Consider the following 451129-nt stretch of genomic DNA (forward strand, 5'->3'; position numbering starts at 1 on the left):
CGATATCGCTGTCTTCCTGCATGGCTTCGGCGACGTCGCGGGTCTGGAACGCGATGGATTCGAGCGTCGCGCGGACGACGTGCTCGCGTCGGGTGCCGCGTGTCATGCCGACGATGGTGCCGCGTGCGCGCTGGTCCCAGTGAGGCGCGCCGAGGCCGGCGAAGGCGGGGACGAAGTAGACGCCGTCGGTGGAGTCGACCGAGCGGGCGAGTTCCTCTGTCTCGGCGGCGTCCTCGATGAGGGTCATATCTTCGAGCCACTCGATAGCGGCGCCGGTGATGAAGATGGAGCCTTCGAGGGCGTACTGGACGGGTTCGCCGGAGCGCTGGAAGCCCACCGTCGTCAGGAGGCCGTTCTCGCTCATGACGGCTTCGTCGCCGGTGTTCATGAGCATGAACGACCCCGTACCGTAGGTGTTCTTGGCGTCGCCGGCGTCGAAGCAGGTCTGGCCGAACAGAGCGGCCTGTTGGTCGCCGAGTGCGCCGGCGACGGGGATTTCGGCGCCGAGGAAGCCGTCGGCGTCGGTCGAGCCGTAGGTGTCCTCGTCCGACGAGGGTCGGACTTCGGGGAGAAGCGCCTCGGGGACGTTGAACTCGTCTAAGAGTTCGTCGTCCCAGTCCATGTCGTGGATGTTGAACAACATGGTTCGGGAGGCGTTGGTGACGTCGGTGATGTGGTTGCCGGTGAGGTTGTAGATGACCCACGAGTCGATGGTACCCATCATCAACTCGCCGTCCTCGGCGCGGTCACGGACGTCGTCGGGACGCATGCGCGCGAGTTTGATCTGGTCGGTGTTGTCGAGGAGCCACTCTGCTTTGGTCGCGGAGAAGTACGCGTCGGGCTCGAGACCGGTTTTCTCACGGACCCACTCTTCTTTGCCTTCGTCTTGGAGTTTCTCGATGCGGTCGGTGGTGCGCCGGTCCTGCCAGACGATGGCGTTGGCGATTGGTTTGCCGGTTTCGCGGTCCCAGATGAGGGTGGTTTCGCGCTGGTTGGTGATGCCGATAGCCTCGAGTTGCTCTGCGTCGAGGTCGGCTTCGTCGAGAGCGTCGAGGATGACGGCCTCGGTGTTCTCCCAAATCTCTTCGGGGTCGTGTTCGACCCAGCCGGGTTCGGGGTAGATCTGTTCGTGTTTTCGGTACGCGTTGGCGACGACTCGCCCGTCGTGGTCGAAGACCATGAAACGGGTTCCGGTGGTGCCTTGGTCGATAGCACCGACGTATGTGTCTTGGCTCATTGTGGATCAGTCACGGCACAACTTTACTCTCGGTGCCGCGCTCTGAATAAGAATATCATATGTTCATGATAAATCTTTCTGTCTGAGGCAGGTGGTCTCACACCACTCGGGGGACCAGTTCCTCTGGAGAACGGGTGTGGTGGCGGGTGAATCCGGAGTTCGCGACACGAACGCCGACTTCTCGCGTCCGCCGTTCGAGTTCACGTCCTGTTACGTGACTATCACGAACGGCGTACACGTCTGATATTCATCGATTGGGTATCGGTACTGGTAGAAAAAACCGAACGGTCGACGGCGGCGCCGATTCCCGCTATCGGTCCCGTACTGTCGCGAACCTCGGACGACAGAGTCTCGCTCGCGTGCCACCGTTCGGCCCCACCCGGGGCACGGTACCCGTCGGTACGAACCAACTCGACGGTCGTTCGACCCGCTCTGCGGCCGGATTCTCTCCGCTTCCGCGGCTTCCTCTTCCACCGCACCCCTTTCAATATCGTTATTGATACTGAGAACCCTAGAGTAATGATGAATGAATGTCTACTGTTGCGATATGGACTTGGTCTGTGGCGGGGAGTCGTCCGAGGAGAGGGGGAGTCGCGGACAGGTTGGTATCGGTACGCTCATCGTGTTCATCGCGATGGTTCTGGTCTCTGCGGTCGCCGCGGGCGTCCTCATCAACACGGCCGCATCGCTTCAAGCGACGGCCGAGAACGTCGGCAAAGAGAGCATGGACAGAGTCGTCAACGGCGTGGAAGTCGTCACGGCGGCCGCACACATCACTCCCGAGGTGGATAACGACGTCGAGAACGGTACCGTCGACACCATTCGCCTCTGGGTCCGGCCCCGTCCCGCCGCGGGCGACATCAACGTGTCTCGACTGACCGTCAAGTGGGTCGGCGACGAGGCCGGGACGACGCTCACGTTCGCGGGAGAGACGCCTACTGCACCCTCCACGGCCAGCGACGCACACACCACGTTCAACGCCAGCGAGAGTATCGGCGACGGCGACCACATTCTCGAACGCGGCGAGGAGTTCATCCTCTATCTGAACGTCTCGCAGATCGAGAGCCAAGACTCCGACCCGACGAACCTGGTCACGCTTCGTCCGGGTGACCGCGCCACGGCCGAACTCACCGTCGCGACGGGGAGTACGTCCGCCACGTACCTCACCGTACCGGATTACACCGGCAACGCGACGTACGTCCCTCTCTGACCCGTTTGCGCCGGCACTACGTCGTCTCCTCTCTCTTCTCTCCGGACCGTCGCGCAACGCTCCGCGTTCGGGCTTGACGCGACTCCGTCCTCACTCGCTTCCGGCGCTGAGTCGTTCGTACTGCTCGCGGAACCGAGACGCACAGGACGAACAGCAGAAGTGGTACTGTTTGTCGCCGATTCGCTCGGACTCGCCTTCGCTCGTCACGGTGTTTCCGCACTCCGCGCAGGTGAGTGCGAACTCCGTCCCGCCGACGCTGGGTGTCCACTCCGTCTCCGAGACGAGTGTCACCTCGTAGTCGGCGACGCGCGTGAGGTCGACGACGTCACCCAAGTGGCCGCGGACGTCGTCCGCCCGGAGTCGCGCGGAGAAGACCACGTCGCCCTCGACGGTGACGAACACGTGTTCGACGGCGTCGGATGCGCGAAGTGCGTCTCGAATCGCCGCCGTCTCCGTCGCGGAGACGTCGAGGCGGACGAGGACGGGGACGCCGGAGCGGAGTTGTGAGCGGTCTATCTCGACGGTGAACCGCTGTATCACGCCCGATTCTTTGAGTTTATCCACCCGGTCGGAGACGGCGGGCGGCGAGAGTCCGACTCGTTCTGCGATGTCGCTGAACGGCCGTCTCGCGTCTTCGGTGAGGAGTTCGAGTATCTGTACGTCCGTCTCGTCCAACTCGCGCATACGAGACTAGTCCGTTTTGTTCCACATAGCGTTTGGCCTCGATTACCAGTGTATTATGCCGTCTGTACTCGCGGAAACTTTTCTTTCGAAGGCCCGTCGGATTCGAGTCGCCGTTCGTCGCTTCTCGCTCGTGTTCGAGTGAATCTACGAACCGTCAGTTACACGACTGCTACCGTCGTTCTTCGGTGGTCTATAACGAAACCGGTCGAACGTCCTCGTATTCGTAGAGGTCACGGAAATCATAATGAATCGCCAACTGACAGTCGCGCTCGTCGCCGTCGTCGCCGTCGTCGCCGCCGCGGGTGGTGCCGTCCTCTTTACCGACCAGTCCGGTGGAGAAGACGTCTCCCCCGCGGCGGCCGACGAGGCCGCGGCGGTCGAGCAGTCGACGCCGACACCGCAGTCGAGCCAACAGACCGAACAACCGACGCAGACGTCCGCAGAGACGGACTCGTCGTCCGAAGAGACGTCGACCGAGGAGTCCGACGACGACTCCTCCGTCGAGCGAGCGAACGACCCCCCGACGGCCGACGCCGGTGAGAACCGGACCGTCCGCGAGTGGGTCCGCGTGACGCTCGACGCCTCGCAGTCGGCCGACGCCGACTCCGACGGCGACCTGACGTACCGATGGTCGCAGGTCGCGGGCCCGTCGGTCGACCTGGCCGAGTCCGACACGGCGACACCGAACTTCCTCGCACCCGACGTGAGAGAACGGACCAACCTCACCTTCGCCGTCACCGTCACCGACGCCGACGGTGCGACGGCGACGGACACGGTGACCATCACCGTCCGTCTGCCCAAGACGTCCAGCGACACCGCGAAGAAGACGGAGACGCCCACGGACGAGAACAACTCGACCGACGAGGGCGACTCGACGGATAGCGACGACTCGTCCGACGACGGCGACACCGCGAACGACGGTGACTCGTCGACCGACGACGACGCCGCGAACTCCGGCACGACGAAAGAAGACATCGCGCAGGCGAAATTCGGCTCCGACTACGAGAGCCTGAACGCCGCCGAAGCGGCCACCGTCTACGAGATTCACTTCCGCCACTCCGAGGGCGACTGGGACCCCGAGAGCGTCCAGACTCGCGACGAACTCGCACGGAGCGAGTACGGCACGGAGTTCGAGAACCTCGAATTCGACGCCCGCGTGGACGTCCAATCGACGTTCGACGCCCAGTTCGGCGACACCGGCGGGGCCATCTCGAAAGACGAGATTTCGCAGGCCAAGTGGGACCACGACTTCGACGAACTCAGCAACGAGTCCGCCGGTCAGATCACCGAACTGTACGACCGACAACCGTGGGAGTCCCGCGAGACGTCGAAGATACGCACCCGCGAGCAGTGGGCCAACAGCCTCTACCGCTCCGAACTCTCGGACCTGACCCGCGACGCGCGACTCGAAGTCGAACGCCGCTACAACAACCAGTTCGCGGACTGACCGTCGTCGGCCACCCCGCGAACCCGACTCACTTTCGTTTCTTCGGTTCTCTGACCGGTCGGACTGTGGTTTCACAAGAGAAAGGAGCATAAGACTGGAACCACAAACGATGCGTATGGGTCAGACACTCACCGTCGAAGGGATGAGCTGTGGACACTGCGAACAGACCGTCGAAGACGCGCTCTCGGGCGTCTCCGGCGTCGAATCCGCCTCCGCGGACCACGAGTCGTCCTCGGTCACCGTCGAAGGCGACGCCGACGCGGCCGAACTCGTCTCCGCCGTCGAAGAGGCCGGCTACGACGCCTCGGCGTAGTCGTCCAGTATTACGATTTTCTCGCGACGTACTAACGAAGCGTAGATACGTGGAGTCTGCCACCGTCGGACCGTGTCACGGTCCGTCGACTCCGCCCGGACGCGAAGCGTCCTGAAGTACTACGTCTACAAGGCGACGACGGCGGTGGAGTTCTACCGCCCCGTGATGTATCTGTACTTCTACTCGTCGGGCCTCTCGTTCGTTCAAATCGCGCTGTTGGAGGCCATCTACAACGTCACGACCGTCTTGGGGGAAGTGCCGACGGGGTATCTCGGAGACAGGGTCGGGCGGCGGAACAGCCTCCTCCTCGGGACGACGCTCATCACGTTCACGCTCGTCGGGTTGGGTCTCGCGGCGTCGTTCCCGGCGTTCGCCGTCCTCTACGCCTGCTGGTCGCTCGGCTACGCGTTCCGCTCGGGAACCGAAGACGCGTGGGTGTACGAGACGCTCGGCGACGCCGCCTCCGAGGGAGCGTTCACGCACGTCCGCGGACGCGGACAGTCCGTCGCCCTCGTCGTCGGCGTCGGTGCGTCGCTCCTCGGGGGCTACCTCGGCGCGGTGAACCTCGCGTACCCGTTCTTCGTCGCCGCCGCCGTCACCGCCCTCGGCGTCGCCGTCCTCCTCACGCTGTCGGACCCCGACGAGTACGCGTCCAGACAGACGCTCGGCGTCCGCGAGTCGCTCCGAATCACTCGCGAGGTGCTCTCGCGTCCGACGCTTCGGGCGTTCGTCGTCTACTACTACGTCCTGTTCTCCGCCGTCTCGTACCTCGTGTTCATCTTCCTGCAACCGGTGTTCGAGTCCGTCGTCTCCGACTACGCCCTCCCGTTCCGCGTCGAGACGCTCCTCGGCGGGTTCTACGCGCTGTCGAACCTCCTGTCTGCGGCCGTGAGCTACCGCCTCGAACGGATACGCGAGGTCGTCGGGGTGCGCCGGTGGTTCCTCGCGCTTCCCTTCGTCGTCGGCGGCGGCCTCGCCACCGCCTCCGTCACACCCGCGCTCTTGGTCCCCGTGCTCTTTCTCACGCGCGTCGTCGTCGAACCGACGCGCTCGCTCGCCGGGCAGTACGTCAACGACCGCATCGAGACGCTCGGCCGCGCGACGGTGTTGAGCGCGATGGCGATGGCCGGTGGTCTCACCGTGATACCGTTTCAACTCGCCGGTGGCGCGGTCTCAGACGCTGCCTCGCCGAGTCTCGCACTCGCCCTCGCCGGCGGCGTCCTCGTCGTCGGGTCGGCGCTCGTCCTCCTCTGGGAGTCGCCGCTTCGGACTCCGGCCGAGTCGACGACGGAAGCGTGACTCTCGCTCTCGGTCGAAGCGACTACCCGTCGGCCGCCCGTGGCTCCCGTACCGTGACCGGTCTCGGAACGCTTCCACTTCGGAGAATAGCACGTTACACGGTGGTCACGGCGCTGTTCGCGAGCGTAATCGGATTCGTCCGCGAGGGCAGCGTTGGCGGTGGCGTCGCCCTCGGCGTCGCCGCCGGAGTCGGAGCAGCTGTCGGTCTCCTCGGGTTCGAAATCGTGCAGGGCTACCGATAGCGAGTCTGAGAACTATAGTAGCGTCTGCAACTGTCTACTCACCCGGCCGCACGCCGTCGTACGGTCGAGTGAGTGATGACTTGCAAACGCTACTATAGCCGAGACGGCCGTCACCGACGCCTTTTACGACGCGCCCGACGGAGAGGGACCGTGACTCGCGAGAAGCGTGGCCGACGCGTCTACGACTGGTGGAGCGACCATCAGCGCCTGTTCGGCGTCCTCTCGCGACTGCTCCTGTTCGGGAAGGGCGACGCCGCGCGCGCCCGGGGCGTGGCTTCGCTCGCGCTCTCGCCGGGCGACGCCGTCCTCGACGTGGGGTGCGGTCCCGGCGTCAACTTCCCGGCGCTCCGCGAGGACGTCGGCCCCGCGGGAGCCGTCGTCGGCGTCGACGACAGCGAGGGGATGTGCCGACGCGCGCGCACGCGAATCGCCGAGAACGGGTGGCAGAACGTCCACGTCGTCCGCGCGGACGCCGCTCGCGTGCCGGTCGGTGGCCCGAACGCGCCGTTCGATGCCGCCTACGCGACGCTCTCGCTCACCGCGATGCCGGACGCCGAACGCGTGGTTCGCGCCGTTCACGACGCGCTTCGCCCGGGTGGGCGGTTCGTCGTCGTGGACACGCGACCGATTCAGGACGCGCCCTGGGACCGACTCAATCCGCTTTTCACGCCGCTGTCGGAGTTCGCGACCAACTGGCACCCCGACGCGGACGTGGTCGGCGCACTGGACGACGCGTTCGCGTCGTGTTCCGTCACCGAGTACAACGGCGGGACGCTGTACGTGGCGACGGCGACGAAGTCCTGAGGGGAGTCAGTCTGCGCCCTGCGCGTTCGACGCGTCGGTGTCGTCACCCATCTCCGCGGGGTTACTCATTCCCTCTTTGACGCCCGCGACGATGAGGCCGACGTTCACCGGGTACGCCGCGAGGAACCCGACCGACAGGGAGAACGCGAGACCGCCCCAGAACAGCGGTTCGGTGATTTTCGCGCCGCCGGCGAGGAGCAGGTCGGTTCCGATGGCGGCTATCTCCATGATGGTGATACTCGGCGTCTCGCTGTAGAGCGCGTCCATCACGGCTTCCGAGAAGCCGACGCCGTCCTGCATTAGCGGTCCGACGGTGAGCGCGAACCCGAAGAGGTACGCGAGCGAGAACGTGGCCGCCGCCGTCAGGAGCGTACTCTCGACGGCGAGGACACCAATCATGAGAACGAACCCGGTCACCTCGCCCGCCCCGCATCCGGAGTAACAGTGGGCGGTCGACCGGAATCCGCGTCGCCAGATGGAGTCGTGCGGTATCTGCGTCCGGCCGGTGTACCAGTACACCGCGAGGCCGAACGGCCCGGAGTAGAGGACGACGAGCGTCCAGACGGCCTTCATCAGCGACCCGAGTTCCTCGTTGCGGTTCCAGAGGTCCCACCAGAGGACGCCCAGCGTGACGGCGACGAGAACCGCCCACCCGGTCAGCACCGCCGGGTCGGACAGTATCGGCACCAGTAGCTCTCGGGCCGGTTCGAACGCTTGCTCTACGCTTCGCACGAACTGGTCGAGCATGTCGACAGGCAGTCCGAACGGGAGGACCAAAGACTCGTTGGCCGCCGCAGTGCGAGTACCCCGGGAACGAAGCCGTCGCTCGACACGCGGGTCGAGACGCCGCCGACAACGGTATGTCACGACGAAACGAGGTATTCCGTATGGACGACGACCATCCGACGCCGTCGCGCCCGGACGTCGACCTGACCGACGAGGAACTCGACGCGCTTCACAACCTCCAACTCGCCGTCGAACACGTCTATCAGGCGTACGGCGACCTTCTCCGATTTCACCACGAAATCGGTCACGCGATGGACCAGATGAACGACGCCGAGACGGCCCTCCGCGAGGCCGGGCACGAGGCGTGGGCGAACCGACTCCGCGACCACCTCCTCCCGTCGGGTGCCATCGACGACGCCTGGACGTACGAACTGGTCGACGCGTTCCGAGACGGACTCCTCGCCGACGCCACCGACCTCGAATCGGACGTCAGAGAGGACCTCGCCGACGGCGTCGACCACGTTACCGAACGACGACAGCAGGCCCGGTGGCGCGAACGCGCCGGGTGGGACGAGTGACGTAGATTCTTCTCTCACGTTAATTACATTCTTTTGTGAATGTAGGGATACAAGACACGTTTGTGTTGGTTATATGTACGTCGAGTCCGTAGAAAAGGTCGCGCGTCGAAGATGGCACCCACCATTCGCGGCGGTGTTCCATCCCCCCGGAACTCCCCACCCACCCCCCCACCTTCCGTCGCGACTTTCGACGCGGCACTTTCCTGCGCTCGCAGCCCGACCGTTTCGGGTGTGGGCGCTTTCGGACACTGAGTCACCGTCAGCGACGGTGTCGCTCGGCGGTGCCGTCTCTCCCGGGAGTCGCTACTCGTCGTCGCCGTTCGCCGCGTCGCTCTGTGCCGCTTCGACGTTCTCCGCGTACGATACTAACTCGTCGGCGAGGGTGCGCGCTTCCTCGGCCGAGAGCGTTACTTTGTCCGCGTGCGGCGGCAGGTGTTCGAGTTGGCCGTTGTCGAGTTCGAGTTCGAGTCGGACGTGGTCGGGGTTCTTCCGCGGCGCGGTGACGTTGAGGACGGCGAACGCCTCCTCGGTGAAGTCGTGTCCGACCGCCTCTGCGTCGAGCATGTCGAACGTCGTGTACGCGTTCACGCGGAGCAGTCTGTTGGGCATATCTCTCTCTTACCGTCGCTCGGCCATGTGCGTGACGCCCGTGACAGAAGGGGTGACGACCGCGTCTCAGTCGTCGGCGGGCGACGGACTCGCGTCCATCGAGTCGTCCTCGGCGTAGGGGTACCACGTCATCTTCGTGTTGTGCATCATCGGGTCGTCGTAGTCCGTCTCCTCGGGTTCGACGAACGCGTCGAGTTCCTCGTCGTCGTGTCGGGCGACGAACTCGCGGAACGACTCCTCGCCCTCGCGGTTCTCCGCGAAGCGGCCGACGAGGTTCCGAATCGCGCCGGGCACCTCGTCGACGGGGACGCGTTGGGTGACCCAGCGAGCGAACTGCGGTTCGTCGCCGAGGCCGCCCCCGAGGCCGACGTCGAGGGCCTCGACGGGTTCGCCGTCCTTCCGCGTCTTCATGCCCCGGAGGCTCACGTCGGCTATCTGTGGCTGTGCGCACGAGGCCGTGCACCCGGAGAGGTGGATGTGGAACTGGTCGACGTCCTCGGGGAGTTCGACGTTCTGTTTCAGCCACCGCGCGAACCGGACCTGCCGGTTCTTCGTCTCCACGATGGAGAGCGAGCAGAACTCGGTTCCCGTGCAGGCGACGGACCCACGCATGAACGGCGACGGGTCGGGCGAGTAGTCGTCCAACAGGTCTTCCGCGAGGAAGTCGTCGAGGTTCTCTTCGGGCACGTCGGTGACGATGACGTTCTGTCGCTGCGAGAGACGCACCTCGCCGCTCCCGTACTCGTCCGCCAAGTCCGCGAGTTCGAGGACGTCCTCGGCACCCATGCGGCCGACGAGGACGTTCAGGCCGACGAAGTAGTTGCCGTCCTTCTGCTCGTGGACGCCGATGAGGTCGTTTCTGTCGCCTTTGCCGGTGTTGTACGTGTACTCCTCGCGCACGTCGCGGCCCGCGGTGTGCATCTCGAAGTCGACGTACTCGTCTTGGAGAACGTTCCGGACCTTCTCGGGACCCCACTCGTCGACGAGGAACTTGATGCGGGCGTTGTAGCGGTTCTCGCGGTCGCCGTAGTCGCGGAACAGTGCGGAGAGACCGCCGGCGACGGCGGAGACGTTCTCGGGGGCGACCCAGACGTCGATGTCGCGGGCGAATCGCTCCTCGTTGCGGGCGAGGCCGCCGCCGACGCGGACGTTGAAGCCGACCTGTTCGTCGCCGTCGACGTCCTTGTACGCCGGTTCGAACGCGAGGTCGTTGATGTCGCCCTGCCCGGACCCGTCCGCCGACCCGGTGACCGACACCTTCCACTTGCGCGGGAGGTTCGAGTGGTCGTCGTCGCCTTTGAACGTCTCGTTCAGTTCGCGGATGACGGGCCACGCGTCGACGACTTCCTGGGCGTCCTTCCCGGCGACGGGGTTGCCGACGATGTTCCGCCAGGAGTCACCGCAGGCCTGTTGGGTGGACATCCCGTTCTCCTCCAGTTTCTCGAAGATGGCCGGGACGTCTTCGAGGCGAATCCAGTGCAGTTGGATGGACTGCCGCGTCGTCCAGTCGGCGTAGGCGTCGCCGAAGATGGGGTTGGTCCCCGGTCCGCGCGCGAACTCGTCGGCTATCTCGCCGACGACGCGGAGTTGCCCCGGTTCGAGCACGCCGTTCGGCGTCCCGATGCGCATCATGAAGTACGACTCCTGGCCGTTCCGCTGGTGGTACAGCCCCCACCACTTGAAGCGCTCGAACCAGGCGTCGTGTTCGTCCTCCGGGATGCTCTCCCATCCTTCTTCGGCGAACTCGAACAGATGTTCGCGAATCTCGTTCCCGTACACCGCTGACTTCCACCGCTCTACGTCCGTGGGCATGGTCTTACTTCGAACTGCACGCCCATCTTCAAAGAACGCCGTCTGCCGTCAACCCTTCCCGGTGCTTCCGTGTAGCGGATGTTGTTGCCGGTTATTCCCGAACCGTCGGTGTGAGAACGCTCTCGCGGTCGATATCGTGGAACGACCCGTCGACGACGCGTCCGACGGGGAGCCATTTCGTCGTCGCCGACGCCCCGCACGCGATGCACTGCCCGTACGCTCGCACCTCTATCGTCCGCCCGTCGACACCCACTTCGACGAAGCCCTCGACGACCATGTCGGTCAGGTCGCATCCGCAGAATTCCGGGTCCGGAAAGCGCCAGAGTTCGCTCACGCTCACTTTCCGGTCGTCGTTGACGGACACCCACGCGCCGTCGTCGAGGATGCGGAGAGCAACTGTCATACGTCTCCCTAGGACGCCCCGCTACCCCACTCTGGCGGCGCGAGCAAACCGCGACACTGTCGGTGACGCCGCCTCGTCTCTCGAATCCGGTGCCGTCCCCCGATTGTTCGAAAATTCCGCGTCGAAGATACCGGAAATCGGTTCTGGTACCCCGGAGTGGAGGAGCGAATTACACCTGCAGCGTCCCTTATCCGCCGGGCGTCCGTGGGTGTATCCGATGACCGATACGACTCCCCGACGCCAGGGTCACAGACAACACGTCTCGGCGGACGTCGCGCCCGAACTGTACATCCCCGACGCCCACAGAGACGAATGAGCCCCGGCGAACGCGAGACCACGCGACAGACGACGACCGACGAACCAACCGAATCCCACGAAGACGACGACGCCGACGCCGTCGACGACCACCTCCAGTCGCTGGACGACGGCGCGGGCTGTACCGAAATCTGGGAGCATCTCTCCGAGAGCCGAGAGGAGTAGTCGCGTGCCGGACGCGACGCTTCGTTCTCCGCGCCGACAGACTGCGCTCTCCCCCTCGCTCGCAGACCGCACGGCGCAGGGAGACGCTTTTGTCTCCTCGTCTGTTACCCTCCGACACGAATGACGGAGGACGACCCGGTATCCGACGCCGACCACGTCGACGATGAGCGCGTGGCTTCGTCGGACCACCGTTCGGACGGCGGTCGCCGACGGGGTTCGTTCGCCGCCGACCGCGTGGAACCGGTCGGTGAGCCAGTAGTCCGCGCCGACCCCGCCGTCACCGGCGAACGCGCCCGCGAGGCCGTCGGGTTCGACCCGGACGACCCCGAGAGCGTCGCCCGCGCGGCCGAGACGGTCCGCGCGTTCTCCGAGAACACCGTCGGCTCCGAGGACAACGTCTACATGCTCCGCGGTGCCGCGGCGTGCGCCGCGCTCGTTCGCGGCGTCGGGTCGTACAAGGAAGCCGCCGAGCGCGCCGGCGGCGACGTCTCCGTCTCCTTCATCCGCAAGTGGGCGCGCGTCCACGACCTCCCGCAGGCCGTCCGCCGACACGTCGCCCGCGGACGCATCGCGCCCACGGCCGCAAAGCACATCGCCCGGGTCTCCGGCCCGGACCGATTCGACCTCGCGTGGGCGGTCTTGGACGGCGACCTGACCGTCAGAGAGGTGCGCCGCGTCGCGAGCGAGGTGAACGACGGCCGACCCGTCGCGGAGGCACTCGCCGAACGCGACGTCACACTCGGTCGACTCGACCTCTCGTTGTCACACCACCAGTACCGGGAACTCCGTCGCCGGGCCTCCGTCGAGAACCGGCCTCCCGGCGACGTCGTCGACGAGGCACTGGACGCCTACTTCGAGGACTGAAGGAACCGCGTCGCCGCGTCGACGTACGTCTCTCGCGCCGTCTCCACCTCCTCCCACCGGATGGTCTCGTTCGGGAAGTGCGCCTGGTCGATAGAGCCGGGTCCGTACAGCACGGTCGGAATCCCGGCGGCCACGTAGTGCCGCGAGTCGGCGCCGTACGTCGCCCCCACGGGGTCGGTGTCGTCGTGTCCCGTCTCCGCCATCGCCGCTTGGAGCGACCGAACCACCGGTTCGTCGGTGTCTATCTCGGCCGACTCGAACTGCACGGTGAACCGGTCGAACGACGGCGGGTGCTCCGAGAGCCACTCGCTCTCTGCGACCACCTCCGCGAGACGCTCCTCGTACGCCGCCTCGACTTCGTCCACCGTCTCGCCGGGCGCGACGCCGAAGCGCCACTCGGCGGTGAGCGTCCCGGCCACCGACGAGGACCACGACCCGGCGCGGACGATGCCGACGCAGATGGGCCACGGGATGGGGTACTCCTCGTACAGGGGGTGCGACACCGACTCGCCGCGTTCGGTCTCCAACTCGAAGAACGCCTGTCGGATTCGCTCGAAGTGCGGCAGTACGTCCTCGCCCTTCCACCGCGACGCCGCGTGCGCCGCCCGGCCGCGGATTTCGAGACGCTTCATCACCGTTCCTTCCGTCGCCGTCACGCAGCGCAGCTCGGTCGGTTCGGCGACGATTGCGGCGTCTCGTTCGAACGGGTAGGGGTTGTCCAACGCGGCGGCCGCCGCGCCGACGCCGCCCTCCTCCTCGCCGACGACGCTCTCGACGACGACGCGCCCGTCGAGGTCGACCTCGCCCGCGTCCGCGCGTTCGCGCAGGTCCTGTACGGCGAACACGCACGCGCCGACGGCCGCCTTCATGTCCACCGCGCCGCGGGCGGTGAGTTCGCCGTCGTCCCAGACCGGTTCGAACGGGTCCGACGACCAGTTCTCCCTGTCGGCGGGAACCACGTCGGTGTGGCCGTTCAGGACGAGCGTCGGCCCCGCGTCGGGGTCGCCGAACTCCGCGACGCCCGCGACGCTCGGCCTGTCGGCGACGGCTATCTCTTCTGGGTCGTCCGGGAACGATGGATGCGAGGCGAGTCTGTCGGCGTCGGCGGTCCACTCGTAGACGTCGAAGCCGAACGATTCGAACCGGTCCCGAAGCCACGCCTGCGCGTCGGCTTCGTTCCCGTCCGTCGTGTCGAATCGGAGGAATCTGTCGGTGAACACGCCGAGGGGCGTTTCGCTCGGTGTCTCTGACATAGTTCGACCGACGGCGGGGGGGTACAAGAGCCTACGCGAGAGTAAACGCTTATCACTACCCACCAGTTATGAACGTTCGAGGGCCGGTAGCTCAGTTTGGCAGAGCGTCTGGCTTTTAACCAGACGGTCGAGGGTTCAAGTCCCTTCCGGCCCGTTTTCAGACCCGCGAGCGACAGCGAGCGGTGTCGTCACTACGCCGAAGGAGTTGAATCAGGGAGCGAAGCGACCGTGGTTCAAGTCCCTTCCGGCCCGTTTTCAGACCCGCGAGCGACAGCGACGGCGACGTGTCGGGACGCGTCGACGCGGGAGGATTGGCCTTATGATTTCTTGACCGGCGTACAAAAATGAGGAGAATCCGAATCACAAACAATCTCTGAAACACCAGAATTAGAGACTCTCAGGCTTCGACTGCCAGAATAGATTAATGCGGGCCGAGAGAAGCGCCTACAGAGCAACATGAGCGACGCTTCCACCCGCACAGACGACAGTCGCGAGGACTCGACTCCGCTACAGACGATGCAGACGCCGGACGAGCGTCTCCTCCGAACCGACGGTGGAGAAGAGGAGTCGGAGAGTTCGGGCGAGGCCACCGACGGCGGCGAGGAGTCGACGAGCGACTCGGAGTCCGACGAATCAGGCAACGGGGACGACTCGGAGTCGGCCGACGGCGAGGACGAGGAGGCCTCGGCGGAGGCGGACGGTGCCGCGGACGCCTCGGACGAAGCCGACGAAGACCACGAGGACGAAGCGGGCGAGGAAGCGTCGGAGGACGAGGGGACGACGGTGCTCTTCTTGGACCTCGAAGGGTTGTTCCTCGACGTCCTCGGTCTCGAAGTCGACCTCGACGAGGTCGAACTCGACGTGTCCGCGGTGAGCGGTCCGGGTCGTCTCCTCGGCAACCTCCTCGACGGCGTCTCAGGACTGCTCGGGTCCGGCGACGGCGGAATGCTAATGGATTTCCTCGGTGGGAGTCTGTTCGAGGGTCTGACGGGCGACGAGGACGAGGACGGACTCCTCGGCGGCGGCGACGACGAAGAGGGTGAAGAGGGCGACGGCGAGGGACGACTCGCCGCCGCGGCCGACTCGGCGAAAGAGTCGCTGAGTAGCGCTCTCGAAGACGTCCCGATGCAGGAGATTCTCACCTCGGTCCTGAAGGAACTGATCGACCAGATGTTCGACGACTCCGACGACGGTTCCGAGTCGGGGTCCGGGTCGGAGTCATGAGCGACGACAGCACCTCGATTGCGGGCGCGTTCGAGAACGTCGACTTCGCGGCAGCGTTCGCCGACACGCCGTTGGCCGACGAGTTCGACGACGAGTCGTCGTTCGGCGAGACGGTCGGCGCGTTCGCCGGCCGCCACCTCGGTGGGTGGGTCGGCGGCGTCCTCGGCGCGACGGTGCTGACGCCACTTCTCTCGGACGGCGGGGGCGGTGACGGCGATGACGACGGGGAGGGCGACGCGTCGGAAGACGGCGACGAGGCGTCGGACGACGGCGACGACGCGGCCGGCAACTCCGGCGGCGACGGCGGAGGTGAGGAGTCGTGAGCGACTCGCCGAACCTCGCCAGAGACGTGGCGAACGACGTCGTCGACGAGATAGACGTCGGGTCGGTCGTGACCGGTGACGGCGACGTCGCGGACGAGCTAGACGGCGAGTCGCTGGGCCGGTCCGTCGGCGAGACGCTCGGCGAAGCGCTCGGCCGACTCGTCGGGGGGAACGTGGTTCGGTGGCTCCTGTCGAAACTGTCGTTCTGGAACGACGACGACCCGTCGCTGGCCGCTCGCTTCGGGAAGTCGCTTCTCGTCGCCGTCGGTCGGACGCTGGCCAAGCCCGAGTTCAAAGAGCCTATCGGCGACGCGCTTCGGGGCTTCGTCGACCGACTCGAAGAGAAACAGCAGGCCGCCGCGGACGCCGCATCGGAGGCGAGCGACGAGGCGACGGACGCCGCCGCGGACGCCGCAGACGCCGCATCTGACGCCGCGGAAGACGCGTCCGACGCCGTCTCCGAGAACGCGAGCGAGGCCGCCGAGGCGCTCGAATCCACCGAGATGGACGAACTCCGAAAGGAGACGTACCGCGACCTGTTGGAGATGATGGACTACTCGAAACTGCAGTCCATCGCCAAGGAGTCGGGCGTGAAGGCGAACCTCTCGCGGGACGAGATGATAGACGCCATCGTCGAGGAGTTCGACGCCGAGGCAGAGGCCAACGAGACGGCCGACGACGGCGAGGAGAGCGCGAACGGCGACGAAGAGAGCGACGACTCCGACGACGGAGCGTAACGACCGATGACGGACACCGACCTCTCGGCGGCGTTCGAGGACGCGCGGACGACGGCCGAGCGAGTGCAGGCCGACGTCGACGGTGAGTCGCTTCCCGACGACGGGGCGGACGAACTGCGCGAGTCGACGGAACGAGTCGCGACGGCCGTCTCCGAGGCGTCGCTGTCGGAACTCCTCTCGGTCGCCGGGTTCGACGACGTCCCCGACGACGCGTCGCCGACGGACCTCCCGACCGTCATCCGCGACGCCGACCCGGAGGCTATCGTCCGGTTGCGGACGCTCCTCCAACTGGCCGACTTGGGCGACGCGTGGGACGAACTCGACGAGACCGAACGCGTCGCTCGGTTGGACGACGCCGTCGCCGACGAGGCGGAGAGCGGCGGGTTCGACCAACTGAAAGAGTATCTCGGCCGTCTCGGTGGCTTCGGCGAGGACGAGTCGGCGGCGGAGTCAGAGGGGACGGAAGACGGCGCTGACGAAACCGGCGACGACGTAGACGAAACCGGCGACGACGTAGACGAAACCGGCGACGACGCCGGCGACGGAGACGACGAACTCCTCGAACTGCAGGACCACCTCGGCCGCCTGCGACAGTTCCTCGAAGACGACTCGGCGTCCGCCGACGCGGATGCGGCCGAGAGCGACGACGGAGCGGACGACGAACCGGCCGCCGACGCGGACGACGAACGGCCGCGCCAATCGACTGCGGGGTCGGGCGGCCGGTTGTCGACGGTCCCCGGTTCCCGGTCGGACATGGGCAAGTCGACGCGGTTCTCTTCGATTCGCGGGCGGAAGTAGGGCCACCGACCGCGCCGTCGTCGCTTATTCCAGGTCCAGCAACGCCGCAACCTCGTCTAAGTACTCGCCGTACACAGAGAGCGCGGACTCGATGGGTTCCGGCGAGGACATGTCGACGCCCGCGGTTTCGAGCACGTCGATGGGATACTCCGACCCGCCGAGGGCGAGTGCGTCGCGGTAGTCCGCCGCGGCGTCTTCTCCCTCGTTCAGAATTCGCTCGACGATGGCGACGGCGGCGGAGATGCCCGTCGAGTACTGGTAGACGTAGTAGTTGTAGTAGAAGTGGGGGATACGCATCCACTCGCGGGCGATTCGGTCGTCCACGTTCGCCGGCGCGTAGAACTCCTGTTTCAGGTCGCCGTACAGCGCGTCGAGGCGGTCCGGCGTGAGTGCGCCGCCGTCCTCGCTGATGGTGTGCATCTGGTGTTCGAAGTCGGCGAACATCGTCTGGCGGTAGAGCGTCGACCGGAACCGTTCGAGGTACTCGTCGAGCACGTGGGTCCGGAACTCGTCGTCCTCGACGTTCTCCAAGAGGTACTGCGTGAGGAGCGTCTCGTTCACCGTCGAAGCGACTTCCGCGACGAAGATGGTGTAGTCGGCGTACTGCCACGGCTGTTCGTCCTTCGCCAACTCCGAGTGCAGCGAGTGGCCGAGTTCGTGGGCCAAGGTGAACATCGAGGCGATGTCGTCCTGATAGTTCATCAGGATGAACGGCTGGGTGTCGTACGTCCCCGAGGAAAACGCCCCGGAGCGCTTGCCTCTGTTCTCGTACACGTCGACCCAGCGGTCTTCGAGTCCGGCTTCGACCTGCGCTTGGTACTCCTCGCCGAGGGGGGCGACGGCGTCGACGATGTACTCTTTCGCCTCCTCGTAGGTGACCTCCGGCCCTTCCTCACCCGTCAGCGACATGTAGAGGTCCCACATCTCCACCTCTTCGACGCCGAGGGCTTCGCGCTTCAGTTCCGTGTGCCGGTGGAGGTAGTCGAGGTTGTCGCGGACGGTTTCGACGAGGTTGTCGTAGACGTCGACGGGGACGTTCGGGCCGTCGAGTGCGGCTTCGCGGGCCGTGTCGTAGTTCCGCGCGTTCGCGTACTTCACGTCCTTCTTGACGCTGTTCTTCAGCGCGGTGCCGACGGTGTTGCGCACGTCGCCCCACTCGTCGTAGAACTGTTCGTACACCTCGCGGCGGAACTCGCGGTTCGGGTGCTTCTGAAGCTTCGTGAAGTTTCCCTGCGAGATTTCGACGGACTCGCCCTCGGGGTTCTCCACGGTGGGGAACGTCATATCGGCGTTCGAGAGCATGCCGTAGATGTCGCTCGGGGCACCGGCGACTTCGCTCAACTCCGCGAGGAGTTCTTCGACCTCTGCGGAACGGGTGTGCGGTTTCATCCGAAGCACGTCGTCGAAGTAGTGTTCGTACTCCGCCAGTTCGGGTTCGGCCTCGACGAACGACGCCACCTCCTCTTCGGAGAGTTCCTGCAGTTCCGGTTCGACGAAACTCGCCGTCGACTGCGCCTCGGAGGCCAGCGACTCGGCTTTCGCCTGTAGCGCTTGGTACTCCTGGTTCCGGGTGTCCTCTGCGCTCCGGAGGCTGGCGTAGTTGGCCACCTTCGACACCTCGCGCATGACCGCCTCTTCGAGTCGGAGGAGTTCGAAAAGCGTCTCGGCGTCTTCGGTCACTCGCCCCTCGTAGGCGGCGATATCCGACAGGCGCGATTGGACGTCCTCGAACGCCTCCTCCCAGTCGTCGTCGCTGGCGTAGATGCTCGCCAAATCCCACTTGTACTCGGTGTCGATGTCGCTCCGTTCGGGAACCGAACTCATACCTCGTGAGAACCGCGGTGTCGTGGTAAGCCTTGCCAATTGTCGCCGTGTCTATCGGTCGTCGTGGCGTCGCCGTCCGCGACTCCGCTGGTATCTCTCCGCACCAGTCGCTACTGGGTGTGAGCTTCGAAGGGGGGTGAGGGGGGTGAGGAGGGACGGCAGTAGGCCGGTAGCCGGTGCCGCGGTGGGGGGGACGGCACCGCACTACTCGGCTTCGGGGGAGCAGGGCGTGGGTGGGGTGGGTGGGTGGGGGTGGATGGTGGGGGTGCCTACCCGCGAACTCCGCCTGACGAGGGCGGTCGTTCGCGTGCACCGACGAAACGTCGGTCCATGCGGGACACGAACGTCGACTCGCCCGTGCCGCACTTACTGGTACCGGTGCGAGGGACGTATCAGTGCTGCCTAAGTGGTTTGGGTTCGTGAAGAACGATGATGGACGACGACATCGAACGCCGTCGCTTTCGGTCTCCGTCGACGTCGTTCAGAAGAAGCGGTCGCGGTTCGGGGTGAGGCGGAGGGGGGCAGGCCGGTCAGTGTCTCGTCGCGCGGGCGTCCCGTACGCCACCACCGTCTCTGACTTTGTCTTCGCAACTCGGGCACACACGTGGGTTGTCCATTCCTTCGGGAGCGAATACGCGTACGTACTCCGTGGTCACGAACGAACTGCAGTTTTCACACTTCGGCATCGACCTGTTTTTCACCCTTTCTAAGCATAAAATTTAGGGCCAAACGCGTAACGAGATGTACGTCTCGCCGAGCGCGACTGTCCGATTCCCGGCGTCGTCCGCCGTCTCCCCAACCTCTTTCGCGTTCTCCGGTGACGCCGTGGTATGGACGACGAGACGAAGATGGCGGCGGCACTGGGGTCGACGTGGACGGCGGCCCATCCGTGGGACTTTCTGAGTCGACTGACGCGACTCGGAAACCGTATGGGTGGCAGCGAGGGCGAACGCCGGGCCGCGGGCGTCGTCGCCGACGCCTTCCGCGAGGCCGGCGTCGACGACGTACACGAGGAGTCCTTCGAGATGCAGGCGTGGTCTCGCGGGTCGTCGTCGCTCTCCCTCGTCGACGACGAGCGAGCGTTCGAGACGGTTGCGCTCCCGTACTCGCCGTCGGGGGACGTGACCGGGGAACTCGTCGACGTGGGGCACGGAACGCCGGACGAGATAGACGACTGCGACATCGACGGGAAGATAGCCGTCGCCTCCACGACGACGCCGCCCGGCGGTCGGTTCGTCCACCGCATGGAGAAGTTCGGCTACGCCGTCGAACGGGGCGCGGAGGCGTTCGTGTTCGTCAACCACGTTCCCGGGCAACTCCCGCCGACGGGGTCGCTGACGTTCGACGAGGAGGCCGTCGCCCCGGCCGTCGGCGTCAGCAAGGAGTCGGGCGCGTGGCTGACCGACTACGCCGACGAAGGGGCCGTCGCCCGTCTGACCGTCGACGCGGAGACGACGGACGGCGAGAGCCAGAACGTCGTCGGCCACGTCGGGCCGGACACCGACGAAGAACTGCTCGTGGTCGCACACTACGACGCGCACGACATCGCCGAAGGTGCCCTCGACAACGGGTGCGGTATCGCCGTCGTCGTCACCGCCGCACGAATCCTCGCGCGACTCGACCTCCCCGTCGGCGTCCGCGTCGCCGCCGTCGGTTGCGAGGAGACGGGACTGACCGGCGCGGAGAATCTCGCCGACGAACTCGACCACGACGCGGTGAAAGCCGTCGTCAACGTCGACGGCGCGGGCCGGTTCCGTGACCTCGTCGCGATATCGCACACCTCGGAGGCGACGGCCCGCGTCGCCCGCGAGATGGCCGCGGAGACGCGCCACCCCGTCCACGTGAAGACCGAACCGCACCCGTTCAGCGACCAGTGGCCGTTCGTCCGCGCGGGCGTCCCCTCGCTGCAACTCCACAGCGACAGCGGCGAACGCGGCCGCGGATGGGGGCACACCCACGCCGACACCCGGGACAAAGTGGACGACCGAAACATCCGCGAACACGGGATGCTCGCGGCGATGCTCGTGAAGCGACTCGCCGACGAGGACGAGGTTCCGCGACTCGACACGGACGAACTCGCCGACGCCTTCAGAGCCGAGGACTTCGAGACGGGGATGCGCGCGGCGAACCTCTGGCCCGCCGACTGGGAGTGACCGCGTCGCCGTCGTCACCGAACGTCTCGGGCGGCCGAACCCGCGGGCTCCTCGCCCGCGACGCCGCGTCGAATCCGCTCTGCACCGCGAGCGCGGACGAGTCCGTCCCGCCGTCGCTCCTCGAAGACGGCGAGCGTGCTCTCGACGGCGTCTGAGTCGCGTTCGAACGCGACGCCGGGGTAGTCCACCCGGACGAGCGTGAGCGGTTCCGGCGCGGCGGTGGCGACGGCGTCCCGCCCGGTCAACGGCTCGGCTCCGAGAATCCGCCCGACGCTGTCGAGCGACCGGTCGCCGGTGGCGACGCCGTGGACGACGCTCACCAGACGACGGACGAGGTTGTAGCAGAACCCACCGGCGGCGACGCGGAGGACGAGGAAGTCGCCGTCCGGTTCGACGGAGACGGAGAGGTCTCTCTCTGTTCCGGTGTCGTCCGGCGTGAGGTTGTGGTAGTCGTGTTCGCCCGAGAGTTCGGCCGCCGCGGCCCGCGCCAGCGACTCGTCCGCGCCCGGCGCGTACAGGTCGTAGACGTACTCCCGGCGGACGGCGTCGTGCGTCGCGTGGAACGTCTCCGTCACGTCGGCGGCGGCCCACGCGCGGACGCTCCCCGGGAGTTCGGCGTTGAGCGCCCGCGGCGTGCACCACTTCGGGCAGTCGAACGCGACGGTCTGGCAGAGCGCGGAGACGCCGGCGTCCGTCCGCCCGGCGGGGGTGTATCGCGGCGGTTTCCGCTCGTCGTCGAACACGCCGAGTGCGCGGAGGGCGTCGAACAACGCGTCTTCGACCGTCGGGACGGAGGGCTGACGCTGGTAGCCGTAGAACGGTCGGCCGTCGTAGGCGAGACGGAAGGCGCGCACACGTCGTCTTCGCCGGTCTCTCGACTTATGGCCCGCGGTTTCGCCCGACGAACTGTATATACAGCCCGAAGGACGAAACGAGTAGCGGGTAGTTTTCTGACTATGATTGGTTGGAAGTTAGTCTCCGGTCGGCCTTCCGCTGCCGGGCGCGCGGACCCGACGGGAGGCGACCGACGGTGAGTCGTCCGAACGTCGTCGTCACGGTTCTCGACACGGTTCGCGCCCGCGACACCGTCCCGGCGTCCACGTCGCCGATGTCGACGCTGGCCGACGTGGCCGCCTCGGGGACGGAGTTCACGAACGCGTTCTCCCCGGCCCCGTGGACGCTCCCCTCTCACGCGTCGATTTTCACCGGGACGTATCCGTCGCGGCACGGTGCTCACGGCGGTCACACGTTCCTCGACGACTCGCTTCGCACGCTGGCCGAGGCGTTCCGCGCCGACGGCTACGAGACGGTCGGCGTCTCGAACAACACGTGGGTGACCGACGAGTTCGGGTTCGACCGCGGATTCGGCACGTTCAGAAAGGGGTGGCAGTACGTCCAGTCCGACACCGACCTCGGAACCGTCACCCGAGCGGAGCATCCCGGCGCGAAACTCCGCGCCGCCTGCGACCGACTGTTCGACGGCAACCCGTTGGTGAACGCGGCCAACCTCGTCTACGACGAGTTCGCGACGGGCGACGGGGCGGAACGGACCACTTCGTGGGTCGACTCGTGGCTGGGTGACCGCAGCGACGAGGACCCGTTCTTCCTCTTTTTGAACTACGTCGAACCGCACGTGGAGTACCGCCCGCCGCGCGAGTACGCCGAACGCTACCTGCCGCCCGACACGACGTACGACGAGGCGACGACGCTTCGGCAGGACCCCCGGGCGTACGACGCCGGAGACTACGGCTTGAACGAACGGGAGTTCCGCGCCTTGCACGCGCTCTACCGCGGCGAACTCGCCTACCTCGACGACCAACTCGCCCGCCTGCGCGACGCACTCGTCTCCGCCGGGGAGTGGGACGATACCGTCTTCGTCGTCCTCGGAGACCACGGCGAGAACATCGGCGACCACGGCTTCTTCGGTCACCAGTACAACCTCTACGACACGCTCTTACACGTGCCGATGGTCGCGCACGGCGGTCCGTTCGACGGCGGTCAGCGAACGGAACTCGTTCAGACGCTCGACGTCGCGCCGACGCTCCTCGATGCGGCGGGAATCGACGACGACGGCTTCCGAGAACAGACGCAGGGACGGTCGCTCCACCCTGACGCGGACGCCGACTCCCGACAGGCGGTGTTCGCGGAGTACCTCTCCCCGCAACCGTCGCCGGAGTCGTTGACGGGGAGGTTCGGCGACCTGCCGGACCGGTTCCTCTCGTACGACCGGTCGCTCCGGGCGGTTCGGACGGCCGACGAAAAGTACGTCCGCGCCTCCGACGGCAGCGAGTGGTTGTACGACGTGGGGAGCGACCCGGACGAACTGTGGAACCGCGCGGACGGCGACCACGACCGGACGCGACTGCTGTCGGACCGCCTCGACCAGTGGCTGGATTCGTTCGAACACGCGACGACCACCGGCGAGGTTCCGATGACCGACTCGACGCGCGAACGACTCTCCGACCTCGGCTACCTCTGAGCGCCGGGTCCTCTCGTCGGCCGCTTCCCGTGGGTCGCTCCCCCGACTCACCGCCTGCGCTATTCGAACGTCTTCGGTGCCCATCCGCGAAGCGAGTCGTCCACCTCGTCCATCCAGTCGGCCATCGTCGCCTGCAACTCCCGTCTCGTCTCCGCGTAGTGGGGGTGCTCGGCGAGGTTCCGGAGTTCGTGGGGGTCCTCGCGAAGGTCGTACAGTTCGTCTCTGTCGGGACCGTTGTAGACGTACTTGTAGCGCTCCGTGCGGACCATCCGCTGCGAGTAGAGGCCGAACTCGTCGCCGTGGTACTGCGCGTACACCGAGTCGGGCCAGTCGGCGGGTTCGTCGCCCGCGAGGACAGGCAGGAGACTGCGCGCGTGCGTCCGGTCGGGAACCTCGGCGTCGGCCCAGTCGAGGAACGTCGGCATGAGGTCGTGGAGGCGGACGAACGCCGCCGACTCGGACACCGTCTCCCGCGTCGGGTCGCGGACGACGAGCGGAATCCGATAGGTCTGTTCGTACATCAGCGGTCCCTTGTTGAACTGGCGGTGCGACCCGGTGAAGTCGCCGTGGTCGGCGGCGTGAACCACCACCGTCTCCTCGTCCAGTCCGGTCCGTTCGAGGGCGTCGAGTATCCGGCCCATCTGCTCGTCGACGAACGTGACGAAGCCGAAGTACTTCGCGACGAGTTCGGCCCACGTCTCCCAGTCGAAGTCGTCGACGCCGCGGTAGCGGTGGTAGTTCTCGTGCGCCCGCGGTTTCCCCTCGAACGTCTCGGCGTAGGAGGGCCACGGGTCGATGTCTGCGGGGTCGTACATCGACGCGTACGGTTCGGGGACGACGTAGGGGTGGTGCGGCCCGAGGAAGTCCGTCCGGTGGAAGAACGGCGCGTCTCCCCCCTCCGCCCGGCGTTCGATGGCGTCGACCGTGAGTTCCGCGAGGAAGTACGTCCGCGTCGCCTCCGGCGGGAGCGACGTCGTCCCCGAGACGAGCATCTCCTCGTCGCCGTCGTCGGCGTACACCGCATCCTCGATGGTCTCTGACCCGACGTCCGCGTCCAGCGACTCGCGGTAGCGACGGTAGCGTTCGTCCAACTCGTCGTGGTGGTCGTCGCTCCCGCCGAAGTACTCGAAGCCGAACGCCTCCGGCCCCTTCGTCTGTCCGACGTGCCACTTGCCGACGTAGCCGTTCTCGTACCCGGCGTCGGCGAGCAGTTCGCCGAACGTCGGCAGTCCCGCCGGCAACTCCGTGCGGACGGCGTCGGCCTCGTGGCTGTTGTTCAACATCCCGTGGCCGTGGGGGTACAGTCCCGTGAGAAGCGAGGCGCGCGCACTCGTGCAGATGCTCGTCGGCGTGTACGCGCGGTCGAACCACGTCCCCGACTCGCGCAGTCGGTCGACGTTCGGCGTCTCGACCGGGAGGCCGCCGGGTTCGACGAGGTCGGCTCGCTCCTGGTCGGTGAGGAGAAACAGCACGTTGGGCCTCGTGTCGGTCATACGAGGTGACCGCGCGGGGCGTCCGTAGCTCTAATGGCCGCGACGAGTGCCGACGCGATGTCCGCGTTACTCGGCGAAGTCGTCGTACGTCGGTCGGTCGGCGTCGCCGGGGAACTCCTCGACGGGAGCGGTCGTCTGGTCGCCGCTCTCCATGTCTTTCACCGTCACCTCGCCGTTCGCTAAGTCCTGTTCGCCGACGATGACCACCGTCTCCGCGTTGATGGAGTCGGCGTAGTTCATCTGCGCGCCGAAGCTTCGGTCGGCGACGTCGGACTCGACGACGTTGCCGCGTTCGCGGAGGTCACGGGCGACCCGAGAGGCGACAGAACGAGTGTCGCCGACGCTGAGGACGTAGTAGTCGGTCTGCAGTTCCTCCTCGGGCCACACGCCGGCGCGCTGACAGAGCAGTTGGAGCGTCGCGTCGCCGAGGGCGACGCCGACGGCGGGCGTCGGTTGGCCGCCGAACTCCTCGATGAGGTCGTCGTAGCGACCGCCGCCGAACGCCGCGCGCGACACGTCGCCGGTCGAGTCGAAGCACTCGAAGACGACGCCGGTGTAGTAGTCGAGGCCGCGGGCCGTCGTGAGAGAGAGGTCGCAGTACTCGCGCGCGCCGAAGTCCTCGGCCGCCGAGAGGACGGCGCGGAGGTTCTCGACGGCGTCGGTCACGTCGTCGCCGCCGAACTCGCTTATCTCGTCTAAGTCGCCGCCGACGATGAGGTCGTCGAACCGGCGGGCTTGGTCGTACGAGAGGCCCGCGTCCGAGAGCAGTCCGAGGTACTCCTCGTCTTCGACCTTCGCGCGTTTGTCGACGGCGCGGATTGCCTCGCGACTGTCCACATCGGCGTCGAACGAGTCCAGCAACCCGCCGAGGATGTCGCGGTGGCTGACGCGGAACTCGAAGTCGTCGGCCGTGAGGCCCAGCGAGGTGAGCGCGTCGGCGGCGAACGCCAGAATCTCGGCGTCGGCCTCGGGTTCCGACGACCCGAAGATGTCCACGTTCGTCTGGTAGAACTCGCGGAAGCGACCCTGCTGGACCTGTTCGAAGCGCCAGAACGGACGCGACGACACCCACTTGATGGGCTTCGAGAGCGCCTGCTGTTTGGCGACGACCATCCGGGCGACGGTCGGCGTCAGTTCGGGCGTCATCGACACCTCGCGGCCGCCCTTGTCCTCGAAGGCGTACAGTTCGTCGACGATCTCCTCGCCGCTCTTGTCGACGTACATCTGCGTGCGTTCGAGCGTCGGTGTCCCTATCTCGCGGAAGCCGTAGCGCGCCGCCGCGTCCTCGACGGCGTCGAACACCTGCCGCCGGGCGGACATCTCGTCGGGGTAGAAGTCACGAAATCCCTTGAGTCGGTCGTACATGGGCGGGGATTCGGCGTAACCGCGCTTGAAACTGTTGAAGCCGACTCTCGACTACGGCGCTCTCGCTCTCGTCCTCGCCGTCGCGTTCGTCGGCGTCTCCTCACAGGTCGCGCACGCCGAACCGCCGCGTCCACCAGTTCGTCGAGACGGTCAGCCGTTCGCCTTCGAGCACGGCGCTTCGCACGAATCTGCGGTCCGGCCGCCACTCGCAGCGGTCGCCTCGCGTCTCGACCAGTCCGACGTGCTGTCGTCGCTCGCCGTCGTCGGTCAGGGCGTGAAGCCGTCCCGAGTGGTCGACGACGAACACGCCCGCCTCGCCCGCCGCGATTGCGCCCACCGGGACGCCGGTGTCGAACGTCCACCTGACGGGCCACTCGGACGCCGCGGGTGCGGACGTGAGTGCGACGACGCGACCGGACTGGCCGCCGACGTACACCGTTCCGCGATGGGACGCGACGGCCGTCGCCGCACGGCGTTCGCCCGCCGTCTCGACGGCGCGTGTCGAGTCACGCTTCGCGCCCGTCGCGGCGTCGACGGAGGTCACCGTCCCGTCTCCGGTCACGACGGTCACCGTATCGCCGACGACGACGGGTCGTCTCCGGACGGTCCCGGGGAGCGTGGCGGTCCACCTGACGTCGCCGCTCTCGGGGTCGAACCCGCGAAGAACGCCGCCGACGGAGCCGACTACGACGACGCCCGCGACGCCGACCGGTCCGGTCCACACCTGCGTCGTCACTTCGTGACTCCACCGCTCGCCGCCGTCGTCCGCGTCGAGTGCGACGACGCGGTGCGTGAACGCGTCGCCGTCGGTCGGGTCCGCGTCCGGATTCGCGGCGTGCGAGACGCCGGCGTAGACGCGACCGTCGGTCACGAGCGGTCGACCCCACGCACCGCCGCCGTGTTCTTCGACGCCGCCGGCGTCGTACTCCCAGCGAAGTCGCCCGGTCGTCGCGTCGTGCGCGCGGACGGTGTCGACGCCGGTGCCGACGTACACCGTCCCCTCGTGGACGGCCGGAACGCCGAATCCGCCCCCGCGAGCGACCGTCGCCCAGCGGGCCTGTCCCCGACTTCGGTCGAGGGCGACGAGTCGGTACGGACCGCCGCCGGTGGCCGAGTAGCCCTCCGGAACGAGGAGGCCGTACTCGCTGGCGACGGCCGGCCCCCAGTACTCGCCGTCGTAGGTCCACTGCGGGTCGTGGCGGGGACGGCAGAACGGGCGTTCCGCGAGGTAGTAGCCGCCGCCGAGCGTCGCGGCGGCACCGAACCCGACGACGACGTCTCGGCGGGACCAATCTGGCATCGGCAGTGCTCGTGACCGCGATGGCATCTGTCTTTTGGAGTTCAGAGCGCGATGAGACCCACGCCCGCGACGGCGAGTGCGGCGGCGACGAGGCGGACGCCGAACGCCTCCTCGCGCAGGACCAGGCCGCCGAGGAGGACGGCGACGACGGCCTGCGTGTTGATGACCGGCGAAGCGATGCTCGCGGGGGCGGCGGCGAACGCCAGCGAGGTGACGTGTTCGCCGAGGGCGACGCCCGCGCCCGCGAGGACGAACTTCGGTAGGTCCTCGCGGACGGGAACCCAGTCGCGGACGACGAACGGGAGGAGGACGGCGACGACGCCCGCGAGCAACGTCGGCACCCACAGCGACGGCGGCACCCCCATCTCCTGGAGGACGAGTCGCTTCCCCACGTCGCTGACGGCGTAACACATCGCGCTGAACAGCGCCAACTGCGCGGGCCGGGCGGTGACGGCCTTCTTCACTGGTTCGAGGAGGCGGCCGCGGCGGTAGTTCGCGACGTAGACGGCCAGCGTCGTGACGACGACGCCGACGAGTTGAATCGGCGCGAGTCGCTCGTGGAGCAACAGCACCTCGATGGGGAGGACGAACGCCGGGACGACTTTGTTTATCGGCGCGACGTACGAAACCTCCCCGGCGTCGAGGGCGGCGAGGAAGACGAGGAACGCGGCGGCGGTGGTGACGACGGTGAGGAGGACGACGCCCGCGTCTCCGAGGCCTACGGCTCCGGGGTCGAACGCGGCCGCGGCGGGCGTCGTGAGCGTGACGGGGAGGTACCACAGGATGGCCGTCGTGTTGACGACGACGGTGAGGACGGTGCCGGGGTAGTCGGCGAAGTAGCGTTTGAGCGCGAAGATGTACGTCCCCCAGACGAACGCGGCGACGACGGCGTACGCGACGCCGGGCGGGAGCGAGAGGCTGAGAAACTGGAGGACGACCGGGGAGAAGTCCATCTGGTCTGTGACTGTCTACGTCGACGGAAAGCCGTTCGGATTACGGCACGTCGCCGCCCGACGTTCGTTTGCCGTCACTTCAGACCGCGGACGTAGGTCTGTTCGTGTTCGGGAAACACCCGTTCGACCGTCTCGGGACCATGTCGTTCGGCGACGAGTGCGCGCAGTTCGCCCTCGTAATCTCCCTTGGAGATTCGCTCCGACGGACCGCTCTCGACGTCGAGGTTCGTCTCGACCAGTCGGTCGACGGCCCGTCGGCCGAACCCCGAGAGGGGGGCGAGGTAGTCCACGTCGTGTCTGTCTTCGAGGCTCTGCGCCTGCGCGCGCGAGACGGTCGGAACCCTGTCGTCGCGGCGCGTCCCGTCGGCGATGGCGGCCACGTCCAACTCGGCGACCCGTTCGAGTGCGTGTTCGTGGACGCGTTGGATGCCGTTCCGCGGGTAGCCGTCGTCGACCATCCGCGCGACGGCTTCGTCGGCCACCTTCGTCTCCAACTCGACGGTGTCGAAGGCGTACCCGAGTTGTTCGGCGGCGTCGCGGGCGTGTTCCCAGTCTTCCGTGACGCCGAATCGGGCCGTCACGAGGGTCACGTCGTAGAACGAATCGAGCAAGAGCGCGGCGAGCGTCGAGTCTTTCCCGCCGCTGTAGAGGAGCGCTAAATCCACGTCGGCTATCGCCGCCGGATGTCGAAGCTCTTCGAGTCGGGACGGAGCTCTCGAAGGAGGTCTTTCATCTGGTCTTCGTCGATGCGGTCCTGGATTCGGCCGCTCTGCGCGAGGGCGACGAGTTGCTGTTTCACTTTCTCGGCGAAGTCGGGCTTGGACATCTCGACGGCGTTGAGACGCTGTCGCGCGCCGTCGGTGAGGTACTGCTTGAGAAGCGCGTCCTGTTGCGCCTCCGCCTGTTCGCGGGCGGCTTCCTGCGCGGCCTCGTTGCCCTGTTGTTGGCCACCCTGTCCTTCTGCGCGGTTCTGTAACTCCTGCATCTTCTCCTGTCGAAGCTTCTCCAGTCGCTCGTCGTCGGGATTCCCGCTCATACCCCTAGTTCTCCCGCAATTTTGAAAACGATTACGGACGCTTCGGCGCGGCGGCGTCGCTCTCGAATCGCGGTGTCGAGAAACTGAATCGAGTCGAAAACGCGTCTACGCGTAGCGCTCGAGTTCCGGGCGGTCGAGTGCTTCGAACACGTCGGCGCCGGCGTTGTCGAGGAAGCTACGACCCTCGTCGGTGATGAGTCGGCCTTCGCCCTTGGCCGTTCGAATGAGGCCCTCCTCTTCGAGCTGCTGGAGGATGGTTCGGATGATGTTCTTGCTGCCCGTGTCGGAGTGTTTGCCCGACACGACGTAGCGGTTCGACCCGCGCTTGCGGCCGCCGTACTCCGTGGAGAGTCGGTCGACGCCGACGGGGCCGTTCATCGCGACCTTTCGCAGGAGCGACGCCGCGCGGATGAACCAGAAGTTGTCCTGCTGGGGCGGAAGCTCTCGCGTCTGTCCCGTCTTGACGAATGCCATCCACTCAGGCTGCTCGATGCGGTCTTCTAGGCGTTCGGCGACTTCCTCGATGAGGGCGTCGGCCGGAACGTCGTAGAGGGTTACCATGTTGAGTGTGTGTTCTTGATGGCGTCGTTTAAAGCCATCGTATCGCCGCTACGAGGGGTGAGACCCTCTCACGACCTCGAACCGACGAAGCTCACCCACGCCATCACGCCGCCGCCGAGGAGCGTCGGCACCCAGTACACCGCCCCGCGGAAGATGACGATGGCGGCGACGGCGATAGAGCGCGTCACCGTCGGGAGCGGCGCGGCGAGCAAGAGGGCGACGAGCACCGTCTCGATGCCGCCCGCGCCGCCCGGTAGCGGCGTCACCCCGGCGATAGCCCCGATGGGGACGACGAGCATCGCGATGGAGAGCGGGATGTCGATGCCGATGGCCCGAAACGAGAGCCACAGGCCGAGCATCTGGCAGAACCATCCGAACGCGGAGGCGCCGAGCGCTATCGCGAGGCCGCGCGGGTTCGTCGCGACGCGCTCGATGGCGCGAAAGAAGCCGTCGATACGCCGCTCGACGCCCGTCTCCGTCGGTACCGGTGCCCGCGGGACGTACCGCGCCACCGTCCGAATCGCCGGCGTGAGCGCCGAGACGATTCGGTCTTCGAGCTGATACCGATACTGCCACGTCGTGTATCCGAGCGCCGGGACGGCGACGGCGAGGACGACGACGGCGGCGAGCGCCAACACGAGGTTGCGGTTCGTTCCGAGCGTCACCTCGGTGGCGTAGTAGGCCGCCCCGACGAGCGCGATAGTGATGGAGGGGACGAAGTTCAGCGTGTCCACGCTGGCTATCGCCGCGAGACTCGTCTCGTACTCGGCGTCGGCCGACTGCGAGATGAGGTAGGCGGTGACCGGTTCGCCGCCCGCCTGCCCAAACGGGGTGATGTTGTTCGAGAACATCGCGCCCGAGAAGATGAAGAACGACTTCGCGAGCGAGAGGTCGACGCCGAGGACGCCGAGGACGGTTCTGAGCGCGAGACTCCACGCCGCCAACCACGCGAGCGTCGTGAGGACGACGAGGCCGACGGTGCCGACGTCGGCCATCTGGAGCGTGTCGACCAACTCCTCGACGCCCGCGAAGTAGAAGAGGAGCGCAAACACCGCGAACGCGCCGAGGAAACCGAGTACCGTGGCGCGGAGGTTCTCGCGAGCCATGTCTTCGGCGTCGAACGTCGGCGCAATCAACCCATCGAAACCGGGGGGCCGTGCCACGTGGTGGCGTCCGCGACGCCGACGCCGGACGGCGAGGTTTTTGTCGGTCCGCCGGGGAGTGTGTGTCATGGACGAACGCTCGGCGCTTCGCCTCCTCGCCTCGGACCTCCCGGACGCGGGCGACGACGCCGCCGTCGTGGACGGACTCGTGGTGACGACTGACATGCTCCACGAGTCCACCGACTTCCCGGCGGGGACGACCCGCTACACCGCCGGGTGGCGCGCCGTCGCCGCCTCGCTCTCGGACGTGGCCGCGATGGGTGCGCAGGCGACGGCCGCCGTCGCCGCCTACGGCGCGCCCACGTTGGAGGAGTCCGAGTTACGCGACTTCGTCCGGGGCGCGCGCGACGTCTGCGAATCGGTCGACGCTCGGTACGTCGGCGGCGACCTCGACACCCACGGCGAGTTCACCACGGCGACGACGGCGCTCGGCGAGACGGACGCGCCCGTCACCCGGTCCGGGGCCACGCCCGGCGACGCCGTCTGCGTCACGGGCGTCCTCGGACGCAGTGCGGCGGCGCTCAGAGCGTTCGAATCCGGGGACGTCGAGACCGGTAACGACCTGTTTCGGTTCCCGCCGCGCGTCGCCGCGGGCGTCGCAGTCCGCCCTCACGCCACCGCGATGATGGACTCCTCGGACGGCCTCGCACGCTCGCTCCACCAACTCTCGGAGGCGTCGGACTGCGGGTTCGCGTTCGAGTGGGACGCTCTCCCGGTCCACGACGCCGTCGCCGACTACGCCCGCGACGCCGCGGACGAACGCGAGATGGCGGCGTTCTTCGGCGAGGACTTCGAACTCGTGTTCACCGTTCCCGAAGACGGCCTCGGCGCGGTTCGAGACGCCGTCTCGGTCCCGGTGTCGGTGCTCGGCCGGGTCACGGAGACGGACGTCGTCGCCGACGGTGACGCCGTCCCGGACGAGGGCTACACGCACGCGGACGACTGATTCGTTCCCGCGACGGGATTCGTTCTCGCGGCGCTACTTCTTGCTGTTCCCGCGCGCCTCGAAGTTGTACCGCGTCGTCTTCCCGTCGACGCCGATTCTGAGGTCGTCGACGTTGCCGACGAACGACGGTGCCGACCACCCCGACCCGACGCCCACGCCGAATCCGAACCTGATGGTCGCGTCCGGGTAGAGTTCGAGGAGTCGCGTCCACGTCACGGGGTCCGAGATGCTCCCTTCGCCCGAGGTACCGCTCAACCACACGCCTGCGTTCGCGGTCAGCACGTCCCACGTCTGCCACGTTCCGGGCGTCACGGTGTTGTTGTAGTAGGGCTCGAAGTTGAGCGTCGCGTAGTCGTCGACGCCGGACGTTCCGGGCCCGTCGGGGTCTATCTCCATTTTCAACGCCGGGACCAACGTGGTGTCGTTCGTGTACGTGCTGTACGAGAGTTCGGTGATGGCCGCGAGCGGAACCCCGTCGTTCGATTCGGTGCCCGTCGATACGTCGAACGTCCCGTAGTCGTAGTTGTAGAGGAACAGTCTGTCTCCCGGACCGTTCGTCGTGAGTTCGACGCTCCCCGACCCGAACGGGGCCTTCTCCGGTCCCTTCACGAAGTCGTCGGCCGCCGTCCCCGCCTGCGCGACCCGGTAGAACGTCTTGCCCGCCTCGCCCGGGTCGCCGACGTCGCTCTCGAACACCGGAACGGTTCCCGGTCTCCGTTTCTTTCCTTTCGCCACCGCTGTCCCCGCTACCGTCGGTAGTCCGACCGCCGCCACGGCCGTCGCCAGTACGCCTCCCCTGAGGAACGACCGTCGGGTCGTCCCGTCGCCTGTGTATCGCATAGGATTTACCTCGCTCTCGGCAGGCGAGAGCGTTCGAAGTCGTGTCACGAGAGAGATATAGTTAACTCAGCGCCGAGAGACTGTCAGCGAACGGCTCACACCGTGATGACCTCGATGGGGACGAGGAGGAAACAGAGCGCTCCGAGCGCGAACGTCAGTACGCCGACGGCCATCCGGACGGGTCCGATGGGAGAGTCGTCGATGGGGTTCGCCGGGCCGCGGTAGGCGACGAACGCGGAGAGGAGTCCCCAGAACGCCCAGAGACCGACCGACTCGTTGAACGCGTAGCCGAGGACGTAGTGGAGGTACGCCGCGAGGCCGAACAGGACGACGGGGACGAACGCGGCGAGTCGTTCCTGGGCCTCGCCGAGCATCGCGCGGACGATGTGCCCCCCGTCGAGTTGTCCCACCGGAAGCAGGTTGAGGACGGTGAAGAACATCCCCACCCACCCGCCGATGATGACGGGGTGGACGGTCACCGTCGGGTCGGCGTAGTTCGCGGGTTGGCCGAGCACCGTCGCGATGAGATTCAAAAGCGGGGGGTTGTTGAAGACGATGACCTGCCCGCTCCCCCGTACCAGCGACTCGGGGACGTTCATCGGCGGGAGCGACAGACCGACGGCGGTGACGACGACGGTTGCGACGAGGCCCGCCAGTGGCCCCGCGACGCCGATGTCGAACAGGGCCTCCCTGTCGGGCATCTGCCCGCGCATCTGGATGATGGCCCCGAGGGTGCCGAACGGGACGACGAACGGGATGACGTACGGCAACGACACGTCGACGCCGTGGTACCGACTGGCGACGTAGTGGCCGAGTTCGTGCACCGTCAGGACGCCGAGGACGGCGGCGGTGAACGGCCACGCTTCGAGGACGGCGAGCGGGTTCGCTCGTATCTCGGCGAACGGAACGTAGTACCAGACGAGTGCGCCGACGACCATCGTCGAGACGACGGTGGCGAGAAACAGCACGATGTTCTTCCACGGGACGCCGTCGACGCCGTTCGTCACGGGACGCGCGACGACGACGTCTTCGCGGCCCGAGGGAGTCGTCGCCACCTGAATCTCGTAGCCCGCCTGTCGAAAGGAGGGCCACACCTCGCGGACGAGCATCTGCTCGGGTACCAACGACTCCCCGTAGTAGACCACGCGTTCGCCGTCGCGGCGCGTCTCGTGGAGTCTGAAGACCGAGTGGAGGGCTTCGACCGGCGGGACGTCCGCCGAATCGACTGTGTCCATCGACACGACGTAGGCTACACGCGGCTATAAAACTCGTGTCGTCGCGAAGATGGAAGGATGGGTGACGGTGGGGACCGTCGAGTGACGACGTCGAACGGGGGAGGTCGACGGCGTCAGGTGTCGCCGGTCGCATGGAGCGTCGACCGAACGACAGCGGCTATCTGGGACTACTCGTCAGGGCGGACAGTCCGCTCACGCCGACGGTTCGATGCGCCAGGTCGTCGCACTCGTGTACGACCACTTCTCGACGGTGAGTTCCGTCGCGGAGTCGCGGAGTTTCACCATCAGCGCGCCGATCTCCTTGGGCGAGAGTCCGACCTCGTCCGCGATGAACTTCGATTTGAAGTACATCTCTCCGTCCTGTGCTCTGTCGACGAGGTACTGCTTCAGGCGTTCCTCTTTCGACAGGTCGTTCGCGGCGGGTTCGGTGGAGGGGTTTGCGGTTGCGCTCATCTCTGTGTCACCTCGATTCTGGCTAAGTCGCCGGGACAGTATATAAAGGGGTGAACGTTAGGGGTAATTCGCCCCCTTTCAGCCGTAAACCGACGAAAACCGTTCGTTTCAAAATCTTCTCAGAATGCTTTAGATATTTTAGAAAGGCCTCTAACGTTTTGTTTCGGGAGGTAATTTTTGAATAGATGGTGGTTCTAAAACCGCCCTCGGACCGGTCAGAGTCACCGAGAGTGGGGTTCGCTGACCGATTAGTCGCGCGGCGAGGCCGGCGCGCGTGCCGCGGGTCGGCCGCGCGTCAGACGCACGCGGGAACGCGTGCGGCCCTTACTCGCGGTCGTGGACCCAGAAATCTTCCGTGACCGTGGTCTCTTTTTTGAAAAGCGGCACCTCGTCCTTCAATCGGTCGATACCGTCTTCGACGGCGCGGAACGACTCCCCGCGGTGACCGGCGAGGACGACGACGAACACGATGTCCTCGCCGTCCTCGATGACGCCCGTCCGGTGGAACATCGCCACCTCCTCGACGCCGTCGCGGGCCGCCAGTTCCGACTCGATGGTCCGCATCTTCGCCTCGGCGACGCCCTCGTACTTCTCGAACGTCAACTGCGTCGTTCGGTCGTCGTCGTCCTCCTCCTTCGCGCGGACGCGTCCGGTGAACGTCGCTATCGCGCCGGCCCGTTCCGCACGCGGTGACTGCTTGACCCGTTCGACGAGCGTCGAGAGCGTCACGTGCGGTTCGGCGGACTCCGCCGCCGCCACGGCGTCGTCGACGCTCGCCTCGTCTGCGTCGGCCGCTTCGAGGACGACGTTCGCGGCGTCCGCCTCCCCGAGGGCGACGGTCGGAACGGTCGCTTCGGGAAAGCCCGCGAGGAGCGCGTAGTCGTGGTCCGCCGAGAGGTCGTCCAACACCGCTTCGAGAGACGAGTCGCCACCCGCCGCCCGCCACCCGCCGTCGCCGAGCGTGTACGCCGTGTCGACGCCCTCGCGCCGCGTCGGCCCCCGTCCGTCGACCGCTTCCACCGTCGCGACGCGTCCGTCGAGGCGCGGCGCGACCCGTTCGAGAAGTGCCGTCGCCCCTGGTCCGACGGCGCCGAGTACGTGCATATCCTGCAATCCGGGGAGCGACCGGCTTTACGTTATCGGCTGAACCGTCTCGACGAACGCTCACCGCCGACGTCGGCCGCGCCGCCGACTCGCGTCGCTTCCGGAGACGTACCGCACGGCCGACATGGAGACGGTTGATAACCCTTAAGCCCGGTTCGTGGCAACCACGCTGCAATGAGAGTCGTCGTTTCTATCGGAGGGAGTGTGCTCGCGCCCGACCTGGACGCGAGACGGGTCGAAGGTCACGCCGCGGTCGTCGAGAGACTCGCCCGCGAAGGGGTCGAACTCGGCGCCGTCGTCGGCGGCGGCGGCGTCGCGCGCGACTACATCACCGCGGCGCGTGACCTCGGCGCGAACGAAGTCCAACTGGACCAGATCGGAATCGACGTGACGCGCATCAACGCACGCCTCCTCATCGCCGCCCTCGGACCGAAAGTCGACCCGAAGGTGGCGCACGACTACGAGGAGGCGGGCGACTCCATCCGCCGCGGCGACATCTCCGTCATGGGCGGCGTCATGCCCGGACAGACGACGGACGCCGTCGCCGCCGCCCTCGCCGAGTACGTCGACGCCGACTTGCTCGTCTACGGCACGAGCGCGGACGGCGTGTTCGACGCCGACCCGAGCACGGACGCCGACGCGACGAAGTTCGAGGAGCTCTCGGCCTCCGAACTCGTCGACGTCATCGCGCCGATGAGCCGAGACGCGGGCGCGTCCGCGCCGGTGGACCTCCTCGCGGCGAAACTCATCGAACGCTCCGGGATGCGAACCATCGTCTTGGACGGCACCGACCCCGAGCGCATCGAACACGCCGTCATGCGCGGCGAGCACTCGGGCACCGACATCATCCCCGAGGGAACCGACGACGAACCGAGCTACTGGGCCCAGCGATAGATGAGCGACGCAGACCCCTCCTCCGACGTGGCCACCGGCGACTACCGCACTGACGACCCGGACGGACCCGAGGGTCGGCCGACCCACCACGCCTTCTGGGCCGACGCCGTCGCCGACGAGATAGAAGCGCGAGACCCCGAGGAACCGGTCGTCATCAAAGGCGGCGTCTCGCCGTCCGGCGTCGCCCACCTCGGCAACTTCAACGAGATAATGCGCGGCTACTTCGTCGCCGAAGTGCTCCGCGAACGCGGCTACGACGTCCGTCAGGTGTTCACGAGCGACGACAAGGACCCGCTCCGAAAGCTCCCCCGAAAACTCGCCGACCCCGACGGCAACATCGTCGGTCTCGGCGACGTGGACGCCGGCGCTCTCGGGCGCAACCTCGGCAAGCCCTACACCTCGATTCCCGACCCGTTCGGCGAGGCCGATTCCTACGCCGCGCACTTCGCGAACCTGCTGAAGGCCGACGCGGACCGTCTCGGCGTCCCGGTCGAGATGCTCTCGAACACCGACCTCTACGCGGACGGCACGTTCGACCCCGTCGTCGAACGCGTCCTCTCGGACGTCGAGAACGCCCGTGAGGTCCTCTCGAAGTACCAGAACAAGGTCGACGAGGAGTACGTCCCGTTCAACCCCGTCTGCGAGGAGTGTGGCAAAGTGACCGAGACGGTGACGGACATCGACCTCGACTCGAAGACGGTCGACTACGTCTGCACGGACCTGACCGTCGGCGACCAGACCATCGACGGCTGTGGCCACGAGGGGACGGCGACGTTCAGAGAGGGCAAACTCCCGTGGCGGTTCGAGTGGCCCGGCCAGTGGCAGGTGCTCGGCGTCGACTTCGAACCGTTCGGCAAGGACCACGCCGAAGGTTCGTGGCCGTCCGGCGAGGACATCGCGCGCAACGTCCTCGAAATCGAACCGCCCGTCCCGATGACGTACGAGTGGTTCACGCTGAACGGCGAGGCACTGTCGTCGTCGGCGGGGAACATCGTCACTGTCCCGGAGATTCTCGAACTCCTCGAACCCGAAGTCCTGCGCTACTTCTTCAGTCTGGACCCGCGGAAGGCCCGGAATCTGGACCTCTCGCGCCTGGACCAACTCGTCGACGACTTCGACCGCTTCGAACGCGCGTACTTCGGCGAGGTGGAAGACGAGACGCTCACGGCCGTCGCCGAACGCGCATACCCGTTCGTCGTCGACGAGGTACGCGAGGACCGCGTTCGCCTCCCGTACACGTTCGCGGCCGTCCTCGGGATGACCGACGACAGGGACCTCAGAGTGCAGATGGCGTACAACGAGGGCCACTTCACCGACGAGACGCCCGAATGGGCCATCGAAGAGGCGCTCGAACGCGTCGAGAAAGCCCGCGCGTGGGCCGAGCAGATGGACAACGCGTACAACTACCGCTTGCAGGTCGAGATGCCCGAGACCGACTTCGGAGACGACGTCGCCGCTGCTCTGGAGGACCTCGCAACGTTCGTCGAGGACGGACACGACGGCGAGGAGATTCAAGGCGAGATATACGAGACGGCCAAACGCCACGACATCGACGTGAGCGACCTGTTCGGCGCGGGCTACCGCCTGTTCTTCGACCAGACGCAGGGGCCGCGTCTCGGCGAGTTCCTCGGCGACTTAGACCAGCAGTTCGTCGTGAAGCGGTTGCGGCGCGAAGAGTAGTCGGTCGCGGACCGACTCAGTTCTCCTCGATGGCGTCGATGACGACCATCCCGACGACGGCGAGTCGGGGGTCGACGTCACCCGTCAGGTCTATCTGGTACTTGTCCCGGAAGGAGAACGCCTCGGAGACGTCGCCCAGTTTCTCGCCCGACGGCGAGACGATGTCGTAGTTGAACGGGATGAACGTCGTCACGTGGCGGCGAAGCAACGCCATCAGCGTGCTGTCCTCTCGGACCGTCGCCACCGTCTGCCCGTCGGGACCGAGCAGTTCGTACTCGTGTTTGAAGAAGGACATCACGCTGCGCTTGACCGACCCGATTCGGTCGCCCGTCTCCGAGTCGACGATGTCGTACGCGGCGGCCACGTCGAGGACGCTGTCGGCCTTCACGCGGAACCGTTCCTCGCCCGTGTCGGGGTCGGTAAAGCGGAAGTCCTCTTTCAGTTTGAACCTCTTCTGCTTGGACTCCAGAATCGCCGTGTCGCCCTCGTAGACGCGGTATTTGTTCCCGATGCGTATCTTCTGTCGGACCTCGTAGTGGCTCCCGTCGAACATCGTTCTCGGGCGAGCGTTCTTCGCTCTCACGGATAGTGTTTCGGGCGACGCGGGCAGATTTATGTCACCGTCTCGCGTACCCCTCATCTACGTTAGACGGGCCACAGACGCCGACCCGGCGTACTCTTCCCGTGTCACCCGTCGTGCGGAGGTCACAATGGCACTCATCGAACTCAACTTCGGGCGCGGACGAACCGACGACGACTCCACCGACGACGCCGTCGAGATTCCGATTCACGACGACGAGACGGAGTCGTCTTCGAGGGGACGAACGCTCCTGCGCGTCCTCCTCGTCGTCGCCACCGTCGCCGCGGCGGCGTATCTCTTCTCTCGCCGCGCGAGTGCGCCCGACGACTCGGAGTTCGCCGAGATTCCGCTGGACGACGACAAGGCGGAGGCGGGCGTCGAACCGACCGACGAGTGAGCGTCCGCGGCAACCCGAACGTCTTTCAGCGCTGACCCCCTCCTTTCCGACGATGAACACCCTACTGTGGGTTCTCGTCGGTCTACTGGCGTACTCTCTCGTCGCCCTCCTCCTGCGTCGATACGGCCTCCTCCCGTCGTCGATTCGCGTGCAAGGTCCGTTCACGACCGTTCACACGAAACGGGGGCGCGACTTCATCGACTGGGTCGCGAGACCCAAGCGGTTCTGGCGAGCGTGGACCAACCTCGGCCTCGGTGCGGCACTCGTCATCATGGTCGGGATGTTCCTGTTCCTCCTCGTACAGGGGATATTCATCCTCCGGAACCCGCCCGCGCCCTCGGCGGTCAACCAGCCGCAGAACTTCCTCGTCATCCCGGGCGTCAACGACTTCCTGCCGCTCTCGGTGGCTCCCGAAATCGTCCTCGGCCTCCTCGTCGGACTCGTCGTCCACGAGGGGGGTCACGGCATCCTCTGTCGCGTCGAGGGTATCGACATCGAGTCGATGGGTCTCTTCCTGTTCACCATCATCCCGCTCGGGGCGTTCGTCGAACCCGACGAGGAGAGCCAGCGAAACGCCTCCCGCGGCGGCAAGTCGCGGATGTTCGCCGCAGGTGTGACGAACAACTTCGCGGTCACCATCGTCGCGTTCGCTCTCCTGTTCGGTCCCGTCATCGGTTCTATCGCCGTCGCACCCGGGATGGCCGTCGCGGGGTCGTACGACGGGTCGCCCGCCGCCGCCGCCGGTATCGGTCAGGGCGACCGGATAACGGCCGTCGGCGGCGTCGCCGTCGACAACGAGACGACGCTGGAGTCGGCGCTCCAGTCGACCGACGACCGCTCGGTCGAAGTCGAACTCAACGGCGGTGAGAGCGCCGCAGACCCCGACGAGCGGACGGTCACCGTCGAGCGGTCGCTCATCGTCGCCGGGTCCGTCGCGGGAAACCCGGCGAACCTCTCGGTCGGTGACGACCCGATAGCCGTCACCGCGGTGAACGGGACGCCCGTGAACACCCAGACCGGGTTCGTCGAAGCCGTCGGCGAGGACCGGTTCGCCACGGTGACCACCTCTCGCGGCGACGTGACCATCCCCGTCGGCGCGTACATCACTCGCGTCGCCGAGGACGGGCCGCTCGCCAGTGCGGGTGCACCCACAGACGGGAGCGTCATCGTCACGGCCATCGACGGCGAACGCGTCGCGTCCGCCACCGACCTCGACCGCGTCTTAGACGGGACGCGCCCCGGCGAGACGGTCCCGGTCGAACTCTACGACGACGGCGAACTGCGGACGTACGACGTGACGCTCGGCGAGAACCCCTCCGACGGCGGTGGCTTCCTCGGCGTCAACCTCTTCCCCGGGTCGAGCGGCCTCCTCCTCACGGACTTCGGCGTGCAGTCGTACCCCGCGGGCACGTACGTCGCCCTTCTCGGCGGCGACGGCGGGTCCGACGCCCTCGGCATCTCCGGCGCTATCGCGGACTCGCCGCTCAGCGCCGTCTACGTCGCGCTCATCCTCCCTCTCGCGTCGCTCGTCCTCGGTATCCCGAACTTCCCGGGCTTCACGGGTAACGTCGCCAACTTCTACAGCATCGCGGGGCCGCTCGACTTCCTCGGTTCGGGGGTGTTCCTCCTCGCGAACGTCTGCTTCTGGATGGCGTGGATAAACCTCCAGCTGGCGATGTTCAACTGCATCCCCGGCTACCCGCTGGACGGCGGACGCATCCTCCGGACGAGTACGGAGGCGGTCGTCTCGCGCCTCCCGGTGTCCGAACCGTACACCGTCGTCCGAACCATCACGACGGGCGTCGGACTGACGATGCTGCTGTCGCTCATGTTGCTCGTGTTCGGGCCGACGATTCTCGGCGGCTAGACGCTGCGGCGGGCGGCGGCTGAGGCGAGGGGCGACGGACTCCTCCGGCGTCAGTCGTCGTCGGGTTCGACGCCTTCTCGCTCGTAGAACGCTTCGGGCGTCGCGTCGATTCGCTCGAACGTGCCGAAGTCTCGCTCGTGGTGTCGGATGAGCTGTTCGATGATCCACGAACTGAACGTCTCGTCGAACCGGAACAGTCCCTCCGGCGTCTCCACCTCGAACCGGTCGTCCGTCGCGAAGGCGACGTAGACGTGGTAGAACCCGAGGATGACGTCGACGAAGTCGGCCGCTTTCGACCCGGAATCGCGGCGTTTCTCCGCGAGTTCGTCGCGGCCGGCGTCCGTGAGTTCGAAGTACTTTCTGTCCGACTCTTCTTCGCGTTCGACTCGGGTGGTCCAGCCCTTGTCCTCGAACTTGTAGAGGATGGGGTAGACGGACCCGTAGGAGGGCTCCCAGTGGCCACCGCTGATGTCGTTTATCTCCTTCAGTATCTCGTAGCCGTACCGCGGCTTCTCGTCTAAGAGTTCGAGCACGAGGTACGAGATGAGTCCCTTCGGGGGGCCACTCTTCCGCATCGGACGTGAGTTCCTATCCACTCCGTGAAAGGGTTTCGGTCGTCGCGGGAATTTCTGCATGTTCGTCAGGTTCGTTCACGAACGACGCACCGGACTCGCAACTCCCATACGGGAGGGATTCTAACCCTCTCCCATGCCAGAAGCCCCACCGACCGACGAGGGTTGGTTCGTCCTGCACGACTTCAGAACCGTGGACTGGGACGCGTGGCGCGCCGCGCCCGAACACGAACGGGACCGCGCCGTCGGCGAGGGCGTCGAGTACCTCCGCACGCACGAGAACGTCGAAGACGCCGACGAGGGTGCCTCGGCCGTCTTCTCCGTCCTGGGACACAAAGCGGACCTCCTCGTCGTCCACTTCCGACCGACGTTAGACGACCTCTCGCGCGCGGAACGGCAGTTCGAGCGAACGTCGCTCGCGAACTTCACCGAACAGACCAGTTCCTACGTCTCTGTCACCGAGATTTCGGGCTACGTCTCGCAGGACTACTTCGAGGACGAGGACGCCGACGTCGACGAGGGTCTCCGTCGGTACATGGAGGGGAAACTCCACCCCGAGATTCCCGACGACCAGTACGTCTCGTTCTATCCGATGTCGAAGCGCCGCGGCGAGACGCACAACTGGTACGACCTGCCGTTCGACGACCGCGCGGAGATGATGTCCGAACACGGCGACACCGGCCGGGAGTTCGCCGGGAAAATAAAGCAGGTCATCGCCTCCTCCGTCGGCTTCGACGACCACGAGTGGGGCGTGACGCTGTTCGCCGACGACCCGACGGACATCAAAGACATCGTCTACGAGATGCGCTTCGACGAGGCGTCCTCGAAGTACGGCGAGTTCGGCGAGTTCTACGTCGGACGCCGGTTCCCGCCCGCAGACTTGGGCGCGTACCTCGCGGGCGAGTCCGTCCCGACGGACGAGGGAGACTCCGCACACGCCGAACACGGCGCGCACGGGTCGGCACACGGCCACGCGCACGGCGACTCTCCCCACGGTGGCGGCGGCCATGGTGGCTCCGCCGGCGGCGGCAGCGGACACGCTCACGGCGACGCACCGCACGGCGACTCCGGCGAGGGCGACGAGACCGAGAGCATTCGCGGCGAACTCGAAGACCTGAACATCTACGCGGGCAAGCCGCACGGCGAGGACGTGTACGCCACCGTCCTCTACTCCGAGGCGGATGCAGACGAGTTGTTCGAGGAAGTCGAGGGACTGCGCGGCAACTTCGAACACTACGGCACGCACGTCAAGACGGCCGTCTACACCGCGAACGAGCGCGACCGGTCGGCCGTCGTGAGCATCTGGGAGACGCAGTCCGCCGCGGAGACGGCGGCGGGGTTCCTCTCGGAACTCCCCGGAATCGTCTCGCGTGCGGGTGAAGAGTCCGGATTCGGGACGATGGGGATGTTCTACACGGTCAAACCCGACTACCGCGAGGAGTTCGTCGAGAAGTTCGCGACGGTCGGAGAACTCCTCTCGGACATCGACGGCCACCAGGACACGGACCTGATGGTAAACACCGAAGACGAGAACGACATGTTCATCGCCAGCCAGTGGGACGCCCGCGAGGACGCGATGGGCTTCTTCCGCTCGGACGCCTTCCGCGACACGGTCCAGTGGGGTCGCGACGTTCTCGCTGACCGCCCGCGACACGTGTTCTTAGCGTAGGTCCGCGAACGGAGTGAGCGGCTCTCTCAGTCGCTCGTCGCGCCCGTTCGTCGCGCCGGGCCCTGTTCCTGGAGCTTTCCGATGCGCCAGCGGAGTGCGAGGACCGTCACGAGGCCGACGACGAGAGCGCCGTTCACGACGTACAGTGCGGTCGTGTAGTTCCCCGTCGTCTCGAGGACGAACGACGCGAGTTGCGGCCCCGCGATGCCGGCGGCGCTCCACGCCGTCAGCGCGTAGCCGTGGATGGCGCTGACGTCCTCCGTGCCGAAGAGGTCACTGAGGTACGCGGGGAGGCAGGCGAACCCGCCACCGTAACAGGTGATGACGAGGAAGATGGCTGCCGAGAGTATCCAGACACCGGTGAGCGCGGGCATCACGAAGAACGCGGCTATCTGGATGACCATGAACGCGGCGTACGTCGTCGTCCGGCCGATGTAGTCCGACAGCGTCGACCAGAAGATGCGCCCGCCGCCGTTGAAGATGCCGATGTAGCCGGTGATGAACGCGGCCGTCGTCGCCGTCGCGCCGGCGATCTGTTGCAGCATCGGCGAGGCGAACGCGAGCAGCATGATGCCCGCCGAGACGTTGATGAAGATGATGAGCCACACCATCCAGAACCGGGGGGAGGTGCGCGCCTCGGTCGCGGAGAGATTGGTGAGTCCCGACAGCGCGCTCTTGGCCTTCTCCTGGGCGTTCTCCTCGTCCTCCATCCCGGCGGGGAGCCAGCCTTCCGGCGGTTTGGCGAGGTAGCTTGCCCCGGCCGCCATCAGGACGAGATAGAGGGCTCCGAGCGCGTAGAACGCCGGCGCGACGCCGAAGCTCTGGATGAGGAAGTTCCCCAGCGGTCCGGTCAGCAGCGCACCGGCCCCGAATCCCATGACCGCGAGGCCCGTCGCCATCCCGCGTCTGTCGGGGAACCACTCGACGAGCGTCCCGATGGGCGAGATATAGCCGAGTCCGATACCCATCCCGCCGACGACGCCGAACGTCGCGAGAAACAGCGGGAGACTGCCCAGTTGGACGCTGAGCCCCGACCCGACCATGCCGAGACCGTACAGGACGGCCGCGGCCAGACCGGACTTCCGCGGACCGTACTTCTCGACGTACTTCCCGAGGAACGCCGCCGTGATTCCGAGCACGAACACGGCGATGGAGAACGCCAGCGTGACGCTCGACGTGCTCCACCCCTGCGTCTCGTTCAACGGAATCTGATAGATACTGTACGCGTAGATGCTCCCGATGGAGAGGTGAATGGCGACTGCGGACAGCGCGATCAGCCACCGATTTTTGTCGGCTTCTGTCGTGGACATTACCCGACGTAGCGGTACAAAGATGATTAAGTACTGTTCTACCACGAGGCCACCTCTGCTTTCCAAACGTAAGTTAGCGATAGCTAACTCTGTACTGAAGTGAGAGCTGTGCCGACGAAGCGGCGACGCCCTCGGCGGCGAACTCGTACGACTCGGTGTCGCCGAGAGCAGTACGCGACTCAGGACGCTCTCGCCCGACGAAACGGGGGTCTGTTCACGACAGTCGAAGTGAGTTCCGCTCCGACTAGTCACGTAGGGAGACACTACCACTGCAGCATCCTCGAACTCTCGTCGTGCGGTTTCGAATGGAAACGGAGGGGTCTCTCGGGCGCTCGAACCTGCGTAAGAATATCGAACCGAACCGCACCGCGTGCCTACCGCCGAACCGCACCGCGTGCCTACCGCCGAACCGCACCGCGTGCCTACCGCCGAACCGCACCGCGTGCCTACCGCCGAACCGCACCGCGTGCCTACCGCCGAACCGCACCGCGTGCCTACCGCCGAACCGCACTGCATGCCTACCGCCGAACCGCACTGCATGCCTACCGCGCCTACCGCCGAACCGCACCGCGTGCCTACCGCCGAACCGCACTGCAACTGGAACCGCTTCGGACCGCCCGCAACCGTCCGCTGCCGACTGCAACTGGAGTCGTCAACCATGTTCGGTCGCCGACGGATTCTTCCCGTTTTCGGAAGTTCCGCCGTCCGACCTGCGCGCCGACCCGCCGGCCGTCGCCGACTGCTTTGCGCAGTTTCCTCTCTGATTGGTGACTACTTAGGTATGATTCGATTGTGGCGAGGTAAACCGTCGCTTTCGTTCGGTAAGCCGACCGTTCCCGGAACGTAATCGGTCGTTATACCCGCCGAGAAGCCCCGAGAACGCGGTCGTTCGAACGGACAGGGTCGTGCCGGCCGTCAGCGCAGGGACGCGCCGTCGGGCGTGATTCGCGTCTCTCGTTCGAGGACGCCGTCGACGCCGACGGCCAGAACCGTCTCGCCGACCATCGCCATCGTCGCCGCCCCGCCCGCCTCGCGTACTCGGTCGACGGACGCCCGCACGGACGCCGTCGGCAACCCGGTTCGGTCGGCGAACGTCCACGCCGTCTCGAACCACCTCGACAGGGGCGTGTCGGGGTCGAACGCGGCGAGTGCGTCGGTTCCGGCGGTCTTCACCTTCCGCATCGACGCGGGGTCGCCGAGCACGGACTCGGTCGCGATACCGCCCGTCGAGACGTACTCGACGCGGTCGGTCCGGTCCATCCGCTCTCTGCCGTCGCCCGTGTTCCAGACGAGGCCGCCGCGGTCCTGGACGAAGACGTCGCCCAGACCGGTTCCGGCGGCGACTTCGGCGCGGTGTGCGGCTTCGACGACGTCGTCCCGCGTCAGGCCGAGGTCGAAGGCGGCGTCGGCGGCGAGGGCCGTCGAAAGCGTCGCCGCGCCGCTCGCGCCGAAGCCACACCCGATGGGAACGTCGGCGGAGAGGCTCACGGCGGCGCTGACGCCGAGCGAACCGAGGACGCCCTCGACGGGTTCGAATTCGGTCGGTTCTCCGTCGAGTCGAACGGTCGTCTCGTCGGCGGGTTCGACCGTCGCACCGACGCCGTCTTCGACGGTGAAACTGACGCCGAAAGAGCCCTCGCCGTCGTCTCGGGGTGCGAAGACGGTGGTGACGCTGCCGGGTGCGTACGCTGTCGGCATAGGTCGACGCAGGAGGCCGAGACGGGTAAGCGTGCCGCCGTCCGTGGATTAGGACGCTCGTTCTTCGAGGTACGTCTCGCGCGTCGTCTCCTCGTCTTCCGTCCGAAGCAACGTCTCCACCCGTCGCTCGAACTCCTCCTCGTCGATTCGCCCCTCGGCGTATCGCTCTCGGAGGCGGGCGAGCGCTTGGTCGTCTTCCGTCTCGACGCGCGTTTGCTCGCCACGTTCGCTTCTGTGACCTCTGCTCGACTCGGTGTCGTCGGTGAAGCGGCCGTACGCGAGCGTCAGGAGCGCGGTGACGAGAAAGAAGGAGACGAACGAACCGACGGCGGACCCGCCGTTGACGAGCGCGAACAGTCCGAGGAGGGCGGCGACGACGAACGAGAACGCCCACGGGTGGTCGCGGACGAATCGCTCGAAGTCGAATCCGTCGTCTGTGAACGGCATCGTCCGATTGTTATCACCGGGTTGAAAAAACAGTTCGGTCGTCGCCGTCGGTCAGTTCTCGCGTGACCGCCGGTAGCCGACGACGCCGAGAACGCCGCCGACGAGAGCCACGGCGTCCCACGGCGAGGGGTCGATTCCGCGCCGGCCCGCGTCGCGCCGAATCCACGCCGCCAGCGCGACGTGGACGACGGCGGTCAGTCCGACGAACGTCGTTCTCTTTCTCATCTCAGTCCGCGGAGTTTCGCGGCCCCGCGGAGGGCCGTTTGTCGATACCGGCGGCGGCGATGTCGTCGCCGTCGACGGAGGAGCGAAGCGAGTCCATCCCGTCGTCGCGTTCGATGCCGAAGTTGTCCGCGTACAGGTCCTTCACGCGCGTCAGTTCCTCGTCCGTGAGTTTCGGCACGTCGCTGGCGGCGGCCCACTCGGTGATGTCCGCCTTCGTGTGGAACGTCGGCGTCACCGTCGCGACGGCGTCGTGGCTGAGGAGGAACGCGATGGCGGCCTGTCCCATCGTTCGCTCTCCCTCCCGCTCTAAGAACCGGAGCGTCTCCAACTTCTCCCATCCGGTCTCGTACCAGGCGTCGGGCCGGAAGCCGCGGTGGTCGTCCAAGTCGTGTCCCGTCTCGGGCGTCACCTGTTCGTTCAGGAGGCCCGAGGAGTGCGGGACGCGAGGGACGAGACTCGTCGAGGAGCCAGTGTGCTCGATTGTCTCTAAGAAGTGTTCGCCGACCTCCTGTTCGAAGAGGTTCCAGACGAGTTGCACCGAGTCGAACTCCTCTGTGATGGCCATGTCGCCCTCGGCCAGCCAGCCGATAGAGGGGCCGAGCGCCCACCCGACGGCGTCGACGAGGCCCTCCTCTCTCAGTTCGTCGAGCGCTTCCAGGACGTCCTCGTCCACCTCGTCGACGTTCGCGTTGTGGAGTTGGAGCAGTTCCACGTGGTCGACGCCGAGGCGGTCGAGGCTCTTCTCGGTCGCTGACCTGACCCACTCGCCCGTCATCTCCTTCGGGAGTTCGCCGTGGCCCGCCTGCGGGTTGTTGTAGAAGTCGTAGCCGACTTTCGTCGCGAGCGTCACCTCGTCGCGGTACTCGGAGACGGCCTCGCCGACGACTCTCTCGCTCTCGCCGTGGCCGTACACGTCGCCGGTGTCGAAGTACGTGATACCCTCTTCGATGGCGTGGTGGATGAGGTCGATAGAGTCCTGCGTCGTCCGGTCGCCCCACCAGTCGGTGCCGACGACCCACGCACCGAAGCCGACTTCGCTGACCTCCACGTCGGAACCGCCCAGCGTCCGGTAGTTCATGTCTCTGGCTTGGGAGTCGGCTCACTTAGCCCGAACGGTTCGAGAGTCGAACGGTCAGATGTACCCGAGGTCTTTGAGCTGTTGTTCGGGGACGTTCAGAGCCTCGTCACCCTCGTTGCTCTCGTGCGTGTGCGCTCTGATCCACTCGGCCACGTCGTACACGTCGCTCGGAACGGTGTCAGTCGTCGAGGCGACGAACGCGCGGAACGAGTGGGCCCCCGGTTCGTCGTCGCCGAGGAACGCCGTCTGCATCCCGTGGTCGCTCAACAGGAGGAGTTCGTCGTCTTCGCCCATCGCCGCGAGGTGTTCTTCGACGAACCCCTCGACTCGGCGGTACGAGGCTTCGAGCGACGCCTCGTCTTCGGCGTACATGTGGCCCGCCGCGTCGGGGGTGTGGACGTGGACGCCCGCGAGCGAGACGTCGTGGTTCAGCATCTCTCTGGCCCAGCCGAACTGCTCGGCGGCGACGCCGTACAGTCGGCGCTCGAACGGCGCTTTCCCGAGGCCGTCGTTCGCCTCGCTCATGAGGTCCCAGACGTTCCGCAGGTCCTCGTCGGCGGTCACGCCCGGCCAGTTACGGACGACGGCGCCGGGGAGGTCGAACACCGACTCGGCGTCCGTTACGCCGATTTCGTCTCGGTCGCCCGTGGCGTCGCGTGCGACGTCGCCCAACAGTTTCCGCGTGGAGTTGGGGAGCGCGGCCGTGAACTTCGAGGCCAGTTCGAGCACCGGATTTCCCCACGTGGTCACTTCAGCGCCGCTGACGCCGTGTTCGTCGGGGGAGAGGCCGGTCGCGACGGTGGCCCACACCTCGGGCGTCAGGGGCACGTCCTTGGTGTGTGCGTACGTTCCCAACTCGCCGCTCGTCTCCAGCGTGAGTCCGTCCAACCCGAAGCGGTCGACCAAGGCCGCATCGAGTGCGTCGAGGGCGAAGACCGTGAGAGCCATACGCCTGAGTTAGATGTGACCTGTATAAATCTGCGTGTCTCGGGGACGCACCGCTGGACGTGACGGCGCAACGAACGGTCTCGTCGCACTCGCCCGAATCCGCGCGTTGATACCGACGCGTCGTGAACGCGAGAGCGATGGACGACCTGCCGGTCAGCGTCGCGTTCCTCCGCGCGGCCGACCTGACTGACGAACAGCGCGCCGCCCGCGAGTGGTGCGAGAGCGTCGCCGACGTCTCGGACGTCTCTCTGTCCGCCGTCGCCGACGGCACCGCTTCGCTCGCCGACTACGACGTCGCGTGGTGGCACCGTGACACACCGCTCGACGAACGCGTCCGCGAGGAGGCGGCCGCCTGCGCCGACGAACTCTCCCGCTTCTTCGACGCCGGCCGCGGACTCCTCCTGTCGCTTCACGCGCTCTCGGCCGTCGGCCCGTTCGGTATCGACGACGTGGAACCAGACGCCGTCGGCGTCGAGACGCCGTCGGAGCCGAGCGGTTTCATCAAGAAGCGACTGTACGACGACCACCCGCTGTTCGAGGGGTTCCCGCTCCGCGAACTCCACACGCAACCGGCGGACGTGACCCGACCGTACGCGCGGTACGAACGCGTCCTGCCCGCGTCGGGCGACGTCGTCGCCTCCACGATACGCGCCGAGGAGTTCCACGTCGCCCAGAAGACGGTCTTCGCCTGGGACGTCGGAGCGGACGGCGTCGGCGACGCGTACGGTCTCGGTTCCGAGGTGGCGTTCCTCCCTCACGCGGACTACGAGATGGCCGACGCGCAGCGACGAATCGTCCGCAACGCCCTCGCACTCCTCGGTGGCGACGCCGGGCGCCGTCCGACTTTCAGCGACCGACCGGACGAGACGACGGGGTTCGACGCGATGCGGCGCGAACTCGCGGGCGACCACCGACGGCCGCACTACCACTTCGCACCGCCCGCCCACTGGCTGAACGACCCCAACGGAATTATCCAACACGAGGGGACGTACCACGTCTTCTATCAGTACAACCCCGGCGGGCCGTTCCACGGCACGATTCACTGGGGACACGCGACGAGCGACGACTTGCTCCACTGGGAGGACAACCCCGTCGCCCTCACGCCCGACCCCGACGGCCCGGACAGAGACGGCGTCTGGTCGGGATGCGCCGTCGTCGACGACGATGGGACGCCGACGCTCGTCTACACCGGGGGTCGCGACCGCGACCAACTGCCGTGTCTCGCGACGGCCGACGACGCGACGCTCGACACGTGGACGAAACACGACGACAACCCCCTCGTCGCCGCGCCGTCCGAGGACATCGACCTCTTGGAGACGGACGACTGGCGCGCGGAGTTCCGCGACCACAACATCTGGCGTCGGGACGGAACGTGGTACCACCTCATCGGCGCGGGCGTCGCCGACACTGGCGGTGCGGCCCTCCTCTATCGCGGGGAGAACCTCCGCGACTGGGAGTACGTGGGTCCGCTTCTCGTCGGCGACTGGGAGGGCCACGGCGTCGTCTGGGAGTGCCCCGAACTCCTCGACTTCGGCGAGAAACAGGTGTTACACGTCTCGAACTACAGCCACGTCGAGTACTTCCTCGGCACGGCGTCGCTGTCGGACCCATCGTTCGAGGTGGAGCACCGCGAACGCCTCGACTACGGGAACTACTACGCGCCGCAGTCCACCGAGGCGGACGACGGCCGCATCCTCACGTGGGGATGGGTACCCGAAGCCCGGGACGTGGAGGCGCAGTGGCACGCCGGGTGGTCCGGCCTCCTCACCGTCCCGCGCGAACTGTCGGTCGAAGACGGCGAACTCCGCCAACGCCCCGCCGCGGAACTGACGGACCTCCGCGCGCGACACGTCGGGACGGGGGCTTTCACGCTCGCGCCTGGGGAGTCGCGGACGCTCGCCCTCTCGGGCAACGCCTACGAACTCGCCGTCGAGGTTGCCGTCGACGCCGACGCGACGTTCGAACTCGGCCTGTTCGAGTCGCCCGCGGGCAACGAGCGAACGGTGGTCCGGTACGACGGCGACGCCGTGACGGTCGACCGGTCACAGAGCGCTTTGGACCGGGTTCCGGACACCGACGAGCAGACGATGCCGGTGGCGGGCGACTCGCTGTCGCTCCGCGCGTTCGTCGACGGGTCGGTCGTCGAACTATTCGCGAACGAGCGTCGGTGCCTGACGAGTCGCGTCTACCCGACGCGCGCGGACGCGGACGGCGTCTCGCTCCGGGCCGTCGGCGGCGGCGTGGAACTGTCGTCCGTGGACGCGTGGGAGATAGACGCGGTGTTCCCGGCGGGCGAGTCGTCGCGGCCGACTCAGTAGCCGTAGCCGCGCGGGTCGCGTTCGGCGTCGCCCTCCCACCAGTCCGCCGGAAGCGACTCGCGGGCGAGGGGGAGGTGGCCGTGTTCGAGTTCGCCGCGGATTCGCGTCTCCGTCCCGTCGAGGAGGATTCTGACCGTCGGTGCGAACGTCCCGCCGAAGCGCCGCATCTGCTCGTCTTCGGGCAGGAGAGCGACGTCGTCCATCGACGGGCGGTCGTAGTCGAAGTAGTTGAAAAAGGAGGTGACGAGGAGTTCGTCGCCGTGGTCGTACGCCAGCCACGAGTACGCTTGGAACGGCGCGTTCTGCGGGTTGGTGAGGACCATCCCGTGGCCGTTCAGCGGTTCGTAGTCGCCTCGCAAGTCGTCCGCGGCGAACCCGTACAGCGCGTCGTAGCCCTCGATGCCGGGCGCGAACGTGTGGTGGTGACTGGAGATGAACAGGTAGTAGGTGCCGTCGCGGACGACCAGATGCGGGCGTTCGAGTTCCTGATTCACGCAGACGGCGTCCAAGAGCGGCGGCCGGAGTTCGAAGTCGGTCGGGTCGCCCGTCGGCGAGCGAGCGATGCCGACGCTCCCGTTGAACTCCTGTTGGTGAGCGTCGCCGCCGCAGGCGTCGGAGCCCTCGGGGACCGGACTGTTCGCCTCGAACAGGAGGTACGTCTCGCCCGACTCGGGGTCTTCGAAGAACCACGGGTCGCGGAACGTGTATATCATCCCACGGCTCTGGTCTTCTCTCTCGTACCACTCGCCGTCCGGTCGCAGGAGCGAGGAGTGGTCCCACGGCCCCTCGACGTGGACGCCGTCGTCGTCGGCGGTGAGGCTCCCGCCCTCGGCGACTGCGAGGTGTTGCGTGTAGGAGAGTTCCGACTCGTCTCGGTCTCCGGCGGCCGTGTAGTAGAAGTAGAGGTCACCGTCGTCGTAGAGCGCAGAGCCCGCCCACTGCCGAGAGCCGAGTGCGCCTCCGTCCTCGAACACGCGCCCCCCCGTCTCCCAGTGCTTCCCGTCTTCGGAGTAGAAGTAGCGGAGCGTCGCCACGTCGTGGCGCTTGCCGGGAAGGAGTTCCGAGGACGCGGTGAGGGCGACGACGACGCGATACCCACCGACTTCGGCGGGCGTCCCGTCGCGGTTCCGGAGCCACCACGTGTCCCAGATGTGCAGTTCGTCGTCCACCTTCGCCTCAGGTGGGTAGATGATGGGTGCGACGTTCGCGTCGTCTCGTCGGAGGCCCGCGGCGTGACCGCGCGTCCACGCCGACCGGTCGTCGTCTCGGCGTTCGTGTTCGCTCATACACCACCCTTCCGCGAACTGTGTAAAGTGTTCGTCGGTCTCGGACTCTTTACTACGAGTGTAGTGACTCGGTTCGGGACGGTACGACGCACTTCCGAACGTCTCGGTGCGGTTACTCGATAGGCACACACAACCGAACGGATTAGTTCGTCGGGGACGAACGCGAATCCCATGACGAAAGTCCACGTCTCTCTCCCCGCGGAGGCGGAACGGAACGTCCGAGCGTTCATCGACGAGGTGGACGACCGACTGTCCTCCGAGGAGGATACGTGCGAGGTGGTCACCCAGACGCTCGTCGACCTTCATGGCGACCGAGAGGCGTACGAACGCTGGCAGTCCGGCGAGGACCTCTCGGCGGCAGAACGCGTCCGACTGCAGGGGTACGACCCGTGTAACGCGACGCTGGAGTCGGAGTACTACGCCGAGAAAGACGAGTCTCGATTCACGGAGTCGAAGTACCTCCAGTGGCTCTGGCGACAGTTCGACGCCACGCCGATGGCCGACAACATCCACTTCGCGCTCCGGTTCCGGCAGATGCTCGCGAACCACCTGTTCGACGAGTGCGGCGAGGGCTGCCGGTTCTTCAAGGGAATCACGTTCACGTACGGTCACAACATCTCCGTCGGCGACAACACCGTGATTCACGACGACGTCCACCTCGACGACCGGGGGAAACTCACTATCGGCGACCGCGTCTCCATCTCTGACGGCGTCCACCTGTACAGCCACGACCACGACGTGGTCGACCAGACGGCGATTCGCAACTTCCACACCGTCGTTGAGGACGACGCTCGCGTCACCTACGACGCGATGGTTCGCGCGGGCATTCGCGTCGGCGAGAACAGCGTCGTCGGCGCGCGTTCGGTCGTGCAAGGCGACGTTCCGAAGCACCACATCGTCGCCGGGACGCCCGCGAAGACCATCCGCGTCAAACCCGGGTGGGAGTCCGTCGCCGACCCGAAGCGTGACCGCCTCGTCAACCGCCAAGACGAGCGTGAGATTCCGTACGACCTCCCCGAGGGCCTCGACGCCTTCGACGAGTTCCAACGGACGCTCACCCCGCCGGACGACCCGGACGCGCCGAACGCCGACGCGGACGACTGACTCGCGACAGACTCCGACACCGACGGAGACGCGAACGCGACGGCTGACGCCCTCTTCGCCCGCGTTTCGACCTCGCCCGAACGATAAAGTAGTTTGGTAGCCAATGTCACAGTATGGAGCCGTGGGGATGGATCCTCGTCTACGCCATCGGGCTCGCGATACTCCAGCTACTGGTGTATCGGTATCTCCTGAACAGCGGCGACGAAGTGGGCTACGACGGCGTGTTCCGAGAGCGAGACGACCGCCCCGACGGACCGGTCGCACAGGGGACGGACAACGGCGGGCTGGTAGGACGGCCGGGCGTCGCCGTCTCCTCGCGGACCGCGGCGTCCGACCGGCCCGAGAGTTCGACCGAGGGCCGGTACTGTCCGCACTGCGGGACGATGAACGAACCGGACCGCGTCTTCGACCGGTGTTGGAACTGCACGAACCGACTCGCGTGAGACGCGAACGCACGCCCGAAGACGCGCGGAGACCGACCGGAGCGCCGTGACCAGAGCGATCGCCGTCAACGTCGCCGCTAACTCGACGCTCCCGGGCGTCCGCGGACCCGTCTACGCCGACGGCACGTTTGCGTACGTCCCCATCCCCGAACGCGAACCCACGCGACGGGACGCGTCGGTTCCGACGTACGCCGACCTCGACCCGCCCGTCGAGATTCCCGAGGCCGTCCGCGACGCCCCGGTCCACCTCGACCCGGAGTTCTCGTCGTACCCCTACTGCGAACGCGACACCTACGGCGACGACCACGGCGTCAAAGCCGGCCCCATCTCGACGCTCGACCCCGGCGACTGGCTGTTCTTCTACGCGACGCTGGACTACCATGGCGACGCCGCCTCGGCCGCGGACTACCTCGCTCCCGACTGGGGTGCGTACCTTGTCGGCGGTTTGGAGGTGGACGTCGTCGTCACCGGCGAGGACTACGAGTCGCTCTCGGCGGACGAACGCGCCCGTTTCGCGAACAACGCGCACGTGAAACGCGAGACGTTCGACGCGCGGGTGCTCGTCGCCGGAACCGACCGCTCCGGGTTGTTCGACCGAGTCGTTCCGCTCTCGTCGCCGGAGGCGGGCGCGGACGCGAACCGACTCGTCACGGACCTCTCGAACGACTCCGGAAAGGGACCGTGGTGGCGTCGCGTCCTCCGATTCGACGCCGACGCGACGGCCGAACTCCTCGCGGTCCTCGACTCACGGGCGTTCGGGCCGTACCTCGACTGAGCGCGTTCTATCTACCGAACGAGACACTCACGGACGCGAACGTTTTTGACCGATGCCGAGAGAGTCGCAGGCATGGACGAAGGGGGTTCGCCGCTCTCTCGCCGTCGCTTCCTCGGGGCGAGCGTGGCGGGTATCGCGGCGCTCGCGGGGTGTGGAGGAGTCAACGCACAGAACGACCGACCGGACGACACCGCCAGTTTAGGCTACGTTCGTCTCTTGAACCGACACGAGGAGGCACACGTGGTCCACGTCCTCGTCGAACGCGGCGACGAGGTGGTGTTCTGGTCGTCGTACGACCTGCCGGGCGCGGCAGGGGAGTTGACCACGACGAACGTCGACGGGCCGTGGGTGGACGAGACGGGCGAAGGGGCCTATCGGGTCTACTTCCGCGTCGACGACAGACAGGAGTGGAAGACGTTCAGCACGGCCGAGAGCGACCTCGACTGCTACGGTCTCGAAGCGCGCGTGAACGACGGCGCGGGACTGGGTCTGTGGGTCGAACACCAACCCGACGTGTGTACCGAGGCGACGACGACGGAGACGGAGTCGTAATATGTCTTCTGAGACATAATTTATATCTCGCAAATTTAACTAAAATTCAAACTTAATTGCTATCAGTGCCATCATTGGTGTATATCTGGGGTCCTGTAGTAGTGTAGGCATGGTAACAAGCCACGGTGTGAAGTCGATCAATGAGTACAAGAAGTGGAGAGTACGGGCCGAGCACAGCACCGAGATCGCAAAACCGTTCCTAAGACATGATGGAGAATTTGGCGGAAAAACAAAAATGGAGGTACACATAAAACTATTTTTAGAGGGATATAATAGCTTACAGGATGCTCACCAGATATTTAGCATACCAGACTTTGACAGATTCCTGAGAGAACTTGTCAAAAGAATATCTTACGTCGAACCCGAGTTAGTTGATATTCTAAAACCGTCGAAGGTCGCGTTAGGAATTCAGCATCCGGATCCTGTAAATGAAGCATACAAAAAAGGTGATTTAAGATTCGTAACACAATTTTCACCGTTCACGTTTTTTAGCGCAAAGCAACCCAGCTTTGATAGACCCACGCTTTGGTGGCCTGATGCTAAGCCTTGGGAGGTTCTTGATTTTGAGAAGCCAGAAACCACTATTGTTGAAGGTACCGTTGATCCAGACCATTCCAGTTATAATACTAAGTTGGCTACTTTCATTGATCAAGCACCTCATCTAGAGTTGCCAGACAGATTCAAAAAACATCTTCTATAATAGTTTTGCTATGTTTGGATTAGTGATGCTAACCTCACAAGTGAAAAGCGATCTGTTGGCAGAAAACCCGAATTACGCTCGCTCTGTTCACTCGCTGATTCACTCCTTCTGGTCAGGGTCGCTTCGTTAACTATAGCTTGGTGACTTCGACTCTTCGTCTGGTCCCGTGAGAAAATGCGCCGGCCGGGAATCGAACTCAGACTATTAGCTTGAAAGCTATCGACTATCTAGGGCAGTTAACTTAATTTACCCACGAATCCTCCTGAAGCCGATGGTGGACATCAACGACCCGAAAGGGTACGAGGACAAAAAGGAGAAGGCTCTCTCCTTACTCAAACAAGCCGAAATCGACGACAGGGACAAACAGGCCATACTCGCGCTCTACGGACTGCGGGAGACGACCGGCGGTTACGAACCGAGTACGCAGAAAACTCTTCTCACTAACCTGAAGCGAGTCGCCGAACTCACCGAGAAGCCAATCACCGAATGGGAACACACCCCATACCACTCCGACCACACCGAGTTCTTCCAAGGCATCAGCGACGGGAGCAACCCGAACGCACCAGATGGTGGGTACTCCGATAGCTACGTCGGTAACCTCCGTCGTTCCGTGAGCGTGTTCCTCAACCATCTCGGTCGAGAGTGGAACGAGGATATAAAAGTCGGTCAGCCCTCCGACGGCAAAATCACCGAGGAAGACTGTTTCACCTCGGACGAGACGAGTCGCCTGTTCGCCATGACCGACGGTCGAGACTCCGCTATCATCGCCATGTGGCTCGCCACGGGGCAGCGCCTCGCGGCTATGGCGAGCATCCGTGCGGAAGACGTGACAATCAATGGAAACAGAGGAGGGTTCCATCTCAATCCGAAAGCTATCGGGCTCAAAGGAGCAGAAGGCTATCGGCCTCTTCTGTGGAGTGCTCCGTACATCGGACGCTGGCTCGACCAGCATCCGACATATCCTGACGTGGACCCAGACGCCGCCCTATTCGTGTGTGCCCGGAGCGGCCCCGAGTACGACCTCGGCGACCCCCTCGGACCTTCTGGGTTCACGAAACTACTCAAACGAGCATGTGAACGCGCGGGTATTAACCAATCTAAAGCACAGACTCACCGTCTGCGCCACACCGCGATCCGCCGCATGATTCGAGACGGCCTCTCGGACCAGTGGATTAAGTACATGGTCGGATGGAGCGAGGACTCCCCGCAACTCCAGCGATACGGGAGTCTGCGCGACAAGACGAAGGCGCGGGACATCGAAGCGCACTACGGACTGAATCCAGAGGACGACGAGGATGACCATCAGTTGTTCGAGAACTGCCCGGCGTGCGGCACTCCCATCTCTGAACTCATCAAAGCGTCTTACTGTCCTTCGTGCGGTCTCGCCCTCTCCCACGACACCGAACGCATGGAAGCCGAGATAGAGAACCGTCTGTGGATAAGCAAGAAATGAGGCGACCAAGAGAAGGCCGACCGTGGCGTTGATGTAGTGAAACAGATCCTCGATAGTCCAGCGGCGAGAACCGAGGTAATGGAGGCGCTGAAAGACGAACTCGTGTCTGAAATAGAAGGCGAACTCGGTTTGTAGCGACCGGTTACCATCTCCACGAACAACTAACCTCTCTCATCAATCTAGTATATTTTGCCCAAATGCCATTTGGTCAAAATACAAGCAAACTATTGTTTTCAAGCAAAATTTGAGAAGTTGTAAGTGCGCCGACCGGGAATTGAACCCGGACCGCGGGCTTGGGAAGCCCGAGTCCTACCATTGGACCATCGGCGCTTGGTGACCGTAGTCGTGGTAAGCTAACTTTCCCACACGGGTTATGTGTTGGGAATCTAATGTCCTACCATTGGACCACCGGCGCGCTTCGTTTCACTCGCGCTTCTGGGTCGACCGCGCTTCGCTTGCTCGACCACTGGCGCTCACCTCGTTCGCACCGCGCACCTCAACCTAACCCCCCGACTGCACTTGAACGTAGCGTTTCGCAGACTTCGGCCGACTCGCTCCCGACGAAACTGGACGCGCGTCCATAGAAACGCGCCGAAGGGTGCCTATTAGTTCTCCGGCGCGTAACCATCTCGCATGAGTTCGGAACCCACGATTCTCGCCGACACCGCCCCGTTGGACCTTCGCCTCTCGGACGACGAACTGGAACGGACGCACCAGCACATCCTCCAGTTCCTCCGCGACGTGGTCGACGACGCCGGTGCCGACGGCGCGGTATTGGGTCTGTCGGGCGGCATCGACAGCACGACGGTCGCCTACCTGGCCGCCGAAGCGTTCGGTCCGGAGAACCTCCACGGCCTGGTGATGCCGAGCGTGGTCAACACCGAGGAGAACATGAGTGACGCCGAACGCGTCGCCCAGGAGTTGGGAATCGAGTACGACGTCGTCGAGATTCAGCCCATCGCCGAGACGGTGTTCGACACGTTCCCCGAGGCGGCGGACGACAAGATGGCCGCGGGAAACGTCTACGTCCGCCTCCGCGGCGTCCTCAACTACTTCGTCGCCAACCACGAGGGGAAAGTCGTCCTCGGCACGGGCAACCGCGCCGAAGCGCTCTCGGGCTACTTCACGAAGTACGGCGACCAGGCGGTCGACTGCAACCCCATCGGCAACCTCTACAAACAGCAGGTCCGCCAACTGGCCGCGCACGTCGGCGTCCCCGACGACCTCGTGACGAAGACGCCCTCCGCCGAGATGTGGTCGGGGCAGACCGACGAGGAGGAGATGGGCATGGACTACGACACTCTGGACGCCATCCTCGCGCTCCACGTCGACGGCCCCCTCTCGAAGTCGGCCACGATAGACCACCTCGGCGTGACCGAATCGCAGGTCGACCGCGCGGTCGAACTGTACGAGAAGAGCGAGCACAAGCGCCACATGCCGCCCGCACCGGAACCGCTCGACCTGTAACGCTCCGGTCGCCACTCCGCCTTCTTCCGCCTGTCACTCCCGCGAGCGTCTGATATCGTCGACGTAGCGCTCGTGAAGACGAGCGAACGCCTCCGCCTCCGCGGTTTCGCGCGCCTCGTCGCTCCCGTCGTCTCGGAGTCGCTCCTTCACGACGCCGAGTGCATCCGGACGGTTCCGCGCTATCTCTTCTGCGACGTGCCGCGGGTCGTCGGCGACACGGGAGACCAGCCCCATCCGGAGGGCTTCGTCGGCGTCGACGACCCGTCCGGAGAGCGCGAGGTCCATCGCCTCGCCCTCGCCGACGACTCGCGGGAGGCGAACGGTGCCGCCCCACGCGCCGAACAGTCCGAACTCGACGCCCGGTTCGGCGAACGTCGCCGTCGGCGTCGCGACGCGCAGGTCGCACGCCAGCGCCATCTCGACGCCGCCGCCGCGGGCCGCGCCGTCCACGCCCGCGACGACGACGGCGGGGGAGTCGGCGATGGCGTTCGCCGCCCGTTGACCCCGCCGCGCGAACGCTTCCGGGTCTGCGACCTCGGAGACGCTGTCTAAGTCCGCGCCCGCGCAGAAGTTCCCGCCCGCCCCGCGGAGGTAGACGACGGGCGTCTCTTCGGGGTCGACGTCGGTCACGGCGGTCGCCAGGTCGTCGAGGTCAGCGGGGCGCAACGCGTTCCGTCGGTCCGGCCGGTCGAGCGTGACGGTGCGCACCGACCCGTCCGCCGTCGTTCGAATCATGCGCGTCTGTGCTACCCGTTTTCCAAAGGTCTTTGCCCTTCCCGCCGTAACTCTCGGCTAATGGACGACGCCGTGCGGGCCCGTAATGCCGCACGAGAGGCGCTCGACGATATCGAGCCAGACCGCCTCCGTGAGGTGTTGTTCGACCGCCTCGATGACGCCTCGATGACGCCAGGGGTGCTGACCGTCCTGAGTGCGCGCGCACTCGACCCCGGTGTAGACCCGGACGCGGACGGCATCGCCGAACGCGCCGCGGGCGTCCAACTCATCTACGAAGGTCTCAGACTCACGCGAACGCTGGCCGAGACGGAACCGTGGCTCGCGAGCGAGGAGGCCGACGACAGCGACATCGAGGGTGACCTCGACATTCTCGCCGCCGACGTCCTCGTCTCTCGCGGGTTCTACGTCCTCGCGCGAACCGACGCCGCCGAACGAGCGGTCGAAGTCGTCCGCGCGTTCGGACGCGACCAGACGCTCGCACGCGACCCGGAGGCCGCGGACGGACTCGACCGAAACCTCGAAGCAGACGTCTTCGCGCTCGCCGTCGTCGCCGGAACCTCCGCCGTCGGCGGCGACGCCCCGCCCGCACTCCTCGACTACGCCGCCGAACTCGCCCGCGAGTCCGACGGCGATAACCGACTCCAACCGGCGTCGACGGCGTTCTCCGACACGACGACCGAACGCATCGCGTCGCTGTCGGTCACCGCCCAGACGGACGACCGCGTCCCGTCTTCGGCCACGGACCGATGAGCACCCTCGTGCCGTGAAACTCGGTGACGCGGCGTCACCGAATCGAAACGCCTAAAGACGAATCCAGACAACGACAGTATGCGTGCCTGGGTAGCTTAGCGGTAAAGCGCGTCCTTGGTAAGGGCGAGAGCGACGGTTCAACGCCGTTTGCTTAACCGACGGCTACAGGCTCTAACACCCCATTTTCCGCCTTCTCTCAACTCGAAAGAAGGTGTACCCAAGTGTACGATAACGCTAAGACACAAACAGGCTCCTGTACGACGATTAGTTCTACAACCGAGACGTTTCCCGCAAGTGATGAGGTGAGCGTATGAACCACGGTGACCCGCTCGACAATATCCCTTCATCGAGCGTCGAAGACACTGAGGTTCTACCACCGGCTACCTCTGAGGTCGAATTTTCGTTCCCGCTCGTAAGTAAACGTACCAAGGATGACCTGGACAAGTTCGGCGTCAACATGCTCGGGGACTACGAGGACTTCAAAGAGGAGGTTCTGACGTGGTTCGCCAACTACGGTAAGAATCCAGAGAAGGGTGACGGATTAGCAGATAGTACACTCCAGTCGACTCATTACAAGCTCGAAACCGTGTTCCGCTGGCTGTGGGACTACGAGGAGGAGTACACTACGGACCTAACTCCAGCAAAAGCCGAACGGTTCATCCATCTGTTGAATATGTCGGATGGGATGATTGATTCGAGCGTCCTCCACCACGTGAAGGTCATCAAGCGGTTCTTCAAGTACCACAACCACGTCCACGGGACAGATTGGGAGTGGGACCCGGACGTCGAGTTGAGCCAAGCAAACGGAGACGAGCGTGATTTCCTTCATCGAGCGGCGTTTCGGTCGCTTTACAAGGCCGCGTTAGACTTCGACTCGGTCAAGAGCTATCACAGTTCGTCGATGACTCCCGAGGAGCGCGACCGAATCAAGACGTACCTTGCGCAGAGTGAGGGCGTGCCGAAAGAGAAAATCGGGGCTGAAGAGTTCAAGAACGCGAACTCGTGGAAAACACCCTCGCTTATCGCCGTCACCCTCGATACGGGGCTTCGACCCATCGAGGTGGGGCGAGCGACGGTTGATTGGGTGAATCTCGAATCGCACGAGCTGAACATCCCCAAAGAAGAGTCGACGAAGAACACCGAATACTGGAACTGCACGTTGAAGAACCGGACTGTGAAGGTGCTACGTCGATGGCTCGATGAACGAGCTACCTACGACAAATACCAAGACCGAGACGAACTCTGGTTGACGAAGAAAGCGACACCCTACAGTTCCAAATCCTGTAACTATCTACTGAATCGACTCATCGAGGCTGGTAACGTCCCGATTCCAGAACACAAGGATGTCACGTGGTACTCGATTCGACACGGTGTCGCGACGCATTGGGCGAACCACATCGGTCCTCACCACGCCAAGGAGCAACTTCGCCACAAGAGCGTGACGACGACGATGAAATACCTACACTCCGACCCGGAAATGCGGTCCACGGCGGTGGAACAAATCTGGTGAATTGGCCAGTCGGCTTAGAATCTCCCCAATAGCGGCATGAGGGAATTCAAAAGTCCCATCATGTCGAATCCCAAGAGATGTCCGGTTATGAGGACTGCTACTAACCCTATTACCACTTTTTTTATTTTATCAAATATCTCTATTATGATACCTCCGGCTAGTTTAAATCCTAGAAGAACTGTTGTAGCCAGTATTCCCATCTGAGTCACGGGCGAATTGATAGCAGATTCGTACAACCCCCACCACAAAGTTCCAAAGTCAATAATCCCGACATCACCGTTTAGTTGGAGGTAGGAAACTATCGCCGCGGCTAGCATGATTATCCCAAACTGTTTGGCGAACCCATTGATGGACTCAGTTATCCTGTTGCGAATTCCCATTTTCACCACCCCTGTCCGCCGTTGCGGAATACCCAGAGCAACAACCCCAGTATGATTACTGCGACGATAGTACCGACACTAGGTACTAGTACGTGTGCCATTCCGGTGATTAGTGATTCAAACTGACCTATTGCATCGAAATTTGAGTTATCAATGTTATTGACGAACGCTAATAATCCAAACATGATAGGAAAAAGGGCTAGTAAGGTGATAATCTCATTAGCGTCCTCAAGTGTTTCTCCAAGCGACATTAGTTGAATATATGGCAACAATATTGATAAGTCTGTTGTAGAAACTGGTTCTGGAGGGCGTTTCTAACTATTGTGCTTCAATTCATCGAGGTGGGATTACCGAAGAGAAACCAGTTCTCAACGATTTCGTGTGTTACCTTCAGACACAACCGATGCGATTCACCACATATATATACGTCAGGTTAGTAAATTCGGAATGCAGAAGCGGGAAATGGCCGTAGAACGGCTCATACCTGCCTGGGTAGCTTAGCGGTAAAGCGCGTCCTTGGTAAGGACGAGAGCCCGGGTTCAAATCCCGGCCTAGGCTTTCTGCGAAGAACATCGTGGCGAGCAGAAGCCGTAACCGGATTTGAGCAGCGAGCAAATCTCCGATTTGCGAGTGAGTTCAAATCCCGGCCTAGGCTTTTTCCGAACTCGTCTTCTGAGCGACTGCTCTCACTTCCGAGGCGACGAACGGACTGTCGCTCGCGGTGAACGACTCGATGCCACCCCTTTTCAGTGTACAGACGCACCGTCCCAGTATGACAGCAACTACCGGCGACGCGGTGACGTTCGAGTACACGGGTAAACTGGAAGACGGCACGGTCTTCGACACGACGCGCGAGTCGGTCGCAGAAGAGGCCGGACTGACCGAAGCGCAACCGGACCGCGAGTTCGCCCCGCTGACGGTCGAACTCGGTACGGGCGAGGTCATCGAAGGGATGGAAGAAGGCCTCGAAGGACTGGCGGAAGGAGAGACGGCGACGCTCACCATCCCGCCGGAGAAGGGCTACGGCGAGTGGGACGAGGCGAACGTGCAGGAGTACTCCACCGAGGAACTCCGAGAGATGCTCGGCGGCGAGACGCCCGAGGAGGGCGCGTTCCTCGAAGCGAACAACGGCCGACACGGCCAGATCACTCACGTCGACGACGAAGTCACCCGCGCGGACTTCAACCCCCGACTCGCGGGCGAGACGCTGGTGTTCGACGTGGAAGTCGTCGACATCAGCTAAGGTTGCGATTTCTCGGGGGCGTGTCCCGCGGCCCCTACTCTTACCCACGCGCCGCCCGACGACCCCACCGATGACCGATATCGCACTCACGGGGGCCGCGGGGAACGTCGGGCGCGTCGTCCGAGACGCCTTCGGCGACGACCACGCGGTCACCGCGTTCACGCACTCCGAACACGACGACGTGGAGAGCGAACTGTTGGACGTGACGGACGCCGACGAAGTCGCAGCGAAACTCGACGGCTTCGACGTGGTACTCCACCTCGCCGGGGTCTCGTCGCCGGAGGCGGACTGGGAGTCCGTCTCCGAGGTGAACGTACAGGGGACGAAGCACGTCCTCGACGCCGCCGTCGAGAACGACATCGACCGGGTCGTGTTCGCCTCCTCGAACCACGCCGTCGGGACGTACAACGCCGACGCCCGGCACACAGAGCAGATGACGCTCGGCGTCGCCGAGGCGGTCAGTGGTGACGCGCAGACCAGTCCCGACTCGTTCTACGGCGTGAGCAAGGCGGCCTGCGAGAACCTGACGAACTTCTACGCGAACCGACACGGTCTGGAGGTTGTCAACCTCAGAATCGGCTGGTATCTCACCGAGGAGGACCTGCGTTCGACCGTCGCGGAGGCGGACCCCGAACGCGCCGCGTTCGCGCGAGCGACGTGGCTCGGTCCGCGCGACTGTCGCGAGGTGCACCGGACGGCGGTGACGGCCGACCTCTCTGAGAGTCCCGTGACGCTCAACGCCGTCTCGCGGAACGACGACCGGTTTCACACGCTCACCGAGACGATGCAACACCTCGGCTACGAACCGCGAGAGAACGCCGCCGAAGTCCTCGACGGCTAACGGAAGTCCTCGACGAACCGGTCGGGGACGCGTTCGACGACGTGGTCGGGCATCGCGTCGACGAGGGTCTGCGCGGCGACGACCATCGGCTTTCTGAGGAGGACGTACACCGCGGAGACACCCAAGGCGACGTAGACGCCCGTCTGCACGACGCCGTCGAACGCGTACAGCGTGGGTACCGCGAAGATGGCGGCCGCCAGCAGGTCTTCGGGGGCACCGTCGTAGCGAACCCAGCGACGCGGCGGAATCCACCGGCCGTGGTAGTGGCTGTACACCGCGCGCTCGGAGGTGCCGAGCCACGGTTTGAGTTCGAGGCCGCCGCCGAGGGCGTCCATCGCCGAGTGGAGGGCGGCGGCGGCGAGGAACAACGCCACCGAGAGGGTGAGCGTCGTCGGCGCCGCGGCGGCGACGGCGGCGGCGGGGACGGCGAGCACGCTGAAGTAGACGGGGAAGTGCAGCGTCTTTCGGTGCCCCGCGTAGAGGTCGAAGTCGGGGAACAGTCCGCCGAGTGCGGCGGCGAGTACGGGAATCGGCGTCGCGCCGGCGGCGGTCTCGGGGAACACCGCGGCGACGGCGACGGCGAGCACGACCCCTGCGAGGGCGTGCGTGGTTGCCATCATCGCTCTGTCCTCCGTCTCACGACGGAAAAACGGTTACGCGTGATGTGCTAGCACGCCGAGAGAGGTTTATCGGTCCGTGACACGTCTCTTTCAAGTATGAGGTGGCGACTGCCGCCGAACGCCGGACTGCTCGCCGCGGGCGGGATGCGTCTCGCCATCGCGGGCATCCTCGGCGTCGGCGTGGCGACGCTGAACGTGAGCGTGACGTTGAACGCCGCCGCGGCGCTGGCGATAACGTACCTCCCGGCCGTTCTCAGTCGCGACTGGGGAATCCGGCTCTCACCCGGACTGACGCTGTGGGTGACGACTGCCGTCCTCCTCCACGCCGTGGGGATGCTCGGCCTGTACAGCAACGTCTGGTGGTACGACCACCTGACGCACACCCTCTCTGCGATGCTCGTCGCCGCCGTGGGGTACGCGACGGCGCGCGCCGTCGACGAGTACAGCGACGCCGTCTACCTCCCGCCGCGGTTCCTGTTCGTCTTCATCCTCACGTTCACGCTCGCGTTCGGCGTCCTCTGGGAGGTGCTGGAGTTCTTCGCGCGCCTCGCCGCGGACTACTTCGGCGTCGAAGCCGTCCTCGTCCAGTACGGCCTCACGGACACCATCGTCGACTTGCTGTTCGACACCGTCGGCGCCGTCATCGTCGCGCTGTTCGGCACCGAGACGCTCTCGGGCCTCGTCGACACGTTGCGAGAGCGACTCGAAGCGGCTCGCCCCGACCAGCAGTGAGCCTCGTCGACGACGCTCGGGGACGCAAAAAACGGGTCTACGTTTTTATCTTCGCCGCCCGTCATCTACTGCCATGAAGGTTGTTATCGTGGGGTACGGTCGCGTCGGTGCTCGAGCAGCGCTCGTCCTGCGCGAGGAGGGTCACGAAGTCGTCGTCGTCGACAACGACGAGAAGAAGGTCGAACGCGCCGAAGAGGCGGGATTCGAGGTCGTCGAGGGCGACGGAAGCAACGAGTCGGTGCTCCGACGGGCGGGCGCCGAGGACGCCGACGCACTCGGCGGACTGACCGGCGACCCGAACGTCAACTTCGCGGCCTGTATGATCGGCAAGGAGTTCGGGTGCCGAGTGGTCATGCGCGTGAGCGAGGACTACAGACAGGAGATATACGAACGCTACGCCAGCGACGTCGACGAGGTCATCTACCCCGAGCGACTCGGCGCGGCGGGGGCGAAGACGGCGCTCCTCGGCGGCAACTTCAACGCCATCGGCGAGTTGACCGAGGAACTCCGCATCTCGACGGTGGTGATTCCCGAGGGGGCACCCGTCGTGGGGAGGAAAGTCGCAGAGATAGACCTGGGCGCCGACGGCCGCATCTACGCCCACGGCCGGGCGCGCGAGTCGATGACTATCCCGCTTCCGGGGACGACGGTGGAGGTGGGCGACCAGTTGGCGTTGCTCGCGGACCGGAACGGACTCGACGACGTTCGGAGAACTCTCTTGGGAGACGCCTGAGACGCGTGTCCGCCGAGAGGTGAACCGAAAGGGGGAACGCGTAAACGGAACGGCGCCACGGGGGAGCGACGCCGTCACCGACCACCGGGGTGCCAGTCGGCGGTGGGTGTGCCGGGCGCGCGGGTGGGAGGATGGGAACTGAGGCCGTCAGTGTAGCGCGCCCGTCGGATGGGTACTCGTCGGACCACATAAATCCGCGTCAGACGGTTGAGTGACGCCGCCGCCGTCCGACGGATTCGACTGCCGTAGACCCAACTCTCTTGACCTCCTCCCGCGCCTAAAGATGCGGGAATCCCACCACGGGATTTCAGGCCGGTCGTGGCCCTATGGTTTCAAGACGCATACGTCCCAAGCGTCTCTTGCTTGGTAGCATCGGCTTGGGTGTCTTGCGGGGCGGTCAAACGCCCCCCATCCTCAGCCGAGTCGTTGCCATCCGTGTGTTCTCTTGAATGGCTCTCTCCGCTGAGGTAGCGGTCTGCGATATTTATCGCGCCGTTCGCGTCCGCTTGGTACTCGCCCATCCAACAAGCGTCGTTCGTACACTTGAACGTCGCCTGTCGCGGGCGGTATCCAACTTCACCGCAAGCGTGGCACTCCTTCGACGTGTTGCGTGGGTTCACCGTCTCTACGGGGATACCCTTCTCGACGGCTTTGTAGCGTATCTGCGCGTGGAGTTTGGCGAATCCCCATCCGTGGAGACGCCGATTCATGAAATCGCCGTAGTCCATCGACTCCCGTATGTACGTCAGGTCTTCCAGAACAAGAACGGGATTCTCGACGGACTCGGCGTACTCCACGACCTCGCGGGTGACGCGATGGAACACGTCGCCTATCTGGTTCCACACGTCGTCCCCGAAGGACTCCGCGATACGTTCGCTACCGCGCATCTGGAGTCGGCGCTTGGCGGTGAAGTTGGTCTTACGGAGCCGACGAACGGTCTTGCCCTCGTCGGCCCACAGTTCGGGAGCGGTCGGAGAACCGTGCCTGTCGCGGTGACACACCGTGACGAGTGACGCTTCTCCAATATCGGCTCCGATGGGCGTCCGTTCTTCGGCGGACACCTCGGAACCATCCTCTACATTTCGGGTCGCAGTGACGTGGAGAAACCACGTTCCGTCCCGCTCGAATAGCCGACTCTCGCCCATCGTGGCGTCTCCCGCGTTCAACGCTGCCAACCAGTCCCGCTGTTCGGGATTCGGTTGTGCTGGCATCCAGAGGTGGTAGTCTTCGTGGTGCGGGATTTTGACGTACCACTCGATTGCGTTCTCGGGCTTGTGGTCGAGCCGTAGCCCTTCGTTCGTGAAGCGAACAGGGTGGTCGTCGTGAAGTTCGCCCGCGTTGTACGTCGTCGTGAGCTGCGGGACGTACTTCTTGAGCGCGTTCTTCGCGTACCCGCTCAGGTCGTAGTTGACCACCACATCGTTCGCTTCGGTCTGCGTGGTGCATCGGGCGTTGAACGCATCGTGAAGGGCCTGTTGGTACGCCTCTCGCGTCTCTCGGAGTTTCCTCCGCTTGTGCGCGTTCGGCTCTACCAGTTTGAGTTCCAGTGTCTTCGTGAGTTCGGTCACGAGTCGTCCTCCTCGTGCCTCTGGATGTAGTTCATGACCGTCTCGCTCGATACCTGTCCTGCTGTTCCCGCGTAGTAGCCTCTCGCCCATCCGATTTTCTCACCGTCGTGGTCGGCGTAGCGGTGGTTGTACTTCCGCGAGGAAATACCCTTGAACCAGTTTGCAAGAAGGGACGGGGCGTGCTTCGGTGGGCTACTGACGAACAGGTGGATGTGGTCGGGCTGAACGGTCAGGTCGAGGATTTCGAGGCCCTTGTCGTCGGCTATTTCGTGGAGGATGGTTCGCACACGGTCTGCGACCTCGTTGACGAGTACCGAGTTGCGGTACTTCGGTAACCACACTATGTGGTAGTTGAGGTTGTAGGTCGCGTGACGTGTGGTCTTCATCCGTGTTGCACACTATGGGGAAACGTATCTTAATACTAGCGGTGAATCGGTGGGAAATGCAGCCGTGGCGTCGTCGGTGGAGATGTACGCTATTGTCCGCTTGACCCCCGCCTAAAGACGGGGGTATGCGCTCGTATCTTTATCACCCCGCCGTCCGACCGAGTCTTCATGCAAGGAATCGGGCCACCGCTCGTGACGCCGTTCACCGCCGATGGAGCAGTCGACGAATCCGCGCTTCGTGACCTCGTCGGGTGGGTGGAAGCCCGCGGCGTCGACTTTCTCGTCCCCTGCGGGTCGAACAGCGAGGCCGAACTCATGACCGCGGACGAACGCGCCCGCGTCGTCGAAGTCGTCGCCGACGAGGCGAGCGTCCCCGTCCTCGCCGGGACGGGCAGTCCGGGGTTCGAGGAGACGCGACGGGCGACGGCCGACGCCGCCGACGCCGGCGCCGACGCCGCCCTCGTCGTCACGCCGTTCTACTACTCGCACGACGACGCGACGCTCGAAGCGTACTACCGCGACCTCGCCGACGAGGCCGAGATTCCCATCTACCTCTACAGCGTCCCCGCGTACACGGACGTGAAACTCTCCCCGGCGGTCGTCGACGAACTCGCGACGCATCCGAACGTCGCCGGGATGAAAGATTCGAGCGGCGACGTGACGACGTTCGTCCGCGAGCGTCGACTCACCCGCGACGCCGACTTCGACCTCCTGGTCGGGGCCGGCGGCGTCCTCTCGCACGCCCTCGCCTCCGGCGCCGACGGCGGCGTCCTGGCACTCGCGAACGTCGCTCCCGAAGCGGCCGCGGAGATATACGAGGCGCACGTCGACGGCGACGCTGACGGCGCGCGCGAACTGAACGAAACCGTCGTCGAACTCAACCACGCGGTGACCGCGGGACACGGCGTCCCCGGACTGAAGGCGGCGATGCGCGCCCGCGGTGCGCCCGCGGGACACCCCAGACGTCCGTTCCGTCCCGTCTCCGACGACGCCCGCGCCGAACTCGAAGCGCTGGTCGACGCGCTCTGACCCGATTTTCGACTCCGTTCTGACGCCGGCGTCGGCGTTGCCCCTAGACCCCCTCTCGACTACTCCGCCGCCACCGTCGGCGTCGCCCGCGTCGCCGTCGCCTTCCACGTGGCGACGACGGCCGTCCCCGGCGCGAGCGACAACCGCTCGACGCTCTCTGCGGTCACGAACGCGCTGAGCGACCGTCTCCTCCCGACGTCGATTGCGACGGTTGCGACGGCGTCGCCCCGGTCGACGGCGCTCACGGACCCCGAGAGTCGGTTTCGCGCGCTCGTCGCTCCCGCGTCGGGGACGTCCGCCGGGTCGTGGAGCGTCACGGCGTCGGCCCGCACGCTCACCGTCACCGTCTCACCCTCCTTTCTCGCCGACGCGGTTCCGACGGCGCGAATCGCCCCGGCGTCGGTGTCGACGGTGCAGAGTTCGCCGTCGACGCGAATGACGACGCCGGAGACGACGGTTTCCGGCACGTCGGCGGTGCCCGAGAGCGTGGCCCGGAGGCGGTCGAATCGCCCGAGCACGTCTCTCGCCGCTTCGGTGAGTTCGCTGCCGCCGCCGCCGGACCCGCCGCGCCGTCGCTCGACGAGGGGGCCGAGGGCGTCTTCGAGTTCGCGCAGTCGGGCCAGACACCGCGAACGCGACCGGCCGAGCGATTCGGCGGCGCCGCTGACGGACCCCGTCTCGGCGATGTTCGCGAGGAGGCGCGCGTCCGCCGCGTCGAAGGCGACGCCGTCGGCGTCCAAGCGGGCTTCGAACGAGTCGTGCATGGTCGCTCTCACGCGGTCGAGCGGTAAAAATCGGGTCAGTGACCGACCGACGACCGAAGCGGTTATGTCAGAATAGAACACTCTTCGGCCGTGCACGAATCTCCGGCCTCCACACACGGCTACCTCCGCGTCGTCTTCGTCTTCTGGGTGTACGTCGCGCTCTCCGGCGTCGTCGCACTCGGCGCTCGGTCGCTCGGGTTCTCTCTGGGCGCTTCGTTCGTCGTCTTCCTCGTCGCCGCCCTCCTCCTTGCGAAGCCGTTTCTCCCGCTGTTTCGGCGATACCTCCCGACCGCACCGCACGAACGAGAGACGGCCGACTCCCGTCAGTAAACGAGTTCGCCGGCGACGAAGTCTCGCGTCCGGTCGTCCTCGGGTGCTTCGAACACCCGCTCCGTCGGACCGCACTCTATCACCTCGCCACCGAGGAGGACGGCCGTCCGGTCTGAGACGCGCCGCGCCTGTTGCATGTCGTGCGTGGCGAGACAGACGCCCATCCCGCGGCCTCGCGCGGCCCGAATCGCCCCTTCGACGATGGCCGTGTTCCGCGGGTCGAGGTTCGAGGTGGGTTCGTCGAACAGCAACACGTCGGGGTCGGGCGCGAGTGCGCGGGCGATGGCGACGCGTTGCGCCTCGCCGCCGGAGAGCGACGCCGCGTGGCGGTCCGCCTTCTCGGCCATGCCGACGGTTTCCAACGCGTCCGTCGCCGCGCGCGGTATCTCGTGGCGTCCGACGACCTTCCGGAGCGAGGACTCGACTCGCTCGCGCCACGACGACCGGACGCGAAGCCCGTAGGCGGCGTTCTGGCCGACCGTCGCCGAGAACAGACTCCGGTGCTGGAACACCATCCCGAGTCTGCGACGGACGCGGAGACGCTCCTCGTCCGACAGTTCCCACACGTCGCGACCGTTCGCGGTGACGACGCCCGCCGACGGCGTCTCGAAGCAGGCCAACAGACGGAGGAGCGTCGTCTTCCCCGCGCCCGACGGACCGACGACGGCCACCACGTCTCCGGGTTCGACCGAGAGGTCGACGTCCGCGAAGACGGCGTCGCCGTCGAAGCCGTGCGTGAGTCCCCGCGCTTCCAGTCGAAGGCCCTCTGTCGTCGCCGACGGACGCTCCCCCTCCCGACCGTTGGCTCTCGCCGCGTCCCCGGCCGCGCCGTCCGCCTCGCCTCGGGGGTCGCTCATCGACTCTCACCGCCGAGCGTCGTGCCGACCGTCCGGGACCCCCCCGTCGAACCGGGCGTCCGGTCGCGGAGCACCGACCCGAGGGCGTTGACGCCGAGGACGAGAGCGAGGAGGATGGCCCCGAGTGCGAGACCCGTCTCGACGTTCCCCTTCCGCGCCTCGACGGTGATGGCCGTCGTGAGCGTCCGCGTGTACGACGTCTGGTCCGAGAAGACGATGTTGCCCCCGACGATGAGCACGGACCCGACTTCGCTGATGGCGCGTCCGTATCCCGCGAGGACGGCGGTCACGATGCCGTACCGGGCCTCGCTCAGGACGACGACTCCCACGTCCGTCGTCGTCGCTCCCGTCCCGAACGCGGCCTCTCTGAGGTCGTCACCGACCGACTCCACGGCCGAGAGCGACACGCTCAGCACGACGGGGGTCGCGAGGATGGTCTGGGAGATGATCATCGCCTGCGGAGTGAACAGCAGCTCGAACTCTCCGAGGGGTCCCGAGTTCGAGAGCGCCAGTAGGACGACGAGGCCGACGACGACGCTCGGAAAGCCCATCCCCGTCGAGATGAGCGAAGTCAGAAGGGACTTGCCGCGGAAGTCGCCGAACGCGACGGCGACGGCGACGGGGAGGCTCACGGCGGTGCTGACGAGGACGGCGACGGTGCTCACGACCAGCGAGACGAGCGTGATGCTGACCAGATACTGCGTGTTCAACTCCGCCAGCAGACCGCCGAACAACACGAGTGACCCTCGGCCGCCGTCCGACTAAAAGTCCTCGGGGACGTGTCGGTCGACCCACGAGGCGAATCGGAGGTCCTCTTTCGCCCGGGACTCGCCGTTCCAGCCCTCGGGGACGTACTGGCCGAACTGCGGCGACTCCGAGAGGGCGTTCGGGAAGAACAACTGCGACCCGTTGGCGGTGTACTCGTCGATTATCGCCTGTCCCTCGGGGCCGGTGAGAAAGCCGACGTACGCCATCGCAAGCGAGTAGTTCACGTCCTCGTACGTCGCCGGGTTGACCGGGATGACGCCGTAGGGGTTCTTCAGGATGGTCGGGCCGTCTTTGAGCGGCCCCTGAACGTGAATCTGTAGGCCGACGTTGTCTTTCGTCGCCAGATAGGTTCCCCTGTCGGCGAGGGTGTACGCGCCGGACTGGTCGGCTTGCACCAGCGTGTCGCCCATCCCCTTGCCTATCTCGCGGTACCACCTACCCGACGGGTCGACGCCGGCCGCCTCCCATATCTTCAACTCCTTCTTGTTCGTCCCGGAGTCGTCGCCGCGGGAGACGAACGTGGACTCCGTCTCGGCGATGGTGGCGAACGCCTCCGTCGCCGAGGACAGTCCGCCGACTCCCGCGGGGTCGTCCTCGGGTCCGACGACGACGAAGTCGTTGAACATCACGTCGCGGCGGTTGACGCCGAAGCCATCTTTCAGAAACTCGTCTTCCGCCCCGCGGGCGTGGACGAGGATGATATCGGCGTCGCCGTTCCGCGCCGTCTCGATGGCCGCGCCCGTCCCCTGCGGAATCGTCTTGACCGTCGCACCGAACTGCTCTTCGAAGACGGGGTTGATGGCGTCTAACAGTCCCGTGTCGTACGTGCTCGTCGTCGTCGCCAGGGTCAGCGTCGCGTCGCCCGACTGTTGCGACCCCGCGGACTCCTGCGTGGCGCTCTCGTCCGTCGCCGCCTCGTTACTCTCCGTCGCCGAACGCTCGCCGGCGTCGCCCGAACACCCTGCGAGTGCGACGAGACTCCCCGCACCGGCCGCCTGCAGGAACCGTCGCCGTTGTATCGTCATGGAAACATCGATGGCTGTCGTCGAAATAAAACTATGGACGCGACGTAACCGTCGGTCGTTACGCGGGTCGGAAGACGCTCTCTGGTGGGGCCGAGGGGGCGTCGCTCGAACCGTCACACTTCTTTCGCCGCCGCGTCTCTCGACGCTCATGGAGACGTGGGCGACCCTGTTCGACCGCGCGGCGTCGTACGACGTGGACGAGGCGACGATTCGCGAGACGCTCCGCGCACACCGAGAGGAAAGCGGCGATGACTGACCCGAGTCCGGCGCGCGTCGTCGCCGACGCGGACGTCCTCGCCGCGGACCTGTTCGTCGACGGCGACGCCCGCGCGGCGCTCGACCACCTCCGCGCGCACTCGTGGACGACGCTCCTCGCCAGCGACGCGCTGTTAGACGACGCCGAGACGCTGATAGCCGACGTAGGCGACGCCTCCCTCGCGGCGGACTGGCGCGCCCGCGTCGACGACTGGCGCGAACCGGTCGACCACCCCGAGGACGACCATCCCGCCCTCGCGTCGGCCTATCGCGGCGGCGCGATGCACGTTCTCTCGTACGACGACCGACTCACCTCCGCCCGCGCCGCCGCCGCCCTCGGCGGCCGGTTTCCGGTGAGCGTCAGGGAACCGAAGGCGTTCGCGACGCTGTTCGACGCGGCGAGTCTCCACGCGGAAGTCGTCGGCGGCGAGTACGGGGGTCCGGACAGCGACCCGCGAGGGTGAGTCTCGAACGCGCCGTCTCGTGCGGTTCCAGACGCTCACTCCGTGCGCTTCGCTTACTCCTGTTCGCTCGCCCCGCCCGCTTTCACCTCGCTTCGCTCGGTGAACCTCCGTCGGACGCTTCGCGACCGACGAGGTTCCAGACGCTCACTCCGTGCGCTTCGCTTACTCCGTTCGCGTCTGGAACCACTCCCCAAACTTCGCCAACGCCCGCCCCCGGTGGGAAATCGCGTTCTTCTCCTCGGAATCCATCTCCGCGAACGTCGTCCCCTCGTGTTCGAAGATGGGGTCGTAACCGAACCCGCCATCACCCCGCGGCGGGACGAGACGGCCGCGGACGCGCCCCTCGAACAGTTTGACCGGGAGCGCTCGCGTCTCCGAGGCGTCCTGTTCGGCCCCCCGCGCCGCGGCGGCCGTCCGGTCGTCTCGGTCCACCGGGTCCGGACTGGCCTCGAACCCCTCGCCGTCGCAGTACGCGAGGACGCATCGGAACGACGCCCGGCGCGGTTCGTCCAGTTCGCCTTCCGCGAGGCGGTACACCGTCTCGATTCCGAGCGTGTCCTCCGCGTACGACGAGTACGGTCCCGGGAAGCCGTCGAAGCCGTCGATGAACAGTCCCGCGTCGTCGACGAGGACCGGTTCGTCGGCGTAGCGGTACGCCTCCCGCGCGCCGTGCGCGGCGATTGTTCCGAGGTCCGACGCCTGCACCTCGGTGTAGTCGTAGTCCAGTTGCTCAACGTCGCCCTGCAAGTACTGAAGCGCCTCCGCTACTTTCCCGGGGTTCGTCGTGACGTATCGAAGCATCTACCGGAGAGTGACGGTGGTTCGGAGAAAGGTGCGTCGGTGTGGCGTTCGTCGCGTTCGCGGGGGAACGACGACTGGCGTTCTCAGTCGACGATGACTTCGACGGGGCCCTCGTCTTCGTCCTGGTCGTCGTAGTCCGGGCCGGGAGCGGAACTACGCTCCTGCCAGAGGAGGACGCCGACGACGAGGACGACGAGCCACGACCGCCAGTTCGCGAGGTTCAGCGTGTAGCCGACGCCGAACGGTTTCTTCACGAGCATCTTCTCGCCGGGCTTCCAGTACGACGACAGCATGCGGCCGAGCGACGGGCGCTCGAAGTTGTACGGCACGCCGAGAATCTCGCCTTTCTGCGGTTTGTCTGCCATGTGGTCTGGGTACACTCGCTCGGGATAAATCGTTTTGGTGTCCACGCAGCGACTGCGTCTCCGTCGGGCGATGCGCTCCGACCGCCTACTGGTAGCGGCCGCGACCCTCGACCTGCCGCAGACGCGTCAACGCGTCCTCCTCGTCGCCGTCTCCCCGGTCCTTCGTCCGGGCCACGGCGGCGTACCCGGCCTCGAACGCCCGCAAGAGCGGTTCCGGGTCGTCCGCGGTGCCCTCGACGCTCTGGCCGAACACGTGCAGGTCCATCGCGTGGTCCTCGACGTGGCCGGTGTGGTAGCCGAGGCCGAAGTCGATGAGGTACGTCTTCTCGCCCGCGACGCGGACGTTCCGCGTCGTCGGGTCGCCGTGGACGAACCCCGCGGCGTGGATGGCCGCGAGATGTTCGCCGACGGCCCGACACCGCGCCTCGGTCAGTCCGTTCGCCAGGTCCGCCTCGCCCACGGACGCGAAGACGATGGTCCCCTCGGTAGGGTCCACGTCGCGGACGACGGGCGTCGGGACGCCGACGCGCCGCGCTTCGCTCGTCAGTCGCGCCTCGGCCCGCGTGCGCTCTCTGCGCAGTCGCTCGTCCAGTTCGGGGTGCCGGTACGTCTTCGGGACGCGACGCTTCACCACGTCGTCCCCCTCGAACGTCACCGTCGCCTCCGCGCCGCGAATCTCTCCGGTCTCGGTCGGGTCGCGGGCGACGGACTCCTCGTCGTCGCGCCACGAGACGGGCACCTGGTCGGGGCGGTAGTTCGCGTCCACGGCGGAGTCGGCGACGGCGACGGTGTCGCCCGCGGCCAGCATCCGTGCGCCGAGGACCGCTATCATCCCGGCGTTGTCGCGGAGGAATCGCGGGTCGGGCGCGTAGAACTCCGCGCCGCGTTGCTCGCACATCTCGGCCAGCATCGCTCGCAGGCGGGCGTTCTGGCCGACGCCGCCGCCGAGGACGAGTTCGTCGGTCCCCGTCAGAGAGAGCGCTCGCTCCGCCACCTCGGTCAGCATCGCGAAGATGGTCTCTTGGAGGCCGACGCAGACGTCTTCGACGGGGACGCCGTCGTCCGCCGCCTGCTTGGCCGCGGACATGATACCCGAGAAGGAGAAGTCCATCCCCTTCACGACGTACGGCAGGTCGTAGTAGTCGCCGTCTTCGGCCGCGCGTTCGACCTTCGGCCCACCGGGGTGTTTCCAGCCGACGTGTCTGGTGAACTTGTCGATGGCGTTGCCGACGCCGGTGTCCATCGTCTCGCCGAGGACGCGGTAGCGACCGTTGTGATAGCCCAGCAGGTGCGCGTTCGCGCCGGAGGCGTTCAGACAGACGGGCGAGTCGAACCCCGACTGGTAGCGGCCGATTTCGAGGTGTGCGACCATGTGGTTGACGCCGAGGAGGGGGACGTCGAGCGTCTGCGCGAGCGACCGGGCCGCGGTGCCGACGATGCGGAGACACGGGCCGAGTCCGGGGCCGCGGGAGAACGCGACGCCGTCGATGGCCGCGGCCTGTCGGCCCCCCGAGGGTTCCTCGTCGTCGTCGACGTCGACTCCGTCGCTCTCGGCCGTCTCAGCCGCGTGGTCCAACACCGTCGAGATGACGGCTGGGACGGCGTCGCTCATGTGTTCGGCGGCCTCTCTCGGGTGAATGCCGCCGCTGTCGGGTTCGTACGGGTCCGATTCGATGAACACCTCGCCGGTCTCCGTGTCGAAGAGCGCGGCGCTGGCGGCCCAGGCGGTGCCTTCGATTCCTACGATACGCATTGAGAACGAAATTTCGGTGCGAGAGACGGTGCCTGAATCAGGCTTCTTCGGCTTCCGCTTCGCCGTCGCCGTCCTCGGCTTCGATCTTGTTGCGGTCGAGCATGTAGTCCTGTTCGACGTCGCGGGCGAACTCCGGCGAATCGTACACCTTCGCGTAGCCTGCGGTCTTGCGCATGCCGAACTTCGTGTTGAGTTCGTGGATGACGACTTCGTCCGAGTCCTTGTTCAGTTTCGCCGCGAGGCTGTCGCGAACCGACAGACGGGAGGGCGTCGCTTCCTCGTGCGTGATTTCGAACCGAACGTCCGTCCGGTGCAACATCGGGTTCTCCGATTCGGAGATGACTTCGATTTCCATAGTCAGTTGGGCTAAACTCCTCCCGAAAGCAGTAAAAGGATTTCGAAGGGGCGAGACGACGCGGTAGCCGAATTTTCCCGGCGTGGACTCGACGCAGTGACGCGTCGCTACGTCTCCAACGCCGCTACGAACGCCTCGCTGTCGCCGTCCATCCGGGCCAAGAGCGACCGCATCTCGGCCTTCGTCTCGTCGGTGACCGTCACGAGTACCATCCCCTCGTCCGGTTGGCCGTAGACGACGCTCGCGCCCGGCGGCGCGGCGACGACGGCGGGTAACACGGCCAAATCCTCCTCGCCGTCGACGACGACGGTGACCGGACCGTCCGCGAGGAGGGCCTCCCGAAGGCACGCCGCGAGTTCGTCGGTCAACGCCCCCGCGGGGTTCGCGACGTCTCGCCGCGACTCGGGGTCCGAGAGCGCGCGCCGTATCTCCTCGCTCACCGCCTCGCGCTTCGTCTGGCCGTCGACGACGGCCACGTCGGGGGGGTGACCCGCCTCTCGGAGGTGGTAGGTGACCACGTCGCCGACGGCGACGACGGGCGTTCCCGCGTCCGCGAGGAGGCGTTCGGCGTCCGTGTAGAGCGGACCGAACGGCTCTTTGAACGCGGCGCGGAGGTCCTCGGGGAGTCGGAGCATCCGACTATCTGACCTTCAGCGCGTAGCCGCCCGCTTCCGAGACGTTCATCTCGGTCGCGATTTCGCTCTCTTCGGGGTGCGTGATGACGACGTAGCCCGCCCAGTCCTCGGTGAGGCTGGACGACCCGCAGTTCTCACACGCTTGCGCGTCGGGGTAGTTGATGTAGTGGCACTCGCGGCAGGCCAGACGCGGCTTGGCCATCTACTGTCCCTCCGCTTCCGTCGTCGCCTCGTTGGCCTGCCGGTTGGCTTCGAGCCAGCCGTGTTTGCCGAGACCGGGCTGTTTGGCCGTGAGGCCGATTTTCGAGTCGCGGGGGTTGCGTTCGTCGATACTCTTCGTGACGACGCGCACTCGCACGGAGTCGCCGACGCCGAGCGTCCGGTTCGACTCCGTCGAGGCGAGTTGTTGGTTCTCGCCGTCGTAGGCGAGGTATTCGTCGGAAATCTGCGAGACGTGCAGCAGGCCGTCGACGGGGCCGATGCCGACGAAGGCACCGAACTCCACCACTTCGACGACCTGCCCGTCGATGACTTCCTGCATGTCGGGGTCGAACGTCACCGCGTCGAACTCGGCTTCGTAGTAGACGCCCGCGCGTCCGGGGAGAACCGTCCCCTCGCCGATGTCGTGGACGTCCACGACGCTCACGACGCTCCCGACCTCTTCGTCCATCCGTCCTTCCAGTTTGTCCTGCAGGAGTCGCTTGACCCGTAGGGGGGTCACGTCAGCGAGATGCTCCGGCGGAACCTCCACTGTGTCTTTGAGTCGTACCCGTTTGTACATCGTAGTGCTAAGGCTCTGTTATGTCCAGTTTGTCGCGCCCCCTTATACCGATTACTCGTACGCCGCGTTCGAGCAGTCGGTTTCGTAGGGGCTTGTCGTTCGTGACGACGAAGTCGCACCCGCGTTCGGCGAGTTCGACGATGGCGTCGTCCGCGTAGGTCGCTTCCGTGTCGACCGCACGGCACCGGTCGGTCGCGAGGTCGGACCCGACGCTCGCCGCGACGGCCTCGGCTCCCGCCCCCGCGGAGAGTTTCGTCAACTCCTCCGCGACGGCCGTCGGAATCACGAGGTCCGTGCGCGCGGCCAGCAGTCGGTCCAACTCCTCGAACACGCGAACGTCGAGTTCCACGGGCATCATCAGCGCGTTGGTGTCGAGCACCACCGTGGTCGTCGCGTCCGCGGCGTCCGCTGTCTCCGTCGCGTCCGCGTCCGTCCGGTTCCGTGCGTTCACCGTCACTTCAGCGTCCCGATACCGATGAGGCGCCAGCGCGCGCCGACGCGGCGGTTGATGGCTATCTTCGCACCCTCGGCGGCGCAGACGGGGCGCTTCAGCGAGACTTCCGCCTCGCCGCTTCGCGCACTCGTCACCGCGCCGACGGTGGTGGCCGTGCCCACGGTGAGCATCAGCGGTTCGCCCGTCGATATCTCCTCTATCTCCTCTTCGTCCTCGCCGACGACGCGTTCGAGGAGGTCGACCTCCATGACGAACTCCTCGCGCGTCGGCGGCAGGGTGCCGGGTTCGCCGGCGACCTGTCCGGCGAGGGCGTCGCCCTTCGTGAGGCTGGGGTCGAGGCCGGTCCCGACGCCGCACAGACCGCCGGGGCGAACCTCGTCGACCATCTGCCCGCCCGCCTGCAGCGAACGGATGTCGGTCGTGATGGGCCGCCACTCGGTCTGTCCGCCCTCGTCGACCTCTCGGCCGGGACGGAGTTCGAGTTCCTCGCCCTCCGTCAGTTTGCCCTCGACGAGCGACCCGCCGACGACGCCGCCGGAGAGGTTCTCCCACGTCGTCCCCGGTCGGTTGATGTCGAACGACCGCGCGGTGAACATCCGCGCGGAGTCGCTCTCGTCGTGGTCGGGCGTCGGAATCTCGCGCTCGATGGCGTCGATGAGGAGGTCGATGTTGACCTCCTGTTGGGCGCTGATAGGGACGATGGGGGCGTCCTCCGCGACGGTGCCCTTCACGAACTCCTGAATCTGCTCGTAGTTCTGGACCGCGCGCTCCCGGTCGACCAGGTCGACCTTGTTCTGCGCGACGACGATGTTGTCGATACCGATGATGTCGAGCGCCATCAGGTGCTCTTCGGTCTGCGCCTGCGGCACGTCTTCGGTGGCCGACACCACCAACACCGCGCCGTCCATGATGGCCGCACCCGACAGCATCGTCGCCATGAGCGTCTCGTGCCCCGGCGCGTCGACGAACGACACCGTGCGCAGTATGTCGGTCTCGTTGCCGTCTTCGTCGGTCTCTTCGACAGTGTAGCACTCCGGCGGGTCGGCGCCGGGAATCTTACGGAACGTCGCGTCGGCGTAGCCGAGACGGATGGAGATACCGCGCTTCATCTCCTCCGAGTGCTGGTCGGTCCAAGACCCAGACAGGGCTTGGACGAGCGTCGTCTTTCCGTGGTCGACGTGGCCGACGAGTCCGATGTTCACCTCCGGTTGTTGTGGATTTTGTGTCACCATTGACCTCCTGAGAGTAATCTTGGGGAAGTTTCGCCCCGAACGCCTGATAAACTTGCTGTTCTCGCTACGCGCGACGTGCGACGTGTGCCACCGAGACACGTAATAGCGGCGGAATCCGCCCGAAGCGGGCGTTACTCGACGTGCCGCATCAGTTCGAACAGTTCCTCGCGGTAGGCGTCCGGCGTCAGGCCCAGGTCGATGTCGACGGTGAGGTCTATCGCCGCCGACGGCGACTGCTCCATCGTCCGCGCGAAGTTCGCGGCGGGGTAGGCCCCGCCGGAGACGAGCACGGAGTCGTTCGCAATCCACGCCGCGAGGTGGCCGGCGACGGGTATCTCGCCGCCCTCTACGGTGATGTCCTCGTCGCCGACGGTGACGCCGAACCCCTCGAAGGCGAACGTCGCCTCGTACTCCGTCAGGCGGGCGGACGTCCCGGACGCCACCTCGAAGGTCCCCGTGTTCACCCGTTCGACCGGCGCGAGGCCGGCGTCTTTCAGTCGGTTCTGGAACTGCTGGCGGGACTGCGACTCCACCTGGTCCAGAAGTTGCTGTCGGCCCGCGCCCGCGGGCAGACTCGTCAGGTCGGGGTCGAACGTCACCCGCGTCGCGAAGAACGTCGCGAACTGCGAGGACGCCTGTCCGAGCGTCTTCTCGGCTATCTCTTCGCGCAGGGCGGCGTCCTCGTAGAGCAACGTCCGCGTCGACGCCGTCACCGTCACCGGTCCGAACTCCTCTTCGAACGCGGGGTCCTGCGTCACGTCGTCCAGTTGCGCCCACCCGCCCGCAGAGAGGCGGTCCTCCGGTACGCTCGGCGGCCGTCGCGCGGCGCTCACCGTCGTCGCCGTCGTCCCGCTACATCCCGCCAGCGCACCGACGCCCGCGGTGGCCGCGAGGCCGAGAAACGCGCGCCGACCGTGTCCGTCGCCCGTCGTATCGTCCGCCTCGCTCCGTCTCCTCGCCGCATCGGCCGTCTCGCACCGTCTTCCCGTCGTCTCCGTCCTCTCGCCTCGCTCTATCTCCGGTCTGTCTTCCCCATCCATAGCCGCCACTCCTTCCTACTCACTGAAATAGTTATCTTCGGTGAATTGCCTGATTTCAGACAGGTAGTCCGAGTCGCTTTTGCCGCCGCCAGTCTCACTGTCGGGCAGTGGCCACCGACACCGACGGACCGCGGGAGTTCGCCTTCGAGGTGTCGCTCTGTTCGCACCTCGAACAGACGACGGACTGGGTGCTCGGCCGCCAACTCGGCGCGGCCGTCGACGCCCCCGGTCGCCGGATAATCGACGTGTGCGGCGTCGTCCCGGGACCCGCGTTCGACCGCCGGGCGCGCATCACGGACCGAACGATTCCCCCGCGCGCCGTCGAGAGCGACGCGGGCGTCGGCGAGGCGACGTTCTGGCGCGACGCCTTCGACTGTCACCGCGAGACGGCGCGCGAAGTGGTCGACAGAGCGGTCGAGGCGGGATTCTTCACCACCGAGTGGCGCGGGCGCAGAGAGTACGTCCGAAAGACGACGCGTTACCCCGACGACTGGTTCGCTCGCCTCGTCGGCGTCGAGAACAAGCCAGACTTGGGTGACCCCGGAGAGTTGGAACGACAACTCCGCACGGACGTCTCGCTCGGACTGTTCGACGAGGTGGTTCTCGCCACGGAGAGCTACGTCACGCGGGCGCACCTGAACCGCATCCCCGCCGAAGTCGGCGTCTGGCGGTTCGACCCCGAGACGGGCGAGAGGCGGGTCGTTCGCGACCCCGCGCCGCTTCCCGTGGACGCGCCGGGCGTCGAACTCGTCGCCGAACGCGCCCTGCGGACGGACGTGGCCGTCGTCTCCGCGGCCGAAAAGCGCCGCGCGCGCCGCCGACTGGCCGAACGAACCTACGGCAAGGGCTGGCGGACGTACGCGTTCCCGGCGTGCGCGAACGCGAGAGCGACCGACGACGGGCGGCCGTACTGCGCGGCGTTCGACTGCGTCGTGGACCCCGCGCGCGACTGCGGCGGCGACTGCGGCGCGTTCGAGGCGGGCGACGCGCCCGCGGTGGACACCGACGCGCTTCGCGACGAGCGAACGCCGTGGGTCGCCGACCCCGCGGGCGTCGCGCGCCGACAGACCGGCCTGGACCGCTTCTCGTGACGTCCGGCGTCACCGGTCATCGTCTTCGTTCGCCGCCGCCTCGTCGCGCTTGCGGTCGCTCCGGTCGGCGTACACCAGGCCGACGGTGACGACGAACCCGAAGACGAGCATGAACACCGCGCCGCCGGCGAAGTCGAGTTCGCCGGTGACGACCACGGAGACGACGGCGTAGACGACGCCGCCGGCGACGGCGCTCGGAACGGCGTAGCGGAGGCCGGGAGGTGTGTCGCGCATACGACTCCGTGCGCAGGCCCGCGGCAAGACTCCCGGGGTCGGGTATCGCTGTCAGCGGTCGTACGTCTCTCGGTCAGAGGTCGTACGCCTCGCCGTCGACCGCCAGCGGTTCCTCGAACGCCTCGTCGACCGGGTAGAAGTGGGCGGTGTGGACGACGCGCGTCTCTCTCGCTCTCAGGTCGTCGGCCAGAGAGAGCGCACCCTCGCGGGTCATGTGCTTCGTCCCGAACGTCCGCGGCACGCCCTCGGCGTCGTGGTGGGTCCCGCCGGCCGGGTGGTGTTCGCAGAGCGACGCCGGGACGATGCCGTCGACGAGAAAGAGGTCGGGGTCCGCGAGGACGCCTCTGGACCGGTCGGAGACGTCGTAGGTCGTGTCGCCAGACAGCGAGAGCTTCGCGCCCGTCTCGGGGTCTTCGATGGCGAGACCGTAGCAGACGAGTGGCGGGTGGTCGACCGGAACGAGCGTCACGTCCAGTCCGCAGGTGCGGAACGTCTCGAACGGCGCGTGCGCGTGGACCGAGATACGGTCGAGGTAGTCGTACTTCGAGGCGATGGTCTCGGCGACGCTCTCGCCCGTCTTCGGGTCCGTCTCGTTCGCCGCGTGAACCGGCAGGTCGTCGAAGACGCGGTAGGCGTTGCCCAACCCGTCGACGTGGTCGAAGTGGACGTGGCTGACGATACCCGCGTCCGGAAGGGGGACGTCGTGCGTCAGGAACTGCTGGCGGAAGTCGGGGCTGAAGTCCACGAGGAGGCACTCGCCGGTACGCTCGTTCTCGACGTGGACCGAGAAGCGTGATCGTTCGACGCCGCGGGCGCGCGCCTCGCGACAGGTGTCGCAGTCGCACCCGACCGTCGGCGTCCCCGTGGTGTCTCCCGTTCCGAGAAGCGTGACGCGCATCGTCACCGAGTAGGGGACGGACGGTCCTTAAGCGTAGTCGAAGGCGAAGGCGCACCGTCCCGACCGCGCCGCTGCCGCAAAATGGGTGTTCTCGGTCTGTACGCTCCGTCAGCGCTTGATCTCGATCTTGACTTTCGTCCCGGACTTGACCTCGATGTCGACGTCGCCGTCGCCGTCTATCTCGATGTCGAGTTCGTCGCCGTCGTACTCCAAGTCGATGTCGTCGGCGTCGTCCACGTCGATGTCGAAGTCGTCGGACTCGGCCTCGAATCGGCCGTCCTTGAACTCGATTTCGACGTCGTCGGCGTCCTCGATGTCGACCTCGAAGCCGTCGGCCTCTATCTCGACGCGGCCGTCGCGGAACTCGACTTCGACGTCGTCGTCCTCGTCGGTCTCGAACTCGAAGTTACGGGACTCGATCTCGATGTTGCCGTCGCGGAACTCGACTTCGACGTCGTCGTCGTCGGACTCGAACTCGAAGCCGTTGGCCTCGATCTCGACCCGGCCGTCGTCGACGTCGATCTCCACGTCGTCGTCGCGGTCCGTCTCGAACTCGAACCCGTCGCCCGAGATTTCGATGTCGGAGGCTGCCACCGCTGTTCCGGTCGCCCCGGCTATCGCGACGGATAGCACCACGAGGACGACCAGCGCGGATCTCATCTGCTTCCACATGTTCTTTCACCTTCTGTACCCGTACGGCCACGACTCGGTCGGCGTCCGACCGCGTTCGCCGTATCAAACATGGTAGGTCTGCTACCGGTACTGATCTCGGCTTCACTGTGGGGCGACCGCACGATACTAGGTAGACTCGGCGCGCGGATGAGCAACGGACCTACGGGGCGCACGCACGAGGGCGTCAACGGAGTAGGTCCGTAGTTTATGCCGCACGGGCCACAGCGCCCCGATTTCTCGGCTCGAAGACAGTTCGTCGGCGAGTCGACCCGGGTGACCTGATTCGACCGTGCGGCGGCCGCGTTCGACAGATGCGGGGTCGGTAGACGCGTCTACGCGCCGTGGACGCGGACGACGGACAACGACGGGCGACGGCGGACGACGGACAACGACGGGCGACGGCGGACGACGGACGACGGACGACGACGACCGGAACGGCGTCTCCTCGCGGCGTCGTCTCGTCCGCCCGCCGGACCGGTCAATCGCCCGCCGTTTCCGCCGTCTCCGTCGCTTCGCTCACCAGGTCGGCGATGGCGCGTCGCTTGAGGACGAGAAACCCGGCGAAAACGACGACGAACCCCGCGAGCGTCGAGAGCGTCAGCGTCTCGTCCAAGACGGTGACGCCGACGACGGTGGCGACGACGGGGACGAGGTAGGCGACGAGCGACGTCTCCAACGCCCCCTGCGTCTCCAGCAGGTGAAAGTAGATGAAGAAGGCCAGGGCGGTGGCGAAGACGCCGAGGTACGCGACTGCCGCGCCCGTCCGCACCGTCGCCGGGAGCGCGAACGGTTCGCCGAGTACCGCGCTGGCGACGTGCAGGATGACCCCGCCGACGAGCATCGACCACCCCGAGAGCGCCGCCTTGTCGAGCGTCGGCCGCGCCCGTTGGACGAGGACGCCGCCCAACGCGACGCCGGACACCTGCAGGAGGATGACGAGACGGCCGACGAGGCGGTCCGCCAGCAGGTTCGCCGGGTCCGGTCGGACGATGAGGACGACGCCGAGGAAGCCGAGGGCGATACCGACCGCTCCGACGGGCGAGACGCGTTCTTCGGGGAGGAGCACCAGCGCCCACAGCGAGGTGGCGATGGGGACGAGACTCTGCATGATGGCGGCGACACCGCTGGGGACCGTCTGCTGGCCGACGAACAGGAAGGCGTTCATCCCGACGAGGAAGACGCCGCCCGCGAGGATGGCCGCGAGGTTAGACCGACCGGTCGGCCGCCACGAGGCACCGCTGAGGAGGGCGAACGCGAGGAGGAACGCCGCGCCGGTGTCGTAGCGGAACGCCGCGAACAGCACCGGGTCGAGCGTCTCCAGGCCGACGGAGATGGCGAGAAACGAGAGTCCCCAGAGCGTGGCGAGGAGGGCGAACGTACCGACGGTCGCGAGACGACGGTTCACGTTTCAGTACGGGGTGGTCGAACGGAAAGGAGTCGCGATTGCGGCGGTTCCGTCTGTCGTACCGCATGCGAACGAACGCCAGCCGTTCGCTCATGTGTCGTAGACGCCGACGTGACGAACGACCACCGGAAAGGTACACTCGTGCTTCTGCACCGTTCCGCCGTCGTTCTCGTGCCGGAGCGTTACGTCCACTGTGGCGGGCGCGCCTTCGACGACGCCGTCGAAGTCGGCGGACGGCCCGCGTTGGTACGCGCCGTGTCGGCCGTAGTACGTCTCGATGCCGACGAGGACTGCGGGTTCCGTGACCGCATCGAGGGCCGCCGAGTCGCGAACGCTCTGCACCCGCGCACCCCGTTCGACGCGTTCCCCGACCGCGTTCGCCGCGACGTCGACGCACTCTCCGTCGGTCAGCTCGGACGACTCGACGGACCGCGTCACCGTGAGGTGCTCTGCCGTCCCTCGTGTCGGAGCAGGAGTCGCCGTCCCGTACTCTGCGTGCTTCGGTCCGGCCGTCACGCGCCGGGCAGCGCACCCGCCGAGCAGCGTCGTCCCGAGGCCACCGACGCTCGCGAGAAACGCACGTCTCGTGGAGGGCATCGTCCGCAGTCATCCGCGGACTGGTAAGTACTTTGTCGAAAAAGGGCCGTCCGGCTCAGTCGTCGTGCGAGTGGTCGTGGTCGTGCGAGTGGTCCTCGTCGCCGCTCTCGCCGCCGTCGCCCGCGACCAACTGCTCTCCGTCGGACATCATGTCCATGTTCTTCAGGTTGTCCCGCTCCTCGAAGTCCTCGACGGCGTCTAAGATGTCCTCCTGCGTGAGCGACATCCGTTCTTCGGTGAGCGCTTCTAACACCGCCTCGCGGAGCACCATCCGGAGGTCCGACCCGGTGAGGCCTTCCGTGCGGTCGGCGACGGCGTCGGGGTCGAACTCCGCGACGTCCATCCGTTTCGTGATGATACGGAGGATGTCCGAGCGCATCTGCCGGTCCGGTTTGGGGAAGTTGACGATTTCGTCGAAGCGTCGCCACGCCGCCGAGTCGAGTTGGTCGGGGTGATTCGTCGCCCCGATGAGGATGACCTCGTCGCGGATGAGCGAGATGTCGTCGATGCTCTTCAGCAGGGTGTTGACGGCGCGTTTGAGCGCGGCGTGTTCGTCCGACCGGCGCGTCTTCGCCACGGAGTCGAACTCGTCGATGAAGAGGATGCAGGGAGAGAGACGTTTTGCGACCTCGAACGTCTTCTCGACGTTCTTGGCCGTCTCGCCGAGGTACTGGCTGGTTATCATCGAGAGTTTCACCTCGACGAACGGGAGGCCGAGTTCGTGTGCGAGAGCGCGGGAGACGGTGGTCTTCCCGGTCCCCGGCGGGCCGACGAACAGAATCTTCCCTATCTCGCGGAGGCCGATGCCCGCGAGGTACTCGCGGTGTTCGATGGCCTTCATCAGCTTGTGAATCTCGCCCTCTTGGTCCTGCGTCAGCACGAGGTCTTCGAGCGTCATCTCTATCTCCTCTGGCGCGCGGACCTGAACGAGGTCGAGCATCTCGGCGTCTTCTTCCTCGTCGAAGTACTGGTCGAGGAGGCTGTCTATCCAGACGCGGTCGGCCTGAATCGACCGGGTCTGTTCGCGTGCTTTCTCGTGGGTCACGCTCACGTCTTCTCTGTCCTCGACGGCGGCGGCGATGGTCGGATTCGTCTCCAACCGGTCGTCGTCCGCTCGGTCGAGGTACCAGTCGATGGCCATGTCGGGTTGCGTCAGCGAGATGCGTCCCGAGAAGTCTTCGCGCTGGGTGAAGAGAAGGTCGGAGATGGCTTCCCACGGTCGCTCGACGCCCGTCGCCTTCCGCGCGACGCTGTCGGTCACGACCAGGGGGCGTTCGATGCCGATGGGGGTTGTCTCGTCGTCCTCGTTCTCGTCCTCGTCCGAGTCCGTCCAAAAGACGCGGCGGTACCGCGGCGGGAGGTCGTTCTCGTCTAACTCACGGTTCTCGGTGTAGAGAGTGGCCGTGAGGAGGAACTCGACCACCTCGAGAGCCGGGTCACTCATCCCCACAACGTTGCCGTCGGGAGGGCATAAGACCGTCGAAGCCCGACGACTGCGGCGACTCCGACGACTGCGACGTCGTTCGAGTCGCCGCGAACGCCATTAAACAATCAATACACCACCCCGGTGTTACAACACCTCCCTACTCTACTGATGTGGTCTTACGTGTACCACGAGTAGGCCTATAGGCGAGGAACGTCCACGAAACCTGTGAATATCGTTTCGAGTGTTCGGATGATGCGCCAGATAGTTGGTGACTCGTCAGTTCTGAGATGTCGGGGTGGCGACGATGGCTAGACAGGTATCGACGACGTGCATGCGCTGTGCGGTCGGATGCGGGCACGTCCACCGAGAGGTCGAATCGGGGACCGGAATCGAACGGGTCACCGGCGACCCGGCACATCCGGTCTCACAGGGGTTGGCCTGCGGCCGGGGCATCCGCGAGTCCGCCGACCCGCAGGGCGAGTGGCTGACCCGTCCGCTGGTTCGGAGGGCGGACGAACTCGTCCCGACGACGTGGGAGAACGCGATGTGTCTCGTGGCCGGAGCCATCTCCGACGCCGTGGAGACGGACCCCGACGAGGTGGCCATCCTCGGGAGCGGCCAGCAGACGAACGAGGCGGCGTACGCCCTCGGAAAACTCGCTCGGGGCGGCCTGGGCACGCGGATGTACGACGCGAACACGACGCTCTGTATGGCGAGCGCCGTCACCGCGTACTACCGGGCGTTCGGTAGCGACGCGCCGCCGCCGTCGTACGACGACGTGCCCGAGGCGGAGTCGCACGTCGTCTGGGGGGCGAACCCCGCCGTCGCGCACCCGGTGTTGTTCCGGTGGATAACCGACAGCGCGCAGGACGGCGAACTCGTCGTCGTCGACCCCGTCGAGACGAAGTCGGTGGCGTTGGCCGACGACCACGTCGCGCCGGCCCCGGGCGGTGACCTCGCCCTCGCACGGGCGGTGCTCCGCCGCCTCGTCGACACCGACCGACTGGACGAGGCGTTCCTCGCGGACCACGTCGCCGGGTTCGACTCGCTCCGTCGGTCGCTCCCCACCGTCGCGGACGCCGCCGACGCCGCGGGTGTCTCCGTCGACGACGTGGAGACGCTGGCGGCCGCGTTCGAGTCGAAGACGCTCCTCTACTGGGGCATGGGCGTCAACCAGAGCGTCCGCGGAAGCGCGACGGCGGGCGCGCTCGTGGACCTCTGTCTCGCCTCCGGGAACCTCGGCCCCGGGTCCGGCCCGTTCTCCTTGACCGGGCAGGCCAACTCGATGGGCACGCGCGTCTGCTCCTCGAAGGGGACCTGGCCCGGTCACCGCCCGTTCGACGACCCCGAGGCGCGCGAACGCGTCGCCGAGGCGTGGGACGTCCCGGTCGACCGACTGCCGGACGACCCCGGGCCGGGGCCGGTCGGTCTCTTGGACGCGGACCCGACGGTGCTGTGGACGGTGGCGACCAACCCCGCCGCGGGCTACCCGAACGCCGAGAGCGTTCGCGAGACGCTCGACGAGACGTTCCTCGTCGTGCAGGACGCCTTCCGAACCGAGACGGTCGAGTACGCCGACGTGGTCCTCCCGGCGGCGACGTGGGGCGAGACGGAAGGGACGGCGATGAACATGGAACGGACCGTCTCTCGCGTCCGCGCGGCCACGGACCCGCCGACGGGCGTGCACACGGACCTGGACATCGTCGCCGACGTCGCCCGGCGCGTCCGTCCCGGACTCCTCCCGTCGCCGCGGGTCGACCCCGCGGTCGTATTCGACGAGTTCCGCCGTCTGACCGTCGGGACGAAGGCGGACTGCGCGGGAATCACGTACGACCGACTCGACGCCGAGTACGCGGTTCGCTGGCCCGCGCAGGGACCGACCGACAGCACAGCCTACCGGTACTGGAACGACGATGGGTCGTGGTCGTTCGAGACGCCCTCCGGGATGGCGCGCGTCTCCGTCCCGGCGTTCGAGACGCCTTCGCTCCCGGAGACGGCCGACGACATCTACGGACTCGTCCTCACGACGGGTCGGGAGGCGGACGGCTACAACACGGGTGTTCGGTCGCGCGGTGGCGACCCCGGACCGCTCACGGTCAGGGCGTCGCCGTCGACGCTCGACGCGCACGCCGATGCCCTCGCCGGCGGCGACTGGCGGGCCGGTAGCGGCGACGACGGTACCGAAGGCGGCGGCGAGGACGGCGCGACGCGGACGCTCCTCGACTCGCGTCGGGGAACCGTCCCGGCCGTCGTCGACGTCGACGAGACGGTTCCGACCGGTCTGCTCTGGTGTTCGGTTCACCACCCGGAGACCAACCGATTGACCGTCGACGCCGTGGACCCGCACTCGAAGGAGGCGAACGTCAAACAGTGCGCCGTCCGCCTCAGACACCCCGACGAACGGCGGCGCGACTCGCGCGCCGTCGCCGAACCGACCGACTGACGTTTCGGCTATCCTTCACGAACGTACACAACATTCAGACTTTAGAATTTACCATTGCTGGGGGAAGAACATCCCAAAGTACAACCTTATATCCTATAATACACTAATATATTTGTCTAATTCCTATTCTTAGCCCTGTTTTTCCACTTTTGGAACGCGAACTACTATGAGGGTCGGTGTCACAGCGTTCCACACAGACATGAACGCGTTATCAGTTCGTTCGGACGGCGGAAGGTCGGTGGTCGACCGTGGCTAACCAGAAGGAGACGTACAAGGAGGAGTGCTACGGCGACGCCGTCAGAGAACACCTCGTCGAGTTCGCCGAGGCGGGCGGCTACGAGGCCATCCCCGAGGACGAACGCGACGAGTGGTTCACGCGCTTCAAGTTCTGGGGCGTGTTCCACCAGCGCTCGGGGCAGGAGGGCTACTTCATGATGCGGTTGACCAACGCCAACGGTCGCCTCGAACCCGGGCAGTTGCGGGCCATCGCCGAGGTGGCGCGCGACTACGCCACCGGTCCCGTCTCGAACCCCGAGTTCGGCGACGCGTGGCTGGATTTGACCACCAGACAGTCGGTCCAACTGCACTGGATTCGACTGGAGGACGTGCCCGCCGTCTGGGACCATCTCGAAGCCGCGGGCGTCACGACGCGCTCTGCGGGCGGCGACACGATGCGCAACATCACCGGCTGTCCCGTCGCCGGGAAGGACAAGCGCGAACTCGTCGACGCGCAACCGCTCTTAGACCGGTTCCAAGACGAGATTCGCGACGACGACGCACTCCGCAACATGCCCCGGAAGTTCAACATCAGCGCGTCGGGCTGTCCGGAGGGCTGTGCGCAGGACGCCATCAACGACATCGGCCTCGAACCGGGGATGAAGCGCCTCGACGGAGAGACGGTCCACGGGTTCAACGTCCGCGTCGGCGGCGGACTCGGCAGTCGCGAACCGCGCACCGCTCGCCCCCTCGACCTGTTCGTCCGTCCCGAGGAGGCGTACGAGGTGGTCCGCGGCTTCGTCGAACTCTACCACGACCACGGCGACAGGCAGGTGCGCTCGAAGAACCGCACGCGCTTTTTCGTCGACGACTGGGGCACCGAGAAGATTCGCGAGACGCTCCTCGCGGAGTACGTCGACGGCGACTACCACACCGCGGGCGAGGACCTGCGCGACGAGTACACCTACAACGCCGGCCGACACGCCTCCGACGGCCGCGCGGACCACGTCGGCGTCTTCGAGCAGTACGACGGTCGGCACTACGTCGGCCTCAGCGTCCCCGTTGGCCGCATCTCGGCCGAAGACGCCCTCGAACTCGCCGACTTGGCCGACGAGTACGGCTCCGGCGAGGTCCGCCTCACGCGGCGGCAGAACCCCCTCGTGATGGACGTCCCCGAGTCGCGCGTGGACGACTTCCTCGCCGAATCGCTCGTCTCGCGGTACCCGGCCGAACCGAACCCCTTCGAACGCGGTGCCGTCGCCTGCACGGGCACGGAGTTCTGTTCGCTCGCGCTGACCGAGACGAAGGCGCGCACGGCCCGGATGCTCCGCTGGCTTCAGGCGAACGTCGAACTCCCCGACGACGTCGAACACCTCCACGTCCACTACTCGGGGTGCACGGCCGACTGCGGGCACGCCAACACCGCCGACATCGGCCTGTTCGGGATGCGCGCACGCAAGGACGGCGAGATGGTCGAGGCGATGGATATCGGCGTCGGCGGCGGCGTCGGCGAGGAGCCGTCGTTCGTGGAGTGGGTTCGCCAACGCGTCCCCGTCGACGAGGTGCCCGGCGCGATTCGGAACCTCGTACAGACGTTCGCCGCCCACCGCGAGGCGGGACAGTCGTTCCGCGAGTGGGTCGGCGAGTTCGGCACCGAACCGCTAGTCGAACTCGTCGAACCAGAAGAGACGGACTACGAGGACCCGTACATGGACGACGCGAAGCAGTCGTGGTACCCGTTCGCCGAGGCGGACGAGGAGCCACAGAGCGCGTCGGGGACGGCGGACGACTGAGGCGACTCGCTCCCGACGAAGAGAACTGTCGGGGAGTGGACGACCGACCGACGACCGGTCTCGCCGCCGGTGACGACGGTGTCGGGAAACTCCGCGTGCGTGAAACTCCGTGCGCACTCCCGAGAGTTCTGCCCCATTTATCAGTACGGAAACCCCAGTTACGACTATGCCTCAACCAGTTATCGCGGCCGCGTACCGGACGCCGTTCGGGAAGGCGGGCGGCGTCTTCGAGGACACTCGCAGCGAAGACCTGTCCGTCGCGCTCATCGACCACATCCTGGACGAGACCGGTGTCGACGCCGACGCCGTCGACGACCTGATGTGGGGCGTCGCCCAGCAACGCGGCGAACAGGACAACAACGTCGCCCGCGTCATCGCCCTCCTCTCCGAGTTGGGCGAGGGGACGCCCGCGACCAGCATCAACCGCTGGTGCGCCTCCTCCATGCAGGCCATCATCTCCGCGTCGGACGCCGTCGCCGCGGGTAACCGCGACTGCATCGTCGCCGGCGGCGTCGAGAACATGAGTCGCGTGCCGATGGACGGCGACTCCTACACGCACCTCCACCCCGAACTGTCGGAGCGATACAACGTCTTCCAACTGCAGATGGGGATGACCGCCGAGAAAGTCGCCTCCGAGTACGACGTCTCCCGCGAGGCCCAAGACGAGTTCGCCCTCCGGAGCCACCAACGCGCCGCGGACGCGGCGGACTCCGGTCGGTTCGACGACGAAATCGTGCCCATCCAGACGGACGACGGCGTCGTCACCGACGACGAGGGCATCCGCCGAGACACGTCGCTGGAGACGCTCGCCGGCCTCAGTCCGGCGTTCACCGGCGACGGGACGGTCACCGCCGGGAACTCCTCGCAACTGACCGACGGCGCGGCCGCCGTCCTCGTCACTTCGCGGGAGTTCGCCGAGGAGAACGGCCTCGACGTCCTCGCGGAAGTCGGAACGAACGCCGTCGCGGGCGTCGACCCGACGGTGATGGGAATCGGTCCCGTCCCGGCGACGCGCAACCTCCTCGAACGCAACGGCCGCGACGTCGACGACTACGACCTCGTCGAACTCAACGAGGCGTTCGCGAGTCAGTGCGTCTACGCGATGGACGAACTCGGCATCGACGAGGACGTCTTCAACGTCAACGGCGGCGCAATCGCTCTCGGGCACCCCCTCGGTGCCTCGGGTGCCCGCCTGCCCGTGACGCTGATTCACGAGATGATAAAGCGCGACGTCGAACGCGGTCTCGCGACGCTGTGCGTCGGGTTCGGACAGGGAGCGGCCATCGAGTTCAGTCGGTAGTCTGCGCCGAATTTCGGCGTTTTGGTCCAGCTTTTGCGAGCGAGCGAAGTAAAAGGTGGCAGGGAGCGGCTATCGAGTTCAGTCGGTAGTCTGCGCCGAATTTCGGCGTTTTGGTCCAGCTTTTGCGAGCGAGCGAAGTAAAAGGTGGCAGGGAGCGGCCATCGAGTTCAGTCGGTAGTCTGCGCCGAATTTCGGGGGTGCGGTGTTCTCGAATCCCCGCGGACGACTGTTCTTCTGAGCCGTACTGAATACCGCTCGTCACTCGAAGGCGTATTCCGCGGGCGGCGAGGGCGTACGGTACGAACCTCGACCGTGCCGTCAAATTCGGTGGCGTCGGCGCCATCGGCGTCCTCCTCGTTTCGCTGGGGGCGCTCTGGGTGAGTTGGGTCGTCTGGACGGACCGGCTCGGCGGGCAAGAAGGGACGGCGCTCGTTAACGTCCTGCTCGTCGGACTCGGAACGACGACGGTCGCTGTCGTGTTCCTGTTCGTGGTCGTCGGAGCGTTCATCGACCGGGAACTGAACGCGCGCGGGTTGGACACTTCCGAGGAGTGAGTCTCCTCGGACCGGGTTCGGCACCACCGGCCACGACCCTTTTTATTCGCCCGAACAATGATGTGAACGAATATGTCTAATCGTCCACGGGAGACGACGGAGGGAAAGACGCTCAGTCGACGCCGTCTGCTGTCCGCGACCGCCGCGGTCGGCACCGCGGCGGTGACACCCGCGTTCGTCGGCGGGGCGGCCGCACAGTCGGACTCGACCGAGAACAAAGACACGCCGGTCGCCGTCCAGAACACGGCCCCGAAGTTCGGTCGAGACGACTACGTCGGGCAGTTCGTGCAGGTGTCGGGCTACGACCGAGAGGCCTCGAAACAGGGCGTCGGAAGCTGTGAGTTCGTGGGAAGCGACGCGGACATCACGGGCTACGACGCCGAGATGATCGACACGTACAACGACGACCACCGGTCCGAGGAGATAACGATGTTCGCCGTCACCACGGGGACGAACGTCCAACCCGGTAAACTGTTCGTCGTCAACGAGCAGTCGCAGTGCTCCGGCGGGTACGTAACGCTCCAGTTAGAGGAAGTCGGGAGCAGCAGCATCGAGACGCCGGGGCAGAGCGACGGCACCGGCGGGAGTTCCGGGTCGTCCTCGGAGATTCCCGGGTTCGGCGTCCTCGCGGGACTGCTCGGCGTCGGCGCCGCCGGTGCGGCGGCGGCCCGGTCCGGTTCGGACGACTGACGCTCGGGTTCGGACGACTCGACTCCCGCTATTCGTCCGGGTGGACGAACGCCATCGCCTCGCGGACGGCGTCGTACCCGCCGATGATGGTGACCCGGTCGCCGCTCTGCAGCGTGTAGTCGGCGCTCGGAACGTTCGACTCGCCGTCGCGGGAGACGAGGGCGATGAGACAGCTCTCCGGGAGTTCCGGGCCGATGTCGCGGACCGTCCGTCCGACAATCTCCTCGGAGGTGACCTCTATCTCCTGTACGTCGCCGGAGCGACCGAGTTCGCCCATCCAGTTCATCATCACCGGTCGTTCGATGTAGTTGTCGATGGCCTGCGCCGTCGCCGACACCGACGAGATGGTTCGCACGCCGAGTTCCTCGAAGGCGTCGACGTTGTCGGGGTTGTTCGCCCGGGCGATGATGGTCTCGGGTTGGAACTTCGAACTCGCCAGTTGCGAGACGAGGAGGTTCACGTCGTCGTCGCCGGTGGCGGCCACGACTATCTTGGCGTTCGCGGCCCCCGCGGACCTGAGAACGTCCGTTTCGGTGCCGTCGCCTTGATGGACGGTGAACCCCGCGTTGCGGGCCGTCTCGATGACCTCCGGGTTCTGTTCGATGAGCACTACGTTCTCTCCGCGGTCTTCGAGGCGTTCGGCGAGCGCACGGCCCACGTTACCGCCTCCGATGACGAGTACACGCATTGGGATGACGTCTAAGTATTCTGCAATCTGTCTCGCGAGGCCGCCCTCGAAGACGACGGTCACGAGGATGACGAGGAAGACGGTGCCGACGAGGGTGTCCGCGGCCTGCGTCAGCCCTTCCGCCCGTAGTTGGATGGCGAACAGCGTCGCGACGGACGCCGGGATGATACCCCGCGGGCCGCAGAGACTCATGAACCACTTCTCGCCGGTGGTGAACCGGTCGCCCCACGCGGACAGGAACACGAGAAGCGGTCGGAGAACGAGGGCGACGACGACGACGACGCCGAGACCCCCGACGCCCAGTCGGAGCAGCGTCCCGAAGTCCAACAGCGCCGCGAGGGCGATGAAGACGAACGAGAGCACGATGAGCGTCACGTCGCCTTTGAACGCCGAGATGTCCTCTTCGTACGGCACGTCCGCGTTGCCGAGGAGGATTCCCGCGGTGGCGACGGCGGCGATGCCCGCCTCCGTCGCGATGAAGTCGGCGGCGCCGTAGGCGACGAGTGCGCCCGCGAGGACGAGCAGACGCGCGTTCTGCGGGGCGTTCCCCGGCGAGAGGTCCACGTAGCGGAGCGCGTAGACCATCACGGCCGCGACGAGAGCGCCGACGACGACGCCGACGCCGAGTCGTTCGGCGAACAGCGTCAGCAGCGCGCCGGACTCGGTCACGCCCTCGACGCTGGCCTCGAAGATGACGACGGCGAGGATGGCGGCGGTCACGTCGTTGACGATGCCCTCGGTTTCTAACGCCGCCTCGACGCGGTCGCGCGCCGGAACGACTTCCAGGATGGGCGCGATGACCGTCGGTCCGGTGGCGACCAGCAGTGCGCCGATGAGGAACGCGACGGGCCACGGCGACCCGAGGAGATAGTGGACGGCGAGGGCCGTCCCGACGAGCGAGATGGCCGCACCGACGGTGACGAGTCGAATCGTCGCCGCGGGTGCCTCCCGAAGTTTGTCGATTCGGAGGTGGAACGCCCCCTCGAAGACGATGATAGCCACCGAGAGGCCGACGATGGCCGACAGACCGCCACCGAACGACTCGGGACCGACGACGCCGAGGACTTCCGGCCCGAGCAGGATTCCCGACGTGATGAGAAAGAGTACGCTCGGAACCTGGAACCGGTCGGACAGTATCTGCGAGACGACGCCGATTCCGATAATCGCCGCGACGATGTAGATCAGATTCGAGCCGGCAGCCACTCTAACACCTCCATGTAGCCCCGTCGATGTGACGAACGGGTATAAAATCACACGTTTTAGACGGTGTCCGTCGAAATAAAACGAAACGTATGTCTTCAAAAGTCTAAAATAATAAAGTATACATAGAATAGCACGAATTATTTAGCAAAGACTTGTTTGTCTAGCAGATATTTCTGTTCGAGCGTCCGCCAGCGGTCCGTAACCGTCTCTCGGACCGTGGCCACGACACTCGAACTGCGTCCACTGCGCTCGACCCGCGGCCACAACTCATGACTCGGTGGCGCGCGTAATCGCGCTCACACCACGGCGAACGAATCGAGCGCGGGAACGCGCTCTCGACGGACCGCGCGGACCGACGACGGACGAGACGAGAGAGAGTTCATGGTAGACACGATAACCGCGGAACGACTCGCGGAGAAGACCGACGCAGACGAACAGTTCGCGCTCATCGACACGCGCCCCGAAGAGAGCTTCGAGGCCTGGCACGTGCGCGACGCGATGAACGTCCCGTACGACCCCGCCGAAGGGCTGAGCGAGACGCGGTGGGACGAAGTGAGTGCGCTGGTAGACGGCCGACCGGTCGTCACCATCTGCGGCAAGGGCCTGACGTCGACGTCGTTCGCGTTCGCTCTCGACGACCACGGCTACGACGACGTCTCGGCCGTCACCGGCGGGATGGAAGCGTGGAGCAAACTCTACGAAGTCGTCCCCATCGAGACGGCGAGCGAGGACCTCGTCGTCCGGCAGGTCCAGCGCCGAGCGAAGGGCTGTCTCGGATACGTCGTCGGCTCGAAAGCGGCGAACGAGGCCGTCGTGGTCGACGCGACCAGACAGACCGACCGGTTCAAAGTCGCCGCACAGGACGCCGGACTCTCGATAACGGGCGTCCTCGACACGCACGTCCACGCCGACCACATCTCGGGCAGTCCGTCGCTCGCCGAGGACGTCGGCGTCCCCTACTACCTCCCCGAAGCGGCCAGCGAACGCGGCGTCGAGTACGAGTACGACGCGCTGGCGGACGGCGACGTCGTCGCGGTGGGCGACGTCGAAATCGAGGCGCTCCACACGCCGGGCCACACCTCCGAGATGACGAACTACCTCGTCGACGGCGAACTACTCCTGACGGGCGATACGCTGTTCGTCGACTCGGTGGGACGGACCGAACTCCAGTTCGGCGAGGAGGACGCCTCGTCCGGGGCCGAACTGCTGTACGACTCCCTGCACGAGACGATTTTGGACCTCCCGGACGACACGACGATTCTGCCGGGTCACCTCACGGTCACGAGCGACGGACGCTACGAGAACGGGTCGCCGGGCGAACCGCTCCGGACCCGTCTCGGCGACTTACGCGACGAACTCGACCTGCTCGGACTCGACCGCGAGGCGTTCGTCGAGCGGTTGACCGAAGACACCCCGGAGAAACCGCCGAACTACGAGACGGTCATCGCCATCAACACCGGCAGAGCGACCGTCGACGACGAGGGCGAGGCGACGGAACTCGAACTGGGACCGAACAACTGCGCCGCCTAGCGGACGCGGGCCGCTCTCCGCCCGTCGGGCGACGTCTGGGTCCGCGGATTCGGCGAGCGACTCAGTTCTTCGTCGTCGTCCGCTCTGCGTCGTTCTCGTAGAGGAGGTTCACCTGGTCCGCGTACCGGTCGAGGATGTTGCGGCGTTTCTTCTTCATCGTCGGCGTCATCAGGTCGTTCTCCTCGGTGAAGTCCTCGGGGACGAGGCGGAACTGCTTTATCTGCTCGTACGACTCGAAGTTCTCGTTGACGCGGTCTATCTCCGTTTGGATTCGCTCGCGTACTCTGTCGTCCCGGCAGACGCCGCGCAGGTCCTCGGGGAGGTCGTACCCTTCCCGGTCGGCCCACTCGCGGAGGCCGTCGAAGTTGGGGACGACGAGCGCCGAGACGAACTTCTTCCCGTCGCCGAGCACCATGCACTGTTCGACGACGTCGCTGGCCGCGAACGCGTCTTCGATGGGGCCGGGTGCGACGTTCTTGCCCGTCGAGAGGACGAGAATCTGCTTGGCCCGTTCGCGGAACGAGATGTAGCCGTCGGGGCGGAGTTCCACCACGTCGCCCGTGCGGAACCACCCGTCCTCCGTGAACGCCGCCGCCGTCTCGTCCGGGCGGTTCCAGTAGCCCTGCGAGACGTTCGGCCCCTTCACGAGGAGTTCGCCGACGTCGCCCCCGGCCTCGCCCGCCACGTCGCCCGCGACGGTGTCGTCGAGTCGTATCTCGACGTCCGTGATGGGCGGTCCGATGGTTCCGATTTTCGGTTCTTCGGGTGGGTTGACGGCGACGACGGGCGACGTCTCGGTGAGACCGTACCCCTCGTAGATGGGCAGTCCCATCCCGTGGTAGAGCGCGCAGAGTTCCGCCGAGAGGCTACCGCCGCCGCTGATGAAGAAGTCGATGCGGCCGCCGAGCGCTTCGCGGACCTGTTCGAAGACGAGTCGGTCCGCGAGCCGGTGCTTCGCCGTGAGCACCGCGCCGGGGGCGTCGGTGGTGTGGTAGTCCCGGCCGACGCCGACGGCCCACTCGAAGATGCGCTGTTTCACCGGCGACTCGCTGGCCTGCGTCCGAATGGCGTCGTACAGTTTCTCGTACACCCGCGGGACGCTCGTCCCGACGGTCGGTCGGACGAGTTGGAAGTCCTCGCGGAGCGTGTCGGGGCTCTCGGCGTAGGCGACGCACGCGCCCGCGGCGAACATCAGGAAGTGCCCGGCGAGTCGTTCGAAGACGTGCGCGAGGGGGAGAAACGACAGCGTCGTCGACCCGGGGCCGATGGCGGGCGTGTCGCCTTTGTCCGGCCGCGGGCCGAACCGCTTGTAACACTGGTTCACGTTCGACCGGAAGTTGCCGTGCGTGAGTTGGACCCCCTTCGGTTGTCCGGTCGTCCCGGACGTGTAGATGAGCGAGGCGAGTTCGTCCATCTCGGGTTCGTCGACCCACGTCTGGTAGGCCGCCTCGTCGAACGCGGCCGCGCCCAACTCGTGGACGTCGCCGAGCGTGTAGATATCGTCTCTGTCGCGGACGGCCCCGCCCATCCCGCTGCCGTCCGCCGGGTCGTCCAGGACGACGACGAACGAGAGGTCCAACTCGTCTTCGACGGCGAGAACGCGCCCGAGGAGTTCCGCGTTCTCCACGACGACGCCCGTCGCGTCCGGGTCCGAGAGGAGGTACTCCACCTGCCGTTCGGACGACGAGGTGTAGACGGTGGTGACGACGCCGCCCGCCGCGAGGAGGGCGAAGTCGCACTGCGCCCACTCCATCCGGGTGTGCGAGAACAGTCCGACTCGGGTGCCGTCCGCGACGCCGAGTTCTCGAAAGCCCGCGGTGAGGTTGCGCACGACGTCTCGCATCTCGCCGTAACTCAGCGCCGCGTAGTCGTTCGCCGGTGCGGCGGGAACGGCACCCGTACTCACGAGCGACCGGTCGTACAGACCGCCTTTGTACCGTTGGGCGGGCCGTTCGGTGTTCCGTGCCGCGCTGTCCTCGAACATCCTCGCCAGTGTCGTGTCGCCGACGACGTCGTCCGCGAACGTCGTCTCGGCGTCCCGCCAGTCCATACTCGAATACATTCGTTCACAATTTAAAAGAATGTACGTTCGGAGACGGGTCGCGATTCGCCCGTCTGTGCTCGGTCGATGGAGACGGGACCACGTGACGTGCCGACCCTGGACCACAGAACTCTCTGAAAGTCGATGATATCTTCTCGACCGGCACCCGACGACGGCCGTTCAGGGTTCCGGATTTTCCACTACGACCCGGGAAAAGTGCCGAAAGCGCCGTCGAAACCGACCAGGCGGTGGGTTGAAGCACCCCGTCGTCGTAGTGTAACTTAGTAGAGGTGTGAGAGATGGTAGACGACGGTGACCCTCCGAAACAACTGACGGCGCTCGACACCGAGGTGTGGAACGACGTCGACGACGCCCCGTCGACGGACGCCCTGTTTCGCGCCCTCGCGAACCGGCACCGGCGGCGCGTCCTCTGGTATCTCGTCGACGACTCGGAGACGACCATCGCCGAGTTGGCCGACGCCCTCGTCGGGTGGGAAGCGTCCGACAACGTCATCGTCGGGCCGGAGGCCAGACGCCGCGTGTACGTCTCGCTTCACCACCACCACCTGCCGATGCTCTCGCAGGCGGACCTTCTCACCTACGACGCCGACAGTGGGGCCGTGCGACTCACGACGTCCTCGAAACCCGTCGAAGACGTGATTCGATTCAGCCACCGCTACGAGCACGCGCTCGCCCGACGAGACGAGCGATGACCCGCCCTGACGAAGCGGTGGTGCCGCCGTGACGGCGGCGGCGTCGCTCCGAACGGTGCTGGACGAGGCGAGGCGACGCCGGAAGTCGCTGGTCTACTACGCGTCGACTGCCGACGAGTTCGTGGAGCAGTTCGACGCGCGGAACGTCGAGGTTCGGTTTCGCGAGTCTCCGCCGTTGGGGCCCGAACCGTTCGCAGTGATTCGCGACGACGGCGACGACGGCGAGGTTCGCGGCGTCGTCCCCGTCGCCACGCTTCGAGCGTTCGTCGAAGGGCCGCGCCTCCCGGACGACGGGACGCGGCGTCTCACTCCCGAGTACCGGGCCGTCCTCGAACTCCTCGACGACACCGTGTTCGCGTCGCTGGACCGCCGCCAGTTGCTCCTCACCTCGCGCGAGTTCGAGGACCGCGCGTGGCGCGTCGGCTACGGGACGCTTCACGTCGGATTTCAGACTCCGGCCGCCTTTCGCGCCCAAGCGTCGACGTACCGGCGACTGGCCGGCGGGTCCGCTCTCGACGTGCACGTCTACCTCGTGGCTAACGACGAGACGGACGACGAGGCGAACGAGATTCCGTCGATTCCGGGCGTCACCGTCCACACCGAACCCGCGAGCGAGATTCGGCCGTACTGGTTCCTGGTGTTCGACGGCGGCGGCACCACCGACCAGCAGTTCGCTCTCGTCGCCGAGGACCGAGACGACGGCACGTTCTACGGTGCGTGGACGTACGACCCGAGTCTGGTCGCGACGGCGCTCGGACGACTCCCTACACCCGGCGACGACTTCGGTTCGGCGGACGACTTCGGTTCAACCGACGGGACGCGGTAGCAACGCCTCTCACTCCTGATTCGCCTTCCAGTCGAGGTAGCCGAGGACGCCGCGAGCGTTCAGCTTCTCTTCTTCCGTCGCTTTCCGTTCGCCCCACACGCTCACCATCTGCGTGTTGTCCGCGAAGTGCTGGGCGACGGCATCGTCGTCGCCGAGTTCCTCGCGTTTCTGTCGGACGGCTTCGACCCACTCGACGAGCGTCCGCTTGTACGACTCCATCAACTCCTCGTCGTACTCGCGGGGACCGAAGTGGCCGAAGCAGAGTATCTCCGGGTCGATGTCTTCGATGGTCCGCACGTCGTCGAGCGACTTCTCCAGGTCGAACTGCGACGGCGGTGACGTCGGCCGAATCTCGCCCGTCTGCGGGACGTAGATGCCCGCGGCGTCGCCGGTGAACAACACGTCGTCTTTCGAGTCGTGGAACATCGTCTGGTGGGGGGCGTGTCCCGGTGCCTCGACGACCGACAGCGACCGGTCGCCCAGCGGTATCTCGTCGCCGTCCACGAGCGGTTCGATTCGGTGCTGGGGGACGGGTTTCGGGTCGGCGTAGTACTCCCACTGGATGCCGACGGCGGCCTTCGTCCCCTCGACGAGTCGTTCGGGGTCGACGAGGTGCGGGACGCCTATCTTGTGCGTGAACACCTTCGCGTTCGGACACGCCTCGGCGAGGTGACCCGCCCCGCCCGCGTGGTCGAGGTGGATGTGCGTCGGCAGGAGGTACCTCACGTCTTCGCGGGCGACGTCGAGTTCGTCCAGGGCGTCCAGGAGATACTCGTGGTTCGTCCCGAGACCCGTGTCGACGAACGTCGGTCGCTCGGCGTCGAGGAAGTAGACGGCACCGTACTTCTCCGTCCCGTACGCGCCGACGTCGATGCAGTAGACGTCGTCTGTTCCGGGGACTCTCGTCACGTCACCGATGGTCATGGCGGATGCGCGACGCCCGCGGTGAAAAGCGTTCGGACGGCGGTCGTCGGCGTTCGGACGGCAGTCGTCACTGGACGGGTCCGAGACCGGTTCACGGGGATGCGACACGGTTTTGCCGCATCCCTCTGAATCGAGACGTATGATTAGCAGACAGTTCCTCCGAGAGAACCCCGAGACGGTTCGGGAGGCACTCGAAAAGAAGGGGATAGACGACGTGGACCTCGACCACGTTCTCGACGTCGACGACGAGTGGCGGTCGCTGAAGAAACAGGGCGACGAACTCAGACACGAGCGAAACGAGACCTCCTCGAAGATTGGCGAACTGAAGGCCGCGGGGAAAGACGAGGAGGCTCAGGAGGCCATCGACCGGTCCCAAGAACTCAAAGCGGAGTTGGCCGACGTCGAAGACCGAACGGACGAACTCGAAGCCGAGTTGGAGGAGCGACTCCTCGAACTGCCGCAGATTCCGCACGAGGACGTCCCCGTCGGCGCGGACGAGACCGAGAACGTCGAACGCCGTCGCGAGGGCTTCGAGAACCTGCGCGAGTTACCCGACGACGTCGTCCCTCACTACGACATCGGTGAGGAACTCGACATCCTCGACTTCGAACGCGGCGCGAAAGTGACCGGCGGCGGGTTCTACTTCGCGAAGGGCGAGGGGGCGCGTCTCGAACACGCTCTCGTGCAGTTCATGATGGACGTCCACCGCGAACAGGGCTACGTGGACGTGTTCCCGCCGATTCCGGTGAACTCGCGGTCGATGGTCGGCACCGGCCAGTTCCCGAAGTTCACCGACGACGCCTACCGCCTCGGCGCGTCGAACGAGGACGAGTGGGACGACGACGACCTGTGGCTCTTACCGACGGCGGAGGTGCCCGTCACGAACATGTACCGCGACGAGATTCTGCTGGACGACGACCTGCCGGTGAAGCATCAGGCGTACACGCCGAACTTCCGCCGCGAGGCCGGCGAACACGGCACCGAGACGCGAGGCATCGTCCGCGTCCACCAGTTCAACAAGGTGGAGATGGTAAACTTCGTCCGCCCGGAGACGTCGTACGAACGCTTCGACGAACTCGTCGACGAGGCCGAAGAGGTGCTTCGCCGCCTCGAACTCCCGTACCGCATCCTCGAGATGTGTACGGGTGACCTCGGCTTCACGCAGGCGAAGAAGTACGACATCGAGGTGTGGGCGCCCGGCGACGACATGGACGAGGGTCCCGAGGAGGGCGGCCGGTGGCTCGAAGTGTCGTCGGTGTCGAACTTCGAGGACTTCCAGGCCCGACGCGCCGGACTGCGATACCGACCCGAGCGCCACGAGGCGGCCGAGTACCTCCACACGCTGAACGGGTCGGGTCTCGCTATCCCGCGCGTCGTCGTCGCCATCCTGGAGTACTACCAGAACGACGACGGGACGGTCACCGTCCCCGAGGCGCTCCGTCCGTACATGGGCGGACTGGAGACCATCGAGGGAACTGAACCCATCGGTGAGTCGGCCGTCGGCGCGGGCAAGAAGGACTGACTGCGCCGCGATAGTTCGAGCTTAATCCGACGTTTATCGCCGAAATCGGTCGAAATTCGGCTGTACTCGCGGTCACGGACGACCCCCTACTTGTCCCCGGAGGCCGACGGCGAGTGTATGGAAGACGTGACTCGTCTGTTCGATATCGGGGGGTCGCCGTGACGCCCCTCTCTCACGACGCGCCGTGGCGAACGGTCGGCCGACATCGGTTCGACGCGCCGGACGAACTGGACGCGACGCTCGCCACGTCGCTCCGTTCGAACGGGGCGACGGACACTCGACTCCGGGGTATCGACTCCGAAGAGGCGGAGAACCTGCTGACGTCGGCACGCGACGCCGACGTCGAACTGGAGGTTCACGTCTACATCGACGACCGACTCGTCCGCATCGACACCGACGGCGTCGTCGCGGTCAGAGACGAGTAGCGCATCTCACTCGCGGACGAACGTCTCGACCCGTTCGACGCCGTCGTCGCCGAACGTGAACACGTCCGCGAACCGAAATCGCACGTCGCCGTCGGCGCCGACCAGTCTGCCGCGGGCGACCCACTCGGCGTCGCCCCCGCCCCCGCGCCCGTCCGCATCGCCGTCGACGGCGCGGTAGACGCCCGACAGGTCGTGCGTCGTGTCCGTCTCGGGACGGTCCGCTCGCATGAAGGAGACGAACGTCTCCCGACCCGAGAACGTTCGGTCGGGTCTGTCGTGGACGAACGCGGGCGAGAGAAGCGACGAAAGCCGGTCGTAGTCGCCCGCGTCGATGGCGTCGTAGTAGCCGCGAACGGCGGTGACGCCGCTCCGACGCCCGTCCGTTCGGTCCGTCCGTTCCGCCGCGGCGTCGCCGCGTTCCGAATCCGTCGCGTCCATACCCCGACAGTCGCCCTCGACGCACCTACGTCCGTCGGCCGCCGCGGGACCGTCCGCCCGCGTCGTCGCTCCGTCTCTCGCCCTCGGCGCACGACGAACCGCTTTTCTCCGCCCGTCTCCTCCCGCCGAACGTGACCGCCGACACCGACGACGCCGACACGGCCGACCGGACGTACGCCCTCCACGTCCGGTACGAGGGCGACGACGACCCGGCGAAATGTACCGCCCGGAAACTCGCGAAGTTCGACCTCGCGGACCTGCACCGCTCGGACCGCGAGACGCCGTACGGCGTCGTGTTGAACCCCCACGCCGAACGCGCACTCTCGCCCGCCGACGCCGACACGGCCAACGTCGTCGCCCTCGACTGCTCGTGGGAGTCGGCCGGCGAGGCGATGTTCTCACTGCCCGGCGACCACCGTGCGCTCCCCTACCTCGTCGCGGCCAACCCCGTCAACTTCGGCCGCCCGATGCAACTCACCACCGTCGAAGCCGTCGCCGCGGCGCTCTGTATCTTCGGCGAGGACGACCACGCGGAGCGAATCCTCTCGAAGTTCACGTGGGGGCACACGTTCCTCGAACTGAACGAGGAACCGCTCAGGCGGTACGCGGCGTGCGCGGACTCGACCGAGGTTGTCGAGATTCAGCAGGAGTACCTCGATAGGGGGGAGTGAGTTTCCGCGAGGCCGTCGCTGTCCCTGTCACCGTTACCCATCGCTGCCGCCGCTGTCACCGTCACCCTCTCGCCGCCGTCGGCCGCTCGTTTACCGCCCCTTCGCCCACGACCCGACCGCACCCGCGAGTGCGCTGTCGACGGCGAAGAGGACGGTGACGAACAGGCCGACGAGGAAGACGCCCGCCCCGCCGAGGAGGGCACCGAGTGGCCCGCCGGCGAGTCCGAGCGCACCGCCCAGAAGCGACAGGAGGAGCGTCAGCACCAATCCGGAGAGCGACCCGGCGATGAGACCGTTCCACGCGCCGTTACCGAGCGTTCCGCCGGCGAGGTAGCCCGCGGCGAACCCGCCGACGAGTCCCGCGCCAATCTGGCCGATTACCGGCACCGAGAGGCCGACGGTCCCGACGACGAGTATCAGGAGGAAGCCGACGCCGACCGCACGCCAGTCCGTGTTCATATCCCGGGGTACGCCGTTCTCACGGAAAAACCGTCGCCTCGGTTCGGCGTCTCGGGGGTCGCGAGTGACACGTCCTGCCGCGCGACGGCCGAACGGACGCGCTTTTACCCCTCGACCGAATAGAGTGTGCAACATGATTTACGAGTCCCTCCCGACGACGCCGCGGTCGGAGGAACTTGTCGACAAGGCGTTCTCTCGCGCCGCCCGGTCCGGTCGGGCGAAGTCCGGGTTAGAGGCCCAGGAGTCGATGCTCCAGACCGCCTCCTCTATCCTCTCGGACAACTTAGAGAACGTCGTCACCGAGTGGCCCGACTTCGGCACTGTCGACCCGTTCTACTACGAACTCGCGGACGCAATCGTCGACGTCGACGAACTCAGACAGAGCCTTTCGGAGGTGACGTGGGCGAGTCGGCAGATAGCCGAGATTCGCCGCGAGTACCAGTCGAAGATGCGAAGGGCGGACAGAGACACCGCCAGAAAACACCGAAAGCAGGCGTTCGCCCGCATGGCGGACATCATGGACGAGATTTCGGGAGACCTCGTACGCATCGGTGCGGCCCGCGACGCGCTGAAGAACCTGCCGGACATCCGCCCGGACGAACCCGCAATCGTCGTCGCCGGCTACCCGAACGTCGGCAAGTCCTCGTTCGTCAACCACGTCACCCGCGCGTCGAACGAAATCGCGCGGTATCCGTTCACGACGAAGGGCGTCCAGATCGGACACTTCGAGCGCGACCGGATTCGCTACCAGATAATCGACACGCCCGGCCTCCTCGACAGGCCCGAGGAAGACCGCAACGACATCGAGCGACAGGCCGTCAGCGCCCTCGAACACCTCGCGGACGCCGTCCTGTTCGTCGTCGACGCCAGCGGTGGCTGTGGCTACCCGCTCGACGCGCAGTTGGAACTCCGCGACGCCGTCGAAGACCGGTTCGCGGAGCGAGACATCCCGGTGCTCACCGTCTGTAACAAGAGCGACGAGTCGACCGACGTCGAGGCCGACTACTACATGAGCGTCGAGACGGAGGAGGGCGTCGACGACGTCCTCGACGCCGCCGTCGACGCCGTCGCGTGGAGTCCCGACATCCCGCCGTCGCGACAGGAGTAACGAAGCGTTTCGACGCGATTGTACTCGGAGTCGGTTCCGTTTTGACGCGCTTACTCCGCTTCGTACGTCACCGTGACGGACGCACTGACCGTCACCGGACCGGGTTCGAAGGAGGTCGAACCGCCGGCGGCGTCAGCTTCCTCGTACGCCCGCGCGTCGACGGGGTAGAACCCGCCGCTGGTCGAAACGCTGTGGACGCCGACGATGCTGAGGTTCGCCGCGGACGCCAGCGTGTCGGCGTCGGTCTTCGCGGCGTCCATCGCGGCGTTCAACGCCTCCGCGCGCAGGTCGGCCCGCGCCTCGTCGCTGAGCGTGAAGGCCACCGACTGCACCTGGTCGGCGCCGTTGCCGACGGCGACGTCGACGACTTCACCCGCACGGTCGGGCGAGACTTCGATGGTGTACGCGTGGACGGCCTGGTAGCCCGTCACGTTCCGGTGTTCCTTGCTGTAGTCGTACTGCGGGTAGATTTGGAAGTATGCCGTCGAGACGTCGTCGTCCGAGACGTTCGCGTCGCGGAGCGCTTGGCGCATCTGCGCGGCGCGGTCTGCGACCTGCGCGCGCGCCTCGTCTGCCGAGGACGCCGTCGCCGTCACTGCGACGGTGAGCACCGCGAGGTCGGCGTCGGCCGTCACTTCGCCGTTTCCGGAGACGGTGATGGACCGTCCGAGCGTGCCGTCCGCCTGCTGGTCGTTCTGCACGTTCGCGCCGCCGTCGGCTTGGAGGGGAGCGAGACACCCGGCCAAGAGGACGAGTGCGGCGAGGGCAATCGGGAGCACCAGCGTTCTGGCTGTTCGTTGCATACCCACTGTTCGTCGGCTCGAAGCATCAACTCGCCGTAACGACAAAGAGTTCTTTCAGTTATCGCCCGTACCCCCCGCGTCAGGCGTTGCTGACGGCGACGTACCGCACTTCCACCCGCACGTCTCGACTGCCGAGCGGACCCAACGGCTCGGGGGCCAGTCCGTCGATGTGCGCCCGGATGTCGTCGGCGACGCGCGGCGGTTGGCCGTCTGGCGGGTAGCCGACGGTGACGACGACTCGCTCCGGCGTTTGGAACGGGAAGCCCTCGTACACCACGTCCATCGACACCAGCGACGCCTCCGCGGGCAGTTCGGCCTCGATGGCCTGCTGTGCGTCCGTCTCGAACGTCGACGTCCGGTAGGTGCCGTAGGTGACGCCGACGAGCACCGACGAGAGGAGCAAGAGGACGACGCCGATAGTCGCCAGTCGGGCGTACGTCGACGAGCGCGCGTCGTCCTCGCGGAACCAGAGGTGGGGGCGGTAGCCCAACTGCCAGAGAACGATGAGAGCGACGAAGTTGATAGAGAGCAGATTGACCGAGACGAGCACGAGGGGGCCGAGCATCGCCACCGGTTCGCCCCACGCCAGCGCGATGCCGACGACGGCTATCGGCGGGACCAACGCCGCGGCTATCATGACGCCGACGAGGACGGACGAGACGCCCGAGGAGAGCGACACCGCACCCGCGGCTCCCGCCCCGAGGGCGATGACGAGCGACAGCACGTCCGGCGCGAGTCGCTCTCGAACCTCGCTGATGGCGAACACCTCTTCGGCGGTCAGTGGAACCACACCGGAGAGGCGAAGCGCCAGCGCGAACAGCGACGCCGAGGTGATAGCGATAACGCCGCCGAGCGCCTGCAGTTTCAGTCCGCGGAGCGCGAGTTCTCTGTCGTCGATGACGGTGCCCACGCTGGCGGCCATCGCCGGACCGACGATGGGAGCGATGACCATCGACCCGACGACGACGGCGGGAGAGTCGAGGAGAACGCCCGCCGTCGCCGTGACGACGCTCACGATTATCAGGAGTACGTACGACGGGAGCGGCGGAGCCATGTCGGACGCCGTCGCGTGGAGTTCCTCGCGGGCGATTCGGTCGCCGTTCTCCTCGTCCTCGTCGTACTGTTCCTCCAGCGCCTCGAATCGCTTCGAGACCACCGTCTGCGCGTCGAGAACGACGGTGTAGGCATCGCGTTCGATGCCTACGTCTCGCAGGTCCGCTAACACCGGTTCGACCGCGTTCGTCGGGAGCGGAAACGAGACCAGCGCGGTGTAGTCGCGTCCGCTCGTCTCGTCGGAGACGGCGTAATCGATACCCTCGTCGTCCAACACCCCGAGAACCGCGTCTCGCTTGCCCGTCGGAATCATCACCTGTACGAGTCGCACGGTGGAACGTTCCGTGGAGACGAGAAAAAACCCGACGACGTTGCCTCGTCCGGTCGTGTCCTCCCCGCGGGACGAACGACGTCTACGCGTCGGCGTCGAGTCGTCTCAACACCGGAATCTCCCCGATTCGCTCTGCTGTCAGTATCGACCAGTCCACGCCGCCCGGCCTCTCGCGCGCCGTCTCCGTCCGAATCGTTCGCTCTGGCGTGCAGACGAGGTCCATCGGCACGTCGTGGTCGTCGGGCGTCACCTCCTCGTCGGGGACGACCTGTACCTCGTGCACCGTCGTCGCCACCGTCGTCTCGGCGTCGACGGCACCCAACTCCGCGAGGACGGCGAACTCCAAATCGGCGTAGCCCTCGCCTTTCCCGACTCTGTCGCCCGATTCGCTGACGGCGACGCTCCCGGAGACGACGAGGTCCGCGTGCGGCATCTCGTCGGGGCCGACGGCCCGCGCGTACTCGTCGGCGTGCGAGACGGTCGGCGCGCGGTCGTACTCCGCCGGCGGAATCTCGGCGGGGTCGAGTTCGAGAAACGGTCTCTCCTCGCGGAGACGCGGCGCGGCCAAGAAGACGGTCTTGCCGTCGCGGAGTGCCCGGCGGCGGAGCGGTAACTGTGGCGAATCGGGGTTACACTTCAGCACCGACGCCGTTCGGTAGGCGTCCGTCTCGACGAGTCTCTCGGCGGCGTCTTCGGCCCCGACGAAGTTGGGGATGCGGCCCCGCGGCGGGAACGGAAACCGTGCGATGCCGTCCGCCTCCATCCGGTCCCAGACGCGTTCGCGGAGCGACTGCTTGTCCATACGGTCCGTTCTTCGGCCGCGTGTTATAGTAGCATCTGCAACTGTCTAGCTCATCCGACCGCACTCCGCCGTCGGCGGCGACGACGCTACTTCCCGACTCTATCCGGGTTCTCGACGCCGTCCAGCAACTCGGCGGCGCACTCCAGTATCGTCTCGGCGTCGGCGTTCGCCGCGTCCGCGACTTGCTGGACGTGGACGGCCAACGGCGACAGCAGGTCGTACACTTTCGCGTCCAGGTCGTCGTCGCTCTCGTCGGCGTGCGCGTGGACGTAGTCGGTCCCGTTCTCGTACTGCACCGCCGCGAAGAACGACTGCGGCCGTTCGACGTCGTCGCTCAGGAGGGCCGCCGCGTCTCGAAGCGCTTGGTCGAACTCCCCGGACGAAGCGCCCGGTCTCGGCCCGTCGGCGGCGTGGCTGGTACTCTCTGACATTCGTCTCTACTGCTCTCTGAACGGTCTCGTTGATAAATGTATCGTAGGACGAGAATGTAGTTCCGAGGCGACAGTTCCTCGGACGGGAGGGACGACGATGCGACCGTGGCGCGACACCGCAACGTCAGCGTTAACCGATGCGATAGCGTGCGTTCGCACATGTTCGAAGACCGCCCGAACTGTCAGGAAGTCGTCCTCGTCGGGCGTTCCAACGTCGGCAAGTCGACGCTCATGCGCGAGTTGACTGGCCACTCGAAGTTCACGACGGGCAAGAAACCCGGCGTGACGCGGAAGCCGAACCACTTCGATTGGTCCTCCGAGAAGTTCATGTTCACCGACCTGCCGGGGTTCGGGTTCATGTCCGGCGTCGGCGAGGACCGCCGCGAGGAGATAAAGACCGACATCGTCCGGTACATAGAGGAGAACGCCGACGACATCCTCGCGGGCGTCCTCGTCGTCGACGGCAAGAGCGTCGTCGACATCATCGACCGGCACTCCGGCCCCGACGAGATACCGCACGACGTGGAGATGTTCCACTTCCTGCGCGAACTCGGGATTCCGGTCGTCGTCGCCGTCAACAAGATGGACAAAGTCGACGACAGGGACGAACGCCTGAACGACCTCTGTGACCGTCTCGGCCTGATGCCGCCGTGGAAACAGTGGTCCGACGTCGTCGCGCCCATCAGCGCGAAGCGAGGGAACGTCGACTCGCTGTACGACGCGCTCGGAACGCACTTTCACGAGCAGAAGCGGGACGACCTGTTGAAGTTCGTCAGCTAGTCGAGTCCGGTGAGGTAGACGCGAACCGAGACGGTCGTAGAAGAGGGGTTGCACGTCGCCAGCGCGGAACTCCCGTCGGGGAGCGTCACCGGGACTTGCGTCGAGATGCCCGCCTCGATGCCCTTCCGTATCGCCGTCCCGAACTCGGACTGTTCGTCCCACGGAAGGACGTTCCACACCGACTCCCCGACGTCAGTCTCGTCGATACCGAGACGCTCGCGCGTTCCGCTCACGTAGTCGAGCGTCCCGTCGCCGCTGATTCCGAACATCGGCACGCCGAGGCGGTCCAAGATTCGTTCGAGTTCGTCGATGTGCGCGCGGTTCGACCGGTCGCGGCCGACGCCGCAGATACCGAACGGTTCGCCCTCCCCGTCGACGAGGAGCGACCCGGTGAACTCGTACGCGCGGGCGTTTCCGTCGTTCGTCTGCACCGTCGCCTCGATGGTCACGTCGTCGCCGTCGAGGACCGTCGCGATGGCCTCTGCGATGCGCTCTGCGTCCGCGTCGCCGAAGAACTCCGTCGGATGCATCGCGGCGATCTCCTCGTCGGTGTAGCCGGTCTGGTCGACCAGCGCCTGGTTCCAGTGGAGGAACCGTCCCGAGGTGTCGAACACGTAGAACACGTCCTCCATCGCCTCGATGGCGGCGTCGAGGAGCTTTCGGTTGCGCGCGGCCTCTCGGGTCGCCCGCGACGCCGTTATCGACTGCTCGATTCGCCGCGCCAGCACCTCGAACTGGTCGGTCCCCATCTCCTTTTTCAGGTAGTCGGTCGCGCCCGCACGGAACGCGTCGCCGGCCACCTCCTCGGAGCCTTTGCCGGTGAAGAGGATGAACGGCAGGTCGGGGTAGTCGGCACGGACGCTCCTGAGGAAGTCGATTCCAGTCTCGTGAGTCATCTCGTAGTCGCTGACGATGCAGTCGACGTCGTCGGCGTTCGCCTCCATGAACTCGCGTGCCTCGGCCGGGGATTCGGCCGTGTACGTCCGCGCGCGAGGGAGATGCCGTCCGACGAACGTCGCTGCGGCATCCACGAACGCGCGGTCGTCGTCGACGAAGAGGACTCCCACGTCCGCTTCGACGTCTGGGTCGTGGCCGTTCACGTACGGGTACGCGGGGGCGACCCTCTTAACTCTCGCAGTTGTCTCACGTCGATTCCCCGGTCGTGTCTTCCGGTTTATACGCTCTCGCTGTGCGGTGGCGGTAGGCACACGTCCGTCTCGGGATGGTCGCGCCGCCACGACCCCCACGTCGTGACCGTCGACGGACGGAAAACGAGGCGCGTGCCCGACGCCGGACCGCACACCGCCCGCGCGAGGAGTTGACTCCAGTAACTCCCCGTCGCGTCGTCGACGAGGACGAGGTTGCCGCTGTTTCGCACCGCGGCGTCGGCGTCGTTCAGCGACGCGCCGAACGCCCGTCCGTCGAGGACGCTCGCTTCGGTGTAGATTCGCGGCGGACGCCAGAGGTGACCGCTCACGCGGAACGTCGTCGGGCGTCCGGCGACGAGACGTTCGGCGACCATCCCGGAGCGACAGATGGGACAGTAGGTCACGAGGAGTGGGCCGCCGAACTCGTCGTTGACGACCTCGTGCCACCAGAGTATCGAGAGCGGATACGCCCGCGCGTCGCCGCCGCGTTCGACGCCGACGACGACGCTATCGTCCGACAGGCCGCCGTCCGAGGGGTCCGTCGCTCCGCGCCCGCCGCCCGCGTCTCCCCTCGCCGTCGACCCGATTCGATACCGCTCGGCGACGCGGACCCCGCTCCAGTCTCGCGCGAACGCCGGAGCGACGATTGCGCGAATCCCCACGTCGTCGACGGGCGGGCGTTCGCACAGCGTCCTCGGGAAGCCGTTCTCGACGACTCCGTCGGGAGTTCCCGGCCCCCCTCCAGCCCCTGTTGCCGTCGACGCCGGAGACGCCTCACCCCGCGGGTCTTCCGCCGTCTCGGTGTCCGCCCGCGGGGCGGTACACCCGGCGAGTGCGCCGCCGACGCTGCCGACGGCGGCGAGAAGCCGTCGACGGCCGATACGCTGCGGAATCACGACGTGAGGTCGGAGGCGGCGGGAGAAGACGGTCGCGCGGCTGTGTGGAGTTCTCGCACGGTCAGAAGGGCGACTCGGGCGTTAACTGCCTCGTCACACGGGGCTCGGTGGGGGTAACCCTCGTCACTGTCGCCCGTTCGACGGTAGACGGGGGCGACATTTCACGGTTGTCATCGCCGCTCGCCGGACGTTCCACCGACCTCTTCGTCCCACGCCGCGTTCTCGGCGTGTTCGGCGGCGACCGACGCCACCGACTCGGCGTCGAGGAGGCCGTCCTCCGTCGCGAATCCGTCTACGTCCGCCGCGGGCACCCGTTCGAACGTCGGACAGTAGACGGCAATCTCCGCGCGGCCGTCGTACACCGCCTCGCGCGGGGACTCCTCGTCGCCGACGCCACCGTCGCCCGTCGGCCGAATCTTGTCGCGGGCGGCGACGACGTAGACGGGGACGCCCGCCTCCCTCGCGGCCAGTGCGAGCGCTCTCGTCCCCGTCTTGTTGACGACGCTCCCGTCCGGGTCGACGGCGTCGGCCCCGACGAGGGCGGCGTCGACGTCTCTCGACGCGAGTGCGGCCGGAAGCGCCGCCTCCGTCGTCAGCGTCACCCTCGCGTCCGTCTCTCTTGCCACCGTCTCCGCGACGGTGACTCCCTCCCGTTCCGGCCGCGACTCGCTGACGACGACGTGCGTCGGGTCGAGTTCGCAGAGCGCAGTCGTGACCGTTCCGGACCGCGAGAGCGTCGCGACGGTATCTGCGCTGGCGTCCCGAAGTCGTCGGACGGCCGTTCGCGCCGCCTCGTCGTCGGCGTCGAACGCCGCGAGGAGTGCGAAGACGGCGGCCGTATCGACGGACTCCGGGTCTCGGCTTGCCGTCGAGAAGACGCGGTTCACCCGGTTCGCGACGGCGGCCATCCCCGGCCGCGCGTCGCGGAGTTCGCGCCCGACCGCCGCGACCGTCTCCCAGTCGTCGGCCTCGCAGGCGGCGTCTCTCAGGACTTCGAGCGCGCGAGCCGAAATCCACGCCGACCCGTGCGTCCGGTCCTCGCGCACGGTGTCGACCGTCGGCGCGACCCGTCGCCACGTCTCCCACAGTCGCGGGACGGTCCGTCGCTCCCGTATCACCGTCGGGTCCGCCCACTCGACGGCCGCGAGTTCGTCGCTCGCCGTCACCGTCCGCGACGACGACTCGAACAGGAACGGGTGGACGACGAACGGCGGTTCCGCGCCCTCTCGTCCCTCGACGTCGACTGTCTCGCCCGCGCGGACGAGTTCGACCGCCGACCCGTCGAGACCCGTCTCCTCGCGGAGTTCGCGCCACGCGTCCGACTCGGGGTTCTGGGGGTCGCTCTCGACGTACCCCGACACGCCCGCCCACCGGCCGGGATAGGTCCCGGCGTCGTCGCTCCGGCGCGCGAGGAGCAGTTCGCCGCGGTTTCTGACGAAGCAGGTGACGACGTGTTCCATACCGCTCCCTACTCGCTCGGGGATAACCGTTTTTGCGCCGACGGGAGTACGCTCTCGTATGTCCGTGGAACTCGCCGTCGTCAGCGACACGCACGTCCCCTCCCGCGCCGCGGAGATTCCCGAGTGGGTCGAGACGCGGATTCGCGCGGCCGACCACGTCGTCCACGCGGGCGACTTCGACTCCGCGGCGGCGTACGACCGCGTCGTCGAACTCGCGGGCGGGGCCGACAACCTCACCGCCGTCGTCGGCAACATCGACCCGCGGACGTTCGACCTCCCGGTGACGGCGACGCTGTCGGTCGAAGACGTGCAGTTCGTCGTCACCCACGGTTCGGGGTCCAGAGAGGGCTATCACGAACGCGTCGCCGCGACGGTCCAAGAGGAGGGCGGAGAGAACGCCGTCGGCATCTCCGGGCACACTCACGAACCGGCGGACGAGTACGTTGCGGGCGTCCGTCTCCTCAATCCGGGGAGTGCGACGGGCGCGGACCCGGCGTCCGAGACGACGATGTACACCATCGTCGTCGACGGGGCGGACCTGACGGTGACGCTCCACCGCGAGTGACGCCGACCGGTCGCCGTGCCTTTCCGTCCCGATGGGAGAAGGCGGTGTTACTCGTCGGCATCTGTCCGCTTTTTACCCGTCCGGACCCGAGCGACGAGCATGCAACTGTTCGCCGTTCCCGACGTGCCGGAGATACGGCCGGGAGACGACCTCGCGGCCGTCGTCCGCGACCGAGTGGACCTCCGCGAGGACGACGTGGTGTGCGTCGCCTCGACGGTCGTCTCGAAGGCCGAGGGCCGCCTGTTCGACCTCGAAGACTTCCCGGCGGGGCCGCGCGCCCGCGAGATAGCGCAGACTCTCGAAGCCGCCACCGGCGAGGAGAAGGACCCGCGGTTCGCGCAGGCCGTCCTCGAAGAGAGCGTCGACCTGCTGATGGAATCGCCGTTCTTGTTGACCGAGACCCGGTTCGGCCACGTCGGCGTCAACGCCGGTATCGACCGCTCGAACGTCCCCGACCACGACCTGCTTCTCCTCCCGAAGCGACCGTCCGAGAGCGCCGAGCGGATTCGCTCGGAACTCCCCGCCGACCGCGTCGTCGTCACCGACACCTGCGGGCGACCGTTCCGCCACGGCCAACGCGGCGTCGCCATCGGGTGGGCCGGGATGCACGCGTCGCGCGACTGGCGCGGCGAGACCGACCGCGACGGGCGCGAACTCGGCGTCACGGTGGAGAACGTCGTCGACGAACTCGCCGCCGCGGCGAACCTCCTCACCGGCGAGGGCGACGGCGGGACGCCCGTCGTCGTCGTCCGCGACTTCGAGTGGGGCGACCACGCCGGCAGCGACAACCACTACCGAGAGCTAGCCGGCGACTTCGTTCGGCAGGCTATCCGGGGGTGGCAGTATGAGTGATGGAGACGGGTCCGGCGACCCGACGCTCGGCGTCGAACTCACGCCCGAACACCCCGTCCCCGAGGTGGTCGAACGCGGCGTCGCCGCCGAGAAAGCGGGCTACGACACGGCGTTCGTCTCCTGTCACTACAACAACCGCGACCCGTTCGCCGTCCTCTCGCATCTCGCGAGCGAGACGGAGGACCTCCGCCTCGGCCCCGGCGTCGCCAACCCCTACGAGATGCACCCCGTCACGCTCGCGGCCAAGACGGCAACCGTCGCCGAACTCTCGGGGGGACGCGCCGTCTTCGGCATCGGCCCCGGCGACCCCTCGACGCTCGCGAACCTCGGCCTCTCGGACGAACGCGGGCTTCGCTCCGTCCTGGAGGCGTTCAAGGTCGCCCAGCGCATCTGGGACGGCGAACGCGTCAGTCACGACGGGACGTTCGAGGCGACGGACGCGGGCGTGAACTTCGACGTGCCGGGCGAGATTCCCGTCTACGTCGGCGGCGAAGGGCCGCACATGTGCCGAATGGCGGGCAAACACGCCGACGGCTTGCTGTTCAACGGCTCTCACCCCGACGACCTGTCGTGGGCCAGAGACAGAGTCGCGGAGGGCGTCGCGGACAGACCCGACGAACGCGGCGACTTCGAACTGCTCGCGTACGCCAGCGTCAGTATCGGCGACGACCGCGAGGAGGCACGAGAGGCGGCACGGCCGCCCGTGGCGTTCATCGCCGCCGGTGCGGCCCCGCCGGTGCTCGACAGACACGGCGTAGACCGGTCGGTGGCGAGCGACATCGGCGAGAAAATCTCCGCGGGCGAGTTCTCCGAGGCGTTCGGCCTCGTGACGCCCGCGATGGTGGACGCGTTCTCCATGGCGGGAACCGAAGACGAGGTGACGGAGCGGATGGCCGGCGTGTTGGAACACGCCGACGGCGTCGTCGTCGGTTCTCCGCTCGGACCGGACCCCGACGAGGCGATTACGCTCGCCGCCGACGCGATGCGTCGGGCGCGCTCGAACCCATCCCGGTGAGGCCGTTCAGGGCCGCGCCGAGGACGAGATAGCCGAAGACGAGACTGGAGACGGTGACGAACGCGGCACCGAACAGGAACGAGACGGCGGTGAGGGGGTCGACGCCGAGGAACACGTCTCCGACGAACGTCACCACGAGTTCGAGGACGCTCACGAGTAACTCCACGACGAAGTCGATGATGCTGACCATGATTTCCGTTCGGAACCCCCGTACTTGTGTGTTGATATCGTCCCGGAAACGGTCCACCACGGACCACTCGAACGCCGTCGCGCAGTCGTCTCTTCGACGACCCGCGGACGCTCCGTTCGCTTTCGGCGCGCGGTCGGTACGGCTATGCACGACGAGACGAACCGATGGAACGTGACGACAGACCGCTCGCTGGACGAGTTCCTCGCTGGCGACGACTCCGACGAGGCGGACGAGACGGACGAGACGCCAGACTCCGACGACGGAGCGGAGACAGAGCTAGCTGACACCGACGAGGAGGAACCGGTCACCGACGAGGAGGAGTCGCTCTCCGACGAGGAGACGCCGGCCATCGAACGCGACACGGCCACGGAACCGGTCGACCCCGAAACAGTCGCTCCCGCCGTCGGCACCTACCGCTTCGACCCAGACGGCGTCGACTGCCCTCGCTGCGGCGAGACGGTCGACAGACTCTGGTTAGACGACGACGAGCAGGTGTGCAAAGACTGCAAAGACTGGTAGTCAGTCCATCCGCGTCGCTCGCCGTTCGAAGCCGCGGACGAACGCCTCTTCTCCGATAGACAGCACCGTCGGCCGCCCGTGCGGGCAGGCGTAGGGCCGTTCGCACTCGCCGAGTCGGTCGACGAGTCGCGTCGCCTCCTCGATGCTCAGTTCGTCGCCCGCCTTCAGCGACGGGTGACACGCCAGGTCCTTCAACAGGCGATCGACGGCGTCGTCGGACGATTTTCCGCCTCGAAGTGCGTCGAGTGCGTCGCGGACGCTCTCCGGGGTGGCGGCCCGGCCCATCGGGGCGGGCACCGCGCGGACGCGAACCGCCGCCCCGCCGAACGACTCGACTGCGTACCCGAGACGGTCGAGTTCGTCGCCCCACTCGTCTGCCGTGGCGGCCTGCGCGGGCGAGAGCGAGACGGTCGCCGGCGGGTCCACGTCGACCGACTCGACCGGGACTTCGGTCTCCCCGTTCGTCGCCGCCCGGAGGCGTTCGTAGTTCACGCGTTCGTGCGCGGCGTGTTGGTCGACGACGAGCAACTCGTCGTCGGCCTCACAGAGCACGTAGAGGTCGCGGAACTGACCGATGACGCGGACGCCGGCGAACCGCGACTCCGTATCGGCGGGTTCGAGCGTCGAGTCGAGGTCCATCGCCACTTCGGCCGCCCGGCGCAGGTCGGCCGTCGAGAGGGCGTCGTGGACCGCTTCGCGGACGACGCGTTCGATTTCGCGTCGCCCACGGAGTCGAACCTCGCGCTTGGCCGGGTGGACGTTGTGGTCGCACCACGACGGCGGGAGCGACACGCAGACGACGGCGACGGGCGCGCGGCCGTCGGGCAGGAGTTCGCCGTAGCCCGCGACGACGGCGCGGCGGAGCGTCTCGGAGGGGAACGCCCGGCCGTTCACCGCGGTGTAGACGTGGTCGCGGCGGGCGCGGGTGACCGACGGGTGCGCCAGCAGTCCCTCGACGCGAACCGTGGCCGTCTCGCCGTCGTCGTCGACCGGTTGTTCGGCCGTGAACGTCGAACTCCGGCCGGCCACGTCGCGGTCGTAGACGCCCAAGACGGCGTCAGCGTAGTCGCCGCTCCCGGACGTCGAGAACACCTCGCGGCCGCCTCGTCCGTTCGCCGCCCCCGCGTCGTCCGTCTCGTGGACGAGCGAGAACGCCACGTCGGGACGGGCGAGCGCGTATCTGGAGACGGCGTCCGAGATGCGGGCGAACTCCGCGCGGGTGGACGCGAGCGAGCGCTTTCGGGCGGGCATCTCCGCGAACAGGTCGCGGACTTCCACCGTCGTCCCCTGCGCGCGCCCGGCGGGTTCGACGCGTTTCTCGGGCCCGACGGTGACGCGCGTCCCCCGCGCGCCGCCGTCGTTCGTCACGAGTTCGAGCGTTCCGGCGGCGGCGATGCTCGGCAGTGCTTCGCCGCGGAAGCCGAGCGTCGAGACGGTCTGGAGTTCGGCGTGGTCGTCGAGTTTGCTCGTCGTGTGTCGCTCGACGGCGAGTGCCGCGTCCGCCTCGGACATCCCGCGGCCGTCGTCGCGGACACGGAGCAGTCGCGTCCCGTCGCCGCCGACGGTCACCCGCACGCGAGTCGCGCCCGCGTCGAGGGCGTTCTCGACGAGTTCGACCACCACGTCCTCGGGACGGGTGACCACCTCGCCGGCCGCGATGCTCGCAACCGTCTCCTCGTCCAGCGCGCGAACCCGGTTCTCAGTCTCCGTCGTCAAGTCTCTGTCTCAGTCGGTCGAGGGTGTTCAGGGCCTCCAACGGCGTCGTGCCGGCCACGTCGAGCGAGCGTATCTCGTCCAGTATCTCCCGCTCGGTGGCCGTCGTCTCGCCGCGTCCGTCGTCGGGTTCGATGCCGTCGACGTAGGCGGCGAGCGTTCCGTCCGGCGAGTCGTCGTCTCGCGGTTCCGCGCCGTCGTCGGTCCGTCCGTTCGTGCGCAGTTGGTTCTCGGCGTGCGTATCGCTTTCGCCGTCTGTCGGTGTCGTCGCCGCGTCCGAAGTCGTCCCCGAATCCGACTCGCTCTCCCCAATGAACTCGCGGGCGCGGTCGACCACGGCGTCCGGCACGCCCGCCAACTGCGCCACTTCGACGCCGTACGAGGAGGAGGAGGCCCCGTCGGCGACGCGGTGGAGGAACGTCACTTCCGGTTCTTCGCCCTCGCGTTCCGTCTTCTCGACGGTGAAGTGGAGGTTGAACGCGTTCGGGAGCGACTCGCCGAGTGCGGTCAGGTCGTGGTAGTGAGTCGCAAAGAGCGTCGTCGCGCCCACCTCGTCGTGGACGAACTCCGTCGTCGCGCGAGCGATGGCGAGGCCGTCCGTCGTCGAGGTGCCGCGGCCCACCTCGTCTAAGAGCACGAGCGAATCCTCGGTGGCGTCGTGGAGGATGTCGGTCAACTCGGCCATCTCCCGCATGAACGTCGACTGCCCGCCCGCGATGTCGTCGGACGCGCCGACGCGGGTGAAGATACGGTCGAGAATCGGCAGGTGCGCCTCGCGCGCCGGGACGAAACTCCCCGCCTGCGCGAGGATGCAGACGAGAGCGACCTGTCGCATGTAGGTGGACTTCCCGCTCATGTTCGGCCCGGTGACGACGGCGACGTGACCCGCCGAGAAGTCCGCGGGGTTCGGGACGAACTCGTCCTGTGTCCGTTCGACGACGGGGTGTCGACCCGCCTCGATTCGCACCGCGTCGGCACCCATCTCCGGGCGGACGTAGTCGTGTCCGGCGGCGACGGCGGCGAACGCCGTCAGCACGTCCAGCGTCGCCAGCGACTCGGCGACCGACTGCAACCGCTCGACTTCCTCGGCGACGGACGCGCGGACGCGGGTGAACACCTCGTACTCCAGGGCGTCCGCCCGTTCGGCGGCGGAGAGAATCTCGTCCTCGCGGCGCTTCAGTTCCGGCGTGTAGAACCGCTCTGAGTTCTTCAGCGTCTGTCGCCGCGTGTAGTCGTCCGGCACCCGGTCGAGGTTCGGGTTCGTCACCTCGATGTAGTAGCCGTGGACCTGATTGTAGCCCACGTCCAGCGAGTCGATACCCGTCCGGTCGCGCTCTCTCTCCTCTAACTCCGCCACCCACTCGCGCCCCTCGCGTTCGGTGGCGCGCACGTCGTCTAACTCCGCGTCGAACCCCTCGCGAATCACGTCGCCCTCCGTAATCTCCTGCGGCGGGTCCGGTCGAATCGCGTCGTCGACGAGTTCGCGCACGTCGGCGAGTTCGTCCAGCGAGTCGCGCAGGTCGCAGAGCGTCTCCGTCTCCACGTCCGAGAGCGCCGCCTTCACCTCGGGGACGGCGTCCAACGTCGTTTTCAGCGCTCGGAGGTCACGGGCGTTCGCTCGTTCGCGAGAAACCCGCGAGACGAGTCGTTCGAGGTCGTAGACGGTCGAGAGGTGGTCTCTGAGCGTCTCCCGGGCGAGCGGTCGGTCGAGCAGTTCGCCGACGGCGTCGTGGCGGCGGCGAATCTCCCCCTCGTCGACGGACGGGCGGCGAAGCCACGCCGTCAGGCGGCGACGGCCGAGGGCGCACGCCGTCTCGTCCACGACGTCCACGAGGGTGTGTCCGCCGCTCGGACTCCGCGAGTCGAACAGTTCGAGGCTCCGAATCGCCGTCGCGTCGAGTCTGAGCGACCGGTCGGGGTCGTAGCGCCGAACCCGAGAGACGTACGAGAGGGGGCCGTCGTCGCCCTGCGTGTACTCCGCGTACGCGAGAAGGCCGCCGACTGCCCGCAGTTCGACCCCGTTCGGGACGACGGCGTCGGGCGCGGAGACGTACCTCGACAGCGTCTCCCGGGCCGCGTCGAGGGCGAAGTCGCTCCCGTCGGCGTCGGTCACCATCACCTCGTACTCGGGGTCGAAGTCCGGCGCGTCGGGGGCGACGAGGAGTTCCGCGGGCGCGAGTCGGTCCACCTCCTCGCGAATCTGGTGGTCGGACCCACTCGTCACCTGACACTCCCCGGTGGAGACGTCCACCGTCGCGAGAGCCGCCTCCTCGCCGGACCCGGCGACGGCACCCAGATACGTCGCCGTCGCGTCCGTGAGCAGTTCGTCGTCGACGACGGTCCCCGGCGTGATGACCTGCGTCACCGCTCTGTCCACCAGCCCCGACGCCTCCGAGGCGTCCTCGACTTGGTCGGCGACGGCGACGCGATATCCGGATTCGAGGAGGGCTTCGAGGTACGACGCGGCGTTGTCGATGGGGATGCCCGCCATCGGGTACGTCCCCGTCGAGTCCTCGCGCTTCGTCAGCGTCACCTCACAGACGCGCGCCATCTCCTCGGCCGCCTCGCAGAACGCCTCGTAGAAGTCGCCGACCTGGAAGACGACGAGTGCGTCGGGGTGGGCCTCGCAGAGTTCGAGATACTGCGAGAGCATCGGCGTGAGTTCCTCGCGGGCCGCGAGCATCTGTTCGGGCGGCCCCTCGGGTCGGAGTGCGTCTCCGTCCGACGCACACTCGTCCGTTTCCGTCCCGTCCGCGTGGTTCATGCTCGGTAGACGGCGGCGGACGGACAAAAACGGACGGGAACCACAGACGCCGACGCCGCGCGACGTATCGGGACGGAGCCACGAACCGACGACCGCCCGACGGCGGTCGGATGTTCGGAGTGCCCCTACCCCGCAAAGTTACGTGTGCCGGGGCCGTACCTACGGACTGTGTGCGTGCGAACTGTTCACATCCGCTCCGCGCCGGAACGAGAGTTCCGCCGCCGGTTCGTACGCCTTCTCCCTGATACATGACCGACGCAGACGCCGTACCTGACTCGAAGCCGGAGGCATCAACAGTCGCGCCACTCCCGGTCGAAGACGCCGCCGACCTCGCGACGCGCATCACCGAGAACGTCGAACGCGTCATCGTCGGCCAGCGAGACGCCATCGAGAACATTCTCATCGCCGTTCTCGCTCGCGGTCACCTCCTCTTAGAGGACGTGCCGGGCGTCGGCAAGACGATGCTCGCGCGTTCCGTCGCCGTCTCCCTCGGCGGGTCGTTCAAGCGCGTGCAGTTCACCCCCGACCTGCTCCCCTCCGACGTGACGGGCGTGAACGTGTTCAACCAGCAGACCCGCGAGTTCGAGTTCCAGTCCGGGCCGGTGTTCGCCAACGTCGTCCTCGGCGACGAGATAAACCGCGCGCCGCCGAAGACGCAGGCCGCTCTCCTCGAAGTGATGGAGGAAGAACAGGTGACCGTCGACGGCGAGACGCACCGCGTCCCGTCGCCCTTTACGGTCATCGCCACGCAAAACGACGTGGAGCCGAACCGGACGTACGAACTCCCGTTGGCCGAGATTGACCGGTTCATGAAGAAGCTCCGTCTCGGCTATCCCACCGAGTCGCAGGAGACGGAACTCCTCGGTCGCATCTCCGGCGACCACCCCATCGATTCGCTGGAACCGGTCGCCTCCGTCGAAGACGTCCAACGGGCCCGACGGACCGTCTCGCAAGTGACCGTCAGAGAACCCGTCCGCTCGTACGTCTCCCGACTCGCGGGCTACACCCGCGAACACGCCCAACTCGGCGCGAGTCCGCGGGGGGCCCTCGCACTCGTCCGGGCCTCGCAGGCCCGCGCCGTCTTCGAGGGGCGCGACTACGTAGTCCCCGACGACGTACAGACCGAAGTACAGAGCGTCTGGGCGCACCGCATCCGAACCGACAGCGACGACACGGGCACATCGGTCGTCGACCGCGCCCTCGACGCGGTGGCGGTCGAGTGACCCGATGCGCCTGACTCGACGCGGCTACGTCGTCTGCGGGCTAATCGTCGTCGCCCTCGCTCTCGGTCTCAGCTTCGGTCCGCGCGCGCTCAACGCCGTCGTCCTCCCGGCGGCCGTCGCACTCGTCGCCGCACTCGTGCAGGTGCGTCGCGCGGTCGCCCCGACGGTCGAACGGACCGTCCCGGGCGACGACTTCCCCGACCGGACCGGCACGGTCACTCTCTCGCTCTCGGTCGACCGCTCCTACCCGGCGACGCTCGTCGACTCGCTCCCGTTCGGCGTCGACGGCGACGCCGAGGTGGACACCCTCGTCGGCGGCGACCCCGTCTCCTACGACGTCACGTACCGCCGACGCGGCGAACACGAACTCGGCCCCCTGACCGTCGTCGCCAGCGACGTCCTCGGCCTCGTCGAACGCGAACTCGTCGCGCCGGGAACCGACTCCCTCCTCGTCTTCCCGCGCGTCAGGCGCGTCTCGACGGGGACGCGCCACGACCTCTGGGCGCTCTACGACGCGCAGGTGTCGCCTCGCAGAGAGGAGTTCGATGGCCTCCGCGAGTACGTCCGCGGCGACTCGCTCAGAGACGTCCACTGGAAGTCCTCGGCGAAGCGAGACGACCTCATCGTTAAGGAGTTCGTCGCGGAGACGGACGCCTCCAGCGTCCACGTCTCGGCCGGCGGGGCGCGGAGCGCCGGCGACCAGATGGCAGAGGCCGCGGCGACGCTCTGTCTCACCTTCTCGTCGTCCGGCATCCCCGTCAAACTCACCACCCCCTCCGGCGTGGTGAACGCGACGGCGGGGGACGACGGCGCGCTCCTCGAACACCTCGCTCGCGCCGACAGCGGCCCCGTCCCCGACGACAGCGCTGACGTCGTCGTCACGGCCAGCGAGGCGGCGACGCGCGTCCGGTTCGGCGACACCGAGACGACGTTCGACCGGTTGGTCGCGCCGGGGTCGTCCCGGGGGGGCGCGGGCGGCGCTCTCGGCGAGGTGCCGTCGACGGAGGTGCCCGCGTGAGCACCGAGCGCTCGGGGCGACTGACCGCCGCCGCGGACGCTGACGGCGCCTCTCGCGCCGTCGCCCTCGCGGGCGTCCTCGTCCTCACGTGGTCGTACGTGAGCGTCCTCTACCACGTCACCGACGTGGTCGGCGGCAGTTCGCGACTCCTCCTCGCCGTCGCCGGCGCGTTCGTCCTCGCCTCGCTGGTCGGCTACTTCGTCAGTCTCCGAACCGCGCTGGGCGTCACCGCCGCCCTCCTCGTCGGCGGATTCGCCGTCTACGTCCTCGCACTCCCGCAGAGCCAGTTGGAACTGCTGACGCCCGGTCGCCTCCTCTCGGACACCGTCGCCCTCCTCACCGGTCTCTCTATCCTCCGACTCACCGGGGCGGGCGTCTGGGCGATGGCCGTCGCACCCGGTCCGGTGTTCCTCTCGTGGTATCTCGCCGTCAGGCGTCGCTACGTCTGGAGCGTCGTCGCGGGCGGCGTCGCACTCGGTCTGTTCGTCCTGACGGGCGACGCCGGTCAGATTCCGACGCTCGTCGGCGTCGTCGGCGGCACGGCGGCCGTCGCGGCGTCGACGTTCGACCGCTACGGCGCGGGCGTCGCCCAGTTGGACGTGATGGCGATGGTGCTCGCGACGATGATAGTCCTCTCGGCGACGCTCTCCGTCGTCCCCGGCGCGGGCGCCGCGCCCCTCCTCCCGGACCGCGGGTCGCCGACCGTGGAAGGGAGCCTCGTCGACGCGCAGGACCGACTCAACGTCGTCGGGAGCATCCGCCTCTCGCCGAAGGTCCGGTTCACCGTGCAGAGTCCGCAGTCGTCGTACTGGCAGACCGCCGCGTACGACCGGTACACCGGCGATGGCTGGGTTCGGACCGGAAACACGAAGCCGTACGACGGGCGGTTGCAGGGGCCACCCGGGTCGTCTCGGACCGTCCAGCAACAGGTGACCGCCGAGGGGACCATCTCCATCCTCCCCGCGGCGTGGAAGCCGGTGCGGATAGACGGTCCCATCGCCGCCGACGCCGAGGTGACGACGCAGGGGAACGTCCGGCCGACGACCGCGTTGCGTCCCGGCGAGTCCTACCGCGTCACGAGCGAGGTTCCGCTCTACACCACCGAGCAACTCAGACGCTCGGGAACCGACTACCCCGACCAGATACGCGAGAGCTACCTCCAACTGCCGGACAGCACGTCCGACCGAGTCCGCGTCCGGGCCGCCGAAGTCGCCGGCGGCGAGGACAACCCCTACGACAAGGCCGTCGCCGTCGAGCAGTATCTGGAGTCCGAGAAGCGCTACTCGCTGTCGGTGCCGCAACCGTCCGGCGACATCGCGGACACGTTCCTGTTCGAGATGGACGCCGGCTACTGCACCTACTACGCGACGACGATGGTCGTCATGCTGCGGTCGCAGGGCGTCCCCGCGCGGTTCGTCACGGGCTACACGCCCGGACAGGAAGTCGCCGACGACGAGTACGTCGTCCGCGGACTCGACTCGCACGCGTGGGTCGAAGTGTACTTCGAGGACGTCGGCTGGGTCCGGTTCGACCCGACGCCGGCCGGACCGCGACAGACCGCCGAGAACGCCCGCGTCACCGAAGCCAGACAGAACGGCGAAGAGGGGGTCGACGTGAACGGTTCCGAGGACACGCCGACGCCGACGCCGACGCCGACGGCGAACGAGACGAACACCGGGCGGAACGGGAACGACACGGCGACGCCGTCGGACGCCCTCGCGCCCGGTGGCGACGGCGCGAACGTGACGCCGCCGCCCGGTTCGGTGCCGGGACTCGGTGAGACGGCCACGGACGAGGGCGGCGGGTCGCCGATTCCGGACCTCCCGCCGGAGCGAACGTTCGTCGTCGGTCTCGTCGCCGCCGTGGGTCTCGTCGCCGGTGCCAGACGCTCGGGCGTGACAGAGCGCGCGTACCGGTCGCTGTGGCTCAGATACCAGGGGGCCCGACAGACGCCGCGGGACGACACGGTCCGCGCGTACCGTCGGTTGGAGTACCTCCTCGAACGCGAGTACCGGCCGCGGCGGACGGGCGAGACGCCCCGAGCGTACCTCCGGTCGCTCTCTCGCGTCGGACTGGACGCCGATGCGAAGCGGGTCGGTGAGGCCTACGAGCACGCTCGGTACGGTGACGGCGTCTCGCGGGAGACGGCCGACGAGGCGATATCGACCGTGAACCGACTGGTCCGCGCGTCGACGCCCGTGCTCGGACGCTTCGTTCGGGACTGAGACGGCGGCGACCCGTCGAACCTCGGCGCGAACCCGATGCGAGTTCGACGCTCGAAATCGACAGTCCGCGTCGCCCGTGCGCACCGGGCGAACTCCCGATACTGTTTAATATCCCCATCCTGTACGTTCAGATTGTAATGTCGGAAGTCTGCTCGACGTGCGGTCTCCCTGAGGAACTCTGCGTCTGCGAGGACGTCGCCAAAGAGTCCCAGGAGATCACCATCCGCATCGACGAGCGCCGCTACGGAAAAGAGGTAACGGTCATCGAAGGGTTCGACCCGAAAGACGTCGATATGGACAGCCTGTCCTCCGACTTAAAGTCGAAGTTCGCCTGCGGTGGCACGGTGGAGGACGGCTCTATCGAACTCCAAGGGAATCACACGGGCCGCGTGGAGGACTTCCTCCGCAACAAGGGCTTCAACGTCGCCTAACGACCGTACCTCTCCGTTTCTGATTCTGTGCCTCCCCTCGTCGTCGAGCGACGCCCTCGTCGCTGCGACACGCTCATTCTCTCCGACCGACTATCGGTTCGCGTGAGCGAACGATGGTACCGGCTCGGAACCGCGGGACTGCTCGTGACTGCGCTGGGCGTGAGCGGTGCGCTTCGGCGGCGGGCAGACACCGGCGAGGCGGTCGGTCGACGCGCGCAGGGGGCGTCGCTCTGGGTCCTCCGCGGGGCCGTGCTCGGAGTTGCCGGGTTGGTGCTCGGCTACCTCGTCGTGCCGACCCGCGTCGCGTGGGCGCGAGTCGACCTCCCGCGTTCCGTTCGGTGGGCCGGTGGCCTGCTGGCGACGGCGTGTCTGCCCCTCCTCTACTGGGTGTTCGCCACGCTCGGCCGCAACGTGTCGCCGACGGCGAACGTCAGAGCGGAGGCCACGCTCGTCACCGACGGTCCGTACCGGTACGTCCGTCACCCGCTGTACACCGTCGCGACCGCGTTCTGGCTGGGTCTCTGTCTCCTCTCGGGACTGTGGGCCGTCGCCCTCGCCCTCGCTCTCGGCGTGTCGGTCATCGTGCGGCGGACGGAGGAGGAAGAACGGCAGTTGACCGACCGCTTCGGAGAGGCGTACAGCGAGTACTGCGAGCGAACCGGACGGTTCCTCCCACGCGTCTCTCGCTGATGCGATTCGAGCGGCCTCGGAGCGCAGAGGCGACTCAGAAGGGGGCGTCTGGACCTTCGTCCGCGTCCGAATCGGAGTCGGATTCGGCGTCGGTCGACTCCAACGGCCCGTCCCACGCCTCGAGGCCGCCGCGCATGCTCTCGACCGTCGCGTCGGCGGTTCCCTCGAAGGACTTGATGAGTCGGGCCGCCTGCACGCTCGCCTTCCCGTGCGGGCAGACGGTGACGATTCTGTCGGCACCCGAGAGCGACTCGACGCGGTTCGGCAACTCCGCGAACGGGACGTTCTCGCTCCCGGGGATGTGCGCGCGCGAGAACGCACCGGCGGACCGAATGTCGACCACGCGAGGGGCGTCGTCGCCGTCGAGCAACGACCGCACCGTCTCGGGGTCAATCTCGTCGTCCATACCCCGGGAAAGCGGACGCCGAGAGATAAGCGTGCGGGTGGCGGTGCGTCCTGCGACCGGCCGCCGACTCGCGCCGACTCGCGTCGGCGTCGGGTCGCGTGTCAGAGCACGCCGTCTTCGCGGGCGAGGAGGACGCCTTCGACGGTGGCGTCGTTCGTCGGACTCGCGCGCGCCACGTCGACGGCGTCTTCGACCGGCACCGTCCGAACCGAGAGGAACTCGTTGTCGTCTAACTCGGCGCCGACCGGTCTGAGTCCCTCGGCGAAGACGAACGCGCGGCGGTGCCGCAGGAGGCCCGTCGAACACCAGACGTCCTGTAGCAGGGAACTGCTCGACGCCTCGAACCCCGTCTCCTCTCTGAGTTCTCGCTCCGCTGCCTGCGTGTAGGACTCTCCCTCTTCGACGATTCCCGCCGGCAGTTCCAGTTGCGTCTCGCGAATCGTCGGACGGTACTGTTCGACCAGCACGAGTTGGTCGTCCTGCACCGCGACGACGACGACGGCGGTGGCGAGTTCCGCCCAGTAGTACCGTTTCGTACTGCCGTCGGGTTGCTCGACGAGGTCGTAGCCGCCGGTGAACCACCCCGTCTCGTACTCGACCGCGGATTCGAGGACGGGCCACTCGGGGTCGGGCAACGGTTCGTGTCGACGTCCGTCTCCGTTCATACGCCCTGTTCGGCGCATCGTGGTTTATACTGTCGCCCCGCGGCGACTCACTCGGTCTCGGTGCCGTCGTCTCCGGTGTCGCTTTCGCCCGGTCGGTCGTCGTCCGTGTCGCTCTCGTCCGCCTCGAACCGCGACCGGTACAGTCGGCTGAACGCCTGCCGTCTGAGGGTGCCGACGGCCGCCTCGCGTTCGTTCTCGTACGTCGCCGCGACGACTCGTTCGGCGAACGGCGCGGCGTGCCAGACGACGTTCGCGACGTTCCCGCTTCCCACCTCGGTCACCTCGTAGTCCGGGTGGTCGGCCGTCCACGCCTCGAACTCCGCGCGCGTGCCGACGTGGACGCGGAGGCGTTCGGCGAACAGCACGTTCCGGGCGGCTTCGACGACGTCGCTCGTGACGCGTTCTCGGTACTCCTCGCGGTCGAACGCCATCACTTTGGCCGTCTCGCGGACGACCTGCTGGGCGGTCGGTCCGGCCGCCTCGAACGCCTCGCGTGCCGCCGTCTCTGTCTCGGGGGCGAGTGTCCCTTCGGTCTCCATGTCGTCACCTGCCCGCCCCGAGCGTGAACCGCTTTCGGTCGCCCGCCGCGGGCGTCGCCGGTTCCGTGAGAATCAGTCGCCCGTGTCGTCCACGTCGTCTGCGCCGTCTGCGCCGTCTGCGCCGTCCGCGCTGTCTGCGTCTGCATCAACGTCGTCCGTGTCGTCCGCGCCGTCCGCGCCGTCCGCTGACCCGCCCAGCATCTCTCGCGTCATGGCTCGCGCCTCGTCGAGGACGGCCTGCGTCTCGTCGTCGACGGGTTCGCGTTGCGCCACCACCCCCGTCGAGGGCGTCTCGCCGCCCGCCTCCTCGTCGAACAGCGAGTCGTGGTCGTGGGGCGCGTGGTCGTGGACGGTGTCCTCGAAGACGGCGTCGTACTCGGTCTCTTCGGCCAGCTCGGTCACCTTCGGACCGAGTTCCGCCGGGCCGCCGGTGGACCAGTCGGGCACGTGTTCGTCCAGCCACGACTCGTGGTCGCCGCCGTGGGTCATCGCGGTGAACGCGAGGTGGTTCGCGAGGTGCTCTGCGTCCTGTTGCGGCACGTCGCAGACGGGACAAGCGTAGCCCATGTTCGTCGATTAGCTGTCGCAGTACAAGGCTCGTACGGTCGAACGGCGCGTTCTCGGTCCGCTTCAGAGGTCGTCCAGCGAGGACGGGTCCTCCACGACGACGACTCCGTTCTCCGAGATGGAGACGTTGTAGCCGACGTACGTGAATCGGACCCGTGAGGGGGATGCATCGTCGTGCGTGGTTGGCTGTCCGCCGTCCGTCGCCGGGCGGCCGCGGGCGCGGGCGGGTGCGAACAGATTCTCTAGCGCATCTGGGTCGACGACGGTACCGACTGGCGGGAGCGTCATCGCGTCGTCCGGGTCACCCGTCCACGCCTCGGCGGCGGCGCGAGCGATGGTGACCGCCAGACACTCCGGTCCGTCCCAGTCGTGTTGAACGACTATCTCCACTGCTTCGCTCGTTCCCAGTTCTTCCCCGTTCGTTGGTAGGTCGTTCATAGCTTCTGTCGCCGGCCCCCACGCCGACGTCCTGACTGTTACCGTCCGAGGTAATAGTATTCGTCTCTACTATGGTAGTGTCATACTTCCCACGGACACTATTCGAATAGTGTCTCACTCGCTCTCACTGCAACGTCCGCTCCAAGAGTTTCCGTTCTGCGACCCGGAGGTGGTACTGGAACGTCGGCGACGACACGTCGAAGGCGTCCGCAAGCGTCGACACCGACGTCTTACGCGGCCAGTCGTACAGTCCGCCGTGGAAGGCCGACGATATCGCCTCCCGTTGGCGTTCGGTCCACGCGTCGTCGAGTCGGGCCCTGAACCCCACCGCGGACTCCGTGGGTTCGCTGACCGTCCGCCGGGCGACGAGTTGGGTGTCGGAGTACACCGCGGCGAACGCCTCGACGATGGAGCGCACGCTCTCGTCGGAGGGAACCGTCAACGACAGCGTACACTCTTCGCCGTCCGCGCGCATCTCGTGCAGTCGTCCTCGCCCCGTGTACAAGCGGTCGAACAGCGACGTGTCGGGCGGGCGAACCTCGTAGAGATGCTCGTCGTCGTCCTCGTCGGTGAGTTCGCGAACGACCGTTCCCGCCGGGAGTGCCGCCGCCGCCGCCTCGTACGGTGCGACGGTCCGAACGAACGCGCGGTACTCGCCCTCCGTCGTCGGAACGATTCCCGTCACCGTCGCCGTCTCGTTCGTCGCCGCCGCCAGACGGACGAGGAAGTGGTGGTCGTCTCGAATCACCAACTCCACCTCGGTCTGCTGGTCGCCGAGCATCGGACGAGAGCGTCCGAGTCGGTCGATGGCGGCCCCGAGCGTCTCTCCTAACTCGACGAGGACGTCGCCGTCCTCCCCGACGAACATCTCCGGACGCGTGCCGTGGACGACGAGCACTCTGTTCTCGCCCGCGGGGACGACGATGAGAGAGCGGAACCCGCGAGAGAGCGCGTCCCGTCGGTGTGGCTGCCACGCCGGGTCGTTCAACACGTCGTCGACGACTGCGCGCCGACCGCTGGACGCGACGCGGGAGAGTAACGCGGGGAACGGCGGCGTCTGGGCCACCGCCGAGAGACGGGCCGCGTAGCCGTCGTCGACACCGGCCGTCGTCGTCGGCGTCGCCCCTTCGCCGTCGGCCGACCCGCCGTCGAACTCGCAGAGCCACGCGAAGCGGTACGGTTCCGCCTCGACGAGACGTTCGCACGCCCGGGCCATCGCCTCCTCCGTCGTCGCGGCGCGGACGACGGAGCGAGTCACGCCTCTGACCGTCCGGTTGATTCGGTTCAGCTTCGTCAGTCGGTCGTTCTGTCGTTCGAGTCGCTGGTCGCGTTCCTGTAGCGCCTCGTTCGCCTCGACGCTGGTCAACAACTCGCCCATCGTCGCCGCGAGCAGTCCGAGCACCTCGACGTCCGTCTCCCGACCGGTCTCGCCCGGCGGTTGTTCGACGACGAGGACGCCGTACTGACCGACCGGCGCGAAGTAGACGTGCTCGTCTCCCGACTCGTAGAGGACGGTCCGTTCGTCGGTGAAGGCAATCCAGCGGAGGTCGTCCTCGGATTCGGCCCCCGCCGCGTACTCCACGTCGTCCGAACGCTCGTGCGATTCGAGCGTTCGCTCGACGGCGTCGTAGCCGAAGAAGGCGGCCGAGCAGGGGTCGAACAGGTCGTGACAGCCCTCGATTGTCTGGTCGACGACGCTGTCGGTGTCCGTCGCCTGCGCCATCTCGCGCGTCCACTCGTGGAGGGCCGTGAGCGAGCGTTCGCGGTACCGCCGTTCGCTCACGTCGCGAACGACGCCGACGGTGCCGACGAACCGGTTCGTCTCCTCGTCGACGATGGCCGAGAACTGCGCCTCTATCCACGCCGTCTCGCCCCCCGGGAGGTCCGCCGGGAACTCCATCCGTCTCGACTCGCCCGTTTCGGTGGCCTCCGCCCGGAGACGGTCGCTCTCCGTGACGTACTCCTCGTCGATGAGTTCGGAGATGTGGACGCCGATGAGGTCGGCCTGCGTCCGGCCGAACATCTCCGCGAACGCCGCGTTGACCTGTACGAACTGCTGGTCGGCGTCCAGCGCGTAGACGCCGTCGTCTGCCGCCTCGACCATCCGTTCGTACCGGAGGAGTTCCATCTCGCGCTCTGCGCTCTCGGTCACGTCGGTGAGGTAGACCGAGAGGCCGGCTTGTGAGGGGTAGGCCTCCACCTCGTACCACCGGTCGTGCGGCGGGTAGTACGCCTCGAACGACGCTTTCTCGCCGGTTCGCGCGGCGTGTTCGAGTCGGTCACGAAACGGGTCGGCGTCCTCGAACAGGTCCCAGACGGACGTGCCGAGGAGTTCGCCGGACTCGGTGCTGAGGAGTCGTTCGGCCTCCGGATTCGCGTACGTGACGCGCCAGCCGTCGTCCAGTCCGACCAACCCCTGGTCGACGCGGCCGAACACCTCCTCTAACGTCGTGCGAAGCGTCTCCCGTTCGACCACGGCCGCGACGAGCGTCGCGACGTTCTCGACGAAACGCCTGTCCGCGTCGTCGAACGCGTACGGCTCCGAACCGTACACCGAGAGGACGCCCCACGGGTGGTTCGACCCGCTCACCACGACGCTCAGTTCGCTTCTGGCTCCGTCGAACCCCAACGGCGACGCCGCCGCGCCGAGGTCGTCCACCGCCACCGTCGTTCGCTCGACGAGCGCACGCCCCGCGTTCGTGTCGAGGCCGAGGGCGACACCCCCGACGTAGGCGTCCGGCCATCCGTCGGCGGCGACCATCGACAGGTCGCCCCGCTCTGGCCGTGCGCGGAAGACGCCGATTCGCTGGGCGTCGAGTCCCTCCGACAGACACCGAATCGTCTCGTCGAACAGTTCCTCTCGGGTCGGCCCGGACACCGAGAACGCGCCGAGGTCGGACAGCGCCCGTTGGTGTCGGTCCAGACGCGTCCGCATCCGCTCGCTTCGATACGACTCCGCCGCGGACTGGCAGCGTCGGGCCAACCACGTCGCCTCCGCCTCCGTCCCCTGCACGGTGAGGTAGTCGCTCGCGCCCACCGACAGCGCCGTCTCGGCGACGTCCGTCTTCTCGTCGCCGAGAACCACCACCGGAACCGAGACGTCTTCGCGGTCGAACGCGCCGGTCGAGACGGCCGTCGTCGTCGCGAGGGCGCAGCCGATACCGTCGAACGACGCCGTCTGCGGGTCCGTCTCCCAGCGGAACGTCGCCGCCGGGGACGCGCGCTCGAACTGCTCGGCGTCGAACCGTTCGGGAAGCGTCCCGACGACCCAGACGGTGTACGAGTCGGTCACTCGAAGAACTCCGGCGTGAGACGCCATCACGTTGTCGCCGTTCGGCGTCGGTTCGCCCGTCGTCGCCGCGGCGTCGCTCAGGCCTGCCACGCCGCGACGTCGAGGACCATGAGGAAGGCGTCCTCGCCGTCGGCGTAGTAGGAGGGGAGTCGGCGCATCGGCTCGAACCCGACGTCCCGGTAGAGCGAGAGCGCGGGTTCGTTGCTGGCGCGGACTTCGAGTTTGACGACGGCGGCCCCCGAAAAGGAGAGCGAGACCAGTCCGCGGCGGAGGAGACGCCGCCCCAGTCCCGTCCCGCGCGCCTCCGGCGCGACGGCGAGGTCCTTCACGTGGCCGATGTCGCGGCCGTGGTTCGGCATCACGTCGGCGACGACGTAGCCGAGGACGCTCCCCTGGCGGACGGCGACGAGGAAGCTCGGTTCGTCGAGGAACGACTCGAACGCCGTGTACGGCCACGGCTCGGTGAAACAGCGCTTCTCGATTCGAAGCACGTCCAGCAGGTCCGCGCGCTCGACGCGCCGAATCTCCACGCTCGCGGACGGGTCGCCCGCCGCCGCCTCGCCGTCGGACTCGGCCGACGACGGGTCTTCGTGCTCCGATTTCGGGGTCCCCTCGGTCACTCTCTCTTCGTACGCGTGGCGCGTGCAAAAGTTCGGTGGTCGCTCGCAGGCGGTGACGGCGTCGTCACTCGCCGGGTCGCGCGTCGAAAAAGAACGGGATGCGGTGTCTGCTCAGTCGTCTGCGGGCGTCGCGCCGCTTCCGCCTTCCTGCTCGTACTGCTCTTTCGTGAGGCGGAGTTTGCCGCCGGCCTTGAGGATACGACGTTCGCGCTCGGAGGCGTCGAGCGTCGCCGTCGCCTCCCAGTCGTCGTTCACGCGGACGGTGAACTCGGTCTCGCCGGCCTCGACGGCCTCCGCGACGTCCGTGACGACTTCGACGTCGTCACCCTGCTCGAACTTCGCGTACGTCTCCTCGTCGATTGCGAGGGGCAGGATACCGAAGTTGAACAGGTTCGCCTTGTGGATGCGGGCGAACGACTGCGCCAGCACGGCCTCGATGCCGAGGTACTGCGGGCACATGGCCGCGTGTTCGCGCGAGGAGCCCTGGCCGTAGTTCTCGCCGGCGACGAGGACGCCGGTACCGGAGTCCATCGCTCGCTGTGCGAACGTCTCGTCGACGCGCGAGAGCGTGAACTCGGAGAGCTTCTCGATGTTCGAGCGGTATTTGAGGATGTCCGACGTCGCCGGGATGATGTGGTCCGTCGTGATGTTGTCCTCCATCTTCAGGAGCACTTCGCCGGCGATGTCGGCACCGAGCGGTTCGCCGATGGGCGCGTTGCCGATGTTCGGCCCTTTGACGAGTTCGTCGTCGACGGCTTCCTCGGGCGTGATGAGGTCGGCTTTCGACCCGTCGTACGCGTCGGGGAGTTCGATACCGGGTGCCTCGAGGTCACCGAGTTCGTCGGCGAGGTCACGCGGGTCGATGATTTCGCCTTTGATGGCCGCCGCGGCGGCGACTTCCGGCGAGCAGAGGTAGACGTTGTCGTCCTCGATACCGGAGCGACCCTCGAAGTTGCGGTTGAACGTCCGCAGCGAGACGGAGTCGGAGGCGGGGACGTGACCGATGCCGATACAGGCACCGCACGTCGCCTCGGAGAAGTTGACACCGGCGGCCATCATCTCCGCGGTCCAGCCCTGACGGGCCAGAATCTCGGAGGCCTGCTTCGAACCGGGTGCGACGATCATCTCCGTCTTCTTGTTGATCTCTCGGCCTTTGACCATCTTCGCGGCCGGGAGGATGTCCTCGTAGCCGCCGTTGGTACAGGAACCGACGATGACCTGTTCGACGGACTCGCCCGCGACTTCGCGGACGGGCACGACGTTGTCGGGCATCGACGGCTTCGCGATGAGGGGTTCGAGGTCCGAGAGGTCGATGGTGATCTCGTCGGCGTACTCGGCGTCCTCGTCGGGGGCGAGTTCGACGTACTCGTCTTCGCGGCCCTGACGCGCGAGGTAGTCTCTCGTCTTCTCGTCCGTGCCGAAGATGGACGAGGTGGCACCGAGTTCGGTACCCATATTGGTGATGGTCGTCCGTTCGGGGACGGTGAGCGTCTCCGCGCCGGGACCGGTGTACTCGAACACCTTGCCGACGCCGCCCTTCACGGAGAGACGGCGGAGCATCTCGAGGATGACGTCCTTCGCCGTCGCCCACTCGGGCAGTTCGCCTTCGAGGCGGATGTTGACGACTTCCGGCATCTCGACGTAGTACGCGCCGCCGCCCATGGCGACGGAGATGTCGAGGCCGCCGGCACCGATGGCGAGTTGGCCGAGGCCACCCGGCGTCGGCGTGTGCGAGTCCGAACCGAGGAGCGTCTTGCCGGGCGCGGCGAAGTTCTCCTTGTGGACGTTGTGACAGATACCGTTACCGGGACGCGAGAAGTGTGCACCGTACGTGCCTGCGGCAGAGCGGAGGAAGCGGTGGTCGTCGGTGTTCTTGAAGTCGAACTGGTAGGTCTGGTGGTCGCAGTACTGCGCCGCCAGTTCCGTTTGGACTTCGTCGAGTTCCAGGGCCTCGAACTGCAGCCACACCATCGTACCGGTCGTGTCCTGTGTGAGCACCTGGTCGATCTCGATCCCGATCTCCTCTCCGGGGACGAGTTCCCCTTCGACGAGATGGTCGTCGAGAATTTTTTCCGTAAGCGTCTGTCCCATAACGTGCCGAAGTCGACTGTCTACGATTATAAATCCCGCGTGTTTGAGGTCGGAGGTATGTCAATAATATGCATATCTGTATCTACATAGACAATAGTGAACGTGGCCGGGGGCGAGCGATTCGTTCACGGAGGCGTGACTGACGGGCGCGGTTCGGCCGCCGAGACTACTCAAAAAATTGCCAGTATCGCACACTCACCGCGTCCGTGCGAACCCCGAGAGCGACAGTTCTTTGCACCGCCTCGAACGCTCTCGGGTATGTATCGTTCCGGGGCGTTCGTCGCCGAACACGTCGAACCGATAGCCGACGAGCAAGTACAACCGAACGGCGTCGACCTGACGCTCGATTCGCTCTTCGAGCAGGTGTCGCCGGGCCGACTCGGCGTCGAGGGCAAGACCATCGGGGACAGAGAGGCAATCGATGCGGGCGCGGACGGGACGTATCTCCTGCCGCCCGGCGGGTACGTCCTCCAGTACGCCGAGACGATTCGCATCCCCGACGGACACGTCGGCTTTCTCTACCCACGTTCGTCGCTCATGCGGAACTCCTGTATGCTCAACACGGCCGTCTGGGACGCCGGCTACGAGGGGCGCGGCGAGGGCCTGCTTCAGGTCCACCACGACGTCGAACTCGAAACCGGTGCCCGCGTCGCACAACTCGTCCTCGCGCGCGCTGACAACGAGGAGTTGTACGACGGGAGCTATCAGGGAGAGAGACTTTCGGAGGCGAAAAGTAAATCCCGGTAGCCTGTTTCGGTACGACTCACACGCTCTCGCGGCCGCGTTCCCCCCGCGACACTCCGCCCGATGACTACACCACCACCGGAGATATACCGGCTCATCCTCCACGAGACGCCGAATCCGACCGTCGTGACGGACGAGTCGTTCGCCATCGTCGACCTCAACGAGGCGTGCGTCGAGTTCACGGGCTACTCGCGCGAGGAGATGCTCGGAACGCTCCCGATGTTCCTCGTGAACGACCCCGACACGTACGAGGAGATGACGGACAGTCTCGCCGAGGGCGACTCCTGGGAGGGTGAACTAGAGGCGGTGACGAAGGCGGACGAACGAGTCTTCGGTCGCGGCGCGACGTTTCCGCTCCGCTCGGAGGGCGAACTCGTCGGCTACGCGGGCATCTTCGTCGACCTCTCGGAACGCCGTCGAAGCGAGCAGACGGTGAACGTGCTGAACCGCGTGCTCAGACACAACATCAGAAACGACGCCAACGTCGTCGGCGGCGTCCTCGACACGGTTCGCGACGCCCTCTCGGGGTCGGACCGCGACCTCGTCGATATGGCCGTCCAACGCGTCGAACGCCTCCTCGACAGGGCGGAGACGGCCCGTGACCTCCACGAACTGCTCGAACGGACGCCGGCCTCGCTGGTCCCGAGAGACCTCTGTTCCGTCGTCGAGGGCGCGGTGGCCGACGCCGACGACGCCGACGTGACGCTCCACGTCGACGTCCCGGACGGCCCAGTGTGGGTCCTCGCGGACGACGCCCTCGCCCGCGGCGTCGACGCCGTCGTCGAGAACGCCGTCGAACACAACGCGGGCGACGACCAGAACGTCTGGCTCACCGTCGAGACGACGCCCGAGGCCGTGGTGTTCACCGTCGAAGACGACGGCACCGGTATCGACCCGGCGCGCGTGGAGTACCTCTTCGGTCGGCGAGAGGACTCGCAACTCAGACACGGGCAGGGACTCAGCCTGTTCTTCGTGGACCGACTCCTCGACTTCTACGGCGGGGCGGTCGTCTACCATCCGCGCGACCCGAACGGATGCCGCTTCGAGTTGCGGTTTCGCCCGGTCGACCCGTCGAGTGACTCCTCGTAACGTCCCGGTTACTGACTCTCTGTTCGGAGAGCAACTTGCTTCATCGTCTCACCGCGCGTCTCTCCCCTGTCATGGCGAAGAAGACACTGCTCCGATTCGGTCACTGCGTTCCGAACGCCCCCGCGGTCGACGTGTGGGACGGGGACGAGACGGTGCTGTCCGGAGTGTCGTTCGGGACCGTCAGTGGCTATCTCGAACTCGCCAGCGGCATCCACTCGTTCGCGGTCACGCCCGTCGACGGCACCCGAGCGGACGCGCTCTCGACGGCCGAACTCGACCTTCGGGCGGACCGCGCGTACACGCTGACGGTGGCGGGGATGCTCGACACCCTCACACCGATGGTGTACGAGGACGCCCCTCCGGGCGAATCGATTCCCGCGGCGTCCTGCGACGTCCGACTGCTGCACTGTTCGCCGAACGCGCCGACGCTCTCTCTCGCGGTGAAGGGCGGGCCGACGGTCGTCGAAGGCGTCTCGTTCGAGGACGAGACGACCTACGAACGCGTCGACGCGGGGACGTACGACCTCGAACTACGCGCGGTCGACTCCGACGACGTGCTCGCGACGCTCTCGGGCGTCGACCTCGCCGGGGGAACGGCGCGTTCGATGGTCGTCATGGACCTGGTGGCCGGTCTCCGAGTCGAGGCGGTGACCGACGTGGGCACTCCCGCGTCGACCGTGGCCGACGGACGCGCCGCGGCGCGCTAACCGGGTCCGTCGTCGAGGAGGTCGCCCCTCGCGTCCCGCCTACCGACACTACGTACCTGTTTGGGCCGTTCTCGCCCGCTGTTACGGAGGCTTCCACAGACCCGGGCTACCCAAAGGCACATTTACGACCACCTCCAAACCCCGGTAGCAGATGTCCAGAAGTCCCTCGCTTCCAGAACGTCCTCGGCTCGACCTCGACCCCGAGATGTCGGATGCCGAGCGCTTGTCTGCACTTCGGCAGCATTTCGAGCGTCTCACAGAGGTCAACCAGGAACTCGACGACCGCCTCACCGAGGCGACCGACCGTCGCGACGACCTGCAGTCAGAAGTCGACCAACTCAAGCGTCGAAACGAGACGCTGAAGACGTCGTCGCTCTACATCGCGACGGTCGAGGAGGTCACCGACGACGGTGTCGTCATCAAGCAACACGGAAACAACCAAGAGGTGCTGACAGACACGTCGCCGCACCTCGAAACCGAAGTCGAAGCGGGCGACAGAGTCGCCATCAACGACTCGTTCGCCATCCAGGCCGTCCTCAACGACGAGACGGACGCCCGCGCGCAGGCGATGGAAGTCGACGCCTCGCCCGACGTCACGTACGACGACATCGGCGGCATCGACGACCAGGTGCGCGAGGTGCGCGAGGCCGTCGAAGACCCCCTCTCGAACCCCGAGATGTTCGAGAAGGTCGGCGTCGAACCGCCGTCCGGCGTGCTCCTTCACGGCCCGCCGGGCACCGGGAAGACGATGCTCGCGAAGGCCGTCGCCAACGAGACGGACGCGACGTTCATCAAGATGGCCGGCTCCGAACTCGTCCGCAAGTTCATCGGCGAGGGCTCCCGACTGGTTCGGGACCTCTTCGAACTCGCGGCCGACCGCGAACCCGCCGTCATCTTCATCGACGAGATAGACGCCGTCGCCTCGAAGCGCACGGACTCGAAGACGTCCGGCGACGCCGAGGTCCAGCGAACGATGATGCAACTACTCAGCGAGATGGACGGCTTCGACGAACGCGGCGAGATTCGCATCATCGCGGCGACGAACCGCTTCGACATGTTGGACGAGGCCATCCTGCGTCCCGGCCGGTTCGACCGCCTCATCGAGGTGCCGAACCCCGGCCCCGAGGGCCGCGTGAAAATCCTCGAAATCCACACGCGCGACATGAACGTCGCCGACGACGTGGACTTCGCGGAACTCGCCGAGGAACTCGACGGTCACTCCGGCGCGGACATCGCCTCGCTGACGACCGAGGCGGGGATGTACGCCATCCGCGACGACCGCACGCAGGTCCGCCGCGAGGACTTCGACGACGCCATCGAGAAGATGCGCGACACCGAGGCGCAGACGACGATTCCGGGACACACCGACTACCAGTACTGAGGGACACGCTGGGCCGTTCTCGGGTCGCTCTCCGACCGGCGTTCCGTAACCCCTTATTCTCCGCGGCGACGTTCTCCGACGATGAACACCATCTACGTCGTCCGCGGCGTGGGCACCGCCCCCACCGAGATGGCGTCGTACGACGCCGCACTCGCGGCCGCCAACGTCCACAACTACAACCTCGTCGCCGTCTCCTCTGTCGTCCCCGCCGACGCGACGGTCGAACAGGTCGACACCGCACCGGACCTCGGTCCGGCCGGGAACCGCCTCACGGTCGTTCAAGCGCGGGCGACGACGGGCGGCGTCGGCACCGTCTCGGCCGGACTCGGGTGGGCCACCGGCCCCGGGCCGGGCCTGTTCTACGAGGCGTCCGGGGAGGACCCCGAGGGCGTGCGCCGGGCGGTCGAACAGGGTCTCGAAGCGGGGCGCGGCCTCCGCGAGTGGACGTTCGACGACGAACGGGTCGCACTCACGACGGCGGAGGCGGACGGCGAAGGATACACGACGGCAGTCACGCTCGCCGCCTACGGACCCAGCGAGTCGATATTCTGAGTCACCTCACGCCTCGACGGACCGTCGTCGACGGCGGGTGTCTCCCCCTCCGACGGACTTAACTGCCGCGTTCCCGTAGGCATCACGACTCATCCTCATGAACGGAAACAACCCCTACGCGGGCGCGCCCGGTGTGGTAGACGCAGGTCGACCCGAGGAGTCCGAACTCACGCCTGCGCAGGTCCGACGGCTTCGCGAGGCCGTCGCGGGCATCGTCTCACGGACGCAGACGTACCTCCCGGACGGCTACGCCGTCGGGTCGGAACTCTCGTACGGGTCGAACGGACCGCAGGCCACCGTCGCGGTCCACCCGCCGGTCGGCAGACCCATCAGCGCCGGGTTCACGCCGGACCAAGACGACCTCGACACCGGTCTCACAGACGACGACAGAGACGAGGTCGCTCGCGGACTCGCCGCCTCCGCGGCGTTTCAGGTGATGAACGCCGTCGGCGACGACCTGACGCCGACGGCGCGGTAACGCGGTCGTCGCTCCTCTCGGGCCGTCGGCCGGCCCAGTCGCTCGCGTCTCTCCTGTCGTGCGATTATCTACCGCTGGCACCCGCAGGGTTGATACTGCTGTACCGAGTACGAACCGCCGTGTCTACTCCTCCTCCACCGCTAGCCGACGGCCTCCCGCTCGTGGGGCGAACGTTCGACCTCATGCGCGACCAACTCGGCCTGCACGACTCGGTCGTCGCCGAGTACGGGGACGTCGCTCGGCTCGAAACCCTCGGGCTCGGAGAGTACTGCCTGCTCGCACACCCGGACCACATCCGGCGGGCGCTCGTGGAGACGCCCGACGCGTTCGGCAAGACCGACGACTTCGGTATCGCGTTCGGGCAGAGCATCGGCGCGGCGGAAGGTTCCCAGTGGGAACGCCAGCGGGCGGCCATGGAGGAGTTCTTCTACCCCGGTCGGATTCGCTCGTACGCCGAGGAGATGGTTCGACTCACCGAACGGCGCGTCGCTCGGTGGCACGACGGGCAGCGAGTGTCGCTGCACCACGAGATGAGCCGTGTCGCGCTGGAGAACTTCTTCGGGACGGTGTTCGGCCGAACGCTCGACCCCGACGGCGACGAGGTCATCCATCGGGCGGCGAGCGACCTCAACCTCTGGTTCGAGCCGACGTCGTTCGCCCTTCCCAACTGGGTTCCGACGCCGGCCCATCGTCGATTCCACAGCGCGGTCGAGCGGTTAGAGGCGGAGGGAGAGGCGTTGCTGGCGGAGCGTAAGGCGGGAGACGGCGGTAACGACCTGCTCTCGACGCTGGTCGAACTGCGCTCCGACGGCGATGCCGCGCTCACGGACCAAGAGATCGTAGACCAGGTCACCGGACTGGTGTTCGCCGGCTACGAGACGACCTCGCTCCTGCTCTCGTACGCGCTCTCTCTCCTCGGGACGCACGAGGTGGTCAGAGAACGGTTCCACGCGGAACTGGACGACGTCCTCGGCGGCGACCCGCCGACGCTCTCGAACGTCGGCGACCTGCAGGTCACCGAGCGTATCGTTCACGAGACCCTGCGGCGGTATCCGCCGGTTTTCATGCTCCCTCGGGTCACGACGCGGCCCGTCGAACTCGGCGGCTACCGCCTTCCGGACGGGATGCGGACGCATCTGTCCATCTGGTCCGTCCACCGCGACGAGCGGTTCTGGGAGGACCCGGAGGAGTGGCGACCGGCGCGCTGGCAGGACACCTCGCCCGCCGACAAAGGATGTGCGTACGTTCCGTTCGGTGCCGGACCGCGCGCCTGTCTCGCTCGCCGGTTCGCACTGCTGGAGGCGACCATCGTGCTCGCGACGGTGGGCCAGCAGTACCGCGTCGAACCGATTCGAGAGCTAGAACTCGACCCGGTGATGACGCTCCAACCCGCTCACGAACTCCCCGCGAACCTCCACCGGCGGCGGTCGGAGACGACGTGAGAAATCAGTCCGTTCGTGCGGTCTGGCGCGGCCGCCCGACCACCGAACGCCTCCGACCGGCGACGCGAGTCGGCTACTTGCCCCAGAACGGGTCGCGCTGACGGTGTTTGTCGAGGTAGCCCGTGAGCGCTTCCAACTCGTCGGCGGGAATCTCGTCGGAGAGTTCCTGTTCGAGAATCTTCGCGTGTTTCTCGGGTAACTCCGTCCACAACTCGTCGCCCTCCTCTATCTGCCGGCCCACGGTGGGGCCGTCGATGGCGATGGAGACGCGGTTGCCGGCGCGAACCTCCGAGACGTCCTCGCCCTGTTCTTGGATGCCGGAGAGGTCACCGACGCGAGTGGGCTTGCTGCCGACCCACTTCACGACGTTCGTGTTGTTCTTGAGCGTGCCCGAGAGCACCTCGACGCCGACGACGGCGGGGCCGGACTGGCGGAACACGTGGTCTTCGAGGATGCGGAACCGGCACGGCCGGATAATCTTGTCCAGCACCGTCTCCTGCTGGGCGCGCTTTCGCTCCTCGACGAACTCGGTGTACTCCTCGACGAGTTGGTAGATGACGTCGTCGCGGAACAGGCGCACCTCGCCCGTCTTCTCCAGTTCGTCCTCGGCGTTCGAGAGGACGTCCACGTTGAAGCCGAGGATGACCTTGTTCTCGTCCTCGCGGGCGGTGGAGGCGACGGCGACGTCGCGCGGGGCGATGTCGCCGACTTCCGCGCGGAGGATGGGTATCTCGGCCTCTTTCAACGCGTTCGCCATCGCTTCCAGACTGCCGAGGGTGTCTGCCTTCACGACGACGCCCTCGTCGGCGGTTTCGACCTCTATCTCGGCGAGTTCGGAGGTCACTTCGTCGATGACTTCGTCCACGTTCTGGTCGCGAACGACGCGAATTGGCGCGCCGGCCATCGCGTCGTCCAAGTCGGGGGCGGCTATCTTCACCCCGGCCGCGGCGCGGACTTCCTCGACCTTCTCGAACCGCTTTTCGGTTCGAATCTCGGCGTTCGGTCGGGGTTGCAGGAGGGCGCGGACTTCGGTGACGATGGGGCCGTTGACGCCGCCGACGACGATGGTGTCGTCCTCGCGGACGCTGCCGTCGTAGAGGACGACGTCCGTCGTCGCCCCGAACCCGCGTTCCTCTTTCACTTCGAGGACGGTTCCCGCGCCGGGTCCGGAGACGTCGATGGCCATCTCCTCTTTCATGTAGCGCTGCGAGAGGCCCATGAGGACGGCGAGGAGGTCCGGAATCCCCTCGCTCGTGATGGCGGAGATGGGGACGACGCCGATGTTCTTCTGGAAGTTCTGGACGCGCCAGTACAGGTCGGCGGAGAACCCCTCGTCCGAGAGGTTCCCGATTATCTCGTAGAGCTTCTCGTCCAGTCGTTGGCGGGCGTTCTGCGACTGGTTCTCGTACGTCTGCTGGATGGGCGACCCCTCGTTGGGGTTCCATCCGGCCGTCGTGTCTATCTTGTTCGCGGCGACGACGAACGGCGTGCCCGTTCGCTTGAGGATGTCGAGGGCCTCGATGGTCTGCGGTTGGAACCCGTCGTTCACGTCGACGACGACGATGGCGATGTCGGCGAGTGCGCCGCCGCGCGACCGGAGCGTCGAGAACGAGTGGTGGCCGGGCGTGTCGATGAAGAGCAGACCGGGCAGGTCGAAGTCGTCGGGGTTGACGAGACTGCCCGCCATCTCCGAGACGGTGTCTAAGGGAACCGCCGTCGCACCGATGTGCTGGGTGATGGCTCCGGCTTCGTCGTCCGAGACCGCAGAGCCGCGAATCTTGTCGAGCAACGTCGTCTTTCCGTGGTCGACGTGCCCGAGAACTGCGACGATAGGGGTTCGGAGTGCGTTCGATTCGGTCGTCGAAGGGGCGTCGGCGTCGGTGTCAGACATGAAAATCACTCCGAGAAGTGCTGTACTGATAGGCGGGCGTCGCCGCAGTTAAGTCCATCGTCACGGGCTGGCGCGTGTGCACGCGAGACGGTGACACGCCCCGGATTTCGGTGAAATTACAGCTCCGGCCGACCCGTCAGACGGTCGTCGGACGGCCCCGTGGCACTTATGTGACCGTGGTCGAATACCTCTCGTCATGGCCGACGTACTCGCCGAGAATCTCTCGGGAAAAGCCGTCATGGGTTCTGACGGGACGGAACTCGGAATGCTGTACAACATCACGATGAACATGAAGACGGGCACGCTGCACGACCTGTTGGTGTCGCCGCACGAGGAGATTCGCCCCGAACAGTTCACCTTCGACAGAGACGAACAGGGCCGGTTCCAGGTCCCCGTCTCCCGCGTCCAAGCCGTAAAAGACTACATCGTCGTCCAACGATAGCTACGTACAGAAATCGCCGATGCAGGTTCTCGACTCTTCCGCGTTCATCCACGAGTACCACACGGACGACCAGACGGCCTCGATTCCTCTCGTCGGAGAGGAACTCGAAGGAGAGGCTTCCTTCCGCTTCGACGCGATGGAAGGGGCGGGGATGCACATCCACATCCCCGCGTCGGGCACCGTCGAGAAGATTCAACGGGCCGCCGAGGAGACGGGTGACCGAGAGACGCTCTCGGACACCGACATCCGTCTGCTCGCCGCCGCCTTCGAACTTGACGCCACCCTCGTCACCGACGACTACGCGATGCAGAACGTCGCCGAACGGGTCAACGTGCAGGTGAACGTCATCGCACAGGACGGTATCGACGAACAGCGTAACTGGCGGTTCCAGTGTCAGGGCTGTGGCCGCGAGTTCGACGAACACAAAGACCGCTGCCCCATCTGCGGCACCGACCTCTCCCGAAAGAACCCGGCGTAACCCACTTTTCGCACCGTGATTATCTCACCGCCGCGAGCGACGCCTACAGCTACAGCAGTCCGACTGCCAGCGCGTAACTGACGCCGAACTGCGCGGCGTTGTAGAGTCCGTGAGCGACGACGGGGACGACGATGCTCTCGCTCTTCTCGTAGACGACGCCCAACACCGCGCCGAGGACGAGGACGACGCCGAGCGAGACGAGTGCGCCCTCGCCGGTGAAGGAGGTGGCGTGGACAGCGGCGAACGTCGCACTCGACGCCGCGACGGCGAACGGAACGCCGTACTCTCTCCGAAAGAGCCCCTGCACGGCCCCCCGGAAGACGAGTTCCTCCGTCGGGGCGACGAGGAGTATCGTCACCGGGATGTAGTACAGAAACAGGACGGGTCGACCCTCCGCCGTCCCGGCGACGGCGCTGTCGCCGCTGTCGATTCCCAGCGCGGTGAGTCCGTAGCTGATGACGAGATAGAGTGCGAGGAGGACGCCCAGTCCGGCGGCGGCCCAGTAGGCGTCCCGCCCCGTCGGCCGCCGGAGGTGGACGAGGCTCCAGTTGTCCGTCGCCGTCAGGTAGCCCGCGGCGGCGACGCCGAATCCGACGAACTGGAGTGCGCTGACGAGTGCCGTACCGAGCGCACCCGAGGGGTCGACGCCGACGCCCCGCAGGAGTGCGGTTCCGAGCGAGACGAAGACGAGCGCACAGAGGATGACGAGGAGGACCACGACGGCCGCACCTCCGAACGCGCGGACGGGTGCCGAGAAGTTCGTCTGGGGGTCGGAGGACACGTCGGATGCCATGTCGTTCCCGACGCTACGCGACGACGGCGAATAGGGGTGCCGATTGCGGCTTACTCCACGAGCAGGCGCGTCTTGTCCGCGACGGCGTCGGCTTCCTCGAAGTCGCCGCCGCCGAGCAGTCCGCGCGCGGCCCGTTTACCCCACTCGACGGCCGGTTGGGTGAACGTCGAGACGCCCGCGAGTTCGCCGTAGAGGACGCAGGCGGCCTCCATCCCGTAGAGCAGTTCGCCGAGGCCGCGTTCGTCCACGCGGTCTATCTCCACGCGGAGGTTCGGGACGCCCGCCGCGGCCAGACTCGCTTCTGTCGCCTCGAACTCCGCGTCCAGGAGGTCACCGAGGGACGACCCGCCGAGATACGCGAGGCCGTCCAACTCCGTCTCCGGGATGGCTCGGTCCGCCCTCTCGGTCGGTCGGACGAGCGTCACGAGTTTGTCGCGCGGCCCCGCTCGGTAGAGTTGCAGTTGCGAGTGCTGGTCCGTCGCGCCGAGCGCGCGGGCGGGCGTCTGTCCCAATCCGTCTTTTCCGAGGCTCTCGGCCCACAGTTGCGCGAACCACTCGGCGAAGTACTCCAAGTCCTCGCTGTAGGGCATCATCGCGTTCGTCAGCGCGCCGCGGTTGGCGAGGGCGTACGACGTCGCTCCGTAGGCGTACGCGGGCGACTCGAACAGCGACCCCGAGAGGCGACTCGCCTCGTCCCGTGCCCCCGCGAGCAGTGCGTCCACGTCGTGGCCCTGAATCGCCGCGACGGCCAGTCCGACCGTCGAGAGCGCGGAGAACCGACCGGGGACGCCGTCCGGCACCGGAAGCGAGGGCAGGTCGTGTCTCTCCGCGAGGTCACGGAGGTTGCCGGACTCGCCCGTCGTCACGAACGTCCGCTCGGTCCAGTCGACGCCCGCGTCGGCCATCGCCTCGCGGACGACGAGGAAGTTCGCCAGCGTCTCCGCCGTCGTCCCCGACCGGGAGACGACGTTGACGACCGTCTCCGACAGGGGGAGCGTCGAGAGCAGGCGCGTGACGTGTTCGGGGTCGACGTTGTCGAGGTAGTACGCGTCGGGGTCCTCGGGGCCCGAGAGCGCCTCCGAGAGCGTCGCCGCGCCGAGTGCGCTCCCGCCGATGCCGACGGTGACGACCGCCTCGGGGGAGTCGAACGGGTCGACCGCGGTGCGAATCGCGTCGGGGTCGGCCGTGTCGGGGAGGTTCAACGCCGCGTAGCCGTGTTCGGCGTCCGCGCGGCCCGCTTCGATGGTCTCGTGTGCGACCGCGACCTGTTCGTCCAACCGTTCGAGCGACGACTCCGACACGCCGGGCGTCGAAGCGAGTACGTTACCGAGGTCAACTCGCATACGCAGAACGCCGACGGCGGCGGGGAAAAAGGTGGGCGTCCAAGCGACGAGCCCCGCTGCGTTCGCGAGACGAACGGACCGGTTCGCTCAAGCCCCGTCGTCCCCAACTCCGGACGATGGCAACGGGCTACAACGGCGTCTTCGGGGCCTTCCCGTACGCCTTTCGTCGCAGTCGCTCGCTCCTGTTCAAGTCGTACGTCGTGCTCAGCGGACTCGCCGTCGCGCTCATCTCGCTTTTCGTCGTCATCGCCCTCGTCGTCCTCCTCGGACAGACGGCGGCGGTGCAGGGCGGCTCGCTGACGCTCTCGCGGGCGTTCTACATCGTCGTCGGCCTCCTCGTCGTCTTCCCCGCCGTCGCGCCGACGCTCGTCGTCGCCCGCAGACACCGCCGCGACATCGAGTCCACGCCGCGATACGAGACGGCACTCGCCGTCGCGGGCTACCTGTTCTTGGCGTCGCTGTACCTCGGCGTCGTCGCCTCGATGCCCGAGACGTTCGTCCTGGACGGCGAGACGGTGACGCGGCCACCGCCCGCGGGGCTGTTCGCTCCGCTCGTCGCGTTCCTGTACGAGATTCCGCAGGCGCTCTCGTGGACGGTTCCGCTCGCGGGCGCACTCCTCATCGGCGTCGCGCACAAACTGTTCGGGTGAGAAGCGCCCGCTCCGAACGTCGAACTCCTCGGGAGGCGGACGAAACCGACAAGCGGCCGGACCGCCTACCGACGCCAATGACCGACGAAGAGCGAGTCGAAGGGACGTTTCTCGTGACCGCCGCGGACGAGGACTCTGCGGTGCTGAAGAACGTCGAGACCGGACAGGTGCACACGCTGTCTTCGAACCCCGGCGTCGAACGACACGACGCCGTGGCGGGCGTCGTCGCGCCCGACCCGCCGATGAACGTGTCGTACCAACTCGTCGACATCGAGTCGCGGTGGGGCGTCACCGTCGAGGTGTCAGACGAGTCGCCGACGGCGAACTCCCGAGAGATAGCCGACGGGCAACCGGTCGGCGAACTCACCCGGACCGAACGCGCGGGGACCGGCGAGATTCACGTCATCACCGTCCCCGAGGAAGAGACCGAACAGGCCGTCGCCGACGTGGCCAACGACGAGGAGAACACGCTCTCGCGCGCCGCGCGCCTCGGCGTGAACCGCGTCGAGATTCGCTCGCGTCCGGGCGTCGTCGTCGTCCGCTACATGCCCTGACTCTCTCCTCACTCCGCTTTACTCTACGACCCGCACGTCGAACTTCGCGGACCAGCGATAGCGTCGACCGCCCCAGACGAACGTCCGTCGGGCGATGCCGTAGGCGAACAGCGGAACCTGCAGGAGCATCACGGGGTACCCGAGGAGAAACGTCCACCGGCGGACGCCGAACGCGCGGTAGACGGCGAACGTGAGAAGCGTCGCGAACAGGAACATCGGGAGGGGGAACGCGACGCCGAGCACCGTGAGAATCGAGCCCAGAGCGAGCAACGCGGCGGTGTCCCGCGGTTCGTGTCGGTACACTATCTGCGTGAAGCGGACGTGTCGCTCGACGGACTCGCGGAGGCTCCCGCCGACGGGGACGAGTCGCGTCCGGCGGACCGGCGTCACGTCCAGGTGTTCCGAGAGGAGGCCGTCGTCGCTCACCGTCCGCCGGAGTTCCGCGAGGAACGCCGCCTCGTTCAGGTCGCTCCGTTCGAACACGACCGCTCCGCCCCACGCTTTCCGGTTCGCGTAGACGCCGAGCGTCCCGCCGAGGGCGTACAGCGGTTCTAAGAGCGTCGAGAGCGCGTCGCGCCCGACGAAGAACGGAACCTCCGTGACGGGTCCGTGCTGTTCGTAGTCGGCGTGGAGCGTCGAGAGCCAGTCCGAGGGCCGCGAGAAGTCGTCGTCGGTCCAGACGACTCGCTCGTGTCTCGCCGTTCGCATCCCGGTGGCGATGGCGTTGGCCTTCCCCGAACAGCCGTCCGGTTCGCCCGCGACGACGACGTCGACGCCGTCGGGGAGGGACGTCCGCGTGGCCACGGGGTCCGTCTCGGCGTCGCAAATCACGAGGAGTTCGTCGTCGGGGCCGAGTTGCGCGGCCACCTCGTCGCAGGCGTCGGTCCACCGCGTCGTGGGGAGGAGGACGCTCGTCGGTGGGGACATCGTGGTCGAGTCGTCTCGCGCCGATACTGTAAACCAATCGAAACTTGTGTGCGCGTCTCGACGGCCACGTATGAACCGCGAGCGCGTCGTCGTCCTCCTGTACTGCGCCTTCTTCGCGTCGGTGCTCGTCGAGAACGCCGTCTCCCTGTTCCTCGGCGACGGCGGGTGGCTACAGGTCGCTTTCGTCCTCCTCGTGGGCGTCGGACTGGTCGTCTTCGCCCGCGAGTACGCCGCGGACGCCTCCGACGAGAGCATCACCCGAATCACCGAGAACGACGCGTGGTTCTGGGCGATGGTGGTGGCCCTCTCGCTGTTCGTCGTCGCGAACCTGTACGACCTGTCTCGCGCCGTCTGACTCCGCCACCGACTCCCTACTCTCGTTCGTCCCGTCTCTTCCCCGACGTCGCCGCCGGCCCGCCCTTACTCTGGACGCGCCATCCGCCTTCGAGTTCGCCCGGTTCCGTCTCGCGCGTCGCGTACTCGATTTCGGTGTCCGACCCCATCCGCTCGGGGCCGTCCACCGACTCGATTCGGAGCGGGATGTCGAGCGAGTTCCCGCAACAGCCGACGTCGACGAACTCCTCCCAGGTGTGTCCGGGGGGCAGGTCGTCCAACACGCGCCGGAGGTACGTTCTGAACCGGTCGGTGTCGAGTTGGTCGCGCGCCCACGCGCTCAGTTCGTCCGGATAGGAGACGACGACGCGTCGGGCCGTCTCCGCCGCCGTCGCGTCCGTCTGTGTGTTCGGCATACTCGCTCCTACGCGCGCCACGTCATTATGTGGCACGGCCGTCGTCGAGACGCCGTCTCGTCGGAACCGACGGAGAGCCGTATAAGAAGGCTTATTCGGCGGCCCTGACGAACGCCACGCATGGTCGAGTTTACGGTACCGGAGGTAGATTACACCCGGTACACGAATCGCCAACTCGCCGCCGTCCCGTTGGCGGTGTTGGCGGTTGCGCTCCTCGTCGTCGCGGGTTGGTACGTCGCGACAGGCGCGCCGGTGAACCAAGGGATAGAGTTCACCGGTGGCACCGAGATACAGGTCGTCGTCGGCGACGGCGCGAACCCGGAAGAACAGATTCGACAGGCGTTTTCCGCCGAACCCGAGTCCATCCAGTCGGTTCCGGCCGAAGGCTCGCTCTACATCGTGACCTTCCAGTCGGGCGACGACTCGGGGCCGTCGGTGGGTGCTAACGAACTAGAGCAACAGGCCGAGAGCGCGGGCTTCGAGGTTCGCTCTATCTCCTCGGTCTCGGCGAGTTTCGGCGGTGACACGCAGACGCTCGCCCTCATCGGCGTCGGCATCGCGTTCCTCGGGATGAGTCTTCTCGTCTTCGCGATGTTCCGGTCGTTCGTCCCCTCCATCGCCGTCGTCATCTCGGCGTTCTCCGACATCGTCATCCCCGTCGCGTTGATGAACGTCCTCGGCATCGAACTCTCCCTCGGGACCGTCGCCGCACTGCTGATGCTCATCGGATACTCCGTCGACTCGGACATCCTGTTGAACAACCACATCCTCCGACGCTCCGGTGACTTCTACGAGTCCACCTACCGCGCGATGCGCACCGGTGTGACGATGACGCTCACCTCCATCGCGGCGATGATCGTCATGACCGTCACCGCGACGCTGTTCGGAATCCAGTTACTCGCGGCTATCGGGACCGTCCTCGTCTTCGGCCTCGCCGCCGACCTCATGAACACCTACCTACTCAACCTCAGTCTGCTTCGCTGGTACAAGTTCGAGGGGGTGAACCGATAATGGTGAGCCTGAGAGACAACTGGCGCGTCATCCTCCTGGTCGTGTTACTCCTCGTCTCGACGTTCGCGCTGTTCTCGCCCACGCTCGCCGACGGGGCGGGCGGCGGCGTGGCCCCCGGTAACGCCACCGCGGACGGCCCGACGAACCTCAAGTTCGGTCTCGAACTCTCCGGCGGGACGCGCATCCGCGCGCCGCTCGTCGGCCTGACCGCCGAGGAGGTTCAGTTCGGCGACGACCAACCGCGCGTGGTCGAACAGAACGTCGCCGAAAACATCGACGGTGCGACGTCTGCCGACGTCATCGCTCGGCAGTCGGCGAACGCCAGCACCGTCGAGGTGACCGCCGAGAACGTCACCCAACAGGAGTTCCGCACCGCACTCGAACGGGCCGACTACGAGTTCGAGACGATTCGCGACGGCGTCACAGAACAGACGCGGACGGAAGTCGTCGACATCCTCCGCGACAAGATCAACCAGGCCGGCCTCTCCGGCGGGTCCGTCCAGCAGGTGACGACGGCGACGGGCCAGCACTTCATCCGTATCGAAGTGCCGGACCGAGACACGAGCGAGGTTCAGCAACTCGTCTCCGAACGCGGGTCCGTCGTCGTCGAGGCGTACTACCCCGTCGAACAGAACGGCTCGCGGACGTACCAGTCCGACGTCGTCCTCGAACGCGACGACTTCCAGCGCATCGGAACCGCACAGGACACGCCGTCCGGTCCGGCCGTCCCCGTCACGGTGAAAGCCGCCGTCGCCGAGGAGTTCCAGCAGGCGATGGTCGACACCGGCGTCGCCCGTCCCGGCGGGTCGCGGTGCGACTACGAACGGAACCCCAACAGCACGGAGTCGTGCCTCCTCGTCGTCGTCGACGGCCAAGTGGTGAACTCCTTCGGGATGTCGCCCGGCCTCGCACAGAGCATGCGCAACGGCGAGTGGGCCGAGGACCCCGGCTTCCAACTCCAGACGCGTAACATCTCCGAGGCACAGCAGGTCGCCATCAACCTCCGCGCGGGTGCGCTCCCCGCGAAACTCGACTTCTCCGGCGACGACGGCGGGACCACGTCGTACATCTCGCCGAGTCAGGGGGCGAACTTCAAGACCGACTCGCTCATCACCGGCCTCGTCGCCGTCCTCGCGGTCAGCGGCGTCGTCTTCATCCGCTACAACGAGGTGAAGGTCGCCGCGCCGATGATCGTCACCGCACTCTCCGAGGTGGTCATCCTCCTCGGATTCGCCGCGGGTATCGGCTACCCCCTCGACCTCTCGGTCATCGCGGGGTTCATCGCCGTCATCGGGACGGGGGTGGACGACCTCATCATCATCGCCGACGAGGTGATGGCCGAAGGTGAGGTGTCCTCGCGCCGCGTCTTCCAGTCGCGCTTCCGCAAGGCGTTCTGGGTCATCGGCGCCGCCGCCGCGACGACCATCATCGCGATGTCGCCGCTGGCCGTCCTGTCGCTCGGTGACCTCCAAGGGTTCGCCATCTTCACTATCCTCGGCGTCCTGGTCGGCGTCCTCGTCACCCGACCGGCGTACGGTGACATCCTCCGCACGCTGACGACGACGGACCGCTGACGCCGCCGACGAACCCCGTTCGGGCGACATTCTTTCACCGCTTCGAAGCCCTAATCCTGTAGGCCCACGTTTAACCGTGGTACCGTGGCTACGATACGATGTACAGCGACGTGACCCAGTCGCCCGCTTCGCGCGGGAGACGACGCAGAAGACGAACACGTACACGATGTCCGCTGATGCCCCCCTGACGCAAGACGGAGTCGACGCCCCGTTCGCAGAACTCGCTACGGAAGCGCTGGTCGCGGCCGTCGTCGAGTACGACGACGAACCCGACGAGTGTACCATCTACCCCCTCCACGCCGACGAGGAAGAGCGCCTCACGACGTGGGTCTCTGCGAAGAGTGACACCTACGTCGACCTCGAAGCGATGCGCTGAATCCGCTCTCCGCCCCGTTCGTCACCCTCTCCTCCGACTCAAAACTCCGAGAGCGACGACTGCGACGCGGCCGCGAGGACGTCGTCGCACGTCGACCACGAGGTTCGCGCGCAGTCCGGGAGCGTTCCGGTCTCCTCGACGTACTGCCGCAGGAACTCGCGCGTCGTCGAGTCGCTCGGATATCCGCTTCCGACCGGGCCGTACGACTCGTACGCCGTGTCGATCCGTTCCATCCGCGCGTCGCGTTCGACCTTGGCGACGATGCTCGCCGCCCCCACGTGGACGTACGTCTCGTCCGCGCGGTGTTCCGAGGTGACGGAGACGTTCGCGCCCGCGTCGGCGACGCCGCGTCTGAGGCGTCTGCCGAACCGAGATTCGTCCACGTCGCCCGCGTCGGTCACCACGCTGTCGCCGTCCGCGGCGACGGCGGCGACGGCCTCGACGTGGGCGGCGACGGTCAGCCCGTTCATGTCCGTCTCGGGGTCGTCGATTCGCTCGGGTTCGACGAACGCGACGCCGACGGTGACGTCGTCGCTCTCGCGGAGCGTAGCCGCAATCTCCGCTCTGCGGGCGGGCGACAGACGCTTCGAATCGTCGATTCCCTCGGGGAGCGCCGCCGTCGGCGCGCGAATCGCGGCGGCGACCATCGGGCCGAGGACGGGTCCCTTGCCGGCCTCGTCGCTCCCGACGAGGACGGGCGACCGTTCGCTCATGCTCTCGCACTCGCCGGCGGAGACAAATCGGTTGTGGTGTCGCCGGTGGGAGACGGCGTCGGCGCTGTGGTGTTCGGCCGTCGGTGCTGTCGCGTTCGGCCGCCGGTACTCCTCAGTCGTCGGTGTTCGTCAGTATCCCGCCGTGGTCGTCATCCGCCTCCTCTGCGTCGTTCCGTAGTTCCTTCGCGGCGAGCGCTTCCCACTCGGGCATCGATTCGGAGTGATGGCACATGGTGTCTGTTCTCACACGAACCGTGCGACCCGAGCGTGGTAAGCGTTGTGACGCGTCGAAGAACGCGACGCCGTGAAGTCGGTTCAGTCCCGGAAGAACGACTCGTCTTCGAACTCCTCGCCGTCGCCGTAGACTCCCACCACGTCCAGCGCCGTCACGACGGCGTCGACGCCGAGGACGCCCGCGAGACTGGGTTTCGTCCGCCCCTCGTCGCCGGAGACGAGTTCCTTGATGTAGAGGCCGCCCGCGCCGTGAATCTCGACGACGGCGTGTCTGTCGTCCTCCCACTCGCCCGTCGCCTCGAACACCTCGCGGGTGCGCGTGAGGTTCGCACGCCGGTGGTCGACGCGGTTCGGCGTGTACTGTTCGATGGTCGCGCCGTCCAGTTCGTCGAGGGCGGCGGCGAGTTCGTCTTCGGATACGTCGTCGCCGAACTCCACGTCCGCGCGGTAGCGCTTCGAGGCGTTCAGTTCCTTCACGCGTTCGACCATGTCGTAGGCGGCGAGGCGGAGTCCCTCGACTTCGACTTTCCCCTCGGCGAAGGCGTTGATGTCGCCCTCCAGTCGCTCCACGTCCACGTTGCGGCGGCGGGGTTCCATTATCTCGATGACGAACGGACGGCCCGTCCCGAGCATCAGGGCGTCCACGTCCTCTCTGCCCGCGCCGTGGAACTTCGCGTCCGTGCCGTCCATCACGTCCATGACGACGGGTGCTGTCAGTCCCTCGACGCTCTCTTGGTACATGTAGCCCGTCCCGTCGCACTTGTCGCAGGGCTGTTTGCCGAGGTAGCCCGAACCGTGACACTTGTTACACGGCCACTCGGTCTGCGGGATGTCGCGTTCCAGTTTCCGGTAGCGGCCGTAGACGAACGTGGAGTTCACGTCGACTTCCACCTCGTCGGCGTCGATGTCGAGGAGGAACTGCACGTCCGGACGGCCGAACTCGACTTCGGTCTCGGTCAGCCGACCGAACCGTTTGCCGACTTCGCGGTTGAACTCCGATTTGAACAGTTCGCCGGCCTCGTCGTCCAGTCCGGCGCCCTCGCGCAGGAGGACTTCGTTCTCCTCGACGAGTGGCGGCGCACGCGTCCCGACCTGGTACGTGTCGAACTCGACGTCTTCGACGGCGGCGGCGCAGCGTTCAGCCCACTCGTCGAAGCGGGCACACTCGCCCTCGCACACCCAGCAGTCCTCGCGGGGCGTCTCTTCGATGTCCTCGTCGTCTTCGAGTGCGGCGGCGACTCGGAGGCTCCGCCCCCGTTCGGCGTTCGTCAGCCCGAAGCTCCGGTCGGCGAAGGGACGGCCCAGACAGGGGTCGCAGATGGGTCCCTGCGCGGCGAGCGCTCTGGCGTCCTCCAAGATACTCATACCGGGTGATGCGGGGGCGCGCGTTTCTGTCTTCCCCTTTCAGACGACGCCGGCGACGCCGAGGAGCCACCACGAGAGGACGACGACGCCCGCACCGAGTGCGAGGACGAAGAGAAAGAGGAGGACGCCCGCGACGGCGAGGACGCGCCCGTCGCGTTCCGCGCCCGAGGGGTCGACGCGTCGCGCTTCCAAGAGACGGACGTTCCGCCGGTTCGCCTTCCAGACGGCGTCGAACACGTCGCCGACCACTGGAATCGACCCGAACACGGCGTCGACGACGAGGTTGCCGACCATTCGCGCCACCGTCTCGCGGGGCGCGCCGAGGGCGGCGGCTTCGGCGACGATGTACGCCGAGACGGCGGCGGCGGGCACGTCGCCCGCGACGGGGAGCAGACCCAAGAGCGGGTCCAGTCCGATTCGGCGGTCGGTGCCGGGCACCCGAATCAGGTCGTCGAGGTAGTAGCTCAGGCGGCGGAGTCGCGCGAGGGCTTCCGCCTCCGGGTCGGCGGCGTCGGTCACGGGGCCGTAACGAACCACGCCGTCCACGGCGGTATCGGACGAACTCACGGGGGAACTGTCGCGACGCAGCGACTTAGCGCGTTCGTCGGATGGCGCGCCTCGGTGAGTCGGGGAGGGCCGAAACGGGAGCGACCTACTGCGGAGCCACGTCTCGCACCTCGCGGACGCCGAAACCGGCTTCGAGCGCGTCGCTCAGACCGCCGTCTGACGGGTCGCGGACGCGCATCGCGGCGTCCACCTCCACGCGCAAGTCGTTCAACGCGGGTCGTAAGCCGCTCACGTCGACGCGGTCCACGGCGACGACGCAGTCGACGGCGGCCAGACGGGCGCGGACGCCCTCCTGCAAGTCGCCGTCGGCGTCTCGCGTGACCAACACGGTCAGCGAGGCGCGAACGGGGTGGGTGTCGTGCTGTGCGTCGGGGGTTGGTTGGCTGATTGCCATAGGCTCCCGGCGCGAGTCGAACGCGCTCCCCGCGCCGCCGACGGCGACGCGAGACTGCCGACACGGGAGCGGTCCGGCGTGACCGACACGTCGGTCCGACGTGTCCGTGGCACTCAGGGCGTAGACGGGCCGCGCGAGAAGGGGCGGGCCGGTTCGTCTCGGGTGCGAGTCACACGAGGACGAAGCCGGTTTCCCGGACCCCGTCCGCGCGGCGCGACGTTACGCGCCGAGCGCGGACCGGACGCAGAGGGGGGACGTCTCGTCTCCGGAGACGCCCGCTCCGACGAATCCGATAGCCCACTCGTCGAGTGCGGCGGCCACTGCGGTGGCTACCGCGTGCGGCGGACGGCGAGTGGTGAGATATCGGGTCATCGGTGGCCTCTGCCCGCAGGGTCGCGGGACTCGATTCGAGCGACGGAGCGGGTCTACTTAACGTTTTTTCAGGCGTGTTTCGTGTTATCAGTACACGTCCGCCGCCTCCGCGCGGGCGACGAGTCGTCGCGCCATCTTGTTCGTCGCCTCGTCGACCATCTCGCCGTCGACGGAGACGGCGCCCTTCCCGTTGGCCGTCGCCTCCGCGTAGGCGTCGACGATGCGGCGGGCGCGTTCGGCCTCCTCGGGGTCGGGCGCGAACGTCTCGTTCGCGATTCGAATCTGACTCGGGTGGATGGCCCACTTGCCGTCACAGCCGAGCATGCTCGCGTTCCGGCAGGACTCGCGGAAGCCCTCGGGGTCGTCTATCTCCGCGTAGGGGCCGTCTATCACCTGCAACCCCTCGGCCTTCGCCGCGTGGGCGATGCGCGCGAGTTGGTAGTGCCAGTAGTGGCCGGGGTAGTCGCCGCCGGACCCGATGGTGAGACCCGCCGCGCCGACGCTCGCGGTGTAGTCGCCGGGACCGAACACGAGCGACTCCATCCGGTCGGAGGCGCGGGCTATCTCCGCGACGTTCGTCATCCCCGCGGCGGACTCTATCTGACACTGCAGGCCGATTCCGCCCTCGGGGAGGCCCTCGTTCGCCTCGACTTGGGTGAGGAGGTTGTCCACCGTCCGAACCGTCGCGGCGTCGTGACACATCGGGACCATGATGGTGTCGACGAAGCGTCCGGCCGCGCCGACGACTTCGATGACGTCGTCGTACCACCACTGCGTGTCCACGCCGTTCATGCGGTAGCACGCCCGCGTCTCCGACCAGTCGCCGGAGACCAGTCCGTCGATGACCGTCTCGCGGGCGTCGACTTTCTCGCCCGGAGCGACGGCGTCTTCGAGGTCTAAGAACGCCTCGTCCGCGCCGGACTGCGGTGCCTTCCGCACCATCTTCTCGTCGCTGCCGGGGGTCGCTAGCTGGCTTCGTCGTAACGTGGGGGTGATGTCGTCAGTCATCGCTCTCGATGGGTGTCTGTTGTTCTTCGGAGAACCCGTCGGAGTTCTCGATTCGCTCTCTGGCCTCGCGGTCGAACCGCATCTCGGTCTCCTGGTAGTCCGAGACGAACGCGAGTTCGTGGTGAGACTCGGTCGGGTGGCCGAGATATCGCTGTTCGAGGTCGAACTGCGCCTCCTCGTCCGTCTCCGCCAGCGCGCGGAAGTCCTCGAACACGCTGTGTGCGCCCGAGTGCAGGCCGAACAGCGTGATGAAGATGTACTCGTAGCCCAACTCGCCGAGTTCGGCGAACGTGAGCGGGTCGTCCTCCTTCGACCACGCGAACGACGAGGAGTAGTTGAACGCCAACTTCAGGTCCGGATGCGTCTCGTGGATGGTCTCGGCGTACGCGACGGCGTCCTCGCGGGAGGGGTCGGGCATCTCCGGCCAGACCATGTCCACGCCCGCGTCGGCGTACATCCGGCCTCGTTCGAGGTGTTCCTCCCAGTCACCGTTCGAAGAGCCGTAGGCGTCCGTGCGGGCGATGACGAACGTGTCCTCGGACTGCTTCGCGTCGACGGCCGCCTCGAAGCGCGCACGGGCCTTGTCGCGGGGGAGGATCTGCTTGCCCGCGATGTGACCGCACCGCTTCGGCGTCGTCTGGTCTTCGATGTGTATCGCGGCGACGCCCGCCTTCTCGTACTCGCGGACGGCGCGACGGACGTTGTGGACGCCGCCGTAGCCCGTGTCGCAGTCGGCGACGACCGGAAGCTCCGTCGCCTCGACGATGCGTTTTGCGTTCTCGACCATCTCGGTCATCGTCACCATCTCCAGGTCGGGGAAGCCGAACTGGCCCAACACCGTCGAGTATCCGCTCATGTAGGCGGCGTCGAGGCCGGCGAGTTCGGCCAGTCGCGCGTCGAGGGCGTGGAAGATACCCGGCGCGAAGACGAACGGTTGCTCGTCCAGCAGTCGGCGGAACTCGCGTCCGGCGGGGTTGTCGACGTCGCGGGTGAACACGTCCGCGCCCGTCGTCCGGTCGAACGGGTCGGAACTCATCGTCGCTCCTCCGTCTCCGGGTCCGTCGTCTCCTCGCGCATCCGCGTCTCCAGCCGGGTCAGTTGCGCGCGGAGCGCGGTGATGTCGCGTCGGAGACCACGCAGTTCCTCGTCGGGGTCCGGGCGCGTCGGGTCGGCGACGAACGGGACCAGTGGCGCTTCCATGTTCTCCTCGTTGTTCGGGTAGTCGCGCGTCGTCGGGCGACGGTCGGCCGGGTTCGTCGCGCGAGTCGGTCGTCGAGTCGATTCGGTCGTGTGGGTCGTCGGTGTCGTCATCTGGGGGGTCGTGTGGGTGGGTCGGGTCGGTCTGTCGGTCGATTCGGGCGGCGGTCAGTCGAACGGTGGGCGCGTACGGCGCCGGATACTGTCATGCTGTGTCACCTCGTCTGTCGACTCGACCATTCGGTAAATAAACATAATGATTGATAGTGTTAAAACTGAATAAGGGATATTAACGCCCTATATCGTCGTCGGAGGCGGTGCGTACTGTCGGCTTCACGTGCGCGCGCACGCGCGAAGCTCTCAAGTTCGTTCGACCCTGACCTCCGACTGCCTACATGACCGCAACAGACGTTCGTTCGGCGGACGGCGGCGAGACGCCCGACTACGAGGCGGTGTCGGTTCCAGTCCTCGTCGTCGGTGCCGGCGCCGCCGGGGCGCGGACGGCGATAGCACTGCGGGAACAGGGCGTCGAACCCCTCGTGGTCGGAAAACGCGACCACGGCGACGCTCACACGGTGTGGGCGGCGGGCGGTATCAACGCCGCCCTCGGGTCGCTGGACCCCGAGGACGACTGGGCGATTCACGCGGCCGACACGCTGAACGAGGGACACCACCTCAACGACCCCGAGGCGGTCGAACTCGTCACGAAGAACATGCCCGAACGCGTCCGCGAACTCGACGACTGGGGCGCGGACTTCGACCGGACCGACGACGGGAAGATAAACCAGCGCTACTTCGGCGCGCAGTCGTTCCGGCGGACGGTGTTCAACGGCGACCGGACGGGCGAAGCGGTCCTCGAAGCCCTCGTCTCGAAGGCCCGCGAGTTGGAGATTCCGTACCGAGAAAACGTGATGATAACGCGTCTCCTCTCGGACGGGGGCCGCGTCTACGGCGCGGCGGGCTACGACATGGCGGACGGGGACTTCGTCCAGTTCACCGCCGAACACGTCGTCCTCGCCGCGGGCGGGTTCTCGGGCGTCTACTCGCGGCACTCCTCGCGCGACGACGAGAACACCGGCGACGGCCCCGCACTCGCCTTCGAGGCCGGTGCGGACCTGATGGACGTGGAGTTCGTCCAGTTCCACCCGACGGGGATGGTCCAACTCGACGCGTACGAGGAGGACTGGTCGGGCGAACTCGTCACCGAGGCGGTCCGCGGCGAGGGCGGCCGTCTGTTCAACGCGGAGGGAGAGCGGTTCATGGAGCGCTACTCGCCGGACCAGATGGAACTGGACGCCCGCGACGTGGTCGCCAGAGCCATCGCCCAAGAGGTGCGCGAGGGCCGCGGCACCGAGAACGGCGGCGTCTTCCTCGACATCTCGCACCGCGAACGCGAGTTCATCGAGGACCGCCTGCCGAAGATGTACGAGCGGTTCCAGTCGCTCGGAATCGACATGGCCGAGGAACCGGTCGAAGTCGCGCCGACCGCCCACTACACCATGGGCGGCGTCGACGTCGACGTCCACACCGGCGAGACGAGCGTCGACCGCCTCCACGTCGTCGGCGAGACGATGGCGGGCGTCCACGGCGCGAACCGCCTCGGCGGTAACTCGCTGGCCGAAACCGTCGCCGTCGGCGAAGTCGTCGGGACGCACATCGGCGAACGGATGGCCGACGAGGAGACGACCGACCTCCCGAACGGCGTTCGCGCCCTCGCCGAACGCGAGTTCCGCGCGCTGTCGGACCTCGAAACCGCCGACGGCGACACGACGCCGCGCGAACTCTGGGCGGCACTCCGCGAGGTGATGTGGGAACACGCGGGCATCCTCCGCGACGAGGAGACGCTACAGGCGGGCATCGACCGCATCGCCGAGATTCGCGACCGGACCGGTGACCTGCGCGTCGACGGCGACCGGACGAGTCGGGAGTTCGAGTTCGCCGTCGACCTCTCGTTCATGCTGACGATGGCCGAGACGACGCTCCGGGCGGCGAAGTACCGAACCGAGTCACGCGGCGCACACTTCCGCGAGGACCACCCCGATACCGACGACGACTGGCGCGTGAACGTCCTCGCCAGTCGCGGTGACACCGGCTACGACCTCTTCACGCGAGGCGTCGGCGCGCCGAGCGAAGCGGTCCGCGAGGCCCTCGACGAGGGCCACGAACTCGACTACCACCACTTAGAGTGAAGTCGAGTCGAACGGGCGACCACCGAGCGACGCCGCGACGAGCGTGAGACGCCTTCGCACCCGATTCCGCGGTCGGAGCGCTTAATCCGCCGAATAACGGAGTAGCCCGTACCGAATGTCTTCTGCGATACGGATACGAGACCTACGCAAGTCGTACGGCGACGTGCAGGCGTTGGACGGCGTCGACCTCGACGTTCCCGAGGGCTCTTTCTTCGGTCTCCTCGGCCCGAACGGCGCGGGGAAGACCACGTTCATCAACGTCCTCGTCGGCCTCGTCCGCAAATCGGGCGGGACGGCCGAGGTGTTCGGCTACGACGTGGAGGACGACTACCGCGAGGCCCGCGACAGAATCGGCCTCGCCCCGCAGGAGTTCAACGTCGACCGCTTCTTCCCCATCCGCGAAGTGCTCCAGCACAAGGCGGGCTACCACGGCGTCTCCGAGTCCGAGGCCCGCGAACGCGCCGACGAGGTGCTGAAGCGCGTCGGCATCTACGACAAGCGCGACACGCGCTTCGACTGGCTCTCGGGCGGGATGAAGCGGCGGTTCGTGCTCGCGCGCGCCCTCATCACCGACCCGGACCTCCTCATCCTCGACGAACCGACGGCCGGGGTGGACGTGCAACTCCGCCACGAACTCTGGGAGACCATCACCGAACTGAACGACGGCGGCACGACCATCCTGCTCACCACCCACTACATCGAAGAGGCCGAACGCCTCTGCGACGAGGTGGCCATCCTGGACTCCGGGCGCGTCGTCGAGGTGGCGAGTCCGGAGGAACTGATGGACCGCGGCACCGACGATATCGTCGTCTCGCTCCGCGACGAACCGACCGCAGTCCCCGACTTCGCCGCCGAAGACGACAGAGTCGAAGCCGTCGAACTGGACGGGACGAAACTCGTCGTCACCGCTCGCGAGGGAGGACTCGTCGCTCCCGACGTGGTGAGGAAACTCGACGCGGCGGGCCACGAGATAGTCGATTTGGAGATATCGCGCACCTCGCTCGAAGAGGTGTTCGTCGAGATGACCCGAACGGACGAAGAGCGCGCGACCGAACGGTCGAGCGACGCGGACGACGCGCCGAGCGACGCGACGGACGATGGCGGTGCGGGCGACGCCGCGGCGATGGAGGCGGAACGATGAGCGTCGACCGAACGGGCTTCTACGCCCTGCTCAAACGCGAAGTGCTCCGGTTCGTTCGTCGCCCCCGCAACACGTTCGTCCCGCCGTTCATCACGAACGTGCTGTACTTCTCGGTGTTCGGCGTCATCCTCGGCGAGCGAATCAACGAGATATCGGGCGTACCGTACATCCTCTTTATCCTCCCCGGTCTCATCGTCCTCGGCGCGGTGTCGAACGCCTTCGAGAACGCCTCGTTCTCCATCTTCCACGGGCGGTGGAACCGCTACATCGAAGAAGTGCTCACCTCGCCGCTGTCGTACCGGTCGATGGTCGGCGCGTACGTCCTCTCCTCTGCGACGCGGGGCATCGTCGTCGGCGCACTCGTCGCCGTCATCGGCGCGTTCTTCACCAGCGTCGGCGTCGCTCGCCCGTTCTACCTCGTCGCGTTCATGGTCGTCGTCACCCTGCTGTTCGCCAGTTTCGGCATCGTCGGCGGCCTCTGGGCCGACGACTTCGACGACCTGACGATGATGAACCAGTTCATCCTCCGACCGCTGGTGTTCTTCGGCGGCGTGTTCTACTCGCTGAACGAACTGCCGACACTCCTCAGGCAGGTGTCGCTTCTGAACCCGATGATATATATGGTCAACGGCGTCCGCTACGGCTTCCTCGGCGTCAGCGAGGTGAACGCGAACCTCTCTCTGGCCATCCTGACCGCCCTCACCCTCGCCGTCACCGCCGTCAACGTCGTTCTCTTCCGGCGCGGCTACGGGCTGACGGACTGAGTCGGACGGCTCCTCGCTCCGACCTCGCACCGTAACGCTCAATCGACAGCCCTCGGCAGTTCGACCATGACCGACTCTCTCCGCGTTCTCGTCACCGGCGGCGCGTCCGGTATCGGCCGCGCGACGGTTCGACGCCTCCGCGCCTGCGGCCACGACGTGGCCGTTCTCGACTGCGACGACGACGCCCTCTCGGACCTGCCGAACGACGTCGAGACGCACGTCTGCGACGTGACCGACGAGGACGCCGTCCGCGACGCCGTCTCGCTCGTCGCCGAAGACGGCATCGACGTGCTCCTCCCCTGTGCGGCCTACTACGAACTCGGTGCGGTCGAAGACGTGCCCGGCGAACTCGTCGAAACACAGTTCGGCGTCAACGTCTTCGGCGTCCTCACCGTCGCCCGCGCCGCCCTGCCCGCCCTCCGCGAGTCGGGCGGTCGAATCGTCACCGTCGCCTCCGTCCTCGGACGCGTCACGCTCCCGTACCACGGCGTCTACTGCGCGACGAAACACGCCGTCGAGTCGCTCTCGGACGCCCTCCGCGTCGAACTCGCTCCGCACGGCGTCGACGTCGTAATCGTCGAACCCGGTCCGGTCAGGACGGGATTCAACGACCGCGCGAAGGCGCGACTCGACCGGTACGGCGAGACGCCGTACGCCGACGCCTACGACCGAGTCAGACGCAACTTCGACGCCGGTGGCGTGACGCCGGAACGCGTCGCCGACACCGTCGTCACGGCAGTCGAGACGGACGACCCGAAGGCCCGCTACCCGGTGACGTGGCAAGCGCGCGTCCTGCCCGTCCTCCGTCTCCTCCTGCCGACGTGGGCGTTCGACAGACTCGTCCGGGCGGAACTGGAGCGGCGAGGGGCGTTCGGGACGGTTCGGGAACTGCTCGGCTGGTAGCGGCTCCGAACGGGATGTCCGGCCGGACCGCCGATGTACCCACCCTCGCGTGCCTGTTGAGGTGGACTTTTTCTCTCGGCTTCGAAACGAGGGGGTATGAACGTAGACGGGAACGCGGACTTAGACCGCTTCACCTCCCGACGCTCGACCGTGTACGGACAGCGTGGCGTCGTCGCCACGAGCCAACCGCTCGCCGCCGAGGCGGGCATCCAGATGCTCAGAGAGGGCGGCAACGCCTTCGACGCGGCCGTCGCCACCGCGGCGGCCCTGAACGTCGTCGAACCCACCTCGACCGGACTGGGCGGCGACGTGTTCGCGCTCTACCGCACCGCCGACGGCGAGGTGGGAGCGATGCGCGCCTGCGGGGGCGCGCCCGCCGACGCGACCATCGAGAACGTCCGCGAGGCGGTTGCGGACGAGGAAGCTATCGACCCCGAGGACGCTTCGATGCCCGACACGGGCGCGCACACCGTCACCGTCCCCGGGACGGCCCGCGGGTGGGAAGTGACGTCCGAGGAGTTCGGCGATCTGACGCTCGCCGAGGCTCTCCAACCGGCGATTCGGTACGCCACCGAGGGCTACCCCGTGAGCGAGATTATCGCCGACGCGTGGACGCACGGTGAGGACCTGTTCGAGACGGACAACGCCCGCGACGCCTTCCTGTTCGACGGGGAGTCGCCCGACGTCGGCCAGAGAGTCACCTTACCGAACCTCGGCTCGACGATGGAACGAATCGCCGAGGAGGGCGCGGACGTCGTCTACGAGGGCGACATCGCCGAAGAGATAGCCGAAGAAGTGCAGTCGCAGGGCGGGTTCATGACCGTCGACGACCTCGCCGACTTCGAAGTCGAGTTCCCGACGCCCGTCTCCACGACGTACAACGGCGCGGAGGTGTACGAACTCCCGCCGAACAACCAGGGCCTCATCGCGCTGGAAGCGCTCAACATCGCCGAAGCAATCGGCGCACACGAGTACGAACTCGGTTCTCCGGAGCGTATCCACTACTTCGGCGAGGCGATGAAACTCGCGTTCCACGACGGCCACCGCTACATCACCGACCCCGAGTACGAGCAGATTCCACCGCTCGCCTCGAAGGAGTGGGCCGAGAGGCGCGCCGAGGAGATAGGCGAGGAGGCCAACGACGACGTGTCGTTCGGCGTCCCCGACGCGAACGCGGAGGACACCGGCGGACGTAGTCCGCCGAGCCCCCGGGAGCCTCCGGAGCCTCCCGAGGACGCGGACACCGTCCTCCTCACCGTCGCCGACGACGAGGGCAACGTCGTCTCCTACATCAACTCCCGGTTCGCCGGGTTCGGTTCCGGACTCGTCGCGGGCGACACCGGAATCGCCCTCCAGAACCGCGGCAGTTCGTTCTCGCTCGACCCCGACCACCCGAACCGCCTCGAACCCGAGAAGCGGCCGTTCCACACGCTCATCCCCGGCCTCGTGAAGTTCGACGAGGACGACTGGGCGGCGTTCGGCGTCATGGGCGGCTACATGCAACCGCAGGGGCACGTCCAACTCGTCTCGAACGTCGTCGACTACGGGATGCCGCTGCAAGCGGCGCTGGACTACCCCCGCTGGCGCTACCGAGAGGACGGGACGCTCGCCATCGAAGAGCGCACGAGCGACAGTCTCGGCACGAAGCTCACCCGCAAGGGTCACGACGTGCGCCTGCTCTACCCGAGTCTGTTCGGCGGCGCGCAGATAGCTCGAAACGACGGCGGCACGCTCTCGGCGGCGACTGAACCGCGAAAAGACGGTAACGCGCAGGGCTACTGACGCGCCCCCGTCGCCGACGTGGACGCGTCTCTCGTTCAGCGACCCGCCGCGGCGACGACGGCGAGTCCGCACAGGGAGACGACGCCGAACGCGACGGCCACCAGTCCGACCACGGCGCGTCCGAGCGCTGGGGGCGAGACCAGAGCCGACGTTCCATCAACTGATTTACCAGTACACCGCTCTCGGGAGACAATTCGGGAAACAGTCAAGTCTGTCCGCCGAACATAGCCGTTCGATGACGAAGCTGAACCGTCGCGGCTTTCTCGCTCGACTCGGTGCGGGTGCCGCGAGCGTCGCCGCGGTTCCGACCATCGCCGCCGGGCGGCCCGACGAGGGGTTCTCACCGGAGACGCACGGGTTCGGCTTCCGCAACTGGGCGGGGAACGAACGGGCGTACCCCGGCCACGAGCACCGCGCGGTGTCGCGCGAGCGAGTGCGAGAGTGCGTCGACGACGACTGGCGGGGGCCGTTCGCCGACCTGTTCGGCACGCCCGTCGGTGACCTCCCCGAGGCCCTCGTCGGACTGGTCTCCTCGCAGATTCGCGTCGCGGCCGCGCAGTTGTCCTCGACGGACGGTCACTGCTACGGCATGACGTTCTCCGCGCAGGAGTTCTTCGAGGACCCCGACACGCTCCCCGACGGCGTGGACAACGCCGCCGCGTTGCGGACGCCCGAGGTGCCCCGAGAGTCGGGCGGAACCATCGGCAACCGCATCGACGAGTACCAGTCGACGCAGTTGCTCGACGTTCACTCGTGGCTGGGACGGCACCGGATGCTCCGCCCGAAGCAGATAGACCACGCGGCCGAACTCGCGGCGCTGAGCGCGACTATCGACGCGTTCGGTACCGCGGGCGTGACCGTCGTGAACAGCGAGACCCGCCTTTCACACCAGATTCTCGTCTACGACTACGAGGAGACGACGAACGGGACGCGCCTCCTCGCGTACGACCCGAACGTCCCCGCGGGGCCGTATCGGCGAGGCTTCCGCCGTGCGCTGACCGTTCGCCCGAACCGCGCGCGCCCCATCGCGGACTACGACCCCTACGACAGTCTCGTGTTCAATCGCTGGGACCGCGCGATTCGCGCCGACAGCGACGTGACGACGCCGCGACGAACCGGCGACGGCGACGACTTCTCGCACCTCCTCGAACGCGCCGTCCGATTCACCACTACCTCGCCGAACGTGTCGCTCTCCGTCGTCGCTCCCGACGGAACGCCGGTAGGTCGGAACGTCGCCGAGAAGATGAACCGCAGTCACACCGACGTGTACGGGATGCGCTATCGCTACGACGCGCCGCCCGGCGATTACCGACTCTCCGTCGTCGGCCGGCGGAAAGCTACTTACGAGTTACGCGCCGAGGCGGCCGGGTTCGCCGGGTCGTTCCTCGACGACGCGGTCACGGCGACGGTCGGTCCGGGCGAAGTCCGCGAGTACGTCGCTCGGATTCCCGAGTCGGCCGACGAGACGGGGTCGCTTCGAGAACGGGGTCGCTACTCGCTCTCGGCGCTCCGGCGGGGTATCGACGTTCCGAACCTCGTCGCGGGCGCGGCGGGCGGGGCGGCCCTCTCGGCGTATCTCGCGCGCCGACTCTCCTGAACTCACTCCGCGCCGAGTTCGACGGTCGTCTCCGCGCGCGGCGACGCCCGGCCGGTGACGTTGTCGGTGACGCGCGCCCGAAGCGCGTACGCTCCCTCGTCGACGCCCGACACGTCGAGTTCCAGGGCGTTCTCCGCCAGCGTCTGGTCTCTGTCGAGAGTGAGACGGACGCGCGTCGTCGCCTCTCGGACGGTGGCGCCGTCGCGTGCCAGTTCGACGGTCACGTCCGCGTCCGCCTCGCCGGACCCGCCCGCGCCGGGATGGACGGGATAGTCGTAGTTGACGGCGGCCGTGAGCGTCTCGCCCGCCACTCGGTCGGTCTGTTCTGTCACCACGTCGCCCACGCGCGACCAGTCGGTGACGGCGCGGACGAGGTTCACCTCGGGGCCGGCGACGCGCGACCGGAGGGCGTCGACGTCGGCTTCTAACTCCGCTATCTGCTCCTCGCGCGCGGCCAGTTTCGCCTCCAACTCGGCGATACGGACGCGGCGGTCCGTCACCGCGTCCGCTTCGACGACGGTGTAGCCCAGACACCCGCTCGTCGCCCCGAGGCCGACGGCACCCGCGACTGCGAGGAGTTCACGACGGTTCATATCCGGTCGTCGTATTCGACGGAGATAATCCCTCGTGGGGACCGGTCGCGAGGCCGGCGACCGACGGAGGTAAACGCCGCCCGCGCGTACGACGCGCCGACAGATGCCTTCCGGGAACGGACCTGCGGCCGAACGGCAGGACCGCTACGGTTTCGACGACACGAAGAGCCCCATCGCCGAGGCACTCGGGAAGTTCGTCCCGCAACCGCTGGTCAGACGCGGCCTCTCGGTCACCGTCGAGACGGACCGCGAACGCTACGCCCTCGGCGACGCCGTCGAGTTCACCGTGACGGTGACGAACCACCTCCCGCTTCCCGTCGCCGTCGAGACGCCGACGCGACGCCTCTGGGGGTGGACGGTCGACGGCGAACTGGAGGCGAGCAACGAGCAGATATACCTCCCGCCGTCGCCGACGAAACTCTCCTTTCGCGCGAACGAGTCGAAGACGTTCACGCAGACGTGGAACGGCCTCCTCAAACGCGTCGGCGACGACGACACGCCGACGCGGTGGGTCGAACCCGCACCCGGAACGCACGAACTCGCGGCGTTTCTCGCCCTCGGAGACGACCGCCCCGAGGACGCCACGGAGATACGAATCGAGCGCTGACGACGTCGTTCTCGGCCGTTTTCGCGCGCTGTGACTCGGTCGAGAAGGTGTAAAACGCGAAAAACAGGTCGCGGCCGCGGTCAGTCGTCGGCGACGCTGCCGTCGATGCTGTCCCGGTGGAGGTGACACGCCGCGAAGTGGCGACTGGCTCCGTGTTCCGCCTCCACCTCGTACGACGGCACCTCCTTCGCGCAGATGCTCTGCTCTGCGAACGACTCGGCCATCCGCTCCTCGGCGGCGTCCCAGTCGTCGCTCAGGACGTCGTCGATGCTCGACTCGACGATGGAGCCCGCTTCGCCGGACGGCGTGCCGTCGGGGAAGAACTCCCCGCGGAGCGACGCCTCGCCGTCCGCCTCGAACGTGCGGCGTTCGGTCTCGCGCATGAACTCCTTTATCTGGTCCCACTGGGTGTCCGAGAGGTCGTACTCGTCGGGCGCGATGAGTCGCGGACACCGCGTCCGGAACCGGCACCCGGACGGCGGGTCGATGGGCGACGGCACGTCGCCTTCGAGGACGCCGCGTTGGCCGCCCGCCCGCGGGTCGGGAACCGGAATCGACTGCAGGAGCGCCCGCGTGTACGGGTGCTGTGGGTTCTCGAACAGCTCTTCGGTGTCCGAGAGTTCGACCAACTGTCCGAGGTACATCACGGCGACGCGGTCGGAGATGTGCCGGATGACGGAGAGGTCGTGACTGATGAACAGGTAGGTGAGACCGAACTCTTCCTGCAGGTCACGCATCGTGTTCAGCACCTGCGCCTGGATGGAGGCGTCGAGCGCCGAGGTGGGTTCGTCACAGACGATGAAGTCCGGGTTGACCGCGAGTGCGCGAGCGAGGTTGACGCGCTGTCGCTGCCCGCCGGAGAACTGGTGCGGATAGCGATTGTAGTGCTGGGGGTCGAGACCGACTTTCTCCAGGAGCATCCGCGCGCGCTGCTCGCGTTCGCCCTCGTAGAGGCCGTGGGCCTTCATCGGTTCCTCGACGATGGGGCCGACCTTCATCCGCGGGTCCAGCGAGGACTGCGGGTCCTGGAAGATCATCTGCATGTCCTCGCGCATCGAGCGGAGTTCCTCCCCGCTCATCTCCGCGAGGTTGTCGTCTTTGAACCACACCGCACCGTCGGTGGGTTCGAGGAGGCGAAGCACCGTTCGCGCGAGCGTGGACTTGCCACACCCGGACTCGCCGACCAGACCCAGCGTCTCGCCTTTGGCGATATCGAACGTCACGTCGTCGACGGCTTTCACTTCCTCGTCGTTGAACAGACTCGCGATGAGTCCGCTTCCCTGACTGAAGTACTTCGTCAGGCCTTCGACCCGGAGCAGCGTGTCCCCGAAGCCGATATCGTCGGTGCTCTCTGACATCATAGCCTTGCTCATTGTCCGTCACCTCGCGCTTCGACGAGTCCACCGCTGAACGCGTCCGTCGCCTCCGTGTCGAGGGATTCGGCGTCGTCGTACCCGACGTCCTCGTACTTCACGCACGAGACGAAGTGAGAGGACTCGTCGGGGTCGCTCACGTCTTGATACGTCGGGTGGACCTCTTTACAGACGGTCCGCGCCTCCGGACACCGAGTGTGGAACCGACACCCCGACGGCGGGTTGATGGCCTCGGGCATGACGCCCTTTATCGGATTGAGTTCGTCGACGCTCTGGTCCGGTCGCGGGATGGAGTTCAAGAGCGCCTCCGTATACGGGTGCCGCGTCGCGTGGAACAGGTCGTCCACGTCGGCCTGTTCGATGATTTCGCCGAGGTACATCACGTTCACGCGGTCGCATATCTCGGCGACGACGCCCAGGTCGTGCGTGACCCAGACGAACGACGTGTTGTACTTCTGCTGGAGGTCCTCGACCAGGTCGAGAATCTGCCCCTCGACGGTCACGTCGAGCGCCGTCGTCGGTTCGTCGGCGATGATGAGGTCGGGTTCGCAGGCGAGCGCCATCGCGATGATGACGCGCTGGCGCATCCCGCCCGAGAACTGGTGCGGGTAGCTCTCGTAGCGCTTCTCGGGTTCGGGGATGCCGACCTCCCGAAGCATGTCGACGGCGATCTCCTTCGCGCGCTTCGAGGAGACGTCGCGGTTTATCTCGATGAACTCGCGGAGCTGTGCGCCGACCTTGAACACGGGGTTCAGCGCCTCCATCGGGTCCTGGAAGATGATCGCTATCTCCCGACCGCGAATCTGCTTTCGCATCTCCTCGTTCGAGAGCATCTCGGGGGACCGGCGGAGTTCGCCGTCCGGTCCCTCCTCGAAGTCGACGATCTTCTTTCCTTTGTACGTCACCGTGCCGCCGACGATTTCGCCGGGGTCTTCGACCAGTCGCATTATCGAACTCGTCGCGACCGACTTACCGGCGCCGGACTCGCCCACGAGGCCGACGAGTTCCCCTTCGTTCACCTCGAAGGAGATGCCGTCCACCGCGCGGACGGTCCCCTCCTCGGTGAAGAACTGCGTCTTCAGGTTCTCGACTTTGAGTATTGGTTCGCTCATTAGTTGTTGATCCGTGGGTCGAGTGCGTCACGCAGGCCGTCACCGATGAGGTTGAAACCGACGACGGTAATCAGGATGGCGATGCCCGGCCAGATGCTGAACCACGGGTTCGGCAGCATGTACTGCCGGGAGTTAGACAGCATCTGTCCCCACGACGGCGTCGGCGGCTGCGCCCCGTAACCGAGGAACGACAGTCCGGCGATGATGAGGATGTTCACACCGACCTGCAGCGTCGCCTGCACGAGGATGGGTGCGAAACTGTTCGGGATGACGTGCCGAAGGATGATGTCGCGGTCGCGGACCCCGGCCGCGCGCGCGGCCTCGATGTAGTCCTCCTCGCGCACCGAGAGCACGCGCGAGCGGATGAGGCGGGCGAACGTCGGGATGGTCGCGATACCGACACCGATCATCGCGAACGTCAGATTCCGTCCGAATGCGGTCATGAACGCGATGACCAGGATGAGGAACGGGATGGCGTACAGCGTCTCGGAGCCGCGCATGAGGGCGTCGTCGATCCAGCCGCCGTAGTAGCCGGCGACCGCGCCGACGAGCATCCCGAGCACCATCGCGATACCGGTCGCGACGATGCCGACGGTGATGGCGATGCGCGTCCCGTAGAACAGTCGGATGAGGACGTCGCGCCCGCGGTGGTCGGTTCCGAGCGGGTGCGCCCACGTGCCGGGCTGGTCGGGGTAGAGCTGGTTCGTCATGTAGACGGGCGGGCGGAGAATCTGGCCGGTCCCGTCGACGACGGGGTTGACCCAGAACGTGTTCGCGAGCAGGTACTGCTCGATACCGAGGTTCGCGAAGAACGTGAAGTCCGAGAGGAAGTCGAACAAGACGCCGTCGACGAAGGCGATGAACGCCACGAGCGTCATGAACGCGATGACGGCCAGTCCGGCCAGCGCCGTCGGGTCGCGCTTGACCTGCGAGAGGGTGTACCGAAGACCGACTCGTGCCTCTGGCTGTTCGGGTCCGCTCTCGTCTGCGTCAGTTCTGTTTGTTGCGTTCGACATGTTCATTCACTCCCGTCGAAGGAGACGCGGGGGTCGACGTAGGCGTACGAGAGGTCCGTCAGGATGACACCGATGACGAACACGAGACCGAACACCAACGTCGTACCCATCACGAGCTGGAAATCTTGGTTCTGGATGGCGGTAATGATGAGCCTCCCCATCCCGTTGATGGAGAAGACCGTCTCCGTGAGGACTGCGCCGCCCAACGCGCCGGTCAGTTGGAGACCGACGAGCGTGATGAGGGGCAGTTGCGCGTTCCGGAAGGCGTGCTTGCGGACGATCTTCGTCTCGCTGACGCCGTAGGCGCGGGCGAGTTTCACGTACTCCTCACCGAGCACTTCGAGCATCGACGAGCGTTCGATGCGGGTGAACGCCGCCATCTGCAACGTGCCGAGGGTGATGGTCGGCAAGATGAGATGGTGTATCGACTTCGCGATGACGCCCAACTGGTTCGCGGCCCCGTCCACGTTCGCGGGCGACTCCCACGGGAGGATGAGGTTCGTCGCCGGGAAGATGTCGAGCCAGAACGAGAAGACGATGATGAGCATCAGACCGATCCAGAAGGAGGGCGTGCTCACGCCGAACAGCGCCACGACTCGCGAGATGTGGTCCGTCGGCTTGTTCCGGCGCTTCGCGGAGATGATGCCGAGCGGAACGGCGGTCAAGAGGGCGAAGGTGAAACTGGAGAGCAGCAGGTAGAGCGTCACCGGCAGGCGCTCTGCGATCTTCTGCGTGACGGGCACTCCGTAGTACAGACTCGTGCCGAGGTCCAGTCGGACCACGTCGAACAGGTAGTTGAAGTACCGAACGTGGAGGGGCTGGTCGAGTCCGAACTTTGCGCGGATGGCTTCGGCTTGTTGTGCGCTCGGCGACGGACCGAGCATGATCTGTACGGGGTCGCCCGGGATCGCATCAGTGAGGAGGAACGTGATCGTAATCACGCCCACGATCACCGGAATCGACTGCAAGAGCCGACTGATGGTATAGCGAAGGCGTCCCATTTGTCACACCACACACCGTGTCGCGGTCATGTATGTCTCTAAGCGTGGATTAGCGGTTGGTTTGTACATAAATATGGCGTCTCCGCCTCCGTGCGGGCAGTTTACTTGTTGCCGACGGAGACGTTGTTGTAATCGCTAGTGATCGAGAAGCTGCTCACCGGGTGCGAGCGGAAGTCCTCGACGTAGTCCTTCACACCGAAGCTGTTCTTCAGGTTGTAGGCGGGCAGGTGGACGCGGTCCTCGAGGAGCGTCGTCGTCGCCTCCTCGTAGAGCGCTTTGCGCTCTTCACGCTCGGGCGTGCGGCGCGCTTCGATGAACTTCTCGCTCACCTGTTTGCCGGCCTCGCTGTTGTTCCCGTAGAACGTCCCGTTCGTCACGCCGAGGGTGTTCTCGTCGCGACCGAAGAGGTAGTACGTGAACGCGTCGGGGTCGGGCGTACCGGACCATCCGAGCGTGTAGATGTTGTACTCGCTCTCGTCACCGGAGACGTACTTGTCGAGGAACGCACCCCAGTCGAGACGCTGGACGGTGGCGTCCCAACCGGCTTCCTTGATCCCGTTAGAGATCGTGATACCGATCTGTTCACGCTTGTCGTCCGGGGGCACGATGACCTTGAACGTGTAGTCGTCCGGCACACCGGCCTCCTCGAGCAGCGCCTTCGTCTGGTCGACGTCCTTGCCGTGCGGAATCTGCTTCCACTCGTCGAGCGGGAAGCCCCAGCTCTCGGCGATGGAGAGCGGGTACGGGCTGTACTGACGGACACCCGTCGGCTCGACGTAGGAGCTGACGGCCTGGTCCATGTCGAAGGCGTAGTCGATGGCCTCGCGGACCTTCGGGTCCGTCGTGGGACCCTCGTTGCAGTTGAACGCGGCGTAGAAGTAGCCGATGCCGGGTACTTCCTCGATGCTCGCGTCCTGGATGCTGCGGACGGTCGGGTACTGCTTTGGCGGAATCTCCTCGATGATGTCGTTCTCGCCGTTCTTGAGGGTCGTGACGCGCGTCGTCGCCTCTTCGACGGGGACGAACTCTATCTCGTCGAGGTTCGGCTTGGGGTCGCCCCAGTAGTCGGGGTTGGCGGCGAGGCGCGCGAAGTTGCCTTCCTGCCACTCCTCGAACGTGAACGGACCGGAGCCGACGAGGGAGTTACCGGTGTTGAACGCTTCCTTGTCCTCCTCGCGGACGGACTTGGGAACGACGTACCACGTGAGCGTCGTCTTGAACGGCGCGTACGGATACTTGAGGTTGAACTGAACGGTTCGCTCGTCGACGGCCTCGACGGTGTCGATCATGTTCAGTTCGGAGGCGTTCTCGGTGTTCTCCGCGACCGGCGCCTCGTACGAGTACTTCACGTCTTCCGCGGTGACGGGGTCACCGTTGGAGAACGTCGCGCCCTCCTTGATGGTGACCGTAAAGCGCTTCCCGTCGTTCTCGACGGTCGGGCTTCCCTCTGCGAGGAGGGGGACGATGCCCGTGTTCTCGTCGTACGTGTAGAGCCCTTCGACCACTCGGTCGACGACCTGCGACGACGGAACGTCGTTCAGGACGAGGGGGTCGAACTCGAGGGGGCTCTTGACGAGCGCGATGCGGAGTTTGCCACCGGAGCTCTGACCGCCCTCGGTACTCTCGCTCTCGGTGCTGTCGCCACCGGAGCTGTCGCCACCGGAGCTCGTACCGGTGCCTTCTGTCTCGTCACCGGAGCCGCCAGCACATCCGGCGAGACCTGCGATACCTGCGCCACCGATTCCTTGGAGGACACGGCGACGGTTCAGTTGACTGTGAAATGTCTTGTTTTCGTCTGGCATGGGTTAGTGCACCTTGTGTTGAGGGATACCGTGAATCAGCCACTGGTCGAATAAATACCTGACGAATGGTCTTTGATATCGGCAATTCTTGATTTTGGACGCGTGAGAGTCCGAATATCAGCTTATTTCAACAATTAGAATGTTGAAAACATGCATGTAAAAACACTTACTGGTACAGCCCTGTTTTAATACGAACAGACCTTCTTACGGCCTCAAATAGTCCGTGTGTCTCTTCTACCGCTGAAACAGTAAACGAACGTCCGGTCCTATACCGTATGATAGTTCGTTACCTTAATGTCTGGTAAGTGCTACCATATATGAATGTTGTGACTGACGCAAGTGAACAGAGCCATAGTGAGGGGGCCGGAACGCACTCGCATGCGACAGTTCGTCATCATCGGTCACGACGCTCCGACGACACCCGATTTCTCGCTCGACGATCTGGCGGGGGGCGCCGGACGTCTGGACGTCCTCTGTCGGTGCGTCAACTCCGCGTTCTTCCTCTCGCACGCGATACGCGAGGACGTCCGCGTCCACCTCGTCCTCGGCGACGAGTTCACCGTCCGCTTCGAGGGGAGCGAACTCCGTCGGCTCAATCCCGACGAACGAAGCACGGCGGCGCTGATTCGGGGCGCACTGGAGGTTCGAGAGGAGGCCATCGGTCACATGCCCGCGGAGGGGAGTCCCGGGGTGAGCATCCGTCGGATGGACTTCGAGGCGACGCTCGACGCCGCCGCCGCGGACGCGACCGTCGTCGAACTCCACGAGGAGGGTGACGCCGTCGTGGACGTCGAACCCCCGGAGAATCCGCTGTTCGTTCTCTCGGACCACCACGACTTCACGGACGACGAGGCAAGCGTCCTCGCCGATGCGGCGGACGAACGCGTCCGCCTCGGACCCGAGGTGTTGCACGCGGACCACTCCATCACCGTCGCGCACAACTACCTCGACACGGACGGGTTCACGACCTACTGAGAGCACGCGTGCGACACGCCGAATCACAACTGTTAAACACAGCGCAAGACTCAGTTCGTATGCGGGCCGGTGGGGTAGCTTGGTATCCTTCGGCCTTCGGGTGGCCGTAACCGCAGTTCGAATCTGCGCCGGCCCATTTTCACCCCACTCTCTGTTTTTGTGAGCGGTTGTGCTGTAACCGCAGTTCGAATCTGCGCCGCCGCCGTGAACGGAGTGAACGGCGGGTCGTGACGAGCGAAGCGAAGTCACGGTGGCCCATTTTCACCCCACTCTCTGTTTTTGTGAGCGGTTGTGCTGTAACCGCAGTTCGAATCTGCGCCGCCGCCGTGAACGGCGTGAACGGCGTGAACGGCGGGTCGTGACGTACTGCGTTCCACGACGGTCGCTAAACACAGTCATTGTTCATATTTTGAGTTAAATCCGAAGTAGAAATTCACGTTTCAGGACCCAGGACGAATTTGGGTGGAAGTTCGGCAAATACTCATTTAACCGACAGGCGGAGTTGTGAGTGCGCTTCGGCGCGTGATTTCAGATGACTGAAGACCACCAGACGGAAGACGAAACGAACGGCACACCGTTCGACGCGGCAGTACAGTCGGTTCAAGACGCAGTGAGTTCCCGGCGCGGATTCTTGGCGGGTTCGGCGGCGGCGGGCCTCGGCGCACTCACCTTCGGAACGTCGGGCGTGGCGGCCCAGCAGTCCAACGGGAACGGCGACCCGAAGGGCAACAGCGACGGAAAGGCGAACGAAAACGCCGTCTCGGACGTGGACGTGCTGAACTACGCGCTCACGCTCGAACACCTCGAAGACGCGTTCTACCAGCACAACCTGAAATCGCTTGGCGGCTACTACAGCCTGGAAACTATCGTCACTGCCGACATGCTCGACCACCTGCCGTACGTGGCACGGGAGCCCATCTACGGACACCTCACCGACATCGGCGAGCACGAGGCGGCCCACGTCGACACCATCGTGTCCGTCATCGAGCAACTCGGCGGGACGCCCGTCGAGAAGGCCGAGTACGAGTTCGGCACGATGAAGGCGAACAACCCGTCGGCGTTCTACAAGACGGCGATGGCGCTCGAGAACACGGGTGTACAGGCCTACCTCGGCGCACTGTCGCTCATCGACGACCCCGACCTCCAGACGGCGGCCGGGACCATCGCGACGGTCGAGGCGCGACACGCGTCCTACCTCAACCATCTCAACGGCGCGGACCCGTTCCCGAACGCCTTCGACGAACCGAAGAGCATGGACGAAGTCCTCGAAATCGCGAGCCAGTTCATCGTCTAGAGCGACGGCCGCTCGAACATCTCACCACGTCACCCCTTCTTTTTCGACAGCGAAGACACCCCCAGCGCCGTTGCTCGGGTCGCAGGTCACAGCCGTTATGCCCGCCGCACCCCTCCCCCGACACAGATGACCGACGGGATAGACTTCGACGTCACCGACGCCGCCGCCGTCGCCGAGAAACGCGACGAGGTGGTCGCGGCCGTCGAGTCGCACGCGGGCCGAATCGCACGGGAACTCGCCATCCTCCAGGGCGGCGACTACGGACGCCGAGCGCTCGACACCGACCGCGGCACGTGGACGGTCAAGTACGAGGGCGGAGCGCTCCAGTTCCTCCTGTTCGAGGGGTCGGGCGGCGAGGAGACGTACGTCGTCTCCACGAAGCGACCGCCGGACCCGGAGGACCTCGCGAGTGCGATGCGGGACTACGAGGCGTTCGTCGCCGCCTACAACGCGCACGTGGAGTCGCTCTCGGGCGTCCTCGACGACGTCTCCATCGACTTCCCCGAACCCCGCGACACGAGCGACGTCGTCGCCGAACGCGACCGCGTCCTCGACCGCATCCGCGAGGTCTGTAACGAGATTGCCGTCCAACTGTACCGCTACGACGGCACCGACTACGGCACGTTCGCGACCACCGTCTCGGGGACGCGGTGGGAACTGAAGCGAGAGCGTGACCGAGCGTCGTATCTCCGCGCCGGCGGCGAGGGGGGAACGTACCTCCTCTCGCAGTACGAACCGCCCGCGGCCCCCGACGTGCGCCGTCTCGTCGGCGAGTTCGGCGGGTTCGTCGACGCCTACAACGACTCGGTCGAGGAGTTGGAGTCCGACCTCGGCGGCGTCTCCTTCTCGTAGGGTCAGACGACCAGATACGCGAGGAGATACGCGCCCGCCGCCACCGTCAGCGTCGCCAACCCCGTCACGACGCCGCGGAGCACCCGTTCGCGTCGAGCGTCGAACGCCGGTTCGGCCCCGTCGCGCCACCCGTACGCGGTGACGCCGACGCCGACGGCGAGGGGGACGGCGGTGAACCCGAGGACGTGCGCGTCCACCATCGTCGGCCGCGGGAGGACGAAGACGGCCGGCGCGTAGCCGACGCCGAGGACGGCCCGACCGGCGAACGCGTCGCCGAGACGTCGACCGCTCAGTCGGAGGTAGGTCAGGAGACCGGCCCACACCGTCGCTACCTCGACGAACAGGACGGCGAGGAGGTTCACCGTCCCGTCGTCGGCGAACACCACGCGGTCGGTCAGCGGCGACGGCGCGAACGGGGAGAGAAGCGGCGGCGGCGACGCCATGAACACGTCGCCGAACGGGTGCGAGAGGAAGCCGACGCCGGCGGCGAGAGTGAGAACACCGACCGAGGCGTCGACGCGCCGGGCGAGAACCGCGGCGGCGACGCAGACGGTGAGGAGGTACGTCGCGGCGACGACCGACGCCGACTCGCCGACGACGCGGCCCATCTCGGTGACGACGGCGGCACTCGCGGCGAGAGCGAGAACGGCGAAGACGGCCGTCGCGGCGTCGGTGGCGACGGTCGGTTCGCGACTGCGGTCCCGACGTCGCACGACACCGACGACGGCCGCGACACAGAGCGTCGCCGCGACGCCGACCGGGAGGGTGTGCGTGACGACGCGGTGGACGCCGTTCGTCACGCCCCAGAACGCGTCCCACGAGAGCGCCGTCCCCTCGGAGACGGCGAGGACGTAGGTCGCGACCCCGTACGCCACGTCGAGGTCGGGCAACAGCGCGCAGACGGCGGCGACGCCCCCGGCGACGAGGGCGGTTCGCGCGTCGCGGCCGAGCAGTCGGGTCAGCGACCCGGCGAGGGCGAACGCGAGGAACTCGTGGCCGACGAACATCTATCGCGCCTCGACCCCGAGTGCCGTCGGGTCGGCGGCGTCGGACGGTCGGTACGCGAACGGGCGAACGGACATTTCGGATATCGTGACAGAACGCGGAGAGAGACATAATCTTTCTGTCGTCGTCCGCGCTCGCTCGACTCGCGGGGATGTCGCGGCCGCGGCACCTACGTCGCTTCGGCGTGTGTTCCACCCATGGACGTGACAGAGATAGACCACGTGAACCTCAAGATTCCAGACGACGGCGTCGAGACGGCAATCGAGTTCTATCGCGACCGACTGGGGTTCGAGATAGAGAACCTCGACCTGTACGAGACGGGCGACAAGCCGTTCTTCTCGGTCCGTCTCGCGCCGGGTGCGGTGTTCCACGTCCAACCCGACGCCGACTTCGAGGCGTCCGAGAAGCGCAACTTCGACCACGTCGCCCTCCGCGTCGACACCGACTACGAGGGTCTGCTGGCCGGGTTGGCCGACGCAGACGTCGAAATCGACCGCGAACTCGAACCGCTCGGCGCGACGGGCGTCGCCCCCGCCGTCTACGTCACCGACCCGTTCGGCTACCGTCTCGAACTGAAAGCCGAGACGGCCTGAGGGCGAACGTCCGGCGAGGGAACGACCGAAGCCGACCGAGGACCGAACGCTTTTCGTCGCCGTGGGTTCACTCACAGACAACCCATGACCGGACTACGCCCTGAGACGCCGCGACAGACGGGGACGGCCCTCGTCGTCCTCGGCGTTCTCCTCCTCGTCTCTTCGCTCGTCGTCAGCGCGGCGCTCGCACCGAACGTCGGCGCGACGGACGACACCGCCGACGGCGCACGACAGACACTCGTCGGGTCGCAAGGCGGCGGCCCCGGCCTCCACGAGAAAGGCTCCGTCTACCTCCTCGAAGGAAAAGAGACGCAGTGGCGGGCCGGAGAGACTGACAGCTACTTCGACGTGACGATGCTCGACAACGGGAGCGTCCTCGCGGGGTTCATGGACTCCGGATACGAGGAGTGCGGCCCGTACGAGTCGCCGTGTACCCACACCGGCTTTCGCGTCCTCGAACCGACCGACGACGGGGTCGAAATCGTCTCCGAGCACTCCTTCCCCGTTCGGACCCGCGTGAACAGCGAAGTTCACGACGTGGAACTGCTGGACTCGGGCGAGTTCCTCGTCACCGACATGGAGTACGAGCGCATCTACACCGTGAAGAACGGCGAGATAACGTGGCAGTGGAACGCGAGTTCGATGTACGAGGCGCCCGACGACCCGACGAAGACCGACTGGCTCCACATCAACGACGTGGACGTCATCTCGGAGGGTAGATACCTCGTCTCGGTGCGGAACGCCCACCAACTCGTCGTCGTCGAACGCGGCGAGGGCGTCGTCGAAGTGATAAACAAAGACGAGAACGGCGACGGGAGAGGTGACCCCGAACTGCTCCGACAACAGCACAACCCGCAGTGGCTCGGAGACGGGGCGGTGCTCGTCGCCGACAGCCACAACGACCGCATCGTCGAACTCCACCGCAACGAGTCGACGGGCGAGTGGGAGGCCGCGTGGGCCCTGTACGAGGCCGAGGGCGTCCAGTTCAGTTGGCCGCGCGACGCCGACCGGTTGGACAACGGCAACACCCTGATAACGGACTCGCTGAACCAACGCGTCGTCGAGGTGAACGAGTCCGGCGAGACGGTGTGGAGTTACAAGACGCCGCTCGTCCCCTACGAGGCGGAACGACTCCCCGAGGGTGAGCGGACGGGAGCCACCTCCTACGCCTTCGACGACGACGCCGCGGTGAACGAGGACCGGAACGTCCCCGTGCTCTCGCTCATCCTCGTCGGCCTCCAGACCGGACTGCAGGTTCCGTTCTGGTTCACCGAACTCCACGTCGCCATCTCGCTCGTCTCGCTCGGGATGGTGCTCGCAGGGGTCGTCCTCGTCGTCCGGGACCGATAGCGTCCCGCGTTCCACGCGGCTTTTTCTCGCGTCCGCCCCGAGCCCAGTTATGGCAGACGACGCCGACTCGACGGACGAACTCGCGTGGGAGACGACCGACTCGCGACTCGACTACTCCTGTCCGGGGTTCGACGTCCGGATGGACGACGTGGTCCTCCCGGACGGGACGGAGACGGACTTTCACTACGTGGACGAACCGCCAGCCGTCGTGATTCTCCCGTTCACTCCCGACGGCGACGTCGTCCTCGTCGAGGAGTGGCGACAGGCCGTCGGCCGGGTGAACCGAGGGCTTCCCGCGGGGTCGCTCGAACCCGACGACGACGACAGATCGGCCGCCGCCCGGCGCGAACTCGGAGAGGAGACGGGGTACGAGGCCGGGGAGATGGCGTATCTGGGGACGGTCGAACCCGCGAACGGCCTGTTGAACAGCGTTCACCACCACTTCGTCGCGCACAACTGCGAACCGACGGCCGAACAGGAACTCGACTTCAACGAGAGCATCCGCGTCGCCGTCGAGTCGTACGACGACGTCCTCGCGGCGGCACTCGACGGGACGTTACGCGACGGACGGGCCGTCCTCGGCCTTCTTCGCTACGAACTCGCCGAACGCTGGCGTTGAGACCGGTACGAACCGTTTTCAGGATGCGACCCCAACGGCGACTGTGACTTCCGAATCTGGTTCGGGAGCGATTGGCGGCAGTGCCGGGTCGACCGCCGACGCCGGCAGCGTCGCGCGCGCTCTCGCCGTCGCCGTCCTCCTCGCCGCACTCGGTATCGTCGCCGGAATCGCCCTCGTCGCCGCCGCGGGAATCGGTCTCAGACTCACGGGCGTCGACATCACGCCGCTTCTGAGCATCGTGCTCTCGCTGGTGCTCGCGACCGGTCTCGGCTTCGGCGGCGTCGCACTCCTCTATCTCAGATACCGCGACTTCGGCCTCTCGTACGTCGGCGTCCGCGTCCCCTCGGTTCGCGAGTTTCTCTACGCCGCCGTCGGCTACGTCGCCGCGTTGACGCTCGGACTCTCGGCGACCATCGTCGTCTCGCAGACGGGCGTCGAAGCCGGGACGAACAACGCCGCGCAGGTGGGGATGGAGAACCCCGAGATACTCCTCCTCCTCATCCCCGCGTCGTTGCTCCTCATCGGTCCCGGCGAAGAACTGCTCTACCGCGGCGTGGTGCAGAACCGCCTGCGCGAACGCCTGCCCGCCACCGTCGCGATTCCGCTGGCGAGTCTCATCTTCGCCGCCATCCACTACTTCTCGCTGTCCGGAGCGCCCTCCGCTAGACTGGTCAGCATCTCGCTTCTCGTCCTCCCGACGCTGGTCTTCGGCGTCGTCTACGAACTCTCGGACAACATCGTCGTCCCCGCACTGACCCACGGGGCGTACAACGCGACGCTGTTCTCGCTTCTGTACGTCGCGCTCCAGTTCTCCGGGATGCAACCGCCGAGCGGACTGCTGTTCTTCTGAGCGAGCGCGTTCCTCGGCCGCCGTTCACCTCGCACCGACCGAACGCAACCCTTAGCAACGCCCCGCAGAAACTCCGACCATGCGCGACCACTTCGAGATTCGCGACGGTGACGTCGCCGGACGAATCGGCGAACTCACCGTCCCTCGCGCGGGCGTGACGGTGGAGACGCCGGCGTTGTTGCCGGTGGTCAACCCCAACATCATCACCGTCGCACCCGACCGCCTCGAATCGGAGTTCGGGGCCCAGATTCTCATCACCAACTCGTACATCATCCACAAGAACGAGGACCTCCACGAGGAGGCGTTGGAGAAGGGCCTCCACGAGATGCTCGGCTTCGACGGCGCCATCATGACCGACTCGGGGTCCTTCCAACTCGCCGAGTACGGCGAGATAGAGGTGACCACCGAGGAGATACTGCAGTTCCAGTACGACATCGGGACGGACATCGGCACGCCCGTCGACATCCCGACGCCGCCGGACGTCTCCCGCGAACAGGCCGAGGAGGAACTCGCGGTCACCGAACGGGCGCTTCGCGACGCCGAGAACGTCGAGACGGGGGAGATGCTCGTCAACGCGCCCGTGCAGGGGTCGACCTATCCGGACCTCAGAGAGCGGGCGGGCCGAACCGCCTACGAGACGGACCTGGATGTGTTCCCCGTCGGTGCCGTCGTCCCCCTGATGAACGCCTACCGCTACGACGACATGGTGGACGCCGTCGCGGGAGCGAAGCGCGGACTCGGCCGCGACGCCCCGGTTCACCTGTTCGGCGCGGGTCACCCGATGATGTTCGCCCTGGCCGTCGCGATGGGCTGTGACCTGTTCGACTCCGCCGCGTACGCCCTCTACGCCCGCGACGACCGCTACCTCACGGTCCGCGGCACCGAACACCTCGACGAACTGGAGTACTTCCCGTGTTCGTGCGCCGTCTGTTCGGCGTACTCGCCCGCGGAGATTCGACAGGAGAACGCCCGCGAACGCGAACGCTTGCTGGCCGAACACAACCTCCACGTCTCCTTCGCGGAACTTCGTCGCGTGAAACAGGCGATTCGCTCGGGTAACCTCCTCGAACTGGTCGAAGAGCGCGCTCGGTCGCACCCGACGATGCTCGACGGCTACCGCGCGATGCTCGACCACGCCGACCAACTCGAACGCGAGGACCCCGTCTCGAAGGGGTCGTTCTTCTACGTCTCGAACGAGAGCGCGTCGCGGCCGGAGGTCCAGAGACACCACGACCGACTCTCGCGACTGGACGCCGAGGGGACGGTACTCCTCACGCAGGGCGGGACGCCGAAGAGCGACCGGTTCGACGCCACGTGGCGGGTCGTTCCCCCGTTCGGGCCGTTCCCGCGAGCGCTCTCGGAGACGTACCCGCTCACGGCCGAGGTGCCGGACCGAACCGACGACGACGCCTACGCGATGGCCGCCGAGGGCGTCGCCCGACTGGTCGCGGCGAACCCCGACACCGAGTTCGTCCTCGCGCACGACGGGTGGCCGGAGACGGCCCTCGCGCGCGTCCCCGACTCGGTGACGCTCGAACCCCTCCACGGACTGTCGCCGGATGAAGCGCCGGACGAACGAGTCGACAGCGAGGCTGACGACGCCGACGACGGCCACGGCGACGTCTGAACTCTCTCTTCGGTAGAGTCTCACCTCCTGCGACACGTTCGATGGGCTTAGGTGCCGGGCGCGAGTTGAGTGGTACGATGGAGGCCGTGTTGTGGTACGTGCTCACGGGGACGCGTGGCGGAGCGAACCGTGCGCGTATCTTGCGAGCGGTGGACTCGCGGCCCCGCAACGCGAACCAACTCGCCGAGCAACTCGACCTGGACTACAAGACGGTCAGACACCACCTCGACGTACTGATGGACAACGACGTCGTCCAGACGAGCGGCGACGATTACGGTGCCGTGTATCTCCCGTCACAACGGGCGCGCGCACACTGGGAAACGATCGAAGAGATACTGGACGGGATGCAATAATCATGGTTGAATTTGGGAAAGTGTATATAAGCGACTGTGGGCTAGAGCAGAGTAATGAGTCTCTGGGTTGACGTTGCACGCGTCGCGAGCGCTGCAAACGTCGTGCTACTCCTCGCTCTCGCGTCCGTCTGGGGGCGGAACTACCTCCAGTTCCGCTCGAAGCACCCGCTGGGTCTGCTCATCTTCGCGGTGTTCCTCCTCGCGCAGAACGCACTGGCGCTGTACATGTATCTGGTCGACCCGACGCTCTCCGGGTGGTTCAGCACCGCCGTCCCCGTCATCGTCTGGCGACTGATGATGCTGCTCCACGTCTTCGAGACGGTCGGACTGCTGTTCCTCGCGTGGATTACGTTCGACTGACCTCTCGTTCGGTCCGGTCTTTTTCGGCGCTGTTTCGTCTCTCCTCTCGTCCGTTCCTCTCGTTCGTCACGTTCGGCCGGTCTCGTCCACGATACCGACTACCGATACCGGCGTAAACGACCGCCAATCGTCAGACGTCGGTGGAATCAGGGGTGAATTTGGGTGAGAGTTCGGAAAATCCTCTTTTAAGTATCTTCCTACCTCCTCGATATGCAACGCGCACTAACCGTATTCATCACGTTGGTCGTGGTCGTCGGGATGGTCCCGGCGGGCGTGGCCGCGTCGTCCGCGACGCAACAGTCGTCGGACGCCTCAGTATCGTTCGCCGCACAAGCATCCGGTGGCAGCACCGTCGTCGTCGAGAACGTCACGCTCCCCGAGGGTGGCTTCGTCACCATCCACGACGCGAGCGTCGCCGACGGGAACGTCCTCGGCAGCGTCGTCGGTTCCTCGCAGTACCTCGAAGCCGGCACGCACGAGAGCGTGACCGTCACGCTCGACGAACCCCTGAGCGAGTCGGGCGCGTTCGTCGCGATGCCGCACTTCGACACCGACGGTGACCGCGTCTACGACTTCGTCGCGGACAACGGCGAGACCGACGGCCCGTACACGGCCGACGGCTCTGCGGTCGTCTCGCAGGCGAACGTCACCGTCTCCGCGACGGTGTCGATGTCCGACCAGCCCACCGACGGCGCGTCCGTCGTCGTGGACCGCGTCGAACTCGCAGAGGGCGGCTTCGTGACGGTTCACGACGCGTCCGTCACCGAGGGTGCCGTCTTCGAGAGCATCCGCGGCACCTCGGACTACCTCGAAGCAGGCGTCCACGAGAACGTCCGCATCACGCTCGACGCGCCCGTCGAGGAAGACACCACGCTCGTCCCGATGGCGCACAGAGACACCGACGACGACATGGAGTACACCTTCCCCGAGAGTGAAGGCGAGACCGACGGCCCGTACACGGCCGACGGTAGCGCCGTCGTCGACACCGCCGCCGTGACGCTGTCCGACACGGCGAACGTCACCTACAACGCACAGGCGACCGGCGGTCAGTCCGTCGTCGTCGAGAGCGCGTTCCTGCCCGAGGGCGGGTTCGTGACGATTCACGACGCGACGGTCACCGAGGGTGCCGTCTTCGAGAGCATCCGCGGCACCTCCGCGTACCTCGCACCCGGCCTGCACAAGAACGTCCGCGTCAGTCTCGACGCGCCCCTGAACAACTCCACGACGCTCGTCCCCATGGCGCACATGGACACCGACGACGACATGGAGTACACCTTCCCCGAGAGTGAAGGCGAGACCGACGGCCCGTACACGGCCGACGGTAGCGCCGTCGTCGCGCAGGCCGAGACCACCGTCTCCGCCAGCGTCCACATGATGCAGCAGTCCTCCGACGGCCACAGCGTCGTCGTGGACCGCGTCGAACTCTCCGAAGGCGGTTTCGTCACCGTTCACGACTCCTCGCTGTTCGCGGGTGAAGTCGAAGGCAGCATCCTCGGAACCTCGGAGTACCTCGAAGCGGGCGTCCACGAGAACGTCACCGTGACGTTCGAGGAACCTATCCGCGCCTCGCAGACGCTCGTCCCGATGGCGCACATGGACACCGACGGTGACGAGGAGTACACCTTCCCCGAAGCCGACGGACCGTACACCTACGACGGTAACGCCGTCGTCGACACCGCACAGGTGTCCGTGAACGCCGTCGTCACCGTCGCCGACCAGACGACCGACGGCCAGACGGTCACCGTCGAGTCCGTGACGCTCGCAGACGGCGGGTTCGTGACGATTCACGACGCGACGGTCACCGAGGGCGCCGTCTTCGAGAGCGTCCGCGGCACCTCCGAATACCTCGCTCCCGGCACGCACGAGAACGTCACCGTCGAACTCGACGCGCCGTTAGAGGAGACGACCACCATCGTCCCGATGGCGCACAAGGACACGAACGGCAACGAAGCGTACGACTTCGTCACCAGCGAGGGCGCGAGTGACGGCCCCTACGTCGCCGCCGGCGGCGCAGTCGTCGCCACCGCCGAAGCCACCGTCGAGTCCGAAGAGATGACCGAGACGGAGATGGAGACGGAAATGGAGACGGAGATGGCCACCGACACGGAGATGAGCACGGAGACGAGTGAGGAGACGGACGGGTCCGGCACCAGCACGCCCGGATTCGGCGTCGCAGTCGCACTCGTCGCACTCGTCGCCGCGGCACTCCTCGCCGTCCGCCGCGACTAACGCCGCTCACACCCCGACCCACCTCATGTTCTTTCGACCGCTACGCCGCGAGTGGCGACACTCGCGCAAGTGCGACACTACGACGCCGGCTGGCGACACCGCGACGCGCTCGCTCATTCGGGGTTCGCCGCGTCGCTCTCCGCGCCGACGTCGCGCATCCGTTCGGAGTAATCCCACGAGTGCAGGCGCGTCGGCGTGATTCGAATCCGGACCTCCTCGCGGTCGTCCGAGAGCAGGAACCCGCCCAGTTCGTTGTCGGTGCCGCCGAGGTACCGTTCGAGGAGCGTCCGCAGGAGCGCCTTCTCGTCGTCCGGTTCGATGGTCGCCGTCCCCCGCCCGCGGACGCCCCGGTAGGGCGGGTCGTTCGTCGACACCTCGAACGCGACGTCGTCGTTCGCGCGGAGGAAGCGGACCACGTCCGCGTTCGCACCCGTCGCACAGCACAGTTCCGGGCGCTCTCCGTCGGCGTCGCCGTCGACCCACACGTACCACAGCGACAGCATCCACAGGTCGTCCTTCGGCGTTCGACACGCGAGACGGACGGGCACCGTCGACTCGCGGAGGAACTCGTTCGCGTCGGCGGCCGACCACGGGCCGGTGCGTTTCATACCGCTCCTTCGGCCCGTACGCGCAAAGTACCGGGGGTCCGCGACGCGGGCGACGCCGGACGCCCCTGTCACCGAAACACGTCGAACCCGTCGCCCGTCGAGACGAGGACGCGCCCGCCGGCGACGATGGGCGCGCGGTACGGGAACGACGAGAGCGCGGTCCGGTCGACGACCGACCCGTCGCCGGCGTCGAGACGGAGGAGTTCGTGGTCGTCGCCGTCGACGGTCAGCGTGAGGTAGACGCGTCCGTCGCAGACCGTTGGGTTCGACAGCGACCCCTCACCGGCGTCCGCCGCGGCGACGGTCCACCGGTCCGCTCCGCTCTCGGCGTCGACGGCGTGCAGCACGTCCGGTCGGGCGTCGTAGAAGCGTTCGACGGTGAACAGGACTCCGTCGGCGTACGCCCCCGGTTCGAAGACGTGAGCGTACCGACCCGAGGCGTCGAGTCGACGCTCCCAGTCGACTTCGCCCGACGCGAAGTCGTAGGCTCGCAGGAGTCCCTCGTACGTCGCGACGAACGCTCTTCCGTCCGCGAGAAGCGGCCATCCGTACGGATTCGGATTCGCCCGGTCGTCGGGCGTCTGCTCGAACGTGTCGCGCCAGCGTCGTTCGCCGTCCGTCGTGTCGAACGCGGCGAGGCCGCGGAGCGTCTGGAGGACGACGGTACTCGCCCTGCGGTCGACGGCCGGCGGTCCGAGGAAACTCCCGTCGGTACTACGTCGCCACGCCGCCCGCCCGCCGCCGAGGCCGTGCGCTCCGAGGACGGCCGTCCGTCCCTGCGACCCGCCGACGTACGCGCGACTTCCGGCGACGACCGGGAGGCCGACCAACCCGCTGTCTCCGGGCTCGTCGCGCCGCCAGAGTAACGACCCGTCTGCGGCCGCCCGCGCGTCGAGAACCGTTCCCTCGACGGCGTCGTGGAGGTGGAGAACCCGGTCACCGACGGCGACGACTGCTCCGCTCGCGTCGTCCATCCGGACGGCCCACCGTTCGTCTCCACCGGTTCGGTCGACCGCGCGGAGTGCCGACGGACCCGCGTCCCTCGATTCGGCGACGAAGACGGTTCCGTTCGCGACGACCGGTCGGGTTCGCTCGGGACCGTGCGGGGAACGCTCGAACGACCACGCGCGGTCGAGACCGTCACCGGTTTCTCGCGCGTCGGGAGCGCTCTCGGGCGGCGCGTGTCGGGTGTGCGCCGCGTCGCGTGCGGGGTGCGGCCAGTCCGTCGGAGCGACGTCCGCCGGGAGGTTCGAGTCGTCGCCGAACCGGTCATCGAACTCGTCGCGGAGGAGGAAGCCGCCGCTTCCGCCGACGCAGAGCAGACCGGCGGCGGCGAGTGCCTCGCGACGCGAGAGCGTATCGAGGGAGGGCATCGACCGACCGGTTCGGTCGCTGATACATAGCTCACACGGTACCGAGAGAAGGGAAGATAGTTCACCCTCCGTGGCCGACTCCGAGTATGACCGACTACTTCGAGGTTCACGGGCGCGACGGGGCCGCCCGACTCGCCGAACTCAGACTCACAGACCCCGTGACGACGCCGGCACTCGTGGACAGCGTGGTGGAAGACGCGGGGAGTCTCTGGGCCGCAGAACAGGAGGTTCCGGAGGGTTCGGACGACGTGCTGACCGTACTGCCGCACCGGTCGTTCCCCGCCGGTACCGACGAACGCGTACAGGAGTCGTTCAGCGTCGACTCGCCGGAACTCGACGCGCCCACCGCGTCGGTGGTCACCTCCGAGACGGCCGCCGAAACGGGCGCGGACGCCTACATCCTCTCGAACGCGCAGGGGTTCGTCGGCCACGCCGCCGCGTTCCGCGAGGCGATTATCGAGGCGAAAGACCGGCTTCCGGCCGACACCGCGCTCTATCTCTCGGGTGTCGCGACGCCGCGAAACGTCTCCACGCTCGTCTACGCCGGCGTCGACCTGTTCGACGCCAAACTCGCCCGCGTGCGAGGACGAGAGGGGATGTACCTCACGACGGAGAGCGAGTACTTCCTCGAAGATTTAGAGGAACTCCCCTGCACCTGCGCGGCGTGTCAGACGCCTCGCTCGGAGTTCACCCGCGCGGACTGCGCCGAACACAACGTGAACGCCCTCCGCGCGGAACTCGCCACCGTCCGCCGCCGCGTCCGCGACGGCCGACTCCGCGACTACATCGAGGGGCAAGCGCGCCACGACCAGTGGCTCACCGCCGCGTTCCGCGAGTTCGACCAGCAGTACGGCTATCTCGAAGAGCGGACGCCCCTCGTTCGGAACTCGGAACTCGCCGCCGCGTCCTCCGACACCATCCGCCGCGTCGAGATTCAGCGCTTCGCCGACCGGGTGACGAGTCGGTACCGAAACCGCTTCGACAACCCACTCGTCCTCGTGCCGTGTTCGGCGACGAAACCGTACAGCGAGTCGCAGAGCCACGGACAGTTCCACGACGCCGTCCAGTTCCGCGCGCATCTCGCCTCGATGACCTCGCCCATCGGCGTCGTCCCGTCCGAGTTGGAACTCACCTACCCCGCCCAGCACTACGACTCCGTCGTCACGGGCCGGTGGTCCGAAGACGAGAAGGGGTTCGTCGCCAGCGTCCTCCAGCGATACCTCGAACGCAACGACTACCCGCGCGTCGTCGCGCACGTCCCCGAACACGGCTACCGCGACATCTGCGAACGGGTCGAGAAGGAGGTGGACGTGCCGTTCGAGTACACCGTCGAGGACCACCCGACGACGACGGACTCCATCGCGAACCTGATGTCGACGCTGCAGGGCGAACTGAAGTACTCGAAGCGCGAGCGTCAGCACAACACCATCGCCGCGCTGGCGGACTACCAGTTCGGCGACGGTGCCGGCGACCAGTTGTTCGCCGACGTCGACGTGGAGATGACGAGTCGCTACCCCAAACTGCAGGTCTGGAACGGCGAGGGCGAGCAGTTGGCGACGATGGTGCCGCAGTACGGCGTCCTCTCCTTCACGCTCGAAGGCGCGAGAGTGTGGAGCGAGTCGGACGCGCCGACGAAGCGCGTCGAGATAGACAACTTCGCGCCGCACGGCAGCGTCCTCGCGCCGGGCGTCGTGGACGCGGACGACGACATCCGCACCGGCGACGAAGTCGTCGTGGAGGGACCGAAGGCGTTCGCCGTCGGCCGCGCGGAGATGTTCGGGTCCGAGATGGCCGAGAGTACGCGCGGCGTGGCCGTCGAAGTGCGACACGTCGAAGAGAAGTAGTCCGGGTTCACTCCGAGACGCGTTCGACCACGGTTCCGTCTTCTCCGACACAGACCACACCCGACGCCCCGGAATCGACTCCCCGAAGCGACGCCACCGGCGGGAGCGACGCACGCTCCCACCCGTTCGAGGAACGTTCGTACGCCGCGTTCTCGCCGACGGCGATGCAGTCGTCGCCGTCGCAGGAGAGCGCAACTAACCGCTCGTCGGCGACTCGCGTCGGCGTCCAGTTCGTCCCGTCGTACCGGTGGACCACGCCGGCGTCGTCGCAGACGAGACAGTCCCCGCCGTCGACGGCGACGTCCGTCGGCGCTCCGTCGCCGTCGAACGCCAGCGACTCGAACGTTCGATCCCCGTCGGCCGTTCGAAACACGCCGCCACCGCTGTCGCAGACGTAGCCGTTCGTCCCGTCGAGTTCGACGCTCGCGATGCTCGACCCACTGCCGGGCTTGGTGGGGTCTTCGAACCTGAGTTCGCCGTCCCGGTACTGTCCGCGCCGGACCCGGCCGGAACTATCGGTCAACAGCACCGTCTCGTCCGTGCCGTCGGCCGACGCCGCGACGTCAGAAATCGCGCTCGTGTCGCCGTCGGGTGCGGAGTGGTCGACGTGGGTTCCATCCGCGCCGATTCGACCGACAGCGCCGCCGTCGCCGACGACCCACGTCCCGCCGTCGGTGCTGTCGACGCCGCGGAGCGTGTTCGCGTCGGCACCGGGACCGTCGGAGAAGACGGCTGTCCACTCCGCTCCGTCGCGGGCGACGACGATGCCGCCCTCGCCGACGGCGTACGCCGCCGAGTCGCCGACTACGGCGTCCAGTAGCGTCCCGTCCGTGGGGACGTCTGCGACGGTCCACTCGGGTTCGGTAGGTTCCTCGTCGGCCGTCTCTTTCTCACTCGCCGTCTCGTCCGCCTCCTCTCCGCCTATCGACTCGTCCGTCTCTCCTGTCTTTCCTCCGGTCGCCTGTGCCGTCTCCGTCGACTTCGTCGTCTCCGTCGTCTCCGCTGTCTCCGCGGTTCCTCCCGACGAGCCTCTGACGTACTGGACGATGGGCGGCAGGACGTACGCGGCGATGGCGACGACGGCGAACAGTTTGTTCACGAACGTCAGCATCCCGAACGCCGTAAGCGCGGCCGTCGCCACCGCGTGGACCCACGTCTGACTGTACCTGCGATAGAACGCGGCGAAGCCGTCGTCCGAGGAACTCATCGTCTCTCGATTGCGGACCCGGACGGTTGAGTCTGTCCGCCGGCCGGTCGAACCGCCGGCACGTCGAACCGAGTCGTTTCGACCGCCGGGATGCGAACGTTCAGGGGGATGTGTTCACTCACCGGACGTATGAGCGACACGCAACGCCGAGGCGGTTCTCGGTGACAGAGGAGACGCGCGTCGGCGTCGACATCGGCGGGACGTTCACGGACTTCGTGACCGTCTCCGAGGGTCGACTCGGCGTGACGAAGGTGCCCTCCACGCCGGACGCACCCGAACGAGCGGTGCTCGACGGCCTCGAATCAGTCGACGCCGACGGCGTCGACCCGGCCGCCGTCGACTTCTTCGGCCACGGAACGACGGTGGCGACGAACGCCGTCCTCGAAGGCGAGTGGGCCGACACCGCACTGGTCACCACCGAGGGCTTCCGCGACGCCCTCGAAATCGGCCGTCAGAACCGTCCCGACATCTACGACTTCCAGGCGGAGAAGCCGACGCCGGTGGTCGAACGCGACAGACGCTACGAAGTCGGCGGACGAGTCGACGAACGCGGCGCGGAACTCGAACCCCTCGCCGAGAGCGACGTGCGCGAACTCGCCGCGGAACTGCGGGAGACGGGCGTCGAGAGCGTCGCCGTCTCGCTCCTTTTTCCCTTCGAGAACGACGACCACGAGCGTCGCGTCCGAGAGATTCTCCGCGAGGAGGGCGTCGACGTGCCCGTCTCGCTCTCGTCGGCGGTCCTCCCCGAGATTCGCGAGTACGAGCGCACGCTGACGACGGCGCTCAACGCCGGACTGAAACCCGTGATGGACCGCTACCTCGGGCGTCTGACCGACGAAGTCGCGGACGCGGGCGTCGACGCGCCGGTGAAGATTATGCAGTCGAACGGCGGCATCATCACCGCGGACGCCGCCCGAGAGCGACCGGTCAACACGCTCCTCTCCGGCCCCGCGGCGGGGGTACAGGGAGCGACGCACGTCGCCGGAGCCTGCGGGTTCGACGACGTGGTGACGATGGACATGGGCGGCACCTCGACGGACGTCTCGCTCGTGACCGACGGAGAACCGTTCGTCACCACCGACACGAACGTCGGCGACTACCCCGTCTCGGTTCCCACCGTCGACATCCACACCGTCGGCGCGGGCGGCGGGTCCATCGCGTGGCTGGACTCCGGCGGCGCACTCCGCGTCGGTCCGCGCTCTGCGGGCGCGACTCCCGGACCCATCTGCTACGGGCGCGGCGGCACCGACCCGACCATCACCGACGCGCACCTCCTCCTCGGCCGCATCGACCCCGGCGCGTTCCTCGCGGACGACCTCTCGGAGACCCGCGAGGCGGTCGAATCCGCGTTCGCCGACCTCGCGGCCGAACTGGACACGACTCCGGAGGGGGCGGCGCAGGGCGTCCTCGACGTCGCGAACGCCAACATGGAACGCGCGCTCCGCGTCGTCAGCGTCGAACGCGGGCACGACCCCCGCGAGTTCGCCCTCGTCGCCTTCGGCGGTGCGGGTCCGCTCCACGCGACGGAGCTCGCCGCCGCGTTGGACGTCCCGCGCGTCGTCGTCCCGCGGACGGCGGGCGTCCTCTCCGCGCTCGGACTGCTCATCAGCGACGTCATCTACGACTACAGCACCTCCCGCGTTCGGCGTCTCGCCGACGTGGACGCCCGCGACGTCCGCGACACCTTCTCCGAATTCGTCGCGCAGGGGCGAGAGCGACTCGCCGCCGAGGGGCGAACCGACGAGACGGTGCAGTTCGAGGCGTCGATGGACCTCCGCTACGCCGGGCAGTCGTTCGAACTCTCCGTCCCCGTCGACCCCGACGTCGACGCGTCCACGCTCGACGAGGCGAGAGACCGATTCGACGCGGCGCACGAACGCCGATACGGCCACGCCTCGCCCGAGGAACCGGTCGAACTCGTCACGCTTCGCCTCCGCGCCCGCGGCCTCGTCTCGCCGCCGGACCTCACCGTCGAGGCTCGCGAGGGAGCGGTTTCCGACGCGGTTCGAGAGACGCGCCGGGTCGTCCTCTCCGGCGACGCGTACGACGCGCCGATTTACGACCGCTCGCTGCTCCCTCTCGGCGGCGAGTTCGACGGCCCCGCCGTCGTCGAAGGCGCGGAGAGCACCGTCGTCGTCCACTCCGACCAACGGGTGCGGATAGACGACTCCGCCGCCCTCGTCGTGGAGGTGGGCGAATGACGGCGCGCGACGAGGCGGGCGCGGCCGGCGACGGGGCCGGCGACGCGGCCGACGTCGACCCCGTCACCCTCGAAGTCGTCCGCAACGCCTGCGCCGCCATCGCAGAGGAGATGAACGCCAACCTCGTCCGCACGGGCTACTCGCCGAACATCAAGGAACGGCGCGACTGCTCGACGGCGCTGTTCGACGCCGAGGGCGAGATGATAGCCCAGGCGGAGACGATGCCCGTCCACCTCGGCGCGATGCCGTTCTCCGTGCGGGCGGCCGTCGACCGGTTCCCGAGAGAGACGCTGTCGCCCGGCGACGCCGTCCTCCTGAACGACCCGTTCCGCGGCGGTGCCCACCTCCCCGACCTGACCCTCGTCTCGCCCGTCTTCGTCGACGGCGAGGTGGTCGCCTACGCCGCCAACCGCGCGCACCACGCCGACATCGGCGGGGCCCGCGCGGGCAGCGTCGCCGCCGACTCCACCGAAATATACCAGGAGGGACTACGCATCCCGCCGGTGAAGTACGCCAGCGGAGACGAGGTGAACGAGGACGTCCTCGCGATGATTCTCGCGAACGTGCGAACCCCGGAAGAGCGACGCGGCGACCTGCGCGCGCAGGAGGCCGCCAACGCCACCGGACGGCGGCGGTTCGCGGACCTCGCGGAGCGACACGGCGACGAGTTACCGACCATCCTCGACGCCGTGAAAGACTACTCCGAACGGCGGATGCGGGCGGAGATTTCTGACCTTCCCGACGGCACGTACGAGTTCTCGGACCTGTTGGACGACGACGGCCGCGGGAACGAGGACCTCCCCGTGGAAGTCGCGGTCACCGTCGACGGCGACGAGGTGGTCGTCGACTTCGAGGGAACCGCCGCGCAGACCGAGGGACCGATAAACGCCGTCTTCGCCGTCACGGCGTCTGCGACGTACTACGCGGTGCGTTGCGTCACCGACCCCGATATCCCGCCGAATCACGGCTGTTACCGCCCCGTCACCATCGAAGCACCGGAGGGAACCATCGTGAACCCGACGCTCCCGGCGGCCGTCGTCGGCGGCAACTTAGAGACCTCACAGCGAGTGACCGACGCCGTCCTCGGCGCGTTCGGTTCCGTCGTCCCCGAACGCGTCGTCGCCGGGTCGCAGGGGACGATGAACAACGTCACCTTCGGCGGCACCGACCCCCGCACCGAGAGCCCGTACGCGTTCTACGAGACGCAGGGCGGCGGGTTCGGCGGGCGTGCAGGCAAGGACGGGATGGACGCCGTTCACGTCCACATGTCGAACACCATGAACACGCCCGCAGAGGTGTTGGAGACGGCGTACCCCCTCCGCGTCGAACGCTACGAACTCCGCGAGAACTCCGGCGGCGCGGGGCAGTTCCGGGGCGGTCTGGGACTGCGCCGCGACATCCGCGTCCGCGACCACGAGGCGACGTTCAGCCTCCTCGCGGACCGCCGGACGCACGCGCCGTACGGCCTCGCCGGCGGCGAAGACGGCGAACCCGGCGACGCCGCCCTCGTCGACGACGACGGTGCCGACGTCGACCGACTCCCGGGGAAGACGACGCGCGAACTCCCCCCGGGGTCGGTGGTCAGTATCCGAACCCCCGGTGCCGGCGGCTACGGGCCCGCATCCGACCGCGACCCCGCCGCCCTCGCCCGTGACCTCAGACTCGGCGTCGTGACAGAATCGGACGCGAAATCGACTTACGGCGACCGGTTGCTCGACGCCGCCCGCGAGTATCTATCCGAGTAACGTCGCCGTATTATTTTCACGTTTCGTGAACTCGGGTTGGACAACCCTTGACAAACTGGTGGTATATCCTATCGGACTTGATGAATTGACAACATGGTATGCATTTAGTATTTAACCGCGTAGCTGATAGCAAGGTCAACGCCATGAAACTGGCAGTCCCCACCGATTTCGACATCCTGAACGCCCTCTCGAACGACAAGCGGAACACCGCGGTGAACCTCTCGCACGAGTTGGACAAGAACCGGTCGTACATCAACACGCGACTGCCAGTCCTCGCCGACTACGGACTCGTCGACAGAGTCGGACCCGCGAAGAACTCCGGACTGTACGAGATAACCGAGAAGGGCCACGTCACCCTCGCGAAACGCGAACAGTACCGCACGGAGGGCGTCGACTTCGACCGTCTGGTCGCGAACCAGTTGGAACGAGCGAACGCCAGCGACTGAGCGGCGTCGGTCGGTGACGCCGCCTCCCACGACTTTTTCACCCGCGGCGTCCACCGTTCGGGTATGACAGACGACAGCACCGACCGACGCGTCTCTCTCGGCGTCCCCCAGCAGATTCTCGACTCGCTTCCGGACGACGGCGCGAACGCCGCCGCGGACCTGAAGCGGGCGGTTCGAGGTATCGAGTCGAGTCTGAACGACGCCTTCGAACGCGCCGAGTCGGACGCCGAGGCGGCGAGTTACGCCGTCGACGCCATCGAACATCTCGAAGACCGGATGGAGACGTACGACGCGTTCGTCCCCGAACTCCGCGCGTGGGGGCAGTCGCCCATCTACGCCATCGCGTGGCGCAACCTGCAAGCCGACCTCATCGCGCAGATTCGCGAGTACGAGTGGCTGGACGCGCACGTCGACAGAGAGCGGAACTACCGCCTCGTCGAGGACGGCATCCGATTCGGCAAGCGCTGACCGTGGACGCGCATTTTTAGTTCACTGCGACACAGTAGACGGTATGACTGTGCAGTTGCGGTTCTTCGCTAACTTCCGGGAGGCGGTGGGGTCGAAGACCATCGAACGCGACTACGAGATGTCGACGGTCGGCGACGTCCTCCGGGAACTCGAAGCCGAGTTCGACGGCCTCGCCGGAGAAATCCTCGAAGACGGACACGTCCGCCCGCAGGTGAACGTCCTGTTGAACGGCCGCGACGTCGAACACGAACAGGGCGTCGACACCGCGATAGACGAGGACGACACACTGAGTATCTTCCCGCCCGTCGCCGGAGGCGCGCGTGAGTGACTCAAAAGACGACTGGGTGACGCGCGAGAAAGCGTTCCGCGGCATCTCCGCCCGTCTCGCGGGCGAGTACTTAGAGAAGGTCGGCGGCGAACGCGTCGCCGACGACGCGGTCGAAGGCGACGGGTGGGACGCCACCTACTCGGCCGACACCGTCTCTATCGGCCCGACGGTTGAACTCACCGAGGTGACCATCGTGTTCGAGGGCGACCCCTCCGTGCTCGACGGCGTGGTCGAACGCTTCTCGCAGAAGGCGATGCGCGCGGGCGGGTAGACGGTGCCCGAGACGATTCCGCTCGACGGCGACGTCCTCCTCCTCGCCGGCGCACGCGCCAGCGTCACGCCCGACAGACTACCCGAACTCGTCCGTCTGGCGCAGGCGCACCTGCGGTCTCGGTTCGACGACTACGACCGGGAGTTCGAGTCCGTCCATCACGGGGACGACCGCACGCTCTTTCTCGTCCCCGAGGGTCACTGGACCGAACTCGGTTCGGACCTCGGACTCGAACCCCGCGAGGCGGACGCCCTTCGGCGTGCACACGAACAGCAACTACTCCGAATCGGCACGAAAGCCGGTCGCAGAGACGAGTTCGAGACCGCACTGGAGATTCGCGAAGCCGTCGTCGTCGGTCGCTGACGGCGTTCCGACCGCCGCTTTCGTTTGAGGGACGGTCGTTCTGCGACACGCGTTCGGTGCGAGACCACGGTCCGTCCCGCGAGTCGTTTCCGGTCCAGCGGAGACGGTCCGGCGAAGACGGTCCAGTGGAGGCAGTCGCCGGCGATTCGAAGTTCTGTATCGCAGAATGCGATGTATCGGGGGTCGCCTACGAGACCACTCGAAACGTTCGCTGAGGAGTCTTTCGGCGGTTTCTCGACGCCTGAGTCGTCGACAGCGTTCGGTGGCGACGCCGGCGACGGGCGCGGACGGATACGCGTCACCCCGGGGGAACTCCCCGCTCAGAACGTGAGTCGTTCGAGGAGTCGCCGGGTGAACCGCGGTTGACGCGACTTGTGCGGGTACACCGTCACCGTCGTACAACCGGGACTCGGGACGACCGGACTGCGGTCGAACAGGACGTTTCGGAGTCCCGCGTCGGTCCCGCGACGCACGACGACGTCGGGACGCGACGGCTGTCCCCCGTCGAACTGAACGGTTCTCGACCGAACCGGGACCGAGAGCATCGCCGAGAGTTCGGCCTCGTAGTCGTCTATCGTCCGCTCGTACTCGTCGGTCTCGGTCCGGTCGGCGGGGTGCCAAAGCGAGACGTCACCTCGGTTCGCGGTGGCGACCGCTCCGGCGACGTTCACCGCCGGCGGCGGGTACGGACCCCCGTCTCCCGAGAGGACGACGTGTTCCGGCCGGTCGTAGCCGAGGTTGTCCACCAACAGGACGTCGCACGGCGCGTGGCGAACGACCCAGTCGATGGGGTCGCCGAACAGTCGAGACCGGAGGCGAAGCGGTTCGTGCTCGGCCACTATCGTATCGACGCCCCGGTCGTCCGCGAAGTTGACGACCGCGTGCTTCGTGTCGTGGCTCACCACCTCGTCGGCTTCGATGTCGACGTCCAACTCGTCCGAGAGCGACTCGATTCGGGCCTCGTAGGAGAGGTCTGCGGAGGACTGTACCGTCACGTCGTCGGTGAGGGGGGCCTGGTCGGGCACTTCCTCGAACCGAACGACGACCACGCGGCCGTCGTCGGAGCGAACCAGGTCAGCGGCGAGCGCCACCAGCGACCGCTCTCGACTCTCGTCGAGGTTCTTGGTGAGGGCGACGAGCACCTCGCGGGAGGGATGCTCGACGGCGGACTCCGTCTCCGTGAGGACGTCTCTGCCGACGCGTCGGCGGACCGCATCCGTCGCCGCACCCTCTCGGCTCACCCGCGGGCGGACGTAGAACAGATACCAAAGGACGCTTCCGACGGTGATGACGACCGCGCCGAGAAGGGCGATGGCCCCCATCTGCGTGAGCAAGAGCACCCCGGTGATGGCACCGAATATCTGCATCCACGGGTACAACGGCGACGTGAACTCGGGCTCGTACTCCGCGCTTCCCTCGCGAAAGGCGACGACGGCCAGGTTGATGAGTGCAAACACCAGAATCTGGAACGCGCTCGCGAGTTTCGCTATCTCCAGAATCGGGACGAACGCTATCAGCACCAGCAACACTGCGCCGGTGAGCGTGATGGAAGCCACGGGCGTCCCGAATCGGTCGCTCACCGACGAGAACGCGGGCGGAACGAGACTGTCACGGCTCATGGCGAACGGGTACCGCGACGAGGAGAGAATCCCGGCGTTGGCCGTCGAAATCAGCGCGAGGATGGCCGCGAGGATGACGATGATGACACCGACCTGACCGAGAGTCTGTTCCGCGGCGACCGCGACCGGCGTCAGCGACCCGGCGACGCTCCCCGGGTCCGTGACGCCGACCAGAACCGCCACGATAGCGACGTACAGCACCGTCGTGAAGCCGAGCGACCCGAGGATACCGATCGGAATGTTACGACCCGGGTCTTCGACCTCTTCGGCGACGCTCGCCACCTTCGTGACGCCCGCGTACGAGACGAACACGAGGCCGGTGGCGGCGAGGAGGCCACCCAGACCGTCGGCGAAGAAGTTCGCGTAGTTGGCCGACTGAACGCTCGGCGCGCTTCCGGCGGCGAACCACCCGAGGGCGGCCAGCATGACGACGACGATGACGACTTGGAGACGACCGGTCTGTTTCGCGCCGACGACGTTGATGAGTATCAACACCGCCGCGAGCCCCAACGCGACCGGTTTCAGCGGCAGGTCGAACAGCAAGAGCAGATACGGTACGCCGCCGACGAGCGCGAGCGCCCCCTTGAACGACAGGGAGAACCAGGTACCGACGCCCGCAATCGTGCCGAGCAGCGGGCCCATGCCGCGCTCGATGTAGATGTACGTCCCGCCGGCCTCGGGCATCGCGGTCGCCATCTCGGACTTCGAGAGGGCCGCCGGAACGACGAGTAGTCCCGCCAGCGCGTACGCAACGATTACCGACGGTCCCGCGATTTCCAGCGCGAGCGCGGGCAGAATGAAGATACCACTGCCGATCATCGCGCCGATGCTTATCGCGAGGACCGACGGGAGGCCGAGGTCGCGTTCCAGTTCTTTCATACGGATTCACCAACCGCCGCAGAGACCGCAGACGTCACGCACAGCGGTTCGTGACCCGCGTCTGCGAAGAGCGACGTTCGCTCGGGTTTGTCGACGAGTGCGACGACTCGCGGAACGTCGAACCGGGCCCGGACGAGTTGTGCGATGAGCAAACTGCGACGGTCCGAGCGCGCCGCGACGACGACGACGTCCGCGTCGGCGACTCCCGACGCCGCGAGGACGTCGGGGATCGCTGGATCGCCCGCGAATCCGGGGACGTCGCTCGACTCGTACGACTCGTCGACGATGGCGACTCGGTGACCAGCAGCCTGCAACCGTTCGGCGACCGCGGTACCGAGGTGAGCACCGCCTAGTACGTAGTGCGTTGCCGCTCGAATCTCGTGAGACGAGGTGCCTCCGTTGGCTCGTGCTGGGGTCATTGCGTGCTCCGAGTGGGTCGATGGGACAGATCTCTCCACGATGTATACTCCGTCTTTGATGACGGAAGCTGATAAGTTAGGCGGTATATTTGACGACCCGTCAAAACGTGGGCGGATATTGTTCATTATCGTCTCCTCAAATGTGCGGTGGCTCACGCAAACGGGCGGCGAGAGAACAGGATGGCAGAGACGGAACAAGACTATACGCGTTCGGCGCGCCACCATCCATCATCGATGAAAAAGGGCGAACTGGACTCCGTCGATAGGCACATCTTGTACTACCTACAGCAGGACGCGAGGTCGACGTCGTCCACGGATATCGCGGAGAAACTCGGACTCTCGTCGAGTACGGTTCGGACTCGTCTCAACAAGTTAGAGGAGACCGGCGTCATCCGAGGCTACCACATCGACATCGACTACGACCTCGCCGGCTATCCGCTGTACACAAAGATAATCTGTACCGCGTCGGTGCCGGAACGAGGCGATCTCGCGAACGAAGCGCGAGGTATCCGGGGTGTGACGGCGGTGCGTGAGATCATGACCGGCGAGCGGAACGTCTACGTGAACGCCATCGGGAAAGACCACGACGACCTCAACCGCATCAGCACAGAGTTAGACGCACTCGGGCTTACCATCGTCGACGAACAACTGATTCGCGACGAGTACGCCTGTCCGTACCACGGCTTTTTGGACGACAAGGACTGCTGAGCGACTGCGGCCGTCCGCGCCGGAGACCGTAGCGGTCGCTCACTGCCCACGCGAGTTGTAAACCCGATGTAGCGATATCGAACGAGAGGAGACCCCGCCGTCTCGGGGGGCCGGGGTCGAACTGTCGGGAGTCAGTCCCGAGCGACCAGCGTCGAGACGGGTGCCGACTGCACAACTTCGTCCGTCGTGGTCCCGAAGAACCGCTCCGAGAGGGTCGAATCCTCGCTCTCCCCGACGACGACGAGGTCGATTCCGTGGTCGGTGCTGTACTGGCGTATCGCGTCTTCGGGGACGCCTTCGAGGACGACCCGTTCGGACGTCACGCCGGCCTCGTTGGCCTTCTTCTCGGCGCGGCCGACCGCCTCTTTCGTCTCCTCGTCCAGCGTCTCGGTGAGTTCGTCCGCGACGTCTCCGACGCCGGACGCGGACATCTCGATACCCACGCCGACGACGTGCAGGAGATGCACCGTCGCACCCGTACTCGACGTGATTGCTATCCTGTGGCTCAGTGCTGTGTCGCTCGCCTCGGACCCGTCCGTGAGGATCAAGACGTCGTCGTACACGCTCTCGTGTACTGGACGGACGGCAATGGACGTGACGCGGAGCGGACACGAGAGGCGCCTCCGAGTGACCACGGCCGCCCGTGCCGGAAACGGTAGCGGTTAGTGCGGGCATCGTCCACCCACGAGTGTGTCCAGTTCTCGTCTCCCGAGTGAGGTCCGTCGCGCCGTCCGCGACGTGAGTCCGATTCTCCTCGGTATCGTTCCGTTCGGCCTCGTCTCGGGGGTCGCCGCCGTGGAAGCGGGACTCTCGCCGTTGCAGGCCGTGGGTCTCTCCGTCGTCGTCTTCGCCGGCGCGTCGCAGTTGGCGATGGTCGACCTGTTGGGTCGAAACGCGGAACTCGTCGTCGTCTTCCTCACCGCCGTCGTCATCAATCTCCGGATGCTGATGTACTCGGCCTCCATCGCGCCGTACTTCCGCGACTTCCGCACTCGCTGGAAGACCGTCTCCTCGTACCTCTTGGTCGACCAGGCGTACGCGCTCGCCATCGCTCGCTACAACGAACCGGGCGACGGCGACGGTCCGACGAAGCGCGAGCGGCGCATCTACTACCTCACCGTCGCGTTCTCGCTGTGGAGCGTCTGGCAGGTGTGTGCGATAGTCGGTATCGCCCTCGGCGCGGGCGTCCCCCAGTCGTGGGGCCTGGAGTTCGCCGTCCCCCTCGTCTTCCTCGCGCTGTTGGTTCCGGCGGTGTCGAACCGCCCGAGTCTCGCGGCGGCCGTCGTCGGCGGCGGCGTCGCCGTCGCGGGCGAAGTCGTCCCCGTCGCCGGCGGGACGGGTCTCCCGTTCAACCTCGGCCTCGTCGCCGGTGCCGTCGCGGGGGTCCTCGCGGGCGTCGTCGTCTCCGCACTCGGTGACACCGCAGTCACGACGGAGGCGAGTCACTGATGCCGACCGACTACGGCCCAGTGGCCATCTGGGGTGTCGTCCTCGCCGTCGGCGTCGCGACGTTCGCCATCCGCGCGTCGTTCGTCTACCTGTTCGGCCGCGTCGACACGGTGCCGCCGCGACTGAACCACGCGCTCCGGTTCGTCCCGCCCGCCGTGTTCGCCGCCCTCGTCGTCCCGTCGCTCGTCGTCACCGACGGGTCCGCGACGTTCGCGCCGGTCACGCTGTCGCTCTCCGAGGGGTTCGCGCTCTCGGTCGGCAACGAACGACTCCTCGCCGGACTGGTCGCCGCCGCCGTCGCGTGGGTCGCAGAGGACGTGTTCGCCACCATCGCGGCCGGAATGGTGACGCTGTGGCTGCTTCGCTTCGTCGTCTGAACCCGAAAGCACTTGTTGGATAGCCGACGACTCCCGGCGTGTCCTCCGAGTACGACGCCCGACACGCCGACACCGGCGCTCGTTCGCTCGCCCGCCTCGCCGCCGCTCTCGGTGTGGCCGCTCTCGTCGTCGGCGTCGCGTTCGTCGCCCTCTGGGTCGCCGTCGCGACGGACGGTCCGTTCTCCACGCTCGACGCCGTGACGACGATGACCGGCGGAAAGCCCGCCCCGTGGCCGTTCGTTCCGCTCTGGACGTACGGCGGGAGTCTGGGTCTCGCGGTGTCGTTCGTCGAACCGACGGTGGTCGTCCGCCGCAACCTCGTCACGTCGCTCGACGGTTCCGCCGACGGCTGGTGGTGGCTCGGACTTCTCGCACCCGCGACGCTCGCCGGGGCGGGCCTCCTCTCGGCGCGACGCTCGAGCTGGGCGCGGAGTGCGAGAGGCGGACTCGCCGCGGGTGCGGCCGTCGCTCTCGGCTACGTTCCGCTGTTCGCTCTCTTCGTCCTCGTCGCCCGTGTCGGCGTCGGCGACGTCCCGCCGAACGCCGAGGGCTACGTCCGACTGGGGACGACGGGGTTCCCGCCCGAGACGCTGGACGGCGAGTCCGTGGGACTCAGAATCTGGCGGTCGATTCTCGCTTCCTTCGTCGCCGCTGTCGGCTTCGGCGGAGTCGGTGGCGTCGTCGCGTCCGCGCTGTGGAATCGCTGACGCTCGGCGTCTGGCGACGGCCGAAAAGATAGGGTTCGGTTCGCTCAGTCGTCCGCCGGTGCGGGACTGTCGCCGGAGGAGACGCCCGTGCCGGGGCCGACGTCGATGCCGAGTTCTTCGAGGCGTTCGTCGGGGACGACGCCGTCCACCCATCCGCGGCGGGCGTAGTACTCCTCTTTCATCTCGTCGAGTTCACAGAGCTGACCCTCCGAGGCGCCCTGTCCGGGCATCGCGCCCTCGCCCTCGACGAACCGGGCGGGCAGCGAGTCGTCCGCGCCGTCGAAGCCGGCGAGGTTGTTGTAGTAGCGTTCGAGCGTGTAGATTCGGTCGCCGGTCTCCATCAGTTCGTCCTCGGTCACGTCCAGCCCGGTCATGCCGTTGTACTGGAGGACGTACTCGTCGATACCCTCCGCGAAGGCGTTGAACTTGCAGATGTCGAACGAGTCGGAGATGGCGTGCATGTCCTGGAACAGCGCGCAGAGTTCGCCCTTGCCCTCCCAGTCTTGCGGGTCGACCTTCTCCGGGATACCGAGAATCTCCGCCGACGGCGTGTAACCGCGCAGGTGGCACGCGCCGCGGTTCGAGGTGGCGTAGCCGATACCCATGCCCTTCATCGCACGCGGGTCGTACGCGGGGATGGTCTGGCCTTTGACGGCCAGCGAGTTGCTCTCGGCGTCCATCTCTTCGGCGATGTGGCGCGCACCGCCCGCGAGGAGGTCACCGAGGTCGGAGTCGCGGTGAGCGATCTGTTCGAGGAGGTCCATCATGTGCTCGACGTCGCCCCACTCGATACCGTCACCGAGACCGTCGAGTTTGCCCTCTTCGGTCATCTCCATCGCCATGGCGATCATGTTCCCGGCCTCGATGGTGTCGATACCGAGGTAGTTGCACATATCGATCATGACGGCGATGCTGTCTCGGTCGTCGTTCATCGAGTTCGGACCGAGCGCGAACGCGGACTCGTACTCGTAGGACTCGCCGCGGACGTTCAGCTCCTCACCCTTGCGCTCGTAGGTGACTTCGACCTCCTTCTTGCAGGCGACGGGGCAGGAGTGACAGGTCGGCTCGTCGACGAGGATGTTCTCGCGGACGTTCTCACCGGACACCTTCTCGGCGTCGATGTTCGGTTCGTCGGGGCTCTCCTCGGCCTCTGCGCTCGTGGAGGTGTACTTCGCGTTGCGCGTCGGCAACCCGTCCATCTCCTCGGTGAGGTTCATGAGGACGTTCGTCCCGTACAGCGAGAGACCGCCCTCGTTCGGGCCGGTCACGTCGGACTCGCGGATGAGTTGCATCGCGTTCTGATAGCCCTCGGTGAACTGCTCGGGATTCGCCGGTTTCGGCATCTTCGTTCCGGACTTGACGACGACGGCCTTGAGCCCCTTCGAGCCCATGACACAGCCCGTGCCGCCGCGGCCCGAGGCTCTGTCGTCCTCGTTCATGATGCAGGCGTACCGGACTTCGTTCTCGCCGCCGGGGCCGACGGCCATCACGGAGAGGTTCTTGCCGAACGCGCCGTCGACCTCCGATTCGAGTGCGTCCATCGTCTCGTGGACGTCTTTCCCCCACAGGTGCGAGGCGTCGCGGAGTTCGACTTCGCCGTCCTCGACGTAGGCGTACACCGGGTCCTCGGACTTGCCCTCGAACAGGAGGCCGTCGAACCCGGACCACTTGAGTCGCGCACCCGACCAGCCACCCTGGTGGGAGTCCGTGACGGTTCCCGTCAGCGGCGACTTCGTCACGACGGCGATGCGTCCGCTCATCGGGGCCTGTGTGCCCGTGAGCGGGCCGTTCATGAACGCGAGGAGGTTGTCCGGCCCCATCGGGTCCACGTCCGGCCCTTGGTCGAAGACGTACTTCACGCCCAGTCCGCGCCCGCCGATGTACTTCCGCGCGTCGTCGTCGTCGATGCCTTCGTACTGCACCTCCCCCGAAGAGAGGTCCACCCGTGCTACGTGGTCTTGGAATCCGCCTTGGTCGGTCATAAGTAACTATCTACCCTTATAGACGGACGGAAGCGGGTTAGTCGTTCCCACGGAGACGTAACTGATACTGATTACGTCGTGGCGGGCTCTGCGACCCGAACGGCGGTACTGTCACCGAATATCGGCGGTTCCGGCCGGTAAATGTGGTTTCGCCCGACACCGCTCGGCGACTAGCGGTCACCACCGCATCTGGCTCAGCGACCCGCCGCCGGACGCGTCGACGACGACGGCGGCGGCGCCGCGGGGCGGACACGACCACCACACCGAGTAGAACGGGTCGGCGTCGTCTATCTGGACGCGGACGCCGTACCGTCCCGACGACGAGACGGGGACGACGCTCGTCGACTCGTCGGCCCCGAGCGTCCATCGCTCCGCGAACAGTTCCTCGTCTCCGGACTCGATTCGCACGTCGACGGCGTGCGTCTTGTCGTCGTAGTTCACCACGGTCAGTTCGGAGTTCGCCGGTCCGCACCCCGTCGTCGCGTCGCGTACGTCGACGAACAGACTCGGTTGTCCCGGCACCGTCCACGACTCGGCCACCACGCTCTCGTCGAGTTCGACGCGTACCCGGTACTCGCCGCTTCTGTACGTTATCGGGACCTCTACTTGCGTCCCCGCCGGCACCTCGTACGCGCCGTCGACCAGCGTCGCGTCGTCGAGTTCGACTTCGACGCGGGCCGTCCGCACCACCGTCTCGGGGTTCTCCAAGACGAGACTCGCCGGGGCGTACCACCGACCGCTCCCGTCGCCGGGGAGAGGCACGTCGTCGCTCGCGCCGCGGCCGAGCGCGCAGTCGCGACACCACGCGACCCGCCAGAAGTCGAAGCCGTCGGGCAGGACCGTCAGCGAGAACCCGTCGAGGCGTTCGTCGCTCGTCCACTCGAACGTCTCGCGCCGCCCGTCGCTCGTCTCGGCGAGGACGCGGTACGAGCCCGACTCGGGAATCGACGCGTCGAGCGGACGGCGCTCCCCGGGCGTCAACGCCGCGCTCTCGACGAACACCGTCCGGTCGGACTCGTCGGTGACGACGACGGTGACGTAGGCGTCCGTCGCGTTCGGGTTCCCGACCGACACCGTCTGTTCGAGCGCCTCCCCGCGCCCGTTCGGTCGACGCTTCGTCGTCGTCTCCGACCGCGCGGTGCCGTCGCGTCCCTTCGAGGTTTCCTCGCCGCCGGAACCGACGAGGGCGTTGCACCCCGCGAGTCCGACAGACCCGAGGGTCGCCACGGCCCCCAACAGACGCCGTCTGTTCGTCGCGTCGAGTCGTCGCACGGAGAACGTTCGCCGCGACGGCACAAATCGGTTCGCCCCGGTCACCGAACGAAGAACGCGTCGACGCCGTCGCGGGCGCGGACGAGGAGGAGGCCGTGACGCGTGACGACGACGCTTCGGGTGCTCGTCCGCGCGCCGCCGTCCCCGCCGTCGCCGAGCGTCATTACGACGCGGTACAGCCCCGGTCCGGGGACGAAGTCGTCCACCGTGGCGGTCCCGTTCTCGTCGAGTTCGCCGCTCCACTCGGCGACCCGGTTCCCGCTTCGGGTGAGCGTGACCGTCACCGTCCGGGGACCGCGTTCGTTCCGAACTCTCAGGTCCGCGCCCGCGTCGGGCCACGCGTCCACGCGCACGCCGTCGCCGTCGACGGCGAGTGGGAGGGCGACGCTTCGGTCCTCGTCAAGTCGGCCGCGCCAGCGGTCGCCGTTCGCCTCGACGGTCACCCGAAGCCGTCTGAGCGGCGGCACCGTCGGGAAACCGAGCACCGTTCCTCGCGGCGGTCGGTAGCGGTAGTCCAGCACCGTCTCGCCGTCCACGTCGAAGACGACGCGCACGTCGTGCGTGTTCTCGCCCGCGTTCGCCACGGTGACGGTGTAGCCCGCCCACGCGTCCACCTCCGGCCATCGCGGGTTGCCGAACGGTTTCGCGTCGCCGCCGCGAGAGATGGCCCCGCAGTCGGGCGCACAGCGGACGGTCTGGCGAACCCTGACCGCCGGCCCGAGTTCGACGACGGCGTCGTCGTGCACGTCGTCGACGCGGAGGACGCCGCGTCCGGTCGCGCCGTCGCCCGTCTCCACGTACACCTCGTACGTCCCGCGACGGGCGACGAGTTCGGGGTAGCGCCGGGTCCGACCCGTCCCCTGCGGCGCGTAGTCGGCGCTCTCGACGAACACCGTCTCGTCGCCGCGGGCCACGACGACCGTCGCGAAGCGCGACTCGACGCCGACGTTCCTGACGACGACGCCGCGCGGCCTGTCGACGTTCTCCGTCTCGTCGGCCGCGCGGTACGGGAGCGAGGACGAGGACGTCGCCTCGGCCGCCGCCGTCCCCGAGGACGTGGACGTCGCTCGCGACGCCGTCGTCTCGCGCTCCGGCGTCGACTCGGGCGACGTGCGACCGAGAGCGTCACACCCCGCGAGGGAGGTCGCCCCGACGACCGAGAGCGACGCGAGGACCGTGCGTCGTGTTGGCACGAGTGACGTTCGGAGGCGAGGTGGATAACGTTTCCTCGCACGCGCCGCAGGCGAAGCGGATTTACGGGCCCGTCGGATAGCTTCGGTAATGAGTCAGCCGAGCCCCGAAGTGTACGAACGGGGGAAGGGCATGGACGCCCACAACGAAGTGATGCGCGAGATTCGCTCGCGCAAAGACCGGACGTACGACCCGCACGAACCCACGCGCGTCTGGATGGACGAGGACAACACCCCGGACGGCGTGAAGCAGTCGCTCACCATCATTCTCAACACGGGCGGCTGTCGCTGGGCGCGGGCCGGTGGCTGTACGATGTGCGGCTACGTCGCCGAGTCCGTCGAGGGCGGCAGCGTCGCGCACGAGGCGCTGATGGACCAGATTCAGGTCTGTCTGGACCACGAGGCCGAGCAGTTAGACGACGGCGAAACGGCCGAACTCATCAAGATATACACCTCCGGTAGCTTCCTCGACGAACGCGAAGTCGGCGCGGAGACGCGCGCGGCCATCGGCGAGACGTTCTCGGACCGCGAGCGAATCGTTGTGGAGTCGCTCCCGGACTTCGTCGAACGGGAGAAACTGGAGGACTTCACCTCGCAGGGGCTGGAAACCGACGTGGCAATCGGGCTGGAGACGGCGACGGACCGCGTCCGCCACGACTGCGTGAACAAGTACTTCGACTTCTCGGACTTCGAGGACGCCTGCGCGGAGGCCGGTGCCGTCGGGGCGGGCGTGAAGGCGTACCTGCTGATGAAACCGCCGTTCCTCTCGGAATCGGAGGCCGTCGAAGACATGAAGTCGTCAATCCGACGCTGTGCCGACGTCGACCACTGTCACACCGTCTCGATGAACCCGACGAACGTCCAGCGGTACACGATGGTGGACGAACTCTACTTCAACGGCGGCTACCGCCCGCCGTGGCTCTGGTCGGTCGCGGACGTGCTCGAATCCACCGCCGACGTGGACGCCATCGTCGTCTCCGACCCCGTCGGTCACGGCTCCGACCGCGGCGCGCACAACTGCGGCGAGTGCGACGATTTGGTCCAGAAGGCCATCAAGGACTTCGACCTGCGACAGGACCCGACGGTGTTCTCGCAGGTGTCGTGTGAGTGCGAAGGCACGTGGGACGTCGTGATAGAAGAAGAGACGTCCTACTCGATGCCGCTGGCACGATAACCCGAATTAATCGGCGTCCAACGGGAGTAGGGAGCCACAACCCGCGTTCTAACGGCGGGTTACGGTTCTCGAAGGCTGTGAGTAGTGATGGGGGTTTCCGCCCACTGTTCATCCGGGTGTGACGTGACCGTGAAAGTCTGCGTACCCGCGCGCTCGAGCGGCGTCACACCTGTATAATGAAGGATACGTACAAGACGGTGTACTACGCGGACGGCTGGCTGGAAATCCGAGAATCGGACAACCCCGACGGGTGGATAGCCACCAGTTCGCCGTGCACGACCGAACAGTAGTCGGCCCCGGTCGCTCATCGGACCGCTTCGTGTTGCTCATGGAGGGCCGGTCACGAACGAGTCGCGCACCCGGGCCCCACACCCGAACCGTCTCACAGACCGCGACGGCGGCGGACCCCGTCGTCGCACTTTTCCGAGAGTTCGCTCGCCGAGTGCCGACTCAGGCGTGTTCGAACCCGCGGAGGACGCCCGCACCGTCGGTGCTCCCGTTCAGGTCGGGGAGACACGCGCGTTCCGGGTGCGGCATCAACACGCCGACGCCGTAGTCGCCGCAGATTCCGGCGACGTTCCCCCGCGAACCGTTCGGGTTCGCGTCGTCGGTGACGTTTCCGTCGGCGTCGCAGTAGCGAAACAGCACGCGATTCTCCTCGACCAACTGGTCGTATCGCTCCTCGCTTACCTCGAATCTCCCCTCGCCGTGCGCGATGGGGAGCGCTATCACGTCGCCCTCGTCGTAAGCGGCGGTCCACGGCGTGTCGGCGTTCTCCACGCGCAAGAAGACGCGTTCGCACTGGAAGCGCGCGCTCTCGTTCGTCGTGAACGCGCCGTCCGTGAGACCGGACTCACAGCCCACCTGCGCGCCGTTGCAGACGCCGAGGACGGGGACGCCGTCGGCGGCCGCCTCGCGAACCTCGGAGAGAATCGGCGACCGCGCGGCCATCGCGCCCGCGCGAAGGTAGTCTCCGTAGGAGAACCCGCCCGGGAGCATGATTCCGGTCACGTCCTCGGGGAGGCCGTCCTCGTGCCAGACGCGTTCGGCGTCGATACCGAGATGCGAGAGGGCGCGGACGGCGTCGCGGTCGCAGTTCGACCCGCCGAACTGGACCACTGCGACCGTCATCGGGACACGCCTCCGTGCGTGACCTCGACGTTCCCACGAGACCCGACGAGTGGGAAGCCGTCGGACGAGTGAGCGAGTCCGACGGAAGTCGCAGTGAGTGAAGCGACGGTCATCTACGCCTCGGCCACCTCGACGTCGTAGTCGTGGATGGTCGGGTTCGCGAGGAGTCGTTGGGCCATCTCGTCGGCGCGGTCCTCGGCCTCGCCGGCCGAATCCGCATCCACGTCGACTTCGAACTGGTCGGCCGACCGGAGCGACTCCAACTCGAACCCGAGGCGTTCGAGCGCGCGTTTGGTCGTCTCGGCTTCCGGGTCGAGAACCCCCCGCTTCAGGCGGACCGTCACCGTGGCGGTGTAAGTCGTCATCAGTTCGTGGTGCGCGGTCATGTGCAAAAGCAGTTTTGGACTGCGTTCGGTGTACACGAACGTGCGCACCGTCACCCGCGCCGGCGAGGCGTGTGCGCGTTCGGGGCGTCCCACGCGGGCCGGCGCGAATCAATCGTTGCATCGAAAGACATCCTTTTGGCCGCCCATCGTCTCCCTCCACCGATGACACCGTTCGACAGCAGACGGAGGTGGTACCGATGACAGCCCTCACCGAGATTACCGTCATCGGAGGAGACAAGACCGGACTCGTCGCGAACGTCACCACTCTGCTGTTCGAGCGCGGAATCAACGTCGAAGACATCGACCAGGCGGTCCGCGAGGGCGTCTTCCGGATGACGCTGCACGCGGACACCTCGGAGATGGTCTGCACCGAGGAGACGCTTCGCGACGCCCTCCACGAACTCGGCGACGAGTTGGGCGTCGACGTGCAGGTGCGGTTCCCTTCCGACAGAGAGACGAAGCAGATAGCAGTCCTCGTCACGAAGGAGAGCCACTGTCTCGAATCGCTATTCGAGGCGTGGGCGAACGACGAGTTGGACGCGGAGATATCGGTCGTCATCGGCAACCGCGACGACTTGCGACCGTTGGCCGAGCGATACGACGTCCCGTTCCACGACGTGGGCGACGAGAAGGGGTCGCCCGACGAGGACGAACTCGTCGACCTGTTGGACGAGTACGACGCCGACCTCATCGTCCTCGCGCGCTACATGCGCATCCTCGGGCCGAACGTGGTGTTCCGCTACGAGGACCGCATCATCAACGTCCACCCCTCCCTGCTCCCGGCGTTCCCCGGGGCGGCCGCCTACCGGCAGGCGAAGGAGGCGGGCGTCCGAATCGCGGGCGTCACCGCCCACTACGTGACGACCGACCTCGACCAAGGCCCCATCGTCACCCAACGGGCGTTCGACGTGCCCGACGACGCCTCGGTAGACGAGATTCGCTCGCGGGGCCAACCGCTCGAAGCCGACGCCCTCCTCGAAGCGATTCGCCTTCACCTCGACGACGCCGTGAGCGTCCACCGCGGGCGCACGAGCCTCCGCGAAGGCGTCGACGGCAGTCGCTATCAACTCGGGACGACCGACGAAGCGACCGCGGCGAACCCGGACCGCCCCGTCGACGGACTCGCGGCGACACTCGGCGAGAACGAGACGACGCCGGACGCGTCCGACGACTGACGGGCCGCGGTTTCCCCAGTTTCCCGCCGGCCGGCGAGTAATCCGTCGTTTAACGAGGCGTTACAGCTCTCTCACGCGGTCGACGGCGTCCGCTATCGGCGGCGCGTCGAACCACTCCGACTCGGTGTAGGCGTTCGTTCCGGCGGCGTACATCTCTGCGACAGCCGTGAGAACCGACGCGGGAAGCGGGTTCGGCGACGTCTCGCACAGCGACCGCCAGTCGGCGACGCCCTCCTCGCGGGCGCGGGTCTTCGCCTCGCCGACGCCGTCGACCCACTCGGGGTCGGTCCGCTTGTAGTACTGGCGGACGACCTCTTTCGACACCTCCTGGCCGTCGTAGGAGAAGCGATTCTCGTCGAACGTCCCGACGACGTCGGCGACTTTGATCGTGCCCTCGTGGTACAGACACTCTATCTTCCCGTCTTCGTGGGCGAACCCGGCGCGGGCGGCGCGTTCGGTCAGGATGTGGTTCACCGCGAGAGCGAGTTCCTCCAACCGGTCGAGTTCGGCCGCGCCCGCTATCTCCGCGGCCTTGTCCCGGCCGAGGTACCGGTCCTGTTCTTCGTACTTCGTCGAGAACTCCACGACCGGTGCGGGCAGGTCGACGGATTCGTCGGGCCACTCGTCGGCGTCGAGGCCGTAGTCGTCGGGCGACCCTCGGGTTCGGAGACTCGACCCGACGGGCACCGTGTTTCGGAAGACGATTTCGAGCGGAATCAGGTAGTTCTCGCCGGCGTCCTCGTGGTAGGCCTCGTAGTCGTACTCGCCCCCACCGACGTACGGGAGGTCGGGCACCTGCGTGAGTTCGATGACCATCTCCGTCGGCGGCGTCTCACAGTCGCCGAGGTCCTTCACCTCGCCGTCCGCTCGCACCCCGACGTAGTGCGTCGGGATGTGGTTGAGGTCCAACAGTTCGAAGTTGAACGCGCCCATCGTACAGAGCGACGCTCCCTTGCCCGGAACGTGGTCGGGCATCTCGCCCCAGTCGAACACGGAGTACTGGTCGGTGAAGACGAACCGGCCGCGACCGAGTTCGTCCGCCGTCGGTTCCGCTTCCACGCGGAACTCCTTCACGCTCGTCATACGAGAGGTGGCGTCCGCCTCTCACAAGAATCCTTCCACTCTCGTGCCTACTCTGAGCCCACACAACTCCACGATGCCCACGTTCATGTATCGTTAAGGTGGCCTTAGTATCAAAATAATATCGAACGGGAGATTTATGTCGGTTCGAGACACAGTCGTGAACATGGACGAACAGGTGGGTACACTGGCCGAGACGTTGGTCGAGGCCGACGGGGTAACCGTACTAACCGGCGCAGACGTGGGTGCCACGTCGGGCGTTCCGACACTCGGGGGAGACGGAAGCGCTCGATGCGACGAACTGGACCCGAAGATGTTCGGTATCGACCGATTCGAGACCGACCCGGCCGGATTCTGGGAGGACGGACTCGAACTCGACGCACTGTACGACGACTCGGCCGACCCGGCGGACGCACACCGGGCGCTGGCGCGACTCGAAGAACTCGACGTCGTCGACGCCGTCCTCACGGAGAACACCGACGGCCTCCACGCCGACGCCGGGACGCGGCGACTGGTCGAACTCCACGGTGACGCCTCGCAGTCCGCCTGCGTCGAGTGTGGACGGTCCGTCCCGACGGCCGACGCGTTGGACCGGGTTCGCTCGGGCGAGTCGCCGCCGCACTGCTCCGAACCGGGCTGTCACGGCCATCTCAAGCCCGACGCCGTCCTGAACGGCGAGGACCTCTCCGAATCCGCGTACGGCGCGGCCCGTCGGATGGCGTGGGAGAGCGACGTCCTCCTCGTCGTCGGGTCGTCGCTGTCGGTCGAACCGGTGGCGACGCTCCCCGAGGAGGCCGCAGAACGAGGGACGCTCGTCATCCTCGGCGAGGAACGGACGGAGAAAGACCACCTCGCGGAGTACGTCGTACGCGGCGACGCCGACGAACTCCTCCCCGAACTCGTCGAGGCGATGCAGGGTCGGATGCCGCGAAGAGAAGACAGGGGACAGGCGCGCGAAGCGACGCGCGTCAGATAGTCGGGTCGACGTCGGGTTCTTTCTCGCGGCGTCCGGCACCTTCGCGTCGAGCGTTGTCGCCGCCGCCGGACGTCTCCCGGACGTACGCGCCGAGATAGCCACCGAGAGCCGAGAGTCCGGCCACCAGTACGACGACGACTCCCGTGGCGACCAGGAACAGGCCGACGAAGAGCGCCGCCGCACCGGCCGCGTCTTCGACGATGGTGAAGAGGCTGAGGCCACCGAAGAGGAGTGCGACGACGACCACGACGGGTATCGCGGCGAGGACGCCGGAGGCGGCCCCGACTCGGAGTCCCTCGGTTCGGGACCGTCCGTAGAGGTAGCCCGCCACGCCGCCGCCGAGGACGGGAGACAACGGGACGAACGACGTGACGACACTCACGACGGCACCCAGGAGTGCGCTCGGCCAGAAACGCAACTCGGTCCGTGTCTTCGTCTCGCTCGATTCGGTATCCATGCGACTAGAGACGCGCGCTGAGGACATAATCGTAGACGAGTGGCGTGCTGTCTCGGCGCTTCCGGCCGTCACCGATACCGCCTCACTTTTGTGCGCCCGCGCGGTGTCACGTACCATGACTGACGCGTCGGTACCGGACGGGGAGTTCGAGTTCGAACACCGCCCCGACACCGACCAGTCGTTCGAGAACGCCCTCGTGAAGGCGCGGGCGGGCGACAGACTGAGCGTCGCCGACGGCATCGAGTTGATGACGACGGGGACGGACCGACCGGGCGTCGACCCGGTGCGGAAAGAACAGGTGCTGGAGGCGGCGGACCGCCGCCGGGCCGAGATGGTCGGCGACGACGTGACGTTCGTCGCGAACCTGAACAACAACGTCACGACGGCGTGCAACACGGGGTGTCTGTTCTGTAACTTCAAGAACACCGCCCACCAGTTCGAGACCGGGTACGACGACGACCACACCGGATTCACGAAGACGCCCGCCGAGTCGCGCGCCGTCGTCGAAGACGCCCTCGACACGGGCATCTACGAGGTCACCTCCGTCTCCGGACTCCACCCCGCGTTCGTCCTGAACGAGGAACACCGCGAGATTCTCGAATCGTACGACAACCCGTACGCCGAGGTGGACTACAAACCGCCCGCGGCGTACGACGACGACCCCGGAACCTACGTCGAACAGATGCGCGCGATGTCCGTCGGCGGCGTCCACCTCCACTCGATGACGCCCGAAGAGGCGTACCACGCCCGCCGCGGCACCGACTGGTCGTACGAAGACGTCTACCGAGAACTGAAAGACGCCGGCTTGCACTCCGCGCCCGGCACCGCCGCGGAGATTCTCGTCCCCGAGGTCCGAGACGTCATCTGTCCGGGGAAGATTTCGACCGACGAGTGGGTCGCGGGGATGGAAGGAGCCATCGCCGCCGGACTGGACGTGACGGCGACCATCATGTACGGCCACGTCGAGAACGCCGCCCACCGCGTCATGCATCTGCAGGTGATTCGCGACCTGCAGGACCGAACCGGGGGTATCACCGAGTTCGTCCCTCTCTCGTTCGTCCACCAGAACACCCCGTTGTACGACCGCGGCCTCGTCACCGAGGGGGCCTCCGACGCCGAGGACGAACTGATGATAGCCGTCTCGCGACTGTTCCTCGACAACGTCGAGAACCTCCAGTCGTCGTGGGTCAAGTTCGGTAACGCGAAGGGGCTGAAACTGCTCAACTGCGGCGCGAACGACTTCATGGGAACCATCCTCTCAGAAGAGATAACGAAACGCGCGGGCGGCGGCTACGGCGAGTACCGGTCGTTCGACGACTACGTCGAGATGATATCGGCCATCGGCCGCCCCGCCGTCGAACGCTCGACGGACTACCGCGAACGGCGGCGTCTCGACCCCGGCGACGGTCCGCACGGCCCGATGCTCGGCCCCCGCGCCGACGGGACACCGATGCTCTCGGACCGCGACGGCGGCGGAGAACCCGCCCACGCCGACGACTGAGACGCGCCGTCCGCCTCCGCGACCAATCGAGACTTGCGGCCAACGACGCCGACTGCCGCGGTCTGAAGTACGCTCGCGTCGTCTCTCCGCACGATGATGGTGACCACGCACGCGGCCGCCGCACTCCTCCTCTTGGCCGTGCCTGCGTCGGTTCTCGTTCCAGAGTTCACCGCCGCCGCCGTCGTCGCCGCCCTCCTCGGCGGCATCGCCCCCGACGTCGACCTGTTCGTCGGCGTCCACCGCAAGACGCTCCACTTTCCGATTTACGCCTCCGTCGCGGGCGTCGTCGCCGCCCTCGTCGCCGTCGCCGCCCCGTCCGCCGCGAGCGTCGCCGTCGCGGTGTTCCTCCTCGCGGCGGGTCTGCACGCCGTCTCGGACTGGTTCGGCGGCAGCGACGAACTCCGGCCGTGGGAGCGTACCTCGCCGCGCGCGGTGTACCTCCACCCGCGACGCCGGTGGCTCAGGCCACTCCACGTCGTCCGATACGACGGCGCGCCCGAGGACTTCCTGCTCACGGCCGTCTTCGCGCTTCCCGCGGCGCTCTTCTTCGTCGGTCCGGTCCGCCTCGTCGTCGCCGCGGGTCTCGTCGTCGCGGCGACGTACACCGTCTTTCGGCGGTACGTCCCGGACGTGCTCGGTATCTGAGTCGGTCGCGCGGCGTCCGGCCGAACGGCTTCTTCACCCACCGACACCGTCCCGACGACGACGTAGCGGTACGGCGGCAGTTCGTGCGTCTCGAACGCGTCGAACACCGACTGAAGGCGGTGACCCGTCACTCGGCCGCGTGCGTTCAGTCCGCCGACCCGACGGACAGCGGTCCCTCGCGTCGGGCGACGCCGCGGTAGCGTTCGCCGTGGACGTCGTCGGCGTCCATCGCCGCCAGCACTCGCTCGGAGAGCCACGACCGGTCGGTCTCGACGCCGTCGAACGCCGCACGGCGGAAGCGTTCGGGGAGGTAGCGTTCGTACACCGGGAGGCGTTCGTACAGGGGGACGCCCGCCTCGTCGGCGACGTCGCGCAGTTCCCGGAGGGCCGGCCACTCGTAGTCGGGGTTGACGTAGTCGTCGGTGACGGGCGAGACGCCGCCCAAGTCGTCGACGCCGCAGTCGAGGAGTTCTCGGGTCGGCGAGAGGTTCGGCGGCACCTGGACGGACACCTCCTCCGGGAGGGCCGCGCGGGCCATCGCGACGACGCGACGCATCGTCTCGACCGAAGGCGTCTCGAAACTCGACCGCTCGTTCGGGACGACGTTCTGCACGATGACCTCCTGGACGTGGTCGTAGCGTTCGTGGAGTTCGCAAATCGCGAGGAGGCTCTCCGCGCGGTCACGCCACGTCTCGCCGATGCCGACGAGGATGCCGGTGGTGAACGGAACGCCCACCTCGCCCGCGGCGCGGATGGTGTTCAGTCGCTGACCGGGAGTCTTGCGCCGCCCGCCCGAGTGCGCCTTCACGTCCGCCGTCGTCTCCAGCATGACGCCCATCGAGGCGTTGACGGGCGCGACTCGTTCGAACTGCGCTTCGGTGAGGTCGCCGGGGTTCGAGTGCGCGAGGAGGCCCTCGTCCATCGCCATCTCACAGCAGTCACGGAGGTACGCGAGGATGTCGTCGTACCCCCACGCCGCCAACTGGTCGTGGACGGCGGTGTAGCGGTCGTCCGGTTCGTCGCCGAACGTGAACAGCGCCTCGGTACACCCCGCGTCGGCCCCGCGTCGAAGCGTCTCGCGCACGTCGTCGGGGGACATGAGCGTCGCCTCGCCCGGCACGTCGTAGTAGGTGCAGTAGGTGCAGGTGTAGCGACACGCCGTCGTCAACGGGAGGAACACGTTGCGCGAGAAGGTGAGTTCGGGGGCGGCGCTCACGTCGTCCGGCGACACCGACAGCAATCGCTCGACTGCGCCGTCGTCGACGGTGACGTCCACGTCGTACTCGTCGGCCGCGGGAAACACGAGTCGGCGTCCGTCTCGGAGGCACAAAAACGTGCCACATCCCCGGGGGAACGGGTCGTTCCCGACCGAACCCGTCGCTCGGGACTCGATGAACGCCGCGGGGATGTCCCGCGGCAGACACGCGCGGACGCCGCGAGTTGGGAGCGGTGCGGCGTCGCTCGCGGTGTCGCGAGACACCGATACGGCACGACGCGCGTCTTCGTGCGGTACGCGGCCCGGCACACCCCGCGCGTCGTGCACCGTCCACGTTTCGCCTGTCGTAATTAGCTCTGCTGGCCGCCTCACTCGCGCGTGACCCCGACGCGGCCGTCCGCCACGTCGAGTTCGAATCCGGCGTCGACCAGCCAGTCTCTCGCCGCGCCCGTCCCGTGCAAGAGTACTTCCGCGAGGTCCGACGGTTCGTCCACGTCCGTCGACAGTCGCATCGAGTCGACGTCCGTCACCGAGAGGTCGGCGGCGGCGGCGAGTCGGCGGTGGTCGCGGTAGGACGCCCCGTGGTAGTCGACGCGGAAGTCGGGGTGGCGAACGACGAGGGCGTTCGTCCCGCCGCCGCGGCCGGGAGCGACGACGACGTCGCCCTCGCTCTCGAACAGTCGGGAGAGCGCGTCGGGCGTCGCGAGCGCCAGGTCGGCCATCACGACGGCCACCGACTCCGTCTCGGCGTGCGTTTCGAGTACCGCGTTCACCGCCGGCGTGAGCGGTCTGTCGTCGACGACGGCGGGCGCGTCCGCCCCGTCGGCGTCCGACTCGTCGGCCGTCAACAGCGTCGGCGTCTCGCCCGCCGCGCGGACGGCGTCGAGGACGTCGTCGCGCATCGCCCGCGCGAACGCGCGACGCTCCGCGAGCGAGAGCACGTCGGCGAGACGGCTCTTCGGGTCGCGCGTCGTGTACGGGACGACCACCTGCATGAGAAAAGTCGCGTGTCGGCGTTAGCCGAGTTTGTCGTAGCTGCTCTGTTGGGACCGCCAGTAGACGATTCCACCGACCACGACGGCGACGACGACGAGGCCGCCGACGGCGTAGATGAGCAGTTGTTGGGTCTGGCTCGACTGCTGCGCCTGTTGCGCTTCGGTCTGCGCCTGGTTCGCCAGTTCGGTGGCGAGTTCGAAGTTACCGTTCTCGAACGCGCTGACCGCGTTGTCGAACGTCTGCTGCGCTTGGTCGGACCCGCTGCTTCCGACGACGGCCTGCGCGTCGTCGAGTGCGGTCCGCGCACCCTGGCTCTCCTCGGTGAAGTGGTGCGCCGTCCACGTCTGGATGTCGTTCGAGGAGCCACCCTGTCGCGTCTGCTGGAGGCTCATCGCCTCGAACGCCTGCGCGGGGTCGTAGGTGAACGCGTCCACGCCCGGTGCGGTACCGGCGACGCGCACTTCGACTTCGCTCGTCCCGTCGTCGGCGGCTATCTCAGCGCCGCTGAAGTTCTGGCCGTCGAACGACTGCTGGTTTATCTTCGCACCGGTCTGGTCGTAGTAGGTGACGGTCCACGTCACGTCCTCTAGCTCGGTCGTTCCGGCGAGCGTCCACGACTCTAACTGCGGGTTCTTGTACAGTTCCGTCAGCGTCACCGTCGCGGTGATCTTCGAGTCGGCCTGCGCGTCGCTGGGCACGTCCTCCTCGGCGACCGAAATCGCGGCCACGGGGGCCGCGAACGCCGAGAGGCAGACGAGACAGGCGAGCGCCAGCTTAGAAAAGCGACTCCAACTCGTCTTCGTCATCGTTGACTAGGTTCTCCAAGTTTTGGTCGCTCTCTTGCCGAATCTCGTCGATGTTCTCCTGCGCCTCGATGGCCACCTGCTGGAGCTCTTTGATGCGGGGCACGTTCGTGACCCCGGAGAGCAGGATGACCGACGCGACTTTTCCGGAGTTCCGGATGGGGTAGTCCCCACCGCGAACCTCCATGCTGCCGGTCTGCTCTTCGATCCACTTCCGCCCGCGCTCTATGCCTTTCCGGTTCAGATGCTCCGGCGGTCCGGCCATCACGAGTAGTGCACGTTCGGTCCCTTCTACCTCACACGGGAGCGTGAGACGGCCGAGTGCGGCCTTGCGGACCAAGGACGTGATGCGGTTGGTCGTGTGTGCGGTGTCTATCTGGTCGTCCTCGCTCCCGCCCGTAATGCGCGAGAGGAGGCCGCTGCCCGAGTTCTTCTCCTCGACGGTCTCGGAGGCGTATCCGACCGTGGAGACGCCGCCGCCGGCGAGCGTGTTGATTATCTCGGAGGAGTCGACGACGCTCTCTGCGACCTCGCCCCCTTGCTCGACTTCTCCTGCCCCGAACAGGACGCCGAAGCGGGTGACGATCTCTTCGTTGATCTCGTCGTACCCTCCTTGCACCGACTCGCCGGTCTTTCGCCAGGAGTCGTTGTCGAACACCATGAGGTTGTCAACCTCGCGGACGAACGTCTGGAACGACCGCGCGGCGTTGAGCGTGTAGATTCCACCCTCGTCACCGCCCGGCAAGACGCCGAGTCCGTAGACTGGCTCTGTGTAGATTCGTTTCAAGTGTTTCGCTAATACGGGCGCGCCACCGCTTCCGGTGCCGCCACCGAGTCCCGAGACGACGAGGAACGCGTCCACTTCGTGGACGGGGATGCTGTCGACAGCACCCTGCACCTCGTCGATGTCTTCTTCGGCGATTTCGGCTCCGAGTTCGTTGTCGGCACCGACTCCGTGACCTTTCACACGCGACTGCCCGATCAGGACGCGCTTGTCCTGTGGGATGTGTTCGAGGCCCATCAAGTCGGCCTTCGCTGAGTTGACCGCGACGGCGGCGCGGACGATGCCCGAACCGTGTCGCTGGTCGTACTCGACGAATTTGTCGACGATCTTTCCCCCGGCCTGCCCGAATCCGATCATTGCGAGTTTCATCGTTTCTCCGGTCCCCTCGCCATTGCGTGTAAGCCAACACGAACGCAGACATAAACTTTGTGATGGGGAACTATCTCGAAAATGATACAATAATTTCGTCAATCGCAAGACAGCGTCGACCCATTAATCCATCATTATACGCTTTCGAGTATTTCACGAAACGGTGACTGTCAACTAACTCTGTATATTTTGGTGGTCTTAACGCCGAAAATTGGGCGGCTTCGTCGTCAGTTTCGGTCGTGCGCGTCGCGGAGGTAGGCACGCAACGTGGTGAGTTCACCAGTGCCGTAGCCGAACGCGCCGATGGCGTTGTCGTCGGTGACGTTGTCGAACTTGAGCGAGCGGTACTGGTCCGTTCCCATCGGGAACCCGGGGATGGCCCCGCCGATGGTGAGTCCGACCTTCGCCAGTCCCATCGGAACGGGAACGACGGTGGTCGAACGGCCGTCCGACTCGTGGATCAGCTTGGCGATCTCCGCGAGGGTGAGTTTGTCGGGGCCGCCTATCTCGTACGTCTGGCCGACGTGTTTCTCGTCCTCTACGGCGTCGGCCATCATCCGGGCGACGTCCGTCACGTGGATGGGCTGAAAGCGCGTCTTGCCGCCGCCGGGGAGTGCGCTGACGTACGGCGGGGCGAGGAGTTTCGTAAAGGAGACGAACTCGCCGCCGTCGCCGAAGATGACGGAGGGGCGGAAGATGGTCCAGTCGAGGACCGACTCCGTAACGATCTCCTCGGCGCGGCCCTTCGCCCGGATGTACGCGGTCGGTCCGTCCGGGTCGGCACCGAGCGCGCTCATCTGGACGAACCGGTCGACGTCGTTTTTCTCGGCCGCGCGGACGACGTTCTCGGTTCCCTGTCGGTGTATCTTGTCGTGCATCTCCTTGCCGCCGCTCGGTTTGAACAACGGCGAGAGCGCGACGAGGTTGTAGACGGCGTCCATCCCGTCGAACGCGTCTTTGATGGAGTCGTAGGCGGTGACGTTGCCCATCACCTTGTTGACGCCCTTCGGGAGGTCGTCGCTGTTCGGACTCCGGGACATCGCGGTCACCTCGTGACCCCGTTGTTTCAGTTCGCGGCACAGGTTCGTTCCGACGAAGCCGCTGCCGCCGACCACGAGAACTTTCATCGGTTCTACTTGTCTCGGAAGCGCCGTAAATCTACCCCCGCCGCGGCCGTCGTCTCCCGATTTCTCGTCGGATTCCTCGCGCGTACTATCCGGTGCGTCCGTCGAGTGAGACCCGAGTCGTTTTACTCCCCCGACGGTCCACGTCGAACTATGCTCATCACCTTAGAGGGACTCGACGGGAGCGGAAAGACCACCGCGTGGGAGGCGTTGCACGACGTCTACCCCGACGCGGTGTTCACCCGCGAACCCACCGAGTCGTGGTACGGCGACGCCGTCTACCGTTCGATGGGGGACGAAGACGCCGACGCCCTCGCCGAACTGTTCCTCTTTACGGCGGACCACGCCGACCACCTCTCTCGGGTCGTCCGGCCCGCACTCGCCGAGGGCGAACTCGTCGTCTCGGACCGCTACTCGGACTCGCGGTTCGCCTACCAGGCGGCGACGCTCGAAGAGTCGGAACTCCGTCGCCCCCTCGACTACATCCGCGGCATCCACGCCGCCTTCTCCCGGCCGCCGGACGCGACCATCTACTTAGACGTCGACCCGGAGACGGCCGCCGCCCGCGCGGGAGCGACGAACAAGTTCGAGCGAGCGTCGTATCTCCGGACAGTCCGCGAGAACTACGAACGTCTCATCGACGCCGAACCCCACCGATTCGTGCGCGTCGACGCGACGGAACCACCCGAGGACGTCGTCGAGATGGTCGAACGGAGCGTCGAGCGTCTGGTCCGCGAACACGACGACTGACCCGCTAGCTCCGCGACTCGGGCAGGTCGTACTCCTCCGGCGGCGGGACGTAGACGGTGTCGATGGTGAACCCGAGAGCGAGGGGCATCCCGACGCTGATTGCTAACAGGGTCACTCCGTCGAAGTTCAGCCCCGCACCGATTGGAAGGAGCCCGAAGAAGACGAGCGTTGTCACGACCAGAACGAGCGGAGTGAGCAGCAGCGAGTAGATGACGTACCCCCACTGGGTCTTCAAGCGGATGCGGAAGAACCGGGTCAGCACCGCGGCGACGAGGGTGTGGACGACGAGCACCACCCCGAACAGCGCGAGGTTGAGGACCGAGACCATACCCGAGGTAGGGAGTCTGGAGACTTTACACCAACGGGTCCGGCCGTCGACAGGCGGCCGACTCCGACATTGCTCACGAAAATCGTGGACGTTTATGACGGCCCCCGGTGACGTGCCCCGTATGCACCGACTCATCGGCAAGCGCTCTCTCGACGACTCGTGGCTGGACGAGGAGGACGCGCGCGCCGCCTTCCGCGACATGGTCCGGACGCGACGACTCGACGAACGCGCGCTCGCTCTCCAACGTCGCGGGTGGATGAGCGGCTATCCGCCGTATCAGGGACAGGAGGCCTCGCAGGTGGGCGCCGCGCACGCGATGCGCGAGGACGACGTGCTCTTTCCCACGTACCGGTCGAACGCGCTCCAGGTCGCACGCGGCGTCCCGATGAGCGACGTGCTCGCGTTCCGCCGCGGCCACCCCGAGTTCACCTCCGGTCACGACGTCCCCGTCTTCCCGCAGGCCGTCCCCATCGCCACGCAGATTCCGCTCGCGACGGGCGCGGGCATGGCGGCGACGTACCTCGAAGAGGAACACGCCATCCTCGTCTGCTTCGGCGACGGCGCGACGAGCGAGGGCGACTTCCACGAGGGGCTGAACTTCGCGGGCGTCTTCGACGCGCCGGTGGTGTTCTTCTGCGAGAACAACGCGTGGGCCATCTCGATGCCGCAAGAGCGCCAGACCGCGAGCGAATCTATCGCCGTCAAGGCCGAAGCGTACGGCTTCGAGGGCGTTCAGGTTGACGGCAACGACCCGCTCGCCGTCCGCGAGACGGTGACCGAAGCGCTCTCGGACGCCCGCGAGGGGTCGCCGGTGCTCGTCGAGAGCCTCACCTACCGACAGGGTGCGCACACGACGGCCGACGACCCGAGCGCGTACCGCGACGACGACCCGGACCTGCCGGAGTGGCGCGTCCGCGACCCGCTGGAGCGCTTCGAGGAGTTCCTTCGCGGGGAGGGCATCGTCGACGACGCGTTCGTGGAGTCGGTCCGCGAGGAGACCGAATCCGAGTTACGAGACGCCGTCGAGACGGTCGAGTCGCTCCCCGACCCCGACCCGGACGACGTCTTCGAACACGCGTACGAGACGCTCCCCCCGGAACTGCTTCGCCAACGCGAGGAGATGCGCGAGTTCCTCGCTACGCACGACCCCTACGAACTGGAGCGCTGAGTCGCTTAGGAGGCGAACACGGAGCCGTCGTCGCCGACGTACTCGACGCCGACGACCGAGTGGAGATACCAGTTCGTCGCCGCGGTTCCGACGAGGAACGACACCACGCCGAGACGGACCGGGGGCGACGCACGGAGGACGAGAAACACCGCCGCCAGCGTAAACGAGGCGATGAAGGCGAACCGGACGCCTCGGTGTCCGAGCGCTTCTGCGACCCGCGGCGAACTCCGCCCGAGAGAGAAGTAGCTACCTAACGGAACTCCGACGAGGACGACGGCGAGACTCGTCGAGGGCGAGAGGGCGGACACCACCGCGTGCACGTCTCCGAAGACGGCGAACGCGGCGGCGAACAGACTCGTCGCCGCGTCGGTCTTCAGCGACGAGCGGACGTCGTCGGGGAGAGCGGTCACGGAGACGCGTTCGTCTGACCGCTACTTCAACGTCCGTCGCGTTCGTCGCCCGTCGCCCGCTTCGCCTTCAGTCCTCCATCGAGATGTACGTCTTCGTGTCCGTCACGCCCTGAAGCCCCTGGATGTTGCTCGACGACGTCTTGAGGATGTCGTACACCTCGTCGGCCTCGACTTCGGTGATGATGTCGTACGCACCGGCGACGATGTGCGCCTCCGTCACCGTCTCGAACTCACGAATCGGCGTGAGCAGTTGCTCTGATTCGCCCGCCCCGGTCTTGACCATGATGAAGGCGTGTACCATGCTACACATGACCACGCGACGCGACATAGCGTTTGCGACACCTGCTACCGCGGGGCAAGCTTATTCATCTCAGACGGCGTACGTGTGTTCCATGCGGTTCGTTATCATTGGTGCAGGACGAGTGGGGCTTCGAACGGCCCGTGTCCTCCGCGAGGAGGGACACGAGGTGACTATCGTCGAACTGGACGACAACCGCGTCGAGCGGGCCCGTGAGGCGGGCTTCGAGGTGGTCGAAGGCGACGGCTCCAGAGAGGAGACGCTGGAACGCGCGGGCGTCGAAGACGCCGACGCGCTCGGCGCGCTCACGAGCGACTTGAACGTCAACTTCGCCGCGTGCTCTATCGCGAAGCACCACGGCCTCCGGACGGTCCTCCGCGTCGACGAGGACTACCGCGAGGAGGTGTACCACAAGTACGCCGACGAAGTCGACGAGGTGGTCTACCCCGAACGCCTCGGAGCCATCGGCGCGAAGAACGCCCTCCTCGGCGGGTCGATTCGCGCCATCGCCGACATCGCACAGAACCTTCAGGTCGTCCTCATGACGGTCACGGAGGAGTCGCCGATGCGAGGCTACTCCATCGAGGAAGTCGCGCTCCCCGCGCAGGCGCGTATCCTCGCGTTCGGGAAGTCCGACGAACCGATGGGTATCCCGCTGGCGGACGACTCGCTCGAAGTGGGTGACCGACTCGCTATCCTGGCCGACTTCGACGTGCTCGGCGAGGTCAGACAACTCCTCGTCGGCGAGGGAGTCGCCGCGGCCGTCGGGGGTGCCTGAGATGGTCACCGCTTACGTCATGGTGAAAGCGTCGACGGGCGACGTGGACCGCCTGAAAGAGACGATGCTGAACCTCCACGACGGCGTCGAGAGCGTCAGCATCGTCGCCGGCGACGTGGACTTCATCGTCAAAGCGCACGTCGAGACGCCGGCGGAAGTGAAGGACATCGCCGCCTCGATACACGAGATGACCGGTATCGAGGACACGCAGACGTACATCGCGATGGACTAAAGAGAGAACGAAAGAGAACGAGAGACGGACGAACGGCGGCTACAGCGGTGGGCCGTCTCCGTTCGCCGCGTCCGTCGCGCGGTTTATCAGACCGGAGACGGGCTCCGTGTACTCGTAGCCCGGGATGATTCCCTGTACGTACGTCCCCTCGACGTAGTCGATGACCGCTCCGGCGTCCTCGACGCCCCGCCGTTCGTTGATGTCGGAGAACGAGGTGCTGACGACGGCCGTCTCGCCCGCGCGGGTCACGTCGACCGCGAAGTCGTGTTCGGCCTTCGTGACGCCGCCGACGTCCGCCGCGCGCAGCTCGAACGTCTCGTACCACCCGTCTTCGACCACCGGAGCCACGTCGTCGGCGACGGTGGCGTCGAGCATCGGGACGCGAACCGTCACGTCGAACGTTATCTCGCCGCCGTCTTCGCCGACGGTGACCCGGCCGTCGAACACCGTCGCGGTCCACTCGAACGTCGCGTCGTCGATTCGGTCGAACGAGTCGTGGTCGCGGAAGGCGCGTCGCGCCCGGTCAGGTACCTCACTCATCGCTCGAAGGGAGGCGTCGGCGGGACAAAAGCCCCTCGTGTCGACCGACCCGCGAGTCGAGTCGTCGCCGAGAGCGTTGCGGGGTGCGGCACGTTTAAGTGGCTGCCCGGCATCATTGCAGATGACGCTTCGCTTTGGAGGGCCGAAGCGTCAGCGGGGACCAATTCAGGGCGGCAGCGTCCGTTCGGGATTTTCCCGACCGGGCGCTACCTTTTCCCACGAACTCACGAGACAGAGCGACTGCGTCGTCGCACGCGTCGATTACTCGCCGCCGAGTGTAGCGAATCGATAGTGGATAGGTTCGAAGTCGAACGCGAGTGACGACGCCGTCCCGAACGGCGCGCGAGGATTCGATTCGACGCTCACCGACGCGGCGGAGTTGAGGCCAGTCAGTCGTCGTCGGCCGCGGCGGTCGGCGCGGAGTCTGGCACCGGTTCGTCCGCGTCGGTGTCTCTCTCCTCTGTTCCCGTGGCGACGTCCACGTCTTCTGTATCCGCGCCGGTCTCTCCCGCTTCTGTATCCGCGTCGACGCCCACCTCTGCGTCTGCGTCCACATCGGCATCTTCCGCGCCTGCGCCGACGTCCGCGCTCGCGCCCGCGCCCGTATCCTCGTCGGCATCTGCGACCGGTTCCGCCACCGACTCGGCGTCCGCCGGACGCTCGCCGTCGTCTGCGTCCTCTCGGTCCGCCACCGCTTCGCTCACGTCGAACGCCTCGACGCGTTCCGCGAGGTCCGCCGTCTGGTCGGACAGTTCTTCCACCTCCCGCGCGACGGTCTCCAGCGAGGCGGTCTGTTGCTGGGCGGCGGCGGCGACGTCCTCGGCTTGACCGTCCGTCTGCGCGGCGATGGCCGCCGCGTCGTCGACGCTCTCGGCGACCTGTTGGGTCGACGTGGCCTGCGAGTCGGTCGCGTGGTCGATAGACTGGACGCTGTGGTCGACTTCTTCGACCAGGTCGACGGCGTCTCGGATGGCGTCGACGCCGTCCTCGATGGTGTCGGAACCGGATTCGACGGACGACTCCATCTCGTGCATCTGTTCGACCGCCTCCGTCGTCGCGCCGCGCACGGCGTCGATGGAGTCGGCGATGTCGTCCGTCGCGGCCGCCGTCTCTTCTGCGAGGTGTTTCACCTCGTCGGCGACGACGGCGAATCCGGCACCCGCCTCGCCCGCCCGCGACGCCTCGATGGACGCGTTCAGCGCGAGGATGTTCGTCTGCTCTGCGATGTCGTCGATGAGGTCGACGACCGACGCGATGTCCGTCACCTCCTCGTCGAGACGCGACACGCACGCCGTGACCGTCTCGGCTTGCGCGGCTATCTCTCGCATCTCGCGACCGACGGCCGTCGCCGCTTCTCGCCCGTCGTCGCCGCGTTCGGCCGCCCGCTTCGATAGGTCCGACAGTTCGTTCGCCTGCGCGGCTATCTCTTCGACCGTCGCCGAGAGGTCGGCCGTCTGGTCGGAGACGCTCTGGAGCGTGTCGAGTTGCTCGGCGGCACCGGCCGAAATCTCCTGCGTCGAGCGACTCACCTGTCGACTCGCCGTCGCGACCTCTTCGGTCCCGACGCCGACCCGTCCGGAGGAGGCGGCCACCCGGTCGGCGAACGCGCCGACTTCGGCCACCGTCTCCTCCCACTCGTCCATCATCCCGTTGAACCGCCGACCGACCTCGGCCATCGCCTCGGCGTCGCCGGCGGCGTCGGGGTCCATTCGAACCGTCAGGTCGCCCGCCGCGGCGGCGTCCATCGTCTCGCCGTAGTCGGTGGCGGCGCGTTCGAGCGTCGCGGCCGTCGCCTCGGACTCGCGTATCCGCGCGTCCAACGCGTCGCGCATCTCGGCGAACGACTCCGAGAGCGTGCCGAACTCGTCGACGCGGCGCGAGGAGAACTCCACGTCCATGTCGCCGTCGGCGAGTCGTTCCGCGCGGGACTGGAGGCGGCGGAGCGAGACGACGGTGCCGCGTCCGAGCGTCAGGCCGACGAGGACGAACCCGGCGACTGCGGTGCCGATGAGCACCGAGAGGTCGTTTCGGACCTGCGTGAGAAGCGCGAAGACGTTCTCTCTCGGGGCCTGCACGAGGACTATCCAGTCGGTGCCCTGCACCGGCGCGTAGGCGACGACGCTCGCGTCCGACTTTCCGTCGGCGGCGCGTTCGACGACGCCGCTCTCGTCGCCCGCCTCGACGGCGGCGGCCAGACCGGGCGTGTTCTCGCCGTCGCGGTACGCCGTCAGGACGTTCTTGCCGTAGCGGTCGAACAGCACCGTCCCGTCCGTTCGGACGACCTGCGTGTGAGAGCCCTCGACGGGTTCCGCAAAGGACTTCGCGTGCTGCGTCGCGTCGGTCACGACCAACACCGCGCGGTCGGTTCCGGGGACGGGACTGGCGAACGCGACGAGTTGGAGGCCGCCGTTGCGGTATACCTCGCTCACCGCGACGTCGGTCGATTGGCTGAACGAGAGTCCCCCGCCGGACCACTCGATGCCCGCGTCGTCCAGCGTCTTCGTCTCCATCGACCCCGAGGTACTGCGGACGACGTCTCCGGTCGCCGTGTCGACGTAGTGAAGCGCGTACACGTCGCTCGGCAACTGCCCGTGTTCGCGCAGGAGCGCCCGGTCAGCCTCGTCCGCGTCGGCCGACTGCAGACCGCGGTGCTCCGACAGCATCCGCGCTCGCTGTTCGTTCGTGTCCACCCACTCGTTGAGTCCGTCGGCTTCCAACTCTGCCATCGTCTGCAACTCCGCGTGCTTCTCTCTCGTCAGTTCCTCGTCGACCTGCGCTTGGGTGTACAGTCCGACGCCGACCATCACGCCGAGAAGTACGACGAGGACGAGAGCGTACTTGCGAAAGTAACTCCGCCGCAAGAACGCCGGGAGAACGTCCAGTCTCTTCATCGACTGGATGTGTCTACTCCGCTATTTAGTGGTACCCCAGAGAGTATCAAACGTGATATTGGGTGGCGACGCGACGACGGGTGAGATAGCGGACGAGCGAGCGATGCGAGAAGCGGCTCCGCCTACTGATACTCACCGAGCGTCCCGCCGACGAGGACGCCGGCGGCGAGAAGTGAGCCGACGCTCCCGGCGAGGTAGAGCGGAACCGAAGAGAGGACGCCGAGAATCGCCGCGCAAGCGAGACTCACTCCCATCACGCCGAGGAGGTAGTCGAAGCGCGTCGGTTCGTTGGCGGGCATCACTGACATGGCTGTAATTAGATGTAATTAGGGCCAGGCACGAATAAGTTGTGGCGCACCGCATTACTCGCGGAGCGACCGCGTCGACTGCGTGTCGCGGGCCTCCGTGGCCCGTTCTTCGACGTCCGCCGCCCGTTCGTACTCGCCGAGTCCCTCCAGCGCTCGAATCCGTTCGTCGTGGAGCCACGCGGTCCGCAGTCCGAGCGAGACGGCCACGTCGAGACACCGAAGCGCCTCCTCGTGTTGACCGCGTTCGTTCAGGAAGTACCCCCTGTTGTACCACGCCTCCGGCAGTCGCGGGTCGCGTTCGACGGCGGCTTCGGCGTGTTCCAGTGGGTTGCTGCTGTCGCCGCCCTCCCAGAGCGCCGTCGCGAGGTTCGTCTCCGCCGCCGCCGAGACGCCGCCGTCGGCGTCGATGCGCAGTGCCTCTCGGTGGGCGCTGACGGCGTCGTCCCATTCGCCGAGTTCGCCGTGGGCGATTCCCTTGTTCACCCACGCCTCCTGCGCTATCGCGGAGTCTTCGGGCGCGTAGAACGCCGCCCGCGCGAACGAGTCGACGGCCTGTTCGTACTGCTCGATGGCGACGTACTCCAGTCCCACGTCTATCAGCGCCGGGACGTCGACGCCGTCGGGCCGAACCTGCGACTCGTCGACGACGTCCGCGAGCACGTAGTCGTCGACCGGGTCTACGTCGGCGACGGGGCCGTAGCGGCCGTCTCCGAGGTCGAACCCCTCGTACGGGTCGTCGAATCCCTGTCCTTCCGAGTATCGGTGGGGTCGGTCACGTCGCGTTACCATCAGTACGTGTTGGCCGGACAGAGAGATAACCGCGTCGGCGGTCGGAGCGGCGAGCATCCACTCGCCCGGTGTCGTCGGACCTCCGCGACGGAAAGCTTATGTCCGACCTGTCGTCTCTTCGACCGTATGTCCTCCAGACGGGACGTTCTCTCTTCGAGCGGTGCCGTACTCGCCCTTCTCGCTGGCTGTCTCGGTGGTCCACCGACCGACTTGGCGGCGTCGCAGACGGAGACGAGGACGCCCACGAACACCGAGGCGTCCGCGACTCCTACGACGACCGAAGTCGAAGCGGACGTTCGCCTCCGGGACGTCACGGTCACGCCGTCGCTCGCCGCGCCGAACTCGCCGGACTCCATCGGCACGTACGGCGACGCGGAGGAGCAGTACGTCGTGGTCGAAGTCGGGACCCGCGGACCGCTTCCGCTGAACGCCGCGGAGTTCGCGGTTGCCGTCGACGAAACGACGTTCGGTCCGCGGAGCGTCCGGGACCTGACGGGGTACGGCTGGCTGTGGGGCTTCGACGGCGCGTACGAACGTGGTTCGGGTGGAACGCTCGTGTTCCCGCTTCCGAAACCGCTGGACGCCGACACCACGACGCTCCGCTGGCCCGGAGACGAACACCGACTCTCGGACGACGCCGTCGTACGACTCTCCCGCCCGCCGACAGCGTTCTCGGTGACCGAGTTCTCCGCGCCCGAAACCGTCGTGAACGGTCAGCAGATGACGCTCACAGTGACGGTGGAGAACACCGGCGACGCGGACGGGACGTTCGTCGGTGCGCTCAACCGTACCGGACCGGAAGTCGCCTACGCGCCCGTCGAAGCCGTCTCGCTGGACGTGGCCGCCGGCGAGTCGACGACGTGGACGCACTCGTTCACGCCGTCGACGTCCGTCCCCGACGACGGACGGTCGTTCGACTTCGTGATGCACTGGCGCGACGGAGAGACGGTACGGACGCGAACAGAAGTGGTCGAATCGGAATGACGGTCACGTGAGCGCGCAGGATGGGATTCGAACTTCCGAAACTCGCTACGCTCGTTTCGACGTTCGAATCCACCCGTAGAACGCCGCTGCTCGCTTCGCTCGCGGACGACGAATGCGGGGGATGGGATTCGAACCACGGTCGCTCCGGTCACTTCGTTCCCTTCGCTCCCTGATTCGAACCCATCCGTAGAACGCCGCTGCTCGCTTCGCTCGCAGACGACGAATGCGGGGGATGGGATTCGAACCCATGAACTCCTACGAGAGCGGATCTTAAGTCCGCCGCCTTTGGCCTGGCTCAGCCACCCCCGCTCGTCTTCCGATTCTGCGTACCCACCAATGATGGTTTCGCTTCGTCGGCATCGACTCGCCGCGGTCTCGCGGTACGCTCGACGCGCGACAACCGTCTCTGAGTAGACAGTTTTTCGTCGTAGATGCCGGAGAATTCTGCATCCGGGCGTCAGACATTTTGACCTGCATCCGCTACACCGCTCAGAGATGACTGACGAAAACGACAGTCCGTCCAGACGACGGGTGTTGCAAGCCATCGGTGCCGCGGGTGTCACGGGCCTCGCTGGCTGTTCCGGTGGGGGCGGCGACGAGGGGACGGCGACCGGCACAGACGCCGGTGGCGCGACGGGAACGGCGACGGAGACGTCCGAGTCGACGGGGACGGCCGAGTCGAGCGGGGCGACGCTCAACTTCGCGCAGTCGAAGTCGGCGCTCGACTTCGACCCCCTGAAGGCAAACGACGTGCCGTCGCTGCAGGTGACCGAGCGAATCTTCGACTCGCTGTACACGTACGAGGAGGGGACGACGCTCACGCCGCAACTCGCCGCCGGAGAACCGGAGATAAACGGCGACGGGACGCAGTACACCGTCACGCTGAAAGACGACATCACGTTCCACAACGGCGAACCCATCACCGCCGAGGACGTGAAGTACTCGTACCTCGCCCCGGCGCGCGAGGAGACGGAGAACGGGTCGGAGTTCACGATGATAGACGAGATAACCGTCGTGGACGAGAAGACGGTGCAGTTCGACCTGAAGTACCCGTTCGGGCCGTTCAAGCACAAACTCGCGTGGGCGCCCGTCCCGAAGGCCGCCCGCGAGGAGGACCGCGAGGGCTTCAACTCCGACCCCGTCGGGAGCGGTCCATACGAACTCGAAGACTGGCAGGAGGGTAGTTACGTCCGGATGACGCGTCACGAGGACTACTGGGGCGAGAAGCCCGAGATTCAGACGCTGAACTTCACGCCGGTCTCCGAACCGACGACGCGCGTGACGACGCTCCGAAACGGCGAGAACCACATCGTTCAGACCGTGCCGCCGAAGCTCTACTCCACCGTCGAGGGTATCTCGGAGGCGAGCGTGCAGGAACGCGGCGGCCTCGGCTACTACTACCTCGCGTTCAACTGCAACGAGGGACCGACGGCGGACAAGAAGGTCCGCGAGGCCATCGACTACGCCGTCTCGATGGACCAGGCGGTGCAGAACTACGTCGAACCCGCGGGGACGCGCATGACGAGTCCGCTGCCGCAGTCCATCATCGAGTCGTGGGGCTTCCCCGGCGAGGAGTGGGCGGACATCGCCCACGACAAGGACCTGACGAAGGCCGAGCAGTTGCTGGAGGAGGCCGGCGTCGACAAAGACTACGACTGGACCATCATCGTCCCGCCGGACGACAAGCGCGAACAGATTGGAATCACCGTCTCGAACGCCCTGCAGGAACTCGGGTTCTCGAACGCGTCCGTCCAGCGACTCGACTGGGGCGCGTTCCTCGACAAGTACGCCACCGGCGACGAGGACGACTACAACATGTACACCCTCGGCTGGGTGGACGAAGTCGACCCGGACGGCTTCCTCTACTTCCTGTTCCACGAGTCCGAAGAGGGCTCGACGAACGGCTGTTACTACGAGAACGACGAGGTCATGCGCCAACTCGACGAGGCGCGGAAGTCGCCGGACCGAGAGACGCGCAAGGAACTGTACACGAAGGCTGTCACCTCCATCTTGGAGGACCGCGCGCACCTGCCGGCGTACAACCTCAAGAACAGCTTCGGCGTCCGAAGCGAGGTGAAGGGCTTCCGGCCCCACACCATCTCGGGCATCAACCCGCGGATGACCGGTCCGCTCGGGTCGGTGACGCTGGACGACTGAGGACCGAGACTACCAGTCGACGCTGAGCGTTCCGTCCCCGTGCGGGTCGGGCGCTATCTCTTCGTCTTTTCTGCGGTCGATGACGTGGATGACGCCGCGGTCTTTCTTCGCCGGACACACCTCGGCCGCGCGGACGTTCTCCTCCAGTTCGTCCTCGCCGAAGAAGTACGACTTCGGTTTGGCCAGTCCGGAGGCCATGTCCATCTCCCAGTTGTCCGCGACTTCGGCGCACCGACCCGCGCCGAAGCACTTGTTCGCCTCGAAGATTATCTTGTAGGGTTTCTCGTCTATCGGCGGCGCGTTCGCCTCGTCACCCACCTCGCTCGGGCGGAGTGGACCGTCCGAGCCTTCGGTGTCGCTCATCGAAGGGAGGTAGCGACGCGGCGGACTTTGCGCTGTCGGTCGGGCGTCGAAAGAACGCGTGCGGTCTGCGTGCCGGTTCCGGAATCGCGTCGCCGTCGGCGACTACCGGTCGACGTCGATGGACTCGATTTCGACGTCCTTCATCGGCTTGTCGTTGCGGTCCGTCGGGAGGTTGCCGATCTCTTCGACGACGTCCATCCCGTCGACGACTTCGCCGAAGACGGCGTGGCGGCCGTCGAGGTGGGGTTGCGCGTCGAGCGTGATGAAGAACTGCGAGCCGTTCGTGTCGGGGCCGCGGTTCGCCATCGACAGTTTGCCCGCGCTGTCGTGGCGGAGTTCGTCGTGGAACTCGTCGTCGAAGGTGTAGCCGGGACCGCCGCGACCGGTTCCCTCGGGGTCGCCGCCCTGAATCATGAAGCCGTCGATGATGCGGTGGAAGATGGTTCCCTCGTACAGCGAGTCGGTGCGTTCGTCGCCCGTGTCGGGGTCCTTCCACGCCTTCTCGCCCGTCGCGAGACCGACGAAGTTCTCGACCGTTCGCGGCGCGCGGTCCTCGAACAGTTCGACGGTGATGTCGCCTCGGCTTGTGTGGAGCGTGGCAGTCGGGTTGCTCATACCTGCCCCGAAGCGGTGCGGAGTGAAAACGTTGGTGAGTCTCGTCGCCGGCCAGTACGTCCATATTCCCGCACGTCGCAGTCACGGGCATGACGCAGGAGACGACGTGGGAGTACCACACGCTTCGGCCGCCGAGAGGGTCGGCGAGAGCGGAGGCGGAGGACCCGATAGACGAGTTGAACGAACTCGGCGACGAGGGGTGGGAACTCGTCTGCGCCGTCGACTACACCGGGGGCGGGACGAAGTACCTCGTCTTCAAACGGCCGAAGGCGGACGCCGAGTCGGAATCGGGACCGGGCCGGGAGACGCATGCCTGACGACGAGAGCGACGTCGTCGAGCAGACGTACGACCCCGCCGAGGACGACGACGCGACGGTCGGCTCTGCGAACACGATGCGCGAACGCGCCGGCGAGTCCCGGCTGAAACTGTGGATTCTCCTCGAATCGAACCGCCTCGTCGCCACCGGCGTCCTCGCGGGGGCGGTGTTCGTCGTGCTCCTTCTCGTCGGCGTCGTCCTCGAACCGCCGTTCGCCACCAGCGTCGCCAGTGGGGACGTGCTGGACTCCATCTTCACGACGATGGCGAGCGGAACCATCACCGGCGTCACCCTCGTCGTCACCATCACGCAGGTGGTCATCTCCCAAGAACTCGGCCCGTTCGACGACCAGCGCGTACGGATGAGCGGGACGATGGACACCCGCGAGTACGTCCGGGAACTCACCGGCCTCGACGCCGCCCCGGCGGACCCGTCGGCGCTCATGTCCTCGCTCGTCGCCGCCGCGGCCATCGAAGCCGGCAACGTGAACGAGGCGACGTCGAAGATAGACGACGAAGACGCGACCGAGGAACTCGCCGAGTTCACGGACAGTCTGCGGCAGAACGCGGACGTCGTCCTCGACAGACTCGACGGGGCGCAGTTCGGGACGTTCGGTCTCCTCTCTTCGGCACTCGACTTCAACTACGGCCGGAAGGTGTTCGAGGTGGACCGACTCCTCGCCCGACACAACGACGCCATCGGCGACGAGACGCGCGAGGCACTCGGTGACCTCCGCGACGCGCTCGTGATGTTCGGCCCCGCCCGCGAACACATCAAGACGCTGTACTTCCAGTGGGCGCTGACGAGTCTGTCGCAGTCCGTCGCGTACGCCGCCGTCCCCGCGCTCCTCGTCTCGCTATCGATGGTCGCGTTCGTGGACGCCGCGACGTTCCCGGGGGCGTTCGTGGGTATCGACAGCATCCTCTGGGTGACATCGTTGGCGCTCGCTCTCTCGCTGCTTCCCTTCCTCCTCTTGCTGTCGTACGTCCTGCGCATCGCCACCGTCTCGAAGCGGACGCTCGCCATCGGGCCGTTCGTCCTCCGAGACAGCCAGCGCTGACCGGAGCCGTCTTCGCCGAACCGCCTCTCCGTCTCGCTCGCCGCCGACCGTAGCTACAAAACCCCCTCGCGACGAACCCCGGGTATGCACACCGCCGAGACGCTCACGCTCGCGACGCTCCCCTCGGGCGTCGAGTTGGAGACGACGGTTCACACCTACGGCGACGGCGACGGCCCCACCGTCTACGTCCAAGCCGCCCAGCACGGCAGAGAGATAAACGGGACCGAGACGCTCCGCCGCGTCCACGAACGTCTCGACGCCGACGAGGTGACCGGGACAGTCGTCGCCGTCCCCGTCGCCGACCCCCTGACGTTCGACCACGTCTCCTACACCACCCCGGAGTCGCTCGACTCGGTGAACTCCAACATGAACCGCGTCTGGCCGGGCGACGCGGAGGGGACGCTCCACGAGCGAATGGCCGCCGCCCTCTGGGAGTACGCGGGCGACGCGGACTACATCGTCGACTTACACACGGGGAGTCCGGAGATGCTGACGCACACCGTCTACCTCGACGGCGACGACGACTGCCGCCGACTGGCCGAGGCGTTCGGCACGGAACTCCTCCTCGCGGAGGCGGCGGGCGACGACGCCGACGTGGAGTGGTCCGAACGGAACTTCGGCGGGAAACTCCGAGTGGCGGCGACGCGGGCGGGCATCCCCTCCATCACGCCGGAACTCGCGTACAACAAGCAGCTGGTCGAACCCGCCATCGAGACGGGCGTCCGCGGCGTCTTCAACGTCCTGCGCGAACTCGACGTGCTCCCCGGTAATCCCGAGGTACCGGCCGAACAGACGACGGCGCGGAACCACCTCGGTCGCGTCAAAGCCGCCGAATCCGGGCTGTTCCATCCGGCTCCGGAGACGGAACTCGGCGCGAGCGTGGAGGAGGGCGACCACCTCGGGCGCGTCTATCACCCGACGACGTACGAGGTGCTTCAAGAGGCGACGGCCGACCGCTCCGGCGTCGTCTACTCCGTCTGCCGCGAGGCGACGGCGACGGCGGGGCAGACGCTCGTCGGCGTCGCGATGCCGGTAGAAGAGTAGTCCGTCACGGACGCGGACCCGACGTCGGACGTTTCGGCCGGCTACGTCCCGGCGGCCAACCGCCGAACCGTCTCGGTGACGACGCCGACGCCGATGTCGAGTGCGTCTTCGTCGATGTCGAAGTACGCCGTGTGGTGACCGGCGGGGTTGCTCGCGCCGATGCCGACGTAGGAGGCGACGCCGCCGTTCTCTTGAACGCGGCGGACGAGAAAGGAGGCGTCTTCGCTCCCGCCGAACGGACTCCGGCCGCAGACGTGGTCGACGCCGTCGACAGTCTCCGCGGCGCGCATCACCGTCTGCACGACGGACTCGTCGTTCTCGAACGTCGTCGTCATCCCGTACAGACTCGTCTCGTAGCCGACGTCGTGCATCTCGGCGGCGCTCTCGACGACGCGTTCTGCTCTGTCCATCATGTAGTCGTTCAGGTCCGCGTCCTCGCCGCGTACCTCCACGCGCATCCGCGCCTCCTCGCAGATGACGTTCTGCGCGTTGTCCGCGTGGACCTGTCCGACGTTGATTCTGGTCTTCCCCTCGGAGTGTCGAGGGATGGCGTAGAGGTTCTGCAGCGCCGTTCCGAGCGCTTGCAGGGCGTTTCTGCCCTCGTTCGGCGCGCCGCCCGCGTGGGCGGGTTCGCCCTCGAACGTCACGTCCACCTTCGCGTTCGAGAGCGGACGGTCGTAGCCGCCGACGACGGTGCCGGTCTCCTCGCCGAGGCCGAGGTGGAGGGCGACGAGAGCGTCCACGTCGTCCAAGTGTTCGGTCTCGCTCATCGGTTTCCCGCCGCGGCCGCCCTCCTCTGCGGGTTGGAAGAACAGCTTCAGCGTGCCGTCGAACCCCTCCTCGTCGAACGCGCGGGCGACGCCGATGCCGATGGCGGTGTGGCCGTCGTGGCCGCAGGCGTGCATCTCCGAGGGGTGGGTGCTGGCGAACCCCTCGCGGGCGGGGCGGTGGTCGTCGTCGGACGCCTCCGGGCGGGCGAGGGCGTCCACGTCGACGCGAACGCCGACGGTCGGCCCGTCGCCGTAGCGCTTCTTCGCGACGAGACCCGTCACGTCGCCCATCCAGTCGAGGTACTCTTCGGGCGCGCCCTCCCGGCGGGCGCGTTCGCGGGCGGCGGCTATCTCGTCGTCGGACGGGACGCCGAGTCGTTCCTCGACGTTCACCGCCTCGGCTCCGAGCCAGAGTTCGAAGCCGCGTTCGTCCAGTTCTTCGGCGACGAGCGCCGTGGTTCGGAACTCCTTCCACCCTTCCTCGGGATGTCGGTGGAGGTCACGACGGATCTCCGTGAGCGTGTGGTCTGTGAACGTGGTCATACCGAACGCTCGCCGTCGACGTAAAAAAGCACGAGGGAAGCGGACAGCGAGTCTCCGTCTCGGTCAGAACGCGCGCAGGTTGTCGAGGACCGCTTCGGCCGCACCGGAGTCGATGCTCTCTCTCGCCATCTCCAGTCCCTCGTCTAAGTCGTCGGCGTCCTCGCGGGCGTAGATGCGGAACGCGGCGTTGAGGGCGACGGCGTCGGCGAAGTGGTCGGTTCTGTCGCCGGTGACGACGGCTTCGGTGATGGCGGCGGAGTCGCCCGCCACGTCGTCGGGGTTCACCTCCAAGTCCTCGTTCGCGAAGTCCATCCCGTACTCGGCCGTCTCTATCTCGAAGTCGGTGAACTCGCCGTCGGTGGACTCGCCGACCTTCGTGTAACCGGGGCGGATGTCGTCGTAGCCCTCCATCCCCTGGAACATGACGACGCGACGCGGACCGAGCGTCTCGGACTGCTCGAACGTGTCGACGATTTTCTTCGCGAACGCGAGGTGGTAGAAGCTCCCGAGGTGGACGTCGGCGTTCGCGGGGTTCGCGATGGTCTCGATGGTGTTGACGAACGTGCGAACGCCCATCGCGTCGCGACGCTCGAACAGGGCGTGGATGGCCGGGTTGAACTCGGGTTGGTAGTAGAAGCCGAACCCCGTGTCGTCGACCTGGTCGGCGCTCTCCTGCGGCGAGAGTTCGGTGCGGACGCCGAGTTCGTCCAAGACGTGCTTGTACGCGTCCTGTTTCTGCGTCGGGACTCTGTCGCCCGAGTGGACGACGACGGGCGTGCCCGCACCGGCGGCGACGATGCCCGCGGCGGCGCCCAGGATGGCCGTCTTCCCCTTCCCGTCGTAGTTCGCCCCGCAGTCGACGGGGTCGGCGTCGGGTTCGGCGTACTCGACGTGTTCCGTCATCACGTCGGCGTAGGCGGCCAGTTCTTCGGCGACGTTGTGCTTCCAGCGGTTCGCCAGCCAGAACGCGCCCAGCGTCGTGTGGTCCGGTTCTCCGGCGAGGATGCGCCGCATCGCCTCGGTCGCCTGTTCGCGGGTCATGTCCTCTGCGGACTTCGTCCCCGTCCCCACCACTTCGGTCATGAGTCGCTTCAGCGGCCAGTCCCCGAACTCGGTGGTCTCCGGCGCTTGTGACATGGTTCGGCGTTGGGCGCGGCGCGGCAAAAGTGGTGCGTTGTCGGCGCACCGTTCCCCTCGCGGCGCGCCCGGCCGGACCCGAAATAGGTACCTTCGCTCGGTCCTGAGATGAGTCAATGAGTTCCCTCGCCGACGACTGGCGTGCCGACTTGGACGAGGTGGACGCGACGCTCATCGACGAGTACCAGAGCGGTTTCCCCGTCGTCGAACGTCCGTTCGGCGCCCTCGCAGACGAACTCGGCGTCTCCGAAGACGAAGCGCTGGACCGCGTCCGCAGACTTCGAGAACGCGGCGTCTTCCGCCGCTTCGGCGCGGTGTTGAACCCGCCGGTCATCGGCAGTTCGACGCTCGCGGCCGTCTCAGCGCCCGAGGAACGCTTCGAGGAGGTCGCCGAGGTGATAAACGGCTACCGACAGGTGAACCACAACTACCGCCGCGACCACGAGTGGAACATGTGGTTCGTCGTCACCGCCGGGTCCAGAGGGAAGCGCGACGAGATTCTGGCCGACATCGAGGACAGGACCGGCCTCTCGGTGCTGAACCTCCCGATGCTGACGGACTACTACATCGACCTGGAGTTTCCCGTGATGAACGACGACCGGTTCGCCCGCGAGAGTCTCGCCGCGACGGAGGTGAACGCGACGCGCATCTCCGAGGAGGCCACCGGAAACCTCTCTGCGCTCGACGCCGCCCTTCTCGTGGAGATTCAGGACGGCTTCCCGCTCTCGGCGACGCCGTACCGCGACGTCGCCGACGCCGTCGGCGCGGACGTAGACGACGTACTCTCGGCCATCGAACGACTCCGCGACGACGGTTGTATCAAGCGAATCGGTTGCGTCGTCAACCACGTCGTCACCGGCTTCGACGCCAACTGCATGGTCGTCTGGGACGTGCCCGACGACGAACTCGACGCGCGCGGCGAAGCGGTGGGGCGACTCCCGTACGTCACGCTCTGCTATCACCGTCCGCGCCGCCCGGAACAGGACTGGCCGTACAACCTGTTTACGATGATTCACGGCCGCGAGGCCGGCGCCGTCGACGAGAAGATAGACGAACTCGCCGCCGAACACCTCCCGTTCGACCACGAACGCCTGTACTCCACGGAGACGCTGAAACAGACGGGCGCGCAGTACGAGGAGTTAGTGAGTTCGGAGGAGTAGTCCGCGACCGAAGGGAGCGGCGTTTTTGGTCCACCGATGGACGTTTCACGCCCATCGAGCCTCACTTCACCTTGTTCAGCGAGACAGATTTTTGCGCCGAGTGGGCCGCTCTGCGGCCCCGAGGTGGAAAAAGGTGGTCGCAGGAGTTAGTGAGTTCGGAGGAGTAGTCCGCGACCGAAGGGAGCGGCGGTTTTCGAGTCACCTTTCACTCGGTCCGTCGTCACTCCGATAGATGCGCTCCGAAACGGACGACTTCGACACGATGGACGCCGACCGATGAACCGAGACGACGTCGACACGCAGTGGCTTCTCACGGGCGTCGTCGCCCTCGTCGGGTTCGCCCTCCTCGACAGACCGGCGACGCTCACCGAGTACGCTATCGCCGGAACCGTCCTCGCCGTCGTCTTCGCCGGGGCCGTCTACGCCGTCCGCGCGAACCGCCGGTTCCGCCTCGTCGCTCTCGTCACCTGCTTCGGTATCGCCACCGTCACCGGGTTCAGGGCGTTGGACGAACCGAACGTCGTCGTCGCGTGGGGGGTCGGCGGGATGTTCTCCGCACTCGTCGTCGTGGAGTTCGTCGGCGAGGCGTACCGTCACCGCAGCGACGACTGACCGCGGTTCGCCCGGACGAAACCTCCGTTTCGACTGGAATTTGTGCCTAACTCGTGCGTCTCTCGTGTCCGTTTCTCGCCCGTCTCGTGCCCGAGTTCGGCAAATCTCCTTTAGGCCCCTCGGCTTCGGACTCGTCGGGTACCACCCATGCGAAGCAAGACACTCCTCGGTGCGGTGCTCGCAGTCCTCGTGGTCTCCGGCGGCGTCGCCGGACTGGCCGCGGCGCAGGACGCGACGGCCACCGACACCGAGACGCAGACGGACGCGGCACAGACGACAGACCAGCAGACCGAGACGGACACCGACACCGACACCGACACCGACGCCGACGTGGCGACGGACCGACGGCAGACCGACCGGGAGTCCGACGTGAATCTCTCGGCGTACCTCGCCGAGTTGAGCCTCACCGACGACCAGCGTGCGGCCGTCGAGAACGAAGTCGAAGGGATGCGCGCCGACGGCGCGTCCGCCCACGCGATTCGCCTCGTCGTCCACGGCCGTCTGCACCAGTACGGCGTGACCGACGCGGAACTGCGCGAGGTTCGATTCGACGCGCGGGTCGACGCGAAACTCGACCGCCTGCAGGCGCACTACGACCTGAGGGACGATGAGGTCGAGACGGTCCGCGACGCCGTCGAACGCGCCCGCGCCGACGGAGCGAACCCCGGTGAACTCCGCGAAGTCGTCCTCGACACCCTCGAAACACTCGGCTACGACGTGACGGACCTGCGCGAACGCTGGAACGAGCAGTCGGCGGCGAACTGGCACCGCTGTCACGACCACCGGTACGGACACGACCACAGACACGGTCACGACCATAGACACGGTCACGACCACCGGCACTGAGGCGTCACGCGACACCTCGTCTTCCATCTCCCCCTACACCTGCTGACGCACCGGCTACACCCCGGTCCGCGTCGTTTTTGTACCCGTCCCGTGAGGTGAGGGTAGATGCGTCGGGTGCTCTGGTGGCTCGTCGGCGGTGCACGCGGCGGGAAGAACCGCCTGCGCGTCGTCAGAACGCTCTCGGAGACGCCGATGAACGCGAACCAACTCGCCGAAGCACTCGACCTGAACTACAAGACGGTGAGACACCACCTCGAACTCCTCGAAGAAAACGGAGTACTGACCACGATGGGTGACGGCTACGGGAAGACGTACTTCCTCTCGGACCGGATGGAACAGAACATGGACCTCCTCGACCGGATTGCGACGGAGGCCGACCTCGAATGAGTCACGCGGACCCCGACCCGACGACGCGAACGCTGTTCGTCACGCTCCTCGGCGTCCTCGTCGCCCTCGTCGCGACGGTGTTCACGCCCGTCCTCGCGGGGCGACCGGTGGACCTCAGACTCCCGATGTTGCTCCGAGTGAAACTGTTCGTGTCGACGTTCAACGTCGCGCTCTTGGTGGCACTCGCGTACAACTACGTCCGCGTCTACCGCGACCTGCCGAACCCCTTCACGATGAGTCTCGTCGTGTTCACGCTCGCATTGCTGTTGTACGCGCTCACGTCGAACCCCCTCGCGGCCGTGCTGTTCGGCTTCCGACCGACGGTGAGCATCGGGCCGTTCACGTTCCTTCCCGACCTGTTCGCGGCCGTCGCGGTGGTCGTGCTTCTCTATCAGAGCTATCGGTGAGAGGAGAGTCCGACCGCTACCGCGAGAACGGGAACGCGCGGTAGAGCGTTCGCGCGGCCTGCGCGACGCCCGTCTTCGCGAGCGAACCGCTCTTGACCGCGCCGCGCTTGGCGAAGTACCCGCTCTTTCTGACACCCGCACCGGCGTAGTGGCGCGCGCTCGTCGGGATGGGCGTCCGCCGCCCTTCGACGCGCGTAGAACCGCCGCGGATAGCGTCCAAGATGACGTCCTGGGAGAGGCCCGCGCGGGTCACGTCGGGGATGTCTATCTCGGTGTACGCGCGGCCGACGTACCCGACTTTGTGGGCGTCGCTCCCGGCGACGCCGGGGTAGCCGCCGCCGTCGGCGAAGCGGCGCGCGCGGCGGTTCTTCCACCCGGTGAACAGCCACGAGTTGTACACCTCGATGGCGTCCGGTTCGACGCCGCGGAGGCGTTTCTTCCGGACGCCGTGGCGACTCCGCTGGAACGGGTGCGGGACGATGGCGACGCCGCCTCGGTCGCGGACCCACTCCACCGTCTCCTTCATCGGGGCGCGGCGCGGCGGCATCTCCTCTATGCCGAGACAGAGGAGATGTCCGTCCGCCGTCGAGACTTCCACGCCGGGGATGCCGACGAGGCCGTACATCGGGGCCAGCTCCGCCGCGCGAATCGACTCGTGGATGACGTCGTGGTCGGTCACGACGACGGCGTCGAGGCCGATTTCGGCGGCCTGTTCCAAGATGAGCTCCACGGGGTCGTGCGCGTCGTACGACGCTTCCGAGTGAACGTGGGGGTCGATGCGGACGGTGAGGGACACACCCCCCTCTTCGTGTTCTCTGGCAAAAAACCGTCGGAGCGTATGACAACACGGGGCACGCGCGAACGCTCGACGTCGCAGCGCCTCTCTCGAACACTCTCAGGTGCTCTCGACGGCTTTCACGCCGAGCTGACAGTACCGTTTCGGATAACTAACAGTGAATTTACAACAATCCGCTTCAGCGAACGTTTACCCGCCCCGGTACGCTATCACTTCCCATGAGTTCGACAGACCGCTTCCGCGAAGTCGTCTCGCTCTCCGACCTCCGGCGCGAGGGTCGCCTCCAGCGAACCGTCGACGGCCGCGCACTCGCGCTCTTCCACCACGAAGACGAGATTCGCGTGGTGGACAACCGCTGTCCGCACATGGGATTTCCGCTCTCGAAGGGGAGCGTCGAAGACGGCGTGTTGACCTGCCACTGGCACCACGCCCGCTTCGAACTCTCCTGCGGCGACACGTTCGACCCCTGGGCCGACGACGTGCAGACGTTTCCCGTCGAGGTTCGCGACGGCACCGTCTTCGTCGACCCGCACCCCGACCCGGACGACCCGCCGGCGGTCCACTGGGCGAGTCGGTTGGAGGACGGCCTCGAACAGAACCTCAGACTCGTCGTCGCGAAGTCCGCCGTCGGCCTCGTCGACGCCGACGTCCCCGCCGAAGCGATTCTCGAACGGGGGGTCCTGTTCGGGTCGCGCTACCGCGAGTCCGGGTGGGGGCCGGGACTCACCATCCTCGCGGCGATGGCGAACGTCCTCTCCGATTTGGGGGCGGACGACCGCAAGCGCGCGCTGTATCAGGGTCTCGTCCACGTCGCCGGCGACTGCGCCGACGAACCCCCGCGGTTCGACCAGGACCCGTTCGACACGGACGACGTGTCGCTCGACCGACTGGAGACGTGGTTCCGCGAGAACGTCGAGGTTCGCGACGCCGACGGCGCGGAGCGAGTCCTGCGGACGGCGATAGCGAACGGCGCGGACGACGCGCAGGTGGCGACGATGCTGGCCGCGGCGGCGACGGACCACCGCTACCTGAACACGGGGCACACGCTCGACTTCATCAACAAGGCCTGCGAGGCACTCGACCACGTCGGCTGGGACCACGCCGACGCCGTCCTCCCGAGTCTCGTCCGCGACCTGGCGACGGCCGACCGGGCCGAAGAACGCTCCTCGTGGCGTCAGCCTATCGACCTCGCGGCGATGCTCGACGCGACGTTCTCGGACCTCGACTCGCTGGTCGCCGAGGGGTCGGAACTCCACTGGTCGGTCCCCGAGGACTTCACGCAGACGCTGCTCGCAGAGGACCCCGAAGTGGTCGTCTCGGCGCTCGAAGACGCGGTTCGTGCGGGGGCGACCGTCGAGGAACTCGCCCGCGAAGTCGCGTTCGCCGCGGCCACGCGCGTCGCGCAGTTCGCCACCGTCAACGAGTTCTCCGACTGGAACACCGTCCACCACACGTTCACCTACGCGAACGCCGTCCACCAGTTGGCCCGTCGAACCGAGTCGCGGGAACTCTACCGCGGCGTGTTCGACGCCGCTATCAACGTCTACCTCGACCGCTTCCTGAACACGCCGCCCGCGCCGATTCCCGACGCCGCGCCCGACGCCGACGCCGACCCGCAGTCGCATCTCGACGCGTTGGTCGAGTCGTTCGACGTGGAGGGTTCGGTGGACGAGGCGGGGAGGCGGGCGGCGCACTACCTCGACTGCGGCGGCGACGTGGCGCGCCTCCGCGAACGACTCGGCGAGGCGCTCCTCCGCGAGGACGCCGGATTCCACACGTACCAAGCGCTCGAAGCGGGGTTCACGCAGGCGTCGCTTCGCGAGGACCCCGACGAGGTCAGGACGCTCCTCGTCGCCGTCGCGCGCTACCTCGGCGCGCACTTCCCGACGCGCCGCGAACGCGAGCAGACGTTCACCATCGCGTCGCGTCTCCACCGCGGCGAGAAGATACACGAGGCGGCCGAGTAGTGCCGGTCGGTCCGGTTCGTCACTCGCCGTCGACCATCCGCGCGGCGGTGTCGTGACCGTTCCAGAGGGCGCGGTGCACCCGCCCCTCGCCGACGACCCAGTCGCCCGCGAAGAACAGTCCGGCGTCTTCCGCGACGCGAACCGACTCGGCGTCGACGCCGCCGTTCGGGAGAGCGTAGCGCCAGCCCTGGTCGTCCACCCAGTCGGGGTCCGCGTACCGGTCGTCCGAGAGGAGGTCGGAGACGAGCGACGCCGCCTCCGCGGACGCCTCGTCCAACGGGTCGTCGTAGTGCTTCGCGGACCAGTCGGGAGCCATCTGCACGACGAGCAGACTCTCGCCGTCGGGGACGTGGCCGTCCTTGCACTCCTCTCTGGAGACCCACCCGACGTCGTGGCCATCGTCGACGTTGACGAGGGCGTACCACGGGTGGTCCTCGCGGAACGGGTAGTGAAGCAGGATGCTCCGAATCGTCCGGTACTCAACGTCGGCGACGGCGTCTGTCACCGCCGCGAGTCGGTCGTCGCCCCACGCCGTCGACCGCAGGAGGTCGGCCGTCTGCGGCGCCGGCGGGGTCACGAGTAGTCGGTCGAAGGGGCCGTGCGTCGCCCCCTCGGTGTCGGTGAGCGTCCACGTCCCGGCGCCGTCGCCGCGTTCGACCGACTCGACTCTGGTGTCGCGGCGGACGTCGGCGTCGGTCCGCGCGAGGAGACGCTTCGCCAACTGCGTCAACCCCTCCGTCCACGTCCACTTGTGGTCGTCTCTGTCGTCTCCTTCCTCGATGTCGCCGTCGCCGTCGAACACCCACACGGGCGCTTCGACGTCGACGAGTCCGTCCTCGCCGAGGTCACGGAGGAGGCTCTCCGTCCGGTCGTCGGGGTCCTTGACGTAGTTCGCGCCGTGGTCGTAAGTGCAGTCGCGTCGCCGTCGCGTCGCGGCGCGACCGCAGACGCCGCGACTCTTCTCGACGATTGTCACCGCGGCGTCGACGTCGCGGAGGGCGTACGCCGCGCCGACGCCCGCCGCGCCCGCGCCGACGATACCGACGCGCAGCGTCATCTGACCGTCCCGCCGTCGTCCGCGTTCGTCCGTTCGTCCATAGCCGCGATTGGGACGCTCGCCGCTTTACCGTTCGGGCGACGGCGATTCGAGAGGCGGGTGAGACGAGGGTTCGCGGACCGGTCTCCCCCTCTCTTTCTCTCTCGACCCCCGCTACGGCCGGACCCCGGTGAACTATCGTCTCTCACCTCCCGAGGGTCGGTATGGAAGACCAGTCGACAGTCGGCGCGGCCGGCGTTCCGGCCGTCGGTCTCGGGACGATGGGACTCGACGGAGACGCGGGCGCCCGGTCGGTAACGGACGCTATCGAGATGGGGTACAGACACGTCGATACCGCGCAGATATACGAGAACGAAAGCGTCGTCGGCCGCGGCATCGCCGCCGCGGACGTCCCGCGCGAGGAACTGTTCGTCGCGACGAAGGTGTGGGCGGACAATCTCGCTTACGACGACGTCCTCGAAAGCACCGCAGAGAGCATGGCGAAGTTAGGGGTCGAATATCTCGACCTGTTGTACGTCCATCGACCCATCGACACCTACGACCCCGAGACGACGCTCGCGGCGTTCGACCATCTCCGCGAGGAGGGACAGATTCGCCACGTCGGCGTGAGCAACTTCGAGGCCGACGAACTCGACACCGCACGCGCGCACCTCGACGCCCCCATCGCCGCCCACCAGATGGAGTATCACCCCCTTTTCACCCGGCCGGAACTACTCGCCGACGCGCGCGACCACGACTACGCGCCCGTCGCGTACTCGCCGTTGGCGGGCGGACTCGTCACCGAGGTGGACGACGTCGTCGCCGTCGCGGAGCGACACGACGCGACGCCGCAGGCCGTCTCTCTGGCGTGGTTGCGCGCGAAGGGGTGTGCGGTCATCCCGAAGGCGAGTTCGGCGAAACACCTGCGCTCGAACTTCGAGGCGGCGCGGACGCTCGAACTCGACGCGGACGACGTAGCCCGTATCGACGGAATCGAGCGAGAACGAGAGCTGTTTCCCGAGTGACGTAACCCCCGGAACGATTATAAGTCAGAATGTGGAGAATATCTCTATGCGGATTCCGAGTGGGGTGAGTGGGTTCGACCACCTCATCCAAGGGGGGTTCATCCCCGAACGACTCTACGTGCTATCGGGCCCTCCAGGGAGCGGTAAGACGACGTTCACCGCCCAGTTCGTCGCAGAAGGGCTTCGAAACGGAGAGAACTGCATGTACATCACGATGCACGAGACGCGCGAGGAACTCGTCAACGACATGTCGAGCTACGACTTCGGCTTCGAGACGTTGACGAACTCCGACCAGTTCCGGTTCATCAACCTCGCGAGCCAGAAGGGCAAACACGTCCTCAACCAGTTCTCCGGAAGCGGGAGCACTTCGGGCGTACAGAGCCTGACCGACAAAGTCGTCGCCTTCGTGAACTCGCGACAGGTCGACCGGTTGGTCATCGACTCGACGATGCTCCTCCAACTGCTCTTCACGGGCGACGACCAGGAGATGACGCGCTTTCTGACGGCGCTCAAACAGGGCTCGGCGACGACGCTCCTCATCTCCGAGATGACCGACCCAAGTTCGTACTCCGACGAACACTTCCTCGCGCACGGCGTCATCTTCTTCCACAACTATCTGGAAGCGACGGGGATGACGCGCGGTATCCAGGTGGTGAAGATGCGCGGGACCGACATCGACTGCGACATCCGGTCGCTGAACTTCACCGACGAGGGCCTCGTGGTCGACCCGATGGACCACGTGGACTTTTGAGATGTACGAACGCGCCTTCGACCTCGATTGGGAGACGGTCGGCGCCGAGGAGGCGCTCCGCCGGATGTACGCGCTGGGCATCTCCACCGAGTTAGGCGACCGGTACGACGACGAACGGACGCGAATTCTCCGGCTGGCGAACACGGCCTACCAACGCAGCGTCCTGGAGTTGGCGTTCACCGAGGGTCGGAACGCGGTCCGCGACCACCGCGAGGAGTACGACTCCGACGAGGCGACGTGGGACGCACTCATCGAGGCGAAGGGCATCGTCGTCGACTCGAACGCCCCCGAACTCGACGAGGAGTCGCCCGCGACTCGCCCGACGGCCATCGAACGGGCGTCGATGCTCGAACTCGACGTGGACGATTTGGAGCGACTCAGGCTCCCGAAGTTCCTCCGCCGAGAGGACTGACGCGACGGTGCCGTGCACGACTGCCGTGGGTTCTTCGGTGTCGGGTACCTACGGTGACGCATGTCCGAACAGGGTTCCGACGCGGCGACGACCGACGAAGAGTGGCGCGAACGCCTCAGCGAAGACGAGTACGAGATTCTGAGAGAGAAGGGGACCGAACCGCGCTTCAGCGGCGAGCACGTCGACAGAGACGAGGACGGCGCGTATCTCTGCGCCGGGTGCGGCGCGGAACTGTTCGAGTCGGAGACGAAGTACGACTCGGGGTGCGGATGGCCGTCGTTCTTCGCCGCGCACGACGACGCTATCGAGACGAAGACGGACACCCGCCACGGGATGCGCCGCATCGAGGTTCTGTGTAAGAACTGCGGCGGGCACCTCGGTCACGTCTTCGACGACGGCCCGAACCCCACCGGGAAGCGCTACTGCATCAACTCGGTCGCGCTCGACTTCGACCCCGACGAGTAGAACGACGGTAACGGCCCGTAACGACCTGTTTCGCCCCGGCTACCCGGTACATACTGATTTCCCCAGTCCGGGTACTGAGGGTATGCTCCGACCGCCCGTTCACCGCAGACGAGGCAACTCGCTCCCGGTGTACGGTCTCTTCGTCCTCGGATTTCTCGCCATCGCCGGCGGCGTCGTCTACCCCACGGAGGCGCTTCTCGGCGGGTCGACTGCGACGTCGCTCGTCTCTTCGGCGAGCCCCGTCGACGGCCGACCGCTCGTCGTCGGCGCGACGGCGGTCGTTCTCGGGTCGTGCGCGCTCGTCCTCGCCGAACTCCTCTTTCTCGCGCGGGGGTGATTCGGCGACTCTCGGCCACCGCCGACTGCCGGTGACGACCGACTTTTCACCTCGGCTACTCGACACTACGCATGCACGTCCTCGTCGTCGGTGGAACCGGACTCATCAGCACGGGAATCACGCGGCAACTCGTCGACGCCGGTCACGAGGCGACCATCGTCACACGCGGCGAGACGACGGCCGACGTCCCGGACGTTCGGGAGGTGCGCGCCGACCGAACCGAGTACGAGGCGTTCGAGCGTCGGATGCGCGAACTCGACCCCGCGCCGGACGCCGTGATAGACATGGTGTGCTTCTCGGCCGAGGACGCCGAGAGCGCCGTCCGCGCGTTCGAGAACCGAGTCGACCGGTTCGTCTTCTGTTCGACCATCGACGTCTACCACCGGCCGCCGCCGAAGAACCCCGTCACCGAGGACGCGCCCCGAAACCCGCCCGTTAGCGACTACGCCGCGGGGAAGACTGCGGCCGAAGACGTCCTGTTCGGGGCGGACGGCGACGTCTTCGACGTGACCGTCCTCCGCCCGTGGAACACCTACGGCGAGGGCGGGACACTGGTCCACACGCTCGGGACGGACTCCTCGTACGTCTCGCGTATCCGCGAGGGTCGACCCATCGTCGTCCACGGTGACGGCACCTCGCTGTGGGGGCCGTGCCACCGCGACGACGTGGCGCGCGCGTTCGTTGGCGCGGTCGAGGCGGACGCCGAGACGGTCGCCGGCGAGGCGTACAACGTCACGAGCGAACAGACGATGACGTGGAACCAGTACCACGAACACGTCGCGAACGCGCTCGACGCGCCGGCACCCGACCTCGTCCACGTCCCGACGCACGTCCTCCGCAGCGTCGCTCCCGACCGGACGCGGATGCTCCGCGACCACTTCCGGTACAGCACCGTCTTCGACAACGAGAAGGCGAAACGCGACCTCGGATTCGAGTACACCGTCGACTTCGAGACGGGCGTCCGACGGACGGTCGAGTGGTTAGACGACCACGACGCGGTCGAGGAACCGGACGGACGAACGTTCTCGGACCGCCTCGCCGCGGCGTGGCGCGAGTCCACGGACTCGTTCGTCGCGTCGTTCGGACCGGTGCCGGAGTAACTTATCCGGAGTTCACGCGCTCGACGCCGCCGTCCGCTGACGCCGCGTCCGCGTGCGACTCGTCCTCGTTCGTCTCTCTGTCTGTCTCTGTCTCCGCCGACTCGTCGCCAGTCGCCTCGCCCGTCTCGAACTTCGACGACTCGTCGCCGCTCTCGCCGGCCGAACGCTCTTCCGCCGCCGTTACCCACCGCTCCGCTCTGCTCTCCGCGACGCTCGCGGCCGTCGCGACGGTGGACGGGTCCGCCCGACGAATCGCCGCGAGCGAGTCGATGCCGGCGTCGTGGAGTCGTCTGGCGTACGTTTCGCCGAGACCGCCGAGTACCGTCAGTTCGCTATTGAACTCGTCACCGCCGCCTTCGGCGTCCGTCGCGCCCGCGTCGGCCAGTTCTGCCCCTCCCGTCGTCACGTCGTCGGCGAGGACGTACCGAAGTTCGTCGTGCGGGAGGTAGCCGCAGACGTCTTTCCGCTTCGCGTCTCGAAAGAGGAGGACGCCTCCGTCTATCGCTTTGAAGTTCGCACACTCGACCGTCAGACCCGACTTCGTGACGGCGTGCATCGTCGATTCACTCGTTGTCTCCGTCGATTTCTTTCCCATGACACCACGCGCGGTTCGACCGCACGGGAGAGAGTACGCTCGCGGTGACGATGAATGAGACTCCGAGGGGAGCGTTTTGCCCCGGGAGCACCAAGCGCGAGTATGGCGTCGAGCGTCTCTCCCGAAGTCGAGCGTCTCCTGACGAGCGAACCGCTGATGGCGCACGTGGCGACGTGCCGCGAGGGCCGACCGCACGTCGCGCCCGTCTGGTACCGCTACGAAGACGGCGTCGTGGAACTGGTCACGACCGGAACGAAGCTTCGGAACCTCCGCGAGAACCCCCGCGTCGCCCTCTCGATACAGAAAGACGAGGGCGGCGACGCGAAGTGGATGGTGTCGCTTCTCGGCACGGCCACCGTCGTCGACGACGCGGACGAGACACGCGAAGCGACGCGGAAGATAAACCGGAAGTACGGCGCGGCCGAAGACGCGTGGTCTGAGAACACGCTCGTCCGGGTCCGCGTCGGAACCGCGAGTCACCGGACGTACGAGTGAGTGGCCGACGCGAGGCGAACCCTTTTGTCGGAGAGCGAGGCTACTCAGTGACGATGGACCGCAGCGCGGACCTCGACAGGCTGTACGCCCTCTTCGGCAGACTCGAAGAGCGGGTGGGCGGGGCGCGGCGACTCGCCGACTGTACCGGCTACATGGACTGGCCCGACAGGGGTCTGTACGTCTTCTTCGCCCCCGGAGAGTCCCGCGCGTCGAGCGGTCAGCGGCGGGTGACGCGCGTCGGCACGCACGCCGTCTCGGCCGGCAGTTCGACGACGCTCTGGGACCGCCTGAAACAGCACTACGGGACCGGTCCGGGGAGTTCGGCGCACCCGCACGGCGGCAACCATCGCGGGTCGGTCTATCGGCGGCGCGTCGGCGAGGCGTTCGTCGAGCGGTACGGACTCCACGAGCGATACCCCGACTGGGGAGCGACGAGCGTCCCCGACGACCGCGACCGAAGCGAGGTCCGCGACGAGGAGTACCCGCTGGAACGCCGCGTCAGCGCCTTCCTCCGCGACCAACCGTTCCTCTGGGTCGACCTCGACGACGAACCCGGACCCGACAGCGACCGCGCGTACGTCGAGCGCAACCTCGTCGCTCTCGTGAGTAACTACGACCGCCGTCCCCGCGACCCCCGCAGAAGCGATTGGCTCGGCGGCTACGCTCGCAGCGCGAAGATTCGCGCGTCCGGCCTGTGGAACGTAGAGCACGCAGACGAGTCGTACGACCCCGCATTCCTCGACACGCTGGCGGCGGCAGTCGAACGGACGACGCCGCCGTGAGCGGACTACCGGGGCCGAAACCGTCGTCTCTCCGCGGTCCTCCGAGACCGTATGGAGAACCACACCGACGCCGCGATTCTCGAACTCGCGCACGGCCGATACGCCGACGCGGGCGACGAGTACACGCTCGCCGCCTACGCCGACCTCTCGGGGACGGGTGGGAACCGACGGTCGTTGTTCGACCCTGACGGGGCCGAGTGGGCCGGCTACGCCGTGGAATCGTTCCTCCTCGCGGCCGTCTGCTACCGTCTCGCGGGCGACGACGAGAGAGCGCGAAACCGCGTCGGACAGGGTATCCTCGTCGTCGGTGACCTCCGCGACGACGTGCTCTCGGACGCGGTGCTCCGGGCGGCCTGCTTCGAGTGGGTCGGTCACCTGCGGACCGTCGTCGGCGACGCCGACCGGGCGGCGACGGCGTACGACCGCGCCGCGTCCGGATACGCCGACGCCGACCCCGAGGACGCGGTGTCGTGGACGACGAACCCACTGTTGCAGGCCGGGACGAACGCCGTCTGTCACCTCTCGCGACCCGACGACGTGCAGTGGGACGAGATTCACGGGTCGGACCCCTCGACGGCGCTCACCCGGCGCGTGCAGTTCGCTCGCTCTCGACTCCCGTCGATGGTGGCCGCCCGCATCGACGCCGGGACGCTCCACGCGCCGCGCGGGTCGACCGAGTACGGGACGGGTCAGTTCCGCTGTCCCGACTGCGGGTCCGACGACGTGAACTACGTCGCGGACACGGTGCTCTGCCTGCGGTGTGATACGCCCGTCGACCGGGTCTGAACCGACGTCTCGGCTCTGTTCGGGCGTCGCTTCCGCTCAGACTCCGTCGCCGTCGACCGGACCGTCTTCGGACAGGAGCGTCTCGGCGCGAACGAGGTATCGCTCCACTCGCTCGTGTGCGTCCACGGCCGCCGCGTCACCGGCCGCGCGTGCGTCGTCGAGGACGCGCCGAGCGTCTTCGAGCGTTTCGAGGGCGCGTTCGCGGCGTCGCTCTCGGTGGAAATCCGCCGTGGTGTCTTCGACGACGCCCAAGACGCCGCTCCGTCCCGTCGCGTCGAGCTCGAAGGGGACCTTTCGGACGCTCTCGACGACCAGTTCGCCGTCGTCGTCGCGCCGTCGCTGTTCCGGGAGATACGTCGATTCGCCGGACGCCAGAATCTCCTCGTCTTCCGCGCGGAACCGTTCTGCCGTCTCCTCGGAGAGCAGGTCCGCCTCGTACCGACCTTCCACCTCCGCGGGCGTCATGTCGTACGTCTCCGCCCCCGCCTCGTTCATCAGGACGTAGCGTCCCTCCTCGTCTTTCACGAACAGGCAGAGCGGAAGGAGGTCCACGACGCGGCGGAGACGCGTCTCGCTCAGTTCGAGTTCGCGTTCGGCGCGGTCACGTGCGACGGCGTTTCGGATTCGGTTGGCGAGCACGTCGAACCGGTCCGCGCCGCCGCCCTTCCGGAGGTAGTCGGTGACGCCCGCGGAGATGGCTCGACTGGCTATCTGTTCTGAGCCCTTGCCGGTGAACAGGACGAACGGCGCGTCGAACCCCTCGTCTCGAAGCGTATCGAGGAGTTCGAGACCGTTCATCTGAGGCATATCGTAGTCGCTGACGACGCAGTCGACGCCGTCCAGTCGCTCGGTGACGGCGGTGGGGTCCGAGACGCTCTCGACGCGTATCCACGGGCGTTCCGCGCCCGTCCGCTCCAGTCGCGCGCCGGTCAGTTCGCAGAACGCCGGGTCGTCGTCGACGTGGAGGACGCGAATCGGTCGCGGGTCGTCGTTCCCCCGACGCGTACTCGCGCCGCCGCCCCTTCGGTCCCCGTCCATACTCCCCTCTTGGAAGTCGCCGTAATAGCTATTCGGGACTCCGGTGGGTGTCAGTCGGCGTCCGCGAGGACGGCGACCCCCGTCAGAACGAACCACGCCATCCACGCCGAGAACGTGAGGAGGTACAGCGTGTACTGGGCCGTCACGCTCGTCCGACCGCCGAGCGTCGCGGGGACGACGAGTTCCGTCGTCACGAGGAGTACGGTCGCACACACCGCGCCGACGGCGACGTTGCGGCGGACGACCGGCGCGCCCGGGAGCGTCATCACCGGCGTTTCGACGGCGACGGCGAAACCGCTTCCGCCTCGTCTGCGGGGAACGACATATACTCGCGAACGACCTAGTTCGGTGGATGAGACACGACCTGACGGGCGGTGGTCGCTGACGTGTCCGGCACGGACTCCGTAGAGACGACGCTGCGCTCGGACGGAACGTCGATGTGGCGACTGTACGCGGAGTACGGACGAGACAACGTCGCGAACGCGGTGCTCGGCGCGGTGATGACGCTTCTCTCCCGGTTCGTTGGCCTCGCGCCGCCGTTGCTCTTGGGGCTGGCTATCGACGCCGCTCTCCTGCGGACGCGCCCGTTCTCGCTCCCGTTCGTCTCCGAGGCGTCGGTCCCGACGACACCCGCCGGGTTGGTGTGGCTCACCGTCTCGCTCCTCGTGGCGGCGACGCTCGTCGGCGCGGGCGCGTCGTGGCTCCAGAACTACGGCTGGAACCAGTTCGCACAGAACATCCAGCACGCGCTCCGCGTCGACGCCTACGAACGGTTACAACTGCAAGACCGGGCGTTCTTCGACCAGTCGCGCACCGGCGAACTGCTCTCGGTGCTGAACAACGACGTGAACCAGTTGGAGTCGTTTCTGACCGACGGCGTCAGTTCGATGCTCCGTCTCGTCGCACTCGTTCTCGGCGTCGGCGTCGTGCTGGCGGCGTTGAACGTCTGGCTCGCGCTCGTCACGATGGCCGCCGTCCCCGTGCTGGCCGTCTTCACGCTGCTTTTCGTCCGTCGCGTCCAGCCGAAGTACGCGCGGATGCGACGGCGGGTCGGCGAACTGAACGCCCGACTGGAGAACAACGTCGGCGGCATCGAGGTCATCAAGACCGAACACGCGGAGTCGTACGAAGTCGGCCGCGTCCGCGAGGCGTCGCGCGCGTACTACGACGCCAACTGGGACGCCATCCGCACCCGCATCACGTTCTTCCCCGGCCTCGCCGTCATCTCGGGGCTGAGCTTCGCCGCGACGTTCGCCGTCGGCGCGTTCTGGGTGCTGAACGGTCCGCCGACGCCGCTCTCGGGGACGCTCTCGCCCGGCGAATTCGTCACGTTCATGCTGTACACGCAGCAGTTCATCTGGCCGCTCGCGCAGTTCGGGCAGATAGTGAACAACTACCAGCGGGCGAAAGCCTCCAGCGAGCGCGTCTACGGGGTGCTCCGGTCGGAACGAACCGTCACCGAACGACCGGACGCGCTGACGCTCTCGGAGGTGGCCGGTCGCGTCGACTACGAGGACGTCACGTTCGGCTACGATGGCGGCGAGGACGCCGGCGCCGACGTCGGCACCGAGTGGCACGACGCCACCGACGGCCGGACTCGCTCGCCGGCGGTGCTCCGCGACGTGTCGTTCTCGGCCGCGCCCGGCCACACTGTCGGCGTCGTCGGGCCGACGGGGAGCGGGAAGTCGACGCTCGTGAAACTGCTCGTCCGCCTCTACGACCCCGACGAGGGGACGGTTCGGCTCGACGGTCACGACGTCCGGGACCTGTCGCTCTCGGACCTCAGACGGGCCGTCGGCTACGTCTCCCAAGAGCCGTTCCTGTTCTACGGCACCGTCCGCGAGAACGTCGCCTACGGGACGTTCGACGCGACGGACGAGGACGTCGAGACGGCCGCGCGCCGCGCCGCCGCCCACGAGTTCATCGAGAACCTCCCCGACGGCTACGACACGCTCGTCGGCGAACGCGGCGTGAAACTCTCGGGCGGCCAGCGCCAGCGTATCGCCCTCGCGCGGACGTTCCTGAAAGACCCCGACGTCTTGGTCTTGGACGAGGCGACGAGCCACGTCGACACCGAGACGGAGGCCATCATCCGCCGGAGTCTCGACCGGTTCGCCGCCGACCGGACGACGGTCGCCATCGCACACCGACTGTCGACGGTGAAAGACGCGGACGAGATTCTCGTGCTCGACGGGGGTCGAATCGTCGAACGCGGGACGCACGAGGAACTCCTCGTCGAGGACGGACTGTACGCCAACCTCTGGCGGGTGCAAGCGGGCGACATCGACGACCTCCCGGAGTCGTTCTTCGAGGAGGCTATCGCCCGACGGGCGACCGTCGAGAGCGACAGGAGCGAGTGACGGGGGTTTCGAGGGGACCCCGCACCGACGACACCCTCAGATGACGAACGTTCCCTCGGGGAGCAACTCGCGTGCGGTCCGCGCCGCCTCCGGCCCCGACGGGACGAGCGTCGGTTCGGTCGGCGTCTCGTCGAATCGGTCCGTGTCGGGTTCGACGCGTTCGAGCATCGAGGAGAACACCGTCTCCTGTCGCCCACCGCCGGAGACGATACCGCCCGTCTTTCGCTCCTCGAACGGCACCTCGCCCGGGTCGGGGAACTCTTCGCGGATGACGTCGGCCTTCGCTCCGATGAGTTTCGCCGCCTCCTTCTGCGTGTAGAGGCTCTCCTCGGCGTACGTCTCGGCGTGCTCTGGTTCCAGTTTCTCGGTGAGGTGCTCCGGCGATTCGTACAGCACCGACTCCGCCGTTCGGTAGCCGCTGGCGAACCGCACGTTCACCGTGAAACAGTCCGGGTAGCGGAGGATTATCGGGAAGAACAGCATCTCGGAGACGGTGAACCGCTGTTGCATCCGCCAGAGCGCGTCGAGGTAGTACGCCGAGATGGCCGCCGCCGCGTCGTCTCTGTCTCCTCGGGCGTACGCTATCGCGGCCGCCTCGTAGTCCTCGCCCGCGACGCTCCGCATCCGACTCCGGTAGCTCTTCTCTATCCCTTCGAGTTGCCGTTCGTACGCCTCCAGCAGCGTGACGTCCGGGTCGGCGAGCATCTTCGCCTTCCGTTCTTGGGCGTCGGCGACCCGCATCATGTTCTCGTGAAACGCTCGCTCGGCGTCCTCGTCGGGCAGTGGCGTCACCACCGCCCGCCCGTAGAGCACGTCCGGCACCCCGCTGACTCGTTCTCCCTGCTCCCTCATTGGGACGCTACTCCGTCTGGACGGAGTATTAAGCTCTCGGAAGTGTCATTACCCAACATTTTCTCGACGCTCGACCGCACGGCGGACGTTCGCCTCCGCCTCTCGGAGAGCGTCGACCGCTCGGTCTTCGGGCAGTTCGTACTCGACGACGAGGGGAACGGCCGCGTCGGCGTGTTCTTCGAACAGTCCGAGGAGACGGGAGAGGTCCAGTCGACCCGCTCCGGGGAGGTCCTCCAGTTCCGCGTCGGAGGTGTCCTTTAGGTGGACGGCGACGATGTCGTCGCCGAATTCGCGAATCACGCTCTCCGGGGCGACGTCTTCGACCAGGAAGTGGCCGGTGTCGACGCAGACGCCAAGTCGGGGGTGGTCGTGGGCGTCCAAGACGTCGCGGACGTCGGCGAGCGACGAGAAGACGGCCGAGAGGTCGTCGTGGTGGACCGACGAGTAGTTGTGGACGGCGACGTCGACGCCGAACGCCTCGGCGGCGGCGACGAGTGCGTCGGTGACGTCGTCGCGCGTGGGCGGGTAGTTGACGGAGACGTACGACGCGCCGAGGCGGTCGGCGAAGGCGACGTGGCGGCGGGCCTCCTCCGGTTCTGCCACGTCGACGACGCCGTATCCGCAGACGGAGACACCCGCCGCCTCGAACGCCCGTTCGGCCGCGGCGACGGTCGCTTCGTCGTCGTCCGGCGAGAGGTGTCGGCTCCACAGTTCGAGCGTGTCGAAACCGGTGTCTTCGAGGTCGGACACCAGTTCGGGGAGCGTCCGATGCCGGAAGACGACGCTCTGCACGCCGAGCGTGGGACTCGCGGTCATGGCTGCACTCGCGGCCGACGGGCGGAAAAGTGTTCCGTGGAGGGTCGTCCGTCGGCGTACCGTTGATTTAGTTCGGCACCCTCACACGAGTATGGCACGAACCCGCAGGTTCGACGCGTTCCGCCCGACGAAGCCCGAACTGGCGGTGTTCGTCTCCGGCGTCGCCAGCATGGGGCTGGAGATTCTCGCCGGGCGGATGGTCGCACCGCAGTTCGGGAGCAGCATCTACACGTGGGGGAGCATCATCGGCGTCTTCCTCGCGGCGCTCAGTTACGGCTACTACCGGGGCGGCAAACTGGCGGCGACGCGGGCGACGAACGAGCGGATGGCGCGCGTCTTCCTCCTCACGGCGGCGTACGTCGCCGGTCTCATCTTCCTCGGTGACCTCCTGCTTCGGTCGTCGTCGGGGTTTCCGCTGCCCAGTCGGTTCGCGTCGCTCCCGGCCATCACCGTCCTGTTCGGCCCGCCGACGTACCTCCTCGGCTACGTCAGTCCGTACGCCGCCGAACTCTCGGCGAAGGAGGGCCTCGGCGAGGCGTCGGGACACGTCTACGCGCTCGGAACCGTCGGCAGCATCGTCGGCGCGTTCGCCACGACGTTCCTCCTCATCCCCTCCCTGGGCGTCGAACAGATAGCGCTCCTCTTCGGCGTCCTCTCCGTCGCGACGGCCGTCGTCCTCTCGTGGCCGCGCCTCACGCGGGACGACGCGGTGGCGAACGGGTTCGTCGCGCTCCTCCTCGTCGTCGCGGCGGCCACCGGTGCCGTCGGCCTCTCCGTCGAAGGGCGCGTCGTCTACGAGACGCAGACGCCGTACCAACAGCTCAGGGTCGTCGACTTGGGCGACACCCGCACGCTCTATCTCGACGGCCAGCGTCACAGCGCGATGGACCTGTCGGACCCGGACCGCCACGTCTTCGACTACACGCGCTACTTTCATCTCCCCCTCCTCGTGACCGACGACGTGGACCGGGTGCTGTTCGTCGGCGGCGGCGGTTTCACCGGGCCGAAACGGTTCGCGAGCGACTACGACGTCACCGTCGACGTGGCGGAGATAGACCCCGAGGTCATCGCGACGGCGAAGGAGTACTTCGCCGTCGAGGAGTCGGACCGACTGAACATCTACAACGTCGACGGGCGGGAGTACCTCAGAGAGACGAACCGGACGTACGACCTCATCGTCCTCGACGCCTACCGCAAGGACAAGGTGCCGTTCGAGTTGACGACGCTGGAGTTCTTCGAACTCGCGGCGAGTCGCCTTTCCGAGGATGGCGTCCTCTTCGCGAACGTCATCTCCGCGCCGAGCGGTCCGGCCTCGCAGTTCTACAGAGCCGAGTACAAGACGCTGAACCGCGCGTTCCCGCAGGTGTACGCCTTTCCGACCGTCGGTGGAACGGTCGTGCAGAACGTCGAAGTCGTCGCCACGAAGAACGCCACCCGTCTCACCGAAGCCGAACTGCTCGCGCGAAACGCGCGACGCGACGTCGGCATCGACCTCGAACGCGAGATACGGAACTACCGGGACCCGCCCCGGACCGACGACGTCCCCCTCCTGCGCGACGACCGCGCGCCGGTCGACAGCCTCCTCGACCCGATGATGGGACAGCGATACGTGCTGCAGGAGAGCGAAACGAACGACTCCACGTCGACGGCGGAACCCGCCGCGACGGCGCGACCGACGCTCGAACCGGGCGCACGTCCGGCGGTAACGGTGGCCGTCTCGGCGGCCGCGTCGACGTCGCTCGGCTAGCGGACGTTCAACTGCTTGGCCGTCTCGGCGGCGTAGTCGGCCACCTGGTCGATGCTCGCGTCGGACTGTTCGGCGAGGACGCGCGTGAGCATCCCGAGTTGCTGGGCGGCCATCTCCTGCAGTTCGTCCTCGTCCACGTCGTTGGCGAAGTAGTACTCGTTCTGAACGTTCGGTCCGACGAGGCCGACGTACACCGACGCCGCGTCGGTGTCGCGGACGGCGTCAGCGGCCCGTTCTCGCACCTGTTCGAAGTCGGCGTCCTCGTCTCCGTCGCCTGCGTCACTCATGGCGGTCGGTACGACCTCCGCCCGTAAAACCGTCCTGCCGCCGTCTGGACCATCCGCCGTCCGGTCCGTCTGCCGTCCGGTTCGTCTGCCGCTCGGTTCGTCTCGTCTTCGCCCCGACCGTTACTCGGGCGACTCGTACTCCTGATAGATGACGTGCCCGCAGGCTTTGCAGTGCGAGGCGTCCGGGTCGTGCTTGGAGAGACCGCAGTTCGGGCAGGTGACGTCGACGTGTCCGCCGGCGGTCCACGCGCGCACTATCTTCCCCGCCTGCCACGGGACGAGGACGATGGCGGCGAGGACGGCGGCGACGGTGACCCACCGCCCGGCCTGCGTGACCGGCGTGATGTCGCCGAACCCCACCGTCGTGAGGGCGACGACCACGTAGTAGAACGCGTCGCCGAAGTTCCCTATCTGCGGGTTCGTCTGGTACTCCGCGCTGTAGAACAGGCCCGCGGAGACGAAGAACACGACGAGGACGGTCAACAGCAGTTTGAGGGCTCTGAGCGTGCCGGCCGAGACGGTTCCGAAGAAGAACTCTTCGTCCCTCGTGAACCGGTAGAAGCGGAGGACGCGGACGACCCGGACGACCCGGAGGAAGCCGATAGTGGTGATGAACGCCGGGGCCGAGAGGAGAACGAGAACCGTCGGGAGCACAGAGAGCAGGTCGGCCACGGTGTACGGGTTGACGAACTCGGAGAGGCGGTCCGACGCTCCGTACAGTCGGAGGGCGTACTCCACGACGAAGACGAGGGCGATACCCACCTCCACGCGCCAGAGCGTCGCTCGCATCGTCTCTGAGATGTTGTAGGTCTGCGCGACGAAGACGGCGACGAACGCGAGGTTCAACAGCAGAAGCGACACGTCGATAATCTTCCCGACCCGCGTCTCGTGGTCCAGTAGGTAGAAGCGGACCCGTCCTCGCGCGTCGGTCGGTACTCGCGACATCGGAGATATACGTCGCGTCGGCACCGAACGATAAAAGGCACTCGGCGGGTCGTCGCGGACGGATTTGCCGCCGGACCGTCGCGACTACACGCCGCCCGACATCGCGTGGTTCTCTTCGTCCGCGAGGTTGTGCAGACGGTCGGTTCGTCCGCTCTCGAACTGCCGCTGACACCGGTCGACCCACGACTCCGTGAACGCGGGATGTGACCGCGTCGTCGGGTCGCTAGTCGTCGAGTGGGTCGTCGCGTCCGGTGGTGCGGTGGTCGTCGCGTCCGCCGCATCGGCGGTCCCACTCGTCGGCGCTGGTCGGTCGTCGGTCGTCTGGGGCGGTTCGGTCGAGGGTCGCGTGTTCGTGCTCACGTCTGGATGTTGGGTGGTCGGTTGTCGGTCGAGAGACTGTGCTGGCGGGGAGGAAGCTACGTAGATACGGGTACGACCGACATGTTGGGTACCGACAACTGCGCAGCTATACATAATAAATGTTTGTGAGGTATGGTGTCGTGTCCGAGCGAAACCGCTCGGGCGACGACGTTCGTATCTGCACCGAGGCCGTGCGAGCGACGAGTCCACACCCGGCGCTACTTCGGAAGTGGGCCCAGAATCTCCAAACGGTAGTCCTTCGCGACGGCCGTCAGCATCGCCACGTCCGGTTCGGCGGGCGGCGGCGTCTCCATCCGTTCGGCGGGGACGCCCACCTCGGCGAAGAACTCCTCTAACCCCGACGGCGCGACCTGAATCAGCATCCGGCAGTCGTCGTCGCCGACGACGCGGAATCCGTGGGGAACGTCGCGCGGGAGGAACATCGTCTCACCCGGACCCGCGTGGAGTACCTCTTCGCCGTCGTCGCCGGAGTAACACTCCATCTCGCCCTCCAGGATGTAGAACATCTCGTCGACTCCCTCGTGGACGTGGTACGGCGACTCCCATCCGGCGGGGGCGGTGTGCTCCATGAACGAGAACGCGCCGTCGGTCTGCGTCCCGTCGACTTTGACGACGACGAGTGCGCCGACGGACCACAGCGCCTTTCCGCCGCTCTCGGTCGTAACCCCCTGACTTCCCTTGAACGCGCTGTCGTGTGACATCAACGGTATAAAACGACTGATAATGATATATAGGCAGTAGGTCGTGTGTTAGCACCGAGTGAGCGAGCGAGGTGGACCGACTAGCCGTTCTCGGTGGTGACGCCGTCGTTCGGTCCGCCGGGCGAGAGGAAGTCGAACTCGCCGGTCGGAATCGTCCCGTCGGCCCACGTCAGGCGGCCGTCCGTCTCCACGCCGAGTCCCTCGTACGGACCGAACCGTGCGGACTCGTCGTCCAGATGCGCCGCGAGGTCCGCCGCCGCCGTCGTCTCGGTGTCGGCGTACGTGTTCGCGAGGGTGAAGTGAGTCGTCTCGGCGTCGAACCGCCACGATTTCAGTTGGCCGGTCATGGCGTCCTTCCGGAACCCGCGCGAGGAGGACCCGTCCATCGCCTCCGGATAACACGTCAGCGCGTGTGCGCCGTGGACCAGTCCGAGCATCGCCTCGACGTACGCGTTGCCGTCGGGGTAGGGCGCCTCTTCGTCGCGCTTCGTGTCGATTATCGCCTTCGCACGTGCCAGAGTGTCGTCGTCGCGTCCCGACGACACCGCCAACACGGCGTCCTCCGAGACGGCGTAGGCGTAGTAGCCGTCGTAGAGCGCGAACCCCCGGTACCGCTCGGGGTCGCCGCGCGGCGTCCGCGTCGCCGTCGTCGGCGTCTCCATCGGCGTCGCCGTTCCACTCCCCGTCGTCGCCGTCCGGGAGTCGCCGGTGCGCCGGTCTCTCCGGAGTCGTTCGTCTATCGCGTCGGGGTCGAACGACCCGAGAGCGATGGTCGCGTGAAAGCCGACTCGGAGCGTCGCGTCGACGTCGGCCACGTCGACGAGTTCGTCGCTGGGCATCGCCCGGTACGCCTCCTGCCGAAGTCGCTCGAAGGCGTTCGGGTGGAGCGCCTCCCGATAGCGGCGTATCGCCGCCAGGTCGGAGTAGCGAACGCCGTACCCATCTCGGAGCGGTGTGCGTCGAGGGTCGGGAAGCCACTCGAACGCGGCGGTCGTTCGTTCGACTGCGTCGGCGCTTCCGCCTCGGCCGTCCGGGGACCGACTGTCCTTCGCCGCTGTTTCCGTGGTGGTTCCGGCGGGGACCGTCCCACCCGTCGAACCGCCGAGACACCCGGCGAGCGTCGCGAGAACGCCGCCGCCGAGAGCGAGGCCGGTCTGTCGGAGGAGGGTTCGTCGTGTGCGGGGCACGGGTCGAACTCGTCAGACCGCTGTGATAAGCTTTGTCGAGTGTGGCGTCGGGTCACCTCCGACACTCACCGGAGGCTGATGCGGACCGTTCCGACCCGGCAATCGGCGATGAGATATTTGTGGGTCCTGTCCGTATCCGGCCGCTATGAACGTCGTCGACACCGTGATGCAGGCCTATCCGTACCTGTTCCATCCGGCCGTCGTCCTCGGACTCGGCGCAGTCCTGACGATTCACTGGGAGTGGTCACGGCAGTCCGCGCCCGCGTCCGACCTGTGGCGTCGCGTCGCCGTGTTCCTCGCCGCGGGTGCGCTGTCACTGCTCCCGTCGGCGGTGTACATGGTCGTCACCGGGTCGGGCCCGATGGAGACGATGCAGGGGAACGGCGCGCAAGTCGACGCACTCGTCGCGGGCGGTATCGGCGTCGTCGCCGGGACGACGTGGTACCTCTGGCGACGGTTCGACTGGGGAGCGGCCGTCCCTCGTCTGATGGAGACGTACGCCATCGTCGCCGTCCCTTACGTCGCACTCTCGCCGGTGTGGAACGTCTCGGGACACGTCCTGCTGTCGCTGACCCCCGCGCTGTTCCTCACGCTCCTCGACAGGCGGTACTGGCCGACGCTCGCGGTGCCCGTCGTGATGGTCCCGAACCGCATCTACGTCGACGCACACACGTGGCCGCAGGCCATCGGCGCGTTCCTCCTCGGCACGGTCCTCGTCGTGGGGGTGTATCGGCTTCGGGTCGACGGCGACGACTCTCTCCCGGACGCGTCGGGAGCCAGTCGGACGCACTGAAATCTCTCGTCGGTAGAACGGCCTCGGCACTCATAGGGTTCGTCACCGTCGGGTGCCACCCCGACTCGGAACGGTGCCGTCGTCATCGGCCACGCGGAGGTACCGGAGCCACCGCTAAGAGGGTTGCGAGCGACGCCGCCCGTCCGGCGTCGGCCGGGCGGGAGTGGGTCCGGCGAGCGTCGTCAGTTCGCCACGAACCGCGCGATCCAGACGATGGGAATCACCGGAATCGCGAGTCCGGTGACGAGGAGGACGAGTGCGACGACCAGTTTCTCTCCGCGACTCGAATCGTGCCAGACGGACCGCCACATCTGGTCGATGGACTGCGCCGTCCGTTGTACGAGTCCTGCCATGACTGGTCGGTGAGGGCGTGAGGTACGTAACTCTCGTGGCCGTCCGGCCGTCCGGGCGTCGTTCGGGGCGGCCGTTCTCCGTGACGCCGCGGTGAAAAGGAGTGGTCGGCGGTGCGTCTCCTCACCCGAGAACGTATCTGAGCCAGGGGTTGTCCCGGACGAACTCGGTGGTCTCGAGGTAGGCGTCCACGCCGAGAATGCGGCCCGCGCCCCACGCTCCGAGGCCGAACAGGAGGAACGCGTAGACGAGGTGGTCGTCGATGACCCACCCGTGGGCGACAGGGAGTCCCTGCAGGAGGCCGCCGGTGAGCGACGCGAGCCAGTAGAACAGCATCATCACCGCTCCCCAGAACGCCGACCACCTGACGGCCACACCCAGCATCAGGGCCAGCCCGGTCAGCGTGAGTCCCCACGCGTTCAGGGGGTCGATGAGTCCGAGGTAGTTGTTCGCCAGCATCACCCAGAACCCGCCGAGGGGGTTCCCTTCGGGTATCGCGTTCGTGAGGAATCCGCCGGCACTCCACGTCGGGTCCAGCACTTTCACGATTCCTCCTTGGAACAGAACCCACCCCATCGAGACCCTGAGGATGAGGATAGAGTACGCCACCCATCCCTCAGCGTAGTCGAACGTTACGTCCCGTCCGAATATCTCCGCGTCGAGTGCGTGTCTAGTCGACATGACATTTAGTTAATATTTCGTCCGCCGTAAAAGATGTTGCTCACGCGATGGAACTGGTCGCGGGTCGACTCACCCGCAGAACCGCACCGCCGCGTCCGCCACGATGTCCGCCACCTCCACCACCTCGTCGGTGTAGACGAACTCGCCCGCGCCGTGGATGTTCTCGCCGTCGGGGCCGAGGATGACCGTCGGCAGGTCGGCGCGGTCACCGAGGTAGTTGAAGTCGCCGACGCTGGAGAAGTAGCCGTAGGCGGGGTCGGTTCCGGCGACGGCCCGCGTCGCGTCCGAGAGTGCGGTCACGAGCGGGTGGTCCTCGTCGGTGACGTACGGGCCGTAGACGATGTCGGGGTCGGGCGCTTCGCGGAACCCGACCTCCACGTCGCTCTCCAAGTCGAGTTCGTCGGCGATTCGCTCGGCGTCCGCCCGCGCGCCCGCCATCGTCTCGCCGACGACGACGTGCCGGTCGACCATCAGACGCGCCCGTTCGGGGACCGAGAGCGTCTGACTCCCGCCGTCTATCTTGAGCGGACAGACCGACCCCGACCCGAGTTTCGGGTGGTCGCCCGTCTCCATCTCGTCCATCGCGGCGGCCAGTCGCCCGGCGTCGACGACGGCGTTGACGCCCTTCTCGGGTTGTGACCCGTGGGCGGCGTGCCCGCGGACCTCGATGTCGTAGAAGAATCGCCCCCGCGCGCCGAGGAGGAGTGCGGGGTTCTCCAGGTCCGACTGCGCGAGGATGGGGCCGGGTTCGGTGACGACGGCGGCGTCGCAGTCGTCGGTGTAGCCGTCGCGAATCAGGCGGTCCGTGCCGAGGCCGTACGGCCCCTCCTCGTCGACGACGGCGGTGAGGAGGACGTCGCCGGCGAGTTCGACGTCCGCCAGCGCGTCGAACGCGGTCATCACGGCGGCGAGGCCGCCCTTCATGTCGCAGGCTCCCTGTCCGTACAGTTTGCCGTCTTCGATGCGGCCCGAGCAGGGGTCTTCCTCCCACGCGTCGACGAGTTTCACCGTGTCCACGTGCGCGTTGAGGAGGAGCGTCGGCGCGTCGTCGGCGTCGTCGGACCCCTCCAGTCGCGCGACGACGTTGTCCCCCTCGTACTCCGTGATGTCGGGTTCTGCGACGTGGTGGTAGTGCGGGTCGTGGCCGCGTTCGGCCAACCACTCGAAGACGAACTCGGATATCTCGGCCTCCTCGAAGTACGGACTCGGGATGCGGACGAGTTCCTGCAAAAGGGCGATGGTCTCGTCGGGGTCCACGGCGGGCGCGGACGCGGCGGCGTCAGTCATCGTTGACCCCCCGAACCGACGGGTCGTACTCGTCCGAGGGCACGCCCGGAAGCGTCGACAGGATGGCCTCGACGTCGACGTCTCGCTGTTCGCCGCGGTACCAGTAGACGGTGAAGACGGCGATTCCAACCAGAATCCACGGCACGTAGATGGAGAGCGACCCCTGGTACGCCTGCGTGAGGAGGCCGCCGGCACCCAGTACGCCGACGAGGCCGGTGACGCTCAGGAGGACGGGTCGCGTGAACCCCGCCCGTCCGGCGAGGTTCGACCCCGTCCAGAGGACGTACAGCACCGTCACCGAGACGGCGGCGTAGGCGATGAGGTAGCTGAACGTCGCGATGGCGATGGCCTGCGAGAGACCCGTACTCCAGAACGTGAGGCCGGAGGCGACGACGTACAGCGTGAGAAGCGACCAGTGCGGGGTGCCGAAGCGGTCCGACACCTCGGAGAACTTCTTCGGGAACACCTCGTCCCACGCCCACGAGTAGGGCATCTTGATGCCCGCGGCCATCACCGCGTGGACCGAGGAGGCGGTGGCGAGGATGCCGCCGACGGCGACGATGGTCGTCCCGAGGTCACCCATGAACGCCTCCGCCGCCGTCGCCAGCGGACGCGCCGAGTTCGCGAGCACGGTGTAGTCGGAGACGACGCCGTAGATGACCGCCGACGTGAGGACGTAGAGGACGATGAGGATGGCCGTCCCGCCCGCCATCGCGAGGGGGAGGTTGCGCGAGGGGTTCTTCACCTCCGCGCCCATCTGCCCCGCGACGGCGATACCGATGTAGGCGTAGAACAGGGGGACGGCAGCGGCGACGAAGCCGTCGAAGCCGCCCGTGAAGAACGGCTGGTAGTTCGCGGCGTCGACGTTCGCCAGTCCGGGGACGATGAGGACGAGGATAGAGAGGATGAGAAAGCCGAAGATGGCGTTCTGCGAGACGCTGTACCCCTTCGACCCGACGAGGTTGACGAGAAAGAGGACGGTCAGGAGGCCGAACCCGGCGAGAGCGGGGTCTATCGACGGGTAGAACACCTGTAGATAGCTCCCGAAGCCGATGGCCAACACGGCGTCGGCCGCCATGTAGCCGAGCCACTTCGACCACGTGACGAGAAAGCCGGGGAGACGGCTGTCGAACGTCCGCGAGACGTAGGCGTACGACCCCGCCGCCGCGGGGAATATCGTCGCCATCCAGCCGTAGTTGAGCGCGATGCACATCGCGAGGAGTCCCGAGAGGACGACGACGAGGATGACGCTCGGCCCCGTCGTCGAACTCGCGGTTCCGAGCGTGACGAACAGTCCGGCCCCGAGCGTCCCCGCGACGACCGTACTCACGGCCCCCAGCAGACCGATGTCACGCGACAGACTCCGCCCGTCGTTCACGTCGACCGATGACATACGTTCGCATATCTCAGTTTCGGATATAGCCCCCCTCCCTCACATGAGAGGGAACGGGCCGGACGCCGTGCGCGTCAGTCGTCGCCGAGGAGTTTCGACTCGGCCTTCCGGAGGTGTTCTAGAAGGGTCGCCTTCGAGACGTCGAGTTCCGCCGCGAGTTCGGCGGCCGTCGTCTCGCGAGGCCACGTGTAGTAGTCGCGCCGTCGAGCCAACTCGAACACCTCGCGTTGGCGTTCCGAGAGGCCGTCCAGCCGAAAGACGCCGGACCCGCTCTCGGGCGCGGTGATGAGTTCGACGCGCACGTCGGCGTCCATCTCGTCGCGCACCTCCTCTAAGCGTTCGTGGACCGTGTTTCGGGTCTCCTGTACGAGGACGGTCCACCGCTCTCTGCCGTCCTGCATCCGCACGGGTTCGTCGGGGATGAACCCGCGCGAGACGAGGGCGTCGTTGATGGAGTTGCCGAGGTCGTAGCGGACGACGATACCTCTCGTCGCGTTTCCCGGCACCGTCTCGTCGTCGACGTCGCCTGTCTCCCACACAGACTCGGTCAACGGGGAGTCTCGAATCGCCTCGACCAACCGGTCGAGTTCCGTCGCGGTGTCGGCGTAGGCGGTGAACCGCCCGTTCGCCAGGCCGTCAATCTCGTGGACGCCGTGACCGAGGAGTCCCCCGGACGTCTCCGCCGTCACCTCCAGCGTCCAGCAGTCGGGGTGCCAGATATCCAGACACACCCGCACGCCCTGAGTCCCCTCGTACGTCATCCGTGAAACAGGGCGGCGCACGCGGAAAAAGATGCGTTCTGCGACCGTCGCAACCCTCTCGTCGATACGACTCGCGGGGTTAGACCTTCCGCGCGAACGCCAGCGTCCCGCTCGTCCGCTCGATGAGCGCGCGGACGGTGTCGCCCTCGCGTGCGCCGGTGACGAAGATGGTGTACTTGCCCTTCTCCGCGACGCCGTCGCCTTTGCGGCCCGTGCCGGTAATCTCCAGTTCGTACGTCTTGCCCTCTTCGACGGCGGGGCCGGTCTGCGTCTGCGTCTTCGCGGCGCGCTTCTGGACGGGGCGGAACGCACCACACGCCTCACAGCGGAGCATGTCGACGCCGTCCTCGGTGACGAGGCGGGTGTCCGGCAGGCCACACTCCGTACAGGTGACGTACTCGGCGACGTACTCGTCGATGGCCGCCTCGAAGTCGGCGACGCTGAACGACCCGTTGTAGCGGGCGCGGTCACCGTCGAACTGCCCGTTCGTCCCCAGTTCGCGCTGGATGTTTCGGTGCAGGTGGCTCGCCTCGCGGCCGAGGGCGTCGGCTATCTGGCCGAGGTTCGTCAGACGGGTGAACGCGCCGTCAGTCTCGCCCTCCGGGTCCGGGACGGAGAGTCGTGATTCTTCGTAGTTTCGCTCCGGGAGCGTGTCGAACGCTCTGTCGAGAGAGTCTGCGTAGTCCATACGCATCGGAGTGCATCCGGACCTAAAGCCGTTCCGTGTCTCGTGGTGAACGGTGTCGCGTCGCCGCCGGACTACTCGTGACCGGAGACGGGAACGGGTTCGTACGGCGCTTCGAGGTACTCCACGTCAGACTCCGAGAGGTCGATGTCGAGCGCTTCGACGGCGTCTTCGAGGTGTTCGACGCTCGACGTGCCGATGATGGGCGTCGTCACCCACGACTTCTCGAACTGCCACGCCATCGCTATCTGCGCCATCTTCACGCCCTTCTCCTCGGCGAGTTCCTGGACGCGTTCGTTTATCTCCGGGCCGCCGCCCCGCGTGTATCCCCGGTCGTGCGACGACTCGTGTTCGCCGCGCGTCGTCGCGTCGAACTCCTCGTGCGGGCGGGTGAGATAGCCCGCGCCCAGCGGCGACCACGGCATGACGGCGACGTCCTCCTTCTCGCAGAGCGGGAGCATCTCGCGCTCTTCCTCGCGGTAGGCGAGGTTGTAGAGGTTCTGCATGGAGACGAACCGGTCCAGACCGAGTCGGTCCGAGGTGTGGAGGGCGTCGGCGAACTGGTGTGCCCACATCGACGACGCGCCGAGGTAGCGCGTCTTCCCGCGCCGGACGGCGTCGTCCAGCGCACGCATCGTCGTCTCGACGGGCGTGTCGTCGTCCCAGCGGTGTATCTGGTAGAGGTCGACCGTGTCCATCCCGAGTCGCTCCAAGGAGGCGTCTAACTCCTGCTCGATGGTCTTGCGCGAGAGGCCGCCCGAGTTCGGGTCCTCCTCGTCCATCTGTCCGTACACCTTCGTCGCGACGACGAACTCGTCGCGGTCGTAGTCCGCGAGGACGTCGCCGAGAATCTCCTCTGACTCCCCGTAGGAGTAGACGTTCGCGGTGTCGAAGAAGTTGATTCCGAGGTCGATGGCGCGCTCGATGAGTTCGCGGCTCTCTTCTCTGTCGAGCGTCCAGTCGTCCCAGTTCGTCCCGAAACTCATACAGCCGAGACAGAGTTCCGAGACGGTGACGCCGGTCGAACCGAACGTGGTGTACTCCATACGCCAACCGACGGCCAGCGGGTGCAAAAGTGTACGTGAGAGCGACAGGCTTTCCCGTACTTTGCTCGCCGGTGAACGCTCTCAGTACCGCTCGTCGGCGCGTTCGCGCGCCGCGGCGACGACGAGTGGGAGCGTGATGGTCGCGTCGCCGACGACGGTGACGTTCTTCGCGGACTTCTCCAGTTTCCCCCACGACCGCGCCTCGTCCAGCGTCGCACCCGACAGGCCGCCGGTGTGGTCGGGGTCCATCGTCAACTGGACGGCGTAGTCGTACGCGTCGGGGATGGTGAGCATCGTCTGCAGGACGTAGTTCTTCGGGACGCCGCCGCCGACGACCATCGCGCCCGCTTTCTCCGCCTCGAACGCGAGGTCCGAGAGGTGGGTCATGTCTTTCAGCGCGTCCAGCGCGAACTCCGAGGTCTGCGAGTATATCCACGCCTGAATTCCGAGGACGGAGTCCTGAATCGCGGGGCAGTAGATGGGGACGTCGTGTTCGTACGCCGCCGCCGCGATGCCCGCGTCCTCCTCGACTCCCTCCTCGCGGTTGCGTTCGAGGTTCGCGCGTCCCAACTCGGCGGTGAACTCCTGAATCGACACCGTGCGCTCGACTTCGGGGAAGACGTTCTCGCGGAGGTGGCCCTCGAACAGCGCGAAGTGCTCCTGCGGGAGGTAGACGTTGTAGATGCGGTCGACCTGTTCGTCACGGAGGTGTTCGTCGTGGTCGCGCGTCGTCTCGCCCGTCGACTTGGCCGCGTCGTCCGTCGGGTGCGGGTCGTCCGGTTCGGCGCGGCCGTGGTGGTGCTTACCGCCGATGGCCTCGATGGCGTCGTGCGTCAGGTTCGCGCCCGTCGTGACGAGGGCGTCGATGTGACCGTCGCGAATCATGTCGACGACTATCTGACGCATTCCCGTTGGCACCATCGCGCCCGCGAGACCGAACAGGTTCGTCACGTCGTCGCGGCCGAGCATCTCCGCGTACACGTCGACGGCGCGTTGGACGCTCGCCGCGCCGATGCCCGCCTTTCCGTACTCCGTGGCGAGTTCGCCGACGCTCATCCCCGCGCGGACCCGCGCGTGGCCGATGGGGTTCTCGTGGAACTCCTCGCGGTGCGGTGGCTGGTAGTCGTGGTCGTCGCCCTCGTCGGCGTCGTGGTGGTCCTCGTCGTGACCGTCGTCGCTCATATCTGCCGGTGCGCGTCGGGGGCGTTTAGTGGTCGCGGTCCGCCTCCGGTGAGCGAGCGGCGGGGAAACGCCTCAGTCCGCGGTCGTCGTCCGCGCTGTGCCGTGCGAGGTGATGCCGTCGAGGCCGCGGACGGCGACGACGACGAATCCGACCTTCGACACCAAGTCGAGGTACGTCATCACCAACACCTGCGTCTCCGGGAGGAGGAGACCGACGCCCGTCGGGGCGAGAAGCCACACGACGGGGTAGAGACTCCAGACCACCACGGTGAGGTTCCGAACCGTCGTGAACGTCGCGACGTGGTCGCCGGACTGGAACGACGCGCGGCGCGGCAGCGTCCGGAGCAACAGATACGACAGGACGAGGTAGGCGACGGCACCGACGCCGAACGCGACGTACCGCGTCGGTCCCGACAGCGCCGCCGCGACGACACCGCTCGTGACGACGACGACGTCGGCGGCGACGAGCGCCGCGTAGACGCGCGGACCCGACCGCGAGAGCAGTCCGAGGTAGAGCACCATGAGCGGCGTCGTGAGTAGCCAGTCGACGTACCGGACGAGTTCGACGCCTTCCAGACCGGGGAGCGAGACGGCGTAGCCCTGCGCCATCAGCGCGTAGGCGACGGCCGCGATAGCCGTCACGCCGGTGAGTACCGCCGTGTAGACCCGGCTCTCTTCGTCTCGCACGAACCGACCGAGCGGAACGAGCGTTCCGAGCGCCATTCCGACGGCACCGACCCACAGCCAGAGTGTGACGGTGAGTTCCATCTAATCGTCCCCCGTGACCGTCAGTTCGGGCTTCGGTGGCGTCGCCGAGGCTTCCGCGACGGAGAACTCGCGGAGGACCGTCCGAAGGTCGCGGGCTCTGTCGGCTAGTCGCTCGGCGGAGTCGCTCACGGTGGTCATCGTCGCCGTCTGTTCTTCGGCCGCCGCGGCCACGTCAACCGCCTCGTCGGCGGTCTGTTCGCTGATGGTCGCCACCTCGTCGACGCGTTCTACGACCGCCGTGGCGGACCGCGCCTGCGTCTCGGTCGCGTCGCGTATCTCCTGAATCGAGCCGTCCGTCTCGTCGACGGCGACGGCGATTCGTTCGAGGGCGTCGATGGCCGACTCGACCGTCTCGGCCCCCGTGTGGATGCGCGTCCGCGTCTCGTCCATCGCCGCGGTCGTCTCGTCTGCCCGCGACTGGATGCGTTCGAGTCGCTGTTCGATCTCTGCCGCCGACTCGGCCGTCTCCTCGGCGAGCGACTTCACCTCGTCAGCGACGACGGCGAACCCGGACCCGGCCTCGCCGGTCCGCGCCGCCTCGATGGAGGCGTTGAGCGCGAGGAGGTTCGTCTCGTCCGCGATGCTGCGGATGACCTCCACGATGTCACCGACCGCCTCCAGTTCCTCGGCGAGGGCGGCCACCTCTCTCGCGGTCTCCTCGGTGGCGTGTTCGACGGCGTCCATCTCGTCGAGCGCCCGTTCGGCGTCCGCCCTCCCGGAGTCGCCGATGGCCGCGGCGCGCTCCGACGCTTCGGCCACGCCGCTCACGGTGGCGGCGACCTCCTCTGCGGACGAGGAGAGCTGGTCCATCTCGTCGGAGACCGCCCGGAGGTTCTCGGTCTGCTGTTCTGCACCCGCGGATATCTCCGTCGTCGCCGTCGTCACGCCCGCGGAGGCGTCCATCACCTCGTTCGCGCCGGCGTCGACCTGCGCTGCCGCGTCGGCGACGTGGTCGGCGAACCGCGTCACCTCCCCTATCGTCTCCGATATCTCGTCGAGCATCTCGTTGAACGACACGGCCACGTGGGCCATCGCCTCGTTTTCCCCGTCGGGTTCCATCCGACGGGTGAGGTCGCCCGCCGCGACGGCGTCCATCACGTCGCCGTACGACGTCGCCTTTCGTTCGAGTCGCTCGTTGACGCGCTCGGTCCGGCGAATCTCCGCGCGGAGCGTGTCGCGCATGTCGGCGAACGACTGATAGAGCGTCCCGAACTCGTCGGTTCGAGTCGTTCGCAGATCGACGTCGAGGTCGCCGCCGGCCATCGCGTCGGCTCGCTGCGCCAGTCGCCGCAGCGAGACGACCGTGTTCGACCCGACCAGGACGCCGACGAGCGCGAGGCTCACGAGGACGAGCAGGATGAGACCGAGTATCGCTGACGTCACCTGCTGACCGAGCGCGAACGCCTCCGCCTTCTCTTGTCGGACGAGTACGGTCCAGTCCACCGTCGACATCGACGCCCCGGCGACCAGCGTCTCCTCGGCTTCGACGAACCCGCCGTCCGTGAGAGCGGCGGCGTCTCCGTCGTACGCGTCGAGCAGTCTCGTGCCGTCGGGGTGCGCGACGTACCGCCCCTCCCCGTCGACGACGGCCGTCGACCCGCCGCCGGCCGTCGTGGCGAACGACGCGGCGTGCGCCTCCAGATTTATCATGTAGATGAGCGCGCGGTCGTCCGCCCCGCTGACGGGCGAGATGACGGAGACGACCGGGAACTCGACGACCGGAACGGTGAACGGCGCGGTCACGTGCGAGTCGTCCGCTCCGTCGAACGACGGCGGACTCTTCGCGAACGGTGCGCCCTGTTCTGCGGGGCTCACGCCCTCCATCTTCGGCGTCGAACTCGCGAGGATGGTCTTCTCCTCGGTGTCGTAGTAGTGGACGGCGACGACGCCTCGCGGTACCTGACCCGACTCGACCGTCTCGGTCAGGTGGTCGCTGATGGCCGATTCGTCGCCCGACTGAAGGATGGGATATGACGAGTGCAGGCGCGTCTGCTTCTCGATACCCCCCAGCCACGTGTCTAGCTCCGCGGCTCGTACCTCCGCCGAAGTGACGAGGTCACCTCGCTGCTCGGCTTCGAGCGTATTCGAGGTCTGCTCGTGGACCACGAACCCGAAGCCGACGACGAGTGCGACGATGGCGACGAGTGCGACGGCGAGTTTCGTCCCGAAACTCGGTCGGAGTCGATTCCACGGAAAATTTGACATAGATACTGCAACTCAGCGGTTGTGACCAGAAAAAGACACCCTGCCGAATATCGGGTTTGATACTCCCGTCGGGGCGCGAACCGTCGCCTCAGAGTCCCGTCGGGTGGTCGACGTACGTCACCTCGAGTCCCCACTCCTGTGCGAGCGCGGCGAGGTTGCGCACGCCGAACGTCTCCGTCGCGTAGTGGCCCGCGAGGAAGACGTTCATCTCCGCCTCGCGCGCCTCGTGGTACACCTGCTGTTTGCCTTCGCCGGTCACGAACGCGTCGACGCCCGCGGCTTCCGCCTCCGAGAGCCAGTCCGCGGCCGACCCGGTGGCGACGGCTATCTCCGATATCTCGCCGGGGCCGAAGTCGAGCACCTGCGTCGACCGGTCGCCGTTGTCGAACTCGTCGAGCGTCTCCCGCAGTTCCTCGACGGTGAACGACCGAGACGCCCGGCCGCGCTGGCCGATGTGGGCCGGCCCCATCTCGCCGAACGGTTCGCGGGCTTCCAGTTCGAGACGGTCCGCGACGCCCGCGGCGTTGCCCAGCGACTGGTGGCCGTCGAGGGGGAGGTGCGAGACGTACAGTCCGACGTCGTTCTCGACGAGGGGTGCGATGCGGTCGTAGTCGCGGCCGGTCACGCGGTCCAGTCCGCCCCAGACGAGGCCGTGGTGGGTCACGAGGAGGTCCGCGCCCGCGTCGACGGCCGCCTCGATGGTCGCCTCGGCGGCGTCGACGGCGAAGGCGACGTGGTCGACCGTTCCGTCGGCCGACCCGACCTGTAGGCCGTTCGGACTCGCGTCCACGTCGGCGTACGCCTCGGTGTCGAGTTCGTCGTCGTAGCGTTCGACCAGTTCCGCACGAGAGAGCGTCATGCACGGTGGGTCGACCGCCCGACGCTTGTATCTCGTGGTCTCTCGGACGAACCGTTCGTCGGCGACGCTCAGGCGGCCTCGCGGCGTTCCGAGACGGGCACGCGGACGGTCATCACCGTGCCGGACTCCTTTGTCTCACACGCGAGCGTGCCGCCGAGGAGGCTCACGCCCCACCGAACCATCCAGAGACCGAGGCCGCTGCCGTGTTCGAGCGGACTCTCCCGTTCCTGCGTCAGGACGGCGCGTTCCATCGGGGGCAGTCCCGGGCCGTCGTCTTCGACCCGGACGCAGAGCATCCCCTCGCGGGCCGAGAGTCGGACGTCGACGGTCGGCGAGGAGTGCTCCGCGTGTCTGACCGCGTTCTCGACGAGTTCGTGGAGTATCTCTCGGACGCCGACGGCACAGGCGAGCGGTTCGGTAACCGCCGTCTCGACGGAAATCGATGCCTCGGGATAGCTCCCGCGGAGGGGTTCGACGGCCCGTCTCCCGAGTGACTCGACGGCGACGGCTCTGTTTTCGGGCGAGACGTGTTCGAGGAACCGCTGGACGCGGACCGCTTTGTTTCCGAGCGCGGTTACCTGTCGCGCGTTCTCGACGACGAGGTCGGCCTCCGGGCCGTCGAGTTGGTGACCGTAGCCCATGACGAGCGTCATCCGGTTGCGGAGGTTGTGTCTGATAACCCGGTTGAGAACCGACAGATGCTGCGTTCGGACGCGACGCTCGGTGACGTCGCGGAGCACGACGATTCGACCGGACAGCCGACTCCCGGTGTCCGAAAGCGGTGTCACGCTGACGTCGAGCAGTCGCCCGCCCTGTGCCGTGTCCAGACGGACGGTTCGGCGCCCCGCCGAGAGGTCGGCGTCCGCCGGAAACACCGTCTGGACCGACTCGACGTCGCCCGACATCGACAGCAGGGACCGCGCGCTCGCGTTCGCGTCGACGATTCGGTCCGCGTCGTCCACGACGACGACGGCGTCGTCCATCTGGTCGACCGCCATCTCTCTGACGACGCGACTCCGGAGCGGTTCCGCGTCGAGGAGGCTGTACTGCTGGACCGCGATCAGACAGACGACTCCCGAAACCGGGAGCACGTACGGCGTCGCGTCGACCGTCGTCACCCCGAGCACGTAGGGGAGACTCGCCATCGTCGGGAGGACGGCCGCGAGCAACAACGCGACGGCCTGCCGCCGGTAGTGCGACTGAATCGCGATGGTCGAATGCGCGAGGACGGCCACGCCGGCGGCGATGAGGCCGTAGACGTAGCTTATCGCCACCCAGTACAGCGGACCGGGCGTCGAATCGAACAGTCTGAGCGGTCCCGACTCGACGATGGACGTACTCGTGCGAAACAGTCCGTGGACCCCGTTGGACAGCGCGGTGAGGACGACGAGAACGACGACGGCACAGAGTGCGACCACCCGACCGCGCGAGAGGAGGTGTCGCCGTCCCGTGTACGTGAGCGCGAACGAGAACCACGCGATCGACGTCGCGCCGATGGCCAGCCACTCGACGTCCACGAGCAGATACGTGGTCGCCGAGGTGGACGCGAACATCCGAGCCAGCCGAAGGACGATCCAGACGTCCACCGAGACCATCATCGCCGCCAGCGCGAACGCCCCCTCCGTCCGTCGCCGACGCCACGCGAGGACGGCCACGGCCGAACTCACGCCGACGCCGAACAGTCCCCCGACGACAAGCAACGGCGACAGCGGTATCACCGCCGCTCACCCGTCCGAATCTCGAATCGCGCGCCGCCGTCCTCTCCGTTGGTCACCGACACCGACCACCCGTGACCCTCGGCGACCGCACGGACGATGGCGAGTCCGACGCCCGTTCCCCCATCGGCCGTCGAGAACCCCGACTCGAAGACGTCTTCTCTGGACCCGGGCGGAACGCCGGGGCCGTCGTCTTCGACGTAGAAGCCGTCGTCGGTGGGACCGACGCGCACGTTCGTCGGCGTCGTTCCGCGTTCGTCTCGGCGGTTCGCCGTCGCCGACTCGCCCGTCGAACCGTGTTCGATACTGTTCCGGAACAGGTTCTCGAGTAGCTGTTGGAGTCGCTGCGGGTCCGCCTCGATGCGTCCCGTCTCGCAAACGTCGAGCGTCGCATCGTCCGTCACGACCTGCGCCCACGCCCGCTTGGCGACGTCTTCGACGGTGACCGATTCGGGGTCGTCGACCGACTGCCCGCTCCGGGTCAGCGTCAGGAGGTCCGCGATTATCTCGCTCATCCGGTCGTGCGCGCTGTGGACGCGCTCGAAGTGCTCTGCGCGCGGGTCGTCCTCGGCGAGTTCGGCGAACCCGGTCGCCACCGACAACGGGTTTCTGAGGTCGTGCGAGACGACGCCGGCGAACGCGTCTAACCGTTCGTTCTGGCGTTCGAGCTCACGCTTTCGGGTCTGCTTCTCGGTGATGTCCCGAGTCGTCACGACGATGCCCTCGACGACGGGGTCCGAGAGCCGGTTCTTGCTCCGCGATTCGAGGGTGTGCCACGACCCGTCCGCCGCCCGAGCGCGGTAGGTGACCTGCGCCGGGTCGGCTTCCTCCCGAGAGAGCGCGTCGCGGACCTCGCTGACGTCGTCCGGGTGGACGAACGCGAGGAAGCTCTCGCCTTCGACCCCCTCGGCCTCGTATCCGAGCGTCGGTTCGACGGAGGGGCTGACGTAGGTGACGCGCAGGTCGGCGTCGACGACGGTGACGACGTCCGACAAGTGCTCCGTGAGCGAGACGAACCACCGTTCGCGGGTCCGCCGAGCCGTCACGTCGCGCAGGACGTACAGCGTCGCGTTACCGACGCCGTCAGCGTCGGTGAGCGCCGAGGCCCGGACCTCGAAGAACCGAACGCCCCCCTCCGTCTCGACCGTGAGTTCGGTGGTCGACCCCGTCTCGGTGGCGGCCACCGTCGCCGCTCGTTCGGACGCCAGCGCCGTCAACGGCCTGCCGATGGCCCCGTCCACGTCGAGTACCGCCTCGGCGGCGGGGTTCATATCGACCACTCGGTCGTCGATGCCGGTGACGACGACGCCGTCGTCGAGCTGTTTGATGATTCTGTCCCGTGCGATGGGAAGGACGTCGAGGAGCCGAAACCGGGTCAACGCGAGGCTGAACGTCACGCCGAACGCCGAGAGCGCTATCGGAGTCAGGTCGAGGACCGTGAGGCCGAGCACGTACGAGACGACGCTCCCGGCGATGGGGACGACGGCTCCGAGCGTGATGAGAAGCGCCTGTCTGCGGTACAGCGACGGCGTCCGAAGCGTCGTCACGAAGAGGAGGCCGAGTCCAACCGCGACGAGCGCGTAACTGTACGCGAGCACGAGTAAGAACAGCGGACCGGGAGCCGGCAACAGGACGACGAACGGACCGACGAGTTCGAGCGTCTCGCCGGACCGGACGAGCGGTCGAAGCGACGGCACCCAGACCGCGGCCGACGCGACGAGCGGCAGCGCGACGGCGACGGCGAGTCGACGCCGGGTCACGAACCGACTCCGGCCGGTGTAGTGGAGGACGAACACGAAGAACACGACGGGCGTGAGCAGGCCGGCGGGGTACTGGACGTTGTCCCAGAAAATCTGCGCGCCGAGCGACGTGAACAGCAGTTGAATCCCGTACGCCGCGGACCACACCGCGACGAGCGCCATCAACACGACGAACGCGACCGACCCGGGTACGTCCCGGTGCCGCCACGCGATGACCGCGGAACTCACCGCGAGACCGGCCGAAGCGAAGAGGACTGCCGAGAACGCCGACAGTTGAAACTCCATCACACTGACGACTGACCGTTCTCGCCTTAATTCTTCGTCTTAGGAAACTATTGGTGTGTGATATTAGGACGCGACTCGGACGCTCCGAATCGGCCACGACAGCTTTGTACCTCCCGTGACTCTGCACGTGTACCCGTCATCTGACGGGGCGAACGAACGACGCGGCTCTGCCGCGTGTGATTGTCATGGGCAAGTTCCGCAAGGCACTTCGAACGTGGCGACGTCTGCCGCGCCGAACGCGACGAAGCATCGTCAGTAAGGTACGGCGACTGGCTCGGAGCGTCTCCAGTCGGTGACGCTCCGGCCGTTCGTTCCGCTTCTCACTACTCGGGAGCGACGCCGTTCGCCGCGGCGTGCGCGAGCACGAACTCCCGAAGCAACTTCCCGCCGAGCGACGCCGCCTGCCCGTCGTCTCGGTCGTTCACCTCCACCACGTCGAAGCCGTCGGCGCGAGGAGCGACCGTTCGGACGACGTCGCGCATCTCTCTGGGCGCGAGACCGAACGGTTCGGGCGTCCCCGTCCCCGGCGCGAACCCGGGGTCCGCGCCGTCGATGTCGACGCTGAGGTAGACCGAGCGGTCTTCGAGACGGTCGCCGAAGTCGAACTCGGCGACGTCCTCGGGGGCGACGACGGTCACGTCCTCGGCCTCGGCGCGGGTCCACTCCTCGGGGGACCCGGTCCGCGCGCCGAGGATAATCGCCTCTTCGGCTCCGAGTTCGTCGAGGATTCGGCGCGTGACCGTGGCGTGACTCCACTCGTTGCCGTCGTAGTCCGCGCGGAGGTCCAAGTGCGCGTCCAGACAGACGAACACGTCGGGCGAGACGGCGTCGACGCCCGCGGCGGTGACGGTGTGCTCGCCGCCGAGGAGGAGAGGGACGGCGTCGTCCCGAACGACGTCGCGAAGCGTCCCCGCGACCCACTCGACGTACTCCTCGGCGTCGTCCCACGGGTGGACGTCGCCCTCGTCGTGAACGAGACAGTCGGAAAAGTGCAGGTCGGTCCGCCGGTCGTAGTCGTCGAACGTCCGGGCGAACCGCCGGATTCTCTCGGGACCGAACCGGGTCCCGGGTCGGAACGTGGTCGAGATATCCAGCGGGGCGCCCACGACGACGTACGCGGCGTCGTCACGCGATGCGGTTGCCCCGGGGTACATCCCGATCAGACGATCTTCCGCTGGCCCTCGTACTCGAGGTACTCTATCTCGTCTTCCGGCGAGAGACTCTCGTCGTCGGGGATGCGCATCGTGAACGTCTCGTACGTCGCGAGGTCCATAATCTGGGCGTCCGCACCGGTGACGGAGACGACCTGACCCTGTTTCCGTTCGATGATGGGCACCCACACCTTTGCGTCGACAGGCTGGCTGAGCGAACGCTTCTTCGAGTCGAACACGCCCTTGCCCTCGATACGGGCCTTCGCGCTGCCGTGTTTCCCGGGTTTCGCCGTACTGTAGGCGTTTATCTTACACGGGGACTCTTCCATCATCACGTAGCTGCCTTCCTGAAGTTCGCGGACCTGCTTCTGTTCTTTGGGCATATCTGCGCGTTATCGTCAGACCGGTATAAACGGTTTGGAAACGGTCTCTCACCGCCTCTCCCTCGTGAACCACTCACGCACCGGAGCGGCGGACGTTCGGCGAGTCGCGCGTCGAGTGAAGCGACTCGGACGGGAGCGAAAACGCGTGAACGTGTGTCTGCGAGACCGCCGCTCAGGCTTCGTCCGCGCCTAACCAGCCGTCTGCTCGCTCCTCGCGGTTCGCGCTCTCGTCGCTCCGTCTCTCGCCCACGCGGTCCTCGTCCGGGTGCTCTTCGCCGTCGTCCCCGTCGTGTTTCGCCCGCGCGATGTCGCGGCCGCGAGAGAGACTGCCGACGGCGCCCGCCGCGACGTTCGGGAGCGTCACCGAGAGCAACACGCCCGTCGTCGCCTCCCCGGCGGTGTCGAACCACGGAACCAGATACTCGAACGGGAACGGGAGGGGGCCGTCGCCGACGACTGCGAGGGCGACGAGGGCGGGGATGAGGACGATGCCCCACGAGAGCGCCGACAGCAGGCCATGCCACGCCCCGTCGGCGACGTCCGGACCGACGAGGTAGCCGGCGACGGCGCTCCCGGCGAGGCCGCCGACCAGCGTGACTCGCCCGGTCAACGCGAAGACGAGGGCTTCGCTGCAGGCGGCGAGTGCGAACCCGGCGACGACGGCCCGCCAACGCGTCATTGGCGAGAGGGTGCGTCGGCTTCCGCAATAAACGTCCGCTTCAAAAATTCACATCTGATACTCTGTTCTTCGGTTCGACCGCGAGGGACCACGGGAGGCCCCGGCGGGGAAGTCGTCGCTCGACTCAGACGTTTCCGGGCGGAAGACGCCGGGAGACGCTCGTCGGTTCTTCGTCGCTCGTCGCCGTCCCGTCAGAGGACGACTTCGACGGCGCGATTCGCTTCGCCGCCCACTTGCGGGCGTCTTCGAGGAAGAGTGTCAGTTGCACGGTTCGGTCACCGCGAGTCCGAAAGCCGGTCGAGTAGATAAAAGTACCGCTAGATGGTGTTCGTATTGTTTCTATCGAGGAGTATCGTTCGATATACGTCTCAAAACACTGCGAAAGAGCGGACGAACGGACGATGTCTTCCCCTCTCTCGCCGAACCGGACGCCGCTTTCCGTGGTCGGCCGGCGAGACGGCCCGCGTCAGTCCTCGCCGCGCCGGTCGCGCATGTTCTGGCGGGTGAACTGCGGCGTCGCGCGCAGGCCGCGTTTCTTGCGGAACGAGCGGTAGAGTTGGACGAGAATCGGGACGGTCAAAAGCGCCGCGACGACGGCGGGGAAGACGCTCGACTGGTCGAACGCGTAGAGGATGGCCGTCGAGAGTGCGCCGACGGCGAGGAGGATGCCGTAGACGATTCGTCGCGCCAGTTTGTCCAACACGCCGTTCTTGTCCTCCAGTCGGACGTTCACCGTCAGGTTCTCGCGTTCGACCCTGTCGAGGACGCGGTCCAGTTTCGGCGGGACCGTAAAGAGCGCCTCCGTCGTCTTCTGGACTTGTCTGCCGGCGTCGGCGACGAGTTCCTTCGCCGTCTCCTCGTAGTACCCCTCCTCTCTGAGGTAGTCGGTCGCCACCGAGATGAAGTCGAAGTCCGAGTCGAGGGTGACGCAGACGCCCTCTACGACCGTCGCCACGCGGAGGACGAGCGCGAGATTTCGGGGCAGACGGAGGGGGAACTCGTAGATGGTGGACTCCACTTGTTCGATTATCTGCTGGACGCGGTACTGTTCGATGTCCTCGCCGCGGGCGTCGGCGATGGCCAGTTCCATCACGTCGCCCATCACCTGTCTGTCCGCCTCCGGCGAGAGCGTCCCCATCTCTATCAGGGCGTCGAGGATGGCGTCGATGTTCTGGTTGGCGACGGCGACGTAGAAGTCGACGATTTTGTCCTGGATGAACGGGTCGACGCGCCCGGACATCCCGAAGTCGTAGAAGATGATGGAGCCGTCCTCGTCGACGGCGAGGTTCCCGGGGTGGGGGTCGGCGTGGAAGACGCCGTCGTCGATTATCATCTGCAGGTAGATTCGCTGGAGTCTGGTCGCCAACTCCGTCCGGTCGACGCCCATCGCGTCCAGCGCTTCGATATCGTTTATCTTCGTCCCCGGGAGGTACTCCATCGTCAGCACGCGCGGCCCGGAGCGTTCCTCGATGGGTTCGGGAATCTGGATGGTGTCGTCCTCGGCGAAGTTCGACTGAATCCGGTCGAGGATGCGTCGCTCCCTGCTGTAGTCCATCTCTTGTCGGATGGTCTTGGCGAACTCGTCAGCGAGATTCTCCAGTGAGAACGCCCGCCCCTGTCCGATAAAGCGCATGATGAGCGGGAGAGACCACCGAATCACCCGCAGGTCCGCCTCGACGAGCGACTCGATTCCGGGGCGGCGGACCTTCACGGCGACGTCCTCGCCGTCGTACCGGGCGGTGTACACCTGCCCGAGACTCGCGCCGCTTATCGGTTCCTCGTCGAACGAGACGAACGCCTCGTCTAACGGTCCGAGTTCCTCTTCGAGCACCTGCTTGGACTCCGCCCACGGCGCGGGCGGCACGTCGTCTTGCAGACTCGACAGCACCTCGATGTACGCCGGCGGGAGGATGTCCGGGCGCGTCGACAGCAGTTGACCGAGTTTGATGAACGTCGGACCGAGCGTCAGGAGCGAGTCGAGGAGAATCTCCGCTCGTCTCGCTTGCTCTTCGGGGCCGACGCTCCGCGTTCCACCGAACAGGACGTACTTGCGACGGTCTCTCGTGTAGGCGACTATCAGCGGGAAGAACTGGTAGACGACGACGAGGAATCGCCAGTACGAACGGAAGTTGGCCAGCGTCACCACCTCACCGCGTGGTCAGGCCTCTGTGTCGTCGTCGGCACCAGCGATGGGGATGGTTCGTTCGGGCGCGGACTCGCGTTTCGGCAGGCGGATGGTGAGGACGCCGCGGTCCATCTCGCTGTCGGCGCCGGCGCCCGTCGCGTCCGGCGGCAGCGGAATCTCGGCGTCTAAGAACAGCGAGCGGTCCTCGCGGACGTAGCGAAACTCCGGCGGCAGTTGCTTGTCGCGGCGCGCCTCGATGACGAGGCGACCCTTCTCGACGCGTAGTTCCGTCGTGTCGGGCGTCACGCCGGGGAGGTCCAGGACGAGGAGGTACGCCTCGTCGGATTCCAACAGGTCGGCGAACACCGCGTCGGGGAGTTCCTGAAGCGCGTCCCGCAGTGCAGACATACTCTCCGGTTAGGGTGCCGGGTCGAAAAAGGCCGCGGTCGGGGAAGCGCTCGCTGCCGAAGCGTTCCGGCCGACGGCGGTCGAATCTGTCGTTCGGCACACAGCCGAACCGCCGGCGCGCGGAGCCTTTTACGGCCCGCCGCCCAACCGTACGATATGACCCACACGCACGACCGGCAGACGGCCGGGTTCAAAGAGCGAACGCGCGTCGCCGAGGCGCGCGAGACGCTCCTCACGGCGGCGACACCGCACGACCGAACGGAGACACTTCCCGTCGGACGCGTCGACGGCCGCCCCCTCGCCGAGACCGTCTCCGCACCGAATCCCGTCCCGAACTACGACCGCGCCGCGATGGACGGGTGGGCCGTCCGCGCCGCGGACACCTTCGGCGCGTCGGGTCGGTCGCCGGCGGTCCTTCGCGTCGCCGTGAGCGAAGCTGAGTCCGACCCCGACGCGGCCGTCGAACCCGGGTCCGCCGTCCGCGTCCATACGGGCAGCGAACTCCCGCCCGGCGCGGACGCCGTCGTCATGATAGAACAGACCGAGGAAGTCGGCGGCGAACTGGAGGTGTTCGACGCCGTCACCGACGGGGAGAACGTCGGCGAGACGGGCGAAGACGTGGCCGACGGGCAGGCCCTGTTCGACGCGGACCACGAACTCCGCCCCTCCGACCTCGGCCTCCTGAAGTCGGTCGGCATCGACGAGGTGTCCGTCTACGACCGACCCACCGTCGGCGTGATTCCGACGGGCGAAGAACTCGTCCAATCCGACCCCGCCCCCGGCGAGATAGTCGAGACGAACGGCCTCACCGTCTCCCGACTGGTCGAACGCTGGGGCGGCGTCGCGACGTACCGGAACGTCGTCACCGACGACGCCGCCGCCCTGCGCGCGGCCGTCCAACGCGACCTGACGAAAGACGTCGTGGTGACTACCGGCGGGTCCTCCGTTGGAACGCGCGATTTGGTCCCCGACGTCGTCGCGGAGTTGGGCGAGGTACTCGTCCACGGCGTCGCCCTCAAGCCGGGACACCCCGTCGCTCTCGGCGTGGTCGAGGACACGCCCGTCGTGATGCTACCGGGCTACCCCGTCGCCTGCATCGTCAACGCCGTCCAGTTCCTCCGTCCCCTCCTGAAACGCGTCGGCCACCTCGCCGACCGCCCGACGCCGACCGAGGAGGCGCGTCTCGTGCGAAAGATTCCGAGCGAACCCGGCGTCCGGACGTTCGCCCGCGTCCGACTCGGCGACGAGGACGGCGACCGAATCGCAGAACCGACCCGCGCGTCCGGGTCCGGCGTCCTCTCGTCGGTCGCTCTCGCGGACGGGTGGGTGGTCGTCCCCGAGGAGAAAGAGGGATACGGCGAAGGCGAAACCGTCACCGTCGAGGGCTGGGAGTGGTCCGCATGAGCCGAAAGGAGTTCCGCGACCTCGCCGAACCGGTCGCGGCGCACGACGCCATCGCGAGTCTGGACCTGACGCCCGAGACGGAAACCGTCCCGCTCCGAGAGTCGCGCGGCCGCGTCCTCGCGGAGCGAATCGACGCCGAGATGGACGTCCCCGGGTTCGACAGAGCGAGCATGGACGGCTACGCCGTCCGCGGCCGCGACACGTTCGGCGCGGGCGAGGCCTCGCCCGTCGAACTCGAACTCGTCGGCGCGGTCCACGCGGGCGCGGAACCCGATGTCACCGTCGGCGAGGGCGAGGCCGCGGAGATTTCGACGGGTGCCGTGATGCCCGACGGCGCCGACGCCGTCGTCATCGTCGAACGGACCGAAGAGCGAGACGAGAGCGTCCTCGTCCGCGACGCCGTCGCCCCCGGCGACAGCGTGATGCTCGCGGGGGCCGACGTCGCCGCCGGCGCGCGCGCACTCGGTCCGGGGACGCGACTCACCCCCCGCGAGATAGGACTGCTCTCGGCACTCGGCGTCGACGAGGTGCCTGTCCGCGGACGGCCGACGGTCGGCATCATCTCGACCGGCGACGAACTCGTGCGGCCGGGCGACCCCCTGAACAGCGACGCCGGACAGATTTACGACGTCAACAGCTACACCGTCGCCACCGGCGTCGAGGAGGCGGGCGGCGAGGTTCGACTCTACCCCCACGCCGGCGACGACTACGACGAGATGGAACGCCTCCTGCTCGAAGCGGCCGACGAGTGCGACCTGGTGCTCTCCTCGGGGTCCACCTCCGCGTCCGCCGTCGACGTCATCTACCGCGTCATCGAGTCGCGCGGCGAACTCCTCCTCCACGGCGTCGCCGTCAAACCCGGCAAGCCGATGCTCGTCGGAACCCTCGGCGAGGCTGACGACGGCCACGCGTCCGCCTACGTCGGCCTGCCGGGCTACCCCGTCTCGGCGCTCACCATCTTCCAGACGTTCGTCGCGCCCGCGATTCGACGGGCCGCGGGCGTGCCCGAACCCCGAACCGCGACGGTCGAAGGAACGATGGCCGTCCGCGAACGCTACGGCGAGGGCCGTCTCCGCCTGATGCCGGTCGGACTCGTCGAAGACGCGGACGGCGAGACGCTCGTCTACCCCGTCGACAAGGGCAGCGGTGCGACCACGTCGCTCGTCGAGGCGGACGGCGTCGTCGAAGTCCACCCGGACACCGAGTACCTCGCCGCGGGCGAGTCCGTGGACGTGCGCCTGTTCTCGCCCGACGTCCGCGCGCCGACGCTCCTCGGCGTCGGCGAGGACGACCCGGCGCTCTCGCGTCTCTTGGACCGCCTCGACGCGCCGCGCTACCTCGCCGTCGGGAGTCGAGAGGGACTGCGTCGCCTCCGCGACGACGTGCCGGACGTGGCCGTCGTCGCCGGGGAGACCGGTCGGGACGTCGACAGCGTCGAGATAGGCGGGTGGACCCGCGAGTGGGGACTCGTCGTCCCCGCGGACGACCCGAACGACGTCTCGGGGCTCTCGGACCTCGTCGACCGCGACCTGCGGTTCGTCAACCGCGACACGAACTCGGGGCTTCGGACGACGCTGAGTAACGCGCTGGCGGACCTCGCCGCAGAGCGTGAAACCGAGCGACACGAACTCGTCGAGGCCATCGACGGCTTCGAGTTGACGACGAAAGCGACGGAGAGTCCGGCCCGGGCCGTCCTCCGGGGGAAGGCGGACGTCGGCCTCGGACTCCGCGCGACGGCCGAGTCGCTCGGGATGGGGTTCGTCTCAGTCGGAACGGAGACGGTCCGCGTCCACGCGAACCCGAACCGCACGGCGAAGGGGAGCGTCGAGGCGTTCTCCGCGCTCCTCGAATCCGCGGACGACGTGTTCGATACGCTCGCGGGCTACGACTCCGACTGACGAGAGCGACCTTCACTTCGCTTCGGATGAGACGAGATATTTTGTGGGAGGAGTGTGATTTCCGGATATGTCCTCGAAACAGACTGTTCTCCACGTGGACGACGACCCCGACACGTTGGAGCTCTCCGCACTGACGCTCGAACGACTCGGCGGCGACGACGTCGACGTCGAGACGGCGACCGACGCGACGGAAGCCCTCGAACTGCTGGACTCGGCCGCCGTCGACTGTCTCGTCACCGACTCGCTCCGTCTCGCAGACGGTCAGGCGTTCGTCGTCGCCGCGCGCGAACGCGACGCGTCGCTCCCGATAGTGTTCTACACCGGGAAAGCGTGGGACGAAGTCGCGGCCGACGCACTCGAAGCCCGCATCTCTCAGTACGTCAGGAAGGGCGATTTGGACGGTGTCGAGGCGGTCGCAGAACGGGCGTTAGAGCTCTCCTCGAGGGACCGCACCCCGAAAGTCGAAGCGGCTGACTTCTGCTCCGAAGCGGTCGACGACGCGGACGCAGGCGAGGTGCCCGAGGACCCGTCCGAGTCGTTCCCCGCCGAGGTGGCCGACAGTCGGTGGACGGTCGCCGGCGTCCACGACTGGGACGCCGACGACGAACTGGTGACGACCGTCGCGAACGTCGTCGAGGCGTACACGGGCGTCGACGTGGCGAACGCCGAACCGTTGTTCACCGCCGTCGACTTGGAGGCGGTCGAGACGGTCCTCCAACCGCGGGCCGACGACACGCCGCGCTACGACGTACAGGTGCGATTCCCGTACCGGTCGTGGGAAGTCGCCATCTCCAGCGACGGCTACGTGGCGGTTCGTGACCTCCCGGAGACGGGCGACGAGTAGTCAGCCTCAGTCCGACGCGAACCCGCCGTCGACGGCGACCCCGCGGTCGAACAGGTCGTCGAACGTCTCGATTCGGACGTCGGCGAGGACGCACCGTCCGCGGCGTTCCGTGGTGTGGCGTTCGACGTGCATCCCGTCGAGACCGGCGTTCCACGCCGCGCCGATGTCCGAGGAGCCATCGCCCGCGAGGACGCCGCGTCCGGCGCTCTCGGGGTCGAGACCGAGTCCGCGCATCGTGCGGTAGACGGGAGCGGGGTCGGGTTTCCATCCGAGTTCTTCGGTGCAGCAGACGACGGTGTCGAACCAGTCGCGAACGTCGAGATGGTCGAGGACGGGGTCGGCGAGGAACTGCTGGCAGTGCGTGACGACGCCCACCGGAACGCCCTCGGGGATGGCCGAGAGGAGGCGGGCGGCGTCGTCGTGGAGGTAGGTCGCCTCCGCGCGGGCCTGCGGGTCCTCGACGGCGTGGAAGGCGGGCCAGAACTCTGCGGGGTCGATACCCCACTCGCGCAGTTGCGGGTCGCGCGCGCCGCCGAGTCCGTGCCAGACGACTTCGGCCTCGCGGTCGGTGAACGTCCGGCCGAGTCGGTCGCCGACCCGGTCGAACACCTCGCGGGTGTACGACCACTCGGCGTCGACGAGTGTGCCGTCGAGGTCGAACAGCCAGAAATCGTACGCGTCGGCAACCATCGGAACGCCGACTAAGCGTCCGGACGTAATGTGCTTTTCGCCAATACTGTCAGCGGCGCTAGCCCGTTCGTTCAGTCGCTCTCGTCCCGTCACTCGGTCTCTTCGACGCGGATACTCGACCCGAGATACTTGTGCCGAACCTCGTAGACGGCGTCGGCGTTGAACAGGTCCAACTGCTCGGCTATCTCGGCGTCCATGGCCTCGACGTACGCCTCGTCGGCCCGCAACTCGCTGAACGACACCGAGTCGACGGGCACCGAGAGCCAGTCTTCTGCGAGTTCTCTGGCGTGTCGCTCGTCGTTCACGTCGCCGCGCCAGAGCGTGTCGCGGAAGAACAGCCACCCGTCTTCGCCCGGTTCGGCGGCGGGCACCTCCACCACCGTCTCGAACGTCCGGGGAGCGGTGCGGACGCCGCGCTGGGTGTCGAGTCGAAAGCGCACGCGGAAGACGTAGGCGGCGTCCACGGCCTATCGCTCGTCGTCGAACAGGCCGGCCAGTCGGACGTCTTTCTCCGTGATTCCGCCCTCTTCGTGGCTCGTGAGCCGAACTTCGACCTCTTTGTAGCCGACGATAATCTCGGGGTGGTGGAACTCCTCTTCGGCGACTTCGCCCACCTTCGTGACGAACTCGATTCCCTTCAGGTAGTCGTCGAACTCGTACGTCCGCGTTATCTCGTCGCCGTCCTGTTCCCAACCGTCCGGGATGCGAGTCTGAATCTCGTCGTCGTCGAGTAGTTCGGCCATGCCCGAGGAGTCGGCCGCCGAATGAATAACGTTTCTCCCCGTTCGGGAGGCGAAAACGACCTCCGCTCAGTCGTCGGCGAGGCTCTCGACGACGTGTCGGGGCACGTCGGCGTCCTCGGGAATCTCGTCGGGGAGGTTCTCCGGCATCCCCTCGCGCGGCCCGGACGGTGCGTCGGTCGACGCGTCCGCGCCGCCGAAGTCGGGGTCGAACAGCGTCATCGCCGTCTGGATGGTGTCCCAGTCGTCTTCGACGGCGGCCTCGCGGAGGCTCTTCGTCGGCGCGGAGAGCAGTTGTCCGACGAGGGCGTCCGCCAACGCGGAGACGGTCTCTCGCTGTTCGTCGGTCAACTCTCCCTGCGCGTCGAGTTTCGAGAGCGCCGTGTCGACTTCGCGCTGTTTGACCCGCTCTGCGGCCTCGTACATCCCGCTGATGGCCCGGTCGGCGCGCTTTCGTTTGAACGCGTCGAGCAGTCTCTCGAACTCGTCGTCTATCATGGATTCGACGCGGTCTGCGGCTTCTCGACGGCGTGCTCGCGTCTCTTCTGTCACCGACTCCAACCCGTCGATGTCGTGGAGGGAGACGCCCGGAACCTCGGCGACGGCGGGGTCGACGTCGCGCGGTTGTGCGAGGTCGATGAGCGTCGTCTCGCTTCCGGTGTCGAGGTGCGCGGGCGAGAGGACGTAGTCGGGACTCCCGGTGGCCGAGACGACCACCGACGCGTCGGCGACGGCGTCGGAAACGGCCGCGAGCGGAACCGCCCGCGCCGACAGTTCGGGGGTCGACTCTTCGATTTCGGCGGCGACGTGTTCCGCGTGGGGGACGGTCCGGTTGGCGACGAGGAGTTCGTCGACGCCGGCGGCGGCGAGCGACTTCGCCGCCAACGTTCCCATCTCGCCCGCGCCGACGACCAGCGCCGTCTGGCCGGCGACGGCCGTCTCCGACTCGGCGAGTCTGACCGCCGCCGACCCGAGCGAGACGGCGCCTTCGTTGATGGCGGTCTCCGTCCGGGCGCGTTCGCCGACGTGAATCGCCTTCGTGACGGCGTCGTCCAGCATCCGGCCGATACCGCCGACGCTGCGGGCCTCCTCGAACGCGCGCTTGAGTTGGCCGAGAATCTGGTCCTCGCCGAGGACGAGCGATTCGAGTCCGGCCGCGACGCGCATCAGGTGACGGAGACTCTGTTCGTGGTTCGTGTCGACGACTGCGGCGTCGCGGACGTCCGGGGCGAAGTCGTCGAGTGCCCGGCGGCCGACGGCCTGTGCGTCGGTGACGACGTAGGCCTCGGCACGGTTGCACGTCTGGAGTGCGAACGCCTCGGAGACTCCGTCCCGTGCAAGGAGGCTCTCGACGGCGGAGCGGACGTCGTCGGTCGACGCGGACGCAATCTCGTCGACGGTCGCGCGGTCGTGCGCCACGCGGACGCCCGAGATGACGCCTCCGTTCCTCATCGTTCACCTCCCACTGTGTTGCGTATCACGCGGTCTGCCTCTTCGCGGGCCTTAGTTTCCCCCGTACGTAAAGCCTTCCAAACGCGGTCCGACCGCACGACGGCGCGCACCGCGTCGCGTCGCTCCGCGGCGGTGTACGGTCCCGCTCTGAGTTCCTCGCGCAACGCGCCGGTCAACTCGGCCATCGCTCCCGCACCGTCGAGTTCGGCCTCGATTCGCTCGCGCAGGTGTTTCGAGAGCGCCGGACTCGCCCCGCCCGTCGAGATGGCGACGCGAACGTCGCCGTCTTCGACCGTCGCGGGCACGACGACGCTCTTCGTCAACCCGTCGACGCTCCGACTCCGGTCCGCCCGGTTCACGAGTGCGCCCACCTCGTCGGCGGCGTCGCCGACGGCGTCGTTCACCGCTTCGTCGTCCGTCGCGGCGACGACCAGCGCGGGGTCCACCCGCCGGACCCAGTCCGCCGCGTCCTCCGGCGTCGGCGCGGCCCGGACGAGTTCGGCGTCGCCGTAGTCGTTCGCATCGAACGTCGGACTCACGACGGTCACCGCGGCCTCAGCGGCGAAGCGCCTGGCTTTCCGCGCTCCGACGGGGCCGCCGCCGAAGACGAGCACTCGTTCGTCCGTGAAGTCGTGATAGAGTGGTATCACTGGTGTCGTATCTCCGTCGCCCGTGTCTCACTCGGTGTTCGCGTCGGCGCGTTCGGCCATCCGGATGCCCGTCTTCTTCAGGATGCGCGTGGAGAACAGCGTGTCCCAGTCGCCCTGCGTCTCGTCCGTGGTCCGGTCGCCCACGTCCCAGTACTCGTTCATCACGTCGCGCACCTGTTCGATTCGGGCCTCGCTCTCTGCTTCGGACCGGCCGTGCGTCATCGCGAAGAAGTTGTACGGCCAGACGCCCTCGTGTCGCGGCCGGCGGTAACAGTGCGTCACGAAGTCGAGGGAGGCGACGGCCGGACCGACTTCCTGGACCACCTCGTCGGGCACGTCCCAGACGGTCATCCCGTTCTCGGTGTAGCCGAGGGCGTAGTGGTTCGGGATGACGCCCACGCGTCGGACCTTCCCCTCCAACTCGAACCGCTTGATAGTCCGGACGACCCAGTCGGTGTCTTTGCCTATCGCGTCGGCGACGTCCGCGTACGGCGTGCGCGAGACGGGGAGACCGCCCTGAATCTCCAGCACCAGGTCGCGTTCGTCCGGCGTCAGCGTCCGGCGGTCCTCGGGTTCGACCGCCGGCCCGAGATGCGAGAGGTCGAGGTCGCCGTCCGGAATCGGCCCGTCCAGCATGAACTTCGCCTCGACGCGGAACTCGTCGCGCTTGGGGAGGTTGTACGTCGGTTGGCCCGTCTCGTCTTCGATTTCGTCCAGCACCTCCTCGACGCGGTCCTCGTCGGCGACGCTGACGACGAACCACATGTTGAGGTGCGGGTGTTCGCGTTCGTAGTTGTGCGCTACCTCTCTGTGGGCGTTCACTTGCTCGGCCACCTCGTCGAACCGGTCGGGCGGCGCGTGCATCGCGACCAGCGTGGCCGTTCCGCCTATCTCCTCGGCGTTGACGAGTGCGCCGAACCGCGTGAGGACGCCCGTCTCGTCGAGGTGACGGACGCGTTCGACCAACGCCGACTCGGTCACGTCGACGCCGCGTTCTCGGAGCGCTTCTGCGGCCGGTTCGAACGGCCGTTCGACCACCGGAAACCCGCCCTGAAACCCGTTGACGATGGCCCGATCGAGGTCCGTCAACTCGGCTCTATCGACGTCGGCCCTGCTCATATCTCCCCCTCGGGAGTGCGCGAGGATAAGTATCTCGAACGAGGCGGTCCGTGGAGTCGGCGGGGGTAGTGGGAGCGGGTGGAGTCGGTGGGGCCGGCGGGGTTAGTGGGGTCGGGCGGAGTCGTCGGAGTCGACGGGGTCGGCGACGGTGTCCCCGCGAGTGCCGGAGTCAGGGAACCTGCGTCACGCGGTCGACGTGGTCGAGCGATTCGAGGTCGGCGACCAGTTCGTCCTGGTCGACGCCGGCTTCGTAGTAGAACACGAGGTCGAAGGTGCCGTTTCTGAGGAGTTGCTGGCACTCCCAGACGAACTCGTCGTCCTCCAGCGTGAGGCCTTGAAACTGGTTCGAGGAGAAGTTCGTGTCGTCGTTCCCGGCGTAGATGTACGTCTCGCCCTTCTCGGCGCGCCCGGCGATGACCTCGTTGACGTCGACGGTGAGTTCGTGCATCTCGAGGTCCTCCTGCCCGGAGAGGTCCGTGTGGACGATGGCGCCGAGAAGTTCGATGTCGCCCGGTTCTAACAGCGCCATCGTACGTTTGTAGAGGTCGTCGTCTACGGTCTCACTCATGGGTAGACGTAGACCACGGGGGATAAACGAATGGCGGTTCGTCTCCGCCCTCGACCCGAACACAGCCGAATTGGCCGAAATCTTGATAGGCCATCTTTCTGTACAGATATGCAGACTCTCGGAGATAACTGAACGTGATGCGAGAACGAAAAGAATCATACGTCTCGGAAGGGTTTCCCCTCCAATGAGACAGTGGCTTCGTCGGCAGTTCGACGGCGCATACGAGCGGATGCTCCGCCGCGAACTCGGCGACGGACCGGCACACGTCGCCATCATCCAAGACGGCAACCGCCGGTACGCCCGCAGTCGCGGCGACGACGCGCCCGACGGACACAGAGAAGGGGCGAAGACGACCGAACGCGTCCTCGACTGGTGTGACGAATCCGGCGTCGAGGAACTGACGCTGTACGCCTTCTCGACCGAGAACTTCGACCGTCCGCAGGAGGAACTCGACCCCCTGTTCGACCTCATCGAGGGGAAACTGTACGAGTTCGCCGACGCCGAACGCGTCCACGACGCCGAGGTGAGAATCTCCGCTATCGGCGAGGTGGAACGGCTCCCTGACCGACTCCGCCAGGCCGTCGACTACGCCGAGGGGCGGACGAGCGACTACGACAATTTCCGTCTGAACATCGCGCTGGCGTACGGCGGGCGCGCGGAACTCCTCGGCGCCGTCCGCAACGTCGCCGAAGACGTCGAGTCGGGCGAACTCGCCGCCGAAGACGTCTCCGTCGAGGAGATAGACGACCGCCTCTGCCGGCAACCCGCCCGCGACGTCGACCTCATCATCCGAACCGGCGGCGACGAACGGACCTCGAACTTCCTGCCGTGGCACGCCAACGGGAACGAAGCGGCCGTCTACTTCTGTGCGCCGTACTGGCCGGAGTTCTCGAAGGTGGACTTCCTCCGCGGCCTGCGAACGTACGAGTCGCGCGAGAAGTCGTGGCAGCGCACCCGAACCGAACGTGCCGTCGCTCTCGTCCGGTCCGCGGCGGAGACGGAACTCGCCGAGGCGAAAGCCGTCGCCGGCCGCCTCCGCAAACAGTTGCCCACCGCGGGTGCCGAAGAGGTGTCCGCGGAGTTGGAGCGACAGGGGCGCGAGGCGGAGTTAGTCGAGTAGACCCGTCCCGACCGACCGTCCCGCCCTCCCGGCGCGACGAGCGTCGAGTCACCGACCGAACTTCCGTTTCTCACTTCGTTCGCAACGGCGTCGGACGCTTCCTTCGTCAGCGTCCGAACCGACGCTGTCGATTCTGGTAGTCCAGCACCGCTCGCAGGTAGTCTCGCTTCCTGAAGTCGCGCCAGTTCACGTCGGTGAAGTACAGTTCAGAGTAGACGGACTGCCAGATCATGAAGTCCGACAGACGCTCCGCGCCCGTCTTGATGAGCAGGTCGGGTTCGTCCGGGAAGACCAGTTGCCGTTCGACGTGTTCGGGGCCCACGTCGTCGGCCGACAGTTCGCCCTCCTCGACGTCTTCGGCGATGGCGCGCACCACGTCGGCGAACTCGCGCTTGCCGCCGAGTCCGATGCTCACCTGTACGGGTTCGTCGGCGCGTTCCCTGTCGCCGGGGCCGCGGACGGCGACGGGACGGGGCGACTCCACCTCGCGGAGTTCGCGTTCGAGCGTCGGCACGACGGCTTCGTCGAGGACGCTCACGGAGATGGTGACGCGGTCGGCGCCGAACTCGAAGGCCCAACTCAGGAACTGTTCGAGCGTCTCGTAGGCCCCCTGTTCTAACAGGTCACGCTCTGTGATGACCACCGCGACGTGTTCCGGGGGGTCGGCGCCGTGGCGTCGGAGGCGAAGCGCGAGATAGCCGTCGTACAGTCCCACGTGACGCGGTGCGTCTTCCCTCCGCTAAACGTCTCCGGTTCGGGTCGTCGCCGGTGGCCCCTCGCGTCGGCGGACCGCGGCGGAGCGACATACTCTATGTCGGGAGGGTTAAGTGCGCGTCGGGGATATCCGATGGTGTGCAATCGACGCTCCGGCGTGCGGGCGCGTTCGCCGCTGTGGGGACGCTAGCGCTCGCCGCGCCGGTGTTGGACGTGGCGGCGTTCGCGCCGTTCGCGGCCGTCGCCCTCGTCGCCGCGTTCCTCGTCACGGAGGGCCCCCTGTTCGAGGTGTTCGCCCGACCGGGCGACCATCAGGACGGCCGACTCAACGGCCTCGCGGGGTTCGCCCTCGCCGCCGCCGCCCTCGCCATCCTCGTCGCCGCCGTCGACATGCCCGTCTCGCTGTTCGTCACGACGGTGCTCGTCCTCTCGTACGGCAACCTCGGAAAACAGTTGGTCGCCACCGTCTCCGACGACCCGTTCCTGGGCACCGCGGGGTTCGTCCTCGGCGGCTCTCTCGGCGGCCTCGCCGGGCAACTCGGCGTCGTCGCGGTGACGGAACTCGCACCGGCGTACCCGCTGTTCGTCTTTCTCGCCTCCGCCGCCGCCCTCGTCGCCGCCCTCTTCCGCGAGGTGTTGTTCGAGCGCGACGACCCGCTCGTGATGCTCTCGACGGGACTGCTCCTCTGGCTGTTCGACGCGCTCTCCGGACCGGTCGGAGCCGTCGAAATCGGGGCCGCACTCGCGCTCACCGTCGCCCTCGGCTACGTCTCCTACGCGCTGAAGACGGCGTCCGTCGCGGGGATGCTCTCGGGGGTCCTCCTCAGCCTCCTCGTCATCATCTTCGGCGGGTTCGGCTGGTTCGCCGTCCTCATGTCCTTTTTCGCCATCGGCGCGCTCTCGACGAAGTTCAAGTACGACGACAAACTGAACCGCGGCGTCGCAGAGGAGAACGAGGGGGCCAGAGGGACGAGCAACGTCCTCGGGAACGCCGCCGTCGCCGTCGTGAGCGTCGTCGGCTTCGCCGCCAGCGGGTGGTTCTCCGTCGACGCCGTCGTCTTCCAGTACGCCTTCGCGGGCTCTATGGCCGCCGCACTCAGCGACACGCTCTCGTCTGAAATCGGCGGCCTCTACGACAACCCGCGACTCATCACGACGTTCCGGCGCGTCGAACCCGGGACGGACGGCGGCGTGACGTGGCAGGGCGAACTCGCCGGCCTCGTCGGCGCGGGTATCGTCGCCGTCATCGCGATGCTCCTCCTCTCGGACGTGACCACCCCGTTGGGCGGGGTCGTCGTCTTCTTCGGCGGCCTCGCCGGCATGACCGCCGACAGCCTCCTCGGTGCGACCATCGAGGGCGACCGAATCGGCAACGAGGCGGTCAACTTCACCGCGACGCTCGTCGGGGCCGTCGTCAGCACGGGCGTGGCGCTCTTCGTCCTCGGCTGATGGACGGCACCGTCCGCCGCGGCCGACCCGCCGACTTCGACCGACTCGAAACGCTCCAGTCGCACCTCGCGGAACCCGCTCCCGAACTGCTCGCGGCCGGCAACCTCGTCGGAACGGTGTTCGTGTCGGTCGACGCGCGGAATCGCCCCGTCGGCTACCTCCTCGCCGTCGACGGCGACGACGCCTGTTACGTCGCGGAGTTGGTCGTCGACCCCGCCCACCGGCGGGAGGGCCGGGGGCGCGGACTCCTCGGCACCCTGTTCGAGACGCGCCCGTCCGGCACCGCCGTCACCGTCACCGTCGCTCCGGAGAACGGGGCGGCGCGGTCGCTCTACGAGTCGGTCGGCTTCGAGGAAGACGGCCGCAGACCGGACTACTTCGAGTCGGGCGACGCCGTCGCGTACCGTCGCGTCTGCGACTGAGTCCGCGCCCGCCGACCCGGCGTCGTGCGGTCGAGGGGACGCGCGGTCACTCTCGGGTGTCCAGCAGTTGGTCGGCCGTGCGGAGGCGGACGCTCACGGGCTTTTTGACGAACTCGCCGGTGCGTTCGGCGACGGCGTGGTCGACGCCGCGTTGCGCCGAGATGTCGGCGAGGCGTTGGTCGAACGCGCCGTCCAACACGACGGCGTAGGGCGGCGTCTCCGCGTCGCGGAGCGCGTCGAACGCCTCGTCGGCGGCCCGTTCGTCGAGGGTGACGAGGTCGGCGTCGAGAAAGCGGACGTCTCCGGTCTCGGCGACGATGACCTCGCGGACGTGTTCGCGGAGCGACTTCGGTTGGGTGGTCTCCTCCGTGTCCGCCGTGTCGTCGTCGGACTCGACTTCGGCGACGACGCTCGCGACGCCGTTCGCCGCCCCGTTGCCGCCGGTGTCGGACGGGACGGCCGGCGACCCGTCGGCCTCGCCGTCGCGTCGTTCCGGAACCGTCTCCGTCTCCGCCTCTGCGGACGCGTCGACCGTCTCGGTGACCGTCCCGCCGAGTCGTTCGACGGTGACCTCGGCGTGTGAATCGCCGCCGTCGCCGTCGCTGTCGTCGCCGCCGCCGTCGTGGGTCCCCGTCTCGGAGGGTGGAGTCGCCGCCTCAGTCGTCGGCGACTCCGGACGAGGGTCCGACGCGTCACCTCCGGGGTCGGAGGCGGCGTCGGTCGTCGCCACGTCGCGGACGCTCCCCTCCGCCGGGAGCATCTCGGTCGCGACTTTGTTCCGGAGCGCGGACATGACCTCGGGACGCTGCAAGTCCTCGACGGACCGCCCGTCGGGGGCGAACGCGACGTAGTCGACGTCGCCGACCTGGACGAGTTCCCGGAGGATGAGTTCGCCGCCGCGGTCACCGTCTAAGAACGCGGTGACCGTGCGGTCCTGCGTCAGTCCGGCGACGGCGTCGGGGACGTTCGTTCCCTCGACGGCGATGGCGTTCTTGATTCCGAACCGAAGGAGCGTGAGCACGTCCGCGCGTCCCTCGACGACGATGATGGCGTCGGAGTCGAGGACGCGCGGGCCGGCCGGGAGGCCCTCGTACTCGGTGATGTCTTCGACCCGGACGCTCTCTTTGACCTCTTCGAGAATCTCCGTGGAGGTCATGACGCTCTCGTCGAACGAGGAGGCGAGCAGTTCTTTGGCTCTGTCGACCACTTCGCGGCGCTTCGCCTCGCGGACGTCTTCGATGTCCGTGACGCGAACGTCGGACTGGCACGGACCGACGCGAGTGATGGTCTCCAAGGAGGCGGCGAGGATGGCCGTCTTCACCTTGTCGAGGCTACTGGCGATGGTGACGTTGCCGAACGACTGGCCGTTCTCGCTCTCTATCTGTACGTCGATGCGGCCCACTTTCGACGACTGCTGGAGGTCCCGAAGGTCCAGGTCGTCGCCGAGCAGACCTTCCGTCTGCCCGAAGATAGCGCCGACGACGTCCGACCGTTCGACGACGCCGTCCGCAGTAATCGCGGCGTGAATGAGATATTTTGCTGTATCGTCCATTGATGAAGCACCCCTACTGGGGGATGAGATGATGATGGGTGATGGTGTCCCGAACCGAACCGGTGACGGCCTTATATAAGGGCCGCTGCAGGCAAATAACTATCGTACTGGAGACTGGTTTCGAACCTCGTCGCGTCGTTCCGCGTTTCGCTCCCCCGTTCGGCCGCCTCGCGTCACTGCTTTGGCCCCTCTCCGTCGACTCGAAGTGACCGGATTCGACTGACGAAGAAAATAATTCTCCGATTCGAATCATCGAACGAGAAACAGCAATGTTTACTTATTTCGAGTAACTAACACCAACTAATGACGAGACAGAAGCGCGACTATCTCTGGGTCGGCGTGTTCGCCGTCTTGGTGACGTTCGCCATCCCGTGGTTCCTGTGGCGCGACGCGACGACGTGGGCGGGACTGCCGGTGTGGTTGTGGTGGCACGTCGGGTGGATGTTCCTCGCCTCGGGGGCGTTCTACCTGTTCACGAGGGGCGCGTGGGACCGTGGGATGAGCGTCGACGCCGAGGAGGTGTGAGATGGCGAGCACGGACCTCCTCGTCCAGATGGGCGTCGTCGGCGTCTACCTCGTCGTCGCACTCGTCGTCGGCCTCTTGGGATACCGACTGACCAGTCGGGAGGCCGAGGACTACTACCTCGCGAGTCGCTCGCTGGGCACCGTCGTCCTCCTCTTTACGACGTTCGCGACGCTCCTCTCAGCGTTCACGTTCTTCGGCGGCCCCAACCTCGCGTTCTCGGCCGGTCCCGAGTGGATTCTGGTGATGGGTCTCATGGACGGCGTCCTGTTCGCCATCCTCTGGTACGCCGTCGGCTACCGCCAGTGGCTCATCGGCCGCGCGCACGGCTACGTCACCCTCGGCGAGATGCTCGGCGACCGCTTCGGGTCGAAACGGCTCCGCGCCGTCGTCGCCGTGTTCAGCCTGTTCTGGTTGTTCCCGTACGTGATGCTCCAGCAGATGGGGGCCGGCGAGGCCATCGTCGGCCTGACCGAAGGCGCGATTCCGTACTGGGGCGGCGCGGCGCTCATCACGCTGTTCATGATTCTGTACGTCGTCCTCGCGGGCCTGCGCGGCGTCGCGTGGACCGACACCATCCAGGGGCTGTTCATGCTCTCCATCGTCTGGGTCGCCGTCGCGTGGGTCGTCTCCGCGGCGGGCGGCCTGACGGACCTCTCCGCCTCGATGGCCGAGACGAACCCCGAGTTCCTCGCTCTGGGCGGGGGGCTCTACTCGCCGGAGTGGATGATATCGACGGCCGTCACCATCGCCTTCGGCGTCGTGATGTTCCCGCAGATAAACCAGCGGTTCTTCATGGCGAAGGACGCCCGCGTGCTGAAGCGGTCGTTCACGCTCTGGCCGATTCTCGTCGTCCTGTTGTTCGTCCCCGCGTTCCTGCTCGGGTCGTGGGCGGCGGGCCTCGGCGTCGAAGTCGCCGAGGGGTCGAACGTCGTTCCCGCCCTCCTGAACGAGTACACGCCCGTCTGGTTCGCGGCCCTCGTGGTCGCGGGCGCGATGGCGGCGATGATGTCCTCGTCGGATTCGATGCTCCTCTCGGGGTCGTCGTACCTCACGCGCGACCTGTACCGACCGTTCGTCAACCCCACCGCCTCCGACGACAGGGAGGGCTGGGTCGCCCGCCTCGGCGTCGCCGCGTTCGCCACCGTCTCGTTCGTCGCGAGTCTGTTCCGCCCCGGAACGCTCGTCGAAGTCGGCGACACCGCGTTCGGCGGCTTCGCCCAGATGGCGCTTCCCGTCATCGTGGCGCTGTACTGGCCGAAAACGACCCGTTCGGGGATGTTCGCCGGTATCGTCGGCGGACAGGTGTTCTACCTGCTCCACGTGTTCGCCCCCGCGGTGACCGTCGAGGGGACGACGCTTCTCGGCGCGACGTACTTCGGGTGGGACTTCGCGCTCTGGGGGATGCTCCTCTCTCTCGTCCTCACCGTGGGCGTCTCGCTTCTGACCCCGGCCGCCGCCGACGAGGACGCGGGCACGTTCGCCGTCGGCAACCGCGCCGACTGACCGCGACGGACTCTCCCATCCGAAGCGCTCATATCCGCTCGGTCGAACGTTCGGACATGAACGAACCGGGCGTGCAGTCACTCGTCGACCAGGAGACGATGGCGGCGCGCGTCGCTTCTGGAATCCTTCCGGAGTGGGCGGTCCGACACTTCGAGACGTTCACCGACGCACTCACCGGTGAGCACGACGGGACGCCGTTCCCCTGTCACTTCGGCGCGCAGTCGGTCCGAAGCGGCGAACCGCTCTACACGCTCGTCCCCTCGATGGTCGAGAAAGACGCCCTCATCGGCTTCCGCGACGCCCTCTTGGAGTATCTCGACGTCTACCGTGACCGTCCCGGCCAGACGTCGTTCGTGGTGTTCTTCCGCCCGCCGGACCGGGAGTTCTCCGAGGGCGATTACCACGAGACGCTGTGGCACCTCCTCCAGTTCCTCCACGTCCACGACCCGGACCCGTGGCCCGAAGACATCCCGACGGACCCCGACGACCCCCACTGGGAGTTCTGCTTCGGCGGCGAACCGATGTTCCCCACCTGTCGCGCCCCGTTCTACGACGAACGGCGAAGCCGGTACTGCCCCGTCGGCCTCGAAATCACGTTCCAACCCCGGTCGCTGTTCGAGGGAATCACCCACGACACCGAGGCGGGCAGACAGGCCAGAGAGCGCATCCAGCGCAAGATGGAAGAGTACGACGGCGTCTGCCCGCACGCCGACTTGGGCGACTGGGGCGTCGACACCGACCGCGAGTGGCCGCAGTATCTCTTCCGCGAGGACCCGGAGGACTCGCCCGACGAGTGCCCCATCGTCGTGACGCGCGACCATCCGAAGGCCGTACCGCCGCGAGAGACGCCGACGCCGAGGGTCGCAGATGACTGAGGCGGACGGACCGCCGGTGCTCGTCCTCGTCGACATCCAGCAGGGGATGGACGACCCGTCCTACGGCGACAGAAGCACGCCCGACGCGGAGGCGAACATGGCTCGACTGCTCGACGCGTGGCGCGACGCGGACCTCCCGCGCGTGCACGTGCAACACGACTCGACGGAACCGGACTCCCCGCTCAGGGGGGACGCGCCGGGGTTCGCGCTGAAACCCGAGACGGCACCGAAGGGAGACGAACCGCTGTTCGTCAAGCGGGTGAACTCGGCGTTCGTCGGGACCGAGTTGGAGTCGTGGCTCCGCGAGAGCGGGTACGAGAAACTGGTCGTCGTCGGCCTCACCACCGACCACTGCGTCTCCACGACGACGCGGATGGCCGAGAACCTCGGCTTCTCGCCGACCGTCGTCTCCGACGCGACGGCGACGTTCGAACGCGAGGGACCCGACGGCGAACACTACTCGGCGGACGAGATGCACCGAACCGCGCTGACGCATCTCCACCGGGAGTTCGCGGACGTCGCGACGACCGACGAGGTTCTCGCGCGACTCTGAGAACACATCGCTGGGTTTACACGACCGGTCGGAGAGCGTCAGTCATGCACCGTCGTCTGTTCCTCTTCGCCGGGGCCGTCGTCAGTCTCGGCGTCGTCGCCCTGTTCGTCGGGTTCGGACCGCCGCACGAACCGTCGGCCGTCGCTCTCACGCTCTCGTTTCTCCTCGCCGGTCTGTGCTTTCTCGTCGCCGGCGCGTCCGCGTCGGTGTCTCTGGGTGGCCGCGACGTGCCGTGGTATCTCTTCGCGGGCGTCGGCGACGTCGCACTCGCTCTCGGGATGGCGGCGAACGGCGCGCGAATCGCCGCCGGCGGGGGCACCGACGACCTATAGTAGCGTCTGCAACTGATTGCTCATCCGACCGCTCGCTGTCGTGCGGTTGAGTGAGTGAAGGCTTGCAGACGCTACTATCTTTCTCGGCGTCGTCGTCGCTCTCAACGCGGTGTTCTTCGCGTTCGTCGGCGTCGACTATCTCCGCGGAGGACGGTATTTCGACCCGAGCGCCTTCGAGTGAACAGTCAGTAGGGGGCGTCGGGGTCCGAATCGCGCGAGAGGCCGACCTCACGGCGACGCCGGTCCGACACGTCGCCCGCGTCCGACGGTGGGTCCGGCACCGTCGCGTTCTCGTCCCGGAACCGAGCGAGCGCCGCCGCGTCGACGTCGTACTCGCCGTCTTCCTCCCGGACGAGTCCCTCGCGTTCGAGTCGTTCGAGGATGACTCCCGTCGCGTCCGGCGTCACGTCGGCGAGCGTCGCGACGTACTCGACGCCGCGAGGCTCGCGGAGCACCTCGACGGCCGAGAGGACGCGCTCACGGGGGGTGAACACGTGGACCCACGACCCGGGTGAGTCGTCGCCTCCGGTCATGTACGTGCTGTTCTCGTGGCTATTAATGAGTGTAGTGGCCAAACGCGCCGGCTTGCGTTCATTTAAATAATATCTCCGCTTGAGACAAGCGGCTCGCGTCCGAAAACGTCGCCTCGGGAGGTGAGTCATCTGTGTACTTTTATAAGCACCAGGGCGACGTACCACGTATGCAGACGCACATCGTCCCGGTCGGGTTCGACTACGACCGACTCATCGCGCCACTCATCCGCGACCAGTTGGACGTAGACCGCGTCATCCTCTTGGAGGGGGCAGTGGGGAGCGAAGCGAACGTCGAGTACTCGCAGAACCTCTCGAAGAAACTGGAGAAGGACTTCCGCAACCTCCTCGGTGCCGACACCGAACGCGTCGTCGTCGCGGACGTGTACGACTACGACACCGCCTTCGAACAGGCGTACGACCTCATCGACACGGAGTTAGACCGGAGCGACGACGGCGAGGTGTGGGTGAACGTCTCCGCGATGCCCCGGCCCGTCTCGTTCGCGTTCGCCACGGCCGCGCACTCGCTGATGGTCGAACGGCAGGCGGACAGAGACCGCGTCCACACGTACTACACGGCGCCGGAGAAGTATCTGGAGACCGAGTTGGCCGAGGAAGTTCGGGCGGCCAGAGACCTGTTGGGCGACATCCTCGCGGGCGAGGCGTTGGACGACGAACGCGTCCGCGAACGCTTCGAGACGGCGTCGGACCTCCTCGAAGAGTTCGACGAACGCGGGACGACCATCGGCGCAAAGCGCATCGGCGACGAGCACATCGTCGAACTCCCCGTCGCCTCGTTCTCCAACGTGAAACCGTTCGAGGAGGTCATCCTCTTCGAGTTGGGCGAGTACGGCGAGTTCGAGTCCGTCTCCGAGTTGGCCGAGACGCTCGCTCGCGACATGAACGAGGAGTACACCGACTCCTTCCGGTCGAAGGTCATCTACAACGTCGACAGACTCGGCCCCGGCGGGAAGGGCTACGTCGAACAGGAGGAACACGGGAAGTCGTACCGGACGCGACTCTCGCGCATCGGCGAACTGTGGGTCCGGTCGCACGCCGGAACCGACGCGGACGAACTCTCGCGGACCGTCGACTGACGTCGCCGGGCGCTTTCAGGTTCGACGCGCTCGCCGGGAGCGACACTCTGCGACCGCAGACGGCGCTCGTTCCGGGTACAGTATCACGTCGACGCCACGAGAGAACAAGTCCGGTTCGTCGGTCGTCGACCGAGAACCCCTCATCGGTAGTCGGTCCGACGGCGGTTTGCCGGAGTACGCCGACACGCGCGCGGGGTCGACCACCACGGGCGGTCGCCTCGGACCCGACTACGCGTCACCGACGAGGCGAACAATCGGCTCGAACGTCGTGAACGCCTTCCCCCGTCGCACCACCTCTTCTTCTCTGTCCCACTGAACGATGCCCGCCTCGTCGAGTTTCGGCAGGTGTGCATGAACCAGTTGGAGTCGATGGTTGGACGAGTTACCCGTCGTGAACAAACTGGTCGTCTCGTCGAGTCGCAGTTGCTCTGCTTCGAGGAGTGCGACGAGGATTCGCCGTCGATACGCGTTCGACAGCGCCGCGAATCCTCTGTCGACCACCCCTTGCTCGTACGTCGCGTCTGAGTCGTCTAGTTCCGACATTAGTGTCTCGCGTCCTCGGAGTCGGCCGAAGCACTGGCACCCACCAGTACCCCCACGCCTGACTCCCGTATCGGAACACGGTTTTATTCATTCTCAAAATACTGCTTGTTCAGTCATGGGGTTCAAGTAGTGGCTCTGTGTCTCTACTCCGATGGCCGTTGTCGCACACTTTCTCATCGACGCGGAGTCGTTCGACCTCGGACGGGTCACCCAAGTAGCCTCCGGCGTCCACATCGAACTCGAACGAGTCGTGCCGACGACGGGGAGCGTGATGCCGTTCTTCTGGGCCTCGGGGACCGACTTCGAGACGTTCGAGCGCTCGGTTCGAGAGGATAAGTTAGTCGAGGAGTTGAACGCGCTCACCCGCATCGGCGACAAGGTGCTCTACCACGTCATCTGGGGCGAGACGGCGTCGAGTCTCACCGAAATCATCGCCGCCAGCGACGCGACGATTCTCGAAGCGTCGGGCAACCACCAGTGGTCGTTCCGCATCCGGTTTCAAGACCACCGGGGGCTCCGCGACTTCCACAACAGCTGCCGCGAGTACGGCATCGACTTCCACGTCGAGCGAATCTACACCCTCGAAGAGGAGTACGACTCGAAGTACAACTTCGACGTCACCCCAGAGCAACTCGAAGCGCTCGTCTCGGCCGTCGAAGGAGGGTACTTCGAGGTCCCGCGCGGCGTGACGCTCACCGAGGTTGCGGAGGACCTCGGCATCAGCCAGCAGGCCGCCTCCGAACGCGTCCGCCGCGCCGCCGACACCGTCCTCAGACGGGTGTTGCTGTCGCGTTCTGCAGACGACTTCTAGCGCCGAACGCGCGTCACCGAAGACTCGCCCGCGACTCCAACTTCTTCACCCGCGTCGCCAGCGCGAAGAACGTCGCGACGAGCGTCAGAACGACGGCACCGGCGGCGGCTATCTGTAGGACCGTCGTCCCCCAGACCACCGTCCCGTCCGCGAGGGGAAGCGACGTGTGGTGGGGGTCGCCGACGATGGGGACGAAGTAGTCCACGACGTCGTTGAAGCCGTACCAGACGACGGCGACGGCGACGGCGCGAACGGGGAAGTCCGAGATGCGGTGGAGGACGAACGCCTCAACGACCATCGCGAGGTGGCTGAAGAACAAGAAGAGGTACATCAGAAGCGGCGTCCCGGCGAGGAACGCCTCGGAGAACGTCGCGAGGACGAACGGGGTCCACAGCCCCAACTTCCAGCACCCGAAGAAGGCGAGGGCGGTGACGTACTCGTTCGGTCTGTCGAGTTTCCAGAGGGCGAACGCGAGGGCGATGAACAGCGTCGCGACGGGACTGTCGGGGACGAACGGCCACATGACGACGGGTTCGCTCGCGAACTGCCACGTTATCAGGGGGTCCGAGAGCGGAAGCGGGTGGAAGCCGTAGTACCAGAAGCCGAACGCCGTCCCGAGGAGGTTGATAGCGACGACGACCCAGACGAGGCGGAGACCGGCGTTCTCCACCCACGTCGGGAGCGGTGAGAGCCACCACGGGAGTCGGTCTGCGTCGGGGAGTCCGTCGCCGTCGAACAGGCGGCGGAGTCCGGTGGACGTGGCCATGGATGAGGCAGGGACGAGCGATACAAAGCCGTGGCGATTGGCCCGACTGCAACCGATTGCTCATCCGACCGCCCGACTGCGTGCGGTCGAGTGAGTGAAAAACTGCAGACGGTACGATAGACCGACGGCGATATACGCCAGTCTCGTGGACCCCGAACCGGGCAGCGCTGCCGTACCGGTTGGCCTTAAGTACGTCCGTCCGTAACCTTCGGATATGCCCGAAGAGACCGACTTGGAGGAACTCCGCCGCGGGACGGAACTCGTCAAGCGCGGATTCGCGCAGATGCAGAAGGGCGGCGTCATCATGGACGTGGTGAACGCCGAACAGGCCAAGATAGCCGAGGAGGCCGGTGCGGTGGCCGTCATGGCGCTCGAAGCGGTTCCCGCCGACATCCGAAAGCGCGGCGGCGTCTCTCGGATGCCGGACCCGGAGAAAGTCTCCGAGATAATCGACGCCGTCTCCATCCCGGTGATGGGGAAGGCGCGTATCGGCCACTACACCGAGGCGCAGATTCTCGAATCGCTCGGCGTCGACATGGTCGACGAGAGCGAGGTGCTGACGCCCGCCGACGACGAGTACCACATCGACAAGCGCGAGTTCACGGCCCCGTTCGTCTGCGGCGCGCGGAACCTCCCCGAGGCCCTCCGCCGCATCGACGAGGGCGCCGCGATGATTCGCACGAAAGGCGAGGCCGGCACGGGCGACGTGAACCAGGCCGTCACCCACCAGCGCACCATCAAAAACCAGATTCGCACGCTGACGGGTCTGTACCACGACGAGCGCGAGAAGTGGGCCCGCGAGCACGAAGCGCCCGCCGAACTCGTCCACGAGACGGCCGAGATGGGCCGTCTCCCCGTCGTCAACTTCGCCGCCGGCGGCATCGCGACGCCCGCCGACGCGGCGCTCATGATGTACCACGAGTGCGACGGTATCTTCGTGGGGTCCGGTATCTTCGGCGCGGAGGACCCAGAACGCATGGGCAAGGCCATCGTCGAGGCGGTCAACAACTGGGACGACCCCGAGGAACTCGCCTCCATCGCCTCCGGTATCGGCAAGGGGATGAAGGGCCAGTCGAACCAGGACATGCCCGAAGAAGAGAAACTGCAGGGCCGCGGCGTCTAAGCCGACCGTTCTTCTCTCGAACTCTCGATTTCGCTGTCTGCGCTCGGTGGTGAGCGTCGTCTACGCCGGCGTGTTCGCGTTCGACGCCGCCTTCGACTCCGACTCGACGGTGTCTTCGCCCATCACGAGTGTCACCGGGCCGTCGAAGCTCAGAAGAACCTTCTGGGCCACGTCGCCGAACAGTGCCTTCCCGGTCGGGGAGCGACGGCGGCCGCCGAGGAAGACGTGGTCGACGCCCTCCTGTTCGGCCACGTCGAGGATGGTGTCGGCTTCGCGCCCGACGGTCCAGATGGGTCGGTAGTTCACGTCGACGTCGCCGAGGACGTCGTCCGCTATCTCCATCGCTTCGCGCTCTCCGGCCTCCGCGGCCTGTTCGAGCGAGTAGATGGCGTCCGACGACCCGATGCTCGCGACGGCGCGCCGACGCTCCTCGAACTCGTCTTCGGGGACGACGGTCAGGAGGACGAGTTCCGTGTCTGTGCCTTCTGCGTACGCTCCCGCTTCGCGGACGAGACGACGGCCGCGTTCACCGGGAGTGACGACGACGAGTGCCTGTTTCATCGACTACACGTAGGTTGTCGGACGTGAAGTATCTGCTCGAAGACGTGTTCACTCTCCGCACGCTAGCGGTCAACACAGGACTCCTCGGCGTCGATTTCGGAGACGGCGGTATCCCGTCGCCTCGCTTCAGAACAGGACGGAACCCTCGCCGACGCTCGTCTGGTAGGCGCGGGCCTGCACGCCGGCGTCGTCGAAGCCGTCGAGCATCGCGGCGGCGACGCGGCGGCGGTCACGGCGGTAACAGACGGCCAGGACGGACGGACCCGCACCGGAGACGGTGACGCCCGTCGCGCCGGCGTCGAGTGCGGCCGACCGGACGCCGCCGTACCCGGTGATGAGTTCCGAGCGTGCGGGCGTGACGAGTCGTTCGTCCATCCCGCGGCCGACGAGTTCGGGGTCGGAGCGACACATGCCGACGGTGAGCGTCGCCGCCGACCCGACGGTGTGGACCACGTCGTCCATCTCCGCGCGGGAGGGGACGACGCGGCGGGCGTCGCGCGTCGAGACGGCTATCTCTGGCAGGCAGGCGACGAGCGAGATGTCCGTCTCGACGGTGGTGACCGCACCCTCGCGGGCGACGGTGAACCCGCCGAGAAGCGCCGGAGCGACGTTGTCGGCGTGCGCCTCGCCCGAGACGACGGCCTCTCCCTCGGCGGCGATGGGGACGAGTTCCGAACGCGAGTAGCCCCGGTCGTACAGGGCGTTCAGCGCGAGGGCGGCACCGGCCGAACTGGCCGCGGACGAACCGAGACCCGAAGAAGGCCTGACGCCCTTGTCGATGCGGATACGCGCCGGGGCGTCGAGTGCCTCGGCGACGGCACCGACGACGTTCTTGTCCGGGTCCTCGGGGATGTACTGGCTCCCGACGCCCGTCACCTCGATAGTCGTCTCCGACGCACGTTCGACGCGAATCACGTCCGCAGGACGGTCGAGGGCCACGCCGAACACGTCGAACCCGCTTCCGAGATTCGCGCTCGTCGCGGGTGCCTTGACCGTCTCCATGGAGCGTTTCTTCCCCAACGGCGGGTAAAAAGGTAGCGAAGCGAAGAATTACGGAAAATTCGAGGCGAAAGCCTCGCCCTTCAGGGCGGGGATGAAGCCGACCAACAGTATTCAACCGCCGACGATGGCATAGACGAGGTTCCAACGCAGTCTTTAAGCCGTCCGACCGTGATAGTATGCATAGATGGTAAAGAGTACCCGTCACGCGAAATACGAACTCTATTACCACATAGTGTTCGTGCCGAAATGTCGGCGTTCTCACCTGACGGGGAAGACGAAGGAACGTCTCGAAACCATCTTCGCGGAAATCTGTGAGGACAAGGGCCTCGAACTGGCTGAGTCCGAGGTCATGCCCGACCACGTACACCTGTTTATCGGGAGTCCACCCAAGAACGCCCCATCCCTCATTGTCAACTGGGTCAAGGGTATCTCCGCCCGCAAGTACAACCAACGCTACGACGACCGCGTGAAGTGGACTCGTTCCTACTACGTCGGAACAGCGGGAAGTGCCTCGAAGGGCGCTGTCGAACGCTACATCGCTGAACAGGAGGGTGACGGCGGATGAAGCGCGTCAACACCTTCGAGATTGTCCCACAGACCAAGAACGACAAAGAGTGCCTTCTACGGCTACTCGACGCCTCCGCCTCGCTGTGGAACGAATTGACCTACGAACGTCGTCAGAACTACTTCGGGGACGGCGACGTGTGGGATACCTCCGAGTACCGAGGACGCTACAACGGCGTTGTCGGAAGCGCGACCGTCCAACAGGTCACGCGCAAGAACAGCGAAGCGTGGCGGTCGTTCTTCGCTCTCAAGGAGAAAGGCGAGTACGCCAATCCACCGTCGTACTGGGGCAACGAGAAGGACGGACGCGAACTCCGCACCTGCATCCGATGCAACCAGTACACGATTGTATGGGGCAAGCGTAGCCGTCTCGAAATCCCAGTCGGGCAAGAACTGAAAGACGAATACGGACTCGGCTACCACGAACGTCTCCGCCTCGAAGTCCGAGGCAACCCGAAATGGGATGGCAAACAGGGCCGTCTGGAACTTGAGTACGACGAGGTGAGCGACACGTTCAGGGCTTTTCAACCAGTCACCGAACCTGATTCTCGACTGGATTCACCACTGGCTTCCGAAGAAGCCGCCCTCGACGTTGGCGCGAACAACCTCGTCGCCTGTGCCACGACTACTGGGAACCAATACCTCTACGATGGTCGAGCGTTGTTCGGACGGTTCCGCGAGACGACCGACGAAATCGCCCGTCTACAGTCGAAACTCCGAGAGGGACGCTACAGTTCCAAACGGATTCGACGGCTGTACCGACAGCGGACGAAACGCCGTGACCACGCACAGAACGCGCTAGTACGCAACCTCGTTGAACGACTGCACGACGAGGGCGTGGCGACGGTGTACGTGGGTGATTTGACCGACGTGCTGGAAACGCATTGGTCGGTCAGGGCGAACGAGAAGACGCACAACTTCTGGGCGTTCAAGAAGTTCATCCACCGTCTCGCGTGCGTCTGTGAGGAGTACGGCATCTCTCTCGAAGCCGAGTCGGAAGCGTGGACGAGTCAGACGTGTCCTGAGTGTGGCGACCACAAGGAGACGGTTCGCCATGAGGATACACTGACGTGTCCATGTGGCTTTGAGGGGCACGCCGACCTCACGGCGTCAGAGACGTTCCTTCGGGAAAATAGCGATAGGGAAATCAGGCCGATGGCACGGCCCGTGCGATTCGAGTGGGACGACCACGATTGGTCGGGGAAACCACACCCTCACGAAAGTCCCAAAGAAGTGCGCACGAACCCGCAAGTTGCCTCCGTGGGTCGGTAGCCGAACCCCCAACGGAGGAATCCTCGCGCTTTAATGCGGGGAGGATGTCAATCCGCGGGCGAGAACTCGAAGCGCGCGCCGCCGTTCGTCGCCGCACCGACGCGTACCTCCCACCCGTGTGCGGCGGCTATCTGCTCGACGATGGCCAACCCGAGGCCGGTTCCGTCCTCGCCGGTGCTGAACCCTCGCTCGAAGACTCTCTCGTGGGTCTCCGGGGGGATTCCCCGGCCGTCGTCCTCGACGTAGAATCCGCCCTCCGGAAGCGCGCCGACTTCGACGGTCAGGTCCGTCGTCCGACCGTCCGCCGAACCGTGTTCCACGCAGTTCCGAAACAGGTTCTCGAACAGATGTCGGAGTTGTCCGGCGTCCGCTTCGAGCGTCGTCTCGTCGGCGACGACGAGTGAGGCGGTCACCCCGTCACCCGTCTCCCCGGCCGTGGTGTCGACGGACTGCCACGCCGTCCTCGCGGCCGTCGACAGCGACACCGACTCGACCGTTCCGAGCGCGTCCCCCTCGCGGGCGAGGACGAGGAGGTCCGTGACGATGCGTTCGATGCGTTCGTGCGCCTCTTCGACCCGGTCGAAGTGTCCCCCCTCGCGCGTCTCTCGCGCCAACTCGGTGTAGCCGCGGGCGACGTTGAGCGGGTTCCTGAGGTCGTGGCTGACGACGCTCGCGAACTGGTCGAGACGCTCGTTCTGCGCCTGCAGACGCATCTCGCGGCGGTGGCGAGACGTCACGTCTCTGACGAGGACGAGCGACCCGACCCGCCGACCGCCGCTCTCCAGCGGCGAGCGCTCGATCTCCAGGTGGCGCACGTCGCCGTCGGGTCGTTCGAGCGTCCGCGTGAGGACCGGGTCGCCGTCCCGAACCGACGAGGCGGGCGTCGCGGCCCCCGAATCGTCTGCCGTTCCCGGCCCGTTCGCCGTCCCCAATCCGCTCGTCGTCCGCAATCCGTCCGCCGTTCTCGATTCATCCTCCGTCCGCAACTCGCCCGCTTTCGCCCGGAGACCACCGTCTCCGCGCGTCCACGCCGCGGTGGCGATGGTCGGGTGGAGCACGTCGCGTCCGTCCCGGCCGTGCGCGTCGGCGGGGTCCGACAGGTACGCCTCGGCCGCGGGATTGAACTCCAGTACGCAGCCGTTGGTGTCGAGCACGATGGCCGCTTCGTCCAGTTGGTCGACGACGGCCTGCCACCCGATGGGGACCAGCGTGAACAGGCCGTGCCGAACGACGCTCCACGCCACCGTGCCCGCCGCCGCGGCGAACGCGATGGCCGGGAGGTTCAGCGACGGGAACGGGTTCCACGGCGCGACGTACACGGCACCACCGACGGTGGGGAGCGCCGCGCCCAAGAGGAGCGACAACTCCTGTGTCTGCCGCGCGCCGGTCGTCGTGCGAACGACGCCCACCAGACGAGCCATCCCGGCGAAGATGAGCGCGTACGCGAAGAGGATGAAGCCGTAGAACGCCGGGCCGTGGTCGTTGATGAGCGAGACGAAGCCGCCGGTGTCGTCGAGGTAGACGGCCTCCCAGACGAGCGAGTGCATCCCGCCGTTCGTGAACACCAACGCGAGCGTCACGGCGGGAACCGTCCAGAGGGCGACGGTCCGCCACCGAGGCGACTCGCGGTCACCGCCGGCGTGGAGACGCACGTACTCGTACCACAGGACGGGCAGGGTCGCGCTTCCGAGGTACGCGACGCGGTTCAACAGCACCTTCGTCCCGTAGTCGGTCCGAAGCGTCTCGAAGCCGTACGCCCCGATCCAGATTCCCGCGGCCAGCAGAATCAACACCGCGACGTTGGCCTCTGGCAGTCGCTCGCGGACGTCGTGGCGTCCCGTCAGGTACACCGCGAGTCCCACGAAGACCAGCGACGCGAGGACCAGCGGCGGTCCGTGCGCCACGAATTGCCAGTTCTGTGACCAGTCCATCTTCCTATATCTGTTCTGTTCTCCCGTCCGGGATAAAACCTCCCTCGATTCGACCGGAACCGATTTTCCACGGCGTCTCGAAGCGAGAGCATGATTGGCGTCGTCGGCGGCGGTATCGCGGGTCTCGCTGCAGCGTATCGCTTGCGACAACACGGGCACGAGGTGCAGGTGTTCGAGGCCACGGAGGACGTCGGCGGCCTCGCGGCCGTCTACGAGACGGCGGGTGACGACATCGAGAAGTTCTATCACCACCTCTCGAAGTCCGAAGAGACCATCGTCGAACTCGCCGAGGAGTTGGGCCTCGGCGACAGCCTCGACTGGCGCATCGGCAAGAACGCCTACTACGTCGACGGCGTGGTCCACCCCCTCGACACCGCGTGGCAGATAGCCGCCTACCCGCACATGAGCGTCTACGACAAGTTCCGACTCGGGATGCTCACGCAGGGAATCGACGTACGCGGCGGTATCCCCGACTTCGACGCCTACGACGACCTGAGCGAGTACGAACACGTCACCATCCGCGACTTCGTCGTCGAACACACGACGCAGGGCGTCTACGACAACTTCGTCGACCCCCTCCTCGACGGCAAGTTCGGCGACAGGAAAGGCGACATCTCGGCGGCGTGGTTCCTCGGACGCGTCCGTTTCCGCGGCGAACGCGACTTGCTACGCGGCGAGATTCTCGGCTACTTCGACGGCGGGTTTCGGCCCCTGTTGGACGCTCTCGTCGACGCCGTCGGCCGCGAGAACATCACCACCGGCGCGCGCGTCACCGAGTTGGAGACGGACGGCGACGCGGTGGGTTCGATGACCGTCGAGACGGAGACAGGTCGCGAGACGCACGACGTGGACGCCGCCGTCGTCGCCGCGATGCCGAACGTCCTCGAAGACCTGACCGGCTACGAGTGCGACATCGAGTTCCAGGGGGCCGTCTGCGGCCTCGCGACGATGTCGGAGTCGCTGATGGACACCTACTGGCTCAACGTCGCCCACGACGCCCCGTTCGGCTCTCTCATCGAGCACACGAACTTCGTCCCGAAAGAGCGCTACGGCGGCCAACACCTGCTCTACGTCGCCAGTTACGTCCAAGGACCGCACGAAGACCTCTGGCAGATGTCCGACGAGGAGGTCGAGGACGTCTGGTTCGACGAGATAGCGTCGATGTTCCCGCAGTTCGACCGCTCCGCCGTCGAGGAGTTCCGCATCGCGCGCAACCCCCGCGCCGGTCCCATCTACGAACGCGGCTACCTCGACATGGTCGTGCCCTACGACCTGAGCGACGAGGTTGCGGACGGCGTCTACTACGCCGGGATGGCCTCGGCGGCGCAGTACCCCGAGCGGTCGCTGAACGGCGGTATCGTCGCGGGCTACGAGTGTGCGGACCGCATCGTAGAGTCGACGCGAGCAGACACGCAGGTAGCGTCCCCGAGCACCGACGACTGACCGTCTCGCCGTTCTCGAAAAACTCCGGGTCGCGACTCGACTACGCTTCCGTCTCGTCGGTGTCGGCGTCTCGCATCCCGGGCGCGGCGCTCACGTCCACGTCGTCGGGTTCGTCCTGCCCGCCGACGCGCACCTCACCGTCCTGGCCTTGGACGTAGACGTCGTCGGCGAACCCGCCCTCCGCGTGGGGGTGGACCGGGTCGTCGAGTTTCTCCGGCGTCGACGGCGCGTCCGGAATCTCCCGCGTGCGGAAGTCGCCGAGTGGGTCCGCGATGGTGATGTCGTAGCGGGTGAAGAAGTCCTCGTAGCGGTCGTAGTGCGCCTCCAGTTCGTCGGCCGGGAACTCCATCATCTCGGTCCAGCCGTGGTTGTAGAAGTCGAAGTTGGCCTGCACGTGCGTTATCTCCCGCGCCTCCGCCTCGGAAAAGCCCGCCTCCAACGCGGCGACGTACGTGTCGAAGGTGCAGTCGAAGAACGCCTCCATGTGGGGTTCGCGCTCTTCTCTGTGGGCCGGGTCGGCCTTCTCCCCGAACACCCGCACGTGGAGGTCCACCAGTTTCTGCGTGGCGATGTCGCCGACGACGGGCATCGTCAGCGCCTTCTTGGCGGCGAAGTGCCGGATGTTCTGTCGAATCTTCATCTCACTCGCGCTTGGGACCGAGCGGACTTCAAGGGTACGCGTCGCGGACGTTTTCGGGGGCCTCTCCGACCGTCCGTGCGCTGATTATTTGGCTCCTCGGAGTGATGACACCACGTATGAGCGAGACCGACGCGACGGAGGACCGTCTCCTCACCGACTGTACGGACTGTCTCGCCCCCGCCGAGGCGTTCGCCGCAGTCGGCAACGAGACGCGTCTGGCCATCCTCGAAGCCCTCTGGCAGTCGCCGGACCGCCCGGTGACGTTCTCGGAGTTGCGACGCCGTGTCGGCATGCGAGACAGCGCCCAGTTCAACTACCACCTCGGCCAACTGACGGGACAGTTCGTCCGGAAGACCGACTCGGGGTACGACTTCCGGCACGCGGGCGAGAAAGTCGTCCGCGCCGTCCTCTCGGGGAGTTTCACCGAGAACCCCACCGTCGAACCGTTCGCCGTCCCCGGCGACTGCGCCGACTGCGGCGGGTCGCTCTCGGCGTCGTACCGGGACGAACATCTCTCGGTCGGATGCGTCGACTGCGAGCGACTCCACGCGCACGCGCCGTTTCCGCCGGGCGGACTCACCGACCGGTCCGACGAGGAAGTCGCGCACGCGTTCGACCAGCGCATCCGCCACCTCCACTGCCTCGCCGCGGACGGCGTGTGCCCCGAGTGCGGCGGTCGGATGGAGACGACGCTGTCGCGGGAGACGACACCGCTGGACGTGGCGGTCTGTTCGGTCCACCGCTGCGCGCAGTGTGACCACCGAATCCGCTCGCCCGTCGGGTTGAGTCTCCTCGACCAGTCGGACGTCGTCGGGTTCCACACGACGCACGGCGTCGACTTGCGCGGGCGTCCGCACTGGACGTTCCAGTGGTGCGTCGGCGACCGTACGACGGTGCTGGACGACGACCCGTGGCGCGTCCGCGTCGACGTTCCGCTGGACGGCGAAGAACTCCGCGTGACGCTCGACGAACGGTTGGACGTCGTCGCCGTCGAACGCCGACGCCTCGACTGAGTTACTGAACTCGATTTCAGTAACTTCGTCAACAAAAATATAATTCAGATTACACTTTTTACGTCCTCGCCCGTCTCTCTATCCGTGAGAGAACGATGACGAAACAGCTCCCTCCGGTCGACTGCACCGCTTCCCGACTCGGCCTCGACGCCGCCCGCCCCCGCCCCCGAACGAGGGCGCTCGACACCGTCGTCGACGTGGTGGCGACGCTCGCGGCGTTCACCGCGTTCGCAGTCGTCGCCGGACTGTTCGCACCGACCGTCTCGCCCCCCGTGACGTTTCTCGCGCTCTGGGTCGTGGGACTCCCCGTCGCGTTCGCCGTCCCGGCAGTCGCCGTCGGCGTCGTGAGTCGTGTAGACCACAGACTCCGCCTGTTCGCCTGCGCCCGGTGGCACGTCGGGTGTGAACGCGACGACGTAACTCGCCGGTTCGCCTGAACGCCGAAACACAAAACATAACACGATTATCATCTCTGGGCGCGTCGGGACGTGGCGATGACGTCCCCTCGACCACAGACCATCCGCGAGCAACTCGACGCGGCGGGCGCACCGACCCACCGCGACCCGGTGGTCTTGCTCGTCTGCTACTGCATCCTCTCAGTCGCCTGTCTACTCGCGTTCGGCGCTGTCGCCAGCCTCGTCGCCCCGTCGATACAAAGTCCGGCGGTGTTCGCCGGTCTGTTTCTCGTCGGTCTTCCCGTGACGTTCGCCCTTCCGGGTATCTTCTTCCGCCGAATCGTCGCCGCCCTCGGCGGGCGATGAACACGGCTCGGGAGCGTCGGCCCGGAGCGTGAGGCGCGGACCTCTCGATGGTGTGAGACGAATGACGAGGATAGCAATTCACATTAACCCCGACGTCAAAGCTTCCGGATATGACTCAGTCGTACGTCATCATCGGCGACGGTATCGCGGGGAGTTCCGCCGCCGAAACCCTCCGCGAGGAGGAACCCGACGCCGACATCACCGTCGTCACGGACGAGGGTGAAGCGCTGTACAACCGCATCCTGATCAAAGAGTTCGCGAAGGGGAAACTCCCGGAAGCGCCCATCTCCATCCACGACCCCTCGTGGTACGACGAGCGAGACATCGACCTGAAGCTCAACACCCTCGTCACGGACGTCGACCCCGACGGCCACACCATCGAGACGCACGAGGGCGAAGTGCTCTCGTGGGACAAACTGCTCGTCTCCGTCGGCGGCACGCCGACGCAACTGCCCGTCGACAACTCCGACGCCGAGGGAGTCCACCACTTCTGGACGTTCCAAGACGCGCGCAAGATTCGCTCGCACATGGAAGAGGCGGACAGTTCCGTCGTCGTCGGTGCTGGCCTCCTCGGCATCGACCTCGCGGCCATCACGGCCGCCCAAGGCGTCGAAGGCAAGTACCTCATGCGCGGTAACTGCTGGTGGCGCTACGCGCTCTCGCCGGAGGGCGGCGAGATAATCCACGACGCACTCCGCGAGCGAAACGTCGAGCCCGTCTTCGAGTCCGGCGTCGACCACTTCGAGGTGGACGACGACGGCAAGGTCACCACCGCAGTCGACCCCAACGGCGACGAGTACGACGCCGACTTTGTCGGCATCGCCATCGGCCTCGACTTCAACACGGAGATTCTGCAGGGCACCGACATCGAGTGCGACGACGGTATCATCGTCGACGAGTACATGCGCACGAACCACGAGGACGTGTTCGCCGCGGGCGACATCACCCAGTTCCACGACGTCATCCTCGGCGAACGCGCCCAGAACGGCGCGTGGGGCTCCGCGAAGGAACAGGGGACCATCGCCGCGAAGAACATGGTCGACTACGAGTCCGAGGAGTTCCGCTGGGTCTCCTCGTACTCCATCACGCACTTCGACTTCCCGTTCCTCTCGTTCGGTCACCCGACGCTCGGCGACGACGAAGCGGAGATCAAACACTCCGACACCGAGTGGCGTCGTCTCGCGTTCAAAGACGGGAAAATCGTCGGCGGCGTCCTCATCGGCGACCTCTCGCCGCAGTCGAAGTACAAGAAGCTCATGCGCGAAGAACGCGTCGTCGCCGACCAGAAGGACGTGCTGATGCAAGAGCAGTTCGACATCGAGGACCTCGACCTCGAAGAAGAAGCCCCCGCGGAGTAGCGCCGCCCCGCCCGAACGGCGGTTCTCGATTTTCGTCTCGTCTCTGTCCCGACAGCGTCGCCCAAATCTTTATGGACGACCATGGTATTTGTCACCACATGTCACGAACGGCGCGCGGCAGCAGGCACGACGAGTCGACGGCGGACGTCACCGTCGTTCGAACCGGTGCGGCGGACATCGACCCGGACGCGACGGTTCGGCACTACGACCAACTGTCCGAACGCGGTCAGCGGGCCGTCGCTGCGGCCGCCGAGAGCGAACGTGGTCGAGTCCGAGACGCCGAGTTGAGCGTCGGAGAGGTCGTCCGATTCACCGACTACTACGTCGTCCGCTGACGCCCGCCGACGCGACGCGGTGCGGACGACCGCCCGTCCGCTGGAACCGAAGCGACTTTGCCTCCCACACGACCACGTCTGTGTATGGACGGAGGCGGTTCTACCAACATGACGCTCGCGTTCGAGTTGTCGGCGCTGAAGGCGCTCGCCGACCCGAACGCGGTGTTCAACGACGCGCGACAGTGGACGGAGTACGTCGGGGTCGTAAGCGACAAGCCGACGTACGTGGTCACGAACTTCACCCGGAAGCACCGCGTCCGTCAGGACTTTTTCTCGGGGCCGCGCGGCGTCAAGGAGAGTCTCGAGAACGTCAAACAGCAGTTCGACACCGACCGACACGTGTTCGTCGGGACGACGGAAGAGGACCGCGAACTCGCAGCAGAGACCGACTGGGAGTTCCTCCCCCTCGAACAGGCCGCGGAAGCGGCCAACTGGGAACTCGCGGGCGAGGAGACGGAGGAAGACCCCTTCGAGTCCGGCGGCCGAGACGACTGGCCCTGACCGCATCGGGTCCGAGACGCGGCGAGACGCCCGAATCTCCGCACGTGTGACCTTCCCGTAGCGAAAGCATTAATCGAACTCACACCTACCGTCTCTACAATGAGTCACCAGTTGCCTGACGTTCAGGCAAGTCGACCCGACGTGACTGTCGGACTGAGTCAAGTCGGTGTGACGGGCGTCGACAAACTCGTGAAGATCGCTCGCGACGGGAAGCGCCCGCTGATTCTGATGGCGGAGTTCGAGGTGTTCGTCGACCTCCCGGGCGGCCGGAAAGGCATCGACATGAGCCGCAACATGCAGGTTATCGACGAGACCCTCGAAGACGCCGTCGCCGAACCGACGTACCGGGTCGAGGACATGTGCGGTGACGCCGCGGAACGACTCCTCGCGAAGCACGACTACACCTCGAAGGCCGAGGTTCGGATGACCGCCGAACTCATCGTCCGCGAGGACACGCCCGCCTCGAACCTCCAGACGCAGAGCACCATCGACATCATCGCGAGCGCCGTCGCGACGGACGAGGGGACCCGCGAAGAGATCGGTGCGAAAGTCGTCGGGATGACGGTCTGTCCGTGCTCGCAGGGGATGTCCGCCTCCCGCGCCCGCGACGTGATGCGTGACCTCGGCGTCGACGACGACACCGTCGAAGAGTTCTTAGAGAAAGTCCCGCAACCGGGCCACTCACAGCGCGGACACGCCACGCTGACGATAGAGACGGAGGGGTCGCCCGACGTCGACCTCATGGACCTCGTGGACGTCGCGCGCGACTCGATGTCCGCGCGCATCTACAACCTCGCGAAGCGCCCGGACGAAGACCACATGACCTACGAGGCCCACGCCGACGCGAAGTTCGTCGAGGACTGCGTGCGGTCGATGGCCGATGGCGTCCTCGCGGAGTTCGACCACCTCGAAGACGACGCCGTCGTGCACATGAAGCAGTCGAACGACGAGTCCATCCACCAACACAACGCGCACGCCGAACGCGAAGTCACCTTCGGACAACTCCGCGACGAGATGCACGAACGGTAGCGAGACGCCCGCTCACGGACCTTCGGTTCGTCTCTCTCGACCGCGGTGCGCACTGCCTTCTTCCGTCCCCGGACCGTCGAAGAGACGTCTAGTCGGCGTCGACGCTCGACAGCGAGAGCGGTTCGGCCCGTTCCCACCGGGGGTCGAACATCTCGCGGACGTCGGCGGCGAAGTCGGCGTCCTTCAGGTCTATCATCGCGAACGCCTCGCCGGGGTCGAGCGGGTTCGGAACCTCGATGCACACCTCGACGTCGTCGATGAGGTTGAACGTCCCCGACAGTTGCGGCGTGGTCCGGACGGTGAACTGCGGGTGGTTCTCTAGTCGGTCGACGTAGCGTTCGCCGACGCTCCGCGGGAGCGACGTGACGAGGTCCGGCGACATCAACACCGACACGTCGACGCCGCGGTCCAGTGCGGCCTCCAGTTCCTCGGTGACGAGTTCGCCGACGTTTCCGAGGTCGAACTGTGGCGAGAGCGTTCCGGCGACGATGACGAGCGACTCGTCCGCCGCAGAGAGGCGCTCGAGGAGTAAGTCGACCGATTCGTCCATTCCGACGGCCGCGGTCCAGAACTGCCCTTGGACGGGTTCTGCGGTCTCCAACTCGTCGGTGAGTTCGTCGACGACGCTCTGGTACTGTTCGGCTTTCTCGTCTAACTCGCGGCGCTTCGTCTCCAACAGGCGGTCTAACGCCGTGTCGGGTTCGACGGCCACGTACTTCTTCGGGCGACTCGCGGCTTGACTGCGAACGAGGCTGTGTTGTTCGAGGCTGTTCAGGACGTCGTAGATACGCCCCATCGGGACGTCGCTGGCGCGCGACAACTCCTTCGCGGTTGTCGCGCCCGTCCGCAGCAACGACCGATACGCTCGCGCCTCGTACTCCGACAATCCGAGGTCCCGCAGGCTGGCCATACCCCTTCGTCTCACCCCACGCGTAAAAACTCGCGGGGGTTTACACGTCCTGCCGGTTCACTGGCTTCGGCGTCTCGCCGCTTCGTCAGACGTCGTCGGTGAGTGCCGAGACGGCCGTCATCAACTGGTCCGGTGTGTCCGCGGTCCGCTGGCGGTCGCCGAGGCGGACGGTCGCCTCGCCGTCGTCGACGCCGTCCGCCGCGGGGAGGACGACCTTCTCGTGGTCGGCGACGCGGAGTGCGGCGCGGTGGAGGTCCGACCCCGCTTCGGAGCCGACGGCGACGACGAGCGTGGGCCGGGTCAGGCGGGCGGCGACGGAGCCGTATCCCGCGACTTGCACGCCGATGCGGTCCCACGCGCCGGCGAACGCGCCGACGGCGTCGCGGGCGGCGGTGTCGTACCGGTCGTCGTCGGTGGCCGCCGCGAGGTCACAGAGCGCGTCGGCCATCTCGACGTTCGCGTCGAGGGGGCGGAGCGGTCGGTCCAACAGTCCCTCGCCCGAGGCCGGGCCGTCCCTGAACGCGCCGCCCGCCGTCCCGAGTTCCGCGATGGCCGCGTCGGCGACGGCCCGCGCCACGTCGAGGTAGTCGTCGTCGCCGACGACCTGTCGCGCGCGGACGAACGCGGCGACGGTTCGCGCGTGGTCCTCCAACAGGAGACGCTCGCCCGTCGTCTCCGCCGCCTCGAAGTGCGTCACGACGCCGTCGTCGACGAGTCGGCTGTCGAGGTAGTCGAGCGTCCTGACCGCGTAGTCGCGCGCCGTTTCGTCGTCGGTGTACGCCGTCAGCGTCAGGAGTGCGTCGGCCGTGAGCGCGTTCGCACCGGCGTAGGCAGTCAGGTCGCGACGCGGTCCGGCGTGGTCCGCACGGCCCTCCGCGTCCATGCCGTAGTAGTCCGCGCCGTCGCCCGGCCCGACGCTCCCGCCGAACGCCCCGCCGTTCCAGAGTCGGTCGACGAGGAAGTCGCGCGTCCGCGTCGCCGGCGCGAGGAGGCCGTCGTCGCCGGTGTAGAGGTAGCCGTTGGCGAACGCGCGGACGAGGGCGGCGTTCGCGTCCAGCAGTTTCTCGTGGTGCGGGTCGGTCCAGTCGCGGCCGTCGGCGTAGCGGTAGAACCCGCCCTCGACGCCGTCGAACAGCGTCTCGCGAATCGTCGCGAGCGTCTCGGTGGCCTGCCGACGCGAGCGTTTGAGAGCGAACTCTATCGTCCGCGGGAGGGGAAACTTCGTCCCGTCGCCCCACCCGGCGAACCGTTCGTCGTACTTCTCGTCGAGTTGCCCGGCGAGATGTTCTTCGATGTGGGTGTCGACCGGTCCCTCGGGCGTGTCGTTCCCGGCGAGGGCGCGCGGCACTCGCCCGGCACTCGCTCCCTTCTCGGCCCACGTCTCGCGCACCCGTTCGAGCACCTGTCGCATCCCGTCGGGGCCGAGGTACATCGCACCGGTGACGAGTTCTCCCGACGGCGTACAGAACACCGTCGAGGGGAACCCGCCCATGTTGTAGCGCTCGCGGACGCGCGGGTGTCGGTCCACGTCGACGCGCACGGGGACGAAGTCGTCGTTCACGTTCGCGGCGATTCGCGGTTCGGCGTACGTCTCTACGTCCATCTCGTGACAGCCGTCGCACCACGTCGCCGTCAGCGAGAGCAACAGCGGTTTCTCGGCCGCGGCGGCCGCCTCGAACGCCTCCGGGCCCCACTCGCGCCACTCGACGCGCGTCTCGTCGTCCGTCATGCCTCGGAGTCGGTGGCCGCGGCGGGTAAGCCCTTCGAGGTGTGTGGCCGCGCGCTGCCGACGTCGACCGTACCGGAGTCGTCAACGCCGCGACACCACGACGAAACGACGAGTTAAGCCGGCTGGGAGGGGTTTTATGGACTCACCTACTACGTAGCTGTATTCACGACTGGAAGTGTGCTTCGTACAACATGACGCAGACAACCAACGAGGACGCGAGCGAGGAGCAGAGAGAACAGACCGTCCGTCCCTTCGCCGACGGGGGAACGCTCTCGTTGGACGACGTCTTTCGGATTCTCAGCAACCGTCGTCGCCGACTCGCGCTCTATCTGCTGTTCGACGCGTCGGGGAGCGTCGACCGAGACGAACTCGCGTCGCAACTGGTGGCGTGGGAGCGCGGCGTCGACGTGGACGACGTCCCACGAGACGCGGTCACGACGCTCAACGTCGAGTTAGAGCACGTGCACCTCCCGCGACTTCGGGAGGCGAACGTCGTCTCGTACGGCCGCGACGAACGGACGCTGACGCTCACCGAGACGGCGACTCGACTGAAGCCGTATCTCGACGTCTCTCGCGACGAGGACTTCGAGGCGCTCGACTGACGTCCTGAGCGTTCGCGCCGCGCGGTGGCTCTCCGCGCTCCGCGCTCCGCACTCGGAGCGGCGACGTCTCGGGTCGCTGTCACGCTCGCGCGGGACAAAAGGGCTATCAACGACGACCGAAAAGGGACGCCCATGCAGACGCGCTGGGTCATCGCGGCACTCCTCGCGATTCCACTCCTCGATACGCTCCTATTGGTTCCGCTGGCCGGAGCCATCGGGTTCCCCGCCACGGTGATGCTCGTCGTCCTGACGGGTCTCGTCGGGATGCTCCTCGTCCGCGCCGAAGGCCGGCACACGCTCTCGAAACTCCAGCGGAAGGTGGCGACGGGCGGACTGCCGACGAACGAACTGCTCGACGGCGGCCTGCTCATCGCCGCGGGTGCGTTCCTCCTCACGCCCGGCGTCGTCACGGACCTCCTCGGGTTCCTCTTCGCCATCCCGGTGACGCGCTACCCGATTCGCGAGGCCCTGAAGCGGTTCGTCGTCCGTCCCTACTTAGAGAAGCAGACGAACGGCTTCGCCAGCGGGAACGTCTGGGTCGGTGGGTTCCCCGACGACGACGTCGTCAACCTCGACCCGGAAGACTACGGCCGCGCGAACGACGACAACTCCTAATCGAGCGCCTGCGCGGGGTCGTCGGGTCGCCGTGACGCACTCTACCACCCGACGGAGTCGTGCCGAAAAGAAACCCTTAAACGAATCCTCGAACAACGACTGAATGCGCTCACCTGGGCCAATAGCTCAGTCAGGTTGAGCGCTCGGCTGATAACCGGGAGGTCCGCGGTTCAAATCCGCGTTGGCCCATGCCCAGGACAGTCGGTCTCTGACCGACACTGTCTGGGGGGCACAACTCCCCAGCCATCTAACTTCGTTGTACCACAGTTCCGAGCGGTCGCTCCGTCGCGTTCGCGCGTTCTCCGCCGGTCACTCGACGACGAACCCGAGCCTCCGGCTCCGGCGTCCGAAAGGAGTGAACCAGAGAGGGTAGCCAAAAGAGAGCAGTTCGGAGGTCCCGAGACGCCGCCGCGACGCTACTTTCGGAACCGGCTCTGGGTGAGTCGACTGACGAGGTAGTACCCCTCGCTCACCGCGTACCGCGCCGCCTTCGTGGAGAACCCGATGGGGTTGTCGGAGAGTCGCGTCAGGTACTCGGTTCCCTTGTCGTACGCCCGGTCGATGTGTCCGGGGCTGAGCATCTCGTTGGCCTCGTAGCAGTGGACGGGCTTCTTCGAGCGCTCGCATATCTCGGCCGCCTGCGACATCGAACTCTCGATGAACAGGTCCGCGCCGGTCTGCTTGTACACCTCCGCTTTGTACTCCGCGTGGTCGCCCTGTTGCTGACGCGCCGCCTTCGAGGGCACGTCCATCATGACGAGGTTCTCGTACTCGATGCCGTGTTCGTCCAGCCACGCTTCGGTCTCGTCGCGGTACTTCTCGAGTCGGCACGTGACCAGCCACCCGATCTTCTCGCTCGGGACGACGCGGGGTTCGACCGTCTGCAGGAACTCCCGGTAGCGCGGACCGTCGTCGTTCTCTTCGCGCGTCGGGTCGCGGCAGAGGACGCCGTCGATGTCGACGCAGAAGTACTTGAGCATCGGGTGATGCATCATGTTCCACTCGAACACGCGCGGTTTGCTCACGACGTCGACCCAGTGGTCGACGTGCTGGTGTCCCTTCGAGGAGATGTATATCGCCCCGAACTCTAAGTCGAAGTCGAAGTCCTCTTGCGCGAGTCTCGCCTTCGTCTCTTTCATCTGTCTGCCCGTGTCGACCGAGTCGTCGACGACCAGCACCGTCTCCAGATTGTCGAACGAGACCTCGCCGTCGTAGCGGTGGCCCGTCTGGAGGACGCGCCCCTCGCACAGTCCGTCCACGTCGGTCATCGGCACGTCGAGGTTCAAACAGAGGAGGTTCGCGGCGAGAAGACCGCTTCGAGGAATACCAACCACCAGATCGATTCGATCCGGAAGCTCACGAGCTAGTTGGCGTGCATCTCTGTTCAGCTCGGATACACTTCTGTAGTTCACTATATCACATTCACACGGATGTGCACTATTACTCTACCTACGATAACACGAGTTAAGACGAACAAAACTCCAGAATTATGGACTCTCTTCCGTGGAACAATGACTTCGCTTGACGTTCCTTCGGCGTGTTAATTCCCGCACATCGTTCCTGTCCGCCCGACCTCGACACGTCGTCTATCTCCGCGACGGCGTCTGATTCTCCCCGCGCGCCGCCCGTCTCGACGGCTTCGCACGGGACAATTTACTCGATTCCGTCTCACAGTACTATTAAATCCTCGACCATCGTACTCGGTGTCGATGCCCGAAATAACCGTCTCTGACAGCCTGTACCGCCAACTCGTCTCCGTTTCGGAGGACGGAGACCTCGACAAGACGATGTGGCGAATGGTGGCGCACTACGGGCGCGGCAACCATCCGGGCGACTGAGTCGGCTTTTTCGGGCCGTCCCGTCCTCCGTACCGTCCGACTGGACAGTGACCTCGGTCGGTCGCCCACGGCCCGCACACGCGGGGCGAACGGGTATATCCTCTCGGCGTCTACAGTGGTCGTGGCCAAGAAGGACGACCTCTCGTCGATAGCCGGTCTCCCGGACGAACTCGGTATCGACCAGGACCTCGCGAAGTCCCAGCAACGACTCAGCATCCACGTCGACACCCGCCGGTACGGGAAGGCCGTCACCGTCGTGTCGGGGTTCGACCGCACGGGGAGCGAACTTCGCGACGTGGCATCCCAGTTGAAGCGGAAACTCGCCTGCGGCGGAACGGTCGAAGACGACGCCGTCGAGTTACAGGGAGACCACACGAACCGCGTCGGAGACGTACTGCGCGAGATGGGATACGAGATTCGGACCTGACCACGTCGGCCCGCGAGACGTGCCGTCCGCCGACCGGTACGCCCCGCGACCCGAACACGACAGCGAAACGACTATTCTTCTCGACGTGACATCTCGACTGTGGTCTCCGATTCGATTCCCTTCACCGACCGACTCGCCGACGGGTGGCGACGCTCCGCCGACGCGGTCTGGTTGGCGTTCGTCCCCGTCCTCACCGCACTGTTCTCCGTCGACAAACTCGCCAGCGTGGCCGAGATGGACGGCTTCCACGTCGGTGTCAACTTCCTCGGGTTCCCCTCGCCCGCGGAGAACGTCTGGCAGTTCGTCAGCACCCCGCAGTCGGGTGTCGTCGTCGACCTCACGTCCTCGCTGAGCGTCCTCTTCGTCTCGTTCGTCGTGACGACGCCGCTTCTCGGTGGCTACCTCGGAAGCGTTCGCAGACTCCTCGACGACGGGGAGACGGACCTGCGTTTCGTCGACGACGCCCTCGCGTATCTCGCCCCGATGGCGGTCTGGGTGGGCGTGCCGACGGCCGCCACCGGCGCACTCGCCGTCACCACCGGCGGATTCCGGACGGTCCCGGGGTCCGGTGGCCTCCTTCCGCTCGTTCTCCTCCTCTTCGTCGCGTACGTCGTTCTGGGTTACCTGTTCTACGCCGCCCCGTTCCTCGTCGCCCTCCGCGAGACGGGCCTCGTCGACGCCCTCCGCGCGAGTTACGGACTCGCGGTCGACGGCGGCCCCTACGCCGCCTACACGCTCGGTTACGTCCTGTTCGTCGTGGTGGTCTCCCCGTTCGCGACGCTCCTCGTGGTCAACCTCGGCGTCCTCGGACTCGCTCTGGGCGTCCCGCTCGGTGCTCGACTCGGCCTCGCCGCCACGACGGCGACGATGCGGTTTCTCGCCGACGTCGACGACCGGTCGCCGACGCTCCGGTCGTGGTCCAACGACCGAGACGACGGCAACCGAGACGACGGAGACCGTCCGCTATCCGACGAACGACGTGAAGCCGACGCTCTCGGCGACCAACCAACAGAGGAAGCCGGCGTAGAGGGCGATTAGGAGGTACGCTTCGTTCCGCGTGAGGCGCATCTCCGTCCGCAGGACGGCGAAGAACGCGACGGACGCGACGACGAGAAAGCCCATCATCGGGACGACGGTGCCGAGCGAGATAGTCGCCTGCCCGGCCGCGAGGATGCCCGCGGGAAGGACGACCAACAGCGCGAAGATGTTGCTCCCGAGGACGTTCGCGAGGCTCACGTCGGCGTTGCCGCGGCGTGCGGCGACGACGCTCACGAACGTGTCGGGGAGGCTCGTCCCCGCGGCGACGACGGTGAGACCCCAGAGAAACGTCGAGGTACCGAAGGCGTCGCCGAACCCGACGGCGGCGCGGACGAGCAACTCCGCGGAGACGACGATGACGGCGAGCGAGACGACGAGGCGTATCCACTCGCGTTCGACGTTCACCGTCGCGGGGTCGACGCCGAACGGCGACTCGAAGCGGTAGTCGAGCGTGTCGTGGTACTGGATGAAGATGTACAGTCCGTACAGGAGAAGCGGTGCGACGGCGAGTCCGGCCGTCACCGTCCCGGAGAGCGCGTCGCCGTCGGGCGCGCCGTCGTAGACGACGGCCAACGTGAAGGTCAGAAAGATTACGGCGATGGAGAGCAGGTAGAACTGCGCCTCTTTGAACACGATGTCGCGGTTCGACGCCAGCGAACCGCCGCCGGCGAGCGCCGAGATGGCGGGGATGACGAGGATGTTGAACACCGCCGACCCGACGACGGCACCGACGCCGATGTCGAACGCGCCGTACCGCACCGCGGCGATGACGGTACTCGACAGTTCGGGAAAACTCGACCCGACGGCGGCGACGACGGCCCCCTGCACGACGGCCGGGAGGCCGTAGTACGCGCCGAGACTGTCCGCCGCCTCCACCAATAGCTCGCCACCGCGAAACGCGAGTGCCGCACCGACGACGGCCGCGACGAGGTAGAGCGTCAGTGTGAACGCCGTCGCGCTCATCGGCGCTCAGAACCCCTCCCTGAGGAACGTCCGTTCCCGGGGGAACAGACCGTCGAGCGTCGACCGAACCGGCGCGTCCGAGACGGTCAGGTTCCCGACGCGTTCCAGCGCCGCCGCGTCGCGCGCGCCGACGGCCAACTGCGACAACGCGCCGACGTCGAGTTCCGCGTCGGGCGTCTCGCTCTCGACGCGGTTCACGCGCGCTCCCGCCGCGTCCACGCGGAGTTCGAACGTGCCGTCGTTCCACGCGCACCGGTCGTCGTCGACGGCGAGGACGACGCTGTCCCGTCGCTCGTACGAGAGCGACGAGAGGGCCGCCTCCACGTCGACGATGCGGACCATCGGTCCGGGCTTCACCTCCAGCGTCGCCGCGCGCGGGTCGGGTAACTCGTCGATGGGTCGGGCCCACTCGGGGAGCGAGGTGAAGGTGACGTTCGCCACCTGCGAGTCGTGGTCACGACAGAACCGAAGCAGGTGTGACCGGGCCTCCTCGTCGGCGTACGCGCACTCCCAGACGCGCATCTCTCGGTCGTCGCCGTCCTCGGAGACGGTGTAGACGAGGTAGCCGCAGAGCGTCTCCTCGTCGTCGAACCAGCCGTAGACGTACGGGTCCTTCTTCCACCCGCGGAAGACGCGTTCGCGCCACCAGCCGTCGGTCCTGCGGACGGCCAGTTCCTCCGTCGCCCACGCCTCGTGCACTGCGCGAATCGCCGCCAGGTCCTCGTCCGCGTCGAGCGTTCGAAAGAACCCGGCGGGGTCGGGGACGACGTCGGCGAGTTCCTCGGGCGGGAGCGTCGCCGTCGCGTAGTTACTGCCGGTGGCCCAGCCGAATCGACGGTAGAATCCGTACTCGAACGGCCAGAGCGCGGAGAACGCCGCTCCCTCCGCGCGGTACCGTTCGAGGAGTGCGTCCAGCATCCCGCCGACCGTTCCCCGTCGCCGGTGCTCCGGCGGGGACGCGACGGCGGAGACGCCGGGCATCGCGTGCCAGTCGCCGCGGACGCGAGCCGTGAAGTCGTAGCTCCCGCAGACGGTCACGATGTCGTCCGGCGAGAGGGTCTCTGTCGGCGCGTCGGCGTCGGCGTCGGTGTCGTAGTAGCCGAACGCGGTGAACAGGTCGGGCCAGTCTCTGTCTCTGTCGTCCCAGTCGGGCCCCTCGGCCGGTCGGAAGGCGTAGTCGACCATCGCGCGGAAGGCGTCGCGATGGTCCTCGGGGAGCGTCCGGAGGTGCATACCTCTCCGTCTCCGTCTCGGGACAAAAACCTCCTCCCGCCGGACGGCGCCGACGCGCGAACCGTGCGATTCAGGGTCGTGTGGTCCCGAGTGTGCGCTATGAGTCACGACGAGACGGGGACGGGCGACGACGGGGACGGCAGTCTGTTCACGCTCACGCGCGACAAACTGCTCCTGTTGGTCGTCCTCTTCGTGGGCGTCGCCGGAACCGGACTCCTGCGGCGGTTCCTCGGCGAACTCGGCTACAACGGAATCGGGCGTCTCGTGTTCATCCTCGGCTACGGCGGGATGGTGTTCATCATCTGGTACGGCTGGGTCCGGCCCATCGATATCTCCGGTCCCGACGGCCGCGACGGACGCGAGTGATTCTCCCGAGGAGAACGGAACTTTAATACTCGATTCGCGCCGATTCTCGCGGTAAGGATGCTCCCCTTACAGATCATCGACAGCTTCCTGCTCAACTACAACGTCGGGCAGGTGCTGTTGCTCGTCTTCATCTTGGCGACGGTGGGTTCGCTCCCACTGAAGTCCGCGAAGATAATCGCGCTCAACACCATGGCGTTCGGCGTCATCTTCATCTTGACGCCGCAGTCTCTCGTCCCCACGCACTACCTCTTCCTCGGTATCGCACTCCTCGTCGTCGGTCCGCTTCTGTGGACCACGTCGCGGAACTGACCCGACCGTCGCTCGCGCCCGCATCCTTTCTGCTCCCGTTGGACGGCCCCCGCACAGCGTCGCCGAAGCGTCCGCCGACGGGCGGACGACCGAGAACGCGACGTTTAACCCACCACGACGACAACGACCGGCCATGGCACAACCGCGCGTCCCGGGCGGCCGTGGTGAGGAACTCGACCTCCCGTGCGGGGAGACGAAACGGGTCCGAAGCCTCGACCTCGGTCTCCGCGAGTTCGACTGTCCCTGCGGCGAGGCGCACGCCGTCGTCATGGACGTGCACCCGCCGGAGCGGTTCTTACCCGAGTTCCTCGTCGCCGTCCTCCGCGAGGCGATAGAGACGACGAGCGAGGACATGCCCGAGTTCGGCACGCCGCACCTGATGGGCATCGTCTTAGAGGAGTTCCCGAAGCGCGTCGTCTCCGCGGACGTGAGCGACGACGGCGAAATCGGGACGGGAATCGTCTGGGTGACCGACTTCGACTCGCGCAGACTCCACGAGATAATCGTCGAACTCGTCGTCGAACTGATGGAACACGCCGTCTCGCACGCCGAGGACGACTCGGCCGTCTCGCAGTTCGAGACGCAGATGCTCGACTTCGACGTGAGCGAGTTCGTCGAACAGTACCGCGCGGAACGCGACCTGTCCGAAGACGACGTGTACGCGTAGGTCGCTTCGCTCCGTTCTCCGTTCGTTCCGCGATTCGTAGCCGTTGTCCGCGGACAGGCGTCTCTCGGTCGTGACTCACGGCTTCCACCCACCGCCAGCGACGGCGCTCGACGCCCGAGACCCGTAGATTCGACACACTCCCGCCCCACCTACGATATTCGAAACTGTGTTTCGTATCTCGTAGCCTTTCGCCGGGCTTATTACGATGTGCTGATTTTCTACCCACGATGACCGACGAGGACACCTCGACTGGCTCTCCCCAAGAGGGCGAGAACAGGACCATTCTGCTCATCGGAAGCGGGCCCATACAGATCGGACAGGCGGCAGAGTTCGACTACTCCGGCGCGCAGGCGTGCCGAGCACTACAGGAAGAAGGGGCACGAGTCGTCCTCGTCAACTCGAATCCGGCGACGATAATGACCGACCCCGAGATGGCCGACAAAGTCTACATCGAACCCATCACGACCGAGGCCATCTCCGAAGTAATCGCCACGGAGAACCCCGACGGCGTCATCGCCGGACTCGGGGGTCAGACCGGACTGAACGTCACCGCCGAACTCGCCGAAGAGGGCGTGTTAGACGAGTACGACGTGGACATCATGGGGACGCCCTTAGACACCATCTACGCGACGGAGGACCGCGACCTGTTCCGTCAGCGCATGGAGGACATCGGCCAACCGGTTCCGCGTTCGACCACTATCTCCTTAGAGGAAGACGAGGCGGTGTCGGGAATCACGGAGGACGATTTGGCCGAACGCGTCGAGGCGTCCGTCGACGCCGTCGGCGGCCTCCCCGTCATCTCCCGGACGACGTACACGCTCGGCGGGTCCGGGTCGGGCGTCGTCCACGAGATGGAGGAACTGAAAGAACGCGTGCGCAAGGGCCTCCGCCTCTCGCGCAACAGCGAAGTGCTCATCACCGAGTCCATCGCGGGCTGGGTCGAACTGGAGTACGAGGTGATGCGCGACGCCGACGACTCCTGTATCATCATCTGCAACATGGAGAACATCGACCCGATGGGCATCCACACCGGCGAGTCGATGGTCGTCACGCCGTCGCAGGTGATTCCCGACGAGGGCCACCAGGAGATGCGCGACGCGGCACTCGAAGTCATCCGTGACCTCGGGATTCAGGGCGGGTGTAACATCCAGTTCGCGTGGCACGACGACGGCACCCCCGGCGGCGAGTACCGCGTCGTCGAGGTGAACCCGCGCGTCTCGCGTTCGTCCGCGCTGGCCTCGAAGGCGACGGGCTACCCCATCGCCCGCGTGACGGCGAAGGTCGCACTCGGCAAGCGCCTCCACGAGATTGAGAACGAGATTACGGGCGAGACCACCGCCGCCTTCGAACCCGCCATCGACTACGTGGTGACGAAGATTCCGCGGTGGCCCAAGGACAAGTTCGACGACGTGGACTTCGAACTCTCGACGGCGATGAAGTCCACCGGCGAGGCGATGGCCATCGGACGGACGTTCGAGGAGTCGATGCTGAAGTGCCTCCGCTCGACGGAGTACGAACCGGCCGCCGACTGGGCGGACGTCGGCGACGACGAACTCGAATCGGCGTTCCTCGAATCGCCGACGCCGGACCGTCCGTACGCCATCTTCGAGGCGTTCGACCGCGGCTACTCCGTCGAAGACGTGGTGGAGATGACCGGCATGAAGACGTGGTACGTCGAACGCTTCAAGCGCATCACCGACTCCGTCGCCGCCGCGCAGGAGGGCGACTTCACCGCCGCCGCCACCGCGGGGCACACGAACGCCGAGATAGCCACCGCGACGGGGTCGGACGTCGGCACCGTCGAGACGCAGGTGCCCGGCCGCACGTACAAACAGGTCGACACCTGCGCCGGCGAGTTCGCCGCGCAGACGCCGTACTACTACTCCTCGCGCAAGCCGGAGTTCTTCACCGGTCCGTACGAGGGCGACGCCGCGGCGGGCGAACTCCGCGTCGACCGCGACGTCGAGAGCGTCGTCGTCGTCGGCGGCGGTCCCATCCGCATCGGGCAGGGCGTGGAGTTCGACTACTGTTCGGTCCACGCCGTCCGCGCCCTCCGCGAGATGGGCATCGACGCGCACGTCGTCAACAACAACCCCGAGACGGTGTCGACGGACTACGACACCTCCGACGGCCTGTTCTTCGAGCCAATCACGGCCGAGGAAGTCGCCGACGTGATAGAGGCCGTCGACGCCGACGGCGTGATGGTCCAGTTCGGCGGTCAGACCTCCGTCAACATCGGCGAGAAACTGGAGGACGAACTCGTCCGTCGCGGCGTCGACTGCGAGATTCTCGGAACGACGGTGGAGGCGATGGACCTCGCGGAAGACCGCGACCGGTTCAACCGCCTGATGGACGAGTTGGAGATTCTCCAGCCCGAAGGTGGCTCCGCGACGAGTGAGGAAGAGGCGCTCGAACTCGCGAGCGACATCGGCTACCCCGTCCTCGTCCGCCCGTCGTACGTCCTCGGCGGCCGCGCGATGGACGTCGTTCACTCCGACGAGGAACTGAAGACGTACATCGAGGAAGCCGTCCGCGTCTCGCCGGACAAGCCCATCCTCGTGGACGAGTTCCTCGCCGACGCCGTCGAACTCGACGTGGACGCCGTCAGCGACGGCCGCCGCACGCTCATCGGCGGCGTGATGGAACACGTCGAGAGCGCGGGCGTCCACTCCGGCGACTCCGCCTGCATGATTCCGCCGCGGTCGCTCGACGCCGAGACGATGGCGCGCGTCCGCGAGGTGACCGAAGACATCGCCGACGCCCTCGACACCGTCGGCTTGCTCAACGTCCAACTCGCGGTCAAGGACGGCGACGTGTACGTCCTCGAAGCGAATCCGCGCTCCTCGCGCACGGTGCCGTTCGTCTCGAAGGCGACGGGCGTCCCCATCGCCAAACTCGCCGCACAGGTGATGGCGGGCGAGACGCTGGCGACGATGGGCGTCGACGAGCAGATTCCCGAACACGTCTCCGTGAAGGAAGTCGTCCTCCCGTTCGACCGTCTCCCGGGGTCGGACCCGCGTCTCGGCCCGGAGATGAAGTCGACGGGCGAGGTGATGGGAACGGCAACCTCGTTCGCGAAAGCGTACGACAAGGCCCAAGACGCGACGAACAAGTCCGTCCCCGCCGCGGGGACGGCCATCGTCGACCTCACCGCAGAGGAGTTCCCGGACGCCGACACCGACGAGGGTGAGGCCCTCCGCGAGGGCTTCGCCGACTACTTCGACCTCGTCTCGTTCGACGACGCGGAGGCGCGCCACGACGCCATCCGCGCGGGCGAGATAGACCTCGTGGTGTCGCGTGACCGCGACACCCTCGAACTGTGCGTCGAAGAGGAGATTACGTACTTCTCCACGCACGCCTCCGCGTCTGCGGCCCTCGAAGCCCTCGGCGCGAAGGACGACCCACTCGACGTCCTCGCCGTCTCCGAACGACCGAAACGGACGGCCGACTGGGGCGCCGAGTAACCGCCGTCGGCGGTGACCGGCGGGACGTCTCCCCCGTTCGCCACCCGCGCCGACGCGTTCTTGTCTCCGTGCGACGTAGTACCAGACGGAGGAAACGCCGTCCACGAGGTTGGTGACCTGGTCACCGTTCTGTATCGCCGTGGGCGGACGCCCTCACTCGGATTCTCGCGGCCGCAAATTTCGTCGTCCGAACGAACCGTTATGTGTGTTCGGGAGCCACGGTACCGCATGACGTTCACGAGCGGGCGCGTGTTGGTCGCCGGTGCGACCGGCGGCACCGGACGACGCGTCCTCGACGTACTCCGCCGGACCGACGCCGAGGTGGTCGTCCGCGCGATGACCCGTTCGACCGACGACGAGCGTCGACTCCGGGACGGCGGGGCCGACGAAGTCGTCGTCGCGGACGCGATGGACAGAGACGCCGTCTCGACGGCGCTCGAAGGCGTCGACGCCGTCGTCTGCACCCTCGGCTCTTCGCCCGGACTCGACGTACTCACGTCCGACCGCGTCGACGGTACCGGCGTCCAGAACGTCGTCGACGCCGCCCGCGCGGCCGACGTCGACCAGTTCGTCCTCGTCTCCTCTATCGGCGTCGGCGACTCGGGACCCGGGATGTCGCTCGGTCTCCGCCTGCTACTCCTCGGCCTCGGTATCCTCTCGGCGAAGCGACGCGCGGAGGACCACCTCCGCGAGTCGGGACTCTCGTACACGATTCTTCGGCCGGGCGGGCTGACGAACGCCGACCCGACGGGCGACGTCGTGGTCGGAGAGGGCGGCGACACCGTCTCGGGGAGCGTCCCGCGCGCCGACGTGGCCGGCCTCTGCGTCGCCGCGTTGTTCACGCCCGAGGCGGCGAACCGCACGTTCGAAGTCGTCGCCAGACGCGGCCTCCGAGGGCCGCCCGAGGGCGTCGTCGAACTCGACTGGCGGACCACCCCGCGGTCCGCGGCGGCCGACCCGACCGGCGACGCCGCAGAGGAGAGCGAGTCGGCGGACTGAGTCAGGGAGACCGGCGACCGAGGCCGAAGTCAGTCCAGTTTACCGAGCGCCTCGAAGAAGTCGGGTGCCGGTCCGGCGAGGCGGACGGGTTCGTCGGTCTGCGCTATCGTCACTTCTGCCGGCGGCGTGACGTACCGACGACGACGGCCGTCGCTGACGACGACGGCCTCTTCGGCGTCGGTCAGCGTGATGCTCACCTCCGCGTCCGGAGCGACGACCAGCGGCGGCATCCCGCTGTCGGGTGCCATCTCGTTGACGACGAGGCCGTCGACGCTCGGGTGGACGAGCGGACCGCGTTCGCTCAGGTTGTACGCCGTGCTCCCCGTCGGTGTCGCGACGAGGACGCCGTCGGCGTGGCCGCCGGTGTACAGCGACCCGTCGACGCGGACTTCGAGGCCGACGCCGCCGCCGTGCCCGCGTCTCGGCCCCTGGACGACGACTTCGTTCATCGCCGGTCGCTCGGTCCATCCGTCGCCGCGGGCGGCGATACGCGGGACTTCGCGGACGGCCAGCGACTCGCCGTCGTCGAAGCGTCTCACCTCGGCCATCACGGCTTCGACGGCCCCGTCCGGGCCGACGGCGTTCAGGAAGCCGACTTCGCCGAGGTTGACCCCGAGGATGGGCGTCCCGTTCGCGCCGCGTGCGGCGAACAGGAAGGTGCCGTCGCCGCCGATGCTCACCACGAGGTCGGCCGTCCCGAACGTCTCGACCGGGTGGCCCGCGACGCCGAGCGTCTCCGCCGTCTCCGCGTCGACCCGAACCTCGACACCCTCCCTGACGAGTCGCTCGCGGAGGTCGTCGGTCAGGTACGCGGCCCGACTGTTCCCCCGTTGTGCGACGATGGCCACCTGCATGCTCGTCTCCGGGGTTGGCCCCCACCCGGCAAAAGCCCACCGTCACCCGGTCCGACCCGTCAGCACGATCCGTGTTCAGACGGGCAACATTCATCAAGTTTGACTCCTACGTGTACACGACTGCGATGGAATCGACCGCTTGGGGGGGTCGTCGGACCGAACCCGACGATACGGAGGGGAGAGAGGGACCGTGAGCGACGACGACTGGTTCGAGCGTGCGTTCGCGGACGACACCGACGGAGCGACGGCGTCGGAGACCGAGGATGGGGCGACCGACGAGAACTCGGCGGCCGACAGGCGGTCGGAGACCGACGCGGGCGGCGACGACGGGGCCGGACCGCCCGGTGACGCTGACGCCTCGGTCGTAGACGACGCCTCGTCCTCGTCCGCAGACGCCGTCTCGGAGTCGGGGGGCTTCGAGAACGCGTTCGACTTCGACACGGACGGGTCCGAGGAGTCGCTCGGCTTCGACGCCGCCGAGAGCGCCTCCGACCCGTTCGGCGGGGTTCGCGGTGAGGCGGCCGGACAGTCTCGAAGCGGCCAGTCGCCGAACGGTCAGTCTGACCAGTACGACCCGTTCCCCGACGACTTCGCCGCCGCGATGAAAGACGCTCCGGCGTTCGGTGCCGGTGGAACGATGGAAGGCCCGGAACCCGCCGGCCCGAGCGCAGAAACCTTCGGCGACGAGGAGTTCGACTCCGACATCGACCGTCTCGACATCGGTATCGAAGGGTTAGACGAGATGATTCTCGGCGGCGTTCCCGAACGTTCGCTCATGGTCGCCATCGGGTCGGCCGGGACGGGGAAGACGACGTTCGGTCTGCAGTTCCTCAACGAAGCGCTACAGAACGGCGAGAAGGCCGTCTACATCACCTTAGAGGAGAGTCGCCAGCGCATCTTCGACACCGCCGAAGAGAAGGGATGGGCGTTCGAGTCGTACGCCGACGAGGACCGCCTCGTCGTCATCGACTTAGACCCCGTCGAGATGGCGAACAGCCTCTCGAACATCCAGAACGACCTCCCGCGTCTCGTCGCCGACTTCGACGCCGAACGCCTCGTCTTGGACTCCGTCTCGCTGTTGGAGATGATGTACGACCACCCCGCGGAACGCCGGAGTCAGGTGTTCGACTTCGCTCGCTCGTTGAAGGAGGCCGGTGTGACGACGCTTCTCACCTCCGAAGCCAAAGAGGGCAACGCCTACTCCTCGCGACACGGACTGGTCGAGTACCTCGCCGACGCCGTGTTCGTCCTGCAGTACGTCCGCCCGAGCGACTTCCGCGAGACGCGACTCGCCATCGAGATTCAGAAGATACGCGACGCGAGTCACTCTCGCGAGACGAAGCCGTACGAACTCACGAACGGCGGTATCAGCGTCTATCGGCAGGCGAACATCTTCTAGAACCTCCAGCTTTTTGCGGACTCGGGGGCGCTCCGCGACCCGCTCGTTGCAAAAAGCTGTCTCACCGAGCATCGCGAGGTGAGGCTCGATGGGCGCGAAGCGCCCATCGGTGCACCAAAAAGTGTCGTGACTCGCTTCGCTCGTCGCCAGCGTCGAACTACGTCCGAGACGCCCCGGAGTCTAGGAGAGCGGTGAATCGGACCAGAAAGAGGAGGACCATCGAAAGACCGAGAACGGGATACTCGACCGCGACCACAGCCCACTTCGCCGACTGCGTGGCGTTCATCAGGCCGATGAGAACGGTGGGATAGCCATCGGGGTCGGTGTATATCAGGATGACCCAGAGGTTTTCCAGCGAATCGAGAAGCCGCGAACAGACGGTCAGCACCATCCCGACTTTCGGAACCAACACCAGTCGCTCGTCGGGCGACAGTCGCTTCATCGCGAGCGAGTGAAGCGAGAAGAAGAGGAAGAACCCGGCGACGATGAAGAGGTAATCGAGCGCGGAGAGGAGGACGACGGACTCCATAACCGGCTCGAAGGCTCGTAAGATGGTGTCCACCTCGCTTCGGGTCGTCGCCTCCTGTAGGTCTGCGGTGGAGTAGCCGGACGTCTCGATGTCTCTCGTGACCGGGACGAATCCGAAGACGATGGTGCCGACGAAGACACAGAACGAGACGAGAGCGACGACGCCGTGCGCTCTGGGAGACATCGAATCCGCGTACGCTTCGACCGGCCGGAAGACGCTCCGTTCTCTTCGCATGGTTGCAACTGGTTCTGCACGCTGTTGGGCGGCCGCTACCATAAAGCGGTGAGCTGTCGCCGGCGGAGTCGCGAAGCGACCCCGAGTCCGAAGAAAGCTGGGAGTTAGTCGTCCGAGGGAGCCGCTTCGGCGACGTCCTCGGGCAGTTCCGTCGACTCGACGGGGTCGAACTCGTCGTAGTGGACGATTTCGTCGACGGGACGGCGGAACTTCCCTTCGTTCTGCATCTCGGGGGCGTCCTCCGCGGCGTAGCCCATCGTGACGAGCATCACGGGTTCGTACTGGTCGCCGTCGATGTCGAACGCGTCCACGACGCCCTCGGGGTCGAACCCACCCATCGGACAGGTGGCGACGCCCTCCTCCCACGCGGCGTCCATGAGCGTCGTCGCGGCGATGGTCGTCGACCGAACCGTCCAGACGCGACGCTCCTGTTCGGGCAAGTCGGCCATGCCCTCGATGTTGCCCATGACGGCTTCGCGGGCGTCCTCGTTCGGCAGGTAGCCCTTCGCCACCCAGTCGTCGAGGACGGCCTCGGCGTGCGCCGAGGGGTCCTTGTTGCCGAGGACGACGACGGCGACGGGCGCGTCCGTGACGTGCGCTTGGTCGTACGCCACCTCGCGGAGTTGCTGGCGCTTCTCGTCGTCGGTGAGGACGAGGAACTCCCACGGTTGGAGGTTGTAACTGGACGGCGACTGCCGGACGTTCTCGAATATCGATTCGACGACTTCGTTCGAGAGGTCTTCGTCGGTGTACTGGTGGACCGACCGTCGAGACGCGACGACTTCGGAGTACTCCATCACCGACGACTACGCGGGTGAGAGAGAAAGGGTCGGGCGACACCGGCGGGGCCCGCCGGGAGTCCGGTCGTGTTCTCACGCCTCGTTGGTGACGCGCCACCCGGTTACGTCGACGACACCGACGCGCGGACGCCATCGTCGGCACCGACCTCTCGCTCAGTGGACGATAGTCACCGGCACGGGCGACCGCCTGACGACGGCTTCGGCGACGCTTCCGAGGAGGATGCGCGAGATGCCCTCGCGGCCGTGACTCCCGACGACGAGGTGGTCTACGTCGCCCTCGCCCGCCACGTCGAGGATGGTCGCCGCCGGTCTGCCCACCTCGATGCGCGTGTGGACGGTCATCTCCGACGAGAGGACGGCCTTCGCCTCCTCGAACATCTCGCGTGCACGCTCGCGGGCGGTCTGATACCACTCCTCGGACCCCGCGGGCAGTCCGCTCCGGTAACTCGCCTCCGTCGGGTCGATGACGTGGAGGAGGGTGACGTCCGCGTCGCGCCACTCGCCGGCGGCGAACCGGAGCGCTTCGACCGACTGCGGCGACCCGTCGACCGGAAGAAGGAGGTGATGTACCATAGCAGGTAGTATGTCACACACTCACAAAAAGAGTCGCGCCGTTCGCCCGCCGTCGCCGACTTCCCGTCGTCACTCGCCGTGTCTCGTCACGCACGTCGGGAGGCCGACGAGTTCGACGGGTTCGGAGTTGTCGGGCGAGTAGACGACCATCTGTCCCTTCTCCATGTACGGCACCTTGTGTTCGAGGTTCGACGGGATGTTCACGCTCTTGATGGCGTCGTCGTCGCCGAGGTTGAGCACGAGTTTCGTGTTCACCTGTTTGAACACGGGTTCGGCGATATCCTGGGGGTCCTGCGTGATGAGGAACAGACCGAGTCGCTCCTTTCGACCCTGTTTCGCCGCCTCGGTGAACTTCGAGACGACCTTTCTCGCCTGCACGTTGTCGGCGTCGGTGAGGAAGTTGTGCGCTTCGTCCATCCCGAGGACGAGCGGAGTCTCCTTGATTCGCCGGGAGTCGGGCGTGTTCGACAGTTTGTCGTCGATGAGCAGGCTCGACACCGCGAGGACGAACATCTCTTTCGCGCGCGTCGTCGACAGGTGGTAGGTGGGGATGACGGTCAGGCCGCCGGGGCGGACGAGTTCGTGGTCCAGTTCCGTGATGGGGCGCGCGGACTGGTCGAACACGCCGCTCGGAACGCCGCGGACGCGACGCTTGACGGCGTCGTACGTCGCCTCGTGGACGCGTCCGGCCTCGTGGAGTTCCTCTTTCAGCGCCGGGTCGTCCAGGAACGTCAGGAACTCGCGGTACTCGCCGTCGTCGCCGTACTGCCGGAAGAAGCGACGCAGGAGTTCTTTGAGGGCGGGGAACTGGTTCTCGTTGAGGCTACTGCCCGCGACCAACCACGGTCGGTCCCGCGCCATCGAGAACGGGATGGTGAACTCCAGTTGCTCGGCGCGGTGGTTGTCGCCCCCGTAGGGGACGCCGTCCTCCTTCGGGACGAGACAGAGCGTGTCGTCGTGGCCGCCGTGGGCGACGCCTTCGCGTTCGTACCGCCGGGACACCGAGTCGGTCATCCCGGGGTTGTCGTCGTGCATCTGGGCGTACTCGTCCTGCGGGTCGAACTGTACGACGGCCATCCGGGCGTCGCGGCCGTCGTCCATCCGGTACGTTCGGTCGCCGTCCAGCAGTTGCCGAAGCAGGTTCTTCGAGGCGTGCGTCTTCCCGGACCCCGTCCCCCCGGCGACGAGTGTGTGCCGGAAGACGAGTGGGTCGCCGTCGGCGTAGTCGTCTTTCAGGCGGTAGTCGATGGTGGGCGGTTCCGCCGCCGTCCGGACCTTCTCGCCGCCGACGGAGAGATGCCCGAGGAAGACGCCGTCGCCCGGAATCTTCAGTCCCGTCTTTATCTGTTCGGGGTCGGTCGCTTCGGCGACGACGGACCCGGGTTTCGGCACCCGGTCGACCATCCGGCGCTTCAGTTCGCCGCCCTGTTCGAAGAGGACGGCGACGGGGTCGAGCGCGGCGACGAACTTGTAGTCGCGCTCTTCGAAGCCCTGCCGTCGCATCGCCCGCCGGGCGTGAATCTCCGTCGCGTCGTCGGTCTGGAACTCCTGGGCGTACTCCAGGGCGGTGATACGGCAGAACAGGAGTTCGTCGTCCGGGTAGGGGACGAGGAGGTACTTCCCGAGGCGCACGTCGTCTCGGTTGCCGGTGGTGACGAACGCGCGGAGTGTGGTGTCGTCGCCGTCTTCGGCCACGCGAAGGCCCTGCGAGACGGAGACGGCCCCGAGGCCGCGGTCGTCGCCCGCGGGCGACACGTCGAGCGTCTCGAATGACACCTCGTCGCGGCCCGTCGAACCGTTTGCGTCGGAGTCGCCGGCGCGTCCGGTGGAAGACGCACCGTCGGTCGGCTGTGCTGTCGCGTCCGCGCGCGTCTCCTCGGTCGCTGACGCGTCGGTCGGACGCGAGGAGGGGTCGCCGTCGGACTCCACCTCGAAGTCGTCGGTGAAGTCACCGAGGTCGGACATGTTCTCCGACAGGGCGGCGCGTGACTAAAAAGACCACCTTCGGCCGGCCGGGGCTTCCAAAAGCGTTAGAACCGCCTCGGTCGAAGCGGAGACGATGCGTGACGACCATGCGTGAGGAAACCGTCGGCGCACTCCTCGTCGCCGGGTCCGCCGTCGGATTCGGCACGCTCGCGATATTCGGCAAACTCGCGGAGTCCGCGGGGTTGGGCCGGCCCTCCCTCCTGTTCTTTCGCTTCCTGGTCGGCGGCGTCCTCGTCTGGGCGTTCCTCGCGGTTCGCGGCGACGTGCGGGTGCTCTCGGGGCGGTCGGCGTGGTCCGCCGCCGGTCTCGGGACGATGTACGCGGTGTTGACTATCGCCTATTTCGCCGGTCTCGCACACCTCACGGCCGGGTTGGCGGCCGTCGTCTTCTTCACCTACCCGGTGTACGTGTTGCTGCTCTCGGCGACGTTCCTCGACGAACCGCTCACGCCGCGTCTCGTCGTCTCGCTGGCTCTCGCGCTCTCGGGACTCGGTCTCGTCCTCGGCGGCGACACCGCCGGTGCGACCCCACTCGGCGTCGTCCTCCTCGTCGCCGCGGCGGTGGGCTACGCGGTGTACATCGTCGGCGGCCGCGTTCTGACGGCCGACACGCAGGGGAGCGTCCTCACGGCCCACGTGCTGACCGTGGTGACGGCGCTTCTCGGCGTCCGCTGGGTCGCACTCGGCGCACCGCTTCCCGCCGGTCCGACGCAGTGGGGTGTCGTCCTCGGCATCGGCTTTCTCGGGACGGGCGTCCCACTCGTCCTCCTGTACGAGGGTCTCGGCTCGCTGCAGGCCAACCGGGCGAGCGTCCTCGGCACCGCCGAACCCGTCACGACCGTCGCACTCGGCGTGTTGCTCCTCGGAGAACCGCTGACGGCCGAGACGGCCGCCGGCGGCGGTCTCGTCCTCGTCGGCGTCCTCCTCTCGCAGGTCGACGACCCGTGGGGGACGGTCAGGCGGTCCATCCAGCGCGGATGACGCGGCCCGTCGCGACGTCGCTGCCGGAACGCGTCACCGCGTCCACCCGAGACGCCTCCGCGCGTCTTTTCACGTTCCGGACCGTACCGCTACGATATGCTTTTAGTTCGCGGTCACGGCGGGGGCACGACGCTCACCGGCACGGTGTTCGAACGGGGTGAGGAGGCACCCACGTACAAGGGAGCACCCGACGAAGGCGCGCCGTACGTCTGGGTCTGCGACGAGTTCTACGAGGTCGAGAGCGGCGGGTCGGAGACGGAGATAGACGGCCGGACCATCAACGTCGCGTTCGACTCGCCGATGCCCCGCGGGTTCGACACGCGCGAACAGGCGGTCGCGGCGGCGAAAGAGCACGTCCGGACGCAGTTCGCCCGCGTCGGCGTCGCCGCCGAGGACGTGCGAATCGAAGTCGTGAAGTCCGAACCCGGCGCGACCTGAGACCGTTCTCTCTACTCTTCTGGGGCCCACCGCACGTCGTCGTACTGGCGGACCGCGTCCGAATCGAGGTTCTCTTCGAGCTTTCGTCTGAGTGCTATCTTCTCGCGCGCGCTGATTCGGGCCAACTCGTCGGCCTTCTCCACGGCTTCCGGCGGCCCGCGCGTCGCCGCGACGCTACTGAGTATCTGCGTCGTGAGACGACGGCGGACGTCGTCGTCGCGGACGAACGCCGTCGGCGACTCGACGCGGTACAACACGTCCGTTCGGGGGTCGTAGAGGACGAAGAACGCGACTTCGTACTGCTCGTCGTCGAGTTCGCGTTCGACGCCGTAGGCGTCGCCGTCCGTCGAGAACGCGCGGTCGGACCCGCCGCGGGAGACGAACCAGTTGGTGAACGTCAGTTCGGACGTGTCTCGGCCTTCGGTCCCCCGATTTCCGACGGCGCGGCGTTCGAGCAGTCGGGTGAAGAAGGCGGTGTCGTCGGTCCACGGCGCGTCCATCCCCCTGTCGCGGACGGCGTTCACGAGGTGTTTCGACGCGGGATTTTTCACGAACCCGCAGAGCGGGACGTCGCGTTCGACGAACGACTCGACCAGTCGCACGTAGTTGCCGACGATGTCCTTCGGTTTCGCCTCGCGCGAGAGTTCGCTGAGTTCGCTGTCGCGGTTGCGCCAGTTCAGGAGTTCCTTCGGATACACCGGCCCGTCGAGGACGAGGAGGTCATCCACCGCCTCGGCGTGTTCCAGCGCGTGCGTGCTCTCGGAGAGGTACAGCGAGAGGGCGTGGACGACGCCCTCCGCGTAGCGACTCACGCGCGGGGCGTGGATGATTCGCCACCGGCAGTAGCCCTCGTCGCGCCTGCGCCACGGTTCGTCCAGTTTGAGCGTCGTATCGTTCGCGTGCGTCGTCGCGACGATGCTCCGGTGGCGATGCAGGTCCAAGTCCGAGGGCACCGACGCCATCGCCGCCTGCGCCACGTCGAGGACGATGCCGTTCTTGAACGTCGTCGGGTTGATGGTGCCGGAGTCGAGGCCGTGAACCGTCTCGAACGGTCGCTCGACGAGAGCCACGTCGTCGATGTCGACCGACCGGAGTCGTCTCTCGCCGAGGGGTTCGAGGACGACGTCGCCGCCCGGACCGTACAACGGGTCGAGATACTGTTCCCAGACGGTCCGCGCGAGGTCGACGTGTTCGTCGTCGTCGACGTGTTTCGCGAGGTAGGTGGCGAGGTCCGCGATTCCGTCCACGTGGACGGGGTCGAGCGTCATGAGGCATCCGTGGACGTGCGAACGCAAAAACCCCGCCGACATCGAGACTGTGACGAGACACGTCGTTACAGGAACGGGAACGGTCTTGAGGCTCGGCCCCGTAGCCCCGAGCGTGACTATCCGGGCGGTCGGCTTCGACCTCGACTACACACTCGCGGTACCGACGCGTGACCGAGCGACGATACTGCAGGACGCCGCGACGGCCGCCGGTGCGCCGCCGCTCTCCAGAGAGGCGTATCTCGACGCGCACCAGCGCAACCTCACGCGCGAGACGCGGACGCCCATCTTCGAGGACCTCCTCGACGCGCGGGACTCCGACGCCGACGCCGCCGCCGTGGCGACGGCGTACCGCGAGCACATCGCGGACGCACTCGTCCCACTGGCCGGCGCGGAGACGTTCCTCTCGGACCTCAGAGAGCGGTACCGCGTCGGTCTCCTCACGAACGGTCCGCGCGTCGCCCAGCGAGACAAACTCGACACGCTCGGCTGGCAGCACGTCTTCGACGTGGCGCTCGTGACGGGCGAACTCCCCGCGGGAAAGCCTGACGCGGCGGCGTTCGAGGCGCTCTTGGACGGACTCGGAACCGACGCCGGGGAGACGGCGTACGTCGGCGACGACGTGGACGCGGACATCGGCGGCGCGGCCAACGCCGGACTCGTCCCGATTCAGGTCGTGTTCGACGGCGGACCGGACCCCGACCCGCGCGCGGCCGAACACGTCGAACGGGACGACCTCTTCTCGCGACTCCCCGAGGTCCTCGACGACCTCTGAGACGGCTGTTTTCGTCGTCACTCGCCGCTCGACGGGGGTCGGGTGCGGCCGGAAAAAGACGAGACGGGATTCGAACGTTACGCACGGAACGCCTTCGAGACGCCGCGGCGAGCCACGCTGATGAGGAACAGCGCGAACACCGCCACGACGAGCCATCGGCCCGTCTGCGAACTGATCGCGTCCGCGAACAGTCCCAACAGGTCGAACCCGACGGCTTGTCCGAGGGCGAACAGGAACAGAACGAACCCAGCGATACCGATTCCCCAGCGCATCGCGGCGCTGGCGAAGAGCGCACCGAGCCCCGAACCGGGACCGGAACCGGACCGCGTGGTGTTCCCCTGCTGCCCGTCAGCGCGTTCGTTCGCGGCTGTCTGGGTCTGATTTCGGGGTTGCCCCTGGGACTGGCCCTGAGGCGGTTCGTTTCGTCCCTGCGGATTCTGGGCGTCAGTTGCCTGTGTCTCGCTCTGTGCGCGCCGTGAGTCCGCGTTTTCGCCTTTACGGGTCATCGTGATGACCCCAAGGGGGAATCGTCACCGACCCATTTGGTTAGGAGGTGCTTAGCCGGCCGTTACGATGCCCTTCGGCCGAGAGCGTCACTCGCTGGCGACGACGCGAAGCGCGGGTAAGAGCCACTTCACCTGCGCGCCGTCTTCGACGAAGACGAGCGTTCGCGGCGGGCGGACGGCCTTCGGGCGGACGCGCAGTCCCTCGCTCTCGGCCGCCTCGGCGACGGCGTCCATCCGGGCGACGAACTCGACGCGCGCGCGGTCCGGGTGGACGAACACGTCGGCGACGCGTTCGCCGTCGCGTTCGATGGCGAAGGCGAACGCGCCGTCTTCCGTCGGTTCGACGTCTCGGTCGGCGTCGACCACCGAGAGCGACGCGAACGCGCGTTCGTGGCCCGTCACCTCGCTGGCGAGGAGTTGGGCGATGCGCTTTCCGTCCGTGAGTCGGTCCTCGACCATACGCCCCGTTCGCCGCGTTCCGGTTTAGCCGGCGTGGTTCGTCACCGGCCGAGTTCGTCTCTGGCCGTCCGGGCGGCGTCGCCGACGTCGACGCCGCGTCGTCGCGCGTACAGGGCGGCGGCCGCCTCGACGCTCACGCCGAGTCGCCGTTGCAGGTCGTTCACGCCCGCGACGGCGGACTGCTTGTCGTGGCCGGCGGCGACGAGTGCGTCCAGCATCCGCTCGAAGGAGGACTGCTCGCGGAGGATAGACTGGTCGGGTTCGTAGTCCTCGGGAACCGAGACGGCCGCCGGGTCGAACGCGGCGACGACGTGGTCGTCCTCGCGCGAGAGCAACCCGCGGCCGGTGGCCACGTCGATGAGTCGCTTCGCTTGGTCCGGCGAGAACCAATCGCGGTCCAACGAGAGTGCGACGACAAACTCGCCCTCGCCCATGCGGTCGGTCCCGCGTTGCTTGAACGGTACCGCCACCGCGACGTCGAGGCTCATGTCTCCGTGTCGGGCGGGCGCGGCACAAGGAGTTCCCGGTTTCGGTCCTCGCGCGCGGGGGTCTCCACGCGACGGGAGTGTGAGTCCGGAACACGCACACCTCGCGGGCCGATTCGAGCGATTGAAGTACTTTCCGGGATTTCCAACCCGTATGAAGGACCAAGGACGCTCGAAGCGAAAGCGTACCGGCGGGCGACTTCGACCCTCGCACAAGAAGAAGCGACACCAACTCGGCCGTCAACCGACCGAGACCACCGTCGCAGAGCCTCGATTCCGCGTCGTCGACTCCCGCGGGAACCAGAAGAAGGTCCGCGCGCTCTCGACCAACGTCGCACAGGTCGCAGACGGCGGCGAGGTCAGCGAAGCCGAGATAGAGAACGTCGTGGACAACCCCTCGAACGTCAACTACATCCGCCGAAACATCATCACGAAGGGCGCTATCATCGAGACCAGCGCCGGCACGGCCCGCGTCACGTCGCGTCCCGGTCAGGACGGACAGGTCAACGCCGTCCTCGTCGACGACGAGTAATCTCTCCGGATTCTCTCGTTTCTCTCACGCGCCAGCGACGGCGCTCGGCGTCTGTTCTGGACAGTCGCCGGACGGTCGAGTTCGAGAAGAGCGGTGCGAAGCGAGCCGCTGTTTTCAGGGCGTCGGCGCGGCCTTCTGAAGCGCCGTCTCGGCGATGTTCCCGCCGTAGTCCGCGCTTCGGGAGACGGAGTCGACGATGAGGCCGAGCAGTTGCGCGCGTGCGGGGTCCAGTTCTCGCAGGAGTTCGTCTATCTTCCGGGCGCGTTCGTCTATCTCCTGGACGGCCTCGCGGGCGTCGTTCGCGAGTCGCGACGCCTCGTCGGGGTCGTCGGTGAACAACGCGTCCATCCCGTCGTCGACCACTTTCCGGGCTTCGACGTACAGTTCTTCGAGCGCCTCGGCGACTTCCTCGGAGACGGGTTCCTCGAAGTTGAGCGTCAGGTGGGCTATCTTCGTCGCGTGGTCCCCGATGCGCTCTAACTGCCGGGCGGCGGACTGGTAGTCGAAGCACACCTCGCGCGGCAGGCCGAGTTCTTCGGCGGCCTTCGGCGTCCGGAGCGTCGCGCGGAAGATACGCGAGACGACCATCCAGAGTCGGTCCACGTCGTCGTCGCGTTGGATGACGTCGCGGGCCATGTCGTCGTCCAGTTCCGCGATGGCGGCGATGGCGTCTTCGAGCATCGAGAGGGCGATGAGCCGCATCCGCGTGACGGCGTTGTGGATAGAGAGTTCCGAGGAGTCCAACAGGTCGCGGATGACGACTCTGTCGCGCGTCTCTTCGAGGACTTCCAGTCCGACGAGACTCTGCGTCGCCTCGCGGATGGTGCGCCGTTGTTCGGTCGTGATGCGCCCGCTCTCTAAGGCGATGATGTCGAACCCGCTGACGTACATCGTCATCACCGCGCGCGTGAGCTCGTCACCCTCCAGATTCGCGATGTCGAGGGTCCCCTCCGTGCGTTCGTCCCCGGTTCGGGGCGTCAGGAACAGCGAGTCGCCCTCGGGGTAGAACTCGACTTCGCTCCCCGCAGAGACGTCGTTCTCCGTCGCCCAGTCTTTGGGAATCGAGACGGTGTACGTCGACCCGCCAGTGACCTGCACCTTTCGCGTTTCGACCATACCGTTGTTCGGACAGTGGCCGACATAAATCTGCCCATGTCTATATACTCTGCAATTTCACTCCGGATTTTTGTGGGCCGAACGGCTGAGTCGCCCGCTTTCGACGGCTCTCGGCGACAAATTACACACGTCCGCTCGACGACTCTCTCGAACCTGTGAACGTGTGGTCGTCTCGTGCGGCCGTTCGCGAAGAAGTATATACTCATATATCTTCCTCTGGTGGACGTGCGACTCCGGCGCATTCGACGACCGGTTGACAGACTCTCGGGAGACCAGTGCGACCGTTCGAACCGCGACCGTCTCTCTCCTCAACCCCGAATACGTCATTTTGAGCGGTTTCAGAGGAGATTCAGCGTTCACCTGCCGACCGATAGACCCCGGACACACTATCTCTCTGGAGCCACATTTTTTCTATATAGTCGTAATAGCAGGGGTTTTACAGCGTCTTCGGATATCAACAGGTGATGACGCGCGACAACTCCACGGGAGCGGACTACACGCGGCGTAAATTCATCGTTGCATCGGGCGCGGCCGGCGTCGCCGGTCTCGCTGGCTGTTCCGGCGACAGTGGTGCCGGAGCGGAAGCCGAAGCAGGTGGCGAAGCGTCGGGCTCCGGTGGCGAGGGAACCGGAACGCAGGGGTCCAGCGGCAGTCAGTCGGACGGGAGCCCGCTGACGGCCGACGGCTCCTCGACGGTCTACCCCATCACGTCCGACGGGGCGGCGGTCTGGAACTCCAACCCGCCCGCGGACGACGAGGAGTACTGGGGTCCGGGTCAGTACGACATCGACACGAGCGAGAACATGGCCGACTACTGGGGCGGCCTCTACGGCTTCAGCAGTTCCGAGGAGGGCCAGCCCCCGTTCCTCGTGAACGTCGGTCTCTCGCACTCCGGCACCGGTGTCGAGAAGGTCAAGAACGGACAGGTCGACATCGGTGACTCCTCGGCGCCCGTCGAGGACGAACTCCCCGACGCCGACCAGTCCACCATCGACAAGTTCGTCGACCACGTCGTCGGTGTCGACGGCCAGCCTATCGTCGTCTCCAACGAGATATACGAGGCGGGCGTCACGAAACTCACCGGCGACGAGCTTCGCGCGATATACAAAAAGGAAATCACCAACTGGAGCGAAGTCGGCGGCCCGGACCGCGAGATTCAGGCGGTCGGCCGCGCAGAGGGGTCCGGGACGGACACCGCGTTCCGCGCGAACCTCTACGGCGACGCTCAGGCCGAGATGAGTCCCGACATCCGCAAGGGACAGAACCAGCAGGTCGCGACGCTCGTCCGCAACTCCGACAACGCCATCGCGTACATGGCACTCGCGTTCGTCGGCGACGGCGTCAGCGCTATCTCGCTCGAACTCGACGGCAAGACGTACACGCCGGGCGAGAACCTCTCGGACAAGGGGTACCCGCTCAGCCGTGACCTCCACTGCTACACGTACGACGGAACCTCCGAGAAGGAGTCCGCGTTCCTCCGAATGCTCATCAGCGACTACGGCCAGACGATGTTCGTCGAGCCGAACAACTACTTCGTCCTGTCCGACGCGCGCCAGGAAGAAGAGATGGGCAAGCTGGCCGAACCCTCGAACTGAGGTCGGTCCGCCTCCGACGCATCGTCAGGAATTAAAGCGAGCACATCCCTCTCTTTCCGTACATACAGAACTCAAAGATGGCAGAATCAAGTTTAAAACAGTCGTTCGACACGTTCCGAGCGGCCGAAGATATCGACGCGAGCGCGCTCCTCGCGGGCGCGGTGGGAGTCGTGTTCCTCCTGACGGCGCTGACGTCGTTCGTGCTTCGGCTCGGCCTCGAAGTCCCGGCCATCGTCGGGTTCGTCGTGGTCCTCGGATACGGATGGTACGCCCACCAGGGTCTCACGGCGAAGGCGGTCACGTTCTTGATGACGGTGTCGACGGTGCTCATCCTCGGGATGATAACCGTCTTCCTCGTCTTAGAGTCGCTTCACGCCTTCAGACTCATGGGTGTGAATATGCTGGTCGGAATGGACGAACCCGTCACCGTCTTCGGTGTCACCGTCCTCCCCGGTCTCGGCAACTTCTGGCAGCCGAGTTCGGCGACGTACTCGCTCGTCCCCGCGATGTGGGGGACGTTCGTGACGACGCTCATCGCGACGGCGGTGGCGGCACCGCTCGGCGTCGCCTGCGCGTTGTTCCTCGCCGAAATCGCGCCCAACTGGGCGCGCGAGATAGTGAAGCCCGGCATCGAGATTCTGGCCGGCATCCCCTCTATCGTTTACGGGTTCATCGGGTTCACCGTGCTGAACACGTACGTGTTCCAGAACTTCCAGACGCCCTCGCAGGGGAGCTTCTTCCTCGTCGGCGGCGTCATCGGCGTGATGGCGCTTCCGACCGTCGTCTCCGTCGCCGAGGACTCGCTGGACACAGTCCCGGACTCGATGAAAGACGGCGCGCTCGCGCTGGGGTCGACCGACTGGCAGACGATGACCAGTATCACGCTCCCGGCGGCGTTCTCGGGCGTCTCGGCGGCCGTCTTGCTCGGCGTCGGCCGTGCCATCGGCGAGACGATGGCCGCGACGGTCATCCTCGGCAACACCGTCGGCCTCCCGCAACCGCTGTACGACGTGTTCGGGAACAACGTGACGCTCACGACGCTCATCGCCAGCCAGTACGGCGACGCCGGCGAGACGCAGTTGAGCGCGCTGTTCGCGGCAGGTGTCGTCCTGTTCGTGACGGTGTTGTTCCTCTCTCTCACGTCGCTTCGCATCGAAGCCAAACTGAAACAGGAGCTGAGTGGTGACTAACGATGAGTGACGCATACGACCGAAATCTCGTCGAAAGCGAGTCGTCGACGTACCAACGGCTTGCCGCGAGCATCGTCGGCGTCGGCATCCTCGCGTTCGCCTTCGCGTTGGCGGCGCTGTTCGACCTGACCGCCATCGACGCGACGTTCGTGGGACTGTCGCTGTCGAACCTCCTCGGCGTCGGGACGACGCTCGTCGGCCTCGGCGTCGTCGGCCTCGGTGCCGTCTCCTACGTCGGCTACGTCGAGACGACGCCCGACCGGAGCGCCGGACTCGTTCCCGCGGTGCTGTTCGGTCTCCTGTGGTTCTGCGTCGCAGGACTCGTCGTCTCGCAGACGTTCGGCTTCGGTGCGCTCGTCTGGCTTCCGGCCGCACTCCTCGTCGGCGCCGGTGCCGCGGGGGTCGCCATCTTCCCCCGCGAGGACATCGGCTCGACGCTCCCTGCGGGCGCGTTCGCGCTCCTCGTCGGCCTCGTCTTCCTGACGAACGTCATCGGGCCGGACTGGGCGTGGTCGCCGACCGACTTCTCGGCGACGTTCACGCCGAAAATCGTCGTCCCGTTCCTCACGGTTCTCGCCGTCCTCGTGGCCAGTTGGGCCGCCGGCAAGGCGTACGACGACTTCGGCGCACGCGGCCGACAGACGGGCGCGTACATGCTCATCGCGCTGAACGCGCTGGGCATCCTCTCGGTGCTCGTCATCCTCGTGGCCTTCGTCGTCAGCAAGGGTATCGGCCCGCTGTTCGAGGGCTTCTCTGTCGGCGCGTCGGGCATCGACTGGCCGTTCGTACAGAACGGGAACCAACTGACCAACGACGTCAACGGGGTGTTCCCCGCCATCGTCGGGACGTTCTGGCTCGTCGTCGGGTCCGTCATCATGGCGGTTCCCTTGGCCGTCGGCGCGGCGGTGTTCCTCACCGAGTACGCCGAAGAGGGCCGATTCACGCAGGTGGTCGAACTCGCGACGAACGGGCTGTGGTCGACGCCCTCCATCGTCTTCGGACTGTTCGGCTACGCGTTCCTCGTCCCCCGCCTCGGTAACAGCACGTCGCTTCTGTCGGGGATATTCGTGCTCGGCTTTATGCTGATACCGCTGGTACTCATCACCAGCCGAGAGGCGATCAACGCCGTGCCAGACGAATACCGCGACGCGAGTGCCGCCCTCGGGGTCAGTCAGTGGCAAACCATCAAGAGCGTCGTCGTTCCCGCGGCGATGCCGGGCGTCATCACCGGCGTCATCCTCGGTGTCGGACGTATCGCGGGCGAGACGGCACCCATCCTTCTCGTCATGAGTGGGTCGCCGTTCCCCTCGAAGCGACAGGCTCCGAACGTTCTCGACATCAGTTTCTCCTTTACGAGTTCGTTCCCGTTCGTGGACGCCAGCCTCATCAGTCAAGAGGCACTGCTGAACTCTGCAAGCGCCCTTCCCTACCAGCTCTACGCCATCATCACGGCCGGCGTCGGTCAGAGCGAGGCGTTCGGGTGGGGGACGACGCTCGTTCTCCTCCTCGTCGTTCTGTCCTTCTACGCGGTCGGTATCGCATCACGAGCGTACTTCCGTAACAAACTCCGATCATGAGCGAGACAACATCCAAAGCACAGACGCAGGCGGACGCACAGACCGGTCAACAGAGCGGTGGCACGACCGTCGAAGGCGAGACCCAAGAAGAACTCCGCGAGGAGTGGGTCCAGTACGAGTTCGACGGCCAACCCGCCATCAGCACGAGAGACGTCAACGTCCACTACGGCGACGACCACGCGCTTCACGACATCTCCATCGACATCCCGAAAAACAGCGTCACCGCGCTCATCGGGCCGTCCGGGTGCGGGAAGTCGACGTTCCTCCGGTGTCTCAACCGGATGAACGACCGCATCAAGGCCGCAGACGTCTCCGGCGAAGTCGAGTTCAACGGGAAGAACATCTACGACAAGGGGACGAACCTCGTCGAACTCAGAAAGCGCATCGGACAGGTGTTCCAGTCGCCGAACCCGTTCCCGAAGTCCATCCGCAAGAACATCTCCTACGGCCCGCGCAAGCACGGCGACATCGACGTGAGTCTGCTCTCGCGACTGCTCGGCCGCGACGACAGCGACGAAGAGGACGAACTCGTCGAGCGCTGTCTCCGGCAGGCCGCGCTGTGGGACGAGGTGAAAGACCGCCTGGACGACAACGCACTCGGCCTCTCCGGCGGCCAACAACAGCGTCTCTGCATCGCGCGTGCGCTGGCGACGGACCCCGAGGTGCTCCTGATGGACGAACCCGCTTCTGCGCTCGACCCCATCGCCACCTCGCGCATCGAGGACCTCATCAGCGACCTCGCGGAGGACTACACCGTCGTCATCGTCACCCACAGCATGCAGCAGGCCGCGCGTATCTCCGACCAGACGGCCGTCTTCCTCACCGGCGGCTATCTCGTCGAGTACGACGACACCGACAAGATATTCGAGAACCCCGAGAGTCAACGCGTCGAAGACTACATCACGGGCAAGTTCGGATAACGTCGCTCGCGGTCGGACGACGGCCCGGCGCGCCGTCCGCTCTGTCTGCGTCTCGCGCCGACGCGTTCTCTCTGTCTCTCTCGGGTCAGGTCGCTCTGACCGACACCTGAACCCCCGCCTCGTCGACGACCACCCACACCGGTCCGCGCGGTGGGCAGACCTCCCAGACGTAGCTGGCTTCGTCTCCGCGCTCCGAGCGAATCCGGAACTCGTACGAACCGGCGTTCTCCACCACCTTCGGGTCCAGTACGGTCTCTCCGGGGCCGAGGTCGTACGTCTCCTCGAACAGCGTGTCGCCGTCGGTCAGAACGCTCACCGTGAGGCGGTGAGCCGTCTCGTCCTCGTTGACGACTCGGAGGTCACGATTCCGCCAGCCGCATCGAAAGCGCGCGTCCGTCTCCGTCACGTCGACGTAGAGTCTGTCTCCGCCACCGACGCCCCAGTCGAACGACGCGGACTCGCCGCCGCGTTCGACGACGACGCGGTAGCCCGACCCGCGACCGTACGCCGGTATCGCGAGCGTCGTGTTGGCGGGCACGGCGTACTCGTACTCGGCCAGCGTCTCGTCACCGTCGAGGAGACGGACTCCGACCGTCCGTGCCGCGCTCCCCTCGTTCCGCAACTCGACGGTCCCTCGTGCCGGGGGCCGTTCGCTCCACGCCGTCCGTCCGCCCCGCGAGACGGGTGGACAGTCGAGTTCGCAGTACACCTGTTGGACGACGGTCACGCCGTCGGGTTCGACGCGCGCGGCGAGTCCCGTGTCGTCGTCGGTGACCGCCCACGTCTGACTCTGTCTCCGGCCGTCCGCCGTCTCGACGACCACGTCGTACGTTCCCGCTTCGAGGGGGAACTCACCGAACGACCGCGTCTCGCCCGGCGGGACCTCGGCGCTCTCGATGAACCGCGTCGTGCCGCCGTCCGCGACGACGACGGAGACGTACGCCGCGTCCGTCGTGTCGTTCGAGACGCGAACCGCACGCGACGGTGGGCCTTCGGGCGTCTCCGATGCGGTCCGCCCGCCCGTCGTCGGGTTCGACGTTCGAGTTCGAGTCCCTGTCTCTCTCTTCTCTCGGCGGCCACCGCACCCGGCCACCGCCACCGAGAGCACAGAGAGCAGCGTCCGGCGATACACGACGTACCGTTGGTTCGACGCCGCAAAGAGTCACCGACCGCACGGGGATACGTAGCTCGGTCGTCGTTTCGTGAGTCCTCCAGATTCGTCTATAGCCGTTCCCTCCCGAACGTTCGTGTCTGTACCGCCGCGCACGACACGTTTATTCGGGGCCACCGTGTGAACGGAACTATGCCCCGACAGAAGTACCAAGACGCCCTCGAAGAACTTCGGGACGACGTCCTCTACATGAGCGAAGTCGTCGCCGAGCGACTTCGGATGGGTCTGGACGCGCTCGAACAGAAAGACGACGCCCTCGCAGAGGAGGTCATCGAAGGCGACGGCGAGGTCAACCGGATGTATCTCGACCTCGAACAGGACTGTATCGACCTCGTCGCCCTCCAGCAACCGGTCGCCTCCGACCTGCGCTTCATCGCCGCGTCGTTCAAGATCATCACCGACCTCGAACGCATCGGCGACCTGGCGACGAACCTCGCGGGCTACGCCACGGAGGCGGACCGCGACGTGTTCCCCGAGGTCGACATCCAACAGATCGGTGAGGAGACGCTGTCGATGCTGGAGATGGCGATGGACGCCTACGCCGAGGAGGACCCCGACCGGTGTCGCGAGGTGGCGACCCGCGACGACGAGATAGACGCGATGTGCGAGGCGGCCAGCGAGATGGTCGTCCGCGACCTCATCAAAGCCGACCCGTTCGGCGAGTCGGACCTCGACGAGGAGGCGTACATGTCCGACGTGTCGCGACTCCTCCTCACGATTCGCGACCTCGAACGCGTCGGCGACCACGGCGTCAACATCGCCGCGCGTGCGCTCTACATGGTCGAAGACGACGACGAACTGTTGTACTAGGACCACGAGCTTTTTGAGGACTCGGGTTTCCTCGTGTCGCCTTCGGCGACACTGCGGGAACCGCTCGTTGCAAAAAGCTCGACCAAAAATCTGCTGTGACTCGCTTCGCTCGTCACAGTACAGTTGCTCGACACCGACTTGTCAGTTCGACGCAGTCGGGCCGAAGGTCGTACCTCCGTCGAGTGTTGTTTACCCGGGTGCGAACGAGGCGACCGCTCGGAAAGTGTTGCGGCACGTGCCACTCCGTGACCGTTGTCGCTACGTCAGTACCGGTCCGCGGAACACAAAAAGCGCGTCGCTATCTCTGCTAACGCTGAGATAATCACACGTGCATAGTTTTACCAGACGAGTATGTACTCAAAATCACATGAAGATGCGCGGCTGCATCGTCGTCCTTCTCCTTCTATCTACGTCTGGATGTATCGGGCTGTTCGGCCAAGAGAGCAGTTCGTCCGCAGTGTTCGTAGGCACGAATCAAGGCAACGATACCGTCACGTTCGAAGTGTTCGTAGTTAACAGTTCAGCGGAGTACAGAGTGGTAATCTCTGATGGAAGGACATACGTGGACCAACTGTACGGGAGAGTGAGAACTTCTAACCCAGGGGATGGAAGACATTTCACCTCAGTCGACCCGGTAGAGAGCTATCACTCCGAGAACCTCTCGGTGACTCCCGGAAACTCGACGGAGATATCCGTTCCAATCACGGCAGAGGGGTCGGCTTTACTCGTCGCCGTGCACAACGAGAGCGGAGAAATCGTCACTATCGTCTCTCTGAACTGTAGCCGAGGGACACCCGAGCTAGAGGCGACGTATTACGGACACTCGGCAGCGGGAACCTCGTACTGTCTGTGACGCTACTACGGAACCATATTTTCACCGTACTGGACGCTCGCTGATTCTGCTTCTCGAACGTCGACTACTCCAACCCCTCTGCGAGCAATCGTACCGCGACGAGCGAAGCGAGTCGCGGCATGTTTTTGGTGAAGCTTTTTGCGATGAGTGGTCGCGCTACGCGCGACCCGAATCTGCAAAAAGCTTCATTGGAACCCAATCCGACCGTCGCGCCGGTCGGTGAGTTGGTCGCGCGCGCCGCCTTTGAACTGGTCCTGCATCTGTTCGTAGTAGTCCATCAGGTCGTCCGTGATGGTCGGCCGGACGGACTCCATCGCCTTGCGGAAGTGACGCATCTCTATCTCTTCTGCGTCGTCGTCCTCGCGAAGCGCCTCGATGGCGGCCTCGCGCGCGATGGATTCGAGGTCCGACCCGACGTAGCCGCCCGTGATTTCGGCTATCTCGCGGAGGCTCACGTCGGGCGCGAGCGGACTCGACTTCGTGTGAATCTTCAGAATCTGTTCGCGCCCCTCCTCGCCGGGTTCGCCGATGAGGACGAGGCGGTCGAACCGACCCGAGCGGATGAGCGCGGGGTCGATCATATCCGGGCGGTTGGTCGCGCCGATGACCATCACGTCGCCGTTCTCTTCGAGGCCGTCCAACTCCGTCAGGAGTTGGTTGACGACCCGTTCGGAGACGTTGTTGCCCATGTCCTGTCCGCGCGAGGGGGCGAGGCTGTCCAACTCGTCGAAGAAGATGATGGTCGGACTGACCTGCCGCGCCTTGCGGAACGTCTGCCGAATCGCCTTCTCGGACTCGCCGACCCACTTCGACAGCAGTTGCGGGCCGCGCACCGAGATGAAGTTCGCGTTCGTCTCGTTGGCGACGGCCTTCGCGATGAGCGTCTTCCCCGTGCCGGGCGGCCCGTACAGGAGGACGCCCTTCGGCGGTTCGATGCCCATGCGCTCGAACTTCCCACGGGAGGTCAGGGGCCACTCGACGCTCTCTTTGACCTTCTGTTTGGGCCCTTCGAGGCCGCCGACGTCGTCCCACGACACCTTCGGTAGTTCGACGAGAACTTCGCGCATCGCCGAGGGTTCCACCTCGGTCAGCGCACCCTCGAAGTCGCCGCGCTTGACGATCATCCGGTCGATGAGACTCGGCGGGATGTCCTCTTCGTCTAAGTCTATCTCGGGGAGGTACCGCCGGAGCGCCTTCATCGCGGCCTCTTTCGTCAGCGACTCGATGTCCGCGCCGACGAAGCCGTGCGTCTCGTCGGCGAGGTGGTCCAAGGAGACGTCGTCCGACAGCGGCATCCCGCGCGTGTGAATCTGGAGAATCTCCTTTCTGCCACCTTCGTCGGGGACGCCGATTTCTATCTCGCGGTCGAACCGACCGGGGCGACGCAGTGCGGGGTCGACGGAGTCGACGCGGTTCGTCGCGGCGATGACGATGACCTGCCCGCGAGTCTCCAGTCCGTCCATCATCGTCAGGAGTTGGGCGACGACGCGGCGTTCGACTTCGCCGGTCACGTCCTCGCGTTTGGGCGCGATGGAGTCCAGTTCGTCGATGAAGATGATGGACGGCGACTCCTCTTTGGCGTCCTCGAATATCTCTCTGAGTTGCTGTTCGGACTCGCCGTAGTACTTCGAGATGATTTCGGGACCCGCGATAGAGAAGAAACTCGCGGACGTCTCGTTGGCGACGGCTTTCGCCAAGAGCGTCTTCCCGGTGCCGGGCGGGCCGTGAAGCAGCACCCCTTGCGGGGGTTCGATACCCAACTTCTTGAATATCTGCGGGTGCTTCATCGGGAGTTCGACCATCTCCCGGACGCGCTGAATCTCGCCTTGAAGCCCACCGATGTCTTCGTACGTGATTCCACCACCCGTCTTCTCGAAGCCGGAGATGGGCTCCTCGCGGAGTTCCACCTCGGTGTCCTCGGTGACGAGGACGACGCCTTCGGGGTCGGTTTCGACGGCGATGAGCGGTATCGCCTGTCCGGGCGACCGCATGAACGGGTGGTTCGTCGAGGACATCACGGGGACGATGTCGCGTTCGACGACGGGCCGTTTGAGAATCTGCCGTTTCACCATCCCGGCGGCGTCGGAACCGAACTGGACGCTCGCCTCTTCGGGGGGTGCGAGCACCAGTTTCTCGGCTTTCGTCGCTTCTGCTTTTCGGATCGTCACTCGTTCGCCGATTCCCACGTCGGCGTTCTGACGAGTGAAGCCGTCGATACGAACGGTGTCCGTGTTCCAGTCCTGCCGGTCCGCACGCCACACCTTCGCTGCCGTCGTCTCACCACCCTCGATCTCGATGATGTCGCCCGGTGAGAGTTTGAGATGGAGCAACGTGTCCGGGTCAAGACGGGCGATACCGCGCCCCGAGTCGTTCGGGTACGCTTTCGCCACTTCGAGTTGCACTTCGTTCATGATTGTCTCGCGGGGATATGTCTGATTCCTCGGTCTCGATGCGGGTTAAGTGCTTCCCCAGCAGGGAAATCTTGCACCCGCCTCGCTAAGAGTGACACTCCATAGCACAGTACGGTTCGGAGATACAAATCCCTACCGACTCCGTCCATCGATGCCGTGGAATTTTCACGTGGCACGGCCTCCGAGCAGACATGCGTACACTCGCGTTCGACGGACGGATGGGTGCAAGCGGCGATATGGTTCTCGCCGCGCTTCTCGCGGCCGGTGCTGACCGGGGCGCACTCTCCCCCGTCGAAGACGCACTCGACGTTCACTACGACGTGTCGACGGTGGAGAAGAACGGCATCGCGGCGACGACGGTTCGTGTGCTCTTAGACGAAGACGGCGATTCGGACTCGCACGACCACGGCCACTCGCACGACCATAACCACTCGCACGACGACCACGGCCACTCGCACGGCCACGACGGCGACGACACCCTCGCGGAGGGTCACGGCCCGCACCGAACATACGCGGAAGTCGTCGATATCGTCGAGTCGATGGGGCTTCCCAGCGCCGTCGAGACCGACGCGAAGGCTATCTTCCGCGTCCTCGGAGAGGCGGAGGCGGCGGTCCACGGAACCGACCTCTCGGAGACGCACTTTCACGAAGTCGGCGCGGACGACGCCATCGCGGACGTGGTCGGCGCGTGTCTCCTCCTCTCGGACCTCGACGTCGAACGCGTCGTCACCACGCCACTCGCCACCGGCGGCGGCGAGCAGTCGATGGCGCACGGCACCTATCCCGTGCCGACGCCCGCCGTCGTCGAAATCGCACAGCGCGCGGATTGGTCGCTGAAGGGCGGTCCCGTCGAAGCCGAACTGCTGACACCGACGGGCGCGGCCATCCTCGCGCACGTCGCCGAGGGCGTCGAGACGCTCCCCGCACTGAAGATAACCGACTCGGGCTACGGCGCGGGCGGATACGACTTTCCCGACCACCCGAACGTCCTCCGCGTCCTCGTCGGCGACGGCGCGGGACGTCTCTCTCGCGACGAGATAACCGTCTTAGAGACGAACCTCGACGACGCCGCGCCCGAACTCCTCGGGAGTCTCCAGACGACGCTGAAGGAGGCGGGTGCGCGCGACGTGACCGTTCTCCCGGCGACGATGAAGAAGTCCCGTCCGGGTCACCTCGTGAAGGTCATCGTCAAACCGGAGGACGCCGAACGCGTGGCGCACCGACTCGCCGTCGAGACCGGAACCTTGGGCATCAGAGAGCACGGCGCGGGTCACCGCTGGGTCGCGTCCAGGCGCTTCGAGACGGCCGAAATCGACCACGAGGGTGAGACGTTCGAGGTGACGGTCAAGGTGGCCGCGGACGCCGGCGGCGCGGTGTACGACTACAGCGCCGAGTTCGATGACGCGCTCGCCGTCGCCGAGGCCACGGGACTCCCCGTCAGAGTAGTCATGCGGCGGGCCGAAGCACTCGTTCGAGACTCGTAGTCGCTCCGACTCAGTCGGCGTAGCCCGTCTCGTCCTCGCTCCCCAACGATTCGAGGAACTCCCGGACGTACGGCACGAGGTCCTCGCCCATCTCTTCTTGCACGTAGTGGCCGACGCCGCGGAGACGGACGACGCTGGCCTCCTCGAACCACCCCTCGAACGTCCGCAGTTCGCTCGCCCGGAACGCGGCGTCGTTCATCCCCCAGACGATTCTCGTCGGGAGGTGCGCGATTCGCTCGCGTCTGTTCCACAGCGACGCCAACCACCCGGAGGACCCGACGACACGGCGGGGGAACATCCACGTGCCCGTCCGGTCGCGTCCCCGGTGGGCCGCGACGTACTGCTCGCGGACGGACGCCGGGAATCTCCGCCGGTCGCCGAACGCGAGGGGCATCACGACCCGGGTGAACAGGTCGTAGCGCTCGCAGAGCACCCGGCCGAGTGCGCCGCCGAAGAGCGCCGAGAACCGTCGGAAGTGCGCGTCGTCGTCGACGGGCCACGCGAACGTGTTCATCACGACGAGCGCGCGGACGTTCTCGGGGTGGTCGACGGCGTACGAGAGACCGATGGGGCCGCCCCAGTCCTGCACGACGAGAATCACGTCTTCGAGGCCCAACGCCTCGACGAACTCCTCGACGACGACGGCGTGGTCCTCGGGCCGGTAGGAGAACTCCTCCGGTCGCTCCGAGAGGCCGAACCCGAGGTAGTCGAGAGCGACGCAGCGATACCGGTCCGAGAGTCCACGGACCAGATGTCGGTAGAGGAACGACCACGTCGGGTTCCCGTGGAGCATCAGGAGCGTCCCGGCGGGGTCGCTCGGCCCTTCGTCGACGTAGTTCACCGCGCCTTCGGTGAGGCGTAGACAGTCGGTCTCGAACGGATAGGCGTCTCTATCCACCCACGACGTGTCGGTGTGCGCGTCCTCGGGCGACTCGCTCCGCTCGGAAGCGACGGATTCGGACTCCATGAGGGAGGTACGCGCCGAACGCGGATAAGCCGGTGCGCCGTCAGGAGTCGCCCGCGTCCTCGGCGTCCTCGGTCTCTCCGTCGCGACTCTCGCCGCGGTGTTCGGTCAGGGCCTCCGAGACGGTGAGTTCCCCGGCGGCGACGCGCCGCGCGAGGCGTTCGTCGATGGTGCGGTTGTCCTCGCTCACGCGTCGCGAGTGGTCTTTGATTCGCTGGAGTTCGCCCTGCGTCGGTTCGATGTCGCGCGAGTCGACGACGTCGCCGGGCATCCGAGCGATGTTGACCGCGGCGAGGACGTCGCCCATCCCGCGCGCGCCGGTGCCGAGGTACGGCGTCGTCCCCGTCTCGTCGACGAGTTCGACGGTCACGCCGTCCAGTTCGTTCACGATGGTCGCCCCCTGCAACCGCGCCCCGTCGCCGATTCGGACGATGGCGTCGGGGCTGTCCTCGACTTCGTCCCGGATGGTCTCGACCGTATCCGCGAGGGGGACGTGGAACGCGGCGACGACGGTGTCCCCCACGAGGACGGCGACGCCCGGGCGCGTGCCGGGGTCGACGCCGACGACGACGCGTCCGCCGCCACCGCGGAGGAGCGACACGGCCTCTTCGACGGCGCGCCGGGATTCGTCAGCGGTCGCGACGACGGTTTCGACGCCCGCAGGCGCGTCCACGTCGTCCGTCGGCGAGACGACGACCACCTTCGCGCGGTCGGGAATCTCGTCTCCGGGTTCGACCGTCGTGAACGACACCCCCCGGTCTCTGAGGTCACTCACGACGTCGTGGTAGAGTTCGAAGTCCGCGGTGGCGACGACTATCACGTCACGGAACTTCGCGAGGCGGGGAATAAAACGTGTCGCGAGCGTGCCGACCCGTCGCACCACCCCCGCGCTCTCCGTCCCTCGCTCGGGCCGGACCGGGGGGTTTTTCGGCGAATACGACTCACCTCCTCTCGTGTCCGACGCAGTCACTACCGGGTGTCGTCCGCTGGACGACCTCTTGGGCGGCGGGTTCGAGCGGGGGACCGTCACGCAGGTGTACGGGCCGCCGGCGGCCGGAAAGACGAACGTCGCACTGTCGGCGGCGGTGCGCGTCGCCGCCGCGGGCGGCACCGTCGTCTACATCGACACCGAGGGGCTCTCGGTGGACCGCTTCCGGCAACTCGCAGAACACGTCGCCGGACCGGACCAGTCCATCGAGGACGTGACCTCTCGACTCATCGTCTCGGAGGCGCACGACTTCGAAGAACAGGAGGAGGCCGTCCGCGACGCGAGCGAGTTCGCCGAGATGGCGGACCTCGTCGTCCTCGACAGTGCGACGGGGTTCTACCGCCTCGAACGCACCCTCGGAAACGACGGTGGCGAGTCGCTCAGGCGGGTCGCCCGGCAGGTGACGCACCTGCTCTCTCTCGCACGCAAACACGACCTCGCGGTGGTCATCACGAACCAGGTGTTCTCGGACCCCGACAGCGACGCCATCCGCGCGCTCGGCGGTCACACCTTAGAGCACTGGACCGGCGCGGTCCTCCGCATCGACCGCTTCCGCGGCGGCAACCGGCGGGCGACGCTGGAGAAACACCGCGCGAAACCCGCCGGCGAGACGGTGACGTTCGAGATTACCGACGGCGGTCTGTCGGCGACGACTCTGTAGCGCAGTCGGCCGGGTTTCCCGGTCTTTATGCCGGTCGTTCGGCGAGTGGCACTCGATGTCACTGCGCCGAAACGACGGCGTCGGCACGCTCGCGTTCGCGCCGACGCTCCTCTCGAACCTCCTCCCCCTCGTCGGCGTCGTCGCCCTCGACTGGCGCGTCGTCGAAGTGCTGACGATTTACTGGTTGGAACTCGGAACGACGTTTCTCGTCTACGGCGTCGCCGCCCTGTTCGCCCGACGTCCGGTCGTCCTCGACGGCCGCAATCTCCATCTGCCGGGCGTGAGCAGAGACACCGACCGTCGTGGGAAGTGGGAGCGCGACCCCTCGTCAGTCGCACTGCCGGGGCCGCTTCCGCCCGTCTACCCGCGGAACCTCCGACTGGTCAGGATGTCCCTGATATGGGGATTCGGCTTCCTCGCGCTTCCGCTGTTCGGAAACTGGGGTCTCGTCGGGGACGTCCTCTCGCCGGCGCTGGCGCTCACCGCACTCGCGATGGTCGCCTCCCACCTCGACCAACTCCGGCGCGAGTACTTCGGCGAGAAGCAGTACGAGGAGATGTCCGCGCACATGGTGCTCGAGATTCCCGGCCGACTCCTGTTCTTCGCGGCCTGCTATCTCGCGTTGGTCGGGTCCGCCGGAATCGTGCTCGCGTTGTTCGCCGTCGGCGTCGACGACTCGAACACGGTCCTCCTCACCGCGTTCGAGGCTGAACTGGCGGTCGTGACCGTCGTCGTGTTCGGCATGCTCTTCGTCGAGTGGTCGCGGTTTCGGGCCGAACACGACCCCGACCCGAGCGGACTCGCGACGTGGTTCCTGCCGGAGAACCCGCGGGAGTAGCGTGCGGCTCGACGCCCCGCGGGACGACGTCGACACGTCCCCGTCTGTGGGACACGCCTGTAGAGCTACGACCCCGTCTGCGGGCGTTCGCGAGAAGAGAAGAGGGAGACGTCTCCCGGTGTGTCCGTACGCTACAGGTCGCCGAGTTTCCGCATGACCTGTCCTTGGTACTTCTCGTCGGCGTTGACGCCTTTCACTTCGAGCACGTTGCGTTCGAGTTTGTCGAGCGCGACGTGGAAGGCGTGCTCGGAGCCGTAGCCCTCACCGCTGCCGGCGATCTGTCCGTGACTGGTGCGGAGTCGAATCTGCGACTGGATGAGGGGCGTCCCGCGGAGTTTCTCCTTGTGCTCGTGGAAGCGGACGTGCGCGTGGTGCACCTGCATCTGCTGGTACTTGTCCACGACCTGCGTGATGGACTCGACGATGTCCTCGCGCGTCAGCGTCTCCAGCAGGCTGACGTTGGTAATCTGTACGTCCATCTGCTCCTCTTCGGTGAACGTCAGCGCGCGGAGCACGTCGGTCTTGGTGACGACGCCGAGCACTTCCGTGTCGCTCTCCGTCGGCGTCACGACGAGACCGTCGATGTCGTTCTCGAACATCCGAGAGACGGCCGCTTTGACCGTCTCGCCGGGCGTCGCCGTGATGACGGGCGAGGACATCAGGTCGTACACCGGCAGGTCGAGCATCCGGTCGATGTCGCCCCGTCGGTCGCCGCGGCCCTGTCTATCGGCGTTGCGGACCGAGAAGTCGATGATGTCGTGGGTGGTCAGCACGCCGGTGAGTTTGCCGTCGTCGCCCACGACGGGGAGTCGAGAGATGCCGTTTTCGCGCAGGTGATTGATGGCCTGCCCGAGGTGCGATTTCTCGCCGACGGTGACGACGTCCTCGGTGACGATGTCCTGGACGGTGATGGCGTCGAGGTTCTCCAACACCGCTTCGAGGATGGCGTCGCCCGTGATGATGCCGTAGAGTTTCTCGCCCTCGTAGACGGGTGCGATACGCGTGTCGCCTTCGACGAGCATCCGCGCCGCCTCGCGGACGTTCTCGTCGCGGTCTATCTTCGGGGCGGACTTCATCACCGCAGACGCCTTCGTGTCGTCTTCCATCCGCGAACGAACGAGCTGTTTCTGCCCGATGACGCCCGCGTACGCTCCGTCCTCGGTCACGATGATACCGCGAGAGTTCTCGCGTTCGAAGATGGATCGGACTTTACCCAGTCGTTTGCTTGCATCAACCTCGACGAAATCGGGAGTGGCAATATCTACAATATCCATAGTCCGAATAACCTCACCGGGAACGTACTCCGCCCTCGGTCTTGAAACTTCGCGCCGTTCGCAACCCGTAGGAGTATCTTTTGGCCGTCTTCGGGAGGTAGATGTACCTATCTGGGGATTGTGTGACAATTTCACGCATTGACTGGTCGTCGCGAGTGCGGTATCGTCTTCAGACTCCGTCCGAGATGTCGACTCTGCGAACCGCTCGGCCCGCCGGTGTGCCATGACCGGCGAGGACCGCTGGACGTTGTTCGTCATCGTCGTCTGTGTCACGCTCGTCACCGCCAGCATCGGCCGTCCCCGTCTCGGTCCCGAACCGTCGCGGTGTCTTCCGCCGCGGCGACGCCGACGGGTCCGACGGCGGCGCAGAGGACGCACGCCAAGAGCACGAGGCCGAATCGGCTCATCGTTCACCTCTGTCGATACGGGTCTGTGTGCGGATGCTGGAGGGCATCGTACCCGAGAGATGGACGGTCGAACGGTTAGTAAAACCGATAGCTCAAAGCGCGGATTGAGGAACGCCGCGACCGACTACCAAAAAGAAGATAACGGTACGAGGGAGCCAATCGGTATGTCCAGCGGACTACTCGCGATGCTCCCGGAAGTCCTCGAACTCCTGTTCTTCGGAGTCGGAACCGTCGCACTCTCCGGCGTCGGCCTCTACGCCGAGCGCTTCGCCCTCTCGTTGCTCGAAAGCGGACAGGTGAAACTGAGCGCGTGGGCCGCGCTGATGGGCGCCGTGGCGTTCGGCTTCGCGTACCTCCTCGCGACGGACCAGTTCCGCCCCCGCCTCCGACGTCTGCTCGGTGCCGACGCGAAGCGCCAGTAGCGCCGCCGGGGTCCTCCTTATCCCGGTAGCGAGCCACTACTGCGTATGTCACGCTACGAGGCGTCGTTCGAAGTCGAGTCTCCCGCGGACCTGTCGGCGGTCAGGCGCATCTTCGACCAGGCGTACGACGCGGTTCGAGAGGAGTCGCGGACGCTCGGGGAGGACGCCGAGGACGCGACGGCGTTGCTCGAATCGTTCGAGACGCTCCGTGCGGCCACCGAACGGCCCTCGGCGGGGAAACTGACCATTTCGTACGAACGGTACGACGACCGATTCGACAACTAGCCGGGGTCGCTCGTTACTCGGAACCGCGTCGGCGGCCCACGGTACTCTCAGAGCGTTGACGACCGTATAGCGACTCCGCTCGGCGTTGCGAGGAATCAGAAAATGGGTTGGGGCAGATTTGAACTGCCGGCCTCCTCCATGTCAAGGAGGTGTCATAACCAGACTAGACCACCAACCCGGTGTGCTGCGTACATCGCGCCCGTCTGAGCGCATCTCTTCGTATTCCGGGGATACAATTAAGGGTTGCGAATTGAAACGCCGTCGTTCGATTCGCCCGACGGAACGGCGCTTCGTCGAAGCCGACCCCGACGCCCTCCGCTTCGGAGACGAGAGGTACTCGCGTGGCGAGCGGAACCCCGACAGGCTTAAGCCGATGTACTTGTTTGTACATTATAACCCGAACACGTACATCGGTGTCTCTACCATGACGCTTCAAACCTACATCGAACGAGCGACGGAGGGCGAGGACCTGACGCTGGACGAGGCCCGCGAGGCCGCGCGACTCGTCTTCGAGGAAGCGACCGACGCGCAGATCGGCGCGCTGTTGACCGCTCTCCGCGCCAAGGGCGAGACGGAGACCGAAATCGCGGGGTTCGCGCGGGGGATGCGCGACGCCGCGCTCACCATCGAACCCGACCGACGACCGCTCGTCGACACCTGCGGCACCGGCGGCGACGACTACGACACCATCAACGTCTCGACGACCAGCGCCATCGTCGCCGCGGGCGCGGGCGCGGCCGTCGCCAAACATGGCAACTACTCCGTCTCCTCCTCGTCGGGGAGCGCGGACGTGCTGGAAGTCGCTGGCGCGGACGTGGCCGCGGAACCGCCGGCCGTCGAGGAGGCCATCGAACGCGACGGCATCGGCTTCATGCTCGCGCCGGTGTTCCACCCCGCGATGAAGGCCGTCATCGGCCCGCGCAAGGAACTCGGCATGCGGACCATCTTCAACGTCCTCGGCCCGCTTACGAACCCCGCGGGCGCGCAGGCGCAGGTCGTCGGCGTCTACGACCCCGACCTCGTCCCCGTCCTCGCCCGCGCGCTCACGCAGATGCCCGTCGAACGCGCACTCGTCGTCCACGGTTCCGGGATGGACGAGATAGCCCTGCACGACGAGACGGTCGTCGCCGAAGTCCGCGGCGACGAGATAGAGGAGTACACCATCTCGCCCGCGGACCTCGGCCTCGATTCGGCACCCGTCTCCGAGGTGGCGGGCGGCACGCCCGAGGAGAACGCGGCGGACCTGCGCGGCATCGTCACCGGCGAGGTGACCGGCCCGAAGCGCGACATCATCCTCGCGAACGCGGGCGCGGCAATCTACGTCGCCGGACTGGCCGACTCGCTCGCCGAGGGGGTCGAGGCGGCCGCCGAGGCCATCGACTCCGGCGCGGCCGCGGAGACGTTCGCGGACCTCTGCGGCACCGACGCCGAGACGACGACCGAGTCGGCGGAGGCCTGAGATGGTCCGCGTCAAGATCTGCGGCGTGACCTCCGAGGCGGACCTCGACGCGGTGGAGGCGGCCGGTGCGGACGCCGTCGGCCTCATCGCGGACGTCCCGGTCGACACGCCGCGCGAACTGTCGCTCGTCCGGGCGGGCGAACTGGCCGCCGCGGCCCCGCCGTTCCTGACGACGACGCTCGTGACGATGCCGGAGACGGTCGGCGACGCCATCGACGCCGGGACCGCGGTGAACCCCGACGTGCTCCAGATTCACGGCGACTTCGACGGCGAGGACTTCCGCGCGATTCGCGCCGGTGCCGACGCGCGCGTGTTCGCCGTCGTCGACGCCGAAGCCCCCCAGCGCGCGCGAGCGCTCGACGGCGCGGTTGACGGCGTCGTCGTCGACTCCGTCACCGCGGGCGGCGCGGGCGGGACGGGAGAGACGCACGACTGGAAGCAGACGGCGGACGTCGTCTCGACGCTCGACTCGCCGGTCGTCCTCGCCGGCGGACTCACGCCCGAGAACGTCGCCGAGGCCGTCGAGACCGTCGCTCCTTACGCCGTCGACGTTGCCAGCGGTGTCGAGTCCAGCGGCGGCGTGAAAGACCACGACGCGGTCCGGCGATTCGTCCGCGAAGCGAAGGCGGTCGAGACGCGGGAGGCGACGGCGTGAGTCGTTCCGACGGCGCGGAGACGCCGCTCTCGCTCACGCGCGAGGCGTTCCGCTCGCTCGTCGCGGACGAGGACGAGGCCGTCGTCGCGCACCTCACCGCCGACCTGCCGACGACGACGCCGCTCACCGCCTACGCCGCACTCGCAGACCGGAGCGACTACGGCTTCCTCTTAGAGAGCGCGGAGAAGACGGCGTCCAGTGACCCCGCTGGCGCGTTCGCTCCGGACCACGCGACGGCCGACAGACACGCGCGCTACTCGTTCGTCGGCTACGACCCCGACGCCGTCGTCACCGTCGGCCCCGACGGGTCGACCGTCGAATCGCTCGGTGGGCGCGCCGCCGACTACGTCGTCCCGGACGACGGCGACGTGTTGGACAGTCTCCGCGGCGCGTTGCCGAACCTCTCGCGCGTCGGCTTCCCCGACGACGACAGACAGCGACTGCGCGGCGGCCTCGTCGGCTTCCTCGCGTACGAGGCCGTCTACGACCTCTGGCTGAACGAGGTGGGCGTCGAACGCCCCGAGACTGACACGCCCGACGCGCAGTTCGTCCTCACCACGAAGACGCTCTCGTTCGACCACGCCGAGGAGACGGCGACGCTCGTCTTCACGCCCGTCGTCGGCCCCGAAGACGACCCCGACGAGGTGTACGACGAACTCCGCGCCGAGGCCGAACGGGTCCGAGCGACGCTCCGCGACGCCGAACGTCCCGAGACGGGCGGGTTCGTCCGCACGGACGAGACGGCCGGACCGCAGGCGGAGTACGAAGCCGCCGTCAGGACGACGAAAGAGCACGTCTTGGACGGCGACATCTATCAGGGCGTGATATCCCGCGTCCGCGAACTCCGCGGGCAGGTGGACCCGATGGGGCTGTACGAGGCGCTCCGCGAGGTGAACCCCTCGCCGTACATGTACCTGCTCCGCCACGACGACAGACACGTCGTCGGCGCGAGTCCGGAGACGCTCGTCTCCGTCCACGGCGACAGAGTCGTCTCGAACCCCATCGCGGGCACCTGCGAACGCGGAACCAGTCCGGTGGAGGACCGCCGACTCGCCGGAGAGATGCTCGCCGACGGCAAAGAGCGTGCGGAGCACACGATGCTCGTGGACCTCGCGCGGAACGACGTGCGGCGCGTCAGCGAGGCCGGGAGCGTCCGCGTCGAGGAGTTCATGAACGTGCTGAAGTACAGCCACGTCCAGCACATCGAGTCCACCGTGACGGGGACGCTCGCGCCCGAGTACGACTCGTTCGACGCGACGCGGGCGACGTTCCCGGCGGGGACGCTCACCGGTGCGCCGAAAGTGCGCGCGATGGAGATAATCGACGACCTCGAACTGACGCCGCGCGGCGTCTACGGCGGCGGCGTCGGCTACTACTCGTGGTCCGGCGACGCCGACTTCGCCATCGTCATCCGGACGGCGACGGTCGAACGCAGAGACGACGAAGACGTGATATCCGTCCGCGCGGGCGCGGGACTCGTCGCCGACAGCGACCCGACCGCCGAGTACGAGGAGACCGAACAGAAGATGGGCGGCGTCCTCGCGGCCGTCGAGCGCATCGAATGCGAAACTGCCCCCGAAACGGTCGAAGACGGGCCGGAGGCGGTGAGTCGATGAGTCTCCGCGTCGTCGTCGTCGACAACTTCGACTCGTTCACGTACAACCTCGTGGAGTATCTCTCCGAGCAACGCGTCGACGGCGAGGCGGTCGAGGTCCTCGTCAGGAAGAACACGGCCTCGCTCGACGAGATTCGCGAGTTGGACCCGGACGCACTCGTTCTCAGTCCGGGGCCGGGACACCCGAAGAACGACCGCGACGTCGGCGTGACGAACGAGGTGCTCACGACGCTCTCCCAGTCGGTTCCGACGCTGGGCGTCTGCCTCGGCCTCGAAGCGGCGGTGTACGCCTACGGCGGCGAGATAGGCCACGCGCCCGAACCGATTCACGGCAAGGCGTTCCCCGTCGACCACGACGGCCGCGGCGTGTTCGCCGGACTCGAACAGGGCTTTCAGGCCGGGCGTTACCACTCGCTCGTCGCCACGAGCGTTCCCGACTGCTACGAGGTGTCGGCGACGACGGACCACTTCGGCGAGGAACTCGTGATGGGCGTCCGCCACCGCGAGTTCCCCATCGAGGCGGTGCAGTTCCACCCCGAGAGCGTCCTCACGGCCGTCGGTCACGACGTCGTCCGGAACTTCCTGGACGTCGTCGTCGCCGACGAACGCGCGGTCGTCTGACGGCGACGGAAGCGGAGTCCGCGGACGCGACGAGACCGCTTCTCCGCGTCTACGACGCGTTCGGCGTGACCCGGTGGACCAGTATCGGAGCCACCAACACCCCGGCGAGGACGACGGCCACCACCGGAGCGACGACGAGTAGCGGCGGGTCGAGTTCGGTCGCGAAGTAGGCTAACACGCCGAGGACGGGCAGGACGACGGCGGTGAGGAGGGCTCTGCTGAGGTTCGTCTCGATGACGGGAACGGAGTCGAACGCCCGCCACGCGAGGAGGGCACCGACTGCACCGCCGAAGACGGCGAGGCCCGACTGGTTCGCACCCGTGACCGCGAGGGCGGCCAGCGAGAACGCGCCCGCCAGCCAGAACGCCGTGCTGGGTTCGTCGTCCGTGACGTACAACGCGCCGGCGACGAACAGGAGGGCGACGATAACGCCCGCGGTGACGTCCCTGACGTAGTGGACGCCGATGACGACGCGGGACAGCGAGACGAGCGTGATGAGGACGGCGGCGACGGCGTACCGGAGGCGGCGCGTCCCGACGTCGAGCGTGTACGCGAGGAGCGAGTAGCCGATGGTCGACTGCATCGCGTGGCCACTCGGGAAACTGTAGCCGTCGATGGTGACGGCCGCGATGGAGTCGGACGGCCGCGGGAGGGCGAAACCGTTCTTCAGCGTGTAGATGAGGCCCATTCCGGCGAGGAGGACGCCGAGTCCGTGCGCGCCCCGCCGCCTGTCGCCGAACCAGTAGTCGGCGATGAACAGCGCGAACAACACGCCCGCGTCGCCGAGATACGTTACCGCGACGAAGACGGGGACGAGTTCCGGCGGAATCAGTTCTCGAATCGCGGTTCCGAGTTCCTGTCCGACGACCTGTGTCTGCATTCCCCGAATAGTCGGGCTTCGGCGTAATTGTATGTGGTGGCCGGAAGAAGGCTACATCGACCGCTTCGGTCCTCTCAGATGCCGAGCCCGAAGAACGAGAGCACGAGGAGGATACCGATAATCAGCGCCGCGATGGTGACGAGACGCCACGCGACGTTCAGCACGATGCGCCCGAGGAGGACGACGACGGCGAGTGCGACGACGACGACGAACGCCTGTCCGAGCGTCGTGTCGAGCAGGCCACCCAACTGCAGTGCGAGTGCCGAGAACGCGGCGGGGACGGCGAGGAGTGACGGGTGCATAGTGCACGTATCACCGCGAGAACGATTAAGTATGTGGTGGTGCCCGCGCCTCGGTGGACCGTTTCGAGCGTGGCATCATCGTGTAGATACTAATTCTGATAGCTTCTGGCGTGAGAGATAGTATTTGAAGTTCAAATACCCACGGCGGGCGACGCCGAACCGTCGTTTCACCCGCCAATCCGCTAGCCGAACCCCCCTTCGGTTCGGCTGGATATCGCGCCGTAGTCGTGCGATTCCGGCTCCGAGCAGTTCACTTTCGCTCCGCTACGGCCAGCGTTAATGAGCGGCGGACCGTACGTACAGTCAGTGCTGTGCGATTGGTTGGGTGCCGAGCAAACTTCGTATCGAAAATCCGATAATTCGGTGAGCGAGATACCGATACCGAAGCCTTAACGGACGCACCCAACTTCACAAGCCATCGTTACAATGACTGGAACTGAGTTAGCGACCCGATTCGAAAACGCCCGGTGTGGGGTCACTGGGCGGGAGGAATAGTAGATGAGTCACGCGGACCTTTCGGCGGACGAACTCGTCCTGCCCATCAAACGCACGGAGGGGGACACGCTCGAAGAACGTCTGACCTCGAACGCCTACAACAACATCCTGCCGGCGCGGTACCTGCGCAAGGACGCCAACGGCGACCTGACCGAGACGCAAGAGGAACTGTTCGTTCGCGTCGCGAAGAACATCTCGCTGGCGGAGGCGGTGTACGAGGCGGAGAAACGCGACGTCGAGATACCCGTCACGCCCGAGCAGTTGAAGCCGGGCCATCCGCGGCGCGACGAACTCGCCGCCGAGGTGTTCGGGAAGGGCGTCACCGCGGAGGACACCGCGGAGGCGACGCTCTCGGTGTACAACGTCAACAAGTTCGCCTACGACACCGTCGTCCCGGAACTCCCCGAGGAGATTCGCTCCGTCGTCGAGGAGAAGCGCGACACGTTCCAAGAGATGATGGAGTCGCTGTCGTTCATGCCGAACTCGCCGACGCTGATGAACGCGGGCGACGAACTCCAACAGCTCTCGGCCTGTTTCGTCGACTCGCCCGACGACGACATCACGGACATCCACCAGACCGCAAAAGAGGCCGCCGAAGTGTTCCAGTCCGGCGGCGGGATGGGGTACGCCTTCTGGCGACTCCGGCCGTACGGTGACGCCGTGGGTTCGACGGGCGGCATCGCCTCCGGTCCCATCACGTTCATGCGGACGTACGACCAGATGTGCGAGACCATCGCGCAGGGCGGGGCGCGACGCGGGGCCCAGATGGGCGTCATGCGCGTCAGCCACCCCGACGTCATCCAGTTCATCCACGCGAAGAACAAGGACGTCTCGCTCGCGCACTCGCTTCGCCTGAACGACCCGGACGACTACACGCACAACTCCTTTGCGGACGCACTCGACGAGGCCCGCGAACTCATCGACGACGAGGGCCGCGTCCCCAAGCACCTCCGCAACGCCGTGGAGGGCCACCTCTCGAACTTCAACATCTCCGTCGGCGTCACCGACGACTTCATGGAGGCGCTGTACGACGACGAGGAGTTCGTCTTCACGAACCCCCGCACGGAGGAACCCCACGTCGCCACGCCCGAGACGAAGGAAGTGTACGACATGTTCGGTCTCGGCGAACACGTCGAAGTCGGCGAGGTTCTGTCGATTCCCGCGAAGAAGCTCTGGGACCAGATCGTCGACGGCGCCCACGAGAACGGCGAACCCGGTATCATCTACCTCGAACGCGTCAACAAAGAGCACTCGTTCGACGTGGAGAAACACCCCGAACACCGTATTCTCGCGACGAACCCCTGCGGCGAACAGCCGCTCGAAGAGTACGAGGCGTGCAACCTCGGTCACATCAACCTCTCGACGCTCGCAGACCTCGACACGCCCGACTGGCGCGTCTGGTACGACGAGAACGGCGACGACTACGACGACTTCGCGGACGCCGTGGACGCCTTCCTCGAAGACGCCATCGACTGGGAGGAGTTCGACCACCGTATCGACAACGGGACGCGCTTCTTAGAGAACGTCGTCACGATGTCGGACTTCCCCGTCGAGAAGATAGAGGAGAAGGTCCGCGCGATGCGGAAAATCGGTCTCGGCGTCATGGGACTCGCCCAACTGTACATCCAACTGGGCATCCGCTACGGCAGCGAGGAGGGCAACGAAGTCGCCCGCCAACTGATGACCCACATCAACCACCAGTCGAAGTGGGCCAGCCACGAACTCGCGGAGGCGCGCGGAAGCTTCGAGGACTGGGGCGACTCGAAGTACGCGAACCCGACGGAGTACCGCGAGTGGTTCGAACACCACACCGGTCTGGACGCCGACGAGTGGGCGGACGGCTTCTCCGTCCGCAACCACAACACGACGACCATCGCCCCGACGGGCACGACGTCGATGGTCGGCAACACCACGGGTGGCTGTGAACCCATCTACAACGTCGCCTACTACAAGAACGTCTCCGACGACGTGCAGGGCGACGAGATGCTCGTCGAGTTCGACGACTACTTCCTCCGCGTGTTGGAGGCCAACGACATCGACGTCGAGGAGGTCAAACGCGAAGCACAGGAGCAGATGTCGAACAACGAGTTCGACGGCGTCGATTCGCTGTCGACGGTGCCGGACGCCATCTCGGAACTGTTCGTCGTCACCGCCGACCTCACCGGCAAACAGCACGCGGCGGTCCAGTGCGCCTGTCAGGAGGGCGTCGACTCCGCCATCTCGAAGACCTGCAACTTCCCGAACAGCGCGTCGAAGGAGGACATGGACGAGGTCTACCGCTACATCTACGACAACGGCGGAAAGGGCGTCACCGTCTACCGCGACGGCACGCGCTCGAAACAGGTCCTCACGACGCGCGCGAAGAACGCCGACTTCGCCGACGAGGGCGAGGCCGCAGAGACGCTCGTCGAACAGATAGAGGAGGTGTTCGGCGGCATCGGCGGCTTCTTAGAGAACGAGGACGTCCGAACGGCGCTCGACGGCGAAGTCGAACGCCTCCTCGCCGCCGCGGACGGCGAGGTAAATCTCGGCAAGAAACAGCCCCGGCCGGACGTGCTGTACGGCGTCACCCAGCGCATCGACACCGGCTACGGGAAACTGTACGTCAACATCAACGAGGACGCGAGCGGTCGGCCGTTCGAGTTGTTCGCCAACATCGGCAACTCCGGCGGCTTCACCGCCTCCTTCACCGAGGCGCTGGCGAAGACCATCTCGACGGCGCTTCGTTCCGGCGTCGACCCCGAGGAGATAGCCAGCGAACTGCAGGGCATCCGAAGCCCGAAAGTCGCCTGGGACAAAGGCGAGCAGATAAACAGCATCCCGGACGCCATCGGCACCGCGATGCGTCGCTACCTCGACGGCGAAATCGACAAGGGCTACCCGCGACAGAAGAACCTCACCGAAGTCACAGAGGAGGCCGGTGTCGGCGCGGAGAGCGTCGATGCGCCCGAACCCGACGGAGGCGCGACGGTAGCGGACGACCCGAACGGCGAACCCGGTCAGCCGGCGCAGACGGACGCGGATGCGGTCGACGACCTGTTGGCCGCGGGCGAGAGCCCCGAGTGTCCCGACTGCGGTAACATGACGCTGTACTACTCCGAAGGCTGCAAGACGTGCGAGTCCTGCGGTTGGTCGGAGTGCTGAGTCGGTAACCGTCCGCGACGGCCCGTTCTCACTTCTTACTCGACTCGCTCCACCTGAATGATAGCCACGGGGTCGTCCCAGTCGAACGCCTCCGGCACGTCGCCGATGCCGGTGATTCCCGGATGCGGCGTGACGACGCCGTCTTCCGCGATGTCGGGATTACTCTGTCCCGTTCCGTCGATGCCCTCCCGGTTCTCCCCGGTCAGCGACTGCGCCGGCGGGACCATGTCGGCGAACATCTCGGTGTTCCGCTCCGTGCCGGCGTCGTAACTCGCCGCGTAGTACGTCCGCGACTCGTTCGTCGCCCTCGGGAGCGGAACGGTGTCGAGTCCGGCGAAGCCGTCGTTCGTCGCGACGAGCATACTGACGAAACTCAGATAGCGCGCGCTGGCGTCGGCGTCGAGGTGGAGTTCGGCGAAGTACGGCAGGCCCGTCTCGCCGGGGTCCGTTCGGGGGACGAGTGGCCCCTCACCGACGGCCACCCCGCGGACGGCGTTCGTCGACTCCGCGAGTTCGGCGAGTGGACCGAGGTTCCCGTTCTCTGCGACCTGCCGAATCGCGTCGTTCGCGGCGTCGCCGACGGCGAACAGTTCCACGCTCGGACGGTGCGCGACGACGGCGGGCGGCGTGAACGGCTGGTAGTCCGTCAGGTTCGTGACGGTCACGCGGTAGCGCCGGGCGGCGTTTCCGTTCCCGTTTCCGTCCTGCTGTGCGACCGCCGACCCGCCGAGTGCGAGTCCGCCGACGACGGCCACGCCGGCCGCGCCGAGGAACGCTCGCCGACTCGTCGAGAGCTGTTTGTTGGACATCTGTTTCCTCCACTCCGACGGAGGGCGACCGACGGAAAAGCCGTTTTTCGACATTCCTACGCGGTCTCTACGAGGTCAGGGTCGAATCTCACCCACATTTCGGTCGGCCGCCGAGAACGTCGCCGCGCCGGACCTCACTGCACCGTCACGTAGGTGAGGAAGGCGAGGGCGACCAGTTGAAGCGCTCGGAGGGCCAACACGGCCTGTTGGACGTGTGGGTCGCCGGAGTACAGACTCTGCATGGTGAAGAAGAAGTACACCGCGAGGGCGTTCTCCGCGAGCATGACGACGCTGAACGCGACGAGGCCCAGGAGGAGGGGGGTTCTGAACGTCCGGTAGTTGTTCACCCACACCGCCGTCAACGCCGCGAGAAAGAGGATGTTCACTCCCGCCAGCGCACTCGCCGCCTGAATCGTCGTTTCCATTGCCATCAGTCTACGTGCTCGGTGATCCGTTCGAAGGTGTCTCTGTGTCTCTCGAAGCGGTCCGTGAGGAAGTACAGCTTCGCGTAGTCGCTGTCGCCGCTTTCGACCACGTCGTGTTCCTCCAACAGGTCGAGGTGGTGGCGAATCGTCCGGTACCCCACGTCGAGTTCCGTCGCCAGTCGGTTCGCGTTCATCGGCCGATTCGAGAGGGCAAGCACGATGCGGACGCGGTTCTCACCGCCTCGTGTCCCCGCGAACAAGTACCAGAGCGCCTTCTTCATCGGCTATCGTCGTCTGTTGTTCGGCGAGCGAGACGATATGTTCTCCGTCCGTGAGGACGTGGGCGACGACGGAACAAGAGCGTTGTTCGAAGTTCGGGTCGAGTCGGTGCCGAGTCGGCGGCGAACGTCAACCTACTTGACCGAGGCGTCCTTCGTCTCTCTCGTGAGCGATACCGAGACGTCGGAGGGAGAGACCGAAGTCGTCCGCGGGCGTCCGTGCCCGTTCTGCGGCGCGTCGATGGCCCACCGACACTGCAAGTACGTCTGTCCCGAACACGGCGTCGTCTACGACTGCAGCGACACGTTCTGGTGAGTCACCGTCCCGTTTCTCACCCGACGGAACTGTCGGCCGGTCGTCCGATTTCGGCCGAGAACCTTTTGTACTACTACGGTGACGGCATGGGGTTCAGCACGAACGGTTATGTCACTACAATCACTAGGTAGTAGTGGCAGATGTGCGGTCCCCTCGTAGCCACTCAACGCGTGCCGTCACTCGATATCTCACAATGGTAAAACAGGACCAGGTCCAGCGGAGTAAGGCGATTCAGCGACAGACGGGGAAGACGTTCCACCTCGCGACGAGAGTGCTCCCCGAACGAGTCCGGCATCCGACGTACGTCCTCTACGCGTTCTTTCGCGTCGCGGACGAAGTCGTCGACGCCGAAGAGACGGCCGAACCGGACGTTCAGCGCGAACAGTTAGAACGGCTCCGTCTGGAGGCACTCGGCGAACGAGACACCGACGACCCGGTGCTCTCGGCGTTCGCCGAACTCCGCGCGGAGTACGGTATCGCAGACGAGGACGTGAACACTTTCGTCGAGGCGATGCTGTCGGACATCGAGAAGAGTCGCTACGAGACGTACGAGGAGTTAGAGACGTACATGAACGGCTCTGCGGCCGCCGTCGGCCGGATGATGACGTGTATCATGCAGTCGCCGGAGGCCGAGAAGGCGCTCCCGCACGCGACGGCGCTCGGAGAGGCGTTCCAGATGTCGAACTTCCTCCGAGACGTGCGCGAGGACATCGTCGACCGCGACCGAATCTACCTCCCGCAGGAGACGCTCCGAAAGCACGGCGTCACCGAAGAACAACTCACCTCGTTCCGCTGTGACCGCCGGTTCCGCGCGGCGATGCGCGAGGAGATTCGACGAACGGAAGCGCTCTACCGAGAGGGCGTGCGCGGCATCGAGTACCTCCCCGAGGACTGCCAGTTCGCCGTCCTCCTCTCGGCCGTCCTGTACGCCGACCACCACCGCTCGATTCGAAAGCTGGACTACGACGTGCTTTCCGTGACGCCTTCGCTGTCCACGGCGCGGAAACTGACGCTCCTCGCGAAGACGCGCGCCTACTGGGCGATAGAGAGAGACCCCGAGACGGTGTTTCGCAAGGTGAGCGTCGTTCCGTACCCCTCGGACGCAGAGCGAGACGAGCGTTCGCACCACGGCCACTCCGGGACGTCGCACTCGCAGTCTCAGTCCGCGGGTGTCTTCGGCGGCCGTCTCTCGAACTGGACCCGACTCTTCTCTCGCAGCGACTGACGCGACCCGTCTTTCTCACCGACCGAATCGGAGTACCCGGGCGTCGAATCGCTCCGTCTTCAGGAGGCCGACGCCGAAGACGGCCGCGACGGCGACGGGAATCCAGTTCCCGAACCACGCGTTGATACCGCCCCAGAGAATGACGAACGACACCAGGTCGTCGAGCATGAACTCGCACTCTTCCAGACGGGCGAGGAGGACGCGCCTGTCGTAGCCCCAGTCGAGGAGGACGACGGCCACCGTCGCGCTCACGACCCATCCCGCGTAGTTCGACGGGGGAACGCCGTAGAACCCACCGGGCGGGTCGTACGCCCAGAATCCGAGTGCGACGGCGCCGGGGTCCAACACCACGTCCATCGCGAGGACGGCGGCCACGACGGTGCAGAGCCTGACGGCGGTGTGCTCGGCGCGGTCACCGAGGAGGAGCAGACAGAGCAGGTAGGCGTTCATCACGAGGGGGACGAAAAACACCGGGAGGCCGAGGGGGATTCCGCCCAGCGTCGGCCCGAGGTCGACGCCGTACGAGAAGTTCCCGTACGGGAGTCCCGTGTGGACGCCGGTGTACTCGATGGCGTACGCGTAGAGCGTCAACAGGCCGACGCCCGTGGCCGCCCGGCGCGTCGTGTGCGGGAGGACGCCGACGATGAGCGGCGAGCGCATCACGAACGTCCCGAACAGGATGAGAGAGCCGTGGAAGGCGAGCGGTTCGAGAAGCGTTCCGTCCAGCCACCCCATCGCGCTGGCCAGGAGGAGGACGACGCCGTTCAACGGGAAGAACACCGAGATGGTGAACCGGTTCTCTCTGACCAGTCGCTCCAGTCGGCGCTCCCACTCGGTCCGCGTGGTTGGGAGTCGGTCGGCGAACGGGAACTCCGCTTCACTCATACAGCATCACCCACAGTGCGCCCATCGTGAGGGCCATCCCGACGAGCGTGTTCAAGGCGGGATACCACCAGTACGCGCGTTCGACGGCCACGCCGGACCGAGCGATGCCGAAGACGGCGACGGGGTACGCGAGGAGGAGTGCGCCGAACCGCCAGTCGACGAGGAAGAACGCCCCCGAGGCGACCAGCCAACACGTCGCGCAGTACAGGTACGTCCGCGACTCGCCGAGGAACGTCGCCGTCGTGCGGATACCCGCCTCTCGGTCCGGTTCGATGTCGGGGATGGCCGAGAACGTGTGCATCCCCATCGCCCACGTCCACGCGCCGACGATGGCGACGGCCGGCGGGTGGCGACCCGAGACGGCCGCGAACGCCGCCACCCCGGGGAGGACGTAGAGCCCGTTCGATACCGAGTCGAGAAACGGAGTCGTCTTGAACCGGAACGGCGGTGCGCTGTACTCGACGCCGAGGAGGAAAAAGCCCGCGAGGTACGGCCACGTGCGGGCCGGGAGGACGGCGAACAGGCCGAGTCCGAGGAGAAACGAGAGCGCGATGGCCGCGACGACGACAGCGTCGCCCCGCCACCGCGCTTCCCTGTCGTCTTTCTTCGGGTTCTCCTCGTCGACGTCGGCGTCGAACACGTCGTTGACGCCGTAGAGGAGCACGTTCCCGGGGACGAGAAAGTACGCGAAGAGCAGCACCGCCGGGAGCGAGAACAACTCGCTCGTCGTCTCCGCGGCGAAGGCGACACCGACGACGACGGGACCCGCGAGGTAGAGCCAAAAGCGGGGCCGCGAGAGCGTGAACAGGTAGCCGAGTCGGCCGCGCGCGAACATCAGTCGGCTCGCTCGGCCATCTCTTCGGCCGTCAACTGACCGCTGATGAGACACATCGGGACGCCGATACCGGGCGTGGTGAAAGAGCCAGTGAAGTACAGTCCCGGCATCTTCTCGGAGTGGTGCGGCGGGCGGAGCAGCGCCGTCTGGCGGAGCGTGTGTGCGAGGCCGAGTGCCGTCCCCTGCGTGCTGTTGTACCGGTCCGCGAAGTCGTTCACGCAGAAGGACTCTTCGAGGACGATGCGGTCGCGCAGGTCCTCGCCGGTGTGTTCTGCGATGTCGTCCAAGACGAGGTTACGGTAGCGTTCTCGCTGTTCGGGCGTGTCTTCGAGTCCGGCGGCGATGGGGACGAGGACGAACAGGTTCGAGTGACCTTCGGGCGCGACGGTGTCGTCCGTCTTCGAGGGGACACAGAGGTAGTACGCGGGGTCGCCGGGCCACGCCGGGTCGTCGAATATCGTCTCGAAGTGGTCGTCCCAGTCCGTCGGGAGGACGAGCGTGTGGTGTTCCAGCGAGGGAACGTCGCCCTCGACGCCGAGATACAGCAGGTACGCGGAGGGAGCGTACGTCCGCGAGTCCCAGTAGTTCTCGTCGTACTGGCGCTTGTGCTCGGGGAGCAGTTCCATCTCGGTGTGGCGGTAGTCGGCGTCGCTGACGACGTAGTCCGAGTAGAACTCGCTTCCGCCCTCCGTCCGGGTGACGAACGCGCCCTCGCGGCCGCGAATCTCGCTCACGGGGCTGTCCACGTGGAACTCCACGCCGAGTTCCTCCGCGACGGCGACGATGCCGTCGACGACGCCCCCGAGGCCGCCCTCGGGGTAGTAGACGCCCATGTTGAAGTCGACGTGACTCATCAGGTTGTAGAGCGCCGGGGTGTTGTTCGGCGCGCCCCCGAGGAAAACGAGCGTGTACTGCATTATCTGCTGGAGTTTCGGGTGCTGGAAGTAGCGCTCGACGTGGTCCTGCATCGACCCGACGAGCGACAGTCCCCGGGCGTTCTTCATCACGTTCCAGTCGGCGAAGTCCGAGAGCGTCGTCCGGTCGGTGTAGACGAAGTGCTCCATCCCGATTTCGTAGTTCTTCTCGGACTTCCGCAGGTAGTCGTCGAACTTCTCGCCCGCGCCGGGTTCGTAGGACTCGAACGTCTCGCGGTTCCGTTCGAGGTCCGGAACCATGTCGACCCGGTCACCGTCTTTGAAGAAGATGCGGTAGTGCGGGTCCAGGCGGGTGAGTTCGTAGTAGTCGGAGGGCGTGCGGTCGAACTGACCGAAGAAGTCCTCGAACACGTCGGGCATCAGATACCACGACGGCCCCATGTCGAACCGGAAGCCGTCGCGTTCGAGTCTGCTCGCCCGCCCGCCCAACTGCTCGTTCTTCTCTAAGAGTGTCACGTCGGCCCCGGCGTCGGCGAGGTAACACGCCGTAGAGAGGCCGCCGAATCCACCACCGACGACGACGACAGAAGACCCCGCGAGCGAAGAGAGGTCCGAGACAGAGTTCATACCGCGACTTAGGGCGAGGAAACTATAAATTGACTGACTGTGCAGCGGTCAGAGGTCTCGGTGAGGTTCCGAGAACTGTAGTTTTACCTCCGGTCCGACCCTAGCGAGTTCATGGACGTCGCAGGGAGAACCGTCGTCGTGACGGGCGCGAGTCGCGGAATCGGGGCGGCACTCGTCGGTGCGTTCGCCGCCGAAGGTGCGCACGTCGTCGCGTGCGCCAGAGACGAAGAGTCGCTGTCGGACGTCGTCGCCGGCGTCGAAGACGCCGAGGGGTCCGCGGAGGCCGTTCGTGCGGACGTGCGCGACGAGTTCGACGCGGAGCGACTGATGGAGACGGCCGCCCGCGCCGGGGACGACGGTATCGCCGTCGTCGTCGCGAACGCCGCCGTCAACCACGGCGCGCCCGGCGAGATGCCGATGGGCGAGGAGTCGTACACCCGCTTCGACGACACCCTCCGCACGAACGTCAGAGGCGTCTTCTCCACGATTCGCGAGGCACTGCCCCACGCCACCGACGAGACGCGCGTCCTCGTGCCGTCGGGGAGCATCGCGAACGACCCGAAACCCGGGATGGGCGCGTACGCCGTCTCGAAAGCCGCCGTCGAAGGACTCGCCCGACAGTTCGCCGCGGACACCGACGTCGCCGTCGGCGTCGTCGACCCCGGGTTCGTGTCGACTGACCTCTCGGGCGGACAGGGACGCGACCCCGCGGACGTCGCCCCGATGTACGTCTGGGCCGCCACCGACGCCGACCGAGAGGCCGTAGACGGCGGCCGACTCGGGTTGAAAGACTGGAAGAAGGCCACGAGATAGCGGGCCGACGCTCTCCTCACCGGTCGCGTCCGAGCCACGCCTCGCCGACGCCGTTATTAAGATACCTGATGGAGTTATTATCGTGAGCGCTATTAACCCCGGGGAAGAAATTAACAGCGTGACACGACTCTCGCGCGTCGGCGTCGCCGCTACCGCCATCTTCGTCGCTCTCTCGGCGTACGCGGCGAGTACGGGCGCGTGGAAGCTCCTCGGCATCACCTGGGTGGCGTTCGCCGCGATGGCGCTTGCGGCGCCGCTCGGTGCCCGCCACCGAGACGAGGGAGCGAACGCGCTCGTCTGGGGGTACGGCCTCGCAAGTGGCGCGATGGTGACCAGTGCCGCCGTCTTCTTGGTCCCGCAGGCGATGGGTCACCACCCGCAGTACGGCGGGTTCGGTATCGCCGCCGGACTCCTCGCCGGGTTCGGTTCCCACACCGTCGGGCACCGCCTCGCGCACATGGACCTGCCCATCGACCGAACCGTCGCCGAACTGACGGCGCACGCCTTCTCGGCGGGTCTCATCATCGGCATCGTCTACGGTAACATGCCCGGCCTCGGCCCCACGCTCGGACTGGCTATCGTCTCGCACAAAGGTCCGGCCGGTTACGCCGCGGCGCGTCGCCTCGCCTCGAAGAACCGCTCGGCGTCGGCGTTGCTGCTCCCCGCCGCGGCACTCGGTATCGGGGCCATCCTCTCTAGCATCGTCGTCCTCCCCGAGTCCGCGCCGTTCCGCGGTATCGTCTTCGGGTTCGCGGCGGGCGTGTTCCTGCACGTCGCGATGGACTTCCTCCCGCGATGTGAAATCGGCTCGGAGATTCACGAACACCTCTCCGCCGAGGGCGACGCGCACGCCCTCCTCGACAGACTCCGGAACCACGCCGTCGCCAGCACCACTCTCGGCGGTGCGGCCGTCTTCGTGGCGTGGCTGTTCGTGGTTTAGTCGCGCTCTGCGTCTGCTCTCGTTCGGCTACGCCTCGCGTAAGTTCCGAAACTCTCCGACTTTCGACCCTCCGTTCAGCTACGCTTCACAGAGGTACCGATTGCTCGCTCTGCTCGCAACGACCGTACGCTCGGCTACGCCTCGCGTAAGTACCCCCACGTGTGCAGTTTGTCGCCCTCGCCGTCTATCCATCGCTCGCCGATGTCGTCGCGGTAGTACATGTTCGGGAGGATGACGTCGTCGACGCGGCGGTACGCGCGCGTCCGCGCCTCGGCCATCGTCTGTCCCTTCCCGGTGACGACGAGGACGACGCCCGACGTGCCGGCGACGCGCCACTGGTCGTCCTCGCACTTCACGTCCTCTATGTGGACGCCCGGCGGCGCGTTCTCCAGTTCGTGGCGGTCAGTCCACTCGTCGAGTGGCTTCGACTCGAATCCGATTGCGGCGTTTCGCGCGAACTCCGAGAACGTCTGCTCGTCGGTGAAGGGAAACGGCGGGAGGCAGACGCGGACGGCTATCTGAAAGCCCGAGTGGACCCGGAGCGTCGGCGGGTCCGCGCGTGCGAGTCCCTCGAAGAAGTCGCCGATGGGGGTGTCCATCGCCTCCTCCATGAGGAAGATGGTGGGGTAGCCGAACCGCGGCGTGAACTCCAGCGGATAGATGCCGCGTCCGTTGACGATGCAGTTGATGTCCATGTAGCCGACGTAGCCCTCCGCGCGGAGCTTCGGTTCGAGCGGTTTCAGCGTCCGGTTGAACAGTTCCGTCTCGCCCGTCCACGTCATGCTCGTCCCCATCTCGCCCGTCGAGGGGCCGACGTTCCCCGGAAACAGCTTCTTGTGCTCGTATTTCCGAGATCTATAGTAGTTAGACACTCATCACAGTAGGAAAAATATTGAGTATGGGGTCAGTTTGAGAACATAATATGGATCCATCGTCCGCTGTTTTTCAGGAAGATGCCACGGTCACCATCGAAGGAAAAGATGTCCCTATCAAGATCTCCCTATCTGAGTCTGGGAATATCATAGTGGATGTCGTCAGTAGCCCCAAATATGGGATATTTGGCGATACAGGATTCCATAGAAAGAGCGTTCAAGGAGTGACAGCGTCGGGGGATACTGTAGTGTGTTCAAACGTCTCGATTTCATTAGGGATGAAAGCCGAAAGTGGAAAGAAATCCTACAACTATATAAACGAAATCAATGCTGCTTCAGAGATTACGATTGATGGTACTAACAATTATGTCTCGTATTCCGGTGAAGAAGTTACCATCTCTTTCGATGTACTGGGTCTGAGACATTATGTCCCCCATTCAGCGGTCGATGAATTTGAGCTAATAAATAAACCAGATCTGAAGGTCGTTGCTACCCCAGTCAACGACATTGATGAACGAATTGAGTATATCAAATCACACAAAAGTCTGATTCGGACAGCAGAAGTGAATGTCACACTCGATATAGCTGGAGACATCGCTCACCAGGTGGCTACGGCAGCAGATAGGCTGTCTGACGTGTTATCACTATGTGGTTTCGTACAAGGGATTGGCCCCAACTACGTAAAAGCAGAATTAGACTCAATTGACAATCAGTCTGCTCACTCATACCAGGGTGGTCTTCGGTTTACACAACTGTACTCTACTCAGGGCGATATTGGTGGGTCGCTTGCTTCCGGACGCCTAGCCTGGGGTAACGATTTATCCACTTATCTCGATGAAGCATTCGACAATTATGACAATACGGTGAAAAACAATCTCCGTGTCCGGCAGGTGTTGGGGTACTATTGGGATGCAATGAACGCAACACGTCCCGTTGAAGGACGTCTACTTAGTGTTTGTAGTGGAATTGAATTATTAGCCAAGAGATATTCCGATCTGTATAATCAGCAGGCCAGAACCCAGGACCGAATTGAGTACTTGATTGATGAGTTGGACGTCGAAACAGATGATCTCGCAAGTTTCGCAGGGACAACCAATAAATCTGCATCTAAAAAATATTTCTACAGCTATTCAAGACACTACGTTGTTCACGGGGATAATAACCCGAGTTCCGGTGAACTTATTTCGGACTTCCAGGCAGCTCTGACCCTTTTACAGCGAATCATCCGTAATCAGTTGGTTGGCTCTATGGATATGTCTCAGTTCAGTAGCCTAAACGATATCACCCCCTCAGAGACAATTAGTTTCGTGTAGAAGAATCTGATATCGGGTCGAGTAATTGATAGCTGGCTGACCCTCTAACATTTCACTGTTCCTCCGTATTGATACGGATGCGGGAGCAGTTTGGAATGTGTTGAAAGTAATTTGAAATGGCGTCTCCGCACCATTCACAGGTCTGGTCTCGCTGGATTGCTGTTTCCTTGTCTATCGTCTGGCGGCAGTGGATGCAGTGGTCCATCTCTCGTGGGGTCTGTTGGTGACACCGAGGGCATTCGACCGGAGCAGTAGCGTCTGGTTCTTCTTCCTCGTCGATCTCTAAGCCGTGAACACGAGCGACTTCCCGGCTGGTATCGTCTGCGAACACTGAGACGTATCGGGAGGCGACGTCGCTTCCGCGAGTCCACCCGTGGTGATCCTCAATGTGTGCCTGATTCAGTCCGCGTGAGGCTAAGTGAGACGCGCTGGATTTGCGGAGGTTCGTGAACGTGACTGGTTTGTCTACTCCGGCTCGGTCGGCAGCGTCTTTCATGGCTGTACGGAGCGCGTTATAACTGGGAGCCTCCGACTCGGTCAGTTTACTCCAGAGCGGTGCCTCAGGGTCGTTGCTCGGATGGGCGGCAAGCCATCGTTGGAGGAACGGGACGCTTGGAATGAGTGGGACGGTTCGCTTCCCCATCTTCCCCTGAACGGTGATCTGGTAACCGTGTTCGTAGTCGGTGACGTCCCCAACCTTGAGAGCGCGTAGCTCACCGGAGCGCGCACCTGCATCCCATCCAACCGCGATGAGAGCTGCGTCACGAGGGTTGCGGGTAGCTTGTATTAGTGGAAGCACGTCCTCTTTCCACTGAAGCATATTGCTTGGTTCCGGAGCCGGGTCGTACGTACTCGGAGTGTTCGACGGGATCCACTCCATCGATTCGGGTGGATCGTCTCCGTTTTCGTCAGTTGCTCGTCGCCCAAACTGCTTCAACGCGACTCGATAGTCACGATTGGTCTCAGCATTATCGTAGGTGCGGTGAATCCAGCGGACGATCTCTTTTGCAGCATCCTCACTCTCAAGCGCCTCTACCGGACTGCCACCGTGCTCGCCCATTCTCACGTTATGCCGGAGGAGTTTGAGATGCCGTTGATCCCCGACTTGACTGGGTATGAGGAAGAGTTCGTTACTGAACTCCAGGAGTGCCTCCTGATTGGGTTCATCCAGCTCACGTTCCCCATTTCGAATCTTTTTACGAAGCGTTTCGATTTGCTCGTCAGCGTTCGTCGTCATAAACGAACCATTAGAGACTCACAGGAGTCAACGGGCGAATCTTCTGAAATCCGCATATGGTGGTTGAGAATTAGTCACGCGAACACTATTGATAGTGGAGTGACTCTTGTGGAGTAATGGCTCAGATCTGGGTGACCAACGGCACTCCTACTATGCCCGGAATTCTGAATCCGGTGACTGCGGCTTGTGACCGAGGGTACGTCCCGGACGAGGTTTGGGTGCTGTCGAATCCTGGTGTCGCTGAGTATGTCGCTGAGGCCACTGACCGGTTCGAAGTAATCGTTGATGCGTATGGTGGTGATGCTGATGTCTCTGTTCACGACTTAGACGACGAGACTGATTTCCCCGACATCATCGAGTTCTACCGGTCTACTATCGAAGCTGCTCGGGAGACTGGTGATACGATTGCTGTTGATGTCACTCCCGGTCGGAAATTCATGTCTGCCATCGCGTTTCAGGCGGGTTTCAAATTCGACGCTGACCACGTCTTCTATTTCCACCGGAAAGCGGGGGGCTACTACGGGCAGTTTTACGCCGAAATCCCGCGAACGGCCACTGACCTGATCGATTTCAAGGAGGTGCTGTAATGCAGATCGAACGCCAACGGCTGATGGTTCTCCTCAACGCCCTCTACGACCAGGGTGTTGAATCAATTTCCGTCAAACATCCCTGCGAGGATATTGGCGAACTCGTCCAGATCAACCTGGGGGACGATGGGCAAGCACCGGTTCGGTTCACGCAGGGCACGATGACGTACCAAGACAACCGTGAAACGATTCCTGCAAAACACGGAGAACCCGCGTACAACGATCTTCCAGACGCTGAGACGTACACTCGGACGATGGTCGCCAGCGGTCACGTCCCACTCAACAACCACGACGCCGTCGAGGAGTTCATTCAACGACACGGGTACGCAGATCTCGAAGCCGGTCACGACCCTGTCGTCCTCGGCTTAGACGCGAACATCATCGCGTGGCGACTTCCAGAAGTTCTCGGGATCGACAGTAAAACAGGGAACACCGACGAGCGTGATCGACGACCGACCAACGGATACGCACTCGCAACCGGCGTCAAAGAAGAATTAGACTGGCACTTCAAGCAGTACAACACGCACGAGTTGACGCAAGCCTTCGGGGAGGAATTCGCACGCTTGGACAACCAGCCAGCTGGCGCGAACCGAGAAGGATTACTCGGTCTGTACGAATACCGTCGCCTCCGGACCAACCGGACCGTCGATATCGTTGAGTGTGACACTGGGGATGAAGCCATCGTTGAGGCCTACAACGAGTACAATCAGAACAGTCGGAAGCAGGCCATACTCCTCAGCAACGATTACGGGTTCGTCGACAGGAGCCTCGACACCGGCGTTCCAGCACAACACATTGACTACCCGGTGGACGTCCCACGGAAAGTCACGGGCTCGTGGACACAAGCAGCTGAATTACTGTACTACCTTGCGGTACTGTTCGGCGTCATTCAACTCCCGAAGGTCACTATTTACGGAGTTTGGAACGGGAAGGATGGTCGCCACTGGCAACACGAACAGATTGATGTCGACTGCCGGAGTCCCAAAGTCGAACCGCACCTGAAACGAGACCTCACCATCCTCGACGCAACGAACTGAGTATGCCGGAAGCGCTGGTCAAGGGTGAAACCCACCTCTCGAAGAAAGACAAACAGGCTCTACTTGACCTGGACCTGTCAGAGTACGACGCCGTCTTCCGTGAGGGCCACGACAAGAATTACTTCCAGCGAGATATCGACTCCCTCTACGCATTGTTTGCCATCGGGCACGTTGTCTATGGTGCGACGTACAGCCGATTGTACCGTTCCAGCAACGAGTTCAAGCAACAAGCCAAGCGACAGGGTCTCCCAGTCCATGATCGCATCGACGCGGCGGTCTACGAAACCTACGAAATGGTGCCACGATGGCAACGTAGCGGACTCTTCCTCATCTCTCCACTGTTCGCCGGACTCATGCTGGGCTTGGTTGCCCAGCCTACAGAGTGGGTGCTGTCCCGAGTAGCGCCGGGACTACTCCGAGAACTGGCTTTCGCTGGTGTAATCCTCACACTCCTGTGTTTCGGGTTTGTGTGGGCACTCGCGTACTTCCTCCTTATCGAGGGCCGAGCGATGTATGACCGAGACGCGGCGATGGCGAGAGAACTCGTGCAGATCACAGAAGCAAACGGGTATCACTCGGTTCTCATCTCGTGCGGTGGAAATCACCGCCCAGGAATCGCTTCGTACCTGCGCGACGAAGGATGGGAAGTAACAGAAGAGTCCACTGATAGTCTCCTCGGAAGGGTGCTGAATTTCTTGTCAATCAAAGGCTTCCATCGGAAGTGGACGGAGCGGTGAGTCTCACTCCTCAGGATCGACGTGATCCAAAAGCAGGAATCCGTCCTCAACACGAACCAATACTTCATCGGTCTTTTCTGGGTCGATTCCTTGCCGCTCAAGCTCTTCCGCGGTCAGGAAGACAGGAACCCCGACGGCACCTTGCTCGTCGGTCCGATTAATCTTCGCTCGCCGCAGCTCATCGACGCTTTTTGAGTCATCGATGAACGTGTCCATATGACGCGTCATCTGGGGACACCTGCGGAGGGGCAGTTACCTGTCTCTATTTCTTTACGAGTGTTCAGCTTCATGGTTATCATCCTGCAATCCGGGGTAACCTGTATCCACTTTTAAAACCTCGTGCTGGGTGAACCGGGGCCGGTTCACTGTTCAAGCCGAATCCTCGATTTCCGCGGGTAGGAGGTGTCCGTTGCGGAATTGAGCGAGCGCCAAGAATCCTGCTCGCTGGCGCGTCATTGCTTGTGATCAGCCAACATCAGAAGCAGGCCTCAATGAAAGTTTAAGAATCGCTATACAGCGGAAACATATGCGACACAGTGGAGTTCACAGCTCAAGCATCTTGGAAACCGTGCGTAATCCAAATAATGTCTTGGAACTGATTAGAAACCCGCTCTCACAGACTAGACGGTGCGTAGTAGCGTGCAAGACGGCATGGGTCTCGCTTTTGAGACTGTGTCACCAGTCGATCTAACTGGCAGTGGATTTATATTTAGGGTGGGGGGCCCTGCAGAAACTGTCGAAGAGAGGCTATTAGAGCTGTTCGAGTGCGTGTGTCATTGTAGGTTGGAAAATGGCTCACAGACAAAACTCGACAACACGAGGGGCCAGTCACAGGGCAATCCCTTATCCGTAAATGCAGACTAGTTCCATGCAGCATTCATGCCAGACGGCTCGCCAGTTTCGCACACCGACCAGTTCAGTTCCTTACTGCCAAGCGGGACAGGAGAGTACACCGCTCCGACGAAGTACAAAGACCACCCTGAGAAGTCAGAGTTTGGATCGGTCACAACTCGATTCGACGGTGATATTGAACTCATCCATCCCGCGCCGGACATCGAGACACTACTGCAGACCACACATCTGACAGCACAACTTCATCACTACAACCGCGATCAACAGGATGACGACTGGCCGTTCTCAAACGATGGTACAGTACTGTACGACCTCGCCATTCTCGCGGTTATGGACAAGGCCCTCAGTGTCGAGGATCTCTCGCCAGCCTCATTCGACGTACCGATACGACGATTCAAAATCGTCTTCCTCAAGAAAGCACGGCAACCCGCGACACATCAAGGGTTCTACGACTACATCTCAGACTCAGACCGAGTGCTAACCGAACTCGGCTACTCTAGCGCATCAGACCTCCCGGGCTATGAAACGCTCCGGTTAGCGTCTGAAGAACGCGTGCCTGACGAACTGGACGATGAAGAACAGAACGCGCTTGATGCAGGTGTAATTCGTGCGGTCTATGCGGTGTTCCGCAACGGAATCAAAGTGCCCGCAACAGTGAGCGACACGTACGGATTCGGTGCCGTCGCTCCACCTCTGTCTGAGCGAGCAGTCCCCCGGACAGACAAGCAGACCGCGCTTCGAAATTGGGTTCAATTTCTTTTCAACGAAACCATTTCTCCCCTTTCGTTCCACCGATCCCAACCACGCACTGACTTCCAGCAGTATATGGGGCTCTTCGCTGCATCTGCACTATATGACTGCGGTGTACAGACCGTCGCAAACGTTTCAGACTACAATTACGAGCGAGACATCATCCCAAAAGGCAGCGGGATTGGGAAGTACATTAGAGACGACGATCTCCCACTGAATGACGCCCAAGCGGTCTTAGCAAACACAGAGAAGCAAGCCATAACAGAACAGTTCGACGCTGTTCACCGTGAAACATTCAAGCTTGCAGACCGGCTCGAATTCTTCGCGGAGCCGCGCTCCTTAGCAGTCGATCTGTATCGTATCGAGTGGAACGGTGCCGAGAATGATGTCACGATCAACCGCCCTCCGAAGTCGGAGAATGACAACCGGTCAGAGTGGACGTATGCAGTTCTCGGGATTATTGATACGGAAGCTCGATTCACACTCGGTACACGGTGGCTGCCAGATAAATCGAAGTATCCCAGAGTGGTCACTGAGCTCGCACCGATAGCAGAGGAATTCCTTGAGGTTGAAGCGTTGTACGCCGACAGTGAGATGATCTCAGGGGCATTGATCGACGCGTTCCGTGAGATTGCAGGCCCCGACTGGGCGGTTCGAGCGCCGAACCGAACCGTGATTAAACAGCTGAAGGGATATACGCCACAAAATCACGTCGGGTACGTTCCGGCGGTGTCGTGGAAGACGTCATCGAAACCAGCCGCCGTTTCCTACCCGTACGATAGTAGCAATCCTTCGCTCATCGAGTTCACGGCCCAGGAATTGAAGCGAGCCGACCCTTCAGATACCGAGGACCAAACGAACCTCTCGGACTTCACGGAGGTTGAAGCGTCGGCTGCGTCTCTCCCGTCTACACTGACAGAGCAGTTTGATGAGCCCGACTTGGTACCTGGGGTCGGTAATGCATCGACACACGCGGCATACTTGACTGACCGTTCGTTACCTCCGCATTCGGGCGGTGGTATCCACTTCCCATACTATCAACGCTGGGCGCTTGAAGAGTCAATAAACCAGATCTCGAATGATTTCATGCCAGTCATCAACAGCAGCAACGAGAAGCTTCGCGTCTACGGCGTGAACATCGCCATCCTCTTCCAAAACTGGCACACTATGATCAACCGCGCACCGTCCCCAGAACTCGGGCTTCGCCTCACCGTTACCAACCAGGAACTCCTGAGAGCCATTGAGGATGTCGCGTTCGGTTAGACCAATCAACCAGAATGGGAATTGTTGAAATCCTTAGTCTCTAACAGTACAACTTGCCATCATCTCATGAAAGGACTTGATCAACTACTTTTGCTAACTTATCTTGATATTCATTCGTTCCTTCTACTCCATCCACATGGCGAACATTCCGTCCGATCCCGCTCCAATGATATGATAAAATAATCTGCGTATCATCTGTTTCGCTCTGGTATTCAACCAGAACACGGTTGGACATCTTGCTCGGCCAATCCTTAACTTCGTAATGTGCAAAGACAGATTCGGCTGCTGGCTTTCCGAACACAAGCACAATCTCCGGGTCGAGAGCGGTCAACTCTTCTTCAAGATACTGCCGACACCAGTAATCTGCGTGATTATTACCCCATTTGTTCTCACCAGTAATCTTTCTACACTTTCTGGCGTTCGTAAAGTAGGCAGGATACTCTGAATCTTTGGTGAACCAAAGGTCAGAACTTAGAGAGTCGAAAAATCTCCGAAGACGATTCCCGTCCTTGATCCAGTCCATACCGTTTCGGTTATCATTTCGCTCTCGGTGTGTTTCCTCAACATGGGCCGGTGGCGGTCCGTCCACTCGTCCAGATTGTGTTCCCCCTGGCTTTTCGGCAACGAAGGCGATATCAGCCGTGCCAACTCCATCACCATAATACGGTGGATGCTGTGTATTCCGAGCAGGACAATGTGAACAGCGTCCTTCTTCCTCCCGCCAGTTACTCCAGATATTCTCCAAAGTTTCTTCAATTGATTCCTGACTCACATCCAATAAAGTTTGACCACTAACCCATATAGTCAAGGGCGAGATAATACGGATCAGTGGGTTCAGACACTACCATTACCATCGTCGGCCGAGTCAGGCGAACAATCTTGGCCGCTAAATCCCAGACCTAACGACTTTTCAGCTGGAATCGAGTAGCGTGTATCACGCAGGCATTTATTGACTGACAGACGTAATGCCGTGGTATCATGCAACACGCGTTTCGGGTCGGGCAGCAATACCGCGACACTGGGAGTTACCGAAACTCGGACGACCAGTTCCTGCGGTGGATCCGCGGCCCACTCGACAGCGGCATCAAGAATACCGGCGGCATCCGTGATCTCGGCGCGGACCGGTCAGAGACGCCCGCGGCGCTCGTGCTCGTCTCGAACGATAGCGGCATCTCCCAGCACGATGACCCGTGGGAGGACACGCTCGCTGTCAACGCCGGGTACATCAGCTACTGGGGCGACGCCAAGGCCTCGAACCCCTACGACGAGTCCACCCAGAACCAGAAAATCAAGGCTGCCTTCGACAACGCTGCGGCCGGGCGGCGCGAGGACGTCCCGCCCGTCCTCGTGTTCCGCAAGCCTGAATCAGGCGTCGTTGAGTTCTGCGGGCTCTGCGTTCCCGACCACTTCGAAGTCCGCGCGTACCAGGCCGATGACGGGACACAGGTTCCGAACTACCAGTTCCACTTCTCGATCCTCAACACCAACGCTGTCCCCGTCACGTGGCTGCACGACCGCGCCCAACAAAACGACGACAGCGAGGCACCGGACGTCTGGCAGCAGTGGGTCCAGACCGGAGAGGTTGCCCAGTGGCCGACCGGCGAACCCCTCGATTCGAGTGGCCGGATTCGCCGCTACGAAACATCCGAGATCACCGTGAGTGACGCCTTCCGGGTAGACATACTCGACCGCTACGACCACGCGTGCACCCTGACTGGTATTCGAGAAGATGAACTGCTGGATCTCGCACACATCCTTCCGCGGAGTCAACGCCCCGAACTCGCCGAACATCCGGAGAACGTTCTCGTATTGAACTCGCTGCACCACCGGGCATTCGACGCCGCGCTGTTCACCATCGACAGCGACTACCGCATCCAAGCAAGCCCCTCATTCGACCCAGCCCATCCATTCCTCCGCGAAACGATCCTTGACCGGGAAGGCGAACAACTATCGTTCCCACCCACTGTTCAGATCCGGCCATCCTTCCTCGAAGAACTCAACACCGGCCTCTCGTGGCTATAGTTCACGCAGACAACATGGGGCGGTTAGACTCGGTTTGTATGGAGTCTCGACCCGTCGTCAATATCTAACTCGACCCACGTACGTCTCAGTCAAGACGTGAAATCGCCCATCTCGCTCGGTCGCGCACTGTCTCGTCAAGATCGTTCTCTTTCACTTCTGCAAGCGTTTCGATAGGCACGCTCACGTACGCGTTCCCGATCAACGAGCACACGTTCGCCCGGACTTCCGGACTCGGATCCTCCAACGCAGCCGCTAACCGATCCTGTTGTGCTCGAATTGCAGCAGGATCTGCCTCACCTGCTCGCTGGAGCGCAATCGACGCGTTCACCCGCGCCTGAATATTGTTATCCTCCAACCGCGCAGCGATCTGATCAGCGTACTCAATCACGACCGCCGGATGTTCCTGCGCGAGGTCACCGAGCAACCCGACCGCATTATTCCGAACGCGCTTCGCATCAGCGTCCAGTACCGCCACTAACTCAGTCACGATTGGTTCTGCGGCGTCCGGATAGTTCGACGCAATCTTTCCAAGCGCCGCTAACGCATTCGTCTGCGTCGTCTCATCCTCACTCTGCATTGCCCCAACCAAGGCAGCAATCGCAGGGAACACCTCCTCAGGATGCGCTTCCGCGACACAGGAGAGTGCGTACACCGCGTAACTCTGTGTTGCCTCCGTCTCTGCGGTCGCCGCTGCTTCTAGAGCGGGAACTGCGTCGAGAACGCTCGCCGGGTCAGCTTCCGCCAACTCCATCAAGCAGTGCGTCGCAGCCTGCTGGTACATCGAGTCCTGACTCGCGTAGGCCGCCAAGTCACCAACGTGATCTTTCAGCCCCGTTCGGTCGTCCGTCGCGGCTTCGTGAAGTGCTTGGAGCGCTGCTCGGTCGAGCGCCGACGGCTCGTCAGCAAGGAGGGCAAACGTAGCATCGATAGCGACCTCACGAGACTCGTCACAGTATTTCACTGCAGCCACGGCCAGGCGGAGTGCTTCACGGCGATCCACGCTCGTCCCATCCGCTGCCGCATCAGACAGCATCGTTTGGAGCGTGTCTTTGTCCACCGACGCAGGGTCATCTTCGAGTTGCTTTCGCACTGCCGCGAACGCAACCCCCGCGAATGGATCAGCGAGGCGGTCATACGGGACAGGATGCAACGCCTCAATCTCGGGGAGTCGAACGGAGAACCGCTCGTCGTTCCCGACCGTCTCGAACCAGAACGCTGGCGGGCCTTTCAACGGCGTCATCGACGGGCGGTCCGGCTCGAAATGCGTGACGAGATGCGTCTTCTGTTCACCGTCCGTCCGGTGTGTGAGTTCAAACACGTACCCGTCAGCAAGGACCTCTCGAACTGCGTCACCGGATTCAAACCCGCCGTCCGGACTCAGATCAGTTGAGGGCGGTGCTGACAGCCCGAGGTCCCCTTGCCGGACAGACTCCACGAAGTCCCACGCGTGGTAATGCTCCCAGCCATCAACGTGCCCCAAATCGAGATCATCAACAGCGATGTACCCCTCGGCATCCGGGAACAACTCCGCAAGAATCCGGAGACGCTCCTCGCGTTCAGGCCACCACTCGTAGTACCCGTACTCGTCCTGCTCACCAAGCGCATCGACGTGTCCGTCACGCCTCCGAATCGACTCCACCGTGCCCGGAATGTCTGCTTCCTCTACGAGGTCCTGATTCCCGATAGCCCAGACTTCGTGACCGGCCACGTGTGCCCAGTATCGCACCCACTCCAACGGTACCGCCTCCCGTCGAGGATGCGGATTCACGTCCACCGTCCAGTCTCGGTCAAACGCCAACACGTACATCACGCCACCTCCACGAGTCGCTCGGCCAGCGTTTCGAGTTCGTTGGTCTCGTCGATACCACTCAGCCATCGATCCGGAAGCTGGGACGCCCCAAACCGCGCCCCAGCGACTGCACCCGCAATCGCCCCAATCGTATCCGTATCACCGCCACGATTCACCGCCGTCACAATCGCATCCTCGGCACTGTCCACGAATAACCCGTCGTGAAGTGTCGTCTGCAGCGAATGCACGACGTACCCTGACGTTTCCAGCGTGCCAGGTGAGTTACCACGAGCGAGTGGTTCGAGCGCCGTCACAAGCTCGCCAGGCGCGTCCCCACCGATGAAATCGAGCGCATCCTGCAACGGCGCGTCCGCGTCGTCGAGGAGGCCAGCCACTGTGAGATTCAGGACAGCGCAGCCTTCCGTACATCGCGGGTCAGCGTGCGTAATCTGCGAGGACTGCCGGCTCACTTCGGCGAGTCGATCCCACTCCGTCGCGTACGGGATGGCGAGCGGCGCGCACCGCATCACACTCCCGTTCCCCGCGTTCTGCCCTTCCGGACTGTTCTCCCACACGTGCTGGCCCGCATCGTCCCACGCGTCGCCGCGCTTGAGACGACTCAACGCCCGCCGCGTCATCCCTCCAATGTCGAACGGCCCGCTGTCGTACCACGCGACGAACCGCTCTGCGATATCCGTCGGATCGAACGTTTGGTGTTCTACCAGACTTCGGGCGATGCACAGCGCTTGTTCGGTGTCGTCTGTGATCGTCCCTGCGGGCTGGTTCCACGTGCCGTGCCCGACCATCTCGTCAAGCCGGCCGTGCTCAGCACTGATCTCCGACGCAGACGCGAACTCGACTGGCCGGCCAAGCGCATCTCCACACGCTAGCCCAAGGAGGACACCACGCGCCCGGTCCAAATCCATACGTCACTCAAGAACTACCGCTGAGAAAAATGTAGGGTGGGAGTCACTCGCCAGGTTTCGTTCCGGTACGGAGGTTTTCTCGATACTCGGCCCACGCTTGATACATTTCGAGCCGTTCCTCCTCCGTCATCGTGTCGTGCTTGTCCGCGTCGTAGAACGGGAGTTCGTCCTTTTCGGGCATCTTCATGAGTCTCCCAAGCGGGTAGAGTTGCTGGTAGTAATTCTCCAGCACCCAGTCTTCGCCGTGTTCGTCGACAGCTTGCTGGATATACGGGGCGGCTTCCGGGTACTCATCGGCGAGTGTCTCAGTCATTGGTAGTCATGTGGTGGGGCTTGTTGGGTTCTGTGAGTCTGCAGATCGGGTTCAGGCGGTTGTGAATTCAGTGAGCGAGTGGTTTGGACTGTCTCGGTTCCGCTTGCCGATCTGGATGAGCTCGAACGTATCTAAGGGATCGTCAAGCTCGTTGGAGAGCTGGGTCTGGACTGCAGTGGAGAAGCTGTCGACAGGAATCGCGGTGAGCGCGTGCTGGGTGAGGGAGTAACTGGTTGCAAGGCTCGTCGGGGCGACGACGATGACATTCGACCCATCGACGTCGTCAAGCGCAAGTTGGGCATCTCGATACTGGAGTACAGTCGCATCTAGTTCATCGACGGGAAAGAGACAGCCAGCAGCACCGTATTCGATACTCTCCCCCGCCGACTCAAAATGCCCAATAGGCATAATCAAATAGAAAACTATGTGTCTAGAGCATTAATCTTGTGGTGGATTGGCGACTTGATCTGCTGCTCACGGGTGTCCTGTTCCCTAGTTACACCATCCTTGACTTCCTAACCAGATGCTAGCCACCGCGATCTCTATGAATACTTAGAGCGGAGAGGTTCGCATCAAACAAAGCTGATGGATAGTAGTCAGTAGTCTATCCGGAGCTCACCATTATTTTGAATAGTGATTTCACCCCTGTCCGACATAGCGGCTAAGTTCGTGAATCGCTGGTCGATGTACACATGTGGTGTCCCAACCTGACAGACTGTGACGATACAGTAGTCATCTTGCTGCTCTCGTGCCCGGCCATACTCTGGGATTGTTAAATTGAAACTATCCATAGTGCCGACTGACGACTTTACTTCAATCCATATTTCGTCATTTTCAGAAGGCTGAATTTGAGCCAATAAGCTGTCCGCCTCGTTTGACATCCTGAAGTCTGCGCCCTCAACCAAAATATCGGAACCAAGGCTAGTGTCTCGTATATGCAGAACACGAACTGTCCAGTCAGGGCCTGTAATTTCGACTCCGGGCACGGCAGTCCCATAACGATCCATTGACAACTGTGATTGCGGTTCAAGACCGTCGGAGTCGTGCGCATGCTCGGGAAGTTCCAGAAACGCGGGATTCCAGAACCACGTCACGGTACACGGCTCCTCAGCGAGTGCAGTCCGAAGCTCATCAACCAGCGACGTTAGCACAAACTCCTCTCCCCATAGCCCAGCTTTCCAAGCGGCAGATCCACCACCGCCGCCTCCACCTCCGCTCCCAGTGCCTCGCCGGGATTTGCTCCCTTCACCTTGGGAACGATCCCGTGAATCGGGTTTGTTTTCAATAGCGGTCCTACTGCCTATCGAAGACGGCGAAACCTGCGATTCGAATGTAGATGACTGCGCGTCCGTATTCCGAGCCCCACTATTATGTCTGTTCTCCGATTCCTGATTTGAGGAGATTGCTTCGGGAGAGTTGGAATTCGAGTCTGCTGTCGAGCGCCTACCAGAGGAACTGTCTTCCACAGGAGACTTGGAAGAAGTGTCTGAGCCCATCGGCGGTGACTGGCCCGCCGTTTCAGGCTCGGCCGATGCTGGCTCCGAATTTGAAGACGGGTCCGAGGTTTCTGCGGATCCATCCGATGAGTTAGCCTCCTGAGGCCCCTCGATGGTGGTTGTTTTCGCGTCTCTCTCGTTCGGTTCGTTGGTAGTGGTAGTTATCTCGTCAGACTCAGACTTCGCAACGGACTCAATTGATTCTGGACCAGTGGGTTCCGTCTTGGCGTCTGACTTTTTTTCTTGTGTGTCCGTTTCGAATTTCTCAATCGAATGGTCCGTGAACCAAACGAGATTGATGTCGTGATCGTCGAGATAGGCCTCAAGAAAGTCTGATTCTGCCCCGACTGCTCCAGATAATAACGATCTGAGTTCTCGATATTGGTCCAGAGGGAGTTGCAGTTCATCTGCAAGCTTCGTTGCTATGTCGTAGTACGACTCGGCCCCGGATGCTCTGAGAATCCGCGTGTTGGTGTGGTCTATGTAGGATTGCAAGGGAAGGCGCTCGGAGATCTTCTGATTGTTTAACGTATAGTATCCCTGTAGCGCATCATGCTGTTCGACGTGATACCGGCTAAGTGTCGTAAGCTCGTTTAGTTCGTCGTCTCGATTCCTGGGACTCGTCTCTATAAAACTTTGAGAGACTGTCAATAGCTTCCGGAGTCGGTCATCGTCAACGACCCTGTTCCATTCATCCGCTGGTTCCAAATTAGTGGCATCGGCAAGATCAAGCTCCACGGCAGCTCGAAGGTTTTCCAGCCCAAGGACTTCCCACAAAGGGATCAGCCGCTTCTGTGTCAGGTTTTGTGACTCGGGTTGTTGAATTACTCGGTGACCGATCTCTTGTTCTGTCGCCTCCAGAACACCCTCGTCGTAGCAATAGAAATCGATCTCGGTGAGTGGCACTGTTGTTCCCGAGTGGGTAGGTACGACAGCCTCTTGGCTAAGCCGTTTTAGTGCAGCTAAGTCGCGGAATTCATGCTCACTCAACTCATCAAGTTCATTCAATAGTTCTCGAAGAGTCTGGTTCCACGCTTTCGATGTCTCGTCGGTGAACTCCGTACCGGAGTGGCTGGCTAGGAAGTCTAGGCAGTCATCTATTTCTACCCGCTTCTGTACGCCGACCCTCTCTTGCAGGAATTGGTGGTGACGGGTGTAGAGTGTTGATATTGAGACAAATTGGTCATCGAGACTGATTCCTTCAAGCACCACTTGTGGTGGCGTTCGGAATTGTGTCTCGGCTGCCTGAACGTACAGAAACGGAGCTTTCCGGAGTTCCGAAAGCAACCGTTCAGCCTCGTCGTCCGAACAATCGGCCAGACCAGCCTTGAACTGATCGAGCTGATCGTTAACCGCAGTTCGAATTTCACTCGGCTCACCATCACTCCAGACCGTGGGGGCCTGTGTGAGTAATTTCAGGACAGACGACGGATCTAACCGAGTGTTGATATTCAGACCATCATAGATCGCGTCTGAAAACGGGAGGTCATTGTTGAGGTACCGCACGTCAGGCTGTCCCTGTGTTCGAGGGATGTCAAGCAGCAACACTGATGGGGGGCTTTTCGTTCCTGTTTTTGTTGGACACCATGCTGTGTTTCGAATCCGATAAGCGAATTTGGACGGACATTGTGTCTCCTGCGATTTCTTGCGGAACGGATTTCCTTTCCCGTACTGGGCTGTGTAGTAGAGTTTCTTATACAGACGATCTTCGTAGTAGTCCCAGCACGATGCAAGCATCGTTGCCAGCTCCCAGGACTGTGCCCCCGATTCTCTCCCTTTATCCGGAATGATGTCCAGCAACTCTTCGAATGTGTCGCTGATTTCGTGATCAGAGAGCGCGTACCGATACCCCCTCAGCCATGTATCGTAGCTATCTCCCGAGTGTTTCGGTGCTTGCGGAATATTAGTCGATGTGTCACCACACGAATCAAGTTCCGCCTCTAACTCGTCCTTATTACGGAATTTTTCACGTGTTTTCGTACCCTCCTCCGTTACTTCGAGTTTGTCTCTCACCCCCGCCTTCGTTAAGAAACTCGACCATGGTGATAGTGAGTCTCCTAACTCACGGTATGATGGCGTCACGAACTGCGCAGAGTCGATATCCTCAAGAAGTATTTCCAGATCATAGTCCAAGCCATACGCCTTTGGGAGATAGAGCTCTGATGGCTTTTTATACACAGACTCGTCGCTGCTGGATGATTTAACCCTCAGCCGGATAGCATTCTTCTTACGCGCAACGCTCCGTCGGTGTTTGTTACTGATAACAAACTCCAGAAATGCATCCAACGTCGAATCAGCCTCGGCGCTTGGATTCTTAAAAGCATCCGCGATTATCTTGGTGATGATGTATTCATCTGCAACGACCGAGAGCCCTAATGCGTTCTCGAAAAAGGAACGAGCATCAGCTGCGACTGCTTTGTGATCCTCCGCCTTGCCATTGCCATCCGGCTCGTCAAAAGTAAGGTCTACAAGCGTGATCCGATCAGTGAAAATCTCGTACTCATCTCCCCCGCTATCGGGCGGAAGAACCGGATCCGAATCCGTGTCATTGCTGCTGACTACAGCACCGGTTTGGAGTGGAACCAGCGGAATTTGCTTAACTGCACTAAGGAACTCTCTCCGCTCATCATTGTAGGATCGTTTATCCCGATATGTGTCTTCCCACAATTCGTTGAAAAGGGCAGCCAAACGTAACAACTCGGAAGTTGACTTTTTGCGGTAAACATTACTATCCTGCCCAGCTTGGGCAAGACTATCAATCGTAAGCTCCTCAAGCAACCCCAACCCGACGAGATCATTGAGACACCGCTGCGTCAGCGAGTCTGCAGGATAATTAGTGTCCTCTCCGAGCAATTCTTGAACATCTGACTCAGAGAGCAGCTCTTCCAGTCGGGAGTCAGGCACAATGATCTGCTCAGGAAGGTAGTATTCCCCATCCTGACCTGGAATGCATTCGTGCTCCCTCAGAACATCCAAGATATCTTCCTGAATGCGCTGAAGATGGGAATCAAGTGTTCTTCGAGTTGGCACAAGTTCCAGGAACGTGGTTGTGGATGAATCCCACTCTAAATAATACTCGACTGCCCTTTCAAAGACTGCACTCACGAGGCCGAAAATCCACTGGTTGTACGGGCTCTTGGTATTATGCAGGCTGGAACGGTCAGAGTCAAGAAGAAAATCGGCTTGAATATCGAACGGAATATCCAGTTCCGTTTCTGTGGGGAAAAAATTGAACAGCCGACTGGGATCGTCTCCAGAGATTGGATTACCATCCTTATCCACGGGGAACGAAATCTTGATCGGCACCGGTTCATCTCGGAACTCCTCTTCGTTTTCTAAAGCGCGATGCTTGACTAACTCGGAAAATTCAGCCTCCGGTGGGACCTCCTCAATACCGAAAATATGACGTCTCTCATGGAGGGTTTCATTCTCGTAAATCTCAACCTCAGTGAGCGCTCCCCTGGCCGTTTCTTCCCGTCGATAGGTTGTCCGCTCGCCGTGATCAACGACACTGATTTTCGAGACGTTCCGGAGATACGGCATCAATCGAGGGAGAGACTCAATCTGCCCCATGAGCTGTGACCGATCATACTCCGTAAGGTCGGTGAAAGGCAACCTGACCTCGGTCGCAGGTGCGTACTTAATCTCATCAACGGCCGTCTCATCTACGAGATGTAGAGGTAGAACGCATCGGTCCCGCTTGAAGCCAAAGCGGAGGAATCCCGAACGAATCTGCGGGTGATCCGAGACGCTGAAAACAGACTTGAACCCACGGCCGAAGTGGCCAATATACCCCGGCTCTTGCTTTGTACTCTGTCCGATATGACATATGGCTTCGAACTCTTCTTCCAGAAGTGGTCGGCCATCATTCCGAACAACGAGTTCATCTTCTGAAATTAAGATCTCGACTGTCTCACACTCCTTTACGTCATCAGCATTCTGCAACAGCTCAGGAATCACCTGTGCTGGAGTGTCAAGGTCCCGCTTGACATCCCGGTCGTAGTTATGAAACAGATCCTGAATGACATCATTGTCACTCTCATATCCCTCTAGGAGAGTCTGCCGGCTTTGCTCTACGAGCTCTCTTGCTTCATGTGGCGTTTGTGGGTGTTTTGGCGGGATTTCGGGCATTTGTCTCTGAGTCAGTCGCTTAGTTGTGACGTGTCAACAATGCGAGAAGCGGGCCCATCAACAATCGGTTCGCTATTAGGCGTGGTTCCTGTGAATTTCCCTGGATATGGAATCGGGAGTTGACGTACAGTAGAATGACTCAAATGAGTGCCACCAACCATCTGTCGAGAGACGAGATTGAGAACGAAGGAACGGATTGAGCCCATTAATAGCAGGTTATCCTCAGCAGATACATTTAGATTTGGTGGAGTTTGTCAATTTGAAAGAACTCCTCGAACGCCCTCTGCATTCCAGAATCCTAATGCCTCTACAACGCGGAATTCACCTCCTGTAGCGCGTCGATTGCGTGCTGCAGATGCATACGCAGTTCATCGTCGGCACCGCTCTCGGTCACAGCCTGACTTGCATCTTCACCGTTCTCATCCGAGGGCCGCGTTTCAGAGTCCGGCTCTGGCGTCCCCCACGTTTCCGTGCGGCCCAGCGAGTCAGGGTCTTGTTCGGTCACCGCATCAAGCCGCTGCTGTTCATCGCTCTCTCCCGCCGTTTTGTCGGTCGCTGTGGTGCTGCGTTCCGACCGGTCGCTGTCGGTCGGTCGCCCGCCGCGACTGAATGCTGACAGTGGGAAGTCGTACGCACAGGCGCGCTTGTGCTTGTTGAACGTCGTCCGGCGCGACACGTCGAGCACGTCAATGATGTCGCTACGGTCACACCCGCGGTCGAGCGCCTGCCGAACCTGCTCGTCCTCCATCCGCTGGAGCAACAGCTGCGGGTCGTCCGGGATGTGGCCGCGAGCCGAGTTCTCGATTTGTTCGACGAGCCCCCATTCCCCGGTTTCGACGTCCTTATCCACGATCTGCCGGTCGCGTGTCTTGACGAGGTTGTCGAGGCCCATCAGCACCCACAGGCGCTCGCGGATAGCTGACACCGACAGGTCCGTCGGGAGTCCGGACGCGATATCGCCCGTTCGCGCCGGACCGTGATCCGCGACGTACCGCAGGATCTCGATGTCCTGCGGAAGCAGCACGGTCTGATCCGCCTCCGTGATTTCGACCGGTGCGTCGTCTGGTGTTGCTTTCTGATGGAACCAGCTGTGACACGAGCGGCACAGCAACGTCAGATTCTCTAAGTCGTGCTCGTCCATCCCGTCCGGATTCCGTTCGATGTGGTGGACGTGCAGCGTCGCTAATCCGCCTTTCTGCGGCCCGTACCGCCCGCACACTTGGCATCGGTGCCCGTAGTCCGACAACACGGTTGCTCGCGTCTCCGGGTCCACCGTTTCGTGGCACTCTTCAGGCGTCAATCGCTCCGCCGGTTCACCGCTCAATTCGCTCGTCTCCGGTCTCGTCGCGTCGTGATCGTGTGACTGTGTTTCTGTCATTCCTTGATTGCGAGTGGTCAGTTCTGCAGCTATTCACACCGCGCGGACGGGAAGTCGTGGAGTATCGCTTCAATCCGCAGCCCGTCGCCCCGCATCACCGCCCCCTACCACTTACCGGGAATCCGGCGGCACCACCCAGTCCCCCCGAACACCACAGTCAGTTCGACTCACCGGCATCTCACATCGACCTCGTTGGTGTGAGCGATTTCACCTTGAACTCAGACTTCGAACAGTACCGTTCGGCGACGCGACCAAGCGCCCGTGTCCGCAGCACATCCGCCACGTTATGCAGCACAAGCTCCGCGAACCGTCCGTCCTCGAACGCGGCGACGGCCTCTTTGCTGTCCGCGAACGGGTCCAGTTCACCGTACGACCCGTCGCACAGCACGTCGTACGCCGTCACGAGATCACCGTTCTCGTCACCATCCACCGTCGTGTTGAAGCGATCCGTGACGACCGGCATCACATCAGCGTACGGCACGTCCACGAACGGCCATCTTAAATCAGCCGCCGCGAACCGCGTCCGCAGGAACGGCAAGTCGAACCCGCCGTTCCACCGCTCACCATTGTACGCCACGAGCAACACGTCACTATCACTGAACCGCTCCGCAACGAACTCCGACACCGCGACCAGCAACTGCTGCTCAGACGCGTGCGTAGACACACGCACGAGCGTCTCCGACACCTCGGACTCAACCACCGACTCAATCCCCGGCGCGTCCCGCTCGCCAGTCTGCACGAACACGCGCACACCCATCGGCACCGCGAACCCAACCGTCGTCACCTCGTCAGCAACGTTGAAGCCAGTCGTTTCGATGTCAAACGCGACTTGCTCCAACACCATCACGCATCACCGCCCGAAGCGGCAGCCGTACGCTCCGGCACCCGATCCGCACCGCACGGGCGCAGCCGGAACTCGCCGAACCCGAACCGTGAATGCGTCCCGACACGCGTTACACCGTTCTTCGCCGTCCGCACCGCGTCGCCCCCGTCGTACTCGACGACCTGCCCGTGATCAACCGTCGCCACAGCGTGCGACTCGTCACCATTCACGAGGCGTGTCTCCCGACGACGCAACCCGTCAGCCGGCACGCCCCACCACCACGGTACCGACTGCGAATCCGCGTCCGGAGCCTCACTCGCCAGGACGTACGGCGTCACAAGCTCTAACTGCAACCCGTCAGCCTCTCGCACCCCAGAGTAATCCAACGCATCGAGATCCACGAGCTGCGTCTCCACCACAGACACCTCCCCGAACCCGTAGTTCCGCGCCCCACCGAGCTGCAATCCATCGAGCACGTCCTCGGACACCGGCACGACACCGTCCACGTCACTGTGCACGTAACAGTGCACGTACCACGACACCGAACGGCGTTGCTTCCGCTGGCCTTCCGGTCGCCCAAACCACGTCTCCGGCGCGAATGCCACACGCCCACCATGCGACTGCACCGGCAGCACGTTATGCGCATCCCGCGGCCGCGACGACAGTAACCACCGCTGCGCCGCATCCCTGAACACGAACAAATCCTCATACGCATTCACCTCAGGCAGCGACTTCCCGAGCTTCCCCGCGTACCCATCCTGCGAGGCATCCTCCGGGAACTCACCGTACTCACCCGGCACGAACACGCCGTGACTCACGTGCAGCGACCGTCGCGTCCGCTCATCAACACGCGACGCAACCGCATTGAACACCGCGTTCCCCGACACGAAGTACGGATGCCCGAAGTACGGCGACTCCACCTCGAACAACACCTGCTGTACCACCGTCACACCACCACCCCCGCGAATCCACTGCCACACCCACCTGGACACACCCCGTTTCCAGTGTCATCTACGCAGCGACCACCCACTCCCAGACACACCCTGTTTCCAGTGCCATCGCCGAAATCACGCGAACCAGGCTCGCTGCCGCCTGTCCAGTCACACGCCACGCGACTCACCTCCCAGGACAGCACCACTCGTCGCCGGCGTCGACGACGTGAACGCCGCCACGAACTCCTCGATGTACTGGAGCGCCGTCGACCACGACCGAATCCTTCTGAGCTGCGCATCCAACACGCGCCACTCCCTCGACTCACCCACATCAAACGGTAGCGCCGGGAGCCGCGACCACACATCCGCAAACGACCGCGCCGGCACATCACCAAGCCGCGCCGCCACCCGGTCACCCGGCTCACCCGTCACCGTCAACGCGAACGAGTCCGTCGCCAGCACCGTTCGATGCGGCGTTACTGCATCCGCGTCCGCAACCGCCAGGTACACGTCGCCGAACTCGAACCCAGCCCGGTAACTATCCAGCAACGCCGCTACGAGCAACGTGTGGTACTTCAGCGACGTGTACGGGTAATACGGCGACTCATTGACGCCAGCCGGCACCGACGACGCCAACCACGCCGCATGCGCCGCCTCAGCATCCGCAATCCCAACCAGTTCCCGCAACGACTCCCCAGCACCCCCAGACACGCTCGTCGACACAACCTCACCAGTCAACAACGACACTCGCCGCCACGACGCCTGCGCGTCCAGCGTCTGCTCCGGCGACCCGCGCGGCCGACTCAACAACGCCGCATCCCCATCCGCACCCAACGGTACGTCCTCGTTCACCTGGACCTCGTTGAACCACAACGCCGCGGCCTCATGTCCCCGCGACCGAGCCTTATGCACGTCGTGCCTGTACACCGCCACCATCGGCTCGACTCCCGACTCAGTCATCCTCGCTACCCCGCTGATCCTCGTCACCAGCACGCTCCTGCACTGACCGAAGCTCCGACACCGGCGAACACAACTCATCCAACCCATCACCACCCGGAACCTCTTCGTCCGGAGCGCTCTCAGACGCACACCGGTCCTGCGCCGACCGCAGCGACGACTCCACTGGCTGCAACTCATCGAGACCCGCATCCTCACCCGCACCATCATCTTCCTCACACGGCGGTTCACGCTCGTCACTCACGCCGACTCACCTCCAGACTCATCATCACCAGTCGGCATCGGCACATCACCATCACGAGCCGCCACACGCGCCTGCAACGTCCTGACGAACTCCGGGCGGCACTCCGACGCCCACACCTCATCTTTCTCTTCCATCGCTTGTGTCGTCGCCTGTGCGCGATTGAACACGCGGCGCACTTCTGACTCCGTGTACAGCGGATTAATCACCCACACATCACCGATCCCCGCCCCGAAATTCCGCGCACCACCCAGCTGGAACTCGAACTGGTCACTATGCGCGTCAAGGAACGACACGGCCTCCAACAGCAACCCGACGAACTCTGGCTTCAACTCCCGGAGCGTCAACTTCCACGTCCCCTCAACGTTCCCGAGCACGCCACGATCCGCTTGCCGCAGCGGCTGCCCACCATCCTCCTCGTTCCGCGACCGCACCTGATTCGAGATCTGTCGGAAGTGCGCCTCCGCCTCACCGTCCAAGACATCCACCTGCCGCCGGATCGGCGAAAACGACACCGGGCGACGCAACAACTTCCCCGGCTTGTCACCGAACCCGCCGAACAAATCATAGAGGACACACCCATCCTCGTGTCCGTCAAGGCATGCGCCCTTTTCATGGTACCCCGAGTCGAGATCACGCTCGTACACGCTCGCACGCATGTAATCCGCATTCGGCTCACCCGGATGGCACGCCGTCGCTCCAGCTGTCTGGACAACATACTCACACCCGTGCCGCAACCACCCGCTCAGAGTGAACGGTGAAATTTGTCCTCCGATCTGGTTCATCGGATCGTCCGCTTCGTACCTGTCTGCCGACGCATGATGCCGATCCGTAACGATGCCGTCTCCCGGGGACAGCAGGTCGATTTCGAGCCCAACGTACACGTGCGGCAGCAACATCTCCTCCACTGACCGCGGCATGTCCAACTCGACACCGAGATGCGAATCCTCAAATCCCGAATCGCTCGACGTCATCGCTCACCACCCCAGAACAACCCGCGGACCACATCGTCACCTGGCCGACCTGCACGACGCTGCGCCTCGCCAAAAGACACCTTGGTCAGCGACCCGGGCGTATCCGGTTTCTCAACGTCAGCCGCAACGTTCTCGGGCGAACTACCGCCGTCAGGAACCAGCCTGATCGACTTCATCGACGCCGCACTCACCGCCAGAACATCCGGTTCTAGCAGCACCGGCCACGCCGACTGCGTCGCCCCATCAGAACACCACCCTACTCGGCCCCCAACAATCAACTCCCGCACACCAACCGTGAACACGCCAGGACGCTCATGCCGACCATCACCACACACCACATGGCCGACCTCGTACCGAACCGACCCCGCCGGCCGGAACACGTACACAACAACCGCAGCACCCTCGTGAAGAGAGGAACCGCACACTTGACACGTCGCGGCCCCCTCCCCGAGCGAAATATACTCTATTTGATGTATGTCTTCAATAAGTGGTCTGTCGCTGCCTTCTTGTGTTTCCGAATTTGATTTTCTCATGGGTTCTCGGAGTGTATTCGGAACCCAGCCTGGGTGCTGCAACACCCGGGCACTTCTGTCGATCAGTGCCCAACGGCTGAGTTCGTGTCCATTAGTCACTCGTCTATTGGCATAAGCCTTTGGACAACCGACTAATGGAAATCCATCCAGCAGTCATATGTGAAATGGCACTCACGTCATTACTATGGGCGACCGGGATCGGGACGAAGAAAGTGGAAAATTTACTGAGGAATACCCTGCCCAAGAGTTTCTGGAAGCCTTAGTCAATCTCGGTCCCAGTGGAACGACGGACATTGCCGATTATGTCGGCTGTGACCGTCGAACCGCCTACTTGAAATTGAAAACACTCGAAGAAGATGGAGAAGTTAGAAGCAGAAAAGTAGGGAATTCGCTCCTCTGGGAGCGCGATGAATAGTTACCTGCCCATTCTGTGGAATTACTCTAGTTCGATTGCTTTACTGGCTGCATCGAGCGGATCGGTGTAGAATACGAGCTGGAGCTGATCCAGCAGTTCATCCGGAATCTTTGCCAGATCTTCTTTGTTCTTCGCCGGGAGTAACACTGTCTTTGCCCCCGAATCTGCAGCCAACTGCAGCTTATCGATCAAGGAACTCACCGCAACTAATTCACCCATGAGACTCATCGCGCCAAGGACAACGGCTTGTGATCGAACTGGTCTATCGAGTATCCCTGAGACTATGCCGACAAGAAGTCCAACGCTCGTTTCGCCGCCTTCGTTCGCGTCGGATGGATTGAGCACCTGGACGTTGATGTTGTACTCATCCAGCGTTTCATCACGGCGGAGCTCGCGCATATTCGCTTGGAGGTAGTCGCACGCAGTCTCGAACGACTCTTTCATCTTCTTCCCTGGCGTCCCCGAGATGTTCGTCTTCCCAGAACCGGGGAGTGTCTGGGTTTCGATGCGGAACGGTGCGTGACGTCCTTCACTTTCGCCGATAGTGTAGACAGTACCTGCTTGTTGCGTCCCGGGGGGAATGAGCGCCTCATCGGCCTCCTCGGGGACCGGAACGTAGAGTTCTTCCTTCGTGGCTAAGTCCAAATACGAGAACTCGACCGCCCGATACTCCATTCCACCCATCCGCTTCAGCTGTTCTTTGACGCGGCGACGTCCCTCCATAGCGAATTCGAGGTATTCGCGGAGCTCTTCTTTCGTGTATTCTCCGTGAGGGTGGAGTAATTTGAGCAGACCAGAAACAGTCTTCCGGACGGCCCTTTCGTCACGTTGGTTCAGGTGGTCTCCGAATGCGAACTCCTCGTTGATCGCATCGCCGTAGGATTCTTTCCGGAGCTCACGGACGAACTCGGCGAAGTAATCCACGATAAATCCGAACTGATCGCCGAAGAACTCGGAGCGCATCTTCGGGACTTCCCAGCCCGGAAGGTAGTAGTGGAAGCGGTCGATGAGGGCGAGGTCCTGCATATCATCCGGGAACGGCTCGAAGAGGTGAGAGCTCTTGAGGACACCTTCGACGTCCAAGTCGATGTTTCCAACGTAGACCATCGAGGCCTGGGCAGTGAGTTCCTCAGTTCCGCGTGAGAAGCTCCCAGACTCCATGTAGTCTTTCAGCATCTGGACTGCTTCCGAGTCGCTGAACTGGAGGCCACCAACCTCGTCGAAGGCAACAACGTCCCAGCGGCCGACGAGTCCGATGCGTCCCGTGTTGAGGTTCAGAAAGAGCTTCGCAACGGTGGTTTTTCCACCGGAGATGAGAATCGAGTGGGGACTGATTTCACGGTAGAGATAGCTCTTCCCCGTTCCGCGGGGCCCTAACTCGACGTAGTTGTAGTTGGACTCCACGAGAGGGAGACACCGAGTCAGGAAGAGTAGCTTTTCCCGGTCGCTGAACGCGGATGGGTCGTACCCGACACTCTGGAGGAGAAGGTCCATCCACTCGTCGCGTGTGAATTCTCGACGACGATCCTTCAACTGGTCGAGGTCGAGGTTCGACACCTGGATTGGTTTGAACGACTCGATGCCGAACAGGCTCTTCGGGCTGTTCGCGTTGTCAGGAAGGTACTCCAGATCGATGATGGCCCAGACACCCCCACCCAGGAGCTTCGGGTGTTTGCTGACGAGATGTTCGTGGACCTCGACATCGTTGAGTCCGAGGTTGACGAAGGATCCGATGTAGGCGTCTTGCTGCTCGTCGAGTCTGACGGTTACTTTGTCGATGACACGGTACCGCCCTCGCTCGCGTACTTCGCTTTTGACGTACTCGGCCTCATCAGGGCGAACGTAGTGCTTCGACAGAATCTGTTTGACTTTTTCGAGCCCCTCCTCCAGTGATTCCTCATCGTCGGTGGCGCAGTATTGTCCGATGAGATATTCCAGAACATAGGTGGGGACGTTCACTCCCGACTTGATATCTTGAACGAGATCCTTCCGGACGACGCGTCCGGGAAAGACGTCGAGAGCTTTCTGATCGACGTCCTCAGTAGTCATTATCTACGAGGAACAGAGCCGGGGGCATATTGGTGTCGGTCATGCTAAGTGGAACACCGATACGAATAACCAATATCCGCTTCTGGGCTATTCACTCACGCCAATTACTGTGATTCACTGCTGCTTAGACGTCGAATCCCATATCGTCGTCTCCGAAGAGTAGATCGAGCTCTACTGTTTTCCGCGTGATCGTTTCTCGGGTGTCGGTGTCGATGACTTCGAACTGGACGGAACTCTCGCCGGAGATCGCTCCCTGTTTGAGCCGAACACGCTCTCTGTTGGTTCCTGGTGAGATCTCCATCGTTACGGGGTCTGCAACCGGTTCGTCGTCGATGTTCGCGCGGATTTCCAGTATCGGAGCTGGGTCGAAGGCCACTTGTCCGCTCTTGGCTTCGATCTCGACAGAGATTATCGAGTTCGTGATCGGGTCTGGGATCGAGACGTCGTAACTGATCGACGCGCTTTCTTCGATCTCGCCAGTGGTCACAGTGAGACACGGGACGAGGAGTTCTTGGAGTGAAATCCCGCCGTGGAAGTACTGCATATTCCCTCCCTGGGCCTTGAAGCAGGCGACACTCCGTGGGAAGAGCAACTTAAGTTCCGGGGCGTTGATGCCGAGATCGGCCAGCGCATCGGAATCGACCTCGATGAATTCGTCCGTATCGACGAGTGGAGCATCACTGTCGGCGGCTGCGAATCGTCGTTTGACAACTGGTGCGAGGTCGGGTGATTCGACTTTGAGGTCGTCGGACAACCGATCCGTGTAGAGGAACCCGTGGTCGCTCGTGATGACGAACCGAGTGTATCCGGCCTGTTTCAGTCGCTGGACTGTCCGTTCGACGTCGTCGACGTGGGAAGCGACCTGGCTGAAGGCCGCGTCGTCGTCGAGGCTCTCGCCGAGTTTGTCTATCGTTCCAGAGTAGACGACTCGGGGGACAGGATCGGACTCCGTCAAGTCCTCCAACGAGATGTTGCTCACCTCGTCCATATCGACCACTTCGAAGCCCGCGGCGCTGAGTCGTTCGACACGGTCTGCTTTCCCTGCCATCTCTTCACCGCCGCTGGTCACGACGAGGTCATCATCTTCGAGTGAGAGGCCGAGTTCCCCGGGGAGGTGTGCGGCCATCCCAACCTCGGTGATCGAGGGCAGTGCCGCGCTGACTGCGCTCAGATCTTGCTCGAAGTCAGTTCGCCGCCCGAGATTCTGTTTGATCGCTTCCGCGAGTTCGTAGCGAAGCCCGTCACAGATGATGATCGCGGTTCCGTCCTCAAGATCCGCGAACTCATCATAGAACGAGGTCTGGGGTGTCCCGAGGGTCGGATCATCACTCAGGATGTCCGCCAGCGGGCGGTTTACCCCTTGGAGGAAGGACATGTAGTGTTGCGTGACCCGCTGTTTGACTGTGGTTTCGTTCGGATAGGGGAACGTGGCTTTCTGCGTGGCGTTGATGTACTGCCGATAGGCCGCATCGATTTGCCACCACCCGTTGTCACTCGTGTACTTCTGGGCGAGTTCCGAGGAGGAGAGCGTCTTGGCTTCGTCGGCGTCGATGGTTCCGATTCGCTGGAGGGTTTCGACCGCCAAGACTGGTACCGACCAATCGACGAGGTCCTCGTTGCTCCAGAAGCTATCCTGGCGCTCAGTAACTGTCTGCTGGAGGTCTGCCGCGATATCGGGGAGGTCGGCGTAGGTCTCCTCAGCGAGTCGTTGCATCACGAGCCGGATGAGACCCATGTCGATACCCTTGAACGCCGTCGTGTCCCAGTGAATCCGGTCGGAGTCGATGACCGCCTTCGCAAGGTCGTAGTCCTCCGCGATCCGCTGTGCGTAGCGCGTGAACTCGGCAGGAGCGTACTGCTGCCACTCGTCGCAGAACGCCGCAGCAGCGCGGGTGTCGTCAGCCGCGAGTTCGTCGTACCGTGACGTCGGTGCTCGGCTGGCCACCTCGCCGAAGAGGAGCTGTGTCGCTAGCTCTTTCGGATCGAGTCCTGCGGTGACACCGTACTCCTCGCGGAGCTGGGCGTCCCAGGCGTCGGCCATCGCGTTGTCCTCGATTGTCTCGCGGTACTCTTCCGGGTTCGAAAGGTAGGTTCGAACCCAGTCGTCGGCCGCCGGGCCAGCAGTGTCGAAGAGAACGCAGAAGAACGCCAAGCGTTGAACCTCGCGGTTCTGTCCCCAGTCCTCGTACGCGTCGGGAATCTCTTCGTCGTGTTCGACGAGGAACTGCGTCACGGGCGTGTCGTCGATGTCCTGGCCGACGCGGTACTGTCGTCCGAGTGCGTGGACGTCGCGGAACCACTCGGCGTCGTTGCGTGACTCGGGGATGTAGAACAGCCAGTTCCGCTCGTAGTTCGGATCCTCCTCGTGGAGGCGGCGCTTCAGTTCGAAGTAGCTGCCATCGTAGCGTGCAAGCGTGATACCGTCAAGTGCAGCTTCGACCTCGTCGAGGACGCCCTTGTACTTCTCCTGGGCATCGTACCACACCCAGACTGGGTGTCGGTCGAACTTCTGCTGGAGTTCAGTGATAATGCTATCCGCGAGATCTCCCATTAAAACTCCTTTCCTAGGTTAGGCTGAAGGTTGTTTCGGGTAGTCTTCCGGTCACCTATGGACGACAACCATTCCGTCACATTATACTAGAGCATCTAAATCTTCCTTCAAGCTCTGAAATGCTTCCTCTGCCATATCAATGTCCTTTGCTCCAGTGACCACCACTTTACCGGATGAAAATATCAAAATCACTACAGGGGTGTCGTCAGGTCGAAAAACAAGACCGGGGAACTGTTCAGGCTCATACTCCGTATACTCTAATCCAAGACCAATTGCGAGCGCGTTTAGGTTCTGGACCTGGTCTAATTCTCCCGTACACACGTAATTCTGCATAGAGAACCATTCATCCTCGGGTTCACCGAGAACCCCCTCATCAGTAAGGAGTTTCAGGAATTGCTTTCTACAGCTATATGCTTCTTCATCGGATTTTGACCCAGTGATAATGTACTTCCCCGTCCTGTATACCGTTATTAGTGGCTCCACTCCTTCGAGCCTTACATACGCTCCTGGATACTTATCTGGGTCAAACTCAACTTCCTTGACATCAGTTGCTAGGCGATTTAGATCAATCTCTATCCCTAAATCACCCGACCCTACTGCATTAACTACTTCAAGATTCATGATTGAAAAGACACTATCTCATCGGGAATAGCTGGATTTCAATTTCGGAAGACCTGTTTCGAGCACTTTGTACTGATCCCACTCTTTGATGTTCTCCCAGATTCCATTTTCCTCGTCAACTTTGACACCGTTATCGATCATTTCGTCGATGGTGGCCCGGAATTGCCTGATATCGTCAAGACTATTCTGGACTTCCTCCTTTCGGTTTAGTAGCTGTTTATCCGGGTTGGTATCGTTGGTTTGAGCATTCAGCGTATCAAGTTCGTTTTCGAGTCTTTCTATACGAGTATCGAGATATCGCCCCCGAAGTTTTGGAAGAGTATTTCCGTCAATATTGTGATAATAAAGGAAGCAGCTAAACGCACCATTAGGGCTCTCTAACTGCCAGTAAATCGGAATGCGCTGTCCTCGTCGTCGGTATTCCTTGCAATGATGGTACCGGAAGAAGCGGTCCCTCAGCCACGCAACCGGATCCTTTCCTAGGTCGTCGGCTATTCTTCTAGCAATAGATTCCGGATTATTGAATGCGAGATCAATACATTTGTTCAGCAGCTCTGGGATGTTGTTGTCGAATTCATCGTCAAACACAAGAATGCCATCGCTTACGGGTGACAAGCCGTTCAATTCCCACCGACCCATCATACAGCCGAGGAACCCAGATAATAGGTTTGCTGTTCTTTCGGTCTTTTCATCACTTGTATATAGGTCGTTATTTTTCCTAATATGCGCAATAGTATATGGGGAGATGCCGGTCTTTTCGGATATGTCTCGTATTTCCTCACCGCTATTATTCTCTACTTGAGAGATAACTTCTCGAAATTCAGCTTCGGGTACTACCTCCGATTTGACCTCGGCCTCGTTAGAAACCAGATCTCCTGCATTCGATAGGTGGGGATATTGATACAAATTGTCAGGCAGCTCGTCGTAGGCTCGTTCTTTTGTTACCTCGCTCATTCCATAGCTCTCGAATACGATCTCATCTATTCGTCCATGAATAACATCTGTCTGAGCATCTAAATAGTCAATTTTGAATAGAATATTCGTATATTCTTTTATATATGAATTAAAATCGAATTCTTTCTTCGTTTCTTTGTACGTGTACCTTTCTTTTCGCGCTGCTATGGCTGCTTTGACCAGCTCTTCCGTATCTGTTCCCTGTAATGCAATTGGTCGAATCGGTAACCTCGCACCATCGCCACTCTTGAAATTCAATCCTGGATTCAGTCCGTTCATGATAAACCTTGAGAGAGAAGAGTTCAGATAGCCGAGTACCCGGTAGTCGCGGTCTCGGTCACCGGTAAACACGAAGTGTGCCTTATTACTAAATAGATGGTCCGACGAGTGCAGACGGGCAGTGAAATGTTTGGCAAAATCGCGGAAGGTTATTCCATTTTCCCAATAGAAGTCTTCGTTTCTGATATGGCTTCCGTCATGGTCTCTTATCTTCTTTCCATTTGATTCCCAGAGAGCTACCTGTTCGTAAGATTCACAATAAAGTTCTCCGTCGCCGCTTTTTGCGATCCACTCGTACTGGTCACCAATCTTGTCAAGATCAATTTCCCACCAGTTTCGAAGGAAAAGGTCGTCATCCCCTGTAGTTAGCCCCTCCATCACATCTGCCTCGTCTCCTAAGGTCGGTTCGTCAATGAAGAGCTGAAGAACTTCTTGACCAAACCAATAGATAAAGGGGGTTCGGTCGATCTCTCTGAAGGAGCTCTGGTCCAAAGCATAGATGTCTGTCGATTCGACACCAGAGCGCTGATTTCGTGTAACTCTGTTTAAGCTCTCAATCTTGTCGTCGGAATCCGTTAAACGGGCGAACTTAGATTTGACTCTCAGATTGTTAGTAATGCGCATTGAGAAGGCGACATTCATGTGGCCTTCATCACGGTGTTCGAGATGAGCAACATCGGTTATATTCGCTTCATCAAGGATGTAAGGACGAAGTTTCCGGAAGCTATAAAGAAACATAAAACTTTCCATGGTGATCATGGAAACATACCCATCATCACCTGCAAAGTCCATACATCGTTCAATAAATGCCGCATAAATATCTCGACTTCCGATATAGTTTTCTTTTATAAAATTCTTTAAAGAGTCCGACATTTTGTCCCGGTAGAGGTACGGAGGATTACTTAGTACAACATCATACTCGTCTCGAAGGACGTCTAGGAGCTCAACGGTTTTCCCGACTTCGTTGGCGAACATCTCCTCTACGGGATCATCCTGCTCTAAAGCGGCCGAGGCAATTTCTTGGACGTTCTCAACAAGTCTGTTTTTCAGTTCTTCCCAAGTTTGCTCTTCTCCGCCAGATACGAACGTCGATTGAGTCGTCAGATTGCCATCGTCAGTGAACTGTGCTTGCCCTTTGGATTCAAACGTATCTCGATAGTCCTCTAGAAGCTCATCAACTTGGTTCTCAATCCGAACGAGGCTTCCCCATTCGCGGATGTTATCGAAACTACGCCAAATCTGTTCTAAGATCTCTTCTTCTAGCTCAGAATTCGCTTTATCTAAGACTTCTTTCTTCCTTTCCCCGTTAATCAATACTGCGTCCGCTGAGACGATGTTCAACTGCGGGATTGTAATATCGGGCGACTTATCTTTTGCCTTCAGATAAAGTGATAATGCGGCTATTTGGGCTGCACCAGAATCAATGTCGATTCCGTAGAGGTTGTTACGGAGGATTTCACGTGGGATGTACTCTTTCGGAATTTCCCCTTCTTCTAAATACATCTGATAGAAAACGTCGAATGCGTAGAACAGCATATGACCGCTTCCGCATGCCGGGTCAAGTACTGTGATATCTTCGACCTCTTTCTCTTCTCGGTCAATCAATGATTCTTGCAGTGGAGCGAGATAGAAGCAGTTCTCCTCAGCATCGATATTCGTCCGTTCACCTTGCATTTCGAGCCATGTTCGACCAAGTGAATTATCGACCATCCACTCAACGATATAACGCGGCGTGAATAGCTGGGTCTTTGTGGCGATATCCGTTCCACCGATCTTGTAGTTCTCTTCATCGACGCGCTGGTCAATGTCTTCACGTTCTTCTTCACCGAAGTACTGGTACACCCAACCCAAGGCTTCGTCGCTCTCCCAAGCTTCATCGTCGATAGCGTCTAATTTATCGAGAATATCCCCGCGTACGTGCGGGTCGAGATCTATAGCGGTGTGGTCGGACTCCTCGAAGATCATCCGGATTTCCGCACCAATCTCCAGATACGCAAGGTCAAGTGCGGCACCGAAGCCGTCATCAGGTGCGTTTGTGAGTTCGCCAGCGATTTCGGCCACGGTGTGGTGCATGTACGACCGGTTGCCGTACTCTGCTCGCTCGGTGATGGTTTCCTCAACGAGGCCGCGAACTTCGATTGTCTTCAGTGCGACAAACCGGTTGAGGTAGGTCTTCGTAGCTTCGCGGACGTAGTTGGTGATCGACCGCTCCAAATCGCCTTCCGTGGATTCAAGTTCCCGTTCGATGGCGGCATCCAGCGTTCGTCGAGTGTGGCGGTCTTCTGCTGAGAGATGGGACAGGTCTTCGAGTGGGAGACGCTTGTTCTCGTAGATGCCGTACTTTTCGAGCTGGCGTCTAAGTTCGTCTTCGAGCGTGTGGCGCGTGCTGAGGATGGTGCTTCGAATAGTCGAGCGCTGATCCGATGAGAGACCGGGTTGACCGTGTGTCGTGGACATGGATATCAGAGGGTTGCGCACTGCCACGAAACGGGCGGGACGGCAGTACGCTGTGTCGGGATTCCCGCCCTCGATGACATACCAGCGACAAGCAGTTGGCGTGTCTTATATTGTGGGGGTCAGTATCCGTCCCATTGCGTTATCAATACAAACGCGTAATTCTTGGCCGCTCTGTCGAAGAGGTAGAGTCAGATATTGACGAGTACGTTCACACCTACGGTTAAACGGAAATTACGCTCTTGACACCGCTGACTACGCGGTTCAGTATATTTCTATTTTCACGGGTTTGTGGCTGGACGGTAATCCCCCCTTCATCAAGATACCGTTCGTACCTTTGGATATGGTTCCCTCTGGGACCGTCAATCCTCTTGTTGTAGTTGACAATCTGACCGAGTTTATTCTCATCCTGAGTGATTGTCAGATCCGAAACGGTTGGTAGAGGAATGAAAACTCGCGTTTCATCTGCTTGTATGATGGTCTTTTTATCGATCAGACTCGATCTGTGATAGATGTAGAGAGACCGACGGTACGCTGTGGAGTTGGAATAATTATGAACCCAAGGCTCGTCGAAATCCATCCTTGACTGATAATCCTCATCTTCGAGTCGGACATCTGTATTTTTCTTGTATGTGTATATCCCTTCAGAGTCCTTGTACTCCCATTCATCTGGACTGGAGGAATAAACCGTCTCTAAGATCTCATCTTTCCTCGGGCTCCTGCCCGAAGCCAACGACCAGAGTGCAACCAGCAATGCAGAGGCCGGGATGACGGTTAGTAATGTTCCGAGATTTATTCCGTAGCGTGCTCCCGCCACTAGAGCGATAGCTATTACAATTCCAATTGGGATGACCCGGAGGAGAAACCGACGGATTTTCCGCTTAGTAGATTTTTGCATTGTCAGTCAATCGTTTCCAGTCTACCGGAACCGAATCTCTACGTCTCCGTCTTGATCGAGGAGCGACTCGATCTCTCCCCGAAGTTCGCTGATTGGTGCGTCGATGTCTTCGGGGTCAGTCACGACGACGCTCCCGAAGATGTCGTCGATGTCGACGCTCTCGCGGACCGTTCCATCGTCGTCGTCATCGTCCAGGTCGTCGATTTGGGTTTTCGCCCCACTCTCGTACGCGTCGACGGTCTGGATGTGTTCGATGAGGCGAGTGAGCGAGGGATCCGGGTTGATGTGGTCCTTGTTCGAGATGTCAAGATCGACCGAGCCGTCGCCCTGCCGCTCCGTCAGATCCGACAGGGCCGAATCGAGATCGGTCTCGTCGATGTCGGAGCCGGCGTATGCTTTCACCGAGTCAATGGAGCTGGTGTAGGTTTCGTGCCGTTTCTCGTACAGTGCTTCGTAGGTCGCGGTGAAGGCTTCTGCTGCGGCTCGGTAGTCCGTCTTGACGTTGTTCCACTGGCTGATGACGCCCTCGGTGTCCAGCGTGTTCTTGACGCGGTCGGCGGCGTCACGCGCGTCGTCGCTGATGTCCACGAGTGCAGCGTGATCATCCGCCTCGTCGACGAGTGATTCCCACTCGGTCGTGATGAATCGCTGAATCGTCTCGTACTCTTTCAGGCGGTTTTCGCCCCCGTTCTCACCGCAGAACTCGGCGACGTCTTTCGCGGTTTTGGTGAGGCTTTCAAGTTCGTTCTCGAACTCAACGAACTGCTTGATGCGCTTGGCCGACGTGGGCTGCTGGAGTAGGTTCTTCAGTCTGGTTTGGAACTGCTCGACGTCGTCCGCGAGTGGGAAGTCTACCCGACGGAGCTGCGAGAGGAGGGTGCTGGTGGTCGAGACCCAATTGTTGGCTTCCTCTCGAATGCCTTCATCGACGGCTTGGTCCGTGGATTTGACCTTGCGGTCGAACAGGCGGTCGAGGAGCTGCTTGGCATCCGTGCGCGTGTCGATATCGACGGTCTCGCGCTCGTCGAAGGAGGTGGACTTGAACTTCGTGACCTGGGTGAACAGCTCCTGTGCGCCGTCTTCCGTGTACGTCCCGTAGGTTCGTTCCTTGTACGTCGGGATGATCGAGCCGTTGCGGAAGAGCACGGCCGCGGCGAGCCTGACGACTTCGCGGCTCCAGCCGTACGGCGGTTCGGCGAAGTGGTCGATTAGGTCGCTTCCGGTGCGGGACTCGCCTGCTTTCTCACGGCGTTGGATCTCGTCTTCGACTTCGGAGGAGATGCGGGCTTCGGCGATGAGCTCGCCGTCCTGGACCACACCTAGGTCGGAGAAGACCGACGGGTTCGACGAGCCGTCGAGGTCACCGAAGATCTGCTCGATGTGCCGGTCTTTGACCGTCGCGGAGCCGTGTTTGAAGCTGGTGAAGACCTTCGGGATGGCGTTGTCCGTCTTCCGGGCGACGAGCGAGGTAAGCGAGGTGCTCGTGGTGTCGAACTCCTCGGTATCGCCGTTATAGATGAGGACGCCGCGCTGGAAGCTGCGTTTGAATTCCCGTTCGACCTCGTTGCGGAGGCGCTGGAGGTCTTCCTGCTTCTGGCCGAGGGCTTCCTGTTCCTCCTGGCTGAGTTCGTTGCCGCGCTTTTCTTTGACGACGGTGTTGATCTGGAAGATCGACTTCAGCTTCTCGTAGATGTCGTGCTGTTTCTCGTTGTCAGCGATCCAGTACAGCGTGCCGTCCTCGCTGAAGCTTTGCGTTTTCAGGCCGTCCGGGTCGAGGTCCTCGTATCGCTGGTAGATCGGCGAGTACGTTTTGAGGTCGATGTGGCCCTTCGACGTGATTTCCTCGCCGTCGATGCTCAGGTTCACCTGGAACGTCTTCCCCTGGTAGTTGACGCGGGACGTTTCGTCGAGGATGTCGTTCAGGAAGCGTTTGGACGAGCGCCGGATGTCACCTGGGCCGACTTCGATGCCTTTGATCTCGTTTTCGAGTTCCCGCTCGGTCTCACGGAGGAACCGGTAGCCTTCTTCGCTCCGACCGACGTAGCCGGCGTTGACGAGAGCGTCGAGCGTCTCTTCGACGTCACCTTCTAGTTGCTGCGTGGGGCCGAGCTCCGTCTGGAGTGACGTCGCAATGTTGTCGGCCGTGTTCGGAATCCACGGAAGCTGCTGGAGGAGGTACAGGGACTTGAGGACGCGTCGTGCGATTTCCGGGTCGGCGTCTTTCGGTCGAGCTTCGCGGATCGACTTGACGTCACTGCTGGGGATGTCGTTGCTGATCTCATCGAAGATCATGTCCAGCGTGACGAGCGCCCCGAGTTCGTCGTTGTAGAGGTGGTCCTCGTCTTTGAGAACGCTCTGGGTGACGTCGATCAGTGTGCGTTCACTCCCTGCGAGCTGGTCGTCCGAGCCCTTCCCCAGAGCCTTGAACATCTCCGGAAGGATATCGAGTTGGTAGGGAAGGAACGGGTAGCAGTCGATGAAGTTCTCCTCGGTAATCGGCTTCAGGCTCTGACTAGAGTCGAGTTTGTATCTCGCGGACAGAATCCCCTCGTGCTGGTCGTACAGATCGCCGAGGATACCTCTGAACTCGCCTTTCTTGCTGAGGACACGGTCACGGACGACCTTGTCGAGGTTCTCGGAGGTGAGGTCAAATCGATGTGGGAACCGGTCGATGACTTTCGACTCCTCGGCTTCTTTCTCCAAGACACCGGGGATGAGTTGCTGGAGTTGTTCCTGTGAGGTAACTCCGAGGAAGACCTTGCCTTTGCCTTTCTGTCCGAACTCCTCGACGATACTCTGCAGTTCCAAGAGCAATTGCCCGTCGTCCCCGATGAACTGCGAAATCTCGTCGATGAACACGAAGTACCGACAGTTGTCGCCGGTATCGGCTTCCCGCTGTTCGACGTAATCCACGATGTCTTCGGCGAGCGTGGACGCGTTGATCAGAACGTTGTCCTGAACGTCGTCGATTGCGCGGGCCGCATCATCTTCATCATCGAACTCATCGGTGGCCTCGACTAATGCGGTCTCCATGTCGGACCGGACGAACATGGCGTCCTTGCGGGCTTCCGTCCAGTCTTTCCCGGTGTTCGCTTCGATGGCGTCGACGAACTCGTCGTACACGCCACGTGATTCGAGTTCCTGCTCCATTTGCGCGACCCAGGGCATCGAGGCGTAGCCACGGGAGATGTTGAATTCGCGGTGGATAATCTCCGTGATGGACTCGCTCCCGGATGCGTCGGCTTTCGCGCCGATCTGGAACATCAGCACCTCGGAATCGAACTTCTGGGTGACAGACGAGACCGCTCCGTCGAGCATCTCGTTGCCCTCGATTCGATCCCGGAACATCTCGGCAGCGTGTGTATCCTCGAACTCACGGTTTTCGAGGATGTGCCCGAGGATTTTCATGTAGTGGCTTTTCCCCGAGCCGAAGAAGCCGGACACCCACATCCCGACGTCTTCGGTCTGTGCGTGTTCCGTATCGATGACGGCCTCTAACGCGTCCGAGAAGTGCCGTTCGAGCTGTGGCGTAAGGATGTACTCTTCGAGTTCTTTCTTGACGACGCTCGGATCGTCGTTATCGACTTTGACGACCCGGTCGATCTTCCGGTTGATCGGCCGGTAGAAGATCTCGTGAATCTGGTGTGATGTGGTAGTGTCACTCATGTCCGATCACCCTTGCGCGGTAATATGTTCCTTCAGATTCATCGAGGAATCTTAAGCTCTTGTCATCGACTTTCGCCGGGTAGCAGAACACGATGGGCGTGTCGTCCGGTGTATTCGTCTCTAATTGACCCATGAGTGTGGAGGCACTGGCGAACGGGTACAGAATACCCATCCGGTAGATAATCACCGTGTCAGCGTCTTCTGCAGCCGTTGCGATGGCGGACGCTAACTGCCCCATCTCGCCATCATCAAGAAGCGACGATTTCAGTCCGTCGAGTAAACGGTCTCGATCCCGACGTTCGAGATCGATCACGTTCTCCAAGATACCGCGGTCTTCGAGGATGCTGAAGACCAGTTCGCGCATATCGATTCCTGCGACGGTTTGGTCGTGGTACTCCAGTTTCTCGATGAGGTTTCGAACCTCTTCGTCGACTTCGAGTTCGTCACCAGGGTCGTAGGTGAAGACGATGAAGGGGACCCCAGCGCGCTTTCCGACTTCGTCTCGATCATCTCTGACGAGTCGTTCTACTTCTTCGAGCCGTGCCTGAAAGTCAGAAAGCATCTATTAGGTCCTCGATGCTGTCATGCTTTGTAATTAGTCGTTCTGTCGAGCCGCGCTTCTCGTAGCTCACATACTGCGGTGAGATGTCTCGAACCCGGCGCTGGACTTCCGATTCGTTCATAAGGAATAACTTCCAGTCGTCGTGTTCGATGACGTCTGATGCGGACTTCGCTCCCTTCTGAAAGAGCCGGTAGACGACGTACGCGACAGTCTCGTCGGGGACATAGGTGACGGCGAATTCCTTGCGTTGGGTGCCTTCTAGAAGCCCGTAGTTCCGGAGTGCGGTGAGGTACTTCGTGGCGGCTTCGTTGATCGTCGATTCGGACCGGTCACGCAGGTCGGCGTAGTCCTCTTGAATCGATTCGATGAACGTGACGATGTCCGTAGCTTGAACGGAGAGGGTTCCCCGTTCGAATTCAGGGTACAGGAAATCGAGGGTGACGAGGTGGATGAATGGATCTTGCGCGAATTCGTAGTAGAGACACCAGTCGGTTACGTCGCTCTGGACATCAGCCGACATGATCTTCATCAGCGGTGTCTCTGTGTACTCCTCTTTATCAGGGATGTGGCGACGTGTAACCTCGCGGAGAATGTTTGTTCGATACTCGTCCGTATTCTTGTTCAGGATGTTCTCTTCGACGACCCGTCGCTCCAGTTCTTCGTACGACTCGCAATCGACGTACGTGCGAAGGATGCGTTTCGTCTCGTCAATGTACGTACTGTGATGGGCGATTTTCGGATCGAGACTCGCCGCCGCGTCTGTTTCTTCGTCATCCTTGGGCTCGATATGCTCGTTACTCATATGGATGTCTCACACGCTTTCCGATTTAATTTCTGACTTCAGGGGGTAGTACGGTACGCAGAGGCGGTCGGTGTTCTGCCCGTACCCCTGCAAGAGGGTGGCCAGCAGCCGCCATTTCTCGGGTTCAATCTCGGACTGGGTGTACCCATCTTCCCCGACACAGAATGAATCACCGCTTCCTGGGTCGTTAAGCGTAGTAGATGCTGCTGTGATGTTTGATCCAGTTTGCTCGATGATTCGGTCTGTCCACCCTTCACTCAGTGATTGAACTGAGATGCTCTCAAGGGCTTCTAGGGGCTGGTCATCCGAAGCATCGATGTCTTCAATGGCTGCAGAGATGCGTGATTCCACTTGCGGGCCGAACGAGAACAGAGAGATAGTATCTGCAGGGAGGTGGTCTGATTCTGCTTTGCGACCGACTTTCGATGCGAGGGTGATTCGAGATTGGAGTTGCGTTTTCGGTGTTACTTCGTCGAGTCGTGCCCGGCCCGTCTCAGACAGGACACGTGAGTCCCACCAGCCCTGGTTGTTCGACTCACCCACACGCTCTATCAACAGACGTGAGGCGATCAAGTCAAGAAAGAACTCGTCATCAATACCCGCCTCGTGGAGGGCCTCTTTAGTCGAGACAAACGCATCGGCGAAATCAGTTGAAGTCATATTTACATCCACAAGAGGTGGTGGCTTAGAACCAACGCCTCCCGTTTTCTGTAGGGGAAACTGTGCATCCAGCACATCGCGGGTTTAATATCGCCCGACAGAGGTTGGATAGTGTATACGATGGGTTCCGGGAATGAGCTGACTGAACTCTACGATTCTCTCTCTGTTCTGTATGGGTCGCTGCCTTCTGGAGTTGATTCGGAGTGGAGGGTTGCGTTGCGGTCTGTGTTGTACGGGGGCGACCTGCTTGCAAGTGAGGCGTCGTGTTACGGGGCGCAGCAGAAAGAGCGGAATTTGGGGAAACGGAAGGACTACGCGCGGCGTCATGGGAATGGGGATCGGGTAACAGAGTTTTCGGCAATCACGGTGGCAGAGACGCGAGAGGAGGATCACCGGTATGTCCCGGCAGGTGCGAAGTTACCGCTTGCGCCGGAGTCGGGGGAAGTGCTTCCGGTAAACGTCTCCCCAGAGGAGGTCGATTGGGCAATCTCGCTGCTGGCTGAATTCCCAGCGGAACCCGCGGCTGATCGGCCTGGTGACGGCGGTGACGTGTTGCTTGATCGAGAGCGAGTTCATCGAGCGCGTCAAGCGACAGGAGCAGGAGATCGTGGTGATGAGACGACAGTGCTGTTTGTGAGTGATACGCATCTCGGGTACGAGAATCGTGCGGAGACGGGCAGTGGGAAGACCGTGTCATGGATTGGTGAGATTGATAGTCGGGATACGATTCGGCGGATTCGAACGATTGCAATGGAGCGTGACGTTGATGCGGTGATTCACACCGGGGATGTGCTGGATCACGAAGTGGATGCGGTGACGCTCGACGCTGCTGAGTCGAGTTTGCGTGACTTGGCTCTCAGTGGTATCCCAGTGTACTGTATTCTCGGGACGCACGATCACAACGCTGCGATTCCGTACTATTCGAACTCTGTAGATGGGGTTGCATGGCTGAAAGACCAAGTGCGGAACGAGTATCTTATCGAGTTATCGTCCAGCCCGATGTCGGTTGCTGGCGGGCCGCTTGACGCATACGGGGTCTCAGCGGAGAACGTTGGGCTCGATGATGTTGGGAAGTACGAGTCGCTTGGCTGGCGTCCATCGGAGATCGCGTTCGGCGCGGCGTCGCCGGGGCCAAATGTGCTGTGTCTCCACGACGGGGTGACGCCGTACCGGAATCGTTCGAACGCGGATGTCGATCTCGACGAGTTACTCGCGCAGTCACGCGTCTCGTTCGACTGTGTGCTAGTGGGTGATGAGCATCGGCCCAAGTACGATGACTTCGATACCGGGTACTCATTCGAGACTGAGGATGGAACGCCGGTGTTGTACACAGGACCGGCCGCACGCGTCGGACCGGCATACCGTGATAACGACGCGTTCGTGACAGAACTCTCGATTTCTGATGCAGGAGTAACAACGACGCGGCACTCGATATGACTGGGCAGTCGTAGATACCCCAGTGCTGATAAGCACCACTGCCGTCTCATCTGATAATGCAGCGCTTCTCTGAGGGGGATCGGGTCCGGGTCGATATTCCTGATGAGAGAGATCCTGATCATCAGGTGTATCACGGCGAGCACGGCCGAGTCGTTGCAGTGTTGAGTGATGATGCGGATTCGCTCACCGCTGACGAGCGGGATGCGCAACTCTACCGGGTTGCGTTTGATTCTGGTGAGATGTCTGATTTCCGGTGGCGTGACTTGCGGCCACCAATCGACGACTCCTCACAAACGTAGTTTCAGGCAGCTCTTGACCAGCTTCAGATCTGCTCTCTCGGGGAAAGGATCATCATCCGGCTCTGTCACTGTTTCTTCATGCCTCCGGATCGGCTCCGTAGTATCGTTCCGATGTTTGGCGGTGGGTCCCGGTACGTTGAGACGCTGGATGCGATTCTTGAGTTCGTCGAAGCGCATCAGCCGACGTCTGATGAACTCGTCGGGTGGCACCGTGGGTCGTTCCAGAACGTGTCCAGTCGGGATTCGATTATGCGACGGGTGAGTTATCTCCAACAGGTCGGATTCCTCCGCCAGGTGAACGACCATTGGGAACTCGGTGGTGCTGGTCGGGAGTACGTTGAGCAGGGTGATGTGGCGACGCTGCTGCGGATTATGTGTGATCGGAACGTCGGGCTTCGGAGTCTCATGTATGCGTTGGCTGCTGGGCCGATGACGCTCGCAGAGGTGAGTGAACAGCAGCTCGACACACATCCAGAGTTAGGGTGGAGCCGTGGAGAAACAGACATGGCGAAGCAGCGGGTGAATTGGCTGAGGAGCATGGGCCTCGTCGAGAAGCGCGGCGACGAGTACGCGTTGACGGATGATGGCCTACAGTTCGTTGAGAGCGCGGTGGCGGAGTGGGCTGATTCGGACTGGACACCGTCGGTGAGCGATGCCGAGGTGCGTGCTGGGACGTACGAAACGACTGTCCATGCACGGTCGGTCGATCCGGAGTTCCGTGCGGCAGTACTGTCCCGGCACGACCGTACGTGCCCGGTTTCTGGGGTGGATCATCCTGGCCTGTTGGACGTGGCGCACGTCCTGTCGTGGAGTGACTATCCGGAGTACAGGGCAGATCTCTCGAACGTGTTGGCACTCAGTAAGACGCATCACGCGGCGTTCGACCGGGAGCTATTCACTATCGACCAGGATTACCGGCTGTGCGTGAATCCGAGGTTCGAGACCCAAAGTGATGTGCTCCAAAGCACGATTATCGACCGTGCAGGAGAACGGATCTCGATTCCAGAGGAGAGTTTGAAGCCGCAGTATGTTGCGCAGCACAACGCGGCGCTTGAGTGGGTGTGAGTCTGTTTACAGCTGAACGGAATCTCGCTCGTACGAAGCGAGTCGTTGTCAAGACGATGGCGTTTACCGAAATTCCTCGACTGCTCTCAATTTGAGCGCTGGGCTTATGTTAATCTCTTCTGATGTGATTAGCAGATGGCATCAGTAGAGGTTCTTTGTGTAGCTGATATTCATATCGGGCGTCGTCCAAGCCGGCTCCCTGACCGATTCGATCCGGCCGATTTTTCTCCCCGTACAATCTGGGCTGATCTCGCGGAGTCGGCTGTTACTCAGGGGGTTGATGCGGTCGTCGTTGCGGGTGACCTGGTTGACCAGGAGAACAGGTATGCGGAAGCGTTCGGTGCCGTTGAGTCCGTGGCGACCAGACTTGCAGAGGCTGGTATTCCCCTCATTGCTGTCGCTGGGAACCACGACGCCGACGTGCTCCCGGACTTGGCTGAGGCAATCGATAATCTCCAGTTGCTTGGCCGGGATGGGTCCTGGGAGCGAACAGCTTTGACCGACGTCGAGGGTGAACCGAATCTTCACGTGGACGGGTGGTCGTTCCCCGGTCGGTACTACCACGAGAATCCGTTGGATGCGTATGACCTGGCTGATGAGGGCGTTCCACGTCTTGGAGTCGTCCACGCAGATGTTAGTGGTGAGGATCGGTACGCCCCGGTCGCCGTGGATGACTTGGCGACGAGTGGGCATTCGGCGTGGGTTCTTGGCCACCTCCACGTTCCAGGGCTCCGTCACGAGAACCCGCCAGTCCTCTATCCAGGGTCGCTCCAACCGTTGGATCCGAGCGAGACTGGCGGTCACGGTGCGTGGCTCGTCTCGGTCGAGACTGACGGGACAATAGAGACAGAGCCGCTCAGGTCAGCGACACTGCAGTACAAGGAGGTCGTCGTCTCAACGGACCCCGATCAGGGGTTCCACGACATCGTCGATGCTACCCACGAGCAGTTACGTGAGACAGCCACGAAGTGCGGCTCCGAAACCGAGCTCCTTGCGGTCACAGTAACGGTTTCTGGACGAACGGACGCAGATACTGATCTCCGAAGTCGACGCGGGGAGCTTGAACAGATCGAGCTCACGGACGGCGGGACGGCGGTGCGTGTTATCGACGTGACTGTCGATACGAAACCGTCGATTGATCTCGCTGCTCGCGCTGGCGACGATGACCCTGTCGGGTACTTGGCCGGATTGCTGCGTGCCCTCGATGATGACGAACCGTTGGACCCGTATCGGGATGTCATAGAGGCTGCTCACACGAGTGTCCGCGAGACCCACGACTCGAACGCGTATCGGGAGCTCAAGAGCCACGACGAGACGTACACTCGCCCTACGGAAGCTGAAACGAAGGAAGTACTCCGCCGACAAGCTCGGCAGCTCGTCGACGCGTTCGTCGAGCAGCAGGGGGTGCCTGCAGATGAGTGAGCCGATCCCGACTGACGCTGACCAGACCGGTTCAGGCCGTGACACAGGGGAAGGCCGAGAGACCCCGGTCGCAATTAACGCTGTTACCCTCGACCGTGCGCCCGGGTTTGAGACGGCTGGATTCTCGCTTGACGGGTTTTCGCCGGGAGTCAACGTTGTGTACGGCGCGAATGCGGCTGGTAAATCGACGCTGGCGGAGGCGATCCGCTGGTCGTTGTGGCCCGATGAGGCCCCGTCGTCGGCGACTGTTCGGACTGACCTGACCTACGATGGTGAGTCGCGGCGGATTGAACTGCACGGTGGCGTCAGTGAGCACTTTCGTGATGGCGAACCCGCTGACGCGATTCCGGTGCCGTCGCTGGATGGTGGTCGTCGGTACGCATTGTCGTTGCACGATATGCTGCAAGAGGAAACGGACGACGGCGAGTTTGCGAGCGTCATTCAGCGCGAATCAACTGGCGGGTTCAATATCGACGCTGTCCGTAGCGATTTTGGCCTGACTGACGGGGCTAGCCCGGCCACACGAGGCATTAGTGCCACGAAAGAGGCGGCGGCAGCCATCGACAAGGTCGAGGAACTGCGGCGAAACGCGCCGAATTTGGAAGCCGAACGGACCCGTCTCAGTCAACTCAAAGAAGAGCTTGCGGCGGCCGCCGATGCGAGTGAGCGCGTTGATCTGCTTGAGACGGCGATTGAGTTCCGGAAGGCGCAGGACGCCTACGACCAGCGGGCGGATGAAGTAGCATCGTACCCGGAGGAGCTGGCGTCGTTCGATGGTGATGAATTGGGCCGGCTCGACGATCTTGACGAGCAGATAGCGCAACAGAAACGCGTTGAGCAGGAGGCCGCGGTGAAATACCGCGAGGCCGCTGACAAACTGGCCGGCACGGAACTCCCGGAGGACGGCGTTACCGATGAGGTGTTGCAGACGCTTCGAGAGTACCGGGATGACCTCGATGATGCTGAAGATGATCGTGACCGATTGCAACGTGAAGTAGCTGATGCAGAAGCTAAGCGCAGTGAGGTACGGGAGAAGATTCCCCTGGACCTTGACGGTGAGACGCTCCGTGAGGTCGATACGGATGATCTTGCCGAGCTTCGGTCGTTCGTTTCGAAGGTAGCGGAAGTCGACGGGAAGGGGCAGGTTGAGGCTGCTATTGATGAGTGGCTCGCTGGGGAGTCGAATGAATCTGCAGATCGTGGAACGCTGGAAAGCGGGCGGAATGCGCTTGAGAACTGGCTCGCAGCCCCGCCAGAACAAGCTACTGACGAGCCGAGTAGCCGAGGCCCTGTTGCAGCGGCCATCACGGCGGGGCTCTTGACGGCGCTGTCAGGTGTCGTGATCGCGCTGACAGTAAATCCTGCTGGGGGCCTGCTGACGATCCTCGGGCTCGCCCTCGCTGGCTACGCAGCTTTCTCTGCGAGGAGTGACGATACTGGAACGGACAATACTGCCAGAGCAACCCATGCGGAGACGTTCCGGCAGACTGGACTTCCAGAGCCAGATTCGTGGGAACCTGACGCTGTCAGGGACCGGGTAGCTGACCTTCGTGACCGACTGCGTGTCATCGAAGTGGACGAGCAGGAGGCTCAGAAGCACGATGAGCTCCGTGCGCAGTTCGATATCGACGACGTCAGGGATGAACTGGAGACGGCGCGTGAGCGCCTTCGGGACCGGTTCGATACTGAGATCGACGACGACATTGAACTGGCGGTGACAGTCGAGCGTGTTGAGCGGTGGCAGGCTGCTGATGAAACCGTCGCTGGGAAACAGGCGGCGCTACAGGAAGCCAGCGATCAGGTCGAGACGTATCGGGAGCAGTTCTGCGCGACGATCAAGCCCTACACGACCGGCGCGTACTCCTACGTGGTCGAAACGAGTGCCGATGCGACGGCTGCTGTTGAGAGTCTCGAACAGCGACAGCGCGACTACGAGAGTGCGACTCAGCGACTCGCAGAGGTAGACGGGAGTGTCGCTGCGGCCCACAAGGAACTCGACCGGTACAGGGCCGACCGAGAGGTATTATTCACCGAGCGTGGCTTGGAGCCTGGCGACCGGGAGCGGCTCGCAGCGCTGTGTGAGCAATACTCGGAGTACGAATCAGCCGTTGAGGCGAAAGGTACTGCGGAGACCACACTTGAGAATCGCCGTTCAGACCTTCGTGACCACGATGCTTACGAGGAAGAGATCGAAGAACGAGACAGGGGCGACTTAGAACAAGAGGTAGACGAAAAACGGGAGATTGCGAACCGGTACGACGAGCTCTTACAGGACAAAACGACGCTGGAAAAGGAAATCGAGGATGCGAAGGCGTCGACGGAGATTGCTGACGCTGTTCAAGAACGACGTGAAGCGTTGCGAGGTCTTGAAGAAGCGCTCGACGCGGACGTGGCCGACGCAGTCACGGATACACTCCTTGAGTTCGTCGAGGCGGAGACAGTTACCAGCAACCAGGAGCCGGTGTTTCAGCGGGCGGACGATCTCTTGCGGCGGATTACTGACGGGCAGTTCGAGCTCAGACTCGATGACGGTACGTTCAGGGCATTCGATACGGGAGAACAGCGACGCGTTGACCTAAACGATTTGTCGAGTGGGACGCGCGTGCAGGTCCTGCTCGCGGTTCGGGTCGCTTTCGTCGAACACAGAGAGCAGGAGACTGCGCCCCCGTTGTTACTTGACGAGACGCTGGCACCGTTCGATGACCAACGAGCTGAAACGGTCCTTGACACCGTGATTGACCTGGCCCGGGCAGGGAGGCAGGTATTCTACTTCACGGCCCGGCACGACGAACGCGCACGGTGGGAGACGCGGCTTGAAGAGTCGGACGTCGAGTACAGTCTCCAGCAGTTGACGGCGAGCGACGGGCACGACCCGATTGCGGAACCACCGACACTCGAAACACGTGGTGTAGTCGACGTACCGGCCCCGGACGGCGACGACCACCAGTCGTACCGTGAGCAACTGGGTGTACCGACGTTCGACCCGCGACAAGGAGCGGCGTCGGCACCGCTCTGGTACGTGACTGAGGACCCGGAAGTATTGTACCGACTGCGTACCGCAGGTATCGAACGCTGGGGGCATCTCCGATCGTTACTGGAGATCGGTGCCGTTGATGGCCTCCTGTCGGACACGTCCCGAGAGCAGGTCCGCCGACACGGTGCGGCACTAGAATCGTTCGTCGAGGCGTACACAGTTGGGCGCGGGAAGGCGGTTGACCGTGATGTCTTGGAAGCCAGTGGAGCCGTTAGTAATACGTTCATCGACAAGGTGAGCGAGCTGGCAGACAGTGTCGATGGGGATCCAGAAGAGATTCTTGATGCGCTGCCGGATGTCAGCCACTTCCGCCATGATAAAATTGAGGAACTCCGGGAGTACTTCCGCCAAGAGAACTACCTTGATCCGCGCCCGAAGCGACCAGACGAACAGATCCGGTCAACAGTGGTCGACACGTACTGTCAGCACGGACTCGAACCATCCACGGCAGCAACGGCTGCAGATAGGCTCCTTGATCGGATTTCAGCAGGCCCCGACCCGAGTGAGAAAGCGGACTGAGAGCACCCTCGATTCATGACTATCCGATTATCCTAAGCATCGGGATAACGGGTAGAATAAGCGTCAGACGATGTCGGTGGCGGGCCGGCGGTAGGTATCGTCGAGGCTGGGACCACCAAGGGCGGTGTAAAGGTTGATGAGGTCCGCGACGTCGCTGATGCAGTAGTCTCTGAGGAGTTGTGTGAGTTCGCGGTGGACGCTGGTATGTTCGATGCCGGCTTCGACGTTTTGCACGTATTTCTCGCCGAGGACTTGCCCGATGTGCTTGCCTTGGACAGCTTTCCCGTCTATTCCAGAGAGATAGTTGTCGGGGAAGTCGTAGTCGTCGTACCAGACGCTGTCGTTGTCAATCCCAGTAAGGTCGTAGGCCTTCCAGTCAGGAAGGATTTGCTGGTCGTCCCAGAGCTCGGCTTCGTACTCGTTGGCAGCCGCGAGCGCGACATCAACGTGGTTCTCGAACAAGGTCTCTGTGCGTGTCAAGAAGTCTCGGTCAGCACTACCATCGATGTCGCGGGCCCAGTTCAGCAAGTGCGTGCCGTCGAACCAGGTACCATTGTACGTCAGGAGACGATCTACGCTGCGGTCAGCACACCACGCGAAGAGCCGCTCGTAGAGGTCAATCGTATACTGGTCGTCCCAATCGCCGCTCCGAAACAGCACTTCGGTTTCTGGTGTGTCGTTCGGGTCGTCAGCGTACGCAAGGCTGACAGCGAAGAGTTCGAAGTACTGGGTGTCGTTCGAGTTGTCGGGCGGCTCTTCGAACGGGCTCGCGGTTTCGATGTCAATGACAAGTGTGCCCACCTAAGCAGACCTCCTGATGTGATGCGCGTCGGACAGTACCATGTTTGTTGTGGATGCCGATCTGGAGTCCGGCAGTTCAGTGGTGAACACTCCACTAAATTTCAGAAGCACTAGCTGAAAGTTCGGGGAGCCAGTTGAGGTATTGCGGATACTGTTTGTCTGATGTGAAGAGATGAGTCCCGGTGAGATGAGTGACAGTGTTGCTTGTGCCAGATGTTGTGACACCGTTCGTGAGGAGAAGGCTGGTGACTGTGACGTCTGGGTTGTCAACCGGGGGCGTGACTTACGACCCCCGCTCGATGACTCGCAGCAGGCGTAGTCGGTTATTCCTCCCACTCGATGGGGCGTTCGATGATCGGGTCGTCGTCGAAGTCGAAGCTGCGGAGGTCTACCTGGACGTTCCGTTCGCGTGTTTCGCGTTGCCGGTTCCGTAGCCGGCCGAATGGTTGTGGTATTTCGAGGAGCTCTGCGTCACCGCTGTTGCCGAGTCGAATGTTTCGGGCGACGTAGAGGTAGTAGTACTCGCTGAGTGGGCCGCCTGCCGCTTTCCATTCGTTCCACGAGAGGGACGGTTTGCGTGTGTTCAGGCCGGAGGTTTTGAGCTCGATGCAACGGTCGATCACTGCGTCACCGTTGTCGTCGGTTCGGATCGTTAGGACGTCGAACCCGGGCCAGTCGCGGTCGAGCGGGTTTTCTGCGGCGGATAGGCCGCGTTGGTCTGCGAACCGATAAATCGCGGATTCGAGGAGCTCGGAGTGTTCGCGGTGCTTCAGGTATTCTTCTGGTGTGTGAACGTCGAAGACTTTCGATTCCGGGTTGGGTTCGTCGGCATCCGCGAGCCGCGTTCGTTCTGCATCAATCGTAATTGCCATACCGAACGCGTCGATCTCGTCACGATACTCTTGTGACGCAGCTCCACCCCCACCGCTATGATTACTGGACGTGGACTGCTCGTTCCCCGAGTCCTGGCGACCACCGTTATCGGGTGAGTTTGTGGAGACGTCGGCGTTCCGGAGTGATTCGGCGATTCGCCGGTCGCCGATTCGAGTGACGGCGTCGATACTGGGGATGCGCGAGGAGTGTGTGCTGGTTCCAGCTGTGCCGGTGGATGATTCCGATCCGCCGTTAGCTGCTGCGGTATGTGTGTTGGTGGTGGAATCGAATGCGCCGTCATTGTCTGGTTCAGGGCCGGGTGGGTGATCTGCATCGCCGTCGCCTGTTGGCGAGTCCTCATGGTCACTTTCGAAGAGTGCTTTCCGAGTCGCTTCGATTTGGCCGTTCGGGACTTCGCTCCCGACGGTTCGGAGTCGCTCGTGTAACGCGATAGCTGGCGTGTCGTTCTCGAACGCGTAGTCCACGAGGTTGTTGACCGCTTCGTAGTACTGTGGAACATCAAGCCGGTCAGTATACGCACCGGTGAGTGCATCGACGAACGCCTCTCGGTTGAGTGTCGCGTCGATGAGGATCGTGGTAATCGTGTCGCCGTCGCGTTCAATGTGGTACGGTTGCGGTTTCGGGTCGAGATTACGGTTCCAGCTGCCGTCGGTGAGCGTGATGTTGAGATCGAGGTCGGTGACGAACACGATGTTCTCGAAGAATGACTTGGTTCGGGTCGTGTCTTGGTCGACGAGCGCGGATGATGGTCGGTTCGTTCGGAGCCGTAGGACGAGCGCGGCAAGGACGGTCTGGAGCCACGTGGTGTCGATTTCGAAGCCAGAGACAGATGTCGGGAGAGGGCGTTCATCGCCGTATCCGGGTTGTTTCTCGACAGCGGCTCGCAAGTCGGTTGCGCCGCAGTATTCGCCGAGACTGACGGCTTCTGGTTTGAACATAGCGAGGAGTGGAACGCCGAGGTTTCCGTAGCGGTCACGATTGCTTCGTGACCGGACGAAGTAGGTGTCACCCGCGGGTTTGAGGGCGTACTTATCGTCAACCCGGCAGAGGACAAGTGCGTCCGAGAGCCCGCTTTGTTCGGGGTCCCACTCGCCACTGATCTGGTTGCCACGCGTTAGTCTCGGGAGGAGTTCAGATACGCGTGTGTAGAGGAGTTCGACAGCACTGCTGTACTGAGCGAGGTCGTCATCGGTCCACGCGAGTAACTCCCCGATACGACCGATCACGCGCTCAGCATCCTGTGGTGAGAACCTGCCTTGCTCCAGCCGTATCCCGATACCGAGTGTGTCGGCGAGTTCTTCGAAGCTGACGGGCGTTTCACTTTCTCTCGTTGGGAAGTCCCCGTCTACGAATGGTAGCAAGGGCTGTAGCCCGTTCACGTCGAGGCTGAAGCGCTCACGGTCGCTGCGTGGAAGACTCCACGCGGCCGTTGGGCGGACGGTATCGAACGAGGTTGGCACCCAGGATGCCTGTCGGAGTTGCCACACCCACAGGTTCCAGCCGAGCGCCAATTGTTCATCGTGCGTGAACACATAGCTCACGTTACTGCCGCGCCACCGTTCGTTGGTGAACTCCGCGACAGTCGTGTGTCGTCGCTTGGAGAGACCGTGGTCCCACCAGCGCGTGAGGTGCGTGAGGAGACGACTCCCAACCTCGTCCGATTGTTTTGCGGCCGAGAGGATTTCCGACGCGTACTCTAGAGAATTCACTTGGAACAGGTACTGCTCGTCTGGGTCGGGGATTTCCGAGGTTACCGCATCCACGAGGTGGTCGCGGTACGACTGCCATTCGGCGTCAGTGAGTCCCGTGTATCGGTGATCGACGGAGTAGACACCGTCTCCTTGGAGGTCTTCGGACGCTGTAATCGTCGAATTCGACGGTTGACTGAGACCCTGTGTCTGACGATACGTCTGCTGTTCACCGGGCGCGAATAGCGGCAGCGGGCGGAGATGTTCGAACACGCCGAGCCACGAAAAGAACGCTGCCCAGGCTTCGAGCGTCTCTGAGCGCTCTTCGCCTTCGTCAGTAGTGAACCACGTAGGTGAAGCTAGGAACTTCGGATCGAATCGTTCAGAATCAGTTTGGGTGGCGACGGCGTTGAGGAATGGTTCGATATGGGCGTCTTCGGGGCGGTCGAGGGCGGTTTGCCAAGCCGAACTGAAGTACACGCGGTGTGCGGGATGCCACTCGACTGTGCCGTCATCTGTTGGCTGTGTCGGGACGGGGAGTTGTGCGAGGGCCGAGTATGGCTTCTTCGCAGATTGGTAGAGTAGTGGGGATTCTGGGCTGCGGTCGTTTTCAGGTGACTGGACGTCCGTCATCTCACGGATCGTTCGTAACACTCCGTCGGACGCGAGGATAGACGGGTCCGCGTTCGGTGAGTTTGGTCCAGGGAGGTGGGGACTGATTGCGGTGTCGAACACTTGTGAGAACAGGTAGTCGTTGATGTCCCAGATCGTCTGAACGTCGGCGTCGAAGTTCGCTGGGAGTGCGTCTTCTCGAAGCGGTGCCGCGCGGTCGGCGTTCGTGCCGTGGTACAGTTCACGCGGAAGAAATTCGAGCGTCGGTAAGGCGTCCGCTGTAATGTCGCCCTCTGGGGGCATGAAGATCGTGCCGGCCTCGTTCGAATCGCGTATCGCGTGCTTCGTCCCTTCTGGGTCGGTTTTGATCTCAACTGGGAACACGTCGTGTCGGCGGCACGCTTCGTCGAAGGCTGAACGGTCCTCGTCGCTCTCCATCGTTTTGCGCAGACGAACGAGATAGACAAGTACCGGATCGACCGTGAGGCGGCACGGCTCGTCGTCATCTGGGGGGGTTCGGCCGAATTCACGCTCGTCGACGATGCGGAGGGGAGGATCCACAGAAACAGCAGCGAGGGCTTCAGGTATCGATGGCGCGTCGTACTGTGACGCACCGTACGCAACTAGCGTCTGGGCGTGGTGGTGGGTGGATAATTCCGCTGAAGGGACGTACGGCTGGTCGTCGGCTTGACTGTCCCCGGACTGGAGGAGAGACACGAAGTCGGTGCCTAAGTCCGAGAGTTGGGCGGACGTTGGGGGTATTGTGATGTCATCGATGGCAACTCGTTGGTTAGCACGCGCACTCGGAAGGAATTCAACGGACGTGAGTCGGGTCTTGATCGCGTCAAAGAGACAGTCCTCAACAGTCCCTTGGGTGAACGACCAGTCCCGACCTTGCCCCAACGACGGGTCCAGCGTGGTGAGGAAGTCCCCCGCCGATGTTGCGGACTGGTCAACGAACGAAATGACACCATCCGCGAGTAGTTCGCCGACAGCAGTGAACAGGAAGGCGTTGAACTGGCCGTCGTACCCGCGCGAGTCATCGTAGTTGAGTGTGAGGTTTCGGCGAGACGTGTCTGACTGGAAAGTCCCAGTCACGAGCGCTGGGATTGGACTGCGTTCTTTCGTCGGGAGGAAAACGTGGAGGTACGGTGGTCGGTCGTGAGTCTCGCCGTACACGGGTTTGAGTTTCCAATCCCTAGGTCGAAGAGAGGGAGGGGAGTCCACAGGGGTCGCGGTGAATGCGATGCCAACGCTTAATTCTCCCATCGCATCCACCTCTGGCTGGGTCAGATCTGCACGGTCCGCTATCTGTTCTTGGTCAAGGTCGGTTTGTTCGAACAGGCAGAACCAGTCGGTACGTGTACCCTCTGGGCCGTCCGCTGTGTCTGTGCTGAGCCCTATGAGCGTTGCGTCACAGCCGGTCATATCGTGTCGGGCAATCTCCCATTCCCAGTCTTGCCCGAGACTGCTGATTTCGATCTCTTGAAGCTGTGGCAGCAGTGCGACCGTGTTTGCGTCTAGGCCTTCGAGCTTGGTATGGATTGATTCCCGATGCCGCGCGGGGTCTCGGAGTGGGAGTTTGAACACGGTCGTAAATCTATCATTCAGAAGTGCTCGCACTCGGGGCGGAGTTGTTGTCTCGTGTGGAAGACAGAGCAAGGGAACTTGTTCAGCAGCGAGCGTGTCGTCCCGCTCAGCAGATATCTTATCGTTGTCATTCAGGAGATCTGCTGTCGTCTTTCGATTGAATTGCGCCTGAACGTTCTCTGAGTATACACTCGGATTATCTGTGACGCCCAGAACGGACGTGAACCCCCGGCCCTTGTGGCCAATAGTCGTCTCGCCAGCTTTTGTCGTCCGGGTCGTGAGCGTCAGTGCGTAAAGATCTTCGAAGGAGAACGCCGCACCGTTGTTCGCAACGAGGAGGGAGTCTCCCGTGAGTTCGAACCGTACCCGTGGTTCGTCGGTGTCGTCCATCTCGTCGACGGCGTTCTGTAGCAACTCGAAGACGAACCGACCCTCGTAGTCAGCGCGGTCCTGACGTTCAGTCCCCGCGTCAGCCTCAATTCGATCCGGATTACTCTCGTAGGTGTCGACGTGCCGGCCTTGAATGTCCGAAATCGAGGCTGGCCCGGAACCGTTCATACACACTGGTGTCGAGTCAGAGATATATACCCTAGGGGAAGTGATGCTGGGAGAATGGCACAAGATCAGAACTCCCCGAATTCAATAATCCTGAGATCTGCTTAGCAAATCAGGAGAAACAGCCAGAATGGAAGATAACAGATTCTTGTTTCGCCTCTCTGAGTAACGAGTGACTCGCTTTCGGCGACGCTCTTTGGGAGACTGTCGGTGATGACGAACCGGTACGGCGCTTGGTAGTCTAATTCTCGGAGATCTTCGCTGTCGGATTGGGTATGTTGGCCGGAGTCGGGATCAAAGTCTTCGGCGATTGTTTCGGCATTGCCAGTGTGCGGGTGGTACGAGAGGATGAAGGGGAGAAGGTTTCCGTTGCGGTGAAGGATGTAGTCAACGAGGCCGGATTCGGTTTCTGTGTATTCGACATCGTATGCTCCGACGGTGTATGCGAGGCGTTTGGCGTGGTCGAAGGCGACAGTGCGGGCGAGTTTGTACTCGAACTCGTGGTTGAGCGTGTCTTGCTGTTCGTAGCCTTCGAAGCCGTGGTGTTCCTGTCGTTGGGAGAGGAGGACGAGGTGGCGTGGGTTGCGAAGGTACAATCGGGTGCGGCGGTAGCGTCGCAGGGAGTAGTCCTGAGATTCGGTGACGGCGATCCCTTCGTCAAGCACGTCGAGATAGCTATCAACGGTTCGTCTGTCGACACCGATCTGGTCACTTAGGGCTGTGTACTTGAGTTCCTCACCGGCGTTAGTTGCTGCGATGGAACTGAGCCGGTGGAGATTTTCGGGTTGTTGGATGGATCGGTACTTGGCGAGCTCTTTGTAGAGGAAGAGGAGGAAGTGTGATTTGGAGAGTTCGTTTCGGATCGTTGGGTCGTCTGTCTGGTGGAGAGTGCCGCCTGTGCGCAGGTATGCGCGCGCGGCGTCGTGTAGGTTGTCGCGGTCGTCCGCGTCGAAAATGTCGAAGCAGAGTTCTGAAAGTGTCTCAACTGCAGTGTCGAGACTGGTTTCGGAATCTCTTCCGGAGAGCCCCGTTCGAATCGTCTTGATCGGCGAGGGTCCGTCTAAGTCGGGTGATTGGTACTGTTCGAGTCTGGTTCGGAATTCGTCATCGAAATCGACGCCGAGTCCCTCGCCGATTTGAACGGTGTCGATGAATTTCATCGGGAGAATCGGCCATAATTCGAATTCTTCGATGATGTCGGCGGATTCTGTAGCGGAGAGATCGACTTGAGATGCGACGATGCCGGTCAGGATTAGGTACGTATCCTCGTCGACGGCGTCGAGTAGCTGTGCTTTCCGATCCTCGTCGAGGTCAAGGGCTTGGACATCGTCGAGCAGGATGAACTTTTGTCCTTGACGAGGTGCGACGTGCGTCTGGAAGTAGTCGATGACCTGGTTGAGGCGTTTGATGTCGTCGCCTTCGCGTTCGAGTTGGTATAGGGAGTCCTCTAAGGGGATGTAGAGTATTTGTCGCGGTCCGATTGCGGAGGTGAGTTCGAGTTCTGTGTTTTGGTTCGGGAAGTCTGTCGTGTTGAGGAGCGCTGCGACGAGTTGGTGGAGAAGAGTAGTTTTGCCGATGCCGGTCTGGCCGTGAATTGCGTAGACGAGGCTGTCGACGCCGTCAGTGTAGTGGGTGTTCGCCGTTTTGAGAACGCGGTGGAAATCAGATCGGGGGGTAAGGTCTGTGGCTTGCGATAGTTCTGGAGAGGTACCGTCACCCCACCACTGGTTATGCTGCTCGGCGTCGTCGATGAACTCTTCTGCACTCCCTGTCCCAAGCATAGAGACGATTACTAGGGGCTAGTACAAATATTCACGCATCTCGATGTCCCTATTCAGAGTATACTGACGTCTTGCTGTCTATCGGGCTATGATTGGCAAATTTCCGACGCTCGGTGTCGTTCGGTACTTCCTCATGAATGCCTCATTTGTGGGGAAGAGATGCTTTCTTAGAGTGAGTTGAATCTAAATCTGATTTATCGTGTTTGAAATTCTCCTAGTGAAAACTTATTTATTCTGAGCGTACGTTGGTCGGCGTAGATGGCAGTCAAGGCCGATATCGAGGATGGGGAAGAGATCGACATCGAGCTGCGCGTCACGGGGATTGACGAGTGGGAGCATGATGCCATCGCTCGGAAAATCCAGCTGGAGGACATCGACGGCGCGGCGGTAGATCTGACAGTGTTTCACAACAACGACGTCGCGGACTTCGAATGGCAGATCGGGGAGTGGTGTCTCCTAGAGAACGTCGTCGGGAACGAGTTTCGGGGCGAGATGCAACTCAACCCGGGGTACGACCTTACCGTCACGCTACTAGACGACCCTCCGGCCGCTGCCAGGAGCAATAATTCGACCGGTAGTGAACTCTCGGAAAAGCCAGTCGACCAGTCAGGGGAGAGTGGTGCTGCCGCGTCGGCATCGGATGAACCCAGTGACGAAGAGTTCGTTCGCGGAAGCGAGGTCGATGGTAGTTCGCGGCCGACGGCTGATGGTGGCGGCGAGCTCCTGCATCAACAGCCGCTCTCGGACGGGAACTACTTGCTGCAGTTCGAACTCGGGTCGTTGCCGGAGCTACCGGTTCACGAGTACGAACTCCGGGCGACCGGGAGCGGCGGAATCGACCCTGATGATTTCACGAACGGGATTGAGGGGTTCACGGCGAAAGCGGCGAACTACTACCAGTCACGAATCCAGAGTCCCGTGACGACGGCTGACGCGTCCCGTCGGCGTATCTACGCGACCGAGAAGCTCCACGGTACGATCTCGATTCACGGGTACACTGTCAAGCCGGTCCATCAGGGCGAGAAGACGCTGGAAGCGCGCTCGTACACGAACGACGGCCCGCTTCAGGAGTTCGTCAAGCAAGACGTGAAACGAGCCGTTACTGGTCGCTTCGAGGTGTCCGGGATCGACTCGATCATCGAGCCCACCCCGCAGCGGACCGCGAACAGCGGGTTGTTCGAAGCCTATCGGAAGTACAAGTGCCGGATTCGCGTCGATGCTGACGGGACCGTGATTTGCGGTGTAAACGTCGCATACCATCTCGAATCGACGTTCTCCGCTGCCGACTGGGTGCAACGCGGATACGACATCGCCGGTGTGACCGTCGAGCACGACACGGACCTGTACGACAGTGCGCGCACGGCGACGGTCACGGAGATCATCGACATGGACTACGATGATATGCTGGACGGGCCAGGCGTCCCGATGTCGGAGTACCACGAGAAACACGTCGAACAGGACGTCATCGACTCGATGCGGGCCGGGGATCCAGTCATTGCTAACCTAAAGTACGGGAGCGGCGAGGATTCGATCTTCCCGCAGCTCCTGGAGTACTGTAAGGTCATCCCGACGTTCGACCAGTTGGGCCGCGTCGATGAAACGTTCCTGAACGTCATCCACAACGAGAGCCGGATGAAACCCGAGGAGCGGTTCAACGTCGTCACGTCGTTCGTCGACCTGCTCGGCCCGACGCCGTACTTCGGCTTCGACCCGGTCCCGCAGCCAACAAACGCTGGGTACCGAGAACACAAGACACCGAATATCCCGAACCTGCGGTTCGGTGATGGTCGAACAGGGTACTACGGAGCTGGCGGGCTGGAACGGAAGGGCTACGGCGTGTACAAGGCTCCAGAGTCGTTCGACATCATCGCGCTGTATCCGGACAGCGAACAAGCCGCAGCACGACCGTACGTCCTTTCAATTCTCGGCAAGCTCGCGGACTACGACGGAAAGCCGACGAAGTTCGACCAGGAGACCTACGAACTGGGTTCGGAGTTCCACTACTCCCAGCATGCACAGAAGACGAGCGACTACGACGCGGCGCTAATCGTCGTCCCTGCTAAGGACAAAGCCGCGGCAGCAGACTACGACGACCCGTATCCCGAGTTTAAGCGCCGACTTGGACAACTCGGGGTGCCGAGTCAGATGATCACCATCGACAATCTCGGCAACGACAGCTATCTCGGGAACATCAGCTCGTCTCTAATCGGGAAAGCGGGTGGCGTGCCATGGCGGATCGACGACGTCCCAGGGGACGTTGACGCGTTCGTCGGCCTCGACGTGACCTACGACCACGCGACAAAGCAACACCTCGGCGCGGCCGCGAACGTCATCATGGCCGACGGAACCATCCTCGCGTCCGAGGCCGTCACGAAGCAAGCTGGCGAGACGTTCGACGAGGACGACGTAGCGAACGTCATCAAGCACATTCTAGAAATCTTCGCCGAAGAGGAAGGCCGACCACCGCGGCACGTAGTCATCCATCGTGACGGGAAATTCTACCTCGACATCGAGAGCCTGATCAAGCGTCTCGACAAGGCTAGGGATCTCATCCAGCGGTTCGACCTCGTCGAGATTCGAAAATCCGGGAACCCCCGCATCGCCGAGTACGACGAATCGAAATCACGGTTCGATATCGCGGACAAAGGCGTCGCCTTCCACGTCCACAACGGCAACCACTCCTACCTGACCACGACCGGCGGGAAGGAGGGTAGTCCTGGCACGCCGCGGCCGCTACAGATCGTGAAACGCCACGGATCGACAGATCTCGACACGCTCGCGGAGCAAACCTACTGGCTGTCGGAGGCACACGTAGGGTCGCTGAGCCGGTCCACCCGGCTTCCAATCACCACGTACTACGCCGACAAATGCGCCGACTTCGCCATGAAGGGCTACCTCACCAAGGGTAGCGTCATCCGCGGTGTCCCATACATCTGACCATGCGCCAGTACTGCCACACGCAACCACTCACGCACTCATCGCCACACCGGTAACCCTCGCATGACCAAGACGGAATTCCAAGCAACAGTTGAGTTCGATGATGGCAGCACCGCTGAACTGGAGATGGCTGCCGACAAATCATGGGACAGTTTCCTGAACTACTTCGGTGACGCCCAGCACGTCTACTGCGTCACGTACAGTCAGTCCCCGGCGTTCATCTACAAGATGTTTCAGAACCGGGACCTCGCAGTGGACTCATTGGAAGTCATCGTCGGGGACAACCAGCACGACGACTACCGGCGGTCGCTGAAGAACACGAACAACGCGAAGAAAATCGCCGCGCAACTGGAGTCACTGCGACGAGACGGTGATCTCCGCATCCACACCGTCGATTCTGCGCGCGTCCTCCTCCACACGAAGCTCTACATCGTCGAGAATCAGGACGGGTCTCGCACACTCATCTGTGGGTCGGCGAACCTCTCGAAGCAGGCATGGCAGGGGAGCAAACAAACCAACGTCAACATGGCCTGGCGTACCGACGGGGACACGCCCGTCGACGAGTGGTTCGAACGGCTCTACGCGTTCCACAAGGACTACGCGACGCCGTTCATGGAGGACCTCACGGAGGAGATCGAAGACGCCGAAACGGCAGAAGAAGAGGCGAAGATCTACGACATCTGGCTGGGCGGGGACGAGTTCAGTGACGACCCGGTCGCCGAGCTGAACGCCCGACTCGACGAAGCGGTTGACGACGACCAAGTCAACACGTACAACGTCGTCACCGATGCCGAAGAAGCAGAAAAGGCGGTGTTCGCCGCCGAAGATACGGACACCGACCCAACAGAGATTAGTCCGGACAAACGTGTACGCCTCTCCCCGCAGGGTCTCGAAGACGCCATCTCGAATCTGGACGATACGCTGTCCGCCAATAACATCCGTATCAACGACGGTGAAATCGTAGCGACACCGGCCGGTATCGCACGGTACAAAGAGACCTTCACCGGATACCCCGACCTCAACGTCGACAAGGACGAGAACACAGTCGGGCTGCGAGTTGATGACTCCGTCCTCGAATTAACGGCTCCCCTCCCGGATGATCCGCAGGAAGTCGCTGACGCGCTCGACCTGATCGAGCAGTACGTCGAAACGGTCGGTGAGTTCGGTGAAACGCGAACGACGAAGGAAACGCGGGCACACTTCTACGAGGGAGTTATCTACTTCTGCTGGGCTCCGTTCGCAAACTACTGCGCCCATCACTACGCGGAATACGAATCCGCAGAGCTCGACAAGGATCTACCGTTCCTGTTCCTTCACGGCGACAACGACAGCGGGAAAGGCATGTTCCTCCGATTCGGGGCGCGACTCATCTCGAACGGGTACGTACAGGAAGTCACGACCGGCGACGACTTCATCAAAAACAACATCGAGCGTGCTCGTGCGTCGGACACTGTTTTCCCGTACATCGTTGACGACGTGGCGAAGTCGAAGATTGACCGGGACATCATCAAATCGTACTGGGAGGGGAAGTGGGACGGCTCCATCCAGATGCCGACGTTCATCTTCTCCTCGAACGACTCGACGAAACCGAAATCCGAACTTCGGACCCGCATGAAAACGTTGGATTTCAACGTCAACTTCTCCGAACTGGAGAAGGACGAACGGGAAGCCGCCGCGCAAATCGCTGGCCAGGCGGACAGCTGTAATCTATTCCCGTGGTTCGCCCACCTGTTCTTGCAGCGGGATATCTCGCTGCCAGACCAGTCGGATCGGCTCGCGGATGCTCGGGACGTGTTCGCGGAGCTGTACGCGTATGCCGAGAAGGAACCGCCGGAGTACGTGCCGCTGAAGAAACCCGCCGAACAGGAACACGACCCAGGACGACGGAAGTGGATCAGCGCGCTGTCCGACGGGCTGTGTGAACTCGATTTCAAGGACGACGGGCGTGTTATCGCTGATTTCTCAGCGAACCTGGACCAGCAGCAGTGTTGGCAGTTCCAGAAGGCTACGCCAGCCCATATTCGGGCGAGTATTTACGGGCCGGCAGTCCAGTTTGAAAGCGCAAACAGATTCAAGAATTGGATAGATGAGCCCAGTATCATCGAAGATGCACGACGCGACACCGAAACGGCGGCTGACAACACCGGTGTTCTGTCTCGGGTCACGCGGCTCGTCCGAGGGTAACAACCATGTCTGACCACTCATCTCACCGGCGATTCGACGGGACGCTAGTCACGGCACCGTTCGGGGGCGAAAACGTCGAGCGGACAGCCCGGGACGAATACCGAACGCTACTCAACGAGTACGATTCTGAGGATGTGCTCGTCATCACGGGTGCGCCGACGAGTACGGACACGTTCCGGGAGACGTTAGGTGAGGAACTTCCGGGTGCGGCGACACCGTACGTGACGTCGCTCGTCGTGCACGCGACCGATGTCCTCAATCAGACCGATGACCGAGTCATTCTCTCCGACGCGCTACGCCGAGAACTCCTCCACCGATTCCTCGCCGACTACGAGTGGGACACAGAGTACCTCCAGCGAGCGTCTGAACAACCTTCGTTCATTGAAGATGTGGACGCCGTGATGGGAACGATCTCCTGGCAGACGGTCATGCCCGAGGAAACCCCGGAACTCCGTGATATAACGGCTGCGCTCGACGCGTTCCACGAGTGGCTGGCCGAGTACGGCCACATGGAACGCGGCCAACTCATCTCGGAAGCACTCGATGTCCTCACCGGGGATGCCCGTGACGACGTCGTCGATTTCGAGGCGGTGCTCGCAGTCGAGTTTGAGGAGTTCTTTCCGCTCGACCGCGCGTATCTCGACGCGCTCGCAGGGGACTGTGAGCTCGTCTGTATCGCCGAAAAGAATGCGAGTGTGCGCCGCACGTGGGTCGAAACAGGGCCCGTTACGGACTATGTCACGTTCAGCGAGGCTCGCCGCGGGGCGTCAGAGACGCCGTCAACGCGACCAGCTGCCACAGCAACGTATTTTGCCAAAGAAACGGTCCCGGCAGACCCAGAAACGGGATCGGTGTCCGTCCTCGCTGCAGACTCCAGTGACGAACAACTCGCCGAGATTGCAAACGAGATTGAGGAACTCGTCGCGCAGCCGGATTGGAACTACGACGACATCGCTGTCGCCACGAAACAAAGTGGGAGTTCGGTTACGGACGCAATTGAGGCGTTCGAGCGTGCCGGCATCCCGACGGAATCGACAACAGTCACTGGTTTCGGAGACGATCCTGCGATCCGGGAACTCCTCGCTGCCGTGCGGTATCTCGCTGCCGACGACAAGGACGAGCTGCCTGAACACGGCCCGGATCTTGATACGGAGCGCTTAGACCGCGTCCGGGAGATGGACAGCCTCGAAGATGGGATTCGCTGGTGGGCGACAGACGCAGGGTTGAAAGAGCGGATTGCGGAGCGCGCGACCCCGCTGAACGCACGGGCACAGTTCGGAAATGTCAAGCGGGCGTTCCGGATGACCGCGTTTCTCGAAGAGACTGAGTTTGTGGATGCGACGTGGAGGTCCTTCGAGGAGATGCTCGAACGCGCCCACGAGTACGCACCGCAACAAAACCAGACCAGTGCAACGAACCTTGACGGCGGTGTTCGCGTGGACCACCTGCAGGCGATCAAGAACGAGTCGTTCCGCGCGGTGTTTCTCGTGAATCTCGTCGATAGTGAGTACCCTGGTGACCCGTTCCTGACTCGATTGTTCCCGACCGAGCGGGTCGCATCGATGCGGGACTACCCTGGTGTCACGGACCTCGACGAGCCGGACGTGGATGCGACGTTCCCGACGCTGTCCACGGCGTCGAGTCGGCCGTTCGCTCGGTATCACACGGAGCACGCCCGGCGACGCCTGGCGATTGGGGCTGGCGCTGCTGACGAGCACCTGTACTGTTGTCTCTACGAGTACGAGGACACCGCACTGGAAGAGCGTGCGCAGGCATCGCGGTTCCTCACAGACGCGTACGACACCCTGCCGTGGGTCACTGAATCCGACGATCCACACATCACGAGCGAGCAAGCGGCGGAGGATTTCCTGTTATCGCGGGTTGACGACGCGCTCGCCGCGGTGCGCCGCGCGAACAGTCAGGACGTGACGGTGTCGCTCGACGAGGTAGAAGCGGAACTCGGCGAGATTCAGGACCTGCTCGACAAGAGCGGTACGCGTGGCGAGGAGCTCCGGAAGGCGTTGCGTGCACGTGTCGAGTTTGCTACCGGGGAGGTGCGACGATGAGCCAAGAGTCGCTCTCACCGTCGCGGCTGGCGAACTACGCGACGTGCCCGCGGCTGTACGATTATCGGTACGTACAGGACGTGAACGCGCCGGATCGCACCGAACTCTACCTCAACCAAGGGACGATCTACCACGAGACTATTGAGGACGTGTGTGAGGCGACCAACCGTGGCGACGCTCCGGAGGTGATTCACGAGCGGGCGATGCGGATCTTCGATGCGAAATGGGGCGAACACAGTACTCCGGACGACTACGAATCTGCTGCGCATCAAGAGTACCAGCGTGCTGAGAATCGGGCTGCCATCGAGTCGTTCTTCGCTCCCGATGGCGGCGTCGGTATCGACCACGCCCGCCGCTCAATCGCCACCGAGTGCTGGGTAGAGTGCGAGGTAGACGGGCGGGGGCTTCACGGGAAAGCAGACAACGTCATCCGAACGGACGACGGCCTCCACATCTTCGACTACAAACGGAAAACACACGGAATGCTCTCCGACGGGACAGCCGAATACCTTGGCGACCACCTCGACGGGGAGGCGCACGAGCCGAAGCGCGTGCGGAACGCGTTCCAGACAGCGGCGTACATCGAGGGCGTGAAGAACGAACCGTTCTACGAGGACGGAATGGAGGTCCGGTTCAGTTTCTACGGCCTCCTCAATAGCACGTCGTTCGAGAGCACGGCTGACGGCTACGACGTATCTGCACGTGGATGGGGGCGGGAAACCACTGAGATCTACGAAGACCACTATGACACGATATGGGCGCTCATTCGCGCCGCACACGACGGCATTACGGGCGAGAACTACGGACCGGAACCGTTTGAGCTCATCAGCGAGAAAGCGTGCCCGGACTGTGACTATCGAGAGATGTGTGCTGACCGGCTGTCGACGGAGGTGCGACGATGAGCGGTGACAGTGACGCCTACCCGTCTTGGTTCCCGGTTCCGGAGGAAGATGTGTCACCGGAGCCCCAGCAAGAGACGATCATCGACGCCGACGCGTACCCGATGCGGGTGCTCGCTGGAGCAGGGACGGGGAAGACGTTCACGATGGTCCGGAAGGTGGAGCACCTCATCGACGAGGAGAACGTGTCCCCGGACCGGATTCTTGCGTTGACGTTCACGAACAACGCTGCGGACTCGATGCGTGAGAAACTCAACGCAAAGCTCGGCGCGGCCGGGTACGACATCGACGCGTACACGTACCACTCGATCTGTAACGAGATTCTCACCGACTACGCGTACGACGCCGGAATCGATCCGGACTTCGAGGTTGCCACGGACGCCGAAAAGTACGCCATCGTACTGGACGTCCTGGACGACATCAAGTACCGGTCGGTGAAACCCAACGTGTACGGGGGCGACGGGTACGCGTCAGGAGCCGCATCGAAGTTGCTCAACTTCATCGGGTCGATGAAGCGCAGCGGCATCACGCCCGACGACATCGACGCCTTCCTCGGCTCTGCGGACCGCGTCTACGAACTCGCTGACCTTTCGGAGCGTGTCGAGGCGATTGCAAGCGATCATCTGGGCGGCCGGTCCGTGTCGAGCGTACTGAACTCGCTTCCAGACGTGCGTGCCGACCTCGTTGAGGAACGTGACGCGCTGGGGACGGACGGAATGGAGGCCAGTGCACGCGACTTCCTCGACCGCTTGGTGGATCTTTGCGATGCGCTGGAAGCGGCGTTCGAAGCCCACGAGGCAGGCGAGCGAGAGCTGCCGGACAACGCGTACAAGCTCCCGAAGTACCTACTCGGCGGGTACGCGAGCGGTGCGCCGAAGGGCATCCCGGATAGTCTCGACCTCGAACTCACGGATCATCTCGACTCGTTCCTCTCGGACTGTCTCACGGCCCGTGACCTGACGGCCGGATACGCCGCGTACGAGCGTGAACTCGACGGGCGGAATCTCATCGACTTCGACGGCCTCGTTGTGGAGACAGCCGCGCTGATGGAGTCGCCGGTCGGTGAAGAAATCGCTGCCCGATGGGACTACGTGTTCTGTGACGAGTTTCAGGACACCGACCGCCTGCAGTTCGACCTCGTCACGTCACTCGTCACTGACGACAACCTGTTCGTCGTGGGTGACGACGATCAGGCGATCTACGAGTGGCGCGGCGCGCACGTCGCCAACATCACTGATGAACTCGACCGCGCATTCGCGGCACTCACTGACGAACCCTTAGAGGAGAATTTCCGCTCCCGGCAGCCGATCCTCGACCTGGCGAACGAGGCGATCCAGAAACTCGACCACCGTGAACGTCACAAGACACTGAAGCGCGTCGACGAACCCGAGTACGACGGGGATACTATCGCTACCGTCGAACTGCCGGACGAGGACGATGCAGACGGTGCTGCCCAGCTTCGCACCGTCGTCCAGAATCTGCTGAGCGGTGCCGCTGAGAGTCTCGATGAGGCGTACGACCCGGGCGACATCGCGTTACTCGTCCGGAAGAACGACCACGCGACACCCGTCATCGAGGAATTCGAAGACGCCGGGATTCCGTACCAGGTTGCTGGCGATCTGGCCACGGAATCCGTCGGCGTCGGTACCGTAACAGCCTACCTGAAG

General features: G+C 65.1%; 445 protein-coding genes, 7 tRNA genes and 1 pseudogene (1 of these 453 cut by a window edge). 218 read left to right on the forward strand and 235 right to left on the reverse strand.

Annotated elements, in window-relative coordinates:
* Positions 1–1237, reverse strand: a 1237-nt coding sequence (gene glpK, locus BM282_RS08725) for a glycerol kinase GlpK (protein ID WP_089881064.1), incomplete at its 3' end; no start/stop codon positions are given.
* 547 nt (positions 1238–1784) lie between these two features.
* On the opposite strand from glpK, the gene BM282_RS08730 reads away from it, so the two are divergent.
* Complete coding sequence (locus tag BM282_RS08730; protein ID WP_089879532.1) at positions 1785–2447, forward strand: archaellin/type IV pilin N-terminal domain-containing protein; 663 nt, start codon at positions 1785–1787, stop codon at positions 2445–2447.
* 90 nt (positions 2448–2537) lie between these two features.
* Here BM282_RS08730 and BM282_RS08735 read toward each other — a convergent pair whose 3' ends face one another.
* Positions 2538–3131, reverse strand: a complete 594-nt coding sequence (locus BM282_RS08735; RefSeq protein ID WP_089879535.1) for an AsnC family transcriptional regulator — start codon at positions 3129–3131, stop codon at positions 2538–2540.
* Between the two features lie 244 nt (positions 3132–3375).
* Here BM282_RS08735 and BM282_RS08740 point away from each other — a divergent pair, with 244 nt between their 5' ends.
* The 5 genes from BM282_RS08740 to BM282_RS08760 all read left to right on the forward strand — a co-directional run bounded on the left by BM282_RS08740 (position 3376) and on the right by BM282_RS08760 (position 7236).
* Positions 3376–4578 carry a PKD domain-containing protein gene (locus BM282_RS08740; protein ID WP_089879537.1) on the forward strand — a complete coding sequence of 401 codons (1203 nt, stop codon included), beginning with the start codon at positions 3376–3378 and terminating at the stop codon, positions 4576–4578.
* 115 nt (positions 4579–4693) lie between these two features.
* Complete coding sequence (locus BM282_RS08745; RefSeq protein ID WP_089881067.1) at positions 4694–4891, forward strand: heavy-metal-associated domain-containing protein; 198 nt, start codon at positions 4694–4696, stop codon at positions 4889–4891.
* A gap of 72 nt (positions 4892–4963) precedes the next feature.
* Positions 4964–6190: an MFS transporter gene (locus BM282_RS08750; RefSeq protein ID WP_342712574.1), complete on the forward strand. Its 1227-nt coding sequence runs from the start codon at positions 4964–4966 to the stop codon at positions 6188–6190.
* A gap of 101 nt (positions 6191–6291) precedes the next feature.
* Positions 6292–6432: a hypothetical protein gene (locus tag BM282_RS18490; protein ID WP_175501453.1), complete on the forward strand. Its 141-nt coding sequence runs from the start codon at positions 6292–6294 to the stop codon at positions 6430–6432.
* 150 nt (positions 6433–6582) lie between these two features.
* Entirely contained in the window at positions 6583–7236 is a 654-nt protein-coding gene (locus tag BM282_RS08760) for a class I SAM-dependent methyltransferase (RefSeq protein WP_089879543.1), read from the forward strand.
* A gap of 6 nt (positions 7237–7242) precedes the next feature.
* On the opposite strand, the gene BM282_RS08765 is transcribed toward BM282_RS08760, so the two are convergent.
* Positions 7243–7983, reverse strand: coding sequence for a DUF4396 domain-containing protein (locus BM282_RS08765; RefSeq protein ID WP_089879546.1), 741 nt, complete (start codon positions 7981–7983; stop codon positions 7243–7245).
* Positions 7984–8123: 140 nt separating this feature from the next.
* On the opposite strand from BM282_RS08765, the gene BM282_RS08770 reads away from it, so the two are divergent.
* The gene (locus tag BM282_RS08770) at positions 8124–8540 is read left to right on the forward strand and encodes a hypothetical protein (RefSeq protein WP_089879549.1); all 417 of its coding nucleotides are present in this window, start codon (positions 8124–8126) and stop codon (positions 8538–8540) included.
* Between the two features lie 303 nt (positions 8541–8843).
* Here the strand turns inward: BM282_RS08770 and BM282_RS08775 are convergent, their stop codons facing one another.
* From BM282_RS08775 to BM282_RS08785, 3 genes are all read right to left on the reverse strand, one after another.
* The gene (locus BM282_RS08775) at positions 8844–9149 is read right to left on the reverse strand and encodes a DUF6360 family protein (protein WP_089879552.1); all 306 of its coding nucleotides are present in this window, start codon (positions 9147–9149) and stop codon (positions 8844–8846) included.
* Between the two features lie 66 nt (positions 9150–9215).
* On the reverse strand, positions 9216–10961 hold the full coding sequence (locus BM282_RS08780; protein ID WP_089879555.1) for a nitrite/sulfite reductase: 1746 nt from the start codon (positions 10959–10961) through the stop codon (positions 9216–9218).
* Between the two features lie 91 nt (positions 10962–11052).
* The gene (locus BM282_RS08785; protein ID WP_089879559.1) at positions 11053–11364 is read right to left on the reverse strand and encodes a hypothetical protein; all 312 of its coding nucleotides are present in this window, start codon (positions 11362–11364) and stop codon (positions 11053–11055) included.
* 312 nt (positions 11365–11676) lie between these two features.
* Between BM282_RS08785 and BM282_RS18495 the strand changes: the two genes are divergently transcribed.
* Both BM282_RS18495 and BM282_RS08790 read left to right on the forward strand, forming a co-directional pair.
* Positions 11677–11844: a hypothetical protein gene (locus BM282_RS18495; protein ID WP_175501455.1), complete on the forward strand. Its 168-nt coding sequence runs from the start codon at positions 11677–11679 to the stop codon at positions 11842–11844.
* 120 nt (positions 11845–11964) lie between these two features.
* Entirely contained in the window at positions 11965–12708 is a 744-nt protein-coding gene (locus tag BM282_RS08790) for a DUF7119 family protein (RefSeq protein WP_245758331.1), read from the forward strand.
* On the opposite strand, the gene BM282_RS08795 is transcribed toward BM282_RS08790, so the two are convergent.
* Entirely contained in the window at positions 12693–13961 is a 1269-nt protein-coding gene (locus BM282_RS08795) for a M20/M25/M40 family metallo-hydrolase (RefSeq protein WP_089879562.1), read from the reverse strand. The two genes, BM282_RS08790 and BM282_RS08795, sit on opposite strands and share 16 nt — an antisense overlap.
* An 80-nt stretch (positions 13962–14041) precedes the next feature.
* Between BM282_RS08795 and BM282_RS08800 the strand changes: the two genes are divergently transcribed.
* From BM282_RS08800 to BM282_RS08820, 5 genes are all read left to right on the forward strand, one after another.
* Positions 14042–14115, forward strand: a tRNA-Lys gene (locus BM282_RS08800).
* Positions 14116–14417: 302 nt separating this feature from the next.
* Complete coding sequence (locus tag BM282_RS08805; RefSeq protein WP_089879565.1) at positions 14418–15185, forward strand: hypothetical protein; 768 nt, start codon at positions 14418–14420, stop codon at positions 15183–15185.
* Entirely contained in the window at positions 15182–15508 is a 327-nt protein-coding gene (locus tag BM282_RS08810; protein ID WP_089879567.1) for a hypothetical protein, read from the forward strand. Before BM282_RS08805 ends, BM282_RS08810 begins: the two co-directional genes overlap by 4 nt.
* A complete protein-coding gene (locus BM282_RS08815) occupies positions 15505–16245 on the forward strand; it encodes a hypothetical protein (protein ID WP_089879571.1) in 741 nt (246 codons plus the stop codon). Before BM282_RS08810 ends, BM282_RS08815 begins: the two co-directional genes overlap by 4 nt.
* A 6-nt stretch (positions 16246–16251) precedes the next feature.
* Complete coding sequence (locus BM282_RS08820; protein WP_089879574.1) at positions 16252–17043, forward strand: hypothetical protein; 792 nt, start codon at positions 16252–16254, stop codon at positions 17041–17043.
* Between the two features lie 24 nt (positions 17044–17067).
* Here the strand turns inward: BM282_RS08820 and pepF are convergent, their stop codons facing one another.
* Both pepF and BM282_RS19065 read right to left on the reverse strand, forming a co-directional pair.
* A complete protein-coding gene (pepF, locus tag BM282_RS08825; RefSeq protein ID WP_089879577.1) occupies positions 17068–18867 on the reverse strand; it encodes an oligoendopeptidase F in 1800 nt (599 codons plus the stop codon).
* Between the two features lie 530 nt (positions 18868–19397).
* Positions 19398–19553, reverse strand: coding sequence for a DUF7563 family protein (locus BM282_RS19065; protein ID WP_449271686.1), 156 nt, complete (start codon positions 19551–19553; stop codon positions 19398–19400).
* 144 nt (positions 19554–19697) lie between these two features.
* Between BM282_RS19065 and BM282_RS08830 the strand changes: the two genes are divergently transcribed.
* On the forward strand, positions 19698–21020 hold the full coding sequence (locus BM282_RS08830) for a M28 family peptidase (protein WP_089879580.1): 1323 nt from the start codon (positions 19698–19700) through the stop codon (positions 21018–21020).
* A gap of 14 nt (positions 21021–21034) precedes the next feature.
* Here BM282_RS08830 and truA read toward each other — a convergent pair whose 3' ends face one another.
* Positions 21035–21874, reverse strand: coding sequence for a tRNA pseudouridine(38-40) synthase TruA (truA, locus tag BM282_RS08835; protein WP_089879583.1), 840 nt, complete (start codon positions 21872–21874; stop codon positions 21035–21037).
* A gap of 176 nt (positions 21875–22050) precedes the next feature.
* On the opposite strand from truA, the gene BM282_RS08840 reads away from it, so the two are divergent.
* Complete coding sequence (locus BM282_RS08840) at positions 22051–23499, forward strand: sulfatase (RefSeq protein WP_089879586.1); 1449 nt, start codon at positions 22051–22053, stop codon at positions 23497–23499.
* Positions 23500–23558: 59 nt separating this feature from the next.
* On the opposite strand, the gene BM282_RS08845 is transcribed toward BM282_RS08840, so the two are convergent.
* From BM282_RS08845 to BM282_RS08880, 8 genes are all read right to left on the reverse strand, one after another.
* Positions 23559–24992: a sulfatase-like hydrolase/transferase gene (locus BM282_RS08845; RefSeq protein ID WP_089879589.1), complete on the reverse strand. Its 1434-nt coding sequence runs from the start codon at positions 24990–24992 to the stop codon at positions 23559–23561.
* A 66-nt stretch (positions 24993–25058) separates the two neighbouring features.
* On the reverse strand, positions 25059–26357 hold the full coding sequence (hisS, locus tag BM282_RS08850; protein ID WP_089879592.1) for a histidine--tRNA ligase: 1299 nt from the start codon (positions 26355–26357) through the stop codon (positions 25059–25061).
* Between the two features lie 100 nt (positions 26358–26457).
* Positions 26458–27657 carry an outer membrane protein assembly factor BamB family protein gene (locus BM282_RS08855; protein ID WP_089879595.1) on the reverse strand — a complete coding sequence of 400 codons (1200 nt, stop codon included), beginning with the start codon at positions 27655–27657 and terminating at the stop codon, positions 26458–26460.
* A 41-nt stretch (positions 27658–27698) separates the two neighbouring features.
* The gene (locus BM282_RS08860; RefSeq protein WP_089879598.1) at positions 27699–28610 is read right to left on the reverse strand and encodes an EamA family transporter; all 912 of its coding nucleotides are present in this window, start codon (positions 28608–28610) and stop codon (positions 27699–27701) included.
* 74 nt (positions 28611–28684) lie between these two features.
* Positions 28685–29275, reverse strand: coding sequence for a DUF7411 family protein (locus BM282_RS08865; RefSeq protein WP_089879600.1), 591 nt, complete (start codon positions 29273–29275; stop codon positions 28685–28687).
* Between the two features lie 5 nt (positions 29276–29280).
* The gene (locus BM282_RS08870) at positions 29281–29646 is read right to left on the reverse strand and encodes a DNA-binding protein (protein WP_089879604.1); all 366 of its coding nucleotides are present in this window, start codon (positions 29644–29646) and stop codon (positions 29281–29283) included.
* A gap of 105 nt (positions 29647–29751) precedes the next feature.
* Complete coding sequence (locus BM282_RS08875) at positions 29752–30207, reverse strand: 30S ribosomal protein S19e (RefSeq protein WP_089879606.1); 456 nt, start codon at positions 30205–30207, stop codon at positions 29752–29754.
* A 68-nt stretch (positions 30208–30275) separates the two neighbouring features.
* Positions 30276–31313, reverse strand: coding sequence for a lysylphosphatidylglycerol synthase transmembrane domain-containing protein (locus BM282_RS08880; protein WP_089881074.1), 1038 nt, complete (start codon positions 31311–31313; stop codon positions 30276–30278).
* 124 nt (positions 31314–31437) lie between these two features.
* Between BM282_RS08880 and thiL the strand changes: the two genes are divergently transcribed.
* Complete coding sequence (thiL, locus tag BM282_RS08885; protein ID WP_089879609.1) at positions 31438–32316, forward strand: thiamine-phosphate kinase; 879 nt, start codon at positions 31438–31440, stop codon at positions 32314–32316.
* A 33-nt stretch (positions 32317–32349) separates the two neighbouring features.
* On the opposite strand, the gene BM282_RS08890 is transcribed toward thiL, so the two are convergent.
* The 4 genes from BM282_RS08890 to BM282_RS08905 all read right to left on the reverse strand — a co-directional run bounded on the left by BM282_RS08890 (position 32350) and on the right by BM282_RS08905 (position 35948).
* A complete protein-coding gene (locus tag BM282_RS08890; RefSeq protein WP_139229702.1) occupies positions 32350–33156 on the reverse strand; it encodes a hypothetical protein in 807 nt (268 codons plus the stop codon).
* Positions 33157–33251: 95 nt separating this feature from the next.
* On the reverse strand, positions 33252–34391 hold the full coding sequence (locus BM282_RS08895) for a site-2 protease family protein (protein ID WP_089879615.1): 1140 nt from the start codon (positions 34389–34391) through the stop codon (positions 33252–33254).
* 192 nt (positions 34392–34583) lie between these two features.
* A complete protein-coding gene (locus BM282_RS08900; RefSeq protein WP_089879617.1) occupies positions 34584–34844 on the reverse strand; it encodes a DUF7123 family protein in 261 nt (86 codons plus the stop codon).
* 324 nt (positions 34845–35168) lie between these two features.
* Positions 35169–35948 carry a molybdopterin synthase gene (locus BM282_RS08905; protein ID WP_089879622.1) on the reverse strand — a complete coding sequence of 260 codons (780 nt, stop codon included), beginning with the start codon at positions 35946–35948 and terminating at the stop codon, positions 35169–35171.
* Positions 35949–36122: 174 nt separating this feature from the next.
* Here BM282_RS08905 and pyrH point away from each other — a divergent pair, with 174 nt between their 5' ends.
* Together pyrH and lysS are read left to right on the forward strand one after the other, a co-directional pair.
* Positions 36123–36842 carry a UMP kinase gene (gene pyrH / locus BM282_RS08910; protein WP_089879625.1) on the forward strand — a complete coding sequence of 240 codons (720 nt, stop codon included), beginning with the start codon at positions 36123–36125 and terminating at the stop codon, positions 36840–36842.
* Positions 36843–38522: a lysine--tRNA ligase gene (gene lysS, locus BM282_RS08915; protein WP_089879628.1), complete on the forward strand. Its 1680-nt coding sequence runs from the start codon at positions 36843–36845 to the stop codon at positions 38520–38522.
* Between the two features lie 16 nt (positions 38523–38538).
* Here the strand turns inward: lysS and BM282_RS08920 are convergent, their stop codons facing one another.
* Positions 38539–39075: a hypothetical protein gene (locus BM282_RS08920; RefSeq protein WP_089879630.1), complete on the reverse strand. Its 537-nt coding sequence runs from the start codon at positions 39073–39075 to the stop codon at positions 38539–38541.
* A gap of 157 nt (positions 39076–39232) precedes the next feature.
* On the opposite strand from BM282_RS08920, the gene BM282_RS08925 reads away from it, so the two are divergent.
* Positions 39233–39499: a hypothetical protein gene (locus BM282_RS08925; protein ID WP_089879633.1), complete on the forward strand. Its 267-nt coding sequence runs from the start codon at positions 39233–39235 to the stop codon at positions 39497–39499.
* Between the two features lie 52 nt (positions 39500–39551).
* Positions 39552–41366, forward strand: a complete 1815-nt coding sequence (locus BM282_RS08930; RefSeq protein WP_089879635.1) for a site-2 protease family protein — start codon at positions 39552–39554, stop codon at positions 41364–41366.
* A 50-nt stretch (positions 41367–41416) separates the two neighbouring features.
* On the opposite strand, the gene BM282_RS08935 is transcribed toward BM282_RS08930, so the two are convergent.
* Positions 41417–41941 carry a PadR family transcriptional regulator gene (locus BM282_RS08935; protein WP_089879638.1) on the reverse strand — a complete coding sequence of 175 codons (525 nt, stop codon included), beginning with the start codon at positions 41939–41941 and terminating at the stop codon, positions 41417–41419.
* A gap of 133 nt (positions 41942–42074) precedes the next feature.
* Here BM282_RS08935 and BM282_RS08940 point away from each other — a divergent pair, with 133 nt between their 5' ends.
* Positions 42075–43607 (forward strand): heme-binding protein, encoded by a 1533-nt coding sequence (locus BM282_RS08940; RefSeq protein WP_089879641.1) that lies wholly within the window; start codon positions 42075–42077, stop codon positions 43605–43607.
* Between the two features lie 26 nt (positions 43608–43633).
* Here BM282_RS08940 and BM282_RS08945 read toward each other — a convergent pair whose 3' ends face one another.
* The 6 genes from BM282_RS08945 to BM282_RS08965 form a co-directional block, all read right to left on the reverse strand.
* Positions 43634–44917 (reverse strand): L-lactate MFS transporter, encoded by a 1284-nt coding sequence (locus BM282_RS08945; RefSeq protein WP_089879644.1) that lies wholly within the window; start codon positions 44915–44917, stop codon positions 43634–43636.
* Positions 44918–45832: 915 nt separating this feature from the next.
* Complete coding sequence (locus tag BM282_RS08950; protein ID WP_089879647.1) at positions 45833–46615, reverse strand: GHMP family kinase ATP-binding protein; 783 nt, start codon at positions 46613–46615, stop codon at positions 45833–45835.
* Positions 46616–46663: 48 nt separating this feature from the next.
* Positions 46664–47062, reverse strand: a complete 399-nt coding sequence (locus BM282_RS08955; protein ID WP_089879651.1) for an SHOCT domain-containing protein — start codon at positions 47060–47062, stop codon at positions 46664–46666.
* 51 nt (positions 47063–47113) lie between these two features.
* Positions 47114–47287 carry a hypothetical protein gene (locus BM282_RS18500; protein WP_175501457.1) on the reverse strand — a complete coding sequence of 58 codons (174 nt, stop codon included), beginning with the start codon at positions 47285–47287 and terminating at the stop codon, positions 47114–47116.
* Position 47288: 1 nt separating this feature from the next.
* Positions 47289–48365, reverse strand: a complete 1077-nt coding sequence (locus tag BM282_RS08960; RefSeq protein ID WP_089879655.1) for an aldo/keto reductase — start codon at positions 48363–48365, stop codon at positions 47289–47291.
* Positions 48366–48419: 54 nt separating this feature from the next.
* The gene (locus tag BM282_RS08965) at positions 48420–49313 is read right to left on the reverse strand and encodes an alkaline phosphatase family protein (RefSeq protein WP_089879658.1); all 894 of its coding nucleotides are present in this window, start codon (positions 49311–49313) and stop codon (positions 48420–48422) included.
* Between the two features lie 137 nt (positions 49314–49450).
* Between BM282_RS08965 and BM282_RS08970 the strand changes: the two genes are divergently transcribed.
* Entirely contained in the window at positions 49451–51631 is a 2181-nt protein-coding gene (locus BM282_RS08970) for a GH32 C-terminal domain-containing protein (RefSeq protein WP_089879661.1), read from the forward strand.
* On the opposite strand, the gene BM282_RS08975 is transcribed toward BM282_RS08970, so the two are convergent.
* Complete coding sequence (locus BM282_RS08975) at positions 51625–52917, reverse strand: glycoside hydrolase family 68 protein (protein ID WP_089881075.1); 1293 nt, start codon at positions 52915–52917, stop codon at positions 51625–51627. The genes BM282_RS08970 and BM282_RS08975 overlap by 7 nt on opposite strands.
* A 171-nt stretch (positions 52918–53088) precedes the next feature.
* Between BM282_RS08975 and BM282_RS08980 the strand changes: the two genes are divergently transcribed.
* The 6 genes from BM282_RS08980 to BM282_RS09000 all read left to right on the forward strand — a co-directional run bounded on the left by BM282_RS08980 (position 53089) and on the right by BM282_RS09000 (position 57944).
* Positions 53089–54021, forward strand: a complete 933-nt coding sequence (locus BM282_RS08980) for an acyltransferase (protein WP_089879664.1) — start codon at positions 53089–53091, stop codon at positions 54019–54021.
* 113 nt (positions 54022–54134) lie between these two features.
* Positions 54135–54464, forward strand: coding sequence for a DUF7577 domain-containing protein (locus BM282_RS08985; RefSeq protein ID WP_089879667.1), 330 nt, complete (start codon positions 54135–54137; stop codon positions 54462–54464).
* 46 nt (positions 54465–54510) lie between these two features.
* Positions 54511–55239: an Nmad3 family putative nucleotide modification protein gene (locus BM282_RS08990; protein ID WP_089879670.1), complete on the forward strand. Its 729-nt coding sequence runs from the start codon at positions 54511–54513 to the stop codon at positions 55237–55239.
* A gap of 72 nt (positions 55240–55311) precedes the next feature.
* Positions 55312–55791, forward strand: a complete 480-nt coding sequence (locus BM282_RS08995; protein ID WP_089879673.1) for a hypothetical protein — start codon at positions 55312–55314, stop codon at positions 55789–55791.
* Between the two features lie 109 nt (positions 55792–55900).
* Positions 55901–56491 carry a hypothetical protein gene (locus BM282_RS18150; RefSeq protein ID WP_139229703.1) on the forward strand — a complete coding sequence of 197 codons (591 nt, stop codon included), beginning with the start codon at positions 55901–55903 and terminating at the stop codon, positions 56489–56491.
* Positions 56492–56762: 271 nt separating this feature from the next.
* Positions 56763–57944, forward strand: a complete 1182-nt coding sequence (locus BM282_RS09000) for a tyrosine-type recombinase/integrase (protein WP_089879676.1) — start codon at positions 56763–56765, stop codon at positions 57942–57944.
* 259 nt (positions 57945–58203) lie between these two features.
* On the opposite strand, the gene BM282_RS09005 is transcribed toward BM282_RS09000, so the two are convergent.
* A tRNA-Gly gene (locus BM282_RS09005) sits at positions 58204–58274 on the reverse strand.
* Between the two features lie 303 nt (positions 58275–58577).
* Between BM282_RS09005 and BM282_RS09010 the strand changes: the two genes are divergently transcribed.
* Positions 58578–59411, forward strand: a complete 834-nt coding sequence (locus BM282_RS09010) for an NAD+ synthase (RefSeq protein WP_089879678.1) — start codon at positions 58578–58580, stop codon at positions 59409–59411.
* Between the two features lie 33 nt (positions 59412–59444).
* On the opposite strand, the gene BM282_RS09015 is transcribed toward BM282_RS09010, so the two are convergent.
* The gene (locus tag BM282_RS09015) at positions 59445–60146 is read right to left on the reverse strand and encodes an enoyl-CoA hydratase/isomerase family protein (protein ID WP_089879680.1); all 702 of its coding nucleotides are present in this window, start codon (positions 60144–60146) and stop codon (positions 59445–59447) included.
* A gap of 60 nt (positions 60147–60206) precedes the next feature.
* Between BM282_RS09015 and BM282_RS09020 the strand changes: the two genes are divergently transcribed.
* Together BM282_RS09020 and BM282_RS09030 are read left to right on the forward strand one after the other, a co-directional pair.
* Positions 60207–60896 carry a DUF7114 family protein gene (locus tag BM282_RS09020; RefSeq protein WP_089879682.1) on the forward strand — a complete coding sequence of 230 codons (690 nt, stop codon included), beginning with the start codon at positions 60207–60209 and terminating at the stop codon, positions 60894–60896.
* Between the two features lie 310 nt (positions 60897–61206).
* Positions 61207–62406: a tyrosine-type recombinase/integrase gene (locus BM282_RS09030; RefSeq protein ID WP_089879684.1), complete on the forward strand. Its 1200-nt coding sequence runs from the start codon at positions 61207–61209 to the stop codon at positions 62404–62406.
* Positions 62407–62420: 14 nt separating this feature from the next.
* Here BM282_RS09030 and BM282_RS09035 read toward each other — a convergent pair whose 3' ends face one another.
* Both BM282_RS09035 and BM282_RS18155 read right to left on the reverse strand, forming a co-directional pair.
* Entirely contained in the window at positions 62421–62786 is a 366-nt protein-coding gene (locus BM282_RS09035; protein WP_089879687.1) for a hypothetical protein, read from the reverse strand.
* Between the two features lie 2 nt (positions 62787–62788).
* Complete coding sequence (locus tag BM282_RS18155) at positions 62789–63037, reverse strand: hypothetical protein (protein ID WP_139229705.1); 249 nt, start codon at positions 63035–63037, stop codon at positions 62789–62791.
* 235 nt (positions 63038–63272) lie between these two features.
* On the opposite strand from BM282_RS18155, the gene BM282_RS09040 reads away from it, so the two are divergent.
* The 3 genes from BM282_RS09040 to BM282_RS09050 all read left to right on the forward strand — a co-directional run bounded on the left by BM282_RS09040 (position 63273) and on the right by BM282_RS09050 (position 64870).
* A tRNA-Thr gene (locus BM282_RS09040) sits at positions 63273–63344 on the forward strand.
* A gap of 214 nt (positions 63345–63558) precedes the next feature.
* Positions 63559–64029 (forward strand): FKBP-type peptidyl-prolyl cis-trans isomerase, encoded by a 471-nt coding sequence (locus tag BM282_RS09045; protein WP_089879689.1) that lies wholly within the window; start codon positions 63559–63561, stop codon positions 64027–64029.
* A gap of 70 nt (positions 64030–64099) precedes the next feature.
* The gene (locus BM282_RS09050) at positions 64100–64870 is read left to right on the forward strand and encodes an NAD-dependent epimerase/dehydratase family protein (protein ID WP_089879692.1); all 771 of its coding nucleotides are present in this window, start codon (positions 64100–64102) and stop codon (positions 64868–64870) included.
* Here BM282_RS09050 and BM282_RS09055 read toward each other — a convergent pair.
* Complete coding sequence (locus tag BM282_RS09055) at positions 64867–65490, reverse strand: metal-dependent hydrolase (RefSeq protein ID WP_175501459.1); 624 nt, start codon at positions 65488–65490, stop codon at positions 64867–64869. The genes BM282_RS09050 and BM282_RS09055 overlap by 4 nt on opposite strands.
* A gap of 144 nt (positions 65491–65634) precedes the next feature.
* On the opposite strand from BM282_RS09055, the gene BM282_RS09060 reads away from it, so the two are divergent.
* Both BM282_RS09060 and BM282_RS09065 read left to right on the forward strand, forming a co-directional pair.
* The gene (locus tag BM282_RS09060) at positions 65635–66222 is read left to right on the forward strand and encodes a hypothetical protein (RefSeq protein WP_394327788.1); all 588 of its coding nucleotides are present in this window, start codon (positions 65635–65637) and stop codon (positions 66220–66222) included.
* A 73-nt stretch (positions 66223–66295) separates the two neighbouring features.
* Positions 66296–66955 (forward strand): potassium channel family protein, encoded by a 660-nt coding sequence (locus tag BM282_RS09065; RefSeq protein WP_089879698.1) that lies wholly within the window; start codon positions 66296–66298, stop codon positions 66953–66955.
* 332 nt (positions 66956–67287) lie between these two features.
* Here BM282_RS09065 and BM282_RS09070 read toward each other — a convergent pair whose 3' ends face one another.
* Positions 67288–68523 carry an RNA-guided endonuclease TnpB family protein gene (locus BM282_RS09070; RefSeq protein WP_089879701.1) on the reverse strand — a complete coding sequence of 412 codons (1236 nt, stop codon included), beginning with the start codon at positions 68521–68523 and terminating at the stop codon, positions 67288–67290.
* Positions 68520–68909 carry an IS200/IS605 family transposase gene (gene tnpA / locus BM282_RS09075; RefSeq protein WP_089879705.1) on the reverse strand — a complete coding sequence of 130 codons (390 nt, stop codon included), beginning with the start codon at positions 68907–68909 and terminating at the stop codon, positions 68520–68522. The genes BM282_RS09070 and tnpA (BM282_RS09075) overlap by 4 nt, the downstream gene beginning before the upstream one ends.
* A 168-nt stretch (positions 68910–69077) precedes the next feature.
* Here tnpA (BM282_RS09075) and BM282_RS09080 point away from each other — a divergent pair, with 168 nt between their 5' ends.
* Positions 69078–69938 carry a dihydrodipicolinate synthase family protein gene (locus BM282_RS09080; protein ID WP_089879708.1) on the forward strand — a complete coding sequence of 287 codons (861 nt, stop codon included), beginning with the start codon at positions 69078–69080 and terminating at the stop codon, positions 69936–69938.
* Between the two features lie 59 nt (positions 69939–69997).
* On the opposite strand, the gene BM282_RS09085 is transcribed toward BM282_RS09080, so the two are convergent.
* On the reverse strand, positions 69998–70702 hold the full coding sequence (locus tag BM282_RS09085) for a TOBE domain-containing protein (protein ID WP_089879711.1): 705 nt from the start codon (positions 70700–70702) through the stop codon (positions 69998–70000).
* A gap of 90 nt (positions 70703–70792) precedes the next feature.
* Between BM282_RS09085 and BM282_RS09090 the strand changes: the two genes are divergently transcribed.
* Positions 70793–71032, forward strand: a complete 240-nt coding sequence (locus BM282_RS09090) for a hypothetical protein (RefSeq protein WP_089879714.1) — start codon at positions 70793–70795, stop codon at positions 71030–71032.
* On the opposite strand, the gene BM282_RS09095 is transcribed toward BM282_RS09090, so the two are convergent.
* From BM282_RS09095 to BM282_RS09105, 3 genes are read right to left on the reverse strand one after another with little or no spacing between them, the layout of a single operon-like run.
* A complete protein-coding gene (locus BM282_RS09095) occupies positions 71026–71889 on the reverse strand; it encodes an amino acid ABC transporter ATP-binding protein (protein WP_089879716.1) in 864 nt (287 codons plus the stop codon). The two genes, BM282_RS09090 and BM282_RS09095, sit on opposite strands and share 7 nt — an antisense overlap.
* Positions 71886–72623, reverse strand: coding sequence for an ABC transporter permease (locus BM282_RS09100; protein WP_089881080.1), 738 nt, complete (start codon positions 72621–72623; stop codon positions 71886–71888). Before BM282_RS09100 ends, BM282_RS09095 begins: the two co-directional genes overlap by 4 nt.
* A 27-nt stretch (positions 72624–72650) precedes the next feature.
* A complete protein-coding gene (locus BM282_RS09105; RefSeq protein WP_089879719.1) occupies positions 72651–73682 on the reverse strand; it encodes a substrate-binding domain-containing protein in 1032 nt (343 codons plus the stop codon).
* 248 nt (positions 73683–73930) lie between these two features.
* On the opposite strand from BM282_RS09105, the gene BM282_RS09110 reads away from it, so the two are divergent.
* Positions 73931–74401 (forward strand): DUF7384 family protein, encoded by a 471-nt coding sequence (locus BM282_RS09110; RefSeq protein ID WP_089879722.1) that lies wholly within the window; start codon positions 73931–73933, stop codon positions 74399–74401.
* 162 nt (positions 74402–74563) lie between these two features.
* On the opposite strand, the gene BM282_RS09115 is transcribed toward BM282_RS09110, so the two are convergent.
* From BM282_RS09115 to BM282_RS09160, 10 genes are all read right to left on the reverse strand, one after another.
* Positions 74564–75202: a non-canonical purine NTP pyrophosphatase gene (locus BM282_RS09115; protein WP_089879725.1), complete on the reverse strand. Its 639-nt coding sequence runs from the start codon at positions 75200–75202 to the stop codon at positions 74564–74566.
* 83 nt (positions 75203–75285) lie between these two features.
* On the reverse strand, positions 75286–75567 hold the full coding sequence (locus BM282_RS09120) for a DUF5808 domain-containing protein (RefSeq protein WP_089879728.1): 282 nt from the start codon (positions 75565–75567) through the stop codon (positions 75286–75288).
* Positions 75568–75652: 85 nt separating this feature from the next.
* On the reverse strand, positions 75653–77320 hold the full coding sequence (locus BM282_RS09125; RefSeq protein ID WP_089879731.1) for a bifunctional N(6)-L-threonylcarbamoyladenine synthase/serine/threonine protein kinase: 1668 nt from the start codon (positions 77318–77320) through the stop codon (positions 75653–75655).
* Between the two features lie 37 nt (positions 77321–77357).
* On the reverse strand, positions 77358–77675 hold the full coding sequence (locus tag BM282_RS09130; RefSeq protein ID WP_089879734.1) for a 30S ribosomal protein S24e: 318 nt from the start codon (positions 77673–77675) through the stop codon (positions 77358–77360).
* A gap of 107 nt (positions 77676–77782) precedes the next feature.
* Positions 77783–78310, reverse strand: a complete 528-nt coding sequence (locus BM282_RS09135; protein WP_089879736.1) for a GTP-dependent dephospho-CoA kinase family protein — start codon at positions 78308–78310, stop codon at positions 77783–77785.
* A 4-nt stretch (positions 78311–78314) separates the two neighbouring features.
* Positions 78315–78512 (reverse strand): transcription elongation factor subunit Spt4, encoded by a 198-nt coding sequence (gene spt4 / locus BM282_RS09140; RefSeq protein WP_089879739.1) that lies wholly within the window; start codon positions 78510–78512, stop codon positions 78315–78317.
* A complete protein-coding gene (locus BM282_RS09145) occupies positions 78513–79091 on the reverse strand; it encodes a DNA-directed RNA polymerase (RefSeq protein ID WP_089879742.1) in 579 nt (192 codons plus the stop codon).
* Between the two features lie 7 nt (positions 79092–79098).
* Positions 79099–79473, reverse strand: a complete 375-nt coding sequence (locus BM282_RS09150; RefSeq protein ID WP_281244796.1) for a PIN domain-containing protein — start codon at positions 79471–79473, stop codon at positions 79099–79101.
* Positions 79474–79544: 71 nt separating this feature from the next.
* On the reverse strand, positions 79545–80774 hold the full coding sequence (locus BM282_RS09155; RefSeq protein WP_175501507.1) for a translation initiation factor IF-2 subunit gamma: 1230 nt from the start codon (positions 80772–80774) through the stop codon (positions 79545–79547).
* Positions 80775–80908: 134 nt separating this feature from the next.
* Positions 80909–81817 carry a DUF6517 family protein gene (locus tag BM282_RS09160; protein WP_245758332.1) on the reverse strand — a complete coding sequence of 303 codons (909 nt, stop codon included), beginning with the start codon at positions 81815–81817 and terminating at the stop codon, positions 80909–80911.
* 107 nt (positions 81818–81924) lie between these two features.
* Here BM282_RS09160 and BM282_RS09165 point away from each other — a divergent pair, with 107 nt between their 5' ends.
* Entirely contained in the window at positions 81925–82908 is a 984-nt protein-coding gene (locus BM282_RS09165) for a DUF5787 family protein (RefSeq protein WP_089879746.1), read from the forward strand.
* 9 nt (positions 82909–82917) lie between these two features.
* On the opposite strand, the gene BM282_RS09170 is transcribed toward BM282_RS09165, so the two are convergent.
* The 6 genes from BM282_RS09170 to BM282_RS09195 form a co-directional block, all read right to left on the reverse strand.
* Complete coding sequence (locus BM282_RS09170) at positions 82918–83142, reverse strand: hypothetical protein (RefSeq protein ID WP_089879749.1); 225 nt, start codon at positions 83140–83142, stop codon at positions 82918–82920.
* Between the two features lie 73 nt (positions 83143–83215).
* Entirely contained in the window at positions 83216–84040 is an 825-nt protein-coding gene (locus tag BM282_RS09175) for an MBL fold metallo-hydrolase (protein WP_089879752.1), read from the reverse strand.
* 108 nt (positions 84041–84148) lie between these two features.
* Positions 84149–84700: a hypothetical protein gene (locus BM282_RS09180; protein WP_139229706.1), complete on the reverse strand. Its 552-nt coding sequence runs from the start codon at positions 84698–84700 to the stop codon at positions 84149–84151.
* Positions 84701–85190: 490 nt separating this feature from the next.
* Complete coding sequence (locus BM282_RS09185) at positions 85191–86117, reverse strand: DMT family transporter (RefSeq protein ID WP_089879758.1); 927 nt, start codon at positions 86115–86117, stop codon at positions 85191–85193.
* Positions 86118–86207: 90 nt separating this feature from the next.
* Positions 86208–86714, reverse strand: a complete 507-nt coding sequence (locus BM282_RS09190; RefSeq protein ID WP_089879761.1) for a hypothetical protein — start codon at positions 86712–86714, stop codon at positions 86208–86210.
* 55 nt (positions 86715–86769) lie between these two features.
* Positions 86770–88158, reverse strand: coding sequence for an ATP-binding protein (locus BM282_RS09195; protein WP_089879764.1), 1389 nt, complete (start codon positions 88156–88158; stop codon positions 86770–86772).
* 286 nt (positions 88159–88444) lie between these two features.
* Here BM282_RS09195 and nasA point away from each other — a divergent pair, with 286 nt between their 5' ends.
* The 5 genes from nasA (at position 88445) to BM282_RS09215 (ending at position 95136) form a co-directional block, all read left to right on the forward strand.
* A complete protein-coding gene (gene nasA, locus BM282_RS09200; protein WP_089881086.1) occupies positions 88445–90583 on the forward strand; it encodes an assimilatory nitrate reductase NasA in 2139 nt (712 codons plus the stop codon).
* Positions 90584–90831: 248 nt separating this feature from the next.
* Positions 90832–92592 carry a nitrite/sulfite reductase gene (locus BM282_RS09205; protein ID WP_089879767.1) on the forward strand — a complete coding sequence of 587 codons (1761 nt, stop codon included), beginning with the start codon at positions 90832–90834 and terminating at the stop codon, positions 92590–92592.
* 166 nt (positions 92593–92758) lie between these two features.
* Complete coding sequence (locus BM282_RS09210; protein ID WP_089879771.1) at positions 92759–93892, forward strand: thiolase family protein; 1134 nt, start codon at positions 92759–92761, stop codon at positions 93890–93892.
* Positions 93893–94269: 377 nt separating this feature from the next.
* Positions 94270–94446, forward strand: coding sequence for a hypothetical protein (locus BM282_RS18505; RefSeq protein WP_175501463.1), 177 nt, complete (start codon positions 94270–94272; stop codon positions 94444–94446).
* 72 nt (positions 94447–94518) lie between these two features.
* Positions 94519–95136, forward strand: coding sequence for a hypothetical protein (locus tag BM282_RS09215; protein ID WP_089879773.1), 618 nt, complete (start codon positions 94519–94521; stop codon positions 95134–95136).
* 28 nt (positions 95137–95164) lie between these two features.
* On the opposite strand, the gene BM282_RS09220 is transcribed toward BM282_RS09215, so the two are convergent.
* Entirely contained in the window at positions 95165–97027 is a 1863-nt protein-coding gene (locus BM282_RS09220) for a cation:proton antiporter domain-containing protein (RefSeq protein WP_089879776.1), read from the reverse strand.
* Between the two features lie 381 nt (positions 97028–97408).
* On the opposite strand from BM282_RS09220, the gene BM282_RS09225 reads away from it, so the two are divergent.
* Complete coding sequence (locus BM282_RS09225; protein WP_089879779.1) at positions 97409–98557, forward strand: MBL fold metallo-hydrolase; 1149 nt, start codon at positions 97409–97411, stop codon at positions 98555–98557.
* 61 nt (positions 98558–98618) lie between these two features.
* On the opposite strand, the gene BM282_RS09230 is transcribed toward BM282_RS09225, so the two are convergent.
* Positions 98619–100607: an AMP-dependent synthetase/ligase gene (locus BM282_RS09230; RefSeq protein ID WP_089879782.1), complete on the reverse strand. Its 1989-nt coding sequence runs from the start codon at positions 100605–100607 to the stop codon at positions 98619–98621.
* Between the two features lie 290 nt (positions 100608–100897).
* On the opposite strand from BM282_RS09230, the gene BM282_RS09235 reads away from it, so the two are divergent.
* Positions 100898–101311 carry a winged helix-turn-helix domain-containing protein gene (locus tag BM282_RS09235; RefSeq protein WP_089879784.1) on the forward strand — a complete coding sequence of 138 codons (414 nt, stop codon included), beginning with the start codon at positions 100898–100900 and terminating at the stop codon, positions 101309–101311.
* A 28-nt stretch (positions 101312–101339) separates the two neighbouring features.
* The gene (locus BM282_RS09240) at positions 101340–102137 is read left to right on the forward strand and encodes a DICT sensory domain-containing protein (protein ID WP_217642699.1); all 798 of its coding nucleotides are present in this window, start codon (positions 101340–101342) and stop codon (positions 102135–102137) included.
* Between the two features lie 9 nt (positions 102138–102146).
* On the opposite strand, the gene BM282_RS09245 is transcribed toward BM282_RS09240, so the two are convergent.
* Positions 102147–103061, reverse strand: a complete 915-nt coding sequence (locus BM282_RS09245; protein ID WP_089879787.1) for an MBL fold metallo-hydrolase — start codon at positions 103059–103061, stop codon at positions 102147–102149.
* Positions 103062–103200: 139 nt separating this feature from the next.
* On the opposite strand from BM282_RS09245, the gene serS reads away from it, so the two are divergent.
* On the forward strand, positions 103201–104583 hold the full coding sequence (gene serS, locus BM282_RS09250) for a serine--tRNA ligase (protein WP_089879789.1): 1383 nt from the start codon (positions 103201–103203) through the stop codon (positions 104581–104583).
* Between the two features lie 158 nt (positions 104584–104741).
* Entirely contained in the window at positions 104742–105008 is a 267-nt protein-coding gene (locus BM282_RS09255) for a hypothetical protein (protein ID WP_089879791.1), read from the forward strand.
* A gap of 6 nt (positions 105009–105014) precedes the next feature.
* Here BM282_RS09255 and BM282_RS09260 read toward each other — a convergent pair whose 3' ends face one another.
* Positions 105015–105446, reverse strand: a complete 432-nt coding sequence (locus BM282_RS09260; RefSeq protein WP_089879795.1) for a nuclear transport factor 2 family protein — start codon at positions 105444–105446, stop codon at positions 105015–105017.
* A gap of 131 nt (positions 105447–105577) precedes the next feature.
* Between BM282_RS09260 and BM282_RS09265 the strand changes: the two genes are divergently transcribed.
* The gene (locus BM282_RS09265; RefSeq protein ID WP_089879800.1) at positions 105578–106117 is read left to right on the forward strand and encodes a DUF367 family protein; all 540 of its coding nucleotides are present in this window, start codon (positions 105578–105580) and stop codon (positions 106115–106117) included.
* A 90-nt stretch (positions 106118–106207) separates the two neighbouring features.
* Here the strand turns inward: BM282_RS09265 and BM282_RS09270 are convergent, their stop codons facing one another.
* The gene (locus BM282_RS09270) at positions 106208–106576 is read right to left on the reverse strand and encodes a DUF5518 domain-containing protein (RefSeq protein ID WP_089879803.1); all 369 of its coding nucleotides are present in this window, start codon (positions 106574–106576) and stop codon (positions 106208–106210) included.
* 133 nt (positions 106577–106709) lie between these two features.
* Between BM282_RS09270 and BM282_RS09275 the strand changes: the two genes are divergently transcribed.
* Positions 106710–107684, forward strand: coding sequence for an NOG1 family protein (locus BM282_RS09275; RefSeq protein WP_089879806.1), 975 nt, complete (start codon positions 106710–106712; stop codon positions 107682–107684).
* A 50-nt stretch (positions 107685–107734) separates the two neighbouring features.
* Here BM282_RS09275 and BM282_RS09280 read toward each other — a convergent pair whose 3' ends face one another.
* From BM282_RS09280 to BM282_RS09295, 4 genes are all read right to left on the reverse strand, one after another.
* Positions 107735–108487: an SIMPL domain-containing protein gene (locus tag BM282_RS09280; protein ID WP_089879808.1), complete on the reverse strand. Its 753-nt coding sequence runs from the start codon at positions 108485–108487 to the stop codon at positions 107735–107737.
* 79 nt (positions 108488–108566) lie between these two features.
* Positions 108567–109871 carry a TIGR00341 family protein gene (locus tag BM282_RS09285; protein WP_245758333.1) on the reverse strand — a complete coding sequence of 435 codons (1305 nt, stop codon included), beginning with the start codon at positions 109869–109871 and terminating at the stop codon, positions 108567–108569.
* Between the two features lie 82 nt (positions 109872–109953).
* Positions 109954–110673, reverse strand: coding sequence for a 5-formyltetrahydrofolate cyclo-ligase (locus BM282_RS09290; RefSeq protein ID WP_089879811.1), 720 nt, complete (start codon positions 110671–110673; stop codon positions 109954–109956).
* An 86-nt stretch (positions 110674–110759) separates the two neighbouring features.
* The gene (locus BM282_RS09295; protein ID WP_089879814.1) at positions 110760–111104 is read right to left on the reverse strand and encodes a hypothetical protein; all 345 of its coding nucleotides are present in this window, start codon (positions 111102–111104) and stop codon (positions 110760–110762) included.
* A 159-nt stretch (positions 111105–111263) separates the two neighbouring features.
* On the opposite strand from BM282_RS09295, the gene engB reads away from it, so the two are divergent.
* Positions 111264–111884, forward strand: coding sequence for a GTP-binding protein EngB (gene engB, locus BM282_RS09300; RefSeq protein WP_089879817.1), 621 nt, complete (start codon positions 111264–111266; stop codon positions 111882–111884).
* Here engB and BM282_RS09305 read toward each other — a convergent pair.
* The 3 genes from BM282_RS09305 to BM282_RS09315 form a co-directional block, all read right to left on the reverse strand.
* The gene (locus BM282_RS09305; RefSeq protein WP_175501465.1) at positions 111881–112984 is read right to left on the reverse strand and encodes a PAS domain-containing response regulator; all 1104 of its coding nucleotides are present in this window, start codon (positions 112982–112984) and stop codon (positions 111881–111883) included. The genes engB and BM282_RS09305 overlap by 4 nt on opposite strands.
* Positions 112985–113058: 74 nt before the next feature.
* On the reverse strand, positions 113059–113928 hold the full coding sequence (locus BM282_RS09310; RefSeq protein ID WP_245758334.1) for a DUF3179 domain-containing (seleno)protein: 870 nt from the start codon (positions 113926–113928) through the stop codon (positions 113059–113061).
* A gap of 170 nt (positions 113929–114098) precedes the next feature.
* On the reverse strand, positions 114099–115388 hold the full coding sequence (locus BM282_RS09315; protein WP_089879822.1) for an NUDIX domain-containing protein: 1290 nt from the start codon (positions 115386–115388) through the stop codon (positions 114099–114101).
* A 58-nt stretch (positions 115389–115446) separates the two neighbouring features.
* On the opposite strand from BM282_RS09315, the gene BM282_RS09320 reads away from it, so the two are divergent.
* The 3 genes from BM282_RS09320 to BM282_RS09330 all read left to right on the forward strand — a co-directional run bounded on the left by BM282_RS09320 (position 115447) and on the right by BM282_RS09330 (position 117820).
* Positions 115447–115953: a metallophosphoesterase family protein gene (locus BM282_RS09320; protein WP_089879824.1), complete on the forward strand. Its 507-nt coding sequence runs from the start codon at positions 115447–115449 to the stop codon at positions 115951–115953.
* Positions 115954–116052: 99 nt separating this feature from the next.
* Positions 116053–116805: a coenzyme F420-0:L-glutamate ligase gene (locus BM282_RS09325; RefSeq protein ID WP_089879826.1), complete on the forward strand. Its 753-nt coding sequence runs from the start codon at positions 116053–116055 to the stop codon at positions 116803–116805.
* Positions 116798–117820, forward strand: coding sequence for a 5,10-methylenetetrahydromethanopterin reductase (locus tag BM282_RS09330; RefSeq protein ID WP_089879828.1), 1023 nt, complete (start codon positions 116798–116800; stop codon positions 117818–117820). The genes BM282_RS09325 and BM282_RS09330 overlap by 8 nt, the downstream gene beginning before the upstream one ends.
* Here the strand turns inward: BM282_RS09330 and BM282_RS09335 are convergent.
* Positions 117768–118010 carry a hypothetical protein gene (locus BM282_RS09335; RefSeq protein WP_089881096.1) on the reverse strand — a complete coding sequence of 81 codons (243 nt, stop codon included), beginning with the start codon at positions 118008–118010 and terminating at the stop codon, positions 117768–117770. The genes BM282_RS09330 and BM282_RS09335 overlap by 53 nt on opposite strands.
* Before the next feature lie 171 nt (positions 118011–118181).
* Between BM282_RS09335 and BM282_RS09340 the strand changes: the two genes are divergently transcribed.
* A complete protein-coding gene (locus tag BM282_RS09340) occupies positions 118182–118529 on the forward strand; it encodes a DUF7573 domain-containing protein (RefSeq protein WP_089881099.1) in 348 nt (115 codons plus the stop codon).
* Here the strand turns inward: BM282_RS09340 and mutL are convergent, their stop codons facing one another.
* Together mutL and mutS are read right to left on the reverse strand one after the other, a co-directional pair.
* Positions 118530–120245, reverse strand: coding sequence for a DNA mismatch repair endonuclease MutL (mutL, locus tag BM282_RS09345; protein ID WP_089879831.1), 1716 nt, complete (start codon positions 120243–120245; stop codon positions 118530–118532). It lies immediately after the preceding gene.
* Positions 120229–123006, reverse strand: coding sequence for a DNA mismatch repair protein MutS (gene mutS, locus BM282_RS09350; protein WP_089879833.1), 2778 nt, complete (start codon positions 123004–123006; stop codon positions 120229–120231). The genes mutL and mutS overlap by 17 nt, the downstream gene beginning before the upstream one ends.
* Positions 123007–123254: 248 nt before the next feature.
* Between mutS and BM282_RS09355 the strand changes: the two genes are divergently transcribed.
* The 5 genes from BM282_RS09355 (at position 123255) to BM282_RS09375 (ending at position 128593) form a co-directional block, all read left to right on the forward strand.
* A complete protein-coding gene (locus BM282_RS09355; protein ID WP_089879836.1) occupies positions 123255–124229 on the forward strand; it encodes an AAA family ATPase in 975 nt (324 codons plus the stop codon).
* Between the two features lie 4 nt (positions 124230–124233).
* Positions 124234–125247 (forward strand): DUF58 domain-containing protein, encoded by a 1014-nt coding sequence (locus BM282_RS09360; RefSeq protein WP_089879839.1) that lies wholly within the window; start codon positions 124234–124236, stop codon positions 125245–125247.
* Positions 125244–127472, forward strand: a complete 2229-nt coding sequence (locus BM282_RS09365; RefSeq protein WP_089879842.1) for a transglutaminase TgpA family protein — start codon at positions 125244–125246, stop codon at positions 127470–127472. The genes BM282_RS09360 and BM282_RS09365 overlap by 4 nt, the downstream gene beginning before the upstream one ends.
* A 137-nt stretch (positions 127473–127609) precedes the next feature.
* Positions 127610–127903: a stress response translation initiation inhibitor YciH gene (gene yciH / locus BM282_RS09370; RefSeq protein ID WP_006055292.1), complete on the forward strand. Its 294-nt coding sequence runs from the start codon at positions 127610–127612 to the stop codon at positions 127901–127903.
* A gap of 102 nt (positions 127904–128005) precedes the next feature.
* Complete coding sequence (locus BM282_RS09375; RefSeq protein ID WP_175501467.1) at positions 128006–128593, forward strand: methyltransferase family protein; 588 nt, start codon at positions 128006–128008, stop codon at positions 128591–128593.
* A gap of 34 nt (positions 128594–128627) precedes the next feature.
* Here BM282_RS09375 and BM282_RS09380 read toward each other — a convergent pair whose 3' ends face one another.
* The 8 genes from BM282_RS09380 to BM282_RS09415 form a co-directional block, all read right to left on the reverse strand.
* Positions 128628–128999: a rhodanese-like domain-containing protein gene (locus tag BM282_RS09380; protein WP_089879849.1), complete on the reverse strand. Its 372-nt coding sequence runs from the start codon at positions 128997–128999 to the stop codon at positions 128628–128630.
* A gap of 101 nt (positions 129000–129100) precedes the next feature.
* Positions 129101–129664, reverse strand: a complete 564-nt coding sequence (locus BM282_RS09385) for an NUDIX hydrolase (RefSeq protein WP_089879852.1) — start codon at positions 129662–129664, stop codon at positions 129101–129103.
* A 47-nt stretch (positions 129665–129711) separates the two neighbouring features.
* Positions 129712–130203, reverse strand: a complete 492-nt coding sequence (locus BM282_RS09390) for a DUF5809 family protein (protein WP_089879856.1) — start codon at positions 130201–130203, stop codon at positions 129712–129714.
* A gap of 72 nt (positions 130204–130275) precedes the next feature.
* Positions 130276–130770 (reverse strand): DUF5810 domain-containing protein, encoded by a 495-nt coding sequence (locus BM282_RS09395; protein ID WP_089879859.1) that lies wholly within the window; start codon positions 130768–130770, stop codon positions 130276–130278.
* A 63-nt stretch (positions 130771–130833) separates the two neighbouring features.
* A complete protein-coding gene (locus BM282_RS09400; protein WP_089879862.1) occupies positions 130834–131208 on the reverse strand; it encodes a HalOD1 output domain-containing protein in 375 nt (124 codons plus the stop codon).
* Positions 131209–131332: 124 nt separating this feature from the next.
* A complete protein-coding gene (locus tag BM282_RS09405) occupies positions 131333–134590 on the reverse strand; it encodes a bacterio-opsin activator domain-containing protein (RefSeq protein WP_245758335.1) in 3258 nt (1085 codons plus the stop codon).
* Positions 134578–135030: a ribosomal protein S18-alanine N-acetyltransferase gene (rimI, locus tag BM282_RS09410; RefSeq protein WP_245758352.1), complete on the reverse strand. Its 453-nt coding sequence runs from the start codon at positions 135028–135030 to the stop codon at positions 134578–134580. Before rimI ends, BM282_RS09405 begins: the two co-directional genes overlap by 13 nt.
* Positions 135031–135231: 201 nt before the next feature.
* Positions 135232–137211, reverse strand: a complete 1980-nt coding sequence (locus BM282_RS09415) for an aconitate hydratase (RefSeq protein ID WP_089879868.1) — start codon at positions 137209–137211, stop codon at positions 135232–135234.
* Between the two features lie 258 nt (positions 137212–137469).
* Here BM282_RS09415 and BM282_RS09420 point away from each other — a divergent pair, with 258 nt between their 5' ends.
* From BM282_RS09420 to BM282_RS09450, 7 genes are all read left to right on the forward strand, one after another.
* Positions 137470–137958, forward strand: a complete 489-nt coding sequence (locus BM282_RS09420; RefSeq protein ID WP_089879871.1) for a deoxyuridine 5'-triphosphate nucleotidohydrolase — start codon at positions 137470–137472, stop codon at positions 137956–137958.
* 60 nt (positions 137959–138018) lie between these two features.
* Positions 138019–139044 (forward strand): PAS domain-containing sensor histidine kinase, encoded by a 1026-nt coding sequence (locus BM282_RS09425; protein ID WP_089879875.1) that lies wholly within the window; start codon positions 138019–138021, stop codon positions 139042–139044.
* Positions 139045–139115: 71 nt separating this feature from the next.
* Positions 139116–139751 carry a DUF4397 domain-containing protein gene (locus BM282_RS09430; protein WP_089879878.1) on the forward strand — a complete coding sequence of 212 codons (636 nt, stop codon included), beginning with the start codon at positions 139116–139118 and terminating at the stop codon, positions 139749–139751.
* Positions 139752–139902: 151 nt separating this feature from the next.
* Positions 139903–141132: a proteasome-activating nucleotidase Pan2 gene (gene pan2 / locus BM282_RS09435; RefSeq protein WP_089879881.1), complete on the forward strand. Its 1230-nt coding sequence runs from the start codon at positions 139903–139905 to the stop codon at positions 141130–141132.
* 81 nt (positions 141133–141213) lie between these two features.
* Positions 141214–141684, forward strand: a complete 471-nt coding sequence (locus tag BM282_RS09440) for a pyruvoyl-dependent arginine decarboxylase (RefSeq protein ID WP_089879884.1) — start codon at positions 141214–141216, stop codon at positions 141682–141684.
* Positions 141685–141781: 97 nt separating this feature from the next.
* Positions 141782–142162 (forward strand): DUF5811 family protein, encoded by a 381-nt coding sequence (locus BM282_RS09445; protein WP_089879887.1) that lies wholly within the window; start codon positions 141782–141784, stop codon positions 142160–142162.
* 119 nt (positions 142163–142281) lie between these two features.
* Positions 142282–143604 (forward strand): cytochrome P450, encoded by a 1323-nt coding sequence (locus BM282_RS09450; RefSeq protein WP_175501469.1) that lies wholly within the window; start codon positions 142282–142284, stop codon positions 143602–143604.
* A gap of 73 nt (positions 143605–143677) precedes the next feature.
* Here BM282_RS09450 and infB read toward each other — a convergent pair whose 3' ends face one another.
* Positions 143678–145495 (reverse strand): translation initiation factor IF-2, encoded by a 1818-nt coding sequence (gene infB, locus BM282_RS09455; protein ID WP_089879891.1) that lies wholly within the window; start codon positions 145493–145495, stop codon positions 143678–143680.
* A 196-nt stretch (positions 145496–145691) separates the two neighbouring features.
* On the opposite strand from infB, the gene BM282_RS09460 reads away from it, so the two are divergent.
* Both BM282_RS09460 and BM282_RS09465 read left to right on the forward strand, forming a co-directional pair.
* The gene (locus BM282_RS09460) at positions 145692–145937 is read left to right on the forward strand and encodes a PRC-barrel domain-containing protein (protein ID WP_089879894.1); all 246 of its coding nucleotides are present in this window, start codon (positions 145692–145694) and stop codon (positions 145935–145937) included.
* A gap of 19 nt (positions 145938–145956) precedes the next feature.
* Positions 145957–146415 carry an NOB1 family endonuclease gene (locus BM282_RS09465; protein ID WP_089879897.1) on the forward strand — a complete coding sequence of 153 codons (459 nt, stop codon included), beginning with the start codon at positions 145957–145959 and terminating at the stop codon, positions 146413–146415.
* Positions 146416–146464: 49 nt separating this feature from the next.
* Here the strand turns inward: BM282_RS09465 and BM282_RS09470 are convergent, their stop codons facing one another.
* Positions 146465–147208, reverse strand: a complete 744-nt coding sequence (locus tag BM282_RS09470; RefSeq protein ID WP_089879900.1) for a CPBP family intramembrane glutamic endopeptidase — start codon at positions 147206–147208, stop codon at positions 146465–146467.
* A gap of 50 nt (positions 147209–147258) precedes the next feature.
* Positions 147259–148551 carry a glucose-6-phosphate isomerase gene (locus tag BM282_RS09475; protein WP_089879903.1) on the reverse strand — a complete coding sequence of 431 codons (1293 nt, stop codon included), beginning with the start codon at positions 148549–148551 and terminating at the stop codon, positions 147259–147261.
* Positions 148552–148667: 116 nt separating this feature from the next.
* Here BM282_RS09475 and BM282_RS09480 point away from each other — a divergent pair, with 116 nt between their 5' ends.
* Together BM282_RS09480 and BM282_RS09485 are read left to right on the forward strand one after the other, a co-directional pair.
* Positions 148668–149201, forward strand: coding sequence for a hypothetical protein (locus BM282_RS09480; protein WP_089879906.1), 534 nt, complete (start codon positions 148668–148670; stop codon positions 149199–149201).
* 77 nt (positions 149202–149278) lie between these two features.
* Positions 149279–149755 (forward strand): DUF5812 family protein, encoded by a 477-nt coding sequence (locus BM282_RS09485; protein WP_089879909.1) that lies wholly within the window; start codon positions 149279–149281, stop codon positions 149753–149755.
* 18 nt (positions 149756–149773) lie between these two features.
* Here the strand turns inward: BM282_RS09485 and BM282_RS09490 are convergent, their stop codons facing one another.
* Complete coding sequence (locus BM282_RS09490; RefSeq protein WP_089879914.1) at positions 149774–150682, reverse strand: glycosyltransferase family 2 protein; 909 nt, start codon at positions 150680–150682, stop codon at positions 149774–149776.
* Between the two features lie 70 nt (positions 150683–150752).
* Here BM282_RS09490 and BM282_RS09495 point away from each other — a divergent pair, with 70 nt between their 5' ends.
* A complete protein-coding gene (locus BM282_RS09495) occupies positions 150753–151037 on the forward strand; it encodes a hypothetical protein (RefSeq protein ID WP_089879918.1) in 285 nt (94 codons plus the stop codon).
* A 16-nt stretch (positions 151038–151053) separates the two neighbouring features.
* On the opposite strand, the gene BM282_RS09500 is transcribed toward BM282_RS09495, so the two are convergent.
* Positions 151054–151431: a hypothetical protein gene (locus BM282_RS09500; protein WP_089879921.1), complete on the reverse strand. Its 378-nt coding sequence runs from the start codon at positions 151429–151431 to the stop codon at positions 151054–151056.
* A gap of 120 nt (positions 151432–151551) precedes the next feature.
* Between BM282_RS09500 and secF the strand changes: the two genes are divergently transcribed.
* From secF to BM282_RS09515, 3 genes are all read left to right on the forward strand, one after another.
* Positions 151552–152442, forward strand: coding sequence for a protein translocase subunit SecF (gene secF / locus BM282_RS09505; RefSeq protein ID WP_089879924.1), 891 nt, complete (start codon positions 151552–151554; stop codon positions 152440–152442).
* On the forward strand, positions 152442–154016 hold the full coding sequence (locus BM282_RS09510; RefSeq protein WP_089879927.1) for a preprotein translocase subunit SecD: 1575 nt from the start codon (positions 152442–152444) through the stop codon (positions 154014–154016). Before secF ends, BM282_RS09510 begins: the two co-directional genes overlap by 1 nt.
* 166 nt (positions 154017–154182) lie before the next feature.
* Positions 154183–154392 carry a DUF7511 domain-containing protein gene (locus tag BM282_RS09515; RefSeq protein ID WP_089879930.1) on the forward strand — a complete coding sequence of 70 codons (210 nt, stop codon included), beginning with the start codon at positions 154183–154185 and terminating at the stop codon, positions 154390–154392.
* 38 nt (positions 154393–154430) lie between these two features.
* On the opposite strand, the gene rnhB is transcribed toward BM282_RS09515, so the two are convergent.
* From rnhB to BM282_RS09550, 9 genes are all read right to left on the reverse strand, one after another.
* Positions 154431–155105: a ribonuclease HII gene (gene rnhB / locus BM282_RS09520; RefSeq protein WP_089879933.1), complete on the reverse strand. Its 675-nt coding sequence runs from the start codon at positions 155103–155105 to the stop codon at positions 154431–154433.
* Between the two features lie 112 nt (positions 155106–155217).
* Complete coding sequence (locus BM282_RS18940) at positions 155218–155352, reverse strand: hypothetical protein (protein ID WP_281244793.1); 135 nt, start codon at positions 155350–155352, stop codon at positions 155218–155220.
* A gap of 68 nt (positions 155353–155420) precedes the next feature.
* Entirely contained in the window at positions 155421–156704 is a 1284-nt protein-coding gene (locus tag BM282_RS09525) for a tRNA pseudouridine(54/55) synthase Pus10 (RefSeq protein WP_089879936.1), read from the reverse strand.
* A 39-nt stretch (positions 156705–156743) separates the two neighbouring features.
* On the reverse strand, positions 156744–157271 hold the full coding sequence (locus BM282_RS09530) for a DUF4112 domain-containing protein (protein WP_089879938.1): 528 nt from the start codon (positions 157269–157271) through the stop codon (positions 156744–156746).
* A gap of 85 nt (positions 157272–157356) precedes the next feature.
* Positions 157357–157665 carry a hypothetical protein gene (locus BM282_RS09535; RefSeq protein WP_089879942.1) on the reverse strand — a complete coding sequence of 103 codons (309 nt, stop codon included), beginning with the start codon at positions 157663–157665 and terminating at the stop codon, positions 157357–157359.
* A 219-nt stretch (positions 157666–157884) separates the two neighbouring features.
* On the reverse strand, positions 157885–158037 hold the full coding sequence (locus tag BM282_RS18510; protein ID WP_175501471.1) for a hypothetical protein: 153 nt from the start codon (positions 158035–158037) through the stop codon (positions 157885–157887).
* Between the two features lie 87 nt (positions 158038–158124).
* Positions 158125–159045, reverse strand: coding sequence for an HpcH/HpaI aldolase/citrate lyase family protein (locus BM282_RS09540; RefSeq protein WP_089879945.1), 921 nt, complete (start codon positions 159043–159045; stop codon positions 158125–158127).
* Positions 159038–160081 carry an isocitrate lyase gene (aceA, locus tag BM282_RS09545; protein WP_089879948.1) on the reverse strand — a complete coding sequence of 348 codons (1044 nt, stop codon included), beginning with the start codon at positions 160079–160081 and terminating at the stop codon, positions 159038–159040. Before aceA ends, BM282_RS09540 begins: the two co-directional genes overlap by 8 nt.
* The gene (locus BM282_RS09550; protein WP_089879951.1) at positions 160078–160356 is read right to left on the reverse strand and encodes a hypothetical protein; all 279 of its coding nucleotides are present in this window, start codon (positions 160354–160356) and stop codon (positions 160078–160080) included. Before BM282_RS09550 ends, aceA begins: the two co-directional genes overlap by 4 nt.
* Before the next feature lie 281 nt (positions 160357–160637).
* On the opposite strand from BM282_RS09550, the gene BM282_RS09555 reads away from it, so the two are divergent.
* From BM282_RS09555 to BM282_RS09580, 6 genes are all read left to right on the forward strand, one after another.
* A complete protein-coding gene (locus tag BM282_RS09555) occupies positions 160638–162431 on the forward strand; it encodes an L-aspartate oxidase (RefSeq protein WP_089879953.1) in 1794 nt (597 codons plus the stop codon).
* A 115-nt stretch (positions 162432–162546) separates the two neighbouring features.
* The gene (locus BM282_RS09560) at positions 162547–163572 is read left to right on the forward strand and encodes an ABC transporter ATP-binding protein (RefSeq protein WP_089879956.1); all 1026 of its coding nucleotides are present in this window, start codon (positions 162547–162549) and stop codon (positions 163570–163572) included.
* The gene (locus BM282_RS09565; protein WP_089879959.1) at positions 163569–164336 is read left to right on the forward strand and encodes an ABC transporter permease; all 768 of its coding nucleotides are present in this window, start codon (positions 163569–163571) and stop codon (positions 164334–164336) included. Before BM282_RS09560 ends, BM282_RS09565 begins: the two co-directional genes overlap by 4 nt.
* Positions 164337–164402: 66 nt before the next feature.
* Positions 164403–165239, forward strand: a complete 837-nt coding sequence (locus tag BM282_RS09570; RefSeq protein ID WP_089879962.1) for an SDR family oxidoreductase — start codon at positions 164403–164405, stop codon at positions 165237–165239.
* A 96-nt stretch (positions 165240–165335) separates the two neighbouring features.
* Positions 165336–167021, forward strand: a complete 1686-nt coding sequence (gene ggt / locus BM282_RS09575; RefSeq protein WP_089879967.1) for a gamma-glutamyltransferase — start codon at positions 165336–165338, stop codon at positions 167019–167021.
* Between the two features lie 235 nt (positions 167022–167256).
* Entirely contained in the window at positions 167257–168618 is a 1362-nt protein-coding gene (locus tag BM282_RS09580) for a hypothetical protein (RefSeq protein ID WP_089879970.1), read from the forward strand.
* Positions 168619–168620: 2 nt separating this feature from the next.
* Here BM282_RS09580 and BM282_RS09585 read toward each other — a convergent pair whose 3' ends face one another.
* Entirely contained in the window at positions 168621–169211 is a 591-nt protein-coding gene (locus tag BM282_RS09585; protein ID WP_089879974.1) for a hypothetical protein, read from the reverse strand.
* 103 nt (positions 169212–169314) lie between these two features.
* On the opposite strand from BM282_RS09585, the gene BM282_RS09590 reads away from it, so the two are divergent.
* Positions 169315–169818 (forward strand): hypothetical protein, encoded by a 504-nt coding sequence (locus BM282_RS09590; RefSeq protein ID WP_089879979.1) that lies wholly within the window; start codon positions 169315–169317, stop codon positions 169816–169818.
* Between the two features lie 80 nt (positions 169819–169898).
* Here the strand turns inward: BM282_RS09590 and BM282_RS09595 are convergent, their stop codons facing one another.
* The 5 genes from BM282_RS09595 to BM282_RS09615 form a co-directional block, all read right to left on the reverse strand.
* A complete protein-coding gene (locus tag BM282_RS09595; protein WP_089879982.1) occupies positions 169899–171191 on the reverse strand; it encodes an ABC transporter ATP-binding protein in 1293 nt (430 codons plus the stop codon).
* Entirely contained in the window at positions 171188–172303 is a 1116-nt protein-coding gene (locus tag BM282_RS09600; protein WP_089879985.1) for an ABC transporter ATP-binding protein, read from the reverse strand. The genes BM282_RS09595 and BM282_RS09600 overlap by 4 nt, the downstream gene beginning before the upstream one ends.
* Positions 172303–173319 carry an ABC transporter permease gene (locus tag BM282_RS09605; protein ID WP_089881104.1) on the reverse strand — a complete coding sequence of 339 codons (1017 nt, stop codon included), beginning with the start codon at positions 173317–173319 and terminating at the stop codon, positions 172303–172305. Before BM282_RS09605 ends, BM282_RS09600 begins: the two co-directional genes overlap by 1 nt.
* 2 nt (positions 173320–173321) lie before the next feature.
* A complete protein-coding gene (locus tag BM282_RS09610) occupies positions 173322–174320 on the reverse strand; it encodes an ABC transporter permease (protein ID WP_089879988.1) in 999 nt (332 codons plus the stop codon).
* Between the two features lie 101 nt (positions 174321–174421).
* Entirely contained in the window at positions 174422–176122 is a 1701-nt protein-coding gene (locus BM282_RS09615) for an ABC transporter substrate-binding protein (RefSeq protein WP_089879991.1), read from the reverse strand.
* 378 nt (positions 176123–176500) lie between these two features.
* Here BM282_RS09615 and trmY point away from each other — a divergent pair, with 378 nt between their 5' ends.
* The 4 genes from trmY (at position 176501) to BM282_RS09635 (ending at position 179243) form a co-directional block, all read left to right on the forward strand.
* Positions 176501–177097 carry a tRNA (pseudouridine(54)-N(1))-methyltransferase TrmY gene (gene trmY, locus BM282_RS09620; RefSeq protein WP_089879994.1) on the forward strand — a complete coding sequence of 199 codons (597 nt, stop codon included), beginning with the start codon at positions 176501–176503 and terminating at the stop codon, positions 177095–177097.
* Between the two features lie 63 nt (positions 177098–177160).
* A tRNA-Pro gene (locus BM282_RS09625) sits at positions 177161–177233 on the forward strand.
* Positions 177234–177629: 396 nt separating this feature from the next.
* The gene (locus tag BM282_RS09630; protein WP_089879997.1) at positions 177630–178391 is read left to right on the forward strand and encodes a ferritin-like domain-containing protein; all 762 of its coding nucleotides are present in this window, start codon (positions 177630–177632) and stop codon (positions 178389–178391) included.
* 126 nt (positions 178392–178517) lie between these two features.
* Positions 178518–179243, forward strand: coding sequence for a hypothetical protein (locus BM282_RS09635; protein ID WP_089879999.1), 726 nt, complete (start codon positions 178518–178520; stop codon positions 179241–179243).
* A gap of 2 nt (positions 179244–179245) precedes the next feature.
* Here the strand turns inward: BM282_RS09635 and BM282_RS09640 are convergent, their stop codons facing one another.
* Positions 179246–180250: a metal-dependent hydrolase gene (locus BM282_RS09640; protein WP_089880001.1), complete on the reverse strand. Its 1005-nt coding sequence runs from the start codon at positions 180248–180250 to the stop codon at positions 179246–179248.
* A 195-nt stretch (positions 180251–180445) separates the two neighbouring features.
* Here BM282_RS09640 and BM282_RS09645 point away from each other — a divergent pair, with 195 nt between their 5' ends.
* From BM282_RS09645 to BM282_RS09680, 8 genes are all read left to right on the forward strand, one after another.
* A complete protein-coding gene (locus BM282_RS09645) occupies positions 180446–180841 on the forward strand; it encodes a VOC family protein (protein WP_089880004.1) in 396 nt (131 codons plus the stop codon).
* Positions 180842–180925: 84 nt separating this feature from the next.
* Positions 180926–182191, forward strand: a complete 1266-nt coding sequence (locus tag BM282_RS09650) for a hypothetical protein (RefSeq protein ID WP_089880007.1) — start codon at positions 180926–180928, stop codon at positions 182189–182191.
* A 49-nt stretch (positions 182192–182240) separates the two neighbouring features.
* The gene (locus BM282_RS09655) at positions 182241–182810 is read left to right on the forward strand and encodes an NUDIX hydrolase (protein WP_089880010.1); all 570 of its coding nucleotides are present in this window, start codon (positions 182241–182243) and stop codon (positions 182808–182810) included.
* A gap of 43 nt (positions 182811–182853) precedes the next feature.
* Entirely contained in the window at positions 182854–183660 is an 807-nt protein-coding gene (locus BM282_RS09660; protein ID WP_175501474.1) for a CPBP family intramembrane glutamic endopeptidase, read from the forward strand.
* 79 nt (positions 183661–183739) lie between these two features.
* Positions 183740–185287 carry a tRNA guanosine(15) transglycosylase TgtA gene (gene tgtA / locus BM282_RS09665; protein ID WP_089880014.1) on the forward strand — a complete coding sequence of 516 codons (1548 nt, stop codon included), beginning with the start codon at positions 183740–183742 and terminating at the stop codon, positions 185285–185287.
* A gap of 77 nt (positions 185288–185364) precedes the next feature.
* Positions 185365–185640 (forward strand): ArsR/SmtB family transcription factor, encoded by a 276-nt coding sequence (locus tag BM282_RS09670; protein WP_089880016.1) that lies wholly within the window; start codon positions 185365–185367, stop codon positions 185638–185640.
* Positions 185641–185694: 54 nt separating this feature from the next.
* Positions 185695–186000, forward strand: coding sequence for a hypothetical protein (locus tag BM282_RS09675; protein ID WP_089880019.1), 306 nt, complete (start codon positions 185695–185697; stop codon positions 185998–186000).
* A gap of 210 nt (positions 186001–186210) precedes the next feature.
* A complete protein-coding gene (locus BM282_RS09680) occupies positions 186211–188229 on the forward strand; it encodes a DUF7282 domain-containing protein (RefSeq protein ID WP_089880021.1) in 2019 nt (672 codons plus the stop codon).
* Between the two features lie 113 nt (positions 188230–188342).
* Here BM282_RS09680 and BM282_RS09685 read toward each other — a convergent pair whose 3' ends face one another.
* On the reverse strand, positions 188343–188837 hold the full coding sequence (locus BM282_RS09685; protein ID WP_089880024.1) for a pyridoxamine 5'-phosphate oxidase family protein: 495 nt from the start codon (positions 188835–188837) through the stop codon (positions 188343–188345).
* Between the two features lie 68 nt (positions 188838–188905).
* Complete coding sequence (locus BM282_RS09690; protein WP_089880027.1) at positions 188906–190210, reverse strand: outer membrane protein assembly factor BamB family protein; 1305 nt, start codon at positions 190208–190210, stop codon at positions 188906–188908.
* Between the two features lie 86 nt (positions 190211–190296).
* On the opposite strand from BM282_RS09690, the gene arcS reads away from it, so the two are divergent.
* Positions 190297–192054, forward strand: coding sequence for an archaeosine synthase subunit alpha (gene arcS / locus BM282_RS09695; protein WP_089880031.1), 1758 nt, complete (start codon positions 190297–190299; stop codon positions 192052–192054).
* A gap of 7 nt (positions 192055–192061) precedes the next feature.
* On the opposite strand, the gene BM282_RS09700 is transcribed toward arcS, so the two are convergent.
* Positions 192062–193261: a hypothetical protein gene (locus tag BM282_RS09700; RefSeq protein WP_089880034.1), complete on the reverse strand. Its 1200-nt coding sequence runs from the start codon at positions 193259–193261 to the stop codon at positions 192062–192064.
* Positions 193262–193422: 161 nt separating this feature from the next.
* Between BM282_RS09700 and BM282_RS09705 the strand changes: the two genes are divergently transcribed.
* From BM282_RS09705 to BM282_RS09735, 7 genes are all read left to right on the forward strand, one after another.
* Positions 193423–195462 carry a hydantoinase/oxoprolinase family protein gene (locus BM282_RS09705; protein WP_089880035.1) on the forward strand — a complete coding sequence of 680 codons (2040 nt, stop codon included), beginning with the start codon at positions 193423–193425 and terminating at the stop codon, positions 195460–195462.
* On the forward strand, positions 195459–197207 hold the full coding sequence (locus BM282_RS09710) for a hydantoinase B/oxoprolinase family protein (RefSeq protein WP_089880039.1): 1749 nt from the start codon (positions 195459–195461) through the stop codon (positions 197205–197207). The genes BM282_RS09705 and BM282_RS09710 overlap by 4 nt, the downstream gene beginning before the upstream one ends.
* A gap of 143 nt (positions 197208–197350) precedes the next feature.
* Complete coding sequence (locus tag BM282_RS09715; RefSeq protein WP_089880042.1) at positions 197351–197653, forward strand: winged helix-turn-helix domain-containing protein; 303 nt, start codon at positions 197351–197353, stop codon at positions 197651–197653.
* Between the two features lie 63 nt (positions 197654–197716).
* Positions 197717–198121 (forward strand): hypothetical protein, encoded by a 405-nt coding sequence (locus BM282_RS09720; RefSeq protein ID WP_089880045.1) that lies wholly within the window; start codon positions 197717–197719, stop codon positions 198119–198121.
* A 43-nt stretch (positions 198122–198164) separates the two neighbouring features.
* A complete protein-coding gene (locus tag BM282_RS09725) occupies positions 198165–198449 on the forward strand; it encodes a ubiquitin-like small modifier protein 1 (RefSeq protein WP_175501475.1) in 285 nt (94 codons plus the stop codon).
* Positions 198442–198720: a hypothetical protein gene (locus tag BM282_RS09730; RefSeq protein WP_245758336.1), complete on the forward strand. Its 279-nt coding sequence runs from the start codon at positions 198442–198444 to the stop codon at positions 198718–198720. Before BM282_RS09725 ends, BM282_RS09730 begins: the two co-directional genes overlap by 8 nt.
* 3 nt (positions 198721–198723) lie before the next feature.
* The gene (locus BM282_RS09735) at positions 198724–199083 is read left to right on the forward strand and encodes a hypothetical protein (protein ID WP_089880047.1); all 360 of its coding nucleotides are present in this window, start codon (positions 198724–198726) and stop codon (positions 199081–199083) included.
* 320 nt (positions 199084–199403) lie between these two features.
* Here the strand turns inward: BM282_RS09735 and BM282_RS09740 are convergent, their stop codons facing one another.
* On the reverse strand, positions 199404–201581 hold the full coding sequence (locus BM282_RS09740; protein WP_089880050.1) for an amino acid permease: 2178 nt from the start codon (positions 201579–201581) through the stop codon (positions 199404–199406).
* On the reverse strand, positions 201578–202000 hold the full coding sequence (locus BM282_RS09745) for an NAD-binding protein (RefSeq protein WP_089880053.1): 423 nt from the start codon (positions 201998–202000) through the stop codon (positions 201578–201580). The genes BM282_RS09740 and BM282_RS09745 overlap by 4 nt, the downstream gene beginning before the upstream one ends.
* A gap of 234 nt (positions 202001–202234) precedes the next feature.
* On the opposite strand from BM282_RS09745, the gene BM282_RS09750 reads away from it, so the two are divergent.
* Complete coding sequence (locus tag BM282_RS09750; RefSeq protein WP_089880060.1) at positions 202235–202708, forward strand: Lrp/AsnC family transcriptional regulator; 474 nt, start codon at positions 202235–202237, stop codon at positions 202706–202708.
* 131 nt (positions 202709–202839) lie between these two features.
* Here the strand turns inward: BM282_RS09750 and BM282_RS09755 are convergent, their stop codons facing one another.
* Positions 202840–203271, reverse strand: coding sequence for a universal stress protein (locus BM282_RS09755; RefSeq protein ID WP_089880062.1), 432 nt, complete (start codon positions 203269–203271; stop codon positions 202840–202842).
* A 127-nt stretch (positions 203272–203398) separates the two neighbouring features.
* On the opposite strand from BM282_RS09755, the gene BM282_RS09760 reads away from it, so the two are divergent.
* The 3 genes from BM282_RS09760 to BM282_RS09770 are packed head-to-tail and all read left to right on the forward strand — an operon-like array spanning position 203399 to position 205241.
* Positions 203399–204157, forward strand: coding sequence for an AzlC family ABC transporter permease (locus BM282_RS09760; RefSeq protein ID WP_089880064.1), 759 nt, complete (start codon positions 203399–203401; stop codon positions 204155–204157).
* Positions 204157–204534 carry an AzlD domain-containing protein gene (locus BM282_RS09765; protein WP_089880065.1) on the forward strand — a complete coding sequence of 126 codons (378 nt, stop codon included), beginning with the start codon at positions 204157–204159 and terminating at the stop codon, positions 204532–204534. Before BM282_RS09760 ends, BM282_RS09765 begins: the two co-directional genes overlap by 1 nt.
* 38 nt (positions 204535–204572) lie before the next feature.
* Positions 204573–205241, forward strand: coding sequence for a hypothetical protein (locus BM282_RS09770; RefSeq protein WP_089880067.1), 669 nt, complete (start codon positions 204573–204575; stop codon positions 205239–205241).
* Positions 205242–205285: 44 nt separating this feature from the next.
* On the opposite strand, the gene BM282_RS09775 is transcribed toward BM282_RS09770, so the two are convergent.
* The 3 genes from BM282_RS09775 to BM282_RS09785 all read right to left on the reverse strand — a co-directional run bounded on the left by BM282_RS09775 (position 205286) and on the right by BM282_RS09785 (position 209688).
* Positions 205286–207223: an aldehyde ferredoxin oxidoreductase family protein gene (locus tag BM282_RS09775; RefSeq protein WP_089880070.1), complete on the reverse strand. Its 1938-nt coding sequence runs from the start codon at positions 207221–207223 to the stop codon at positions 205286–205288.
* A gap of 177 nt (positions 207224–207400) precedes the next feature.
* Positions 207401–208495 (reverse strand): hypothetical protein, encoded by a 1095-nt coding sequence (locus tag BM282_RS09780; RefSeq protein WP_139229708.1) that lies wholly within the window; start codon positions 208493–208495, stop codon positions 207401–207403.
* Between the two features lie 41 nt (positions 208496–208536).
* A complete protein-coding gene (locus tag BM282_RS09785) occupies positions 208537–209688 on the reverse strand; it encodes a hypothetical protein (protein WP_089880077.1) in 1152 nt (383 codons plus the stop codon).
* An 88-nt stretch (positions 209689–209776) separates the two neighbouring features.
* Between BM282_RS09785 and BM282_RS09790 the strand changes: the two genes are divergently transcribed.
* Positions 209777–210859 (forward strand): archaeosine biosynthesis radical SAM protein RaSEA, encoded by a 1083-nt coding sequence (locus tag BM282_RS09790; protein WP_089880079.1) that lies wholly within the window; start codon positions 209777–209779, stop codon positions 210857–210859.
* A 450-nt stretch (positions 210860–211309) separates the two neighbouring features.
* On the opposite strand, the gene purQ is transcribed toward BM282_RS09790, so the two are convergent.
* The gene (purQ, locus tag BM282_RS09795) at positions 211310–211990 is read right to left on the reverse strand and encodes a phosphoribosylformylglycinamidine synthase I (RefSeq protein ID WP_089880082.1); all 681 of its coding nucleotides are present in this window, start codon (positions 211988–211990) and stop codon (positions 211310–211312) included.
* A 113-nt stretch (positions 211991–212103) separates the two neighbouring features.
* Positions 212104–212355 (reverse strand): phosphoribosylformylglycinamidine synthase subunit PurS, encoded by a 252-nt coding sequence (gene purS, locus BM282_RS09800; RefSeq protein WP_089881115.1) that lies wholly within the window; start codon positions 212353–212355, stop codon positions 212104–212106.
* A gap of 218 nt (positions 212356–212573) precedes the next feature.
* Here purS and BM282_RS09805 point away from each other — a divergent pair, with 218 nt between their 5' ends.
* On the forward strand, positions 212574–213551 hold the full coding sequence (locus BM282_RS09805; protein WP_089880085.1) for a formyltetrahydrofolate deformylase: 978 nt from the start codon (positions 212574–212576) through the stop codon (positions 213549–213551).
* 60 nt (positions 213552–213611) lie between these two features.
* Here BM282_RS09805 and BM282_RS09810 read toward each other — a convergent pair whose 3' ends face one another.
* Positions 213612–214634 carry a phosphoribosylaminoimidazolesuccinocarboxamide synthase gene (locus BM282_RS09810; protein WP_089880088.1) on the reverse strand — a complete coding sequence of 341 codons (1023 nt, stop codon included), beginning with the start codon at positions 214632–214634 and terminating at the stop codon, positions 213612–213614.
* Between the two features lie 163 nt (positions 214635–214797).
* Here BM282_RS09810 and BM282_RS09815 point away from each other — a divergent pair, with 163 nt between their 5' ends.
* Positions 214798–215607: an SIR2 family NAD-dependent protein deacylase gene (locus BM282_RS09815; protein ID WP_089880090.1), complete on the forward strand. Its 810-nt coding sequence runs from the start codon at positions 214798–214800 to the stop codon at positions 215605–215607.
* Here the strand turns inward: BM282_RS09815 and BM282_RS09820 are convergent.
* Complete coding sequence (locus BM282_RS09820) at positions 215600–216064, reverse strand: DUF5518 domain-containing protein (RefSeq protein ID WP_175501476.1); 465 nt, start codon at positions 216062–216064, stop codon at positions 215600–215602. The two genes, BM282_RS09815 and BM282_RS09820, sit on opposite strands and share 8 nt — an antisense overlap.
* 115 nt (positions 216065–216179) lie before the next feature.
* On the opposite strand from BM282_RS09820, the gene cofH reads away from it, so the two are divergent.
* Both cofH and BM282_RS09830 read left to right on the forward strand, forming a co-directional pair.
* Positions 216180–217565 carry a 7,8-didemethyl-8-hydroxy-5-deazariboflavin synthase subunit CofH gene (gene cofH / locus BM282_RS09825; protein ID WP_089880093.1) on the forward strand — a complete coding sequence of 462 codons (1386 nt, stop codon included), beginning with the start codon at positions 216180–216182 and terminating at the stop codon, positions 217563–217565.
* A gap of 93 nt (positions 217566–217658) precedes the next feature.
* Positions 217659–218210, forward strand: a complete 552-nt coding sequence (locus tag BM282_RS09830) for a hypothetical protein (RefSeq protein WP_089880095.1) — start codon at positions 217659–217661, stop codon at positions 218208–218210.
* A gap of 145 nt (positions 218211–218355) precedes the next feature.
* Here the strand turns inward: BM282_RS09830 and cofG are convergent, their stop codons facing one another.
* The 5 genes from cofG to BM282_RS09855 form a co-directional block, all read right to left on the reverse strand.
* Complete coding sequence (gene cofG / locus BM282_RS09835; protein WP_089881117.1) at positions 218356–219513, reverse strand: 7,8-didemethyl-8-hydroxy-5-deazariboflavin synthase subunit CofG; 1158 nt, start codon at positions 219511–219513, stop codon at positions 218356–218358.
* A 281-nt stretch (positions 219514–219794) separates the two neighbouring features.
* Positions 219795–220421: a 2-phospho-L-lactate guanylyltransferase gene (gene cofC, locus BM282_RS09840; protein WP_089880098.1), complete on the reverse strand. Its 627-nt coding sequence runs from the start codon at positions 220419–220421 to the stop codon at positions 219795–219797.
* 21 nt (positions 220422–220442) lie between these two features.
* Entirely contained in the window at positions 220443–221228 is a 786-nt protein-coding gene (locus BM282_RS09845) for a hypothetical protein (protein ID WP_089880101.1), read from the reverse strand.
* Positions 221197–222378: a tubulin/FtsZ family protein gene (locus tag BM282_RS09850; protein WP_089880104.1), complete on the reverse strand. Its 1182-nt coding sequence runs from the start codon at positions 222376–222378 to the stop codon at positions 221197–221199. The genes BM282_RS09845 and BM282_RS09850 overlap by 32 nt, the downstream gene beginning before the upstream one ends.
* 227 nt (positions 222379–222605) lie before the next feature.
* Positions 222606–223505 (reverse strand): complex I NDUFA9 subunit family protein, encoded by a 900-nt coding sequence (locus BM282_RS09855; RefSeq protein WP_089880106.1) that lies wholly within the window; start codon positions 223503–223505, stop codon positions 222606–222608.
* 150 nt (positions 223506–223655) lie between these two features.
* Between BM282_RS09855 and tmk the strand changes: the two genes are divergently transcribed.
* Positions 223656–224252, forward strand: coding sequence for a dTMP kinase (tmk, locus tag BM282_RS09860; RefSeq protein WP_089880109.1), 597 nt, complete (start codon positions 223656–223658; stop codon positions 224250–224252).
* Between the two features lie 4 nt (positions 224253–224256).
* Here the strand turns inward: tmk and BM282_RS09865 are convergent, their stop codons facing one another.
* Entirely contained in the window at positions 224257–224580 is a 324-nt protein-coding gene (locus tag BM282_RS09865) for a hypothetical protein (protein ID WP_089880112.1), read from the reverse strand.
* Between the two features lie 121 nt (positions 224581–224701).
* Here BM282_RS09865 and BM282_RS09870 point away from each other — a divergent pair, with 121 nt between their 5' ends.
* On the forward strand, positions 224702–225748 hold the full coding sequence (locus BM282_RS09870; RefSeq protein ID WP_089880115.1) for a thiamine pyrophosphate-dependent dehydrogenase E1 component subunit alpha: 1047 nt from the start codon (positions 224702–224704) through the stop codon (positions 225746–225748).
* Between the two features lie 5 nt (positions 225749–225753).
* Here the strand turns inward: BM282_RS09870 and BM282_RS09875 are convergent, their stop codons facing one another.
* Both BM282_RS09875 and BM282_RS09880 read right to left on the reverse strand, forming a co-directional pair.
* A complete protein-coding gene (locus tag BM282_RS09875; RefSeq protein ID WP_089880118.1) occupies positions 225754–226158 on the reverse strand; it encodes a hypothetical protein in 405 nt (134 codons plus the stop codon).
* Between the two features lie 67 nt (positions 226159–226225).
* Positions 226226–226459 carry an Lrp/AsnC ligand binding domain-containing protein gene (locus BM282_RS09880; protein ID WP_089880120.1) on the reverse strand — a complete coding sequence of 78 codons (234 nt, stop codon included), beginning with the start codon at positions 226457–226459 and terminating at the stop codon, positions 226226–226228.
* Between the two features lie 91 nt (positions 226460–226550).
* On the opposite strand from BM282_RS09880, the gene BM282_RS09885 reads away from it, so the two are divergent.
* Both BM282_RS09885 and BM282_RS09890 read left to right on the forward strand, forming a co-directional pair.
* Positions 226551–227234, forward strand: coding sequence for a potassium channel family protein (locus tag BM282_RS09885; protein ID WP_089880123.1), 684 nt, complete (start codon positions 226551–226553; stop codon positions 227232–227234).
* 1 nt (position 227235) lies between these two features.
* Positions 227236–227466 carry an Lrp/AsnC family transcriptional regulator gene (locus BM282_RS09890; protein ID WP_089880126.1) on the forward strand — a complete coding sequence of 77 codons (231 nt, stop codon included), beginning with the start codon at positions 227236–227238 and terminating at the stop codon, positions 227464–227466.
* 39 nt (positions 227467–227505) lie between these two features.
* Here the strand turns inward: BM282_RS09890 and BM282_RS09895 are convergent, their stop codons facing one another.
* The 4 genes from BM282_RS09895 to BM282_RS09905 all read right to left on the reverse strand — a co-directional run bounded on the left by BM282_RS09895 (position 227506) and on the right by BM282_RS09905 (position 231994).
* The gene (locus tag BM282_RS09895) at positions 227506–228006 is read right to left on the reverse strand and encodes a DUF5813 family protein (RefSeq protein WP_089880128.1); all 501 of its coding nucleotides are present in this window, start codon (positions 228004–228006) and stop codon (positions 227506–227508) included.
* 389 nt (positions 228007–228395) lie between these two features.
* On the reverse strand, positions 228396–230897 hold the full coding sequence (locus tag BM282_RS09900; protein ID WP_245758337.1) for a methyl-accepting chemotaxis protein: 2502 nt from the start codon (positions 230895–230897) through the stop codon (positions 228396–228398).
* 122 nt (positions 230898–231019) lie between these two features.
* Positions 231020–231196 carry a hypothetical protein gene (locus tag BM282_RS18515; protein ID WP_175501477.1) on the reverse strand — a complete coding sequence of 59 codons (177 nt, stop codon included), beginning with the start codon at positions 231194–231196 and terminating at the stop codon, positions 231020–231022.
* 63 nt (positions 231197–231259) lie between these two features.
* The gene (locus tag BM282_RS09905) at positions 231260–231994 is read right to left on the reverse strand and encodes a tetratricopeptide repeat protein (protein WP_175501479.1); all 735 of its coding nucleotides are present in this window, start codon (positions 231992–231994) and stop codon (positions 231260–231262) included.
* 126 nt (positions 231995–232120) lie between these two features.
* On the opposite strand from BM282_RS09905, the gene BM282_RS09910 reads away from it, so the two are divergent.
* Complete coding sequence (locus BM282_RS09910; protein ID WP_089880131.1) at positions 232121–232978, forward strand: hypothetical protein; 858 nt, start codon at positions 232121–232123, stop codon at positions 232976–232978.
* A gap of 224 nt (positions 232979–233202) precedes the next feature.
* Here the strand turns inward: BM282_RS09910 and BM282_RS09915 are convergent.
* Positions 233203–233287: transfer RNA gene (locus BM282_RS09915), tRNA-Leu, on the reverse strand.
* Between the two features lie 186 nt (positions 233288–233473).
* Here BM282_RS09915 and BM282_RS09920 point away from each other — a divergent pair.
* Positions 233474–235135, forward strand: coding sequence for an ABC transporter substrate-binding protein (locus tag BM282_RS09920; RefSeq protein ID WP_089880134.1), 1662 nt, complete (start codon positions 233474–233476; stop codon positions 235133–235135).
* A gap of 9 nt (positions 235136–235144) precedes the next feature.
* On the opposite strand, the gene BM282_RS09925 is transcribed toward BM282_RS09920, so the two are convergent.
* Together BM282_RS09925 and BM282_RS09930 are read right to left on the reverse strand one after the other, a co-directional pair.
* A complete protein-coding gene (locus tag BM282_RS09925; RefSeq protein WP_089880136.1) occupies positions 235145–235498 on the reverse strand; it encodes a ferredoxin in 354 nt (117 codons plus the stop codon).
* Positions 235499–235600: 102 nt separating this feature from the next.
* A complete protein-coding gene (locus tag BM282_RS09930; RefSeq protein ID WP_089880139.1) occupies positions 235601–236113 on the reverse strand; it encodes a peptidylprolyl isomerase in 513 nt (170 codons plus the stop codon).
* A gap of 89 nt (positions 236114–236202) precedes the next feature.
* Here BM282_RS09930 and BM282_RS09935 point away from each other — a divergent pair, with 89 nt between their 5' ends.
* The 3 genes from BM282_RS09935 to BM282_RS09945 all read left to right on the forward strand — a co-directional run bounded on the left by BM282_RS09935 (position 236203) and on the right by BM282_RS09945 (position 238534).
* Positions 236203–236430 carry a DUF4177 domain-containing protein gene (locus BM282_RS09935; protein ID WP_089880142.1) on the forward strand — a complete coding sequence of 76 codons (228 nt, stop codon included), beginning with the start codon at positions 236203–236205 and terminating at the stop codon, positions 236428–236430.
* On the forward strand, positions 236423–237490 hold the full coding sequence (locus BM282_RS09940; protein ID WP_089880144.1) for a hypothetical protein: 1068 nt from the start codon (positions 236423–236425) through the stop codon (positions 237488–237490). Before BM282_RS09935 ends, BM282_RS09940 begins: the two co-directional genes overlap by 8 nt.
* 84 nt (positions 237491–237574) lie before the next feature.
* On the forward strand, positions 237575–238534 hold the full coding sequence (locus BM282_RS09945) for a succinylglutamate desuccinylase/aspartoacylase family protein (protein WP_089880146.1): 960 nt from the start codon (positions 237575–237577) through the stop codon (positions 238532–238534).
* Positions 238535–238575: 41 nt separating this feature from the next.
* Here the strand turns inward: BM282_RS09945 and BM282_RS09950 are convergent, their stop codons facing one another.
* Together BM282_RS09950 and BM282_RS09955 are read right to left on the reverse strand one after the other, a co-directional pair.
* Positions 238576–239847 (reverse strand): amidohydrolase, encoded by a 1272-nt coding sequence (locus tag BM282_RS09950; RefSeq protein ID WP_089880149.1) that lies wholly within the window; start codon positions 239845–239847, stop codon positions 238576–238578.
* A gap of 63 nt (positions 239848–239910) precedes the next feature.
* Entirely contained in the window at positions 239911–240984 is a 1074-nt protein-coding gene (locus BM282_RS09955; RefSeq protein WP_089880153.1) for an anthranilate phosphoribosyltransferase, read from the reverse strand.
* Between the two features lie 116 nt (positions 240985–241100).
* Between BM282_RS09955 and ahbB (BM282_RS09960) the strand changes: the two genes are divergently transcribed.
* The 5 genes from ahbB (BM282_RS09960) to BM282_RS09980 all read left to right on the forward strand — a co-directional run bounded on the left by ahbB (BM282_RS09960) (position 241101) and on the right by BM282_RS09980 (position 244396).
* A complete protein-coding gene (gene ahbB / locus BM282_RS09960) occupies positions 241101–242144 on the forward strand; it encodes a siroheme decarboxylase subunit beta (RefSeq protein ID WP_089880156.1) in 1044 nt (347 codons plus the stop codon).
* A gap of 276 nt (positions 242145–242420) precedes the next feature.
* Positions 242421–242756, forward strand: coding sequence for a hypothetical protein (locus tag BM282_RS09965; protein WP_089880158.1), 336 nt, complete (start codon positions 242421–242423; stop codon positions 242754–242756).
* Between the two features lie 147 nt (positions 242757–242903).
* Positions 242904–243602, forward strand: a complete 699-nt coding sequence (locus tag BM282_RS09970; protein WP_089880161.1) for a hypothetical protein — start codon at positions 242904–242906, stop codon at positions 243600–243602.
* A gap of 105 nt (positions 243603–243707) precedes the next feature.
* Positions 243708–243989, forward strand: a complete 282-nt coding sequence (locus BM282_RS09975) for an ArsR/SmtB family transcription factor (RefSeq protein WP_089880163.1) — start codon at positions 243708–243710, stop codon at positions 243987–243989.
* Complete coding sequence (locus tag BM282_RS09980) at positions 243986–244396, forward strand: hypothetical protein (RefSeq protein ID WP_245758338.1); 411 nt, start codon at positions 243986–243988, stop codon at positions 244394–244396. Before BM282_RS09975 ends, BM282_RS09980 begins: the two co-directional genes overlap by 4 nt.
* Before the next feature lie 16 nt (positions 244397–244412).
* Here BM282_RS09980 and BM282_RS09985 read toward each other — a convergent pair whose 3' ends face one another.
* A complete protein-coding gene (locus tag BM282_RS09985; protein ID WP_089880165.1) occupies positions 244413–245192 on the reverse strand; it encodes a CehA/McbA family metallohydrolase in 780 nt (259 codons plus the stop codon).
* A gap of 218 nt (positions 245193–245410) precedes the next feature.
* Here BM282_RS09985 and BM282_RS09990 point away from each other — a divergent pair, with 218 nt between their 5' ends.
* On the forward strand, positions 245411–247159 hold the full coding sequence (locus tag BM282_RS09990) for a Rieske (2Fe-2S) protein (protein WP_089880168.1): 1749 nt from the start codon (positions 245411–245413) through the stop codon (positions 247157–247159).
* A gap of 19 nt (positions 247160–247178) precedes the next feature.
* Here the strand turns inward: BM282_RS09990 and BM282_RS09995 are convergent, their stop codons facing one another.
* Entirely contained in the window at positions 247179–248216 is a 1038-nt protein-coding gene (locus BM282_RS09995) for an NAD(P)/FAD-dependent oxidoreductase (RefSeq protein ID WP_089880170.1), read from the reverse strand.
* Between the two features lie 203 nt (positions 248217–248419).
* On the opposite strand from BM282_RS09995, the gene BM282_RS10000 reads away from it, so the two are divergent.
* The 6 genes from BM282_RS10000 to BM282_RS10025 all read left to right on the forward strand — a co-directional run bounded on the left by BM282_RS10000 (position 248420) and on the right by BM282_RS10025 (position 252285).
* Entirely contained in the window at positions 248420–249220 is an 801-nt protein-coding gene (locus tag BM282_RS10000; RefSeq protein ID WP_089880173.1) for an aldo/keto reductase, read from the forward strand.
* Between the two features lie 46 nt (positions 249221–249266).
* Positions 249267–249971, forward strand: coding sequence for an RAD55 family ATPase (locus BM282_RS10005; RefSeq protein WP_089880175.1), 705 nt, complete (start codon positions 249267–249269; stop codon positions 249969–249971).
* A 1-nt stretch (position 249972) separates the two neighbouring features.
* Entirely contained in the window at positions 249973–250383 is a 411-nt protein-coding gene (locus BM282_RS10010; protein ID WP_089880179.1) for a hypothetical protein, read from the forward strand.
* A gap of 60 nt (positions 250384–250443) precedes the next feature.
* On the forward strand, positions 250444–250848 hold the full coding sequence (msrB, locus tag BM282_RS10015; RefSeq protein ID WP_089880182.1) for a peptide-methionine (R)-S-oxide reductase MsrB: 405 nt from the start codon (positions 250444–250446) through the stop codon (positions 250846–250848).
* 82 nt (positions 250849–250930) lie between these two features.
* Positions 250931–251185 carry a hypothetical protein gene (locus tag BM282_RS10020; protein WP_245758339.1) on the forward strand — a complete coding sequence of 85 codons (255 nt, stop codon included), beginning with the start codon at positions 250931–250933 and terminating at the stop codon, positions 251183–251185.
* A gap of 71 nt (positions 251186–251256) precedes the next feature.
* Positions 251257–252285 (forward strand): NAD-dependent epimerase/dehydratase family protein, encoded by a 1029-nt coding sequence (locus tag BM282_RS10025; protein WP_089880185.1) that lies wholly within the window; start codon positions 251257–251259, stop codon positions 252283–252285.
* Between the two features lies 1 nt (position 252286).
* On the opposite strand, the gene BM282_RS10030 is transcribed toward BM282_RS10025, so the two are convergent.
* Complete coding sequence (locus BM282_RS10030) at positions 252287–252880, reverse strand: helix-hairpin-helix domain-containing protein (RefSeq protein WP_089880188.1); 594 nt, start codon at positions 252878–252880, stop codon at positions 252287–252289.
* Between the two features lie 102 nt (positions 252881–252982).
* On the opposite strand from BM282_RS10030, the gene BM282_RS10035 reads away from it, so the two are divergent.
* Genes BM282_RS10035 through BM282_RS10045 form a run of 3 tightly spaced genes read left to right on the forward strand, consistent with a single transcriptional unit; the run spans position 252983 to position 254943 of the window.
* A complete protein-coding gene (locus BM282_RS10035) occupies positions 252983–253375 on the forward strand; it encodes a pyridoxamine 5'-phosphate oxidase family protein (protein ID WP_089880191.1) in 393 nt (130 codons plus the stop codon).
* A 53-nt stretch (positions 253376–253428) separates the two neighbouring features.
* A complete protein-coding gene (locus BM282_RS10040; RefSeq protein WP_089880196.1) occupies positions 253429–254157 on the forward strand; it encodes a hypothetical protein in 729 nt (242 codons plus the stop codon).
* A 51-nt stretch (positions 254158–254208) separates the two neighbouring features.
* Positions 254209–254943, forward strand: a complete 735-nt coding sequence (locus BM282_RS10045; protein WP_089880199.1) for a hypothetical protein — start codon at positions 254209–254211, stop codon at positions 254941–254943.
* 36 nt (positions 254944–254979) lie between these two features.
* Here the strand turns inward: BM282_RS10045 and BM282_RS10050 are convergent, their stop codons facing one another.
* The gene (locus BM282_RS10050) at positions 254980–255981 is read right to left on the reverse strand and encodes a PAS domain-containing response regulator (protein WP_089880202.1); all 1002 of its coding nucleotides are present in this window, start codon (positions 255979–255981) and stop codon (positions 254980–254982) included.
* A 50-nt stretch (positions 255982–256031) separates the two neighbouring features.
* Positions 256032–256247, reverse strand: a complete 216-nt coding sequence (locus BM282_RS10055) for a hypothetical protein (RefSeq protein WP_089880205.1) — start codon at positions 256245–256247, stop codon at positions 256032–256034.
* Between the two features lie 171 nt (positions 256248–256418).
* Between BM282_RS10055 and BM282_RS10060 the strand changes: the two genes are divergently transcribed.
* Positions 256419–258341, forward strand: a complete 1923-nt coding sequence (locus BM282_RS10060) for an ABC transporter ATP-binding protein (protein ID WP_089881128.1) — start codon at positions 256419–256421, stop codon at positions 258339–258341.
* 36 nt (positions 258342–258377) lie between these two features.
* Here BM282_RS10060 and BM282_RS10065 read toward each other — a convergent pair whose 3' ends face one another.
* Together BM282_RS10065 and BM282_RS10070 are read right to left on the reverse strand one after the other, a co-directional pair.
* A complete protein-coding gene (locus tag BM282_RS10065) occupies positions 258378–259193 on the reverse strand; it encodes a hypothetical protein (protein ID WP_089880207.1) in 816 nt (271 codons plus the stop codon).
* A gap of 48 nt (positions 259194–259241) precedes the next feature.
* Complete coding sequence (locus tag BM282_RS10070) at positions 259242–260009, reverse strand: sugar phosphate isomerase/epimerase family protein (protein ID WP_089880210.1); 768 nt, start codon at positions 260007–260009, stop codon at positions 259242–259244.
* 91 nt (positions 260010–260100) lie between these two features.
* Here BM282_RS10070 and BM282_RS10075 point away from each other — a divergent pair, with 91 nt between their 5' ends.
* Positions 260101–261756 carry a spermidine synthase gene (locus tag BM282_RS10075; protein WP_089880214.1) on the forward strand — a complete coding sequence of 552 codons (1656 nt, stop codon included), beginning with the start codon at positions 260101–260103 and terminating at the stop codon, positions 261754–261756.
* Here BM282_RS10075 and BM282_RS10080 read toward each other — a convergent pair.
* From BM282_RS10080 to BM282_RS10100, 5 genes are all read right to left on the reverse strand, one after another.
* The gene (locus BM282_RS10080; protein ID WP_089880217.1) at positions 261753–262043 is read right to left on the reverse strand and encodes a hypothetical protein; all 291 of its coding nucleotides are present in this window, start codon (positions 262041–262043) and stop codon (positions 261753–261755) included. The genes BM282_RS10075 and BM282_RS10080 overlap by 4 nt on opposite strands.
* 120 nt (positions 262044–262163) lie before the next feature.
* Positions 262164–262988: an ion transporter gene (locus BM282_RS10085; RefSeq protein WP_089880219.1), complete on the reverse strand. Its 825-nt coding sequence runs from the start codon at positions 262986–262988 to the stop codon at positions 262164–262166.
* 84 nt (positions 262989–263072) lie between these two features.
* Complete coding sequence (locus tag BM282_RS10090; protein ID WP_089880222.1) at positions 263073–263348, reverse strand: hypothetical protein; 276 nt, start codon at positions 263346–263348, stop codon at positions 263073–263075.
* Between the two features lie 218 nt (positions 263349–263566).
* On the reverse strand, positions 263567–264070 hold the full coding sequence (locus tag BM282_RS10095) for a cupin domain-containing protein (protein WP_089880225.1): 504 nt from the start codon (positions 264068–264070) through the stop codon (positions 263567–263569).
* A gap of 80 nt (positions 264071–264150) precedes the next feature.
* The gene (locus BM282_RS10100; RefSeq protein WP_089880228.1) at positions 264151–265257 is read right to left on the reverse strand and encodes a hypothetical protein; all 1107 of its coding nucleotides are present in this window, start codon (positions 265255–265257) and stop codon (positions 264151–264153) included.
* A 145-nt stretch (positions 265258–265402) separates the two neighbouring features.
* On the opposite strand from BM282_RS10100, the gene BM282_RS10105 reads away from it, so the two are divergent.
* Complete coding sequence (locus BM282_RS10105; protein ID WP_089880231.1) at positions 265403–266050, forward strand: phosphatase PAP2 family protein; 648 nt, start codon at positions 265403–265405, stop codon at positions 266048–266050.
* 182 nt (positions 266051–266232) lie between these two features.
* Here BM282_RS10105 and BM282_RS18520 read toward each other — a convergent pair whose 3' ends face one another.
* The 19 genes from BM282_RS18520 to BM282_RS10190 form a co-directional block, all read right to left on the reverse strand.
* A complete protein-coding gene (locus BM282_RS18520; RefSeq protein WP_175501483.1) occupies positions 266233–266403 on the reverse strand; it encodes a hypothetical protein in 171 nt (56 codons plus the stop codon).
* A gap of 121 nt (positions 266404–266524) precedes the next feature.
* Positions 266525–267082 carry a DoxX family protein gene (locus tag BM282_RS10110; protein WP_089880234.1) on the reverse strand — a complete coding sequence of 186 codons (558 nt, stop codon included), beginning with the start codon at positions 267080–267082 and terminating at the stop codon, positions 266525–266527.
* A gap of 69 nt (positions 267083–267151) precedes the next feature.
* The gene (locus BM282_RS10115) at positions 267152–268369 is read right to left on the reverse strand and encodes a M20 family metallopeptidase (RefSeq protein WP_089880237.1); all 1218 of its coding nucleotides are present in this window, start codon (positions 268367–268369) and stop codon (positions 267152–267154) included.
* Positions 268362–269762: an APC family permease gene (locus BM282_RS10120; protein WP_089880240.1), complete on the reverse strand. Its 1401-nt coding sequence runs from the start codon at positions 269760–269762 to the stop codon at positions 268362–268364. The genes BM282_RS10115 and BM282_RS10120 overlap by 8 nt, the downstream gene beginning before the upstream one ends.
* A 74-nt stretch (positions 269763–269836) precedes the next feature.
* A complete protein-coding gene (locus BM282_RS10125; protein WP_089880244.1) occupies positions 269837–270523 on the reverse strand; it encodes a helix-turn-helix domain-containing protein in 687 nt (228 codons plus the stop codon).
* A 79-nt stretch (positions 270524–270602) separates the two neighbouring features.
* Positions 270603–271211 (reverse strand): translation initiation factor IF-2 subunit beta, encoded by a 609-nt coding sequence (locus tag BM282_RS10130; RefSeq protein WP_089880245.1) that lies wholly within the window; start codon positions 271209–271211, stop codon positions 270603–270605.
* 71 nt (positions 271212–271282) lie between these two features.
* Positions 271283–272254 (reverse strand): aldo/keto reductase, encoded by a 972-nt coding sequence (locus tag BM282_RS10135; protein WP_089880248.1) that lies wholly within the window; start codon positions 272252–272254, stop codon positions 271283–271285.
* Between the two features lie 81 nt (positions 272255–272335).
* On the reverse strand, positions 272336–273436 hold the full coding sequence (locus BM282_RS10140; protein ID WP_089880250.1) for a deoxyhypusine synthase: 1101 nt from the start codon (positions 273434–273436) through the stop codon (positions 272336–272338).
* A gap of 72 nt (positions 273437–273508) precedes the next feature.
* The gene (locus tag BM282_RS10145) at positions 273509–274204 is read right to left on the reverse strand and encodes a bacteriorhodopsin (protein ID WP_089880254.1); all 696 of its coding nucleotides are present in this window, start codon (positions 274202–274204) and stop codon (positions 273509–273511) included.
* The gene (locus BM282_RS10150; protein ID WP_089880257.1) at positions 274205–276409 is read right to left on the reverse strand and encodes a methyl-accepting chemotaxis protein; all 2205 of its coding nucleotides are present in this window, start codon (positions 276407–276409) and stop codon (positions 274205–274207) included.
* 88 nt (positions 276410–276497) lie between these two features.
* Positions 276498–277268 carry a Nif3-like dinuclear metal center hexameric protein gene (locus BM282_RS10155; RefSeq protein ID WP_089880260.1) on the reverse strand — a complete coding sequence of 257 codons (771 nt, stop codon included), beginning with the start codon at positions 277266–277268 and terminating at the stop codon, positions 276498–276500.
* Positions 277269–277336: 68 nt separating this feature from the next.
* Positions 277337–278935, reverse strand: coding sequence for a sensor histidine kinase (locus tag BM282_RS10160; RefSeq protein WP_217642700.1), 1599 nt, complete (start codon positions 278933–278935; stop codon positions 277337–277339).
* Between the two features lie 47 nt (positions 278936–278982).
* Positions 278983–281028: a histidine kinase N-terminal 7TM domain-containing protein gene (locus BM282_RS10165; protein ID WP_089880266.1), complete on the reverse strand. Its 2046-nt coding sequence runs from the start codon at positions 281026–281028 to the stop codon at positions 278983–278985.
* A gap of 323 nt (positions 281029–281351) precedes the next feature.
* Positions 281352–282182, reverse strand: a complete 831-nt coding sequence (gene speB / locus BM282_RS10170) for an agmatinase (RefSeq protein WP_089880270.1) — start codon at positions 282180–282182, stop codon at positions 281352–281354.
* A gap of 5 nt (positions 282183–282187) precedes the next feature.
* Positions 282188–282562: a translation initiation factor IF-5A gene (locus BM282_RS10175; protein WP_089880273.1), complete on the reverse strand. Its 375-nt coding sequence runs from the start codon at positions 282560–282562 to the stop codon at positions 282188–282190.
* Between the two features lie 172 nt (positions 282563–282734).
* Entirely contained in the window at positions 282735–283241 is a 507-nt protein-coding gene (locus tag BM282_RS18525) for a DUF5518 domain-containing protein (RefSeq protein WP_175501484.1), read from the reverse strand.
* 124 nt (positions 283242–283365) lie between these two features.
* Positions 283366–283509 carry a hypothetical protein gene (locus BM282_RS18530; protein WP_175501486.1) on the reverse strand — a complete coding sequence of 48 codons (144 nt, stop codon included), beginning with the start codon at positions 283507–283509 and terminating at the stop codon, positions 283366–283368.
* 198 nt (positions 283510–283707) lie between these two features.
* On the reverse strand, positions 283708–285387 hold the full coding sequence (locus BM282_RS10185) for an AarF/UbiB family protein (protein WP_089880276.1): 1680 nt from the start codon (positions 285385–285387) through the stop codon (positions 283708–283710).
* Positions 285388–285399: 12 nt separating this feature from the next.
* A complete protein-coding gene (locus tag BM282_RS10190) occupies positions 285400–285774 on the reverse strand; it encodes an Hsp20/alpha crystallin family protein (protein WP_089880279.1) in 375 nt (124 codons plus the stop codon).
* A 156-nt stretch (positions 285775–285930) separates the two neighbouring features.
* Here BM282_RS10190 and BM282_RS10195 point away from each other — a divergent pair, with 156 nt between their 5' ends.
* The 3 genes from BM282_RS10195 (at position 285931) to BM282_RS10205 (ending at position 289920) form a co-directional block, all read left to right on the forward strand.
* The gene (locus tag BM282_RS10195) at positions 285931–287178 is read left to right on the forward strand and encodes a molybdopterin molybdotransferase MoeA (protein ID WP_089880282.1); all 1248 of its coding nucleotides are present in this window, start codon (positions 285931–285933) and stop codon (positions 287176–287178) included.
* Positions 287175–289076 (forward strand): molybdopterin biosynthesis protein, encoded by a 1902-nt coding sequence (locus BM282_RS10200; protein WP_449271687.1) that lies wholly within the window; start codon positions 287175–287177, stop codon positions 289074–289076. The genes BM282_RS10195 and BM282_RS10200 overlap by 4 nt, the downstream gene beginning before the upstream one ends.
* Before the next feature lie 67 nt (positions 289077–289143).
* Positions 289144–289920: a response regulator gene (locus tag BM282_RS10205; protein ID WP_089880289.1), complete on the forward strand. Its 777-nt coding sequence runs from the start codon at positions 289144–289146 to the stop codon at positions 289918–289920.
* 6 nt (positions 289921–289926) lie between these two features.
* Here the strand turns inward: BM282_RS10205 and BM282_RS10210 are convergent, their stop codons facing one another.
* The 7 genes from BM282_RS10210 to BM282_RS10240 all read right to left on the reverse strand — a co-directional run bounded on the left by BM282_RS10210 (position 289927) and on the right by BM282_RS10240 (position 295139).
* A complete protein-coding gene (locus BM282_RS10210; RefSeq protein WP_089880292.1) occupies positions 289927–290610 on the reverse strand; it encodes an HAD family hydrolase in 684 nt (227 codons plus the stop codon).
* An 89-nt stretch (positions 290611–290699) separates the two neighbouring features.
* Positions 290700–291074 carry an LWR-salt protein gene (gene lwrS, locus BM282_RS10215; RefSeq protein ID WP_089880294.1) on the reverse strand — a complete coding sequence of 125 codons (375 nt, stop codon included), beginning with the start codon at positions 291072–291074 and terminating at the stop codon, positions 290700–290702.
* A gap of 3 nt (positions 291075–291077) precedes the next feature.
* Complete coding sequence (locus tag BM282_RS10220) at positions 291078–291353, reverse strand: 4a-hydroxytetrahydrobiopterin dehydratase (protein ID WP_089880297.1); 276 nt, start codon at positions 291351–291353, stop codon at positions 291078–291080.
* A gap of 66 nt (positions 291354–291419) precedes the next feature.
* Positions 291420–292802, reverse strand: coding sequence for a glutamyl-tRNA reductase (gene hemA / locus BM282_RS10225; RefSeq protein WP_089880300.1), 1383 nt, complete (start codon positions 292800–292802; stop codon positions 291420–291422).
* Positions 292799–293452 (reverse strand): precorrin-2 dehydrogenase/sirohydrochlorin ferrochelatase family protein, encoded by a 654-nt coding sequence (locus BM282_RS10230; protein ID WP_089880302.1) that lies wholly within the window; start codon positions 293450–293452, stop codon positions 292799–292801. Before BM282_RS10230 ends, hemA begins: the two co-directional genes overlap by 4 nt.
* A 27-nt stretch (positions 293453–293479) precedes the next feature.
* A complete protein-coding gene (gene ahbB / locus BM282_RS10235; RefSeq protein WP_089880304.1) occupies positions 293480–294571 on the reverse strand; it encodes a siroheme decarboxylase subunit beta in 1092 nt (363 codons plus the stop codon).
* A 169-nt stretch (positions 294572–294740) separates the two neighbouring features.
* Positions 294741–295139: a DUF5778 family protein gene (locus BM282_RS10240; RefSeq protein WP_089880307.1), complete on the reverse strand. Its 399-nt coding sequence runs from the start codon at positions 295137–295139 to the stop codon at positions 294741–294743.
* A gap of 184 nt (positions 295140–295323) precedes the next feature.
* On the opposite strand from BM282_RS10240, the gene uppS reads away from it, so the two are divergent.
* Complete coding sequence (gene uppS / locus BM282_RS10245) at positions 295324–296259, forward strand: polyprenyl diphosphate synthase (protein WP_089880310.1); 936 nt, start codon at positions 295324–295326, stop codon at positions 296257–296259.
* Between the two features lie 106 nt (positions 296260–296365).
* Here the strand turns inward: uppS and BM282_RS10250 are convergent, their stop codons facing one another.
* The gene (locus tag BM282_RS10250) at positions 296366–296974 is read right to left on the reverse strand and encodes an undecaprenyl diphosphate synthase family protein (protein WP_089880313.1); all 609 of its coding nucleotides are present in this window, start codon (positions 296972–296974) and stop codon (positions 296366–296368) included.
* Positions 296975–297111: 137 nt separating this feature from the next.
* Here BM282_RS10250 and BM282_RS10255 point away from each other — a divergent pair, with 137 nt between their 5' ends.
* Both BM282_RS10255 and BM282_RS10260 read left to right on the forward strand, forming a co-directional pair.
* A complete protein-coding gene (locus BM282_RS10255; protein ID WP_089880316.1) occupies positions 297112–298422 on the forward strand; it encodes a DUF92 domain-containing protein in 1311 nt (436 codons plus the stop codon).
* Positions 298422–298844, forward strand: coding sequence for a GNAT family N-acetyltransferase (locus BM282_RS10260; protein ID WP_089880319.1), 423 nt, complete (start codon positions 298422–298424; stop codon positions 298842–298844). Before BM282_RS10255 ends, BM282_RS10260 begins: the two co-directional genes overlap by 1 nt.
* A gap of 46 nt (positions 298845–298890) precedes the next feature.
* Here the strand turns inward: BM282_RS10260 and dnaG are convergent, their stop codons facing one another.
* Complete coding sequence (gene dnaG, locus BM282_RS10265; protein ID WP_089880322.1) at positions 298891–300396, reverse strand: DNA primase DnaG; 1506 nt, start codon at positions 300394–300396, stop codon at positions 298891–298893.
* A 303-nt stretch (positions 300397–300699) separates the two neighbouring features.
* Between dnaG and BM282_RS10270 the strand changes: the two genes are divergently transcribed.
* Genes BM282_RS10270 through BM282_RS10290 form a run of 5 tightly spaced genes read left to right on the forward strand, consistent with a single transcriptional unit; the run spans position 300700 to position 304185 of the window.
* Complete coding sequence (locus BM282_RS10270; protein ID WP_089880325.1) at positions 300700–300921, forward strand: DUF3311 domain-containing protein; 222 nt, start codon at positions 300700–300702, stop codon at positions 300919–300921.
* 1 nt (position 300922) lies between these two features.
* Positions 300923–302425: a sodium:solute symporter family protein gene (locus BM282_RS10275; RefSeq protein ID WP_089880327.1), complete on the forward strand. Its 1503-nt coding sequence runs from the start codon at positions 300923–300925 to the stop codon at positions 302423–302425.
* Positions 302426–302481: 56 nt separating this feature from the next.
* A complete protein-coding gene (locus tag BM282_RS10280; protein ID WP_089880330.1) occupies positions 302482–303300 on the forward strand; it encodes a YqcI/YcgG family protein in 819 nt (272 codons plus the stop codon).
* Positions 303293–303853, forward strand: coding sequence for a cysteine hydrolase family protein (locus BM282_RS10285; RefSeq protein WP_089880333.1), 561 nt, complete (start codon positions 303293–303295; stop codon positions 303851–303853). The genes BM282_RS10280 and BM282_RS10285 overlap by 8 nt, the downstream gene beginning before the upstream one ends.
* Before the next feature lie 44 nt (positions 303854–303897).
* Complete coding sequence (locus BM282_RS10290) at positions 303898–304185, forward strand: hypothetical protein (RefSeq protein WP_089880337.1); 288 nt, start codon at positions 303898–303900, stop codon at positions 304183–304185.
* Between the two features lie 185 nt (positions 304186–304370).
* On the opposite strand, the gene BM282_RS10295 is transcribed toward BM282_RS10290, so the two are convergent.
* The gene (locus BM282_RS10295; RefSeq protein WP_089880340.1) at positions 304371–304718 is read right to left on the reverse strand and encodes a DUF7342 family protein; all 348 of its coding nucleotides are present in this window, start codon (positions 304716–304718) and stop codon (positions 304371–304373) included.
* Positions 304719–304885: 167 nt separating this feature from the next.
* Between BM282_RS10295 and BM282_RS10300 the strand changes: the two genes are divergently transcribed.
* A complete protein-coding gene (locus BM282_RS10300) occupies positions 304886–305812 on the forward strand; it encodes an HFX_2341 family transcriptional regulator (protein WP_089880342.1) in 927 nt (308 codons plus the stop codon).
* Between the two features lie 228 nt (positions 305813–306040).
* Here the strand turns inward: BM282_RS10300 and BM282_RS10310 are convergent, their stop codons facing one another.
* Positions 306041–306355, reverse strand: coding sequence for a DUF7344 domain-containing protein (locus BM282_RS10310; RefSeq protein WP_089880348.1), 315 nt, complete (start codon positions 306353–306355; stop codon positions 306041–306043).
* 151 nt (positions 306356–306506) lie between these two features.
* On the opposite strand from BM282_RS10310, the gene BM282_RS10315 reads away from it, so the two are divergent.
* Positions 306507–307166: a helix-turn-helix domain-containing protein gene (locus BM282_RS10315; RefSeq protein ID WP_089880350.1), complete on the forward strand. Its 660-nt coding sequence runs from the start codon at positions 306507–306509 to the stop codon at positions 307164–307166.
* Positions 307167–307179: 13 nt separating this feature from the next.
* On the opposite strand, the gene BM282_RS10320 is transcribed toward BM282_RS10315, so the two are convergent.
* Positions 307180–307932, reverse strand: a complete 753-nt coding sequence (locus tag BM282_RS10320) for a DUF1405 domain-containing protein (RefSeq protein WP_089880353.1) — start codon at positions 307930–307932, stop codon at positions 307180–307182.
* 214 nt (positions 307933–308146) lie between these two features.
* Between BM282_RS10320 and pdxS the strand changes: the two genes are divergently transcribed.
* Complete coding sequence (gene pdxS / locus BM282_RS10325) at positions 308147–309055, forward strand: pyridoxal 5'-phosphate synthase lyase subunit PdxS (RefSeq protein WP_089880355.1); 909 nt, start codon at positions 308147–308149, stop codon at positions 309053–309055.
* Positions 309056–309115: 60 nt separating this feature from the next.
* Here pdxS and BM282_RS10330 read toward each other — a convergent pair whose 3' ends face one another.
* Both BM282_RS10330 and BM282_RS10335 read right to left on the reverse strand, forming a co-directional pair.
* On the reverse strand, positions 309116–309616 hold the full coding sequence (locus tag BM282_RS10330) for a universal stress protein (protein WP_089880358.1): 501 nt from the start codon (positions 309614–309616) through the stop codon (positions 309116–309118).
* A 126-nt stretch (positions 309617–309742) separates the two neighbouring features.
* The gene (locus tag BM282_RS10335; RefSeq protein WP_089880361.1) at positions 309743–310618 is read right to left on the reverse strand and encodes a homoserine kinase; all 876 of its coding nucleotides are present in this window, start codon (positions 310616–310618) and stop codon (positions 309743–309745) included.
* 184 nt (positions 310619–310802) lie between these two features.
* On the opposite strand from BM282_RS10335, the gene tnpA (BM282_RS10340) reads away from it, so the two are divergent.
* Complete coding sequence (gene tnpA, locus BM282_RS10340; RefSeq protein WP_089880364.1) at positions 310803–311183, forward strand: IS200/IS605 family transposase; 381 nt, start codon at positions 310803–310805, stop codon at positions 311181–311183.
* A complete protein-coding gene (locus BM282_RS10345) occupies positions 311180–312454 on the forward strand; it encodes an RNA-guided endonuclease InsQ/TnpB family protein (protein ID WP_089880366.1) in 1275 nt (424 codons plus the stop codon). The genes tnpA (BM282_RS10340) and BM282_RS10345 overlap by 4 nt, the downstream gene beginning before the upstream one ends.
* A gap of 47 nt (positions 312455–312501) precedes the next feature.
* On the opposite strand, the gene BM282_RS10350 is transcribed toward BM282_RS10345, so the two are convergent.
* Complete coding sequence (locus BM282_RS10350) at positions 312502–314358, reverse strand: histidine kinase N-terminal 7TM domain-containing protein (RefSeq protein WP_245758340.1); 1857 nt, start codon at positions 314356–314358, stop codon at positions 312502–312504.
* Between the two features lie 117 nt (positions 314359–314475).
* Here BM282_RS10350 and BM282_RS10355 point away from each other — a divergent pair, with 117 nt between their 5' ends.
* Complete coding sequence (locus BM282_RS10355; protein ID WP_089880370.1) at positions 314476–315828, forward strand: NAD(P)/FAD-dependent oxidoreductase; 1353 nt, start codon at positions 314476–314478, stop codon at positions 315826–315828.
* A gap of 40 nt (positions 315829–315868) precedes the next feature.
* On the opposite strand, the gene BM282_RS10360 is transcribed toward BM282_RS10355, so the two are convergent.
* On the reverse strand, positions 315869–316468 hold the full coding sequence (locus BM282_RS10360) for a DUF6149 family protein (RefSeq protein WP_089880373.1): 600 nt from the start codon (positions 316466–316468) through the stop codon (positions 315869–315871).
* A gap of 116 nt (positions 316469–316584) precedes the next feature.
* Between BM282_RS10360 and BM282_RS10365 the strand changes: the two genes are divergently transcribed.
* The 7 genes from BM282_RS10365 (at position 316585) to mptA (ending at position 321465) form a co-directional block, all read left to right on the forward strand.
* Positions 316585–317481 (forward strand): winged helix-turn-helix domain-containing protein, encoded by an 897-nt coding sequence (locus tag BM282_RS10365; RefSeq protein WP_089880375.1) that lies wholly within the window; start codon positions 316585–316587, stop codon positions 317479–317481.
* Positions 317482–317576: 95 nt separating this feature from the next.
* On the forward strand, positions 317577–317918 hold the full coding sequence (locus BM282_RS10370; protein ID WP_089880378.1) for a hypothetical protein: 342 nt from the start codon (positions 317577–317579) through the stop codon (positions 317916–317918).
* Positions 317919–317975: 57 nt separating this feature from the next.
* Positions 317976–318242 carry a hypothetical protein gene (locus BM282_RS10375; protein ID WP_089880382.1) on the forward strand — a complete coding sequence of 89 codons (267 nt, stop codon included), beginning with the start codon at positions 317976–317978 and terminating at the stop codon, positions 318240–318242.
* A 110-nt stretch (positions 318243–318352) separates the two neighbouring features.
* Complete coding sequence (locus BM282_RS10380; RefSeq protein WP_089880384.1) at positions 318353–319600, forward strand: NAD(P)/FAD-dependent oxidoreductase; 1248 nt, start codon at positions 318353–318355, stop codon at positions 319598–319600.
* Positions 319601–319698: 98 nt separating this feature from the next.
* Complete coding sequence (locus BM282_RS10385; RefSeq protein ID WP_089880387.1) at positions 319699–319935, forward strand: hypothetical protein; 237 nt, start codon at positions 319699–319701, stop codon at positions 319933–319935.
* Positions 319936–320019: 84 nt separating this feature from the next.
* On the forward strand, positions 320020–320436 hold the full coding sequence (locus BM282_RS10390) for a DUF7124 domain-containing protein (protein ID WP_089880390.1): 417 nt from the start codon (positions 320020–320022) through the stop codon (positions 320434–320436).
* A gap of 99 nt (positions 320437–320535) precedes the next feature.
* A complete protein-coding gene (mptA, locus tag BM282_RS10395; RefSeq protein ID WP_089880393.1) occupies positions 320536–321465 on the forward strand; it encodes a GTP cyclohydrolase MptA in 930 nt (309 codons plus the stop codon).
* Positions 321466–321553: 88 nt separating this feature from the next.
* On the opposite strand, the gene BM282_RS10400 is transcribed toward mptA, so the two are convergent.
* Together BM282_RS10400 and BM282_RS10405 are read right to left on the reverse strand one after the other, a co-directional pair.
* The gene (locus tag BM282_RS10400; RefSeq protein ID WP_089880396.1) at positions 321554–322375 is read right to left on the reverse strand and encodes a TrmB family transcriptional regulator; all 822 of its coding nucleotides are present in this window, start codon (positions 322373–322375) and stop codon (positions 321554–321556) included.
* Between the two features lie 85 nt (positions 322376–322460).
* Positions 322461–324104, reverse strand: coding sequence for a DUF255 domain-containing protein (locus BM282_RS10405; protein ID WP_089880399.1), 1644 nt, complete (start codon positions 324102–324104; stop codon positions 322461–322463).
* A 191-nt stretch (positions 324105–324295) separates the two neighbouring features.
* Here BM282_RS10405 and BM282_RS10410 point away from each other — a divergent pair, with 191 nt between their 5' ends.
* The 3 genes from BM282_RS10410 (at position 324296) to BM282_RS10420 (ending at position 325510) form a co-directional block, all read left to right on the forward strand.
* Complete coding sequence (locus tag BM282_RS10410) at positions 324296–324706, forward strand: DUF7344 domain-containing protein (protein ID WP_089880402.1); 411 nt, start codon at positions 324296–324298, stop codon at positions 324704–324706.
* A 132-nt stretch (positions 324707–324838) separates the two neighbouring features.
* Positions 324839–325321: an FxsA family protein gene (locus BM282_RS10415; protein ID WP_089880405.1), complete on the forward strand. Its 483-nt coding sequence runs from the start codon at positions 324839–324841 to the stop codon at positions 325319–325321.
* A gap of 115 nt (positions 325322–325436) precedes the next feature.
* Positions 325437–325510, forward strand: a tRNA-Ile gene (locus BM282_RS10420).
* A gap of 227 nt (positions 325511–325737) precedes the next feature.
* Here BM282_RS10420 and BM282_RS10425 read toward each other — a convergent pair.
* Positions 325738–326733 (reverse strand): phosphoribosyltransferase family protein, encoded by a 996-nt coding sequence (locus BM282_RS10425; protein ID WP_089880408.1) that lies wholly within the window; start codon positions 326731–326733, stop codon positions 325738–325740.
* A 297-nt stretch (positions 326734–327030) separates the two neighbouring features.
* Between BM282_RS10425 and BM282_RS18945 the strand changes: the two genes are divergently transcribed.
* From BM282_RS18945 to BM282_RS10435, 3 genes are all read left to right on the forward strand, one after another.
* Positions 327031–327159: a hypothetical protein gene (locus BM282_RS18945; RefSeq protein WP_281244794.1), complete on the forward strand. Its 129-nt coding sequence runs from the start codon at positions 327031–327033 to the stop codon at positions 327157–327159.
* A 121-nt stretch (positions 327160–327280) separates the two neighbouring features.
* The gene (yciH, locus tag BM282_RS10430; RefSeq protein WP_089881132.1) at positions 327281–327586 is read left to right on the forward strand and encodes a stress response translation initiation inhibitor YciH; all 306 of its coding nucleotides are present in this window, start codon (positions 327281–327283) and stop codon (positions 327584–327586) included.
* 99 nt (positions 327587–327685) lie between these two features.
* Entirely contained in the window at positions 327686–328624 is a 939-nt protein-coding gene (locus BM282_RS10435) for a hypothetical protein (protein ID WP_089880419.1), read from the forward strand.
* Here BM282_RS10435 and BM282_RS10440 read toward each other — a convergent pair.
* Both BM282_RS10440 and BM282_RS10445 read right to left on the reverse strand, forming a co-directional pair.
* Complete coding sequence (locus BM282_RS10440; protein WP_089880422.1) at positions 328550–329587, reverse strand: sodium:calcium antiporter; 1038 nt, start codon at positions 329585–329587, stop codon at positions 328550–328552. The two genes, BM282_RS10435 and BM282_RS10440, sit on opposite strands and share 75 nt — an antisense overlap.
* Positions 329588–329593: 6 nt before the next feature.
* Positions 329594–330820 (reverse strand): GNAT family N-acetyltransferase, encoded by a 1227-nt coding sequence (locus tag BM282_RS10445; RefSeq protein WP_089880424.1) that lies wholly within the window; start codon positions 330818–330820, stop codon positions 329594–329596.
* Between the two features lie 99 nt (positions 330821–330919).
* Here BM282_RS10445 and BM282_RS10450 point away from each other — a divergent pair, with 99 nt between their 5' ends.
* The 5 genes from BM282_RS10450 (at position 330920) to BM282_RS10470 (ending at position 336625) form a co-directional block, all read left to right on the forward strand.
* Complete coding sequence (locus BM282_RS10450) at positions 330920–331186, forward strand: hypothetical protein (protein ID WP_089880428.1); 267 nt, start codon at positions 330920–330922, stop codon at positions 331184–331186.
* Between the two features lie 57 nt (positions 331187–331243).
* Positions 331244–331495: a hypothetical protein gene (locus BM282_RS10455; RefSeq protein WP_089880430.1), complete on the forward strand. Its 252-nt coding sequence runs from the start codon at positions 331244–331246 to the stop codon at positions 331493–331495.
* Between the two features lie 133 nt (positions 331496–331628).
* Positions 331629–332162 (forward strand): DUF5815 family protein, encoded by a 534-nt coding sequence (locus BM282_RS10460; RefSeq protein ID WP_089880433.1) that lies wholly within the window; start codon positions 331629–331631, stop codon positions 332160–332162.
* A gap of 227 nt (positions 332163–332389) precedes the next feature.
* Positions 332390–335626 carry a carbamoyl-phosphate synthase large subunit gene (gene carB / locus BM282_RS10465; protein ID WP_089880436.1) on the forward strand — a complete coding sequence of 1079 codons (3237 nt, stop codon included), beginning with the start codon at positions 332390–332392 and terminating at the stop codon, positions 335624–335626.
* A gap of 228 nt (positions 335627–335854) precedes the next feature.
* Positions 335855–336625 carry an SDR family oxidoreductase gene (locus BM282_RS10470; protein ID WP_089880440.1) on the forward strand — a complete coding sequence of 257 codons (771 nt, stop codon included), beginning with the start codon at positions 335855–335857 and terminating at the stop codon, positions 336623–336625.
* A gap of 29 nt (positions 336626–336654) precedes the next feature.
* Here the strand turns inward: BM282_RS10470 and BM282_RS10475 are convergent, their stop codons facing one another.
* The gene (locus tag BM282_RS10475; RefSeq protein ID WP_089880443.1) at positions 336655–337479 is read right to left on the reverse strand and encodes an NAD(+)/NADH kinase; all 825 of its coding nucleotides are present in this window, start codon (positions 337477–337479) and stop codon (positions 336655–336657) included.
* Positions 337480–337669: 190 nt separating this feature from the next.
* Here BM282_RS10475 and BM282_RS10480 point away from each other — a divergent pair, with 190 nt between their 5' ends.
* Positions 337670–338878: a KaiC domain-containing protein gene (locus BM282_RS10480; RefSeq protein WP_089880446.1), complete on the forward strand. Its 1209-nt coding sequence runs from the start codon at positions 337670–337672 to the stop codon at positions 338876–338878.
* A gap of 157 nt (positions 338879–339035) precedes the next feature.
* Here BM282_RS10480 and BM282_RS10485 read toward each other — a convergent pair whose 3' ends face one another.
* The 4 genes from BM282_RS10485 to BM282_RS10500 all read right to left on the reverse strand — a co-directional run bounded on the left by BM282_RS10485 (position 339036) and on the right by BM282_RS10500 (position 342979).
* Entirely contained in the window at positions 339036–339641 is a 606-nt protein-coding gene (locus tag BM282_RS10485) for a hypothetical protein (RefSeq protein ID WP_089880448.1), read from the reverse strand.
* A gap of 104 nt (positions 339642–339745) precedes the next feature.
* Positions 339746–340438 (reverse strand): nitroreductase family protein, encoded by a 693-nt coding sequence (locus BM282_RS10490; RefSeq protein WP_089880452.1) that lies wholly within the window; start codon positions 340436–340438, stop codon positions 339746–339748.
* A 156-nt stretch (positions 340439–340594) separates the two neighbouring features.
* On the reverse strand, positions 340595–341014 hold the full coding sequence (locus BM282_RS10495; protein ID WP_089880455.1) for a universal stress protein: 420 nt from the start codon (positions 341012–341014) through the stop codon (positions 340595–340597).
* A gap of 69 nt (positions 341015–341083) precedes the next feature.
* Positions 341084–342979 carry an ATP-binding protein gene (locus tag BM282_RS10500; RefSeq protein ID WP_089880458.1) on the reverse strand — a complete coding sequence of 632 codons (1896 nt, stop codon included), beginning with the start codon at positions 342977–342979 and terminating at the stop codon, positions 341084–341086.
* 107 nt (positions 342980–343086) lie between these two features.
* On the opposite strand from BM282_RS10500, the gene BM282_RS10505 reads away from it, so the two are divergent.
* Both BM282_RS10505 and BM282_RS10510 read left to right on the forward strand, forming a co-directional pair.
* Positions 343087–343980: a DMT family transporter gene (locus BM282_RS10505; RefSeq protein ID WP_089880462.1), complete on the forward strand. Its 894-nt coding sequence runs from the start codon at positions 343087–343089 to the stop codon at positions 343978–343980.
* A gap of 96 nt (positions 343981–344076) precedes the next feature.
* Positions 344077–344418, forward strand: a complete 342-nt coding sequence (locus BM282_RS10510) for a DUF7113 family protein (RefSeq protein ID WP_089880465.1) — start codon at positions 344077–344079, stop codon at positions 344416–344418.
* A gap of 11 nt (positions 344419–344429) precedes the next feature.
* Here BM282_RS10510 and BM282_RS10515 read toward each other — a convergent pair whose 3' ends face one another.
* A complete protein-coding gene (locus BM282_RS10515) occupies positions 344430–345686 on the reverse strand; it encodes a DNA double-strand break repair nuclease NurA (RefSeq protein ID WP_089880468.1) in 1257 nt (418 codons plus the stop codon).
* 112 nt (positions 345687–345798) lie between these two features.
* Between BM282_RS10515 and BM282_RS10520 the strand changes: the two genes are divergently transcribed.
* Positions 345799–346458 carry an HAD family hydrolase gene (locus BM282_RS10520; protein WP_089880472.1) on the forward strand — a complete coding sequence of 220 codons (660 nt, stop codon included), beginning with the start codon at positions 345799–345801 and terminating at the stop codon, positions 346456–346458.
* A gap of 77 nt (positions 346459–346535) precedes the next feature.
* Here BM282_RS10520 and BM282_RS18755 read toward each other — a convergent pair whose 3' ends face one another.
* The 3 genes from BM282_RS18755 to BM282_RS10535 all read right to left on the reverse strand — a co-directional run bounded on the left by BM282_RS18755 (position 346536) and on the right by BM282_RS10535 (position 347911).
* Positions 346536–346964, reverse strand: coding sequence for a hypothetical protein (locus BM282_RS18755; protein ID WP_139229709.1), 429 nt, complete (start codon positions 346962–346964; stop codon positions 346536–346538).
* Positions 346965–347051: 87 nt separating this feature from the next.
* The gene (locus tag BM282_RS10530; protein WP_089880478.1) at positions 347052–347423 is read right to left on the reverse strand and encodes a hypothetical protein; all 372 of its coding nucleotides are present in this window, start codon (positions 347421–347423) and stop codon (positions 347052–347054) included.
* 41 nt (positions 347424–347464) lie between these two features.
* On the reverse strand, positions 347465–347911 hold the full coding sequence (locus BM282_RS10535; protein ID WP_089880481.1) for a DUF2240 family protein: 447 nt from the start codon (positions 347909–347911) through the stop codon (positions 347465–347467).
* 151 nt (positions 347912–348062) lie between these two features.
* On the opposite strand from BM282_RS10535, the gene BM282_RS10540 reads away from it, so the two are divergent.
* On the forward strand, positions 348063–348440 hold the full coding sequence (locus BM282_RS10540) for a 30S ribosomal protein S8e (protein WP_089880483.1): 378 nt from the start codon (positions 348063–348065) through the stop codon (positions 348438–348440).
* A gap of 114 nt (positions 348441–348554) precedes the next feature.
* Here BM282_RS10540 and BM282_RS10545 read toward each other — a convergent pair whose 3' ends face one another.
* On the reverse strand, positions 348555–349556 hold the full coding sequence (locus BM282_RS10545) for a phosphate signaling complex PhoU family protein (protein WP_089880486.1): 1002 nt from the start codon (positions 349554–349556) through the stop codon (positions 348555–348557).
* A gap of 464 nt (positions 349557–350020) precedes the next feature.
* Between BM282_RS10545 and BM282_RS10550 the strand changes: the two genes are divergently transcribed.
* From BM282_RS10550 to pstB, 4 genes are all read left to right on the forward strand, one after another.
* On the forward strand, positions 350021–351151 hold the full coding sequence (locus tag BM282_RS10550; RefSeq protein WP_089880489.1) for a PstS family phosphate ABC transporter substrate-binding protein: 1131 nt from the start codon (positions 350021–350023) through the stop codon (positions 351149–351151).
* A gap of 77 nt (positions 351152–351228) precedes the next feature.
* Complete coding sequence (pstC, locus tag BM282_RS10555) at positions 351229–352341, forward strand: phosphate ABC transporter permease subunit PstC (RefSeq protein WP_089880491.1); 1113 nt, start codon at positions 351229–351231, stop codon at positions 352339–352341.
* 2 nt (positions 352342–352343) lie between these two features.
* Entirely contained in the window at positions 352344–353918 is a 1575-nt protein-coding gene (gene pstA, locus BM282_RS10560) for a phosphate ABC transporter permease PstA (protein WP_089880494.1), read from the forward strand.
* Positions 353915–354838, forward strand: coding sequence for a phosphate ABC transporter ATP-binding protein PstB (pstB, locus tag BM282_RS10565; RefSeq protein ID WP_089880498.1), 924 nt, complete (start codon positions 353915–353917; stop codon positions 354836–354838). The genes pstA and pstB overlap by 4 nt, the downstream gene beginning before the upstream one ends.
* An 85-nt stretch (positions 354839–354923) precedes the next feature.
* Here the strand turns inward: pstB and BM282_RS10570 are convergent, their stop codons facing one another.
* A complete protein-coding gene (locus tag BM282_RS10570; protein WP_139229710.1) occupies positions 354924–355970 on the reverse strand; it encodes a hypothetical protein in 1047 nt (348 codons plus the stop codon).
* A gap of 171 nt (positions 355971–356141) precedes the next feature.
* Between BM282_RS10570 and phoU the strand changes: the two genes are divergently transcribed.
* Together phoU and BM282_RS18165 are read left to right on the forward strand one after the other, a co-directional pair.
* A complete protein-coding gene (gene phoU, locus BM282_RS10575) occupies positions 356142–356819 on the forward strand; it encodes a phosphate signaling complex protein PhoU (RefSeq protein WP_089880504.1) in 678 nt (225 codons plus the stop codon).
* A gap of 367 nt (positions 356820–357186) precedes the next feature.
* On the forward strand, positions 357187–357672 hold the full coding sequence (locus tag BM282_RS18165; RefSeq protein ID WP_139229711.1) for a hypothetical protein: 486 nt from the start codon (positions 357187–357189) through the stop codon (positions 357670–357672).
* A 185-nt stretch (positions 357673–357857) separates the two neighbouring features.
* On the opposite strand, the gene BM282_RS10580 is transcribed toward BM282_RS18165, so the two are convergent.
* Positions 357858–360083 carry a CDC48 family AAA ATPase gene (locus BM282_RS10580; RefSeq protein WP_089880507.1) on the reverse strand — a complete coding sequence of 742 codons (2226 nt, stop codon included), beginning with the start codon at positions 360081–360083 and terminating at the stop codon, positions 357858–357860.
* Between the two features lie 191 nt (positions 360084–360274).
* Between BM282_RS10580 and larC the strand changes: the two genes are divergently transcribed.
* A complete protein-coding gene (larC, locus tag BM282_RS10585; RefSeq protein ID WP_089880510.1) occupies positions 360275–361567 on the forward strand; it encodes a nickel pincer cofactor biosynthesis protein LarC in 1293 nt (430 codons plus the stop codon).
* 10 nt (positions 361568–361577) lie between these two features.
* Here larC and BM282_RS10590 read toward each other — a convergent pair whose 3' ends face one another.
* Complete coding sequence (locus BM282_RS10590) at positions 361578–362534, reverse strand: alpha/beta fold hydrolase (protein ID WP_089880512.1); 957 nt, start codon at positions 362532–362534, stop codon at positions 361578–361580.
* Positions 362535–362574: 40 nt separating this feature from the next.
* Positions 362575–363351, reverse strand: coding sequence for a hypothetical protein (locus BM282_RS10595; RefSeq protein ID WP_089880515.1), 777 nt, complete (start codon positions 363349–363351; stop codon positions 362575–362577).
* 133 nt (positions 363352–363484) lie between these two features.
* Between BM282_RS10595 and radB the strand changes: the two genes are divergently transcribed.
* Both radB and BM282_RS10605 read left to right on the forward strand, forming a co-directional pair.
* Positions 363485–364180, forward strand: coding sequence for a DNA repair and recombination protein RadB (radB, locus tag BM282_RS10600; protein ID WP_089880518.1), 696 nt, complete (start codon positions 363485–363487; stop codon positions 364178–364180).
* Positions 364181–364235: 55 nt separating this feature from the next.
* Positions 364236–365018, forward strand: a complete 783-nt coding sequence (locus BM282_RS10605; RefSeq protein ID WP_089880519.1) for a DUF6498-containing protein — start codon at positions 364236–364238, stop codon at positions 365016–365018.
* Positions 365019–365149: 131 nt separating this feature from the next.
* On the opposite strand, the gene BM282_RS10610 is transcribed toward BM282_RS10605, so the two are convergent.
* Both BM282_RS10610 and BM282_RS18950 read right to left on the reverse strand, forming a co-directional pair.
* Positions 365150–366292, reverse strand: a complete 1143-nt coding sequence (locus BM282_RS10610) for a CBS domain-containing protein (RefSeq protein ID WP_089880522.1) — start codon at positions 366290–366292, stop codon at positions 365150–365152.
* Between the two features lie 278 nt (positions 366293–366570).
* Positions 366571–366699, reverse strand: a complete 129-nt coding sequence (locus BM282_RS18950) for a hypothetical protein (protein ID WP_281244795.1) — start codon at positions 366697–366699, stop codon at positions 366571–366573.
* A 164-nt stretch (positions 366700–366863) separates the two neighbouring features.
* Between BM282_RS18950 and BM282_RS10615 the strand changes: the two genes are divergently transcribed.
* Both BM282_RS10615 and BM282_RS10620 read left to right on the forward strand, forming a co-directional pair.
* Positions 366864–367121: a hypothetical protein gene (locus tag BM282_RS10615; protein ID WP_089880524.1), complete on the forward strand. Its 258-nt coding sequence runs from the start codon at positions 366864–366866 to the stop codon at positions 367119–367121.
* Between the two features lie 45 nt (positions 367122–367166).
* The gene (locus BM282_RS10620; RefSeq protein WP_089880527.1) at positions 367167–367406 is read left to right on the forward strand and encodes a hypothetical protein; all 240 of its coding nucleotides are present in this window, start codon (positions 367167–367169) and stop codon (positions 367404–367406) included.
* Between the two features lie 103 nt (positions 367407–367509).
* On the opposite strand, the gene BM282_RS10625 is transcribed toward BM282_RS10620, so the two are convergent.
* Positions 367510–367584: transfer RNA gene (locus BM282_RS10625), tRNA-Val, on the reverse strand.
* 246 nt (positions 367585–367830) lie between these two features.
* On the opposite strand from BM282_RS10625, the gene trpD reads away from it, so the two are divergent.
* Genes trpD through trpG form a run of 4 tightly spaced genes read left to right on the forward strand, consistent with a single transcriptional unit; the run spans position 367831 to position 371756 of the window.
* Entirely contained in the window at positions 367831–368865 is a 1035-nt protein-coding gene (gene trpD / locus BM282_RS10630) for an anthranilate phosphoribosyltransferase (RefSeq protein ID WP_089880530.1), read from the forward strand.
* Position 368866: 1 nt separating this feature from the next.
* Complete coding sequence (locus BM282_RS10635) at positions 368867–369520, forward strand: phosphoribosylanthranilate isomerase (protein ID WP_089880533.1); 654 nt, start codon at positions 368867–368869, stop codon at positions 369518–369520.
* Positions 369517–371136, forward strand: coding sequence for an anthranilate synthase component I (gene trpE / locus BM282_RS10640; protein ID WP_089880536.1), 1620 nt, complete (start codon positions 369517–369519; stop codon positions 371134–371136). Before BM282_RS10635 ends, trpE begins: the two co-directional genes overlap by 4 nt.
* A complete protein-coding gene (gene trpG, locus BM282_RS10645) occupies positions 371133–371756 on the forward strand; it encodes an anthranilate synthase component II (RefSeq protein WP_089880539.1) in 624 nt (207 codons plus the stop codon). The genes trpE and trpG overlap by 4 nt, the downstream gene beginning before the upstream one ends.
* A 49-nt stretch (positions 371757–371805) precedes the next feature.
* Here the strand turns inward: trpG and BM282_RS10650 are convergent, their stop codons facing one another.
* Both BM282_RS10650 and BM282_RS10655 read right to left on the reverse strand, forming a co-directional pair.
* Positions 371806–372636 (reverse strand): phosphatase PAP2 family protein, encoded by an 831-nt coding sequence (locus BM282_RS10650; RefSeq protein WP_089880542.1) that lies wholly within the window; start codon positions 372634–372636, stop codon positions 371806–371808.
* 74 nt (positions 372637–372710) lie between these two features.
* Positions 372711–372938 carry a hypothetical protein gene (locus BM282_RS10655; protein ID WP_089880545.1) on the reverse strand — a complete coding sequence of 76 codons (228 nt, stop codon included), beginning with the start codon at positions 372936–372938 and terminating at the stop codon, positions 372711–372713.
* A gap of 498 nt (positions 372939–373436) precedes the next feature.
* On the opposite strand from BM282_RS10655, the gene BM282_RS10660 reads away from it, so the two are divergent.
* Positions 373437–376577 (forward strand): adenosylcobalamin-dependent ribonucleoside-diphosphate reductase, encoded by a 3141-nt coding sequence (locus BM282_RS10660; RefSeq protein ID WP_089880547.1) that lies wholly within the window; start codon positions 373437–373439, stop codon positions 376575–376577.
* Between the two features lie 35 nt (positions 376578–376612).
* Here BM282_RS10660 and BM282_RS10665 read toward each other — a convergent pair whose 3' ends face one another.
* From BM282_RS10665 to BM282_RS10675, 3 genes are all read right to left on the reverse strand, one after another.
* A complete protein-coding gene (locus BM282_RS10665) occupies positions 376613–377386 on the reverse strand; it encodes a spondin domain-containing protein (protein ID WP_089880550.1) in 774 nt (257 codons plus the stop codon).
* 134 nt (positions 377387–377520) lie between these two features.
* Complete coding sequence (locus BM282_RS10670; protein ID WP_089880553.1) at positions 377521–377817, reverse strand: hypothetical protein; 297 nt, start codon at positions 377815–377817, stop codon at positions 377521–377523.
* Positions 377817–378092 (reverse strand): ArsR/SmtB family transcription factor, encoded by a 276-nt coding sequence (locus tag BM282_RS10675; RefSeq protein ID WP_089880557.1) that lies wholly within the window; start codon positions 378090–378092, stop codon positions 377817–377819. The genes BM282_RS10670 and BM282_RS10675 overlap by 1 nt, the downstream gene beginning before the upstream one ends.
* A 163-nt stretch (positions 378093–378255) precedes the next feature.
* Here BM282_RS10675 and BM282_RS18540 point away from each other — a divergent pair, with 163 nt between their 5' ends.
* Together BM282_RS18540 and BM282_RS10685 are read left to right on the forward strand one after the other, a co-directional pair.
* A complete protein-coding gene (locus tag BM282_RS18540) occupies positions 378256–378405 on the forward strand; it encodes an HVO_2523 family zinc finger protein (RefSeq protein WP_175501488.1) in 150 nt (49 codons plus the stop codon).
* A gap of 193 nt (positions 378406–378598) precedes the next feature.
* Positions 378599–379630, forward strand: a complete 1032-nt coding sequence (locus tag BM282_RS10685) for a phytoene/squalene synthase family protein (RefSeq protein ID WP_089880563.1) — start codon at positions 378599–378601, stop codon at positions 379628–379630.
* A gap of 15 nt (positions 379631–379645) precedes the next feature.
* On the opposite strand, the gene cruF is transcribed toward BM282_RS10685, so the two are convergent.
* Genes cruF through BM282_RS10700 form a run of 3 tightly spaced genes read right to left on the reverse strand, consistent with a single transcriptional unit; the run spans position 379646 to position 382852 of the window.
* Positions 379646–380515 (reverse strand): bisanhydrobacterioruberin hydratase, encoded by an 870-nt coding sequence (gene cruF, locus BM282_RS10690; protein ID WP_089880567.1) that lies wholly within the window; start codon positions 380513–380515, stop codon positions 379646–379648.
* A complete protein-coding gene (locus tag BM282_RS10695) occupies positions 380508–381350 on the reverse strand; it encodes a prenyltransferase (protein WP_089880570.1) in 843 nt (280 codons plus the stop codon). Before BM282_RS10695 ends, cruF begins: the two co-directional genes overlap by 8 nt.
* On the reverse strand, positions 381350–382852 hold the full coding sequence (locus BM282_RS10700) for a phytoene desaturase family protein (RefSeq protein ID WP_089880572.1): 1503 nt from the start codon (positions 382850–382852) through the stop codon (positions 381350–381352). Before BM282_RS10700 ends, BM282_RS10695 begins: the two co-directional genes overlap by 1 nt.
* 111 nt (positions 382853–382963) lie before the next feature.
* Here BM282_RS10700 and BM282_RS10705 point away from each other — a divergent pair, with 111 nt between their 5' ends.
* On the forward strand, positions 382964–383665 hold the full coding sequence (locus BM282_RS10705; protein WP_089880575.1) for an SDR family NAD(P)-dependent oxidoreductase: 702 nt from the start codon (positions 382964–382966) through the stop codon (positions 383663–383665).
* Between the two features lie 118 nt (positions 383666–383783).
* Positions 383784–384605 carry a ZIP family metal transporter gene (locus tag BM282_RS10710; RefSeq protein ID WP_089880578.1) on the forward strand — a complete coding sequence of 274 codons (822 nt, stop codon included), beginning with the start codon at positions 383784–383786 and terminating at the stop codon, positions 384603–384605.
* A 134-nt stretch (positions 384606–384739) separates the two neighbouring features.
* On the opposite strand, the pseudogene BM282_RS10715 reads toward BM282_RS10710, so the two are convergent.
* A pseudogene (locus BM282_RS10715) lies at positions 384740–385450 on the reverse strand (phosphoribosylglycinamide synthetase C domain-containing protein); the annotation flags it as partial.
* Positions 385451–385527: 77 nt separating this feature from the next.
* On the opposite strand from BM282_RS10715, the gene BM282_RS18170 reads away from it, so the two are divergent.
* Positions 385528–386790, forward strand: coding sequence for a hypothetical protein (locus tag BM282_RS18170; protein WP_139229712.1), 1263 nt, complete (start codon positions 385528–385530; stop codon positions 386788–386790).
* A gap of 52 nt (positions 386791–386842) precedes the next feature.
* On the opposite strand, the gene BM282_RS10720 is transcribed toward BM282_RS18170, so the two are convergent.
* On the reverse strand, positions 386843–388027 hold the full coding sequence (locus tag BM282_RS10720) for a tyrosine-type recombinase/integrase (protein ID WP_089880581.1): 1185 nt from the start codon (positions 388025–388027) through the stop codon (positions 386843–386845).
* A gap of 116 nt (positions 388028–388143) precedes the next feature.
* Between BM282_RS10720 and BM282_RS10725 the strand changes: the two genes are divergently transcribed.
* Genes BM282_RS10725 through BM282_RS10735 form a run of 3 tightly spaced genes read left to right on the forward strand, consistent with a single transcriptional unit; the run spans position 388144 to position 390388 of the window.
* Positions 388144–388614 (forward strand): CRISPR-associated ring nuclease, encoded by a 471-nt coding sequence (locus BM282_RS10725; protein WP_245758341.1) that lies wholly within the window; start codon positions 388144–388146, stop codon positions 388612–388614.
* A complete protein-coding gene (locus BM282_RS10730; RefSeq protein ID WP_089880584.1) occupies positions 388614–389651 on the forward strand; it encodes a hypothetical protein in 1038 nt (345 codons plus the stop codon). Before BM282_RS10725 ends, BM282_RS10730 begins: the two co-directional genes overlap by 1 nt.
* A 2-nt stretch (positions 389652–389653) precedes the next feature.
* Positions 389654–390388, forward strand: coding sequence for a hypothetical protein (locus BM282_RS10735; RefSeq protein WP_089880586.1), 735 nt, complete (start codon positions 389654–389656; stop codon positions 390386–390388).
* Positions 390389–390391: 3 nt separating this feature from the next.
* Here the strand turns inward: BM282_RS10735 and BM282_RS10740 are convergent, their stop codons facing one another.
* Positions 390392–390604: a hypothetical protein gene (locus BM282_RS10740; protein ID WP_245758342.1), complete on the reverse strand. Its 213-nt coding sequence runs from the start codon at positions 390602–390604 to the stop codon at positions 390392–390394.
* 663 nt (positions 390605–391267) lie between these two features.
* Between BM282_RS10740 and BM282_RS10745 the strand changes: the two genes are divergently transcribed.
* Positions 391268–393253: a hypothetical protein gene (locus tag BM282_RS10745; protein WP_089880592.1), complete on the forward strand. Its 1986-nt coding sequence runs from the start codon at positions 391268–391270 to the stop codon at positions 393251–393253.
* 64 nt (positions 393254–393317) lie between these two features.
* Here BM282_RS10745 and BM282_RS10750 read toward each other — a convergent pair whose 3' ends face one another.
* Complete coding sequence (locus BM282_RS10750) at positions 393318–394025, reverse strand: uracil-DNA glycosylase family protein (protein WP_175501490.1); 708 nt, start codon at positions 394023–394025, stop codon at positions 393318–393320.
* A gap of 206 nt (positions 394026–394231) precedes the next feature.
* Between BM282_RS10750 and BM282_RS10755 the strand changes: the two genes are divergently transcribed.
* A complete protein-coding gene (locus tag BM282_RS10755; protein ID WP_089880596.1) occupies positions 394232–395275 on the forward strand; it encodes an HNH endonuclease in 1044 nt (347 codons plus the stop codon).
* A gap of 85 nt (positions 395276–395360) precedes the next feature.
* On the opposite strand, the gene BM282_RS10760 is transcribed toward BM282_RS10755, so the two are convergent.
* The 10 genes from BM282_RS10760 to BM282_RS10805 form a co-directional block, all read right to left on the reverse strand.
* Positions 395361–397082 carry an adaptin gene (locus BM282_RS10760; RefSeq protein ID WP_089880599.1) on the reverse strand — a complete coding sequence of 574 codons (1722 nt, stop codon included), beginning with the start codon at positions 397080–397082 and terminating at the stop codon, positions 395361–395363.
* Positions 397082–397990, reverse strand: a complete 909-nt coding sequence (locus BM282_RS10765) for an ADP-ribosylglycohydrolase family protein (protein ID WP_089880602.1) — start codon at positions 397988–397990, stop codon at positions 397082–397084. Before BM282_RS10765 ends, BM282_RS10760 begins: the two co-directional genes overlap by 1 nt.
* Positions 397991–398033: 43 nt before the next feature.
* On the reverse strand, positions 398034–398303 hold the full coding sequence (locus BM282_RS10770) for a hypothetical protein (RefSeq protein ID WP_089880605.1): 270 nt from the start codon (positions 398301–398303) through the stop codon (positions 398034–398036).
* A gap of 51 nt (positions 398304–398354) precedes the next feature.
* On the reverse strand, positions 398355–398711 hold the full coding sequence (locus BM282_RS10775; RefSeq protein WP_089880607.1) for a hypothetical protein: 357 nt from the start codon (positions 398709–398711) through the stop codon (positions 398355–398357).
* A gap of 188 nt (positions 398712–398899) precedes the next feature.
* Complete coding sequence (locus BM282_RS10780; protein WP_089880609.1) at positions 398900–403930, reverse strand: sacsin N-terminal ATP-binding-like domain-containing protein; 5031 nt, start codon at positions 403928–403930, stop codon at positions 398900–398902.
* 307 nt (positions 403931–404237) lie between these two features.
* Entirely contained in the window at positions 404238–405308 is a 1071-nt protein-coding gene (locus tag BM282_RS10785; RefSeq protein ID WP_089880611.1) for an HNH endonuclease, read from the reverse strand.
* A 178-nt stretch (positions 405309–405486) separates the two neighbouring features.
* Positions 405487–406152, reverse strand: a complete 666-nt coding sequence (locus BM282_RS10790; protein ID WP_089880613.1) for a hypothetical protein — start codon at positions 406150–406152, stop codon at positions 405487–405489.
* Positions 406152–407081: a hypothetical protein gene (locus BM282_RS10795; protein ID WP_089881141.1), complete on the reverse strand. Its 930-nt coding sequence runs from the start codon at positions 407079–407081 to the stop codon at positions 406152–406154. The genes BM282_RS10790 and BM282_RS10795 overlap by 1 nt, the downstream gene beginning before the upstream one ends.
* Before the next feature lie 150 nt (positions 407082–407231).
* Positions 407232–407999 (reverse strand): hypothetical protein, encoded by a 768-nt coding sequence (locus tag BM282_RS10800; protein WP_089881144.1) that lies wholly within the window; start codon positions 407997–407999, stop codon positions 407232–407234.
* A 261-nt stretch (positions 408000–408260) separates the two neighbouring features.
* Entirely contained in the window at positions 408261–409235 is a 975-nt protein-coding gene (locus BM282_RS10805; RefSeq protein WP_089880616.1) for a hypothetical protein, read from the reverse strand.
* Positions 409236–409952: 717 nt separating this feature from the next.
* On the opposite strand from BM282_RS10805, the gene BM282_RS10815 reads away from it, so the two are divergent.
* The gene (locus BM282_RS10815) at positions 409953–410183 is read left to right on the forward strand and encodes a helix-turn-helix domain-containing protein (protein ID WP_089880620.1); all 231 of its coding nucleotides are present in this window, start codon (positions 409953–409955) and stop codon (positions 410181–410183) included.
* Between the two features lie 21 nt (positions 410184–410204).
* Here the strand turns inward: BM282_RS10815 and brxL are convergent, their stop codons facing one another.
* From brxL to BM282_RS10855, 9 genes are all read right to left on the reverse strand, one after another.
* Positions 410205–412232 (reverse strand): protease Lon-related BREX system protein BrxL, encoded by a 2028-nt coding sequence (gene brxL, locus BM282_RS10820; protein ID WP_089880623.1) that lies wholly within the window; start codon positions 412230–412232, stop codon positions 410205–410207.
* Between the two features lie 124 nt (positions 412233–412356).
* Positions 412357–414783 (reverse strand): PglZ domain-containing protein, encoded by a 2427-nt coding sequence (locus tag BM282_RS10825; protein ID WP_089880626.1) that lies wholly within the window; start codon positions 414781–414783, stop codon positions 412357–412359.
* An 81-nt stretch (positions 414784–414864) separates the two neighbouring features.
* Entirely contained in the window at positions 414865–415404 is a 540-nt protein-coding gene (locus BM282_RS10830; RefSeq protein ID WP_089880630.1) for a TATA-box-binding protein, read from the reverse strand.
* A gap of 18 nt (positions 415405–415422) precedes the next feature.
* Entirely contained in the window at positions 415423–419094 is a 3672-nt protein-coding gene (gene pglX, locus BM282_RS10835) for a BREX-1 system adenine-specific DNA-methyltransferase PglX (RefSeq protein ID WP_089880632.1), read from the reverse strand.
* Positions 419095–419314: 220 nt separating this feature from the next.
* Entirely contained in the window at positions 419315–419989 is a 675-nt protein-coding gene (locus BM282_RS18175; protein WP_139229713.1) for a hypothetical protein, read from the reverse strand.
* A gap of 21 nt (positions 419990–420010) precedes the next feature.
* On the reverse strand, positions 420011–423655 hold the full coding sequence (gene brxC, locus BM282_RS10840) for a BREX system P-loop protein BrxC (protein ID WP_089880634.1): 3645 nt from the start codon (positions 423653–423655) through the stop codon (positions 420011–420013).
* Positions 423648–424217 carry a BREX protein BrxB domain-containing protein gene (locus tag BM282_RS10845; protein ID WP_089880637.1) on the reverse strand — a complete coding sequence of 190 codons (570 nt, stop codon included), beginning with the start codon at positions 424215–424217 and terminating at the stop codon, positions 423648–423650. Before BM282_RS10845 ends, brxC begins: the two co-directional genes overlap by 8 nt.
* Positions 424207–425019: a BrxA family protein gene (locus BM282_RS10850; protein WP_089880640.1), complete on the reverse strand. Its 813-nt coding sequence runs from the start codon at positions 425017–425019 to the stop codon at positions 424207–424209. The genes BM282_RS10845 and BM282_RS10850 overlap by 11 nt, the downstream gene beginning before the upstream one ends.
* A 9-nt stretch (positions 425020–425028) precedes the next feature.
* The gene (locus BM282_RS10855; protein WP_089880643.1) at positions 425029–425679 is read right to left on the reverse strand and encodes a BrxE family protein; all 651 of its coding nucleotides are present in this window, start codon (positions 425677–425679) and stop codon (positions 425029–425031) included.
* Positions 425680–425799: 120 nt separating this feature from the next.
* Between BM282_RS10855 and BM282_RS18845 the strand changes: the two genes are divergently transcribed.
* The 5 genes from BM282_RS18845 (at position 425800) to BM282_RS10880 (ending at position 433455) form a co-directional block, all read left to right on the forward strand.
* A complete protein-coding gene (locus BM282_RS18845) occupies positions 425800–427116 on the forward strand; it encodes a metallophosphoesterase (protein ID WP_245758343.1) in 1317 nt (438 codons plus the stop codon).
* A 56-nt stretch (positions 427117–427172) separates the two neighbouring features.
* Positions 427173–427415, forward strand: coding sequence for a hypothetical protein (locus BM282_RS19030; protein ID WP_089880645.1), 243 nt, complete (start codon positions 427173–427175; stop codon positions 427413–427415).
* A gap of 78 nt (positions 427416–427493) precedes the next feature.
* Positions 427494–428480, forward strand: coding sequence for an HNH endonuclease (locus BM282_RS10870; RefSeq protein WP_245758344.1), 987 nt, complete (start codon positions 427494–427496; stop codon positions 428478–428480).
* Positions 428481–428615: 135 nt separating this feature from the next.
* Positions 428616–429902 (forward strand): metallophosphoesterase family protein, encoded by a 1287-nt coding sequence (locus BM282_RS10875; RefSeq protein WP_089880651.1) that lies wholly within the window; start codon positions 428616–428618, stop codon positions 429900–429902.
* On the forward strand, positions 429895–433455 hold the full coding sequence (locus BM282_RS10880) for an ATP-binding protein (RefSeq protein ID WP_089880654.1): 3561 nt from the start codon (positions 429895–429897) through the stop codon (positions 433453–433455). The genes BM282_RS10875 and BM282_RS10880 overlap by 8 nt, the downstream gene beginning before the upstream one ends.
* Positions 433456–433518: 63 nt before the next feature.
* Here BM282_RS10880 and BM282_RS10885 read toward each other — a convergent pair whose 3' ends face one another.
* The 3 genes from BM282_RS10885 to BM282_RS10895 all read right to left on the reverse strand — a co-directional run bounded on the left by BM282_RS10885 (position 433519) and on the right by BM282_RS10895 (position 441376).
* Positions 433519–434256, reverse strand: a complete 738-nt coding sequence (locus tag BM282_RS10885) for a hypothetical protein (RefSeq protein ID WP_139229714.1) — start codon at positions 434254–434256, stop codon at positions 433519–433521.
* A 323-nt stretch (positions 434257–434579) separates the two neighbouring features.
* Entirely contained in the window at positions 434580–439598 is a 5019-nt protein-coding gene (locus BM282_RS10890) for a sacsin N-terminal ATP-binding-like domain-containing protein (RefSeq protein WP_245758345.1), read from the reverse strand.
* 101 nt (positions 439599–439699) lie between these two features.
* Complete coding sequence (locus BM282_RS10895) at positions 439700–441376, reverse strand: AAA family ATPase (RefSeq protein ID WP_089880658.1); 1677 nt, start codon at positions 441374–441376, stop codon at positions 439700–439702.
* Positions 441377–441634: 258 nt separating this feature from the next.
* On the opposite strand from BM282_RS10895, the gene BM282_RS10900 reads away from it, so the two are divergent.
* The 5 genes from BM282_RS10900 to BM282_RS10920 form a co-directional block, all read left to right on the forward strand.
* Positions 441635–444313, forward strand: a complete 2679-nt coding sequence (locus tag BM282_RS10900) for a Piwi domain-containing protein (RefSeq protein ID WP_089880661.1) — start codon at positions 441635–441637, stop codon at positions 444311–444313.
* 63 nt (positions 444314–444376) lie between these two features.
* The gene (locus tag BM282_RS10905; protein ID WP_089880664.1) at positions 444377–446497 is read left to right on the forward strand and encodes a phospholipase D family protein; all 2121 of its coding nucleotides are present in this window, start codon (positions 444377–444379) and stop codon (positions 446495–446497) included.
* Positions 446498–446502: 5 nt separating this feature from the next.
* Positions 446503–448563 carry a DNA helicase UvrD gene (locus BM282_RS10910; protein WP_089880667.1) on the forward strand — a complete coding sequence of 687 codons (2061 nt, stop codon included), beginning with the start codon at positions 446503–446505 and terminating at the stop codon, positions 448561–448563.
* On the forward strand, positions 448560–449465 hold the full coding sequence (locus tag BM282_RS10915) for a RecB family exonuclease (RefSeq protein ID WP_089880670.1): 906 nt from the start codon (positions 448560–448562) through the stop codon (positions 449463–449465). The genes BM282_RS10910 and BM282_RS10915 overlap by 4 nt, the downstream gene beginning before the upstream one ends.
* Positions 449462–451129, forward strand: the 5' end (the start) of a protein-coding gene (locus BM282_RS10920; protein ID WP_089880672.1) for an ATP-dependent helicase. The gene runs 1794 nt beyond the window's last position; the window shows 1668 of its 3462 coding nt (coding positions 1–1668); it begins with the start codon at positions 449462–449464; the stop codon falls past the right edge of the window. Before BM282_RS10915 ends, BM282_RS10920 begins: the two co-directional genes overlap by 4 nt.

The sequence above is a fragment of the Halogeometricum limi genome, assembly GCF_900115785.1.
GTDB lineage: Archaea > Halobacteriota > Halobacteria > Halobacteriales > Haloferacaceae > Halogeometricum > Halogeometricum limi.

Bases quoted from the DNA above. Each gene is read 5' to 3' on its own strand.
- BM282_RS08730 (WP_089879532.1), top strand. From the start codon at position 1,785: ATGGACTTGGTCTGTGGCGGGGAGTCGTCCGAGGAGAGGGGGAGTCGC.
- BM282_RS08735 (WP_089879535.1), bottom strand. From the start codon at position 3,131: ATGCGCGAGTTGGACGAGACGGACGTACAGATACTCGAACTCCTCACC.
- BM282_RS08740 (WP_089879537.1), top strand. From the start codon at position 3,376: ATGAATCGCCAACTGACAGTCGCGCTCGTCGCCGTCGTCGCCGTCGTC.
- BM282_RS08745 (WP_089881067.1), top strand. From the start codon at position 4,694: ATGGGTCAGACACTCACCGTCGAAGGGATGAGCTGTGGACACTGCGAA.
- BM282_RS08765 (WP_089879546.1), bottom strand. From the start codon at position 7,983: ATGCTCGACCAGTTCGTGCGAAGCGTAGAGCAAGCGTTCGAACCGGCC.
- BM282_RS08770 (WP_089879549.1), top strand. From the start codon at position 8,124: ATGGACGACGACCATCCGACGCCGTCGCGCCCGGACGTCGACCTGACC.
- BM282_RS08775 (WP_089879552.1), bottom strand. From the start codon at position 9,149: ATGCCCAACAGACTGCTCCGCGTGAACGCGTACACGACGTTCGACATG.
- BM282_RS08780 (WP_089879555.1), bottom strand. From the start codon at position 10,961: ATGCCCACGGACGTAGAGCGGTGGAAGTCAGCGGTGTACGGGAACGAG.
- BM282_RS08785 (WP_089879559.1), bottom strand. From the start codon at position 11,364: ATGACAGTTGCTCTCCGCATCCTCGACGACGGCGCGTGGGTGTCCGTC.
- BM282_RS18495 (WP_175501455.1), top strand. From the start codon at position 11,677: ATGAGCCCCGGCGAACGCGAGACCACGCGACAGACGACGACCGACGAA.
- BM282_RS08790 (WP_245758331.1), top strand. From the start codon at position 11,965: ATGACGGAGGACGACCCGGTATCCGACGCCGACCACGTCGACGATGAG.
- BM282_RS08795 (WP_089879562.1), bottom strand. From the start codon at position 13,961: ATGTCAGAGACACCGAGCGAAACGCCCCTCGGCGTGTTCACCGACAGA.
- BM282_RS08805 (WP_089879565.1), top strand. From the start codon at position 14,418: ATGAGCGACGCTTCCACCCGCACAGACGACAGTCGCGAGGACTCGACT.
- BM282_RS08810 (WP_089879567.1), top strand. From the start codon at position 15,182: ATGAGCGACGACAGCACCTCGATTGCGGGCGCGTTCGAGAACGTCGAC.
- BM282_RS08820 (WP_089879574.1), top strand. From the start codon at position 16,252: ATGACGGACACCGACCTCTCGGCGGCGTTCGAGGACGCGCGGACGACG.
- pepF (WP_089879577.1), bottom strand. From the start codon at position 18,867: ATGAGTTCGGTTCCCGAACGGAGCGACATCGACACCGAGTACAAGTGG.
- BM282_RS19065 (WP_449271686.1), bottom strand. From the start codon at position 19,553: ATGCCGAAGTGTGAAAACTGCAGTTCGTTCGTGACCACGGAGTACGTA.
- BM282_RS08830 (WP_089879580.1), top strand. From the start codon at position 19,698: ATGGACGACGAGACGAAGATGGCGGCGGCACTGGGGTCGACGTGGACG.
- BM282_RS08845 (WP_089879589.1), bottom strand. From the start codon at position 24,992: ATGACCGACACGAGGCCCAACGTGCTGTTTCTCCTCACCGACCAGGAG.
- hisS (WP_089879592.1), bottom strand. From the start codon at position 26,357: ATGTACGACCGACTCAAGGGATTTCGTGACTTCTACCCCGACGAGATG.
- BM282_RS08855 (WP_089879595.1), bottom strand. From the start codon at position 27,657: ATGCCAGATTGGTCCCGCCGAGACGTCGTCGTCGGGTTCGGTGCCGCC.
- BM282_RS08860 (WP_089879598.1), bottom strand. From the start codon at position 28,610: ATGGACTTCTCCCCGGTCGTCCTCCAGTTTCTCAGCCTCTCGCTCCCG.
- BM282_RS08870 (WP_089879604.1), bottom strand. From the start codon at position 29,646: ATGAGCGGGAATCCCGACGACGAGCGACTGGAGAAGCTTCGACAGGAG.
- BM282_RS08875 (WP_089879606.1), bottom strand. From the start codon at position 30,207: ATGGTAACCCTCTACGACGTTCCGGCCGACGCCCTCATCGAGGAAGTC.
- BM282_RS08880 (WP_089881074.1), bottom strand. From the start codon at position 31,313: ATGGCTCGCGAGAACCTCCGCGCCACGGTACTCGGTTTCCTCGGCGCG.
- thiL (WP_089879609.1), top strand. From the start codon at position 31,438: ATGGACGAACGCTCGGCGCTTCGCCTCCTCGCCTCGGACCTCCCGGAC.
- BM282_RS08890 (WP_139229702.1), bottom strand. From the start codon at position 33,156: ATGCGATACACAGGCGACGGGACGACCCGACGGTCGTTCCTCAGGGGA.
- BM282_RS08895 (WP_089879615.1), bottom strand. From the start codon at position 34,391: ATGGACACAGTCGATTCGGCGGACGTCCCGCCGGTCGAAGCCCTCCAC.
- BM282_RS08900 (WP_089879617.1), bottom strand. From the start codon at position 34,844: ATGAGCGCAACCGCAAACCCCTCCACCGAACCCGCCGCGAACGACCTG.
- BM282_RS08905 (WP_089879622.1), bottom strand. From the start codon at position 35,948: ATGCACGTACTCGGCGCCGTCGGACCAGGGGCGACGGCACTTCTCGAA.
- pyrH (WP_089879625.1), top strand. From the start codon at position 36,123: ATGAGAGTCGTCGTTTCTATCGGAGGGAGTGTGCTCGCGCCCGACCTG.
- lysS (WP_089879628.1), top strand. From the start codon at position 36,843: ATGAGCGACGCAGACCCCTCCTCCGACGTGGCCACCGGCGACTACCGC.
- BM282_RS08920 (WP_089879630.1), bottom strand. From the start codon at position 39,075: ATGTTCGACGGGAGCCACTACGAGGTCCGACAGAAGATACGCATCGGG.
- BM282_RS08925 (WP_089879633.1), top strand. From the start codon at position 39,233: ATGGCACTCATCGAACTCAACTTCGGGCGCGGACGAACCGACGACGAC.
- BM282_RS08930 (WP_089879635.1), top strand. From the start codon at position 39,552: ATGAACACCCTACTGTGGGTTCTCGTCGGTCTACTGGCGTACTCTCTC.
- BM282_RS08935 (WP_089879638.1), bottom strand. From the start codon at position 41,941: ATGCGGAAGAGTGGCCCCCCGAAGGGACTCATCTCGTACCTCGTGCTC.
- BM282_RS08940 (WP_089879641.1), top strand. From the start codon at position 42,075: ATGCCAGAAGCCCCACCGACCGACGAGGGTTGGTTCGTCCTGCACGAC.
- BM282_RS08945 (WP_089879644.1), bottom strand. From the start codon at position 44,917: ATGTCCACGACAGAAGCCGACAAAAATCGGTGGCTGATCGCGCTGTCC.
- BM282_RS08950 (WP_089879647.1), bottom strand. From the start codon at position 46,615: ATGCCGACAGCGTACGCACCCGGCAGCGTCACCACCGTCTTCGCACCC.
- BM282_RS08955 (WP_089879651.1), bottom strand. From the start codon at position 47,062: ATGCCGTTCACAGACGACGGATTCGACTTCGAGCGATTCGTCCGCGAC.
- BM282_RS18500 (WP_175501457.1), bottom strand. From the start codon at position 47,287: ATGAGAAAGAGAACGACGTTCGTCGGACTGACCGCCGTCGTCCACGTC.
- BM282_RS08960 (WP_089879655.1), bottom strand. From the start codon at position 48,365: ATGAACTACCGGACGCTGGGCGGTTCCGACGTGGAGGTCAGCGAAGTC.
- BM282_RS08965 (WP_089879658.1), bottom strand. From the start codon at position 49,313: ATGGCTCTCACGGTCTTCGCCCTCGACGCACTCGATGCGGCCTTGGTC.
- BM282_RS08970 (WP_089879661.1), top strand. From the start codon at position 49,451: ATGGACGACCTGCCGGTCAGCGTCGCGTTCCTCCGCGCGGCCGACCTG.
- BM282_RS08975 (WP_089881075.1), bottom strand. From the start codon at position 52,917: ATGAGCGAACACGAACGCCGAGACGACGACCGGTCGGCGTGGACGCGC.
- BM282_RS08980 (WP_089879664.1), top strand. From the start codon at position 53,089: ATGACGAAAGTCCACGTCTCTCTCCCCGCGGAGGCGGAACGGAACGTC.
- BM282_RS08985 (WP_089879667.1), top strand. From the start codon at position 54,135: ATGGAGCCGTGGGGATGGATCCTCGTCTACGCCATCGGGCTCGCGATA.
- BM282_RS08995 (WP_089879673.1), top strand. From the start codon at position 55,312: ATGGACGAAGGGGGTTCGCCGCTCTCTCGCCGTCGCTTCCTCGGGGCG.
- BM282_RS18150 (WP_139229703.1), top strand. From the start codon at position 55,901: ATGGTAACAAGCCACGGTGTGAAGTCGATCAATGAGTACAAGAAGTGG.
- BM282_RS09000 (WP_089879676.1), top strand. From the start codon at position 56,763: ATGGTGGACATCAACGACCCGAAAGGGTACGAGGACAAAAAGGAGAAG.
- BM282_RS09010 (WP_089879678.1), top strand. From the start codon at position 58,578: ATGAGTTCGGAACCCACGATTCTCGCCGACACCGCCCCGTTGGACCTT.
- BM282_RS09015 (WP_089879680.1), bottom strand. From the start codon at position 60,146: ATGATTCGAACGACGGCGGACGGGTCGGTGCGCACCGTCACGCTCGAC.
- BM282_RS09020 (WP_089879682.1), top strand. From the start codon at position 60,207: ATGGACGACGCCGTGCGGGCCCGTAATGCCGCACGAGAGGCGCTCGAC.
- BM282_RS09030 (WP_089879684.1), top strand. From the start codon at position 61,207: ATGAACCACGGTGACCCGCTCGACAATATCCCTTCATCGAGCGTCGAA.
- BM282_RS09035 (WP_089879687.1), bottom strand. From the start codon at position 62,786: ATGGGAATTCGCAACAGGATAACTGAGTCCATCAATGGGTTCGCCAAA.
- BM282_RS18155 (WP_139229705.1), bottom strand. From the start codon at position 63,037: ATGTCGCTTGGAGAAACACTTGAGGACGCTAATGAGATTATCACCTTA.
- BM282_RS09045 (WP_089879689.1), top strand. From the start codon at position 63,559: ATGACAGCAACTACCGGCGACGCGGTGACGTTCGAGTACACGGGTAAA.
- BM282_RS09050 (WP_089879692.1), top strand. From the start codon at position 64,100: ATGACCGATATCGCACTCACGGGGGCCGCGGGGAACGTCGGGCGCGTC.
- BM282_RS09055 (WP_175501459.1), bottom strand. From the start codon at position 65,490: ATGATGGCAACCACGCACGCCCTCGCAGGGGTCGTGCTCGCCGTCGCC.
- BM282_RS09060 (WP_394327788.1), top strand. From the start codon at position 65,635: ATGCGTCTCGCCATCGCGGGCATCCTCGGCGTCGGCGTGGCGACGCTG.
- BM282_RS09065 (WP_089879698.1), top strand. From the start codon at position 66,296: ATGAAGGTTGTTATCGTGGGGTACGGTCGCGTCGGTGCTCGAGCAGCG.
- tnpA (WP_089879705.1), bottom strand. From the start codon at position 68,909: ATGAAGACCACACGTCACGCGACCTACAACCTCAACTACCACATAGTG.
- BM282_RS09080 (WP_089879708.1), top strand. From the start codon at position 69,078: ATGCAAGGAATCGGGCCACCGCTCGTGACGCCGTTCACCGCCGATGGA.
- BM282_RS09085 (WP_089879711.1), bottom strand. From the start codon at position 70,702: ATGCACGACTCGTTCGAAGCCCGCTTGGACGCCGACGGCGTCGCCTTC.
- BM282_RS09095 (WP_089879716.1), bottom strand. From the start codon at position 71,889: ATGAGCGACCCCCGAGGCGAGGCGGACGGCGCGGCCGGGGACGCGGCG.
- BM282_RS09105 (WP_089879719.1), bottom strand. From the start codon at position 73,682: ATGACGATACAACGGCGACGGTTCCTGCAGGCGGCCGGTGCGGGGAGT.
- BM282_RS09110 (WP_089879722.1), top strand. From the start codon at position 73,931: ATGACTGACCCGAGTCCGGCGCGCGTCGTCGCCGACGCGGACGTCCTC.
- BM282_RS09115 (WP_089879725.1), bottom strand. From the start codon at position 75,202: ATGCTTCGATACGTCACGACGAACCCCGGGAAAGTAGCGGAGGCGCTT.
- BM282_RS09120 (WP_089879728.1), bottom strand. From the start codon at position 75,567: ATGGCAGACAAACCGCAGAAAGGCGAGATTCTCGGCGTGCCGTACAAC.
- BM282_RS09125 (WP_089879731.1), bottom strand. From the start codon at position 77,320: ATGCGTATCGTAGGAATCGAAGGCACCGCCTGGGCCGCCAGCGCCGCG.
- BM282_RS09130 (WP_089879734.1), bottom strand. From the start codon at position 77,675: ATGGAAATCGAAGTCATCTCCGAATCGGAGAACCCGATGTTGCACCGG.
- BM282_RS09135 (WP_089879736.1), bottom strand. From the start codon at position 78,310: ATGCTCCGACTCCCCGAGGACCTCCGCGCCGCGTTCAAAGAGCCGTTC.
- spt4 (WP_089879739.1), bottom strand. From the start codon at position 78,512: ATGGCCAAGCCGCGTCTGGCCTGCCGCGAGTGCCACTACATCAACTAC.
- BM282_RS09145 (WP_089879742.1), bottom strand. From the start codon at position 79,091: ATGTACAAACGGGTACGACTCAAAGACACAGTGGAGGTTCCGCCGGAG.
- BM282_RS09160 (WP_245758332.1), bottom strand. From the start codon at position 81,817: ATGGATGGGGAAGACAGACCGGAGATAGAGCGAGGCGAGAGGACGGAG.
- BM282_RS09170 (WP_089879749.1), bottom strand. From the start codon at position 83,142: ATGCGCGACACACCTCCCGGCCTCCGCTACGCCGTTCCGAGCGCCGTC.
- BM282_RS09175 (WP_089879752.1), bottom strand. From the start codon at position 84,040: ATGCGCGTCACGCTTCTCGGAACGGGAGACACCACGGGGACGCCGACG.
- BM282_RS09180 (WP_139229706.1), bottom strand. From the start codon at position 84,700: ATGAGATCCGCGCTGGTCGTCCTCGTGGTGCTATCCGTCGCGATAGCC.
- BM282_RS09190 (WP_089879761.1), bottom strand. From the start codon at position 86,714: ATGCCCTCCACGAGACGTGCGTTTCTCGCGAGCGTCGGTGGCCTCGGG.
- BM282_RS09195 (WP_089879764.1), bottom strand. From the start codon at position 88,158: ATGAGTGACCCGGCTCTCGAGGTGGTCGAGTTCCTCCTCACGGCCACT.
- nasA (WP_089881086.1), top strand. From the start codon at position 88,445: ATGGCTAGACAGGTATCGACGACGTGCATGCGCTGTGCGGTCGGATGC.
- BM282_RS09210 (WP_089879771.1), top strand. From the start codon at position 92,759: ATGCCTCAACCAGTTATCGCGGCCGCGTACCGGACGCCGTTCGGGAAG.
- BM282_RS09215 (WP_089879773.1), top strand. From the start codon at position 94,519: ATGTCTAATCGTCCACGGGAGACGACGGAGGGAAAGACGCTCAGTCGA.
- BM282_RS09225 (WP_089879779.1), top strand. From the start codon at position 97,409: ATGGTAGACACGATAACCGCGGAACGACTCGCGGAGAAGACCGACGCA.
- BM282_RS09230 (WP_089879782.1), bottom strand. From the start codon at position 100,607: ATGGACTGGCGGGACGCCGAGACGACGTTCGCGGACGACGTCGTCGGC.
- BM282_RS09235 (WP_089879784.1), top strand. From the start codon at position 100,898: ATGGTAGACGACGGTGACCCTCCGAAACAACTGACGGCGCTCGACACC.
- BM282_RS09245 (WP_089879787.1), bottom strand. From the start codon at position 103,061: ATGACCATCGGTGACGTGACGAGAGTCCCCGGAACAGACGACGTCTAC.
- serS (WP_089879789.1), top strand. From the start codon at position 103,201: ATGATTAGCAGACAGTTCCTCCGAGAGAACCCCGAGACGGTTCGGGAG.
- BM282_RS09260 (WP_089879795.1), bottom strand. From the start codon at position 105,446: ATGGACGCGACGGATTCGGAACGCGGCGACGCCGCGGCGGAACGGACG.
- BM282_RS09270 (WP_089879803.1), bottom strand. From the start codon at position 106,576: ATGAACACGGACTGGCGTGCGGTCGGCGTCGGCTTCCTCCTGATACTC.
- BM282_RS09275 (WP_089879806.1), top strand. From the start codon at position 106,710: ATGATTTACGAGTCCCTCCCGACGACGCCGCGGTCGGAGGAACTTGTC.
- BM282_RS09280 (WP_089879808.1), bottom strand. From the start codon at position 108,487: ATGCAACGAACAGCCAGAACGCTGGTGCTCCCGATTGCCCTCGCCGCA.
- BM282_RS09290 (WP_089879811.1), bottom strand. From the start codon at position 110,673: ATGGACAAGCAGTCGCTCCGCGAACGCGTCTGGGACCGGATGGAGGCG.
- BM282_RS09295 (WP_089879814.1), bottom strand. From the start codon at position 111,104: ATGTCAGAGAGTACCAGCCACGCCGCCGACGGGCCGAGACCGGGCGCT.
- engB (WP_089879817.1), top strand. From the start codon at position 111,264: ATGTTCGAAGACCGCCCGAACTGTCAGGAAGTCGTCCTCGTCGGGCGT.
- BM282_RS09315 (WP_089879822.1), bottom strand. From the start codon at position 115,388: ATGGAACACGTCGTCACCTGCTTCGTCAGAAACCGCGGCGAACTGCTC.
- BM282_RS09320 (WP_089879824.1), top strand. From the start codon at position 115,447: ATGTCCGTGGAACTCGCCGTCGTCAGCGACACGCACGTCCCCTCCCGC.
- BM282_RS09325 (WP_089879826.1), top strand. From the start codon at position 116,053: ATGCAACTGTTCGCCGTTCCCGACGTGCCGGAGATACGGCCGGGAGAC.
- BM282_RS09330 (WP_089879828.1), top strand. From the start codon at position 116,798: ATGAGTGATGGAGACGGGTCCGGCGACCCGACGCTCGGCGTCGAACTC.
- BM282_RS09335 (WP_089881096.1), bottom strand. From the start codon at position 118,010: ATGGTCAGCATCATCGACTTCGTCGTGGAGTTACTCGTGAGCGTCCTC.
- mutS (WP_089879833.1), bottom strand. From the start codon at position 123,006: ATGAACCACGCGGACGGGACGGAAACGGACGAGTGTGCGTCGGACGGA.
- BM282_RS09355 (WP_089879836.1), top strand. From the start codon at position 123,255: ATGACCGACGCAGACGCCGTACCTGACTCGAAGCCGGAGGCATCAACA.
- BM282_RS09360 (WP_089879839.1), top strand. From the start codon at position 124,234: ATGCGCCTGACTCGACGCGGCTACGTCGTCTGCGGGCTAATCGTCGTC.
- yciH (WP_006055292.1), top strand. From the start codon at position 127,610: ATGTCGGAAGTCTGCTCGACGTGCGGTCTCCCTGAGGAACTCTGCGTC.
- BM282_RS09380 (WP_089879849.1), bottom strand. From the start codon at position 128,999: ATGGACGACGAGATTGACCCCGAGACGGTGCGGTCGTTGCTCGACGGC.
- BM282_RS09385 (WP_089879852.1), bottom strand. From the start codon at position 129,664: ATGAACGGAGACGGACGTCGACACGAACCGTTGCCCGACCCCGAGTGG.
- BM282_RS09390 (WP_089879856.1), bottom strand. From the start codon at position 130,203: ATGGAGACCGAAGGGACACTCGCCCCCGAGACAGAGACGGCGGCACGC.
- BM282_RS09395 (WP_089879859.1), bottom strand. From the start codon at position 130,770: ATGGGCTACGCTTGTCCCGTCTGCGACGTGCCGCAACAGGACGCAGAG.
- BM282_RS09400 (WP_089879862.1), bottom strand. From the start codon at position 131,208: ATGAACGACCTACCAACGAACGGGGAAGAACTGGGAACGAGCGAAGCA.
- BM282_RS09415 (WP_089879868.1), bottom strand. From the start codon at position 137,211: ATGGGACAGACGCTTACGGAAAAAATTCTCGACGACCATCTCGTCGAA.
- BM282_RS09420 (WP_089879871.1), top strand. From the start codon at position 137,470: ATGTATCGTTCCGGGGCGTTCGTCGCCGAACACGTCGAACCGATAGCC.
- BM282_RS09425 (WP_089879875.1), top strand. From the start codon at position 138,019: ATGACTACACCACCACCGGAGATATACCGGCTCATCCTCCACGAGACG.
- BM282_RS09430 (WP_089879878.1), top strand. From the start codon at position 139,116: ATGGCGAAGAAGACACTGCTCCGATTCGGTCACTGCGTTCCGAACGCC.
- pan2 (WP_089879881.1), top strand. From the start codon at position 139,903: ATGTCCAGAAGTCCCTCGCTTCCAGAACGTCCTCGGCTCGACCTCGAC.
- BM282_RS09440 (WP_089879884.1), top strand. From the start codon at position 141,214: ATGAACACCATCTACGTCGTCCGCGGCGTGGGCACCGCCCCCACCGAG.
- BM282_RS09445 (WP_089879887.1), top strand. From the start codon at position 141,782: ATGAACGGAAACAACCCCTACGCGGGCGCGCCCGGTGTGGTAGACGCA.
- infB (WP_089879891.1), bottom strand. From the start codon at position 145,495: ATGTCTGACACCGACGCCGACGCCCCTTCGACGACCGAATCGAACGCA.
- BM282_RS09460 (WP_089879894.1), top strand. From the start codon at position 145,692: ATGGCCGACGTACTCGCCGAGAATCTCTCGGGAAAAGCCGTCATGGGT.
- BM282_RS09465 (WP_089879897.1), top strand. From the start codon at position 145,957: ATGCAGGTTCTCGACTCTTCCGCGTTCATCCACGAGTACCACACGGAC.
- BM282_RS09470 (WP_089879900.1), bottom strand. From the start codon at position 147,208: ATGGCATCCGACGTGTCCTCCGACCCCCAGACGAACTTCTCGGCACCC.
- BM282_RS09475 (WP_089879903.1), bottom strand. From the start codon at position 148,551: ATGCGAGTTGACCTCGGTAACGTACTCGCTTCGACGCCCGGCGTGTCG.
- BM282_RS09480 (WP_089879906.1), top strand. From the start codon at position 148,668: ATGGCAACGGGCTACAACGGCGTCTTCGGGGCCTTCCCGTACGCCTTT.
- BM282_RS09485 (WP_089879909.1), top strand. From the start codon at position 149,279: ATGACCGACGAAGAGCGAGTCGAAGGGACGTTTCTCGTGACCGCCGCG.
- BM282_RS09490 (WP_089879914.1), bottom strand. From the start codon at position 150,682: ATGTCCCCACCGACGAGCGTCCTCCTCCCCACGACGCGGTGGACCGAC.
- BM282_RS09495 (WP_089879918.1), top strand. From the start codon at position 150,753: ATGAACCGCGAGCGCGTCGTCGTCCTCCTGTACTGCGCCTTCTTCGCG.
- BM282_RS09500 (WP_089879921.1), bottom strand. From the start codon at position 151,431: ATGCCGAACACACAGACGGACGCGACGGCGGCGGAGACGGCCCGACGC.
- secF (WP_089879924.1), top strand. From the start codon at position 151,552: ATGGTCGAGTTTACGGTACCGGAGGTAGATTACACCCGGTACACGAAT.
- BM282_RS09510 (WP_089879927.1), top strand. From the start codon at position 152,442: ATGGTGAGCCTGAGAGACAACTGGCGCGTCATCCTCCTGGTCGTGTTA.
- BM282_RS09515 (WP_089879930.1), top strand. From the start codon at position 154,183: ATGTCCGCTGATGCCCCCCTGACGCAAGACGGAGTCGACGCCCCGTTC.
- rnhB (WP_089879933.1), bottom strand. From the start codon at position 155,105: ATGAGCGAACGGTCGCCCGTCCTCGTCGGGAGCGACGAGGCCGGCAAG.
- BM282_RS09525 (WP_089879936.1), bottom strand. From the start codon at position 156,704: ATGAGTATCTTGGAGGACGCCAGAGCGCTCGCCGCGCAGGGACCCATC.
- BM282_RS09535 (WP_089879942.1), bottom strand. From the start codon at position 157,665: ATGGCAATCAGCCAACCAACCCCCGACGCACAGCACGACACCCACCCC.
- BM282_RS18510 (WP_175501471.1), bottom strand. From the start codon at position 158,037: ATGACCCGATATCTCACCACTCGCCGTCCGCCGCACGCGGTAGCCACC.
- BM282_RS09540 (WP_089879945.1), bottom strand. From the start codon at position 159,045: ATGACTGACGACATCACCCCCACGTTACGACGAAGCCAGCTAGCGACC.
- aceA (WP_089879948.1), bottom strand. From the start codon at position 160,081: ATGAGTTCCGACCCGTTCGACCGGACGACGGGCGCGGACGTGTTCACC.
- BM282_RS09550 (WP_089879951.1), bottom strand. From the start codon at position 160,356: ATGACGACACCGACGACCCACACGACCGAATCGACTCGACGACCGACT.
- BM282_RS09555 (WP_089879953.1), top strand. From the start codon at position 160,638: ATGACCGCAACAGACGTTCGTTCGGCGGACGGCGGCGAGACGCCCGAC.
- BM282_RS09560 (WP_089879956.1), top strand. From the start codon at position 162,547: ATGTCTTCTGCGATACGGATACGAGACCTACGCAAGTCGTACGGCGAC.
- BM282_RS09565 (WP_089879959.1), top strand. From the start codon at position 163,569: ATGAGCGTCGACCGAACGGGCTTCTACGCCCTGCTCAAACGCGAAGTG.
- BM282_RS09570 (WP_089879962.1), top strand. From the start codon at position 164,403: ATGACCGACTCTCTCCGCGTTCTCGTCACCGGCGGCGCGTCCGGTATC.
- ggt (WP_089879967.1), top strand. From the start codon at position 165,336: ATGAACGTAGACGGGAACGCGGACTTAGACCGCTTCACCTCCCGACGC.
- BM282_RS09580 (WP_089879970.1), top strand. From the start codon at position 167,257: ATGACGAAGCTGAACCGTCGCGGCTTTCTCGCTCGACTCGGTGCGGGT.
- BM282_RS09585 (WP_089879974.1), bottom strand. From the start codon at position 169,211: ATGAACCGTCGTGAACTCCTCGCAGTCGCGGGTGCCGTCGGCCTCGGG.
- BM282_RS09590 (WP_089879979.1), top strand. From the start codon at position 169,315: ATGCCTTCCGGGAACGGACCTGCGGCCGAACGGCAGGACCGCTACGGT.
- BM282_RS09595 (WP_089879982.1), bottom strand. From the start codon at position 171,191: ATGAGCAAGGCTATGATGTCAGAGAGCACCGACGATATCGGCTTCGGG.
- BM282_RS09600 (WP_089879985.1), bottom strand. From the start codon at position 172,303: ATGAGCGAACCAATACTCAAAGTCGAGAACCTGAAGACGCAGTTCTTC.
- BM282_RS09605 (WP_089881104.1), bottom strand. From the start codon at position 173,319: ATGTCGAACGCAACAAACAGAACTGACGCAGACGAGAGCGGACCCGAA.
- BM282_RS09610 (WP_089879988.1), bottom strand. From the start codon at position 174,320: ATGGGACGCCTTCGCTATACCATCAGTCGGCTCTTGCAGTCGATTCCG.
- BM282_RS09615 (WP_089879991.1), bottom strand. From the start codon at position 176,122: ATGCCAGACGAAAACAAGACATTTCACAGTCAACTGAACCGTCGCCGT.
- trmY (WP_089879994.1), top strand. From the start codon at position 176,501: ATGCGACAGTTCGTCATCATCGGTCACGACGCTCCGACGACACCCGAT.
- BM282_RS09630 (WP_089879997.1), top strand. From the start codon at position 177,630: ATGACTGAAGACCACCAGACGGAAGACGAAACGAACGGCACACCGTTC.
- BM282_RS09635 (WP_089879999.1), top strand. From the start codon at position 178,518: ATGACCGACGGGATAGACTTCGACGTCACCGACGCCGCCGCCGTCGCC.
- BM282_RS09640 (WP_089880001.1), bottom strand. From the start codon at position 180,250: ATGTTCGTCGGCCACGAGTTCCTCGCGTTCGCCCTCGCCGGGTCGCTG.
- BM282_RS09645 (WP_089880004.1), top strand. From the start codon at position 180,446: ATGGACGTGACAGAGATAGACCACGTGAACCTCAAGATTCCAGACGAC.
- BM282_RS09650 (WP_089880007.1), top strand. From the start codon at position 180,926: ATGACCGGACTACGCCCTGAGACGCCGCGACAGACGGGGACGGCCCTC.
- BM282_RS09655 (WP_089880010.1), top strand. From the start codon at position 182,241: ATGGCAGACGACGCCGACTCGACGGACGAACTCGCGTGGGAGACGACC.
- tgtA (WP_089880014.1), top strand. From the start codon at position 183,740: ATGCGCGACCACTTCGAGATTCGCGACGGTGACGTCGCCGGACGAATC.
- BM282_RS09670 (WP_089880016.1), top strand. From the start codon at position 185,365: ATGGAGGCCGTGTTGTGGTACGTGCTCACGGGGACGCGTGGCGGAGCG.
- BM282_RS09675 (WP_089880019.1), top strand. From the start codon at position 185,695: ATGAGTCTCTGGGTTGACGTTGCACGCGTCGCGAGCGCTGCAAACGTC.
- BM282_RS09680 (WP_089880021.1), top strand. From the start codon at position 186,211: ATGCAACGCGCACTAACCGTATTCATCACGTTGGTCGTGGTCGTCGGG.
- BM282_RS09685 (WP_089880024.1), bottom strand. From the start codon at position 188,837: ATGAAACGCACCGGCCCGTGGTCGGCCGCCGACGCGAACGAGTTCCTC.
- BM282_RS09690 (WP_089880027.1), bottom strand. From the start codon at position 190,210: ATGCCCTCCCTCGATACGCTCTCGCGTCGCGAGGCACTCGCCGCCGCC.
- arcS (WP_089880031.1), top strand. From the start codon at position 190,297: ATGACCGACTACTTCGAGGTTCACGGGCGCGACGGGGCCGCCCGACTC.
- BM282_RS09700 (WP_089880034.1), bottom strand. From the start codon at position 193,261: ATGAGTTCCTCGGACGACGGCTTCGCCGCGTTCTATCGCAGGTACAGT.
- BM282_RS09710 (WP_089880039.1), top strand. From the start codon at position 195,459: ATGACGGCGCGCGACGAGGCGGGCGCGGCCGGCGACGGGGCCGGCGAC.
- BM282_RS09715 (WP_089880042.1), top strand. From the start codon at position 197,351: ATGAAACTGGCAGTCCCCACCGATTTCGACATCCTGAACGCCCTCTCG.
- BM282_RS09720 (WP_089880045.1), top strand. From the start codon at position 197,717: ATGACAGACGACAGCACCGACCGACGCGTCTCTCTCGGCGTCCCCCAG.
- BM282_RS09725 (WP_175501475.1), top strand. From the start codon at position 198,165: ATGACTGTGCAGTTGCGGTTCTTCGCTAACTTCCGGGAGGCGGTGGGG.
- BM282_RS09740 (WP_089880050.1), bottom strand. From the start codon at position 201,581: ATGAAAGAACTGGAACGCGACCTCGGCCTCCCGTCGGTCCTCGCGATA.
- BM282_RS09745 (WP_089880053.1), bottom strand. From the start codon at position 202,000: ATGACCCCAGCACGAGCCAACGGAGGCACCTCGTCTCACGAGATTCGA.
- BM282_RS09750 (WP_089880060.1), top strand. From the start codon at position 202,235: ATGAAAAAGGGCGAACTGGACTCCGTCGATAGGCACATCTTGTACTAC.
- BM282_RS09765 (WP_089880065.1), top strand. From the start codon at position 204,157: ATGCCGACCGACTACGGCCCAGTGGCCATCTGGGGTGTCGTCCTCGCC.
- BM282_RS09775 (WP_089880070.1), bottom strand. From the start codon at position 207,223: ATGACCGACCAAGGCGGATTCCAAGACCACGTAGCACGGGTGGACCTC.
- BM282_RS09790 (WP_089880079.1), top strand. From the start codon at position 209,777: ATGAGTCAGCCGAGCCCCGAAGTGTACGAACGGGGGAAGGGCATGGAC.
- purQ (WP_089880082.1), bottom strand. From the start codon at position 211,990: ATGACGGTCGCAGTGGTCCAGTTCGGCGGGTCGAACTGCGACCGCGAC.
- purS (WP_089881115.1), bottom strand. From the start codon at position 212,355: ATGACGACTTACACCGCCACGGTGACGGTCCGCCTGAAGCGGGGGGTT.
- BM282_RS09805 (WP_089880085.1), top strand. From the start codon at position 212,574: ATGACAGCCCTCACCGAGATTACCGTCATCGGAGGAGACAAGACCGGA.
- BM282_RS09810 (WP_089880088.1), bottom strand. From the start codon at position 214,634: ATGACGAGCGTGAAGGAGTTCCGCGTGGAAGCGGAACCGACGGCGGAC.
- BM282_RS09815 (WP_089880090.1), top strand. From the start codon at position 214,798: ATGGACGAACAGGTGGGTACACTGGCCGAGACGTTGGTCGAGGCCGAC.
- BM282_RS09820 (WP_175501476.1), bottom strand. From the start codon at position 216,064: ATGGATACCGAATCGAGCGAGACGAAGACACGGACCGAGTTGCGTTTC.
- cofH (WP_089880093.1), top strand. From the start codon at position 216,180: ATGACTGACGCGTCGGTACCGGACGGGGAGTTCGAGTTCGAACACCGC.
- BM282_RS09830 (WP_089880095.1), top strand. From the start codon at position 217,659: ATGATGGTGACCACGCACGCGGCCGCCGCACTCCTCCTCTTGGCCGTG.
- cofC (WP_089880098.1), bottom strand. From the start codon at position 220,421: ATGCAGGTGGTCGTCCCGTACACGACGCGCGACCCGAAGAGCCGTCTC.
- BM282_RS09845 (WP_089880101.1), bottom strand. From the start codon at position 221,228: ATGACGAAGACGAGTTGGAGTCGCTTTTCTAAGCTGGCGCTCGCCTGT.
- BM282_RS09850 (WP_089880104.1), bottom strand. From the start codon at position 222,378: ATGAAACTCGCAATGATCGGATTCGGGCAGGCCGGGGGAAAGATCGTC.
- BM282_RS09855 (WP_089880106.1), bottom strand. From the start codon at position 223,505: ATGAAAGTTCTCGTGGTCGGCGGCAGCGGCTTCGTCGGAACGAACCTG.
- tmk (WP_089880109.1), top strand. From the start codon at position 223,656: ATGCTCATCACCTTAGAGGGACTCGACGGGAGCGGAAAGACCACCGCG.
- BM282_RS09865 (WP_089880112.1), bottom strand. From the start codon at position 224,580: ATGGTCTCGGTCCTCAACCTCGCGCTGTTCGGGGTGGTGCTCGTCGTC.
- BM282_RS09870 (WP_089880115.1), top strand. From the start codon at position 224,702: ATGCACCGACTCATCGGCAAGCGCTCTCTCGACGACTCGTGGCTGGAC.
- BM282_RS09880 (WP_089880120.1), bottom strand. From the start codon at position 226,459: ATGGTACACGCCTTCATCATGGTCAAGACCGGGGCGGGCGAATCAGAG.
- BM282_RS09885 (WP_089880123.1), top strand. From the start codon at position 226,551: ATGCGGTTCGTTATCATTGGTGCAGGACGAGTGGGGCTTCGAACGGCC.
- BM282_RS09890 (WP_089880126.1), top strand. From the start codon at position 227,236: ATGGTCACCGCTTACGTCATGGTGAAAGCGTCGACGGGCGACGTGGAC.
- BM282_RS09895 (WP_089880128.1), bottom strand. From the start codon at position 228,006: ATGAGTGAGGTACCTGACCGGGCGCGACGCGCCTTCCGCGACCACGAC.
- BM282_RS09900 (WP_245758337.1), bottom strand. From the start codon at position 230,897: ATGAAGAGACTGGACGTTCTCCCGGCGTTCTTGCGGCGGAGTTACTTT.
- BM282_RS18515 (WP_175501477.1), bottom strand. From the start codon at position 231,196: ATGCCCGCCAACGAACCGACGCGCTTCGACTACCTCCTCGGCGTGATG.
- BM282_RS09905 (WP_175501479.1), bottom strand. From the start codon at position 231,994: ATGGTAACGCGACGTGACCGACCCCACCGATACTCGGAAGGACAGGGA.
- BM282_RS09910 (WP_089880131.1), top strand. From the start codon at position 232,121: ATGTCCTCCAGACGGGACGTTCTCTCTTCGAGCGGTGCCGTACTCGCC.
- BM282_RS09920 (WP_089880134.1), top strand. From the start codon at position 233,474: ATGACTGACGAAAACGACAGTCCGTCCAGACGACGGGTGTTGCAAGCC.
- BM282_RS09925 (WP_089880136.1), bottom strand. From the start codon at position 235,498: ATGAGCGACACCGAAGGCTCGGACGGTCCACTCCGCCCGAGCGAGGTG.
- BM282_RS09930 (WP_089880139.1), bottom strand. From the start codon at position 236,113: ATGAGCAACCCGACTGCCACGCTCCACACAAGCCGAGGCGACATCACC.
- BM282_RS09935 (WP_089880142.1), top strand. From the start codon at position 236,203: ATGACGCAGGAGACGACGTGGGAGTACCACACGCTTCGGCCGCCGAGA.
- BM282_RS09940 (WP_089880144.1), top strand. From the start codon at position 236,423: ATGCCTGACGACGAGAGCGACGTCGTCGAGCAGACGTACGACCCCGCC.
- BM282_RS09945 (WP_089880146.1), top strand. From the start codon at position 237,575: ATGCACACCGCCGAGACGCTCACGCTCGCGACGCTCCCCTCGGGCGTC.
- BM282_RS09950 (WP_089880149.1), bottom strand. From the start codon at position 239,847: ATGACCACGTTCACAGACCACACGCTCACGGAGATCCGTCGTGACCTC.
- BM282_RS09955 (WP_089880153.1), bottom strand. From the start codon at position 240,984: ATGTCACAAGCGCCGGAGACCACCGAGTTCGGGGACTGGCCGCTGAAG.
- ahbB (WP_089880156.1), top strand. From the start codon at position 241,101: ATGAGTTCCCTCGCCGACGACTGGCGTGCCGACTTGGACGAGGTGGAC.
- BM282_RS09965 (WP_089880158.1), top strand. From the start codon at position 242,421: ATGAACCGAGACGACGTCGACACGCAGTGGCTTCTCACGGGCGTCGTC.
- BM282_RS09970 (WP_089880161.1), top strand. From the start codon at position 242,904: ATGCGAAGCAAGACACTCCTCGGTGCGGTGCTCGCAGTCCTCGTGGTC.
- BM282_RS09975 (WP_089880163.1), top strand. From the start codon at position 243,708: ATGCGTCGGGTGCTCTGGTGGCTCGTCGGCGGTGCACGCGGCGGGAAG.
- BM282_RS09980 (WP_245758338.1), top strand. From the start codon at position 243,986: ATGAGTCACGCGGACCCCGACCCGACGACGCGAACGCTGTTCGTCACG.
- BM282_RS09990 (WP_089880168.1), top strand. From the start codon at position 245,411: ATGAGTTCGACAGACCGCTTCCGCGAAGTCGTCTCGCTCTCCGACCTC.
- BM282_RS09995 (WP_089880170.1), bottom strand. From the start codon at position 248,216: ATGACGCTGCGCGTCGGTATCGTCGGCGCGGGCGCGGCGGGCGTCGGC.
- BM282_RS10000 (WP_089880173.1), top strand. From the start codon at position 248,420: ATGGAAGACCAGTCGACAGTCGGCGCGGCCGGCGTTCCGGCCGTCGGT.
- BM282_RS10005 (WP_089880175.1), top strand. From the start codon at position 249,267: ATGCGGATTCCGAGTGGGGTGAGTGGGTTCGACCACCTCATCCAAGGG.
- BM282_RS10010 (WP_089880179.1), top strand. From the start codon at position 249,973: ATGTACGAACGCGCCTTCGACCTCGATTGGGAGACGGTCGGCGCCGAG.
- msrB (WP_089880182.1), top strand. From the start codon at position 250,444: ATGTCCGAACAGGGTTCCGACGCGGCGACGACCGACGAAGAGTGGCGC.
- BM282_RS10020 (WP_245758339.1), top strand. From the start codon at position 250,931: ATGCTCCGACCGCCCGTTCACCGCAGACGAGGCAACTCGCTCCCGGTG.
- BM282_RS10025 (WP_089880185.1), top strand. From the start codon at position 251,257: ATGCACGTCCTCGTCGTCGGTGGAACCGGACTCATCAGCACGGGAATC.
- BM282_RS10030 (WP_089880188.1), bottom strand. From the start codon at position 252,880: ATGGGAAAGAAATCGACGGAGACAACGAGTGAATCGACGATGCACGCC.
- BM282_RS10035 (WP_089880191.1), top strand. From the start codon at position 252,983: ATGGCGTCGAGCGTCTCTCCCGAAGTCGAGCGTCTCCTGACGAGCGAA.
- BM282_RS10040 (WP_089880196.1), top strand. From the start codon at position 253,429: ATGGACCGCAGCGCGGACCTCGACAGGCTGTACGCCCTCTTCGGCAGA.
- BM282_RS10045 (WP_089880199.1), top strand. From the start codon at position 254,209: ATGGAGAACCACACCGACGCCGCGATTCTCGAACTCGCGCACGGCCGA.
- BM282_RS10050 (WP_089880202.1), bottom strand. From the start codon at position 255,981: ATGGACGGGGACCGAAGGGGCGGCGGCGCGAGTACGCGTCGGGGGAAC.
- BM282_RS10055 (WP_089880205.1), bottom strand. From the start codon at position 256,247: ATGACGCTCCCGGGCGCGCCGGTCGTCCGCCGCAACGTCGCCGTCGGC.
- BM282_RS10060 (WP_089881128.1), top strand. From the start codon at position 256,419: ATGTGGCGACTGTACGCGGAGTACGGACGAGACAACGTCGCGAACGCG.
- BM282_RS10065 (WP_089880207.1), bottom strand. From the start codon at position 259,193: ATGAGGGAGCAGGGAGAACGAGTCAGCGGGGTGCCGGACGTGCTCTAC.
- BM282_RS10070 (WP_089880210.1), bottom strand. From the start codon at position 260,009: ATGACCGCGAGTCCCACGCTCGGCGTGCAGAGCGTCGTCTTCCGGCAT.
- BM282_RS10075 (WP_089880214.1), top strand. From the start codon at position 260,101: ATGGCACGAACCCGCAGGTTCGACGCGTTCCGCCCGACGAAGCCCGAA.
- BM282_RS10080 (WP_089880217.1), bottom strand. From the start codon at position 262,043: ATGAGTGACGCAGGCGACGGAGACGAGGACGCCGACTTCGAACAGGTG.
- BM282_RS10085 (WP_089880219.1), bottom strand. From the start codon at position 262,988: ATGTCGCGAGTACCGACCGACGCGCGAGGACGGGTCCGCTTCTACCTA.
- BM282_RS10095 (WP_089880225.1), bottom strand. From the start codon at position 264,070: ATGTCACACGACAGCGCGTTCAAGGGAAGTCAGGGGGTTACGACCGAG.
- BM282_RS10105 (WP_089880231.1), top strand. From the start codon at position 265,403: ATGAACGTCGTCGACACCGTGATGCAGGCCTATCCGTACCTGTTCCAT.
- BM282_RS18520 (WP_175501483.1), bottom strand. From the start codon at position 266,403: ATGGCAGGACTCGTACAACGGACGGCGCAGTCCATCGACCAGATGTGG.
- BM282_RS10110 (WP_089880234.1), bottom strand. From the start codon at position 267,082: ATGTCGACTAGACACGCACTCGACGCGGAGATATTCGGACGGGACGTA.
- BM282_RS10115 (WP_089880237.1), bottom strand. From the start codon at position 268,369: ATGACTGACGCCGCCGCGTCCGCGCCCGCCGTGGACCCCGACGAGACC.
- BM282_RS10120 (WP_089880240.1), bottom strand. From the start codon at position 269,762: ATGTCATCGGTCGACGTGAACGACGGGCGGAGTCTGTCGCGTGACATC.
- BM282_RS10125 (WP_089880244.1), bottom strand. From the start codon at position 270,523: ATGACGTACGAGGGGACTCAGGGCGTGCGGGTGTGTCTGGATATCTGG.
- BM282_RS10130 (WP_089880245.1), bottom strand. From the start codon at position 271,211: ATGGACTACGCAGACTCTCTCGACAGAGCGTTCGACACGCTCCCGGAG.
- BM282_RS10135 (WP_089880248.1), bottom strand. From the start codon at position 272,254: ATGGAGTACACCACGTTCGGTTCGACCGGCGTCACCGTCTCGGAACTC.
- BM282_RS10140 (WP_089880250.1), bottom strand. From the start codon at position 273,436: ATGAGCGACGACGGTCACGACGAGGACCACCACGACGCCGACGAGGGC.
- BM282_RS10145 (WP_089880254.1), bottom strand. From the start codon at position 274,204: ATGGAACTCACCGTCACACTCTGGCTGTGGGTCGGTGCCGTCGGAATG.
- BM282_RS10150 (WP_089880257.1), bottom strand. From the start codon at position 276,409: ATGTCAAATTTTCCGTGGAATCGACTCCGACCGAGTTTCGGGACGAAA.
- BM282_RS10155 (WP_089880260.1), bottom strand. From the start codon at position 277,268: ATGACGCTCTCTCGTGCGGAACTGGTCGAACGCTACGACGACGAACTC.
- BM282_RS10165 (WP_089880266.1), bottom strand. From the start codon at position 281,028: ATGGAGTTTCAACTGTCGGCGTTCTCGGCAGTCCTCTTCGCTTCGGCC.
- speB (WP_089880270.1), bottom strand. From the start codon at position 282,182: ATGTACCCCGGGGCAACCGCATCGCGTGACGACGCCGCGTACGTCGTC.
- BM282_RS10175 (WP_089880273.1), bottom strand. From the start codon at position 282,562: ATGCCCAAAGAACAGAAGCAGGTCCGCGAACTTCAGGAAGGCAGCTAC.
- BM282_RS18525 (WP_175501484.1), bottom strand. From the start codon at position 283,241: ATGACGCGTTGGCGGGCCGTCGTCGCCGGGTTCGCACTCGCCGCCTGC.
- BM282_RS10190 (WP_089880279.1), bottom strand. From the start codon at position 285,774: ATGTCTGCACTGCGGGACGCGCTTCAGGAACTCCCCGACGCGGTGTTC.
- BM282_RS10195 (WP_089880282.1), top strand. From the start codon at position 285,931: ATGACCCACACGCACGACCGGCAGACGGCCGGGTTCAAAGAGCGAACG.
- BM282_RS10200 (WP_449271687.1), top strand. From the start codon at position 287,175: ATGAGCCGAAAGGAGTTCCGCGACCTCGCCGAACCGGTCGCGGCGCAC.
- BM282_RS10205 (WP_089880289.1), top strand. From the start codon at position 289,144: ATGTCCTCGAAACAGACTGTTCTCCACGTGGACGACGACCCCGACACG.
- BM282_RS10210 (WP_089880292.1), bottom strand. From the start codon at position 290,610: ATGGTTGCCGACGCGTACGATTTCTGGCTGTTCGACCTCGACGGCACA.
- BM282_RS10220 (WP_089880297.1), bottom strand. From the start codon at position 291,353: ATGGCCGAACTACTCGACGACGACGAGATTCAGACTCGCATCCCGGAC.
- hemA (WP_089880300.1), bottom strand. From the start codon at position 292,802: ATGAGGAACGGAGGCGTCATCTCGGGCGTCCGCGTGGCGCACGACCGC.
- ahbB (WP_089880304.1), bottom strand. From the start codon at position 294,571: ATGAGCAGGGCCGACGTCGATAGAGCCGAGTTGACGGACCTCGATCGG.
- BM282_RS10240 (WP_089880307.1), bottom strand. From the start codon at position 295,139: ATGAGTGAGACCGTAGACGACGACCTCTACAAACGTACGATGGCGCTG.
- uppS (WP_089880310.1), top strand. From the start codon at position 295,324: ATGAGACAGTGGCTTCGTCGGCAGTTCGACGGCGCATACGAGCGGATG.
- BM282_RS10260 (WP_089880319.1), top strand. From the start codon at position 298,422: ATGGACGGCACCGTCCGCCGCGGCCGACCCGCCGACTTCGACCGACTC.
- dnaG (WP_089880322.1), bottom strand. From the start codon at position 300,396: ATGGACGATACAGCAAAATATCTCATTCACGCCGCGATTACTGCGGAC.
- BM282_RS10270 (WP_089880325.1), top strand. From the start codon at position 300,700: ATGACGAGACAGAAGCGCGACTATCTCTGGGTCGGCGTGTTCGCCGTC.
- BM282_RS10275 (WP_089880327.1), top strand. From the start codon at position 300,923: ATGGCGAGCACGGACCTCCTCGTCCAGATGGGCGTCGTCGGCGTCTAC.
- BM282_RS10280 (WP_089880330.1), top strand. From the start codon at position 302,482: ATGAACGAACCGGGCGTGCAGTCACTCGTCGACCAGGAGACGATGGCG.
- BM282_RS10285 (WP_089880333.1), top strand. From the start codon at position 303,293: ATGACTGAGGCGGACGGACCGCCGGTGCTCGTCCTCGTCGACATCCAG.
- BM282_RS10290 (WP_089880337.1), top strand. From the start codon at position 303,898: ATGCACCGTCGTCTGTTCCTCTTCGCCGGGGCCGTCGTCAGTCTCGGC.
- BM282_RS10295 (WP_089880340.1), bottom strand. From the start codon at position 304,718: ATGACCGGAGGCGACGACTCACCCGGGTCGTGGGTCCACGTGTTCACC.
- BM282_RS10300 (WP_089880342.1), top strand. From the start codon at position 304,886: ATGCAGACGCACATCGTCCCGGTCGGGTTCGACTACGACCGACTCATC.
- BM282_RS10310 (WP_089880348.1), bottom strand. From the start codon at position 306,355: ATGTCGGAACTAGACGACTCAGACGCGACGTACGAGCAAGGGGTGGTC.
- BM282_RS10315 (WP_089880350.1), top strand. From the start codon at position 306,507: ATGGCCGTTGTCGCACACTTTCTCATCGACGCGGAGTCGTTCGACCTC.
- BM282_RS10320 (WP_089880353.1), bottom strand. From the start codon at position 307,932: ATGGCCACGTCCACCGGACTCCGCCGCCTGTTCGACGGCGACGGACTC.
- pdxS (WP_089880355.1), top strand. From the start codon at position 308,147: ATGCCCGAAGAGACCGACTTGGAGGAACTCCGCCGCGGGACGGAACTC.
- BM282_RS10330 (WP_089880358.1), bottom strand. From the start codon at position 309,616: ATGAAACAGGCACTCGTCGTCGTCACTCCCGGTGAACGCGGCCGTCGT.
- BM282_RS10335 (WP_089880361.1), bottom strand. From the start codon at position 310,618: ATGGAGACGGTCAAGGCACCCGCGACGAGCGCGAATCTCGGAAGCGGG.
- tnpA (WP_089880364.1), top strand. From the start codon at position 310,803: ATGGTAAAGAGTACCCGTCACGCGAAATACGAACTCTATTACCACATA.
- BM282_RS10345 (WP_089880366.1), top strand. From the start codon at position 311,180: ATGAAGCGCGTCAACACCTTCGAGATTGTCCCACAGACCAAGAACGAC.
- BM282_RS10355 (WP_089880370.1), top strand. From the start codon at position 314,476: ATGATTGGCGTCGTCGGCGGCGGTATCGCGGGTCTCGCTGCAGCGTAT.
- BM282_RS10360 (WP_089880373.1), bottom strand. From the start codon at position 316,468: ATGAAGATTCGACAGAACATCCGGCACTTCGCCGCCAAGAAGGCGCTG.
- BM282_RS10365 (WP_089880375.1), top strand. From the start codon at position 316,585: ATGAGCGAGACCGACGCGACGGAGGACCGTCTCCTCACCGACTGTACG.
- BM282_RS10370 (WP_089880378.1), top strand. From the start codon at position 317,577: ATGACGAAACAGCTCCCTCCGGTCGACTGCACCGCTTCCCGACTCGGC.
- BM282_RS10375 (WP_089880382.1), top strand. From the start codon at position 317,976: ATGACGTCCCCTCGACCACAGACCATCCGCGAGCAACTCGACGCGGCG.
- BM282_RS10380 (WP_089880384.1), top strand. From the start codon at position 318,353: ATGACTCAGTCGTACGTCATCATCGGCGACGGTATCGCGGGGAGTTCC.
- BM282_RS10385 (WP_089880387.1), top strand. From the start codon at position 319,699: ATGTCACGAACGGCGCGCGGCAGCAGGCACGACGAGTCGACGGCGGAC.
- BM282_RS10390 (WP_089880390.1), top strand. From the start codon at position 320,020: ATGGACGGAGGCGGTTCTACCAACATGACGCTCGCGTTCGAGTTGTCG.
- mptA (WP_089880393.1), top strand. From the start codon at position 320,536: ATGAGTCACCAGTTGCCTGACGTTCAGGCAAGTCGACCCGACGTGACT.
- BM282_RS10400 (WP_089880396.1), bottom strand. From the start codon at position 322,375: ATGGCCAGCCTGCGGGACCTCGGATTGTCGGAGTACGAGGCGCGAGCG.
- BM282_RS10405 (WP_089880399.1), bottom strand. From the start codon at position 324,104: ATGACGGACGACGAGACGCGCGTCGAGTGGCGCGAGTGGGGCCCGGAG.
- BM282_RS10410 (WP_089880402.1), top strand. From the start codon at position 324,296: ATGACGCAGACAACCAACGAGGACGCGAGCGAGGAGCAGAGAGAACAG.
- BM282_RS10415 (WP_089880405.1), top strand. From the start codon at position 324,839: ATGCAGACGCGCTGGGTCATCGCGGCACTCCTCGCGATTCCACTCCTC.
- BM282_RS18945 (WP_281244794.1), top strand. From the start codon at position 327,031: ATGCCCGAAATAACCGTCTCTGACAGCCTGTACCGCCAACTCGTCTCC.
- BM282_RS10440 (WP_089880422.1), bottom strand. From the start codon at position 329,587: ATGAGCGCGACGGCGTTCACACTGACGCTCTACCTCGTCGCGGCCGTC.
- BM282_RS10445 (WP_089880424.1), bottom strand. From the start codon at position 330,820: ATGCACCTCCGGACGCTCCCCGAGGACCATCGCGACGCCTTCCGCGCG.
- BM282_RS10450 (WP_089880428.1), top strand. From the start codon at position 330,920: ATGAGTCACGACGAGACGGGGACGGGCGACGACGGGGACGGCAGTCTG.
- BM282_RS10455 (WP_089880430.1), top strand. From the start codon at position 331,244: ATGCTCCCCTTACAGATCATCGACAGCTTCCTGCTCAACTACAACGTC.
- BM282_RS10460 (WP_089880433.1), top strand. From the start codon at position 331,629: ATGGCACAACCGCGCGTCCCGGGCGGCCGTGGTGAGGAACTCGACCTC.
- carB (WP_089880436.1), top strand. From the start codon at position 332,390: ATGACCGACGAGGACACCTCGACTGGCTCTCCCCAAGAGGGCGAGAAC.
- BM282_RS10470 (WP_089880440.1), top strand. From the start codon at position 335,855: ATGACGTTCACGAGCGGGCGCGTGTTGGTCGCCGGTGCGACCGGCGGC.
- BM282_RS10475 (WP_089880443.1), bottom strand. From the start codon at position 337,479: ATGCAGGTGGCCATCGTCGCACAACGGGGGAACAGTCGGGCCGCGTAC.
- BM282_RS10485 (WP_089880448.1), bottom strand. From the start codon at position 339,641: ATGCGAAGAGAACGGAGCGTCTTCCGGCCGGTCGAAGCGTACGCGGAT.
- BM282_RS10490 (WP_089880452.1), bottom strand. From the start codon at position 340,438: ATGGAGTACTCCGAAGTCGTCGCGTCTCGACGGTCGGTCCACCAGTAC.
- BM282_RS10495 (WP_089880455.1), bottom strand. From the start codon at position 341,014: ATGGTACATCACCTCCTTCTTCCGGTCGACGGGTCGCCGCAGTCGGTC.
- BM282_RS10500 (WP_089880458.1), bottom strand. From the start codon at position 342,979: ATGTCCGACCTCGGTGACTTCACCGACGACTTCGAGGTGGAGTCCGAC.
- BM282_RS10505 (WP_089880462.1), top strand. From the start codon at position 343,087: ATGCGTGAGGAAACCGTCGGCGCACTCCTCGTCGCCGGGTCCGCCGTC.
- BM282_RS10510 (WP_089880465.1), top strand. From the start codon at position 344,077: ATGCTTTTAGTTCGCGGTCACGGCGGGGGCACGACGCTCACCGGCACG.
- BM282_RS10515 (WP_089880468.1), bottom strand. From the start codon at position 345,686: ATGACGCTCGACCCCGTCCACGTGGACGGAATCGCGGACCTCGCCACC.
- BM282_RS18755 (WP_139229709.1), bottom strand. From the start codon at position 346,964: ATGACCCGTAAAGGCGAAAACGCGGACTCACGGCGCGCACAGAGCGAG.
- BM282_RS10530 (WP_089880478.1), bottom strand. From the start codon at position 347,423: ATGGTCGAGGACCGACTCACGGACGGAAAGCGCATCGCCCAACTCCTC.
- BM282_RS10535 (WP_089880481.1), bottom strand. From the start codon at position 347,911: ATGAGCCTCGACGTCGCGGTGGCGGTACCGTTCAAGCAACGCGGGACC.
- BM282_RS10540 (WP_089880483.1), top strand. From the start codon at position 348,063: ATGAAGGACCAAGGACGCTCGAAGCGAAAGCGTACCGGCGGGCGACTT.
- BM282_RS10545 (WP_089880486.1), bottom strand. From the start codon at position 349,556: ATGGTCGAAACGCGAAAGGTGCAGGTCACTGGCGGGTCGACGTACACC.
- BM282_RS10550 (WP_089880489.1), top strand. From the start codon at position 350,021: ATGACGCGCGACAACTCCACGGGAGCGGACTACACGCGGCGTAAATTC.
- pstC (WP_089880491.1), top strand. From the start codon at position 351,229: ATGGCAGAATCAAGTTTAAAACAGTCGTTCGACACGTTCCGAGCGGCC.
- pstA (WP_089880494.1), top strand. From the start codon at position 352,344: ATGAGTGACGCATACGACCGAAATCTCGTCGAAAGCGAGTCGTCGACG.
- pstB (WP_089880498.1), top strand. From the start codon at position 353,915: ATGAGCGAGACAACATCCAAAGCACAGACGCAGGCGGACGCACAGACC.
- phoU (WP_089880504.1), top strand. From the start codon at position 356,142: ATGCCCCGACAGAAGTACCAAGACGCCCTCGAAGAACTTCGGGACGAC.
- BM282_RS18165 (WP_139229711.1), top strand. From the start codon at position 357,187: ATGAAGATGCGCGGCTGCATCGTCGTCCTTCTCCTTCTATCTACGTCT.
- BM282_RS10580 (WP_089880507.1), bottom strand. From the start codon at position 360,083: ATGAACGAAGTGCAACTCGAAGTGGCGAAAGCGTACCCGAACGACTCG.
- larC (WP_089880510.1), top strand. From the start codon at position 360,275: ATGCGTACACTCGCGTTCGACGGACGGATGGGTGCAAGCGGCGATATG.
- BM282_RS10590 (WP_089880512.1), bottom strand. From the start codon at position 362,534: ATGGAGTCCGAATCCGTCGCTTCCGAGCGGAGCGAGTCGCCCGAGGAC.
- BM282_RS10605 (WP_089880519.1), top strand. From the start codon at position 364,236: ATGTCACTGCGCCGAAACGACGGCGTCGGCACGCTCGCGTTCGCGCCG.
- BM282_RS10610 (WP_089880522.1), bottom strand. From the start codon at position 366,292: ATGGATATTGTAGATATTGCCACTCCCGATTTCGTCGAGGTTGATGCA.
- BM282_RS18950 (WP_281244795.1), bottom strand. From the start codon at position 366,699: ATGAGCCGATTCGGCCTCGTGCTCTTGGCGTGCGTCCTCTGCGCCGCC.
- BM282_RS10615 (WP_089880524.1), top strand. From the start codon at position 366,864: ATGTCCAGCGGACTACTCGCGATGCTCCCGGAAGTCCTCGAACTCCTG.
- BM282_RS10620 (WP_089880527.1), top strand. From the start codon at position 367,167: ATGTCACGCTACGAGGCGTCGTTCGAAGTCGAGTCTCCCGCGGACCTG.
- trpD (WP_089880530.1), top strand. From the start codon at position 367,831: ATGACGCTTCAAACCTACATCGAACGAGCGACGGAGGGCGAGGACCTG.
- BM282_RS10635 (WP_089880533.1), top strand. From the start codon at position 368,867: ATGGTCCGCGTCAAGATCTGCGGCGTGACCTCCGAGGCGGACCTCGAC.
- trpG (WP_089880539.1), top strand. From the start codon at position 371,133: ATGAGTCTCCGCGTCGTCGTCGTCGACAACTTCGACTCGTTCACGTAC.
- BM282_RS10650 (WP_089880542.1), bottom strand. From the start codon at position 372,636: ATGCAGACACAGGTCGTCGGACAGGAACTCGGAACCGCGATTCGAGAA.
- BM282_RS10655 (WP_089880545.1), bottom strand. From the start codon at position 372,938: ATGCACCCGTCACTCCTCGCCGTCCCCGCCGCGTTCTCGGCACTCGCA.
- BM282_RS10660 (WP_089880547.1), top strand. From the start codon at position 373,437: ATGAGTCACGCGGACCTTTCGGCGGACGAACTCGTCCTGCCCATCAAA.
- BM282_RS10665 (WP_089880550.1), bottom strand. From the start codon at position 377,386: ATGTCCAACAAACAGCTCTCGACGAGTCGGCGAGCGTTCCTCGGCGCG.
- BM282_RS10670 (WP_089880553.1), bottom strand. From the start codon at position 377,817: ATGGCAATGGAAACGACGATTCAGGCGGCGAGTGCGCTGGCGGGAGTG.
- BM282_RS10675 (WP_089880557.1), bottom strand. From the start codon at position 378,092: ATGAAGAAGGCGCTCTGGTACTTGTTCGCGGGGACACGAGGCGGTGAG.
- BM282_RS10685 (WP_089880563.1), top strand. From the start codon at position 378,599: ATGGTAAAACAGGACCAGGTCCAGCGGAGTAAGGCGATTCAGCGACAG.
- cruF (WP_089880567.1), bottom strand. From the start codon at position 380,515: ATGAGTGAAGCGGAGTTCCCGTTCGCCGACCGACTCCCAACCACGCGG.
- BM282_RS10695 (WP_089880570.1), bottom strand. From the start codon at position 381,350: ATGTTCGCGCGCGGCCGACTCGGCTACCTGTTCACGCTCTCGCGGCCC.
- BM282_RS10700 (WP_089880572.1), bottom strand. From the start codon at position 382,852: ATGAACTCTGTCTCGGACCTCTCTTCGCTCGCGGGGTCTTCTGTCGTC.
- BM282_RS10705 (WP_089880575.1), top strand. From the start codon at position 382,964: ATGGACGTCGCAGGGAGAACCGTCGTCGTGACGGGCGCGAGTCGCGGA.
- BM282_RS18170 (WP_139229712.1), top strand. From the start codon at position 385,528: ATGGATCCATCGTCCGCTGTTTTTCAGGAAGATGCCACGGTCACCATC.
- BM282_RS10720 (WP_089880581.1), bottom strand. From the start codon at position 388,027: ATGACGACGAACGCTGACGAGCAAATCGAAACGCTTCGTAAAAAGATT.
- BM282_RS10725 (WP_245758341.1), top strand. From the start codon at position 388,144: ATGGCTCAGATCTGGGTGACCAACGGCACTCCTACTATGCCCGGAATT.
- BM282_RS10730 (WP_089880584.1), top strand. From the start codon at position 388,614: ATGCAGATCGAACGCCAACGGCTGATGGTTCTCCTCAACGCCCTCTAC.
- BM282_RS10735 (WP_089880586.1), top strand. From the start codon at position 389,654: ATGCCGGAAGCGCTGGTCAAGGGTGAAACCCACCTCTCGAAGAAAGAC.
- BM282_RS10740 (WP_245758342.1), bottom strand. From the start codon at position 390,604: ATGGACACGTTCATCGATGACTCAAAAAGCGTCGATGAGCTGCGGCGA.
- BM282_RS10745 (WP_089880592.1), top strand. From the start codon at position 391,268: ATGCCAGACGGCTCGCCAGTTTCGCACACCGACCAGTTCAGTTCCTTA.
- BM282_RS10755 (WP_089880596.1), top strand. From the start codon at position 394,232: ATGCAACACGCGTTTCGGGTCGGGCAGCAATACCGCGACACTGGGAGT.
- BM282_RS10760 (WP_089880599.1), bottom strand. From the start codon at position 397,082: ATGTACGTGTTGGCGTTTGACCGAGACTGGACGGTGGACGTGAATCCG.
- BM282_RS10765 (WP_089880602.1), bottom strand. From the start codon at position 397,990: ATGGATTTGGACCGGGCGCGTGGTGTCCTCCTTGGGCTAGCGTGTGGA.
- BM282_RS10770 (WP_089880605.1), bottom strand. From the start codon at position 398,303: ATGACTGAGACACTCGCCGATGAGTACCCGGAAGCCGCCCCGTATATC.
- BM282_RS10775 (WP_089880607.1), bottom strand. From the start codon at position 398,711: ATGCCTATTGGGCATTTTGAGTCGGCGGGGGAGAGTATCGAATACGGT.
- BM282_RS10780 (WP_089880609.1), bottom strand. From the start codon at position 403,930: ATGCCCGAAATCCCGCCAAAACACCCACAAACGCCACATGAAGCAAGA.
- BM282_RS10785 (WP_089880611.1), bottom strand. From the start codon at position 405,308: ATGACAGAAACACAGTCACACGATCACGACGCGACGAGACCGGAGACG.
- BM282_RS10790 (WP_089880613.1), bottom strand. From the start codon at position 406,152: ATGGTGTTGGAGCAAGTCGCGTTTGACATCGAAACGACTGGCTTCAAC.
- BM282_RS10800 (WP_089881144.1), bottom strand. From the start codon at position 407,999: ATGGTGGCGGTGTACAGGCACGACGTGCATAAGGCTCGGTCGCGGGGA.
- BM282_RS10805 (WP_089880616.1), bottom strand. From the start codon at position 409,235: ATGACGTCGAGCGATTCGGGATTTGAGGATTCGCATCTCGGTGTCGAG.
- BM282_RS10815 (WP_089880620.1), top strand. From the start codon at position 409,953: ATGGGCGACCGGGATCGGGACGAAGAAAGTGGAAAATTTACTGAGGAA.
- brxL (WP_089880623.1), bottom strand. From the start codon at position 412,232: ATGACTACTGAGGACGTCGATCAGAAAGCTCTCGACGTCTTTCCCGGA.
- BM282_RS10825 (WP_089880626.1), bottom strand. From the start codon at position 414,783: ATGGGAGATCTCGCGGATAGCATTATCACTGAACTCCAGCAGAAGTTC.
- BM282_RS10830 (WP_089880630.1), bottom strand. From the start codon at position 415,404: ATGAATCTTGAAGTAGTTAATGCAGTAGGGTCGGGTGATTTAGGGATA.
- pglX (WP_089880632.1), bottom strand. From the start codon at position 419,094: ATGTCCACGACACACGGTCAACCCGGTCTCTCATCGGATCAGCGCTCG.
- BM282_RS18175 (WP_139229713.1), bottom strand. From the start codon at position 419,989: ATGCAAAAATCTACTAAGCGGAAAATCCGTCGGTTTCTCCTCCGGGTC.
- brxC (WP_089880634.1), bottom strand. From the start codon at position 423,655: ATGAGTGACACTACCACATCACACCAGATTCACGAGATCTTCTACCGG.
- BM282_RS10845 (WP_089880637.1), bottom strand. From the start codon at position 424,217: ATGCTTTCTGACTTTCAGGCACGGCTCGAAGAAGTAGAACGACTCGTC.
- BM282_RS10850 (WP_089880640.1), bottom strand. From the start codon at position 425,019: ATGAGTAACGAGCATATCGAGCCCAAGGATGACGAAGAAACAGACGCG.
- BM282_RS10855 (WP_089880643.1), bottom strand. From the start codon at position 425,679: ATGACTTCAACTGATTTCGCCGATGCGTTTGTCTCGACTAAAGAGGCC.
- BM282_RS18845 (WP_245758343.1), top strand. From the start codon at position 425,800: ATGGGTTCCGGGAATGAGCTGACTGAACTCTACGATTCTCTCTCTGTT.
- BM282_RS19030 (WP_089880645.1), top strand. From the start codon at position 427,173: ATGCAGCGCTTCTCTGAGGGGGATCGGGTCCGGGTCGATATTCCTGAT.
- BM282_RS10870 (WP_245758344.1), top strand. From the start codon at position 427,494: ATGCCTCCGGATCGGCTCCGTAGTATCGTTCCGATGTTTGGCGGTGGG.
- BM282_RS10875 (WP_089880651.1), top strand. From the start codon at position 428,616: ATGGCATCAGTAGAGGTTCTTTGTGTAGCTGATATTCATATCGGGCGT.
- BM282_RS10880 (WP_089880654.1), top strand. From the start codon at position 429,895: ATGAGTGAGCCGATCCCGACTGACGCTGACCAGACCGGTTCAGGCCGT.
- BM282_RS10890 (WP_245758345.1), bottom strand. From the start codon at position 439,598: ATGAACGGTTCCGGGCCAGCCTCGATTTCGGACATTCAAGGCCGGCAC.
- BM282_RS10895 (WP_089880658.1), bottom strand. From the start codon at position 441,376: ATGCTTGGGACAGGGAGTGCAGAAGAGTTCATCGACGACGCCGAGCAG.
- BM282_RS10900 (WP_089880661.1), top strand. From the start codon at position 441,635: ATGGCAGTCAAGGCCGATATCGAGGATGGGGAAGAGATCGACATCGAG.
- BM282_RS10905 (WP_089880664.1), top strand. From the start codon at position 444,377: ATGACCAAGACGGAATTCCAAGCAACAGTTGAGTTCGATGATGGCAGC.
- BM282_RS10910 (WP_089880667.1), top strand. From the start codon at position 446,503: ATGTCTGACCACTCATCTCACCGGCGATTCGACGGGACGCTAGTCACG.
- BM282_RS10915 (WP_089880670.1), top strand. From the start codon at position 448,560: ATGAGCCAAGAGTCGCTCTCACCGTCGCGGCTGGCGAACTACGCGACG.